Below are 364,296 nucleotides of genomic sequence, written 5' to 3'. Positions count from 1 at the left end.
GTCTACGACAACATACTCATTCGCCCTATTCAGACTCGCTTTCGCTGCGGCTCCGTCTCTTCAACTTAACCTCGCATGCTATCGTAACTCGCCGGTTCATTCTACAAAAGGCACGCTATCACCCATTAACGGGCTCTAACTTGTTGTAGGCACACGGTTTCAGGATCTATTTCACTCCCCTTCCGGGGTGCTTTTCACCTTTCCCTCACGGTACTGGTTCACTATCGGTCACTAGGGAGTATTTAGCCTTGGGAGATGGTCCTCCCGGATTCCGACGGAATTCCTCGTGTTCCGCCGTACTCAGGATCCTCCTAGGTGTTATCCAAATTTCGCCTACGGGGTTTTTACCCTCTTTGACATACTTTTCCAAGTATTTCGACTATCTGAATAGACTACCATATCGGAGTCCTACAACCCCAACAAGCAAGCTTGTTGGTTTGGGCTTTTCCCGTTTCGCTCGCCGCTACTCAGGGAATCGAATTTTCTTTCTCTTCCTGCAGGTACTTAGATGTTTCAGTTCTCTGCGTCTACCTCGACTGCGCTATGTATTCACGCAGACGTAACATCCTATAAAAGATGCTGGGTTCCCCCATTCGGAAATCTCTGGATCATAGCTTACTTACAGCTCCCCAAAGCATATCGGTGTTAGTCCCGTCCTTCATCGGCTCCTAGTGCCAAGGCATCCACCGTGCGCCCTTATTCACTTAACCTTTGACCTTACGGTCGGTTTTGAGTACTTCTTCTAGCGATAGAAGGTTGCTCAAGAAAATAAGCGTTGAACTTATTAAAAAACTCTTTTAACATTTCAACTCGGTGTGTGTTACTTGTTTTGATTATTTCTTCGATATCCAGTTTTCAATGAACAAATTTTGTTTGAGAGTAAACCTCTCAAAACTGAACAAAGGCAAACGATGTGTAGTCTTCCGAAATATTCCTTAGAAAGGAGGTGATCCAGCCGCACCTTCCGATACGGCTACCTTGTTACGACTTCACCCCAATCATCTATCCCACCTTAGGCGGCTGGCTCCAAAAAGGTTACCTCACCGACTTCGGGTGTTACAAACTCTCGTGGTGTGACGGGCGGTGTGTACAAGGCCCGGGAACGTATTCACCGCGGCGTGCTGATCCGCGATTACTAGCGATTCCGGCTTCATGTAGGCGAGTTGCAGCCTACAATCCGAACTGAGAGAAGCTTTAAGAGATTAGCTTAGCCTCGCGACTTCGCAACTCGTTGTACTTCCCATTGTAGCACGTGTGTAGCCCAGGTCATAAGGGGCATGATGATTTGACGTCATCCCCACCTTCCTCCGGTTTGTCACCGGCAGTCTCGCTAGAGTGCCCAACTAAATGATGGCAACTAACAATAAGGGTTGCGCTCGTTGCGGGACTTAACCCAACATCTCACGACACGAGCTGACGACAACCATGCACCACCTGTCACTTTGCCCCCGAAGGGGAAGCTCTATCTCTAGAGTGGTCAAAGGATGTCAAGACCTGGTAAGGTTCTTCGCGTTGCTTCGAATTAAACCACATGCTCCACCGCTTGTGCGGGCCCCCGTCAATTCCTTTGAGTTTCAACCTTGCGGTCGTACTCCCCAGGCGGAGTGCTTAATGCGTTTGCTGCAGCACTGAAGGGCGGAAACCCTCCAACACTTAGCACTCATCGTTTACGGCGTGGACTACCAGGGTATCTAATCCTGTTCGCTCCCCACGCTTTCGAGCCTCAGCGTCAGTTACAGACCAGAGAGCCGCCTTCGCCACTGGTGTTCCTCCATATATCTACGCATTTCACCGCTACACATGGAATTCCACTCTCCTCTTCTGCACTCAAGTCTCCCAGTTTCCAATGACCCTCCCCGGTTGAGCCGGGGGCTTTCACATCAGACTTAAGAAACCGCCTGCGCTCGCTTTACGCCCAATAAATCCGGACAACGCTTGCCACCTACGTATTACCGCGGCTGCTGGCACGTAGTTAGCCGTGGCTTTCTGGTTAGATACCGTCAAGGGATGAACATTTTACTCTCATCCTTGTTCTTCTCTAACAACAGAGTTTTACGATCCGAAAACCTTCTTCACTCACGCGGCGTTGCTCGGTCAGACTTTCGTCCATTGCCGAAGATTCCCTACTGCTGCCTCCCGTAGGAGTCTGGGCCGTGTCTCAGTCCCAGTGTGGCCGATCACCCTCTCAGGTCGGCTATGCATCGTTGCCTTGGTGAGCCGTTACCTCACCAACTAGCTAATGCACCGCGGGTCCATCCATCAGTGACGCAAAAGCGCCTTTCAACTTTCTTCCATGCGGAAAATAGTGTTATACGGTATTAGCACCTGTTTCCAAGTGTTATCCCCTTCTGATGGGCAGGTTACCCACGTGTTACTCACCCGTTCGCCACTCTTTTTCTTTCGATGGAGCAAGCTCCGGTGAAAGAAAAAGCGTTCGACTTGCATGTATTAGGCACGCCGCCAGCGTTCGTCCTGAGCCAGGATCAAACTCTCATAATGATTTGTTTGAATGACCATACGGTCATTAAGCTCATAAAAATTAACTTTGCTAGCTATTGCTTGCATGTATTTGTTTCAATAAATTGAAACGTCCTACACATTGGTTCGTTTGCTTGCTTTGTTCAGTTTTCAAAGGTCTACCGTGCTGCGTTAGCAACTTTTATATCATATCAGAGCGACATTTGATTGTCAACTCTTTTTTTAAAAGTTTTTTTCGCTCGTTGTTTTTCAACTTCGTAGCGGCTGTCTCAGCGACTTAATTAGAATAACAAATGATTTGTTATTTGTCAACAACTTTTTTCAATTAATTTTGTTGATGTATCAACATTGATTAACTGTTTTATTATTGCGACTTCGTTATAATATCATCTGTTTCATTTTTGGTCAAGTCTTTTTTTGAAGTTTTTTCAACTGTTGTTTTGACCCGCTGGCTCAATTGCCAACGTTGACTAATTTACCATTCTTCTTGACTCAGGTCAAGGAAATATTTCATTTTATTTACAAAAAGTTTTCAATAAAAAAAGACCGTCGTAACGGTCTTCAGTTTTTTCGCTAATATTCAGGTGCTAAAAGAACGGAACGCCTTCAATCTCGTAGTCTTCAATGATCTTACGAAAGATATTGGGCTCTTCCCACGCATACCCTTCTGGCAGCTGTTGCGTTTGTCCTGCTTCTTGTGTTTCAAAAACAAATAAAGGAATGTTTTGCGTATCAATATTGCCATTTGTGAGTTCAACGAGTTCGATCGCTGTCACATCAAGGTGGATACGGTCTTTAAACAATTGTAAGATCGTAGCCAAGCCGGTTTTATCTTCAGAAAAATCCGTTGACGCTAATTCCGCAGTGCCTTCGTGTATTTGCATCAAAAATCGTTTCGAACCATTTGCTAAGTGCATCATAACTGTACCCGCTACTTTTTTGGATCCCAAAATACCCACCTCAGTTATTCATCTGTTTGTAAACTAATTTTAGCACATTTTCAGAAAATATGCACGATTATCTGCTGCTGTTTTCTTTTTCTAACATTTCTTTGGCCTCTTTCACCCACACTGGTAAAGCTTCTCCAATCGTACGAAAACCGATCCGCTTATTCTTATTTGTAAAGTAGCGTTTACGCTTAAAGGGTGGCTGAACAAAACTCGTTTCCAATGTACGGCGGGACAAACTGATCTTTTGGCTGTATTCGTCAATATCAATGATTTGTACACGGATCTTTTGCCCGATCTGTAAGACTTCATGGATATTTTTGGTAAACCCAGATTGGATCTCTGAAACATGGATCAATCCCTGTGTTTCCTTATCTAACGAAACAAATGCACCATAGGGTTGAATCCCAGTGACTGTTCCTTCTATAATGTTCCCGATTTGATAATTCATAGTCTTTCCTCTCTTTTCCACTTTCATTATACTTGAACTAGTGGTAGATTTGAAGCATCAGAAACAACGTTGCACAATATAGGAGGGAAACGCATGATCAATTTTGACAAAGTTCATCCGCGCTTAAATACCAATAGCGTCAAATGGGATACCATTGCAAAAACCTATAAGGAAGAAAACTTGTTGCCGCTTTGGGTAGCCGACATGGATTTTCTGGCACCAGAACCTGTGAAAAAAGCGTTAGAAAAAGCAGTTGCCCAAGGGATCTATGGGTACTCTACCATCCCTGATTCGCTGCTTGAATCCATCATCGATTGGCAGCAAAGACGTCATGGTTATACCATCAATAAAGAAGCGATCCTTTTTAATAGCGGTGTGGTCCCTAGTATTGCACTGGCGATCCAAAGTTATACGCAAGAAGGAGATGCCGTATTGATCCACGATCCGGTCTACCATCCCTTTGCCCATGTTGTCAAAAACAATCAGCGGACCTTAATTCAAGAACCGTTACTAGAAAAAGATGGCCACTTTGTCATCGATTTTGAGGCGATGGAACAAACCATCATCGAAAAGAAGGTAAAATTGTTTCTTCTATGTAATCCTCATAATCCTGGAGGTCGCGTGTGGTCAAAAGAAGAACTGCTGACGATCGGCCGTATTTGTCAAAAGCACCAGGTGATCGTTGTCAGTGATGAGATCCATCAAGACATCGTTTTTGCACCAAATCAATTTGTCTCTTTCCAAACAGTCGAGCCAAGCTTTGCCGATTTTTCGATCATCTTGACCTCAGCAACCAAGACCTTTAATTTAGCTGGGATCAAAAATTCGATGGTATTCATCAAAGACCAAACCTTGCGCAGCCAATTTGTAAAAACACAAGAACGCAACGTTCAAGGGGAAATCAATACGTTTGGGTTGGTCGCTACTGAAGCAGCGTATCGTGAATCTGAAGCATGGTTAGAAGAACTTTTGTCCTATTTAGAAGCAAATCGCACCTTTGTCTGTGACTTTTTGACTGAACAACTCCCAGAAGTGACGTTTCAAAAGCCCGAAGGTACTTACTTGATTTGGCTGGATTTTTCTGCCTATGGCCTAACGGACAATCAGCTGCAGCGCAAACTGATCAAAGAAGCCAATGTCGTATTGAATCAAGGAAGTATCTTTGGTCCTCGCGGCAGTCACCATATGCGGTTGAACTTTGCCTGTCCTAAAGAGCTATTAGAAAAAGCACTCAATCAAATCGCCGCCGCGTTTAAAGACCAACCGATTGGTTAACTCTTTCTTCTGAAAAAAAGAACCCTAAAGCTGCCATTTCAACGATCTCCTTGAGGATGATCGTTGAAACTGCTTTTGGGTTCTTTTGTTTTATTCGCTGATTTCGATCGTTTCGATCACTACATCATGCACTGGGCGATCTTGTGGTCCCCGTTGCACGCCAGCGATTTCATCAACGACCGACATTCCTTCGATCACATGACCAAAGACTGTGTGACGGAAATCTAACCAAGGAGTACCACCTGCTTGATACGCTTCGATGATTTCAGCTGGATAACCAGCACCTTCTAATTGACCTAACATGTTGCTAGGAACATTTTGATTGTTTACGATGAAAAACTGGCTGCCGTTAGTATTCGGACCAGCGTTTGCCATGGATAAAGCGCCACGAAGATTGAACAATTCTTTTGAAAATTCATCTTCAAAGCTGCCACCATAGATGCTTTCGCCGCCCATTCCTGTACCAGTTGGATCGCCGCCTTGAATCATAAAATCAGGAATGACACGGTGGAAGATGATCCCATCGTAATACCCTTTTTTCGCTAATTCAACGAAGTTTTTCACTGTTTTTGGTGCCAATTCTGGGAACAATTGTACAACTACATCCCCACGATTGGTTTTGATGACTGCTTTATGGCCAGTTTGTTTTTCTAATGCTAACTGTGGAAATTCAGACACATTAACTCCTCCTTCTCTCTCATAAATCCATGATAGCAGAAAATTGAAAAAATGCTAGTTTGGATAATTTTTGCTATAATGAAGCTATTCGTACAATACGAACACGCTTCACCCCAACGTGGTTAGAAAAGAGGAATAACATGGATATTTTTGATATAACGATTATCGGCGCGGGACCTAGCGGGATGTTTTCTGCTTTCTATGCCGGTATGCGTAACGCCAAAACCAAGATCATCGACAGCTTGCCGCAATTAGGCGGTCAGCTTGCTACTTTATACCCAGAAAAATACATCTACGATATCCCAGGTTATCCGAAAATCAAAGCGGGCGATCTTGTCCAAAACCTGGAAAAACAGTTGACGACCTTCAATCACCAATATTGTTTAGAAGAAACCGTCTTGTCGGTCGAAAAACAAGAAGACTATATCGAAGTCACCACCGACAAAGGAATCCATTATTCGAAAGCCGTGATTTTGGCTTTAGGAAACGGCTCCTTTCAGCCGCGCAAACTGACTTTGCCAGAAAGCGAGCGGTTTGAAGGATACGGCTTAGACTATTTTGTCACTGATTTGATGAAGTATGCTGGACGCAAAGTAGCGATCGCCGGTGGCGGCGATTCTGCCATCGATTGGGCATTGATGCTGGAGCCGATCGCTAGTGAAGTCTACTTGATCCATCGCCGTCCTGAATTTCGTGCCCATGAACATAGCGTCAGCAAATTGCAAGCTTCTGCCGTCAACATTTTGACTCCTTATGTGATCCAAGAAATCCAAGGAGAGCAACGTTTGACTGGCGTCTCGTTGCAGCAAGTCAAGGGTGATGAAACAGTCAGCCTTTCATTGGATGCTTTGATCGTCAATTACGGTTTTTCTTCCACATTGAACATCAAGGATTGGGGCATGAAAAGCAGCCGCCAAGGAGTCTTCGTCTCTTCAGATATGAGCACGTCTATTCCTGGGATCTATGGCTGTGGGGATGTCGTTTTATACGATGGAAAAGTCGACCTGATCGCTACTGGTTTCGGGGAAGCCCCAACCGCAGTGAACAATGCGCTCCACTACATTGATCCCAAAACGCGGACCCAACCTGCTCATAGTACAAGTCTTTTTAAGGAGTAGCTGAGATGAAACAAGCTGGTCAACGTCAACTTGCCGCCTATACCCTCCCTTTGCAGGGCAAGACCCTCACTGAGCAAATGGTTCAGTATCTGGAAGCCTTCGATCATGCCGAAACGGCGGTCCACAATCTAGCCGTTGCCCAAGAAGCCAAACGATTGGCAGAACGGTTTCAAGTCAATGCGGAGAAAGCTTACTTGGCAGCACTGCTGCACGATGTCAGCGTCGTCATCCCTCATGACCAGCGAATCGCCTTGCAGATAGCGGTAGGCGAACCGATCTTAGACGCGGAGCGGCAAGCACCTTTTTTGCTGCATCAGCAGCAATCCGCTTTGTTGGCAAAAACGGTTTTTCAGGTGTCTGATCCAGACATTCTGTCCGCCATCAGCTGTCATACCACCTTAAAGGCCCATTATCGTCGTCTCGATCTAGTTGTTTTTTTAGCCGACAAAATCAAATGGGATCGTAAAGATCAAGCGCCTTTCTTAATCGGCTTATTAGACCGCCTCGATGATTCCTTGGAAGCCGCCGCTGGGTATTATATGGACTGGCTTTTTGCTGGTGACTTGGTGGTCCCCCATCCTTGGGCAGTGGCAGCCAAAGCAGAACTAGCAAACACTTGTGCTTCAATGGATGTCAGAAGGGATTAAGACCCAAATGGCATGGCCTGCAACTGGAATAGGGCACTACTTATGATCGCAATCCATCAGTCGCATGTTGACTTTTGAATAAACTATTTTTACATGGAGGGGAACTATATGGTATTAGAAAGCAAAACACTTGAAGACAAAGCAAGAGAATTGTTAGCCGACCGCGGTGTCTCGCTGCAAGACATCGGTGAACTGGTGATGTTCTTGCAAAAAGATTACATTGAAGGCATCACCTTGGAGATGTGTATCGAAAGCGTCAACGCTGTCTTAAGCAAGCGGGAAGTCCACAATACGATTTTAACGGGTGTCCAGTTAGATATTTTGGCAGAAGAAAATCAACTGCTGCATCCACTGCAAGAAATCGTTAAAGAAGACGAAGGGCTTTATGGGATCGATGAGATCCTCGCTCTATCCATCGTCAACGTGTACGGCTCGATCGGCTTTACTAACTACGGATACATTGATAAAGTCAAACCGGGTATTTTGAAAGAACTGAACAAGCACGACGGTCCACGCGTTCACACCTTTTTAGATGATATCGTAGGTGCCATCGCAGCTTCTGCCGCAAGTCGCTTAGCCCATCAACACCCAAGTAAATCTCATTACATTACGCAATAAAAAAAGACCGACGATTCGCCTCCCTCAAAGGAAGGGGATCGTTGGTCTTTTTTTCATTATGCTGTTTTTTTCAAGCCTCGTTTGCCCCACCAATAGAAGGCAAAAAAGAAGACTTCAATCAAGACGAAAAAGAGAATAAAGCAATGCATGAAAAACGTTTCTGGCAGCACGTTGATGATCGGATCGGTGGCTGGATTAAAGAGCCAATCGTCGTTACTGAAGAAAATCTCATGGAACGTAACGAAAAAGCGGTCAAAGCCGACAGCCATCAAAAACCCGAAAATCAGCGGCAAAATCATCCCCCATTGAAAGGAACGAATCAAGCGCCATTGCTGTTGTTTTTGCCGTAACCGATTGACGAACCAGATACTCGGCAGCAAAGTGACGATCATCACGGCATAATTTAATAGAAACAACTGCTTCACATCGTAAAAATGCCCAGCGCCAGCTTCAGACATTGGAAAATCTGGCAAGGCGAGCGTACTTGCAAAGGGATTGTTTAGAAAATCTAACAATAAGCCATAGTTCTTCAACAACTCTTCTCTTGTTAGCGAGGTATAATCCAGCAGATTCAAGTGATCGACATCAAACCAATATAACGGTCGAAAATTGATCGTTAGGGTGATCGCTAGACTGACCAAAAACAAAAACAAGCAGACAAATCCTAAGCGTTCAAGCCACACTTGTTTTTTCATTGTTCAAAATCCCACTCATCTAAAGAATCCACCACATAGGTTGGTGCTACTGGTAATGTCGGAACTGCCGCTTTCGGGGTAAAGCCAGATAATACGAGCAAAGAATCGATCCCGTTTTGGATCCCCGAGCGAATATCGGTTTCGTAATTGTCTCCCACCATCAAGACCTCTTCTTTTGATAAGCCGATGTGTGCCACCGCTTTTTCCATAATGATGGCTTCTGGTTTGCCAATAAAGATCGGTTGCGTTTGGGTGGCAGTCTCCACCATTGCGATCAGTGAACCTGCACCAGGTAATAAACCTCTTTCCGTCGGGATATTTTTGTCTGGATTGGTCCCGATAAAGGTTGCCCCTTTTTGGATCGCTAACGTTGCTAAAACAAATTTTTCATACGTCACGTGGTTGTCTAAGCCAACCACGACATAATCTGGGTTGGTTTCCTCCCACTCAAACCCAGCAGCTAAGATCAAATCGATCAACCCCGCTTCGCCGATCACAAATACTTTGCGGCCTTTGCCATGGTCTTTCATAAAATCGATCGTCGCCAAGCTTGCGGTATAGATCGTTTCTGGTGCCACATGGATCGAAAATTCATCCGCTAATCGCTGCGCCACGACTTCAGGACTGCGGGTCGTATTATTGGTCACAAATAAATAGGGCAGTCCTTTTTCTTGTAAGGATTCTACGAAGCGTTTCCCAGCAGGGATCGGCGCTTTTCCTAAATAAATCGTGCCGTCTAAATCAATCAAATAGCCTTTATATTTCATCTTATTCTTCCCTTTGTCGAATCGTAAACTCTTTTTTGCCTTTTTTCACCGTGGTTGTTTCGGTTTTTTTGACGTTCTTTTCTTTTGGTTTACGATTTTTGATCGTTGGTTTGCTTTTTTTCTGCGGTACGGTGTCACGCTTTTCTTCTATATGGGCGTTTTGTTGTGCGTTTTGATTTTGATTGTTTTGGGTTGGCTTTTTCTTGCGTCGGCGGGAGGTACTTTTTTCTTTCTTGCCGCCAACTCGTTGGATCACGAAATAGGCACAACCGAAGTTGCAATACTCATACAAATAGTCTTCCAGCATGTCGATACGCTGATCGGGTAATGCTTTGCGGTTATCTTTTTCAAAAAAGCCTTTCAAACGCAGCTGTTCATAACCCCAATCGCCTACGATATAATCATAACGTGCCAACACTTCACTGTAACGCTCGCCAAGTTTTTCTGGATTGAAGCCTTCACGATAATCCATGACCAATTTGTATTGTCGATTGCCAATCATTAATTCTTCATCATTTAACAAAGTCACCAACTCGCCTTTTTGCGGTTGTTTCGCTGGTTCTTCAATAATTTCTTCTAGTACAGATGTCATTTCATCTGTGATCGTTTGTTTTTCGGTCATTTTTTCACCACCTGTTGTTTATTATACCTTGTTTTATTCCCCAATGATAGTCGCGGTTTTCTCGCAAAATCCAGCTGGAGGAGTGACGAACTACTGGATGGGGTATTTCTGACTCAGGTAATCACCGACCACTGTGCGAATAAAGTCTGGAAAAAGAAACTCAACGGTTCCAGCAATCTCGATCGTCGGGAAAAACGGAATAAACAAGTAGTGATCCACAAGGGTCAACGTGTAGCTTTGAGCAGGATCGACGGGCTCTTGTTTCCACAATACTTGGTGGTTTTTTTCATCAAAGCGGATGCCTTCATAAACCAGTTCGCCAAAAATCTTCCCTCGAAAACCCATTCCCATAATTGGGAAATTGCGCAAAAAGTTGCGATTTTTTTCCATCTCTAAGACCAATCGAATGACATCCGCGCCTTGCAACGTCACCCGAATCAAATGCATCGGATGGGGCAAAATCGTGTGCAATTGATCTTGATCAACCCGTCCTTGTGGCAAATCATCTAAGAATAGCCCCGTATTTAAGATGGCGGCATCTGTCTGTCCTTTGGCACATAATGCCAAAAGCGCCTCCCGAACCAAGGAATGTTCACTTTGCCAATCCCTCGTAAACGCTGCTGGAATTTCTGCCACCTGATTTGCCCGTAGCAAGCGATGGCCGATCGATAGATATTCGGCGATCTCTTCCTCATCTTGCGGAAAAGCCACCAACGAATCCGTCGGAATCACACGGGCGCGATGCTTGATCGGGCGGTGGTGATCATCTAAGACCACTTCGACTTCGCCAATGTTAAAACCAAACTTGCCAGCTGCGCCAATTTGAACGCCATTGATGACTTCGCCCTTTTCAAACAAATGGTGCGTGTGGGAACCTAATATAACATCTAGTTCTGGAAAGTCCCTCGCAATCTGACGGTCAGCATTGATGCCTAGATGGCTCATCAAGATCAGCAGATCGACCTCGGGGCGCAAATGCTGCACCAATGAAGGCAAAATCTCCAAGGGTTCGCGAATGTCCCAGCCGTTTGGGGCATATGTCAGCGGAAACGGTGCTGTAAAAGCGATCAGACCGATTTTAGCGCCTTGATTGCTTTCCATGATTTTGTATTCTTGTGCCCACTTTGGCGGACGTAAATCCTGTTTATCAAATAAATTGCCTAAAATGACAGGAAATTCTGCTTGGTCATATAAATGCTGCAAGACCTCTTTGGGATTGCCGACCCCTTCATTGTTCCCAATCGTCACCGCATCGTAATGCCCTTGATTCATCAAATCGACATTTGCCTTGCCGTCAGTTGCTTCTGTCAAAGGATGCCAGCGATCGACAAAGTCGCCTAAGTCGACTGCGATCACTGTCTCTTCGGTCGTATCCGCTTCTCGTTTTCTTTGATCCAAATAACGCCGCATCTTCGGCCAATGTTCTAGGTGGGAATGCAGATCGTTGGTATGGATAATCGTAATTTTTTCCATTGTGCGCCTCTTTTCAAATACGTCGCCTGAAATCACTATCCATTTCTTTTGGCATCAAGGGTTGCCAGTAGAAAGACGACGGAATTCTCTACAAAATAAGCATAGCATAAAATCTCTGGGAAACCATTGGAATGCTTGGAAAAGAATGGTGACTTTTTGTAAAAAAGAACCAGCTGCAGTGACAGTTGTTCAAAAGAAAAAATCACTTTTCTGACTGTAAAAAGGAAAGTAATTTTTATTGGTTATTTGGGGGAAGTTCTATCGATAACACGACGGTGGCAATTCGTTGAAGCGAAAATAAAGAGTTCTTGAAACGACGATTCTATCGAATATCGAGAGCAGGTAATCCATGTTTCAGTTCGTCAGAACTACTGATTTTTTGAGAGTATAAAAATCGCCAACGGAAAAGTTATCAGAGTAAGGTTCTAAACAGGAATAAAGCCTTTGTATCAAAAATACAACTTAACCCTCTGAGCGCTGCTATCGCTTGCCTAGATTTAAAGCAGAATACAATTAGAACAGTCCTTGGTGTCACAAAGAATTTCAAAAATAAAAAAACCTAAGACAGTCTGTCTCAGGTTTGAATGATCATCGATTCAATTAGTACTACTGCTTTCTTCAAAACAAGCAGTTTTTCAATCAGACACATGGAGAATCCTGCTTAGTGCTGCTTCCTTCCGGATCTGACACGCTTCACAAGACCTCCATTGTCCTAGCCTTTCGGCAAAACTTAGTATAACGTATTTCGTTAGAGATTGCCAGCCTTTTTTTGTTTTTTCTTTTCTCGTAATGCTCGGAAAAAATCTGTTAGCAGCTGGCCGCATGCTTCTTCTAAAATGCCGCCTTCCACATAGGACCAATGGTTGAAGCGCTCATCTTCCAATAAATTCATCAATGTACCAGCAGTGCCGCCTTTGGGATCGTAGGCACCAAAATACACTTCTTCCACCCGTGCCAATAACATCGCCCCACTACACATCGGGCATGGTTCTAAGGTCACAAACAGCTGCGCTTGTTCTAAGCGCCAACTTCCGACAGTGCGACAGGCTTCTTCGATCGCAAACATCTCCGCATGCGCTGCAGCTTGCTGCTGCGTTTCTCGTAGATTGTGCCCACGACCAATGATCTTGCCATCCAAGACGACGACAGCACCGATCGGTACTTCTGCCAACCCTTCTGCTTTTCGGGCTTCTTTGATTGCTTCTTCCATAAAGAAGGCTTTTTCCTCGGCAGTCAAGGTACTTGTTTTTTCCACGACTTCACTTTCACTCCTCTACCTCGCACCATTTCGTGCATTTCCTTGCTAGTATAACGAAAAACGCTTAGAAAGACGAGAAAAACTCGCAAAGACCGATGTCCCTGCGAGTTTCAAATGGAATGATTGGCTTAAAAGACGGAATCAACAAAGCTCGTCAACTTGTCTTTGACATGTTCTGTCGAATCTTTGATATTGTCTCCGTAAACAGAGATTTTGTTGCGGCCCTCATTGACTTTTTTCATCACACCTAACAACGAATCCAATTCATTGTCAGACAAGCCGTCTACGACATCCAGCAATTTTTCATTGCCGTTGAATTTGTCATCGACAAATTTCTTTACTTTGTGTCGGTTGCAAGCGAAGCGTACTTTATTGAATACTTTGTCTGATACAACGACGGCAGTAGTGATCCCAGCGATCGCTGCAATGCTTAATCCAATCGTTACTTTTGATGATGTTTTCATATCGATCAGCTCCCTTATTTTGCTACTTCCATCATAGCACGAGGACTGAAATAAAAACACTATTTCGTTTAAATCGCTTTGAATCTTAATCCTTTAGGAAAGAAGTTTTTCACGGTTCCTTGGACTTGTTTTCCAAAACCGACTGGGATCTCATCGACTGTCAAAATCACCCACCCAGCATTTCCTGGCACGCTCAAGGTTTCACCTGCCACATACTGCTGCCATTGCGGCAAAGTGATCGGCACTGTCGGTGCCCCTTCTTCTGCATGGATCGCCAATGCCAACGCATAACTTGGCTCGATCCGATTCTTCTTAACGACGCCGACGTGCAAACCTGGGCGCATAAACTTGATCCCTTTTAAAGAAGGCATTTCTTCAGGAACGAGCCAGAGGTTTTCTCCTAGCAGCTGAGGCGTCGCATTCAGTGCCTGTAAAAAAGGAAACTCCTTGCGAAAGGCTTGCCACAACTTTTGAGTCGTTGCATCCAATGGACTCTTGGCTGTCGCTCCTTTGCCTTTTTTCTTCTTTTTCACTGGCGCTGCTTCTGCTAGCGAGGTCAATTTCGCAGCGAAATGACCTTCTCCTTGGTTTAAATGCGGCCATAAGCGGATGGTTTTCTCAATCCCAGGTGCAGCTCCCCACTCCCTGCGCCCATGAGATACATTGTCCAAGTCGATCGCTTCGATCGTGAAGGGATACTCCTCCATTAACCAAGCCATCATCGCTTCGTTTTCTTCTGGGGCAAAGGTACAGGTGGAATAGATCAGCTGCCCCCCCGGTTTTAGCATCGTAACGGCTTGTGCCAAAATGTCTTTTTGCCTGATCGCACACTGATCAGGTGTTTCTGCTTGCCATTCTTCTAAGGCGACGGGATCTTTACGAAACATCCCTTCACCAGAACATGGGGCGTCCACCACGATCTTGTCAAAAAACTGAGGAAAATGGCGGCTCAATTCTTGCGGTGCCTGATTGGTAACGACTACATTCGGAAAACCCCAACGCTCCACATTTTCCGATAGGATTTTGGCACGCTTGGGGAAAATCTCATTTGCTACAAGCAGCCCTTTTCCTTGTAATTGGCTTGCCAGCTGCGTTGTTTTGCCCCCTGGTGCCGCACATAAATCTAAGACCCGCTCCCCTGGTTGAGCGGCTGCGATCGTTGCTACGATCATCGCACTAGGTTCTTGGCTGTAGACATAGCCAGCTTGATGGAGCAGCGAACGGCCTTTGACTTCGCCAATATAAGCAGCTTCTGCATAGGGGACGGGTACAGCGGCTGGTCCATATTTTGCCAGCATCGCTTGTGCGTGCGGCTTAGCAACATTCAAGCGAAAGCCTTTGACTGGCTGATTATCGGTCAAAGCGGTAAAAAAAGCTGGTGCTTCTTCTCCTAGCAACCGTTGGTATTTTTCAATAAATGGTGTTGGTAATTGCATACTTACCCCTCCTCGGCTTTTTTATTCTAGCGACTGAGAAGCAATTATGCAAGAATTCCTTGATCAAATGGCAAAAAAACTGCAGCTGAGTGAAGTGGGCGACTAATCGCTTCGACTTCTCTTTGCTGCAGACCTTTTTTATTTAAAAATCGCTTTTTTGACACTGCTTTCGATGAATGGCTGAGAGACACGGTTGTCCCAGAATTTGATCAGTGGGCCCACTAAAAAGGCACTGATGAAGGTTCCGATTCCAATAGGTCCGCCTGTGAAGAGCCCAATCAAGGCAAAGGCAACGTCTTGAATCACCCGCACCACTCGATAGTTGGCTTTCGTCTGATCGACGATGGTTGGGGCGATCGCGTCATAGGGGGCGCTGCCCAAATTCGCTGACATATAAAACGACGCACCGAAGGTAAAGAAGATAATCCCGATCAACAAGAACAAGCCTTGCTGCCACCAGTTATTTGGACCGACGGATAACCAATCAAAGACGTTGGTATAAAAGTCGATGAAAAATCCTGTCAGCACCATATTGATGACCGTCCCGATGCCGATATGGCGACGGCCAAAGATAAAAATCAATACTAGGACAGCGATATTGATCATCAATTGATAGACCCCAAGAGATAACCCTAGCAGCTCGCCGACACCGATATTGGCTGCAGTGTATGGGTCTAGTCCCACTCCGCCGACCCGCAGCAATGCCGCCCCGAATCCTAAAATGGCGACACCAATCAACGCATAAAGCGAGCGTAATCCTGTTTCTTTTTTCATTAAAATTTCCCCTTTTTTCTCATCTGTTCTTTCAAGTATAACGAGAAAAAAGGAAAATGGGAATTTCAACGCTTCACAGGGCTCTTTGTAGGGATACAATCTGGCTTCGTCCATCTCCTTTGCTTCCATTTTGCTTCCATTGAAATGCCCGCAACAACCATTGCGATTGTGTATCTTGATTTTCGGTTCCTACAGATACGCGTGCCTCGTCCATTACTCAGCCTTCACTGGAACCATCACTTCAAATATCTGCAATTCTTTTTGGGCGGTAAAGACTTCATCTTGCCATAACAATTCCCAAACATCGCCATCGATCTTCAACTGATTCTCTTTTAGAAAGGCTTGGATGCGATGGGTAAAAGCAGCAATTTGTTCCTCTCCCTCACTGACAAACCCAGACACATACGTGCCAGTAGGGCGCGTGATGATCAGCTTTTCAGGATAGAGATGCAGCCGATCTTGGGGAATCAAGATCAGTGCCCGATAAGGCGATGCGTGAAAGGTCTGATCCTCTAATGTCGTTCCAGCACTTAAAAAGCCGATGGGGTAGCCACTGAAAGCATCTTTATAATCCACTAGCGGATAAAAACGGGCGTACACTTGATAAGCAGATTCTGGATCATCGCCAGCGATCTCTTCGGAAACGATAAACGCCTCTGCTTCGTGGTGCGCTATCGTAAAGGTCTCAAAATCGGCTTTCTGTACTTTTTCATAGCGCTGGATGTAGCGATCGAAGGTTCGTTCCAATTCTTGCAGCGCAGCGATTTTGGTACGAACTTCTCCTCGCCGTTCCACAAGTTCCTTTTGCGTGTATTCAGGGTTGCGGTTTTTCAAAAATTGTCGAATGTCTTGCAAGGGCATGTCTAAAGAACGCAAGAGCAAAATCACGTCTAACTCAAGGCATTGTTCAAAGCCGTAGTAGCGATAGCCGTTTTCACCAATCGAATGCGGTTTGAATAAATCGATCTGATCGTAATAAATCAATGTGCGCCGACTCACGCCAGCATAAGCGGACATCTCACTGATGGTCAATTGTTTTTTCAAAAAAATTTCACTCCTTGCTTGACTGTAACGTAACGTTACAGTTTATTCTACCATAGAACGATATTTTTGGAGGGAAATCATGAAACAATTACAGTTATTTTATAAAGAAGAACGACGCTTCTTTTTCAGTTTATTTCTTTTGATGCTGGTCCAATCCTTCGGCACACTCTTGTTGCCGTATTTTTTGGCAAAAATCATTGATGAAGGGATCTTGAAAGTCGACACGACAGCCATTTGGCACAATGGCTGGTGGATGTTTGCCATTGCCATCGGCACCGTGATCGTCTCTGTAGGCGGTAGTTATTTATCTGCCCATCTTTCAGGAAAATTCGGGCATTTTTTGCGGATGCGCCTTTTCAAAAAAACACAAGAACTCTCTGTATCCGCTGTTGATGGCTATGGTACGCCCACTTTGCTGGCACGTACCACCAGCGACATCAACAACATCCAACAAATTTTGATGATGGCGCTGCAAATGATTTTGCCAGCCCCAATGATCGTCGCTGCTTCAATTTTTCTAACCGGCACCGTCTCTTTACGGATGATTTGGGTCCCAATCGTAGCGATCCTATGTTTTTCAATGATCGCTTATGGAGTGATTCGCAAAGCGATCCCATTATCACAAATTACGCAAAAACTAGTCGATAAAATGATGCGGATCTTACGAGAAACCTTTACTGGCGCTCGGGTGATTCGAGCATTCGACAAAGCTGCTTACGAAAAAGAACGGACAGATCAAACACTGACGGAATATGCGAAAACCATGATCCAAGTCAATCGCCTCTTTGCTGTCTTGAATCCGACCGTCAATTTAGTAATGGGACTCTCGATTTCGACTATCCTTGTCTACGGCGGCTATCAAAGTCTGCAGGGCCACCTTGCTATTGGTAGTATTACTGCCATCATCGAATACACGATCCTGAGTCTCTGGTTTTTGACTATGGCAGCGATGGTGATCGTGATGGTGCCTAAAGGCTTGACTTCCTTGCAACGGATCACAGAAGTTTTGGAAGAACCAATTGATTTGATCGACGGTGACCAAACCTTAAACAAGACCGCCGTGTCAGAAACGATCGCAGCTTTCAATCACGTGCAGTTTACGTATGAAGGTGCCGAAGAACCTGTCTTAGAAGATATCAGCTTTGAGATCCACCGAGGCAAAACGACAGCGATCGTTGGTGGAACTGGCTCTGGCAAAAGCACCATCGCCAAAGCGCTGTTGCGTTTCAAAGATGTGACTGCTGGTTCGATCACGCTTTTTGGCCGCAACATCAAAGAGATCTCACAAGCCGAATTACGGGACCAAATTAGTTATGTCCCGCAAAAAGCGCTCTTGCTTAGCGGCACGATTCAAGAAACCTTGCGTTTCGGCAATCGTCCAGCAACCCATGAGGCGATGGCAAAAGCCGCTGAAGTTGCTCAAGCCAAGTCATTTATTGAAGGCTTGCCTGAAGGTTATGAAAGTCCAGTTGCTCAAAAAGGCAGCAATTTCTCTGGCGGTCAAAAGCAACGACTGAGTATTGCCCGAGCGCTGACAAAGCCAGCAGAAATCTACTTCTTTGACGACAGTTTTTCTGCTTTGGATTATCAAACAGATGCCAATTTGCGGCGTGCATTGAAAGAATACACGAAAGATGCCGCCGTCATTATCGTGGCTCAGCGGGTATCGACCGTCAAAAATGCCGATCAAATCATTGTCTTGGATAACGGCAAAATGGTCGGTAAAGGAACCCACGAAGAATTATTACGCAATTGCCAAACTTATCAAGAGTTTGCCTCATCTCAAGGAATGGGAGGAATGAAGGATGAGTAAACAAACAATGGATACCCCAAAAAACATGAAACATACAAGCCGACGTTTGCTGCGTTTGCTGATGGAACAAAAAGCCCGCTTTCTACTGATTATCGCTTCCGCCTTGTTCTTTTCCTTACTAATGTCCATCGCCCCTTTGATCTTGGGTCGTGGACTGGATAATCTGATTGCCTTGTTTCAACAAGAAGGCTGGCAGATCAATGATTTTTGGCAAAGTATTTTAGGTCCAGTCGTCCTTTTAGCGGGAACGTGGCTTTTGATTAGTCTCTTTTCCTTGCTGCAAGAGTATACGATGGCCAGTGTCAGTGAAACCCTGACCTTGACTTTACGCAAACAAATCAGTGACAAATTCAATCGCCTGCCTATCAGTTTTTACGGCAAACATCATACTGGCGATATTTTAAGCCGAGTGATTCTCGATTTAGATAAAGTATCCGAGGTCTTACAAGTCGGTTTGATGCAGCTGATCACCGCAACCATCAGCATTACCTTCGGCTTGATCGCCATGCTTTATCTCAGTCCATTACTGACGATCGGTGTAGTCCTGATTTTGCTTTTGAGTGCTTTTGTGACCACCGTTCTCGCACGAAAAAACTTGAGCTACTTTACCAAAAACCAAGAAACATTAGGTGCTGTCAGCAGTCGTGCGGAAGAGTTTTATACCGCAAATCCGCTGATCAAATCCTACAACCAACAAGTTGCCGTTGAAGCGGAAATGGCGGAATTGAGTGAAGCCCAATTTAAAGCCTTTCGAAAAGCACAGTTCGTCAGTGCTGCTATCAATCCTTTCGTGCGCTTTATCAATCAAATCGGCTTTATCTTAAGCGCCGTCGTTGGTGGTCTGATGGTGTTGCAAGGGCAATTATCCATTGGTCTCGTACAAGCCTATCTGCAATACATCAACCAAGTGTCTGAACCGATCACGCAAGCCTCTTATATTATGAACACCTTGCAAAGTGCCTTAGCATCTCTCGAACGAATTTTTGAGATCCTTGATTATCCTGAAGAAGAAACTGCGACCCAACAACTGCCAGTTCCACAAACCATCAAAGGAAAAATCGATTTTCAACACGTCTCCTTTGGCTACAGCAAGGAAAAACTCTTGATGGAAAACGTCGAATTTTCCGTCAAACCAAAACAAACGGTCGCGATCGTTGGACCAACAGGTGCTGGAAAAACCACCATGATCAATCTTTTGATGCGCTTTTATCCATTGAATGGTGGGAAGATCTTGCTAGACGATCAAGACATGATGTCCTTTTCGGCACCAGCAGTACGGAAAAAATTCGGTATGGTGCTGCAAGATACGTGGCTATTCCAAGGAACCATCGCTGAAAATATCGCTTATGGCAATCCCGATGCCACTCGGGAAGACATCTTGGCTGCCGCCAAAGCCGCCCAATGCGACCACTTCGTGCGGACCCTGCCCAACGGTTACGATACCGTCATTGGTTCCGAAAGCGAACTGTCACAAGGACAACAACAATTATTGACGATCGCTCGGGCGATTTTAGCAGACCCAACGATCCTGATCCTTGATGAAGCCACCTCCAGTGTCGACACGCGGACGGAACAAATGATCCAAACGGCGATGGATCGTTTGACCCAAGGACGAACCAGCTTTATCATCGCCCATCGTCTTTCTACCATCAAAAACGCTGACTTGATCTTAGTGATGAAAGACGGCTCCGTCGTCGAAAAAGGCTCCCACACAGAATTACTGGCACAAGATTCCCTTTACGCCCAACTATATAACAGCCAGTTTGCAACAGCTTGATGAAAAAGCCGAACCACCAACCAATGACTTTATAAACTGTCGAGGTTGTGGTTCGGCTTTTTTCTTTTTCCGTTAAAATCTGTGAGCACCAAAGCTAACTACTATTACCTTCAATTGTTTCTCTTTTACTCAACTTTTTTTAGTGCTGCTTGGATAAGTGGTACTTTTCCTGGTTCTTTTTTTATGATTGCCATTAATTTTCCTGAAAAAAGTTTTTTCTCTTGGCAATTATACCCGTCTAGATCTGCGGGATCGCCATTAGCAAGTCCGAGGATTGTGCCATTTTTTACCAAAACCGCTACAAGTTCGTCTGCAGTTGGCACCTCGATCCCTTCTGAATCGATTCCTTGGATCTCAAATAGAGAGTAGTCCGCTCCACAGAATCGTTCTTTAACTGTGACAGAATCAGTCGGACCACTTGTTTTTCGAGTTGCTTCAATTGTTTGTTCCTCTTTGACACCAATGGCTTTTAAACAACCTGGTTCATAAGGAATACGCCAAGATAGGCCATCTTTATCATTTTTTTTCTTTCCAAAACTCTTCCCGTTCAGAAACAACTCAACAGTATGACAATTAGAAAAAATCCTCACCTCCGTAACCCCTTGGTCAATTGTTAACCCTTCTTTGTTCCAGTGAGGAAACACATGAACCATTGGTGTTTCAGTCCACCTTGATTGATAATAATAAAAAGAATCCTTTTCAAATCCGACCGTATCTGTAATTCCAAATTGAGAACTGATCCCAGGCCAGCGAAACGGTGCTGGCTCACCGTAGTAATCCATAAATGTCCACAAGAAGACACCTCCCATATAGGCATGTTCTTCTAAGTAACGCAGTACTTCTTTCGGTTTAGCCGTACCACCGGTTCCTGGCTCTTCAGGCTTTCGTTTCCCAGGTAAGACCATAGAATAAAGAGAACCAAAGTTTGAAGTATGACATTTTTCGCTGTTATCTTGATAGACCCCTCTTGTCGAAAAGTAAGAAGCACTTTCCGTACTAAGATATGAAAATAGCGGATACTTTTCCTTTACAGCAACTAAACCTGTCCCATTTACAGCAGACTCAGGATAATTGACCCCGTTCACATCAAAAATACGCATATAAGAAGCATCCACCTGACCAGCAGGATTAAGTAATTCCGCTGAAACAATAAGACTTTGCGAAGTATGGGTTCGGATCACAGCTGCTAATTTTTGTGCCATTCGGTAAGCAAGCGGCGTATGACCAATCACCTCTTCATTACAAAGGGACCAAAAACAAAGAGAAGGATGATTACGTGTTTGCTTCACCATTTTTGCCAGCTCATTTGTCCGCCACTCACTAGATTCCAAGATGCGGTTCTCGTTCATAACGATGATACCTAACTCATCACATAATTCAAGGAGGTCTTTAGAAGCAAAGTGATGTGCACTGCGATAGGCGTTTACCCCCATTTCTTTCATTTTCAACAGCTTATACCGTAAAATATCTTTTGGTAATGCGACACCTAGACCACCAAAATCTTGATGCTCACAGACCCCTCTTAATTCTTTACGTTCCCCATTAAGCAGAAAACCTTTCGTAGTATATGCGACTGTCCTAATACCAAAAAAAAGCTGATAGTCATCGATTTGGTTCTCGCCATCAAATAGTTGAAAAGTAGCTTGGTATAGATGTGGATTCTCGAGAGACCATAGCTGAGGCGCGCAGATTTTTTGACAATAACTCCATTCTGTTGTCGCCAAAGGATCCACGTTACACTCATGGATATTTTGTTGATCAGCCACCTGACTTTTGATCGTTATCTTTTGTTTTTTCTCAAAATGATGGTTAGCAAGACCAACGGTGATTTTAAGGAGCGCTTCCTGCTGGTTTATTTCAGTTGTTTCGATAAACGATGCTTCTGCCACGATCTGAAGCTTTGGCTTTATTTCTAAATATACATCCTTATATATACCTGCTCCCTCATACCACCAGCCTTCCGCGCCTTTCGTCGTATCCACTTTGATCAACACCACATTCACTCCCTCTGAGCCGATGCGTATCAGTTCAGAGACATCAAAAGAAAAATCAGAGTATCCACTGTAATGATCACCTAGAAATACACCATTAAACCAGACAGATGCCATACGCATGACGCCCATAAAGTGGAGAGTCACTTGCTTTTCGTTCACTTCATCTAGAGTTAACGCAAAAGTCTTACGGTAATAGGCAATGCCATCTGTCTTTGATCCACTCATCAGTAAATCGGGATCATTAACATACGGAAGTTCATTTTTCCAATCATGAGGGAGATCAACAGATACCCAATCTTCGTCAAGTTCACTTCCCAAAGCAGTGTTCGCCAACATTCTCAAGCCTTTTTCACGATCACCTTGAGCAATCAGCCGTAGAAAATGTTCTCCACCAGCACCTATCAAAACAGTATCCCCCGCTTCATTTTCAAGCGGAGCTGCCAAGCCACCGATAGCTGCGGCTTTTCTGACTGTTTTCATTGGCTCTTCTATCTCACCTAAGTGAAATTGCCAGCCATCATTCAGTAATCGATTTTGTCTCATTTTTTCTCCTCCTTCTTATAAAAGTTATTTTGCTCTAGCTAAAAAGTCCCCACAAAATGGATCGATCGGGCTCTTACCTTTAAACGGTTCTTTCCCTAGCAATTTCTGGATTACAGCCTCCACTGTTTCTGGATTTCCTGTATACGCATTGATAAAAGTTGAAACATAAGGGATGTCAAATAAGTGATAGGGATTGGCAGTAGAAACAAAAATGGTAGGGAGATCCTTTTCATACCAGGGAGCATTTGCGGCCATCAAATGATTCCAATCCAAACGAACTGTTGTCTGATTGCTGGCGGTCTCAACATTAGCAACATACAATGCCAAATCAAATTTATTTCTAAGATCCTCAACCCCTGCCTCGAAAACCTCTTGGAAATCCAATTGTTGATTATCGAAAAGGTTGACTTCAAATCCAGCAGCTTCTAATCCAGCTTGAAAAAGCGGACCCACTCGTCCTCCCTCTTTAAATCCACCGTCGTCAGAATCACCCAAAATAACGAGACGGATTCGAGGGTATCGTTGTGGGGTGAGTGGTAAGTGTTTTTCTCTGTCTTTGACCAATGTAATCGACTCATCAGCAATTTTTTTCGTTACCCACTGATATTCAGTACGATCGATGACACTTTTAGGAGTACTATTGACTGTCTCTTCCCTTACTTCAGTAAATAAACCATGGTACATCTTGACTGCTAAAATTCGTGCGACTGCTTCATCCAAACGTTCCATACGAATGCTTCCCTCTTTTACAGCAGATGCGATCACTTCATAATCTTCATCAATATTTTTATTAAAAAGCAACATATCGATTCCTGCATTGATTGAAGCAACGAGTCGCTCTCTATGAGGCATGATCGTCGTGTAACCGACCATTGGTGTTGCATCAGTGATAGCCAAACCATTGAAGCCCAGTGTATCTCTTAGTAACCCGTTAACTAGAAGTTTTGAGCAAGAAGCAGGCATCAATTCGGTTTCTCTGATAGTTGGTGAAAGTTTTCGCTCCCATGCAGGCTGATAAATGTGTCCCACCATGATACAGCTGACGTTTTTTTCAATAAACTGGCGATAAATAGTCCCATACGATTCCATCCACTCATTCGCGGAGAGTGAATTGATCGAACTCAGTAAATGTTGATCCCTTTCATCAACACCGTCCCCAGGAAAATGCTTGATCACTGGAATGATGTTACTCTCAGAAAAACCGTCTATCTGCGCTTGAGCCATGCGAATAATTCGTTTTTGATCACTTCCAAATGTGCGAGTATTCGTGATTGGGTTCTTGAAGTTATAATCAATATCGACAATCGGTGAAAAAGCCATATTAATACCAATTCGAGCCGCTTCCAGCCCAGCAATTTTTCCTAAGTAATAGGCATTTTCGGTGCAATCTGTAGCGGCGATCTGCATAGGATTACCGACCCATGTCCCTTCCGTAAGAATACCATTCCCACCTGACTCTAAATTTGCTGAAAGAAATAACGGTATTGTGCTAGCATCTTGGACTGCTCTTAGCTGATCCTTCAATTTTTCAGCATTGTCGGGGCGATACATCATTCCTCCCGGTTGGTATTTCTTAATAAAAGCCGTCAATTCCTTTACAGAACCTGATTGTCCAATCACGAAAAAAAGCTGACCAATTTTTTCCATAACTGACATGTTTTCTACGATCTTCTGAATTTGTTTTTTCCTTGTCTCTGTAAATTTGAAAAGTGTTTCTCTTGTCTCTCTCACTGAGTTGTCCTCCAATCGATAGTTTCACAGACGACGAGCGCAAGAATCACTTCACTCTTGCGCTCGTTTGTTGTTATTATGGTTAACTGTAAATCCTGTGCGAGTTTCTTATCCAGCTTGCTCTTGTGCTAAACGTTCTTCTTGAACTGCTTGATTATCTAAGGTTTTAAAGAACGGGTAATAGATAGCCATAGAAATAGCAACTGCAAATAGTTGATAGATACCAAAAGAGAGGCTCCCTTGAACGATGCCGTGGATCAGCGGAGGTAACGAGCCCGCCCCTAGGATGCCAATCGGTGCGGTAATGATTCCCATGGAAATCAATGCGTACCCAAGAGAAGTGATCACTAATGGCGTCAATAAGAACGGAATCAAAAGCATCACATTCAACATTACCGGCATTCCAAAGACAACTGGTTCATTTACACCAAAAAGACCGCTTGGAAATACGATTTTTGAAAATGATTTGTAGCGCTTACTCTTGGAAAATAAAAACATGTCAGTCACTAAACCAATCGTTGCACCGCTGCCCCCTAAACATGCCAAATCGTATAACCCAAAATTAATGGCATGAGGGACTGCTTCTCCCGCCGCCACAGCAGCACTATTGTCTGCAAGATAACCCAAGAAAATCGGCATGAGAATCGGCAATACGGTCATTGAACCATGGATCCCGAAAAACCATAAGAGATTCGAGATCAAAATAAGAATCAAAAAGGCAGTTAAGGAACCCGTCAATCGCTGCAATGGTTCTTGAAGCAATGTATAAACAAAATCTGTCGCCGAATTATAACTAGTTACACTAAAGCCAAATTTAACAATTCCAAAAAGTGATGCAATCACAACTGCTGGAATTAAAGAAGTGAATGACTTGGTCACCATTTCTGGCACCCCATCAGGCATTTTGATCGTAATATTTTTTTCCACAAACAATTTCATCAGTTGAATCGTGATCAGTGAAACGAAAATTGCCACGAAGACCCCGCGCGCGCCTAAATAATTGGTACTTAAAAATGAAGCTCTTGCTTCGGGATTTTCAGTGAGTGGCGTTAATAACAGGAAACATACCAATGAGATGAACCCCGTCCCCAAAGCTTGTTCTTTGATCCCGAATATTCCTGCTCCACAGTAGGCAATACTAAATGCCATATACAAACCTAATAAATCAATTGTGTAAGCTGGAATATAATTCATCACTGTCCCAATGTTGGTCACTGATAGAAAGTTTTGATACGGTTCCCAGCTTAAACTAGAAATAACTGTAAAGATGGCACCTAACATAATAACGCCTAGTAATGACATCGAACCTGTACTCACACTTTTTAAATAGCGATTCGAAGAAATTTTATTCGCAACGGGAATAAATCTCTTTTCCATAAAGTGGATAAATGCATTCATTTTTCTTACCCCTTTTTAGTGTTTTTTATTTTATTTTGGTACCAATAGTAACTGTCTTTGGGAATTCGTCGACATTCTTTCGGATCTTCATCTGTGCGATCAACAAAAATCAAACCATATCGCTTTTTAAACCCTTGGTGTGAACTAACCAAATCAAGTAGTGACCAAGGACTATAACCCAATAAAGGATATCCTTCCTCCATAAAACGCTCACATTGCTTAATATGCTGTTCCAAGTAATCAATACGATAGACATCGTGAATTTGCCCGTCTTCAATACTATCAGAATACGCTAAACCGTTTTCAGTTACCATCATTGGTAAATGGTATTTTTCATAAATCGACCGCATACCTATATATAATCCTTCAGGGTCAATACCAAATTCCATCCATTTCGTCTTCGTTAAATAAGGATTGTTCCCTAACGTAAATCGCTCATTTCGATAAAATGGTGGTAGTTTGCTTGTATCTTCTCCCGGTTCAACGGCACGAATACAGGTACTACAGTAATAGTTTATCCCTATAAGATCTGGTTTATTCTTCTTCAAAATTTCTCGATCAGCTGGTTCCGTTTCTGGATACCAACCTTTTTCATTCAAATAATTGCAGTAGCTTTTCGGGTACTCGCCGAATACTGACATGTCGAGAAAACAATTTTGTAAAAAGTCTTCGGCGTTCTTAGCTGCTAAGATGTTCCTTGGCGAAGGTGTTTCAGGATAAACAACTTGCATAGAGCACACGGGACCAATTTGACCATCTCTTACGATTTTTCGAAAAACTTGAATTGTCTTTTTCTCAGCTAGCGACATATTGTAACTCATTTGATACATCTGCTTCATTTTTTCATCTGCATCCGTTTCGTGATTGCCATTTAAATCAGAAGCTGCTGTGACGATCAATTGCTCGTTGATCGTTCCCCACAGCTTGACGCGATCACCGAAATGCTGAAAGCAAACTTTTGCATAAGCAACAAAGTAATCAATACATTTTCTTGATTTCCATCCGCCAAATTTGGTTACTAATGCTTGCGGCATTTCAAAATGATAGAGGGTAGGAAAAGGTGTGATTCCTTTTTCAAGACACCCATCAATCAAACGATTATAAAAATCGATGCCTTCTTGATTCGGCTGATCACCATCACCCATGACACGTGTCCAATTGAACGAAAAACGATAGAGATCGATCCCTAAGTCTGCCATTAATTCAATGTCTTCGCTTAGATGATGATAGTGATCGGACGCGATCTTCGAATCTGCAATTCCCTCCGGTACGTGACGCACATCTGTTGTTGCAACCCCTTTTCCACCTTCACCAAAGCCTCCTTCTACTTGAAATGCTGAGGTTGATGCCCCCCAATAAAAATCTTTTTTGACCATTGTTCCTTCCACCTTTCCCTTATAAGAAAACGATACCATTCAGAATTAATTCTAACGACAACAAAACAAGACCTCTGGTTTCAAATCCAAAGGTCTTGTTTCAAAATATGAAACTATTGAGGCAAATAGAACTTTTTCATATACATATAAATCAGTAACTCCATCATATATAGAATAGCAATCCGTCCTTCGGTGTTTTCGTTGATCTCTCCACAGAGGATAATTTGGTCTGCACTTCGCTCAATGATTGGAGAATGCTTAAACGTAAAGACGATAATTTTGATTCCCTTTTTCTTCAAGGCTGCAATCACTTTTTCACTAAAGTAAAAGAAACCACCCTCCATCGAAAAAATCAAAACCAAGCTATCTGGCGAGCTTTCTTCCACAATTTTTAATTGCTCTTCCACTGTAAAACCAATCCGAATAATTTTATCCATGCTTGCTAATTTGCTTTGCAAATGCTGTCCCATAAAAGCAGCAAATTCTAAGCCAAACACAGCAACGTTTTCTGTTTCATGGATCGCAGAGACCACTGTTTCAAGTTCTGAAATCGAGAGATGTTCTTTGGCGTACCTCAAATTGATCAAAAGATTTGAGGTGAATTCGTCCAGAAATTCCTCCCTTTGTTCCACGGGCTGGATCACTTTTTTGGAATAATCGCTGACGATATCGATCTCTTTTTCAACCGCTTGTTTGAATTCCGTATAAGATGAAAAAGCCAAAATTCGAATGAATCGCGAAATCGCTGCAGTCGACACAAAGCATTCTTCTGCGAGTTCATAAATGGTCATCTTAGGGATTTTCGAAAAACTTCTTAGAATCGCCTGTGCAATAAAGTAATTATTGTCTTGTTTTTTCTGATTATTTAAATAGCGCAACAAAAGACTTCTGACTGAGGTTCCTTTATTTTCCATTCGATCTATCTACCTCCTAAATACGCTTTCACCTAAATATACAATGAAAGCTAGGGAAAGCAAAGTTGAATTGGTGAAATTCTCCTTATACTCTGCGCCCACTTCGATAATTTGAATCCAAAAACCTTTCCCTTGCCTTGCCTGTATCCATATTCCATAATCAGACGTGAGCGATGATCCATCAAACAGACCGTATGGGAGTGTTACGAATGAAAAATTTTCAGATGACGTTTATTACTTCTACGACCACCATTCGTTGGTTGAAACTATTGAATCTTTTGGAACGGCATAAGACCCTTTCGAATCGTGAGTTGTCAAAAGCTGTCCAGAGTTCGCGGCGCACGATCATTTATGATATGGAGAGGCTACGGAGCTACTTTGGAAGCACGCTAATGATCGAATCCACGTCGAATGGCTATTCTCTTCATGAATTACTACCGAAAGAATATCTGGAACGAAAACGAGCGCTCCTTCAAAATGAACCGTTATTCGTTATTCTTGAGCATCTGTTTAAGGGAGAATATCGGACAGTTTCCGAATGGGCAGACTATTTTTATCTTTCTGAGAGTTCCCTTTTACGCTATTTGACACTTTTTGAAAAAGCCCTGAAGCCCTTTCAGTTATCTGTTGATCATAAGAATTTCCGTCTGATCGGATCAGAAGCGGATATTCGCAAATTTTTCCATGCCTTTTATTATGAGTCGGATGCTACGCCTCATACGGTACGTCCAACCATTGCTGTGCAAAATATCGTCTTAGATTTTTTTCGCAATATACGCGGCAAAACCAATAATACGGCTTCATTTTGGTATATCAGTTATTGGTTGTATATTATCCTTGAGCGTTATCAAGCGGGAGAAACTGTCGTTGTCTCCGAACAATTAAAAAAGATCGTCTTGGCAGATGAACTCTTTCAAGAAATCCAGCCCCTCAATCAACGACTCCAAACCGCTTTTTCCTTGTCTTTACCATCAGAGGAGCTGGTCTATCTTTTCGCTCTACTAGCAAGTAACCGTGGGATAAACAACTATCTCAGGGAAATATCATTTGTTACCCGCTTTGACCATTGGCCTGAGCTAAAAGAACTGACTGCCAATTTTTGCCAGCTCCAGCAGATTTCCGATCATGATCAGTCCCGAGATTTTGTTTTTCTCCATTCTTTCTTTATTACGGAAAAAATAAAGCAGCTGATATCCCCTACCTACAATCAAAGCATGGAAGAAATTTCCAATTACGCACAAACACAATACCCTAAAGAGTATGAGGAAAATACACGGTTTCTTCTTAGAGAGCCTCTCTTTGAAGCGACCGCTCTGCCAGCAATCAGTGCCCGCTTCACTTTGTACTTTGAAGGATTAAAAGAAAAATACTGGGGCAACCCACGCCGGATCGCCTTTCTTTTAGAAGGGGATGCGCATATTTGCCTTCACATCAATGCTTTTGCTGTAAAATATTTTGGTCGATATCATGTTTTACAATTCCCTGATTCCAGTGAGTTTTCTTTGGATTATGTGGAACGAAACAAGATTGATCTAGTCGTGACGAATTACGCAGAGTATTTGGAAGAGTATATTCTGGATGTTGAATGCCTCCTAATAAAATCGATCCCAGATGCAGATGATTGGAACAATTTCTTGAAAATCATCAACCCAAAAATCATCCATAATTTTGCGTTGCAAAACACCGAAAAAAGCTCCTTCTATAACTGAAAAGACGTGTGCGGCACTTGAACGCCGCACACGTCTTTTCCATTCGTTTCTATGGACGAGTAGTATTTGTTCTTCACTCTGGCACACTACTTAACGACCATTCAATCGTTGCACGGTACCGTCCCAACTTGGGATTTGCACCAGCAGGTACTTCTAAGGTGACACTGGTGGCTGCCGTCTCTTGATCACCAAAACGATAGACCCATGTTCCCGTACTCTGACTATCGCCAGTTAGTAGAGGCTGCGCTTCGCCTGGCGCCAAAGTTACCCTATCCTTCATCGTTGAAAGCTCTGGCATACTAGCATTGGAATTTTCTGAAGTCGTCATAAGCCGTTGATTGGCTAAACTGATTTGAGCACCGATCAAGGGCTCATTGTCTTCATTTCGAAAGCCCTGTGAATTAAGAGTCGCAGATAGACGCCAACTCGTCTCTTCTGTATCCTGACGCTGATCCGTGATCTGTACATAATTTGGACGTTCCTTAGTTTCGCTTGCCCCTTCAGTAGGAATCATTTGCTGAGGCAATGCGTGATACGTTCCTTTGGTACTGCGGATCGGCGCTTGACCAAATCGGAACTGAGAAACAAAATCAAGACTAAGTAATCCTTGGTCTTCAGGAATGATCGGTGGATTTTCTGGGTTCACCTCTACATCTGGTTCCAATGGATCAACCGGCGGCAGTGGGCCAGTCTGGGCGATTCGCAGGGTAGTTGCAGCGGGAAACACAGTATCCCGAAAAACGAGTTCTGAAGCTGGATTCTGATTGCCCTGTTCGTCATTCGTTGACGGCGGATTGATCACTCCAGCTTCTTTTGCCGAACCAGCAGAATCTTTCAGAAAGACTTGGATCTCATCCCCCGCTTTTAACTGCCGATCACTTACATCAATCGTAAACGTTCCCTCTTCATCGATAACCACCGCCTCTGTATCAAACCAGATACCATTATGGGTAGCACTTAGCTCAACCTTTGTGTCTTCCGTGTGGCCATGGATCTCGTTTGTTTCTTCAAGAAGAACGTAGGAAGCAAAAGCTGCGGGCGTTGGCGGCAAAATGGGGAAAACCTGCACGGGCTCGGTTCGTATTTGATGCTGGGCACCTTCTGTCAGTTCGCCGCTGGTTAATTCGACGGCGATGACTCGGACGATGGTTCCTGCTTCCAAGGGAGCCACAAGAGGAATCTCAAAAATTCCTCCTTGCGCCTCTTCTCCATAGATACTGATCCCCGGTGTGTCTTCTGTATGTCCAACGGTTTTTGCAGTAACTTCTTCCTTCTGACCATCTGCTGTTTCAATTTCAACGGTCACTTTCGCTTCATCGTCCCAAGCTGGTCGAGTCCCGTCAAACCCAACAGGCAAGCTGACTCGCCCATGAATTTTTTTGTCCGCATTCGTCGGCACCCGCAACTCATCAACGATCGCCCAACGCGCATTGTTTGAACTTACGCGAGAATATGCCGTCAGTCCCTGATTGCCAAAGGTCTCCGTATTCAATATCTCTGGCTTATTCGTCAAACCCAACAGGCCAAAATCAGCGCCTGAAAAAGCAAAATCAAGGGTTGGGAAATTTAGATCGGGATCTCCAAAAAGATTTGACCCATTTTTCCAGACAGCTAAGTCACTATTCGTCGCCGTTAATGTTGAAAGATTAGAAACACTAAAGATGTTTCCTCCATCAAGCCGATCGTTACGAAAATCAAAAAAGACTGGATCATTCAAGAAGACAGATAGTTTGCCTGAACGAAATACCCCACCATTCGGGGTACTGGTCCGCCCTTCCACTTGGAAATATCCTTGTTCAACGTAAATTGTTGAATTGAAGTAGGTGTGCATGTCGATCCCTGGACCACTATCTGCTACACACATAAATTTACTATCGACACCTACGATTGAAAAATTATTCTCTGTCCCGTTATCATGGATACCTCTCGCATAAAAAATCCCTTGGTTTCCTCCAGCAACATTTCCATCATGCGCGTTGCCATTTCCTGGATTATAAAGATCAACGATGCCGCCTTCGGTGATCTCAAAAGAATTTCCTCCACTAGGAATTCGGATCAAGGGTGCGCTGCCCCCTTTTTTATGAACATTTACTATTCCACCATCCGTCACATGAAACGTCACCATACCGAAGTATAAAAAGCGAATCACAGCATGGTCACCGTCAGCCTCATGACTGCTAGCTATTAGTTGTCCATTGCTTTGCACTTCAAAGGTAAAGTTGAGACTGGTGATATTGATCGCACTAGCAGTGATGCTTTCAACCTCTAAAATTGCTGATTGACTCAAAGTAAGAACGCCAGCTTCTGCCGCATTCGACGGTGTCGTTAAAACAAAAGCTGCTGCTCCTTCTGCCGCTGCAATCTCACTGAAAATCCGTACATGTGTGTCTTCGCCACTAATGGTGACGTCGGCATTTTTTCCGTTGACTCGTAAAGCATTTGCATTTTCGGCTATCAAGCGTACTTTTGACCCGTTCTGGACCGTCAACTCAGGATTCTCTCCAGTCAGATATATGCCGCGCCTTTTTTGTGTCGTTTCAATTTGCAATAAGGCAGCTTCCCCCACTATCATTCTTGGATCAGCGCCCTTCATGAGTAGTGCAATATTTTGTTCTTCAGAAGTGTTCGTCGCTACTCCTTGACTTTCTACAATGAGCGTACCTCCATCAATCAGATAAAAATTGCTGTCGTCTCCTAATAGTTCGATCGCATTGGCATCTGTTGCCGTCTCATTTTTCACTCGCACTTGCGTTGTATCTCCTGAGATCGTAGCAGAAGGAAAGAATCCATTTAAGAGAATGGCGCTCGCATGCATTGTGTTTATCGTTACGTTTGCACCAGATTGGATCGTCAATTCTGGTTGCTCGCCAGTCAGAACAAGCCCGCGTTTTCTTAACGCAACATCGATGGAAAAAACCGAGTTCTCTGCTACAATAAATCGGGGATTTTTCCCAGATAGGATCACGGCATTGTTATTCAAAATCGTCGCATCAACAGCTGTTCCAGGGCTTTGAATGATTAAAGAGGCCCCGTGATTAATTGTCATTTGACCATTATCCCCACGCAGGTCGATCGTATTCGCATCCCCTTGTCGCGTAGTGATGGTCATTTGGGTCTCTGCGCCAAGCAAAAATCGTGGCTCTTGAATATCTGGTGCTGTATAAAAAATCCACATATTCGGCTTATCAATAACCACCTGTGCTTGATTGCTCGCTTCTACTTCCTTCAAATTGAACAGAGTATCGGAATCCATCGTCATTGCTTCAAAGCGATTGATACCGCCTGTAAAACGAACCGTCGCTTCTCGTGCTAAAATAAAAGGCGACCGATTCTCCGCGGCTTCTTCCACTCCCTCTAGTTCAACGACCCAGTTTCGACTCAACGCATTGGTGGTCTGGATCAAAGCGGTGTTGCCTGTTTTTTGGTACGTGAGATTTTCGATACGAAAAATCGTTTCTTCATTAACAGCTAATAATCGAAAATAGGCAATATTGTTAGTGAAGGTCAATGTATGGCCATTTCCTTGAATCATTATCGGACGATCGATGGTCATTATGCTGGGAGTAGATTGGACAAGGTCGGCTTGTAAGGAAAGAATTGATACGGCTGGATCTTGTAAAGCACTACTAAACTCCGACATGTTCGCTACAAAAGCTGTGCCACCATCAAAGGCGCTTGGTACGATCGCACTAGCCGACTGCTCTTCTGACGCTTGCTGCAAACTTTCATCGTCTGCTGCTTGTTCAGCAGGATCACTGTCCTTTTCTGGCGATTTTTGGGACTCATTTTCCATGTCTTTTGGTGTTTCCTCATTTTCTGTCTCTGCGGCAGCGATTTCAACGATCGCTTCACTCCCTGTACTGGCTACAACAAAACTTCCAGGACGTTCGGCAACGACCAAAACAGAAAATGTCTGCTGTGCTTGACTTGCTTTGATCTGCCAGCCTTGATCGCTTTGTTTTACTGCTGTTTGTCCGGGAGCCAATGCATCAGTCATCAGCTTGACTTCTGCTGGTAATTCTAGGAAGATTTCTGCCACTGCTTGGTCGCTGACCAATTCGATCGTAAGCGGTTGGCCTACCGTACCAGCAAATTTAGACTCTTTGAACTGCACCGTCCCTTCAGGCTCAGAGGTTTCTGCGGCAAACTCCTCAAGAACGCCCTCATCCGTTAGCGTTTGTGCAAGGTAAGGCGGCTCGGTTTCAGCAAAAACAACGATGAGAGGGACACTCATCAAGCGTAATCCCATAAAAACAAGCAGCAAGCGAATCCAATACTTCAAGTTTTGCTTTTTCATTCCATGCTCTCCTTTACTTCTTACGTATCCATGGTCGGCTTTTTGTTCTTCCATAACAGCCAAATGATTATGCCAAGAAGGAAAATTACTAGTCCTAATGCGCTGATCAACCACCAGTTTTGCTCCTCTTCAATGGTGACATCTTCACGATTCAACTGTCGTGCTGTGTCTGCTTCCACAGTAAACGGAAATTCCCAGGTCCACTCCTCGCCTTCAGCTCGAGCGGTTAGGCTCATTACATATTCTCCGCTGTAAAAACGATCCCCCTGCAATGAAACGGGAAAATGAAAGTGTGAATTTGGCGCCATTTGCATCCCTTCACGCTGCGCCTCATATAAAACGTCTTCCTGATCCGCTCGTCGAACAGCTGCCTCTACCTCTAGGCGATTGACAAAACGCGGCAACGGATTTTGCAGCGTTGCCCGAAACGCATTGCGATAATTGACTTGACCGGCAAACACATCCAATAACGCAAGCTCTGGTTCAATAATAGAAGCTTCATTGCGGACAACGACGCCTAGAATATAAGCAAACCGATTTTGGATCGCAACACCTTCTTCCTCTGATCCAGTCGTTTCTGCGATGACCTCTCGAATACGTAAACCGCCGACTAGACTACCAGCAAAGGTTTCTTCAGGCATATGTATGGGTAACTCGATCGTCTTTTTTTCCTTGGCTGACAAAATGACCGCTCCAGGTGATTCGATTAGATCAGCTATCGAATAAGGCAAAGTCGGATCAGGTTCTGCGGCATCTTTGCCATATTCCACGACGCCATTTCCGTTAGTGAACGCCGTATGTGCGGATATTTCGATCGTGATTTCCTTTTCCGCGCGATTTTGAATCGTCACTCCTAGAACATCATCGGTCCCTGGCGCTAGTTCTAGATCAAAATAGCCACTATTCCCATCTGGCAATTGGCTTTCCGGTAAATTAGGAACCACATGAAATGGCAATTCTGATTGTGTTTCTGCCCAACCTGTCATCGGCAATCCAACGAGTACCATCACCAGTAAAACAAACCCAGCTACTAGCCTCTTTTTGATTGATCTCTTGCTTTGTGTCTTCATAATGAATCATTCCTTTCAAAATAGGCAGGAACGACTCGTCTCCTGCCTATTCCCTATATCCTTTGCCCACTTCCCGATTCGTTTTTCCCTAATCGCAACACGCGGATTATTCGCTATCACGCTTACTGGTAAAATGATCCGTTAAAACCATGTGCCCTTATTCGTGCTTTTGAGCCAAGCTAAAAGACTGGCTTCTTTGCTGTGTTCTTCCAAAAAACTTATTCCTTAATTACCAGGAGTGGCACTTAAATGCCAAGTCAGAGTAGCCGTATAAGCGGTTGCTTGCGGATTCGCTCCTGTCGGTATATGGAGCCAAATCGCTTCATTGAGAATATCCTCTTCCCCCGCTGCATGCTGTTGATTTAGCAGGGTTTGATTACCCCATTGAACCGTTGAAAGACCCGCCCCTTGGCCAGGAGCTGCAGACATCAAGGTGTTGCCTTCCGTTCCAACGTCGATGGTTTGATGGTTAAATTGATCGCTAGGTGCCGTTGGAAAAGTAGCCGGATCTAATGCATTCGAACGAATCTGTGGATTTTGAAATTCGATATAAGCCCCACGTAATTTATGATTCAAAGTGGCATCGGTACTTGTAAATTGATCCAAATCGACATTTAACGTCCAACCGTTATGTCCACCACGGGTATCCAATACTTGAGCAAAAGAGACATAGGGCGCGGTTCCTGATCCATCAGACAGTCGTTCTAGCTCCGCAAACATGGCGGACTTTCCAGGGCCTGTGCTGATCACTTGGGTCCCAAAATCGAAGCGCTTTGGCACATGCACCAAAGTGAATGGACCGGTTACCTCTGGATCGATCGGATCAATTTCTACCTCTGGCTCTTTTTCAGGTAATTCAACATCGATCTCCTCCTCATTCCCAGGGATGAAGTCTACTTCATTTTCGGTATTTCCTTGCAGGATGGGTGTTGCTGCTGCGGTCACTCCCCCAGATAACACAGCGATACTCATGATACTGATTGTTGCTAAATAAATACGTTTCATAAAAAATTACTCCTTTTCCTATTATTATTCGCAGAAAGAATCTACGATGATTACTATTGATTGATGCATAAACCTTTTTTCAAAATCCACAACTGCCTTATCCTAAAACAAGCGCGCAACCGTATTGCCTAAAGGCCATTTTTCTCGTTAGCGGATCGTCCTGCGCATCGTTTCAAGTAAACAACCACACTCAAGATGACGAGCAGCAGACCTATCCAGTAAATAAGTAGTCGTTGGTGACTGTTCGTTTGCGGAAAACGATCATTTTTTGCGCTATTAGACGAATCTTCTTCAGGTGCTCGCCATTCCCCTGTCGGCGGTTTGGGCTCTGGCTTTTCAGGTTCCTGGCCACCAACAAAACGGATGCCCCCTTCTGTTCTAGCGGTGGACACTTCTTTGGCTTCTACGAAATCAGCGACTAGCAGACAACTTAACAGCAACATTGGTACAATAAAATACCTCAATTTACGAAGCGCCATGTATTCTCCCTCATTTTCCTCTCGCTCCTTTTTCTCTTCCAAAAAACATACTTCAGACACAGACGAAGTCCTCCAATCCTTCATTTAGGATGGAGACAACCATTTTAATCGCTTCTTTATACCCAATGTATTTAGGCAAAAAAAAGACCTGCGGTTGCTTTTCTATGGAGTAATCAAATGGGATGATATTGGTGATCAAAATATCACAGTCAAGCTGGTTGATCTGTTCCGATGTTAATTGCTCTTCATAGAGCACAGCCATTCGACCACTAAAATGATGTTCAAAAATACTATAGACCCATTCATCGATCACATAATTATTGGCAAGCAACACCACGATTTTTTGCGAAACCCGAATCAATTGATTGCCAAAAAGATAAAGAACGAAGGAACAACAAAAGTCCGTCAAAAATTGATTTTTGAAACATTGCGGAATCTCATTCACTTCCATAAACCTAAGCAAAGGCTCATACAGATCAAAAGGCAAAGAAAACACAAATTGATTCGTACTATCCGGATTTTTTAGGTAGATAGGTGCTAAACCAACTTTTGCATATTGTCGTACTAAAAAATCTTCAACGACCTGTTGAATTGCACAAGGTTCGTCAAGGTAAGAATTGTGCTGTTCAAAAAAAGCAACAAAAAGTTCAACGAATCGCGTACTCGTTTTTGAAAAGGTATTGAGGGGAATCCTCGTTTTCCCCCGAAGCGCCCACTGCGCATAGAGCATTAGGTAAATAAAACACGCTTCCTGAAGGAGCCGTTTTTTTGCGATGGCTTGAAGACTGCTACTTTCTTGAAGTGTTTCCTTGATCGTCAGAAAAAGCGGATCTTGCTGGATCACTGCTAGGACCTCAGGATCAACGATCAAGGTTCCAAAAGTGGCACGCTGAAAAGACAAACGAATAATATTGAGGAGCTTTTTTCTTGAAACGATCCCCACGTTTTGTTCAATTCTTTTTAAAAGCGTTTCTTGGAGCTGATGATCAATGACTGGCAACTCAAAATAGTGCGTTTCGCAATAAAAATCCCAGAAGAACTTTCGCTGATTGATTTCTTCTCCCACCAGCCCAATCGGTGCTTTGGTTACCACCAAACCGTATTCATCAAGAATCAGCTGTAATTTTTTTAAGAGTCGATTTGCCGTTGATTCTGAAATATGCATGGCTCGTATCCAAGCTAGAAAAGGAAACGTTTGTCCCGCATAAAAAGCTTGTACTAATAAAATCAGTGGTTCTCGCTCATAGAAAGAGCGTCGTTTTTTATAGTACTCACCATGATCCTTGATCACTAACTTCATCCCGTGATGGGTCCCTTCAAGAGAGATCGTATCACCAAAAAATGTGCGTAGTGCTTTTAAGTCCGTTAAGATCGTCCGCCGAGAAATACTCGCTTTTTCTGAGAGCTGCTTGACACTCAAAATCTGTTCGTTTTCCATGTACGCCAATAGTATCAGGCTTCTTCGATTCACTGAGTTCGTTACCAATTGGAATGTAAGACTGTTCACGGGCTTAATCTCCTTTAGCAAATTTCCTATAAATTATTTATCAAATCGTAGGTCCCTCCTTTAGCGCTGCCTTCGAATCGTTGCAATGTTTCTTGTTTGATTCTAACAAAATTACCACCTATTTTTTATCCAGCATTTGCACACGAGGGTGCAAAAATATTGACTTTCTATCAATATTCATCTATTTTGCAGGCTCTCAAAGGTAAATATTAAGTGTTATTTTAAATAGTTCCGCTACGTTTTTGTTTATTGTTTCTCCTTTATCAATTTCTAGTTATACTCACAAATAAGCCACAGCTTTTTTAGTAACAGCGCCGATTTCAACTGATTGAAGCACAAAAAAGCAGCTAGACACTTGTCTAGCTGACTATATAGAATTATAAGTTAGAACAATCTCCTATTTCTTTTTCAGTACGCTTGTAAACACACCGCCTACCATGATTGCGCCTAGAATCACCAGCCATGCAGCCCGTTGCTCATTCGTTTGAGGAAGAGCCTTTACTTTTTCTTGACTGGAAGATTTCGTGGCTTCGCTACTAGCACTCGTGTCAGTGGATTGGCTCTCATGGGAATTTCCTAGTGTAGCACCGTCACTGTTTGTGGTCGTTGTACTCGGTTCCGTCGTACTTGGTTCCATCGTGCTTGGTTCTGTGGTACTTGGCTCCGTCGTACTTGGTTCTGTGGTGCTTGATTCTGTTGTACTTGATTCCGACGTACTTGGCTCCGTTGTACTTGGTTCTGTGGTGCTTGGTTCCGTCGTGCTTGATTCTGTTGTACTTGATTCCGACGTACTTGGATCCGTTGTACTTGGTTCCGTTGTACTTGGTTCCGTTGTACTTGGCTCCGTCGTACTTGGCTCCGTTGTACTTGGTTCCGTTGTACTTGGTTCCGTTGTACTTGGTTCCGTCGTGCTTGGTTCTGTGGTACTTGTCTCTGTGGTACTTGGTTCCGTGGTACTTGGTTCCGTAGTGCTTGATTCTGTTGTACTTGGTTCCGTCGTGCTTGGTTCGGTTGTGCTTGGTTCCGTCGTGCTTGATTCTGTTGTACTTGATTCTGTTGTACTTGATTCCGACGTACTTGGCTCTGTGGTGCTTGGTTCTGTGCTACTTGGTTCCGTAGTGCTTGATTCTGTTGTACTTGGTTCCGTCGTGCTTGGTTCGGTTTCTTTTTTTGTATTGGTGATTACAAGGGTATCTCCCTCAGTCGTCACACTGCTTTCGAAGCCGTCGGGGACATTGACTTCCTCAACCCAATACACGAAGTCTTCCCCTTGATTGTTGTATTTTGGTAAATCTGCCATTTGACCAGCAACGGGTACCTTTGTAAATGATGCTTGAAAATCATTGGCTTTTTCAAGGGTCAAACGGTCTGACTGCTGCCAACTGTCTGCTGCCGTAGTAGTGGTTCTTATGACTTGATAATCGATTTGATCGGGAATCTCAGCTGCTGAAACATTGACCCACTTTTTAAGAACCGCAAGGGAAACGCTGGGTGCTTTGATGGAAGGAATCGGGAAATCTAATGCCTCATCACCGCTTGCTGGGATTAAAGTCGTACGGCCATTGCACAACACCCACGTCTCTCCTTTAAAATCTGGGGCTTCCGTATTCAGACGAACTTGGTAGGTCAACGTCAGTTTTTCATTTTCACCTAAAGCTACCCCACTGACCGTAATGGTCTGATTCTTTTCAGAAACGGTTACTCCAGTTGCAACTTCCTGCGCCTCGACCCACTCTCCTTGCGCATTTTTGCGCCACCCGACTAACTGATACTGATCGGCATCAAACTTGCCAGATCCTTGCAAAAGAATGCCCTCGCCCATCGGATCCGTGATCGTCCCATCAGGGATCGTTTTATCGATATGATTGGCAATCTCTGTCAATGCTGAACCCAATCCACTCAGGTTTTCATCCGTCGTTAAGTAATTGCTTGGTGCAGACGCCAGATTACGCCCAATGTATTCCCCTCGTGCGGAAGGCGCCGTTGCTACCGAATAATAGGTAAACCCAGATTTTTTAAGCGCGACGATCGTGCCAAGGGTTTCGTCTGTCACCACCGTACTGCTAACAGGAATAGCTTGCGGATCTGACGGATTTTTACTTGTCGTATGGTAAGCAGTAGCCGATGTTTGAAATGACTCGACATAGCTCTCCGTGTGATAGCCATTGTAATCGCGGATTGCGCCAGTATTTTGATAAACTGTTGCATCATCTGCTGGCAAATAACTACGATTGGCACTGTCATCACCAATATGGATAAACAGCTTTTCCGCTTCTGGTCGACTTTCTTCCAGTAATAGCTGTTGCCCTGCCAGCAAGCCCTTTTGCATGAAGGTTCCAGAATGGGTTTCGGCCGTCTCTCGCAGAAATTGTTCTAAGTAGGCGATATCGGTAGAAAAACCATTGGTGGTGTAGATTTCCCGATTGTAGGTAACGATACCGATCCGAATGGAACCATTCGCCAGCGAATCAGCCAATTCATTTCCAAACTGCTGCAGCCCCAACAAGGCGTTAGTCAATTTTTCTCCCGTCATAGAGGAAGAATAATCGATCACCATGACCAGATCAACAGGGGTACTGGTCTGGTTGCCTTTGACAGCTAACGTTACATCAAATAGTCCTTGACCCGCTGCTTCTTTGACACTCTTTTTCAGATACGCTTCATCTGCATAATTGACATAGCTCTCTTCATCAAAAGCTACCCCTGGCGCCTGTCCATACTTGTAATTGTACGTATCTCCTTGCGCCGTTCCATTTGTCAAATACTGCCCGGTCGCATCGGTTTGATAGTCAAAATCATACGTGGTGGTTTCACTGTTTACAGTCAGACTGCCTATAAGAAACCCCATCAACAACAGGAAAAAAATCCCTGCATGCTTTTGCCAACCTCTTTTGTGTTTCATCGCTTTCGCTCCTTTATTTCCGCACTGCTTTCCTCACAAAAATCCTTGAGTAATGAGGAAAGCGAGTCTTTATCAGAAAACAGTATAGAAGGTTTTGCTGGGAAAAGGAGACAAAAAAATGCCGATTTCATTTGCAAAAAAATCACGTTTTTTGTGCTATCATAAGAGAATCGAGTACATAGAGAAACCTTTAGAACGGAGCTTGGATTATGGAACGCTTTTATCCATTTTTTGGACACACCCTCAAGAGAGATATCGACTTGCTGCGGTTTTTGTATCTTCAAAAACGCTTTGTTCCCATTGAAGAGATCAGTCAAGCGTTGGCTTTGGATCGCCGCTCCATCCAAAAAAGCTTCGACACTTTAAGCAAACGCTCGCTTTCCTTGCAAGACGATCCCTCACCGCTTTTGGTTGCCAAACACGGCTTGGGGTTATCCTTTATTGGGACGAAGCGAGACTATAAGCGATTGAGTCGGCAATTGCTGGAAGCGAATCCCTTTTTTTATTTGCTGGAAACTCTTTTGCTGCAAAATGAGATCAATTTGATCCAATTCGCCGCTGATCATTACTTCTCCGAATCAACCGTTCGCAAAAGAATCTATGCGTTGCAAAAACTGCTTACTCCATTGGGATTTCAGCTGCAAAAGCAAAAAGGGACGGTTCGACTCGTAGGCAGTGAAGCCCGTATCCGCTACTTTATGATGGTCTTCTTTTGGCGAACATTTGCTGGTCTGCATTGGCCCTTTACTGGTCTTTCCCAGAAAAAATGTGAAACCATCGCTCAAGACTTTTACCAAAACAACCAGATTCCCTTTAACCCGATCGAATTGAAAATGACCACGTACATTTTGGCCGTCACTATTTTGCGGTTTCGCAAAGGACAACGGATTTCGCCAGAAGCAGTGGCGATCAAACCGCCCTTGATTGGGTCAGATCTTTCCCTGTTTCACCCTCTGATTGATGAAGAGACCGCTATTTACAGCCATTTATCGTCAGAACTAGCGGAACACTTCTTTCTTGATGCAAATGAATGCCGCTTTTGTTTTCTATGGCTGGCATCCAATCTCGATCGAACGTTTGCCGATGCGCAACTGGACGCTGCGTTTTCCCCAAAAAAACCAACGACCAGCATCCAAAAACTGCTCTTGTCGATGACCGCTTTCGCACCAAAATCCAAGTTGACCCGTCCTTGCAAAAGTAGGATCGTGAATACCCTCTTGAATGGGCTTTTAACGATCGAATTGTTTGGGCCAGTCGACCATACATTAGCTGGCTATAATACTGCACAGTTTTTAACCGAACATTTTCCTGATTTACAAAAGCAAGCCGAAAAGCTAGTGACGAAAACTTCGTTCTACCAAGCAGATCCGCTGAAACGCAGTGGCTTTTCTCTTTATGTCGCTACGGCGTGGACGTTGATTTTGCCGCCAGCTGATTTTCAGCAAAAAATCAAGATCAAACTGGAAACAGACTTGCCGCTGGCGATTTCACTGACCATCAGAGAACTGATCAAAGCGCCATTTCAAGGGTTCTACAACCTTGATATTCGTGATCAGTTTGTCGACGACGACTACGATCTCTGTCTAAGCACCACTCCATTGTCTGAAACCTTTGAAAAAGGACCCGTCCTGTTGATCAATGCGCAAATCACCGTCCCTGATTTGCTAGCGATTCATCAGGCGATTGAAGCGTTAGATAAATAAAGGATAAAAAACCCGCTCTTGGCTGAATGACAAGAGCGGTTTTTTTGTAGAAAGGCGTTCTCAGAGTGAAAAAACATGATGACACTCAGAAGCTTGCCCTTCCTACTTGCATTGGGTCTGCTTGTTTCTTTTGTCTTAGCCACTCTCACCGACCGTCCCCTTCAAGTGGTAGATCACTTGAACCGTTGTTTTTGGCGAGTACCATGAGAACTGGCTAGCTTCAAAAACACTGATAAGGATAAAGATAACAAAGCTCACTCTTCTTTGTCAGTGATCAAAAAATACTGTTTATATGGACGCCCAATTTTTGTATACACATTTTCGCTGCAAATGGCTTTGGTCTTTTCTAAATGGGCGACATACTTTCGTACCGATACATGGGACAATGCACAAGCTTGCGCCAATTCTTGGACTGTAAATGGCTGTTTGATGGTACGAATCGTTTCTTGGATCAGCTGAAGCGTGTCTTCTGTCAACCCTTTTTCCAGTTCGATCCACGGACTTTTTTGGTTTCCCTGCAGCAGCAGATCGATTTGCTGCTGAGCGATTCGCGGATGTTTGAGGCTTTCCCGTCGTTGCTGAAATACTTGGATACTTTGGGCAAATCGTTCGAAGGAAAACGGCTTGATCAAATAATCCAGCATCCCCAAATGCAGGCTTTGGCTGATCAATCGTGTTTCATCGGCAGCCGTGATCATGATGACATCCACAGCCTGTTGTTGTTCCCGTAATGTTTGCAACAGCTCCAAGCCATTGCCATCTTTCAAATGGATATCCAGCAAGAGCAGCTCAATGGTTTCTTTTTGCAGCATTTCTTGCGCTTCTTCCACTGTTTCCACCGAAAAAATTCGCTCAAAAACCGCCAAACGTTCTAAATAGCTGCGATGAATAAATTGAACCATCGGGTCGTCTTCAACAATCAAAATATTGGCTTTCATAGCTGCTCCTTCCGATAATCATTCGTGATCGTCACTTCCAAAACACCTTGGGCTTGTTGAAAAGTGATTTTCCCGTTGACTTCATGCAACAATTGCTGAAAATAGCCAACTTGCTGTAAAGTCACTTGTTCTGTGGGTGTCAACATTTCTTCCGCTAGCTGCCAACTCGTTTGCAGTTGATTTTCTTGGTACTCGATTTTCATAAATACCTCTTGGGTCAAATGCTTTTGCAGCAAAAGATGATGCATATATTGATAAAGGTTTAATAAGACTTTGGTTTCATGTGCAACGGCTCCTTGGGGAATCTCTGGAAAAATTTCTACCAACAGCTGGCATTTCTTTTCTAAAAATTTTTGCCGCTCGCCAATCAAAAAACCTGCCAGCAAAGGGTTTTTAATGAGAATCGCTAGCCGATGAGCAAATTCTTTCTCTGGTTTCAAAATATCATCTAAATAGATCGTCAACTCTTCATAGGCTTCTAAGTCCACCAAACCATAGATGACATGCAACTTGTTCATAAATTCGTGGGCTTGACTTTGCAGTGCCGTCGCATAGGCTGTCGTATTTGCCAACTGATCCGCAATAAATAAGGACTCCGTCGCATTTCTTAGAAAAATAATATACCCTATCTGCTGATTTCTCACGATGATCGGCGCCGATGAAAAGACATAGTCCTGCCCTTCTTGCTGCACTAACCGCTCTTGCTTCTTGTCAAAATCAACATGCTGCAAAGCAGGCAGGATCGTTAGCAGGGATTGGCCGACCAAGCCATCTTCTGATGCAGTAGCAAGCGGCAATGCCGTGGCGGCTCGATTTGCCAGCAAGATGTTCTTGGCTAAGTCTAAGACAAAAACAACATCCTTGGTTTCTTCCAGCATACTATTGCGCTCTTCTAACAGACGTGAGATTTCTTGCGGTTCCAAATTATGCAGTTGGCGTTTCAAATAAAATGCCACGAATAATGCAATCCCCCCGCCTAATAGCAAACTGATGAACAATGCTTTCCGATAGCCTTTTTGTGATAGTAAGATCAACGATTGCAGTGAAGTCATTTTAATCCCTAATGCCACGACGCCAAGTTGTTCTCCATCTTCTTTCACTGGAACGAACCCCCGTAAGGATTGTCCTAAGGTGCCGTTGCCAATGGAGAGAGACTCCTTGCCTTCAATGGCAGGTGTTTCATCGCCACCAGTAAAAGGTTGACCAATTTTTTCAGGATCTGGGTGCGTGATCCGAATAGCGTCTTGGTTCATCAAAACAATAAAGTCCAACCCATAATTTTTTGCTAATTCATTGGTATATGATTGCAACTGGGGACTGGCTTTCTCATCCCGCAGTGCTTGCTTGACCTCCGCTTCTGACGCTAACTGACGACCGATCGATAGCAGCAGCGTTTCTTCATCTCGGTGCATTTGCTCTTTTTGTTCCATCATCATCAGTACATAAAATAATGTTAGAACGATACATAAGGTACTGGTAAAAATCCCTACTAACAGCACCCACAGCCGGACTGGCCGCTCCCGCATAGTCGTTCCTCCCCAATTGCTAATAAGCGTTCATTACACGCTCATTTTAACATAGGAATCTTTTTCCGAAGGTCTTTTTTTAAGTTGCATTTAATTAAATTAGTTAAATAATCTTCTTTGTTTGTGAGCGCTTCCTTATACTGGAGACATCCAAAGGAGGTATTTGAATGAAACAAGTCGTCGCAAAACAACCCGTTGTTGAAAAAACGCAAACCAAAGCAAAGTGGTGGTCTTTCTATGTTGGTTCCGTTCCTTTGCCCGTCTATCTGGTAATGTCTGCCATTATCTTGATCACTGCTTTTCTGCAACAACTGCCTGTCAATATGCTGGGTGGGTTCGCAGTTATCCTAAGTTTAGGCTGGTTATTAGGAACGATTGGTGCCAACATCCCTATCATTAAGAATTTCGGTGGTCCCGCTATTTTTTCTTTGTTGATTCCGTCAATCTTGGTCTTTTTTAATCTCATCAATCAAAACGTATTGGAATCAACCAATATCTTAATGAAGCAAGCGAACTTTCTTTATTTCTATATCGCCTGTTTGGTTTGCGGCAGTATTTTAGGGATGAATCGCAAAATCTTAGTCCGAGGGTTGATGCGAATGATCATTCCTATGATGTTAGGCATGGTCTTAGCGATGGGCGTAGGTACTCTTGTCGGCGTCCTGTTAGGGCTAGATTGGAAGCACACTTTGTTCTTTATTGTGACTCCTGTTTTAGCTGGCGGTATTGGGGAAGGAATCTTGCCGCTTTCCTTAGGCTATAGTGCCATCACTGGTTTAGGTAGCGAGCAATTAGTCGGGCAGTTGATTCCAGCCACCATCATCGGCAACTTTTTCGCGATCGTTTGTACTGGCTTGTTGACTCGCTTAGGGGAACAAAAACCGCGGCTTTCAGGAAAAGGCCAACTCGTCAAAATGAGTGATGGGGATGATTTGAAAGATGCGTTGGTTGAAGATCAATCACCGATCGACGTCAAATTGATGGGTGCCGGTGTGCTGACCGCTTGTACGCTCTTTATTCTCGGCGGTTTGCTGGAACACGTCACTGGGTTTCCTGGACCTGTTCTCATGATCGTGGCAGCCGCTTTCTTGAAATACTTGAATGTCGTACCAAAAGAAACCCAAAAAGGATCGAAACAGCTTTACAAATTCATCTCGGGTAACTTTACATTTCCACTCATGGCAGGATTAGGACTGCTTTATATTCCTTTGAAGGATGTCGTCGGCATGCTGACCTGGCAGTACTTTTTAGTCGTTATCAGCGTTGTTTTCACCGTGATCGCCACGGGCTTTGTCGTTTCTCGCTTTATGAATATGTACCCCATCGAAGCGGCCATCGTTTCTGCTTGCCAAAGCGGAATGGGTGGAACCGGCGATGTCGCGATTTTAAGTACCGCCGACCGCATGAATTTGATGCCATTTGCCCAAGTAGCTACACGTTTGGGTGGCGCGATCACGGTTATCTCAATGACCGCACTGTTACGACTATTATTTTAATTGTTTGAAATCGGAAGGGAGAAATGAAGAATGTCAACGATCAATGTCAAAGAAGCAGCTATGAAACAAGCCGAGGAAAATGGAGGGAAATTAGCTGTTGTTTCTAAAGTCACTATTGACTCAAAAGAAGATTTAAGTATCGCTTACACTCCAGGGGTCGCAGCTGTTTCATCGGCGATTGCGGAAAACGAAGAACTCGCCTACACCTTGACCACGAAGAAAAATACCGTCGCCGTGATCAGCGATGGCTCGGCAGTTTTAGGTTTGGGCAACATTGGTGCCAAAGCCGCTATGCCGGTCATGGAAGGCAAAGCGGCCTTGTTCCAACGCTTTGCTGGGATCGACTCTATCCCGATCGTCTTAGACACGCAAGACACCGAAGAAATCATTCAAACGATCAAAGCGATCGCACCAACCTTTGGTGGGATCAACCTAGAAGATATCAGCGCACCTCGCTGCTTTGAGATCGAACGACGCTTGATTGAGGAATTACCGATCCCCGTGTTCCACGATGACCAACACGGGACTGCCATCGTCGTTTTAGCCGCTTTGATCAATAGCCTGAAACTGATCGACAAATCCTTTGAAGAGGTCAAAATCGTGGTCAACGGCGGTGGTTCTGCTGGCCTTGCCATTACCCGAAAATTTCTGGCTGCTGGCATCAAACACATCACGGTCGTCGACAAAGCAGGGATCCTTTCAGAAACGAATCATGAACTTGCGCCCCATCACGCAGAAATCGCCAAAGTCACAAATCGTCAACAGCTAACAGGGACACTAGAAGATGCCCTCAAAGGAGCAGATGTCTTCGTAGGCGTTTCCGCTCCTGGTGTGCTGCACCCTGAATGGATCAAAACGATGGCAGAAAAACCAGTGATTTTTGCGATGGCGAATCCAACGCCAGAGATTTTTCCTGATGAAGCACTGGCAGCTGGCGCCTTTATCGTCGGTACTGGTCGCAGTGATTTCCCTAACCAGATCAATAATGTCTTGGCCTTTCCAGGAATCTTCCGAGGCGCATTAGACGCTCGAGCAAGAGACATCACGATCGAGATGCAGATCGCAGCAGCACAAGGGATCGCTAGTTTGATCCCCGAATCAGCATTGACTCCGACCACTATCATTCCAGATGCGTTTCAGCCTGATGTTGCTAAAGTCGTGGCAGAAAGCGTGAAGAATGCTGGGAAAAAATAGTTACGCCATAAAATGAAGATTGGCCCCCTCTCAACAAATCAACATTGAGAGGGGGCTTGTGTTTTTATTCCAGATGCTTTTTTACAAACGAAAAGCACAGAAGTTCTTCACTTCTGTGCCGCAGGTAGCGTTAAAACGTCACAACCGCTTTGACCAATGGATCATCTTCTAACGTTTGGCGTTCTAGCGCCTCTTACAGTTTTTCCAATGGGTATTCATCCGTGATATATTTTGTGGGATTGATCATGCCACTAGCAATCAAGTCGATCGTTTGTTCAAATTCTTGGCGGGTGCATGAAACACTGCCGATGAGCTTGATTTCTTGCAAGACCAACCGATTGAATGAAAAAGGAATTTCGGGAGCAACGGAATTTCCGATCGACACGATCGTTGCACCAGGACGAGCAGTCTCAATGCACGTCGCTAAGGAACTGCTGGAACCGACTGCTTCAAAAATCAAATCGAACCCACCAGCAGACGCGTCTTTCAATACTTCCCCACGGTTTGGATCCTTGGCATCAAAGTAGTCATCAAAGATTCCCAATTCCTTGGCTTTCTCAATTTTTGTATCGTTGATTTTGGACATGGCCACATAAGAAGCCCCAGCTTTTTTTGCCAATTCGCCAATCAATTGCCCGATGATCCCACTTCCAGAAACCAAGACTTTGTCATTTAACTTGATGTTGGATTTGCGGACGGCATGATAGGCAACCATCAAAGGATCAATCAAGCTAGCCGCTGTATCTGAAACTGTATCTGGCAATTTATAAGCATTGGACGCTTTTCCGACAAACCGTTCGGCATAGGCGCCATTGCAGACAAAGCCGATATAATTGGTGCCATTTACTTCCCGACACAAATGCTCTTGCCCTTTTTGGCACATGTCACATTTCCCACAATAAAGATTGGCCCAAAAAGCGACGCGATCGCCGATTTTAAAAGAACTATCGCCTGCATCCGTCACGACACCGCAAAATTCGTGACCCATGATAAAATCGGACTCCCCTGTTTTGCCCCAACCTTTCCCTGCTTGCCACATATGCACGTCGCTGCCGCAGACGCCGCACGCTGAAACTTGGATCTCGATCAATCCTTCTTCCACTTTCGGCACAGGGACTTGTTTGACCTCGATCCTTTCTGGTCCTTTTAATACAGCAGCTTTCATGGTTTTTTCTGTCATTTCTGTTTCCTCCTCATTGCTTTTTCCTTTGCTTACTGTCATACTAACATTAAAGTTAACTTCAAAGTCAATGTTAAGGAGTGAAAAAAATGACCTATACAATATCCCAAGTTGCGAAAGCTTTAAATATCCCCACGTCAACCATCCGCTATTACGACAAAGAAGGCCTTTTGCCGACGTTAGCGCGCAAAGAATCTGGCTACCGTTTGTTTTCAGATACCGAAATTGAGATGCTGGAATTGATCGAATGTCTGAAGGAAACAGGCATGACCATTAAAGAGATCAAAGATTATGCCCAATTGACACGCCTTGGTGATGACTCGCTGCAAGAACGCCATAAAATTTTTCTTGAACAAAAAAAAGCGCTGCAAGCGCAGATAGACGCTTTGCAGCAATCGATGGCGTTGATCGACCATAAGTGCTGGTATTATGAATCAGCGATCGCAGCCGGTACAGAACAAATCCATTTCCCAATCAAAATGTCGTTGAGAAACAAAGAGAAGTTTCAAGTGCTCACCGCCCAAAGCGAAGATCGCTAACGTTATGTATCGTTCACAGGACTATCTGTCTGCTTCTAGTGACCCGAAGCAAACCTATTATTCTTGGTACTTTTCAAATACTTGCTTGTCTGCTAGTGAATAGACTTGTTCATACAAATAATCAAAGAGGGTATTCATGTTTTCTTTCGTATCGCTCACTTCATCAAGGATCTCTTTTGCCGTACGATGAGCGATATTCAAGCGCATTTCAGCGTTGTAGATCATCCGTTCTGCTTCAACCTGCGCTTCTTCAAGCGTTCGATCTGCTTTCTTTCTAGCAAATAGCAAAATATCCCGCATTTCCGCTTGAAACTGCTGATTTTCTTTTTGTAACTCTTGGTTTTCTTTTTGCAGCTCATTGACTGTTTTGCGAAGCGCAGCGGCTTCTTCTTCCTGAACGCCTCGAGCCTGCTCCTCCAGCTGTGCTTCTTTTTCAGCGAGTTGGTTCGCCAGATTTGTGATGACTTCTTCTTTTTGGAGCAGCAGCTGTTTTTGTTCTTGGGCTTTGCTTTCATACCATTGTTTTTCTCTCGCCCAATCCAAGCGTTCAAAAATCGCTTTTTCTTTCACTTGCTGGATATCCGATTGTGAGCGATGCAAGGCTTCTGCATGGAGCCGTTTTTCAAGTTCGGTGATTCTCGTACGTGCCAATGCTAACTCTTGATGGGTTTGTTCAAAGCTCATATCTGCTGGTAGGTCAGGCGCCAGCTCCAACTGCTCCTTGTTGGCTTCTGCGCTAAACTCTTCAAAGGAACGTTTTTCTTGATAGCCGTGTAAGGGCGCATTGACGGTGTCATTGCGCTTTTTGGTGCTTTTACGCTTTTTCTTCCCTTTACTGCTTGTCGGATGTGGCATGCCCGTTTCTGACGACCAAGATTGCGCAGAGTGCTTAGGCGATCCTTCTGGCCCTGATCGTTCCTCTAGCCCTGCTTGTGCGGAGGGAGACGGTGCCAGCGCCTGCCCGCTTCGTTGCCCCTGCTTTTTGCCTTTTTGGGGTTTACTACTGGTATCCGTTATCCCTTGATCGTTACTCGTAGCCTTCTTTTTTGAGGTATCGGCGATCGTTTCTTTCGCTGGTCCACTGACAACAGCTGCCTCAGCAGATCCGTTTTCTTTCTCATACGTTTCTTCAAATCCTTTTAATTCTTTCAATGATACTTGGTTCATTTCATCGAATAGCGTCTGAGCAGAAAACCACCCACGCCCCTTCTTCTTACTCATCCCATGAATCCCTCCCTTTCATCAATAACTCTTTTGATTGTTTCTTTCTAAGCGCCCGTGTCTGAAGCTTGAGCAAGCTCTTTTCGGTTGAGTACTTGCCACTGTCCCTGGGCATCGCGGACGATCGTTTGTTCAAATGACGTACCGGGCGTATCTGCTACTTGTAAAACAAAATGGCACCGTTGCACGCCTTGCGCCTGCGCTAGATCATCAACGATTCGTTCCAAGTTGGCTTCCCAAGTGGAAAAATCGGCAACTGAGTGCAAATGACTGGCACTCGTTAAGGTGATTTCTTGCAGCGGTTGGTCAATATGGATCAATACGACTGTCGGTCCTAAAAAGGGCGTCACTTGTGTCCCAAATTCTTCTTCTAGCTGAAATCGCGCTTCTCGATCATCCGCCATCAGCAGCGTCTGCCAAGCAAGGCTTTCAAAAGGGAGCCCCGGAGACGGGTACACCGATAACGGTCGTTGCATCCCTTCCATCTGTTCTTTTTGTAAATGTAAGATTTCCTGTTTCAGCTGCTGGCTTTCCTTTTCAATCCTACGAACTTGCGTCTGTAAGGAAAAATGGGGAAAGGTAAAAAGTAGCAGACTTAAAAGAAACAGACCACTGACCATCAGTAACGCTAACGGATGTTCATTACGAATCTTATGCTTAAAAAAAGCCAGTTTTCTTTTTTCCAACTCCGTCATGTTTGTTTGCCGCTCAAGCCTTCGAACAAAGATTTCGAGGTATCCCCGTTGAGCAAGTACCCCGATCGCCACAAAACAAAGCAGCAGTATACTGCCATAAACCATCTTCACGGACATCCCCCTTTCCAGCTTTCGGTCTCTAAATAAGCCTCGATTTTCAATCCGACACGCTGACTGACCTCGTTGAACCCTTAAAATAAATTCAAGACGACCCCACGAAGCGCCTCGCTCGTCACCATCCCAAATTCACGACTATCGATCGAGTGCATGATCGCATCCCCGACGACGAAATACTCACCTGGCTGCAAGATGCCCCCGATAGGGAGTTCCCTCGCCGTTTCTTGCGTCAGCGTAAAGGTATAGGAAAAATCATAATAGGAACCTGACGCACCCAATAGCAAGCGATTGCCACTGCGAGCATAAGAATCGCCAGGAACCCCGATCACTCGTTTTACGATCAGCCGCCCTTCATGCTCAAAAGCCACGAGATCATAGCGATGGGGCAGCTGATTCTTTTGAATAACGACTAACTCGTTGTTTTGAATGATGGGGACCATCGACTCACCGCTGACCCGAGCAATTTTGTAGTTTGAAAAGAAAAAGAACAGCAGCAGTAGCAGACAACTTATTCCCAACACACGAAGTGCCCATTGCTTTTGGAATCGACCCATGATACCTGTTGCTCCTCTACCATAATTTTACGTCGTACGTAGCCTTTGACTGATTCTACCGTTGACTCTACCGCTTTTAGCGAACGGCAGATGCTGCTGGAAGCTCTTCACTAGGAATCGAGCCTTCACATGAACCAAGAAAATCAGCTAAAATTGCCTTGCCGAGGCGTTCGATGGAATTTGGCTCAATCGGTCGTTCCAACCGATAGATGGGCTGTTCCAATTCTAACAAAAAGAGCGGTTGATCAGTGACCAACACCTGGCGGGCGGTGAAAATCGACAGCTCACTCGTAGCCTCGACGACGACATCTACTCCTTGTGCAACCAGCCAATCCCTCAGACGTTGCTTGATCCAGCCTTTGATTTTCTCATTTCCACTCAAGTGATAGGTGATCATCAGCTGTTTGTTTTTTAACTGCTGCTTGTTTAAATACGTCTCCCCCAATGTCACCAAGTAGCGAGAAGCAGCGCTAGAAAGTGCCGTAGACTTTCCAATACCAGAAGACACTGCTGGCTTTTGACGATCCCGCTGTAATGGAGGGGGCACATGGAAGAGTCGATCCAGTAACATGACTGCTAACGTCACTTGCACGAATACGCGATCTTCTCTCAATGTCTCTGCTTGCTTAGGAAACGTCTCTCGCAAACTATCGCTTGGATCAAACGGCACCGTTTCTTCGACCCATGGATGTTTCAATAAAAACGAAAGTACCCCTTCATCTGCCATCATCAGGAATAGCAGGACACACCGTTCTTGCTGCGACAAGGATCTGCAGACCTCCAAGCCTTCGATGACAAAGCCCGTTTTTTCAAGAAACAACCGACAAAAGTCAGCCATTTCCCAATTTTCCTCCAAGCGCCCACCTTGTTGCGCCCGCAAAAGAAAGACCTTCGTCCACTGCAGCGAAACCACTGGATCGATCGGCAAGGAGGGACGATACCGCAGTGTCAACGTCTCAGCCAGCTGCTCAAAGAGTTGGTGGGGCTGTTCCTCTTCCTCAAAATAAAAGGCTTTATAAAAATACCGTATATTTCCTTCTGCCCCTTCTAGGCACCACTGCTTTTTATTCAAAGTCAGCTCATAAGCAGCGAACAAGGTCTGAAGCTGGCGGCATTGTTTCAAAAAGGTTTGATTGCCTAACCCGGTGATGGCAGCCAGTTTTTCAGGTATCCCCGTTTCTTGCTGACACAAGAAATGCAGAAACAACAGATTTGGGTCATCCGCCAGCAATGCTCGCTTTTTTTCCTGATACTCCGCCAATTCTTGGATCACCAATTCATAGCCATTGCTGGCAGATGCGAGGATCGTCGAAGCCCCAAACAGTTGGCGAAGTTCCTCAATGTCTGAAATAATCGTCCGCCGTGAAGCACCGCACGCTTGTGCCAACTGCTGCCCACTTAAATGACCGTAACATTCCAACTGCCGCAAAATCGTCAGTTGCCGTTTGCGCGTCATTGAAAATAAACTGTTCATCAATAAAGACGGCTTGTTTCTCATCGTTTCACCTCCCCACACATCCGAAAGAAGAGAAGCTGCAGGCAATTTCCAGCAGCTTCTGCTTGATTCTTATTAAAACCTCGTTTTTCTGCGCTCACATAATGGTATCAACGGTTTCCATCGGAACAACGCTGCCTCCCTTTTGCTTTTACTGCTCCTCTCACCAGTAAATCGATGGTCGCTAGCAGCAAAGCGAGGGTATTGCTGTCTGCCTGTCTGATTTTTCAAGAACAACTAAAAAAGCGTAACGGAACTGCAGCTGCCGCTTGCCTTTTTTCCATGAAGGAAACATCACCAGCTAAGCAAGACAAGGAAATCCAAAACCTTTCTATCTTATGTGATCGCTCGTTTTTCTGTGTCTTTTCTTCTATTGCTCACTGTTTTCCTTAGCCTTTTTTTTCTTGTTAATGATTAAAACAACAACGATGATCAGCAACAAAACAAGTGCGGCGATTCCGCCTATCAGCCACCAATTTGTTTCTGGTTCCAATGTCACGTCTTCCTCATTCAAACGTCGAGCATCAGCAGCCGCAATCGTGAAGGGTTCTTCCCAATGCCATTCCTCCCCTTGTGAACGGGCCGTCATAGTCAGGACATAGTCTCCTGGACGGAAACGCTCGCCATTTAGAGGGATCGGAAAATCCATATGGGAATTTGGTGCCATCTGCATGCTTGTGCGCTGCGTTTCATACAAGACGGTGTCGCTGCCGCTGGCACGAACCTCGGCATCAATTTCTATGTGGTTGACGAAAGTCGGGGTGTAATTTTGAATCTTGGCACTGATCACGTTCCGATAATTGACTTGACTGGCAAAAACTTCCAGCAATTCAAGTCCCGGATCCGTTGACGAGCGGTTATTGCTTACGACGACTCCTAAAATAAAGGCAAACTCATTACGAATCCCGATTCCTTCTGTCTCCGCCTCCGCTGCCGCTGCATCGCGGACCTCTTCTACTCGGATCGATCCTGCCAGTACCCCTTCAAATTCTTCCTCAGGCATCGTCAGAGGAAGGGTAAGGATCTGTTCCTCCTGGGCTTCTAAGGTGATGACCCCAGGTGCTTCAATCAATTCGGCAATTGAGGCAGGCAATGTCGGATCAGGATATTCGGCATCACGACCATATTCTACTACTCCGTTGACGTTGGTGAAGGCAGTATGAGCCGATACTTCGACGTCGATGGTTTCTTCCGATGTATTTTGGATGCGTAACTGCAATTCTTCTTGTTCCCCTGCGCCTAAATTCAGATCAAAATAGCCGCTGGCACCGCCTTCTATCTGGCTATCAGGGAAAATCGGGGTAACAAAAAAATTCAACTCTGATTCTATGTCATCATTTGCTCGTACTGGTGTCGGCAAAGTAATCAATGAGCAAAGCATGATCATTGCAGTCAAAAGCCGCAGCCAGCGTTGGTTTGTTGGTTGTTCGATCACTGTTGGTTCTCCTTCCAAAAAAAGGCAGGAATAACGGTCTACTCCTGCCAGTTGTTTCACATTATTGTTGCGTTGCTTTAAAGATTAGTCTTCTTGATTTGAATCGTTGTCCTCTTCACCGCCGCCATTTTCATCGCCACCATTTTCACCATCTTCACCTACTGTGGTAGATAGTAACCAAGTCAAGGTTGCTTCATAGGTGTCTTGTTGTGGAGTCGCAGCTGATGGAAGATGCAGCTGAATACGATCATTCAGAATCGTTCCGGTAGTCCCTTCAGTCTTATACTGCTCCATCAAATCATCTTGGTCTCCCCAGAAGACAGAGGAGCGTCCTTGTCCTTGATTGGCTCCTGCGGTCATGACTGGAATGCTCGATGCTAAATCCGTATTAGCATTTAAAATCACGCGATCACCAGCAGTTACTGGTGCTACAGGCGCTTCGTCAGCAGGCCCGGTACCATCATTGTGTTTGATCTGCGGATCAATGAAGTGAAGCTGGGCGCCATAAAGGATATCTTCTGTATCTTTACCGACAAAATCTGTTAAAGCAAGACTTAACGTCCAATCTGCCGCACTGTTTCCTCGTGTATCACTGACTTGGGCGAAGGAAACGTAAGGAACTTCGCCTGTAAGGCTATTATCAATTGCAAGAGGATGCTCTTCATCTACTTTTTGCATTTCAGCAATCACAGAATATTCAGCTGCAGATGATGTAATGGCTTGTTGACCAAAATCGAACATTTCTGGCACGTAAACGATCGTTAATGGACCTTTTACTGGAAGCGGATCAATGATAACTGGTGGGTATTCAAGTGGATTTTCAACGTCATCAACGTCATCATCCCCTTCGGTAAAGGTAACTTCATTTGGTGTCTCTACTTCAAAAAGTGGTGTTCTTGGTTCATTATTTTCTTCCTCATCTGCTACTACTTGTACGCCGCCTGCGAAGATCGTAGAGGTTAGTGCAGCGACTGTTGCTAAACGAATCCATTTCATTTTTATTCCTTCTTTCTTTTAAATTAGTTTGTTTCATCGGCTTGCGCCGTTGGAACTGTTTCTCCTGATTGGGGGGTGGTGGTGCTCAATTGCCATGTCAATGTCGCCACATAGAGGGCTGCATCTTTGGCGGTGGCTCCCGGGACGAACAACTGGATCGCCTCATTACGAACCACCGGCGCTTGGTCTTGGAACTGTGCATTCAGCTCCTCTTGATCGCCCCAAACGACGGATGAAGTACCTGCCCCTTTACCCGCATCGGCGGTCAGAACAGCCTGTGCCGCCCCATTGGCATCCAGACGTAAGCCCGCTTCATGGGCACTCGGTGCATTCTCTTGGTTAAAGCTGATGTACTCGACTTCGCGTGAGGCAAAGATGATTTGCGCCCCTCGCAGTTCATTGTGCTGCGTTCCTGACTCAAACGCACTCAATGCCACCGTCAAACGCCAGCCAGCATTTGATCCACGGGTGTCTTGTACTTGGGCGAAAGAAACATAGGGCACTTTGTTTTCTTCCCCTTGGGTATCCGTTAGTTGTTGTTCCTCTGCCACCATCGAATAGACGGCATCGCGGTTGGAGATTTCTTGGGTACCAAAATCCAAAGTCGGCGCATAAGCGATCGTCAATGGCCCTGTTTGTCCGTCTGGTCCGATCGGCGGGATCTCCACATCCGGTCCTTCTGGTCCTGGATCAGGTGGGATGACTTCCGTCGGGTCTCGGTCATTGGGCACAAAGCTGACTTGACCATCGGTTTCAGCGACTCTTACTTCAGCGGCGGTCCCTTGGAACCCGCCAATCAAAAGGGTTGCGGCAAGTACGGTACTCGTTGCAAATCGCAAAAATCTCATAAGATCATTCCCTTATTCTCTCTTGCTCAATTTTTCTGGTGTTCGTGAGGTTGCTTGTTCTTTTTGGTACCTGCGTGTCTTCTTCACTGTTGCATAGCCAGCGATCAATAGCAGCAAGGATCCGAGTGCCGTGGCACTGGAACTTTTTCGGGTATTCGTCTGGGGCAAACGTCCCCCATCGCCGCCAGGCTGTGACGGTCCGCTCGGTGGTGAAGGTTCTGGTTTGTCTGTCTCATAGACACCCGTGAACTGCACTGAGCCTTCTGTATCGACGGAACGCTGCTCTTGTGCCGAAACCAAAATCGTCGAAGCACTGATCACTTGAAAAAAAGCAGCGAAGATCATCAGGTGGACCCAAACATTCCCCCTCGCTCTTTTCATTCTCCCTCCCCCTTTTTGACATCATCAAGCCTAAAAACCACCATTTTTTAGACACCCTCACTTAAACGGTAACCTTGAACAAAGTCGATCGGTCTTTGTTTCAGTTGGCTTTCAAAAACGCTGGTTTTTACCCTCGATATACTTCATTATAGCTATCTTTGTGATGCGGGAAAAATCAATAAATTCACTGGCTGATGAAATCGATGCCTAGATAAAAAAACAAACCCCCGTTTTAAATAAATTGTTCACCAGAGAATCTGACTAAAGTGAGCAATCCTTAACATATGTCAAAACGCTTGTTATCATAGAAAAAACATTTATCACTCTCCAAAGCACCCGCAGTTCTTCCTTGTATAAAAGTACAATAAAATAACGTCAAAAAAGGAGTGTCATCCTTATTAAGAACGTTCCTCTCTTTTCATTTGATTCCCCAAGCTACATTTGTCGGGTATTCTTTCTTTTATGTCGTTTTTCTTAGAATCACTAAACTGATAAGAACAAGGAGCATGTCTATCAGTGGTAGCCTTCCGCTCGGTTGGGTATTTTTCTACGGAAAATGGTTGGGTGGTTCCTCGACGATTAACGGAGCAGCAGCTATGGTTCTTCTTTCAGATCGCCACTTTTACCGTACACTTTCACTTATCCAGCCCTTTACTGAGCAATCCGTTGTTCTCAATACAGGTGATGCTGTCAAAACAAAGAGTACTCCGATGGCTATTGGGGCTCTAAAAATTTGGCGTTACCTGTCCATTGCTTTATCCTCTCTATCTAACATCCCTCATTACTCCTTAGAAATGCCGCTTTGCCAAATAAACAATTCCTAAATGAATCATTTTGTTGACTCTCTTACAAATAATTCTTCAGTCATCCATTTTTGGTTATTATTTACAGAACGAATCGATTCTTCTAACCTTCCCCTTAAGAATTTCTCAATTTCTTGTTCTACAGTTCCCTTCCACACGTCCGAAAACATATATTATTGGCTGTTCAATTGCACCAAAAAAGCAGCAGACGATCACTCCTAGGTTTTCACCAAAAGGAGCAAACATCTGCTGCCAATTCTCTTATGTTAAGTAAGCCCCTACGAAAAGGATCGTCTGGGTCGTTTCATTTATGTATACTTTTTTTTACAAATAAGCTATTTCTTCCTACTTAAAAGAAACGCTTCTTTGCAGATCCTTGTGCTTTACCTATTGATCATTCTCCTAAAGATTGCTTCTCTTTCCTTGTTCTGTCGCGCTGCACCCAAAAATACATAACTAGCAGAAAGAAATAACCCAGCAAAAGAATGATTTGTCCCAATTGAAACCAGCTGCGAAGGATCACAGATATGCTGGGAAAGAAATAATATATGCCATATTGTGTCACCGATATGCCTACCGATAAGCAGGCAAAAATGATAAAAAGTTTCATTCCATTGATGTCCTACCTTCATACGCTTTTTGTATTCTTTGTGACTTGCCTTACTATAATTTGTCTTACAAGGTACCTCGTTTCGCCGAAAAGGTCAACCAGCGTTCGTCATTGCCACGATCCTGACCAGTCAGTCTAACGTTTCTAAAAAAGCTCTTACTCAAGCAAGGAAGACCAACCAATTGCCTTCCCCACTGCGTTGTTTGAGTAGCCCTTTTGCTCTTGGTTATTCTCAAGGGTCCTTACCACCTGAAAATCGTCCGTTTCGCCCCACTACTACTCTTCATTTCTATCCCCAAAAATGCTCTATCTATAAAACTTCCCCAATAGTCTATTGCTTGCCATCGTTTTCTATTTCTTGCACGCTTTTCTCCCAAACCTCACAACTCGGCGCACCAAGAATGAATGTTCAGGACTCTGCTAAATGTTCGCTCAAATAAATCAAGCCCATTTTAGGTTTTTGCGTTAGCTTTGCCCCCGTGATCTCACGATAAAAATACTTATGGTCATTCTCAATCATTTCAATGACTTCTTCCTCACTCATCCCAAGGTCATCTAGCAATCCTTCTTTGCGATTGTTGCTGATTTCCATCAATATTTGCAATTGTGCATCAATCGCCAATAAGTTGCCCCATTGAACAAACAGGTTTTCTTCCTTGCTATGAAAAATCGTTAAAAACTCTTTTGCTAACCGATGATAAAAGGCATTTAGTTTTGGAAAAAAGCGTAACACCCCTTGTTTTTCTAGCTCTGTTTGAAAATGCGCCAAATATTCTTCTGCTCCCGCTATCTTTTCTGCCAGCATATTAGCCTCCTCGTAATCTATCTGTACGATCGTTCCCAGTTTCCCTCTTCTAGTAACCGTAAATTTTCTTCAACCAATCTCTTTTCCTTCTATCTCATTCGTGGACAGCCTTCAACGACACTGCATTTCTAGGTATTGATGGCACATTCACGCAATTGCTAGTTCCATTTATTTTCCATCTTCTCTCTTTTGATCCAACCAACAATTCACAGGTTTCCTCTTGAGAAAAAACAAATACTCCTAAGCATCGGACTATGGTCTCACTATAGCGTCAAATCTCTTTAAAAAAAAATAGCAATTTTCACCTGTCGGTGAAAAAACCTACATTGTTCCAAATAGTTTCAAACGTTTACATTCATTAGAATAATAAAAACTTTGTATTTAGTCAAATAAATTAAAAATAAACATAAAAATTGAAGTATTTTAAGCAATTGTTTATAATGTGATTAATTCTTTTTTAAATTCAACGGGGGCATCTATGAAAAATTTTCAGTTAAAATTTATCAAAAATCGTTCTTTAATTCGACGATTGCAATTATTAAATGAATTTGAGAAGAATCCGTCTTCAACATTGGGCGATTTATCAGAAGTAACAAAAAGCAGTACTCGCACGATCATTGCGGACATTGCTATGATTCGTGAACATTTCAATGATGCAATCGAAATCTACTCCTCGAAGTTTGGTTATTTATTTGAAGAACTGGATCCCGAGGCATATATCAAACAAAAACAAAACTTAGTCAAAGATGAACCTTTTTTTATGATTCTCGAAAGTATTTTTTTCGATGAATTACAATCGGTGCTGGATTGGAGCCTGACCCTTAATCTTTCTGAACAAGCATTGCTTGGCTACTTAAAAAAAATGAATGGCTTATTAAAGCCCTTCAACCTTCGCCTATCAACGAATCCTGTCACACTGGTGGGTTCCGAGATCGATATTCGCCGCTTTTTTTGTCTGTTTTATTATGAGTCCGATATCAATGTCAATACGATCTTCCCGTCATTGGATGTCCAAGATGCCGTGATTGAGATCACGAATCTTTTGCATTCAAAAAAACAACCGGCTTCTACCTTTTCTTACTTTTCCTATATTCTCTACATCACGCTGGAACGCAGCAAGAAAGGGTTGCAGGTCGAACTTTCTCCTGAGCTGAAGGAGATTTTTTATGCTTACGATTCATTGATTTCTCCAGAGACGTTGACGGAGATCCTTTATTCTTATTTTCATTATCGCCTACCTGAAGATGAAATCATTTATTTGCTTCTTTGCCTCATCTGTCGCCGAAAAATCAATCATCCTTCAATCGAAGAATTTTGCCAATCCTACAATCGCTGGCCTGAGATCAAACAAGTGGCAAAAGATTTCTATGCCATTAATCGCGGCAATTCCTACGATGAACAAAAAGACTTACACTGGTTAGAGTCGTTTTTTACGATCGTGAAAATACGCGACATGCTCTCTCCCATCATGAATGTCAATATTGACGATCTTACCCAATTCGTCAAAGACAAGTTTTCCCACGAATATAAGAGAAACTATGCATTTTTGGCAAAGCATAAGCTAGTCAAAAAGCTCTATTCGCCTTCTTATCTCGAAGACTTTTGTGCCAGTCTAACGATTCACATGGAAGCGATCAAAGAAGAAAATTGGGGGACACAACGGACGATCGCTGTGATTTTTGAAGGAAATGAATATGTCTGCGAATATGCCGAAAGTATCGTACGGAAATATCTAGGACGCTTCCACACGTTGTATTATCCTGATGCCAGCGAACTCTCCCCAGCCTATTTAAAGGAAAAGCAAATTGATCTGCTAGTAACCAACTATTCGGAATATACGATGGAATATTTGCTTGAAGTCGAGTGTATCCTGCTAAAATCTTTTCCAGATGCCACGGATTGGAATCGATTACTTAACCAAATCAATCCACGAATCTTGCGTCTGGTGGTTTTGAACAACGCATAGGACATTTTCTCAGGCACTATCTTGTAGGATCGTTGCAGCTGCAACTCGTTATTTTATAAGAACAACTCCTACATAACGAGTGGTTGAAACTCTGATCGATCAAGCCGATCAGAGTGTTCATTTCTCGCTGAGGTAGATCAACCCATGGGGGGCTTTCTGGTTCGTGCCGATCCCTGCCATTTGTCGGTAATAGACATTTTTGTCCTTTTTGATCATCTTGACGATCTCTTCTTCTGCCAATTCGATTTCTATAAAAATGTCCGAAAAAAAGCAAAATAAAAGAAATTCGTTGTAATTTTACACACCTTCTAAAAAAATTCATTTTTCTTTGGTATACTGAATATAGATCTGCGTATCATTAGATTTACGTTGCCCGTTAGTGAAGTTTCAGGCAACGTTTCTTTATGGGGGATAGATAAAAAATGGAAGAGAAAAAGATTTTTGAGAAGCGGTGGTTATTAGCTACCAGTGAACAACGAGAGAAATACCATGCCTTGATTGCCTCTTACCCTTCAATCGAATGGACATTCAAAGAAAAAAGCTACCTTTTATGGCTTTGTCAGTTAGATAGTGATACGTTCGAAACCTTTGAAGCGATTTTTGATAAACTAGTAAATGCCAACTAATTATTTTCGCGTAGGCTGTTCTTTCACCAAAACAACCCAATCTTTTGGTATTCAGGAACAGTGGGCATATTTTCAGATAACTCCTTTTTTTATTAGACAAACGAATATAAGCCGCACCCGTCGATCGTAACGGTTGCGGCTTTTCTCTTTGATCTATCCACCTATGTCCTCGTCATGCTGTTTTGCAACACGTGTATCAGGTTGTGGGAACGCTTAACGCTTGCCCTAACTGAGGATCGATTTTTTCAATCACTCTTAGCCAATCTTGATGATCGGGGATTGCTTTGAGTAAAAGAGAATCAGTCGATAAGATGAACTCTGATAAATATTCACTATAATTCGTGACCACAAGATCAATGGCGTTTTCCTTCAAATAATCGCTCGTCAATTCATTGATTTTTGGAAAGAATACCCGATGATCATTGCCGACATAACGCAAAAAGCGCGCACGGATCGTGTGACAGGCATAGAGATCACCTTCTATTATCAACGCAATCCGTTTGACTTTTTGTGCATAAAGCTCCCTAATTGCTTCACTATAAAGAGTCAGTGCGGCACAAATATCTGACAGATACTCCTGTTTGATTCCTAGAATCGCTTGGTGCTGCTTCATAAATGCCAGATTTTTTTGATAAGCAGCAGAACCATGCTTTTGCGCTTCATTTTTTACTTCTGTTAGCAAGTGATTTAAAACGGGCGCCAGCTGCTCATTGATTTTCTTTGACAGGAAAAAGGCGTGGATCATCGTCTGAACCTGTTGAGGCTCTTGAAAGGAAATGCCCCATTCTTGCACGAAGCGCTGACTCAGTTCTTCGAGTTCAGGATACAGCCCAAACGCTGCAACGAATTGCTGCTCTTTTTCAGGCTCGGTCAAAGTCCGTTTCATCACGGTCACTAAATAAAGCCACATCATTTCTTGTTGCGGTAGTCTTACTCGGTATAACGCTTCGATTTTAGGCGCTAAGTTCTTCATTATCGCAAATGCCTCATGCGTTTCGACGATTGCTGCCAACGATCGAGGAATCTGAACGGTCTTTCCCAGTTGATAGCGCTTGATCGCAATATACAAACTATAATAAAAATCACTCGGAGAAACGCCTGTATTCACCAGCGCTGTGGGAATTTTTGAGAAGGCATCACTGACTAACGCAATCAGTTCTTTGGGGGGCAAGAGCGTATGCGGCGTGACATCTGATTCGTAATAAAAATCTTTAAAAAACTTGCGAATATTGGCTTCTGATCCACTCAAATTGACCGGTTGCAAGATCCACTCCAAATGATACTTTCGTAACGTCGCAGAAGCGGTATTCAAATAGCGACGCATCGTACTTTCTGATACATACAAGCGCTGCGCCCACTCTTCAACCGAACAGAATTCCCCGTGGAAAATGGCTTCCACGATTTGATACATGCCTTCTTCTGCAACAAGCTCCTTTTTTTGAGACAAGTATCTTTTCGGATCAGTTTCCCTAAAATGATAGCCATTGGCTTCAAGAGTAAATTCCGCTGCCTCCTGCAGATAGGTTTTCAATTCCTTGATGTCAGAGCTGATCGTCCTTTGGGTCACATCAAGCTTGTTGGCTAAACTTGCGATGGAACAAGTCCGTTCTCGCTCAAAGGTATTTAACATTTGAAGCCATCGAACGGTCGTTTTGTTTAGCATAAAATTTAACTGCAATTCTCTCATTTTGCCCTCCGTGTTTCTCCTTCACCGACTGGTTTCTTTTCTATAGTACAATATTTGCGTCTATAAAAAAACCTTCCTATTTCCCAAATTTACTTAAGTTGGTGTTAGAATATGTACTTAAGTGAACAAACAAGGTATTCTCTATGTAGACTCTTTTGTGCAACTGGAGGAATTTGTATGACAAATATGGTTTATGGATACGCCCGTGTATCCACAAGACAACAGGATCTCTCTCGTCAATTGGATTTACTTGACCGGTATGAATGCAACAAAATTTATACTGAAAAGATCAGTGGTGTACGCGCAAATCGTCCTGAATTAAATAAACTAAAAAAACGAGTGAAAGAAAACGATAAAATCATTATTGAAAGTTTCTCGCGGCTAGGAAGAAGTACCAAAGACCTGATTGATCTCGTCTACTTTTTTGAAAAGAAAGGCGTAAAAGTCATCAGTATCAAAGAAAATTTTGATACACAAACCCCTCAAGGAAAATTAATGATGACTGTTTTCCAAGCCTTCAGCCAATTCGAACGAGACATCATCGTTGAACGGACCAAAGAAGGCTTAGAATCCGCACGTGCTAGAGGAAATATTGGCGGTCGTCCACGAATCGATCCCGCACTGATCCAACACGCATTGCACCTTTATCAAAAGGAAGGAAAAGCCGTTGTGGATATCTGTGCCCAAACAGGCTTAAAGCGCTCGACTTTTTATCGCTATCTTAGTCTGGAGAAGGATGAGGTCATTTCATAAATACACGTGCTGGCTGAACTTAGTACTTTCGGCTGCTCACTATATAAAAAACAGGACGAACATTGCTGATGTTTGTGATTGCTTAAAGATCGATATTTGTTCTCTTAAAGCAATTCATCCAGCTTGTTCGTCCTGTATGTTTTATTCTTCTGGCTCTTCTGTTGATCCTATTGTTGTTTTCTCTATGATTTCTTACGGTACAAGAACACCAGTCCGCCGATTAAGAATAAGATACCTGTCACACTTAGCAAGACACTGCTTGTTTCTCCTGTGTTCATGTTTCCTGTTGAATCTGCCAGCAAGGGAACCGATGAGTCTATGGATGGTGTTTGCTGCTTTGTTTGCTGTGTATCTGTTGCCTGAGCGATCGGCCATGTGCTTGGAAAGGTTGTCCCTAAAATCAGCATCCCTACTAAAGCGCTCTTACTTATAACTACGCGTTTCTTCATTATCATTTTTTCTCCTTTTTCTTTTCCCCAACGTTATTCACACTTATCTTTGGACCAATCTATCCAAGCGTTTTAGGTCTGCAGCTGGCAAGGTTGTTTTTTCTAAAAAAGCTGTTTTCAATGACTGCTTCACACTCGATGAAACATGCGGCGCACTATTAACATGAAATCCGCCAATTTTCAAGGGATAAGACTTCTTGATTGGCGCAGAGTATTATATAATTTACTTAAAACGAGCGTAATTTCAATGGATAGGTGGTGACTTCAATGTTAGAAAATTTATCTATCAACTTGCATCGGGACAAAGCATTTTCTCGACAAGTAAAAATCTTGCAAGTGCTAAATGCTGCACCGACAGGGTATCATCCACAAGAATTAGCGACCTTACTAGGGCTATCTTTGCCTACAGTTACCAAAGAGCTGAGTATTTTAAGTGACAGTTTGCCAAAAGAACTGGTCAAGATCACACTCTCAGAAACGAACATCGTCTCGATCGCTTATGCGCCGAACGCTTCCATCAATTCTGCCATCCAATACCTGGGGATGGAAACGCTGGAGTTTAAAATCATGACGAGTATTATTGATAATAAAAAATACTCTATTCACCGAGCAACGATTGAATTCGGTTATTCTCGCAGTCATCTTTTACGGACGATCAGCTACATGAACAAGTCGTTGCAAACCTATTCTGTAACGATTGCCACGAATCATCTTGACTTTATTGGTACCGAAGCGGACATCCGATTTTGTCTGTTCGTCTTTTTTTCTGCTTATGGCGATAGCACGATTTTAGATAAAGATAGTCCAGCGGATGCCCGCCTGCTGGTCCAAAAAGCCAAGGAAGCCAACACGAAAGATTTGCATTACAGCCATTACCGACTTGCTCTGTGGCTAAGTATCGCCAAGCGTAGGTGGCGCTATTCTTACTTTTTGACCTTGCCGCCGTCTTTAGAACGCAATCTATTGGAGAAAGAACGCTTCGCTATTTTCTCAGAAATATTAAACGAACATTACTTGAAAAAATACCGAATCATCCACTTGCCGCAACAAGAGCTGCTTTGGATCTTTGTCAATGCGCTCCACTGTCTTTCCTATAGTACGATGGACATCAACGGCGAAAGCGATGCGGATTACATTTTTCACCATACAGAAAGACCAGAAATTATTGCAGAAGCGGCTGCCTTTTTAGAGAAATCTGGCGTCGCTATTCCACCTGCAGCCGCCCAAAAGATCATCGCTTATCTCGTAAATCTTCGCCTGCTGACGATGATTTCTGCCAATTATGAGTTTGCTGATCCGCAGATTAAAGCCTTTGTTGAAACAACATTCAAGACGGATTACCTTGCTTGGAATGAGTGGTTGAAACCCTTCAACGATCAAAGCCGCTTCTTTTCCTTTACTCACTTGGAACATATCGCAGTCACATTGACTTTGTTAAGCGAGTTAGCGCCTAATCCCCAGCTGAAAAAACACCTCAAAGTAGCCTTTGCTTTTCAAGGCGGTGCTGGATTAGATGCTTTCTTAGCCGCATCAACGGAATTATTTAAAAACGACCATACAGAAATCAGTTACTTTTTTGAAGTGGCTCCTGATGAACAAGAATTGATCCATCGGGAAATAGATTTGATCGTCAGCAATTTTGACTTGCATCTGAAAAACAACACCAAATTTCAGCAACTACGCATTTCAAATGTCCCCACCCTTTCGGACTGGACGATCATCCACAAAACGATTGAACAGCTGATTCAGCCAAGAATCACACCGATTCGTTGACCTATGGAAACTGACGGCCTTCTTGAAGGAAGCGCCGCCAGTTTTTCATTGCGCGGTTTGCTATTTTGACCCTTTCCTAAGTATCCATTTTTCTTTTCTCTTAGCGTGTCTATTTTTTTCACATCAGAAAAAAATCAGACCTTTTTTGCAAGATTCCTCTCCTAATAAACGCTTTTCCATTCAAGCGCAGCGGAGAAAGCCCCTGTCTTGTTTTTATGTGCTGTTCGTAATCTCTGAAAAGTTGGCCTGCTTCGTGGATTTTTTAATAAATGAAATTTTAGCGGATATCCTTAGCCCCAACTGTGAGAAGCGTTATTTAAAAAGCAAAGAAACATACGGTCATAACAGACTGCATGTTTTAAATAACTTTTGTATCTAATTTTTTTATTTACTAGAAAAAAAAGAAATTTTCTCCCCGCTCCTTTTTTGTATAATAGGTAAAAAGAGAGGGGAACAAACGTGGATTTTATCAAGGAGCTGCAATCCTTCAAAACAATCGTCGAGGAAGGTACGTTTACTAGAGCTGCCGCCAAACTAAACTATGCCCAGTCGACCGTTACGAACCATATCAAAAAGTTAGAAGACGAATTAGAAGTAGCGTTATTTTTGGAAGGAAAAAGCAATGTATTGACCTTGGAAGGCGAATTGTTGAAACAGGAAGTACCCGAACTGATTGCCCACTGGGAGCGGGTCAAAGAACAGTTGATCAATGCTTCCCATACGGTCGAGTATTCGTTGCGGATGGGCATCCTTCAACCGTATGACATTTTGGTTTTGCCTGCACTGCTTCACGATTTTTCGCAGCACTATCCAAAAATAAACTTCGAGATCATCGTGGGCTCAACACTGGAATTAGCCAATGCACTAAATGAAAACCGAATTGATTTCGCCTTATGCTCACTTCCTCACGAGAAACATTTTACCTACGAGGAATTGTTTCAAGAAGAGCTTTGCTGCATTACCTCACTCTCAAACCCATTAATCATCAATAAGCTAGCCGACCTTGAAGGGAGCCATCTCTATCGTTCCAAGTCTGACTGTCCAGCTCGCACAAAAATTGAAAGCTATCTTGACAATCAGGTTCCTTCGATCCATTGGGAGTCTGTCAGCAATATCAGTACGATTCCTTACTTGATCGAACGAACTGGATACTGCAGTCTGATCCCTCGTTCCATCATTGAGCAAACTCATGCTCGAGTAAAAATCGTCTCGCTTCCTTTGCCTGATCCCCACATGTCGATCGGCTTATTGTCAAAACATCCACTGATGCTTTCTCCCAGCATCACAAAAAATTTTGTCGTCGAGCTAAAAATGCGCTTACTATCTTTGTTATAAAACGGTTTTAATCCGCATTGATTTTTATGCAATGATGCTTTTTACGGAAATATGATGACAGTCATTTTGTAAACCCCGTCACAGCGGGTAACAAAAGAGCTGCACCACGTCTTTACATATTAAAGACGTGGTGCAGCAAGGTTTTTGAATTCGCTTACGGTTATAAAGTTACAAGATAGTATCTTTTTTCTCGATTCGATTTTTTGTTATCATTTTACTTTTTTTATGCAAGCTGATACGATTATTCATGTAAACCGAGGAAAAATTAGAAAACATGTCGTTATTCTTAATATTTCCGATTTTTTCTCCGATTGTAAAAAATAGAAACGTTTTTTCAATATTTACAAAGTATACTCAATTTTGAAGCGACGAGTTCTCAAGAAACTGAGGCTTGTACCCCGCAGGGCAAAGTCTTTGGGTAGTTATTGCTCAAGGAATCTGTTTTTGCAATTGTCAGAAAAAATAGACGATGAGAAAAGGAGGAAAAACCATGTTTATCATTGAAGCGATCTTCAGCTTTTTAAGAGACGCATTAGGTGTGATCCTAGCTATTCTCTTAGGGACGCTTTGCTTGTCGATGGTGGTCAATTTGATCGTTATCGTTGTAAAAAACACCTATTCAAAATTTAAAAAGAATTATTAACGAATCGCTATCTTCTAATAGATAGATTTTTTAGATAGTTTTTTCAACCTCTCAGGTCTCTTTTTTGCCTTTGTAGTATCTTTTTTCAAACTCAATCCAAGACTTGCTGAATTCATGGTTAGAAAAGGCACTTTTCAAACCTGAACGCTGCTTAAAGCGAAAGACCTCTTCGCGGTCCATCCCCAATTCCTTGGCAATTCGTTCATCCGACCACTCGTTAGCCACCAACTGCTGCACGATGTTTCCCATCTTCTCGATGCCATGGGTACCACGTGCTCGATTGTGGCGAATCGTTGAAGCGATGCGATTCTCAAAAGGCTTATCGATCACCGTGACCGGAACACTTGGCAATTCCAAGCGGTCTTTTGCTACGATGTACCGATGAAACCCATCGATCAAAATATACTTGTCTTTCTCCTTATCGTGGTAACAAACCAATGGCTGCGTAAAGCCATCTTCTCGAATCGACAGTTCCAGTAAATCCATTTCTGGAGCAGCCACGGTGTTGGGATTATACGTATTCGCGTGAATCTTGCTGACTGGGATCAGCTTCGCCGCTAACACTGGAAAATCGATATCGCTCATGAGGGACTACACTCCTTTTTAGAAATGAATAATTTTTTGTTTGGCGATAGACCGCAAACCCTTTTGATTCCAAAAGGGCAATTTCACTAGGCTGGTTACTAGAAGCGAGAATCTCTGCTTCTGGGTAGTTGCGGCTGATATCCACCAACATTTTCCGTAAAAGAAACTTTTTAAATTGAGCGGCTGGATCTTTTTCATAAAATTCCCCTAGCTCCACTTTGTTGGCGCCTTTTTCATAATAAGAAAAAGCAGTCACCCGTTTTTCGTCATCAAGAATCACGTACCAGTAGCAGTTCTCATCATTGACTAAGTACGGAAATTGCTGCTGATACACCCGTTCTGCAAAAAAAGCCCCCATCAATTGATAGAATTGGCTTTTCTTATAAGGTGGAAAAAATAAAACCAATCGTTCGTTCACAAAACCCTTCCTCTCTAAGGACGCACTCGTCCATCGTTAGGTGATTTTTTTCGTTAAATACTCGTATTTGGCATTCAATTTTTTTAACTGATACTTGGGTAAATGCTCGATCCCCAAGGCCGCCCCAAAATCGACCGCCAATTCATACAATTCAGACTCATCTTTTTTCGTCAAACTATATTGTCGCGTACTCAAAGAAAAATCATTTTTTTCTAACGCACGAGCGATCCCTTTCCAGTCATGCCAGAGTACTTCGTTTTTCAGCCAGTCCTTACGTTTGGTCACATCGGGTATATCTTCCACTTCGATCCCGTGCTTTTCTCGATAATGATCAATCAAAATCGTGATTTTGCGGTAATAATGATCCTGTAATTTCTTTGAATAAAGTCCAATTGATTCCAGTAAAAAGACCGCATACTCTTGCCAAGTCATATGACTGGGCTTTCTCGTATTGTAATGCGCCAGCAATCCTGTCTGGGCATACAAGCGACCAAAATTGGCTCCTGACACACGATTTACGACGCGTTCCCACGTTTCCGGTTCCACCAAAGCATATTGGTACAAGCCTTTTCGTTGCTGCATACCGTAAGGCTGACAGATCCGCATTTGATGGATCGGAACGCCATGGTCGTACAACTTTTCATAAAAGCCATTGATCGGCCAGTCAAAATGGGCATAGGCTCCCCACACATCTTCGGTCTTCCAATCATAGATGGGGTAAAAATTAACGACCATTGAATCTGCCACTTGCCGTTTGATCCAGCATTGCTTCCGAAAGTTATACTTTGGCGATGTGATCGATCGATACCGATACAGACTTTCCTGGGTTCGTATCCCCACACCACAAGCAACCGGCTCAAACTGATGATAGCTTGCGTACCAATGAGCAAAGTTTCGTAAGAACTTATCAGGGTTCATATTTGCACTCTGATAGATTTCCATCAATGATTCATCCAAATCAGCAAGTGAAATCGCATCTTTGGGCATCGGCTGTACCCACTTCTCACGTTCTTGTTCATCCCACATCAACCATTGTGGCTGAAAGACGCTGGTATTGTTGTCCTCGTAAAAGGGCAAACAGAAGTGGAAGGTTTGATTGATACTTGGTAACGCTTTGATTTTTTCCATGAACGTTCTCGTAGCATCATAATTTGCCTCGATATCTAAAATCAGCAGATCAAAGGTTTTCTTTTTTTTCTGTGCAACTTGGTCAGCCAACTGAATCATGGCCCCGCTATCTTTTCCGCCACTGAAAGAGAAATACACATGGGGAAAGGTATCAAAAATATATTCCAGACGCGTCATCGCCGCTTCTAGCACATTTTCCTTACAATATTTCTTCATAAAAGCTCATGTCCTCATTTTATTTGTCCTTTTTTTGAATAAGTATTACATTCTAGTATAAAGTTTCACTTGGCTTCTTACAAGGACTTAAGGGAGATTTTGCATGCGATACATGCAAAAATCAGCAAGTTTCATTGAGGCGTGTTTCCTTTTTCTCTCTACTTTTCCTAGTGAACAAGAAAAAGGAAAGCGAAATAATAGTAGGTTAATCCCTTTTGAAACAAGTATGGTTGTTTTTCTTCGCTCATTCAGTCAAAAGGATTGGAGAACTTTTTCAATGCGCTTCACTTGTTTTTCATTAAAGTTGGTCAGCCAAGTTTGATCCGTAAACAGGAGCTGGATCTCTTGCTGAATGTCTTTGTACCTACTGGCTTCCTTGATATTTTCAGACATCTTCAAAAAATTACTGATTTTTTCTTCTTTTGGCAGCAGTACATATTCTCGCTTGATTGCTTCGAACTTGTCTTCATGATCGATCATCAGAAGTTGCGTGATCAAATCGTGGGCGATCCACCGATGATAGGAATTTTTGTGGGTATGCAATGCCCAAATCCGTTCCCACTCATCATAAATCAACTCAGGATTTCTAATGGCTACTTCTTTAATGATCAAATAACTATTAAAATACTCATTGATATGATTTTGACCATCAACGACATTCTCCACTAGCTTCTCCCTTACCTTTCGATCATCGATCGCCGTTTGCACAAACGGTTGGGGATCAAACGATGTTGTCTGAAAATGACGCGCGATTTCTTGGTAGTCCATGCTTTCACCTTCTTTAAATGATTGATTTGCAGCAATTACTTTTTTTTATCCATATCTTCATTTTAACAGAATCTTTGTACGAAAAAAGCGCTTTTTTGATTGCTTTTACCCTCCTTAAACGTTGGTCTCCTGTACCATTAGAAAGTGATCGTTCGTTGGCGCGCATTTTTCCCGGCAATATCCAATTTAAAATCGATCAAAAGAAACAGGGAAATCCCTCAATGAAAAGAAGGATTGTAGTCTTTCACCCAATGATCCATTGAGTTCTGACATTCGTTTCTTTGTAGTTTGTGATTTCTTATTCCATCGTATTCTTGACCTTGCGTCTGTAAAAGAGCGCCTGTACTAATAATTTTCTCTATGAAGAATGTGATAAAAATGACATAAAAAAGGAAGTCCCATGACGGGACTTCCTGAGTTTCGTTTCTTCAAACACTATTTCACGCATAGCTGCGAGATGCTGGATCACGCGTCCTTTCTCCGAATACCTCGGTCGGTAGGCATTTTGATCCATTGTTCGGGTGGACGTTTTCTGATTTTTTTTGGTGCAAACATCAGTTGAACCGTTCTTTTGACAAAGTTATTTCGGTATACGTTTTCCATAACTTGCACGCCCTTTTCAATTGAATTAGGAAGTGGTGACGCCGATCGTTCTTCCTACCTTTATTATAAGCGTGAAGACGGGACAAAACAAACAAAATAGCTGGGAATTTTTGGCTTTCTTTCCCTCAACTTTGTAGTCGATCGCTCGCTAAATTGGTACGATCCATTGAATAATATTCAACTAGCCATCGTATATTTATTGAAAAACCAAATGAAAAATTACAGAAAAGGTTGATTTCCACTCGAATAAACAGCCGAAAGGATGAGTTTTTGAATGAAAAATCGTTTCACTTTACTTTTTCTTAAATTTTAATTATTATTCTTTTGAAATAAGATTAATGAAGGAGATAAAAACATGGAAAAATACCAAGTGTTCCCTGGTCAAAACTATCAGGCAAATGTTATTGGCTTTACCGGTTTACAAGAAGTTAGTGTGATTCATGTTTACGAAAATACTGCGACTGTTCTAATCAAAGAAACAGCTGAAACAGGTGTTGCGAAATTATGTAATTTTCTAGTGGGTGCAACACAATTAGTTAGTTGATGCTTTGTAATTAATCAAAACATGATGGAGCAATTTGCCATCCAGCATGTTGTAGGAAATCGCTCCAGAGATACTCGTCTGTGAGATTGCCTTTTTCCTATTCATCAATTACAGTAGTATTTTTATTTATCTACTCAATATCTCTCTACTTTATATATAAATAGTGTTAGAATGAACAAAAGGAAACGTATCAGGCTTCCCCCAAGAGAATCTTCCCCAAGTACTCTTGTCTGATACGTTTCCTATTTTTGTGGCGAAAAAGCCACAGACCAATGGTAGCCCTTTACTCTGTGAAAAGCAAGCATTCAAAATAAATTTTTTCTTTATTTTTTTATTTTATCTCTACAATTCCCCTTTAATAAGCAGGCAAAAACACACCTCTCGACAAAAAGGTGTGTTCTTTTTATAACAATGATTATTCACGGATAATAAGTTCGTAAGGCAGAATGATCTGCTCTTGTTTTCTTTCTTGAAACAAGCGAAAGGCTTCTTTGCCGCACTGATCCAGATGAAACTCAACGGAAGAAAAGTGCAGCATTTGACTGATGAGCAGGTTTTCTTGCCCAATCACGACGGGTGCTGTTCCGTGAGGGTATTGATTTAAGATCATCGCTGCGATCTCGTCCCCATTTGTGATCACCCCATCGATTCCTCGTTCCTTAAAAAATGCAGCTGCGGAAATCCCATCTTGTGCTTTGATACAATCCCAATAAATATCTGCTTCAGAAAAATTAGGAAACAGCTCCTTGGCTTTTGCGATCGTGTTGACTGAATTGCAGCTGAGGCGTTTGCTGCGCCCTAGCGTCAGTCCCAAGCGTTTTACACCTTGTTCTTTCAAATACTTGATACTGGCTGTCACAGAGCCGACCAAGTCGATCGCCACGAAAGGAACGGCAGTACCGGTCGAATTTTCACAAAAAACAATCGGTCCTTTTTCCATGTAGGGATAAAATGTCTCGATATGATTTGCGCGGGTGATGACGATCAAGCCGTCAAATCCCTTTGCAGCGAATTCTTCTAGATATTCTAGCTCCAGCTTCCGATCAAAATTGGTCGGCAGCAACGTCACCTTGTATTTTTGAGCAAAGGCTTCTTCCATGATGCCATTTAAAATTCCATCAAAGAAGGCGTGATTGACAAACGGTACGATGACTCCAATATTATAGGTTTTCCCCGAGCTGAGCTTTTGTGCGATTTTATTCGGTTTGTAATCCAGTTCTTCCATCACCGCCAAAATCGCTGCTCGCTTTTGCTCATCAACATAAGGATGGCCATTGATCACACGAGAGACCGTCGTGATCGAAAAACCAGTAATTTTTGCTATATCGCGAATCGTTGCCATTTCTTTCATTCCTATCTGATTGTTTTGCTCGTGACCTAAGTCTACCATAGAAAATTAGTTGTTCCACTTTCGACAATTTTCTGAAAAGGTCTCTTGATTGATTGTACGGTATGAAACGAGTTTCATAGCAAGCAATTTTTTGAGTGATATCATACCCATTCCATATCATTTAGTAAACACGAAGTTTTTTAATCAAAAATAATACTTAGCCTGATCGTTACACGCAGGCTAAGTATTATTTCTCTGATCCATTAGCTATTTATTAATATGACATACCCAAACGAGCCATACGTGTGACATCGTCTATTTTTCTTTCTATCTCCTCAGGAAAATAAGGATAGAGAATCAAATATTCGAGAAATCCTGGATAAAACGTCAAAGAAAGAAGTTTTTTTGCAAAAGCCATCGCTGCAATTTCACTCAAACTTCCCAATTTTGTCTTGTGTTGATAGGGTCCTATACGCCATAAAGGAAGTTTATAGTTGTTTATGAACAGCGTTTTATCCTGTTCTTGAAAATAATGAAACAATTCATGTGCAATGACAATATTTTTCCACTCAGAATATTTCAGCCAGCTCAGCTCGTTATTCTCAAAAAAAGACTCCTGCTCGTGTATTTTTGAGTTGATAATGATTTTATTAGGCGATTCAAAATAGCCGACAGAGGCAAACATTTTGTCGACAGTCATTTCTGAAAAGGACAATTCTATCCCCAATTTACCAATCATCTCTGCTAAAGATAATGAGGGATTCTGTTCCAGCATCCTTTGTGCCGCTAATTTTCCGCAATCACTCGCTTTATGAATCAAACACCTATACTCCTCAGAAGGGATTTTTGAAAAAAAGCGATCCTCTTTTAGCTGTACAAACTGGATTGTTTCTTCAGGCAATGCCAAAAAGTCATCTATTTTTTTATAAATCATAGGTTGTTTCGGGCAGCTGCTACGATCACTTCTTCTCTGCCGCCATGTTGCATAAGTTCTGTATCCATCACCATGTGCAGCTGGGATAACTCCAGCATTCCAGTATAATCAACGACTTTTGCACCGATACAAAGATAAATGTCTGGTGCCAGCTTTATATCGCTCTTGTAGACTGCCAAATCTTCCCAAAACTTATCTACTACGTTTCTGATGCCGCCTACCGAGGTTTTAATTGCCTCCCCGTCACCTCTTTGAACTTTGATGAATCCTTTTTTATCGATGATTCTGATCTCTTGCTGACCCTTTTTCATCGTTCCAAAACAGAAAAAGAAGTCATTTTCTTCGATTAAATAGACATTCCCCTCTTCTGTCTGCATTGATTTTGCCACTAATTGTTTGGCTTCTTCAAGATCGACTTTTGCTGAAAGATCGGTCGTTTTTACTTCTGTCGATCCTGTAGCGATCGCTCTGACCTTATTCGTCTGAGCATCAATTTCCATCTGCACTTCAATCGTTTCTGGTGATGCCCCAGATTTAGTTGCAGAGCTGATTGCTTCATTTCTGATATCCTCTAAATCTTGTGGACTTGGATTAGGAATAACCCGCTCAACGACGTCACGAACCATCGCTAGCGCTACTCCAATCGAGGAAATCACTTCTGCATGCTTAGCAATATCGTAACCTAGCCCCATTTTCTTTGCAGTGTATGGAAGTAACGATGTCGCACCACCGCCGCCACCAACTAACGAAATTTGATTCCGCTCAACTTTATGTTTATCAGCTAAGAAATTAATTACTTTAATGACCACATCTGAGGCACGATCCATAATTTGAGTTGCTGCTTCTTTGACTGATACACCTAAATCATCAGCAAGAGCTTTGACTGCTTTATAGCTGGCTTCATAGTTTCCGTATGAATAGTCGCCCGGTTTCACTAATTTTAATGCGTTTGCTGCGCAAGTTACTGTAATTGCAAAACGTTTCCCATCTTTTCCTTCAATGGCAATGTAGTCTGATGGATCATTATCTAACGGTTGGATTCGAACGACTTTTGGTTCTATGATCTCTTCTGGGTTTGTAAAAGCAGCATAAGGTAATTTTGCAATATGGGCGGATCTCGGTCCAACAGCAACAACTTCATTTGTTCCTGCTCTGACCATGCTGCCTCCGGCAACGCCGGAAACATGAACATCTAAGGAACTGATCAAGGTTTTATGCCCTCCTACGACAGAATAATCAATCATAGGACGCCCATTTTTAATTACACCGATATCGGTACTCGTTCCTCCAACTTCAAAAAAAATCGCATTCGAAGCCTTTAGATACATCAATGCTCCGACGGTAGAAGCTGCAGGCCCAGAAAGCATGGTAAGAACAGGTCTTTTACGCATTTCATTAATATCCATGACACCACCATCACCACGCATGATCATTAACGGTACTTTTATGCCGGCTTGTCGAACACTATCTTCTGTACTGTCAGCAGTTTCGAACATTTTCGGCAATATTGAAGCGTTGATCACTGCTGTTCGGGTACGTCTCGATAATCCGTACATTTTACTAATATCGCTTGCTTGAGAGACTTCAACATTCATCTCTTTTCCGATTTCTGCTACAGTTTCTTCTTCCGTTTTATCATCAACACCAAATGCTTTTGAGGCAACGATCACTTCTGCCCCTTGACTAAGCAATTCTTCCACCGTTTTTTTCGCCATTTGTTTATCAAACTTCTTCAGGGGAATATACTTATTAAATGTCTGAATTTTTCTTTTGCCTGTTTCATCCAGTACGATATCATCGATAACAGCTTGCTTCTTTGCAAGAAAACTGCTTCCTAGTCCAATAACACCCGTAATTGCTACATCTCCTTCTAATAACGCATTTGTTGCTTGTGTGGTACTATGCGCAATAAACATTACTTCTTCTGGAGAGATCTCATTTTCTGATAGACATTTTTCAAACGCTTGGACAACTCCTGCCGATACGCCAAGCTTTTCATCATGTGTCGTCTTAACAGACCCAATCCCCACTATTTCAAAAGTATCATTGTCTATTGCAACTGCTTTTGTGTGCGTACCGCCAACATCAATTCCGACTCTTATCGCTCGTTTCATGACTGTTTCTCCTCCTTATCGTCCAAACATCAAGTAACAAATAACTACATTGATCGCACCAGCCGCCCAGCCCCAAGCAACACCTGTCCGCATGAACTCTTTTGCCCCAACTTTGGTATAATTCAATGCCCAAAGATTCCAAGACTGTGTTGGACATGTCGAGAGATTCATTGCAATTGTCGGTATATAAATCAATGGAAAAAGCAAACTTACTGGAAATATCCCCATCCCTTGAAGAATGCCGACTGTTGCACTGCCAGCACCAAAAATGGTCAAAGGTCCGCGAAATAGACCGAAAGGAATCATGACAGCAAATGCGATACATAGTACCAGTGTACTTGTAGGTACAAAATCACCAATTACCGCTTGGAAAAAAGGAGCTGCAATTTCAGAAGCTCGGTTGAACATCGGTAAAATGAACAGGAAACCCAACAGTGACGCAACATCAACGACTCCATCATAAAAAGTCCGTGTGATCAAGCGTGTGCCTTCTTTGTAATTTGGTAATTTTCCACAAACAGCTAGCGCATAAAGAGAAGCAACAATAAATGCTGGAATCGGCTGCCAACCAAAGAAAATCGCTAGAACTACAGGAATGACAGGTGTGATCAATGCATAGACAGGCACTTCTTTTTCTTTAGGAACTGCACTCACTACTGCAGCTAAATTATAGGTCTTTCTTTTTCTCAAGCCGAAGAACAGCATAAAGATCACAATCAACGTTTGAACACCAGCCGCTGTAAATCCGAAACGCAAATAATTCCAGTCATACAAATACTCTGTAAAAATCCCTTGCATCTGTTTAAACAGCACGATATTTACATACATGCCGCTTCCAACACTCATGAGATAGGCGGTCACAGCAAGCGGCTTCGGTACCCCTAGTGACATCAATATCGGCAAAACAATGATTCCGATCGCGACAACTGCACCAGCTCCAAATGTGGAAGTGAAGATCAATGTCGTCACAACACATAGCAATACGGTTGTAAATAATGGATTTTCTCCACTCAATTCAACCGTCTTTTTGATCAAGCTTGAAGCAATTTCCGTTTCAATCAAAATCCTACCAAACCAGCTTCCGAAAATAACTATGACAGCCGTAGCACCCCAACTTTCCGGTCCTCCTTGAAACACATCCAACATGGCGGATTCCCAAGTCAACTGTCCGCCTACGATACTGAAAAAGACCCATATGATCGCCATAACGAAGAAGCCGATCATGAGATTTCCTCCCTTTGCAGCAAAGCGTATCAATAAGAAGTAACTAATCAACAATATAATGCCAATAATAAAATCCATTCTTTCTCTCCTTACCCATTTTTATTTGTTATATCTATTTTTTTGAAGCTTTGTAGACAAATTTCATAAAAAATGACTTGCTGAACGCTGTGTTCTATTCCATATTCGAGTGCTGCTCATTTACTTGGTCATTGCTGACCGATTTTTTTTGACTAAGTTCCAAACACACATAATCAAGGGTGATATGGAGTGTTTGATCAAACAGACTGCTTAAGAGTTGTATCGAATGAATTCCGCTTCCTGTTTTAGTAGCACCTGGAATGATCACTGGATGATCTGCCAAATGGGCAAGTTTAGAAGTATCCGAACTTGTTAGTCCAATGATTTTAACTCCATTTGCTTTGGCCTTTTTCGTCAATGATATGATCATACTGGTAGTTCCTGAACCAGAAATCGCCACTAATGTATCTCCAGAATTTACTGAGGGAGTAGTTGATTCTCCTATGACATATACGGGGAAACCTAGATGCATCAACCGCATTGCAAAACCTTTTCCCTGTAATCCACTTCGCCCTTCTCCTAGAACAAATATCCGCTTTGCCTGCTGTAATGCGTCCATCATCTGATTTATCTGTTGGAAATCGAGACGGGTCATGACTTCTTTGATTTCTCGCAAGATCAAATCCATCTGCTTCATCGAATCACCTCCAAGTATTTTTTTATTTCATTTTCAATAGTTTCTTTTTTTAAAATTGAACTTCCAACAATGACAATTTCGATCTCACTTAACACTAATGTTTTTACTTTTTCAAGATCCAGTCCGCCAGCGACTGCGATCCGTTTCACGTGAGGAAACGCTTCTTTAAAATGTTGCGTTTCTTCCACAAGGGAGGTCGCTTTATCACTGTCTTTAGAAACATGGATAGCATAAATTGCTTCATCATAGTGGGAGATTTGCTTGATTTTGTTTTTATCACAGCCCAAAAGATCAATCATTACTTCTTTGTTGTATTCCTTAGCGATTTTGCAGCAAATATCAATCGTTTCAGGGTCAGCTGCTCCCATAACAGTTAATATATCTGCACCAGCCTCATAATAGTTGCGAAATTCATATTCTCCTTCATCCATCGTCTTGATATCTGCGAGAATTTTACTGCTTTTCGCCAATGCTCTTGTTTTTCGCAGACAGTCTAGTCCAAAGTCTTTTGTCAAAGATGTACCAATCTCGATGATATCTACCCCATCGATTCGCCCAACGAATTGTTTTGCTTGCTCAAGACTAACTCTATCAATAGCAACTTGTAATTTCATTGATTCCCTCCTTTTCTTTATGCTGTTCAATAAAGTCCTCTAAGTGCTTTTTGTTAGGCAAATTCTCATTGTCACTGATATGACTTACTTGGATCGCTCCTATTGCGTTAGCTCTTTCCAGCATTTCTTCTATCGAAAGTTTCTCCATCAATCCAGTGACAATCCCCACGGCAAAACCATCTCCAGCACCAACTGTATCGATAACCTTTTCCACATGGAATCCTGCTTTTTCAATAACTTGAGACTTTTTGGCGCACAACGATTTGCTGTAAGCCCCCTTTTCTCCTGTCTTAATAATTACTGTATTGATTCCCATATCCAAATAATAATCAGCGATGTCCTCTTTTGTTATTTTCCCACTCAGAATAGCGCCTTCCTCTATCCCTGGTAAAAAATAATCAGCATATCTAGCAATTTCATTGATTCGCTGAATCATCAGTTTCTGGCTTTTCCATAGAGCTGGCCTAAGATTTGGGTCAAAAACGATCACAGTTTCTTGTTCCTTTGCCTTCGCTATCAATTGCTTTACTAAATGAAAAGTAGTATCGTTTAAAGCCATTAATATACCAGTAACATGAAAAATATCAGCTTCGCTAAAATCAATATCTTTCAATTTTTCTTGATCCATATGATATGCTGCCGATCCTCTACGGAAATATACGACTTCAGGATCATTCTTTGCGCCTTTATTCTTTAGCTGAAAACCAGTAGGGTGTTCTGGATCAAAGCAAACAAGCTCAGTGTCGATTTTTTCTTTTTTCAAAAAATCATGAATGTATTCCCCAAAAGGATCTTCTCCTAAATGAGTGATGTATTGGACTTCATGACCGAGGCGAGCCGTTCCTACGGCTACATTCACTTCAGCGCCAGCAATAAAGAGGTCATACCCTGTAACATCTTTTAACTTTCCTGGAGTCTGGGCAACAAACATGGCCATAGGTTCACCTATCGTTATTACTTTTCCCAACACACTTTCCCTCCTTTACTTGAATCACTTCTTTTTCTAACTCTTCAAAATTCATTGGATACTCCAAGACGATCGGCCATTCTTTAGCAAGATATTCTTTCCAAGGAATACAGCCTTGTTCTAACAAAACAACTTGACCCTCGAAATTTAAATTTTTCAAATGCAACGCTCGAATCTCGCTTTTGGTTTGTCGAAAACTTTCCTCAGGATCTTCCCCTACCTCTAGCCAGTTTCCTAAGTCGAATGTATATCCGATTGGTAAATGATGCTCTTTGAGGAGAGAAATCGCTTTTAAAACATGTTTCAATAAGCCGTTCTTCTGAGTCTGATCATTTTCAATCGTTACCTCGATCGGATATTTCATTAAATAATGATCAAGTTCAGCCTTTGCTTTTTTCGAAATTCCTTCTACTTCACCAATATTGCATTTTATTGATTCCGCGCCTAACCTTTTGGCTTCTTCCAGCCATTGTCCAAACGAGACATTCAGTCCCGTAGGGGTAAATAATGGTTCAGGAACTGAATAACGGACTTGCCAATTTTTACGTTTACCGGTTTCCAAAATAAGCGAAATTTCTTCTTCTTTTTCTTTTTGATCAAATGGAAAGTATTCCCTGCGAACTTCCACCCCCTGAATCGGCAGATCTAATAGTGCTGCTTCTTTTATAAAATCTTTTTGTGAACTACATTCTGTGCCAGTCATAATGATCGTATTGATATAGATGTTCTTCAATAAATACTCCTCGCAATCTTTTTTATAGTGATTCTCTTAGATGAATTGCAGCAGCTACTTCAATTCGTTCCGCAGGCTGAGGAGCGGTCATTTCTTCAAGCAATATCGTAACCGCACGCTGTCCAATTCTATGGGGGTCTTGGTGAATTGTTGTAATGCCTGGTGTGATCAATTCTGCCCAGAACCAGTCGTCATATCCGCACACTCCGCACTCTTTTGGAAATACAAGTCCCATATGATGCAACGCAACAACAATCTCATAGAGTGCATTTCCGTTGGATGCAAAAAATGCCGTTTTTTTCTCTAAAGGATTTCTTTTTACATAATCAATAATTGCACTGCCTTCTCCTTTTGAGAATAACTGAACGACTTCAACTGAGATATTTTTTGCTAAGGCAGCAATTTTTATTCCCTCATAGCGCTCTACACGAGGGCTAATATTTCCTATAGGCTCTGTGACTAATATGATTTTTTCATATCCTTTTTCTATGATCTCTTGCGTTAATTTCTTCGTGACTGTAAAGTTATCTGATTGAACTACTGTCCAATCAGAGCGGCCGATGGAGCGGTCCACCAGTACTGTTGGGATATCCGCATCAATGATTTTTTTAAACGCTTCCAATTCTGTTGAGACCGGTTGAAGCAAAATCCCGTCGACATTTTGATCAATCAATTTTTGAAGTGCTTTTTGCTCCTCTTCCTCATTGTTGTTCGTGTTCATAATGATCATCTGATATCCTGTGTCGCTTAATGCATCTTGGGCTGCCTTGATCAAATAAGCAGAGTATAAATTTTCTATATCAGCGACTAGTAAACCGATCAACGAACTTTTCCGCAGCTTTAAACCTTGCGCTTGTTTGCTCGGACGATAATCCAGTTCTTGAATGATTTGATTGATTTTTTCTTTTGTTTTCAAGGACATATTGCCATATTTACCATTCAGATAACGGGAGATCGTAGTCTTTGATACTCCTGCACGTTCTGCAACTTCTTGAATCGTTACTGCTTTTTTCATATGAATCACCTCAAGTTTGGTTAACCGATACACATATTGTAATCGCTTTCTAAACGAAAAGCAACGTTTTTTATCAAATTACACAATTATAAGGCTGAAATTAGTATTAATGTGACGAATTAAAAAAGTCAACCAGAAGATCTACCCGATGACACCGATAATTCTCCCAAAAATTGATTGACTGTTTTAAACAACCACTTTTAAAAAGTTGGTTCTGTTTTCTAAGGATGATGACTGATTTATCATTTTTCGCATTAATATGGTAAAAAGCCTGAAATGAGTGGTATCCATCATTTCAGGCTTGTTCTATTAGTTTTGCACTTTCTGCAGCGCTCGTTTCTTCGTATACCTTCGCATCAGCAGCTCGATGCCCTTATCCGCAAAGCGTTGCATGTAGGCGGAAAAATTCAACAAGGCAATCAAGAGAATGAGGTTGAGATAGCTGGTATTGCCTAGGTTAAAGAGGTCGCGACCGACGATCAAAGCGGCAAAGTACAAGATCTGGGTGCTGAAAAAAATCATCGTTCGATAGCTGTTGATCGCTGGATAGACTTTTTTCTGGATCAAGCGATAGTTCCAAGCAGTAAAAATAATGCTCATGATCGATAGAGCTTTACTGCTGCTGTTGAACCAATAACCAAAGTTGATGATCAGCAAAGTTCCTACCGTAATCGTCAAGGCTGTTGGAAAAGCATTTTTGAAAATCGTCGTCATAAAGTCCCCTTTGATCCGATTGAAGTCTGGTTCAAAGTTTAAAAAGAAGGTCGGAATGCCGACAAAGCAAGCATTGATGATCGTTAATTGGATCGGCTCAAAAGGATAGGTCGTTCCTGATAACAACGTCCCCATGGTGATCATGATGGAGAATAAGACTTGCACTAGCACCAATGAACCTGAGCGGGTAATGTTATTGATCACTCGGCGGCCTTCGTCCATGACCGATGGCAAAGCATCAAATTGATTTTCCAAAAGAACCAAATTTGATACTTGACGCGCAGCATCAACACCAGAAGCCATTGCGATGGAGCAGTCGGCTTCTTTTAGCGCCAAAACATCGTTGACGCCATCGCCAGTCATCGCGACGGTATGCCCTTGTTCTTTCAAGTAGAGCACCATTTCTTTCTTTTGTTGCGGCGTCACTCGACCAAAAATCTGATAGTTGCTGACAGCTTCTTTTAATTCGGTCGCAGTTAATTTTGACACATCGATAAAATCAGCTGCTCCTGGTAGATTGACTTTTTTCGCGATTTGACTGACTGTCACTGGATCATCGCCAGAGATGATCTTGCATTGGATTGCCTGTGAACGAAAATACTCCAAGGTCTCTTTGGCATCTTCACGGATCGTGTCTGACAGTAAATAAAAGCCCAGCGGTTCAATATCCGTCGGCAGTCCTGCCTCCTCATAGCCTTGCGTACTGTGAGCCAAAACGATCACTCGGTAGCCTTCTTCTGCCAGCTGCCTTTCCTGTTTTAAGACAGATTCATGGTTGGTTCCCAGTAAAATCGACGCAGCTCCGATGAAATAAGTGCCTTGTCCTTCAAACGTGACGCAACTGAATTTGCGATCTGATGAAAAGGGGACGACTTGCTGCATCTGGTACGTCGTTTTTTCTGGGAAAAAGGTTCGCAGCGCCATTGCCGTTGGGTTCTGATCGGGCAGCTGCGCCATTAAGTTACCAGTGATTTCTGCCAACGGTGTTTCTGAATGAAAGGAAATCGTCTTTTCCACTGTCATCTTGCCTTCGGTGATCGTGCCCGTTTTATCTAAGCAAAGAACATCGACCCGTGCCAAGGCATCAATGCAGTTCAATTCCTGCACCATCACTTTTTTGCGCGCCAGATAGACGGCACTGATGGTCAATGTGACACTCGTCAATAAAAACAAACCTTCGGGGAACATTCCCACAGCTGCCGCCACCGTCCGTAAGATGGCGGTGTTGAAAGTTGCATGAGAGAAATAGAACTGTTTAACGAACAAGAGGGTACATAATGGGACCAAAATCAGGCTGATCCAACGAATGATTTTGTTTAAACTGCCTTGGATCAAGTATTTTTGTCGTTTGATGGTTTTGGCTTCTTTGTTGATTTTTGCGATATAGTTATCAGCGCCTACGTGGATCACTTGGCATAACGCTTCGCCAGCAGTGATAAAACTGCCAGAAAACAACTCGTCTGCTGGCTGCTTGTAGATCGTATCCATTTCACCAGTCAGCAAGGATTCATTGACTTCTAAAGATCCTTGAATGACTTTGGCATCCGTCGGCACTTGATCCCCGCTTTTCAGTCGTAACACATCATCCATTACGAGTTTGTGTATCGGCAAGTTCTCCAGCTTGCCATCCCGATAAACATCGGCTTTGGCAACTTTTAGCAGTGCCAGCTTATCCAGCGTTCGTTTGGAACGAACTTCTTGAAAGAGATTGATGATCACATTGCTGAAGACAACAAAGACGAACAAACCGTTTTGATAAGAACCCGTCAAACAGACGAGAAAGAATAGGACACAGTTGATCAAATTGAAAAAGGTAAAGATATTGGTAAAAAGGATTTTCGGGTACGTATTCGTCGTATCCTTTTTTGTCTTATTGACTTGACCGCGTTGCACCCGCGCCTTGACTTCTCCTGACGTCAAGCCAATGGTTTGGTTGTTTTCGATGATCCTCACCCTTTCTATTCTTAGTCATTTACTTTTATTTTGCTGAATATTCAGCAAACTTGCATCGGACTTGGGAATGGTTTTGTGTTTTTTCTATAAAACCAATTGGCGGCGATTGCGTAAGATACGCCATCGACTCCCCACTTTTTTTCTGTAAAAAAACAAGTACTGTTTAAAATATAGCATACCCTTTTACGAATTGGCGTTTCATTTTTGTCACCTTCGCGTCACTTTAGGAATTAAAATAACAGTTTATTCCTTAACCTAAACCGACTAGACAATAAGCTAGCATAGGCTTTCCAGGTGGTTTCTTGCGATGACACAAAACAAAAAAAACAGCTGATCTTCACAGATCAACTGTTTAACAATTCTTTAAGTTAGCTGTTCCCTCAGTTGCTAAAAAACGCTCAACCAGCTTGCTTCTTTTATTGATCAATGCAGTGCTTCCTTTTTCCATTTTCGGATTTTCGTTCGGAAATTGGTAAAGGGTGCTACTGTATTGATATGGATCCATTTATAGACTGGCCACTGTGCTTTGGTGGTTGCCCAATCCCGCTGCCCTGCTTCAAACAATTCCTGATCGGATAAGCCTTCGATCCACTGGCAAAGGGCCGTCACTTTTTGGTCTAAGAGCTCTTGCTGCTGTGCTAAGGTCAAACTGCCGTATGTCTGATAAAAAGATTGATACAATCCGCCAAGGTTGTTCCATTTGTACCCTTCAGCAGGTGTGTGAACGCTCATCCCTTGCTGTTCCTGTGCTTCCCATGACAATAACAAACTGACCCAGCCGATTTGGTAAGACAAGTTTTCTGAAGGGGTCTTGTCGACACTTGCTATCCGTTGATTTCGCAGGGCTTCAGGAATTTCATCAAATTCTTGGCGAAATTTTTGGTAACGTTCTGTGATCTCTTGGATAAGTGCTGCTTTGCTTTCATATTGTCTCATTGTTTGTCCTCCTATTCATGAAAATGGCTGCTCTTTGTCGCTTTCAGCAATGGCGATAAAAATCGTTACTTCGCCGTCTGGCGCATACTGTTCAAAATCAAAGGAATACCTGCGCTGCAGCTGCTGGTTTTCTTCCTCAGACCAGATTTGACGCCAAGTAGTCAAAATGCCCTGCGCATCGCGTCGATCGATCGGATACTTTTTCCAAGTATATTTTTCTGTATCAAAGTCTGCTTGCTCCGTTTCTTCGAAACAAAGCGAAACGGCATAGTCTCCTTGATAGTTTGACTCATACTCGTGGTAAACGCAAGCGATGACCATTCCTTTTTCTGCGGCTTTCTTGACCGCCTCGCTGTTTTTCTCCCATAAGCCAGTGATTTTTGCTTGAATCGCTGGATCAGTAAAATTATTGGTTCTTTCCGTTGCCATTATCGAAAATTTCATTGGAGTTCCTCCTTCTTTGTCTTTATGATACGATAGAAACCTAGACACCTTGTGTCAGTGTTTTATCATCTTTTTATAAAAGGAGTAAACCAAGTGAGCACGACACGCCTATTCGGCCTTATCTACCACCTGTTGAATCATGAAAAAGCAACCACTTCTGAATTGGCCAAACAATTTGAAGTCTCGACTCGCACCATCACCAGAGATATCAATACCCTAAGCAGTATTGGCGTGCCCATCTATACCGAAACGGGTCGAAATGGCGGCGTTTATCTGTTAAGCAGTTTTGTGTTGGATAAAGTGTTATTATCAGAGGAAGAACGGAAAAACCTGCTTTTGGCGTTGAAAGGGATTCGCCAGCTGACGCCACAGACCAGTGGGCAATCGCTGGCAAAACTGCAATCCTTGTTTAAGCAGCCCGATGCTGATTGGCTAGAAGTGGATTTTTCCACTTGGCATCGGCGAGAAAACGGCAACGACACGTTTGATTTATTAAAAAAGAGTATTTTAACAAACCACGTGATCACCTTTGACTATATCAGTAAACAGGGACTGCAAAAACGCATCTGCCAGCCTTATAAACTGCTTTTTCGCTCGCAAGCTTGGTATCTGCAAGCCTTCGACCAGCAAAAGAATGCCTTTCGGACATTTAAAATCAGCCGCATGAGTCAGGTCCACGTCACTGAACAGCATTTTTTTCCGGTCACTGCGCCTGATTCTGCCATTGAATTGACTGTTGACACCTATCCTGCTCGTCTATTCTTTCAAGCCGACGTTCTTTATCGGGTATATGATGAGTTCGATCATCAGGATATTACTTTGACGGAGGAAGGCACTGCTGTGGTTACCGTTGATTTACCCGAGGAAAGCTGGGTGGTGCCCTATTTGTTATCCTTTGGGAAAAGCCTACGCATTTTAAGTCCCCCTCGATTAAAGAATCGTTACCAAGAAGAAGTTGCTGCGATTTATGCCAACTTGTCTGAGAACGAGGGTGCGAACTGATTTTTTAAGAAAAGGATCCCTAGTTGAAAGGAGTGTTTGATTTGAAAGAAGTGATCGTAGACTATGGCGGGGTTTCGCTAGCCCGCCTTTGCCAGCAGTTGGAAGAACAGCAGATTCACTTAAACGCGTATGCCAACCAGCTCTTGCGCCATCCCCACCTCTCCCTCAGTGCCGATAAACAGTGTGCTACTTGTGTGATTGTTTACCTTAAAGAACTGGGACTCACACAAGGTGGGGCTTTGACGGAGATTTTTGCAGCTGCATTTTCTTATGAATTGACCGATTGTACCTTGGAAATGGCCTTGCACTTTCGCCTCGGCTATCGTCAACTGGCAAATAGTACCGGACTGAAATCCCAAGGAAAAGCGCCAGCTGCTGCAATCACGATCGCTTCTATGCCTTTGGAGAAAACCGACGATTTCCCCAAAGGATTCTACATTCGCCGCATCGATGGGGTTGACTGGTTGCGAGGCTATACTTGCGATGGACTCTACCAGTTTGCACCGGATGACCTGTTTTTGTTTAAACGACGAGACCCGCTGCCAGAGCGCCTCAACTGAAGGGGAAACAAACCGTTTCATATCAAATGTCCTTGTTTCTCATTGCCTACAATCATTCTGTAGGTTAAGAAGAGCCGAAAAGGACAAAAGGAGAAATAGATGAACTTAATCCCAATGAAAGACAGCGACTATGCTGCCTACTTAACCAATGCAGTTTTCGAATACGCCAATGACAAAGTCCAAGCAGGCACATGGGCCAAAGACGAGGCCCTCGCCCTAGCCAAAGAAAGCTTTGCTTCTTTACTTCCTCAAGGGACTGCCACCGAAAACAATCACTTGTTTTCTTTATTTGCAGCTGATTTTAGTGAACCGATCGGGGTGATTTGGGTCAACACAGCTGCCCAGAAAGCCTTCATCTATGACTTTATCATCGAGGAAGACCAGCGAGGAAAAGGCTATGGCACCAAAGTGTTACAGGCTTTAGAAAAGTGGGCGATCCAGCAAGGCATCATTGAAATCGGCTTGCACGTTTTTGCCCATAATCAGTCTGCGTATCAGCTATACAAAAAAATGGGCTATTTGGAAACAGATATTACGATGGTTCGACGTTTCGCTGAGTAGTACGAAAAGAGCCACATCATTCGTACCTAGGAATCAATCGACCAGACCTGCGCCAAACAAAAAGAAACGACAGAAAATCGTCGTTTCTTTTTGCTTCTATTTACATAAAAACCACTCTTTCAATGAGTGCATGGTTTTTTCAGTAGTATCGCCATTGTTGAACCTTCTTCGCTATAAGGACTGCCTTTGACATCGCCAAATACCTCACAGATATCAAAGCCTGCAGCCTGAACTTCCCTCAGCAATGCATCTTTTGTAAAATAGGTCGTCCATAAATAATAATTGGTGAGCTCAGTTTCTGCTAAAATCATTGTTTGCTCCAACAAGACGTGATCAGGATATTTCCATCGTTGATTCAGCACAAGATGGGGCTCCCCCCGCCAAAACCCTTCTGATTCGTGACTTTCCCAGGTCTGCTCTTCATTAAGCGTTAAAAACTGGGCAATCGTAAATACATCGAACAAAAATTTGCCACCCGGTTTTAGATGCGCCAGCACATTTTTTAGCAGCAGTTTTCGTTCCTCTGGATTTAAGGCACCATAATCGCAATAAATCAAGGTAATAAAGTCAAACTGCTGAGGCAATGCCATCTCCAAATAATTATCAAATAGATAGGTAATGTTTAATTGCTGCTTACTCGCAGAATCTCTCGCATAGGCGATGGACCTTCTGGAGTAATCAACGCCTGTCACTTGATAGCCTAGCGCTGCAAATTTTTCCGCATAGATCCCTGGTCCGCAGCCGATATCAAGAAGTTGCGTCTGTTTTTCTGGTGGAACAATGCGACTGATCCAGCGAACGGATTCGTCGATAAAGTCAGCCTTTCTACTCGCTCCCTCAAAATCAGGATCCAAATGAGCCTTTAACATTTGCTTGGAAATATACGCATCATCCCAAAACGCCCCTGCCATTTTTTTATAGAGCGGTGGCCGCTCGATTGCCTTTCTCAGTTCTTGGTACATTTTAATTTCCCCTTTCAAAATAATTGAAAAACAAAAAAGACCGCAGATTTTACTCTGCGGTCAATCTTCAAGCGATGAAGATCAAAAAGCGAAGAGTAAAATAAAATCAATGATAGGCACTTCAAATAAAACTGCAAGCAGTCAATTTTTTGCCTATGAAATTGATTTTATTTACTCTTTTCCAGTCCTACCCCTGTTAACGAAGGAATAACAGCAGATAGGCCGGAGTCATCACCTTTTTCTCTTGTTTTTCTGCTTTTACTTTAGAAGGCGCCAGTCGATTTGTCAATGGGAATTGACTGTAGACACTCGATTAAACGATGGTCTTGCCGAAATTCACACCTTACGGGGGAGAAATTTTGCAAAAACGCTGAATGTTTACTTCCCTTCACCTGCTGATTTTTTCAACAGGAAGCTGGATCTCAGTCAGCCATTCCTCTTCACTTTCTTTATTCCAAATGCCATCAATATAGCTTTCACGAAAAGGCCCTGTGATTCGATAGCCGTTATTTTCAGCAAACTGGATCACCGCAGCATAGGCTTTCGGAAACTCAGTGTAGGCTCCTTTATGGACCGTGCAAACTGCCTCTGGTACTTCTTCTATCTGCTTGAAGGTCAAATTTCCTTGATTATCTTTCATTTCTGTGACCGCTTCGCAAACTTCCACATCAATGTTTTCTTCTTTGTACTCGTTGTCATGATAGATAGTAAAACAATATTCGGGCAATGCGCAGACGCAACCAGCTGTTTCCATCTGCAGCCCCATTTCTGGGATCATAGAAAACAACCGATCGAAGTTTGGCACGACCATTCTCATTGAAGCGACGATAACTGCTGGCAAACGTTTCACGATCATTTGGTAATTGGCTTCTTCCTGTTGCAAATACCCTTCGATCTGCGTGAGCATCGCCATCCGTTCCGTGATCTCTCTCATCAGTTGCTGTCTCTTGCGATGCAGAATTCGCCTTTCGCTTTCTCCTGCTTGCACTTGTTTGATTTCATCGATGTTATACCCCATTCTGCGTAAAGCTAATAGCCGATGCAATGGTGCCAACTGACTAGAGATATAATAGCGATACCCATTATCTGGATCGATAAAATGGGGCTTAAGCAGCCCCACCTCATCATAATAACGCAGTGTTTTTATCGTCACTTGATTCATTTTAGAAAACATGCCGATTCGATACAGCTTATCTGGTGTTTTTTCACATTCTTGTGTCATAACTCTTTCCTCCGTTTCCTGTTATTCCCAACGGAAAAGCTTAACTGCCAAACCAAATCCTATGATCGTCACCACTGTCAATAGAAAAAGAATGAATCGAGGGTCACCGATTGGTTGATCGAGACTCACACTCTTTAACAATTTAACGCCTTGTGTCAATGGCAGAACATTAGCGACTTTTTGCACACCTTCTGGAAAGAGCTCAAAGGGAATCACTGCCCCAGAAAGAAACAACATGGGAAAATAAACCACTGTGCATACGAGATTGGCAATCTTGATATTTTTACACAAACTAGCAATCAATAGTCCTAGGCTATACATGGCAATCATAACGAAAAAATAGCTAGCTATCAATACTATCCAGTTGCCTTTCATTTGATAGTCGAGAAATACCACCGACACGAATGCGACACCTATCGCTGAGAGTAGTGCAGTCGCTGCAGCTACTACCACTTGAGCCGCAATCAGATGAACTGGAGAAGCTGGGGTAACAAAAAAGTGTTTCAAAATCTTTTTGTCTCGATAATCACAGATAGTTAACGGAATCCCCATAAAGGCTGTTGCGCAAATCCCCACCACCAGCAACGAAGCAAAACTGCCCTCTTGAAATGTATATGAAGTAGCACCAATCACTTTCTCTCCACCGATCATATTCGTCAAAAACAGGACGACCAGCGGCATGCCAATGCCAAAGACGATCCCATCAATTCCTCGCAACGCTAACTTTCCTTCAATTTTTGCTAGTTTCATTACTTTGCTCATTCTATCTCCTCCCCTACAAACCAAAGATATGCCTCTTCAAGTTTTTGCTGAGCGCTTATTTTTAACAGCTCCTTCGTGCTGCCTTCAACTACCTTGCGCCCATGAGCGATGATGCATAGCCGATCACAAAGAATCTCCGCCTCCTCCATATAGTGGGTCGTCAATAGAATCGTCATTTGCGCTTCTTTTAGTTTGAGGAGCGTTTGCCAGACACTTCTCCGTGCTTTTGTATCCAGTCCCGTTGTCAATTCATCCAAAAAAATCACCTCGGGATTCGGGATCAACGCGAGTACAATTGAAAGCTTTTGTTTTTCCCCACCAGAAAGTTTGTCGATGAATTGTGATTCGAGTGGTTCCAGCTGAAACAAACGCAAAAGCTCTTGATAGTCTTGAGGCTGTCGATACAAGAGCGTCATCTCTTTGCACAATTCTCCGACGCGAATATTGTTCTGATAACTTGAAGATTGAAGCTGTACCCCCACTTTTTCAAATACCTCACGCCGCTTTTTTTGAGGATCTGATCCGAGAATTTTGACAGAACCTTCCTCTGGTGTTTTGATACCTAAAATTGTTTCAATCGTTGTCGTTTTACCAGCTCCATTCGGTCCTAATAAGCCGAACACCTCTCCTTTTTTTACGGTGAAGGTAAGTTGATCAATAATTTTCCGACCGTTGATTTTCTTAGATAGTTCGGCAACCTCAATCATTTTTTCCATAGCAATCGCCCCTTTCTACTAAAGCATACTGTCTCCTCTTGAGGGAGAGTCAATAGCCTACTTGCCTTTTTTCATGACGAACAACCCCATACTCATTGGTTAGCTAAAAGCGGCTTTTTCTTTTTGTTCGATAGAGCCACACTATTTAAATCACAATTAACTATTTTTAATTTCTAAGCTTGTTTTTTTCTTCTATCTCCACTATATTTGTGGGTAAACCAGTTATTTCTATGTAGAAAGGACGTTTCCCTTGAATTATCCCTTATTAAATGAACAAATGCCTCAGACCATCATCCTTGTTTGGCGGTTGCGGACAATTACTTCACTGATCATTTTCAGTTTACTTTTCGCTGCTTCTTTTTGGTTTTTATCCATGCAAAACTGGCTTCATTTCTGGGTGTTCGCCCTTTGGTCAAGCCTATTGGCACTGACTTTGATCAGTCATCTGCTTTCTTTTGTGCTGATGAGCTATCGTTACAAATTCCATCGCTACGAGATCCAAGAAAAGGATATCGCTATTCAACGTGGCTATCTATTTCGCAGCACCACGTATATTCCGATCCGTCGAATCCAGCACATCGAAACAGACCAAGGGATCTTTTTGCGAAAATACGCTTTAGTCTCCTTACAGATCCATACGGCTGCCACCAACCACACCATTGAAGGCTTGCCAGTGGCGCAAGCCGAACGCTTGCGAGAAACCATCATGAATTTAGTCGAGGTGGTCAAAGATGATCTATGAAAAACAACGACTGCCGTTGCTGTGTATCGGTCTTTATTGGTTCAAAAATTGCAAAAATTTTCTGGTACTAGCATTTCTGCTTGTATTCAAATTATTCAACGACGCCCCTTCTTTTCCGATGATTCTGGGTGGCATTCTGCTATTTTTACTGGTCTGTCTGCTTTTTGCGGTACTGTCTTACGCCCGCTTTACCTTTCAAATCGATCAAACGAGTGTACTAGTCAACAAAGGACTCTTTATCCAAAAACAAACGATTTTGCCATTTGAACGCATCCAAACGATTCAAGAGAATCATTACTTTTATTTACGTCCATTTAAATTAGCTGAAGTGAAGTTGGAAAGCGCCGCAAGTTCGAGTGGTGAAGCCGAAATTCTTTTCCCTGCATTGCCGCTGGCTCTCATTGCCTCCATCGAAGCGTCAAAAAAGGCGGCTGCGACACCACAACAGCCGACTGCCCAAACAACTAGTAGAGAAGAACCAACCGACGATTATGCTGCGTTTTCAGCTGAGAAGTCAGCCAAGCCGCCGCTAGAAACATTCACTTTGAAATTCAAGGAGATTTTCTTGTTTTCTCTCACTGATTTTTCTGTTTTCACCTTGGTTCTAGTCATTGGCTACAACGTGATCGACAACATTCCCAATCTCTTTGCCTATGCATCGGAATTGCAGCAACTTGGCCTTTTATTAGGTGCTGCAATTCTACTCGGGCTACTGATTTTGTTTTTCTTCCTTGCGATCGCCAGAAATCTTTTCCGTTATTATGGTTTTACGGTGAAAACGAACCAACAACAGCTGCTGATCACGCAGGGCTTGTTTTCTAAACGACACCAAACGATTCCCCTCGTTAGGATCCAAGGGCTGAGTGTCGAACAAAACCTTTATCGAAGAATCTTTCATCTAAGCTCCGTCAAATTATTGCTGGCTGCTGGCAGTTCGTCAGAAAGCGACGATACGGTCTATCTGTTCCCCATTTTGAAAGAGGCGCAGCTGACCGAAACATTGACCCGCTTTTTACCCGAGTGGTCGTTTCAACAAACCGCTCTAGTGAAAAATCCACGACCCAACTTTTGGTACTTCTGCCGTTGGCCGCTGCTGATCGGACTGCTTGCTGTAGGAATCTCTGCCTTCTTTTTCTGGTGGTTAGCGCTGATTTTCTTCGTGTTCTTTGGCTCCTTCGTGTTATCAAGCATCTGGCGAGGCAAAATACAAGGGTATCAATTTTTAGATAACCACGTATTGTTGTGTCAAACGATTCGCGGTCTTACGAAAGTGACCGCCTATCTGAAGAAAAATAAAATCCAAGATTTCACTGTCACCACCACGCATTGGCAGCACAAAAAAGGGCTTGGCAAGTCACAGCTAACCATCAAAACCGAAGATACTCTCACCGAAAGTAAGCTTTTCTACTTTCCATTAACTGAAGCAGAAAAGTTACGGCGCTGGTTTTTGTCTTAGTTCACACAAAAAAAGCGTCAACCAGCAGGACTGACGCGCTGTTTGACGCTTTTTTTACAAGATCTGAAAGGAATGAAAAGGAAGCATCAACTATTGATTCGTTGATGCTTCTTTTTTCTATCCCCTGACCTTCCCTTCGACTATTTGCTGCTTTATTGAAGCAGCATCTAAGCCATATTCTTTTTGCAGGAAATCGGGTGTGCCGACTTGACCGAACCGTTCATTGACACCAATACGTTTTAAGGGGACAGCACTGCCTGTTTCAGCAAGCACTTCGGCGACGGCACTTCCTAGTCCACCGGTAATAGAATGATTTTCGATGGTGATGACTTGCCGTTTCCCCTGAACTTCGCGGAGGATCAATTCTTTATCGATTGGTTTGATGGTAAACATGTCGATCACTTCGCAGCTGATTCCTTTTTCTGCTAATTCTTCTGCCACTTGCAGTGTTTCAGAAACCAATTGTCCGCTGGCAATCAACAACAGTTCATCGCCTGGTCTTAAAATATTGCCTTTTCCTAGTTCAAAGTTCGAGCCTTTTTCATAAATCGTCGGAACCGCTTTCCGATTGCCTCGTACGTAATGAATGCCTGAGAATTGGCTAAAGGTGTTTATGATCCACGCCATTTGGACTTCATCCGCTGCATCGCAGACGATCGATTGGGGAATCATTCGCATCAAAGCCACATCTTCCCATGTCGTATGGGTGCCGCCGTTGTGCCCGACTGCAAACCCTGGATCAGAACCGTAAATATTGATCGTATTGCCGCCATAGCCGCCAGAAATAAACAGCTGATCGAATACCCGACGCGTTGCAAATGGCCCAAAGGTGTGGATAAAAGGTGTATAACCAGTTAAACTCAAGCCAGCCGCGACACCAACCATATTGGCTTCCGCGATCCCCATGTTGATAAAGCGTTGGGGATGTTTGTTGGCAATCGCTGTCCAGCCGCTGGCAGAACCAAGGTCGGCATCTAACGCAACTAGCTTGTTATTTTCATCCATGAGTTCCACCAATGTGTCAACGACACAAGTTCGCAGCTCTTTACCAGCAGCAGTGGTTTTGCTTAATGTAAACATGCCTTAGCGTCCTCCTTCGATTTTTATCGTCAATTCTTTGATTGCCGCTTCTGCCGCTTGATTGATCTCATCCGTGGTAAACTTCACGGAGTGATTGGCATCTAGTTCTTCAAAGAAAGGAACGCCTTGTCCTTTCACGCTGTCCAAGACAATGCAAACCGCTTGGTCTTCGATCGCTTTGCAGCGCTCGATTGCCTCATCAATGGCTTGCATGTCTGCCCCTGGAACTTTTTCTGTATAAAAGCCAAAAGCAGTCATCTTCTGCTGGATATCAAAAGGATCAAGAATGTCTTTGGTTGGCCCATCTAGCTGTTTTTTGTTGTCATCAATAATGACGATACAGTGATTCAGTTTAAAGTGAGCAATGTATTGGAAGGCTTCCCAGCACTGTCCTTCATTTAGTTCACCATCTCCAACGATCAAATAAACAAAACTGTCCTTGCCTGCCAAGCGCAGGCCTGTCGCGATCCCAGCAGCCATGGAAGTTCCCTGCCCCAGTGAACCTGTGGTGGCATCAACCCCCGGCGTTTTCCAGCGATCCGGATGGGAAGGCAGTCTCGTGCCGCCCTCATTGATCGTCCATAACCACGACCGATCAAAATAGCCCGTATTTGCTAATGCACTATACAGTGCGGCGCCAGCATGTCCTTTTGACAAGACGAGTCGGTCACGGTCCGCCCACTGTGGATCTTGTGGATTGATCCGTAGCTGTTTGCCGTACAAAACGGCCAGTAGTTCAACAATTGAAAAGGAACCGCCCAGATGGCCTTGCCCCATTTTCTTTATGCTGCAAAGGGTATCTAAACGAATCTTTGCCGCTAATTCTTCAAGCTCGTGGTATTTTTGTTCACTGATTGCCACTATTTATCCCTCCATCCTCTATTTATTCAGAAACAGATTTTGCCCGACTGTTTTTCTTGAAAATCGTCAATCCGATCAAGACCGCGACTACCGCAATTATCCCTGAGAAGATGGCGATTTGACCGCCCATATTGGCTAGGTTTCCTAGGAAGATCCCTGCAACCCCATAGTCGGTATCAGAGAAAGTTGATCCTTGGAACCCAAGATCTCCCATGACTGGCATCAACAAGATCGGCATAAAGCTGATAATGATCCCATGAATAAAGGACCCAATGACGGCGCCTCGCACACCACCCGTTGCATTGCCGTAAACACCTGCTGTTGCGCCGCAGAAGAAATGGGGCACGACACCTGGAATGATAACGGTTGTTCCTGTGAAGACCATGATGATCAAACTAACGATCCCTCCGACAAAACTGGTTAGAAAACCAATCAGAACAGCATTTGGCGCATAAGGAAAGACGATTGGACAATCCAATGCAGGAATCGCATTAGGAACAAGCTTTTCAGAAATCCCTTTAAAGGCTGGTACGATTTCTGCCAAAATCAGACGGACACCAGCTAAAATCACAAAGACACCAGCGGCAAACGAACCTGCTTGCTGCAACGAATAAATGATCGAGTTCGTGCCATTGCTAAGATTTTCCGTAATAAATTCACTCCCAGCAAAAATTGCTACGATCACGTATACAACCGCCATCGTAATCGTGATGCTAACAGTAGAATCCCGCAAGAAAGACAGGCCTTTCGGAAAATTGATGTCTTCGGTAGATTTTTCCTTATTGCCGACGTATTTACCGATCAACCCGCTCAATGCATAGCCGAAGTTTCCCGTATGCCCTAATGCGACGGAATCATTTTTGGTAATTTCTCGGGTAAACGGCTGTGCGATCGCTGGAAAAATCGTGTTACAGATCCCTAACGCTAAGCCGCCAAATAAAACTAGATTAAAGGTGTTCATTCCAGTAACGCTCAAAATCACCGCAATCATGCAAGCCATATACAACGTGGCATGCCCAGTCAAATAAATGTATTTAAAGCGAGTGATACGGGCAATCAAAATATTGAAGGCCATTCCGGCTAACATAATAAGTGCGGTATAGGTGCCGTAAGTCGTCAACGCTAGCGCAACGATCGCTTCGTTATTTGGTACGACCCCTTGCATGTTAAAGGCTGCTTGGAACATCTCCCCAAATGGCGCCAGAGAGCTTTCGATCACCCCAGCCCCGGCAGTGACCACGAGAAACCCAACAAAGGTTTTGATGCCCCCTTTGACGATCGTGGCAATGTCTTTTTTCTGCAGCACATTCCCCAAAACGGCGATCAGCGCAACTAAGATCGCTGGGGTACTCGCGATATCAACAAGAATATCTAAAAATTCGTTCATGACTGTCTACTCCTTTTTATAGTAATCCTTTTTCCTGACAAACGGCTTGAACCTTTTGCTTCAATTCATCGAGATCGATAATACTGTCTAAAACTACGATCTCACCTAGATGCTGCGCACTATCGGCTAAATCGCCGCCAACGAAGAAAACATCCGCCATATCGGGTGCAGCACTTCCTAAATCATAATGGGACACTTCCACGCCTGAGACACCCAGTTCATTTAAAACAGAATTGATATTCATCTCCACCATAAAACTTGATCCTAATCCTGACCCACACACTGCTGCAAATTTCATTTTTCATCTTCTCCTTCTCTAATCACTTCAATTATTTGATCCGCATTGGTTGCGGAAAGTAACGCAGTTAGTTTTTCATTATTCGACAAAATTTTAGTTAAACTCGCTAACGCTTTTAGATGGAGTTCATTGTCAACCGCCGCCAAACATATAAACACGTGAATGGGGTGTTGCGGATCATCATTCAAAAGCACTGGTTCTTTGACTTTTAATAACGACATCCCGATGGCATTGACCCCATCTTCTGGACGTGCATGAGGCAAAGCGATGCCTTTTCCAATATGGATAAAAGGACCGTGATCCACCACTTTATTGATCATGGCGGTAATATACTGCTCCTCAATTTTATTGGTCTTTTTTAATGGCGCAGCAGCTGCTCGAATGGCTTCTTGCCAAGTCAGCGGCACCTCGGTAAATTGGATGGTTTCTGCTGTTAATAAATCTGATAACATCGGACGTTGGTCTTCCCTTCTATTCAATTCTCGATTGATTTTTCTTTGCAAAATTTTTCTCAGCTTTTGCTTACTGATTCCTGCTTTTAAATCAACATAGGGCAAGATCACTTCTAACACATCGTCAATGGAATGCAATCCAGTTTTTGAAGGGAAAAATGCCGCTTGTACGTTTTTAACCAGTTCATCCTTCTCAATGGGTGTCATAATCGGATTGATCACATAACAGGGTCGTTTGGTTTTGATCGGCGCACTGGAAAAAATCAGATCAATCTCTTCATTAAACCGAACATTTTCGTACTCTTCGATCGAACGAGCCGGCAAAAAATGGATCTGGGGAAACAGTTCCTTTAATTCTGATTCCAAAATCAAGGATGAACTGATGCCACTGGGACAAACGACTAATGCATTCAGTTGGAAGTAATCACGTTTGGCCTTTTGTTTACTGATTTCTCCACCAAACAAAATCGTAAAATAACCGATTTCTTCATCAGGGATCGTGCCGACTAGGTCTTCTAAAGAACCCAGTGCTCGTCTCGTCAGTTCAAACAACTCATTGTATTGCAGCTTGATTTCTTCAATCAGTACATTCTCCAGTGGAAAACCGTAGCGGATTCGAAAATACGCTGGGACAAGATGATAGAATGTGTTCATCAAAAGGGTGCGATAGTCCACAAACTCGATAGCTGCCAGCCGTTCCATTTCATGAATGATCTTACTGGCACATTCCAATAAAAACTCTAATGAAGTATCTTCGATATCTCCTTGCAGAATCGTTTTCAACAGGATCGTTACATAAAGTTCTTCTGTTTTCCGATCTTTGATGTCAGGAAATTCTGCTAAAAACTGCTGACTGACTTGATGGACATGCAGCGACTGGAGCAGCGGTATTTCTGTCTCCGCTAAAGAAACAGCCGTTTCTGCCATCCGAAAGGATAGATAATTAAGAAAATAAAGCATTTCTTCGAAGCGACTCGGAACGATCACCAGATTGAAATCAGTCAGTGTTGCGGACAAACGATCTCTGATTTGAACATAGATCGTTTTATCCTGCTCATAGATTCCCTCAAATAAGAGCAAGTTCCCGTTTTTCGTATTGGATAACGTGCTGACCTTTCGAAAGGCAAGAGCGCGAATCTGATATTCCTCTCCCTCTAGATAAAAGCCATATTTTCGAGAGTACAATAGTTGAATCTTGAAAGCTGCAAGTTCCTCTCTGATCCCCTTTACATCCTTCAAAATCGTATTTTTACTGACATAGAACAGCTCTTGAAACTGATAGACGGATAAATCTTTCACTGCTGAAAAAGTCAGAAGATAAATCATGGACCGCCGCTCTTCTTCCGAAAAAAACAACGTATTCTTCTGGACATCGAAAAGAATTTCCGGCCATTTTCGTTGAATCAGTGAAGGAATCAAAACTTCTCCCTCATGAATCATGATTCGTTGATTCAACCGCTGTTCAGTGATTTGATTGATTTTGGCAATCTCCGCCAAAAATTCCTCATCCCTCCACTTCGTCAAATCAAGAAACGCCTCAACATTTGGTTCTGAAAACAGATACGTCAATTTGAAATGAATCATATTTGCTACCCCCACCTAAACTATAGCTTGCACAAAATGAAATCGCCATCATTTCTCGGTACAACTGAAACTTCGTTTTTTTTTAACGATGGACCGAAGAGGTGATTTCAAGGATTACCATAACATCCAATATAGTATCCGAGAAGGTTTTGTTGATAGAAACAAATGGATAAAAAATACAACATTAAAAAAAGCGAATCATTTACTGATTCGCTTAGATACTGATGCTATTTGTTGTTTTATTATTGAAACTATCAGAATCATTAAAAGCAATCGTCATTTTTCCAATATACTTTTTTAAAGTTATTTTCTGATACCTAAAAGACTTATCTTAATGAATGATGGAAAATAAGCTTTTTCTATCTACTCACTTATACTAACAGGAATCGTTGTTTCCGTTTCCTGTGTCTTTGCGGCTTCGTTTTTTACTTGCTGCTTTTCCAATATTTTGAAAAATGGCATATAAATAAAATATGAGATAGCAATTGATACAACAGACCAAACAGCTGCTCCAATACTACCATTAGTAGCTAAATAAGGACCAATAATAGGAGGAATAGTCCATGGAACTTGAATAACAATCGGTCCTACTATACCAATATTCATTAGGATATACGTACCGATACATAGGACCATAGGCGTTGCTATAAAGGGAATAAGCATTACAGGATTCATCACAATAGGCAAACCAAAAATAACCGGTTCATTGATACAAAAAATAGCTGACGGCAATGATAATCGTCCAATCGACTTATACATCTTACTTCTGGAATGGAGCATATTTAACACTAGACCTAGTGTTGCTCCAGTTCCGCCTAAACACATAAAGACAATCCAAAATCCATCGGCAAAAACATGAGGAACTTCTACACCACTTTGAAAAGCTGCCGTATTATCAGCAAGATAACTTAGGAAAACAGGGGTCGCAATTCCAGACAAAACATTGTCTCCGTGGATTCCACATATCCATAGCAAACAAACGAGAAGTGTGTATAGCAGCATGCCTGGGAGTGTTCCCATCCCTTGCATTAAAGGTTGGAAAACAATAGTAATGATTTCATTGATATCAACCCCTAATAAAGTTCTGACGATCCATATAACGGTCAGAATAAATGCTCCTGGGATTAACGTTGCAAAAGAAGTTGCTACAGTGGGCGGCACACCTTCTGGCATTTTTATTACAATATTATGAGTGACAAACCATTTAAAAGCATGAGTGACAAATACCCCAACAATGATCGCGGTAAACATACCACTAGCACCAAAATTAGCCAAATTTATCGTCCAGTCATCGTTTAATGTTGCTAGAAGAAAGCCGATAGTTGTGAGCATCGAATTAGAAATAGCATCAACACCAAACTCTTTTCCTAAATGATAGCCTATGCCAATTGCAGATATCAGTCCAAGGATTCCGAACGTAACATTGACTGGTGCATTCAACTGCGGCCCCCAATTTGACACAAAATCCATCCATGACTGTATTGGAAAGTTACCAATGATTAGGAAGATACTTCCAACAATAGTAAAAGGAATCGTCATGGAAATCCCATTTCTTATAGCAACTAAGTGTTTACTATTGCCTATTTTCAGCAATATAGGCAATACCTTGTTCTCAATGACCTGCATCGTTTTTCCTCCTTTTAGTTCACGACTTCCTTATCAACCACCAACACAGGATCTTTGTGCAACCATAGAGAAGTAACTGGACACTCTTTTGTAATCGTACCGCTTAGAAATTGTTGTATCGCAGATTTCTTTTTTGCTCCACTAGCTTGTACGATCATTGTTCCAGATTGTAATAATTGTCCTATCCCTAACGTAATTCCTTTCGTACGATCAACTTTCTCGTCTGAAAAATATTTTTTCCCAACACTTTGGGTTGATTCGTCTAAGTTCACTATATGAGCTTTATCTTCGAAGGACGAACCAGGCTCATTAAAACCTAAGTGACCATTTACTCCAACCCCAAGCAAACTCAGTGTTAATCCTCCATTCTCCTCGATAAATTTATCAGCTTTTTTGCATTCCTCATTTAAATCATCGGCTAAAGGATCAAATGTGTGAAGTTGCTTTAGGTCAATAGGAACCCGATTGAATAAGTTTCTTTTCAAATAGGATATACAACTGCCTTCATTTTTCGGATCGATTCCAACCCATTCATCTAGTTCAATAAACTTTGCCTGGGATAAATCTATTTCTTTATTGATTGCTGCTTCTGCAATGATGTTAAGCGTTCCTACGGGTGTATCACCACCTGCAAAGCAATATAACCCATTTGGCTTTTCTTTCAAGACATCTAAAATGAGTTTTGAACAGATCTTACTGACTTCCTGGTAATTTGCCTCAACATAGTATTTTATATTCATTGTCATTCTCCTTTAAAAAAATTCGGCAGATATTCTTTGTGTGCCAAAAGCATTTCATCAAGTAGTTGCTTTGCTGTCCTATCACTTGGAACTAAGGGATTGATCGTCATCGCTAATAAAGCAGTGTTATAGTCTCCCGTAACAGCTGCTTGGGCCGCTATACGTTCAAAAGACTTAATTTGTTGAACTAGCCCTTTGATAGGAATAGGTAATTCACCTGTAGTCAAAGGGATCGGTCCTTGTTTTGTAATCAAACAATTTACTTCAACCGCTGAATCACAATCGATATCACTGATGGCTCCATTATTTCTTGTATTGACCGTTTGAATATCACGTTTGTCATTATAGATGGAATTAATTAAATTACATGCTGCTTCACTATAATAAGCGCCCCCACGTTCTGATAATTGAGGTGGTTTGATTGCTAGATGTTCATCTTTATAAAGTTCAAACAATTCATGTTCGATTTTCTGCACAACTTCTGCACGAGTTCCTTCTTTTTCTGCTGATTGTTTTTGCTCAGACAACATAGTGGCTGTTTGATAGTAATACCTTAAATAGCCGATAGGAATCATGCCAAGTGTTCGGAAAAAATCTGGTTCCCATTCTAAATCAGCAATATTTTTCAGACCAACTGCATCACCAGCATCTTGCGTCATCAATGTAAGTACTTTTTGGGTCACATCAATCCCTTTATGATAAATCTTTTTCGCAAAAACCATATGATTTAGTCCAGTAAATTCAACATATAATTCTTCTTTGGGTACTTTTAATGTTTCTGCAATGCCACGTTCTATTCCAATTGGTCCATTACACAAACCTACTACTCTACGCATATTGCTATGGCGTAAGACAGCTTCTGTCACCATGCCAGCTGGATTAGTAAAGTTGATCAGCCATGCTTCTGGGCAAAGACGCTCCATGTCTTTCACTATTTCTAAGATAACGGGAATCGTGCGTAATCCTTTAAAAAGCCCTCCTGGACCATTCGTTTCTTGTCCAATCGTGTCATATGTTAAAGGGATTCTCTCGTCTTTCGCTCGCGCTTCCAAAAGACCTACACGAAATTGGGTCGTAACGAAGTCCGCATCCTTTAATGCCGCTTCACGATCAAGAGTCATATAAATTTTCATTGGAAGTTCCGCTTTTTTTACCATACGTTTAGCAAGTTCCCCAACAATTTCTAATTTCTCTCTTCCTTGTTCAATATCCACAAGCCATAATTCTGAAATCGGTAATTCAGCATATCGTTTAATAAATCCTTCTATCAATTCTGGTGTATAACTTGATCCACCGCCAATTGTTGCAATTTTTATTCCTTTATCCATCCTGAAACACTCCTTTAACTTAACTACATGGTCAGTATAGATTATTTTTATCTCCATAAATACCGCCTTTAAGTAAACGGTTACAAAAGCAAAAGATTGACACCGGTTACAATCCTGTTACAATTTGTAACAGGAGGGGATTACTATGTTGTTTCTTGACTATCAACCAGACTTAAATGAAACGGATATTGAAGTATATAAAGCAATAATTTCAGACGTAAATGCAGTTGCTTCCATGAGTATTCGTGAATTAGCTGAGAAAAGTCATACGAGTACTGCCAGCGTACTACGCTTTTGTAAAAAATTTCGCTGTACCGGTTTTTCTGAATTTAAAATTTACCTCAGTGCGTATCTCGAATCTCTTAAAGAAGAAAAAGAGGTAAAAACACTTGATTTTGAGAGTGAACTCTTGAATTTTTTAGCACGGACACAAGACAAATTCTTTGAAGATAAATTTGATGAGGCAGTTCACTTATTGATGGAAAAAGAGCTGATTATTTTTATTGGCGTAGGCTCCTCAAATGTTGTTGCTGAATATGGTTCTCTTTATTTCTCGTCACTATTTAACATGGCGATTCGCATTGAAGATCCTAGTAATTACCCTATTAATTACCTATCCACTGAGTTAGCAAAAAAAATGTGTATCGTCGCTTTATCCGTTTCGGGCGAGACCACAGAAATCATTCAATATTTAAATCATTTGAATCTATCAGAAAGCTCAGTAATAGGAATTACCAGCAGCTCTAATTCAACACTTTCTAAATTAGCTGATATTGCAATAACCTATAATATTTCGCTAGAAAAAATTAATGAAGCTGATATTACAACACAGATACCGGCAATGTACATTATTGAAAAGTTAGCGAAAACCGTGAGAAATAGAATGGAAACTCAATAGATTTATAAAAAAATTCTTCAGGTAATTCTTTCCCTCTATTCACAAGTTCACCGATCGATATTCCCACAAAAAAAAGAGACTCACATGTATCTATGTGGTCTCTTTTTGATATATAGATTTGTTCAATTTATTTGTTTCTCTTACCTTTGGTTTGAGAAGACTTCAAAAAATCTTGTGAAGTTTCCTCTTCTCAATCATTTGCCTCTTCATTCCCTATTGTTGAGGTAACTTTTTCATCGATACGTAAAAATGGTAAATAGATAAAAACACTCACAGCAATGATCGCAATTTGCAAGACTGATGCTCGCCAATCGCCACCAGTTGCTAAAAATCCAGATATGACAGGAGGAGTGGTCCAAGGTATCTGCACGACAACATGATTGATTAAACCAACAGCTGTGGCAAAATATGCAACTGTTAGGGAAAAAATCGGCGCCAATACAAATGGAATAATCAAACTAATATTGAAAACAATTGGTAAACCAAAAATGATCGGTTCACTGATATTAAATAGTGCAGGAGTTACGGATAATTTTGCAAAGTCTTTGTAGTCTTTACGACGACTAAAGATAAAAATAGCAATTAGCAAAGCAATAGTATTTCCTGATCCTCCCATAACAGCAAACGTATCTTTAAATGCCATGTTTATGATATGTGGAATATCTTCCCTATTCGCATAAGCAGCCATATTCTCTTGCATATTTTGAATTAAGAACGGATCGAGAAGTGAACCTGATATCACTGCTTGATGAATTCCAAACCCGAAAAATAGATTTGCAATTGAGGTAATTAAGAGGAACCCTGGTAAACCTGTCGTTACCCTACTTAAAGGTCCAGTGATTAGAGTAGTAATCAACGAATTAACATCCATATTGAATAATTGATTGACAGCAAATGAACCAATTGCGAAGGTAGTCACAGTAATCATGATTGGAATAAGGACGTTAAATGACTTCAACACAGCTGGTGGGATATTTCCTGACAACTGAATTTGTAACTTTTTGTTATTTGATAACTTAATAAAGAGTTCCGTAGCAGCTAAGCCCACAAAAATTCCAACGAACATTCCTGACGCGCCAGTATGAGTGACAGGAATAACCCCACCTACCTCCAGCGCTTCTTGACTTCCTTCTGGTGTAAACATCGTCATCATAGGGGTGAGAACAATAAACGTGGAAATAGCGACTAGAACAGCAGCAATATGATTTGTATAATTTCTGCTAACACACATATGATAAGAAACTGCCGCAACAACTAATAGCGTCGTTATACTTAGCGTTCCATTACTGATGGAAGTCCCGATTTCTTGAATCGTCGTTAATGTTGCTGGATCAATGATATTTCCCATAAATCCTGTTGGCTCTAAAATAACATAGTTGATCAATGTAACAAATCCCGCCAACATCATAAAAGGCATAAAAGTGGCGAAAGCATCCCTTAGTGTTCGAAGATGAATCTGGTTCCCTAGCCTTGTGGCTATTATTCCGAACTTTTCAAAAATAGCATCTTTTTTACTCATAATCCCGATCAGTCTCCTTTTTTAGTTGTAAGCGATTGCTTATGGGATGATCATACAACAGCTTTTTAAAAAAGTAAATATCTTTATTTAAAATTATATATCTTTTTTAAAAGTCAAAAAAAGACCAACGAAATTCGTTGGTCTTCACTTCTCAACAAAAACTGCTTCAAAAATAAAATCTTTGTATAAATGTCTCGAAAGAGAATATTCAAACGGTACACCAGATGACAATGACACCACTTTGTCTACCTCTATCATAAACTCGCCTGGTTTTACAGAAAGAATTTCCGCATCGAAGTCATTTGCCACATCACCTTTGATCCAAATATGGGAAGATTTAATCTCTAGACCAAGCTCATTTGTAATGTAGCCATATACAGAACGTTTCAAATGCTTTGGTTCTAACCCCGGTATAACAGAAAGTGGCATAAACGTTTGCTCAATAGAATACGGTTGTTCATCAATAAAACGACTTCTAATAATATTATAGACATACTCTTTTTGATTTATTTCTAAAATTTCTGCCACTTCATTCGATGGCAACTCAATTGAGAACGTATGGATTTCAGAAGTCACATGTTCTTCCCCTACTAAATCAAAAAGACCTTCATTTGGTCCAAACACTTTCGAATTATCAATTGGTCTGCGTAGAACTTCCGTTCCGAATCCACTACGTGTTCGTAAAACTCCCTCTGATACTAGCATATCAATACCTTTCTTCACAGTGAGCTTACTTGTTTGATACTCATGCGCAAGTTCATCGCCTGTAGGTAATTTTTCGCCGATTTGATAGGTTCCATTGGCAATTTTTTTCTTTACCTCCGTATAAACCTCCATATATTTTGGCTGTTTCTTCATAACTTACTCCCTCATACTCATCTCTATTACTTATACTTTAACATAAAAAATTGTCTTTTTACAGCTAAAAACATACCCATCACTAAAAGATATATATTTTTAATAAAAAGTATTTATTTATACCAAAAGCAATGTTACACTATTAAAAACGAACAGGAGGAAACGATAATGTCAAGACAAACTCAGTTAACATTTCCAGATGACTTTTGGTGGGGCTCCGCTTGGTCAGCAGAACAATCTGAAGGGCGTGGAGAAACAGGAAAAGCAGAGACCGTATGGGATCGGTGGTTTCACGAAGAACCTCATCGTTTTTATAAACGAATTGGACCTAGTATTACGACAGACCATATCCATCGTTACCACGAAGATATTCAATTGATGAAACAAACGGGGCACAATTCATTTCGTGTGTCTATCTCATGGGCACGAATGTTTCCAAATGATGGGGTTGGTAAACCAAACGAGAAAGCGATAGCCTATTATCGAGATCTTTTTACCGAAATGAAAAATAATAATATCAAAGTTTTTGCGAATCTCTATCATTTTGATATGCCCGCAAAATTACAAGATAAAGGGGGATGGGAATCACGTGAAGTTGTTGATGCTTATGTAAATTTTGCTGATACCTGTTTTCTAGCGTTTGGCGACTTAGTTTATCATTGGTTCACCTTTAACGAACCTTTGGGGCCAATCTTGGGCTCTTATTTAGAAGATTTTCACTATCCAAATCTCATTGATTTTAAGCGTGGTGCTCAAGCAGCGTTCTTTACCATATTAGCCCATGCAAAAGCCATTCAAACTTTTAAAAAATACCAGCTATCTAGCAAAATCGGAGTAATTCTCAATTTGAGTCCGACTTTCCCAAGAAGCCAAAATTCAGCAGATAAAAAAGCAGCAGAAATTGCGGATTTTTTTTATACTCGTAGTTTCTTAGATCCCATGGTCAAAGGAGTATTTCCAGAAAAACTAGTCTCGTTACTGGAGGAATATGACCAATTACCCGTTGATTTCAATGACACAGACCTAAAAATTATTGAAGAGAATACCGCACAGATACTTGGTCTAAACTACTATGAACCACGCCGTGTCAAAGCAAGAACTTCTGCCGTTAATCTAGAAAGTCCATTCTTACCAGAATGGTTCTTTGAACCGCATATTATGCCTGGCCGTCGAATGAATGAATATCGTGGATGGGAAATCTATGAAAAAGGAATGTATGATTTATGTATGGACATCAAAAATAACTACGGAAATATTGAATCCTTTATCTCAGAAAACGGTATGGGTGTTGCTAATGAAGAACGGTTCATGGATGAAAATGGACAGGTGATTGATGACTATCGCATTGAATTTATCCAAGACCATCTCGCCTATTTATGGAAAGCAATTCAAGATGGCTGTAATATAAAAGGATACCATCTATGGACATTCATTGATTGTTGGTCATGGATCAATGCATATAAAAACCGCTACGGCTTAGTTTCTTTAGATTTAGCCACACAGAAACGTACAATAAAGAAAAGCGGCTTGTTTTACAAGGAACTAAGTAAGCAAAACGGTTTTTCCTACGATCTCGAGCGACTGGTAGATTAGCATTCACGAATATGATCAATAGTGATCTGTATAGAAGAAACCTGTTGCCACAACTCCTCTTTCGCACCTTTTAAGAAGGCGACAGGGTTTTATTAGTAAAAAAATAACCGTTTCCTTGCTAAAGTCGACGGTTATTTTTTTGTTATTTTTCACTGCGGCTAGGATACGAAAGAGCAGCACGGCAATAAATGTACCAGAATTTATCTGGAACTTATTAGCCGCTAGTTTCGATAATAATGCTTCCCTTTTCTTTAAACATTGCATTCGTTTTTAGATGTTCGAACACTTTTCAAAAATGACTACATCGAACACCTTATTCCAATTGAGAATAAGGTTTTGCCTATGTCGCTTATCGATTTTGTTTGAAAATATCCTTGTTAAAGTTGAAAAATCACTCTCTTCTTGCTATACTAACTATGTAAAGAGGAGTTGTTGCCACAACCCCTCTGCAGCGCCATTTAAGACGGCGACAGGTTTTTTAACTTAAAAGATAACCGTTTCCCTGTTAAAGTCGACGGTTATTTTTTTTGTCATTTTTCACTGCGGCTAGGATACCAAAGATCAGCATGGCGGTAAATGTACCAAAACTGATCATTAGCCCGATTGCTTCCGCTGTGGACAAAAAGGCTTCTCCTTTCTGAAGAGTTAGTACTTACATTCATATGCACCACCACCTTTCAAAGATAGCCACCGTCACAAACTTTACTGCAGTCAAATGGTCCCATACTTCCATCAATAAAACTTTCAAATGCCAAGGATTTATCATTATTTTTTCACGGCGCATGGTCCATCTGCTGTGATTCATTCCATAAATTCGTCAAAATAACCCGCTGTTCTCTCTTCAAGCCTGATCCACTCTTTTCCGATCTTCTCCAGCCCCTTTTCTCAGTCCCAACCAAGTGTCTTCCATCAAGAAAAATAGTCAAAAGTCAATATCATTCTATTCACCAAAAACCACTTTTGTTATAGTAACAAAAAGGAGAATGCAGATGAGAAATGAACGAAAAATCATTCAAGATAGCACCCTTGGTGTAGAAGCTTTATTATTTAACGGCATCCAGCAGGAGTTTCCTAACCATTGGCACGAATATTATGTGATTGGCTTGATGGAAGCTGGGACGCGTCAATTCACCTGTCAAAATACCTGCTATATCGTTAAAGCAGGCGACTTGATTTTGATTCCGCCAAAGGCTGCCCACCGCTGCCAGCAACTCACGGAGGAAAAGCTGGTTTACCGCAATATCCACTTAACCCCGGAGAACATGGCGGTACAAGTACAAAAAATTTTTAACACTCAATTGACGCCCCACTTTCCTGAACCGGTCATTCGCCAAGTGAAAGAAAAAGAGGAATTTCATGCAGTGCACCAGCTGTTGCTGTCGGATCGCGGTGATGAGTTTGAAAAGCAAGAACGCTTTACTTGTCTGCTTCACGACCTGCTTGTTCAGTATGCGGATTTCACCCACGAACAAACGGACCCGGTGTCAAATAAAGCCGCAGCGGCAAAAGCCTATATCGATCAACATTATGCCGAAAAATTGTCCTTGAGTGAATTAAGTGACGTTCTTGGAATGAATCAGTACGTCTTGATTCGGCAGTTTACCAAAGCGTATGGGCTGTCGCCGTTTCAATATTTAAGTACGGTGCGCATCAGTGCTGCCAAGAAAAGACTAGAAGCACAAGAAGCAATTGCAGAAGTCGCTTTTCTGACAGGTTTTAGTGACCAAAGTCATTTTACCCGTATCTTTAAAAGCTTGATTGGGGTCACCCCGAAAGCTTACCAAACAATTTATCAAGAAGATGGAGTGAGAACGTATGAATAACCAAGAAAAATGTGTCATGATTATCGATGAACAATTACCGATTGGCTTAGTTGCAAATACTGCAGCAATTTTAGGCGCAACCTTAGGCAAATTGTTTCCCGAAGGAATCGGAGAGGATATTTACGATTCCACAGGCAGAAAACACCTTGGCATTGTCAACTTCCCCATTCCTATCTTAAAAACGAACAAGGAACAGTTGCAGACCATTCGTGAATCGATCAGTCAACAAGCAGATCCAGAAGTAACCATCATTGATTTTTCCGACGTTGCTCAGACCACCAATTCTTATGAGCAATACCGCCAGACGCTTGAGACGATTCCCACAGAAACACTGGCTTATTTTGGTCTTTGTTTAAAAGGCAAGAAAAAGAGTATCAATAAAGTCGCTGGCAGCTTACCGTTGTATCGGTAAAGCGTTAGTAAGAAAACGATCATTTAAAACAAGTTTTCTTTTTGTCGGCCGAACAGTCTTCTTGCTATATACGTTTTTTATAAACAGTCCTACAAAAAAACAAACACTTTTGAGGTGTTTGTTTTTTTGTAAGAGATTTTCTAGCATACATTTTCTTGCTCTTTGATTTTGCCAAGATCAATTGAAAAATAAACTACTCTCCTTGATAAATATTTAGCCCCACTTCAGTATCTTCAACACAACTGTTCGCTGGTGCTTTAACAATCAGAAAAAGAAAGTAAAAGTCTCCCACACAAGAAGCGGCATGTGCGGCAGCAATCAAGATAAAAAGAGATGCCGTCAACCAGCCAAATAAATAAAAAAGAAAGAGACCCACAGAAATGCCAAGGAATGGCGCCAATAAAATGATGGCAAATTTCCCTTTTGAATAAAAGGAATGGGGACTCGTAGCATATGCTACGCCATTTTTGAACCCAAACTTTACCTTCCCTTTGGGGTCAAAAAGCTTGAAGAAGACACCATGGATCAATTCATGAATAATGATGAGAATAAAATACGCAACCATTAAGATCAAAAGATCGAAAACAAACGAAGTTTCAGCATTTGACCCATGACCACCTAAGACAAAGAGTGTAAAGAACACATAGAAAAAAATAAAACTAGGGATCGCCGCGAGATTCAATCTCTTTATTGTTTTTTTATCATCCATCAAATTGATTTGTTTGAGTAATTTCATCGCTGTTCTCCTCTTCTTTTTGTCATTCTTCTTAGTACATGATTTCTATGAATTCCCTTTACCCAACCAATAAGAGCAGCAAACACAAAACCAGTGCCGTTAAAACGAAGAGGAAATTGATCATCTCTGGCGCACTTTCAAACCTTCTCTTTAATGGCGGAGGACGAAAACTTGGATTCATGCTTTTCGTTTGGTAGTCCACGCTGCTTGATAAAAAGCTGTCGGAAGGGATCATAAACACTAAAAGAACGCCATAAATAATGGAGGCAGGAATCAGGAGTGAGCATTTGGCTAGGTAGCCAATCAGTAGACTCACGATCAAAGGAATAGCTACGTACAAAACACTTTGGTACAGTATTCGTCGAATTGGTTTCATAGGGAAGTCTCCTTAGTCAGTAATCGTTACACACAGGTACAAAATAATTTTATTTACTTATCAAATAAATATACCATTGCTTTTAAAGACTGTAAACACGCCAGAAAACCAAGTCGATGCTGCCAAGCGCGACTGCCCAATGCTTGGTGCAAAAAAAGAAGTGATTTCTTCCCACTTCTTAAAAAGCACTCTACTTGTTTTTTCCCTTCAATTAACCTCTCAAGATAATCGGTAAACCGTTATACTTACCAGATTGCTTCCTCTCTTCCTTTTGAAAAAGCTACGACGCTGGACAAAGAAGCCTGCGAACCTTGTCTCTTTATTAAAATTTCTTCTGAAAAGCATTCGTCTAAAAAAATCAAACGACCTTGTCTTTCCTTTTGTTTTTTTACAACACCTGATCTACTTGAGAAAAGACTGCGAAACCTTCTTTAGAAAAGCAAACGTCTCAAGAAAAAATAATCGTGCGGTTTCTGCCCTTCCTTTTGGCTTCGTACAATGCTTGATCTGCTTGGTAAAAGGTTTCTGAAATGTCTAACGCAGAGGCTGCTTCTGAAATCCCTGCCGAAAAGTAAAGGGTCAGTTGGGCGGTTTCTAATTTCAACTGTTCATTGCTTAAAAACAAATGGAATTCTTCAATAATTTTTTTCACAGCATCAGAAGTATTCTCTTTAAATAGGACTAAAAATTCTTCGCCGCCATATCGATAAACTTCGACTAAATGGGAAGGACTTTTCTGGTAGAGAAACGTCATCAGCTTTTCCGAAAAGAAGGATAGGGCTTGATTGCCGATTTGATGTCCATGGTGATCATTGATGCGCTTAAAATGATCTAAATCCATCATCACCACGACGAGTTGGTCCTTCTCAGGTAGCGCCAGCTTTGAAATATCCTCGTTCAGACTGCGGAAATTTTTCACCTTGGTCAACTCATCATAATTGCGTTCAATGATTTTTGTGTTGATTTTTTCCAGGAAATTTTTTTGATTCTGCAAATAATACTTCCATAAAGAAACGATCCCCACAGATCCAATGCCTAAAGACACCACATCCCAAACGCTAATTTCGCGGCGATAAAAAAGCAAGGCGTTGAGCATCGGCGAGACAACCGTAACGATAATCGAAAACAGGTAAAATGCTGTGTGATTTGGTTGCCCATAAAATCTTTTCTTTAATAAGCCCGTAACGATTAAAATGATGTAATTTAATCCGATAATAAAGAGCATGGCTTCCCATTCAAATTTATTGATCAATGCAAAAAAGGTCAGCAAAATGACGGGTACTAACCCAATCAGATAGATTTTTTCTTTGAGAATGCCAAAATAATAAATAAAGATTGGAATCGTATATTCATACGCAACATAACCGATACTGTTCAAAGAAAATGATATAATAAAGTAGACTTGCGAAATAAACAAAACAATACCAATAAGAATTTTAAACGACAGGCGTAAATTCAATTCTTTGAAGTTCTTGATAAACAAATCATACGAAATGAGCAAGCTCACGACTAACACAGAATAGATCGCAGCATAAATCAGATGGACAAACACACTACTCCCTCTTTCTTTCATAGATTTTTCTTTAAAATCGTTCGCCCATGATTTTGAAAGGCTCGATTCTTTAACGATGCAGCGTACGAAATAAGCTTTTTTCCTGCACTTCATGAAACTAAAAATAAAGCGACCCCAGAAAGGAGCAGAAACCAATGTCTGAGAAAATAGAACAAGAACTCTTATCGATATTTCCCCAATTATATTTTGATGCCCAGCCTATCTTTCAAATGAAAGCAGATAGTCAGAAAGTGATTGGCTACGAATTATTATTGAGAAGTACCGAAAGAAATAGGTTTCCCCTTTCCTTCTTCCAGCAAGTGATCAAATACAAAAAATTACATACTCGTTTACTGCAGTGGTATCGAAATGAAATTTTCAGCTTGCTTCATCCGAACGAAGAAACAAAAATCAGTCTCAATATCCACCCGCAACAACTCAGCTACCCAGAAACCTTTTTGATGTTAGCTGATTTAGCTCCCTACCATGATCGTATTTTGATTGAGATCACCGAAGACGATACAGAACCTTCTATCGCTTGTGATCCCAAGTCCTTTCTTATGAACAAAATCAACCAAATAAAAAAGATGCGCTTCTCTGTCGCATTGGATGATGTAGGGACAGGCATTCATTCACTGACAAATATTGCACCGATGCTGGATAAAATCGATGTGATCAAGTTTTCGCCTATCTCGTTGCGAGTCCTGTCCCAAAAAGAGATTTTCTTTTTGATCGACTTCTGGCGAAATATCGCCAGCAATCGTAAAATCCAATTTATTGTCGAAGGGGTCGAAACCTCGGATATCCATGAGTACCTGCTTGAAGAAGAGATTTTTCTTCAACAAGGGTTTTATTTGGACAAACCTGCCCCAGCTGATCAATTAAAGCGAAAAAAATAGTCCTCGCGTCGTTTATTTTTCTCACTATACGCGATCAAAAATAAACGATTATTAAAAAAATGAACAGATGCCCTTCAAATATAACACAAATATTTTTATTTGCAGAATTTTTGCTGATTCGGCATCGTTTTAACGGTGATTTCACATGAGAGAAAGTAGAAATCAAAGAAAAGACCTTTTTTTGATAGGTGAATAGACAAAAAGCATTCAAGAAGTCAATTCCTGAATGCTTTTTGTCTATTCACTCTTTTTTCGATACACCCCTTCTATTTCAATCGCTCAACTTCCCTAATTGCAAAAGTATTAAAAATAGTCATCACTTCTTACCTACTCGTCTTGCTAGAAGTGATGCCTACCATTCCCCTCTTTGATTCATCTCACATTGAAAACCAGAGAATGTTTCGCTTTTGTTCCTAGATTGTAACCACACAGTTCTTTTAGATAAAAGCGGTAATCATTTTCAACGATTCGAATGATCTCATTGTCGGAAAAATCGTCGAATCGCATCATTTCTGTGACTAAGACCAGTTTGGCGTCGATGCCCAAAATATCTGGGGTGATCGCCCAAAATGTTTCTGGTGAAATGGCTGCTACCAATTCATCAAGGAGGGCCAATTGCTTTTCAACATACGCCGCTAAATCGCCATTGGCGCGGTGTGACTCCGCAAATTTCTTTTGAAATCCATCAAGGTATTCTGTTTTTGAAGTAAATACCGTCATGCTTTTTTACTCCTTTCTTTGAGGGGAACAAGTCCCGTTATTTTCTTCCTAAAGCTCAGCTTGTTCTTCTAGTTATTCATTCACTTTTTTTTCTAGCTGCTGAAAAATCACCCAGGTACAGGTGTCAATGCAGAATATCTAGCAATCCTCTGACCAGCTGCTTGTAATGCTCTTTTTGATCTTTTGCTCCATTTTCTGCCTTGATTGAAAGACTTTGCTCAATGGCTGCTTGAGGAATCAGCAGATGAGTATTTAAACTTGAGATAAAGGAGACACTTTCTTCCAATAATTGATACTCTTTTTGCAAGTTGCTGGGTAATTTATATTTACGTAAAGGAAATAAATAGCGAGCATTGGTTTTTATTTCTTCTATACGATCGTTTTCTAGTAAGTAACGCATGGTATCGAGTTGTTTTCCTTGATGATATGGGCAACTATCTGCACTCAGCAGATGGGTATAATACCCGATGTATTCACTATTTAGGATGGTTCTTTCAAACGCTTCTTTCTTGATTTTCATCTTCTGTATCCTTCTTTCAAAGCTATCACTGACCTCACTTATACAGCGTTTGTGGTATCACTAAGTACTGTTTCTTCTTTTGGTCCATTTTTTGTTAAATCTTTCATCAAAAAAAGAGAAACTGCAAGTTTTCCCCACAGTTTCTCCTTTACGCTTCTAGCGATGCCTATAGTTAAGGAGCGACGCTTTCACCGTGTTTCTTTTTTCTTGTTACTGCGACGACAAACAGTACTAGGAGTGCATACCCAAGAATGATCAAACTGCTTGTGTTTGACGAACCTGTTTGTGGTAATTTTCCTTGTCCGATTTGAGAACCATCTGCTACGATCTTTTTCTTATTGTCATCGTCTGCTTCTTCCTCTTGCGTCACCGTTTCACCGATTCGACCAGTCACAGAGACTTGCCCTGTCGTCGCCTCTGCGACGCTGGTTTCCGATAGATCCCAGACAGTCAGAGTCAGTAACACAGCGACGAAAAGAACGATTCGTTTTCGTTTTTTCATACGATAGATCCCTTCTTTACTGGGATTTCAATTCTTAGTCTTCCTCTACATCCGGCGCAAAGCTCAAGACCAATTTGAAACTTGGATTTGATTCTTCTGATGTATCGGTCGGTGTTGCTTCACCCGTGAACGCAAATGTTCCTACATTCGTACCTTGGTTGCCTTCAAGGGTAAATAATTCTGTTTCTGCTACGGTTGGTGTGCCGTTTTCAAACAACTCAATACCGTTTACGTTTAACAAGTCTACTTCATCCATATTCAATGGTGTATCGACACCCGCAACAGAAGCGATCACACCAACTGCTGAGTTATTTGTCACAGTGTAGCTAGGTGAAACGATCTCTTTGTGGCTTGACTCTTCTGTCGTATAGAACAAAGCAGTCGTTGGAATCGTCACATTGATCCATTGATTCAAATCGTCGGGATTTGGTCCAGGGGTTGTGTTATCGAATGATCCGATGATCCCGTTTACTTGGACGTCTCCTGACGTATCGCCTTCACGTCCGTCAATGGTTTGTGTCGCAAAAGCGGTGGTGCCGCTTGCGATTACTCCTGCGATCGTTGCGGTACTTAGAATGGCTGCTACAAATTTTTTCATTTTTATTTCCTCACTTTTCCTTTTTTTTAATTCTTAACGATAATCGTTAATTCAGCTTCAGTGACCCCTTGTTTTTCTTTGCTTTCAGGGTCGTAAATATTGATGGTGGCTTTTGCGGGATATTCCCCTTTTGCCAACGGTGTCGCCAAGGCGACATTTTCAACAAATTGGTTTGGATAGATCGCACCGGAAGAATAGATGACTTCCCCGCTCGACAGTAAAGAGATATCCACGGCGATTGGGTACACATTGGTGCCTGGATTGACGATCTCGATGGATCCTGTGCTTTGACCATCTTCAAAAATGGCTTCTGGATTGATTTGCAGCGTGAAATAATTCGCATCCGCAATCTCCTGCGCTCGTTCAGAAACCCGCTGATCGGTGGCATCGCCAGATTCTGGCAACAGGTCGGCACTGATCAAAGGGACTGCTGTTTTTGATTGGTAAAAGTAGTACCCGATCCCACCGATAAGTACTAGCAACAGCAACAACCACAAGATCCATTTCCGTCGATCCTTCGTTTCGGTTTGATTCGTTTGCTCCAATGGATTCACCTCCTTCACGTTTGGTACGATCTTTTTTCTTTAATCTCGTGGGACAAAGCGTAAGACGATGCGATACTTCGGTACGAGCAAGTCTTCATAATACCCACCTTGGTCGGCTTCTGTATCAACGATCCATTGGGGATAGTCTCCATAGAAGTCCCCCGTTAAGGAAATCGGCACGCGGCTTCTTTCTTCTAGGCGAACCAAGTGTTGTTCCTCCATCGCTTCATAGAGTTGGATCTGTGTTTCTTCCGTTTTTAGATTCAATCGCAACAGCGGGGGTGAGATATCGTCATAGGTCAGGGTTGGGTCTTCTTCTTCGCTTTCACTTTCGGCATAGTCGAGAGGATCTTCTCCCGCTTCTAATAAGACAATACTGGCACTATCATCGATCGCCAGTTGATTGACGTAGGTATCCACGGCAAGTGGCGATTGATTGCGGATCTCATACGTTTGGCTTTCAAAATTACGATTCGATTCCGCTGTGTTGTACAAGGATTCGAAGACCATTTTGGTCGGGATCGTCACTCGCATATGCTCCAGTTTCGATGTCACATCGATACCGATAGTCATCTGGTAGGCTTTATTCCCCACCTCAAGAACAGCAAAGTAGCTGCCGTCTTCGTCCACTTCTCGTGTAAGATCCGTTTCTACGATGCGAAAGTCTTCCGTCATATCCGCTTCCGTCAAGACGTTTGCGGCTTGCGCACGACTTTCTTGAAGGATCAAAGCATCTAATTCTTCTTGCGTGCTTAATTCATTAATTTTATAGCGATCTAAGGTGATATTGTATGCTTCAAAGTTCACACCTTTAATCACGGTTTGACGAGCGGTCACATCGACATAGGTCTCAATCGACGGTTTTGATAAGAAAATCGACACTTCTGTCTCTGTTTCCAATCGTTCATTTTCTCTTAGTGGAATACGGAAATAGCGATACAGCTGATTTTCATCACGATAGTCGCCCCATTCGATTCGTTCAGAGTTTTTGTCTAATTCGACGAGTTCTCCGTCAGTATTGGTATAGGAGATCACTGTGATATCGGTATCCTCGTACATAGAACCTGTGATTTCAGTCGACTGATCACTCAATGCATCGATTCGGGCAACGAGGCCTTCTGGTTCTGAAAAAACCAAACGACGGTAGTTATTTCCGCTGATTGCTGCAGCAAAGTCGACACCATTTAAGGATTCTAGCGACCCATCCGCATTCTGAACACTCAGGTAGCGAGAACGCGACTCGACATTGAAAGACCCCCACGAGGGATTCGATCCGCTATTGCGATTGATACGCAAGGTACCAGAAACATTGATGAATTCTTCTGTTGGTGCTTCCCCAGTGGTTGTCCAAAGAGACACTTTCTGATTATCAAAATTGATACTCAACCCATTCGCATTCGTATTGGTTCCTGAGCGAATCAAGCGTTGCAAAGTGGTACGGCTGTTTCCCGCTCGTGTCGTCGGGTGAACCAATTCGAATCGTTGTACGCCATTGATATTCAAGTTGGCCCGCGAATTTCTAAAATAGATAAGTTCGCTTCGATTGACTTCTGTCTCTACCAGAAATTGGGCATCTTCTCCTACTGTGATCGTATTGGCAATGTCGATCATTGGTCGACTTGTGGAGCGATTGACGGTCATAGCGGCATCTGTCAGGTGGAAATCGGCATTTTTCCCGATCGACATTTGACTAAAGCGACGGGTACTTGAGTTGAAGCCATTGGAGGTATTGGCATAAAAGGATGCCCCTTCTTCCATCACAAAACTTGCACCTCGGGGAGCATAGAAAGCACCACCGACTTGTTGAATGGACATCTTTGCGCCTTTTTTCAAAGTAGCTACACCACTCGTATTATTGATTCGAATCGCACCAGCATCATTTCGATTGCGCTCACGTAGAAGAGTAAATTCTGCATCTTCTCCCAGTGTAAAGGTATGGCTCACTCGAAAAGGCGAATCTGATAAGCCCGTTGCCACAGTCAGGTTTCCACTGGTTGCCTCAGTGTGACTGATTTTTGCCTCTTTCCCAGTAACAAACGAACGAATCGTTCGTCGACCTGTAAAGCCGTAACTAGCTTTCGAATCTATTTCAGCATTGTCACCCACATAGACATTCGTTGTCGTGGTTCCATAAAAGGCGATCCCCCGGACTTCGACAAATAGTTTACTTCTTTCCTCCATCGTAAACTGAGAGTTGGCGCGGGTCAGCCGAATGGCTTCCGCTGTTCGGGTAGATGTTCGCTGGATATGCAATTCCGCACCAGCTTCCAGTTTTAGTTCATCACGCAAGCGAACAAAATGCTGGTTATCATTTGTGCCATGTTCATATACAAAAATTTTTGTTTCTTCGCCCACCACCATCCTTCGTGTAGATCCGGTACTCCCTGTTAATCCTCGCCCAGAGGTGAGCTGGATGGTATTTTCTTTCCCAAAGTGCAGCTCACTTGTGGTGGCTGAACCAGTGAAGATGGCTCCTCGCTGCGAAATGGTCATTTGATTATTATCGCCTGAAATAAAACGAGCATTCGCCGCTTGTAATTGCATGAAAGCAGCGTCACCAGTCGTCACTTGTCGTTTCGCATTCAAGGTGACATCGTTGCCTGTGACAAAGGAATCTCGGACAAAGAACCGTTGGACATTTGAATTACTGCTTGTCCGTTCTTGCAATTCAATATGACTATGATCTTCCATCCGAAAACTCTTGACCATGGTGCTACCAGTAAAGCCATTGCCGGTCGCAGCATCGATCCGTGTGTTTTCTCCCACAAGAACATCTGCTAAAGAAGCAGTTAATAGTGGCCCTGTTTGATTTACATTCATTTGGGTGAACGCACCAAAGCGAACTTCCGCCTCAGAGGAACGAACATGAATAAATGCCCCGGTCGTTGTGCCCGTCCGCGTTCCTTCAATAATGGTAGGTTGGTCTGCGGTACTATTTTCAACGACGAAGCGGCGTCCGACATTGATGGCAGGCGTCCCGCTGACCGTCCCGTATTCAGATAGCTTTAACTGACTACCTGCTTGTAACCGTATCTCTCCTAACGTACTGGTAGAGTTCCCGGAAAGTCCTTGTCCTGTACCAACATCCAGAGTTGCCCCTGTGGCTAACGTCAATCGGCTGTCTTGATTGGCATTTGGCAAGGAGACCATCGCACCAGATTGGCGAATCGTCGTCACACTTCCTTGACCAAAATCAAGGCTTGCTGCGGTACCCGTCATGTGAAAGACGGTGCCAGTATTGCTGTTGGTACTGCGAGTGACAGAAATTTCAGCTTGGCTAGCGACTGCTACTTGGTTCATTTCAAAAATCGGTGTGGCATTTGAGGAGCGATGATTGATCGTCAATTGTCCTTCAACCAAAAGCCTTTCCGCCGTGAATAAGGTTGGAATGGAAGACGTCGCTGTCGTCACCACATTGGTTCCTTTGAAATGAAGATGTGCTTGGTTGTTATTCACCACGCGACCTGCGGTAGTGGTCAGCTCCAGTTGGGTATCTTCAAAAGTGATCGTTGATGCCCCAGTTGTTTGAGCCAGCCCTTGCGCTGACTGGATGCCTTGTTGCTGCACCCCTTGCCAAGTCAGTTGAACGGGTGCCACAAACTGCATCAGGTTCTCGGCTGCCGTCTGTGAAACGATCACAGGCATCTCTTGACTACGAAAAGTAACATTCGTCCGTTGGATCCCACTGATTGGCTCAGTTAATGCCAAGTTGCTGGCAAAAGTAAGCACTAGCGATTGCTCATTGGCGATTTCTTCGTAACGATACTCCGTGCCCTCTTCATCGGTGAAGGATTCCCCAAGTAAAATTGCCCGCAATTGCGCCTCACTTGCTACAGTCAGTTGGATGGTTGCAACTTCTGCATCGAACCCTTCGACTTGCTCGTTTTCAGATTCAGGCTCCTCTTCATCTTCTGAGCTGTCTGGCGTTTCTGCTTCGGGCAGTGCTTCAGTTTCTTCTACTTCTTCTTGGCTAGCGGTCGTTGAATCATCGGTGGCTTCCGATGAGGTTGTTTGTTCCTCGCTGCTTTGCTCGGTTGACTCTTGCGTTTCCGATTGATCAGCAGAATTATTGGTTTCCTCCCCAGAAGATTGTTGCGTCCCTTCAGAAAGTGACTCTGTTTCTGCATAAGCAACTTGCTGGAACGCCATCGTCGTGTTGACGCCCGTGCTGCTCAGTAGTAATACGGCAGAAAACAATGTAAGTAATTTCATCATATCCTCCTTTCTTCAAGTCTTTGTTGCGTTAAGAAAGCTGAAAACTAGGGAATAGCTTCTTGCTTTTTCACGCAAAGCTGTCTCAATATTCTTCGTTTTTGAGGGAACGACAAAAAAAGACATTTTGATGAATCAAATGTCTGGAGAAAGTTGTTAGATTAAGTTTTCATAAAATAATAACTACATATGAGTTCTGGATTCTCAAAAACGAAGGTTATTGGGACAAACTATTTGTAAGTATGACACGCGTGTTGCTTACTAAACTAAGAATAGCGTGGTCGTTTCTCAAAGGAAAATCATTATTTTCATAAACACCTGAAATAGATGAATAAATAACATACCTATTTAAACGCGTGAACAGCACAGCAATTGGTTTAAAAGAGCGGTTTTTGATGGGGATTTATTTTCCTTTCGAGGTGTTCCCAATCGCGATCATCCGGGAGAGATTTTAACAATAAGTAATCTGTTTTGACTTTATAATCAACGAGGTAGCGATTGTAATTGGTCACGATCAAATCGATATGGGCAGCATTAAGCGTATGTTTTGTTAAATATTGCAGTTGAACAAACGTCAATTTATGCTTGCTGCCAAATCGCTGGATCGCTCTTGTTTGGATATGCTGGCACACAAAATGATCCCCTTCTAAGAGGAAATAAATGGTTTTTGCTGGTGCATAATAATCGAAAATCAGCTCGCTATAAATCGTTAAACTGACACAGATGTCTTCTAAGTAAGCAGTAGACAAAGAGAGTTTTTTGCTCTGCTCCTTAAGAAATTGTAAGTTCTTTTGGTAACTCTCACTGTTGGAACGCATGATCACCTCTTTGATATCATCCATTTCCTTGTTCAAAACCGGCGCAATTGCATGGTTAATTTTTCTCGATAAAAAGAAAGAACGTAAAAATGTCGCAACCGTTTTGACTTGTGCTTGGGGCACCTCATGGTTTTTAAGAAACAAGTCCGTCACAGTTGTGATGGCTTCGCCTTGATGAAATTGTTGGTAAAACTTTTCCTCTCGTTCTTCTTGATCCAAGGTTCGCTTGCACAAGGTGACTAAGTAGATCCAAGCGAATTCTTCTTTGGGCAGCTGAACCTGATAGATTTTTTCAATGCCTTCCTTCAGTGCGTAGAGCTTGGAAAAACTGTTCCCTTTATACGCCTGTCTAACCAGTTCTTTCGGCATAGTGATACGATAGCCGAGGCTCGCACGCTTGATGGCAATATAAAATGTGTAGTAAAACGCTGCGGGAGTCGCCCCAGATCCGATTTTATAATAGCCGAACTTGTCCTCCAATTGACCTAAGATCAAGTCATGCAAGGCTTGATCTGGAACCAACGTATAGATCGTTTCCACACCTTCGTAATAAAAATCTTTGAAAAACTTACGCAAGTTGGCTTCACTTCCTTCAATCGTTAAGGGATTTGATGCCCACTGCAAGCCATAGCTTTTTAAAATAGGGTTTCGCTGATTGAGTAAACGCCGAAACGTACTCTCTGAAAAATGATAATGATGTGCCAGCTCATCCACCTTAGATAGTTTGCCATGAAAAATATTCCCGATAATTTCAAATAAGCATTCATTTTTTAACAAGCTTTGTTTTCTTTTTTGATAGTCTGCTGGCTTTTTCTCTTCGAAAACAAACCCGCTATTGCCCGAAACGAGGGCAATACTGTCCCCAAAATATTCTTTCATGTATTTGATATCATTGGCAATCGTTCGTTGCGTCACCTGATTGCGGTCTGCTAAGTCGCCAATCGTGAACACACGGTCTCGCTCAATCGTACTCAGCAGCCGAAACAAGCGCGCGGTCGTACGGTTGCTGATGAAGGCCAATTGCAACTCTCTCATTCATCCCACTCCTTTTTTCAAGAAATTCTTTTCTATACTATTACATAAATAGCACACTATTTGGTAATTATATACTCAAATTTATATATTTTTAATCAAAAAACCTACTAAAAATGAAAAAAATAACGAGGAGAAATTCACTTTTTAGACTTATCATATTCTTTTTTGCTGGAGGATAAAGAAAAAAAGCCGCAAGCAGCGCTCGATGAAAGAGCTGCTTGCGGCTTTTTTTGGTTTTCAAATTAAAATAAATACTGGGCAGTAATCGAGGACTGGCACTCGATCAGTTTTTCTGGAATCCCTTCGTACAACACTTCGCCACCGCGAATCCCGCCATCAACACCGACATCGATCAGCCAATCCGCTGCTCTCATGATCTCAAGGTTGTGTTCGATCACGATCACCGTGTTGCCTTTTTCCACTAGTCGTTCGATGATCGCCAAAATGCTCTTGATGTCTGCCATGTGCAATCCGGTTGTTGGTTCATCCATAATGTAGATATTGCCTTTTTTGCTTAATTCTTTTGCTAATTTCAGTCGCTGGCATTCACCACCAGACAAGGTATTCAATGGCTGTCCAAGGGTCATGTATCCTAGTCCCACAGCCAAAATCTGTTTTAGTTTTCTTTGAATCGCTTTTTCCTCAAAGAATTCCACCGCTTCTGTGATGCTCATGGCAAGGACTTCATCGATCGACTTGCCTTTCAAGCGATACTGGTAGACTTCTTCTTTAAACCGTTTGCCGCCACAGGCCTGACACAAAACCTCAACGGAATCCATAAAGGACAGCTCCATCTTGATGGACCCGTGGCCTTTGCACGTTTCACAGGCACCTTCGGAATTGTAGGAAAAAAGACCTGCTGAGACCTTGTTTTCTTGCGAAAATAACTTCCGAATGTCATTCATAATCCCAGAATAGGTCGCTGGATTGGAGCGGATATTTCCCGCCACCGCTGATTGATCGATCGTAATGGCTTCAGGGTATTCTTTAGCAAAAACCCCATTCACTAAACTACTCTTTCCAGAACCAGCGACACCGGTCACCACTGTAAATACTCCTAATGGCACCCGCAGTACTGTATTTTTCAAGTTATGCAGCGTCGATTTTTTCGTTTCGATAACCTGCTGACTCTGGCGAGGTGCTTCTTTAAAGTCCACCATCTGTCCAAATGCTTTGCCAGTCAGTGTATCTGAGCGCAGCAATCCTTCAAAGGTTCCTTCGTAGGTAATATAGCCGCCATTTTTCCCCGCTTTAGGACCAACATCGATAATATGGTCAGCTGCTTTAATGACATCTGGATCATGCTCCACTACGATGACGGTGTTCCCTTTGTCCCGTAGTTTGACTAACAATTCATTCAATCGATGGACATCCCTTGGATGCAGCCCAATACTCGGTTCATCAAAAATGTAGATCACATCGTTCAAGCTAGAAGACAAGTGTTTGACCATTTTTACCCGCTGACTTTCCCCACCAGAAAGGGTCGTCGTTTCACGGTCTAAGGAAACATAATCCAACCCGATATTGATTAGATCAGTGATTCTCGCTTGGATGTTTTGAAGCAGTGGTTGGACACTCTCCTCCGAGATTTCTTGAAGAACCGTCAATAGTTCATCCACTTGCATCGCCAAAAAGTCCGCAATCGAATAGCCCGCGATTTTGCACGCGAGTACTTGTGGATTGAATCGTTTTCCCTGACAGTCAGGACACTTCTGCTCATTCATGAAAGAAGCGATTTTCTTCTGGGTAGCAGCGGAGCTTTCATTGCCACCCTTGATATTGGAGCGATTAAAACGAGCGACTAAGCCTTCATAGGTGGAACTCATCCCTTCCATATACAAGGAATCGATTTTTTCTCCTTGGGCATACAAAAAGCGGTTCATTTCTTCTTCGCTATATTCTTTCAACGGCTTGTCATTGTCAAAAAAGCCCGTATTGGTGAAAGACTTCAGCAGCCAAGAGCCAACTTTATAGCCAGGAAGCAAGATCGCCCCTTCGTTTAAGGACTTTTCAAGATCCAGTGCCTTTTCTAAATCTAAGCCGACGATGCGCCCAATCCCTTCGCAAGTGGGACACATCCCATGAGGATCATTGAAAGAGAAATTCCATGCAGGACCTAAATACGGTTGACCAAGACGAGAAAAAAGCAAGCGGATCAAGGGATTGATATCCGTGATCGTCCCTAATGTGGAGCGGGAATTGCCGCCTAAACGGCTTTGATCAACTACTACCGCCATCGAAAGATTGTCGATGGCATCCGCATCGGGCTGGCTATATTTTGGCAAAAAGTTGCGGACAAATTTCGAAAAGTTCTCATTCAGCTGTCGCCCAGCTTCTTGTGCGATCGTGTCAAAGACGATCGATGACTTGCCTGAACCAGAGACACCCGTGAAAATCGTGATTTTTCTTTTGGGAATCTTCAAGTCAAAGCCCTTCAAATTGTTCTGCCTGGCGTTGTGGATCGTAATGTATTCCTGCATGCTATACCTCCCAGATTCTGTTGAATTTTTTCAGTGAGCGACCATTATAGCACAAACATTCTCGCTGTTTCTCGGAATTTTGAAAAAAAACTATGTTTATTTTATGTTTTGTTCTAAATGTTGGAATAGCAATGGTGGGGGCTTATGCGATTTTTCGATTGATAGATGAACCGAGGGTTAGAAGAATAACTATTGAATAAAAAACGCGTGGCGCAAGTGGCGAATAGAAAAGACGAAAACAGACCAAATCCCTTTTTATAAGGATTTGATCTGCTTTCGCGTCGATGTGTTTAACGAAAAGTCATGATTAGCTACTAACCTTTAAGCGAACAATTTCGTTTGATTACGAAACAACCATCAATTAATTGAAATGTTTCTTTGCACACTTTACTTAAAAGTTAGGCCTTACGCGATTAGAATCTTGTAAGTAGCTTGCCACCTCTTCTTTTAAATCGTTAAACTCTTTTTTACTAGTAGTAATAGTCAGAATAAAATGGACCGCTTCATCTTGAGAAAAATTTGTCACATATCCATTAAGCTGTAAAAAAGTAATCATAGAAACTAAAGCGGTCCGTTTATTACCATTATGGAAAGGGTGTCTTTTTACTAAGTTAATTGCTAAAATTGATGCTTTATCAAAAATTGTCGGATATAATTCTTTGCCAAACACAGCTTGTGAAGGTTGATTTATTGCCATATCCAACGCACTTGCATCTTTTACACCAATCATTTCTCCTTTAGAATACTGTACAATTACTTTCGCATTGATTCTAATCACATCTGCCGCCGTCAAAAAAATCATAAGTCAACCAAGTCTTTTAAAGCTTTGTCGTATTGATCCATGACTGAATCTACGATTGAATCAATAGAAACTTCTTCAACCGCTTTAATCATTTTTACAGATCCATCCCGTTCAAAAACATAACTGATTGATTCACCGGTCTGAACACCGATATACTCCTTTACTTCTGCAGGTATCGTTGTAATATCACTATTACCAGATCTTCTGACTTTATAATTTTTTGTTTTTTTCAATTTCTACCCTCCCAATGTATATACAAATGAATTTGTATATACATTATACAACAATAGATACATGCCGTCAAAATATGTCTTAAAGAGCATAACCTTTAACTCTATGATCCGACATACCAAAGAATAATCAATCCAATTTGAAAATATATTTCCTAATTTTTTTCCTACTCACCACAATTGTTGCGAATTCTTGATCACGCATTAAAACTTACTATAAAAAAAAACGAAACAAAGAGTTCACTCTCTGTTTCGGTCTTACTTCATTAGTCTACGAAAAATTCTTCTAACACTTCTTGCATTTCATAGGCATGTGCCGATTTGTTTGAACATACCGTGATCAACAACTGCTGATCTGGGTAGTAGACGGAATGGTAATTGACCCCGGGATCATAGCCCATCTGGATGTACTTCACCACTTTTTGTTCTACCACTTTCATTAAACCGCCATAGCCATAAAAAAATTCATCTTCCTTATGGACTTGTGGTGTCAAAAATATCTCGGTCATTGTTTTACTCAGTAATTGCCCGCTCATCAATGCATGCCAGAATTTTTCTAAGTCTTCAACTGATACATAAGCACCGCCATCCGGTCCGCCCTTGGCTGGGATGGAAAATATATTGGTTTTCAATCCTGATTCCGTTTCAATATATCCCAATGCCGTATTGCGAGGCAGCGTGTCTTGTGCAAAATAACCAGTATCTGTCATTTCTGCTTTTTCAAAAATATTCTTTTCAATATAGTCGGTAAAGTGTAATCCACTAACTGCTTCTACAATCACTCCTAAGAGGATGTACCCTGCATTGTTGTACTTGACCTTGCTTCCCACTGGATCAGTCATGGCTTTTCTTTGAAAAAGGGGCAAAAAATCACGGGGGGTTCGCACTCGGTAGGTCGGCAAGTCTTGCCAAATTGCTTCAAAATCATCGGATACTTCTTCATCAAAATAGTCAGGGATACCAGAGGTATGTGTCAGCAAATGATGAACAGTCACAGCTTGATCAAAGTTTGGCAATACATCGGGAACATACTCCTGTAGTGTCGTGTCAAAGCTCAGTTTGCCTGCTTCAACTAATTGGCAAATGGCTAGTGCCGTAAAAAACTTGCAACCTGAGGCAATGCCAAAACGGGTATGGGCACGATTTGGTAATTTGTCTGCATCGTTTGCATAGCCAAAAGAGCGATCCACCAAAACCTTGTCAGCTTTGACCACACGAATGTTGCCATAAAAAGCGTACTCTTTTTGCTTTTGTTCTAATCTCTTATCAATTAATTGGGTATTCATTTTCTCTTCCTCCGAATGTTTCGTACAAGGACAACTTGTCGTCAACACCAGCCTACCCTTTTCATATTTGGAAACGCAACATCCTTATCTCCTCCTATCTGTTATCAGGGTATCATAGAATAAAGCGCTTCACAATGGTGGTATCTTTGTACTTTTTGTGCAAAGACACCCAACCATTCTATCCATCTGTCATTTCATGAGCAATGACAACCTACTCGCTGTTTCTCGGAATTTTGAAAAAAAACTATGTTTATTTTATGTTTTGTTCTAAATGTTGGAATAGCAATGGTGGGGGCTTATGCGATTTTTCGATAACTGTTGCATAGGAAGGAATTTAGCGTGCGAACGAAGTTAGAAGACAGAGCGAAGAACGAGTATTTTGAATGACCTTAAATTGCTAAAAGGTAAAAAAACAGTCTATTTCCCCTTGCTTGCAAAGTGAAATGGACTGTTTTCATGAAATAACCTTTAACCGTTTGAAGCCGACTGTTATAGATCAGCTCAATGCAGTTGACGGAAACGTTTTGATCAATGTCACCGTTTCTTCTGCCCCATAATCCCCTTCGGCATATAAATCAAGATACTCTTCCAACAAATAGTCAGCAAGGTCTTGGGAAGATTGCGTAAAACCAGCCTTTTCGTAAGATTTGACTGCAGCAATATTTTTTCTCGATGGTCGCATCATCAATTTTTGAATGCCGAATGTTTCATGTAAATGATCACCGAGGGTGACGATCGCATCGGTGCCAAATCCTTTGCCGCAATGAATTTCCCGGTTCAACCAGATATCCAGTTCTGCTATGCCGTCTTTTAGATGAAACGAGGAGTAGCTAATAAAGCCAATCGGTTCACCTGCATGTAGAATCAAAAAGCCTCTGCCATTTTGCGGTTGAGCACCAGTAAAGTAATACTCTTGATAGTCCTTAAAAAACTCTGCTTCAGTGGCGATCGGTGCATTAGGATAAGAAGGTGGTCCGGAATGATATTTTGTGGTTTCAGAGTGAAAACACCATTGATAGATCGCTTCTTTATCTTTGATTTCCGCAGGGGTTAAAGTGACTTTGTTGCCTGTTAGCATGCAGCATACTCCTTTCGCTCTTCCTAATGTTTACCCCAATTATAGCGGATGATGTCCCTTAAAAACAAACCGTGTTTTTTCTTTACTTGAATCGAACATCGACATTTCTTAACTACTCATTGTTGCGCCAATAATCTTCCGATTGATTCCTCTATTTTTTCATCCTCTAAAAATTAAACTCATTTTCCCAATTAAAATCAGCAGATTCTTCCAAGCTGTTCGGCCAATGATGGCACCATGAAGGAACTCTAGGCGCTTCTACTCGATCTAAACTTGGTGTGTAAGGTTTGATATCTATTAGCGGCGTTTGGTCGTTTGCATCAATATAAGGAATAGAAAGAATTCCTTTCTCAACATCGACTGATAACACTTGAACAACACTTAATGCAATTGGATTTGGTCGAATGGGTGATCTCGTAGCAAATATTCCCATTTTTTCAGGCGCATATTTATAGGGTTGCTCAGCATCCAAAATCATTCGATACTTTGCATCCGCAAAATCACTGAACCACCATACTAATTGAAGATGACTAAATCCTTCAATCCCTGCTAAAGCTGGAATATATTCTTTCTTAAGCTTGAGGAAGCATCCGTCCTCATTGTTTTGAATGACCCCGATCGGTTGTAGTTTATATTCTGTCATTTTCTTTCCTCCATTTCCTCTTTGTGCTCTCAGAATAGTGCCTGACACAGTGTGAGAGTCAAGAAAAAACAGAAAAAATCTGTTACTCAACGTTTTATGAGCGGTATTTGTATTTCAGTCAAATAATTACGTTCTTCCTGCTCATTCCAAGGACCGCGATGCACGATTTGCCTGTCTGGTCCGTCCATTTGGTAATAAGGATGTTCTTGTAGCCACTCAGCCAAGGACAAATAGACGTTGGCTATGTTGGAGAATGCACCGTACACCATCGTGCACGCCATAATTGGCACTGCCTCCGTTTCGTAGATGGAAAATACTTTGGAATCTACCTGCAGGCCTGCTTTCACTTGCACACACAATTCAACATCGACATTTTTTCTTTAAACTCTTTGTCGTGATAAATCGAAAATGATTGTCCGAAATTCTTTATTTTCTGTTTTCCCATAAAAGTGGCTAGTTCTCTCCACAGTTCCTCTTCAGAAAAATAATTTGGTATGACTTTGCGAAGGGAGAGCACATGATAACTCGGGACTGCTTTCATTGTAACCTGATAATGGCGCTCTGTTCGTTTCTTCGTCAATTCTAATTTAGCCACTTCTAGTTTGATTAACTTTTGTTTTTCCGCTTCAATAGTCGCCTTAATCTCATCTCGTTTTCTCTCTAATTGTTTTGCAAGGAAGTCCTGCTCTTTGTTTTTCAGCAAAACCGCAATTTCTGCTACACTAAAGCCGCTATCACGCAAATAGAGTATTTTATTGAGTTCGGGCAATTGAGCAGCCGAATATAGTCGATAACCAGTAAACGTATCAATCCTATCGGGCTTTAATAGGCCCATCTCATCATAGTAACGTAACATTCTGATACTCACTTGAGAGAGCTTTGAAAATTCACCTATCTTAAACATATGCACCTCCGATAGATTTATTATAAAAACACTTTATCTACACTTCAATGCTACTCACTATAAAAAAACCGAAACAAAGAACTCACTCTCTGTTTCGGTCTTGCTTCATTATTCAACATTCAACGAAAAATTCTTCTAACAATTCTTGCCTTTCATAGGCATGTGCCCATTTGTTCCACCTACCTATTCACTGAGATGGCCATTCGGTGATAGGTATGGCGCTTGCCTCTGATGGCGATGGATAGTTGCAAGATGTTCTCGGGATCAGCGGTCCCAGAAAAACCTGCATCTCCGATATGATGAAGGTCGCAGCCGGCACGTTTGCTAGTCAATGCCAATGCACGGATCGTACCTGTATCTGCACCTTCTTGTGTAGTGCCAATGGTGCCCATGACCAACTTCCCTTTTTGGTGGATAAAGGCCACTAGATCACTCATGTGTTGTTCACTCAGCCCAGGAATCGTGCCCGCAATGGGTACAAGAATAACATCGGCTCCAGCTTGAATGAACGCAGACGCAATTTCTTCATCTAACACGGGTTCATTGACACCAGCACCGTGCATTTTTCCAGCAATAATGACCCCAGAGAAAATGGCTCTTGCTTGTTTGATTGCCGCTGTGATTTCTTTATTTGAAACGCCAGTGGAAGGATTTCCTGTCAGACAGATAAAATCAAATCCAAGTGCTTCTGCGCGAGCCATGTTTTTCTTTGTTGCCAAACGCCCTGTAGCGATAGTTGTCAACTGTTCCATCTGCTCCGCACAATCGTCGACAGGCTCAAGATTGACCCCAATAGGCCGCCCCGTTAAGCATTGCAAAAAGCGAATGGGGTCATCTGTTGTCGGTAATCCTTTGATAGCGCCATTTTCGCAATCAAATAGGTTCAGTAAAATCAAATCCGCCCCAAATGCAGCGACGAATTCAGCATTGGTGATTCCTCTAGACATTGGATCGATTTGGACATCATTTTCTGCAACGATCGTCCGCCCCGCACTTCCTCGGATACTTTCCAATAGCTGGTCTTTATCAAATGATTTAAAATCAGCTGCCGTGCAATTCAATAATCGTTTTGTCTCCATTTACTCCTCACTTTCTGAACCGAGTTCACTGGCTAATGTCCGATTATCCAGCATTTTGAAGAATGGATAATAGATGGCGATAGAAACCGTCAGATTCACCAGTTGTAAGATTGCCCCCGAAATATGTCCGCCTGTGGCTAGATAACCGCCGATGATTGGCGGCATCGACCAGGGAACCAAAACGACGGCAGGTTGGACGATCCCCATGGCAACTGTCGTATAAGAGATGATATAGCAAACGACCGGCGTCAGAATATATGGGAACAAAATCAATGGATTCATGACAACGGGCAACCCAAACATGATGGGTTCATTGACATTGAAAACCGTTGATGGAAATCCGAGTTTCCCCAACTCTTTTAAATACTTGCTTTTACTTCTGACTAAGAGCAAGATCGCCAAGCCCAAAATCACCCCACTACCGCCAATCCAGACAAAGGTATTCATAAAGGTATAATTGATGATATGCGGAATCGTTTCGCCGTTTTGAAAAGCGATTCGATTCTCATCGATCATTTGAATCCATGTCGGCTGCAAGACGCTCAAGACCAAGTCCCACCCGTGGATACCCACTGACCAAAACAATGACGTAAACATAATGGCAAACAGACCGCCTACAAAGCCTCCGCCAATGATCGACAATGGTTGTCCCACAAGACTGTACAGCAGATCATGAACATTCGTATTGCCGAATGATTCCACTAATAAACGAATCACCCAGAAAAGCGAGAGGCAAAAGAATGAGGGGATCAATGCAATAAAGGAGCGACTGACCGCCGGGGGAACGTTTTCTGGCATGCGAATCACGATATTCTTTTGTACGAATAATCGGAAAATCTCCGCCGTGATTAGACTAGTGATGATTGCTACGATCAGCCCGCGGCTACCAAGATAAGACATTTGAATGCCGCCATCTTCAATCGGAGTGACTAAAAGAAAAACCGAGGCTGCCAATACACCGGCAGATAAACCGCTGACGCGGTAAGTGGTTGCTAAACTATACGCAATAGCAAAGGAATTGAACAGCGCCATCACACCAAAGGTCACTTGTACGACAAAGTCTAATTTGCTGCGCCATTCCCCGCCAAAAATACTCGTAACAAATAGGTTAAAGCCTTCCCATGGAACGTTAGATAAAATAACAAAAATGGAACCGATAATAATCAAAGGCATCGTGGTGACAAGTCCATCACGGATGGCAACTAGATGCTTTTCACCGCCAATTTTCATTCCCCATGGCAGCATTTTTTCTTCCATAAATTTCTTTAACGAATCCTTCATAAGCTTCCTCCTTAACCTTAAAAGAACGCTGACAGATTGCTTTCAGGTATCTTTTCGAAGTGTGAATAGAAACCAAGGCTTGCCACCTTCAAGAACCTAGGATTGAAGTGCTGATCGCCAGAACGCTATTTCTATGAACACAGTAAGAACGCATGGCATTGGATTTCTCAACTATGACTGCCTATTTTCCATGCGACTGTCCTCAACTGATCTTCACACCTGTTATTTGCCGCAAACGATCCTGCGCATGAACCGTTTCAAACGACAAAAAAGGCATTGGACAAGATTGTCCAATGCCTTTGGCATAGCAAAATAAGCGTCCAGCATCCCACGGTTTTTGCCCAAAAACCTGCCTGAATCTACTAGAAATCGACAAGAAAATCGGGTACAATAAACACGTTGATGCCTTTGGCGATCAACTATGGCAACTTGATTGGTCATCCGTCTTAAGGGTGTGACTGATCAGGGCCTCGTAAATCTGTTGGCGCAGAGATACGAGGTGCCTATTTTTTTGGTTTCTATTCGCTTACATTTTATAGAATGTTTTTGGGAAAAGCAAGCGAACATCGTAACAAAATTGTAAATAATGGTCAAAAAAATAAAAAACTATTGTGATTTGTTCGATTGAAACAGAAAATAGTAATTACTTTGCGTATTTATAAAAAAAGGAGGACCGAATCATCCATGATTCAGTCCTCCTTTTTGCGTTAGACAAATACAAACAAAATTCCAGAACAGATCGTGCCTACCAATAGCCCACGAATACTGCCTTCTCCTTCATTGGGTAACTCAAATTTGATGATATTCACCAGCAAAGCGCCGGTGATCAAGGCTTCAATGATGACCACCAAATAGTAGGGCAATGAAACAAAGAGGGAGAACGCAGCTCCCGCGAAAATACTGAAGGAAAGCACAAAGCGGCCATATTTGTTATAGAGGGCACCATGATGGTGATAGAGCAGCCAATCGTTCATGAGAAAGTGCAAACCAAAGGCAATAAAGTAGGTCAAAATGTAAAAACGCTCTGATAGCGTATTGGCAATCACGATATAGCCGATCATAATATTGTAAATCACATGAAAAGCGATATCCGACCAAAAAAAGGCGTTTTTGGCACTGGTGATGTCTTTCTTTTCTAACACCATAAACGTCCGCTCATCGATTTTGTAGATCACGTAACTGAAGACTAAGCCAAACAAAACGATGCCATAGACCCCGTGACTATAAAAAATCCCCGAATTCCAGCCAAATTCATCGATCAACACCGTTTGAAAATACGCCAAATGGGGCAATAGATGAACGATCGCATAGGAGATCCCTACCCCAGCGGCAAAGGAGCTCATGTATTGCACGTTTAGTTTTCTGGATGAGATAACATTTGAAGATAGATGGATGAAGATAAACCCTAAAGTGATCATGCAATTCACAAGATTGTTTGTTAGATACGTCATTGTTTTCTCCTTCTTACATTCCGTTTGCGGCATCATTTAATCGCAATTTTCAATAACAAAGTCTTTTTAATTAGTTATTTTTGGTTATTTTCATGAAATATTCTTGTTTACTATACAGTAAGTGAGCTTGGGGGGCAATAGGTTTTTTAGGTTTTTGGGGAGAAATATTTTTGATAGAAAATGACCTTCATTGTTGCCGATTTTTTACCGATGATCTTGTCTTCGTTTTCGGATAGGATAATCTTGTTTTTGCTCTTGCAGACAGTGGGTCTAACTTCATTTTTTATAAAAAATTGGGCTTATTTGAAGTTAACTTCATATTTCCGAGAAATTGTAACCAATTTGAAGTTATCTTCAACTTTCTCAATTATGACAGATTTTTGACGTTTGTAACCAATTACTGATGAATTCAGAAAGCCGTTGTTGCTCCTATTCCATCAAAAAAAAGAAGCAAGAACTTGCGGCGTCCTTGCTTCTTTTTTGTTACAATTCATTATACTTCTTTTTGGTTCTACCAACACTTTTTTTGTAAAAAAAGATAGAAAAAGAGATAGCCTAACTGGTAGAATTTAGTCGTCTAAAACAAAACCAAACCAAGAAAGGATATCTCCATGGATCATTGTACTAGAAAATTGTTATGTTTAACAGATGAAAATTTATTCTTCGAAGAAAAATGGTTAGAGACTATAGAAGAAGAGGGGTTTCGCACCAATCTTATCCATACCAAACTTAGCTATATACCAAGCCATTGCCGTAAATGTGGCATCGAAAATGAAGGACAAATCATCAAGAATGGCTCACACAAAACAAAAGTCCAACTTTTGCCTTATCGAGACATCAAAACAGAATTACGCTTGGTACCGTACGCGCTTTTACTGTAAAGAATGTCAATCGAAATTCAACGCTCAGACAAATTTGGTGGATGAAAACTGCTATCTTTCAAAGGAATTAAAGGTTCAAATTGCCTTGGAACTGGCGAAGAATACAACAAGAAAAGAAATTGCCGATCGCTATTTTGTCTCTGACGTAACCGTTCTGCGTGTCCTGCACACCTGTTTAAAAACGTATCATCCTCGTTTTGGTGAGTTCAAATCGATGAAGTCCTGCAGCGGAAAAATGAGTTTTGTTTTTATGAAGGGACAGACCCAGCAATTAATTGGTGTATTGGAGAATCGACGTCTTGCTTTCTTAAAATCCTATTTCCTTAAATTCACTCGAAAAGCACGAGCGAACGTGAAATACGTCGTGATGGATATGAATGCCCCTTATTTTGAACTTGTAAAGGCGGTCTTCCCAAACGCCAAAATCGTGACGGATCGCTTTCACATTGTCCAAAAAATCACTCGTGCATTATATCAGTTACGAATTAAAACAATGAACAGCTTTCAAAAAACGGAACCGACAAAGTATCGACGATTGAGGTGATTCTGGAAATTATTCCTGAAGCATGCCTATGATCTGGATAGTTCCAATTATCAATATGATTGATCCTTTCGTAGACCAATGACGCAAAAAGCGATCGTCGATGAACTTTTGAGTTATGACGAGCAATTAACAAGGGCTTACGAGACTTGTCAGCTCCTCCTCTATCACTTTAAACACAAAGACAGCCAAAGCTTTTTCGATACGATCAACAGCTTAGATCAACGCCTACCACAATGGTTTTGTAAGAAACTGACGTTTTTAAATAAATACAAATTAGGGATTCAATATGCTTTAAAAACCAGGTATAGTAATGGGGCATTAGAAGGAACAAACAACAAGATAAAAGTGATAAAACGAGTAGCCTACGGCTATCGAAATTTCCACAACTTTCGAGCAAGGATTTATCTCATTCAAGGCTTGATCTTCCAAGTAAAACAAAAACCAGTTAAGCAATCTGCCTAACTGATTATGACTAAATTTTTAGTTGTATCTCTCTACCAACACTAAATGTCGAAGAGCCGTAAAAGTCCGTATCGCTTAAATAAAGAGATACAGACTTTTATTTTTCTATCAAGCTGTAGAATTATATCCCTAATAAAACACGACCGGCAACCTTTTTATCTCACGAAGCAATTCTTTGGTTTGCTGATTGTTTTTTGCCGTCATTGCATTCAAATTTGCCAGCTGATTGTCTGCTTCCATTAGTCGGTCATTGAGCATCAAAAAGCCTTTTTTCATCAGTTCTGAGTTTTCTTGATGGCGCTCCTCTTCTCTTAGAATCTGAAAGGCATGCTCCCAGCTGCTTGCTCGCTGATCTTCCAGAATCTGGTAGATATAGCTTAAGCGTTTTAAAGTATCTAAATCATCTGTTTGCATGGAAGGAGGAAGGACTGGTCTTAATTGATCGTGGGTAGACAATGACTGCGTGATCGGTACCAAGGTCAATTCCTCTAGTTGATCCAGCGCATGATTTCGACATTCATCAATCTCTTGCCGTTTTTCCGCTAAGCCAAATTCTTCCTCTAAGTTTCTTCCTGCCACCCGCTTTTGATCCGCTTCGGCTGCCTCTTCACTCAATTTTACTATTTTCTGCTCAAGGCGCTTTACTTTGGCACCTTCACGCACTTTTATAAAAAGAAAGATTGCAATCACAAGGACAATAAAAGCAACAGCGTAGTTGGACTCCCACCAATTGAAAATCAGCCGAACGAGATCCATGCGAAACCATGCCCCTGCTGTTTCAGGACTTCTATCAAATAGCGCCACTCTTTCACCAAAGCGCCTCATTTCAAAGTCTACCCAGATTTTTATGAGGTAATTGAGTGCGATGAAGATGACGCCAGTGATCCCCGTTACTAGCAGCAATAGCCGTTTGACTGGATATGGCTCCTGTTGCTCTATCTTTTCCATTAGCGCAGTGATTTGGGGCCAGACTTCTCGTTGTGATTTATTTAGCTCTAAAGATGCATATTTTTTGTAGTTCTCCTCAGTTGTCCGAAGAGTACTCTCCGCCTCTGCTAGAATCGCTTGCTTTTTTCTTTCTTTTGCCTTAACGACTTCCTTATAATTTAGGGCATTGCTTAAATACATCGACAAATAATTCACTAGCTCTTTACGATCCATCGTACCAACATCTTTGTTTAAAAATGAAACGCCAAATTCTTCCATCATAGCTCCCCCTTACTTTTCGTTCACTGGACTTTTTTCAGCTAGCATCGTAATAAGAAAAAAGACACTAAAAATAATTGGTGAAAAATAAAAGAGCATCAAACGAATCGGTAGGATCAGCAGCATCTGTCCAACGAGTTTGATCAGCTTGAACATACTTTGGTGGTTATCCTTTTCATAATAGCTCTGATTCACGACTCTTTGCTCTTCTACGGGAACGTCTACTTGGATATCTTGGTAGGTATTCCCAATTCTGACATTTTTTCTTATTGAGCGAACACTATTGAAGGACTTTAGCACGCGACGCTGATTTTTCCGATAAGAAAAAATTTCTTTTTCATTTGAATGCTTGAGCGCTTCAAATGATTCTGCAATCTTTGATGATTCTGTTTTTGATAAAAAGAGAAATAATGGCTTGACCCGACTGAATAGCCCCATCACATAGGGATAAAATAAAAGAGATAAGAAAGTAATGTAGACAAGATTTGTAGTAGTAAAAAGGGGCCTTAAGCTGTCGCCGCTTAGCAGCGCGATTAGTTGACCTACGCTCAAAAGGAACAGGATAATAAACGTTAGACAAAACGATTCATTGACCCAAATGAATCGAGTAAAGCCAACCTTGAGCTTAGCTGGATTCTCTTCTTCTAGCATTCTCTCCTCTAAAAATTCCTCTTCTTCCTTTTCAAACCTCATCGCTGTACGTTGAATCGTCGCCAGTAATCGCTTTTGGAAAAATTGTTCTTGATAAGCTAACTCCCAAAGATAAAGGATAAAAATAGAGACGAGCTGGATAAGCGTAAAAATCAAGTTTCCTAAAAACGGACGGATCACACTCGTCACAAATAGTAAGCCTATACTAACAAGGAAGATCGGTAAGCTTTTTTTTGTTGGCAGATACAACACGAATCCGATGAAGCAAAAACAAGCGATTTGAATGCCTTCTAAAATTGTCCAATACATAGCGCCAGATGGATCCATCACCCAATTCATATGCAAGAACCAATCGACGATCGTATTGATGATCATAAAAAGGCACGCCAACGGTATCAAAAGTTTTGGCTGAAATAAACGGTACACTTTTAATTTTTCATAAGCCAGAGTGAATCCCTTACCAAAAACAAAAAACACAAAGAGCAAAATTGCCCCCACAATCTGCATGAATAAGCCATCATTGCTCTCTGCATAGACGGTGTCTTTTCTTTGTTTCCCCAACCAATAGTTTCTCATCATTTCTCCTCCAATTTCTTTAGTAGCCTGCGTAATCGCCATTCAGCAGTTTGTTTTTTGCTTGAAGACTAAGCTCCTTTACTTGTTCTTCCGAAAGTTCTCCCTCACTCCAGAGATGCCAAAAGTAATCATCGATCCCTGCTTCTAGTTGATAAAAACGTTCTGCGCTATAGCCTGAAGCAGCAATCATTTCCTCCGTGTACACCGCTGTACCGCGATTTGCTGGCATAACATTGATTCCTTTTGCGGTAAAAGAGGCATAGGCATCGAAAAACTTTTGTGGGTGAGCTAAACTGAGCGGATCCTCTTGTTCTGCAACGGGCTCACTAATAGGAGTAACTGGATTGATGCGATCAAAGGTGTATTCTGACACTTGGTCTTCGCCACCGTTTGATAATCTTGTTTCGGTCACAAAAACTTGCTGATCATTGATTGGCTTGACCACTAAAATGGAACGAAACGGCCCGTTATTCACTCCATAGAAGGTAAATGTATCTGTTTCATCAGAATCACCACTTGCCCACGACTGTCCATAATCAAAGAGATCTGGTAAGTTCATTTTTGCAATTTCTAACGCCTCTTCTTCTGTTAGCGCAGCAGCTTTTTTGGCTTCTTCTCGTTCTGCTTCGGCTTTTTCCAGCGCTTGTTGGTTCTTATTTATTTGATCGGTGGCTTTGGTCGTCAGCTCGCGATACTCCCCCTTGGCTTCAATTTCCGTTAATTCCTTTAAAAGATCATTCGCAGCCTGATAATCCTTTTTCTCCGACAATGCAATCCCTTCGTCTAAGCGCTTTTTTGCCTCCGCAATTTCATTCGTTTTTTCTGCCAACTCACTAGTTAACTCGGCTTGTTTTTCCTGAATTGCTGCTAATAGTTCCTCTTGCTCCCCTAATTTTTCCAATGTATTTCCAGCTTTCGTCAGTTCAAAATCAGCTGTCAGTTCTTTGGCTTTAGCCATCAGATCGACTTGTTCTAGGTATTTTGGGACTTGATCCTCCTGTCCTAAATCAGCTAGCTCATTGATTTCTTGGCGTGCTGTTTCATAGTCATCCTTTTTGATAGCCTCATTGATTTTGTTGTACTGTTGCGTTGCCTGAGCCTTCGTTTCTTGCAGGGCTGTTTCTTGCGGCTGATTCCAATAAGCAAAGCCACCAACTGCCGCCAACAAGACAACCACTGTACCAATCACTAGTTTCTTTTTCATTTTCCCTAACTCCTCTTAATAAATTTCTTTTCCTGCCTTTTGCTTGATCGTTTCGGAGAATCCCCTTTCCCAATCCTCCTCTCCAGAAGATGAGTCATCATTTGTTTTTTAAATACTGCTTATTTATTCTTTTACAACCCTATATAATACATATATGTATTATTTTACACACCAAAAATACATTTGTCATCTGATTTTTTCCATCCGTAACCTCTATGATTAATCTATAAGGAGGTGGCTCTTGTGCTGAATGAAATGGTTGCCAGCCAAATTCGTCATTATCGTACCGCCAAAAAGATGACGCTAGCGGACCTCTCTCGTACCTCAGAAATTGATGACACCTACTTAGGGCGAGTGGAACGCAACGAAATCAATATCACCCTCAATACACTTGAGAAAATCATCAAAGGATTACAGATGACACCTGCTCAGTTTTTTGGTTTTTTAGAACTCGAATCCGATAACCCCGAGTTAGTTAAGATTGTTGATTTGATTCAAAAGTCACCCAATAAAGAGAAATTGACCTCCATCGCAAAAGAGATCGTAAAACTTTCTGAGCCGTAAAGAATTGGTCTGCCCACCAATTCTTTTTTTTTGAATAAAAAAAGCCTTAACCCTCGGGGCTAAAGCTATCATACCTGATTGAATTTTAAAAATAAATACCTCACAAGGTGATGAATTAATTTCGTAATCTAATAAAATTTTTTGTTAAATTAATTTTAACCCTTCTGTCAAGTCACGTCAAGATGCTTTTTTCTTCGTGTGTTTTTCGATCAGAATTTCTCTCGAAGAAACCTCCTATACCGCTACTTTGCTAAACACCACAGTCAGCAAAAAAGGTTTGGATATAAAGATATAGCGGTCGGTCTGCCAGAACCTGCCTTACACCTGAATCGTTTCGCCAATCGATAACGACGGGTGCACTGCGCTCCTTGTTATAGTACACTAGTTAAAACAAAGACATTTAGGAGTGATTAAATGACTCAGACAGAAGTAACTTACAAGAACTATTTGGAACAGCCCGAAGCTTTAACCTTTGACGAAATGCAGACGATCCACGAAGCAATTTTGAAAAATGGCACGATCACTGATACAGATTTTCAAGACGCCTGGCAAACTATTTTGCAAGCAGCACTGCGATACACAACGATCCGGGCACAGTGGCATAGTTTTTCACAAGATGAAAAACGAGCGATCGATGCAGAGCGTACCACCCTTCATAACACGATTATCGATCAATTTATCTTTCTCGAACGAGTCTTTCAATTGAATCAATGGGATAGCCAAACATGGACCTCTTTATTATTTTTGCAAGAACACCGAGAAAAGCGCACAAGACAAGACGTCAACCAACACCGCAAACGCATTGGGGATTTTGCCAATTACCTAGTGTTTGCAGCAGCGGTTAATGGTCGGTAGTTAAGAAAATAGGAAAAGCTAGGAATCATCGCATTGAATGATTTCTAGCTTTTTAGTTTGGCTGTTTTGGTATATAAGCTATCTATCTAAGCTTGCTCAAACTTTATAGTTTGGATTGTCCTTTCAAGATTTCTCGTGATCATGCATCAAGTCTTATTCCAATAATTGTTGAAGTGCTTTTCAGCATTATTCTTTTTGAAAAAAGTTCTCATAAAGCCGATTATTTCTTCTCGTGTATATCCATTCGTATCTGTTTCAAGATCCCCTACCTCTGCTAAATGCGAGTTAGGTCAGCAGAGTTTGTTAATGCTAGTCCTTATTGCTAGTCTTTCTCGGTATCGGTTTAAAAATGTTCCCTACCAGTTTCAAAACGATTCATTCCTTATTTTGATAGGATTCGTATTTTTTGTGTCAGGCGTATTCAGAAATTATCGGTAAATAATGCACACTAATATTTTTAGCTTTACATCAAATAAATATTTTATCATTTTAATTCAACTGATTCATTCAATATGCGATAATCATTTACGAAAGGATGATTTGATGAACTATACAGTTACCAACCTAAGACATCTGCGGATCGCTCAAATTTCTTTGTTAACATACTATATTTATTTAGCCTTCCATGACAATATTTTCAAAGCTATTCCATTACTTTTTATCAGTGGTATTTTAGATTCCGTATATCCGCCAGACTATGCAAACCAGTCATTTTGGTTTCCTTATAAAAAGAAAACGATATTTTTAAAAAACAACAATTTATTTTTGGAAGGAGCATTAGAAATCTTAATCATAATTGTTCTTGGTATTTTCCTATCTCTTGTTTTTTAAAGTAAAGGAACAACTTGTGATTGCTGGTTCCCTTTTACCCAACAACTGAATTATGTTTCTATTACTCACTACTTTTTTATCCATGTGTCTATTAAAATGGATTTACCAAATGAATAACGAATCCTTGACTGTTGAGATGACGCTAGTATTTAATCGAAAGGAAAGATGATTTTTTATGAAAAGAATTTGTTTTGTCTTAGTGTTGAGCAACGGATTATCTTACACACCATTAACTCCAGGTGTTCTTTATCAAAGAGACACAAGCCTCAAAGACTATTTTTCACCGTTTTACGATGTTTCAATCAATTATCTGAGAGATAAAGATACTGTTGATTACTTGGTCCTTCCTGAGCCATTCGCTCCTTTTGATAATGAAAATAACCTCCCCATCATAAAAGTTCCTTCTAAATTTTTTCTGACTAAAGATTTTGAAAAAATTAAGGCGTACATTGATGACTACTTTAAAGAAAACGATGCTAAGTAATACTCTCCTCGATCGTTTTACGCCCTTACTGATTGATACCGTTATCAATCAGTTTTTTGTCGGTAATGGACTAATAATCAGATATTTTGTACACTCAACTTAAAAATATAAGGAGATATACATGGATTTCTATTTCAAAGAGTTAAAGTCTAACTCAGAGATTAACCAGTTTTGGGAGAAAAAAAGACAATATGAAGAAAGTGACATTTTCCCCAACCTTCCAGAAAGCGGTGCTGAATTAGATGAAATCGTAGACTGGTTTCGCTCTTCCGAATACTACGAACTAATCATGGATCTTCATAATTCCCCAACAGAGGGAGATTCTCAGCTGGAATTTGTATTCATATACAATAATCAACAAGAATATGTTGGATTTACTACTTACAAAATCTACTACTCAGAAGATTCAAAAGCATTTATTCTCGATTTTTGTATCGATAAACCTTTTAGGAATCAAGGAGTAGGTAGCCGCGTTGTTTCTGAATTAAAGAATTACCTTAAAGCAAAGAACGCTCTATACATCGCTTTAAATGCCTCCAATGAACACAATCAGCGATTTTGGCAAAACCAAGGTTTTATTCCTCAAGACGTTGATGAACACGGCGAAGTAATCTATTTTTTTGTTCTTTAATAGATATAGATTCGTATCATCTATGTTCTAGTTGACTATTTGGCAGATAGCTAACTCAAAATTTTCCGATCCCTACGAAAAAACTGAAAGAAGCGAGTAACTTCTTTGTGATACTATCAATAAAAAGGAGAATTTTTGTATGCTTATCCCAGCTATAAGTTTTCAAGGAAATTGTGAAAATGCAATAAAATTTTATCATGAGGCGTTAGACGCTCAAATTAAGACCATCGTTTATGCGAGTGAAGCTCCGGTAGATTCAGGTTTAGATCCTGAGATGCCTGATGATTTCGTTATGGACTCAGAAATCATCATCGACGGTCAGAGGATCATGATGACAGACGGCAGACTAAATAGACCAGCAAATGATTTTTTCTCCTTTTGTCTTGTGAAAGAATCTGCTGATGAAGTTACTACTATTTTCAATAGCCTCTCGATAGACGGAAAAGTGATTGACCCTCTTGCACCAGTGTTCTGGGCCTCGCTCTATGGTATGGTCGAAGATAAATATGGTATCACATGGATGATCATGACCTCGCATTAGCATACTACCTTTTACTTACTACTCGTTTAGCTATTTTTTTATTTCAATAAATTGGATGTTTGTTTTTTTAGTACCATTTACTTTTGATATTATTTATTTATCGTGGTATTCTTTTTCTAGAGGTGATTCGATGAAAAAGAATAGTACTCGGTTAAGTCTATGGAAAATTTTGTTGATTGCGCTTGCTTTTGTCGCTGGTTCCTTTCTTGCAAAAATGGTCTTTTCTTTATTTTTTGTACACGTCTAATAACTAATTCAGTCTATGATCATTGTTATCAAGGAGGCGTTTTTTATTGAATAAAGTTCCTAAAGTATTCAAATGGGTAGGTATATTCTTGGCAGTCCTCTTTCTCCCTGCTTTCGCTACTTATGGCATAGACAGGAAAAATAAACAGAATATATCGGAAAAAGGGAACTCTTGAGTTGCCTTTTTTACTTAAAAAAGTTTTTGAGTTTGATACCTTTGTTGATACTGAATTTAAAAGGAGTGATTGTATGACCACCAATACAGAGTTTACAGTTGAAAAAGTCTATAAAAAAAGCACCAATGAAATCTTTATTATTACCGACCCTGAGACACAAGTGCAGTATATTCAAACGATAGTTACAGGTGCTAGTGGAAAAAGTGTTGCACTTACACCAAGAATAGAGCCAGATGGAAGTATTCATTATAAAGAGTAAGTGAGATCAACTTTTGTTGATCTTTTTTATCTCCTAGTTGGTATTTTCTTCTGTTAGTACAACGATCAAGCCAATTCATTTGTTTGAGTTCCAGATAAGGTAAGGAAAATAGACATGGTGTGGTTTTGGATACAGTTTTTTCGTGGTGCTCCATATTTCTTTTATCAAATAAAAAAAAAGACAAAAAGGAGCACTCCCGAGAGTACTCCTTTTTCACTGTTTTTGTGGAAAACAGCAATATACTAGTTAGTAAAGTTCTGAAAGCAGTGGTGTATAGGTATTACCCGCAGACTCTTCCATCTAAAATATACGTTTCAGATAGATTAGAGTAGATAAGTATGCCTCATCAATTCAGCATATATGATTATGGCATTCTGATAAGAACGTATATCTTCACCTACATTCACAGACCTTTTCACAGGTCACCGACGCCAGTTTCTCATTTAATGAGGGGTAACTATTCATTTTATGGACGTTTTTTCATGCGTATTAAAGAACACAATATACTTCTTTTCTAAATGGAACTTTTGTTTTTATGTACTTCCTTCGCTTCCTAGCATGTCTTGAATATGGCACTTTATTTTTTTTATAAAAATAGGCAACTATCATTTTCTTTTTTTGTCTTTGCCATAACCAATATTTCTGATATTCTTCTTGTCCACCACCAAGGTCATTTTGAAGTGTGCGTGTCTTGATCTTAATTTTATACTTTCCTCTATATTTCCAGTCAATGAAAATCATAAGTGCTATCGCTATGATAATCAATACGATAAACGAAATGATTATCGGTAAAGTAGGTTTTATGTGCAAGTCATACCATTTTTCTAAACAATCTTTGACCTTATTTATTAAGTCTACAAATTCTATTTTAACCGACTCCTTTTATTTATCATTATACCAAAAAAGCCCATCAAAGTGATGGACTTCTCAAATATCTACATCGACATCTAATGCAGAATTTCTATTCATTTTTGTGCCTACACTGATCCTAAAGATTACCCTCGCATCGTTCACAAAGAGAGTCGTAACTAAACACCCATAAGTATACCAATATCATTGGTGCTGTATGGGTGTGATAGAATTGTCGTAGACCTGTACTGGTCAGCGCAATCTCGCCCTTATCCAAGACATTAGGGAGCGTACAATTTTGGAGCCCCTTTTGTGCTAAAAAACTTTATGGATTTCTTCGTACTTCCTTTACGAACTCTTTACATGCACACTCTATATTCAAAACCAAAAAAGGAGCTGATCCTAAATTTTCAGTCGTATCTTTCTCTACCAACACTAAATGTCGAAGAGCCGGAAAAAGTTCCCTATCCATCGTTTGCTTATACTCCCTCAAGAAGATCTTCCCAATTTTCTGGGAACCCAATAAGAGAAATATCAATATATTCATCATAAATATTAATCAGTGTACGTAGATTTTTGAAAAACAAAGAAAAATATTCCTTATCAAGACATAATTTTTTGCAAATTAATATAGCTGCAAAAAGCCGATCGTTTGTTAAATTTCGTTCTTTCTTTGACCATTTAGCACGAATCGGAATGATTTTATCGTATAGTCTACCGTTATGCGCACAAATATTTCTAACTACCGAAAGGACATAGATCCAGTTCGCTAAGAATTTACTTGAAACTCCATAATTTTGTTTAGCAATATTGTTTTTAAAGTCAGCCATCAAATTACTGTAAAATTTTGATAAGGTCCCAAAATCGGATATTTCCAGTACAACCCATATCGGAAACGTATTCTCATAATTAGATATGTAATGATGCGTATATAGCTCTTTTCGCTTCACTGACTGATCCACAAGCTTTTGAAAAGAGGCTAGCCACATCTGATGATAGGTTTCATTCTCAAAATACTGACTATCGTAATGGGCTACTGGTGACGCTGATAGCGAAAATTCATTACCTATAACTGATCTCAATTCAATTTCAATATGTTCTATAATTTGAAACACTAATAACCTTAGCCTTTCGTCAAAACGATAATTCTCATAAATATGGTTAAAGGTTACCTCGTCTTCAAAGAAGTCTTTCGCTTGATAATATGGTAAACAATATCCTTTAAACCTAAAATACCCTATTTTTTTAATTGCATTTTTCGCAAAAGAATCGTCATCAATCGTTAAATTTCTTGATCGCAGTATTTCGATTTGTTCATCAAGCGTTGTAGCACATCGATTATACGCCATTGTTTTCTCCTATATACAAAAACGTCCCCGCTTGGGACACATTGCTAAGAGGTGTGCGGGGTTCTATTAACTATAATATAACATCATCACCAATAATTGTAAATAAAATTCACTCAAATAATAATATTAATTTAAATATTATTTAAATCATATTTCCCTCAATAAATAAAAAACATTCGTTTAGATTAGTTTAGCAACTGTATGAAATTTTCCATTTTTATGTATTAAATAACAACGAAAACAAACATGCCATATCATTTATAAAATTCCGATAATAACATGAGTAATTTTATCATCACTAAATTCCTTCCTTCTCAATTATTTATTTTAGTACTGCATTCATTCTTGCAGTACTACAATCAATTATTTTTAAAAAGAGGTGTAACGATACGAACATCTGCTTGTTTTCCTCATGCTACTCCCCTCATTTAGCCTGTGCACCTGATAGAAATAACTGTTGTGACTGTCTTGTGATCATAACTATCACTACTTTGTTTGATCTGATGAATGGTTACATCGTAATTCTCTCGTAACCATTCCTGTAACCTATCTTCTAGAAATTACACACTTAATCGCTTTTGAAATTCATTCCTACTGTTAGTACCTTCAAGTTTTTATTCTCATATGCTAGTCCTCTGTTAAGCATCGTTTACTAAGGTTTTAATATCCTAATAACAATTGTAACCATAACTACACTTGCGGTAGCTGTGCCAAAAATTCAATGAATCGTTCAGGCATCAATAAAGCTCAAACAAAACGATCAAGTAACCTGACTTAGAAATTTATTATCATATGATGTCTGAGGAAGCTAAAAACTCAGCTACAAAGTTTGCTAATTTTGTTTGTTCTTAATCGTATCACAGACCTTTTCACTGATATTTTGCACTTTAGAGCAACATAAAAAGCTAGAACCCTTATACATAAAGGTTTCTAGCTTCAAAATAGTTGTTACCCCACAGACCCTTCCAATTACTCTTTTGGGAAGCAATGGAACGGAACAGGCTTTAAATAAAGATTTCATTTAACAAATTTCCATAGACTGACAGTGTATATTATCAGGTAATATCATCGAGAACGTAGCCAATATCGTAGCCAAAACAGCAGGTAGAGAAGTTATTTGTGGATTCAAGTGTTTTTAAAGTTATCGTGATTATTAGCAATCATTTTTCATACCTAACTATTTTTATATGTTAAAAGTTTGTATACTGACATCTAATTTATTTTCTCTAAAATACCTATGATCATTATTGAAATAATGATATACATATTCCTCTCTACTTAACCTAGTTTCTTCAGACACAGCGAGAATATTAATTTCTTTGCTACCGCCTAATCCGTTTATCGAACCCCCTAGTACCACTCCTTTATGCTCCGTAATTATACATCTATCATGGAACGGACTTTCATTTGTACTATCAACATTGGCTACAAAAACATTTATATACGGAGGTTTTTCCAAGCTTATTTTTTCTTTCCAGTAATCGAGAAATTCCGTTTTATAGTTACTACCTTGATCATTATTTCTCAGCTGTTTATCACTAGTTAAAATAAAAAATTCAAGATCTTCATTTTCGAATTCTTCATACAATGAGTAAATAAAATGTAAATCTTCTTTATCAAAATAAGGATCACAAATAATTATTCTTTCAGGATTGTCAATTTTTAGTTTACTAGTTATAAATTTAACAGCTTGAGGTTTCATTCCTGTAAGGATAGAAATACTTTCAGTTTCCTCACTGTAATACTCTTCCATCTGCGCCTCATTATCTTCAGCAATTTGCTTACTCAGAAGAGCAAATCTACAAGCGGTATAAACAGCTTCAAAATATGCACTTTGCTTCCCTTTATATTTTGTATTTACATTTTCTATAAACCAACTATATATTGGAAATGATTTATCTATGGGTAGCCTATTAGCAATTTTTATATAATTTAATAGTTGCTCTGGTTTTCTTGGACGTATACTTCTAGATAGCTGTTGACCATATGATTTCCAGCAAACATTACAAAATTTTAATGCGGAATTATAATCTAACTGAGTAAAATCTTCTGTCCCTTTATCATTAATGACTTTATCATTTAATTCTAGATAAGATAATTGTTTTTTTAATTTTTGTTGCTTTTCTTCGTTACAGTCAGGAATCGAAGATATTATACTTGTTGCAAATTCTGGATCTAATTGATGAGCTAAATCAATTAACCTTTTTTCAATTTTTACATTTTCATCATTTTCTTCAGAATTTCTATCAATTAAATCCAATGCCTTTTTTATATAATATTTTTCTTTGGAATCTCTTTTATTATGAACAGCTTCAGCCATTTCTTCTAGTCTCAGTATTTTTTCAGATGTTGAACCTAATGAATCAATCAATATTTCAGCCCTATCAAGTATTTCATCCCTGAAAGAAGAATACTTAGGTCGCATCTCAGATGCAACAATAGTCATACAAAAAACCTTATCTGAGTTATTCGGAATTCTATCAATTTCATTTAAAAAGTCATTTACTTTATCTTTTGTAAAGCTTTTAAAAGTTAACCAGATATAATACTCAGATAAAATTTTAAAACCACTGTGTTTAATAAAATCGTCTGATTCAAATGAAATGCTCACTACTTCTGATATTTCTTTACATAAATCATGCCGTCTTTCTTGTGTTAACTGTTCTCCCCTATGTTCTCTAACAATATCCAACATTAATTTAATAACAGAATACTTAGTTGAATCATGTTCTATTTTTTTTACTAAAGATAATATTTCTAACATTTCTGTATATGTGCATTCATACTTTGAATTTGATCCAAAATAAAATGGTTCAAAGGATAGTGTTTTTGTTAGAAAATAAATACATATTTCATATAATGTTTCATCTTTCTCATTATCAGACATTATTGAATAATTATTCTCCAAGTAAGATCGAGAATGGATAAACAACGCTGGAGCACATCTCCTTAGCACACTAGATTTATATCGTTCGTCATTATCCGATATACTATCAATTTCATCTGTAATATTCAAAACTAAGTCTTTAATCGGTGTATTAATTTCACTCCTAGTTAATGCAATTAAAAGCTGAGAATATAGCACTGCTTTTTCTCCACTTGATTCTAATGTATAAATCAATTTTCTAATTCTATCAATATATTGATTTATATTAAGAGTATCTCTACTATCTACCCCTTGCAAAGAATGTATTAGAATTCTCAATGAAAAAACTACTGTCCAAAACTCATCTGATTCAAACTGGTTCTGTTTCTTTTTTTCATCTAAAACTTTCGTACTTAGATTAACAGCTAAATCATAATTATTATTTGCTAATATTTTTGTTAACTCATAACCAACAATGTTTTTTCTAGGTAAAATATTAATACTCTCCCAATTTTGAATAATATTGTCTTGTAACTGCGCAACATTTACAAATGGCTTCTCTCTAAAAATATTTAATAACACAGCTAAACATCGAAGTTTCTTTGTAGATTCTCTTATACGATTTATTGAATTTAACAATTTAAAATACGTACTATTTCTGATATCTAAATTTTTATTATCATTCGAATTCAAATAATTTAATGCATTTAAAGTATTTTCTAATCCATCATCATAATAATTAATATCATAACTTATCTTTTCTAATAGATGTAGAATCTTTTCAATAATATCTGATATATTTTCTGTTGTAGATTGATTAATTATTCCATTATTTATCAGCCCTTTAATAATAGATTCATATAGTTTTTCTTTATTTATAATAGTATTCACAGTTTGAACAATTTCAAAACAAAACGAAAAATCTGATATAGCTAATATTTCCAAAGGTTTGGTTAATAATTCTTCCTGATAAGCAAAATTACTAGTTATTTCTTTTAATTCTGTTTGAATTTCGCTATGCAATGTAGCTACAATAGCTAATTCGTCTTCTAAGTAATTTTTATTCAAAAAATCTTTACAAGCAACTAACATATAGCACTTACATTCTAGTTTAGTTGATATATCTTCAATTTTTTCCACATAAGCATATAAATGGTCTAATCTATTCGCAGTTTCAAGTTTATCAAATTTATCTAATAAACTAAGTACATTCAATAATAAACGGATATATAATACATTGGAGCCATTTTCTCTAAAAATTTCATCTCTTGAATCAAATAATTCAACAAACTCTTTAAAAAAATCCTTCTCTAGTTTTAACTGTTCAGATAATTTATAATACACTCCTAAATTTGACTTATACTCACTATGAGAACCAATTATATCGAAAGCATATTCTAATATATTTAATCGATAATTTTTAGCATCATTTTCTTCACACCAATTTGCCAAAAATACTATTCTAGCATCCAAAGATGAAATCTTACTAATCTCATCCAATAAGTATTTTTCTGGTATACTTTTACTGAAATTAAACATTGTTGAAAAAGCATCTTTTAAATCAGGACTCTTCATTTTTTCTTTAACAGACTCTATAAATGCGTTATCACTATCAAGTTTACGTGAATTTAAAGCATCCATTGATAGCGCCAACATTATCTTGTCTAATGAGTTTCCTTCTTTTTCCAAATTAAATGACTTTTCCAATAATTCTATTGACATATCCACATCTACAGTTATTAATTCCGAAGCGATTTCTATTCCTTTTTCTCTTATGTATCTTAAATCAAGGTTTTCATACAAACTCTTTATTTCCGATACTATTTGTAAATCAGGAACTCCTCTATTTTCCTTCTGGTTTCGGGCTATTATTGATAAACCAAGTATTTTATCTTCTAAAATATTTGAATTCCGAGCAAACGATAAGGCTTTATCTTCTTGATTGGTCAACATTAGTGCTTCAATTTCAACTTTTTTATCATTTTTTTTATTAGATCTAACAACTGAATTTGCCAAGGAATACTTAAATATATTTGGTATATTTTCTGCTTGAGTAGAAATTTTCAATCCGCTGTTAACAAGCATTTTTAAAGAACTCAACGAACTAGATTGAACTATACTACTAACCAAATTATGATCATCTAGCATTGAAAATAAATCTTCATAATTCTCTGCTTGTTCAAAATATGTTGCAAGTAACCAATAGTCTTTTTTTATTTCATTATTTAATATATATTGTGCTAAATCATCATAGGTTTCTTTTTTTAAATAATTAACTTTATTTTCGATGCCTTTTATATAACTTTCGTTCCGAATTTTTATAATATTTTCATTTAGAGAAAGAAACATAATACTATCGATTTTTTCTTTTAGGTGTTCCTGCTCTAAATTTAAAATTTCTTCTAAATCAGTAATTTTCACTTCTTTTTTAGAATATATAACATACGCTAAAATTCTAAGTTCATTTTCATCAAAATTACTCTTACTCCATAAATAATTAAATATATCTCCTTTGACATCTGCAATTAATTCTTGAACATCATTTCTAGAATTACTAGTATTTTCAAGAACATACTTTAACTCAGTGATGTCTGATGGTTTTCCTTTAAATGCTGATCTGATATCTTCTATCTCACTTGCTTCTAATTTGTACTCGCTAAATATTTTTTCTACTTCATTTTCAGTCAAGCCAACCATAGAAAAATCTTTTTTCGAGCTTCTATTTTCATAGATCCAATCGTCCAATATGTTATTCTCTTCAGTATTCGATATTATGATTTTGATATTCTTTTTCCCAAGAGGTATCAATTCCATAAGATTTTCAATAAAGAGATTATCTTCAATTGTAGAATGATACAGACCATCTAACACGATATAAACTGTTTGATTTTGTCTTGCAAATTTTGATAATGCTGCTATACTCGTTCCATATTTTATCTTGAGTTTCTGAATAGACTCTGGTAGCTCTACATCATTTTTCTTCCTCATTAAAAATTCAATTTGTTCTATTAAAGACATCAATGCAAGATCGATAGACATTGAATTACTATTAGTTGGAGAAATAAAAAGAGAAATAGCATTAAATTTCTCACAAAATTGTTTTAATAAAACTGTTTTACCCATCCCACTATTTCCAGTCACAAAAACCACATCATTAACTGTTGCCATTTCTTCTAAACTATCGATTAAGTTATCTCTCTTTATTTCACAATATATCTTATCTGGGAAATTATATGAATACATTCTTATATCTACAATTTGACTTTGCATAACAAAACCTCCACCATTCAAAAAATAAATTGGTTATTTTATCAAGTAACATAGGGGTGTAACATAATAATTTTAAACGAAATGACTACAAGTAGTCATTGAAGCAAATCTTCATAAGACACCTGTAGAATATCTTTGATGGCTTTCAATTGATCTAACTTAATGTGTTGGCGGCCACCTTCAATCTTAACCAACGTTTCCCTAGTTATAGCAATTTTACGAAGCTGTAGGTCTTTAATCAGCTCGGTTTGACCAATTCCTTTTTCTAATCGGATTCGTCTAATATTGCTACCGATTACATTTTCTTTATCAATAATTTTTTCCTCTTCCAAGAATAGCACACCTTTTGGACTAAAATCAGTCCTTTTTCTTATTAATCTTAAAGATTTGGTGTGCTACAATGGGACTAGTATTAGTCCATATTCAATTTTTAAGGAGGAATTTTTTTGAAGAAATTTGCAATCATTCTAACCAGCGCTCTACTAATCGGAACTATAAGCGGGTGTACCACTTCTGACACAAGCTCCACAAGTACGGAAACTAGTACAACAACCTCAGAAAAGAATTACCCAATACATTTTTTTCCGGTTCCAGATGGATTTGAAGCTTATTATCATGATAAAAAACTAGATGTTCCTTTATCAGAAACTGAATCTACTGAAAAGATTTTGCCAATTGAAATTGAAAGAAATCAAGACGATATAAAACTAAAAGCTGATCTTCCCTTACTGAACAGCACACAAATTGATAGACATGAAAATATCAAAGTTAATATTGAAAAAAGAGCGTTAGCACAACTTTATACTGAAAAAGTTGAACAATTTTTTGAGTCTGGTGCCAATAAAGACTTTTCAAAAATAAGCGATTATTCGGATAACTTTTTTAATGAGACCCAAGATGAAATCACGAACTCAACTTTTATGGCTGAAGATATGTACAATATGACGTTAAAAAAAATAAAAGCTTACGACCATCCATTAAATCTGACACTAAATAATGGATTACTCTCTTTTGTATTAGCAGGTTACGTTGACTATGAATATTCACCAGATTATTTGGAGACACCTCTTCAACACGAGAACAATGATATTAATTTTAGATTTGTCTACGAGTCAAAAAGTAAAACATGGTTAGTTGATCAATTAAGCACTATAAACACAAGCTTCCATGAATTACCTAAACCTGAAAATGAAGCTGATATGGTCATTAAAATCTTCTAAAAAAGAAGCGTTGAAGGAGAAATATTCCTTTCAACGCTCTTTTTTATATGCTTAGAAACATAAATAAATTGTATACTTTCTTTTTAGCCCCTATTACTTTTCACGAAAAATATCTTTTTTCGACACTAGCGTTTCTCTACTTATAATATTGTACACAGTTTTTGTATTATTGAAAAATTACTCATTATTTAGCATTAATCCACATCGTTTTATCAATCGACCTTCATACTAAACTACTTTAAAGTCATCTTCCTTCTCATTTTTCATTAAATCAGATACATAAGCCCATGTACCCGTTCGTTGTAAATAAAGTTCTTCTTGTAGCAGCTCCCACTTTCTCTTAGAAATCATAATGACGCCATCGTTCAATCCATTTTTAGAATCCCTAGTAATTTCTATTTCAGAATTTGAATGAACTACTTCTTGCAACACTTTACCTATATTTTTTTTGAAGTTTGTTGGAGTAATAGTATCCAAATTGAACACCTCTCTTCTCTATACCTCTATTATGAAGCGCCCATCAAATAAAGCAAGCGTTGAGGAATAATTCTTTCAACGCTTGCTTTATTAAGCTTTCATTTTGTAGTTTGACTAATACCAATAATCTGATCTCTAAACAATCGAAAAACTTCTTGTGGTTGATAATAATCTGTATCTATTTCAAATGTTTCTGAGAATAATTCATTGAATTTTTCTACTGAAATGATGATTTTACCATTCTCCTCTCGACTGTTTTCTATTATTTCTGCTTCTAATTCAAATAAATCTAGTGACGAACTAAAATCATAAATCCTGTCATATTGAATAAAAAAATCAAGAAAAAGTTGCTCAAACTCTTCCATATTTATCACTAATGTTTCAAGCGGAACAACTTTATTTTCATCAGCCATTCTTCCAATTTCCTCACTTTCATTTTCAAAAATCACAAAATTGATATTAACTTAAAAGCCACTAACAAAATAAGACTTACAAAGTAAAGGGTAATCTAACAAAATAACCATTCGCTCTACGTACTACGATTTGGTATTCCTGCCTTTCAATCGGTAATTCATAATAGTAATTTATTGTTTCTGATTTGCCACTTTCAATATACTCTGGATTATCCAATATCATAGCATACTCATAAAGTTCTTCACCATTCTTATTTTCAATCGACCATTGTTGCGGACGTATAGGATTTTCTGTATCATTTTTCATTGTATAGGTCACTTGTAATACACGATCATGCTGTGCAAATTCATTTCTTTTTTCGGTCAATTCAACCTTTTTAAAAATTAACTCAACCCCATCTGCCTGATAAGTTTCACCTATTTTTAAATCTTTTGTTACAATTTTTATCGGCTTTTCTTCTGGAAAATATCTGGCTTTAATTGTTAGATAACTTCCAAAAAGAATCAATCCTAGTAGCACTAAAAGAATTCCTTTAACGAGCTACTGAAACGGGAAGTAAACTTTAAACATCTTTTTTCTCCTCCGTTTTGTATTTGTTTTTCAGAGAATACGATAACTTTTGATCAATGGCATCCAGCTTTTCAATTACTTCATTACTTATCATTGATTCTAGTTCTGAAATTTTTTGTTCAAATTTAATGCTTTCAGGATCATTAAATTTATTATTTGATGGACTAGCTAACACTGGTAAATTTGAAACCATAACACGAAACATATTTGCCTTGGAACCAAAAACTCCTTTGTTTTGGTTGTAAAAATTGTTGAATATTTCTTTAGTTTCTTCTGAAGCCGAGACTTTAAAATATGGATAGTTCATTTTTTCCCTCTCCCTATTTACTCAAAAATCCATATCATATTGATTTTGTCGTTTTTGATAATCAATTTTTCTTGCTGTTTCTTCATACTCTTTCCGAGCTTTTTCAATCGTACCATCATCAATTGCACGATTAAATAAATAAAGAACACGTTTTGTTTCTTGAATATAACGCTTCTTAAAATTACGTTCTAAATCGGGTTCAGTATCATGAATGTTAAATTGGTCATAATCAGTTGATAAACTCTCTGCGATATCATAAACAACTTTTTTATACACCAAATCTACACATTTCTTCTTATACTTTAAAGATTCCTCTTCCACTGCAAATCCAAAGAATTGGTCTTTATTCTCACCAAAAACATCTAATAAAATTTCTATTCTGTCCTCTATTTCAAATTTATATTTGTCATAAAATTCTTCATAATCTTTTGATGATCTAAGAAATGGTATATTCTCATTATCCAATTCAAAGTGTTGCGCTCGTTCTTGCCAATTAATTCTACTATCCGCTCTACCATTTAACGATTTACCAAGATGTCGAATAGCAATTTCAGTGAGTACCTCTTCAGATTGAATTTGCTCCGCTTTTTTATTTTCTGTGAACAAATCATCAAGATAATTCATATCATAGTTTTGCCCTAAACGCTTTCCGCCAATCTTTAAGATTAACTCACCTTCAGAATCTAAGAGTTTGTACCCAATACGCTGATTTTTGGCAAATCGATAGGTCTCAATAGAATGTTTTTTCTTCAATTCCGCATGAAAGTCATCATAATTTTTCGCATACTGAGCAACTTCAGAAACAGCTAGTTTTATTTTTTCTCGATTTGAAATCTTATTTTCAGTTCTAAATTCACGTTCTTTCCAATTTTCACGATCTGCAACTAAATGATTATACTTATACATATCAAGTGGGCTAATTCCATTATCAATAAGTATATTATCATTCCAAGCCTGCAAAACTCGAATATCATTCTTTCGAATATCCATTTTCTTTCCTGTTCGCTGATCGTTTGGCGAAATACCAAAGTGATTGTGAACATGCCCTTTGTCTGTGTGTGTGACGACCAAAATTGACTGGTTAGGAAACACTTTTTCTGCCCACTTAACACCCAACTCATGTGCTTTTTCAGCGGAAATATCTTCTAGTGGATCAAAGCTTTGTGTAAAATGCCAAAGCTTTATTTTCCCTTTATCACCAAAAATTTCATTGGTTCGTTTAAATTCCTCAATAGCATTTAAATCATTCGATACGCCAATTCCTGTCACGAGTTCAGAATCTTCTTGTTTATTTAACATATATGAAATTGTATTATGAATACTCCGACTTTTTGAAGCAATTTTTATAATCGAGCCCATAACTTATTCAACTCTTTTTCCAAGCGGTTTAATGGATCACTTATTGATTTTATTTGTATCATTAAATCATTTTTTTCAGCATATAACCGCTTTAATCGCTCTTGCTTAGTTGTAAAAGATAAGTAAACACTCTGATGTTCTTCTTTTTGTATCTCGGTATCTTTTTTATTTAACTGAACACGCAAATAATTTGCTGTTTTCACTAATTGATTCAAATTTCTTCCTATTGCTAGTAAATGAAAATTAATTTCTTTATATTGTCGATCGGTATATTTTAGACTTTTCCCTGCGTTGTCTACTGCGATTTTCTTCACGTACATTGGAACAGATAAACCAAAAATGTCTGCTGTTTTTTCTAGCTCTTGGTACTGATAATCGTCTACTCGAAACTTTATCGGCCTATTTTGTCGTCGACTATCTTCATTACGTTTATATCGCTTTCGCCTTTCTTCTAATGGTAGTTTACTGACATCAATTGCCATACGCACTTCTCCTTTCCAATATTATTTTTAAGTTCAAAAGAAGCAAGCGAGGGGAAAGGGAACCCTTCCCCGCTTGTCGAGGGAGTAAACTCCCTACGAGCACCCTCATGCTCCGCATTTTATCGAGATTAGATAGCCGATAAATCAGCTACCTAACACTTTCTTCTTGCGCCTCTTCTCGATAGAAAATTCGATACGCTGTCTCTCCTTTTCTTCTCAAAAATTGTTGGAACTTCGTTTCCAACAATTGATCGCTTGCAAGAAATTCATGCACTAGGGTAAATTCGCTATTAGCGAAATTTACCGCCTTTTGCCATTTTTCTCGAGTACCTTTTTGATTAATCTCAAAAGTTTCTTCAAACTCTTTTACTGATGAAATTCCTGTTTTTTCATAGGCAAACTTTCCCAGTTCGGGATAAAGCTTTCTCTCCAACTCGGCGAGTTCTTTTTTCAAATCTGCAATTGATTTTTGTTTTTTCCTTGCCATTTTTCATGCTCCTTTTTGTATGTGAATAAGTTCATTCATAAGCTCATTTTTCATCTCTAATTCTTCTTGAATCATCAGTTCAATATAATTAGTGACCGTGATTTTTTCATTTGTTGCATTCTTTACTGATTCACATAATTCGTCAAGTTCTAAGAAATCATGCGTACTAATCTTTAGAATTAATTGCATGACAATCCCCCCTTTTATTTTTTTAATAGATTATCGAAAAGCGGATTAGGATCATTAAGTGTATCTCTGAATAACTCGTTGTCTTCATAAGTGAATCTTCGTCTTGGTTTTGATCCCTTATCATTTCCACGAATTTCACTATCAATAATCACTGTTTCATGATTTGAATCAAATTTTTTCGCTGACTTTCTGTCTTCAACAATATTGATTTTTTGTGTTTTTTCTTTCATTTCTCCACTATCTTTTTGAACGTTCTCCCGAACATCTACTGTTTTGAATCCTTGACTACTTGTAGAACTTTGTACATTTTCTCGGACATCTACTGTTTTTGGTTGACCTGCACTGCTGCCTTGAACATTCTCTCGGACATCCACTGATTTAAACCCTTGACTACTTGTAGAATTTTGTACATTTTCTCGAACATCTACTGTTTTTGGTTGACTTGTACTGCTACTTTGCAGATTTTCTCGAACATCAATTGTCTTAGTACCTTGACCATTTGAAGAACTTTGTAAATTCTCTCTTACATCAACATTCCGTCCGACATGACCATTCAATGAACCTTGAATATTTTCTCGGACATCTACTCCACCTTGACTACTTGTAGAATTTTGTAGATTTTCTTTGACCAATTTTTCTAATCCGGTATTTGAATTTTTAGCTTCTTGGATTCTTTCTTTGGTCAACGCTTCTTTTTCGTCCATATTATCGCCAGTACGCCCTTCTACACGTTTCCTCAACATTTCCTCACGATTCATTATTTCAGGCGTGTATTTTGCTTCCTGTCGCTTCTGATTAATTAATTCTTCAGCAGACTTAGATTGACCATGCATAGCATTTTTACGTTCTTCAATATCTTGTTGAACTTTTTGCTGAATTGCACTTGCAGGATTATTATTCGATTCAGCATTATTTTTCATTGCTTCACGCATACGTTCAGAACTAGACATAATTCTATCGGCATTCTCAATCTTAGCCCCATCTTTTCTATCCGAAAGACGTGTTGGCATGCTATCAGCATATTTTCCAGTTTCATCTTCTTTGTTTTTAGCTACTATAGGTTTGCTATTTTTATTAATAGCGGACACTGTACCATCATCTAAACCTTCTTTGAACTTATTCTTGGTATCATTAGCTATATCACGCATACTTTTAAATGGTTTTGTTGCTCTTTCACTAGCTATTGTAGCTCCATCTGAAGCTAAGCCTGATAATCCACGTTCACGAGCATACCCAAGCGTTTTCCCCGTTTTATTAGCTTTTTGAGAAAGTGATTGACCAAAGTTGCGTTCAGGTTTTCGTTCTTCCCCTTCCGCTTGATCGTTTCCACCACTATTTTTCCCACCTTTAGATCGGTTCATACCACCTGTTCCTTTACGAAACAGCATTGCACCCATTCCAAAAGCAGAAGCAAGTTGCCCATAGCCTTCTTTGAGTCCAATATCCACACCAAAGTAACGCATGACTGTTCCACTGCCTTTGATTAAAACAAACACAGCACAGATATAAGCAATTGTTTTTATAAAAATATTTGTTGAGATACCTTCGCCAGTATTTAAGTAATTTATGAACATTGCAAACATAGATAATCCAAACCCTTGAAATCCGACTGTTAAATAGCACTGTAAAATATCTGACAAAACTTGTTTTGATCGTTGTCCTGTTTCTAAGTCAGTAGCAAATACTAAAACTCCGAGTACACGTTTGAATGCTAGCTCGAGTATTGCTGTAATTATAATGAAAGCACTAAAAACATACGCTACCGCTAAAGCAATCAATCCAAATGAAATTCCCCACGGGTTCGCTTGATAGCGATAATATCCTGATTTGATACCATCAACAAAGGTTGACAAAAAATTATCTGAAAATTTAGTAGCAACAAATTCATTATCAGAATTTTCAACTAATTCATAACGCAGGTTATCAGCTGTTGAGTTCTCTTTTTCCATTTTATCAATTACATTATCTGTCAATACTTGCGTAAGATCCGTTTTCCAAAAATTTTCTTTTGTTAGATTATTCCGGTCATTCGTTTTGTTAATCATTGAATACTGATCTGTTTTATTGATATAAGCTAAATCAGTGACCCCTTGTTCAATCAGCGACCACGCCACGCCTTCGTCCGAATTTGTAATCGTAGTCGTATCATTATAAAATGTTTTAGAAAACTCTATTCCACTGTGAATCAAAGTCGGCATTAAAAGAATCAATGCAATCGACATAACTACGTTCATTCCAACCGATTTTAAGTCTAAAGTCCCTTTTCCAGTCACCATTTTATATCCAATAATCATTAGTGAGAGTACCATCAATCCAATAACAATTGTATTTAAAACTGACTGATAGACTTTGTTCAATCCGGTACTTTCTACAAAGCTAAACAAATCTAAAACCTCGGGAATCATATTTTGAATGCCATCGACAACAGCGAACATTGATTTTATAACAGACCAGCCTATCCACATACCGAACTGGCTGTAAAAATTTCCGTTATATTTTTTAAGATAATTCTGATAAAGTGGATTAGTTAAAAACTCAGTTTGACTCTCAGTATCATCAAACCAGTTGAAAATACTGCCTTCTGCAACGTTACTCGTAAAAATAATCATAGCTGTTAGAATAAGAAAACTAATCGACAACCAATTAATTTTACTCTTAATTACCTTCATTGTTACCTCCCTCAGCCCATTTTTTTAGGCTCTCAGAAAGCTTCTGAGCTGTTTTTCTGTCAATTATGATGTGAGTTACACATTTGTCATTTTCAGATCTTAAATCGAGAACTACAGTATTGAAGCAGATACTCTCGATTAGTTCGAGAGTATCTGTGTTTTGATCAAGACACAAAATCTGATCTATTAGACGATTTTTAATCATGTTTTTTCTCCTTCTAACCAATTATGCATAGGGATTTTAGGTAACTCTTTAATTCCGAAGGCTTTATTGAATTGATCTGTAGTTTCTATATTTTCTAGAAGCTGATTTTTATATCTAATTTGAAGTCCCTTTAGAAAAAACTTTGTGTAATCGAATAGTCCTTGATCTGTTTTTGCTTGAAAAACGCATGCTTTATGTTGTGTTATAATGCATTGAGCGTTAAGATACTGAGTATTTTCATATAAAAATTCAATGATTTTTCTGATATCTTTTATGTCTACATTAGCGTTTTTCAAATAGTGATACACTTGAAATAATTTTCGACCATCTTCGTTATTTGCTTCATAAAGAACACTAATCTTACTGTAAATCCTCTTTATATTAATATCCTCTTCTTCCATAACGGGAGTAGTTTTTGATGTGTTCTGTGAAGTAGTCTTTGTATACGTATATACGAATTTGTACATACCTCTACCTTTTTTTAAAGAGACATATCTCTTTTTTTCGATAACCCTCTGACGGATTTTCGACACATACTCCTTTTTTTCACGATCTAAAGCAGGAAAAGTAATTTCTATCAATTTATGTACATTTAAAACAATGTACATAACATTTGATAATGTAACTGCTCTTTGCTCATAATAAATATTTCTAAAAACTCTTTTGATAATTCCCTTTTTCTCTAAGTACACAATTGCATCTTTTATAGCTCTTTCTGATAGTCCTGTTTTTTTGCTTAATTGCTTATATGATTTTTGCAAAATATCTTCAATAAATTTCTTTTTATATCCAATTAACTGGCCCTCATCGTTAAAAATTTTTTGGGGTCTGTACCAGTAAGTAATTTCTGCTAAGATAACTATTGCATTCAAATAGGGCTTCTCAACGCCTTTTTTCGTTTTTTTTCTTAATTGACCGTACCACGAATGTGGAATTACATTTCCGTCAAAATTTATTTCTCTAAGTTTGTCAACTACAACATTTCCAGAAGAAAACACCTTTTCACCTTCTTTTTGATATAATAGCTATAAATAAAGTTTTCTCAGAACTTTATTGTCGAGTGCTTCCTGTGGTCGCCAAACTATCGGGAGCACTCTTTTATATATTTTTTTCAATTCTTTTCAATACTAAATTTGCTATTTCATCTTCTCTCAAAACTTTCACCTCTCTTCATTCGAGCAAACATAAACTCATTTACTGCTTTTTTTGAATAAAACTTTCTTGCACCTAATTCAACAACAGGTAATCCCTCATTTCTCACCGCATTTTTTAAAAAGTTTTCGCTCACATTTAAGTATTCTGCCATTTCTTTTTGATTGAGGTATTCCCTTGTCATACCCGCATTTTCTTGAGCCTTTTCAATTGCCTTTGTAGCAATTTGATAAAACTGTTTTAGAAACATTTCCTCCTGTTCTTCTGAAATCATTAATTTTATTGCTTCCACAAAAACCTCTCCTTTTTAATTAATTATTCTATAACTCCTCTACCTAAATAAGTACAAACAAGTACAAATTGTGTAAAAATGTATTTATTTGTATTTACGAGAATAATATATCACGCTCCCAACAAAAAGTAAATACTTTTAAATACTTTTGTTTTATAAATATGATATACTATCTATAAAAATAAAAAGGAGAAAAAAGATGAAGCCGAATCCTTCAGAAGCAGGAAAACGAATTAAACAATTACGCCTTTCATGTGGTTTTACTATGGAAGAACTTGGAAGGAAAATAGATAATTCACCACGTGCGACCATATCCAACTGGGAACGTGGGACCAATTTGCCAAATCCACAAAAGCTGAAATTATTGTCAACTATCACTAATTCAACAATTGACTGGATTAAATGGGGAACATTAGAAGAGTATATAACTTCATACCTTATCGATATAGGGTATGAGCTATATATTAAGGACTTTCCAGAGATACCTCACAAAGTCTTTAAAGACATCCAAGAAAGATATAGTGATACGTTTTCGCTAGATAAAGACTATGAGTTATTGAATCCTATAATAAAAAATATATTTTCAAAATATTACTCAAAAGATTTTGAAATTTATCTAAATGAGATACTTGCTAATGATATCAATCCTCTTATCGAAGAGTTTGCTAGTCAAAAACACTCTATCTCTAAAGAGCTATTTTTCAAAAGAGCCAACAGTAGACTTCAAGATAAGATAAGAAATGGGGATTTCAAATACGGTGAAAAAGAAATACTGATTGATTCTTCAAAACAGCTATTAAACGAAATGGACTTAGCCTATCAAGATATTTCACAGTATTCATCTGTCGAGGATTTCTTTTATAAAATTACTAAAAACCAATTTGAAACAGAAAAATTTATTTCTGATCTTAGCAAAAAATACAATTTCCCATATGAGAAAAATAGTATAATCGCAAAATTTCTAACTAATAATCACGATAAATTTAAAAGCAATTGATTCTTCAAATAACTTCTCTACCTGCAATCATGAAGTAAGGAGAGAATCAAATGGCAACATTTTTTTGTTATAAATTACAAAATGGCGAAAAATATTGGGGATTTGAAACTTATTTAGGAAAAGATCCCAAGACTGGAAAAGATATACGTACAAAGCGTAGAAGATTCAAGTCAAAAGCTGAGGCGCAAACAGCACTTAATAGACTACTTGTAGACTTTAAAGAAAAACAAGAGTTTAAAATAAATGTTACAACTTTTCAAGAGTTGTATGAATTATGGATTGATAACTACAGAACAAGAGTAAAACCGTCTTCTGTTGCCGTTGCTCAACGTTTTTGCAAGAACCATATATTACCTGCTTTTGGGGAATTACGATTGGATAAAATAAGTGTTAGTTATTGTCAAAAACAGGTGAATGAGTGGCACAAAACATTAAAACAATATGGTTTCTTGAGAAAAACAACTGCTCAAATATTTAAATTTGGAGTAGCAATGGAAGTCTGTAAGGATAATCCTATGTCTAAAACATTGCTTCCAAGAAAAATTGAAGAAGAACAACCCTTGAAGTTTTACACGAAAGATCAATTACAACTGTTTTTACAGAATACTAAAGAAAATAATTCAGTTAAACTGTACACTTTTTTCCGTTTATTAGCTTATACAGGAATGCGTAAAAGCGAAGCATTGGCGCTTCAATGGGAAGATATAGACTATTTCAATAAAACAATAACAATTGGTAAAACTATCGCTCAAGACGAGTTTAATCAAGTAGTTCTACAAGTACCTAAAACTAAAAAATCATCAAGAACGATTCAGCTTGATGATTTTACACTTAAACAACTGCGTATTTGGCAACAAGAACAAATGAAAATAATGATCTTATATGGCTATAACACGAATTCACCAAAACAGTTTCTTTTCACTACAAACACAAACAAGTTGTACTACCCCCAAGTAGTAAACGATTGGTTAGACTGGATTTACAAAAAGACACCGATGGAGCCTCAAATTACTCCACATGGATTTAGGCATACCCACTGTAGCTTATTGTTTGAAAGTGGTGCGTCGATAAAAGAAGTACAGGAACGATTAGGTCATAAAGATATTAAAACCACCATGAATATCTATGCTCATGTCACACCACAATCTGTTAAGAAAACTGGTGACCGATTTGCAAAATTTATGGGCGAATAATTCCAAACGTAGCCAAAAACGTAGCCAACCATTAAAATACAAATAAAAAAACGCTCGAAACGCTTTAATATCAACGTTTCGAGCAATGAAATAGTTATTAACCCACAGACCCTTCCATCTCATAACTAATCAACCGGTTCAATTCGACTGCGTATTCCATCGGTAATTCTTTGGTGAATGGTTCGACGAATCCCATGACGATCATTTCGGTTGCTTCGCTTTCGGAGAGACCGCGGCTCATTAGGTAGTACAGTTGTTCTTCTGAGATTTTGGAGACTTTGGCTTCGTGTTCTAGGGACACCTGACTGTTGTGAATCTCATTGAATGGGATGGTATCGGATTTCGATAGGTCATCCATGATGATAGTGTCACACTCGATATGGGAGATAGAGCCTGCGCTCTTCTTGCCGAAGGTGACTTGTCCACGATAGTTTACTGCACCGCCGTCTTTAGAAATTGATTTTGAGACGATGGAGCTGGAGGTATTTGGTGCATTATGGATCATTTTTGCACCAGTATCTTGGATTTGGTTGGCACCTGCAAAGGCAATGGAAAGCATCGTGCCTCGTGCGCCTTTGCCATCAAGATACACACTTGGGTATTTCATGGTTGTTTTGGCACCTAGGTTACCATCGATCCATTCAACGGTAGCACCTTCTAAGGCTTTGGCCCGTTTGGTTACTAGGTTATAGACGTTGTCTGACCAGTTTTGAATGGTGGTGTAGCGGCAGTAAGCGTCTTTTAGGGTAAAAATTTCAACGATGGCTGCGTGCAAACTATTGCTTGAATAGGTTGGGGCGGTACAGCCTTCGACGTAATGGACGCTGGCGCCTTCGTCAACGATGATCAATGTGCGTTCGAACTGACCGGTATTTTCGGCATTGATTCGGAAATAGGTTTGTAATGGCACATCGACACGAACGCCTTTTGGTACATAGATAAAGGTACCACCTGACCAAACGGCTGAGTTTAAAGCAGCAAGCTTGTTATCGGTTGGTGGGACTAATTTTGAAAAGTATTGTTTGAACAGCTCAGGGTATTCCTTCAAGGCTGAATCGGTATCGGTAAAGACGATGCCAAGTTTTTCAAACTCTTCTTTCATGTTGTGGTAAACGACTTCTGATTCGTATTGGGCAGAAGCGCCGGCCAGGTATGCCCGCTCGGCTTCTGGAATACCAATGCGTTCAAAGGTCTCTTTGATTTTTTCTGGTACGTCATCCCAATCACGGGCAGGACGATCACTTGGTTTTTGGTAATATTTGATGGCATCAAAATCGATGTCAGACAGGTCTGGGCCCCAGTTTTGCATGGGCATCTTGTTGAAGGCTTCAAGAGACTTCAAGCGGAACTCAAGCATCCATTCTGGCTCTTGCTTGACCCGTGAGATTTCACGGACGATGTCTTCGGTCAATCCTTCGCCGGTACTAAAAACAGGCTGCACGTCATCGTGGAAGCCAAATTTATATTCTTCTAATTCGGGTACACCCATGGTTCTCACTCCTTTTGTAGTGCGGTTGTCTATTCGCTGGTTTCTTCAGTGTCAGATTCATTGGCGTGGCTGTGACTGACAGATGCTTGTGTACTGTCGGCAGCAATGGCTTTTTCTAATGCTTTCCAAGCTAAAGTCGCACACTTGATGCGTGCAGGAAACTTCGCCACACCTCCAAGCATGGAAGCATCGCCTAAGCGATCGCTTTGGGGAATGTCGTTTCCTTGGACGAGCTCAGAAAACAAGCCTGATAGTTCACCAGCTTCTGCTAGTGTCTTACCGATAATCGCATCCCCCATCATGGATGCACTGGCGGTACTGATGGAACAGCCTTCGCCAGTAAACGCGATATCTTTGATGGTGTCTCCTTCGACAGCGAGCTCCAAGTGGATCACGTCGCCACAGGTAGGGTTATTCAATTCGACTTTGTACGTTGAATCATCCAAGGTGCCTCGATGATGTGGGTGGCTGGAATGATCCAGAATGACTTGTCGATACAAATTATCTAATTTCGTTAGTGCCATGTTGGAAAAACTCCTTCGTCAGCTTGATGGCGTCAACCAGTCGATCGGCGTCCTCTCTTGTATTATACAGGTAAAAGCTGGCCCGTGCAGTCGCTGGGACTTGCAAATAGCTCAAGAGGGGTTGGGCACAATGATGACCTGCCCGTACCGCGATGCCTTCCATGTCTAAAGCGGTGGCAACATCATGAGGATGGATGCCTGCTAGATTAAAGGCGATCACTCCCGTGCGTTTTGCTGCTTCTTGGGGGCCATAGATGGTCAAGCCTTCAATGGCTTGCAGTTTTGGCAAAACGTAAGCAGCTAAGTCTGCTTCATGGGCGTGGATGTTTTCTAAGCCGATTTCTGTTAAGTAATCCACCGCTGCACCTAAACCGATCGCACCAGCAATATTTGGTGTACCAGCTTCAAATTTCCACGGCAGTTCTTTCCACGTGCTTTCTTGCAGATGGACAAAATCGATCATTTCACCGCCAAATTCGACGGGCTCCATCTGATCCAGCCATTGCCGCTTGCCGTACAAGACACCAATGCCAGTTGGTCCGCACATTTTATGGCCAGAAAAGGCATAGAAATCACAATCCAGTGCTTGGACATCAACTGTCATATGTGGAACAGCCTGAGCACCATCCACCACCATGACGGCTTGGTGTTGATGCGCCAATTTGGTTAGCTCCGCAATCGGATTGATCACGCCTAAAACATTGGAAACGTGAGCGATCGAAACGATAGCGGTTTTTTCTGTGATCTGTTTCTTGGCATCTTCCATGTCCAAGGTGCCTTCTGGCGTCAGCTGGATATATTTCAAGGTAGCTTTTTTTCGGGCTGCTAATTGTTGCCAAGGGATGATATTGGAGTGATGCTCCATATAGGAAATCACGATTTCATCGCCTTCATTGACAAAACGGTCGCCGTAGCTGCGGGAGACCCAATTTAAACCAGTGGTCGTCCCTCGAGTAAACAGCACTTCCGCCGTTTCATTCGCATGGATAAAGCTGCGCACTTTTTCCCGTGCGCCTTCATAGGAATGGGTCGCCCGTTCTGCGAGGGTATGAACCCCACGATGAACGTTGGCATTGTCTTGATGGTAATAATCGGTGATTGCCTGCAGCACCGCCTCTGGTTTTTGCGTAGTGGCGGCATTGTCGAGGTAGATCAATGGTTCGTCATTTACGAGCTGATCCAAGATGGGAAACGCTTGTTTCACTTTTTGGGCATCGATCATGCGAGCAACTTCCCTTCGATAACGGCAACCAATTCTTGTTGCACTTCTTTGACTGGAATCGCGGTCAAGACGGAGCCTAAGAAACCACGAATCACCAAACGTTCCGCTTCTGCTTTGCGCAGCCCACGACTCATCAAGTAGTACATTTCTTCTGGATCGACCCTTCCCACACTGGCTGCGTGTCCGGCGGTTACTTCGTGCTCATCGATCAAAAGGATTGGGTTGGCATCGCCCCGGGCTTGGTCAGAAAGCATCAAGACCCGACTTTCTTGTTGCGCGTCCGCCCCTTTGGCTCCTTTTAAAATGTGTCCGATACCGTTAAAGGTTAAGACGCCGCGTTCTCTAATGACGCCGTGTTGCAGGATATGGCCAATGGAATGCGGTGCTTTGTTGGTGACGCGAGTGTCGATTCCTTGTGTTTGACGCCCAGCACTGATTGCGACCGCTTTGACTTCCGAATGCGCGCCTTCGCCTACAAGATCAGAATCAAAGTCCGCCACGACGTCGCCGTCATTCATGACTCCAATTGCCCAATCTACCATCGCATCTCGTAATACATAGCCGCGACGATTCATGTACGTAGTGATGTTGACACCTAACTGATCAATCGCAGAGAATTTGACCTTCGCACCTGCTTTGGCGATCACTTCCACTACGATATTGCCAGACAGTTTTTTCGCTTGGTCGCCTTTGGTTTGGAAACGTTCCAAGTAGCTGAACTCACTGTGCTCATCAGCAACGATCAAAATGTGTTTGAAGAAATGCGCTTGGCTATTGCCATTGTGGTAGAAAATCGCTTCAAGGGGTTCTTCGATTACCACGTTTTTTGGTACATACAAGAACATGCCGCTATTCATAAACGCCGCATGTGCTGCGGTCATTTTGTCTTCATCCATTGGCACTGCTTTGGTCATGTAGTATTGATTGACCAACTCTGGTACTTCTTTCATTGCTGTAAACAAGTCAGTGAAGATCACGCCTTTGTCGATCAACTCTTGCGGTAATTGCTCAAAGATGGTGGTGTCATCAAACTGAACGAGGGTCGGATGGTTATCCATCGCGTCAAAGGCGGGAACTGCGCCTGCCACTTCTTCTTCTGGCAAAGCGTACTCACCAGCAAGTGCTTGTTCGTCGATATTGAACAATGGCCAACGCTCGTAACGCACCCGCTCGATTTTTGGAAACGCAAGTTCATCCACTTTCGCAAGGGCTGCTTGGCGTAATTCCAACATCCATTCAGGCTCTTCTTTTAACGCTGAAAAAACGTTGACTTGTTCAAGATAATCCTGTAATTTTGCCATTTACCTTGCCTCCTTACGCTTCTTCTTCTTTGTAGTCGATTCCTAACTCTTTACTGATCCCAGCATAGCCTTCTGCTTCTAGGCGTTTGGCTAAATCTGCCGAACCGGTCATCACGACACGGCCTTCCATCATGATATGAACCACGTCTGGTGTGATGTAGTTTAACAGACGTTGGTAATGGGTGATGATCAAAGCGCCAAAGCCTTCGCCGCGCATTTCATTGACGCCTTTTGCTACGACTTTCAAGGCATCAATATCTAGACCAGAGTCGATCTCATCCAAAATCGCAAAGGTTGGATCTAGCATCAACAATTGTAAGATTTCATTTCGTTTCTTTTCTCCACCAGAGAAGCCTTCATTCAAATAGCGTTCCGCCATTTCTTCTGGCATATTCAATAAATCCATTTTTTCATCTAATTTTTTCAAGAAATCCATGACAGAGATTTTGTCGTCTTCGTCACGTTTGGCATTGATCGCTGCCCGCATAAATTCCGCATTGGTGATGCCTGGAATTTCACTTGGGTATTGCATCGCCAAGAACAGACCTAAACGAGCCCGCTCATCCACTTCCATTTCCAATACATTTTCGCCGTCGAACAAAATTTCCCCTTCTGTCACTTCATAATTCGGGTTGCCCATGATGGCAGCGGACAAGGTTGATTTCCCTGTACCGTTTGGTCCCATGATGGCATGGATTTCTCCAGTTTTTAACACTAAGTCAACGCCTTTTAAGATCTTTTTATCTTCGATTTGGACGTGTAGATTTTTGATTTCTAAAACTGACATTTCTTTCCCTCCAGTATCTTTTCTTTCTCACTATTTTAGACTAATTGAGAATGAACTTCAAACGCTATTCCCGACTTTTTTAAAATATTTCTAATCTGTACATTGGAATTATTATAAAGTATTACATAGAGATAGTACATGGTTATTGTTCAGAAAGTCGACTATTTTTGAAATTTTACTTTTATCTTTCCACTATCTTCTTTTCTCTATTGTTGAAACCTTGTATTCTTAGGAAAACAAAGTGAAGGACCCTCACTCGTTTTTTGTGAGGGTCCTTCACTTTTTCCATCCTGCTGTTTTTTTAACTATAATGGAAAATTAAAGTTCATCATAAAATGCTGTGCAACATTAATCAGTTCTTTTTTTGATAGTTTCCCTAATATTTCAATCTTTCTACCGTCACGCTCGGAATAATCTAGCGTATAAACTTGCTTTGTATTTACTTTACTCCCAGGTTTCAATTTATCGTGTTGAATATCGAAAAAGTAAGGACGCATCCTATCTGTACTCGTTATTGGACAAACAATGATCAAATTTGAGGTGTAACTGTACTCATCCCTGCTGATGACTAAAGCAGGACTGCGCTTTTTGATTTCACTCCCTTTCGAGGGATCAAAATCAATAAATACAAGAGTCCCTTGTTCGAGCCTATTCATCAAGCTGCCTGCCTTCAACAATAAAATCAGCAGCTAGCATATCTTCTTCATCAACAAATTCTTTCTCTTTCGCAGCTAAAAAATAATCATCGATCTTAGGAATCAAGGAAATCGTACCATCGTTTTCTTTGCTGATAAAGTAGGTCTTACCAGCAGGAATCTCAAACTTACTTGCTAGCGTGACCATTACCGCATTTCCTTGCTTTCTTGTTTTCACTGTATCTAAAACAATCACCTTTCCTTCATAACATATATAGTCCATTTCACCACGTAATTACTGTAATTACAAAATACAGCTAGGAGATCAGCCCCTTTTTTACTAGGTACTTTACTATACGCAAAATGCATCGGATAAATCATCAACAACAAAAGAGGACACGAAAAAATCTCGCATCCCCTACCTTCACTTCTGCTGTGCCCATTCTTCTCGCAAGATGCCATACTTGATGGAATCATAATAGGTGCCTTCCCAGAAACGGACTTTGCGGATCTGGGCTTCTTTGGTCATCCCTAGCTTTTCTCCTAGTTTCATCATGCGGTGATTGCCCGACCACGTGGTATAACCGACACGCTGGATATGAGGCTGTGATTCAAACAACTCATTGATCCACTGGCGAATTGCTTGGCTACCAATGCCTTGATTCCAAAGGGAAGCATCATAGATGGCTATCCCGAATTCCAACCACTGCTGCAAGGTATTGTCTTCCCAATAAGCGGTCGCGATCCCTACGATTCTTCCTTGATAGCTGATCGCTTTACGTAACGGGTTGTCGATACAGCTAGCGCCAAACCCCGTTCGAAATTCTTCCCACGTCAACACGGGGTCTTGGAAATACGGTCCGTCCCATTTTTTCCATTCTAAATCTGCCTTAGGCCCATAGCTGATCGACCAAAGTTCAGCAATTATTTCTTCCGTAATCGGTTGAAGTGTGACTGTTTCTGCCATCTTCAAGCCCCCCTTTCTCCTAAAAAAAGTCGTCTCCTTTATTCGTAGACGACTTTCTTTCTATTTTATCTGAAATTTCCGTAAGTTTAAATAAAGGAGTCCGAAAAAAAGGACTGGAAAAAGAGTAAAGCCAAATTGCGGCTTCAAAATCAAGGCGACAAAAACGGCAACAAACAAAAAGGTTGCTAACAAACTAACAGGCCATTTTTTCAAAGTGAAGAAAAGTGCGGTACGCAGGACATCTTTCTTAGCGGCTTTTGGATTACGCACTTGGAAGTACCAAGCGTTGATACTTAGAGCTATGGAAAGCATCCCTAACAAAAGAAAGAAAGGAACGAGCCATTTGCCACTTTCAAATTGAACCGCAAACAGAATATCCACGATCGCAATGACACTTCCCAGCCAGCCGATGAGCCAATAGAGAAAACCGCGCACGGCAAAGGTTCGTAAAAAGTAGCAGAAATCTTTTACTGGATCGATGTCTTTGTGTTCTGCAAAGCGATCGATCGCAGCCAGGAGGCTGATCATGCTTGGACCAATCAGCAAGAGTGCCAATGCAAACCAAAGGAGGTTTCTAGGATCGACTGCCAAGAACATTGCCGTGAGGGTGTAGGGTGTATTCACGACCCAAAAACTGATATTCAGGGCAAAGCCAATATATAGCCAGCGGAAGATCCGCATGTAAAGATTGTTTTCAAAGGTAGGTTTGGTAAACATGATTGATCACCTCAATTTTTCATTCCCGAAGTAGCGATTCCTTCTACGAAGTATTTTTGCATTGCTAAAAAGACGATCGCTACTGGCAAAATGGAGACCACAGATGCTGCCATGATCAGGGCGTACTCGGCATCATATAAGCCGACAAACATTTTCAACCCTAACTGAATGGTTTTGTTTTCGGTTGAGGAAAGGTAGATAAATGGTCCCATATAATCGTTCCACGTATTGACGAAGGTGATGATGGTCAGACTCGCTAAAGCGGGCTTCGTCAGTGGTAGAATGATTTTTCGATAGATCCCCCACTCACTCAGGCCGTCGATCCGCGCACTTTCACACAATGAGTCAGGAATACTACTATAGTATTGTTTCAACAAAAAGACGCCAAAGGCACTGAAGGCTTGTAAGAGGACCAAAGACCAAAGCGTGTCTGTCAGCCCGAACTGGCGCATCATGATGAACTGAGGAATCATATAGGATTGCCAAGGAATCGCAATCGTACCGATGTATGTCAGAAACAACAGGTCGCGTCCTTTGAAATGCATCTTCGAAAACCCATAAGCCGCAAAGCTAGAGGTAAACAGTTGGATCAAGGTAATGATGACGCTCAAAAATGCTGTGTTCTTGAAAAAAGTCAGCAAAGGAATGCGATCCCAGATCACCGTATAGTTTTCTGGGTGCCAACTTTTTGGAATCCATTGGATCGGTACGCTAAAAACATCGTTATTGGTCTTAAAAGAAGCAGAAATCATCCAGAGAAACGGGATCAGTGTCACTAACGCGAGAAATGTTAATAAAAGAATCAAGGAGACACTGCCGACCGACAGCTTGGCTTTTTGTTTTGGTTTGGCTTGAACATTCTTTTTACTCAGTGTATTTTCCATCTGTACTCCCTCCTTACACCCGTTCTTGTCTTTGGTTCCACTTAAACTGGATCACCGTGATGCCCAAAACGATCACAAACAAGACCATGGCGATCGCAGATGCGTAACCAAAATTAAATTTCACAAACGCTTCGTTGTAAATTTGATACACCAAGACATTGGTGGCTCGACCGGGTCCGCCGGCAGTCATGACTTGGACCAAATCGAAGATCTTGAAACAGTTGATGACCAACATGATCGAAACAAAGAAGGTCGTTGGTCGCAAGGACGGCAACGTCACGTTGCGAAACTGCTGCCACTTGTTGGCGCCATCGATCGAAGCCGCTTCATACAATTCCTTTGGCACACTTTGTAACCCTGCCAAGTATAAGATCATGTAATACCCCATGCCACGCCAGACGCTGACTATGATGATCGCCGTCAAAGCCCAATCAGAGCTGGAGGTCCAACCAGGAGGATTTTCAATAAAAAATTTCAAAAACTGATTGATTGGTCCCATCGTTGGGTGAAACAACATGTTCCACACGACAGCGATCGCAACTAACGAGGTGACATAAGGAAAGAAGAAGGCAGTACGGAAAAACTTCATTCCACGTACTTTTTTATTCAATAAAATTGCTAAGCCTAAGGAACATACTAACGTCAATGGAACGACGCCAATCGTATAGAGAAAGGTGTTCTTTAACGAGATCCAAAAGGTGTCGTCCCCTAGCATTTTGCTGAAATTTTTCATTCCCACAAATTCAGGCGAACTAAAGGAATCCCATTCCATGAAAGCCAGAATCAATGAGAACACAACGGGCACTAAGGTAAATAAGAAAAAGCCGATAAAGTTCGGTGCAATAAAAGACAGCGCGGTTAGCGTATTTTTGCGTTTCAACTTATTAGCTGCTTTTGATTTTGAGGTTATTTCCATATTTGTCTCCTGCTGCTTGCCAGCAGGCCCCCTTTCATTAATAAAGAGAAGGAACTTTTTTGCCCAAGTCCCTTCTCTCGTTAGGACTATTCGGTTTCAGATTTCACCCTTTTTTCCATATTCGCAATGCCTTCTTTTGGTGTTTCGTCCCCTACAAGAATCAAGTCATGTTCTTCTTGCAAGATTTTGTCGATCGCTGGTCCATTTTCATCGACAGGAAACTCGATCGCGACGGTTTCTGGATTGAAGGCTTTTTTCGATACTTCATCGGCGGGCATGCCTTCACGGGAGAAGTAAAGTTCATCAATGGCGTCAGTCTTATACGAAGGAACGACACCGACTTCTGCTAATACTTTGGCGCCTTCTTCACCAGAACAAAAGTCTAAGAATTTTTGTGCAGCTTCTTGATGTTTTGAATTTTTATTGATGGCAAAAGCAGTCGGAGAACCAAATGTCGTTACTTCCCCTTTTTCATTTTGCGGCATTTCCGCAATGCCCCACTCAACATCTGTCTTGCCATCGTCGATATTGGTCATCAACGCTCCCATATACCAAGTTCCCATGTACATCATGGCTGCTTTTTCATTTTCAAATTGTGATTGATACGTAACTTTCGTTGATTTTGCTGTCCCAAAGTCCATTTGCGCTTTTTCGTCTTGCATCCGCAATGCACGATCATAGTACGCTTCCAAGTAGTCGTATTGAGGATCGATCAAGTTGGCGCCATTTTGGGCAGCTGCAATCGCTTGGGTAGTGGAACGCCACGTGTGTTGATACGCACCATAAATTTGTTCGTCTGGTTTTGTTAGCTGCTTGGCAAGCTCCTCATATTCGTCCCAGGTGATGTTTGATGGGTAGTCTAAACCTGCCTCATCGAACATTTTTTTGTTATAATACAAGACCCAAAAATCCGTCCGATACGGTTGTGCATAGGTTTTGCCTTCTACGTCATACATGTCATAGCTTTCTTGCGCTGGGGCAATATCCAATGATCCGATATGGTAGGTGAGATCCACCAATTGGTCCCGCAACGCATAATTAGAGTAAGAAAGTAAATTTTTCATGGTCAAAATATCTGTCGTATCTCCTGAAGAGAGCATCGTCGTCAGTTTGGTATCATAATCATCTGAAGCAATATCGACAGGTTCAACGGTAATGCCCGGATTCGCTTCTTCAAAGGCACGGAATAGTTTTTCGAATTCAGGTGTCGTATCGTAATTCCAAGTGGTTACGGTCAATTTGATGTCGCCATCTTCAGAAGCAGTGGAATCATCTGTCGCTCCGCCTCCACACGCTGCCAAGGCTGCGATCGTCCCAAACATCGTTGCTGCTAATAAACCTTTTTTCAAAAAGTGCATGTTCATTCCTCCATTAAACATTTTTTTTAAGGGTCGCCCCTAAAACTACCAATAGGAATACCAACTTTGTGACACCCGCATCAGCGCTTCCATGTAATAGTAATCGCCCCAGATCATGCATTCATCGACCCCTTTAAGGGAATTCTTGTCATAAACCCCATGCATCAAAAGTCCGTTTGATTCGGGATGGTCGATCGTTGTATAGTTTTGGGTTAACGACGCCAAGATCGCCAAGGCGTTTTCCTGATAGGCGGCTTGGTTTGGCTGCGTGATCGGCAAATGTTTCGCCAGTTCTAGCAAGCCACAGACTGCGATGGCGGCGGCCGAACTATCCCTTTCTTCCTGACTACCATCGTTAAACACTAAATCCCAATAACTGACCTTGTCCGCCGGTAATTCCGCAATAAAGTAATCCGCAAGGTCTTGAGCAGTCTTCAAGAAACTGGTATCACCGGTGTAAAGGTAACTCAGCGTAAATCCGTAGATTCCCCACGCTTGCCCTCTCGCCCAGCAGGAATCATCGGCATAGCCTTGTTGGGTATTGCCGCCGATCGCCGCTCCAGTTTCAACGTCGAAGTAATAGGTGTGATACGTCGTGGCGTTGTCTCGCACGATGTATTTCTGGGTCTGCTTGGCATGAGCATAGGCTGCTTGTTTGTAGGATTCATCCCCCGTCATTTGGGAAGCAAAATACAATAGCGGCAAATTCATCAAGCAATCAATAATGATGCGCCCCCGTTGTTGCGGATCATCGAGATTGCCCCACGCTTGAATGATCTGGGCTTTGGGTGAGTAACGGGCCATCAATAGATCGGCGGCGGCAATCGCGAGTTTTTTCGAAGATTCCCGTCCGTTCACTCGATAGTCGGCAATCGCAGTCAAACTATACAAAAACCCGATATCATGGGTTTCTAGTCCAATTCTTTGGTCCAATCGTTCTTGGAAAGAGTGCAGCTGTTTTTCGATGGTTTCATCAAATTCTGTTGATCCCGTCAGTTCTTTACTCAAAAACAACATGCCAGTCCAAAAACTCGCCGTCCAATCATGGTTGGCTTCTGGTCGATAGACAAGCTGTTCACTTGCTGCAGGTGGGACCAACGTGTCAAAGGTCTTAGTATTCTTTCTTACTTGATTAACGGTGAAGTCGATTTGCTCGGCTACCCATTGTGATAGCTGTACGTCATAGCTGGTTTCCATTTTTTCCTCCTATTCGCTCAACCTGGATCATATGTCCGGATTGATTGATCGTAATGTTGTTTGTTGTCACTTCGACGGTCACTGCTTGTTCTTGTTCTTGTGGAAGCAAGCCGGTGACGAGGGAAACGAACAGGTGCTTTCCTGCTTGTCGTTGAGCAGTTAGATACGGCAGCCACGTTGCAGGATACAAGAGGTTCGTATTTGGCTCCGTTCGTAGGACATCGCTCGTTTCATAGCCAGCGATTGCCTCGATTTTCGAATAGCCGATCGATGTTCGTACCGCAGCGCTGCTTGCGGTTTTTTCAGTGATGGCAGTTGCCTCTTTCGGTGATGAAAACCCACCCTCATAGAAAGAAAGGGCGCGCTGAGAATTGATCTCGTGAATGCGAAGGTGACTGCCTATCAGTGGAATGATCGTTGTTTTTATCTGCACGTCTTCCCACGGATCCCATTCATGAATGATCCGATCAGGTAAAAGCTGATACTGGCGATCCAATCCTTTGGTGCGAAAGTAATGGTCATCTTCTGACAAAGCCAACGTATTGTCATAATTTCCTTCATAAAACCAATAATTGCTCTTGGGCACGCTATTGCCAAACGTCGTTGAGTAGACAAATTTGCTATATTTGCTGCTGGCATGACTTTGATAGTTGATACATTGTCCTGCAGGAAACATCAAGGCATGCGTCAAGTCTTGATTGTGTTGATAAAAGTTCTTACTGATTGGATGAGCCAGTGTTCTTTCAGTGATCGCTAATGGCGTCGGGGTGACTTGCCAATAGGGATGCTCCTTTGGTACCGCTAACAAAAGAAAGGTTTTTAACGCCCAATAAGGTGAACCTGGTGCATTGTAGCCTTCGGCAAAGATCAGATTCTGGTACGAATAGCCGACCGTCAGTATCCCTTCGGAAGTAAAAATGTCTTGCTGCATCCACTGATGCAGGTGACGACTGATCAACCCTTTGATCTCTCCCCATGGCAATGCTTCAACATCCGCAAAAACCAATGCGCTGAAGAAAGAAACTTGCGCAAAGCGATACGTCAAACTTCGACCAAAAGGAACGGCAGCTCCACCTGCTGCAAACCAATGCTTGAAGGTTTGAGCAAAATCGGTGGCTCGTTGTTTGAACTTCCTTCCCCTTTCAAGATCCTCAGGGACAAATCGACAGTACAGAAGACTATAGTAGTGGATCGCAAAAGATACATAGTAATCGATTTGAGTGGCTACTCCGTCACAGTACCATCCTTCCCCTAAATAAAAGGTCTCGATCAATGCCAAGTCAGCATCGATCTTTTCTTGGGAAAAGCTGCTGCCACAACGCTTCATGGCTACATTGACGAGAACCCGAAAGAAATGCCAATTGTTTGCGGGAATTTCTCGTTGATTGACTTGGATCAGCCACGCATGGAGATTATCTTTTTGGCGTTGGGATAAAACATCCCACGTTTTTTCCTTGTTTAATAGTAAAAAGGTACTTAGCGAAGCCATTTCCACGATTCGTTGGTCGAAGTCTTCCACAACACCCCAATAATCGGGACTCTCTGGATCTGTACCAGCAATAATTCCTGAGAGATAGGTTTCCATGAATGAATCTTCTTGCTGGGTTAGATAAGGCGCGAGTCCCCAAAGCGGTCGCAAGAACGCTTCAAGTTCCTGTACCTCTTTCTCATAGACAGTCCCATGGCTGCCTAAAGCCAAATGACCGGGACGACTGCTTGCAAAAGCGGGTTTGAGTTGATCCATGATCGTTTTGAAGCCGGCTGCTACATCTTCATAACTTTCAAATTTATTCTTTTTCAATTGCTGCAGCTTCTGTGATTGCATCCGCATCCTTCCTTTCAATCAATGTCGCTTTAATAAAACCATAATATTCTCCGTAGACCGTCACCACATCTTGCAGTTTCAGTTGTTGACTTTGCTCATTGAATACTTGGTACTGTCCAGCCGCTGTTTCTAGAATAAATCGATCCCCTTTCTCAATGTCTGCTGTTTTCGCATCACTCTTTACGATGGTGCCAGATAGCTTCACGAATTCATGCAACGGGACGACACCTTGCGAAAAATCTTCGTCAGAATAACAAAGCGCTCGTTCTTTTAATTGCTTTTCGCTGCTTTGGGAAAATGCTTGCGTCTGCGTTGCTTCCTTTGGAGAACAAGCAGTCAACCCCATAAGTAGACCCAGGATAAATAACGAATTAATCCACTTCATTCATGCCACCCTCATTTTTAAAACGCTTTCTTCATTTCAAATCATACTTTTTTTTAGGAAAATAATCAATAGTTTTTCCTAAAAAAAGTAAAATTTTTACTTGAGAGCAATTTCTCTCTTGGTTTTTTTACTAAAAAGAAATATACTGAAGAGGAGAAGCATTGGAGGAGGGATTCTATGGCTACGATTACCGACATAGCGACCATAGCTGAGGTATCAATATCAACCGTATCACGGGTTCTGAACTACGATCCTAGTCTTTCAGTGACCGAAGAAACCAAACGAAAGATTTTCGAGGCAGCTGAAAAACTAAATTATACGAAATACAAAAACAAGCAAAAGCAGCGTGAACTACCAGTGGATGTACCAAAAAAACACAACAAATCGATCGGGATCGTTCAGTGGCGGATGGATGATGAAGAATTGGAAGACATTTACTATATGTCGATTCGTTTGGGTGTGGAAAAACGCGCCGCCGAACTGGGTTGTGATCTGTTAAAAATCTCCAACCTTGACGAGTCAGTGATCCAGTCCGTCGACGGCTTACTGGCAATCGGCAAGTTTACAGAAGAGCGGGTCAAGAAACTCCATGAGCTACACCCCAACCTCTGTGTGATTGGCAGTAACTTTCCCCTGGATGACTACGATTCTGTCAATACCGATTTTACGCAAGCAACCGAGTTGGCTCTTTCTCACTTGATGGGACTTGGTCATCAAAAAATCGCCTTTATCGGCGCCGAGGAAAGTCAAAATATGTATGGGTATCGGCGGTACAAAACGCCAACGGTCAACACCTATGTCGATATGATGCAGCATTATCAGCTGTTTGATGAGGATTATTTCATCGTGAAAGAAAATAGTCGGTTGGATGTCCAAACGGGGGAAGAATTAACGGAGCAGGCTTTGGCTTTGTGGCAAGACCGCTTGCCGACTGCGATTTTGGCAGCCAATGATGCCTTTGCGATCGGGGTCATTCATACGCTAACGGCTCATGGAATCAAGATTCCTGAAGATATCAGTGTTATGGGCATCAACGATATTTCGGTGTCCCGCTATGTCTCCCCACCCCTTTCTTCAGTCCAAGCATTTACTGAAGAGATGGGTGAAACGGGGTTAGAGCTACTCTATAACCGCATCGAAAATCCTGGGATCGCCAGACGCATCTTTTTAAGTACACAGCTGGTGATTCGTCAATCTACCGCAAAACCAAAAGAAGGCTGAGAAGCTGCGGTGTCTTCTTGCATTGATCAACGTCATTGCAAGGAAGCACCGCATCCTTCTCACCCTTTTTTTATTTTAATGGTCGTTTTGATTTCCCCTGTCTGCTCAAGCGTGTATTCGGCTTGGATCAAATACGCTTGTGCCTGTACACCATGGTGGTCTTGATAAGTGACTGGCTGTATTTGGATCTTATCACTGGTAAAACGAAGAACACAGCGTGCTTTTTTTGTCATTAGTTGAACGGTCTTATCTTGCACCATTGGTGGTATGTTCGTAATAAAGTTTTCCACCACCAGATTCTTTGGTTGGTGCTCGTCAAAGACAAAATGGTCTTCGATCGTTACTTGTTGCTGCGAGACAACGAAGCGCCGCTGGTATTCAGTGACCGCTGCTTTCGGATAGAACGCACTGAGGTCTAAGTCAAATTGCTGGTCATTAACCTGTAGCACCGTTGCTTCCTCGGCTGTTGGGCGTTGGATGTGCTGGTTGATGATTGGCAGCGAATGACTGATTGCGGCTGCGGGAAAGTAGTGATAGCGCGTGTTCTCGTCAAAATACTCTTTGGTGTACTCCCCTGCACCAAGGTCCGTCAGAAACAACTCCTCTGTCGTTCCTAATACAAAATGACCGACATCGAGATGATTGTGGCTTTCTTGATTGCTCCCCCCTTTGGCAGCAAAAAAAAGATCCTGTTGCACATCTTTTGCCATGAACCACTGTGCTTGTTCAAAATAGTGATGAAACGAGGCATTCGTTTCTCGTGTGATCGCTTCGTTATGCCAATACAAATTTCGATAGCTGTGGGCAAACCGGTAGCAAGGATCAAAATCTAACGGACTGACCCCCGATAATTGGGGAACCGCCACGCCCAAATGCTCGTAGCAATAACTGACCAAGCCACTAGGCAGTTCGATCGCCGAATAATCAGAAAAAGGAATGTAATGCCCTGGAGAAATCATCGTGTAGTAAGGAAAAGCGGCAATTTTTCTGGTTTTAGGCTGCTTTAGGTAGGTATCTTCTTGCAATACTTCTGCCAACAATTGTGCATAATACAGAAAATAACCAAACCCATACGCCCAGTATCCGACACCTTCCACACAAGCCCCATCTTCGCCAAAGCTGTTGAGGTAGCTTTGCATTGCAGTATCCAATCGTTTGATCATCCGCAATTGTCGCTCGCTTTTTTTCGGCAATACATAGAGCGCCGTCATTCCAAGACAGCCACCAATAACTGCGGACCAATTGTTCTCTTTTGTCTCCCACTCCCAGGTTTGCTCCTCGAAGGGTAAAAAAAGCCGTTGATCGATCTCATACAACACTCGTTCTGTGATGACTGGTGAAAGGTCTCCTCCAACCAACATAAACAACTCTGCTAAGGATTGCCCAGTTTCAGCTGCAAAAAGATCGACTGTGTGGCGCGCTTGCGAAGAAAACTGGCCATCGACAATCGGCAGATGCGCTGGCAGACACCATGTATATTCATTGCAGATTTCCCAAATCACTTGCTCCAGCAGCACTTTGATCGCTGCCTTACGCTCCATTTCATAAGCAAGTCCTAAAACCACCAACATCCGTCGGCGGGCAAAATAATGGGATTCGAAGGCAACACGATTCCCCGATTCGAGATACTCTTGATAGCCTTGATAAGGCAAATAGGGAATCTCACCAGTCTCAAGATAAGCCTGTGCCGCCTGTAAAATTTCTTCTTTTACATCTGCTGGATTCACGCGTTTTCCTCCTGAATGGAGCGTCCGAAGACTTCGATTTGGGTCAACGCTGGAAATGGTGAGGGATCGTCATTTTGGATCAGCTCATGCAATTTCACCCAAGTGACCGTTCGCGGCTGGAAAGAAAACCGTTGAGGCTGGCTGCTTTTGACCGTCTGCAAGATTTCTTGACTCCCGTCGGAAAACGCCAACGTGACTTGTTGCCAATAGCTATCATGGGGAAAATCCGCCCGTAACGTAAGCGCACATTGGTCGATGCGTACCTCATGACCAAAGTCGATCGTCAAAGCGGCATCTGCTTGTTGATTGATCCCCCATGAGCCATAGGGATAATTGCCATGAGACGTATTGGCAAAAATGCCATCAATAGCGTTACAAGCGAAAAACGTCGCATCATCTCTTGTTTCAACATTGGCATGGGCATGCGGATAGGCACCCAAGAATTCTTTTTGATCATGAGGGTTTAAGGCGACGTTGCGGTAAGCCGCTAGTTCTTCTTTTGTTGCTACCCGCACACTCAAATAATGGCTTTTCCCAGCAAAACGGCCTTCTGGCGCGGCTTCTTTGGCATTTTCACTAAGGTGTACGGGGTAGATCCACTCGTTGCCTTTGATGTACACCAAAGTAGTCGCCAGCGTTTCATCGAGTGTGACCCACACAAATTGTCCACTGCGTGAGAGCGAGACAACGATTTTATCTCCGTCCTCGTAACAATACGCTTGGGATGCCAACGTGACAAAGTCTTCCGCCGTCGCTTGAAGAAGGGTAGGTTCACTTTCAGGTGTTCGTTTGCCTTTTTTTACTTGATGCTTTTGGTCATAAATCGTTAAGGAAATCTGGGTCATTGCATGTAGCTCCTCTCGTATTTTCTCCATTATAGCGATGTCGACAAAAAAATGTAACTGGTTCCAGCGATTTTTTACTATTTTTTTACTTAAAATTGAAAAATGTAACAGTTTCCATTTCTTTATTTTACTAAATAAAGTAAAATAACAAATAAAAGGAGCTGTTTGCATGAGAAACTTCCAAGAAGCATTACGTAAGAACCCTCTTCGAACCAAAACTGATCTAGAAGAGGCCCTTGTTGATCTGGTCACTCCCGTATATGAATGTATGGCACAACAAGGAACTCCCGGGAGGGTCCACCTAGGAAATTCAGGAGCGGTGTATACTCAGGAAAAGAGTGACATCGAAGGCTTTTTACGGACACTCTGGGGATTGGGCCCATTGTTCAGCCAAGAAGAAGCGTGTCTTCGTTACCCAAAACTTTTTCAACAAGCCAATGCCGGGATCGTTGCAGGCACCACCCCGACCTCTCAGGAGTACTGGGGAAAACTGCATGACTACGACCAATTGTTTGTGGAAATGGGTGCCCTTGCTAGCTATTTGATTTTTACCAAACCCGTCTTTTGGGATCTCCTCACACCAAGAGAGCAAACAAATCTCTTTGATTGGCTCAATCAGATCAATCAGCACACGATCCCTAAAACCAATTGGCTCTTCTTTCGGATTTTAGTTAATACCTTCTTTGAAATGGCAGCGTTGCCTTTTGTTGAAACCACCCTTTTGGCTGATCAAGAAGAGATCGAGAGGTATTACTTAGCAGACGGCTGGTATTTTGATGGCTATGAAAACCAAATCGACTATTATATTCCTTTTGGGATACAATACTACGGACTCCTTTACAGTGTTCTTACTTGTCGTTCCCAATGCCCGTATCAGTTTAGCTACCGTCAAAGAGCCGCTACGTTTGCGCAATCCTTTAAACAGTGGTTCACGAAAACCGGTGCGGCATTGCCTTTTGGTCGTAGTCTAACGTATCGGTTTGCGCAATCAAGTTTCTTTGCTGTCGGTGCTTTCGCCGATATAGAATATGAAGGCTTCACAAAAAATGAAGGAAAATATTTACTGTTACAAAACATGCGTTACTGGTTTCGCCAACCAATCTTTACGCAAGAAGGCTTTTTAAGTATTGGCTATGCCTACCCCAACCTAAATATGGCTGAAGGCTATAACGCACCAGGATCGCCTTATTGGGCTTTCAAAAATTTCTGTGTATTGGCCATCCCAGCGGATGCTGAATTTTGGACGCTTGAGGAGCAGGTGCCAACCTTTGCCACACCGGTGCGCAATCCGCATAGTCGGATGCTTTTGGTGCATAACCAAGAAGGCACAGAATTGCAAGCTTTCACTGCGGGGCAACATTCCCACGAACATGCTCACGGCAATGCCAAATACGAAAAGTTTGTCTATTCGACAACGTTTGGGTTTAGCGTACCGAAAGCAACCGTTTTATTGAAACAAGGTGCCTATGATAATACATTGGCGATCTCAGAGGGGCAGACGGATTTTAAAACAGCTTTTGGTTACGAAGCCTTTGCGATTGAAGATGACTACGTCTATAGTCGCTGGCGCCCCTACGAGCAGGTCGTCATCGAAACCTTTGTGATTCCGATGTATCCTTGGCATCTGCGTTACCATCGGATTCAAACGGATCGAAGGTTGCAACTGGTCAATGGCAGCTTTGCAGCACCAGCTGATGGTGCTACGCTTTCTAGCAAAGAAGGCACCTTTTATCAAAGCTCGGTTGGCTGTGTCGGTATCAAAAGCTTCCCGACGCATCAAGAAGGTACCCTCTTGATGCCAGAACCCAACACGAATCTACTTTATAGTCGAACAGTCATCCCTCAAATAAGCAAAACCGTTCTCGGCGGACAACAGGAATGGCTCGTTGCGTGTTTAGGCAATGCCTTTTCTGATCAGATTCCATCTTTTGATGTCACTATCACAGCGGACAAAGTAGCAATGAGCCAAGGAGATCAGAGAAAAACCATTCAGCTTAGCTACTAGCAAAAAATTACTGGCAAATGCTAGTAGAAAAGCTACCGTAAACACCTTTCTGATTTACGGGATTGAAGAATGTCCCCCCAGAAGTTCGATTTCGATCTAACGTTTCAGCATCGGTACCTTCTGATCCCTCTGTCTCTATTGGCAAAAAGCAAAAAAATACTTGTACCACAAAACGGTGCTTCACGTATTGTGAAGTGCCGTTTTTTGGGTACAAGTGATTCATGTTTTGATCGACGATCAGTGCTTATTTCCCAAAAAGCTTTTGGAGAAACCCTTTTTTCTCAGGGACTTCCTTTGTTTCAGTCACCTGAAGCGGTCCAGTTTCCTTCACGACTTGCTGAAAGCCACGATTGTCTTGCAGCAACAGACCGTTTAGTTCCAGGATCCCAGACAGACTACCAATCATCCGCCGCACTTCTCCCGCACTTTTGCCGAAAAAGCGCTGGTCGTCATTTGCTTCGGCTTCTTCCAAAATAACCAGCAGCTGCTGGATGCTTTGATTTTGTTCACCTAAGACGTACGACAACTGGTCAACTTCCACTGTTGTAGTTGCCGCTGACGGTACTAAATCTGTTACGAGCTTTAAGCTATCTAAATAATCCTTTAAGTCAAAAATGAACGTTTGTGCCGCTTCATTATTCATTAATTGACTTTGACTCAATTTTCTTTGTAGCGCTTCCAATTCGCTTGAACGTTTAGAAAGTTCGCTTACGATCGTTTCTGTATCCATATGCCACCTCCTAATGACATTGTCCCGTTTTCTCTTTCATCCGTCAAGAATTCGTCGGACTTTTTTCAGCGTTTTTACCGATCAGACCTGCCTATTGCTCCTGTTGGTAATTTGACGGTGCGCAGCCATAGCGCTTCGCAAAGAGCCGATTAAAATGGTTGATGTTTTGGAACCCTGATTGAAACGCCGCCTCTCGAATCGTCAGCGTTTCGTTGCTGCGTAAATAAAAAAACTTTTGAAACCGAGCTTGCAATAAATCTTCTTTGGGCGTGGTATGAAAAAACTGTTGATAGAGCTTATAGAATTGGCTTTTACCGATGGAAAGCTCTCGGCTAAACTGGTAAAAATCCCATTGCTGTTCGCAATTGACTAACATTTTCAACCGCATCGCTTGAAACAGTTGATAGTGTTCGTTTTGTGGTTGCGGGATGCTTTCTTCAAAATTGCGTTCAAGTAAGACCAATAGATTTGTCATATACGCCGCGATCAATTCTTCCGTGTGCCGTTGTGGCAACAAGGATTCATGATTGATCTTTTGGATCAATTTGTTGATTTGTTGAATATTTTTCGGCTGGAACAGTTGGTTACAAGGGATCGCATAGGTTTCTTCGATCACCTGATCCGTTTGAAACTCAACAAAGCTATTAAAAAAATCTTCTTTGCCACGATAATCTTGATAGACGGTTGGAGGAAAAAGAATGCAGCTACCTTTTTCACTAGTTTCTTGATGACCATCTTCAAAAGTGAAAACCATTGGAGACAACGTCAACACGAAAAGATAATGCTTTAAGCCAGAGGGGCGATAAATATGATCGGAAACAGCATTGTGCATTTGAAATCCTGAATAGGTTACGTTCAACTTCTCACTCCTTCCTACTTGCCTTTAGTATAAAGAAAACGGACAAAACGTCAATAGAATAAGACAGAATGTAGTGTTTATTTTCATGGACTATCGCTACAATGAAAGAAAAGAAAGGGGTTGCAAAATTGAAGAAAACTACGATGTATTTAGACAAACACTTTATTTTGGCACCAGTCGACGAACGGATCTACGGCTCTTTTGTGGAGCACTTAGGGCGCTGTGTGTACGAAGGGATCTATCAACCAGAAAGTCCTTTTGCCGATGAGCAAGGCTTTCGTCAAGATGTCGCTGCCTTGATCAAGCAGTTGAATGTGCCGATCGTCCGTTACCCAGGAGGCAATTTCGTCTCTGGGTATAAATGGGAAGATAGCGTCGGCCCTAAAGAGCAACGGCCAGCAAAAATCGATTTGGCCTGGCGGGTAATCGAAAGCAATCAGTTCGGCTTAAACGAATTTATGGATTGGACCAAACAAGTCAATACGGCACCGATGATGGCGATCAATCTTGGGACACGAGGAATCGAAGCAGCGAAAAACTTGATCGAATACACCAATTTAAAAGGCGGCAGCTATTATAGTGACCTCCGTCGTGCCCATGGGGTGGCCGATCCTCATGACATCAAACTTTGGTGTCTAGGCAATGAAATGGACGGTCCTTGGCAAGAAGGACATAAGACAGCCGATGAATATGGCCGTCTCGCAGAAGAAGCTGGCAAAGCGATGCGTTTGGTGGACCCAACGATCGAAACCGTCGCTTGTGGTAGTTCTTCTCTCACGATGCCGACCTTTGGCATGTGGGAAGATACAGTATTAAGTCATTGTTACGATCAAGTCGACTACATTTCCATGCACCAATATTATGGCAACCGTAACGGCGATAGCCAAGATTATCTAGCAAGCAATGTCGCAATGGATCAGTTCATCAGTCAAGTCGCAGCAATCTGTGATGCAGTGAAAGCCAAACGCCGAAGCAAGAAGACGATCAATATTTCCTTCGACGAATGGAACGTCTGGTATCACTCAAATGAACAGGATCAAAAAATTGAACCTTGGAGTCAACACCCACCACAATTAGAAGACGTCTATCACTTTGAAGATGCGTTACTCGTCGCAAGCATGATGATCACGATGCTTCATCACGCAGATCGCGTTAAAATCGCCTGCATGGCACAGCTGGTCAACGTGATCGCACCGATCATGACTTCCGATACTGCCGCTTGGAAACAAACGATTTTTTATCCCTATGAAATGATCAGCAACTATGGTCGCGGTCACGTGTTGCATAGTATTCTTCGAGGGGCTGATTTCGATAGCAGCCACGGAAAAGCTTCTTATGTGGATGCCATTGCGATCGAAAACGAAGATGACTATTTGACCTTTTTCTTAGTAAATAAGGATTTGCAGGATGCCAATGAATTCACTTGCGACTTGCGTCAATATGATTCATTGCAAATCGCTACCCATCAAGTCTTGCACCACCCAGACTTGCATGCCGTCAATACCGAAGCAACCCCGAACAACGTTGTGCCCGTCAATGGAAAAACAGCGGAATTGAATGACGGCATTTTGCGTGTCGTCTTGGAAAAACAAAGCTTCCAGATGCTACGCTTGAAGAAAAACGGCAGCAAGTAACGAGTATATCTGTTTAAGCAAAAAAAGCAGCAGCCTTGGTGACATCCTGAAAAAACGAGACTTTTACGGAGTGGAGAAATCCACTCCTTTTTTATGATCCCCCCTGTTCACTTGCTATTTTCGCATTCTTAACTGATCTGGGCAAAAAGGCGGCAACTGCCAGCTTGTTTTTCAAAAAAAGAGACGACAAAAGAACACCCTGCGGCAGCTAAGATACCGCAGGGTGTTCTTGATTCATTGTTTAGCCGTTATAGGCATCAACGATGATTTGTTTCAATTCAGAGATTAGTGGTTCTTTTGGATTTGCTGTTGTACATTGGTCTTCGTAAGCCAATTCAGCCATGCGATCAACTGTTGTATCTAGTGTTTGTTGAGTGACGCCTTGCGCTTTCAAGCTCATGTCGATACCCACAGATTGTCCTAATTCGTAAACAGCTGTTGCCAATGCTTCAACTAATTCAGCCGTTGTTTTGCCTTTAAGGCCTAAGAATTTCGCAATGTCTGCGTAATCTGTATCAGCACGGAAGAAGTCATATTTAGGGAACATTGCATGTTTTTGTGGGTCTTTGGCATTGTAACGGATGATGTGCGGTAAAAGAATCGCATTTGTACGTCCGTGAGGAATACCATATTCACCACCGATTTTGTGAGCTACAGAGTGACAAATACCTAGGAATGCATTGGCGAAGGCCATACCTGCCATTGTTGAGGCATTATGCATTTTTTCGCGAGATTCCATATCAGGCGTTTTCACTGATTTTTCTAAGTAGTCAAAGACTAACTTGATTGCTTGTAAGCTCAATCCACGAGTGTAATCAGATGCCATTACTGACACATAAGATTCGATCGCATGAGTCAAAACGTCCATTCCAGTGTCTGCTGTAACAGAAGCAGGTACTGACATTACGAATTGAGGGTCAACGATTGCAACATCTGGTGTCAATGCGTAATCAGCTAATGGGTACTTCACGTGTGTTTCACTGTCAGTGATAACCGCAAATGGTGTTACTTCAGAACCAGTACCAGACGTTGTTGGGATACAAACGAATTGCGTTTTTTCTGGTTTGTCGATCTTGTATGTCCGTTTACGGATATCTAAGAATTTTTGTTTCGCGCCGAAGAATGAAGTATCTGGGTGCTCATAGAACATCCACATGCCTTTGGCAGCATCCATTGCTGATCCACCACCAAGGGCGATCACTGTATCTGGTTTGAAATCAACCATCATTTTTGTTCCAGCGTAAACGGTGTTTGTTGATGGGTTTGGTTCTACGTCAGAGAAGACTTCGATTTTCACGTCATTTTTACGACGAGCAAGTACTTCACGAACCGTATCGCAATAGCCGAATTGAACCATACCAGGGTCACAAACGATCATGACACGTTCAACGTTTTCCATTTTCTCCAAGTACATTAGAGAGTTCTTTTCAAAGAAGATTTTTGGTGGCAATTTAAACCATTGCATATTATTTCTCCGTTTCGCTACAGTTTTCACGTTGATCAAGTTCACAGCAGAAACATTTCGTGATACAGAGTTTTTCCCGTATGAACCACAACCAAGTGTCAATGATGGAATCATTTCGTTGTAGATATTTCCGATACCACCTTCTGCAGATGGTGTGTTAACTAAGATACGGCAAGCTTTCATGCGTAGGCCGAATGCTAATTGCAAGTCTTCGTTTTCAGTGTGGATCACCGCTGTATGGCCTAATCCGCCTAAATCAAGCATTGCTTCACATTTTTCGAACGCGTCTTCTGTGTTGTTTGCTTTGATCATTGCTAAAACTGGGGAAAGTTTTTCTCTTGATAGTGGGTAATCAGCACCGACACCGTCAAGTTCAGCGATCAATAATTTTGTTCCTTCTGGTACGTTGATGCCTGCTAATTTCGCGATTTCCATTGCTGAATGTCCAACGATTGCTGGATTTACGGCATATTTTCCTTCGTTCATCACGGCATCTTCAAGTTTTTGTAATTCTTTTGCTTTTACAACATAGACTTGATGTGCTTCAAATTCTGCTTTCACAGAGGCATAGACTTCTTTATCAACGATCACTGCTTGTTCAGAGGCACAGATCATTCCGTTATCAAAAGTTTTTGATACGATCAAGTCATTGACTGCTCGTTTCACTTTCGCTGTTTTTTCGATATATGCAGGTACGTTCCCTGGTCCAACACCTAATGCAGGTTTACCAGTTGAGTATGCTGCTTTGACCATGCCAGCGCCACCAGTTGCTAATACGATCGCAATTCCTGGGTGGTTCATCAATAAGCCAGTCGCTTCGATTGATGGATGTTCGATCCATTGCACACAGTTTTCAGGTGCCCCAGCAGCGATGGCTGCATCACGAACGATACGTGCAGCTTCTGCTGAACATTTTTGTGCAGATGGGTGGAAAGCAAAAACGATCGGGTTACGTGTTTTCAAAGCGATCATTGCTTTAAAGATCGTTGTAGATGTTGGGTTAGTTGTTGGTGTTACCCCACAAACGACACCAACTGGTTCAGCGATTTCAATCAAGCCTTTTTGTTTGTCTTCATTGATCACGCCGACTGTTTTGTCATGTTTGATACTGTTCCAAATATATTCTGAAGCGTACATGTTTTTGATCGCTTTATCTTCATAGATACCACGGCCAGTTTCTTCTACTGCCATTTTAGCTAAAGGCATATGTTTGTCTAATGCTGCCATTGCCATTTCATGAACAATGTGGTCCACTTTTTCTTGATCAAAGCTTTCCATTTCTTTTAACGCCACATTTGCCTTCGTTGCTAAATCGTCAATCATTGCTTGTACGTCGATTGTCACTTCTTTTTCCAATGTCTTAGCCATTGTATGTCCTCCTAGTTTTTAAACATGTTTTGTTTGTTAACTACTTCACATACAGATCATACAACATCTTATTTCGTTTGTAAATAGTTTTTGTGATTTTTTTCACAGTTTTATAAAACTCCCATTAAATTAAGCGTTTTCATCGTTTTTCACTGCAATATTCCTTGAAAAAACTGTCCTAGGCAGTAAGAAAAATTAATGTGTTATATTGAACAATATCTAAATTATTTATAAAGATTCGTGAACATGTGGCTTACTTAAAACGGACCATTCCGTAATCCGCTGCCCTTTCTCAATGAATTGTTTTTTACGTCCGTACTCACAAGCCTTCAACACTAGCGGTGAGGCATTGGCGGCGTGAAATTGTTCCAGCGGCAAAAAGACACAGCCTAACGAATCTTGTCCATCAAACTGCGGGGCATGTGAAATTGGTGCTCCTGCTGTTTCTTCGATTTGATAAAAAACACAGATATGATTGTTCATTGTTGTCTCTTTGTATCGCCAAGGATAGAGAAAATTAATTGTTCCTAATTGATGATAGCTAGTGACGGTCATGCCGGTTTCTTCTTTAAATTCTCGGCACAGCGTGTCTTCCAGCAATTCACCTGCCTCCATGCTGCCGCCTGGCAAATCATAGCGGTTTTGATAAGGTCCCGCCTTCTTTTTGATGACGGCCAAGCAGTTGCCTTGAAACAAAATTCCATATACTCCAAATGCGGTATGGTACATCTTCTCAACTCCTTTTATTGATCATATATCTTCCAGAAGCAAGAAGCAACAGATTGCCAAGTTTGGCTTAATCCGCTGCTTTTGCATTCCTAGTCGATGAACCAAAAAGACTGCTGACGAATCCTCTATCGCCAGCAGTCTTCTATTAATTGCCTAATCGCCTGAAGGAAAAACCCCCGCCGATTCTTTAAATTCACGAATATCGGAAGCTGAAAGTACATTCAAGAAGGCGCATAGCAAGTGAATGGTTTGACGATAATCTTCTTTATGAATTACCAAGCGGGAAGAATGCATATAGCGGGTGGGGATCGACAGGGTCATTGCTGGGATGCCTTTCATTGCTTTATGGATATTGCAGGCATCGGTGCCGCCAACAGTCATAAAATCGTGTCGGAAAGATAGCTGCTGCTCAAAAGCGAGTTCTTCCATTTTTGCCACAAGACCGGGATTGCCGATCGTCAATGAATCAAGTACGGAAAGCACGGTCCCTCCGCCTAATGTCAATCCGCCCTGATCAAACAAGGTATCTTCAGCTGTCGTCACATCCAATGCGATCGCTAAATCCGGTTTGATTTGGTGTGCGGCCGTGCGTGCACCGCGAATACCGACTTCTTCTTGAGTTGTAGCAGCAAAATAAACATCCACTGCCAATTCTGAAGAAGCTATGTTTTTCATTACTTCGATACAAGCTGCTACGCAAACGCGATCATCCCAAGCTTTACCCAGCAAAAAATCAGGATCATTCATTTCACGAAACATCGTATGCGGCGTGACCATATCCCCAATGGCGATCCCCAGATCTTTTACAGCTTCTGCCGAGGCCACACCGAGGTCTAAGTAAAAACGATTTGCCGGAATGACTTTGTTTTTCTCGTCTGTCGGCATACCATGAGGCGCACGGCTTCCGATGACGCCCACAAATTTCTCTCCAGATACTGTGGTGACACGCATTTCCTGTGCCGGCATGACGTGTCCCCACCATCCGCCTACCGGCAGAAGTTTTAGATAGCCCGCATCTGTGATTTCTTTTACCATAAAACCTACCTCATCCATGTGAGCAGAAAGCATGACTTTCGGTGCATTTTTCTGTGTGCTTTTTTTGACGAGGATCAGCGAACCTAAGGCATCATAGAACAAGTCATCAACATATGGCTGTGTATATGCTTTGACGATACGAGACACTTCTTTTTCCCGCCCGCCTATCCCATCAGCTTCACTTAGGGCTTTCAGAAGCTGAATATCTATTGTTTGATTTGTCATTAAAATCGTCTCCTAGCGGTTTTCTTCTTTGAAAGAACGGATTGCTTCTTCGTCAAGCTCAGTCAAAAAACGCGCCAATGCTTGCAGTGCTGTTTCATAGTCGAGGCGGGCAACGACTTGAGAAGCAGTGTTCTTGTTTCGCACAGACAAACTCGCTAACAAAATAGGACATCCGGTACGCAATTTGTTGAACCAAGCCCCATCTGATGCTTCAAAGGAAAAATAACTCTGACAGGGCAGATTCGCAGTTTGACAAACTGCTTTCAACCGCTCCAGCGGCAAGCGATTTGGCAGAACGGTCGGATTGTAATACGTCAGCAGAAGGCCTTTACCCAAAAAACCTTGCTGATCTTCTTGTTCGTTTTGGTAATCCATTGCCTGGGCAGTATCAAGAACGATCGTAAAATCCGGTGCTGTTACATTGGCTGCTGTCTGAGCTCCTCTGGTACCGACTTGTTCCTGCACCGTACAGCCGATCATCAGATCGTAGGGCAATTTGACACTAGCAGCTGCCATTGTTTTGACTAAATCAATGGTTTGACTAACATTGATGCGCCCGTTCCAATTGGACGCAATCCATGCTTGTCCATTGCTGGTTTCTTTCATTTTCGGCGCAAAGGTCACCATGTCGCCTAAAGTGATTTCCTCCGCTAAAACCGCATCTTTTGATGAAAAACCAAAATCCAACAGTACTTCATCTTTTTGACTTTTGCCATGATTGTCTTTATCGATGCCTAAAACCACCCCAAAATACTTTTCACCGCTACGGGTGATTAGCCGAACTTCTTGCCCCAGCAAGCTGTTGGCTTCGATTTTTCCCATGATGAGTCCGCGGATCAGTCCATTTGCTTCGATTTTTTTCACGAAAAAGCCTGCTTCATCCATATGAGCGCTCACCAGCACTTTAGGAGCCGCCGGTCTTTCTGATCGAATGACGGCATAAATAGATCCTAGATTATCGTAGATGATTTCATCGCAATAAGGCGCATACTTTTTTGCCAGTAATGCGGCTATCGGCTTTTCTCGTCCGGAAACACCAGGTGTATAAACGACTTCTTCTAACTGACGCATTAATTCTTCCATATTCTCGCCCTTTCTAATAGCAATGCTGTTCAGCGAAGGCAGTGATCTCTTGGTGTGCTGCTTTCATTTGGCAAAGCGTCAGCATATCATTCATTGCCTCGGTCAATCCAGTACCGCCTTTTTTCGGCATCTTCACGATAGTGACTTGGTCTTTATATGTTTCAATTGCCTGCTGGCACTCTGGCGACATGGCGGCAACTGCTGGGATCTGTACTTTTTCTTCAATGATCTGCGCTGTTTGGGCAGCCATCTCGCCATACTTTTCATAGTTGAAACAAGGTCCGCATAAGACCGCATCTGCTCCGAGTTTTTGAGCCATAGCAGCAATTTTTAGTGACGATTCTTTCGGATTTTGTAAATAATAGTCATCTCCGCAATAAATAGTGGCGAGAACATCGATTTCCTTTTGTTTCAGCAATTTCTCAAACATTTTGACTGATCCGATCGCCGTTTTTTGTCCGCCAAGCGGCTGATCACCATGCTCCTTGCCGCCTAATCCTGCTTGAATCTGATCTAATAGAAAAATAATTTTCATGGTTGCATCCTTTCTAAAGCAAATGATCGATGGAAAGATCATCAAAAGATAATTCCAAAGCGTCATTTTTGGCTTTTTCTGCTTCACGTTCTTCCTTCAGATATTGTTTGTCCAGCGTCATAATAAACGGATAATAGATCAAGCATCCAATGGCTAACAAAACAAACTGCCAGATTGACGCTACCAGACTACCGGTACTCAAGTAGCCGGAAAAACCGATCGGAGTTGTCCATGGTAAAGATACCCCTGTTGTATAAGGAATCAATCCAAGATTCGTTACGAGAGTCGACAGCAAAAGATTGATCATCGGCACGGCAATAAAGGGAATAATGATAATTGGGTTCAATACGACCGGCAAGCCGAAAATGATTGGTTCATTGATCCCGAAAATCCCCGGCACTAGTGAAAGTTTCCCTAATTCTTTGATTCGTTTTGATTTACAAAACAGCACCATGATGATGACTAGTGACAACGTCGAACCGCCGCCGCCAAAATTGGTAAAGAAGTTTGAAAATGGATCGGTAAAGATATTCGGTAACGCTTGTCCCGCTTGAAATGCATCTAGATTTTCCATCGTTAAAATACGCAAAATCGGTGAAAAGACGGAATTGGCGACTGCTGGACCATTGATGCCGAAGAACCAGAAAATCGTACATGCCAGACTGTAAATCAATTGGGCAGTCAAGGTATTGCCCGCTCCCTTGAGAGGCATTTGCAAGACATTAAAAATAAAGTCATGTACGGTACCATACGCGGTCAATCCAAATAAAATGTTGATAATAAAGAATAAAAGCATAACGAGGGCACTCGGAATCAATGCGGCAAATGATTTTGTAACAGCAGGCGGAACCCCATCTGGCATTTTGATCGTCCACCCTTTTTTCGTTGTATAGGCATAGATTTCAACAGAAAGGATCGCTGTCAGCAAGCCGACAAAAATACCGTTTGTTCCTAAATGATTGAAAGAAAGCCCGCTTATTGGGTCCGCAACGCCTTCAACTACCAATTTATTCGGCGTTAAGATCAAAAAGGCGATGACGGCAACGGCAGCTGCTTGGATTGGGTCGGTCTTCTTTTCTCTTCCGTAGGCATAGGCTGTTCCTAAGCAGGAGAAAAAACCGACCGTATTAAAGACAGAACCGGAAACTCTAGTCACCCATGATTCCCACCCGCTGCCAAAAAGACCTGCCCAAAATTCTGACCATCCTGGTATCGGGAAATTGGCAAACAGCAAGAAGATCGAGCCAACGATTACCAGCGGCGTTGTGATTAAAAAACCATCGCGTACAGCGATCAAGACTTTATTTTGTCCGAGTTTGACTGCCAGAGGCATCAAAATATTTTCAATTTTATTGAACATTCCATTCTTCCTTTCATCTTGTGTCTTTCATGGTAAAGCTGGTTGATTCCTTGATCAAACTGGTGCTTTGATCCGTTCTTCATACGCCTCCAACCATTCTTTCGTGATGGGTTCGATCACGGTTGTCTGCTCAGGTCCTGGCGTTGCCATAAAAATAGCAGGCTCTTGATTGGTGGTTGCGACACTAAAGGTAAATTCTACATTGGTTGCCACCCCCCAGCGACCCTGTTTATCTAAGGCGATCAGCGAGAAGGCGCCGGCTTTGCCGTAGCGCTTCTTCAATCGCGCTTCAAAGTCGTAAACGGCTTGATCACATGCTTCTTGCGGTGCTAGCCCTTCTCCCATCAAACGGACGATCTCGTAGGAAAGGCAGCCTTTCATCAAGTCTTCCCCTAACCCTGTGGCAGCGGCACCGCCGATTTCACTATCCACATAAAAACCAGATCCAGATAAAGGTGAATCGCCAACACGACCGCTTTTTTTCATAAATAAACCAGAACTAGAGGTTCCTGCTGCCATGCTTTGGTGTTCATCCAGCGCAACTACTCCCACTGTATCGTGGCCGTCATAGGGATCGAGGTTGTTGGCAGCGATCTCTGCTTTGCGCTTTTCCCAAATGGTTTTGGCTCGCGGTGTCAGCATCTCTTTGGGCTGGAATCCTTCGGCAAGCGCATAAGCGACCGCTCCTTGGCCGATCCGAAAACTATTGAATTTTTCCTCACTTAGGCTGCGTGCCACGGAAATAGGATTTTCCACATCGACGATCCCAGCGACGGCACCAATTTTGAAGGTATCACCATCCATGAAGGCAGCGTCCATTTCCAACACGCCTTCTTCGTTTGGCAGTCCGCCATACCCCACCGATTTATAAAATGGATAATCTTCCACTGCTTTAATGGCTGTTTCTACTGCATCTTGGCAGGAGCCTTGTTGCTCTAATATTGCTTTAGCAGCGAGCACGCCATCGTGTGCCATCCGCCATGTAGCAATCATTCCCCACATAAATATCCCTCCATTTTTCATAGCGCTTTCAAGTATATTCTATACGGTATATACTAGTATGTCTATACTAAAAAAAGAGTTTCTCAAAAAAATTGGAAAAACTCTTCTTCGTTCGTGTCTTCGCTTATTTTGTCAGTGCTTGTAAGCTGCGCAAATAAATTTCAAGATTCGTCCGTAGATCGGCAACCGCCATGTACTCATCTTGGTTATGAGCGATCCCTTTTTGCCCTGGAAAAGACGGACCAAAAGCAAGGATGTTTGGCATCTTGCGGGCGTAGGTTGCTCCTGTAGTCGTCACGGGGGTTGGATCATTGCCCGTTACTTGGTGATAGATTGTCGATAGCTTTTGGATTTCGGGGGCATCTTTTGATCGGCAGAACCCTGGAATGCTGCGAAGGATCGTAAGGCTTGCCCCTTTTGGCAATGCCTTTTGCACCCCAGCGAGCACTTGTTCCTCCGTTACCGATACAGGATAGCGAAAGGCCACTTCTAACGCTAGTCCACTGGCGGATTTTTGGAGAACCACAGGGGTCAAGATCAATTTTCCTGAGTCGGCATCTTCTAGTACCAAATCAATGCCTTCGCCATAGTGCTGCTGGTGAAAACTTTGGGTGATCCACTGCAAAGCTGCTTGCAATGACGGTGTCGCCGCCAGTTGCGGTGCCGCTTGCTGCGCAAGTTTTGTAATGGCATTGTCCCCTAGCTCAGGGGCATTGCTAGGGGAGCGTTTGCCTAGTGCTTCAAAGGACTGGCTGCCTACGGTTACCGATAGGTGGTCTGGCACATGATCGCGGAATTGATCGCCAGAAAACGCAGCTAACAGCTGCTGTTCTTGGACGGGCAATGGAAAATCAAGTTGCACATTGACGACACCCCGTTCGCCGTAAACCACTGGATACTTGCAGTCTGGCGTAAAACCAAAACGCGGTGGCTGCTCAACCACTAGATAATGCGGGATATCCGACATGCCGCTTTCTTCATCTGTACCGAAAATGATCCGCAGCGGTAATTGCGGTTGATGACCAAGGTCTTTCAATAATTTCATGGCAAACAAACAGCTGATGATCGGGCCTTTGTTATCTAAGATCCCTCGGCCATAAAAGTTGCCGTCTTTTTCAGTTAGTGCAAACGGTGGGTAGCTCCAGCCAGAACCTGCCGAGACGACATCCAAGTGTCCTAACACACCGATATAGTCGGTATCTGTTGGTCCCCAATGGGCATAGCCGATCGCATCATCAATGACCGTTGTTTGAAACCCGTATGCTGCGCTTTTTTCCATGACGTATGCTAACACTTCTCGTGGTCCTGTGCCATAAGGCGCATGAGGCGCCGGCTCACCTTTGACGCTTGCGATCTGCATCACCTCGCTCAAAAGCGTGAGAAATTCTGACCAATTGGCTTCAATACTTGCTGTGAGTGGATCCATTGTCTTCACCTCTAAAGGATTGATTTTATTTTTGACGCACTAATGTATTTTTGAAGGTATATTTGTCTGCTCGGTAATAGGATATATCGTATAAGATCGGTTTGGCTGATGCGGAATAGGTCATCGAATGGACCAAAAGCATCGGTTCCTCTTGAGGCACCTGTAAAAGTTTCGCAATATCGGCAGGACTTTTCACAGCTTCCACCTCTTGATGGGAATAACCAATCTCGATGTTGGCTTCAATGACTTGATACAAAGACGACTCTAATTGAGCTTTCGTGAGTTCTGCGGTGTCTTCTTGCAGATAGCGTTTCAGTACGTAAAGATTTTCCACCGTCATCGGCTCATCATCAAAGTAGCGCAAGCGCACCAAATAAACGATCGGTTCCTTGGCGTAATCGCCAAACAGCTGACCAATCTCTATCGGGAGCTCTTTGACGGTTTCGATATGCAAAACTTCCGTACGGGTCTTTTTCCCTTGGATTTTGGCGGTCTCGGTAAAACTTTGGAGCCCGCCAGAGCCGCTTTGGATCTTGGGCTGTTTCATGACATAGGTTCCTTTGCCTTTTTCTTTCACTAACAAATTCTGGCCAATCAATAGATCGATGGCTTTGCGCACCGTTAAACGGCTGCACTGAAATTCCTCTGCTAAATCATAATCGGAAGGAAGCTTTTGGCTCGTCACGTACGTACCTTCATGAACCCGTTGCGCAATCTGCTGGGCAACTTCTTGAAATACTGCTTGTTTTTTCAACGTCTCTCCTACTTTCTTTCACTTTGCTACCATTCATAAAACGATCGATTGGCACTGACGCCAGAAGAAACACTGACAAACGCTTGTTCATCGATTCCTTGGATCATGCCTTCGACGGTCTTGAGTTCTCTATGGGAAATGACCAGTAATAATAGTTTTTTCTGTTGATGATCAAATCCACCTTCGACATCGTTGATGACCGTGATGCCTCGCTGCAAGGCACATTGCAACGTCGTAATGACGGGTTCTGCTTTTTCTGTAACGACCAGCAGCTGTACACGCCGCTGCTTCAGGTTGACGTAGTCGACCATCCGCCCACTGATGAAGAAGGAAATAGCACTATAAAAAGCATAAGGCCAGCCAAAGATCAGCCCAGCTGCTAGCTGCAAACTGACATTGAAGCCGATAAAGAAACTGCCGATACTTCTACCAGTGGCTTTTTTCACTAAAATCCCTAAAATGTCAAGCCCACCCGTTGAAAAATCGTCGTTCAATGTCAAGCCCACCGACACCCCGTGCAGCAATCCGCCAAACACGGCACAGATCACCGGATCGGTCGTTAAAGCAATGACCGGGACCACCTTCATCATAACAGAAGACAGGACGACGGTACAAACCGTCATGATGGTAAATTCTCGATCGATTTTGACCCAAGCAACCGCTAACAATGGCGCATTAAAAAAAAGCACCAAAAGCGGGATCGAAAGCTGCAGATTCAACTGCTCATCTAAAAGCTGCGACAGCAATTGCGACAAACCAGTGATCCCACTCGCATAAATATTTCCCGGCAGCCAAAAGAGATTTAGGGCAATCGACGACAGCAATGCATAGATCAAAGCAACAAGCATTCGTTTTCTATAACGTGCCATGTTTTTCCTCCTCCACTTCGCTTTTAGTATATATCATTAAGTATATACTGTCACGCAGAAAAAGCAGGCGAAATGAGGGGAAAAACAGGAACGAAGCAATGTAAAAACACGCCAAAATCAAGGAGTAAAACGTTGGTATCAAAGGTTTTTTAAGATTTTTTTAAAGCGAGTAAATCACTTGAAATTCGCTAAAAAATGAATAAAATAAAAAGTGTAAAAACAAAAGAATAAAGAAAGGATGATTCTTATGACACATGAGATTGTGCCACGCCGCTCAGATTCATACAGTATGACACCTTTTGATTTCTTTGAAGATTTTGGCCGCAGTTTTTTTGATGGGTTTCCATCGAACCTGATCAAAACCGATATTCACGAGAATGACAAGGAATTTCTCGTTGAAGCAGAACTGCCTGGCATCCCTAAGGAAAATATTCAAGTAACCTATGAAAATGGGGTTTTAACGATTACGGGACAACACCAGACGGATCATGCGACCGAAGATGAAAAAGGACGTCTGGTTCGCAGCGAGCGCAGCTTGACAAGCGTTCGGCGGCAATACCTGTTAGAAAACGTCAAAGAGGATGAAATCAAAGCCTCTTACGCTGAAGGAATTTTGAAATTGACGTTGCCAAAAGACCAAGGCAAACAAGCGTCAAAGAAACTGATTCCGATCGAGTAACGAAGGCAATCAAAGCACCGCAGCAAAACGAGCGATCTCTGTTTTGCTGCGGTGCTTGTTTTATTTTAGAAACTGTCCGACTACTAAAAAAATGCACCATCGCTTCTGAGAAAGCGACGGTGCGTTTGTGCTTATTCTTTGGTTTCGTCTTGGATGCTCGTTGCGTCTTCGACATCAGCTGGTTCGATTTGTGTTTCAACGGATGCAACAGTTCCAGGTTTCACTGTGCGGATCGCTGAACGATCAAACTCTAAGAAAATTCCTTCACAGTCGATGATCACGGTGCTTTTTTCTGTGTTGACTTCAGAAAGAACGCCGTGGAGTCCGCCGATGGTTACGACTTCATCGCCAGCTTTCATATTTTCTAAAAGATTTTTACGCTCTTGCTGTTGTTTCTTTTGTGAACGACTCATAAAGAACCACATTGCCACTAAAGCAACCAGCATAAAGAGCATTGGTAAAGATTGTGCCATTTTTTTCACCTCGATTTATTTTCTTTCCTATAAGATACTTTATCAGAATTCCTCTATTATTCCCACCATTTTAGTAGAGAATGTTAGAAATTCCTCGCATTTTCCTTGTTGAACCCATACTCTTCAATAAAATGCTCACGGAACTCCAACAAGTTGTCATCCATGATGGCTTGACGGACATTTTTCATCAGATTCAATAAGAAGTAGACATTGTGGTAAGACGTCAAACGCATACCAAAGGTTTCATCACATTTGATCAAGTGGCGGATGTACGCACGAGAATAGTTTTTACATGTATAGCAATCACACTTCTCGTCAATTGGTCGAAAGTCACGGGCATATTGCGCATTTTTCACGACTAAACGACCTTTTGAAGTCATGCAGGTACCGTTTCTTGCGATCCGTGTTGGTAAAACGCAGTCGAACATATCGACACCGCGAATCACGCCATCGATCAAGGAGTCAGCTGCCCCAACGCCCATCAGGTAACGTGGTTTGTTTTCTGGAATCCAAGGAGTCGTAAATTCCAACACGCGATTCATTTCCGCTTTTGGTTCGCCAACTGACAGGCCGCCGATGGAATACCCTGGGAAGTCCATACTGATCAAGTCTTGGGCACTTTGCTTGCGCAAGTCTTCAAAGCCTGCACCTTGAATGATCCCAAACAAGCCTTGACGATCTGGATTGGCATGGGCTTTCAAGCCACGCTCCGCCCAGCGAGACGTCCGTTCCACCGATTTTTTGACGTAGTCATAGCTTTCATCAAATGGCGGACACTCATCAAAACTCATCATGATATCTGACCCTAATTTGTTTTGGATATCAATCGCTTTTTCAGGAGATAAAAACATTTTCGACCCATTCAAATGGTTTTTGAAATGGACACCTTCTTCGACGATGTTGCGCATTTCGGCTAATGAAAAGACTTGGAAGCCACCTGAATCTGTTAAGATCGGTTGATCCCAATTCATAAATTTATGTAAGCCGCCTGCTTCTGCAACAATGTCTTCTCCTGGACGTAACCACAAGTGATAGGTATTGCTTAAAATGACGCCTGCACCCATTTCTTTCAACTCTTCAGGGGCAAGGGTTTTGACCGTTGCTAATGTGCCGACTGGCATGAACATTGGCGTTGGAAAGGTTCCGTGAGGCGTGATCAATTCGCCTAAACGGGCACCGGTATGCTTTTCTTTCTTTATCAGACGATAACGAATGGCTGGTTCCGTCATTCATTTCCCTACTTTCTCTCTATACTCGATTAACTGTGCAACGCTATCTATGATAAGGGTTGCCCTTACATTTTGCAAGGAAGTTTAAAGAAACTAAGAGTATTTTCTCCTAGTCATGCGAAACATCTATTACTTTTTTTTGAAGATTTAGCGAAAGTTTGCTATCATGTTATTTATATTGAAGGGAGGTTTTTTGAAATGAAATCAAATAGAGAACTAAAAGCAGAAGCAAAAGCAATGCTGCGAGGACGCTGGAAAGACAGTGTTTTGATGTGTATTGTACCGACTTTGATCTCGATCGCTATCGCATTCGTCATTATCGTCCTTACTGTTATTCCATTGTATCAAAGCGGTATGTTCAATGATCTTGGTTCTACCGATGCAGTCAATTCCGCTAGCGGAAGTGGTGGCAGTGGCGGCGGCGGTTTGATCAGCGGTCTATTTTCTGCCTTATTCGGTGCTGGGATCTCTTGGACTTTCCTTGATCTTTTACGCGGTAAAAAACAGTCGATCCAACCCTTTTCTGATGTCTTTCGTGGCTTCAGTGGTGCTTTCGTTTTAGGGATCATCGTCATTTATATTTTGTCGACTATTTTCACGACGTTGTGGACGTTCCTGTTTATCATTCCTGGGATCATCAAAGCTTATTCTTATTCTCAAGCATATTTTGTCTTTTATGATACCTATGAAGAAACGGGCATGCGACCAGATTTTCTCAGCTGCATCACAGGTAGCCGTCATTTAATGAGAGGCTACAAAGGGCAACTGTTCATCCTTGATCTGAGCTTCATCGGCTGGCACATTTTGGCCATCATGACAGCAGGAATCGGCTACTTATGGTTGACGCCATACATCAGTGCAACCAAAGCAGCGTTTTATGACAATCTACCTAAACGAGCACTTGCTTAAAAGATCGGTTCGCCGGTCTTTTTTTTGAGGAAAACGACCTTTTTCTTTTGCAAACGCTTCCGTTTCGTGTTATAGTATACGTGTAAGGAAGGTAGCAACTCTGTTGGTGGTTTTCGTAAATATCGCAAACTCAATCTACTAAAAGTTGTTGAACGTACAAGTTTCACCTAGTACCAAACGTGTAAAGTAACAAGAAGAAAAACGTAACAAGGATCGAACATTTCCATATCGAAAAATGATACGTCTCATTTTGTATCGGAATACACGAAACATGTGTAAGTTTGTAAATGAAAACAAATTTTCGAGAAACATTGCTTTGCATGGACCACAAAAAGCGACCACCACTTATACCTTCCTCTAGTAGTAAGCTGGGCGACAAAAAAAGCAGTTCTAAAAGTTGAGAAATTGATTCAACTTAAAGAGCCGCTTACGTCGCTCAGTTTTTTTGTTTATTTTAAGAACATCGCATCGCCAAAGCTAAAGAAGCGATATCGCTCATCGATGGCATGCTGGTAGGCAGAAAGTGTTAGGTCGCGTCCTGCAAAGGCACTGACTAACATCACTAAGGTTGATTTTGGTAGGTGGAAGTTGGTAGAAAAAGCTTCCACGATTTTAAACTGATAGCCTGGCGTGATAAAAATACTCGTCCACCCACTATCGGCTTTGATTTGCCCATCAAACTTGGTCCCAATGGTTTCTAACGTACGGATCGAAGTCGTACCGACTGCAACGATCTTGCCGCCATTTGCCCGAACCTCGTTCAATTGCGCGGCAGCTTCTTCTGTCAAACGGTAAAATTCGCTGTGCATCTCATGATCAGCGATATTATCGACACTGACTGGACGAAACGTTCCTAAACCAACGTGCAAAGTCAGATAAACCAGCTTGACGCCTTTTGCTGCGATCTGCTCCAGCAATTCTGGGGTAAAATGCAAGCCGGCAGTCGGTGCAGCAGCTGAGCCGTTTTCTTTGGCATAAACCGTTTGATAGCGGTCTGGGTCTTCTAGCCGTTCTTTGATGTAAGGCGGTAACGGCATTTCGCCAAGTGATTCCAGAATCTCTAAAAAGATTCCTTTGTATTGAAAACGAATGATCCGGCCGCCGTGATCGAGCTCTTCTTCCACCACTGCCTCTAATCGTCCGTCGCCGAAGGTGATCTTCGTGCCGACTTTGGCTCTTTTGGCTGGCTTGATCAAGGTTTCCCACGTATCCCCTTCAATATTGTTCAGTAAAAGGGTTTCCAGATGAGCACCTGTTTCTTGTTTTTCGCCATAGATACGAGCTGGTAATACCCGCGTATCATTCATCACCAAAGCATCCCCTGGTGCCAATTCATCAATGATGTTATAGAAGTGCTTGTCCTCAAATTTGCCAGTCTCGCGGTCAACCACTAATAAACGGGAACTTGAGCGATCACTTAATGGCGTTTGGGCGATCAGTTCTTCCGGTAATTCAAAATCAAAATCTTCAGTTGTAAGCATGTTGTTCCTCTCTTTCCCTAAATTCTTCTCTATTCTAGCATGTTTTTATAAAAATTGAAAAAACAGCTTTTAATTCTGCCCTTTCTTAGAAAAAAATAAAGAGACTGCTGCCAAGGCGTTCTACAAAAAAGCACCCCTTTTCCCAATGAAAAATAACGACATATTTTCGCTGCTTCTTTTCTCTATGCATCGTTCCTTAATTTGGACTTGCTTATGGCGCTATTTTCGGTTTTGTCTATACAATTATGAAAAAAATGGGCAGATTATTTGAATAACACGTGACTTTTCGGCATACTTAGTACAGATTCTAAGCCATTATTCAGATTGCTTAAATAAAAATAGAGGTGACATCATGATTGAGTTTCAGCAGGTATCCAAAATTTACAAAGGTGGTAAAGTCGCTGTTGAAGATGTGAATCTTTCCTTTGAAAAAGGCGAATTCATTTGCTTCATCGGGACAAGTGGTAGCGGAAAGACGACTTGTATGCGGATGATCAACCGTATGACGGATCCTTCTAAAGGAAAAATCTTGATCAATGGAAAAAGCGTTACAGAGATCAACCCAGTGGAATTACGCCGTCAAATCGGCTATGTGATCCAAAGCATCGGTTTGATGCCCCACATGACGATTCGGGAAAACATCACATTGGTTCAAAAATTGTTAAAAGTCAGCCAAGAAGAACGCAACAAAACTGCCGAGCGCATGATCGACTTGGTGGAATTGCCACGAGAAATGCTCGACCGTTACCCTAATGAATTGTCTGGGGGGCAACAGCAACGGATCGGTGTTGTCCGTGCCTTGGCAGCTGACCAAGATGTCATCTTAATGGATGAGCCTTTTGGCGCACTAGACCCAATCACTCGTGACTCCTTACAAGATTTGGTTAAAGACTTGCAAGAACGGCTTGGAAAAACCGTCGTCTTCGTTACCCATGATATGGACGAAGCATTGAAGCTTGCTAGCCGTATCGTGATCATGAGTGAAGGAAAAGTCATTCAATTTGATACACCAGAAAATATTCTGCAACACCCAGCAACACCGTTTGTGGAAGAATTGATCGGTGAAGACCGCTTGTTGCAAGCAAAACCTGACACGACGCCAGTTAAAGACGTGATGTTGAATACCCCGATCGCTATCACACCAGAAAAATCCTTACAAGAAGCGATTCACTTGATGCGGGAAAAACGGGTCGATACCTTGCTGGTTACCGACAATAGCAACGTGCTAAAAGGCTACATCGATGTCGAATCCATCGACCGCAACCGTGGCAAAGTTACTAGTGTCGGCGATATCTTGAACAAAGATGTCTTTTTCGTTCGTGAAACCGCCTTGTTGCGGGATACCTTGCAACGCATCCTAAAACGTGGCTTAAAATATGTCCCAGTAGTAGATGCCGACAAACATTTAGTTGGGATTTTGACCCGTGCTTCCTTAGTTGATATCGTTTATGACGTGATTTGGGGCGATGAGCCATCGATCATGGAAGCCATTGAGTCGGCGAAACCTGAAGAAACTGAGGAGGTCTAGCGCATGCAAAGCTTCTTTAATGAATATGGCGGCCAATTGGTCACCAAAAGTCTCGAACATTTGTATATCTCCTTTGCGGCTTTGCTCTTAGGGATTCTCGTTGCTGTACCGATCGGTGTGATCTTGACCCGTTTCCCCAAAGCAGCAACGGTCGTGATCGGCATCACCAGTGCGCTGCAAACCGTGCCTTCTTTGGCGCTATTGGCATTGATGATCCCGATTTTAGGTGTCGGAAAAGTCCCTGCTATCGTCGCTCTTTTCATTTATTCCTTGTTGCCGATTTTGCGAAATACCTACATTGGAATGAAAAAAGTCGATTGGAATTACCGCGATGTTGCCAAAGGGATGGGAATGACCAACTTGCAGTCGATCATCAGTGTGGAATTACCCCTAGCGATCCCAACGATCATGGCAGGGATCCGCTTATCGGCCGTGTATGTTTTAGCCTGGGCTACCTTGGCTTCTTACATTGGCGCCGGTGGACTTGGTGATTTGATCTTTAGCGGACTAAACAACTACCAACCGCCTTTGATTTTTGCTGGGACGATTCCAGTGACGATCTTTGCTTTATTAGCTGACTGGTTACTGGGTTTGTTAGAAAACAAACTGACACCAGCTGCCTTAAGGGGGGATGCGTAATGAAAAAAACTTCAAAATTAGCGCTGTTGTTTTCCTTAGGTGTCGCTTTACTGTCCGGCTGTTCCTTTCCCGGTTTAGCCTCGACTTCTGATGAGAATACCGTGGCGATCACAGGTGGCATCACTTCCGAAGCCCAAATTCTTGGCGCGGTGGTTGCCGGTATGGTCGAACACTATACGGATAAAAACACAACCGTCATTAACAACTTAGCAACAACGACCATCAATCACCAAGCGATGATGAATGGCGATGCGTCGATCTCAGCTGCTCGCTACACAGGAACTGACTTGACCACGACGTTAGGTTTGGAACCAGAATCTGATCCGCAAGCCGCCTTTGACAAAGTCAAATCAGAATTTGAGAAACGGTACCAACAGACTTGGTTCCCTTCTTACGGCTTTGATAACACGTATGTCTTTCTTGTCAGGAAAGACACTGCCGAAGAATACGGATTGGAAAAAGTCAGTGACTTGAAAGATGTCGCGGATCAATTGGTTGCAGGGGTCGATACCGCGTGGATCACACGGGTCGGCGATGGGTACGATGGCTTCCAGAAAGCCTATGGGTTCTCTTTCCAAAACATCCTACCGATGCAGATCGGTCTCGTCTATGATGCTGTTGATAACGGAAAAATGGATATCGTTTTAGGGTACTCAACCGACGGCCGGATCGGCAGTTACGATCTCGTGATGCTAGAAGACGATCTAAACTTCTTCCCGCCTTATGATGCCGCACCGATCGTCGATGACAAATTGTTGAAAGAAACACCTGAAATCGGCGATGCCCTGAACAAATTAGCAGGCAAAATCGATACCGAAAAAATGCAAGAATTGAATTACCAAGTGGATAATGACCTTCTAGAACCAACGGTAGTTGCCGAACGTTTCTTAGAAGAAAATAATTACTTCGAAGGAGAGTGACGAAATGGCAGACATGAATTTATTCCAACAATTTCTTTTCTATTTTCAAGAAAATGGCGGCTATGTTTTTGCCCAGTTCATTCGTCACTTCTTGATTTCAATCTACGGGGTACTTTTTGCCTCAATCGTCGGTATTCCAATCGGGATCTTGATTTCTAAAAAAATGCGTTTGGCAGATTGGGTGATTCGTTTCGCCAATATCATCCAGACGATTCCATCTTTAGCGATGATCTCGATTTTAATGATCGGCATGGGCTTAGGTGTGAATGTCGTGATTTTAACGATTTTCCTTTATTCTTTGTTACCGATCATCAAAAATACCTATACCGGCATGCGCCAAGTCGACCGCAATACGTTAGATGTCGGCAAAGGGATGGGGATGACTAGCTGGCAGCGATTGTATATGATCGAATTGCCATTGTCTGTTTCGGTGATCATGGCAGGGATTCGAAACGCCTTAGTCGTGGCGATCGGTATCACCGCTATTGGGGCTTTCGTTGGTGCTGGTGGACTGGGGGACATCATCATCCGTGGAACCAATGCGACGGATGGTGCATCGATCATCTTAGCCGGTGCTTTACCAACTGCCTTGATGGCGATCATTACGGATCTTGGATTGAGCTTTATTGAACGCCGCTTAGATCCAGCCAGCCGTACGTCACGCTAAACTTATTTGCAAAAAGCAAAAGCCGTTGTGACCATTTATTGGTCGCAACGGCTTTTTTGGGTTCGGTCATTTTTCAGAAAAGCATGCTTCAGACGCTTCCCTTCTTAGGTTTAACGCCCTGCTCTTTTTCGCTATTTATCCATTCCGTATACTTCGACTTCATAGATTCGGGCTGCCGAATCTGCTCCTTGTGTTGGTTTATCGATACTGATTTTTACATATTGCACCTTCTGGACGGCAAACGTATTGGTGCTATTGCCGGCTTCATTTTTCAACGTTCGTGAAACTGGCTCATAGTCTTTGCCATCTTCACTGACGAGCACCGTATACGCCCGCGTATTCATGTCTGGGCCTTCTCCACCAGCCTCCGCATGGGAGACGCGTACTTCACTGACCGTTTGTGGTCGACCGAGATCGATCATCAACTCATGAGGCGCATTGCCTGTCGCACACCACTTCGTACTCAAATCACCATCGAGGGCAAAAGCCGGTGCTTCGGCATCATTGACAAACGATGAAGCAGTTGCTTCGGCATCTTTTGAAAGCAGCAGCAACTCTTTCGGCGCATCAGCAGAAATCGTGATCAATCCCGCCATTTCCAGAGGGGTCTCTCCTGCTTCGTTTTTGGCAACAAGCGTGACTTTGTAGGTACCTGGTTCCGAATAGGTCACTTGGGGATTTTCTTCTGTACTGCTGGTGATATCGCCGCCTTCAAACGTCCATTCAAATGCTTCGGCATTCGCAGATGAGGTATTCGTGAAGGTGATCGTTTCCCCCGGTGCCGCTAAAGTTTTAGAGGCTGTAAAGGCTGCTTTTGGCAGCTGATTGTTCGGCCAAGTGATCTCCACCGTATCGGATAGCTTGCCGCGATTGCCATAGCGATCCACTGCCACCACCGCGAACTTGGTTTTCGTCCCTTTTGGTCGTTCAACGGCATTCAAATAGTGGTTGGTTGCTGGCGTAGCTGCTAAGAAAGAGCGTGAGCCGTCATCGTTCAATTGGTAGACCTCATAAACCGCAGCTGTCTTGTCCTTGGCAGCTTCCCACGTTAAACGGACCCCCGCATAGTTGCCCTCTTCTTCATCAAAGAGCACATCCTCCACCGTCAATGCTTCGGCAGCGAATTTCTCCGCTTTCTGATCTCCGATCGTTAATTGCCCTAGATTCAACTCATAGACATCACTGGTTTCTTTCGTGGTTATGTCATAACCGATCGCTGTCACTTCCCCTTTGATGTCTTTCAATGAGTAAGTGATCGTCGTCCAGTCTGTTGCGACCTCTTTGTCTCCTTTGATCGTTTGTGTTGAACCATCAGCTAAAGTCACGACCAAATCAAGAGCTGTCGGTACCGTTGCTTTGACAGTCGTCGTCAGCTTCGTCTTTTTCGTCACAGGAAATGCTGTCTGATACAATGCCATGTGACTGGTACTGCCTTTTGTCATCTGTCCACGTAGTTTCAGTGCATTTCCGCCATTATAGGCATCCGCATAATTGATTGATACAGCCAAATCATTGTCTTTTCCATGGTCAAAGACCCAACGATAGGTCGGCAAAATAGCTTGCAAGCTTCGGTTGTTCCAATTGCGGCTGGACACTTTTTCTCCCTCGATAAAATAGTTGTAGCCATTCCCCAGACTAAAATTCGTCACAAAAGGCAGCTCTGTGATAGCGGTCTGTTCCAGGGCATAGGTGGAGATCCCAGGCCACTCTGTCGCTTCTGGCAGCTGGCTTTCCCGAGGATCGCCTGTGTTATTGACCCAAAAAGCATTCTCTTTGCTTTGGAAATCATCCGGCGTACTAGCAGAAGAATAGGTCCAGCTAGGTACATACAGGCCCAATGAGGTATAAGGAACGCCTTTTTCATCCGTAAACAGATCCCAGCGCACAGGCGTTGAATAGCCATTTTCTTGTACATCGATCCCAGCAAAAAGATCGTAAGGATCGACACCGATTTCACGGGCTTTTTCATTGGAGGCCTTCAACAGCTCCTTGTCCGCCAGTTTGTCAGTGGTCCACCAGAAATTCAAGAACATACTATCTGCCAATGGGTTCATCTCTGCATCCACCAAATAGGCTTTGTTCTTATCCGTCAAAGCGTTTTGCCAATCCATTTTCCCATCACTCGTCATGGAATCATACCACATGATCTCTAAATGCTCGTCGGCTTGTTCTTTGAATTGGGCGATCAATTCTTGCATCGCTTTGGCGTGGCTTTCATTTAGTCCTTTACCATCAGCCCCCGATTGTTCGACACCTTCCGCTGCATCATCAAAACTAGTGACCGCCGTATCGGTTTCTTGATTGATGAACCAGCCATCAAAGCCATACGTATTGGCAACTTCGATCATTTTTTCTACGATCGGAAAATTGCCATCCTCATCCTTAGCTAAAAACGTATTTAGCCATTCCAACTTCCCACCATGGGCAGTTTGTGGAAAGAAGATCGTTCCTAAAACCGGCACGCCATTCCTATGAGCAGCATCTGTCACATCAGGACTTGGTGGTACGATGATCCCTTCGCCAGAAGAGCCGCCCCAATAAACCAATTGATCAATGTATTGCCAATAAGAAAAGACATTGGCATCAAAGGTATTGATCCCACGTGGTGCATTGCCGCTCGTACTGCTATTCATGATCGAAAGCGCCACGACTTTGGTTTCTGCCGTTTGCGTGTCATTCATCTTCGGCAACGTCTCTTTAGCTGCCCGCTGCGCTAATGGAACAACGCTGGTATTGTATTTCGCATCTGGATCTTTTTCAAAAGACCATGCCAACAAATCCTCTGGGAACCAATAAGACGACTCCGGTTGATTGTCCATCGCTTTTTCCAACGTACTTTTGGCTGTTTCTTGGTAAACGACTTTTCCAGTTGTCTTCGCCTCACTTTGGGTGCAGCCACCGATTGCCGTTGCCGCTGCCAATACCAACAAAGATACGCCAACTTTACTGATTTTCCTTGTCACACTTCTTCCTCCTTGTTTTACATAAACCCGCCAACATTCCTACACTAAAACGATAACGCTTTCAAAGACCGGAATATAGGAACAAATTAAAGAAATCATGCAACAAATCCAAGAAGGTTGAGTTTAGAAAAAAAAGAGCCTCCTTTTTGGGAAGCTCTTGGTCAACTAGCTAAATAATCAGCTCTTCACAATTCATTCATAATGTGTCCATCCAGAATAAATTTCCACAACTTTATTTTCCTCATTAACTTTGTAAACCACTCGATGTTGCCTACTCAGCCTACGTGAATATCTGCCTTCATGTGCAGGTCTCAGCTTTTCAAAAAACTGCGTGGGCATATATGGATCTTCCTTCAAGGCCTGAATCACTTCTTCAAACTGTTTTTTTAAATTCGATTGTTTGATTTTCCTTAGATCCACTTTCGCAGAGTTTTTGATTGTGACCGTATCGCTCCTCATCAAAGAGCTTGCCAATCAATATCATCGATATCCGTAAAGCCACTGTCGTCTTTTTCGCGGTCTCGTACCTTTTCTAGAGTACCTGTTTGCTCAAGAAAAAGGGTTTCTTGAATCGCTCTCCAGTCTCCTAGCCCAATCAACACCGCATTGTTTCCACTTCGATCACTAATAATCTCAATTTCAGTATGGTTTTCATTTACATCTTTCAATAACTGATAAAAATTTTTACGAGCAGTGCTAGGATTCATCGTTGTTTTAGCCATTGCCACTCCTCCTTTTCTTGATATAATTATAGCGTACCTGATTGAGTACATCAAAAATACAATAACGTACTCATATACAGCGAACTTTCCCCGTTATTTTTACATAGAAAAAAAGAGCCTCCTTTTAGGGAAGCTCTTTGGCCCTGCTTACTTCTTACTTCTTTCCAACGAGCGGCAGCCAGACGCGCATTTCGCCTATGCCCCGATTGCCCCATAAATGGTATGGGATCAGTTGCCACGTACGAGGTATGACCGTTTCCGCTCGTTCTTCGTAAAGGGTTGTTCCCGACCATTCTTCGCTTTGGTAGCCTTTGATCGCCAAACGTAAAGTAGTTGGCAACAACGTATCCTCTTTCGAAAAGGTCGCCTCCAGCGCCTGTGGGTCGATGCGGCAACGCCAGAGTGCTTGACCATTGTCGGCTTCTTCTATGCAATACACGAAGGGACCACGTTGCAATGCGACTTGATTGATGTCTTGAATAACTTGAGGATTCGCACGCAAGATTTGCAATGGTTGTTCAAAACGGATATTGGCCGTCACGTTTTCGACTGCCTCAAAGATGATTGCCTCGTTCGTCTCCTGCCATTCGTGTTCACTATCGATTTGAAACTTACTTAGTCCGTTAGGTTTGTGGATGATGAGCGTCTTTGGAATGCCTTGATAGCGAATCGTGAGGTCCTCTGTAAAAGGAAACCCGCCCGTTTGTTCAAACGTAAATTGATCAGGTTCTTCTAAACGGCTTGCTACAAATAAATTCACGTAAAGCTTCTCTTGATCGCAAGTGTAAACCAAGCGCTGCAGCGAAGCGACCATCCGTGCAAAATTGGGCGGACAACACGCACAACCGAGCCAATCGGGTCGTTGGGCTTTGACGTGACCTTTGCCAGGATTTTCTTGATCTCGTTGGGGATTGACCTCCAAAGGATTCACGTAGAAAAAGTGTTTACCGTCAATTGCCGCACCAGAAAGGACGCTATTATACAACGCTCGTTCCATCGTCGCTAAATATTTTGGTTCATTGGTTAGTTTGAACAGCTCAAAAGAAAATTGGACCAATGCAATGGCTGCACAGGTTTCACAATACATCGTATCATTTGGCAAATCATAGGGACCGACAAAGGCTTCCCCGTGAACGGTTGAGCCGACGCCACCGGTCACATACATTTTCTTACAGGCGATGTCTTCCCAAATCGCTTCACAAGCATCGATCAATTCTTGATCTTGGGTATGCTGGGCGACTTTTGCCATCCCGCTTGCCATATACAGCATTCGTACCGCATGACCTTTGGCTTCATGCTGCTTTTTAGGTTGATCGTAGGCTTGTAAATAGGTGAGGTCTACCCTTGGCGTTTCATCCGATAAGCCATCCGCTTGGTTTTTCAAGATTTCTTTTTCGTAAAAGGCAGGATCTTCCCCACGTACTTCAAGAAAGAAATCAGCGAATGTCAAATAGTTTTGTTTACCGGTGTATTCATACAAACGCACCAGAGCCAATTCGATCTCTTGATGGCCATCAGCACCTTGAATTTTTCCAGGCTCCCGCCCAAAATACGTGCAGATATTGGCGATATTTTTCTCTGCCACGGTCAGTAATTTATCCTTGCCTGTTGCTTGATCATAAGCGATAGCCGCTTCGACTAGATGCCCGGCACAATAAAGTTCATGACTGAAATACAGCTGACGGTATTTTAACTTCGGTCGGGTCAATTGAAAGAAGGTATTTAAGTAGCCATCCGCTTCTTGCGCAGCAGCAACTAAGTCAATCACTTCATCTACTGTCTTTTCCAATTGCGGATCGCTAGTATTCAACAAGCTATACCCAGCCGACTCGATCCATTTGTAGACATCACTATCTTGGAAAAACCAGCCAAAATGTTCCCCTTCCATTTGCCCTGCAGCGATGCGAAAATTCGCCAATGCATGGCTTTTCCCAGCTGGCAAATTGGGATCTTCCCGTTCTGCTTGAACATCTACATCGATTTCATCATTTAGGACTTGGTATTGGTAAGGAATCGTTTCTTTGCGAACAAGCTCTTGGTATCCTTGCCAAAACTCGTCCGTGAGCTGGATCTTGTTTAATGCGAATTCTTTCATTTCGTTCTCCTGTTCTTTTATTTTGAGATTTTATGGTAAATGTACGAGCTTAGACAGTCGTATGCTTTTTTTCAGGTAAAAAGACATACGCATCTTTTTGTTTAAACAAATTAAGTTGAAAATAAACCAGCGGTGTAACACCAAATACGAAGAATAAACCCGGTAGTAGGTAGTAGCAACAGCTGATCCCGACCATAAGGACGAAAATTTGACCGGTCAATCCAGGTTTGCCAAGCATTAGAATCAAACTTTTTTTAAGCATGGGTTTCCAAGCTCGTTCGTGTTGAAAAAACCAAAAGAGATTGGCTAAAAAAAGGAGACTAATCACTATCAGAATTTGGATCAACAAATAAACGGTTGTATCGGATTCGGTAAAGACATAGTGTCTCATTAGCATCAAGTCAATCGAAAAAAGGGCTGCTAAAGGAAGGATAAAGAGTCCTAATCGATTCATTCTCCAAAAGTTTTTTCGAAAGCTTTTTGCAAAGGACTGAAACAATTTTATCGCATTTGCTTCTTGATATTTTTCATCATTGCAAAGTTCGTAAACCGCATTGGTTGCTGGCAATAGTCCGAAAAGAACTAAGCCGAATAAGGTAAACAGCAGCCAATAGCAATGTAACAGAAATAACAGTAAGCCTTTTTTCCCAATGCTCACATGTAAATCGACTAGCTTATTCATGTACTCACCCTTTCATTGCACCAATCATGACTCCTTTATCAAAGTATTTCTGTAGGAAAGGATAGATCACCAAAATCGGTAAGGTCGAAACAATGATGGCGCCATATTTGATCTGATCTGCATATTGTTGTCCGTAGCCATCACCCAAAGCGCCCGCACCACCTGCAGATGCTTGATTTGATAGTAAAATATCTCGCAGAACGATCTGTAAAGGTTGTTTTTCGTAGTCGCGAATAAATACGAGTCCTGTAAAGAAATCGTTCCAATGTTGGACCAAATAGTAAAGACCCACTACAGAAATGACTGCTTTGGATAGCGGTAGCGCCACAGTAACAAAAAATTTTGCATAGGAGCAACCATCTAGAGCGGCTGCTTCATAGAGACTATCCGGAATGCTTGTCTCAAAAAAGCTTCTTGCAATGATCAAGTTATAGACATTGACTGCTGAGGGAATTATAAAGACCCACATACTATCGATCAACCCCACATCTCGATAAAGTAAATACGTAGGGATCAAGCCACCATTGAAAAACATCGTAAAGGTAAAGAGAAACATCAAAAGTTTTCGAGGTTTAAATTCCTTTCTCGATAAGGCAAAAGCTGCGGGCAAAGTAAAAATTAAATTGACCGCCGTTCCTCCTAACGTATAAATCAAGGTATTGCGATAGCCCGTCCAGATCCTAGCATCTTGTAAAATTTTTTCAAAACCAAAAAAGCTGATATTCCTAGGAAAGAGTGTGACTAATCCTTTAGAAACCATGTTGGAATCACTAATTGAAGCGATGACGACAAAAAAGAGCGGATAGACGACAATCAAAAAGATACTCAAGCAAAGTATGATGATCGCTAGGTTAAAAAGAAGATCTGATTTAGGTTTGTTTGTTAGTGATAGATTCATATAGCCACCCCTTTACCATAAACTACGGTTCGTGTATTTTTTCGAAAGACCATTTGCTAAAACTAAAAAGAGAAAATTAATGATGTTATTGAATAGCCCGATCGCTGTTGAATAACTAAATTGACTGTTTAAGATCCCAATTTTATACACATACGTAGAAATGACTTCTGAGACGCTCAAATTCAAACTATTTTGCATCAGGAAAATCTTCTCAAAGCCAGCATTTAAAACCCCACCCATATTCATAATCAACAAAATAACCATCGTTGGCACTAATGCTGGTATATCAACATGGAGGATTTTTTGAAAACGATTGGCGCCATCGATATCTGCTGATTCATAGAGTTGCGTATCGATACTCGAAAGTGCCGCTAAGTAAATAATGCTGTTCCAGCCACAGTGCTGCCAAACCTCAGAAATAACATAGACGGGCACGAACGTACTGTCGCTCCCCATTAAGTTGACAGAAGAATCCAAGTTCAAGAGGTTGACTAAAACACCTGTTTCTGGTGAAAGAAAGACTTGCAATATCCCTACCATCACGACCGTAGAAATGAAGTGAGGTAAATAAACCGCAGTTTGCATGACTTTTTTTCTTTTAGGGTTTCTGATTTGATTGATGATCAATGCCAATAAAATGGGGGCAATGAACCCAAAAATCAGCGTTGTCACACTGATCCGCAACGTATTGACTATCACGGTTTGGAACATCGGGCTTTCGAAAAATTGTTGGAAATACTTGAAACCGACAAATTCGCCACCAGTGAGTCCCTTCGTAAAATCGAATTCCCGAAATGCTAGTTGGATACCATACATTGGTATGTAATTAAAAACCAAAATGATCGCTAATGCCGGTAAAACCATCAACCATAGCTGCCATTGTCGCCTGAAATGAGAAAGTAGCCGATTATTTTTTTTCACGAGAACTGTGTCCATGATCTTCACTCCTTTGATAGATTTAGGTAAATGGCTGGTCTTTGTTAATCAAGCATGAACTTGCGATTGCTTTACTCAACTCTGACCAGCCTCACCACTCACTTAATTCCCGTAATATTGATCAAATCCTTTTTGAACGATCTCGATATTTTGATCTAAGCCGCTATTTTGCAAGGTTGTGACATATTGCTCCCACTCATCTTCAATGCCGCCTTTTGTCACCCATTTAGCAAATTTTGTCATTGCTTCATTGAGGATCGTTGTATTGTTGTTTGCTAGTGTTGTGGCATCCTCATTACTAAATTTCAAGAGATTGAATGGTACTACTTGTTCTTCAGGAACGATTTTATCCACGTAAGGATGCAACACTTCATCTTGGACCTCATTCGCTTTCATATCTGCGCCAAGTTCGACATCAAGAGCGTCTGAAATATACATTGGACTATTGTCCGCCCAAGTTGTTGTCCACTTCCATGTCCCTGGATCGACATTTTCATCTGCAGGTGGCAAGACGCGGTAAGTGTCCCCGTCTTTTTCGATGTTAGTGCCCAATGACCCAAACAATGCTTGGATTCCGATTTCTGGATCGTATAGCGCATTGACGAATTTTAAGGCTCCGTCCATATTTTTGGTTTGAGAGGAAACAACGGCAAAGTTTACCCCATAATTAAGCGAGGTTTCATAGCTCCATGTCGGTTCCACTCCAGCTTTTTGAATCAATGGTGCCATTGATGTATATTGATCTGTTAACTGATTACCAAATCGGTCTGAAGCTTCCCAGCCCCAAGTAAAACCGACTTTTGCCGTCTCGCCTTCTCCTCTACCAGTGGACTGATAGGCACTATAATCTTGAGAAAAAGCCTTAGGATTAATCAAGCCAGCTTCCCAGCACTTGTTCAAAAATTCCACTGTTTCTTTGTAACGCTCATCAACAAAGAAGTTGCCTACCTGTCCATTTTCAGCAAAGTAGCCGGTATTTCCTCCTTCAGAAACAACGATACCCGTACTTGCTAAAAGCTGCATTGGTTGGAAATAGCCAAAACCGCCGGTTCCAACTGGACTCCAATCCATTGGAATTTCATCGCTGGCATCCCCATCTCCATTCGCATCGTTTTCTTTGAATGCGACCAACACTTCGAATAGTTCATCCCATGTTTCAGGTACGTCTAACCCAAGATTGTCCAGCCACGTTTGATTGATATATTGACGAGAAGCAGATTTAGGCCAAAAACGCTGGTATTTTGGTAAGCCATAGATCTCTCCATTCAGTTGAGTAGCAAGTGCTTTTGTTTCTGGTTTTTCTTCAAACATCTTTTGAACATTTGGCAGGGCATCTAAGTGATCAGATAAATCGGTAAACAAGCCAGGAAACTTCGCAAATTCCGCATCCGTCACAACATTTGGTCCCAGAATCAAATCGGGAATATCTCCAGAAGCCAACATTGGGGCTTTTTTCTGATCCCAATCAGCGGAAACTTCCTCCCACTTTATGGTCAGCTCAAGTTCTTCTTCTAGTTTGTTCAACCACTCAATATCTTTGTTCTTTTGCGTCAAGCCATGTTTTACCACTAAAACATTTAACTGGTTGCTTGACGACTCTCCATCTCCCTCACTTGAAGATCCTCCCCCGCATCCAGAGAGCAATCCGATCAATGCTGCGGAACAAAACACCAAACCTAATTTTTTCATTTTCTCATCCCTTTCACTCTTGTTACACTAAGTATAACGTCGGAAATGAAAACGCTTTTATTAACAATTTTTACTTCTACTCTCTTTTTTTTACTCGCCAACCATTTTTACATGATCCGCTTCATTCATAGTCCATAATGTTGCGGTTAAACTGATATGGAGAGATTCCTACACGTTCTTTAAAAACACGGAAAAAATAATTATAGTTCGCAAATCCGCTTTGCCTTGCGACTTCATTGACACTACAAGACGAGGTACTCAACAATAATTTTGCATAATCGATCCGCAACTCAGACAAGTATTTTGAAAAAGACTGTCCCCATTGCTGCTTAAACACCCTACTTAAATAGGAATAATTTAAATCAATCGCTTCGGCGCAGGTCTGCAAGCTGATCGGTTCTTTGAAGTGTTGATGAAGATAAAGAATACATTTTTTTACCGGCTCGTCAACAGGCTTAAAGACTTCTTTTTGGAAATTTTTTACACTTAATGAAATGGCTTCAAAAAAATCTGCTTCGATTCTTAGTAACGTATCGAACTGTTGATAATAATTGATTTGAATCATCGTTTCCATCGGCTGTCTAAAGCTATTACTCATCGCTAAACTGATTTGAAAATCAATTTGTGCAATTAGCTCTAAGGCCAGCGAACGTGCGACCCGTTTTTCTCTTATATACTCAAACAGTTTTTTACTATAATATTCGATGTTCTCTGGTTCGATGTATTTGGTATAAAAATAGATTTTTTTTAGATACAAAGCGATCTCATGCTGTTGAAAGACGTTTTTGCTGCATTCTTGGCTTGAAAAATGCAGCAACTCATTCGGACGTGAAAAAAAGAGTAAATCTGAGATTCGTTCATCGCTCTTAAATAGTTCTAATACCTCCGACAGTTGATTGCTTACTGGGGATCGCAGGAGAAAAAGTTCAACATCTAGTAAGCGCTTGGCAGCATGGTAGCACTTGGTTTTGATCGTTTCCAAGTAATCATTGATCGCTTTATAGGATTTGATTTTTGCAAACGAGTAAAGCATAAAAAGCTTCCCATCATCAGTCACGAAAGAGAGCATTTCTATGGTTTCATTCTTTGTGTCTAAAATCAATTGCTCTAAAACAGCACTCACTTTTCGTTTATACTTTTCTTTGTCCCAAACATTTTTGCTGATAGAGATAGGTATCATAACAAGTCCTACCATTTTTTCAGTTACAAAATGCGGATACTGTTGCATCAAGAAGCTTGTATTTCCATGAAAAAAGTCTCGTAGAGAGGGTGTCTCGTAAGCAGGCGCAGCCATTGGCTCGTCTGTAAAAAAATTGATTTTTTTCAGCGCTTCCGAAATCACTTCCTCGCTCAATTCATGTTTCAAAAGATAGTCAACGACTCCATATTTCATGCTACCACTCGCATAATTAAAGTCGGCATAGCCACTCATCACGATCACTTTAGTCGTGCGATCGATCAGTTCCAATTGTTCTAAAAAGGCTAAGCCATTCATAATTGGCATATTCATGTCTAAAAAAATGAGATCTACAGAATAAATCTCCAGATAATTTAACAACTCGTAAGGATTTGCCGTACTGAGTACAATTTCAAATTGAGGGAAATTTTGTAAAATAGTACTTATTTTGTTGCGTGAAATCAACTCATCATCTAAGAGGGCTATTTTCTTCATCGTCTTTTTCTCCAATCATAGGAAGCTCAATAATGACCCGGGTATAAACCCCTAACTCTGTTTCATATGTGATCCCATAGTCTGGACCATAGTAGAGCTTGATTCGTTTATCGATATTATGGATACCAATTTTCGAATAGTGTTTTCCATTGCTTTTTTCTCGCTCATTTATCTGTTTTATCGCTTCTTCTGTTAGTCCATTGCCATTATCTTCAACCATTAAACAAAGCTTATCTCCCTTTTTTTCTCCACTTATTTTTATTTGCCCTTTTTCGCTATTCGTTCCAACAAAATTGTGCAAAATGCTATTTTCAACAATGGGTTGCAAAATAAATCGAAGGATACGGCAAGATAAAATCGCTGGATCAAGCGCCCAATGAACATCAAAGCTATCAATATAGGCAACTTTTTGGATGGACACATAGCTTTTGACATGGGCTACTTCTTCAGACAAAGGAATCAAGTCTTGTCCCTTATACATCGTGGCATGCAACAATGATACAAGTGATTTCGAAAGATGGGCAATATTGTTAGCCTGTTGTAATTCAGCCATCCAGGTAATCGAGTTTAGCGTATTGGACAGAAAATGGGGGTTGATTTGAGCTTGTAGAAAGTCGATTTCAATTTCTTTTTTCTCTTTTTCTCTGGCTTTATTTTCTTCCATTAAAGTATTGATATTGGCAACCATCGAATTAAAGACTATACTCATTTGTTTTAATTCGTCATTTCCTTGAATCTCAACAGTGGTCGATAAGTCCTTATTCTTGACCCGCTCCATTGCTTGGTTTAATTGATCGATTCGTTTCGACAGTTTTAATATAATCAGCGTAGCCACAAAAATACTCATGCTGACGATCACGATACACAGGAAAATCATCAGTCGCAAATTCTGTGTCAACGGTCCCAAAAATGGTTTTTTGGGGAGAGGGAGATGAAACCACGCTTCGACTTCTTCACTATAGAATGATTTCTCATACAAATTGGCTTGGTCTTCATCAATGGTGCCAACTTCAGCAAGCACCGTTTGCTTTTGATCTAACAAGGCGATCTGCGTCCCAGCTGGGAGGTTTTCTAATTGATCATTAAGAAACTCGCTTGTATGAAGAAATCCCACCAAGTGCCCTAGGACTACTTGTCCGACTTTGATTTCATTTTTGATATAAACAGTCGAATCATCAATTTCTCTTGCATAAGCGGCCTCATTGGTGTAACCAATCAACGTTTCTTCAACAACTGGATCAACTAACCCAAACGACATCAACCGATTTTCTTTGGAATAAATCGCCATTCCCAGCAAATAAGGTTGAAATTGATACAATGGTTCCACGATCTCCTTCAATTCCATGGTCAGTTTGATGCTCTCAAAGGTGTCTCTCGTAATCCGTGGTTGTTCACTGGCCTCTTTCAACGTGTCGTAGCCATCCATAATCAATTTATAATTGATATGATTAAGATCCGTACTGATCGTATGGATATTACGTAAAATAGAGACCTCGATCTCTTTCGCTTGGATCTCCATATTTTTATCAATGATCTTATTCGCGGTATTAGAAAAAAAGAGAATGATCAGTGACGAAGTAACGACATTCGCAATAATGATCGTTACCATAAGTTTCATTTTTATCTTCAATCGCTTCACACTTTCTAACTATCTGTCTTTACTTCATTCTTAAAAAAGCTGTATGTTCCCCTAATATATGTTGTCCTGCTTCTTCTTTGATTTGATGGGTGTAGATTTGACGATAAACTTTAGGACTCATGCCTTTTTTCTGTTTAAAGGTATTGGTAAAGTGCTGCCTACTGTTGAATCCTGCTTGAGCGGCAATTTCGACGATTGGCAGCTGACTATTGCTTAGTAAAAATGCTGCCTGCTTCAGACGCTCACTGGTGAGAAAATGGTTGACCGTCACTCCCAGTTGCTCATGAAAGAGTTTATGCAAGTAGGCTTTCGTAATCCCCACAGCCGCTGCGATTTGGGAGACTTGAATATCTTCATCAAAATGCTGTTGAATATAGTTGACCGCAGCGTTCACATAGCAATTGCCCCGTTTGGTTTCTTTCGTACGTAATGAAAAGGCTAATTCCATCAACATCCGCTTAAACAAGAGCTCGATCGTAAATTGCCGTTCAGCAGACGGTTGCTCTTGAGTATCATCGATCATTAGCAGCTGCAGCAATGACTTGATCGCTTGTCCAAATTGGCGGACATCGCGACTTTTCGCGTAAGGCTCATTCAATTGTACATTTCCTTTGATGTATGCAAAAACATCACGAACACAAAGGCCGGACGGTGTCTCACTCAGAAGAAATTCAATATTCAGTAAGGTGCAGGAATCTCCTTCAACGAGTAAGGCGTGTTCCACAAACGCGTTTATGAAAACGAAATCATTTCTTTCCAGAACAATTACTTGATCTTGCACCTTTATCTTACACTTCCCTTTGGTCACAAACATGATCTCACACGCTGGGTGTTGATGTGGATCCATGGAAAAACGCTCAAGGGCAACACTATAGTATGCTGTAATCTTCGCATAGTTTGTTTCTTGTGGAAACACCATTGATCAACTCCTTTTTCATTCGTTGACGATTTCTTTCTTTTTTATTTCTAGTAGACAAAACTTTCCCTCTCTTTTTTATTGCTTACTATACTATAAGAAAAACGTACTAGGAGGAAATCAATGTCTTTTTTACATTTTGCACAAACACCCCCAATGGGATGGAATTCTTGGGACTGCTATGGCGCTTCTGTAACCGAAGCAGAAGTGATCGCCCATGCCGATTTTATGGCAGAGCATTTGAAAGCTTATGGTTGGGAGTACGTCGTCGTGGATATTCAATGGAGCGAACCAGAAGCAAAGTCTACAAGGTACAATGATTTTTATCCGTTGTGTATGGACGACTATTCTCGCTTGATTCCTGCTGAGAACCGTTTCCCTTCAGCAAAAGATGGCGCTGGTTTCAAAAAACTTGGTGACTATCTGCATCAAAAAGGGCTGAAGTTTGGTATCCATATCATGCGCGGCATTCCACGACAAGCAGTTCATCAAAATACGCCGATCAAAGGAACAGATAAACGGGCACGGGACATTGCTATGAATTCAATCTGCCCTTGGAATTCCGATATGTATGGGGTCGATGTTTCATTGCCTGAAGGACAGCTTTATTATGATTCTTTGCTCGAATTATATGCTTCTTGGGGTGTTGACTTTATAAAGGTGGATGATATCGGCGATTCGAAAATTTACGGTGATGCCCATAAAGCAGAAATCAAAGCGATTCGCCGTGCGATCGATCGATCGGGTCGAGAGATCGTCCTTTCTTTGTCTCCCGGACCAGCTGCCCTCAAAAATGGTAGTTTCTTTCAAAATCATGCCAATATGTGGCGCTTGACGGATGACTTTTGGGATCATTGGGACGCCCTTTACGCCATGTTTGACCGAGCAGCAGAGTGGGCACCTTTCGTCCGTCCAGGTAACTGGCCTGACTGTGATATGCTGCCGTTGGGTCATATCGGCATTCGGGCAGTTGATGGTGGCGGTGGTGATAGCTGGACACGTTTTACGGAAGACGAGCAATACTTATTGATGAGTTTATGGACGATCTTCCAATCTCCATTGATGTTCGGTGGTACTTTACCAGACATCGATCCCTTTACGTTACGTTTATTGACGAATACTGAAGTCTTAGAAATGTATCGAAGAATCCATACGAAAAAAGAGTTCTATCGTGATCAAGAGTGGATCATTTGGGAGGCGTTGAGCGACACAGCCGTCTACTATGCCATTTTCAATGTTTCTGATCAAACGCAAACCATCCCAAAATCGATCGCTGCTTTACTACCAATTAAAAGCGCCACTGAGTTATGGCAACAAAAAGAACAAACAATTGCCGATGCTGAGGTTCCTACTCATGGTGTCTTGTTACTCAAAAGCCCATTACAATAGTCCTCTCAATGAAAGCAACACAATGTGCCGAGCACATTGTGTTGCTTTTCTATTCATATGGTTCTTACCCTCTCAACAAGGTACCTACTAGTCTTACAAACAACTCACCGTAACCATTTCCAGTTACACTTCATGAATCAAGTAACTCTGTTTTCCCTCTCGTAAAAAGATTGGTAAGGAATCAATTTGTGCCTGTGCGACAATCCATTGTCCACCTTCATAGATAGTTCCATCTCGAGCATCGGTCCATTTTGCTCCTGTTGGCAAATATACCTCACGCTCAGTAGCATGCGCTACAACGATGGGCGCTACTAGAATATCAGAACCATAGAGATACTGTGTTGTCAGTTCCCATGCCTGGTGATCCTCTGGAAATTCATAAAAAGTTGGGCGAATGACTGGCGTTCCTTTTTCATGAGCTGCGCGCATCAATTCACGCGAGTAGTCCCGCATCAATTCACGAATTCCAATAAATTTTTTCATAATCTCATAGTTCTTTTCCCCAAACGCCCATATTTCGTTAGCTGCTCCGGTTTGCTCTGTTTCTTCACCATCTGCCTTGAAGATTTTTTTATGGGGAGTACGTGAACCATGCAATCGCATGACTGGACAAAAAGTCCCATATTGAAACCAGCGGATCAATAAATCTTGAAAATCTAGACTTGTCACAGAACCACCATGAAATCCGCCGATGTCACTTGTCCACCACGGGATGCCTGCTAACCCCATTTGCATGCCAGCAACGATTTGGTTGCGAAAGTCTTGGTAAGTCGAATGAATATCGCCGGACCAAACCAATGCCCCATATCGTTGGCTGCCCGCCCAAGCACAACGAACCAATTTGATTGAATGTTCTTTTTGTGAGGAGGCTTCTCCCTCATCAAAACCACGAACATACTCACGGGGGTAAATATTGCCTTTTTGCAGCACACTCCCTACATAATAACGATAGGAATCATAGTCATACGTACCAAATTCTGGTTCAGCCTCATCCAACCAAAACAAGCGAATGCCGTTATTGACATAATTTTTTGATACTTTCTCCCAGACATAGTTTCGAGCTTTAGGATTTGTTGGATCATAAAAAATGTTATTCCCATGAAACAACATCTGCACATCAATGCCGCGATCCGTTTTGACTAATAAGCCTTTTTCTTTCATCTCTTGAAAATTCTCACTACGCGTGTCGATTTGGGGCCAGATCGATACCATTAGCTCGATTCCATATTTATCTCGTACTTCTTCTGCCATCGCCTTGGGGTCTGGAAAGAAATTTTCATCAAAGCGAAAATCACCACAGCGCGGCCAATGATAATAATCGATCACTAGTACATCAACGGGAATGTTCCGCTCTTTGTGTTCCCTAGCGATCGCCACTACTTCCGCTTGTGTCGCATAGCGAAGTTTACATTGCCAAAATCCTAGACCATATTCGGGCATCATAGGTGCCGTCCTGTCACTTGGCTAAATTGTTCTTCGATTTGAGCTGGTGTCTCTCCAGCAGTGATCCAGTAATCCAATTGCTTCGTACTTTCGGCACGCCATTCGGTCGTATTTTTACCAAAAGAGACCGAACCGATTGCTGGATTGTGCCAAAAAAAGCCGTATCCTTTGTTTGATAAATAAAAGGGGATCGAAGCTTGTGAATTTCGATGCGCTAATTCTAAATTACACCCTTTTAGATCAAAAATATCCTGTTGATATTGCCCCATACCATAGATTTTCTCCTCATGATTGGCTTCGAAAGTAGCTTTTAGTTGAAAATCTCCTCCAATAATCGACTTGAAAAACCGCGCCTTTTTCAAGAGCGCACCGCCAGATGCTGCTTCTTTCAAAATCACTTCACCTTTTTGATTGTAAAAAGTGATCTTGCCATAGTTGTTCCAGCCCGACTCTTTGGTGACTACTGCGTGGATTTTTCCATTACCGATAGATCCTACATCCCCCTCAATCGCAACCTCGGCCTTAGAATCTTGTGTTAATAATGCACAGCAGGATAAATCTAGTTCACCAGACGGTGCACTCACCACCCGCAAACTGTTCGTGCCCCAAGCAATAATGCGCACGACTTCATTTCCATTTTGAAATTCGAGGTAATTCTCACCTATTGAAAAAAACGACATTTTTGAACCCTCCTTTTTTTCAGTATAGCTGGATTACAGAGGGCTATCCTTCGATTTTATGGCGTGTTCTATCGTAATCATGTCATTTTTCCGATATTGTGTAGGGGTCTCACCAAACATCTTTTTGAAGCACACAGAAAAATGATTACTATTACAAAAACCGACAGCTTGAGCGATCGCCACCATGGTCAAGTCAGTCTCTCGCAACAATTCTGCCGATCGGATCAAGCGATAATGATTTAGATAAGCCATTGGGGAAGTTCGAAATGATTGTTTAAAAAATCGTGTAAATTGCTCTTTACTTAAGGAAACAGAATCGGCCAAATCTTGTAATTGGATCATTTCATGATAATTACTATGAATATAAGATAAAACCATTTTTTCCCGTTTTTCTTGGAGGCGCTCGCTTGATTTTTTTGCTGGCTGGTCGGTCCCAACTTCTAATAGATATGACAAGAGTTGGATAACAATCCCTTTCAGACGTAATTCACGATAAGATGATTTCCCCATAAAGCATTGATCAAATAGTTGAAACAAGGTGAGACTTTGTTGACTTTTATCTGGAAAATCCACATAAGAAGTAACACCTTCTTGTATCAAAAAAGGATCGATTTGTTGGCTTTGAATTCTATCTGATTGTCGACTCGTGATTAATTGTTCAGAAAAAACGATACACGAAAAACGGCAGCTTTGTTGTGCGATTCGATAGGCAGTGTGTAAAGTGTTGGGAGGAATCAGTACGATCGTATTTGCCTTAATCTTGCGTGAGACTCCATTAACGACTAATTCTAGCTGTCCTTGATGGACACATAAAATTTCGATTTCTTTATGCCAATGTGGCACAAAAAAGAATTCTCGCCAAACACTCACTAAATTAGGATAATATGCTAATGGGAAATCTTCCGTGCCATGGTTCGCAGCTTCATAATAAACAAGCGCTGCAGGTTGATTTATTTTCATTGAATCACTCGCTCACTTTCCACTTTGTTAACAGTGTTTTTCGTTTAATCATAGCGTATCTACAACGATTATGTAAGCGTAATCAAAAAAATAGTTTATCTGTTGATCCTTTTGACCAATTGAAACAAACAGGACAGCTACTTGACGAGCTGTCCTGTTTGTTCCCACATTCCTGCAGGACAGTTTTTCTTAGCTAAATTTGCGCGAAACCGATAAAAGCAGCCGCATTTGGTACAGGTATGATTCAATCGCAATGGACAGGTCTCACAAACAGCGATTCTCCTACTGACAATCTTCGGCGAAGCCAAGTCGCTTTCTAAAGAAAGTTGTTCTGCAATCAAGGATTCAATGTCTTCCTGTGCTGCTGCAGCAGCATCTTTCACTTCGCATCCTTTACAAGTCATGGGATCAGACTGTCAATGAGATCGTTAGAACACTCATTGCTGGCACCCGCAAGCTGACTTTGTTCTCTTTAACATCGTAAGCGGTGAAGTCTTGGATCACCACATCTTCAGGATGATCAAAATCATTGTGTGCGTTCATTTTGTCCCCCACGATATAACGAGCTTCTTTCACTTCATTGATCGCTGTTTCCAGGGAGAAGGATAATTCTTCCGTGCCTTGGGTAGCAAAATTACAAACCGATAGATGGATCGCATCCTCTTTTTTCGAAATCGTATACGTAATGGTATCACTGCTAGTTCCATGGCTATCAATGGTTTCAGCATCTTGATGGACTTTGTACAAATCAAAGACATGATAGCTTGGGGTTTTCACCATTTGTTCGCCATCTGTCAAAATCATCGCCTGCAGGACGTTGACGGTTTGTGCGATATTTGCCATATGCACTCGCTTGGCATGTTTATGGAAAATATTCAAGGTGATCGCTGCGACCATGGCATCACGAATCGTATTTTGTTGGTATAAGAAGCCTGGATTCGTCCCAGGTTCTGCTGAGAACCAAGTGCCCCATTCATCAACAATGATTCCCACACGCTGTTCTGGGTCATACTGGTCCATGATCGCGCTGTGGCGGGTCAATAATTCATCCATGTAGGCTGCTTTTTCACAGGTCACTTGCCACTCTGCCTCATCAAATTCCAAGGCGCTCCCTTTTTCTTCCCAGCCCTGCGGATGAACGTAGTAGTGCAAGCTTAGGCCGTCCATCAACCAATGGGCGTTTTTCATCAGCGTTTCTGTCCAATGATAGTCTGCGACATTCGCTCCGCCAGCAACTTTGTAGATTTTTTTGTCACCGTATTGGCGGACATAGGTTTGATAGCGGCGATACAGATCCGCATAGTACTCTGGCCGCATATTGCCGCCGCAGCCCCAGTTTTCGTTTCCTACGCCAAAGAATTTCATTTCCCACGCATCTTCATGGCCATTTTCTCTGCGAAGATCAGCCATCGGAGAAATGCCATCCATCGTGATGTATTCCACCCATTCCGACATTTCTTGCACCGTTCCGCTGCCGACATTGCCGTTGACATACGCGTCACATTCCAGCTGCTTGATCAATTCAAAAAATTCATGGGTCCCGAAATGATTGTTTTCAGTCACGCCGCCCCAGTGAGTGTTGACCATCGTTTTGCGGTTTTCTTTAGGACCAATCCCGTCTTTCCAATGGTATTCATCGGCGAAGCAGCCGCCTGGCCAACGCAGCACAGGGATTTGAATGTTTTTCAGTGCTTCAACCACATCGATCCGCATCCCATTTTTATTTGGGATCTGCGAATCTTCTCCAACGTATAATCCTTCATAGATACAACGGCCTAGATGCTCTGCAAAATGACCGTAGATATATTTGCTAATCGTTGTTCCTGATTTTGTGTTTTGAATATTAATCGTCATTGTTATACTCCTATTCTTTGATTCCCCAAATGGACTCATTATTATCGCCAATCGTTGAGAACGTTAATTTTTGCTGCTCAAATTCTGTTATTTCCTGAGTTAATAAAATTCCTTTGAAGGTCGCTTCTTCAAAAGTCAATGCCAAGTATCCCGCATCGTACGTCCAAGTTCCGGTCAAGTCACCAGTAACGCTTCCATCTTTTTGAAGCTCGATCGTCTGCGTTTTTAGCATGGTCGTTCCATTGTCGGTACCATGGTTAATGATTTCATAGCGCCCGATAATGTCATCTTCTGTCAAAGCATCCGCTACTTGTTCATTGCCTCGATACTCGTAGGGTGCTGGAACTGGCCAGCCTTCCTCATTCATATACATTCTGTTGACCCGCACTTCATGGGCTTCGGTTCCATTGTTAAAGCGCGTATGGTACACCAAGGACCACTGACCATTCTCATCGATGATCGCCGAATTGTGTCCCGCTGCTCGATACCCCATTTGTTGAAACGAGAATTGGTAGTTTCCAATCAATTTGATGCCGTAGTTTGAATTTTGGTCCCCTTGTTCTAAGATTGGGCTATTTCCTTGGGCATCAAGGTAAGGTCCTTCTGGTTTTTCAGCGCGAAACAGTCGCATATTGTAACCACCTTTTGCTGCTAAACCACCGTAAGTGACGAATAGGTAATAATAATCGGTTTCCTCATCATATACAATATAGGGACCTTCTCCTGATTGATGATAGCCGCCAAAAAGCTTGATCCCGAAATAGCGATCAATGATACGCCCATCTTCCGTCGTGCTATCTTCCCCAGGATACATTGGTTTTCCAGTGGCTGGATCAACTTCCAATAAAAAGATACCGCCAGACCAAGAACCATAGGTCATCCATAGTTTCCCTTCTTCATCATAAAACAACGCTGGATCAATGGCGTTTGGTGCATAATCGGTGTTATACGTCAGACCATCTTCGATCGCCCAGTTTTCACTGAACCCACTGATTTTCCCCTCTTTGATCAATTTGGCCAAATGGGTATTTTGATAGTTGGTATTGCGTTCACTACCATCTGTCGAATCTTTTTCTGTAAAGCCAGAATAGATCACGGTATCCGCATAGCTATAGGGTCCTTCGATCGTTTTAGCTACGGCCAATCCAATCGCTGAACGCCGCCAAGTAGAACTAGCTGAGTAGTAGAGCATGTAGGCTCCTTTGTCTCCATTTGACCATTCATAATCAGCATTCCAAATGACATCTGGTGCCCAAAGGCTGTAACCACCTTGTGAATCGGCATCATCATAGCCTGCCCATTCAAAAGTCTCAGCTAGATTTTCTTTTGTGTTACCATAGATCATATTGTCTTCCATTGATTCATATTCGTGAGTGAAAGGCACTTCCCAAGTTTGTAAATCTTCTGTTTTCGCTTGGGCGAGATGCGAACCAAATACGTAAAACAGCTCTTGGTCACCAACATGAATAGAAGTAATCGATGGGTCATGAATCGACACTCGATTTTTTGTCGTTGTTTCCCACTCCTTTTGTGAAAGTTGCTCAGCAGCATCTCCTGTTTGACAGCCAGCAAGAAATAAACTAGTAAAAAAAACGGACATGGTTAAACAGAGCATTTTTCTTTTTGTATTCATTTTTTCCCTCTCTTTTATCTATCCTTTGACTACACCGGGTTCGCCAAAATCAGGTAATCCATTTTTTTTCCAAGTAAACGGTTGGACATACGCATGTCGATTGGGATTTTCTAAAGGATTACTGTAATCATTTTTTTCTGGTCTTGCATGATACACTAAGATCTCTTGTTTCCCCTCCTCATCGACTGTAAAGGAGTTATGTCCTGGTCCGTATAGGGAATTTTGTTCAGAACTTGAAAAGACTGGTTCCTTCAACTTATGCCAAGAATACCCATTCAATAAATCACTATCCTCATCTGCCCACAACAGTCCCATCGCGTAGTTTTCATCCGTCGCACTGGCTGAATAAGTAATGATCACTTTTCCATTTCTAATCAAAGCAGCTGGAGCTTCGTTCACTTTGAAGCCGATTTTTTCCCATTCATAATAAGGAATGCTCAGCAGAATCTGCTTTCCTTTCAATGTCCAAGGATTTTCCATCTCTGATAAATAAAGATTGGAATTGCCTGGAATGTTTGGATCTGCTTGTGCCCAGACATAATACAATCGGTTCCTGTGTTCAAATACCGTAGCATCTAAACTGAAACTCTCAAATTGCGTCTTGATCTGTCCTTTTTCTACCCACTCGCCTGCAAAGGGATCTTCATTCGCATTTTCGATCGCAAACATCCGATGATGATGCTGATCATTTCTGACTTCTCCATGATCTGCAGCAGCAAAATAGATGTACCATTTTCCTTGAATAAAATGAATCTCTGGTGCCCAAATCAGTTCACTCATGGGGCCTTCGGCATGAGCCGTCCAGATGACTTTTACTTCACCGTCAGCCAGTCCTTTCAAGGTTTTTGCGCGTCTTAATTCGATTTCCTGATACCCTGGTTTTGATCCAGTGAAGTAATAATATCCATCGGTATGCTTGTATATCCATGGGTCTGCTCGTTCTAATACAATCGGTTCCAAATAATTTTCTGCCATAAATTCTACACCTTCTTAAATAATTCCGTTTTCCGTTTTTAGTATTTTTATTGCTTTGTTTTTAGACATATACATCGTCGTAGCTAGTAAATAGAGGACAACACCGATCACATCATAGATGATCAAATGGATGATGACACAGGCGATCATCCAACGTATCGTTCCTTTGTTTATTTGTTTGTCTCGCATATTCTTCGCGTTGATCCAACTGATAACGCCCATCAAAATCGTCGCTAACGCAACGATCATAACTACCTTCGATATCATTCCTACCAGACTTGACTGCAAGTATTCATACTGATTTTGATTTTGAAATGCTGCGATCCCTTGTTCTTCAAACCAAGGATAATACCCAAACATCGTTACAAGACCAATACAGACATCCCAGACCGCACTGGCACGTAGTAAATTTCTTTCCAATTTTCGATTCATGATCTTCACTATCCTTTTATTCCTGCATTTAAGTTCATAGATTCAATGAAGTATTTTTGAGCAAATAGAAACAGCATGACGGTGGGAATGATCGCAATCAATGCCGAGCCCATCAATTGACCAATCATTCGGTAGTTGCCATAAATGTCTTGTAGTAATAGCAAACCGGCTGTGATCGGCATTTTACTAACATCCGTATACACGATCACTGGCCACAAGAAATCATTCCATGAACCTGTGAAAGAAAAGAGGCCTGCAACGATCAACACAGGTTTGATCAAAGGAACGATGATCTCTGCAAAAATTGTAAATTCATCTGCACCATCCATTCGTGCTGACTCGTCAAATTCAAGCGGGATACCTTTCATAAACTGTCGCACAAGAAAGATATTTCCCATCCCTGCTAAGCCTGGAATGATCATGGCAAGAGAAGAGTTGACCCAGCCGAAGGTTTCAATGATTTTGTAAGACGGAATCAAATTCACTACACCGGGAAACATCGAGATCCCCATCAAAAGATAAAAGATACGATCACGGTATTTAAACCGCATTCTGCCATAGCCATAAGCGGTCACTGAAACAACGATCACAACTAAAACAGTGTGCGTGACTGCGATAAACATTGAATTCCATAACCACTGCATTATTGGTGCAGTAGACGTATTAGTCAAAATCGCTACATAGTTATCTAATATCCAGTTTACGGGTAATAAACGAAACCCAGTGGAGACGATTTCGGTTTGAGAACGAAAAGAAGTGGCGAAGCTAAAAATCAATGGAATAACCCAGATGATACATAAAACGATCAGAAACAAATATGCGATGACCATACTAGGTATATGTTTCTTTTGTGTATTCATTTTTTTGCCCCCTTAAGTATTGCTTCTATCTAAAAGAAAATATTGAAATACGGACACACACATAATGATCAATCCTAAGATGACTGCCATTGCCGAAGCCATTCCTGCAATTGATTCTCCTTGACTAAAAGCCAGTGAGCGGATATACATCATCAATACAGTCGTGCTTTGGTTTGGACCTCCACCTGTCATCATCAAAGGCTGTGCAAAGACATTAAATGCTCCAGCAGTTGTCATCACGATCGTATATAACAGTGGAAAGCGAATAGATGGCAAGGTCACATTCAAGAATTTTTGGAATGCTCCCGCTCCGTCGATCTCTGCCGCTTCATAAAGGTCTTCATTGACACCCGCTAAAGCTGAGCGATAAATGATCATGTTACCACCGATCGCTCCCCAAATGCTGACAACAAAAATTAAGATCCAAGCATAGGGTTGTCGCGAAGCCCAAGAGAAATCGAACCCAAAAATATTATTGACGGCACCTAATCGAGAGTGGAAAATCAATGACCAAATCAAAGAACCTGCTGAAACAGAGATAAGACCTGGAATATATAGAATTGCTTGAAAAAGTCCTTTCAGCTTCACTTTTTTATGTTGCAATGCAGCTGCAATCATCAGTGGAATGATGATTTGTAACGGCACCATGATCAAAACGAAAATAAAGGTATTTTTCAAACCATTCCAAAATTGGGTATAGAACGTCGAGGAACTATCAAACAATAATGTTTTATAGTTGTTAAAACCGACCCAGACTGGATCAGAGATCAAATTCCATTGCGTAAATGAAGCATAAATACCATAGATCGTTGGAATACATACAAAAATAATAAAGAGTACCATGTGTGGTCCAATGAATGCGATCGATGCCCAGTTAATGCTCTTTTTTTTCATTCCTTTCATTCCCTTCTAAAAATTGGAAAAGGGGATAGAATTATCCCCCCTTCACTTATCTAGCTACTTCTGCAATCTTATCTTCGACATATTGTTGCATCGTTTCTAATCCTTCATCCATATCTAATTCACCGTAAGCGATATCTGTACTATAAACATCTAATGCTTCTAAGACATAAGAGAAATAAACGTAGTCAAAGATGTAAAGTGTTTCTTCTTCCTCTGGTGTAGAAGTAAAGAATGATTGTGGGTATTGTTGGTAATCATCACTTTCTAAAATATCTTTACTTGCAACGATTTGACCGGCTTTTGCCCATTCGATCGAGTTTGTACGAACGAATTCTAAAAATTGTGCGATTACTTCTTCTTTTTCTTCTGTTCTGCTTTCACTCTTCAACATGCCAAACATATGAGAAGCTGCTCGGTTGGTTGCGATGTCATCTGAAGTCGAATAAATATTTGTTACGCCCCAATTCAAGCCCTCAACCGCATCATGAGCGGTAGAAGTCCAAGTACCATCTGTTGATAAGAGTACGTTTCCGCCTTGGAACATCAAATACCCATCTTCTCCATAAGGTGTCATCAGGCCTGCATCTGTTAACGCTTTAATTCTTTCTAACGCTTCTTTCATTTCTGGCGTATTCACCGTCGGGTTCCCAGCATCGTCAGAAATCGCGCCGCCTAAGTTACGGATTTGCGCTAAGATAACCCAAGAAAGTAACGCATTATTTACGACATAATCGCCTTCTTCCATCTGCCCTGCTAATGACATCATCTCATCAAACGTCACGATGTTATCGTCTAACCAAGAAGTGACATTGTATTTTTCTAAAAGATCTTGATTGTAATACATAGCACTGGCATGAATATCTAATGGGATCGTATATTGAGTATCGCCGATTTTCCCTGCATTCCACGCCGTATCTAAATAATTGCTTTCTTCTAACTCAGGTTGATAAGAAACCAGACGATCAACCGGATCAATAATATCGGAATTGACAAATTCCTCTACTTTATAAGAATGCATCAAAGTCAAATCTGGAATCCCACTTTTAGAACTTACGACCGTACTTAATTTAGTGTACATATCAGACGTGATCACATGATTGATTGTATAATCGGAACCTGATTGTTCATTGAATTCATTTACGATCTGATCCATATAAGCGCCATCATCACCAGTAAGGGGTGACCAAAAATTAATCGTGTATTTTTCTTTTTCCGCTGCCTGATAACGATTAAAACCAATAAGGGCAACTGCAACGACTGCAACTAAAGCACCAATAATAATAAGTTTCTTCTTCATGTTTTTCCCTCTTTCATAGAAATTGAATTTTGGTCTTTGAAGCCGAACACGCCTATCCTCCTTCTCTTATTTGCTATCCCAGCATTTATAATTGCATTATTCATTTCTAGCGTTTGCAAACACTTTCAATTTACAAATAAATCATAACTTGATTTGTAATCGCTGTCAACAATATTTTGATTAATTTATCTAGGATAATATCTATATTAATTAATAAATATATTAATAACTAGCGAAATAAACAACGCTATTTACACAAATTAGCAAATATGTTAACATTCAAGTAAATCAAACAGTTTAAGCGGAGGTGACACGATGCAATTAGAAATCAATCAAGAAGCATTGCCTGTCTATGAGGCACTTGCCAGTAACGTGCGAATCAAAATCATTCAATTGCTGGCTAAAAACAAGATGAATGTCAAAGAGTTGGCACAGGAGTTGGGCTTAAGCAGCGCCATCATTACGATGCACATCAAAAAATTAGAAGAAGCCAAAATCATCAAAACAGAGCGTGTGGGACAAAAAAAGATTTCCAGTTTGAGAGTGGATCATATCGATATCAACTTTCCTGAGAAAATCTTTAATGCCTTTGATACGAAAGAAACGGCGATACCGATCGGTCATTATACAAATTATTCGGTAGAACCAACGTGCGGGCTTGCTACTTCAGCTGATTTTGTGGGAATGGTGGATGAACCGAAGTTTTTCATGGATCCCCGACGAATGGATGCCCGCATCTTGTGGTTTACGAAAGGATTTGTTGAATACCAATCGCCAAACTTCTTAGCAAGAGAAGAAAAACTTGAAATGATGGAGATTTCAATGGAAGTTTCGTCTGAATTTCCTTTTTCCAATAACAACTGGCCGTCAGACATCACCTTCAGCTTAAATGGTGTGGAGCTTGGTACATGGACTAGCCCAGGGGATTTTGCAGATATTCGCGGCAAGTATACACCGGATTGGTATCCAGACAATCTCAATCAGTACGGGTTATTGAAGACGATCCGCATCATGGATCACGGAACCTACATGGAAGGTGTTCCTCTTTCCGACATTACGATCAAGGATATACCTGCCTACGAAGATACGTGGCACTTAAAAGTGGAAGTCAAAGAAGATGCCGAGCATGTCGGCGGTTGTACCCTCTTTGGCAAGGGGTTTGGGAATTACGATCAGGATATCAAACTGAAAATGTTTTATAGCTAAAAAAAAACGCTAGTCTTAGCGGCTGACCCAAACATTTCTTTTGGGAATCAGGTCGCTAAACTAGCGTTTTTGTTATTTCTTCAAATGGTAACTGTACGTACTTACAATGATGTTCTCACGCCAAGAGAGTCTGAAACGCAAGCGCAGGCTTGTTTGGTTGTGCAAAATATTTTGCCAGCGACGTCTTGGGACAAACTGTGGAATGATGACGGTCGTTGTGTAATTGTGTTTGGCTGCATTGCGGCTGACTAGATCCACATAACGCAAGATGGGATTTTCAATCGAACGATACGAAGAATGAACGACGGAGAAACGCACGTCTGGGAATTTTTGCTTAAATTCTTGTTCGATCTCTTTTTCTTTCTTCACATCTTCATCCAACGAGACGTGCATCGCCACGACATAATCACCAATCGATTGGGCATAATTCAATGCGCCGATATTTACTCGAGTAACATTTCCGACGAGAACGATCACGGTATTTCCTTCATAGACATGCAGTGCTTCTTGTTTTTCCAATCGCAGCTGTTCTGCGACTTTTTTATAATGATCATGGATCTTGTAAAAGATATACAAGAGGATCGGCATGATAATGAAAAATGGCCAAATATCGCCTAAGCGATACACGAACAAGATGGCAATGATCGCAAAAGAAATCAAAGCCCCAATGATGTTGGCGATCGATTTAAAGAACCAGCCTTTGCCTTCTTTTTTCCATTTGACGACCATTCCGCTTTGGGATAGTGCAAAAGGAATGAATACCCCGATGGAATACAACGGAATCAAACGCTCGGTCGATCCTTGGAAGATAAACAATAGGACGATGGAACCAGCAGCTAAGGTGATGATCCCGTTTGAGTAGCCGAGACGATCCCCACGGTCTTGATACATGTGTGGCATATATTTGTCTTTGGCTAAGTTATACGCCAACACGGGGAAGGCGGAAAATCCTGTATTTGCGGCAACTGCTAAAATCAGCGCTGTGGCAAATTGCAAAACGTAGTACATAAACCCATGACCAAAAACAGCAGAGCCGATTTGAGATAGGACGGTCACTTCTGCTTCTGGTACGATACCGTACCAATAGTTGATAAAAGTGATGCCGACGAAGAAGAACCCTAAGATCGCAGCCATGATCGTCAAGGTCGCAGCTGCATTTTTCGCCCGTGGTTTTTTGAAAAATGGCACCGCGTTACTGATCGCTTCGACCCCCGTCAAAGAAGAGGAACCTGATGAGAAAGCCCGTAAGATCAAGGCTACGGATACCCCAGGCACCACAGCTCCCGGCAGTGCGGTTGCATTCAACGGTTGCGCACCAGTTACGATGTTGTACAAGCCGACCACGATCAAGACTGTGATCACTGCGATAAAGGTGTAGACAGGAATCATCAAGAAGCTAGCTGATTCTCGCAGCCCTCGCAGATTCATCATCATGATCAAGAGTACGATCACGACAGAAATGGCCACTTGATGGCCGAACAACGCTGGCACAGCAGAAGTGATGGCTTCCGCCCCTGCTGAGACGGATACTGCTACTGTCAGCATATAATCGATCAACAGTGAGCCGCCGGCAATCAGGCCCGCATTTTTCCCTAAATTTTCACTACTTACTACATACGCCCCACCACCGTGAGGGTATGCATGAATGATCTGACGGTAAGACAAGGTCAATGAAATCAAAAGAATAATAACAAAAGCAGCGATCGGTAATGAATACCAGATAGCAGCAGCGGAAAGTGCCACTAATACGACAACGATCTGCTCTGTCCCATAAGCAATCGAAGACAAAGCATCAGAAGATAGCAACGCAAGGGCCGCCGTCCGGCTCAGTTTTTGTTCATCATTCTCTGCGGATTTCAATGGACGTCCGACCAACAAACGTTTCAAATACTCCACTTTTTCTACACTCCTTTTCATGAAAAAATCCTTCGTTAAACTTGTAACGATATCCTCACAAATATTGAATTATCAAGACTGTATGCTACTCTTGTAACCGCGAAAAGTCAATGAAAATCAGATGAAAAAACGGCCCTTTTTCCCTCTTTTGATTATTAGAAATTTCACGTGATGGCACAAAAGCAGAAAGAACAAATGCTCTTTCTGCTTTTCGATGTTAGTGGAAGAAATGACTTTCTTTTGAAATGTCGCTTAATTTCTTCGTAGAGTTGACTAGATAAGGATACGCGTAGGTACCGACGATCCCAAAGACCAGGAACAAAATCGTTAAAATAACCAATTGTGGTACGGCATTTGGCCAATAGATCCCGCCAGCTGATTCTCTTAACAGATTGACTGCATGGGTAAATGGCAGCAGCGGATTAATGAATTGGAAGAACTTCCCAGAAACTTGGATCGGGTAGTTTCCTCCCCCACCTGAGATGGAGAGAACCAAAATGATGATGGCGATCCCTTTCCCGAGGTTGCCGAACAGTCCTGCCAGTACGTAAACGATCATCATAAAGGCGAGTCCGACGAGTAATGCGAAGAAGACACTGTACACTGGATTGTGGACATCAACGCCTAATAAAAACATATTTCCTAGGGTCACGATCAAACTTTGGGCGACTGCCATCGTCAAGAACGTCAGCATTCGTGCCACAAAGGTTTCACGTTGGGTAAAGCGTTTTTTGTCTTTCTTCTCTAAATGATACTCCGTTGTAGCGACACTTGACAACAATAATGCCCCTACCCACAAACACAATGCGGTATAAAACGGTGTGCTAGCTGAACCATTGTTGGCGATTGGATAGATTTCATTGCTTTTTAATTCCACTGGTTGTTTGAAGAAGTCGGCTTCATCGGTGGCATCAAGTTTCAATAATTTGATGACTTCCCCGAGATCGACTTCATTTTCGCCTGCTCGGATCGCATCAGCGGCTTTGTGGATGCCTGCTTTGATACTCGGCCAATCGTTATTGATCAAATCGACAGCCGCATCCAAGGCTTTTTCAACTTCTGGCAGTTTTTCATCCACCATTGCCATCGTAGAGCTGATTTCTGATTTGATAGTTGGCCAGTCGTTTTGCAAGAAGTTTACGGCCAACCCTAATTTTTCTTCGACAACTGGCAATTCGTTGTTGTATAGGTCGGCTCCTTTGTTGATGGCATTGACGATTTCATCCATGTGACCATTCAACATCGTATTGGCATCGTGCAATTCTTGCTTGATGGCAGGCAATTCTTTTTGGTATTTTTCCAAAATCGTCACGGCATTGCTGACCACTGATTTGGTGGAAGACAGCAACGAGTCAAAATCGATCTCTTGGGCTTTTTTCAAGACATCTTCGGCGGTGGTGATGGTTTCGATTAGTTTGGTTAGGATGTCGTTGATGGTGGTGGTGATTGAATCAACATTGATGCTGTTCATGAGATTGGCAACGTTTTGAGCAGCTGCGGTAACTTGATCGAGATACGCTGTAATTTCATCAACAGACCCATTTTGAACAAGGTTATTCAATTGCGATAAGCGGTCAGATAAAACACCTAACGTTGTTTTGGCATTGCTTAGTTGTGCAATGATACCTTCTAGGTCGGCGTTACTGCCAGAATTCTGAATATTGGTTAAAAAGGCAATCAAGGAATCCAAGGCTGCTTGTTGTTGTTGGATGTTCTTTTGAAAGTCAGTGATCGTTGCACTGATTGCTTGACGCTCTTCATCTGTTAGTTCATTGTCAGCCAGCGCTTGGCGAATCGTACTTGTTAGACCGGCTGTGGTGGTTGCCACTTGACTAATCGACTCAATCGTCACCTTCACACTGCTAGAAATACTTGGCAGGGCATCTTGCAATTGTTGCGCCCCATCTTTGGTCGCGGTGGCGAAGCTGGCGGCTTGGTCGCCTAGTTGTTCGATCTGTGGTAAAGCGGCTTGCACTTGTTCAATGACTTGCAGTCCTTGCTTGGCGGTGTCGATGCCGTCCGTCATGGTGCTGGCAATGTCATCGAAATCATCGTCGATCATCTTCAATTGTTTGCCAGCATTTTGGATCTCTGGGATCTTTTCTTGCAAGGTCAAAATGATGCTGGCTTCTTTCTTCAATGCAGGCAGCTTATCGTTTAAGCCGATCAGTTTTTCCCCCATGGCATCCACTTGTGGGATATAATCGGTGAATTCTTCGGCTTTTGCGATCTTTTCTTTGATTTCTGGAAACTTATCGTGCAAGGTGACGATCTCTTTCGTATAGCCATCGATCGTAGCCAAATTGTCATCGGTGTCTAAGATCATCGATTTGACTTTGTTGATGCTAACTAAGTTGGAATCAATGTCATAGCCGATTTCATTGAAGACTTTTATCAACGTGGAGCTGGCGGTTTCAATAAAGTTTTGTGAGATCTCTTCTTGAAGGCTGCTGGCTCCTTTATCGGTGATTTTTGGTGCGATAGCGTTGATTTTTTGGTTGCTATAATACTCGATGGTCGGTTTTTCGATTTTCCCGCTGGTAAAGCTGATCAGATCATCTGAAAAATCCGCTGGCAGATAAATACCCGCGTAATATTTTCCTGACTTGACCCCTTCTACTAAGTCCTCTTTTGAATCCAAGAAACGCCAGCCCAACTGCTTGTTTTTATGGAGGGTATCGATGACTTCATCACCGATATCGATGTGCTTGTCTTGAAATTCTGCCCCTTTATCCGCACTGTAAACGGCAATCGGCAATTCACTGGTGTTGCCGTATGGGTCCCAGAGGGCTTTGATATTGAACCACGCATAAAGCGAGGGTAAAATCATTAAGGCAATGATCAAAAATGCAGAGATTGGATTGCTGAAAATTCGTTTCCAGTCCAGTTTATATAAATAGAAAACATTCTTTAGTTTATTCATTTTTTCTTCCCCCACTAGTTCTTCGTCGAAGGATAATTTACCATGTTTTTCCCCTGCCGCCAACGGCTAGGATCGACCAAGAAAAGTCCTTTTGACAAATGGACGTTTTTGTCAAAATGAAACCCCTTTACTTTTTGTTTTTTTTCGCTTATTGTTAAACTTTCTTTAACTTTACCATGATGGCGAAAAACACACCACTCATATCCTTTGATCTGTTTTTTTACAGGTCTTTCCTATACAAAAAAAGCTTCCTTTTTCTGCAACGAAAAAGGAAGCTTTTTTAGGTATTATTTCAGTTGATCCTGTGCCAATAACTCATACACATATTTCAATGAGGTAGCTTCGCCATATAACTGAAGTCCGGTCTTCTCTTCTGGGGAGTAGACTTGATCAAAGCTTTGATCGGGAATCAGCACGACATCGATGCCCGCACGCGTCGCGGCTGTTGCTCCCACAAGAGAATCTTCCATGACTAAAGCTTTTTCTGCTGCGACTTGCGCTTTTTCTAAAGTCAGCAAGTACGGTGCTGGATCAGGCTTATGGGCGGAGACATCATCGCCAAAGGTCTGATAGTCAAAGGCCTGCAACAAATCGAAATGCGTCAACAATTCAGAGGCTCTTTTTTTCATCGTCGAGGTGGCTAATGCCGTTTGGAAGCCTTTCTCACGAGCCAAGGCGATGGTTTCTTTCGCATAAGGTTTGGTTTTGAAGGTGCCATCGGTTATTTGCTGGGCAATATAGACTTCCCGTTCTGCTCGTAATTCCTGCACCCGCTGCTGACCGCCTACGAGGTCGGCTAATTTAGTGGCAGTCTGTTGCCAACTTTGACCACGCCAACCAAAAATATCAGCGGCTGTAATCGGAAGCTCATACTTTTTAAATAGCGCCAACCACCCATCAAAATAGACTCTTTCGGTATCGACTAACAATCCATCAAAATCAAAAATCAAAAGTTCTTTCATAAACGCTCCTTCGTTTTGCTAAGATTTTTTCCTCACTCACTGGGGATCAAGACATCTCCCGACTTTTGTCAGCAGCGGCTTGCACTGCTTTGATGACAGCCGCCCGAAAGCCATTTTCCTCTAAGGTTTTGACTGCTTGGATCGTTGTGCCCCCTGGCGAGCTGACACGATCCTTTAAGACGCCTGGGTGTTCCTTCGTCTCTAGTACCATCTTCGCTGCGCCTAATACCGCTTGAGCAGCAAATTCATACGCCATCGGACGCGGCATTCCTTCTGCTACTGCTCCATCTGCCAAAGCTTCGATGAACAAATACGTGTAGGCTGGTGAAGAACCGCTGACACCAATGACTGCATCGATCATGCTTTCTGGTACTTGCTCGGCTTTCCCTAGGCTTTCAAAAAGCTGTTTGACTTCGTTGGCTTCGGCTTCCGTCACTTGACCGTTGAGACTGATAGAAGACATCCCTTCCCCCACCAGTGCAGGGGTATTTGGCATGACCCGCACGATTTTGTGCGCACCGATGATTTCTTCCATTTGCGCGATCGTCACGCCCGCGGCAATGGATACTAGCAAATGCTCCTTGGTCAAGCCGTCTTTTAAATCAGCAAGCAAGCGTGGAAAGACAAAAGGTTTGACTGCTAAGACAAGGATCTCTGCTTTTTCGGTGACATCTGCCAGCTTAGTTGTCCCAGTGATCCCGGTTTCTTTTTCTAATTGTGCCAAAGTCGGCTCGTAGCGATGGTTATAAACCAAGATCTCTGCTGCTTCATACAGGTTTGCTGCAATCAAGCCGTTGATGATGGCTTTTGCCATGTTACCGGCTCCTAAAAAGGCGATTTTTCTCATAGTTTTCACGCTCCACTTCTGATTTTGGTACCACTTTTTGCTAAAAAAGCCTAATCAATGACTAGGCTTCAAACTCGATCATATACGGATGCAAGGCGGTGTTATAGATCCCTTCTGTATATTCTACCACTTCTCCTTGTAGATCATACGAATAACGGGTTCGTTTCAAGGCAGCGACCTCTGGCGTGATCATAAACTTCTGTTGCTCTTCGGTCAAGGTCGTTGCCACGAACGCATCTTGAAAGCGATCGATGATCATTCGATGTTCATCCAATAGGCGATACAATGATTTTTCTTCAAAGACCTCGATGGAGGTACCCTTTAGCTGCTTTGGCAAATGGTACTCATAGTAAATAAAGGGTTGGTGGTCAAAATAATACATGCGACGTAAACGCATGACTTCTTTGCCCATCAAAGAATACGCGGGGTGCTCAGGCGCAAGTTCGACTAATTCATAGCTGAGGTTTTTCTTCGTGTATTCCTTGCCAGTCTTTTCAAGCAATTGGCTAAACGTCGTGCCTTTTGACAGCTTGTTATAAGGGCGATTGCTTAAAACCGTCGTCCCACGTCCGCTGCGTTTTTCCACATACTCATCTGCCGCTAACAATTCGATGGCTTTGCGGACAGTGATCTTGCTGACATTGAAGGTGGCTTCCAATTCTGTTTCCGTCGGTAAAAATGAACCAATCGGGTAGCGACCCGACATGATGTCTTCTTTGAGCTTATCGGCAACATCACGGTAAAGAATGTGTTTGCGTTTCATTGCTATCTCGCCTTTCTCTCATTGGATTGGTCTTGTTCTCCTTATTCATCAAAGGTAGGAATGTCTTCTGGTTGCGGCTCGATCAAGACTTTCCGTGGCTTGCTGCCTTCAGAAGGGCCAACGACGCCTTGATCTTCTAATTCATCCACTAACCGAGCCGCTCGGTTATAGCCGATGCGAAAACGTCGCTGCAAGAGAGAAACGCTGGCGGTCTGCATTTCCACCACAAGGGCTTTGGCATCTTCGAATAGCTCATCTTGCGGTTGTCCGCTGCTGCCGGTACTCGTTTCTTCCTCAGTGACCATCATTTTTTCTTCATAATTGGCTTCTTGCTGATCGGTCACGAATTCAACCACTCGTTCGACTTCTTGGTCGGAGATAAAGGCCCCTTGGACCCGAATCGGTTTGTTCTCACCCATCGGCAGATACAGCATGTCGCCGCGTCCCAGCAGTTTTTCGGCTCCGTTCCCATCAATGATGGTCCGCGAATCGACACCGCTGGAAACCGCAAAGGCCATCCGTGATGGAACATTGGCTTTGATGATCCCTGTAATGACATCCACACTTGGTCGTTGCGTTGCTAGTATCATATGGATACCTGCTGCCCGTGCCATTTGCGCCAAACGAATGATGGCATCTTCGACTTCGTTGCTGGCAACCATCATCAAGTCGGCTAACTCATCGACGATCACTACAATGAATGGCAAGATCGGACGATTTTCGCCGTCTTCTAAATTCTTATTGATCACTAAATCGTTGTAGCCAGTAATGTTTCGGACCCCAGTTGCCGCAAATTTTTCGTAGCGCTCTTCCATTTCCTTGACCACTTTTTGTAACGCTTGCGCCGCTTTGCGGGGATTTGTCACGACAGGTGTCAAGAGATGGGGAATCCCATTATAAACATTTAATTCAACCATTTTCGGGTCGATCATCATCAGTTTGACTTCATGGGGTTTTGCCCGCATCAAAATACTGGTGATGATGCCGTTGATGGATACGGACTTCCCGCTCCCGGTCGATCCGGCAATCAAGAGATGGGGCATTTTCGTTAAGTCTGCCGTTTGGACACGGCCAGAAATATCGCGTCCTAAAGGTACTTCTAATAGTTTATCTGGATGATCCGGTTGGGCTTCGATCACTTCTCGGAATGAAACCATGCTGACTGCACTGTTTGGAACTTCGATCCCAATCAATGATTTCCCTGGGATCGGCGCTTCCATCCGCACATCTTTGGCAGCTAAGGCCAAGGCGATATCGTCGGTCAACCCGACGATTTTGCTGACTTTGACCCCTACTGCTGGTTGAACTTCGAATTTGGTTACTGCTGGTCCTAAGCTAGCTTTGACGACTTTTGCGTCAACACCGAAGCTTTGGAAGGTAGTTTCTAACACACCAATATTTTGTTCGATCTTTTTGTACTCGCTGCTTTGATCCGTTGAAGGGATCGAATCGAGTAATTGCGCTGAAGGCAATTCATAATCACGATTTTCAGCTTCTTCCGAAATCTCAAATTCCAATACTTCACCATCGTCATCGAGGATCTCCCCGTCTTCGTTGACCTTTTTGCTTGGTCCTGGTTTGTTTCCTGCTGGATGCGGTGCTTGAGCGGCCTCTTGTGCCGCCGCTTGCGGCAATTCTTGGAAGTGGTCGATGGGTACAAAGCTCAGCTGCTCTGGTTCAAAATCAACTGGCGCTTGCATCTGCTGTTCTTTTGCTGATTTTTCGTCTTCTGTCATTGGTCGGACTTGATTCTTTTCTTTGATCTCCGCCATGACTGCTGCTCGCTCGGCTTCTTTTTTGGCTTCTTTCGCCGCTTGTTTCTCTGCTGCTCGTTCCGCTTTGCGGGCTTCTCGTTCGGCTTGCTTTTCTGGAGAGCCTTCTAACAACCGCTGCAGCTTGTCACCAGCTGCTTGCAGGTGCTCCACTAACTCGTGGCTGCTCATTTGGCTGAACAAGAACGCCCCGATCAGCATGAGTAAAACAGCGATGATGTAGCTGCCGATCTGGGAAACAAGAAAATAGGTCGCCCCATAAAGCATGGCGCCAATCATTCCGCCCCCGACATTTTGGGTCACTTGGCTGCGCCGGATATCGCCTAACAGCGTCATCCACGTCGTTTGGAAGACATTGGCTTGTTCTCCCACCACATTACTAAAGATTTGCGCATGGAGGATGATCAGTAAGCCAAAATACACCAATACACAGCCAATCACTCGCCGAATACTCTTAAAGCGAGCATCGGTCGTTTTGATCGCTAACCAGACACCATAAGCGGCTAGGGCAACACTCAAAAATTGGTACGTGTTTCCGCCAACGATCCGAAACCCGTTGGCAATCAAGGTTCCTAAAAAACCTAAATGGAAAAAGCCAAATATCGAAAACAAGACAAAGAGCAGGCCGACGCCGACCAGCATTAATTTCTCTTGCTGTTTTTGTTGTTTTTTTGTTTTGCGTTTCTTTGCGCGTTTTTTTTGCGCCATTTCTATCCCTCTTTTCATCTTTCCCTATTATAACGAAAAAAGAAGGCGAACAAAAGTTTTCCTGTGAGAAATTTTGATTAGGTGCTAGAATTTAAAGGAAAAAGAGGATGTCTGCCAGATAGAGCAGTGATCATCCTCTTTTTAGTTGGCGAACAAATTCAGCGACTGTATAGACAATCAGTCCTGATGATTTAAAATCAGCTGTATTGGTCGTTACTAGACTGTCGATTTGATTTCGCTTCGCGCAAGCTGCTAAAACAGCATCTTCAAAATCTGTCATTGTTGAATCAAGCGCCTGAACGCAATCTGCTTCCGTGACTGTTAAGACGGTATGCACTTGGATCAGTTTTTTGACTTCCCTCCGAGCATCGACTCCTGCTGCTCCATCGAGAATATAGAAAAGATCCGTTAATGTACTTGCCGTAATCACGCCCTCGCAAAGTCCATAGATGGAACTGTTGTATATCAGTTTGATGGCTTCTTGATGGCTTTTAGACCCTCTTCCTAATAAATAGTCAAGGATCACATTGGTGTCAATCACGACTCGTTTGGCTTTGTATTTGGTCATGTTCCTTTTATTCTCCCAGATATTTTTTCCTACGCCGTTCGTTTCTTACTTTTTTGATGTCCACAACGTGAGGTGTTTCAAATGAATCTGCTAAAATGCCTTGCAAAGAATCGACTAAACGAAGTTTCTCCTCTGGGGACAACTCCCCTGCTGGTTGCTTTTCTTTAATAACTAACTGTTTTTTGCCATTGACTTCTTCTGCCAGTTCCATTTCTAGTTCAGAACCTACCTGGAGATCCAATTTTCGAATCATTTTCTTAGACAAGCGAACCCCTTGTCCGTTGCCCCACTTAATCAAATGAGCGGTCTCTTTATAATGTTCCATTCAGCTCACCCCTTTTTATCGGATTTTCCTTACTACCTATCATTATAACATGAGTACGCATATGTATACACAAGTATATACTTCAATCGTTCCTTCTTTACTTATATACGCAAAAGAAATGAATGTATAAAAAAACACCAGCTGCTAAGCAGCCAGTGCCTCTTGTTGACTTGTTTTTAGTTTGGTGTGACGTCTTCGCCAAACCACTTTTCAGAGATTTCAGCAAAGGTACCATTGTCTTGCAATTCTTTCAAACCATCATTGATTTTATCTGCCATGGCTTGATCGTCTTTACGCACACCTACAGCAAAATCTTCTGCTTCAAAGGGGCTTTCGATTTCGTTGAAGTCATCGGTTTTGCCTGTTTGAGTCAAATAATATTCTGCGTAGACGCGGTCGATCAAAAGACCGTCGATCCGACCGTTTTCTAGATCGATAAAGGCTTCATTAAAGCTGGCATACAAGGTTGCGTCATTGTCGTCTACGAGATCCTTCAAAACTTCCGGTTGGTTGTTGAAGGTCTCATAACCAGAAGAACCTTCTTGGGCGCCTAAGACTTTGCCCTCCATATCATCAAAGCTAGTAATGCCGCTGGATTTTGCTGTGACTAAGACTTGTTTGTTTTCCATATAAGTATCTGTAAACAATACTTTTTCTTCACGAGCTGCGGTTTTGGTATACCCGTTCCAGATCATATCGATGGTGCCATTGCTTAGTTCGGTTTCTTTCATGGACCAATCGATTGGTTGAAATTTGACTTTGGTTCCTGTTAGATCCAAAATCGCTGTGGCTAAATCCACATCAAACCCAACGATGTTGCCTTGGTCGTCTTTAAAGCCCATCGGTACAAAGGTATCGTCTAGGCCGACGATCACTTCTTCTTTGTCAGCGGCACTGGTTGTGGTGTCATTGCTGCTGCCACACGCCCCTAATAAAAATACACTTGCTGCTGCGATTCCCGTCAATAGTAATTTTTTCATTTTGTTCTCCCCCTTATTCTCCTGCTACTTTTAATAATTGATCACCGATATTTTCGGCAAAAACCAAATCATGGGTCACCACGATCTGGGTCACTCCTTCTTTTTTCAGATCCAAGATCAGCTGTTCGACTTGCTGTCTCAAGCCTGGATCTAAGGCGCTGGTAGGCTCGTCATAGGCCAACACTTTGGGATTCATCGCCATCGCTCGTGCGATAGCCACCCGTTGCCGCTGCCCCCCGGACAATTGGAAGGGATATTGGGCTAGTAGGTCACTTAATCCTAGTTTTTCTGCCAACTGTTCGGCTTTTGCTGTATACGCGGCCTTGTCTTGTTTTAGCACCATTTTTGGCGCCAAAGTGATGTTTTCAAAAACTGACAAGTGCGGAAACAATTGGAAGTCTTGGAAGACGACACCGACGACTTGTTCTTGTTCTTTTGTGTCGGTGGGATCAAAGGCTTTGCCATCCAGTAAAAAGCTTCCAGAATCGATCGTTTCTAAACCAGCCAGTGTCCGAAGCAAGGTGGTTTTCCCGCCACCGGAAGGACCGACCACCGCTAAGATACTGCCGTCTTCGATCGTCAAGTCTAGCTGATCGATGACTTTTTTAGCGCCAAATGACTTTGATACTTGTTTTAGTTCTAACATATGTGGTTCCTCCTAACGGTAATAGTCCAGTTTGGTCTCGATTTGTTTTAACAATAACGTAAAGACGCCTGTCATCACCAAGTAGATCAAGCCGACCCCGACTAACGGAAGCAAGGTACTGTCTCGCTCCATGGCGATTTTCCCGATTCGCATCACGTCTGACAATCCTAAGATGTAAACGAGGGATGTGTCTTTGACAAGATTGATGACTTCATTGCCGACAGATGGCAGGGTGATCTTGACGACTTGTGGGATGATGATTTTTTGGATCGTTTGGATCGGGGACAAACGCAAGACTTTCGCGGCTTCGTATTGTCCGGCTGGAATCGATTGGATCCCTCCACGGAAAATCTCGGCAAAATAAGCAGCGTAATTGATAATAAAGGCGATCAAGGCTGCTTCAAAGCGGTCAAAGACGATCCCTAAGATCGGCAGACCGTAGAATACGAAGATCAGCTGTAGCAATAAAGGCGTTCCTCGCATCAACCATACGTAGACTTGCACGATCAATTTCAAAATACGCAGGCGACTGGCTAAAACAAAGGCCAACAAGATGCCTAAGGGAATGGACCCGATTAAGGTCAGTGCGAACAATTTAACGGTGATTCCAGTTCCTGAAATCAGTTGGGGCATAACATTGACTAAATACTCAAACATGGTGACTTCCTCCTTGATAGGTTTCAATTTCGATTAGCAGCGATACAGCTTAGCGACAGTTTGCTCCGACGCTTATGTGACGCTGGGCGTTGGCTGGTGAGGGGCAACTGGCAAGTTTCATTTTTCTAAAAAAGAAAAACAAAAAAAGCGCACACTGGCATTTGCCAGAGGACGCTTGATACGTGGTTCCACCTCAATTTGCCTTTCCTTCGCAGGAAAAGGCCTCGTGCAGTCCTTGTGATCCTTCCACTTTCGGTTTTCGGTGAGCCGCAAAAAAAGAGAAAAAAAACGTCCCCTAGCCATTACAGCTAAAGGACGTTATCAACGCGGTTCCACCTTTGTTTATCAGTGCTTCACAGCAACTGAACTCAGAAAGTCATCAATCAATGACTGCTGCTGTAACGGGCAAACCCGGTCTCTCCTACTTTTCTTTCGGAAAAACGACTCCAAGATGTGTTTCACAACCATGCGTTATCTCTTTGCACCAACCAGAGACTCTCTTCAAACAGCAAGCCTTGCTACTCTTCTTTTCGATGTCTGTTTCATTAAGTTGTGTCTTACTTTACTCGCTCTTAAAGAAAATGTCAAACATTTTTTCTGAAATTTTCGAAACTTTGTCGCATGCACCGATTTCGAGGGGAAGATTCAGGGAAAAGAAGACGCAGCTGCTTAACCGAAGTACGCTTCAGCTAAGGCTTGTCCTTGCTTGATTTTTGCCCACTGCTGTTCAGTCGAAAGCTCATTGCCGCAGTCACAAGAGGCAAAGCCGCATTGATGAGAAAGATAAAGCCGCTCCTTAGGAATGATTTGGCTGGCTTTGTCTAATAAAGCGATCACTCGCTCTTCATCGTCTAATGTGGCGGTTTTGCTGGATAATAAGCCTAAGACAACCTCCACTTCTGGACGGTCTTTCAGCGCTTCTAAAGCAGAGATATCACCAGCACGGTCATCGTCCCACTCTAGGAAAAAGCGGTCATAATGCTGATCACGCAAGAATTTTTCGGCGATCGCTTTGTAGGTACCGCTGGCGGCCGCGCGGCTTTGGTAATTGCCGCGGCAGTTGTGGGTCCAGACTTTTAATCCTAATTCGTGGGCGTAGTCAGCGACTTCGTTGTTGATCGCCACGAATTCATCGGCTAACGCTTCTAAGCCATCATTGCCTTGGGTGAAGAAGCTCTTGTCATTGTCTTCGGCAAATAATTCCCATAAACAATCATCGAACTGAACGATCTCACCACCGGCTTCTCGGTATTCCTGCAAGAATTCCTTGTAGGCGTTAAGCAGTCCTTCCCGCAAGGCTTCTTTCGTTGGATACACCTGACCTTCACCAACGAGGTCGTTAAAGACAGTCAGCTCGGTAAAGGCGTGGGCAGCCCCCCAGACGGTGATTTTGACTGGCAGGTCGCCAGCTTGGCGTTTGGTTTCTTTAAACAACGTCAAGTAATGATGGTTTTTGCCAGATAATGGTTCTGTGATTCGGATGCCGATGTCTTTACGTGTCTCAAAATGTCCACCGTCCAAATCTTCAAAGGCATACCCATGATCGGAGATATAGCGCTCAACGCCTTTTAATCCCCAGAGAAAATCCAGGTGCCACATTGAGCGGCCGTGTTCGCCGTCTGTGATGACTGTGATGCCGTGTTCTTTTTGCGCTGCAATGATGTCAGCGATCGCTTTTGCTTCCGTTTCTTGGTAGCCAGGAAACGCATCATAAAACGGGTAGCGGATGTCCTCCCGATGCTCGATTTGATTTTTGTAGTCCAATAAATCTTGTGGTCGTAACAATGACCCCACAAGCTGAAATTTGTCTGTTGCCATATCCATTCCTCCTATACAAAGTTTTCAAAATTGTTAGATTTATTCTAGCAAACATCTTATACTATAGATAATACTTATAAACTTATATATTCCATAGGCAATACCTATAACATAAAAAGGAGGTTGTATCCCATGCGTATCCAGCAGCTTGAATATTTGGAAAAAATCGTAGAAACTGGCTCTTTCAATGAAGCCGCCAAACAGCTTTTCATCAGTCAGCCCTCCCTCTCTCAAGCCATGAAAGAGTTGGAAAAAGAATATGATCTGCAGCTGTTTTACCGCAGTAAATTAGGGGTGACCTTGACCGATGATGGCCGTTCCTTTCTCAATTATGCTCGAAATGTTTTAGACCAAGTCAATCTCTTGGACGAACGCTTTCGCAAAGACAGCCATCGCAAGCATGTTTTCAGTGTTTCTGCGCAGCACTATGCCTTCGTCGTCCACGCCTTCGTGGAGCTGGTCAAACAGTTAGGGGAAGATGAATTTCAATTCACCTTGCGGGAGACCCAAACACAAAATGTACTGGATGATATCCAGACGTTTAAGAGCGAATTGGGGGTCATTTATCTGAATGATTTCAACACGACGGTCCTCACCCGTTTGATCCACGAAAAAGACCTGCAATTCATTCCTTTGTTTGAAGCCAAACCTCACGTCTTCATCGGCCGAGAAAATCCACTGACTCAGAAAAAAAGCATCACATTAGCTGATTTGGAACCTTATACCTATTTGTCGTACGAACAAGGGGAAACCAATTCCTTCTACTTTTCTGAAGAGATCTTAAGCACTTTACAACGCAAAAAACACATTCGCATCAGCGATCGTGCCACGATTTTCAATTTGATGGTGGGTCTCAACGGCTATACCATCAGCTCTGGGATCATCAGCAGTGAGCTGAATGATGAAAAAATCGTTGCGATCCCTTTGGAAGTCGATGATGCGATGACCCTAGGTTACCTAAAACACAAGAAAATGGAACTGAGTGAGATGGCTTTGGACTATCTCGCCTTGTTGAAGCAGCATATCAAAAATTACGGTTTCGACGTCTTTTAAAAAAAAACGATCCGCAGACAGTCGGTCGGGCTTCCTTAGTAAGGTGTCCCGACCCTGTTGCGGATCGTTTTGTTTCTTTTGTGCTTTTTTTATTCTTAAATTGTCTTACGTTGGTGTTGTGGAGAATAAATCAACGCAATGGTTTCCATTCCCACTCTTCGACTTCGGCGATATCATAGCCGTTTTCTCGAATAAAGTCATGGTGATACGCAACGGTGTCTGCCATTTTTTGGGCAAAGTCCGTTGCTTTTTCTCCATAGACCCATTCGGCGGCGTCTTTGGCTAAGTGGAAGCGATCCAATTCAGAAAGGATCCGCATATCAAACGGTGTCGTGATGTCGCCATTTTCTCGGTACCCATGAATATGAAGCTGTTGGTTGCGACGGCCAAAGAAAATGTCGCGAATCAGTCCTTCATATCCGTGGAAAGCAAACACGATCGGTTTGTCTTTCGTAAAGTAGGCTTCGAATGCTTCATCGCTCAACCCACGAGGATCGACTGCTGGACGACGCAATTTCAATAGATCGACCACATTGATGAAGCGGACTTTCAACTCTGGGAAGGCTTCAATCAGCAAGGAAACAGCGGCTAAAGCTTCCAAATTCGGTTCCGTCCCAGCAGCTGCGATCACAATATCGGGTTCTTGTCCTTCATCTGTCGATGCCCAGTCGATGACTTTCAAGCCATCTTTGACAAGCACTTTCGCTTCATCCGCCGAGTAAAACTGCGGACGTGGGTGTTTTGAAGAGACCACTAGATTGATCTTTTCTTCAGAAGCGAGTGTTTCTGCCATGACAGCCATCAAGCTATTGGCATCGGCTGGCAAGTAGACCCGCACAAAGTCGGCTTTTTTCTCTGCAATATGGGTCATGATCCCTGGATCTTGGTGGGTGTACCCATTATGGTCTTGTTGGAAGACCGTTGATGAAGCAATCAAATTCAATGAGGGATACGGGTTGCGCCAGTCAAGATCATGGGCTTTTCGTAACCATTTGAAGTGTTGCGTGATCATAGAATCAACGACTCTTAAGAATGACTCGTAGCTGGCAAAGAAGCCATGACGACCCGTCAGCACATAGCCTTCCAAGAAGCCTTCTGCTTGATGTTCTGATAATTGTGAATCAATCACACGGCCCACTGAAGACAGCCATTCATCATAATCAGGATGTTTTGGCTCCAACCATTGGCGGTCCGTGACTTCAAACACATGGTTCAACCGATTGGATTTGGCTTCATCTGGGCCAAAGATGCGGAAGTTGTCGGGATTTTCTTTGATGATGTCACGGGCAAATTTCCCAAAGACCATCATATCTTGGGCAGTCGTTTCCCCTGGTGTCTCGATCGCAATGGCATGTGCTTGCCAATCTGGCAAGCGTAGCGGTTGCGGATCGATCCCCCCATTGGTGATTGGGTTGACCGCCATCCGCTGCTCTCCTTTTGGTGCCAATTCTTGAATCTCAGCTTTGATGCGGCCGTTTTCGTCAAAAAGCTCTTCTGGACGATATGACTGCAGCCAATCCGTCAAAGCATCCACGTGTTCCATATGTTTCGCATTGACAGGGATCGGTACTTGGTGGGCACGGAAGCCCCCTTCAATCGGCTCGCCATCCCAGACTTTCGGTCCAGTCCACCCTTTCGGTGTGCGAACGATCAAAACAGGCCAATGAGGCATAGCGGCTTCTTCCGCAGAACCTTTGCGGGCTTCTGCTTGGATCGCGTGGATCTGTTCGATGGCTTGATCCATTTTCTGTGCCAATTGCGGATGAACGGCTTCTGGATCGTCCCCTTCTACGAAATAAGGGGTCCAACCCATGCCTTCAAAATATTTCGTGAGATCTTGGTCACTTTTACGAGCCAAAATCGTTGGATTGGCAATCTTGGCGCCATTCAAATGCAAGATAGGCAAAATTGCGCCATCATTGACTGGATTGATAAAGGTATTTGAAAACCAGCTGCCCGCTAATGGTCCAGTTTCGGCTTCGCCATCACCGACCACTACTGCTGCAATGACATCGGGATTGTCTAAAATAGCTCCGGTAGCGTGGGCGATGGAATAGCCTAGCTCGCCGCCTTCATGGATCGAACCTGGCGTTTCAGGTGCCGCATGAGAAGCGATCCCACCTGGGAAAGAGAAGGTTTTGAATAGATGTTTCATCCCTGCTTCGTCTTTGGTGGCTTTTGGATAGATCTCGCTGTAGCTGCCGTCTAAATAAGCATTCGCAACCATGACTTGTCCGCCATGGCCTGGTCCTTCGATATAAAACATGTTTAAGTCGTACTTATTGATGACGCGATTGAGATGGGTGTAAATAAAATTTTGCCCTGCGATCGTTCCCCAGTGACCAATCGGATTCACTTTCAAATCTTTTTCTTCGATGGGGCGGCGCAATAAGGGATTGTCTTTCAAATAAATCTGACCAACGGAAAGGTAGTTGGCTGCTCGCCACCAAGCGTTCATTTTCTGATAATACTCTGGTGTATCGTAGGTTGTCTTCATTGTGCTCCTCCTTTTAGTCCATTGTTCCACTCTTACATAAAAGTCTATGCCCCCTATATTTAAAAGTCAATTTTGCTGATTGCTGGTGCTTTCAGGGGTCTGCTTATCCGCACTTTGCAGCTAGAAGGCAAGAAAGTTTAAGAAAAACGCAAAGAAACCGCCGACCATCGCCAACGGTTTCTTTTGTGATTGGGTACTTATTTGATCGTTACGTATTCTAATCCCACAAGCTTCGCCCATGTTTCGATCTGATCAGAATTTAGGACAAGTGAGACAACGGTGTGATGGCCACCGCCTGTTTCGATCCACTGTTTGACCCCATCGTGGAAGTTTGGTTTTGGTGTCCACATTACTCGTGCAACCGGTAGTTTTGGTGCTTCTTCAGTTGGCTCAAAGGCATCGACTTCATTGATCAATAATTTGTAGTGGGTGCCAAAGTCTGCCATCGAAACCACGACACCTTCGCCGCCTTGGCCGTCAAAGACGAGTCGGGCTGGGTCTTCACGATCCCCCATCGACAATGGCGAAACCACGATTTTTGGTTTGTTGACTGCTAATACTGGATCGACTTCCATCATGTGGGATTGCAAGATGGCTTCTTTTCCTGGTGTCAGCTCATAGGTATAGTCTTCCATAAAGCCAGTCGCTTTATTGTGGGCCATGATTTTCATCAAGCGGTCAATAGCGGCGGTTTTCCAGTCCCCTTCACCAGCAAACCCATAGCCTTCTGCCATCAAACGTTGTACAGCTAAACCAGGCAACTGCTGCATACCATATAGGTCTTCAAAGTTCGTGGTAAATGCCGTATAGCCGCCTGCTTCAAGGAAGCGGCGCAGACCGATTTCTTGTTTGGCTTGGGCTTTGACATGACGTGCCCATTCTTCTTTGTCGTAATCGCCATAATCGAAATCATACAGCTGGCTGTATTCTTCAAAGAGTGCATCGACTTCTTCGTCAGTCACCGCATCGACGACTTGAACCAAATCGCCGATCCCAAAATAATCAACGGTCCAGCCAAATTGGATCTGTGCTTCGACTTTATCGCCTTCGGTCACCCCAACGTTACGCATGTTGTCGCCAAAACGAGCGACTTTGATTTGGAAGCTTTCATTGTAGCCGACTGCCACGTCCATCCAAGCAGCGATTTCTTTTTGGATGGCTTCATTTTTCCAATAGCCGACAACGATTTTGTTTTGCTTTTTCAAACGGGCATTGATAAATCCATATTCTCGGTCACCATGAGCCGCTTGGTTCAAGTTCATGAAGTCCATATCGATGGTTTCCCATGGAATTTGTTCATTGTATTGAGTGGCAAGGTGCAGCAATGGTTTTTGTAATAATTTCGTGCCGCGAATCCACATTTTTGCTGGTGAGAAGGTATGCATCCAGGTGATCACCCCAGCGACTTCATCCCGATAGTTGACTTCTTTCATGATTTTCGTAATCGTATCGGCAGTAACAGCGAGTTCTTGTAAAACGACTGGATAAGGCAGCTTTGAGCTGTCATTTAAGCTTTTGACCATTTCTTCTGCATGGTCCCGTACTTCTTGTAATGCTTCTTCTCCGTATAAGTGCTGTGATCCTACGACGAACCAAAATTCTTTTTTCCCGATTTCTAACATTCTACTTGCTCCTTTTTCGTTATTTTTGCCCGTAATAGGCATTTTCTCCATGTTTGCGTAAATAATGTTTGTCTAAGACCCGCTGCGGCAATTCGGGTGCGTAACTGTTCAGCTGACGCGTGATAAAATTCATCTTAGCAACTTCTTCTAAGACCACTGCGTTCATCACCGCCGCATCCGCCGTTTTGCCCCAGGTAAACGGTCCATGACCGTGAAGCAAGACACCAGGAATTTCTTCTGGCGTGATGCCGCGTTCCTTAAAGGTTTCGACGATCACCTGTCCTGTTTGTGCTTCATAACCTTCATCGATCTCGGCTTGCGTCAAAAAGCGCGCACAGGGGACTGCTCCATAAAACGTATCGGCATGGGTCGTGCCCATCGCTGGCAGATCGAGTCCTGCCTGAGCCCAGCTCGTCGCCCAAGTAGAATGGGTATGGACGATTCCACCAATTTCTGGAAATGCTTTGTATAAAACGGCATGCGTTGGCGTATCGGAGGAAGGATTTTTCGCTCCTTCCACTACGTTGCCCTCAAAATCACAAACCACCATATCACTGGCTTGCATGGTTTCATAGTCAACACCGCTAGGTTTGATGACAAACAATTGCTGTTGGCGATCCACTGCTGACACATTGCCCCAGGTGTATTTGATCAATCCTTGCTTAGGCAATGCCAAATTGGCCTGAAAGACTTCTTCTTTTAATCCTTCTAACACAAAATTCCCTTCTTTCTTTTTAAATCAACGCATCGATTGCCGCTTGCTCGATCGGCAACCCTGCTTGGTAACGTTGGGTAAAGACGGTGAACCCCTGAATATCGGCTTCTGTCGGGGCTAAGGTCACGCCGTGGTCATTTTTAAACACTTGATCTGCTAAGAATGCTGCCAAGGATTGTTCTGGCGTATGACGGCGAAGGTACGCTGCTAAAAGGGCGATCCCCCAGGCGCCGCCTTCACCAGCCGTTTCCATGACCGTGACTGGGGCTTCCATGACAGCTGCCAAGACACGTTGGGCAACTTCTGGCGTTTTGAAGATCCCACCGTGACCAACGATTCGATCAATAGCGACGTCTTCGGCTTCCAGAATCTTCATCCCGATCTTCATCGCACCAAAGGCACTAAACAGATGTAAGCGCATGAAATTTGCTAAAGTAAAAGAACTCTCTGGCGATCGGACGAAAAGCGGCCGTCCTTCAGGGATCTTAGTGATATTTTCACCAGAATAATAGCCATAAGAAAGCATCCCGCCACAGTCTGAATCCCCTTTCAATGCTTCGTTGAATAAGGTCGTAAACAATTCTTCCGTGGAGAGTTTCATTCCAGCTGCGTCGGCAAATTCGCGGAAAAGTTTGACCCAGGCATTGATCTCCGAGGTACAGTTATTCGTATGGACCATCCCCACCAAATCACCAGAAGGCGTCGTGACCAAATCGATCTCTGGATACACTTTAGTTAAGGGTTCTTCTAAGACGATCATGGCAAAAGCAGACGTCCCGGCTGAAACATTCCCGCTTCGCTGTGCCACACTATTCGTGGCAACCATGCCAGTGCCCGCATCGCCTTCTGGCGGACATAACGGGATGCCAGCTTGCAAAGTACCAGTTGGGTCGAGTTTTTTTGCCCCTTCTGCCGTCAATGTGCCGGCTGGTTCGCCTGCTGTCAACACTTGCGGCAAAAGGTCTTTGATCTGCCAAGGATACCCCTGACTGCTGATTTGTGCATCAAATTGCTGCAGCATATTCGCATCATAGTTTTTTGTCGTACTGTCGATTGGGAACATCCCTGATGCATCGCCGATTCCGATAACTTTTTCCCCTGTCAGCTGCCAATGGACATAGCCGGCTAAGGTAGTGAAAAAAGCAACCTCTGAGACGTGGGCTTCTTGATTCAAAATCGCTTGATACAAATGCGCGATACTCCAACGCTGCGGAATGTTGTATTGGAACAATGCCGTCAAGGCTTTTTCTGCTTCTTCCGTGATCGCATTGCGCCATGTCCGAAAAGGTACCAACAGCGTGCCTTGCTGATCAAAAGCCATATAGCCGTGCATCATTGCAGAAAAACCGATACTGCCGATCGTCGTCAAAGGTACCTCGAATTGCTGTTGGATGTTGTGCGCCAACTCTTGGTAGCTGGCTTGCAGTCCTTGCCAAATCGCCTCTAGTGAGTAGGTCCAAATCCCTTGCTCCAATTGATTTTCCCATTCAAAGCTACCTGAAGCGATCGTCTGAAACTGCTCATCGATCAAGACAGCTTTGATCCGTGTCGAGCCTAGCTCGATCCCAAGAGACGTGCGCCCGTCAATAATTGCTTGCCTTACTTGTTGCGTCATCTTCTTATTCTCCTTTTTGGTTATTGACTGAACCGCGAACGATCAGCTCCGGTTCAAAATAAAAGCGTTGCGCTTCTGTTGCCTTACCTGTAGTGATCCATTGTGCCGCCAATTCCCCCATCGCTTCTTTCGGGTGAGTCAGTGTGGTGATCGTCGGTGTGGACAAGGTGCTAAGAGGAGAGTCATCGTTACCCACGATCGAAAAATCAGTAGGAACGTTCTTCCCAGCAGCCGTCAATGCTTGAATCAAGCGATGCGCGATCTCATCGTTGTAACAAACGATGCCTGTAACTTGATTATCGGCAGCCGTCAAGCGCTGGATCGCTTGTTCAATAACGGCTTCTTTCGTCTCCGTCGTATACGTCAAGACGTCTTCTGCTGCAAACGTCCGCTTGGCTTGGGTCAAGGCTTTGACAAACCCTTTCATCCGATATTTCCCTTGTAAGTCATCTATTTTCGTGATCATCATCAACTGCTGATGCTGTTTTTCTAATAGATAATTGGTTGCTAAAAACCCAGAACGTGTATCGTTGACACAAATATGCGGCAAGTCTAGTTCTTCGTAATAGGCATTGATCATGACGAGAGGAATCCCGGCTTCTTGGAAGGCGACATAATAGGCAAGATTCGGGTTGTACTGGCTGCTCTTCGTTGGTTCAATGATCAACCCGTCTACCCCTTGATCCATCATTTGCTGCAAGCACGCTCTTTCTTGCTCATGGTCATTGTTGGTTGATCCTAGAAGCAGTGAATAGCCTTGCTCCCGCAATGTCTGCTCCACGCCGCGCATGATCGAAGGGAAAATATAATCAGACAAATAGGTCATGATGATCCCGATCGTTTTGCGGTTTTTATGATTGACAGTCTCAGGTTTTGAAACGTAGGTGCCTGAGCCCCGTTCTTTTCTTAAATAGCCTTCATTGACCAAAACAGCGATCGCTTGGCGCACCGTGTGACGGCTATAATGAAATTCTTCCTGTAAGGTTGCTTCTGAAGGGATCGCATCGCCTTCTTGATAGGTGCCTAAGCGGATCTTTTCTCTTAAGATATCCGCAAGTTGTTCGTACTTATTCGCCATTTTAATCCCATCTTTCAAAAGTTGTCCGTACATCTAAGATACCAAGAAACCGCTTCCGTGTCAATTGCTGCTATTGCTTTTTTTCTAAAAAAACCTAACGAAAAGAAAGTAAATGATAAATCCCCCTTATTTTCATCAGAATAAAACGAATAAAAACGATATTTGTTGTATAATTGAATAAAATGTTGCTTATTACGTTTAAGGAGGTAAGTGTTTTGACGAGAACACCTAATGAAACCTACGAAGAACCCATTATTTTGTATTCAAAAAAATATCGAGAAAATCGCAGACATGATGCCAGCTGTCGTTGGCTCATTACGAAAAAAGGCGTCTGGATAAACAACACCCATCCAAAAATCCCGGATGAAAAGATTCCAATGGCAAAAATTGCCGATGTGGAATTACATATAGGCAAAGGTCTCTTAGTGGACTACCTCCGACTGCAGGTACCAGGTAATTCTCAATTGCTCTATTTCACCAATCGAATCGATGCCCAAAAAGCCTATGAATTTTTAACGGATCATTTGGCAGCACTTGGTGGGCAATCAGCCAAAAGTTACGTGGATGAAGAGGCTGGAAAAATCAAATTACTTTCCTATCATTATCGTGATGCTTGGGTCATTTCAGAAGATACCCTCACGATCATCGATTACAAGAAGAAAGCGAAACAGGTTCTGCAGATTCCCCAAATCACCAGTGTCAATCTGAAAGAAGTTGCTGAATCAGGACTTTGGAAAGGCAATGGCTTTTTAGAATTGTATATTGGCGGCGGAGCGATCAGAGAAACCCATTCCTTCAGACGAATGGAACCGAATCACTCCCTTTGCTTTGCCGAAAAAGACCTGGTGATTGCTCGGATCATACAGCGCTACCTCACCAACTTCCCTCGGGAGCGGTCGGTCCCGTTAACGAACCCATCGCCGCCAGCTGCGAAGCCGACGGAAGCGCTCATTGCTGAACTACGCGAACTAAAAGTGTTGGTCGACGAAGGAATTTTGACTGAAGAAGAATTTGCATTCAAGAAAAAACAACTGTTAGGATTATAGAAGCAATCGCTTCGGAGAAAAAAACCGCCCTCCTGCCATGAGAAGGCAGAGCTTTCGGTGAAGGGCTGTGCTTTTTTCCTGGGAAAATTTTGAACGGTTTTTTTAGAACATGCTATACTAAATGAAGAATACGTAGAGTATCTCAAAGGAGGTCTTTCTCATTTTTTCTTTTAATGACATCAAAGCACGTTTCCCCCAGGCAACGTTGCATGACAAAGTTGCCACAACGAAGGATATCGAATCCATCGCCTTCGGCAAAAAATATATTTGGCTGCCAACTGACCAATTAAGTGACAGTGAAAAATTGCTGATCCAACTGGGAAACGGCTCTTTGCAACCAGAAATCGATAACCGAAACCATCCATGGTATCCGATTTTATTTGAACATCAGCCCGTTCAAGAGCCAGAGTGGATTCGCCTGCTGCAAGTTCATTTCACCCGAACCATCGACTCTTTGCAATCCGAATGGCTCGCAGAGATTCAGCAAATGCTCCCTAGTGTGGTGGATCTTTTTTTCCTCACCGAAGACCATGCAGTGATCGTAGAAAAACAAGATGGTGCCAATTTGCCCATCGAAGATCTCGACGGCTTATTCGTCGCTTTGGATATGGATTTCGACTGCTATTCTCAGCTGTTCGTCGGTCCCTTCCATCATCCGCGCCACGATTTCACTACCTTATGGGCAAGTGAGTCTACCCTGTTCAAAAATGAGTTAAAAACGAAAACCACCAGTAAAAGTATGGATCTGCCCAAAGTGGTCTTCTCTCTTTTTCGCAACGGCTTTTCCGAGTATATTTCCTTGTTTCGTACCTTATATCTAGATTGGTTTGAAGAAGAGACCGAAACGATCATTCAATCCCTGTGGCGCAATCAAGGCAATGCAAGCTCCACAGCCAAAGAACTGTTCATGCATCGGAATTCTCTCCTATATAAGATCGATAAGTTTCAAACACTGACGCGCTTAAATTTAAAAAATATGGATGATCTGCTGCTTTGCTATTTATTAATCGATCAGTTCACCCATCAGAGCAATTAAACAACATGCACAAGAAAACGTTTTTTTCTTGTGCATGTTTCCGTTGCACCTTCGAAGCGTTTTCATTTATGATGTTCATGTAAACTAAATGGAAAGAGGTAATCCCAATGGTAGAAATGGCCTTAAAAAATATCCACAAAAAATATGATAATAATGATGCGTATTCGGTAACTGATTTTAATTTAGATATCGCGGATCGCGAATTCATCGTTTTCGTTGGACCTTCTGGTTGCGGAAAATCAACAACGCTTCGAATGATCGCTGGTTTAGAAGATATTTCTGAAGGCGAATTGAGCATCGGTGGAAAAGTAATGAACGATGTGGCACCAAAAGACCGCGACATCGCGATGGTTTTCCAGAACTACGCATTGTATCCCCATATGACTGTTTTCAACAACATGGCATTTGGTTTGAAATTGCGTAAATACGACAAAGAAGAAATTAAAAAACGGGTAGAAAATGCCGCTGAGATCTTAGGATTGACAGAATACTTAGATCGTAAACCAGCTGCCCTTTCAGGTGGTCAGCGTCAACGGGTTGCCCTAGGCCGTGCCATCGTCCGTGATGCCAAAGTCTTCTTGATGGATGAGCCGTTGTCAAACTTAGATGCGAAATTGCGGGTTGCCATGCGTGCGGAAATCGCAAAATTACACCAACGTTTAGAAACAACGACGATCTATGTAACCCATGACCAAACAGAAGCGATGACCATGGCTGACCGGATCGTTATCATGAAAGATGGCTTCATTCAACAAATCGGTTCACCAAAAGAAGTCTACAACACACCGAAAAACATTTTCGTTGCCGGCTTTATCGGTTCACCAGCAATGAACTTCTTCAATGTTACGTTGAAAAACGGTATGATCTCTGATGGACAAAGCTTGAACTTACGTATTCCTGAAGGCAAGAACAAGATTCTTGTGGAAAAAGGGTACGAAGGCAAACAATTAGTCTTTGGTATTCGTCCAGAAGATATTCACAGTGAACAAATCGCATTGGAAGCTTCTCCTGAAGCAACTGTACGTGCCGAAGTAGTCGTATCTGAATTATTAGGTGCAGAAACGATGCTTTATACACGCGTAGGTGCGACTGAATTTATCTCGAAAGTTGATGCTCGTGACTTCCACCGTCCAGGTGAAACAGTTGATTTGGCTTTCAACATCAACAAAGCACACTTCTTCGACAAAGATTCAGAAAATGTCATCACACTTCCTTAATTTGTAGTTACCATGCACTGTTCTCGGATTTGCCCCCTAGGCAGTCGCATTTAACTAATATCCACTTTTATTCCTTATTTGTATCCCCTAAAAACAGACAGTCAGCAGACTGTCTGTTTTTGGGTTTCGTTGTGTTTCCTACGAAACGCTTAGTTACGAACGAGAAACCAGAAGCGGTGTAATCAGCTCATTTCCCCCCTCCTACCGCCCACAGCCACGATGCTTTAAGTACGTGAAACACTCACCCATCACTTGCCTTTAGACAGCATACGCGTGGTGTCAGCTTCGTCCTCTTCCCCCTCAACTTCTCTTTTGTTTGTCTATGATGCGATGTCCTAAACACGAGAAAACGAACCAACGGGCTTGCCACGCATTGCTGCTTAAGAGGGGCTTTCTTGGCTAGTGTAGGCAGAAAAGCACCGCAAAAAGAGTAGTGCTTGTGGGGGATGACAAGCACTACTCTGGGGAGCCTATTCAACTGCTGACCACCTAGCTTTTTGCCAAGCTGCTGGTTAGCGATCGTTTTGCAAGAGGGTCAGGCTGTCTGCAAGGACAGCTTCGCCATCTAACAACTCGTAATCTGTTTCTTTGATCAATTTATAAGGCACCGCTTTGACCATGAGAAAGTCTTTCAATCGATTGACTTCGTACTTCGACTGCGGACCGATCAGCAAGGCATCGACAGGCTGCTGCTGCAGGATCTGTTCAGCAATGATGGCTGGTGCCGAATAGATATGCACGGCTAATCCTTTTTCATCTGCAGCTCGCTGCATATTTTTCACTAAGAGACCCGTAGTGATACCTGCGGTACAAATCAATAAAATCGTCTTTTGTGCTTGTTCCTCCATAAACAGGCCCTCCTACGATATTTTCTTTTTCTTATTGTAGATATCCAACACGACGGCCAGCAGCAAAATCAACCCTTTGATGGCTTGCTGCCAATCGACACCGACTCCTAAGATCGACATCCCATTGTTTAAGACACCCATCACGAGCCCACCAACGATCGCACCCATCACAGTACCAATACCGCCTGAGGTGGAAGCACCGCCGAAATACACTGCGGCCATTGCATCTAATTCCATTGACGTTCCTGCTTGCGGGGTGGCTGCGTTCAACCGAGCGGCTAAAACCAAGCCCGCCAAAGCTGCCATCATCCCCATGTTCACGAAGACCCAGAAGGTGATTTTCTTCGTCTTGATCCCAGAAAGTTCCGCTGCTTTTTTGTTGCCGCCGGTTGCATAGATTTGACGACCAGCAACGGTTTTGTTAGTCAAAAAGCCATAAGCAGCCACGATCACCCCTAAGACGATCAAAATGATCGGATACCCTTGATAAGAGGCAAAGATATAGGTAGCGCCGAGAAATACGACCGCAGTAAAGACGGCTTTAAAGGCAAAGGCTGCCATGGATTCCACTTCAAAAAGATTTTTTTTGCGACGCTCACGGGTTCGCCATTGGCCTAAAATCAGGATGCCCGTGATCACTACACCTAAAATCATGGAAAGTAAATGGATCTGACCGCCTGCAATATCTGGCAAATACCCAGTAGAAATTTGTTGGAATGCCTTGGGAAACGGCGCCAATGATTGACCCCCTAAGACGACTTGGGTCAGTCCTCGAAACATCAGTAAACCAGACAAGGTCACGATAAATGCTGGGATACCGACATACGCGACCCAGAAGCCTTGCCAAGCACCGATCACTGCGCCCATCAGTAAGCAAAGAGGCACTGCCAGCCAAGGACTGATGCCGTTATTGACCATTAAGACGCCTGCAATCGCACCGACAAACGCCATCACGGACCCTACGGATAAATCAACGTGTCCTAACAAGACGACCAAAAGCATACCAGCTGCCAAAACGAGAATATGACTGTTTTGCAACACGAGGTTGGTGATATTCAGCGGCCGCCAGAAAATCCCGTCGGTCATGAGCTGAAAGGCCACCAGCAGCACTGCTAAGATAATGATCATACTGTATTTGCTAAAGATTTCCAGTGCCTTTTCTTTCAGCGAATGGCTGCGTTCTTCTTTTAATTTATTGGTTGTTTCCATCTCAAACCCCACTCTCTTCTAATGTCATTAGATTCATCAATCGTTCTTGATCCGCCTCTTCCCGCAGGACCTCGCCAGTGAAGCGGCCTTCGTTCATCGTATAGATTCGGTCACACATGCCTAATAGTTCTGGCAGCTCCGAGGAGATGATGCAAATGGCTTTGCCAGCTGCTGCCATCTCTTCGATGATCGTATAGATTTCGTATTTCGCCCCGACATCGATCCCACGGGTCGGTTCATCTAAAAATAAGATGTCTGGTGTGGTCATCAGCCATTTTGCCAAAACGACCTTTTGCTGATTCCCGCCGCTCAAGCTGCCGACGTTTTGATAGATCGAATTGGTTTTCGTCCGCATTTTTTTGCGGAATTCTTCAGCCATCGTGACTTCTTTTTCTTTATCGATGACCCCTTGGCGGCTGATTTTGGCAAGACTAGCAATGGTGGTATTCTCGCGAATATCCATCAGCAGATTCAAGCCCAGCGCTTTTCGATCTTCCGACACATAGGCTAACCCATTTTTGATGGCGGTTGGCACGTCTTTGACAGAAATCGGTTGGCCGTCTTTATAGACTTCCCCCGAAATCGAACTGCCGTAGGAATGACCGAAGACACTCATGGCAAACTCAGTCCGTCCCGCACCCATCAAACCAGCGATGCCGATGATCTCTCCTTTGCGGATCATCAAGTTCAAATTCTCATTCACCACACGGGTATGGTCGATTGGATGATGGACCGTCCAATTTTTGACTTCAAAAAACGGTTCACCAATAGTGGGGTTCCGCTCTGGGTAGCGATTGGTCAAATCTCGCCCAACCATGCCGCGAATGATGCGCTCTTCAGAGATTTCGGCACCACTCAGCGTCTCGATCGTTTGCCCGTCTCGTAAAATCGTGATGCGATCCGCCACATTGACGATTTCATTCAACTTGTGGGAGATGATGATCGAAGTGATCCCTTGGTTGCGGAACTCTTTGATCAGCTCTAACAGATTGGCACTTTCTTCTTCATTCAACGCCGCGGTTGGCTCATCTAAAATCAACAATCGGACGGATTTTGAAAATGCTTTGGCAATTTCCACCAGCTGTTGATGCCCGACACCGATTTGTGAAACCAGCGTATTCGGGTCTAATTTCAAGCCAACGATCTTTAAGAGGTTGTCTGTTTTCTTTTCGGTCAGATCCCAATCAATGATGCCGTGTTTGGCTTGTTCGTTTCCTAGAAAGATATTTTCTTTGATCGACAGGTAAGGACTTAATGCTAACTCTTGATGAATAATAACGATTCCTTTATCCTCACTGTCCCGCAAATCTTTGAACTTGCATAACTCCCCTTCATAATAGATCTCTCCGTCATAGCTGCCGTAAGGATAGAGTCCGCTTAAGACATTCATCAGCGTGGACTTGCCAGCGCCATTTTCTCCACACAGTGCGTGGATCTCTCCTCGCTCGATCGAGAGGTTGACGTTATCAAGGGCGCGAACCCCTGAAAACTCTTTGACGATGCCTTTCATCATCAAAATATTATCTGCCATGTTCTTTCACCCTTTTCCTTTTTATGTAAAAGTGGTGCGCTGCCTTTGTAAGAAAAGCGGAAAGAACGAATAGTGGGGATGATTCGTTCTTCCCTACTGCTTTCGGGGAAACCATGTATCTTTTCTCGCTGGATCAGCGCTTCTTGCTTAAATGCCTAGCTCTTCTTCTGTATAGTAATCGGTATCGATCAGTTCTTCTTTATAGTTGTCGCTATCCACAGAAACGGGATTTGACAAGTAGGTTGGTACGACTTTGACGCCATTGTCATAGGTTTCCGTATCGTTGACTGGCACTTCCTCGCCATTGGTGATGGCTTCGATCATTTCGATCGTGTTTTTCGCCAACACCCGTGTATCTTTGAAAATCGTTTGGGTCTGTTCGCCCGCGATGATCGATTTCACCCCTGCCACCGTCGCATCTTGACCGGTAATCACAGGTAGTGGTTTATCGGAAGAACCATAGCCAACGCCTTTAAGCGATGAAATGATTCCTAGGCTGATTGGATCATAAGGTGAAAGAACGGCATCCAATGTTTGATCCGTATAGTTGGCACTCAACAAGTTGTCCATCCGAGCTTGCGCAGTTGAACCATCCCAACGCAAAGTAGCGATTTGGTTGAAGTTGGTTTGACCAGAAGGAACGACTAGCTGTCCGCTGTCAAAGTATTGTTGGAAGACCGAAAGGACCCCATTATAATTGATCAGTGCATTGTTATCGTCTGGAGAGCCGCCGAATAATTCAATGTTAAATGGTCCTTCACCGTCTTTGAGACCCAATTTGTCTTCAATATAAGACGCTTGCAGCACGCCGACTCCAAAATTATCAAAGGTGGCATAATAATCGACGTATTCCGAGTTCATCAGTAAACGGTCATAGGCGATGACTGTGATATCTTCGTTATGGGCTTTTTCCAACACGTCTGTCAGTGCCGAACCATCGATCGAGGCGATCACTAAAGTATCAACGCCTTTGGTGATCATATTCTCAATTTGTGCCACTTGGTTTTCTACTTTGTCTTCTCCATATTGCAGGTCAGTTTTATAGCCGAGCTTCTCTAATTCTTCTACCATGTTGTCGCCATCTGCGATCCACCGTTCTGCCGATTTGGTCGGCATCGCGATCCCAACAAATCCTTTGTCTCCGTCACCGTTTGCCCCGCTGTCTGATCCATTCCCACAAGCTGCTAACAATCCGCCAACCAATAAGGTGGATGCTAGGACGACCAATTTACCAAAAGTACCTTTCATTGTGATCCCTCCATGTCTTTTTCTTACATTCTCAGTATAGCCAGTTAAGGAATCGCTTACATCTAGATTTTTTCGAGGTTTCTTGGATTTCTTGAGAAAAAACGACTCAGTTGCCCCCATTTCTTTTCGTAATCTTGGATTTTTTAAGATTCCCTTGGTTTTTATTTGATTTGATATTTTGTGTAAAGCGCTTCCGTATTTTTTAGTAGAATAGACCATAGAGGTGAAAAAAATGAGGAATATAAAAATTGGGTTACTCCTTTGTTTGTGTTTGTCTTTCTTGGCTGGTTGCCAAGCAGTCAAAGAAACGACCGCTGAAACATCGGAAGAAAGTATCGTGATCGGTTTTTCTCAATCGGGAACAGAAAGCAGCTGGCGCAAGCGCCACACCGAATCGATTCGCACTGAATTAGAGAAGGAAGGCTATGAAGTGCTCTATCGTAACGGCTATATGAATCAAGAACGTCAGATTCAAGATATCCGCAGTTTTATCGTGTATCAAGTCGATGCCATCGTCTTTACCCCGATTCAGGAAAACAATTGGGAACCGATTTTGGAAGAAGCTGCGCAAGCGGGGATTCCCGTTTTCGTGGTGGACCGTCATGTCAACGTCAGCGATCCCTCCTTGTTTCTGACTCATATCGGGCCAAGCTTCAAAGCCGAGGGCAATCGTGCAGGTCTCTACGTCAGCAATTATTATAAAGAACATCAAAATGAAACGATCAATGTTTTAGAATTGACGGGACTGGATGCTACTTCTCCGACGTATTTGCGCTCAGAAGGGTTCCGAGAAACCATCAAGCGTGATTATGCCCACAACAATGTAACGATCCAAGTCAAAGATGAGCTAAATGGTGACTTCATTCGCCGCAAAGGCAAAGAAGTCATTGAACAATACATCGCAGAAGGCAAAATGGAGCAGATCGATGTCTTGTTCAGTCACAATGATGAGATGACTCTTGGCGCTCTTGAAGCCCTCGAAAAAACCGATATTGAGCCAGGGAAGGATTTGGTGATCGTATCGATCGATGCCCAAAAAGAAATGATCGACAAATTGAAGCAAGGGATCGTCAATTGTGTCGTTGAATGCAACCCAGATGCTGGTGTGTTCGTCAAAAATGCCATCTCGCGCTACTTGGCTCGCGGCGCCGATGCCATTCCTCGTGAAATCTATGTCCATGAAACAGTTTTTTCCAGTGATATGGACTTTGATCAGATTCCACCAAGAAATTATTGAGGAGATGAAGATGAAAACAAAAAGCATCAAGGGCATCTTCCAGCAGACCAACAAACTGATGATCCTCGTCGCCTTTATCCCCCTCGTAGTAAGCAGTGTCTTTTACTCGCGGCAGATTTTTATTTACCAAAACACCATCAACAATATTGAAGAAGCCAATCAATTATCGGAAAAAGTCGATGCCATTGTCTTGGAAGAAATGTGGGATTTAGTCTTTGGTCAAAAAACCGTCGCACAAGTCCAAGAAACCAATGTGATCGATGAACTAAGGAGCGATCTGCAGCACATTCAAGAAAATACCAGCACTGCCAAAGAGCTCAATATTTTAGCAGTCGCCTTTCGAACGCTCGATTCTTTAGAAACCTATCAGCAACAGTTGATCGATAATATTCTCAACGATGAACCGGTGGAACAAAACCAATACGTCATGATCCAAGTGGATTCGGTGATCGATTTGCTATCCGATATTTTGCAGCAGTTTGTCGGGGTAGAGATCAGCTTAGCCAGCCAAACCAATCACGAATTGGTCCAATCCGTGTTGCTGCTGATCCTTTTTCAGGTCGTGTTGCTTTTGATCATCTTTGCGATCATCAATAAAAACCGCCGCTTTGTTCGTGACAATCTGCAATACCCGCTGGATCGGTTGTTAGACCTTTCCAATGAACTATCCCAAGGACATTTGAGCTACCGAGCAGAACTGCCCGAAACCCCAGAGCTGCGGACTCTGACGAGTAGCTTGAATCGAATGGCAGATGACTTGACTCGGCTCTTGGAAGAAAATGCCTTGAAGCAGTATCACTTAGCCCAAAGTGAGGTGCGGGTCTTACAAGCCCAGATCACTCCACATTTCATCTATAATAGTTTAGATGCGATCGTTTCTTTGATTGAAGCTGCCCGTTACGAGCAAGCAACCGAAATGACTTATGCGCTGTCAGATTTTTTCCGCATCTCCTTAAGCAAAGGGCAAGACTGGATTCCGCTGGAAAAAGAATTGCGGCATGTGGATGATTACTTGAAGATTTTGCAGATCCGCTATGGTAGGATGCTGTCTTACACCATTGAAGATCAAACTGTCAGTCCAGAACTACAGGTTTTGAAAATGGTCCTGCAGCCCCTTGTTGAAAACGCCGTATATCATGGCACCAAATTTGTCCGTCGTGTCGGCATGATTCGAATCACAGTGTCAGAATTGCCTCACCAGATTCAAATGACCATCAGTGACAACGGTGTTGGGATCGACCCTGAGCGTTTGGAGGAGATTCGTCGTAACCTTAAAGAAACCACTGATCCCGCCTCTGAGAGCGGCTATGGCCTATATAACGTCTATCGCCGTCTCCAGCTGAACTACGGCAGCGAAGCGCAACTGACGATCCACAGTCAATACCAAGAAGGCACCACGATTAACGTCACAGTACCAAAAAGGGAGGAATCCAACCATGTACAAAGTGTTCATAGTTGAAGATGAACATCTGATTCGCGATAGTTTGCGCCACCAAATCATGACTCTCGCCAAACAATACCCGATCGTTTATAGCGATGAAGCCGCAGATGGCGAATTGGCGCTGGCTTCGATCCTTGATCTGCGTCCTGATATTATTATCAGTGATATCAAAATGCCGTTTATGGGCGGCTTGGTCTTTGCGAAAGAAGCCAAGAAATTATTGCCGCAAGTTCGCATTATTTTCGTTAGCGGCTTTGATGATTTTGACTATGCAAAAACGGCACTGCAGCTGCAAGCAGACGATTACTTGCTCAAGCCCATCAAAAACGAAGAATTAGAACAAGCCATCAAAACCGTCGTTCAACACTTAGATGAACAACAAGCCACTCATCAACAATTATCCAAAGAAGACGATTTATTCGAAATGGAAATCAAAAAGAATCACTTTCTGAATCACCTCTTTAAACAAAAGATCACGATCTCAGAAGCCTTTTTGCAAGCAGAGGAACTGGGCCGGCGCTTTTCAGGTAAACAGTTTTGTGTGCTATTAGCAAAAACCCCCTTCAATCAAAGCTTTTCTGACTACACTCGCTTTAGCCAGCAGCTGACCAAAGCCTATGAACAAGATGATGCCGTCTTGTTCTCCAGTGTCTCTAGCCGCTTCATCAAGTTTTTGCTTTTTGACCATGACCGAGAACAAGTTTTAGAAAAAGCCTATCAGATCGCTCAAAGCCTCGTTCATGGTTCTGGGGAAGAAGTAGCAGTGGCGATCGGACCGGTAGCAGATCGCTTCTCGGGTATCTCTCTTTCTTATCAGAAAGCTCGTGACATGCTAAAAACCTATGGTAGCATCCGTAAGGAAAAAATCATCAGCTATGAAGACGACATTCGCGAAGGGGAACTGTCCCCCACCAATCCTTTCAAAACCGACCTTGCTTCACGGCTGGCAAATGCTGGGAAACAGACGATCCCCGAGCTGATCGCTGAATTGATGGCGCCTCAAGGAACCGTTGAGCGAACGCAAATGTACCGTTTGTTCGTCTTAGTCGAACTGCTGGCATTGTTGAAGAAAAGAGACAGTCATTCGCTGCCCCAGATCGTTCAACACGCCCATGACTTAGACTATCTAGCGGCATTGACCCATGAGCCAGAGAACTATCAAACGACTCTGGCAGAACTGTTGCCATTATTGACCAAACAACCCATCAATCCTGCAATGGCGAAATATCAAAGCGTCATCAATCAAGCCAAAGCCTTTATTAGTGAGCACTTTTCTGATCCCAATATTTCCTTAAATGTAGTTGCTGAAAAAGTTCATTTGAGTCCAGCACATTTCAGCACCATCTTCTCGCAAGCCACTGATTCTACGTTTATCGAATACTTGACCGAGCAACGGTTGACCTTAGCTAAGGAACTGCTGTTAACGACCAATCTACGGCTATCTGAGATCGCCTTTGATGTTGGCTACAATGACCCAAATTATTTTTCCTTTTTGTTCAAGAAGAAAGAAAAAATCTCACCGAAAGAATATCGTCAAAAAAATGCCTAAATGAGTGAAGGGATGCAAAAAAAGAGTGAGGGACAGCAAAATCGTCCTCACTCTTTTTCATTTTCTACCTCATGCAGTTATTTCTTCTCCATCGCAGCTTTTAAAGCAGCTGCTAATGGGCTTTCTTGCGGTTCTTCTTGATTGATTTTGTTCATCAAGCGGCGTTCTTCGTGTTTCGACAGCTTTTTGCTGCGTTCCTTTTTATCCGCCATTTTTTCGGTGGTCCCATCGAATTTACAGCGGAAATAGGCGCCGTTTTTGCCTTCAATGATCTCCATCTTTCGGTGGCATTGCGGGCAGCGTCGGTTTGAAACTTTCGGGTCTTTCCGACGACGGTACTTGCAGGTCCCACTGGAGCAAACATAGATCTTGCCATCACGGGTATTTTTCTCCCGCAAGGGTTCGCCGCATTCGGGACAACGTTTTTGGGTCAATGAGAAATCTTGGTACTTGCTTTCGCTTTGCTTGATTTCTTTGACCAGTTGTTTTGTGTCTGCTTCGATTTGTGCGAGGAAGGTTTGGGCAGAATAGGTGCCTTTCGCAATGGCTTCCAGTTCCTTCTCCCATTTTTCCGTCAATTCTGGTGTCACCAAGGATGGATTGACTAAGACTAACAGCTGCTTGCCTTTTGGCGATACTTGCAAGCCGCTTGGGGTCCGCTCCATCAGCTCAGATTTGATCAGCTTTTCAATGATCTCCGCACGGGTTGCCGGCGTACCGAGACTATGTTTTTCCATTTTACCTAAAAGAGTTCCTTCATTCAACGGTTTCGGTGGTGTAGTCAACTCTTTCTGGATGGTGAACTCAGGCTTGACGGTACTGCCTTTTTGCCAAGCTATGTCACTGGTTTCTTCTTCAGAAGTCGTTTTCCATCCCGCTTCTAACACGGTATTGCGGTTGAATACAAAGGTTTCTGAACCAAAGGTCACGGTCACTTTCTGCTGCTGCTTTTTATGGGGTTTCGCAAAGAGCATTAAGAAACGACTAACGATCATTTGATAGATCCGTTGTTCATCGGTAGTTAATTTTTCATAACGTGCCCGCTGTTCCGTTGGCAATAGGGCATGGTGATCGGTAACTTTTTTATCATTGAAGACAGCTTGCTGCACTACTTGTCCGCCATTTTTCAAGTATCCTTTGACTTCTGGGGCAAAATCCGCAACTGCCTGCAGGCGTTCCTTCATAGTTGCCTTCATATCATTGGTCAAATACTTGGAATCCGTCCTTGGGTAAGTGACGATTTTATGGGTTTCATACAAGCTTTGAACAAGCGACAAGGTCTTCTTGGCTGAAAATCCATAACGCTGATTGGCTTCTCGTTGGATCTCGGTCAAATCGTAGGGCAATGGTGCACTTTCTGTTTTGACCTTTTCTTCGATCGCTGTCACGCGACCATTTTGTTGACTCATTTGCTTGACCAATGCTTCGGCGTCGCTGCGTTCTTTTAGTTGATAGGGATTTTTTTGCTGCAGGCGGGCCTTGGCATCGCCTACGTTTAGGGTAATCACATGATAGGTTTGCGGACGGAAACTCTCGATTTGCATTTCCTGACTGCGCACCAAAGCTAAGGTAGGGGTTTGGACCCGACCCGCACTAAGATTGTCTTGATATTTGACCGTCAATGCCCGGGTGACATTTAACCCTACCAGCCAGTCGGCTTTTGCCCGCGCAAGGGCGGAGTAGTAAAGATTGTCGTAGTGCTTGGCTGACTGCAATTTTGCAAAGCCTTCTTTGATGGCTTTAGGGGTTTGCGAAGAAATCCACAAACGTTTGACTGGTTTGTCGAAACGAACCCACTCCAAAATCCAGCGAGCGACTAGCTCCCCTTCTCTTCCCGCATCGGTAGCGATCACGACTTCCCCGACATCTTTTCTTTGAGCCAATTGTTTGATGGCTTTTAGTTGATGACCGGTTTTTGGCAACGGTTTGATCCCGATGGACTTAGGAATCATCGGTAACGTTTCCATCTGCCATGATGCCCAGTCTTTGTTTAAATCTTCAGGCATTTTCAAGCCCAATAAATGACCAAGGGCCCAAGTAACGATCGCCTTGGGTCCTTCGTAATAATTTTTATGTTTTTGCTCACAGCCCAAAACTTTGCTGAGGTCTTTGGCAACGCTTGGCTTTTCCGCTAGAATTAGTTGTTTCATAAAAATCTTTCCTGCTTTCATCGACGACTTGCTGATATTCTTTAAGCAATGCCAGTCCAATATATTGTTGGAGGTAATCGTCGCATTCTTCGCACCAGCGTTCGTCTTCTTCATTCCAAAAAGCCGTCATAAAGTTTGATTTTGCATTTATGTACGAATACTCTTCTCTGATTTCTTGCCATTTTTGTTCATAAAATGACTGCGCCTCGCTGAAAGTTGCAAATGTGAACGCCTCTTGAATATCTGACTGCCATCCCTCAAAAAACCACCACGGTTCATTGTCCCCATACATGACTACTACTTGATACATTCCATTGCTCCTTTCACGATTCCTTCCTCATATTAGTCACTTTTACTTAAACTTGCAAGGAATAAGTTTCAGCATTTAAACATTGCTTTAAAAATTCATTAAACCCTCGTTTTTTTGTACGATTTATCGGTTGTTTAAGATTACATCATTTCTATGCCCCTATAGTCTAGCACAGATGGTTCCTGTTGTGAATATAACATCAAAAGATTAAAAAAATGTCAAACAAGATTTATTTTAACCACGTAAAAAAAATTTGACTGCGATGGATATGCTACAATAATGACAACCATGAAATTGCCAGGAGGTGCCCCATGTATCTCGAACAAATCACTTTTCCCGATCAAGAGACCGAGTTTGATTTTTTCCTTTCCATCAAACGAACCGTTTATGATTCTTACTACCCTTTTCAGATTCTCAGTGCCCGTCTTTTTCAGCAGATCGATTTTGAACCGGTCACGATCTTATATGGCGGCAATGGTTCTGGCAAAACCACCGCATTGAACGTGATTGCCGAAAAGATCCACGCGCAGCGCTTTGCTGCGTATAATCGCTCGAATTTTTTCCAGGACTACTTAGCCTACTGTACTACTGGCAGCATCGACGAACCGCAAGAAAAAGTACTTTTGACCAGCGATGATGTCTTTGATTACATGCTGGCTATTCGAAATTTGAATCAAGGGATCGATCATCGCCGAGAAGAAGTATTCCAAGAATACTACCAAGCAAAGTATGCGGACTTTCGTTTCACAGGTTTTGACGACTACCATGAATTGAAGAAAATCAATCTTGCACGATCCAACACACAGTCCAAATTCACCCGCAAGCACTTGATCGACAATGTCCAAGAATATTCCAATGGCGAAAGTGCCTTTCGCTTCTTTCAAGAAAAGATTCGTCCCAACAGCCTTTACTTATTAGATGAACCAGAAAATTCTCTTTCTGCTGAGCGTCAGCTGGAACTGGTGCAGTTACTGGAAGATTTTGTTCGCTATGAACAGTGTCAGTTCATTATTGCTACCCATAGTCCTTTCGTTTTATCTTTAAAGGAAGCCAAAATCTATGATTTGGATCAAACGCCCGTCGATGTTCGGAAGTGGACCCAGTTAGCCAGTGTCCAGCAGTATTACCGCTTTTTTCAAGCACACCAAGCCGAATTTGACGATCGATCATGAGCCAAGCAACCCAGTTTCCGTCAAAGATTTCTTTTGGCGGCTTTTTTTTCCGCCACACTCACACAAAGACCAAAATCAAATTGATCAGAGCAATAAAAAAGGCGACAACTCCCGCAATTTTGCCCCACTTGACTTCTGCTTGATTATACTGATCGGAATGCCCCGCAATCTGAGAGGACAAAAAGTAGAACTTTTAAAAACAAGCAAATACCCGGCTAAACCCAATAGTACGGCTAAGGCAAGATGGTTGATTTGACTTGAAATGACCTGAGTCTGATGAAGCATCACCACCCCTACGACACTAACGACAAACCCCGATTTCATGAGATTGGCTTTTGTACAATTCATGCTCCTCCTTTTTTTTAAAAATGCCAATGCATCAAAAACATTCATTTTCTATCTAAATTATAGCATAATTTGACTATTTTTTTAAAATAGAAAGCGCTCGCTCTAATCGGTTTTTCGAATTGATTTATAAAAAGCCCTAGCTAAGTGCAACTGATTGGTTCAGTGTTCTTAGCTAGGGCAGATTGTGTTAGTGGTTAAACATATTGTAATTCTTTGGTTTCTTTGTAGGCTGCATCGATCAAACCGCCGCCCAAGCATTCCATCCCGTCATAAAAAACGACTGCTTGTCCAGGAGTGATGGCGCGTACTGGTTCGTCAAAAATCACTTCTGCTCGATCTCCATCTAATAGACGCACCGTTACCGGTACATCTTGTTGACGGTAGCGGAATTTTGCTGTGCATGAAAATTCCGTGCCGCGGTCTTGTTCTGTAGTAAAGTGGATTTGGCTTGCTTCCAAGCGATCTGCATACAAAGCGGGGTGATGGAATCCTTGTCCCACATACAAAGTGTTGGTCGCTAAGTCTTTTCCTACGACAAACCACGGTTCTTGAGTGGCACCGCCGCCGCCAATGCCTAAGCCTTGACGTTGTCCGATGGTGTAGTACATCAAGCCATCGTGTTGTCCTTTGACTTCGCCATCTAATGTAACCATATTGCCTTTTTTCGCTGGCAAGTAATTACTCAAAAATTGTTTGAAATTCTTTTCTCCGATAAAGCAGACACCCGTGGAATCTTTTTTCTTGGCTGTTGCTAGACCTGCCCGTTCAGCGATCGCTCGTACTTCTGATTTTTCCATGCCGCCTAGTGGGAACATGGTTTTGCTCAATTGTTCTTGTGACAATTGGCTTAAGAAATACGTTTGATCTTTGTTGTTATCCACGCCTCGCAACATATGAGTTACGCCGTTTTCATCAACAGTCACTTGCGCATAATGGCCAGTTGCTACATAGTCGGCACCAAGATCCATCGCATAATCCAAAAAGGCTTTGAACTTGATTTCCTTGTTACACATGACATCTGGATTTGGCGTCCGTCCGGCACGGTATTCTGCAAGAAAATATTCAAATACACGGTCCCAATATTCTTTTTCGAAATTCACTGAATAATAAGGAATCCCGATTTGCGCAGCCACTTTGGCTACGTCTTTGTAGTCTTCTGTTGCGGTACAAACACCGTTTTCATCGGTATCATCCCAATTTTTCATAAAGATCCCGACAACATCATACCCTTGTTCTTTCAGCAAAAGTGCTGTTACTGACGAGTCTACCCCGCCACTCATTCCAACCACCACACGGGTGTTTTCGTTAGACATGATCGTTTCACCATCATTTCAATTATAGATTCTGAAATCATCTACGATTTGAAGGTCGCAACTTTTCAGTAATTTGCATTATACAACAAAACACAAAAAAGTTCACTGTTTGCTGTCTTTTCTTATAAATTCCTTTTTTAGAAAAGTCATCTGGAGGAAACCCGCTGTTCGTTCTTCCCCCATTCAGCCCAATAGAAGAAGCGCTGCTTTTTGTGTATCTTATCGACAGCCATCCAAACGACTCCCATTGTTCAAAGACAACTAGATAAGCGAATGCTAAGAAGCCGCATTTCACCTTTTAAACGGTCGTTTGTCATAAAATCGTATGGAATTCTTCAGGAAATGTAGAAATGCCACTATCAGAAAAAGACTATACTTCTCTTAGATACTACTTTACGAGGAGGGGCATTTCATGAGATCACACACAGGGATATCGAAAACTAGGAGAAACGACGGAAAGAAAAGAAAGAGCCTTGCGCTACTGCTTTTTCTCATCGGTGGTGTTTTTGTCATTCATTACGTGATTGATCAGGTCAGGGATGCTGCGTTTGATCAGACAGCGCTTGTCTCAAAAGAGTTCACTCACCAAGCCAATCAATCGATTCAACAAGCGATGGCAGACACGCAGCAAGTGCCGTTGATTGTACAAACCGATCAACGCTGGGGCAATAACACATATGGATATGGAGAAACGCAAAATACGTTTGCAGCAAACGGGTGCGCTATTGCTTCTTTAGCGATGATCGATTCTTTTTGGACGGATCATCCGTCGAATCCTGACAAACTATTAAAGTGGGCTGGCGATCAATTTTATCTTCCCAAACAAGGAACGAGTTGGCAAATCTTTCCTCAGTTTGCCGAAGCTTTTGGTTACCAATTTGCCGATTTAGGAAGTTCCTTTGCGGCTGCCTATGAGAAAATGACACAAGGCATCCCCGTTGTGGTCTCGGTTCAAGCAGGAACCTTTACGACCTCAGGACATATCATGGTATTGGCTTTGAACAAAGAAGGAGCGATTCAAGTATTCGATCCTAATGATTCCCCCGAAAAAGCCCATTATGAGAAAAGCTATCCTAACAATGTCTTTCAAGCAGAAGGAATCCATTATTGGAGCTTTTGGCTTTGATGTTCTGATCGGCTGAAGCTGCAAAAACACGCCATTTTTGCGACAAAAAAAGACTAGCCGAAGCTAGTCTTTTGCTTATCTTACTATTATTGAACGCGTGGTTCGTTGTTTTCTTGAATACGCGTCGTTGTTCGGTTGAAGGCACCTTTGGCTTTACGTGTTTGTTTTGACGCAAAGTCGCCAGTTGTTTCTGCCGCACTGCTTACTTTGTCTTGAACTGTTTCAGAGTCTTTTTCGAATTGTTCACGTGTTTTGACATCTGCTACGTTCACGTTTACTTCGATGACGTCTAAATTCGTCATTTTGTTGACTTGTGTTGAAACAACCTCTTTGATTTGGTCGTAGATCGTGGTCATGTCGCTGCCGTATTCTGCAACGATATCAAGATCGACTGCCACTTGTTTTTTCCCAACTTCAACGTTGATCCCTGAAGTCACATCATCGGTGTTGACTAATTTACCTGCAATATTTGAGAAGAAACCGCCATCGACTGTTAAGAGTCCGTCTACAGATTCTAATGCAATGCCTACGATTTTTTGAATCACTTTATCTTCGTAAGTTAATTCTCCTTTAACACCTGTTGTTGGTTTTGTTTGGTTTTCCATCGTACATTCCTCCTACTATAATCTTGATATAAATTAAACTAATAATGTTACCAAAGTTAACGGCGCGGTCTTTGAAATTGTTCAAAGAATCCGACTTCTTTGAGATAAAATCCCAGATACATACCTAGTGCCGTAAACAGCACCAGCAGTATGGTTTTCAAAAAGCCGATCGTTAGAAACAGGATCGCTAGGATCAAACCGAAACCTGCAAAGATAAGCGGGATCTTATAGTGGTAGAACCATTCACTCATACCTGTTCCTCCTAAACTACACGCGGCTGGTCATGGGCTGCTGGCGTTTCTTGCGTATCTTTTAAGACAACTTCCGTTTGGATATTGCTTTCGATACCGAAAAGCTGCTGCAGACTGCTGCTGATCTCACCAACCAATGCTTCTTGTTTTTGCGGGATGGCTGCTGTTTGTTTCATTTCTCCATCGATTTTTACGGATACTTTATTCTTGACGATTTTGATTTTTACGGATGGCTGATGGATGAAATCTGCTTGTTTCACCCGTTCAAGCACAAAATGCTCTAACGCCTTCTTCTGAATCACTAAATCGCCTGTCTTATGGGAAATGATCAAGCGGTCCGAACGTTTTGGATAAAACAAAACGACAAAGAGCGCGATCACGGTAAAAATGGCAAAGCCAACAGATAACCAAAAGAGCAGCATACTCATGGAAGATCCGACCCAAGGATATTCATCCAAAGGAATCAAGTAAACAGGCAATGAAGCCGCTTGCTGATTGGCGATGATCCCAAAATAAAAGACAAGTAAGAGTAAAAGCAATCCGATGATAAAAATCACTTTAGAAATCTTACGCATTGGCAACCTCCTTTACTGCTTTCTACTTAAAGCATACACATTTCTTAAATATCCATCAAATAATAACTCTTGGAATCGATTATTTTTTACATATAAAGTTTATTTTTATCAAAAAAATTTTCTTAATCAAAGCTTGCTGTCAAAGTCATCACAAAAAAAGCAAGCCGCCCAAATCTGTTTGGACGCTTGCTTTTTTTGTTATCTGTTAACGAGCCAGCTTAGTAAGTTCTTGTTGTTTTGCATGATACAACACCGCCAGTTCATTTTCGGAAACTGGCCGACCAAAAGGACGCGGCTGTGGCAGAAACGCCAATTCTGGTGCATCGACTCCTACGTTGAGATTCTCAGCGATCGGTACACTGTGATGATGAATGTGCCCATGCAGATTGCGGCTGTTTTTGGTGATCCCCAGCAGCATAGGATAATGGGTCAGTATTAATTGCTGATGAGCAAACTTCAGCAAGACACCGACATCTTCAAACGCATACTTTTCGGCTCCAAAACAACCAGGATCATGCTTGCGCAAGTACGCAAAGAAAGCTCGGGTATCATGATTGCCTTTGATAAAAATGATTTTGCCCTGCAGCTGTGCTAACAGCGCAGCAATTTCTGGAAAGCCCGCTTCGTAATCAGGGTGCATCGCGACATCCCCTAAATGATAGACGACATCTTTATCCGCAACGACCTCATTCCAGCTGGCGATCATCGTTTCATGCATTTGCGTCACTGTCTCAAAGGGGCGTGGGGCAAAGTCATTGTCCCCGAGCAAGGCTGCATGAAAATAGTGGGTATCAGACGTAAAAAATTTCATAGTCGCTCCTTACCTTGGTGCTTTTTCTGTGATCAGCGTCTTCAAATCATCGCTAACGGCTGCTTTTTCGTCGGTGCAGGAAACCGCGCATCGATTGCTGCCAATTCGCTTTTGGAAAAAACGATTTTGCAAGCTTCAATGTTCTGCAGCATATGCAGCGAGTCACTGGTTTGGGGGATCGCTAAGACGTGGGGTTGTCGAAGGGTCCATGCCAAAAGCAGCTGAAAGATCGTGCAGCCTTTGGCTTCTGCCAGCTCTTTCAACACTTCATCATTTTTGAAGTGGTGTCCTAGCCGATCGCCTTGAGCAATGGGTGAGTAGGCAATCACAGGAATCTCAGCCTCTGCCTGCCAAGGCAAAAGATCGTATTCGATCCCCCGGGCACCTAAATTATAGAGTACTTGGTTGGCGGCACATTGATCGCCGTTTTCTAACCGCAACAGCTCCTCCATATCTGCCACGTCAAAATTAGAGACGCCCCATGCGCGAATTTTTCCAGAGGCTTTGGCAGCTTCTAGTGCGTCAACTGTTTCTGCTAACGGCACATCTCCTCGCCAGTGGAGCAGATACAGATCAAGATAGTCGGTGCCTAAACGCGTTAAGCTGCGGTCTAAAGCTTTCGGCAATTCATCTGCGGAGGCATTCCAGGGATAGACTTTTGAAATCAAATAAAGATCCCCTCGTGTAAAGGGCTGGATCGCCTTGCCAACTAGCGTTTCTGCGTTTCCCTCGCCGTACATTTCTGCGGTATCGATGACAGCCGCTCCAGCTTTGATGCCCGCTTGCAACGCATCGATCTCGGCTTTTTCCTTGGCTGGGTCATCCCCCATATGCCAAGTCCCCATGCCGACGGCTAGCACTGATTGCTTGTTTAAGGTTCGTTTCATCTTGATTCCCTCTTTCTCGTCTTAACTCATCCTGTTCCTGCGAACACCTTGGGTTTGTTTTCTATAGTATAAAAAGAAACCGCCAAAGATACAAAAGAAGTGTATCAATCCCATGCCTGCTTGGCGGAGTGACACACTTCTTGCCCTTTGAATGATATAGCTGCTTTTGACAAAAGCTTACGCTTTGACAAACAACCCGCGGCTGATAAAACCATCCATTAAAAAGTAAAATTTTTCTTGCAGCATTTTGTGCTGTTCATCTTTGAAAATGTTGACTGCTTTTAACCCATTGGCTGTCGTGATGGACATCTTGAAGGTTTGCAGATCTTTTGCAACAGTGATTTTTAATTTAAAGCCTTCTTTGCTTTGGGGTGTTGCTTCAAGGCCGCGAATCAATTGGAAGTTGCCGCCGTTCGTTTCTGTAAAGCCATTGTCCCGCAACGTATATTTTTTTGCTTCAGGAGCAATGCGGTATTGGGTTGCTGCGCCTAAAACGGTTGCTGTTGTTTCAAATGCCATGTTCTTCACCTCTTTAACATCATTTCTTTCATTATAAATAGTTTTCAGCGAGATTGCTAGCTGTTCTCCTACTTTTTCGTTGCTAAGACAGTTTCTGCTAATAGCAGAGCAAATGCTTCGATTTCCGCCAATGTGTTGCCATAGCCAAAGCTGACTCTGACCGATTCCCGAATAGCTGGATGCTCTTTGCCCACCATCGCTTCGAGCACATGTGAGGGCTCCACATTGCCCGCCGTACAAGCGCTGCCTGTCGAGATCGCAGCCCCTTTTAAGTCCAATTTCATCAGCAGCAAGTCACTGCTGACACCTGGGAAACGCAGATTCAAAATATGCGGCAATTTGTGTGCTGGATCACCATTCAACTGAACATCGACGCCTTGTGCTGCTAAGGTCTCCATCAGCACATCGGCAAACGTTTGATATTGTTCCGCCGCTGCTTGCTGCGCTTCGGGGGTATGCAAAGAAGCTGCTTTGGCCATTCCCATGATGGCTGCTAAGTTTTCCGTCCCTGCTCGCCGTTTTTCTTCTTGCTCGCCGCCATGGAGTAGCGCAGGCAGCGACAAGCCATCTCGTTTATACAAAAAGCCGATCCCTTTTGGTCCGTTGATTTTGTGAGCAGAAATGCTTAGAAGATCAATACTGTTTTCATTGATTTCAAGCGGGATCTTGCCATAAGCTTGCACGGCATCAGTATGAAACACGGCGGGATGCTCCCGTAAAAGGGCCCCAATTTCTGCAATCGGCAGCAAATTGCCCGTTTCATTGTTTGCCGTCATTATGGATACTAAAATCGTATCGGGACGTAAGGCAGCCTCAACTTCACTGACGGCCAATTGCCCCTTTTGATCTACGGGCAAATAGGTCACCTCAAAGCCTAAGCCTTCTAAATAGCGCATACTCTCAATGACCGCCGGATGTTCGATCTGGGTCGTAATGATATGTTTGCCTTGTGCTTGTTTGCTAAGGGCTGTACCGATGATTGCTGTATTATCACTTTCGGTACCACCACTATTAAAAATGATCTCATGTTCTTTGACTCCTAGCTGCTGAGCGATCGCTTGACGAGCCAATTCTAATTGGGTGTGGGCGTCTCGACCATAATGATGAATGCTTGATGGATTGCCAAAAAATGTCTGCATCGTTTCACTCATCACTTTGATCACTTCTGGATGCAGCGGTGTCGTTGCTGCATGATCTAAGTAAACCATTCTTTTCACCTATCCTTCATTACTGCCATTATAACAAATCTTCCTCAGACGTCTATCGTGAGTGTCCATACGAAAAAACCTGTCAGTCAAAAGCGGAAAAATCGCCAATGATGACAGGCAGCTGAACGAGTTCAGCCTTACGAAAAATCAGGAACGTGTGCTGTTTTGCTCGTGCGGCTCACGTCACTTACTGATCGTTTTATTTTTTTCCAGGTTCAGAGGCAATGACAGTCAATTCACCAACCAATTCCCATTTCTTGATCGGGTTTGGCAAAATGCAGCTCGTGCCCATTTTTAGTTCATAGGAATGACCGTCGATCATCAAATGCCCATACCCATCGATCACGGTCATCAAGGTATAATCGGCCTTTTGTGCCAACGATAATTTTCCACGTACTTCCCACTCATACACATTGAAAAATGGCGTTTCAAGATAGGTAACGACTGCTGATTGTCCTTGTTTGACCTCACGGATCGATAATTCTGGCGTCCGTGCAGGAATCGTCGTCACATCGATCGATTGTTGGATATGCAGCTCCCGAGTTTGTCCTTGATCATCGGTACGATCATAGTCGTACACCCGATAAGTCGTATCCGAACTCTGCTGGGTTTCCAAGATCATGATCCCTTTTCCAATGGCATGGATCGTTCCACTTGGCACATAGAAGAAATCGCCTTTTTTCACAGGGACTTTTGTTAACAAATCATCCCAACGACCCGCTTCGATCATTTCCGCAAGTTCTTCTTTGGTTTGTGCATGGTGGCCATAAATGATTTCCGCACCTGGTTCGGCATCAATGATGTACCAGCATTCCGTTTTCCCTAATTCCCCTTCATGGGCTAACCCATACGTGTCATCAGGATGGACTTGAACGGATAGATCATCTTCCGCGTCTAAAATTTTAATTAATAATGGAAAGACTGGTTCGTCTGAATGACCAAATAGTTCTTGATGATCTTGCCAAAGATCCGCCAATGTTTTGCCTTTAAACGGACCATTTTCAATGACGCTCACCCCATGAGGATGCGCACTGATCGCCCAATCTTCACCGATCTTGTCGCTCGGTAAATCAAAACCAAAAACAGAATGCAGGCGACTGCCGCCCCAAATTTTTTCTTGAAAAACAGGTTTCATAAACAATGGTTCCATAATTGTTCCCCTCTCTAGTTGTTCGTGCATATTATAGCATGAATCCGCTTATTCGGCAGTTTCTTTTAAGTAACATTGCAGGATTTCGTCACGATGACCCAAATAGCTTTCTCGATGATCCACTGGATGGACCCGATTCGATAAGAAAATAAACGCTTTTTTGTTAGGGATATCTACTGCGAGAAACGTGCCTGTATAGCCTGTATGAAATAATTGGTACGGCGCACCTAACAAGTCCCAACCATAGGTGCGAGGCTTTGTGCTTTCAGGCGTCTGCCTGTGAGCCAGCGCCTGCATGACTTTTTCTGAGAAAAACGGCGCTCCTTGCTGCTGACCATTTGCCAGTAACAGTTGAACGAAAAGCGTCAAGTCATCCACGGTAGAAAACAACCCTGCGTTGCCGGCATGGTTTCCCAACACCCGTGCCTTAGGATCGTGGGTGATGCCTCTAAGGATGCTGCCGTCTGGCTGCTGCTGGGTAGGCACGATCATTGGCAGCTGTGAGGGAGGAAAAGGCGGAAAGCCGCTGTTCTTCATGCCTAAAGGCGTCAAGACTTCTTCTTGAAAAATCTCGGTCACTGGTTTTTGATACAGCTCCTCCAATAAAAAGCCCAGCAAAATCGTCCCAGTATCCGTATAGTTGACCGTTTGACCGATCGTATCACTGCTTTCAAGCTGCAAATACGCCTTGCGCAAGGCAGCAGCATCCAACTGGTCTCGATGAGGAATCCACGTGTTGATGGCTGCCGTATGCGTCAGCAAGTGCTTGATCGTTACCCGATCGTCTTTAAACGCTGGCAGCCAACGAGTAAGCGGCGCCTCCATCTCGATTTTTCCTTGATCCCACAATTTTAACAGAACACTCGTTGTACAAACGACTTTCGTCAATGAGGCTAAATCAAACAAATGATCTTTCGTCATAGGTTCGGTTTTCGGAAGAAGCGCTGCCTGTCCGAATACATGGGTCTCTTGGGTTTCACCAGCGATAAAACGCAGCACCGCTCCTGGGAAAACGGTCGGCATTTTTTCTTGAATGAGCTGTATTGTTTTTGGGTACATTGTCATCGTTCCATACTCGCTCCTTTCAGGCTTGTCTTGCTTCTAACTTTAGCACTTTTCGCCAATGAAAAAAACTACCCATTAAGGATAGTTTTCAGATTTTTTTCTAATCAGTGTTACATAGATTACTCGTCAGCTGGTGCAGCTTTTGCTTGCGCCTTTTGGATGATTCTCAAATAACTGTAACACGCACATTGGCTACCTAGTCCCCCTACGATCAATCCCGCGAGTAAGGGATGGATCAAGATGAGCAGTAAAGCGAGGCCACTCAACAGCCCTAGCAACATCAGTGTCTGCAACGGTGCCCAAAAGATGATGAAAAAGCTTTTGATCAAGGCGAGCCGCATGGGTGCCGCCAAATGCACACTGTCGCAGATAAAATACAGCAACCACACGAGTAAAATGATACTTAAAAACAAATAACCGACAGCCAATAAGGGCAGCTGAAAGGAATCGATTTGGCGATAAGAGCCTAACAGCAGCAAAGCGAGACTACCGAAAAAGAGGCCTGCGGCAAAACTGCGCCGATAATTTTCCCGATAGAGCCGCCAAAAGGTCCCTCCGATGGCCTGTCGTGGTTCTTGATAGTACAACCAGCGCCGCATGACCCCAAATAAAGCAAAGGTCGCTGGCAAAAGAATGCTAGGAAAACTAATGATCAAACCAACCAAAGAGAAAAGAAACTGACGAGGAGAGCTGGGGAAAATCAGCCCCAAAGCTAGCAATAGAACGGGCAGATTGAACAGTAACCAGTAGCCATTCAAAAGCAACATACTAGCTATCGCTTGACTGGCACCATACCAACGATACCATCGTTCATTTCCCATCAGTCCGCCTCCTTTCTCTAATCAGCTGATTTACCCTCTAGCGGGCTAAGTTTTGTAGATTTTGCTGCCATTTCTCTGTTTGATAATCCAGCAACTCTTGATAGCCCGCTGCTTGTGCTTGGGCTTCCGCCTCAGCAAAGATGGCACGCACTTCTTCATCGCTGTCAGCAAAGATCGCTGAAGCATTGGCTTCTTCAAAAATATCGTTGATCCGTTGCTGAATAATTCCTTCTGGTGAGTCTGGCATCGGGTTGATCGCCGCAAATTCCGTGTCGTCTTTTTGCGTGTCCCAAGTGATGGCATGCTGCCATTTCGTTGCCCAGTTCATTTGATCTTCTGGAAGATTTAACTCAAATTTTGTTTTGGTATTGTCTAAAAAGGCGGAGTTGCCGTTCCATTGGAAACTTGATGTTGCTTGCTCAATCTCTGAAACGCCTGCACTGTCTTCTGCATAGGCATCCGTAAATTGCGTATAGCCTTCTTCGTCAAAGCCATCCCAATACTGGCCTTCTGGACCAAACATCAAGATCGATTGGCCCAACGGTCCTGTCAACCAGTCTAAGAAGGCAAAGACTTTTTCTGGGTCTTCTGCATTTCTAGTAATGACACTGACATTCCACCCTAGCATTTCATAGGAACCCGGGAAAATATTGTCAGGATCTAGTCCTGGTTTTGCAATCGGCGCGATATAGAAATACCCCGCATCTGGATTTTGTTCTTGCAAGATGTAATGGGCATCGCGAGCATAGTTGGACGGGCTGGCAGCCGCATAGACAGCTACACGACCACTGGTTACTTTTTCTGCCACCATATCTGCATCTTGGGTCAAGGTATCTTGGGTCATCAAGCGCTCACGGTACAGTCTTGACGCATATTCAATCGATTCTACGTAGTTTTCATTGGCAAAGATCGAGGTCAATACGTCGCCTTCAGGAACAGCGCGAATGCGGATATCTGCTGGTGAACGCCCTTCTGCAAATGCGGAGTACAAGACATTGATCCCTTGTCCGCTGACATCTGTTTCAAATGGAATGACATCAGGAAACTCTGTTTGAACTTCTTTCAAATACTCATAAAGATCCTCTGTTGTTTTCAATTCTGGTGCCCCTAAAGCATCATGGATCTCTTTATTGACGACATAACCGGCATTCCCGAAAGGCTCCGAGCTATACCAGTTGGGAAACTGATAAAGTTTGCCGTCTTCTGAACGAAGCATGTTCAGGATGTCTTCTCCCGCCCATTCTTTCAAGTTTGGATACTTATCCAAGTAATCATCAAATGGCACTAAGGCACCCGCTTCTCGCAGCCGTTCCACATCCGACCCTCGATCAAGCCAAATAAAATCAGGTAGGTCATCGCCAGCGATCATTGTGCTTAGCCGCTGTGCTGCATTCCCGCCACCATCGATTGCGCGAATATCTACCTTGGTCAGTTCTTTGATAGCAGCAGTTGCTGGATCATCTCCCCAACGATCCATCGTGTACCAATCATAATTACCAAACATCGTGATCTCCAACGGTTCACTACCTAATTCAAAGACCTCCGAACTGTCACGGTCATTCGCTGCCGCCCCATCACTTTCTTTTGTCCCTGACTCACTGCCGCAAGCAGCCAGTAAGAGACTCATCGCGGTCACTGACAGCACGCTTTTTAATACCTTTGCTTTCATTCTTTTATCCCCTTTCAACGTTTCGTTCCTTCTCCCCTCTAATCAAGAGAGTTCCTCCTGCTCTGCTAATCTTTCAACGAACCAATCAATACACCTTTTACAAAATACTTTTGGACAAACGGATAAATCATTACGATCGGCAAAGTCGCCACCATCATAATTGCCATTGATAAGGACTTGCCAGTGACACCAGTCATTTCCGCCAAACGTGCTGCTGAGCCAGAATCGATTTGACTCATTTGCGAACTCACCGTATTCGAATTCAAGACTCGTTGCAAAAAGGTCTGCAAGGGAATGAGATGATCTGAAGTAATGTAGATGCTTGGCATAAACCAATCATTCCAATGCCCAACGGCGGTAAATAGCGACAAAGTGGCAATGACTGGACCTGATAACGGCAAAATGATTCGGAAAAACGTGCCCCAATACCCACAACCATCAATTTTCGCTGAATCCTCCAATCCTTTCGGCAGTTGCTGAAAGAACGTACGGAAGATGATCATATTCCAAACACTGATCAGACCAGGAATGATCATTACCCAAAAAGAATCCATTAGTCCAAGTGAACGTACCACTAAAAAAGTTGGAATCAAGCCGCCGCTGAAGAACATCGTGAGGATGAAAAAAATCGTAATAAATTTTCGCCCCATCAGTTCTCTTTTTGACATTCCATATGCTGCCATCGCTGTCAGCATGATCGATGAAAACGTCCCGATCACTGTCCGTAAGACACTGATGAAAAAGGCATTCATCAAGCGCTGATCTTGAAAGACGATCTGATAGTTTTCCAACGTGAATTCTCTTGGCCAAAACGTGATCCCACCAGTCACCGTGTCACGTCCAGAATTAAAGGAAATCACCAGCGAATTCCAGAAGGGATAAAACGTCAAGAATGCAAGCGTTATCAAGAAGAGGTAAATAAAAATCATCATCGCTTGGTCGCCCCAATTTTTCTTCATTGCTCATTTCCTCCTCTGCTGATTACCATAAGCTGTGACCCACTTTGCGTGCGAAAAAGTTTGCTCCGCTCAAAAGAGTGACACTAATGACTGCTTTGAACAAACCAACAGCTGTTGCGTATGAATATTGAGAGTTGCTGATCCCTACCCGATACACATAGGTATCAATGACATCCGCCACATTTCTAAGAGCTGGATTGCTCCCCAGTAAAAGCAAATCTTCAAAGCCCGCATTCAATAAGTTACCGATCTCCAAAATGAGAAAAATCGTAATGATTGGAACGATCGAAGGCAGAGTGATCAAAAAGACTTGCTGAAATTTCGTTGCGCCATCTAATGATGCTGCTTCGTACAGTTGCGGATCGATCCCAGCAATGGCTGCCATATAGACGATCGAGCCAAAGCCAATCGATTTCCAAAGATTTGTCGTAACGATGATCGTCCAGAAATAGCGAGGGATCGATAAAAAGTTGATTGGTTCATCGATCAGGTTTAAACTCTCCAAAGCAATATTTAAGCTACCGTTATCCATCGATAAAATCGACATCGTAAACCCCGCCACGATCACCCATGATAAAAAGTGTGGGAGATAAGTAATCGTCTGCACCACACGCTTGAAGGCAACGTTCTTGACCTCGTTAAGCATCAATGCCAACAAAATCGGTGCTGGAAAACAAATAGCAATCTTTAGCACACTGATCATAATGGTATTCCGTAAAATTTCCCAAAAACGTGGTTCACTAAAAAAGCGCCGAAAATTATCAAAGCCGATCCATGGACTGCCTGTCATACCTTCAAAAATATTGTACTGTTGAAACGCCATCAAAATCCCGTACATTGGGATATAACTAAAAATGCCTACCAGTAAGATCGCAGGCAGTACCATCATCTGCAGATCCCACTGAGCAAAATATCGCTGTATCCACTTTTTTTCCATCACATCTACTCCTTGTCTTCCCAATTCCATCTTGTCGCACCCACAATAGAAACCGCATACAAAATAAACAACGAACAATCTCTGCGTCCAGAGCCATCGAATCTCGATTCTTTTTTATTATAAATTAAGAATAACCACAATTCAATATAATGTTTAGGTTTTTTTAATCATAATGGCTATTATATTAAGTTTTAAAACAAGCACCCAAACTATTAAATAACAAAACAAGAAAAGTAAAATAGATTGGACCTGCTCTGCTAATACAGATAAACTACCGTTTTTTCAATGATTGGTCTTCAAATCGATGTAACAGGTTTTTGCACTCTTTCGTGCGAAATAAAAACAAAAGTTTCTTTTTTTGACAAAAAAAAGAAAAAGCAGAGAATCGGCCTCTCTGCTTTTTCTTTCATAACCTATTATTTTTTAACGATAAACCACCATTCGATACCGATCGCATCGTAGGTCGTCAACAACTTCCTTTTTTTGTCGATGAAGAACTCTTGGTTCTTCTCAGACAAGTGCTTTTCCAATGTATCGATATCTTCTTGACTGATGGAGATTTTCAAGAAGTCTAAGCCAAGCACCTCATGGGTCGGCAAATCGATCGTACCACCTTGTGCTTCAGTCAAGCCGACTTGGAAGTCACCATCATTGAGGATAAATTCCTTCGTTTCGGCTTCTTTTGTTTTCAAGCCTAAGCTTTCTTCTAAGAAAAGCTGCTCTTTGGCTAGATCACTGACGTTTAAATACAGCTTGCCAAAATGAGCTTCTTTTGATAAGCCAGCCGCTTTTGCAGGTGCCGCTTTGATCAATTCTGCTTCGTCTTTTGGTACCGCAGTTCCTGCGGGTGCTGTAAATAAGACTTCAATTTTGTTCCCTTCTGGATCAGCTATAATAAAGCCTAATTGATTCGCTTCATAACGAGCTTCTTCGAAAGCAATCGCTTTTTGTTGGGCATTGCTCGCGATAGTTGCCGCTTCTTCTAATGAGGATACGGCTAAGACGATGCGCTGCATTTTTTTGATCTCGCCGAAGTGATCGTTGGCACGCGGGCTTTCTTCCAACCATAAAACTTCTCTATCTAATCCTTTTAGACCAAAGATGGCCAATTCATTTTCTTCTCTTTTCAACTCAAAACCAAGTACATCCCGATAAAAGGCAATCGCTTGATCGCGGTCTTTTACCCGGATTGCAACAGTCAGCAACTTCGTACTGCTCCCCAATAAGAAATCTGTCATTGTTTCTCCCCCTACTTACATATGTACTCATTGTACTGATAAAACGAAATTCTAGCAAATGAAATCCCTACCTATTTTATTCTTTTTTTAGAGAAAATAAGAAGAAAAGCACAGAAAAGTCAGAATTTTGCATTTTTATGAGTAGAGAAGAGGCATTTGGGTGTTGCTAATGGCTTCAGCTACAGACAGCTGCGGCTGGACTTGCCGCGAGGATCTGGGTTCCTAAACGATCGATTCGATCGGTGATACAAACGGCAGCTACCCCTGCTTTCAAGGCTTTCTGCGCACTTTTTAGTTTTGGCAGCATGCCGCCTGTGACTACTTCTTCGGTGATCAAACGGGGGATCTCTTCAAAAGAAACAGCCGATAACCACTGGCTTTCTTGCTTGATCCCAGGGACATCCGTCAACAAATATAGTTTTTCGGCTTGTAAACTGGCAGCAACCTGACACGCTACTTCATCGGCATTGATGTTCAGCCATTGCCCCTCTGGGGTAATTCCTAGCGGTGCTAGGATCGGGACATGTTTTTTCTCTGTCAAGAGCTGCAGGAAAGCAGCGTTGATTTGTTGAACCTTCCCCACCTGTCCTAATTTTTCTTCATTAATGACTTCTCCTTGAATCAGTTGATCACAGCCAGCATTCAGTCCTACGGCATGGAACCCAGCTTGCTGGAAAGCGGTCGTGATCAGCGGTTGAACTTGTCCCAAAAGGACCATTCTAGTTACTTCAAGCGTCTGGGGGTCGGTCACCCGCAGGCCGTCTTTGATCGTGACTGTCAACGCCATTTTCTCCATCATTTCTGAGATGTAGTGACCACCGCCATGGACGATGACTACTTTTTTGCCCGCAGCTTGCCAGTCTGCTATCGTCTCAAAGAATGACGGGGTTAAATTGTCTGAGGCGACACCGCCGATTTTTACTACGATCGTTTCCATCTACTCGCTCCTTTTTGTCTAGTACCTGATTTCTTTCAGGTATGATATAGTGCGTTGATTTTCACATAGTCATACGTCAGATCACAGCCCCAAGCGGTGCCAACACCTGCCCCTTCTTTCAGCTCGACAACGACTTTGACTTCATTTTCCGCCAATTGTTCTTGCATGATGGTTTCGTCAAAAGCTACCGGTGTCCCTTGGACAAAGACGGGAATGTCGGCTAATGCAATCGATACCGTTGCTGGATCGATCGGCTGCCCACTATAGCCCACTGCACATAAGATACGCCCCCAGTTCGGGTCTTTGCCAAAGAGGGCTGTTTTGACCAGTGGCGAACCAACGATGGTTTTGCTGATCATTCGGGCTGCTTCATCGGTCACAGCTCCACTCGTGTGAGCTTCGATCAATTTGCTGGCGCCTTCTCCGTCCTTTGCAACTGCTTTGGCTAGTGCGGTCAGAACTGCTTTGAGCATCCCTTTAAACTCATGATAAGCTGGCGTGTCAGCTTCAATCGTTGGATTTTTGGCTAACCCGTTGGCTAAAACTAACACCATATCATTGGTGGATGTATCGCCATCGACCGTGATTTGATTGAAGGTAACGTCGGTTAATTCTTTCAGCAGTGCTTGCAAGAGTGCTGGAGCGATCGCCGCATCCGTCGTAACAAAGGCCAGCATCGTAGCCATATTGGGATGGATCATACCAGACCCTTTGGCACAGCCCGCAACAGTCACCGTTTTGTCAGCGATCGTTGATTGGATGACACTGCTTTTTTCAGTCAGATCCGTCGTCAAAATCGCTCTTTGAAATCGGTGGGCATCCCCTTGCCTGTTTAGTTGCTGAATCCCTGCAGTGATTTTTTCCATCGGTAAGCTCTTACCAATGATCCCGGTGGAGGCTACCGCAAAGGCTTCGGGACTCGTGTGCAGCTGGGCTGCTGCCAATTCTGCCATCTCTTGTGCATCTTTTAAACCTTGCTCCCCGGTACAAGCATTGGCATTGCCCGCATTGACGATCACGCCTTGCAAGGTGCCTGCTTGCATTTTTTCCTTTGTAACGAGAATGGGTGCCGCTTGTACTTGATTGGTGGTAAAGACTGCCGCAGCACTGGCTGGCACTTCAGAGACGATCCAACCAAGATCGACTTTCTCTTTCTTCAGACCGCAATGCATACCGTCGGCAAAAAAACCTTTGGGGGTTGCGATCGTTCCTTCGATTTCTTTCATTTTCTTTCCTCCTACTGCCACCTTTTTGCGGATTGTCCACTGGCTGACACGAGTATCCTCCCGCGTCTGTTGGCTATTTTATGGATATAACGGTGCTTGCATAAGACCAGTCGTTTCTGGTATCTTTGCCCATCGATTGAAGTTTTGGATCGCTTGGCCAGCAGCCCCTTTGCCTAAATTATCGATCACTGCGACAACGGTCAACACTTGGGTCAGCGGATTGAAACATATGCCAATGTCACAAAAATTCGTTCCCGTCACTTGCCGCAGCTCGGGCAGCTTTCCTAACGGTTGCACTCGGACAAACGGATGGTCTTGATACGTTTTTACGTACTGCTCATAGATGTCCTCTTGCGAAATCGCGTCTTTGATAGGCGCATAAAGCGTCATAAAGATCCCTCTTTTGACAGGCAGTAAGCTGGTAGAAAATTGGATCGGCGGCATTGCCTGATCCCATTGCTGAAACTGCTGCATGATCTCAGGAATATGCTGATGCTGATTTGGCTTATACATCGTCATGTTATCCGCAGCGGTTGCAAAGTGACTGCTGTCCGTCAATTTCTTACCAGCACCCGACAAACCCGACTTGCCATCAAAAATCAACGTACCGCTGAATAGTTTTTGCTGAACCAACGGCGCAGCAGCTAAAATGGCAGCAGTCGCATAACAGCCTGGATTGGCGATCAAATTGCCAGGAGTCGTTGCAAACTCAGGCAGCGAATAGGTCGCTTGTGCCAACAACTCGGCAGGTGCAGCTTCTTGGTGATACCATTTTTGATAGCTATCCCGATCCTTCAATCGCAGATCACCAGAAAGGTCAATCACTGGAAAGTCATTTGCGACAAAAGTCGCTGCAAGTTCTTTGCTGATTCCAGCAGGAGTCGCAAAAAACACGAGTTGATTTTCCTTTTGGATTTTTTCTGCATCAAAAGGTTCGATCAGCCGCTCTGTCAGTCCAATTAAATGAGGATACAAAACAGATGAATTTTCATGCATAGAATGACTATGCAAGGTGCCCACCTCCAATTGGGGATGTTGCTGGATCAAACGAATCAATTCAATTCCGGTATACCCTGTTACACCAACGATTGCTGTCTTCAAACACGTCACTCCTCAAAAGAATTTACTTAAGATTATAAGAAACTCCCATCGCTCTGTCAATGATTATTTATAAAACTATTCAAAATAAATTCGCTATTATTCGGTTTTTATAAGAAAAAAAGCCCGAAAAATCTATTTTTATGCAATTATGCTAAGACAGCTTGCAAAATCGCCAAGGCTGCTGTCGTTTCCTCTTGCGAGATCGTTAAAGGCGGCAGCAAGCGCAAAACCTTGGTTCCCGCTTTTAATGCGAGGAGGCCTTGGTTCCGCAGTTGGGTCAACACGGATTGCAAGCTTTCCGAATCGGCTAATTCGATACCGATCATCAATCCTTTCCCACGAATCGCCTGCACCTTAGATAGTCCTTGCAATCCGTCGAGAAACTGCTGCTGGCGCAAGTGAACATTGACTTGAATGTCCCCTTCTTGCAACACACTGCAAACGGCACTAGCAGCGGCCATCGCTAATTTATTGCCACCAAAGGTCGAACCGTGACTACCGGGTCCAAAAGCCGTTTGCAAATGGCTTTTGCCTAGCATCGCTCCGACAGGGATCCCGTTACCAAGCCCTTTTGCTACGGTAAAAAGATCAGGTTCAATGCCATATCCTTCAAAAGCAAACAGTGTTCCTGTCCGCCCCATCCCGGTTTGGATCTCATCCACCACCAGTAATACCCCCAACTCCTGACAAAGGGCTGTCACCGCTTGGACCCACGCCACCTCAGCAGGGATCACACCGCCTTCGCCTTGGATCAATTCTAAAAACACGGCTGCTGTCTGCTCATCTAAAACGGCTTGCAATGCCTCAAGGTCATTAAAGGGTACATACACCATCTCTGGTACTAACGGTCCAAACCCATCATGGATACTACTTTGCCCAGTCAAAGACATCGCCCCAAAGGTCCGACCATGAAAAGATTGTTCAAAACTGATGACTTTGCTGCGGCCAGTCGCTTTGCGAGCCAGCTTTAAAGCAGCTTCGTTCGCCTCAGCGCCACTGTTGCAAAAATAAGCCAGATACGGCTCGTCTGAGGCGCTCTTTTGATTTTGGGTCAGCTTTTGGGCAACTTCTTCTTGCAACTGGCTGTCATACAAATTCGGCACATGCCAAATCTGCTCTGCTTGTGTCATCAACGCGGCTTGCACTTTGGGATGCCCATAACCGAGATTAACGACCCCGATGCCGCTTGTTAAATCTAAATATTGGTTGCCTTGCGAATCTACCACATAGCTGCCGTTGCCTTGCTGGATATCGATGGGTAAACGGCTGTAATTAGGAAAAAGATGACTCATTGGGTTCACTCCTTGTCTTGGATTATCCGAAATTATGTATTAATATACATTTTTATCCAGCTAATTGCAATAAATATTTAAAATAAAGCGATAAAAATTCATAAAAAAAAGAAAGCAGTGACAATCACTGCTTTCTTTCAGTCAACCTTTGGCGGTCTGTTTATCATCATTTGGGGAAGAATTTCTTTCATTACAAACAGTGGATCACGCCACTTCTTCTGAAAATTGACTGTTATACAGGTCTGCATAGAAACCGTTTTGTGCCATCAATTCCTCATGATTTCCAGTCTCAACAATGGACCCGTGATTCATCACGATAATATTGTCAGCATCACGAATCGTAGAGAGACGGTGAGCAACCACAAAGCTGGTCCGATTTTCTAACAAACGACCCATTGCTTTTTGGATCAAGATTTCCGTCCGCGTATCGACACTAGAAGTTGCTTCATCCAAAATCAAAACGTCGGGATCCGCTAAGAAGGCGCGGGCGATCGTGATCAGCTGACGTTGACCTTGGGAGATGTTGCTGGCTTCTTCATTCAAGACCGTATCATAGCCTTCTGGCAATTTGCGAACAAAATCATCCACATGGGCAGCTTTCGCCGCAGCGATCACTTGCTCTTTGGTTGCTTTTTCATTTCCATAATGAATGTTGTCATAGATGGAACCAGTAAACAACCACGTATCTTGCAGCACCATCGAGATATTACTACGCAACTCATCACGAGTCAAGTCTCGGGTATCTTTGCCATCGTAACGAATGCTACCGCCAGAAACATCATAAAAACGTTCCAAGAGATTGATCAGCGTGGTTTTCCCAGCGCCGGTAGGTCCTACGATAGCCACCATCTCACCAGCTTTGACATCCAGATTAAAATCGGTCATCAATAATTTGTCTGGGGCATAACCAAATTGAACATGATCGAAACGAACTTTGTATTCACTGTCTTCCACTGGCAGACCAGAAGGTTCATCATTCATTTCTTCTTCATCTAAGACTTCAAAGACCCGTTCGGCAGATGCAACGGTTGATTGGATGGTGTTTAGCAAGCTAGCGATTTGAGTGATCGGTTGGGAGAATTGATTGGTGTATTGCAAGAATGCTTGCACATCCCCTAAAGTCATATTCCCATTCGCCACTTTGATCCCACCAAGGACAGCCACGAAGACATAGCCCAAGTTTTTAATGAAGTTCATCAAAGGCATAATGATCGCTGAAATAAATTGGGCTTTCCAACCAGCGGAATACAGACGGTCATTTTCTTCTTCAAAAACGACTTGATCGGCGGCTTCATGGTTGAAGGTTTTGACAACTGTGTGACCGCCGTAAGTTTCTTCGACTTGGTCATTGAGCAATCCTAAACTTTTTTGTTGTGCCGCAAAGAATTTTTGCGATTTTGGTGCGACGATCATCACGACGATCAAGCTTAATGGAACCGTTGCTAAAGCAACCAAAGTCAGTTGCCAACTGATCGTCAGCATCATCCACAAAACCCCGATAAAGGTCACGACACTCGTAATAAATTGGGTCAAGTTTTGTTGCAGGGTACTTGCGATATTATCCATATCATTGATCGCCCGTGACATGATATCCCCATTTGAGTGAGTATCATAGTAAGAGATCGGCAAGCGGTTCATTTTTTCATCTAAGTCACGACGCAGCTCATAAACCGTTCGTTGCGAGACACGAGTCATAATAAACTGTTGTAGAAAGTTGAAGACGGCTGAAATCACATACATGCCGATCGCAATCAAAATGATTTGACCAACTTTCTCAAAATCGATAGGAAATTCTGTCACCTGTTGGCCGGCTTGCATCTGTTGTGCACCGATCATGACCCCTTTAAAAATTTCAGTGGTCGCTTCCCCTAAAATTTTCGGTGTTTGGATTTGGAAGATCACGGCTGCGATCGCTAAAACGAAGACGGCAATGATAGCGATAGAGCGTTTCGACATGTAACCGAAAAGCCGTTTGACCGTTCCCCAAAAGTTTTTGGCTTTTGGTCCTTTGGCACCGATGTTACGGCCCGGACCGCCACCCATTGGTCCGCCACGGTGTTGTGTTGTTGTTTTCTTTTCACTCATGCAAGATCCTCCTCTCTCAATTGTGAAGAAACGATTTCTTGGTAGGTTTCATTGTCTGCCATTAATGATTCATGGGTTCCTTTTCCTACGAGTTGTCCTTCATCCAATACTAAAATCGTATCGGCATCCATGACGGTGCTGACCCGTTGGGCAACCACGACCATAATGCTGTCTTGCATGTCGCGTTTCAGCGCTGCACGTAAGTTGGCATCGGTTTTGAAGTCCAGTGCGGAGAAGGAATCATCAAAGACATAGACATCTGCTTGTTTCACTAACGCACGAGCGATCGCTAAACGTTGACGTTGTCCACCAGAGAAGTTGCCGCCGCCTTGTTCTACACGGCTATCTAAGCCATCTGCCAGTTCGGAGACAAAATCTTTGGCTTGGGCGATCTCTAATGCTTGCCAGATTTCTTCGTCTGTCGCATCAGGTTTTCCGTATTTCATATTTTCACGAATGGTACCAGAAAACAGTACCGCTTTTTGTGGAACAAAGCCCACGACTTCTCGTAGATTGTGCTGGGTAACTTCTGCAATATTGACCCCATTGATTTTGATTGCACCAGACTCCACATCGTACAAACGAGGCAAGAGATTGACTAGGGTCGTTTTCCCTGAACCCGTCCCACCGATGATGGCAACAAAATCACCAGATTTTGCTTGGAAGTCGATATCTTCCAACGCCAATTTCTCAGCGCCTTGGTAGCGATACGCCACATGGTCAAAGGTCAAGGTTGCTTGATCCCCTTGTAAGCTCAATGTCGCTGGTGTTTTTGGATCGAGAATTTCATCTTCTTCATTTAAGACTTCGTTGATCCGGTCAGCCGATGCTTGGGCTCTTGGCACCATTACGAAGATCATTGACAGCATCATAAAGCTGATCAAAATTTGCATTGCATAGGTCATAAACGCAATCAAGTTCCCGACTTCTAAGGTCATTTCTGCAATATAATGACCACCAAACCATGTGATGGCAATGTTCGTCCCACTCATGATCAACGTCATCAAAGGCATCATCAAAGCCACGATGGTATTTACTTTAATCGCGGTGTGGGTGTAATCTTTGTTGGCTTCATCAAAGCGATTCGCTTCATAATCCGTCTTATCAAATGCTCGAATAACGCGGACCCCCGTCAAGCCTTCACGAAAGACTAAGTTCAAACGGTCAGTTTTCTTTTGCATACTTTTGAATAAAGGAACGGCAAAATACATAATACCGCCGACCAATACCAGCATGATAGGAATAACGACTAAAAAGATTCGTGTTAATTGGGCATCTTTTTGATAGGCCAAGAAACTCGCCCCAATCAGTGTGATCGGTGCATTGATCATCATACGTAAAAACATTTGCGTCACCATTTGAATTTGGTTGACGTCGTTGGTGGTCCGTGTGATCAATGATGCGGTCCCGAATTTATCGAAAGAACGAGAAGAAAAATTCTCAACTTTTTGGTAAATGTCCGAACGTAGTTTTTGTCCTAATTTTTGTGATTCTCTTGTTGCGAAATACGTATTTCCTAAAGCGGCGATGATACTGATCAATGAAAAGCCGATCATGTAAAAGCCGGTTTTCCAAATGTAATCAATGTCGCCTGTCGCCACCCCATTGTTGATAATATTGGAAGTCAATGTCGGTAGATACAAATCAGAAACGACTTGGATCACCATAAACACCACTGCCATGATGATGGAAATGACGGATACGCGTTTTATCAGCTTAATCATAGGTTTCCCCTCTTTCTTTTTTTGCGCCCTCTCTTAACCAGCGGACTTTACTGTTGAAATCAGCGATCGCTTCGGCAGGATCATAGTCTGGATCAAACGCTGATTGGCGATAGGCTTCGGCAATCGTCGAAAAGACGGTATGCATCAGCAACTGGATCAGCATTTTCAACTCATGGTCGTCTTTGACTTTCAATAAATCTTTGTCGATTTCTGACAAAAAGATGGCTTGCTGCTTCTGCCGATCGGCTTTGTGTTCTTGATGCATCTTGTGCTGCATCTCGGGCACGACTTTATGGAAGGAACGATAATCCATACTCATAAATAAGTTGCGGTAAAAGTTTGCATTTTTGCCTTTAAAAACTTCGGCGATCATCCGTGAAAAGTACCATTCGAACCCCGCAAATAGATCCCCATTTTCATGTTGGATTGATTTCAGCAGATCTCGCTGACTATTTTTTTTCAACGTATGGAAATAATAGTAATAAAGATCTTCTTTGTTTTCGAAGTATTGGTAAAAACTCCCGCGAGGAATCTCGGCATCTTTGATGATGTTGGCGATCGAGGCGTCTTTCAGCGGCAGTCTTGAGAATTCTTTTTTCGCCGCATTTAAGATGCGCTTTTGTTTTTCTGGCGGCAAGTGAAAAAATGTATCGGTCGGCATCACAAGCAACTCCTTTCTAATTTAAAATAAATCACAGCTCTCGATATGACACGTTGTCATATGACACTGTGTCATTATACACCCCTCACCAGAGAATGCAAGAATTTAAATTTGACTTTTTTATGAAGGAATCGATTCTGGTCTTTTTATAAAGGGCGTTATTTGAAAAGAAATAACCAATGAAATTTCTGAAAACAAAAAACCTTCGTTTCCCTGATGGAAAACGAAGGTTGCTATTTTTTCATTCTGACGATTATAAATAACAATCATTTTTTCTTGCGGCGCCATAGAATCAAGAAAACAATCAGCAGCAGGATAACACCTGCGATCAGTAAGGTATAGCTTGGCGCTTCATTGGTTTTAGGTAATGTTTTTTCACCATCGGCAGTAGCGTTGGCCTCTTTCGAAGAAGTCGTTGTCGCTGTTTCTTGAGCAGTCGTCGATGTTGCCGTCGCTTCTTCAGTCGTACTCGTTTGCGTGCCTGTAGGCAGATACATGGAATCATTTGCCGCTTGAATGATATAAGAGATCCTTCCTGGGACAAAGGCACCTGGATCGACTTGCATCTCTTGTTCCATCTGATTCAAATTGGTCAAAATTGAAATCATCCATTCGTTGGAAACGGCTTGATTCAAATGTAAAAAGACTCCGTCTGCTGGATAGACGACCCTTAAATATTCCTGCAACTGATCCACGACAGGAATCAAGTCAGCAAAACTGGCGTAGCTATTCGCATCAAAAGCCAGTTGCGGCTCAATGGCTTCCCAGGATAACGTCTGATCGACAAACAAGGCGCCGATGATTTTTGCCAAGTAAGCAATATCAAAGCCCATCGCATCACTAGAATAACGTAGCGCTAGGCGATTGCCATTGGTCAATTCTTCATCTGTCAACTGGTCCAACTGTTCTTGGGTAAATGCGGTCACACTGCCTTCAGTGATCCCTTGGGTTAAGGCGCTACGCAGCGAACTAGGTTCATCGGCTAACGTGTTGATCTCATTGACGTTTTGCGTCCCCGTCTCTGCTTGGATCGAGGCAATAACAGCTTCGGAATCGACTGGTTCTTGATTCTCGGTAGTCGTAGTTTCTGAAGCAGCGGATTGATCCGTCTCTTGATTTTCTACTGTACTTTCTTGGACAGCAGCTTGTGTCTGATCCGTTCCTGATTGCTCCTCTGATGAAAGCGTCTCGCTAACGGTAGCCTGATTGCCATTTTCACTCGTAGCTGTTTCATCTGCATGAACCATCAGTGGTGAAAAAGCCAGCGTCATTAGTCCGAACCAAATTATTTTTTTCATCCTCATTGCCTCCTCGAATGGGATCACTCCCTTTGTAACGAAACTGTAACATAAAGGAAAATTTTTCGCAATCTATTTAGTAACTTCTTAAAAAAAACCTCTATCTTTATCCGATAGAGGTTTTAACATTATTTTATCGTTGCCACATGCATGACGGCTTGACCCGCTTTTGTTTCTGTTCCTGGTAACCCTTCGATATTGGCTACTTGCTCCATATTGGTGATGATCACGAGCATCTCAGAAGCTTTGCCTTTAGCCGTCAACTGTGCCAAATCGACTTGGGCAACTTGGGTAGCTGGTGTCACGGCTTGGCCTTCCTCCACCAGGATCTCAAAAGGTGCTCCTTGCAATTCGACGGTGTCAACACCCATGTGCAGCAGAATCTCTAGCCCGCTGGCAGTCTTGATCCCCAATGCATGTTTCGTGGGAAAAATCGTCGTGACGGTTCCTGCTGCTGGTGCATAGATCGCACCATTGTCTGGCAAGACGAAATACCCGTCGCCCATCATTTTTTGCGAAAATACCGGATCACTTGATGCACTGATCACTTTTGTCGTGCCTGTGGCTACTGCGTATAAAGGGGTATCGATCGTTTCTTTTGATGGATTTGCTGTCGTTTCCTTTGCAGCCGTTTCACTCGTTTGTTTTGGTTGCGGTTGCACAGTAACGGTTGCAGCTGGTTTTGCTTCTTCTGCCTCGCTTTCTTTGACTGCTTCTAAGCGATCCTTCGGAATCCCAAAGAAGTAGGTGGCAACGAAGCCGCCAGCATAGCCTGCTAACAAGCCGAAAATATAGCCCATCCAACGGCCGTTGGCAATCAAGGGGATCAAAGCTAGTCCTGATGGTCCAATCGCCGTTGCGCCGATATTTGTCAAAGCGCCAATGACCGCACCACCGATCCCACCACCAATACAAGCAGTGATAAATGGTCGACCTAATGGCAACGTCACTCCGTAGATCAATGGTTCGCCGATACCTAAGATCCCAACTGGCAATGCGCCTTTGATCATTTCAGAAAGCTCTTTGTCTTTACGTAGTCGTACCCATAAGGCTAAAGCTGCACCGACTTGACCAGCACCAGCCATGGCTAAGATCGGTAATAATTGCGTGCTGCCTGTTGCTTCGATCATTTGAATGTGGATCGGGGTCAAAATTTGATGCAAACCAAACATGACCATTGGTAGGAAGGCCGCCCCTAAGACAAACCCAGAGAAAGCACCGCCCACGTTCAAGACCCAAGTGATCGAACCGACTAAGCTGTCAGAGATCAGACCTGCCAATGGCATGATCAAGAAAATCTCCGTCAAACCGATGATCAGCAAACACAACGTCGGGGTCACGATAATATCGATCGCTTCAGGAATCACTCGATGCAGCACTGCCTCTAATTTCGCCAAAAGCCATACTGCGAAGATCACACCGATGATCCCTCCTTGGTTGGCAGCTAAAGCTTCGCCAGTGAACAAGTTTTGGATCGGGGCTTCTGGGTTCATACCTGTCAGCAAGATGATCGAACCGATCACGCCACCAAGGGTTGGATTGGCTTTAAAGACCTGCGCTGCATTGACCCCAGTAAAGATCGCTAAATAGGTGAACATCCCATTTCTGAGGACGTTTAAAATCATGACATAATAATTCCAAGTATCTCCATCTAATCGGCCAGCCGTGATCATGTTGGTCAGAACAGAAGCGATCCCTGCGACGAGTCCTGCACCAACGAAGGCTGGAATCATTGGAACAAAGATATTAGAAATATCTTTCAGCAGCGACTTTAATGGCGATGATTTTTGTTTGGCTTTTTGGGCTGCTTTCATCTCTGCCGTTTTTTCTGATAACGCCTCTTTGCCTGATTTTTGCGGTGGGATCTCTTGCCCTAAATCAACACCAGCTTTTGCCACCATTGCATTGGCTACTTTGTTGACTTTCCCTGGTCCGATAATGACTTGCAGCTGCTCATCATTGACCACACCCATCACACCGGGAATCTCTTTTAACCCTTGTTGATCGACCTTGTCGTGGTCGCGGACGGTCATTCGTACGCGAGTCATACAGTGATTGACTGTTTCTACGTTGTCCATTCCGCCGGCTTCTTGAAAAATCTTCTCCGCTAACTCTTCTACCGTTAGTGTTTCTTTTGCCATTACTTTTCTCCTCCTAACGCCGTTTTGACAAACCCTTGTGCCGTGGCAAGTTTTGCTTGTGCTTCGTCTTTCGTGCTATCAGTCAACAGCATCACGATCGCCAATTTGACATTCTGATCTGCTTCTTCAAATGCCGCGGCGGCTGTTTCATAATCAGCTTCAGTCGCCTGCATGATGATCCGTTTTGAGCGTTCCACCAATTTTTCGTTGGTCGCTTTCACGTCGACCATCAAATTATTGTAGACTTTGCCGATCCCTACCATCGATAACGTCGAAATCATATTCAAAATCAATTTTTGGGCAGTCCCTGATTTCAAACGAGTCGAACCTGTAAGAAATTCTGGTCCACAATCGACCTCGATTGGAAAGCTGGCATGCTGAGAGATCTCCGCATCTTTATTACAAGCGATCGTAGCCGTTGTGGCACCGAGCTCATTGGCATAGTCAAGCGCCCCGATCACGTAAGGGGTTCTGCCACTGGCAGCGATTCCGATCACCATATCATTTTGGTTCAACTTCAAATCGATAAGGTCTTGTTTGCCTAGCGTTAAGGAGTCTTCTGCTCCTTCGACAGCGACCGTCATCGCTTCTTCGCCACCGGCGATCAAACCGACCACCATCTCAGGTGATACCCCAAAGGTTGGGACACATTCGGCCGCATCCAAGACGCCTAATCGACCACTCGTCCCAGCGCCAAGATAAATCAAGCGTCCGCCCTTTTTAAAAGCGACGATGGTTTGTTCAATCACTTTTTCAATACTAGGAATTTCTTTTTCCACCGCATAGGCAACTTTTTGATCTTCTTGGTTCATTTTTTGACACGCTTCTAAAATCGTCATTTCATCTAAATTGCTCGTTTCGCTATTGCGTCGTTCGGTCGTTAATTTGTCTAAATTGATTTTATTCATCGGAATCATCTCTTTCTAATTTAAATCGCATCCCTGCTTTGATTTGTTGGATCAACGGCAGATCGGCTGGTATCACCTGAGCGGCGAGGTTGACTTTTGGGTCTGCCGGCAAAGGTCGTTTGCACACCTGGATCTCTCCCATATAGCGCAAGTACTCTTGGTTATCGATCGTCACAGCCCCCACTGGCCGCTCTTGACTAAGTTCAGGTTTGACTTCTGGAATGGCATTGAAACGGGCATCGGCGCTGCGCAAGACATCCCGAGCTTCATCGTAACGATTTTGGTGATTCCCTAAGACGTGTTCAAAGTAAGTGGAACCAAGATCTTTGACCCTCAAAACGATCCGCGCTTCTTGCAGATACGTCGCAAACTGCTGGGCACTTTTTTCAGAAACCATGCCATCGCCAATGTAAACAGCATCGACTGAGCCAGTTGCCAATAAGTCGATCGCTGCGGCAAAAGGCGACCAGTTGCGGTGTCTTTCCAGTGTGGGTAATCCTTGAAATAACGGTCCGCGTTTCTTGGCATCCCCTGGAACAAAGGCTTGGACGAAAAAGCCTTGTGCTTTCAACCAGCGGTTCTTCTCCTGAAACCAGCCAACATCCAGTCCCGTTTCTGGTCGGGGGTAATAATTGTGCCAAGCTTCCAAACGAGTAAAATCGGCTCCATACGCCTGCAGCTCTCGAATGTCTTTTTCCGTCAATGTACTGGCATTCAAACTGATGGTCATTTCTTTTGAAAAAGCTGCGATTTGCTGATTGTCGATCGCATAATCCATTCGTAAACCAGTGACACCGATCTCCCTTAGTTCCGCCAGATTGTCGATGGAAAAGCCCGCTTCTGCTAATGCGTTTCCAGAAATATCTACCATTAAAGACAGCTGATGGTCTTTTGCGAAACCTCCCAAGTCCGTCAAACGCTGCCGATAAGTACTGCGATCATCTTCTGGTATGTGCATGGAGGTGAAAATCCCTTTAAAGCCTGATGCCATCGCAGTCATCTGCTCAAGTTCTGCTGCCGTCAAGTCTTCGTTCATAAATACAGAAAAGCCGAACATCTCTTTGCCTCCTTGATGGGTCACTTTCGTGATACCGTTTTCTATAAAAGCATTATAACTGATTCTTTTCCCATTCGCAACTATATTTCATAATTAAATCATTAATATAGAAATATCATTTCATTTAATAAGAAAGCTTTACCGTTTAAACTTTCTTATGCCCTTCTTTCTACACTTATGGTACACTTTATTAGGAACGAAACTTGCTTTCGTCATTTTTACATAGTAGGAGGAATCACATCATCAATGATTACAATGGATGATATTATTCGCGAAGGCAATCCAACCTTGCGTGAAGTAGCAAAAGAAGTACCTTTTCCTTTGAGCGAAGAAGATATCGCACTAGGAAAAGAAATGATGACCTTTTTAGAAAATAGCCAAGACCCAGTCAAGGCAGAAGAACTTGAATTAAGAGGCGGCGTTGGTCTAGCAGCTCCTCAATTAGATATTTCAAAACGAATCACAGCGGTCCTCGTTCCTAGCAGCGACCCAGAAAAAACAGAACCTGATTTTAAAGATGTTCTATACAACCCCAAAATTTTAAGTCATTCCGTGCAAGAAGCTTGTTTGGGTGAAGGCGAAGGCTGTCTGTCCGTGGACCGGGAAGTCCCTGGCTACGTGGTACGCCATGCCCGGATCACGATCAGCTATTACGACATCAACGGTAAAAAGAAAAAAGTTCGTTTGAAAAACTATCCTGCGATCGTCGTTCAGCATGAGATCGATCATTTGAACGGGGTCATGTTCTACGATCATATCAATCAACAAAATCCTTTTTCATTGAAAGAAGGCATTTTAGTCATCGACTAACTAAAAAGTCTCTACCGACATTTTGCGGCAGAGACTTTTTTTCTATACTATTGACTATCTTCCTTCACGGTTTTGGCATTAATTGCCTTTCGCTAGGCTTTCTTGATGATCGGCTTTGATTTTTTCTAATAACGCTGGCTGCTCAAAAAGGTCTAATGCCGTCAGCGCTAAAAGTTCCGCCGCGATGGCGATCGATTGCAAGCCTTTTTCACTCTTGGCAGCGGCTTTGAATTCTTCCGAATGCCCCGCAATGTAATCATCTGAAATCGAAACAGTGGGTTGGATCGTTGGAATCACTTGGCTGACATTGCCGACATCAGACGAACCAAGGCTTGTTTTGGCTTCCGTATCGATCTCATCGGCAGGTACGCCCGCTTCTTGGGCATGGGCGAAGAAGATCTCATCAAAACTTGGTGTCACGATCACATCGTCGACGGAGTTTTGGAACAAACCAAATTCATAGGTCGCTCCCGTAGCTAAAGCGGCTCCTTTTACGATGTTTTCGACTTTCTCGTAGACATCATTCAAGGTTGCTCGATTGGCAGCTCGTAAATAAAAACGACCGGCTGCATATTCTGGCACGACATTGGCTGCCACGCCGCCATCGGTGATCACACCGTGAATATTGACGTCTTTTGGTAAGTGCAGGCGCAACCCATTGATCCCGTTAAAGACTTGCAGCAATGCTTCTAACGCGTTGATGCCTTTTTCTGGTGCAGCTGCCGCATGGGAAGCCCGACCATAGAACTTGATATCCACTGGATCATTGGCTAATGAAGCCGTCGTTTTGCCATAGCGATGGGCTGGATGGACACAAAGAGCGGCATCGACATCATCGAAGAACCCTTCACGGACAAAACTGCCTTTAGCGGAACCATTTTCTCCACCTTCTTCTCCTGGCGTCCCATAGACTCGAATCTCCCCGCCTAGCTCATCGATGAAAGGTTGCAGAGCACTGGCAGCTAAGACGGAATAAGTCCCGAAGAGATTGTGTCCGCAGGCATGACCGATGCCAGGTAACGCATCATACTCGGCTAAAAAGGCAATCGTCGGACCCGGTTTCCCACTGACATAGCGGGCATCAAAGCCGGTGCGATGGCCTGCCACATCCTTTTTAACAGCAAAGCCTTCTTTTTCTAATTGGGCGATCAGGGCATCGGCTGAATAAAACTCATAGTTGCTGACTTCTGGGTGATTGTGGATATCTAATGCCAAGGCTTGATAAGCGGCTAAACGCTCTTGGATAAATGGTTTGATGGCTGCTTTCGTAATAGTTGCTGTTGTCATAATCAAATCTCTCCTTTTTATACATGCTTTTTCAGTTTTTTTATCAAATTACATGGTGCTTATTTTGCCCCAAAGGTTTCCCAAGCAGGAACGCTTGATCCTTTTGACGTTTCCTCGATGACTTTTTTCGTATCCTCTGTTTGGTAAGCAGCGACCACTTTTTGGTAAACTTCATTGTCTTCCTCTTCTTTACGGGCGGCAATGATGTTGACGTAAGGACGGGCCGTTTCATCAACAGGCTCTAAAAAGATCGCATCTTCGGTTGGTACAAATCCTGCATCCACCGCCATGCCGCTATTGATGACCGAAACATCGACATCCGAAAGTGCCCGGGCGGTTTGCGCTGCATCAAGTTCTGAAATTTCTAAGTTCAAACGGTTTTCTGTAATATCCGCGACCGTTGGTGTTTGTCCGGCTGCTTCATCCACTTTGATCAATCCAGCTGATTGTAATAAAAGCAATGCCCGACCACCATTGGTCACATCATTAGGGATCGCAACTTTAGCTCCTTCCGCCAAATCGTTGACATCCGTCACTTTGTCGGAATAAATGCCTAATGGCGCATTGACTGTATTGCCGATCGATACGAGATCAGTACCAAATTCTTCATTATAGTTGTCCAAGAAAAATTGGTGTTGGAATGAATTAAGGTCGATGGAACCATCAGCTAAAGCTGCATTGGGTTGATTGTAATCAGAGAATTGGACATATTCTAAATTGATGCCTTCGTCTTTCAAACGATCCTTGACATCATCCCAAACGTCGGTGTCCGCCCCGATCACCCCTAATTTCACCGTCACTTCTTCTTGGTCATTGGCTGCGGCACTGCCATTGTTTCCGCATCCTGTAATAAATAATAATGCTGCCCCTAAGACGATTGATTGTACGATTTTTTTCATTTTTGCTTCCTCCATAGACTTGCTTGATTTTTTATTTGTACGTAAGTGGTGGTCAGTGTGATACTCGTTTAATGAGTAGGTTGCTGACAAATTGACTGATAAAAACGAATACCAAGATGATCAAGGTCGCCATGATCGTGACATCGGTCTGGAATCGGTTGTACCCGCGGGTGATGGCTAAGTTGCCTAAACCACCAGCGCCAACAGCTCCTGCCATGGCGGTCAATCCGATCACATTGATCACGGTCAATGCAGAGACCCGAATGATTCCCGCCACGCCTTCTGGTAAATAGACCCGAAAAATGATACCGAAAGGACTGGTGCCCATCGCTTCAGCTGCTTCTACGACACCGGGGTCAACTTCTAGCAAGGCGATCTCGATCTGCCGAGCAAAGAAGGGGATGATCCCAGCAATCAGAGGAACCAATGCTGCTGTTTCGCCGATGGTCGTTCCAACAAGGAATCGGGTAAAGGTTCCTAGTAACGTCAATAAGATAATAAAGGGGATCGAGCGGACCACATTGATGACTTTATCGAGAAATTCAAAGAGCGGTCGATTTTCTAAAATCCCATTCGGTCGAGTTACTACCAAGACGATCCCTAACAAGATACCTAAGATGCCCGCAATCAAAGAGGTCCAAAAAACCATATACAAGGTTTGGATCGTTGCTGTCACAAATTCATCTTGGATCGCAACAACATTGGGAAAATATCTTTCTAATAAGGCAGCCATCTAAAATCCTCCTTTAATCACATTGTTTAATGGTTCTGCATGATTTTCTTTTAAAATATTGGTGTAAACTCCTTGAGCCTTCAAGTATTCTAAGGCATGTTTACGCTGATGATATTCGCCAGATAAGCTAACGACTAAGCTGCCGATCGGCACTTCTTGCAAGATCTCCACGTTGCCGTAAAGAATATTGGTGGTCACTTTGTAGCGGCTGTACAATTGGGCGATCAGTGGTTCATTGGTTTGATCGCCAACGTAGGACAGCTCCACCAGCCATTCATTTGGTGCCAAGGAAGAAAACTTCGAACTGCCAAGGATCGTTTCTAAGGCTTGGTCGATGTGCGTCGCCGTTCGGATGAAATCTTTGGTCAATGGTTTTTCTGGTTGACTGAAAATCTGAACGCTTGAACCTTGCTCGATGACTTCGCCGTCTTCCATCACTGCCACTTTGTTGCAGATTTCTTTGACGACTTGCATCTCATGAGTAATGATCACGATGGTCAAGCCGAGGGTTCGATTTAATTTTTTCAACAAAGCCAATATCTGTAAGGTCGTTTTCGGATCAAGGGCGCTGGTTGCTTCATCACAAAGCAAGATCTCTGGATCATTCGCTAACGCTCTGGCAATCGCGACCCGCTGTTTTTGTCCTCCAGATAGTTGGCTAGGAAACGCTTGGGCTTTTTCTTCCAATCCCACCAATGCTAACAGCTCGGTTACTTTTTGATGACGTTCCTGTTTGGACCGTCCCCCATATTTTAAGGAGAAATCCACGTTAGCAAAAACATTGCGGCTGTCCATCAAGTTGAAGTGCTGAAAGATCATTCCGATCGTTTTCCGTTTTTCTCGCAGGGCTTTCGCAGAAAGCGTGGTCAGCTCGGTACCATTGACGACGACGCTGCCGCTACTTGGGCGCTGCAATAAGTTGATCACACGGACGAGTGTACTTTTCCCAGCGCCTGAGTAGCCCACGATGCCGTAAACGTCCCCTTTGTCGATCTCGATCGATACGTTTTTGACCGCTTGGATCGCGGGTTTCTTTGGTTGATTGAATGTTACTGATATGTCTTTTAATGAAATCATCGTCTTCCCCCTAGTTCTTGTCTTTTTCAATAAAAAAAGGCATCCTCAAACAAGTCACCTGTGACTTGTTTGAGGACGCCTTTTTGCGTGTTACCACCTCAGTTTAAGCTGCACTCACATACAGCTCCTTTTCGAGTACGATCATACTCTAGCCAGATAACGGTCGCTACCGTCGTCGCCTTGCAAACTACTGCTCGGAACGAATCACTCCTTGGCCATTTTCTAAAAGTCGTTTGATGCTTCTTTTCAGCTACCGAAGCTCTCTGTTGAAAAAACGTGCTTTTGTACTTACCAATTCTTCGTGTGTGGTGCTATTTGATTTTGGGTATAAAAAAAGTCCTTTTACCAGCGTTTGCTAATAAAAGGACGAATACTCGTGTTACCACCTTTTGTTTAGAAGGTTTCCCTTCCCTCAACCCAACGTCTAGTCGTGCTAGAGATTGGTGCACTTTGTAACGGTAGTGCGCATCCGTGATTGCCTACTTATCGACAATCAATCCTCCAAGGCCATTTTTCATCGCTTCTGACTTGACTCTTTCCACCAACCAGAGTCTCTCTTTGAAGTATCCGCGGTTACTTTCCTTCTCAACAGATTCATTATTCTTGTTGAAGAGTACTTTACTGGAAAATGAACGCCTTGTCAACAAAAAATCACAATTTTTTTATCAAGTATTCCCCAAGACTGGCGATAGCGTCCTTGCCAGAATTGTTTACGCCTCAATTTTGGTAGAGCATGCCTTTTTCTGCTAACTGTTGTTTGGCTTTTTCCAGAGCCGCAGGATCGGTGTAGCGCAACGTATGCAAGTGTACCCCATTGGTTAAATCTGAGAGCAAGCGGGCTTCTGCATGTTTGGTTTTGTTGATGAAATCAGTCACGTCTTGGTCTGTTTGGATCTGCAAATTGCCAGTGATCTCTCCATAGATCTCATGCTCAACGATGACATCGACCACTTCCACACCACAAGCGACAAAGATGCGCAATTCTTCTTCCGTTTGTTCAGGTCGATGCTGCACCGCTAGCTTACTTACATGCCCTGCCTCATCCAACAGCGCTTGCAGACGATAGCCGCGAGCCGTAGCCACAATCGCTTCACCAGCTGCTCGCAATAAGGCAATGTCCCCAACGATGATTTGACGGCTGACTCCGAGGGATTCTGCCAGTTTGCTGGCACTGATCGCTTTGTCCGCTTGCTTCAATGCCGCTAAAATGTTTTCTCGACGTGTTCCTCCATCCATACTCATTCCTCCAATTGATTCTCTTGATAGGTTTTTGAGTGGTTCATAATTGATTGAAACATAGCCAAAATCGTTTCTTCATAGGCTTGATTAGAAATCGCCTGCCGAATGTTTTCCAGCACTTTCTCTTCACGATTTTCATCTAATACTGGCAATTGACTGCTTTTCTTCAATTGTACGATTTCGTTGACCGTGCTCATACGTTTTTCCAAAAGATACGTGAGTTGCCAATCAATGTCATCGATCGCTGCCCGCTGAACAGCCAAGGGATCTTGCTGGTTGTTTTCTTCTTCTAAATCGATCGTCTTGATGACCCGTGCTGGATTTCCCGCCAACACAACATTGTCTGGGAATGATTTGGTAACGACACTGCCAGCGCCTACCACGACATTGTTGCCTAAGCGGACCCCTGGCAAAATCGTGGCTGCACCACCGATCCATGCGTTGTCGCCAATCACGATCGGTGCCCCTAATTCTAAGCCGCTGTTTCGTTTGACCGGATGTAATGGATGAGTCGCCGTAAACAACCGAACATTGGGTGCCAGCATACAATTGTCGCCAAAGGTAATCGGGCAAACATCTAATAGCACACAGTCGTAGTTAGCATAGAAGTTTTTGCCGACAGAAATATTGTAGCCATAATCAAAGCGGACATTCGGTTCGATATAGATTCGACCAGTCACAGAGCCGAAAGTTTCTTTTAGTAACTGCTCTTTGATTTTTGTATCAGTTTCTTGGTTGATCAGGTTCATTTGTTCACGGGCATATTTTCGATCTGCCACCAATTCTGGATCTGGGGAAAAGTACAATTCGCCAGCAATCATTTTCTCTTTTTCGGTACGTTGTGTCATATCATAAACTCCTTCATTCAATTTTCTGGAAAAACGTTTCGGCTGCTGCGGTCAACATGCCATATTCATTCGGGATCGCCAATGGTTCCTTATTGATGACCAACACCTGCTGGCTGTAATCGACTAGCCCTGCAAAAGGATAGACTTGCAGCGAAGTCCCCACGACCACCGTCAGGTCGGCTTGAGCAACGGCTTGAATGGCTCCTTCAATGGTTTCATCCGTAAATCCTTCCCCGTAAAGCACGATCGCTGGCCGAATCTGACCACCGCACCCTGCATGGTGCCAATCTTGCAAATACGCTTGCCAAGGTACCTGATTGCCGCATTTTCGGCAATAACAGTTGTACAAAGAGCCGTGAAAATCGATTCTTTGGTGACTGCCTGCTTTTTCATGCAAGCCATCGATGTTTTGCGAAACGACCCAGACGGTTTTCTTCGCTTGCAGCTCAGCCATTTTTTGATGAATGATGTTCGGCTGGGCCTGAGGATGGTAGAGGTGCTTGACGAACTGATAAAATGTTTCCGGTTCGTTTTCTAAACAGTCATGGCTTAACAAATACTCTGGCTGGGCCAGTCCTTGATAGACCCCTTTTAAGGAACGGTAATCAGGAATGCCCGATGGGGTTGAAACACCGGCACCCGTCAAAAAGGTCACGGATGATGCGGCGGTGACCGTTGCGATTGCTTGCTCAATAGATACCTTCATCGTTCTAACTTCCTTTATGGCTTTTCTCTTATTCTAACCGAAAAAGAACCGTTTTTGCGAAAAATCAGCCATTTTCTTTTTTAAAAGCAACTAATGCTTTTTCTTGCGGAATTGCTTATAATAAATGCAATAAATACAAGAAGAATGGGAAAACCAAATGAAAATTTTGATTATCGAAGACAACAATGAGATCAGCGAAATGTTGGCTACTATTTTAGCAGCTGACTATACCGTCCAGCAAGCCTATTCAGGCACGGAAGGTCTGCTGCTTTTTCAGCAAGATGCTTTCGACTTGATTTTGCTAGATCGAATGCTCCCCGGTAAAGATGGGACACAAGTCTTGCAAGAGATTCGCCAAACCTCCACGGTCCCCGTCATTATCTTGACTGCCTTAGATGAACCAGCTGATGTTTCCACCCTTTTGCTGGCGGGGGCCAATGATTACTTGACCAAACCCTTCAATGTCGAAGAATTAAAGGCACGTATCATTGTTCAATTGCGAACAAATAAACAACCCCCTCCAGTTGCCAGCAGCCACTCGTATAAAAACATTCAACTGTTGCCTGACTCGTTTCAGCTGCAACGAGGAGAGGCAACGGTTCAGTTAAAGAAAAAGGAGTTTGAGATTTTTTCCCTGCTCTTAGCGAACCCCAAAAAAGTTTATACCAAAGAAATGCTCTATGAAGCTGTTTGGCAAGAACCTTACTACGGTGAAGAAAACACGATCAATGTCCATATCAGCCATTTACGCAGCAAAATCAAAACACTCGATCCAGATGAAGCGTATATCGATACTGTCTGGGGCATCGGCGTCAAGCTAGCTTAAAAAGGAGGAACCTCATGCATATACTTCAGTTTTTCGCCGCTCTGATCGTTGTGTTATTGTTGGGCTATTGGTTTTTCTTACTTTATGATCTAAAAAAGTACCACCAGCAATTAACAAGAATCAGCGAAATCGAAACAAATCAAGAGATCCATTTGCAGACCCGCGTCCCCGCTTTAAAAGCGATCGCCTTGTTAAACAATCAGATACTTAGAATAAATAAGCAGCAACACTATCAAATGCTGCAAGAAAACCAGCAGTTGGAACAAGCCATTCAAAATATCTCTCACGACTTACGCACACCTTTGACGGTCGCCAGCGGCTACACACAACTGCTGCAAGCCGATGCGACCCTCACCCCGCAACAGCTACAGCTGCTGGATAAAGTCAGCAGCAACCTAGAAAAAGTCGAAAATCATCTGGAACAGTTGTTGACCTATCAGCGTCTCAAAGACAATCAGCTCGCTTTGACTTTGGAAGAATTCAATCTTTCTCGTTTATTGGAAGAAGAACTGCTCCAGCTTTATCCTTCTTTTGAGGAAAACCATTTATCACTGACGGTTGCGATCCAACCCAACATCATGATCATTTCAGATAAAAAAAGCTGGCAACGAATTTTCCAAAATGTCCTTGGTAACCTGCTGGAACATGGCAGTGAAACGGGGACGATCCGCTTGAATCAGCAAGGAGATCGTATCGTTTTCCAACAAGAAAATCAGCTGAGGACACCGATCCAGCACCCAGAAAAATTGACTCACCGCTTTTATACGGAAGACCTTTCACGGCATAAACAGCAAGCCGGACTTGGTCTGTATATCATCGCGGCATTGACTAATGCATTAAACGGCAAGATCCAATTGGATACAACCGAAGAGACGTTTCGTTTGACCCTTTTTTGGCAGCAGTCCGTTGAACCCCACTAACTCATGGCTATACACAAAAAACACCCAATCGCTCGACCTTCACTAGTCGATACGGTTGGGCGTTTTTCTGCTCTTACAATTCTTGTCTCTTAAACACCAGATGCGCAGCCAAGAGGCAAAGCAATAAACTGATCAGGCTCCCAAGAAAAATGGGTTGGACTGTTTCCCATGTTTGGAAAGTAGTCATGGTCACCATCTCTAACCCGCCTTGAAAGTCCAAGTATTCTAAAAACTTCCAGTTGGGTAAAGAGATTCGGGCAATAGCAAAGGCCATCGGAATAAAAATCGTCGCCAACACGCTGACCGCTGTATTTTTGGTCAAATACAAAACTAGCACTGCAAAAGAGGAAGTCGCTAATAAAATCAGTACAAAACTAACGAAATAATACAACAAGTTTTCTATCTGTGAAAGGTCATTATAACCAATCCCCCCAATAACCGTTCCCGCTACAAAGCTCACCAAACAAATCGCGACGATCTGTAAGACCAGCACCAATGTATAAACCAAGAATTTCCCAAAAAGATAAGCGGGTTTGGAGACACCAACGGTAATGATATTCTTCATGGTCCCTTTCGTGTACTCACTGCCTAAGACCTGCATCACCAATGGCAAGGAGTAATACAGCAACATGGAAGACAGACTGGTCTGGATCGCCAGAAAGCCAGTCATTTCCGTAAGGCTGCCTGCTGTTTGCGTACTATCCCCAAGAGTGACCCCTACACTACCATTGGAAACAACGGATAAAATCACCAACAATAAAATAATTCCTTCTGTGATCCAAAAACTTTTACTTCTTGATAAACGATACAAATCGGCTCGAATAAAATTCAACATCTTAATTTCCCCCTTCACTTGTTACTAACTCTTTGAAATACGACTCTAGATTTTCCCCTTCAAAAGAAATCCGGTCGATAGCGATCCCTTCATAAACCAGCTGACGGACCAGGTCACGAATCAACACATTCTCTTGATAAATATGAATTTTGTGGTCACTGACGACTTTATATTCGGAAATCAGCTGACTCTCTAGCAAGCGGCTAGCTGTGGCTACATCATCCACTTCTAATTGAATAAACCGTTTCGCCATCAGATCGAATTCGTGTTTGGTCATCTCTTTGATCAGACGCCCCTCACTAATGACCCCAAAACGTGTAGCCACTAAGTACAACTCTTCTAAAATATGACTGGAAATCAAAATCGTCATGCCGCGTTCTTGATTCAATCGTAAAAGCAGCTCCCGAAACTCAACGATCGCTACAGGATCCAGGCCATTGATCGGCTCATCTAGTATTAGAAAATCCGGTTGGTTCAATAAAGCGATGGCTAAGCCTAGCTTTTGTTTCATACCCAAAGAAAAATCACGGTATTTCTTGTGGCCAACATTGGTCAATCCGACAAACGCCAATGCTTTACTGACCGCCTCAGGTTCCACCACCCCGCTGATTTTGCAATAATAGTTCAAATTTTGCTCTGCGGTCAATTGGTCGTAAGCAACTGGGGTCTCAATCACATTACCGACCCGTTTCAGCATCTGAGTGTACACTTTGCCGCCTTCAACATCAAACAACTGCAGACTGCCACTAGTTGGTTGGATCAACTGAACGATCGCTTTTAATAGGGTCGTCTTCCCAGCACCATTTCTCCCCACCAATCCATAAATATCTCCCTTAGCGATCGTTAGATCGACATCATGTAGCGCCTGCTGTTTGCCGTAACGTTTGTTTAATCCTTTGATTTTAAGAACATTTTCCATTTTTACTTCCTCCTTGCTTGCTTCTGTGCTTATTCTAGCAAGCAGATCTAAATCAGCTATTAACTAATTATTAATTGATTCTTAACTCGTAGTTTTCTGCAAAAAACAGTTTATTTCTATTATACACAGCTGAAAATGAACCGATCTAGAAAAACCGTCCCTTTTCAGCAAACCAACCAATAGCAGATGATCTTTTCATTACTGCTTTTGCTCTTTGTTTTTTGCCTCACAAAGAAAGAGATTCCTTCATGACAAGGAACAAAAAACGTGGTAAACTAGTCACGAATCAAAGTGAGGTGAAATACATTGGTAGCAGCTATTATTTATTGGGCAATGATCATTATCAGTTTCGGTTGGTTGGCAGTCAGCTTATATTTCTCTATCTTCTATTTAGCACGTAAAGAAAATGGCAATTTATGGGCATTCGGCTTTTTAAATGTCATCACAGCAATCATTCAAGCCATCGTCCTTGTGGTTTACCGTACCTTCGGACAAGATTGGGGCGTTACACAATACTCAAGCCTCATCTATCTAGCACTTGGCTTATTGCTTGCTTTGACAGTCATCCAAGCTGTTTTAGGCCGTGAACCAAAAGCGAAAGTCGCTTAAGGGTTCCAATAGACACTCGTAAAAACGATCCGCTTTCTCTTTGATAAAAATAGGGAAATGGTCGTTTTTTTGTTAAAAAGAATTGACATTTGGGTGCTTTTCTTCTAAACTCTGAGAAGAATCAAATTAAATACGAGTACCCTTTAACATTTAGGTAGAGGTCGCGAGGTTCATTAATCCTGCTGAGTGAAGCAACACGTTTACAGCAGAGCTAGGGAACATCGCCGAAACAAGGTCGGTTTTGCTTGCATCGATTTTGTTGGGCCGCAAATGAACAATTTGCGGACTGTCTTAGCTTGTCTAAGTTGCGCTATGTTTTGTGAAAGGTTTGTCGACGATGACCTGTCAACAGCCGTTTTCCAATCATGGAGTACGGCTGTTTTTTGCTTTTTCATCCTTACCTGCTTGTCCAACTCGTGAAAGGAAAGAGAAAAAATGAAAAAAAATAATTGGATCTGGGCAGTCTTCGCCCTCTGTCTAACCCTCATTCAGCTGCCCCTAACCGTGCAAGCGGATGACCAAACGCCTGCGGAACAATTCCGTGTCGGTATGGAGGCAGGCTATGCCCCATTTAACTGGACGCAAACGACGGACGCCAATGGTGCCGTGCCGATTTCTGGGGAAGAAGGCTCGGCGTTTGCCGGCGGTTACGATGTCCAGATCGCCAAACGAATCGCTGAAGGCTTAGGCAAAGAATTAGTGATCGTCAAAACTCAATGGGACGGTTTGCCGCCAGCTTTGCAAGCGGGGACTATCGATGCTGTGATCGCTGGTATGTCACCAACTGCCGAACGTCGCGAGCAAATTGATTTTACCGATCCTTACTATGAATCAGATTTGGTGGTCGTAGTACGTAAAGATGGCGAGTTCGCCGATGCCAAAAGCCTCGCTGATCTTTCGGGGGCAAAAATCACTGCCCAGCTGAATACTTTCCATTATACCGTCATAGATCAAATCCCTGAGGTCCAAAAAGAACAAGCCATGCGGGACTTCTCCTCCATGCGCGTTGCTTTAGCTTCGGGCATCATTGACGGCTACGTCAGCGAACGACCAGAAGGTGTCACTGCCGTCGGAGCAAATCCTGATTTGAAAATGGTCGAGTTCGATGAAGGGGCCGGTTTTGAAACCAACCCAGAAGACGTCCAAGTAGCAGTCGGGATGCGCAAAGGCGATCCCGATGTGGAAAAAGTCAATGAGATCCTTGCAGGAATCTCTGAAGAAGAACGGGTTTCCCTGATGGATCAAGCAGTCTTAGATCAGCCTGCAGATGCCAGCGGAGAAACGGCGGATCAAGGCCTGATCGCTGATTTCAAAAAAATCATTGATGATTACGGCATGCTCTTTTTACGAGGCGCTGGCTTGACCTTATTCATCGCGATCCTTTCAACGATCATCGGATTGATCATCGGTCTTTTAGTCGGTATCTTCCGGACACTGCCGCTTTCAGAAAATCCAGTAGGACGTTTCTTCCAACGAATCGTCAACGGCCTGCTGACCATCTATATCGAAGTTTTCCGCGGTACCCCAATGATGGTTCAGGCAATGGTTATTTTCTACGGAACGGCTCTAGCCTTTGGTGTTTCCATGAATCGCACGCTGGCAGCTGTGCTGATCGTTTCTATCAATACGGGTGCCTACATGTCTGAAATCGTTCGTGGAGGGATTTTTGCTGTAGATGACGGTCAATTTGAAGCAGCTCAAGCCATCGGAATGACCCATTGGCAAACCATGATCAAAGTCGTGTTGCCGCAAGTAATGCGCAATATTTTACCAGCTACCGGAAATGAGATCATTATCAATATCAAAGATACTGCTGTCTTAAGTGTCATCAGTGTTGCGGACCTCTTCTTCCAAGGTACATCAGCCGCTGGAACGAACTTCCAATACTTCCAAACATTTGCGATCATCGGTGTGATCTACTTAGTCTTGACCATCAGTGCCACCCAGATCTTGCGCTTTGTTGAACGCAAAATGGATGGTCCTAGTGCGTATGTCAAATTAGAAGACATCAACCCGAACGAATAAGGAGGAAGAACATGTCAGCAATCATTGAAATTGACCATTTAAAAAAGAGTTTTGGCGACAACGAAGTCTTAAAAGACATCAGTTTGTCTGTTAATAAAGGAGAAGTTGTCACGATCATCGGTTCTTCTGGTTCAGGAAAATCCACACTTCTTCGCTGCATCAACTTGTTAGAAAAACCAACCAGTGGGCAAATCATCTACTTAGGTGAAAATGTGCTGGAAAAAGGCTATGACTTGCCGAAATACCGTACGCATCTAGGAATGGTTTTCCAATCCTTTAACCTATTCAACAATATGAATGTATTAGAAAACTGCGTGACGGGACAAGTCACTGTTTTGAAACGTGATCGCAAAGAAGCAGAAGCGACTGCCAAAGAAAATCTGGAGCAAGTCGGTATGGCTCAATATGCCAACGCCAAGCCTTCCCAGCTTTCAGGCGGACAAAAACAACGGGTAGCCATTGCCCGTGCCTTATCGATGAATCCAGATGTCATGTTGTTTGATGAGCCGACTTCTGCACTGGATCCAGAAATGGTCGGTGAAGTGTTGAAGACCATGAATACGTTAGCTCATACTGGCTTGACGATGGTGATCGTTACCCACGAAATGGGCTTTGCCAAAGAAGTATCTGATCGGGTCATCTTTATGGATCAAGGTGTCATTGCCGAACAAGGGACACCTGAAGATATCTTTATCCATCCAAAAGAACAGCGCACCAAAGAATTCCTTTCCCGTGTGTTGAATTAATTTTCTGTCTTGAAACACTTAGCGGTCTTCTTCCGAGCTTTTTCGTCCTTTTTCAGTACGCTTGGAAGAATTCGATGCTAAGTGTTTTTTTATTGCAGGAGGAGGAATTGTCAGAATTTATCAAAAAATCACAAAAAACCATTGCTATTTGTTAGAAACTTTGTTATTTTTTTTAAAACTAAGGAATTATAGGAGCTTTCATTTATGGAAAAAAAGTTACAGTTTAAGGATTATATGTATGTTGGATCAATGCTTTTCGGTCTTTTCTTTGGTGCCGGAAATCTGATTTTCCCCGTTCACATGGGACAAGAAGCTGGCGCGAATGTCGGCTTAGCCAACCTTGGCTTTTTAGTTACAGGGATCGGCTTGCCATTTTTAGGGGTCATTGCTATTGGCGTTTCCCAAAGCAGCGGTGTTTTTGAATTAGCTTCTCGGATCAATCGCCGCTATGCAATGATATTTACGATTTTGCTTTATTTAGTGATTGGGCCATTCTTTGCTTTGCCCCGTTTGGCTACCACTTCTTATGAGATCGGGATCGCTCCCCATGTTTCATCTGACATGCAAACTTGGTTATTGGCGTTGTTTTCTGCCCTCTTCTTTGGCGCTGCCTGGTGGTTTTCTCGTAAACCAAGCAAAATCTTAGATTATGTAGGGAAATTTTTGAATCCATTATTTCTGGTCTTACTAGGCGTTTTGTTGTTTTTTGCTTTTTGGCAACCTCTAGGAACCATCAGCGACGCGCCGATCTATCCTAGCTATCAAAGCGATGCTTTCTTTACTGGTTTCACTAACGGTTACAATACCCTTGATGCGCTGGCATCTTTAGCCTTCGGGATCATCATCGTCTCGACGATTCGCAATATGGGGGTTGAAAAACCCACGACAGTCGCAAAAGACACGATCCTTTCTGGTTCTGTCAGCATCGTGTTGATGGGGATCATCTATACCTTACTTTCTTATATGGGAACCAAAAGTCTAGGGCAATTTCCTATCAGCGAAAACGGGGGGATCGCTTTAGCACAAATCGCCAACCATTACCTTGGCACTGTCGGCAGTCTGCTGTTGGCTTTGATCGTTATCTCCGCTTGTTTAAAAACTGCCATTGGTTTGATCACGGCTTTTTCCGAAACCTTTGCTGGATTGTTTCCCAAGCAAAGCTACGGGTTCTTTATCGCTTTGACAAGTATCTTGCCAGCGATCTTCGCCAATGTCGGCTTGACCAATATCATCGAGTTTTCTATTCCAGTCTTGATGTTTATCTATCCACTGGCGATCACGTTGATTTTGTTGGCGATCATCAGTCCCTTGTTTCATCATCGTGCCAGTGTCTACCGAATGACGACATACTTCACATTGATCGCTGCAATCATCGACGGTTTAAATGCAAGTCCTGCACTGATAACCAACAACGCTTTCGTGCAAGGAATCTTGTCTTTTGCGTCAGAATATCTGCCCTTCTTCCAAATCGGGATGGGGTGGGTCGTACCGGCTGCGATCGGATTTTTGATCGGTTTGCTATGGTCGTGGTTCAAAAAAGACCCTGTTTCAGCCTAAATTAGTTAAAAAGATGAAAATAACCTACCTTTTTTTAAAGGGTAGGCTATTTTTTTGATTAAAAAGACTGACAGTTTCGTAAAAAAAAGATACAATAGAGCCACAAAGGAGGATACCTATGTTTTATGAAGAACTTATGATGGACCCGCAAACATTAATTAAATTTAAAATATTCCGGCGTATGCTGACTCTGCAAAACCCTAGCCACCCAATCGCACAATTGGCAAAGGAAATGGAGTTAAGCTACCAACAAGCTTTTATAGAGTTGACTGAGATCGACCAAGATCTAACTGAGTTAACTCCGGATCATATGTCGATACTCGGTCGTGGCGGTAAATTACAGCCTCAGAATATCGCGGTAACGATCGATGAATACCGCTTCTATTTATTGAATAAAAGCGTTCCGTTCTTATATGTTCTTTACATGCTGAATGAAGACCATCCTACGATCACGGATTTTTGTGCAAAATACGATGTCAGTCGTTCAACGGTGTCTCGCAAATTTGAACATCTAAAAAAACATTTGAAGCAATTTCAGCTTCGCTTTACGTACACTGAATCAAACTTGGTGGGCGATGAGCGTCTTGTGCGGCTCTCCCTATTCAATATCATTTGGTTAGGTACTCGTGGAATAGAATGGCCATTTGCGATCGCTGAGAGTGAGACAGAAAAAATGGTGGATCGATTCACGGAGTACTTCCCAATGACTCATTCTTATCTTGGCCGATTAGAGTTGAAGTATTTCGCTGCCTTGATTCTTTTACGAATCAAAAAAGGAAATTTTGCCAAATACGACAAGCGGTACAATTTCCTAATGAAAAATAATCCATATTTCGATTTTGAGCGTTTGACACAAGTCGTTGATCCTGAAGTTTTAATGACAGACAAACAATTAAAAGGCGAATCAGGGTTTATTTACTTGATGGCGCAAATCTTCCCATTCTATTTGAGTCCTGAAGAAGAAGCGTTGCAACAAACCTTGCAATTCTTTTCAAGCAAACAAAACCCAGTTTATCCATTAGTCGCAGACTTGTTAGCAGAGATGAAAGCAACCTTCTTTGCTTCACAACCTGGCCTGTTAGATGAGCCATTGGTCGTGGGTAATTTAATCAATGTGACTTTCGGCAACTACGTTTTCCGTCAGCCGTTTCCAAATATCTATCGCTTGCTGACGCCATCGATCAATCGCGGGTCTGCTGAAGAGCAGCTGCAGCAAAAAATCGATGAATTCTTAACGAGTTATCGCGAAGAATCCGCGGTGGACTATATCAACGATGAAAACCAAGAGCAGATGGCAACGATGTATACCCACGCCCTGCTGCCGTTTTATGATCAAATCCGTTATTCGAATCGTTTACGGGTAGGGGTTGCGTTAGAAGACAATTTCTTAGTCGTTCAAGGATTGAATCAATTCTTACATGACTTGACCTTCGTAGCAGCAGAACCTTATGATCTAAACCAGCAAGAAAACTATGATGTCATCGTTAGTTCCAATCAGTTGATGAAAAAACTCAAACCAGAAAAAATGAGTTATATTTGGGATTATGCGGCAGATGATCGGCAATACATTGATTTGTATCGTACCTTGAAAAACCGTTTTGATGAAAAGAACCTTTCTCTGTAATCAAACCGTTACGGTTTCTTAAGAACTTCCGAAAAGATTTGTCACAAAATATTCATATTTATCTCGTATACTCTATGTATACCAACAAACAACCCTAACTAACACTTTTTCATTTTTAACTCCTTCCCGTCGGCCACCCACCGACGGGTCTTTTTTTGCTTCTTTTCGCAGCCAGCAAACTTAAACACTTTCCAATCTTTTCTCCACAAAAAATTCATATTTGGACAGTATAGTATACATAACCCAACAAACAACCCTAACTAACACTTTTCATTTTTACTCCTTGCCTGTCAGCTACCCACTGACAGGCTCCTTTTTTTCTTACGGGGTTTGCCGTATACTAAAGCCAGGAGGTGTCCTATGACAAAAGCCATTACGACAGTTGACCAATACATTGCAGCAGCTCCAGCAGAACGACAAGCGACTTTAAAAAAGGTCCGTCAAACCATCAAAGCCGTTTTACCTGAAGCGGTTGAAAAAATCAGTTATCAAATGCCTACCTATCATCAGGGAGAAACTATCGTGCATTTTGCCTGCGCCAAACAGCATCTTGGCTTTTATCCCACGCCTTCTGCGATCACGGCCTTCCAAGAAGACCTACAACCCTACAAAACCAGTAAAGGGGCGGTTCAGTTTCCTTTTGCACAGCCGATCCCTTACGAACTGATCGCTGTGATGACCGCTTGGCGACTCGCAGAAGTCAAAAACAAGCACGCTTAACCAGCAATAAAAAAACCGCTGTGTCTAATGACGCAGCGGTTTTTTTGCTATGCACAGGCTTGTCTACAAGCCAGGTTTTGTATTCAAGGTGCTAACTTTCAGCACATGATGCAGGGGAATAATCCGCAGCTGCTGACGGTCGCTTTGTAATTTCAAGACAACTTGTTCTTTTGCTACCGTTTTGCCGACGATCCAACCGGTAACGGTTTCAAAACCACCCAATTTCTCTGTTTTTACTTGCAGCACGACCAGGTGCTTGGCAGCGGCTGCCTCTTGCAGCGTTCGCTGGATTTCTTTGACTTTTTCAGACTGATTCTTCTTGTCAGCATCATCACTGAAAAAGGTATCCAGCAACGTTGTGGATGTCATCACAATGAGTTTGCCCAATTGTTTGATGGGCGATGGTTTCTTTTCCATTGGACATTCCTTTCTGCGCGTTGCAGCAGTTTATAAAAACCACACATACGTTCGCATTTCCATGGTTCTATTTTAGCAAATTTTTGGTAAAATACAAGCGAACACGCCTTATTTTTCAGAAGAAATAACCTCTAGCCAAAAAGGAATTCCTTCTTGTAGCAGTTGATAGGTCTCTTCGAAATCTCCTGTATAATAAGGATCTGGTACTTCCGCGGTTTCTTTGCCAGGAACAACACTCAAATACGAACGAATCTTTGCGGTGGTATCGGCAGGTGCCAGCGCTTGAAGTGTTTCAACATTGCTTTGATCCATACCGATGATCCAGTCAAATTTGGCAAAGTCTGCTTCTGTGATCTGCCGTGAAATGAGTCCCTCGCTGGATAAGCCTGCTTGACGCAATCTTTTTTTGGTTCCGGGATGAGCAGAATGTCCGACTTCCCATGAGCTGGTCGCTGCCGAATCGATCTGCCAATCCAATTTGCGTTTTGTTATTTCTGCTTTATAAATAGCTTCTGCCATGGGGGAACGGCAAATATTACCTAAACAAACAAATAAAACTTTCGTCATCGCTCACTGCTCCTCTTTTTCATAGATTTGGTGGCCAAAAAATTCCACATCCTTCGCCAAACGAAACAATTGCGTTGCAATCTCTAAGGGGGTTTCTGGAAAGTCGTTGTGAATCCAATTTTCCAAAATGCCTCCGCAGCCGTAGGAAAAGAACCGGCTATAAAATAGAATATCTTGTTTCGTCAATTGCTGCTCTTGATCGACCTCCAAGAACAAGCGCTGAAAAAGCGGTTCTGTGATCTGTAGAAATCCGTTCATTAAGATTTCGCGGTCATAAGCCAGTGATTTGCGGTAAAAGGCCGGCGCTTGTTTCATTGCTTTCAGCATGCGCAAGGCGGCTTCTTCCCAGTTATCAAGGGAGACATCTTCTGTCGTCAAAAAAATCAGGGCATCTTGCCGATAGATCCATTGGATCAAAGCTTTTTTATCAGGAAAATGGTAGTAAAACGTCTGCCGATTGACTTGCGCCTTTTCGGCGATCTCCTGTACGCTGATTTTATTCACTTCTTTGGTCTCACAAAGGGTGATCAATGTCTGGCCAATCACAGCCTTCGTTTGTTTCCCATCCATCATAGGGCACCTCTTTTTCTTCTCTTTCTATCATACCAAATTTTCCTGCAAAAAAAAATCCTATCAAATGGTCCTTTTTCACAGACCTTCCCCGAAACCTTCATCAGAGCAATAGATTCCTGGGCGCTTTTTAAATAGGACAGGTTTCTACAAAAAACGCCTGCCTCCATTTGAGGCAGACGTTGCTTTCGATAGTTAAACGGCAGGTTACTCATTGTGCCATTTTGGTTTGAAACTGTTCTCTTCGAATCACACTGACTTTTTCAGTGAAATTGGCCCAGTCGATGGGTCTGGGTGGTGCCAGCCATAAGATATGGTCGATCCCCAATGCACCATAAAAGGGTAAGTTTGAAAGAATCAGATGCGTATGATCATCTGGGTAACTTTGGAATTGGACATTTAAATCGAGGATTTTTTCGATATTCTTTTGGATCATCTGATTGTAGGAATCGCCAAATGAAAAGTCCACGCAAACATACAAGGGAACCAAAATCTCTTTTAGCGGAATCGTGGAAATCAACAGAATCAGATACCTGAAAAACAAAAACTCTTTATTGTTCCATAAGATCGGCCGGTTGCGGCTTTCTTCCAGATAGTTACGGCAAAAGGCAGCATATTCTGGATAGGTTTCAAGAAAATACGTCACATCCATATATTGGTATTCATAGCGAGAACTAAAGGAAAACGACAAGAGCTGATAATGGATCGTTGTCGTTTCAGCATGAAGAAGTGCCAACGTATCTGCGGTTAAGGAAAACTGCTGTTGGACGGCCTGAATAAAATGCTCGTTTAATTGTTGGATATAGGTTTGTTCTTGATCGATGTAGCTATTGTTGTCGATCAGCCAGCCCTCAACGATCAAAAAGCGCAAAATATCTCGAGCTTCACGCTCTAGCACTTCTTGATCGGTGATCGTCAAAATCTCCTGCAGCCAGCGTTTCAATTCCTCAATGATCACGAGATGTTTGGGCAAGACTAAATCATTTTCCACGCTGTTTTGCAGGTAATGACCATTCGTCATCCGTGCCAAAACGATTCCTAGATAATGTTTCTTGCGAATCCGCATGCGAGCAGACTGTTCTGGTTTAAGCCAGGTGCTTTCATTAAAATGATCAAAGGTCTTTTCTTTTTCTAGGATTTCTTTTGGGAAAGGGGAATGATTCAGATAGTATTCCTTCATAAAAAAGAGGAAAATAAATTCCCTGATCTCACTTTCCTCCCCAACCAGCTGAAATTCTTTCGTCACTTCAATATCATATTCTTTCAAGATCAGTTTAAACTGTTTAAATTCTTTATAGACGGGATTATGGCTTAAATAGTGATTGGTGGCAAATTCGTATAAAGAAGACAATTGCTCAAAAAAACATTCTTTCAACATGGAAAATTTCAACGCTTGATCCAAATAATAGGTCAGCAGTGTATCGGAAGTTGCCAGCCCCGAGGCATTCAGTTTAATGACCGTCCCATCGGTCACGATCTCAAATTCCTCGTTCAATCCGAGTTCATAAAAATCAAGATTCAATTCTTGAACGGTTTTGTTGATCAAAAATTCCGACATGGTCAATTGATCCATCAATGTTTCCTTCGTTTCCGAAAGAGCGACTGCGTTTTCCAAATATTGCAGCATCACCAATTTTCGTTTGTCCGCCTTATTCAAAAATGTCACAAACATGCGTTTTCAAGCCTCCATTGTTTTTTTGGCCATAAAGGACGTTTCCTGAAAATAAGTAGCACAAGCTGGCAAGATAAGAAGGCTTATCATCGCCATCACCATCTGTATTATTTCCTGGCAGTGCTAGATCGACGTTCAAACGATCCGGCGCAAAGACATCCTCCAGCATGACTCGTTGGGCAAAATGTTTTTGCTTTTCCAAAAAACTGCTTTCTGACAGTGAGGATCGCTCCGGCTCTTTTTTCGGAACGGTTTCTGGTTCAGGCGCGGGTTGTTCTTTGGATTCTTCCATTTCAGTTGGCGGTTCCTCCACTTTTTCTGGTATTTCTTCTGGTGGGTCCGTGGGGACGATTTCTTCTGAGGGGTCCAGCGGATTATAAATGGTCGCAAAAACGACTTGTTCTGTAACAAGATCGATCATTCCGATAATCATGCACGCACCAATGACAAAGCCAAATCTGCGTTTCATTTTATTCACCCTCCTTATCATCAGCGCATCTTCTGATGATGTTTCTACGACGCTGAACGGTCCAACAACTTATGGGCGCCCAGCAGACATCCACTAATTATAAATAAAATAACAAATAAAAGAAACCAATTTTTCATTGATTGTTGTTTCCATACCGTTTCTTGTTTTTCAACCATCACTTTTGCTGCTTTCGGCGTGCTGATTGTCGCCGCTGGTTTTTGTGGGTGATCGGCAGTCGCCTGCTCAACAGGAATCGCTGTCAGCACGTACCGTTCTTCTGTTCGAGTAGGCGTAGGACAAGTGATCAAGGTCAATTTTGGTGTCTGTTCTTCCTCTAGCACCGACAAGTCCGACTCGTCTACGATTTTTTTATCCGTGATGATATACTGTTGACTCTCCTCGAGATAGGTCACTGATACTTCCATCCCCACCTGTGCTTCTAGCAATTGACCAAATAACAAACTTTGTCTGCCAAGATGATGCCCTAAAACGACAAAATTGCTATTTTTCAACGAACGTTCGGGAAACATCACGACGCCGCCTCTCAGCAGCTGTTGATTCGTTAGTCCCACCAACAGCGGCTGCTGGAAATCGATCGCCTCGATTGCGACAAAGCCGTACCCAGTGATCGTTGTCGGCTGAGGCGCCATTACATCTGACAGAGCCGGCATTCGGATCGTTTCTTCTTCTGGGATCGTTGCCGGCAGCTGGGTGGCTATCGTCAATTGCGTGGTGCGTAATTGCCAACTGACGATGCTTTCTTTTAGAAAAGGCAGTGCCAGCAAAAGGATACCTACGATGATCAACCCATCGATCAAGCATTTCTCAAGGCGCTCACGCTTCATCCGTTTCATTTTTTTTCTTTCGTCGGTACCATAAAAGCAGCAGCAAGGCGAGTAGTAGCAACAGTCCGCCGATCAAGAAGTAAAGCCATGTGTAATCTGTTTCGATCGTCACATCTTTCTTATTAAGATCACGTGCGACCTCTCCCGTCACTGTAAATTCTTTTTCGAAGGTCCATTTATAGAGATAGCTTTCTTCTTCGCCTTCTTCATTTTCAATTTTGTATTGCCCTTCATCGCTTTTTCCACCATAAGCAACGGAAGTCAACACGTAGGTCCCTGCTTCTAAACGTTGTCCTTCTAAAGAGATTGGGTACGAGAAGTTGGAATTAGGTGCCATTTGCATTCGTGAGGTATCCGAAGAATACAAGACGTCGCTATCACCTTTTTTCTTCACTTCATTGATCAGGCGTAATGAATTCAAGTAAGCTGCTTCAGGATTTTGAAGGGTGACATTGATAGTATTTCGGGCGTTGACTTGACCTGGTCCAACATCCAGCAGTTTTAGATCCGGTGAAACTTCTGTTGTGTTTTGTCGCAGTAAAATCGCAACGACATAGGCATACTCATTCTTGATAGCTAACCCTTGCTCTTCTTCACTGTCAGCAGTATCGGCTTCCTCTGTCGTCTCTTTTAAGGTCAATCCGCCTGCGATGACCCCTTCAAAGGATTCTGAAGGCATGGTGATCTTTAAGGGCAAGGTGATTTGGGATTGTTTGGGGATCGTGATCTCTTCATCCACTTCAATCAAATCAGCCATATCATAAGGCAAGGTTTCGTCCGCTTCGATGTCATTTTCGCCATATTCCACGACTCCGTTTAAGTTTGTGGTAGCTGAAGCGATCACTGGCGCGATGACGACCTCTTGATCGGTGTCATTACGCAATTGAACTTCAACGGTTTGTACCGTACCCGGCGCCATTTCCAAGTCAAAATAAGTTTTTTCTTTATCGATTTGATTTTCTGGAATTACGGGATTGACGGCAAAGTTAAATTCAGAAGCGGTTCCTATCGTTGGTACAAAAAAGAAAATACTTGCGAATAGGAGCGCCAAAAGCTGGTTGATTTTTTTCATGATGGATGTCCCTTCTTTCTATGTATTCTCCTTAAACCACGAAAGGGTTCAAGGAGAAAGCTGGTACTTATGGGTTTGTTGGTGTGTCTGTCAGTAACCAAGTAAACGTGGTGTTGTATTGGCTGGCATATTTTGTCGTTGAGCCTGGAACTTCCAACTCAATGCTATCCATAGCTGCAGCTAAACTATCGCCCCAGCTCATTAGATAGGTCCCTGCCCCTTCGCCATCTTGGGCACTCATCACTAAGGATTGGGCACCATTTGGATTCAATGTGATCGTTGAACTCACATTTGATGGTTTTGGTGACAAGGAAGGTGTTACTACAGTTCCCTTCGTCAAGCGAATTTGCGCGGCGGTCAATTCTTGATCTTCTGCTGTTTTGAACTGACCATTTTGGCGAACATTCAATGTCCAACCGCTCTCTGTTCCCCGATTGTCTGTCACTTGGACAAAATTTGGTCCTTCTTGATTCACATTTGCTGAATCTACGTATTTTTGGGTTTCCGCATGGTAGATCTCTGTTTTTGAGGTGATTTTTTGCGTACCAAAGTAAAGGCTTGAAGCAAAATCAATCGATAACGGTCCGTTGGTTCCTGGATTTGGTCCATCTGGGTCCGTTGGGTCAACTGGTTTGATCGGATTTTCTGGATCTGGGTCTGTTGGACTGATTGGATTGGTTGGGTCTGTATTTGGTTCAAAAGTGATCTGTCCGTTTGAATTGTATTCTACGCTGTCCGCTGCTTGTGCCAGCACAGGAGCAGCGAAGCTTAGCCCTAATACTGAGAGAAATGCTAGTGTTTTTTTCATGTCTATACTCCTTATCCTTCCGTTCCTGGTGTATCTGATAATACCCAAGTTAGTGTAGTCGTGTAGCTAACGGCATCTTTTGGTGTGCTGCCGGGTACAGAAAGTGCGACCGCTTTGGTAACATCTGCTTGTACTTCTTGGCCATCCTTATCTATTTCAGTGACCGTCTCAACGCTTCCCCAAGCGTTGACCCATGTTCCAGCACCCGTTTGATTTGCTGCGGTCATCACCACTGATTCAGCACCTGCTGCATCCAATGTGATCGTCGCTTCTGCCACTGGAGCAGTAACGCCGATCGCATTTGATTTAACGGCAGGACTTGTTAGGGTAATGACAGAACCAGTCAATTCTTGATTCAACGTCGATTCGTTTTTGAATTGACCATTTTGCTTCACAGACAACCGCCAACCAGCATTACTACCGCGATTATCCGTTACTTGAACATAATTGGCAGTTTTTAATGTAGAAACGGTGTCATCGTCATTCAAATACCCTTGTGCTCGTGCATAATAGACTTCGTTTTTATTGGAGATTTTATTGACACCAAAATCTAAGCTAGAGGCATAATCGATCGATAATGGTCCATTCGTTCCAGGGTTTGGTCCATCTGGATCGGTTGGATCCACAGGATTGACTGGGTTTTCTGGATCTGGATTTTCTGGATTGACTGGGTTCGTCGGATCGGTATTTGGAATAAAATCAACCGCCCCATTTGAGGTGTAAGAAGCCGCTTCAGCTGCTGAAACCTCAGTTGCTGCACTCGCTGCTGCCAATACGGCAAGACTTAAAAAGACCCATGCTGTTTTTTTCATTTCTATTTGACACTCCTTTATCTGTTTTACTGAAAATCAGTGATTTTAATTGCTTTCAGGGACATTCTTTAAATTCCAAGTCAATGTCGTCCGATACTCTTTGGCTAATTTTACGGAACTGCCTGGTACATTTAATTTTACTGCCGTTGACCCTTCCGTTGCATCGTTCCCAAACTTGTAGATCCAAGTGCCCATTCCTTTTCCGACAGGTGCGTTGACCAATGTGATTTCACTATCGGGTACAAAGGTATGACTTGCCGTAACCGTTGGTGCATACTGCATATCGGTGACCGAAGTTGCTGCACCTGAGGCGATCGATAATGAAGCCCCGACTAGTTCTTCGGCATCAGCCGTTTTGAATTGTCCGTTTTGCACAACGCTCAATGACCAGCCTTCTTGTGTTCCTCGTTTATCTGTTACTTGCACATAGTTTGGTCCAGCAGCGCCTGCTGTGAACTCTTGCAGCTGTGCGTAATAATCTTTTGTTTCGGAAGTGATCAGTTGGTTGCCAAATTGAAAGCTTGAAGCAAAATCGATCGATAATGGTCCAGCTGTTCCAGGGTTTGGTCCATCTGGATCGGTTGGATCGACGGGATCCACTGGTTTTTCTGGATCGGTCGGATCAACTGGATTGGTTGGATTCGGGTCCGCTTCAAAAGTGATTGCTCCATTTGAGGTGTATTCAGCGGCATTAACGGTTGTTGGTAACAGAGCAGTGCTCATCAATAGAATGCCTGCCGTCAAGAAAAGTTTTTTCATTTTTTGTTCTCCTTTTGATTAAAATGATTCCTGCTGCCAACAAAACGACAAGACCACTGCTTTGATAGCTATTAAAGTGATCCGACCCTGTTGCCGGCAGAATGTTGTTGCCTTTTTGATTTACTTGTTTATTCCCTGGCTGTTCTTTTACGGGCTCTTCTGGCTCCTCAACTGGTTCTTCATAGACACCGAAAAAGGAAGTAATGCCATTGCTGTCATAGGCACCTGCTTCGGCTGCTGAAACGAGCTGAGGAAACATTAATAGACAGCCAGCAATAATACCGATCATGATTTTTTTCATTTATTTTCCTGCCTTTATGGGTTGCCAGGTGCCGAAACTAGCTGCCAGCTCAAGGTTCCTTGATAGTCCCCGACTTTTTGCTGTTCGACTGGAACGGTAAGCTTGATTCCTTCATTCTGACTTTCGCCCCAGTGCTGATTCACGACGTATGTGCCATTTTCTGTCAATTCCGTTTCCTCGATGATCATTTCCCCACTGGTTATCATCTGTTCTTGACCGTTTGTCACAAAGCGGAAGACATCGGTTAATTGATCTGTCCCATCCGTTAATGGCTGTTGCTCTTTGACCGTCAAGCGCCATGGACTCCGTTCGGACCCTCTCGTATCTTTCACTGCTAGCTCGCCTGTGATCGTTGGCCAATAATCTTGTGTTTCTGTAGCAACTTTCTGCTGCCCAAAATCAAAGTCTGTTGGCACACTGCTTAAAATAAGCTCGCCGGCAACTGCGACATTGACGACTTTTTCTGCCCGTTGACTGCCTGCTTCATAATGGTAAGCCGTTGACACATTTTTCAACAGCTCATCTTCCGTTGCTTGCTGGATCGCGGCAAAAGCTTGCGGATCGACAGTCGGTGGTACATTTGCCCGATTATCTGCAAAAATCGTGGTTGCTTGGGTATAGTCTGCCAAAGCGGCTTCATCTGTCAGCGCCGTTGCTTCTGGTAAGGTCAAACGGACATCTTTTGCATAGACGGCAAATTGCCGATCAGCAGAAATGACACTTTCATTTTTGACCACCACCAGATTCACGGTAGTTTCTGCCTGATTCTGATCGTTTTCCCCTACGGAAAAAGTGACCGCTTGTTTGCGGTAGACCGCTGTTTCTAACGGTTCTTGAATCGCAGCTAAGACCTCATCTGTCAGCGTATCCTTAAAGAAAGGACGCCCGCTGGCTTCGAGATAAGTCACGGCTTGTTCTTTTGTCAGCGATTGTGCCTCCTGCTCTGTAAGGATCACATTGCGGGCTTGGACTTCCGCCTTATTTGAGTAGCGGACACTGATATCGTAACTATACTCCCCATCAGGACTCGTCCAATCAACTGGCTCTGAATCTGGTTGTTCCGTCAACTGCTGCTCCGTGCTATCCAACTTGCTGGATTTGATTTGCCCCCCATAGACCCATGAACCGGACGTTTGAGTTTCTGGTGTAAACGTCAATGTTGGCAATTCCGTTACCGTGTAGGGAATCAATAAACGCCCTTTTTGCACCTGCGTCCCCGCCTGCTCAGTTCCCCATGCTTGCAAAGTCAGCGGCGTATTGTTCTCTTTGACTGCCGTTACATTGTGACTAATGGCACCGATCCCATTCGCGACTCCGGGTGTTTCGACTTCGTAGTTAATGATCGAACCTGGTATCGCGATACCGTACCCGTTGGCTGCATTGGTCACATCGTTGTCCCCGATGAAGGTTTTCCCAGTCGCTTTTTCGATCCCGCTGAAATTGATTGGCGTGATCGCTGCAGCATTAGCAGCAGTTGGATTTATGGTCAGTACTTGATAGGCACTAACCGCACCAAACCACGTTCCTTGACTGTTGACTCGAGAACCTGCATCATTGGTCGTCGTTTTCAGCCACGTTAAATGATCTTTGTCCGTATCTGGTGTGGCGAAATCCGAGAGATTGATTCGCCCCGTTCCCGGCGGCGACTCGATCGTCCCTTTGTCTTCTACCGTTAACTTCGCCCCTGAAATCAAATTCGTTGCGGAAGAAATCCCGATACCAGCATCCTTTGAAAGATGGATGTCACCGAACTGATGATAGGTCGTTGCGTGATTGGCAGCAGTCGCTGAACGGCCATTTTTGATGTCTCCCCCATTGGCCATCAGCTTGATGCCGTTTGTCACATTCAATTCGGTAAAGTTGACGATCCCCAGACCCGTAACAGCGATTGGATCAGTTTGATAAGAAGCTGTCCCATCGACATTTTCACCAAAGTTCATCTTCACTTGATTACTGCTGTTGGCTACGATCGTGTTCGTAAAGTTATCTGACGCGTTTCCGCCTGAGATCCCATTGATACTTTTGGCTCCTTGAAGTCGCATCTCGACATCTCTTAAAATTTGATTGGAAGAAATATTGGAATAATACGTGGTGTATAAATTCCCGATACTTGATCCTTCCGCCTGGATATTCATATAAATTTTGCCGCTTCTCGTATTGCTAGCAGTCCGTCCGCCATCACCATAGATCGTTGCCCCATTCAGCGCATCTGACCCCGGCTTTGTGTAAATGTTCAATGTAATCGTATTGGAGCTGTCGGTCCCAACGATATTTGTACTGTTAAACGGATTACCGCCTGAGATGTTCGTTCCAGAAGGAAGGGCAAACTCACCATCGTAATTTCTCAAATCCAATGTCAAACTGGCATTTCCTAATAACCGTCCATTGTTCGTAACACCGCCTGAAAAACCATTAGACCCTGTACGCGGAGTACCTGAGAAGTTTCCGCCAAACACTCGATTATCTGAGTTTCCGTTAATGGTGTGGGAAGAAGCGACACCATAAGAGGCACCGAGTGAGGCATTGATCACCCCATCATAAACCGTTACTGCGACATTGCCGGTCACTAATAAGTCATCCCAGCCGCCACCAGATAAAAACCAGTCTACTTGCCCATTATTTACTGTCGTTCGTCCATCTCCGTAAACACGGCGTCCAGTATAGCCTGTTCCTTCTAGCGTATCGACGATCCCAGAGTTCAAAGTATTGGAAGAATTTCCCTCAATGACACCTGAGAAGGAACCACCGTAGGTCCAGCGAGCAACCGTGTTATTCAAGATCGTTTTGGTATTCCCTTTAATATAGATATCCCAAGCTGTTCCTGGATAACCGCCGCCACCAACGATATCCCATCCAGATGAATAGCCTCTCGTTTTATTGCTCGTTGAGTAATCTAGATTTGTCGGTCTGGTTCCTGTGTAAGCAATCCCATCTCCCCCAGGACTACCATCCGAAGTGATCGTACCAACTTCAATCGTCGTATTTCCCTCAACATAGCCGCCTCGACCAGCTGCCGTCGAATAAATCGCACCGTTTGAAAAGGAACCGCTGACTAGATGAGAAGTGATATCGCCATAAACTTTAAAACTTGCCGCTGCTTCTGCCAGTGCTGCTCGTTGCTCAGGAGTATAATTGTCATACGTCGTCGTATTCGAAGCCCCCATTGAACTTTGAGTCAAGGTACTAACGTTGTTTCCCCCACCGCCGTTAAAATCACCAATTCCGCCGACGCTGGCACTCGGTCCCGCTTTCACGGTGTTGACGATGTTTCCTGTGATGGTACCAGTATTCCGATTGCCACCTTCAAATTCACTCCGTCCAGTGGAATAGCTGCTGGCATCAAGGTTGGTCACGATGGCATCCTTAGAACGGTCAGAGCCGATGTTGCCATAAAATGAACCGCCTACAAACCGATTGGATATACCTGACCAACCGCCTGCACCCGAGATCGTACTGCGGATCGTTCCATTGATGTTGCCATATTGAACGCCACCAGCAAAAGTACTTAAACGGAAGCTTGCATTGGTGGTTTGAATCGTCGTTTCAACATTGCCTGTCACATTGGCTGTATTGGAAGCGTTTGTTCCAAGACCACCGCCATAATAACTGCCTAATGTGCCATTTAAACGATTGATCGTGACACTGGTATTCCCATCAATCGTACCGATATTGGCACCTCCAGCGATCGTACTGATATTACCTACTGTATTATTTACGACAATCGCTGTATTCCCGGTCAATGTACCACCGTTTTGATTCCCCCCATAAATGTTCCAAGTTCCTGAACCTGTCGCATTCAACGTGATCGTTGGGTTTCCCGAAAGGTCGCCATTGTTGCTTCCCCCATAAATCGCAAGACCATTCCCGGTGGACCCACCGTTCAATGAAAGGCTATACCCATTCATGTACATCCTCGTACCACTATAGTTGAGGTTTCGAATCACTACATCAGAACCGAAGTAGATGTCCGCGCCAAGTGCAACCGTGCGACTACCAGAGGTCAACGTTGTTTCATCTGTGATGGGATCATCGCCATGTCCTGTGATGATCAAGCGGCTGACTTTTCCTTGCAGCGCATAAAAAGTCATGTTGGTATTATCGACTGTGGCTGGAATCGTCTTTGAAGTCAGATTCGTTGGCAGTGATAACGATCCACCCGAGCCAACATACAAAGCAAATTCTTGGCCATTGCCGTTTTGATACATATCAAACAACGCTTGACGAATGCCTTCAGCACTATTGGTGTATTCCGCATATGCTGATCCATCTCCAGCTGGGCTTGGTACAGCGATCACTTTCGCTTTATCGGCTTCTTCAATGATCTCTTTGATCGATTGCTCTGCCAACGAGATGTCCGCCGCTCTTGCCTTAACCGTCGGTTTAAAAACAGCAGTTAAGGTTTGGTTCTCCGTGAGAATCAATTCGGTCAACGCTTGACTTGTATAGACCGTGCCATCTAACGACCAGCCTTCAAAAGCAGTATCATCTTCAAAAACTGGCAACTCACTTTCTTTTAGTGCTTCCCCTTTGTTTTTGCTGATCTGAGTGCGGGTTTCCCCGGTAGCAAATAGATGCGCCGTGTCTGTCAGAAAGGTCACCTGTACTTCTTCTGCAGCTTCCGATGAAGCTTCTGTTTCAGATGAAGCTGTGTCAGTGGCTCCTGTAGACGAATCTGTCGAAGCAGGTTCACTAGATGCTTGCACTTCAGTTTCGTTCGTCTCTTCCAGACTGTCGATTGATGAAACGACAGGGTCAGAAGAAGACATACTTTGTTCTTCACTTGTTTTTGTAACACTTTCGGCTTGTGCCACTACCATTGCATATGAAAAACACGGACCTGATGTTAGTAGAAAAACAAGTAAAGTTGTTAAAAACCGTTTCACTTTATCCCTCCTATCTTAAAAAAATAAACGTATCGCGCAGTGCACGCCCTGTGTTACAACTCTTAGTTTAGCGAGTTGGCGAAAGAGAATTATAATTCTTTTTTTCTTCCATTCAAAATTATGATTATAATTGATTTTTCATAATTCCGATTTTTGTAACTTCCACATCTTAGAGCTATCTGTTACTCATCGATTGAAAAAAAGCGCAAATTATCAGGATGAATCATCGATTCTTTTCAAAAAACTGCTTTTCTCTTTCATAAATCATACAAAAAACGAGGGATAAATCAACACCCATAATTAAATTAAGATGAGAAAAATAAATAAAAAGTTAGAATATTTGACAAAATTCAGTGGCACAAAACTCTTTTCTAACGACCTAAAATAATAAGTTAAAAGAACGCTTCCTATCTTCTGACTGTAGATAATGATAATGTTATAATCAAAAATGAATAAAAAACGTTATTTAAAAATCCCATTGCATATAAAATAACAAAATAAAAATTATTATTTTTTTTATAAATCACTGATTTTGATAAAATAAGTAAAGTTATTTTTGAAATAACGCAAAAAAGAGACTGTGACAAAAGCCCATAAAAGAAAGCCGCAAGAAAGGCTCTATAATTTATGGGACTGATGAGTCAAAATTGATTCTTCAGCCTCATTTTCATTTTCGGTATTAAAAAAAATATCGTTCTCTAATATGATTAAATCACGACAAAATAAACAAACTAAGAGGACGATAAGTGGTATGAATGATTCTATCAAATATGAATACAAAACAAGGAAAGTAATATTAAAAAAAATCTGAGCTAGAATGAGTTTCATCCTGCTCAGATTTATCTTTTTGCATATTAGCCTCTATTGAAAATAGCTATTATTCTCCAATGACTTGTGCGTATACATCGTTGCAAGATGTTGCCTCTCCATTAGCAAATGATACTGAATAGATGATGCCTCGGCTTCATCTATTCAGTAAAGTTTGTTGCTCTTATTGTAATTCCATCAAGTTCCTTTTCCATAATCTAATCTGGTGGAATTGACGTATAATTCGCAATAAATGAATCAATTTTTTCACTTAGATCTGATACTTTTGGAGAATCAATTGATGATGTCGTTTCTGATGAATGAGTTTCATTAAGCAAAGAACTGTAAGAAGTTTCTGTTTCACTTGCTGCTGCTTATATGAAGCACGCCATTATTTCTGCTGAGAATTACTATTGGAATCCAACATGGAAACCTTCGACATATGTTAATAAAAACGATAGCTGGGCAAAGACTGTAGACGGCGAGGAGTTAATGACCGCTTATTATTCTAGACTTAAAAAAGAAGCATTTTCTACAGGTAAAAAATCTGGTTCTTTCTCAGGAAGTTATACATTTCTAAGCGGCCAACTTCACACAGCATTACGTGGGGTTAGTTACACAGTAACTTATAAGAAACAAGCCAATGGAAATTATTGGACTCAAGTAAAGGTTACGGATATATTTGATTTCAAATGGGAGCTAAATGGTTATGATGGCAACTTCGAGGTGGGATTTGGAAACAATTATTGTTATGCAATGCAAAGAGCAGGCTTTATCATTCCTTATAAAATCGAAGTGATCCACGAAGTTTCTAGATAGTATAAAAAGAGATGAGCTTTACGCTTATCTCTTTTTGTTTAAGATATATATAATGGATTTTACTAGTGCACCCAAGAAAAGTATCAGGGCTAATACCTTAAAAACTACACCAAGTTCCCAGTTGATTGATCCTTCTCTTAAAAGCTCCTGTTTTTGGGATTTGCTAAGTCCTCCAACGCTTACAGGAATCCAATTTACACTTAAATAGACACCTATAAGTAGCGAAATCATTGAATATATATATAGGATTCTTATTTTTAAACCTTTTAAAAAGTTGATCATCTTAGCACTCCTTTACAAACTATTATATCAGAAAGCTAGCTTTAAATAATTATCGCTAATATAATTTAATAATTTGTGAGTACTTTTTATAAGAGGTTACTTTTGTCCGACCACTTGGTTATGTTAGCTATTTTAATATTCCTAATTTTATCATAGCCAACCTTATTACCACCAACATATATTTCTAGTTCATCATGCCCCCTAAATATGGCCAACTATATCAGGAAAGTAATTCCCATCTCGATCATGTGCTTCAATTTAGATAGCTACTGATTTGTTCTTGAGTGTTGCCTGATTTAAAGTTTCGGCGATCTCATTAACATCCATCTGGAACTTTTGAATTGGTTTACTTCTTTCAATAGTTCTTTCTCCATCAATTGCTTTGGTATGTTCTGTAAGATAAAAGCCTCCCCATTTCACCATTCCTTTTTCAACTCTTTTTCCTTTAATGGATCAATTAAATAAATGATCCGCCATCCACAAAAGTGGTATAAATATGCTCGTCCGCCACTGGATCCCCTTGGATCGATTGTACGATTTTCTCAGCTGCCACCATGCCCCATCGATGTTTCGAATAGGAGATCGTCGCTAAGCGCGGCTGCACAAAAGCGCCTAATTCCGTATTATCAAACCCGATGATGCGGATCTCTTTTCCGATGCGATAGTCGGTCTCGCGGACATATTTGTAGACACCGATCGCCATTTCATCATTGAAGGCAAAGATATCAATGGGAAACTGGGGATCATTTGCTAAGAGCTGTTTTGCCGCTCGATAACCAGAAGGTTCCGTGAAGTCACCAGGAATGACTTCATAAGGAATACCAAAGCGCGTCAATTCTTTCGTACTGGCTTCCAAGCGCTCCCGACTGTCGTAGCCTTTTTCTGGTCCTGCTAAGAGGAAGACTTTTTGACTTTGTCCAGCGATCAAGCGATCGATCGCCAGCGCAGCCCCTCCTTTATTGTCTAACAAGACTTGATGGATGTTTTCATGAGACAAGACACGGTCTAACACGACGATTTGATGCCCTCGTTGGGCGTATTGCTCGATCTCCTTTGCTGGAAACGTCCAATCCAAAATGATGGCACCGTCCACCATCCGCTCAGGAATAAACAAGTGTGACTTCTTGCCGCTGCAGACGATCATTTCATAGCCGAAAAGTTCCAGCCCTTTCTTGATACCATCTAGCAATTCCCCATAAAAACTTCCGGCATAATCGGCGAGATAAACACCGATGATGTTGGTTTGTCTGCGTTTCAGTGTGCGAGCAGCCATGTTCGGAACATAGTTCAATTCGTTTGCGATCGCTTGAATCCGCGCGCGGGTTTCCTCGGTCACTTTTGGACTGCCATTCAATGCATACGAAACGGTGGATATGGAGACACCCGCTTTTTGGGCAATATCTTTGATTCCTACCATGGCTTCTCCTTTCTTAACGATAAATATCGATCGTATTGGTTTGGTTTTCGTTTAATTTGGCGCAAAGTGCTGCTTTCTTCAGGACAAGCGCACCTTGACGGTAGCGATTTTCCGCAAACTCAGTGGACATTTCTTCCCCGTTGATCAATACTTTCGGCGTACTTGCCGAATGATAGACGATTTCGACCGGCCGATCAAAGAGTCGATACGTCAGTGTCAACCCTGCTAGCTCCGCTGGCAAGACGGGATCAAGTTCAACGTGATCAACAAAGGTACGAATGCCTAACACATTGCTGATCAACTGATTCATATAGATCCCTGGACCACTAGAATAGATGCGCCAGCCGCCTTTGACGCCGACTGCTGCCTCCTTAAGTTTACCAAAATTTTCTTGGGCTTCAACCCTTGTTTTGAAATCGCCATCAGAACTGCTGAAATACGCATTTGCTTGACGAATCTCCGCGTTTTCGACCCGTTGAGCGATCTGGATCGGATTGATGACCCCAAGCGCTTGCCAAGTCTCTTCTTCTCGACCTAATTTCGCCATCGCTTCGGTAAAGCGGATGTGGGCGTGAACGTACTGCAAACCGATTTCTCGTCCAAAGTTGGCTGCTTGTTCTGCTCGCTTGAAATTGGTGCTGACACCACCCGCATAAGTCGCTGGACGATTCATCAAGCGCACCCCATCTGGAAATTGCAAATGCTCCTTAATGATCGCCACATGATGATCGGCTTGTTCGGGAGATAACAGCTCACCGATCATGCTTTGTTGCATCGGCAGCAAGCGGTATTGGATACCAGTTTTCTTGTCAGTCGGATGGACCATCAGTTCCACGTGCTCGCTATCTTCCATACAGACAAATCCTGGCAAAGTGCCATCAGCTAACATGTATTTTTCAAAGTCGTGTTTGATGCCCTTAGACAGTTCTGTTAAATGTTTGGCATACTCTGGGTCAAATGCCTGCAACTGGCTGGCTAATTTTTTCAATACTTCATAGGTCAAGGCAACGGTCCAGCTGCTGGCCATTTGTTTCTTCAACTTACTGTTATTTGGCTGCAAGGTGTCATCCCAATCGCCATCGCCATAACAAGACAGGTACGTTCCTTCCAAGAAGTTCGCTTCGATATACGCCACTTCTTTTTTCAAATGATCAAACAACGAAGCTTTGGCCTTGGTTTTCAGGAAGGTTGCGCGATCCGTATAAGGCAGTTCTTTTTCCAAAATCGCGAAATCTTTGGTTTTTTCGAGATAGTCACTAACGACTTTCATTGGCCAGACGATCACATCTCCGTGGCTCTCATCGGCTTTTTGTTTCTCATAGCGATCAAACATAAACCATTGTGGCCAGTTGCCGTCATCTGCAAATTGATTTTCAAACAAATGCTCGATGATGGACGCCACCATTTCAGGACGATTAAGTGCTAAGAAATACTCAGTCGGTCCTTGGGAAACGTCTCGAGTCCCCCAAGCAGCACCACCGTACTGTTCAAGACCATGAGGAGACAGGTAATGAACAAGCATATTGTGGGTGTACCAACGTGCCAAGTGATTGAAGGATGTAACGTCCGCCTGCGAATGTTTCAATTCAAACTGATTCAACAAATCATCGACAAAGGCCGTATAGGCAGTGTCTTCTTGCTGGCGATCTAACGTTTCGGAAACAAAGGGTTCACCAGTCAGTGTGCCTTGGATCACGAAGGAAACCGTCGCCTGTTCTGCAAAGGTCAATACGGTCGTGCTATCAGCAGCGGCCACATTGAAGATTGCTTCATCGGTCAGTTCAAAAGGTTGAGCTGCATGGAGATAATACGTCAATTCTGGATAAGTTTCCGCAATCGGTGAATCCGCTGTTCCTTTGATGGTGAGCAATTGCTGGTCTCGCGTAACAGTAGCAGTCGGTGCGGCTTCATCGATCCCCATCACAAATTGATTAGTGATGGCCCAGGTGTAGGCACGTCCTGTTTCACTGGTGATGGTGGTTGCGATCGTGCGTCCGTTTGCTTTCGTGAAGGTCGTTACTTGAATGACATCATCCGCTGTTTTGTAGTACCACGTCGCCGAATTCAAGCCCATTTCAAAAACAGATGGCATCGTTAAAATCCGCCATTGATCGCCGTCTTTCAGGTAGATCCGCTGACCAGAACGTTTGAACAGATTCAATGAGTTGCGGCTATTACTCAACAATTTATTCATGTTCGTATTACCTAATACGATTTGGGAGTTAAACATCCCCGTCATGTAAACAGTCGTGCTCAAAATGGGTTGATCAACGATCAACTCTTGTCCGCTCATCAAAATATGCCCATGGGAGCGTTCCATCTGTGCTTCTTTTTCCTTCAACACGACATGGTGATAGTCAGGGGTAAAAAAGGAATAAAGCTGCTTATCAACGATTTCCACTGCTTCTTGCTGCGGGAACCGTTCGTTGATTTCTTCTGTGGAAAATGTCAGCCCTGTGAGCGATCGACCGAAGTTTTTTCGTGGCTGCGCCGTTGCTTGCAACGAGTCAAAGGACAAGGCTTGATACGTTTCTTTCAGCGTTTCAAGTGCAAACTGCGGTTCATTGACTGCCGTCGCTTGATTGGCTTTGACCGCTGCGTAAAAAACGATTTCTGTAGGCGTCTCACTTACCGTCAACCATTGCGTTTGCAGTGCCGTATAGGCAAATTCGTATTGATACACTTCATTGGCTAACGTTTCTTGGCTAAGTGCAGCTGGTTGATTCGTTTCTTTGTAGCTGCGACCGAAAAATTGATAGCCATCCGTCGAGAAGCCTTTTAAGGCTTGGAAGCTACCCTGTTCCACTAATGGAAATTGTCCATTTTGTGGTTGATTTTGGCGCGAAGAAAGCACGATGCGACCCTTATCATGGCTAACATGATGGTCGATATATTGCGAAACATAGGCTTCATTGGATTGAACAGCACCTTTGGTGGCATTGCCAAGGTCTTGTCCGTAAACTAGTTCCGCTTCCCCAGAACCACTCAATTGAACCCGCCAGAACCAGCAATCTTGTGCCAATTGGAAATCAACTTGGTAATCGATGGACTGGTACGTCCCAGTCCAAGTCAGCTGTTTTTCTGAGTAGGCAAAGGCACTGTTAGCATTTGAACCGATCAAGGGAATAAAGGACAACTCCCCCGCCTCACGCAGACGTAGATAGATTTGATTCAAACTACCATCTAGCGCATTTCCGTTCAACTGATTGATCATCACACCGTGACTTTGGATCTCATATAAATCACCGTTTGGTAAAAACGTCACGGTCGTATTTGCGTTATTCATCACTATTTTTTTCGTCATAGAAACCTTCCTATCTTACCTAACTAATTGCAGGGTTGTTTGTTGGGTGTCTCGGCTGTTCCCACCAATCATGATGTGGAATTTCCCTGGATCACTGCTTAATTGTTGGTTGCTGTGGACATAGCGCAGCAGTTCTTCCGTGATCTCAAATTGAACGGTTGCTGATTCGCCAGCCTCTAGCCAAATTTTCTTAAAGCCTTTCAGTTCTTTCACTGGGCGAACCACTTCACCGACTAAATCGCGAATGTAGCATTGGACCGTTTCCCAGACCGCTGCTGTTCCTTGGTTCGTAACAGTGATGGAAGCCGTGACCGTTTGATCTTTGGTCATAGTCGGCTGATCCAACGTCACCGCAGAATACGCAACTGGGCTATAACTCAAGCCAAACCCAAATGGATATTTGGCATAATTGGAGACATCCAAATATTTCGAGACATATTTTTCATCCGGTGCACTTTCATAAGGACGACCGGTATTGTCAACGTTGTAATACACAGGAACTTGTCCAACGGTTTCTGGGAATGACATGCTCAAGCGACCGCTTGGATTGTATTCTCCCCACAGGATCTGAGCAAGTGCGTTTCCGCCTTCGGTTCCAGGGAACCAAGCCTCGACGATCGCTTTGGCTGCATCCACACCTTGCAAATCAAGAGGACGACCGTTATAAAGAGTTACGATCAATTGCTCGTTGTATTCTTTCAAGGTTTCAACCAAGGATAATTGGGCTTGCGGCAAACGAATGTCGCTGCGGCTGGCAGCTTCACCGCTCATCCATTCCTGCTCTCCTAGCGCTAGGACCACTTTATCGGCTGCCTTCACTAATTCGATCGCTTCTTGGATCGCCGCTTCAGACGGTGCAAAATAATCAAAGGGCTCTTGACCGATCAACAGATCCGCACCCAAGGCTTGAGCACCCTCCACTAATGTCACTACTTCTTCTTGTTTCCCTTGCCAAGACCAAGCCCCTAATAGATCACGGGAGTGAGCACCTGGGCCTACGATTGCGACTTTTTCGGTTTTCTGCAACGGCAGAACACCTTCATTTTTCAACAACACCATTGATTTCTTTGCGATATCGCTGGCGATCTCACGGTGTTCTTGAGACAAAACAGTGGCTGCTTCAGCGGCTTCATCAGCGCCACGGTATGGATTTTCAAATAGCCCCAGCTCATTTTTTAAGGTCAAGATTCTTAGCACCGCTTCATCGACTAAGGCTTCCTCAACGGTGCCTTCTGCGATCAACTCTTTCAAGTTATCGGTGTAGCAAGTCGTCATCATCTCGATATCGACCCCAGCTTTGATGGCTAGTTCAGCGGCATGTTTTTCATCCTCCGCTGCGCCATGAGCGATCACTTCTTTGATTGCTGCCCAGTCAGAGATCACAACGCCTTCAAACCCGAATTCTTCTCGCAAAACATCGCGGAAAAGCCAGCGATTGGCCGTGGCTGGAATGCCGTCTACCGTATTAAAGGAGGTCATCACCAGCTTGGCACCAGCATCAAGGGCTGCTTTATAGCCTGGCAAATAACTTTCTCGCAGTTGGCGTTCTGACATATTGACCGTGTTGTAATCGCGACCACCGATAGCCGCACCGTAAGCCGCAAAATGTTTGACGCAAGCAGCCACGCGGTTGAAATCCGTTCGCAGATCATCCCCTTGATAGCCTTTGACGAAGGCTTCAGCGAAGCGACTGTTCAAGTAAGGATCTTCCCCCGTCGATTCCGTGACACGGCCCCAGCGTGGGTCTCTTACTAAGTCCACCATCGGTGAAAAGGTCACATGCAAGCCAGAAACAGCTGCTTCTTTGGCAGATACTTCCGCCATTTTCTCCGCTGCTGCCAAATCCCATGAACTACCTAATCCTAATGGAATCGGGAAAATCGTCCGAAAGCCGTGAATGATGTCCGCCATCAATATCGTCGGGATATTCAAGCGGTTATTGGCGATATACTCTTTTTGGACGCGAATCGCTTCTTTCGCACCAGAAACACCTAGCGTTGTTCCCGCATTGTTGATGTTTTCTTGCGTCAGTCCTAAGTCGCCCATCGGACCTGTTTTCTCTTCTGCTTTATCTGAATAAAAAGCCGCTGCCAGTTGCAGCAACTGATCGATTTTTTCATCTAAGGTCATTTCTGAAAGTAGTTCGGTTAATTTCTGCTGTTCCATTTTTATTCATCCTTTGCTTTCTTCAAATTGGACTTCTGCTGCTAAAGGGAAATGATCGGAGGGAAAACGACGATCATAAGAATCCGTTAGACAGGCGGTTTTGACCACCGTGAAGCCTTTCGTATAGATATAATCAATTTCTTCTAGTTCTTGCCATGGTAACGTATAAATAAAATTTTGATAGGAGCCTTTTGGCCCATGATGGGGCTTCTGTCCATGTTCTTTGGCATTTTGAAAATGCTGCTCTAAGTACCGATGCACCCGCTCCGTTGGCTCCGCATTCAAGTCGCCCATCAGCAATACAGGATAGCGTTCGATCTGATCTGCCAGCTGCTCAAGGATCACTTTCATCCCTTCAAAACGAGCCATTTCTGAAATATTATCTAAATGAGTCGTGATAGCAAGAAACGGCGGATTCTTTTTTTCCTGCAAGACTGCCCAAACACATAAGCGTGAATACGCAGCTTCTGGATGAATACTTGGTTCAGTCGGTGTCAATGACAACCAAAACGAACCTGAATCTAATAACTCGAAAGCCTCTTTTTGATAATACAGTCCGATGCCTTCGCCTAAGCCATCACCGTCACGTTCAGCCGTGACGGAAGCATACTGCGCTAACTTTGCTAAATCTGCAAATTGGCTGGGACGAGCTTCTTGGATCGCCAGAACATCCCAGTCGTAGTAATCGATCAAGGAGCAGACCGCCTCCGATCGATAGTGCCATTGCCATTCTTGGTCATAGTCGGTATCGACTCGTAGATTATAGGTTGCTGCTTTCATCTGCATTCATTTCCTTTGAGTAATTTTGTGATTTGCTGCATCTCACGACGGATTTGTTTCGCTTCGCCGCCGCCATGCCCTTTATTTAAGTAAATACGCAATTCTTTCGGTCCAGGAATCTTTTTATAGGAAACGAAGAAATCTTCCATGGGACAGATGGGATCAGCACTGCCGACCGATGTATAAACAGGACCAGTTATCTGATGAGCAAAATACTTCAAATCAAAATAACTCATGACTTGATAGATCGTTTCCCGCGTTTCTGGAAATTGTTCGATATACTCTTGAATCACCTGGTAACTTCCTGTTTTTTGTTCGATCCGATGGACAAGATTGGAGTGGCTTGGCACATCGGCAAACGTCGCAAAAATCGGGACGTTCGTTAATGCGTTGACCAATAAGGCGATGCCGCCTCCTTGTGAGCCGCCTCTTAAAATAATGCGCTGCGGATCGATTTCCGGTATCTGTTGAAGGACTTCTAGTGTGCGCAAACTATCTGCGACCAATCGCTTCATATAAAAATCTTCTTTTTTCAAGATGCCGCGTCCAAAAGGTGCTTCATGCTGCGTGGTTTCATAGGGAACCTGATCTTGCGTGCGTCCCCCTTGTCCGCGATTGTCGATGACAAGACAGCCGCAGCCGATCAATAACCAATGAGCAAATTGGAACGGTTCTTGCACATGATTCATATAGCCTAAAAAATCAATCACGATTGGACAATCTGCCGCTTGTTCTGGCAGCAGCAGATGCCCATAGATCGTTTCATTACCAAGACTTTGAAAAGAAATCGTAAAACAATCGATCCCTTTCAGCAAAGGCGCTTGTTTGGTTCTTTCAAAGGCTAGCGGAAGGGTGTCAAGTTCTTGTTGGACCGAAGCCCAAAAATAGGATCGATCCTTCGCTGTGGATTCAGTCATTTGTCTCTTCCCCCTTCGCTAATACTTTATTGAAAAACAACACTTGGACAAAGGCTGAGCCTGAGATCCCTAAACAAACAAATAAGAATAGGTTCACTTTGCTGCACAATACAAAGACAAGAATGGGGATCACCAATAAAATGATCGCATTCGCCGTACTGCTAAGAACCGCATAGGCCGTTTCTTTTGCTGTTTCTTGCAATAATTGGGCAAACAAGCTGTACAAGAGAACGAACACGACGAGATACAGCGCAGCCAAGCTGACGAGGATCACGGCTAAAACGCCAAAGTAAGGTGTGATCATCATCAAGGAATAGATCAACCCAGCAAAGACTGCGACATACGCAATAATAAGACCTTCTAAGAAGAGCCCACGTTTGAGGTTGCTTAAGAATGCTTGCTTGTATCGCTGCCAAATCGGGACATCCCGTTCCTTGTACAATTGATCGATCGTCTGATACAGCGCGATCAATGCTGGTCCTGCGAGAATCAGCGTCATTGCTGGAATCATAAAGAGAAAACTAACAATGATCATATCAGCTAAAAAAGCAAAGACCCGATAGTACCATCCTTCATAAGAAAATAGTCGATTCATTATGATCCTCCAATCAAAACTTGCTGATTTGTGCTGCGGGTGCTACGTAAACTTGTTTCTTGCCTTCTTGTGAATTTGGGTCGTTTCTCAACGTACAGTTTTCTGGGTTGCAGGTTGCACGTCTCACTACGTGAGCCAATCGCAGTGATTCTTTGTACGGTCACTACGCTCCCTGCGGTCGCCTAGTACTTTGAAACATCAGATTTTGCGCAAAGTGCGCGCAAAACCTGTGTTTCAAAGCAAAGGAGAGGAAAGGTCTTTTTTTTGGCTTCCTTTCCTCTCCTATGGGGGTTATTTTAGTCGTTCGCGGTTTTCGGCCATTTTTTCAGTTTTAATGTCTTTGATTGCATCCCAGTTGTTTGAATCTAAGAAGCTTTCAAAGTCGGTTAGTGTGCTGTCAAATGTTCCTTCATCTTTTGAACGGATCAGCGAGATGATCGTGCTGTTGATTTTGGTTTTGATGGCTGTGTTTGAACGTGCTTCAGCAGTTCCAGCATCTGGATCCGTATTTTCGATCACAAAGTGTGGATACAATTTGCCTTCGCCCCACTCTTGCATTTGAGTCAACGCATTTTCGGTTTTGACTTTCAGTGCATTGACACGGTCATTGTTAAAGTAGTTGAAACGGCTGATACCATATTTTTTGTTGTAGCCTTCGTTGTCGGTTTGTTCCATTTCTTTGATTTCTGGCAAGTAATCGATTTTGCCTTCATCGTTGTATTCATACGTCACGCCTTCAACACCGAATTTTGTCAAAATTTGTCCTGGTTCATCGATCAAGTACGTGAAGAGTTGGGTTACTTTTGCTGGATCCGCCGCATCTTTTGTGATGTAGTTGATCAACCAGCCAGAGATTCCTGTTTGGTTCAAGGTTGCTTCACGACCAGACGTGCTGGCAGGGCCATCGATTGCGATGTAGCGTGTGTCAGAGTTTTTCATGAATTCAGTGAAGTTCCCACCTTGTCCGCTCGTTCCTGCGACTAAGATCGTTGCATAGTCCCCTTGTTTTACTTTTTCATCATAGGTTGGACCGTCATCGGTAAAGCTGTCATCACTGATGTTGCCGTCACGATACACTTGATTGAAGGTTTTCAACCATGAGATATATTCTTCATCTAAATTACGGTCGTAGAACGCACCATCTTCATCTTCTAATGGAACACCTAAGAAATCTTGCAATTTATCTAAGAATGGTCCTGCTGTTTCGCCGATCGTTGTGAAGCCCATTGGTGTCAAATCAGGGAATTTCTCGCTGATTTCTTTCATGACTTTCACATAGTTTTCTGGCGTCGAAACATCTGGTTTGCCTAATGCTTCATAGACATCTTCACGGATCACAAAGTTGTCGTTGACGGGAATATTGCCGCTTTCGTAGTCTGCTGCTGTGTTGGAATAGTTTGGATAGCCATAAGTTTTGCCATCATCTAAAGCAAACCATTTGAAGGTATCTTCGGTCACGACATTCATCAAATACGGATCGTATTGTTCCGCTAAATCGTTCAATGAGTATGCCCAGCTATCAGCTTTTGTGGCTGCTTGGCTGGTTTTATCCATCAACGTCACGATATCAGGCATATCACCACTTGAAATCAAAGCGTTTAATTTCGAATCATCCCCTGAAATAAATTCAATATCAATGTTCAAATCTTTTTTGATTTGGGCTGTCGTCACATCTTCACCAAATGGCAAAGCTGTCCAGTCTGAATTGATGTACCATGTGATCTTGGTTGGTTCTTCTTTGGTATCGAGTTTCCATGCTGGTGTCTTTTCATCTAACTCATACCGATCTTTGATAGAAAAATCCGAACTGCTGGCATTGTCTGAGCTGCCGCCACATGCTGCTAAGCTGAGTAATGCTGATGCTGCCAATAAACCGCCTACTACTTTTTTCATGTCTATCCCTCTTTCTATTCTTTTACTGCACCGGCCATCATACCGCCGATAAAGTGTTTTTGAAGCAATGGATATATAATTAAAATTGGCACTGTCGTGATGACGATCGTAGCCAACTGAACCCCACGGGTCGTTGCTTGGACGATAAAGTCGGTACTACCGCTTTCAGTCATCGTACTCAAGTTGGATTGGACGATGATTTCATAAATCTTCATTTGCAGCGGATAGAGATACTCTTTTGTGATATACAGTTTTGTCGTCATAAAATCGTTCCATTGGCCAACCCCGTTGAACAAGATGATGGTTGCCAAGGCCGGTTTCGTTAATGGTAAGAAGATTTTATAGAAGATTTGGAATTCACTTGCACCGTCGATCTTCGCAGATTCTTCGAGTGAAGGCGGAATCTCACGGAAAAAGTTCATTAAAATCACGACATCATAGTAGCTGAACAAGGCTGGAATAATGTAGACCCAGAAAGAATCCAGTAATCCTAGCGAGCGAATCAGCAAGTACGTTGGAATCATCCCACCACTGAAGTACATGGTGATGACCCCCATCGTTGTATAGATGTTGCGGCCGACCAAGCGTGATTTACTCAATCCGTAAGCCACGATCGCACAAAACAAGGTATGGGTCGCAGCCCCAAGAACCGTTTTTAACACTGAGATCAAGAAGGCACGGGGGATACTTGCGTCGGAAAAAACTTTACGATAGTTTTCCCAGGTAAAGCCTTTGGGCCATAACACGAGGCCGTTGCCCGCTAATCCAGAACTAGAAGACACGGAGGAAACCAAGATATTCCAAATCGGTACGATGATCATCAATGAGAATAAAATCAAGATTACGGTATTGAAGAAGTAAAACCACGTGTTTTCTTTTGCTTTTCTTTTGATCATGTTTTTTCCTCCTATAAGATAACTGAATTGCCGTTGTTCAACTTGCGGGTCACTCGATCCGTGATCACCAATAAGATGACGGAAATGACCGCGATCCCCAAGCCGACAGCAGTTGCATAAGAGAAATCACCTTGCGTCAACCCCATTTTATAAACGAAGGAGTTGATGACTTCTGAACGGTTTTGGTTCTGTGAGTTCATCAAAACTAATGTTTGATCTAGGTTTGACCCTAAGATACCGCTCACATTCAGAATCAAGTTTAAGGAGATGATCGGTGTCAGTAATGGCAATGTGATCGAACGAATTTGTCTTAGCTTGCTGGCACCATCGATTCGTGCGGCTTCATAAAACGTTGGATCGATCCGCGACATACCTGCCAAGTAAAGGATCGTTCCCCAGCCGACTTCTTTCCATAGATCAGAAAGGACCGCGATCCACCAATATTTGCTTGGATCCAATAGATGATTGACCCCTTTGTCCATCAATCCTACGGACATCAGCACTTGGTTGATAAAGCCGTTCGTTGACAGCCAAGAAATCATCATCCCACCTAGCACGATCCATGAGAAAAAATGGGGAATGTATGAAACCGTTTGAATAAATTTCTTCAAGCGGCCATCTTGCATTTCAAAAATCATAATGGCTAACACAATCGGGATCGCAAAACCTAATCCTAATTTCAATAAGCTGATGGCTAACGTATTTCTAACCGCTTCCCAGAAAAAACTGTCATTCATAATGATACGGAAATTCTCTAACCCGACCCATGGTGCTGATGAAATCGTGTCAATCACCGTATAGTTTTTGAAAGCGATTATAATTCCGTAGATCGGAATATAATTAAATACGATCATAAATGCCACGCCGGGAAAAACCATCCAGTGAAGCTGCCGTTGACTATAAAACTTTTGCAGTTTACTCATACACAAAATCTCCTTCTTTCTATCCTCGCAACACTACGTATATCTCCACACTTTGGTGAAACGTTTCTACAAAAAGATTATATCCGCTGCCAATCGAAAATGCAAGCCTTTCCAATTATTTTTTTCAGGTTTTCTTTTTTCACAAATTTTGTTGGGTTCCTCACAAATATAAAAGCTTTTATATCAGCTTTTTCAGAAGAAATAATTTTTACAAACATTTCCTTTTAATCAAATTTCACAAATATTGTATTTTTTCAACATCGATTAATTCACAGAAATCATTAAAAAATAAAAAGAAACGTTTCACCAAAAGCACAAAAAAGCAGCAATCATCGTTGATTGCTGCTTCGTTCTATTCACTTCTTTGGGGATAGCCAAAATGGTCATAGGCTAACGGCGTTGCGATCCGCCCACGCGAGGTGCGTTTCAAAAATCCTTTTTGGATCAAAAACGGTTCGTACATATCTTCCACTGTTTCGGTTTCTTCCCCGATATTGACAGCGATCGTACTTAATCCCACCGGGCCGCCTTGATACAATTCGATCATCGTGCGGATCAATTTCTGATCGATATAATCCAAGCCAGCATGATCGACTGCCAAAAGCGCCAATGCCTGGTCAGCAACGGTGCGATCGATCAACCCATCCGCTTGCACTTGCGCATAATCGCGAACTCGTTTAAGCAAACGGTTGGCGATCCGTGGAGTGCCTCGGGATCTGCGGGCGATTTCGATCGCCCCTTCTTCCACGATATCCGTTTCAAAGATCGACGCAGTCCGCTGCACGATCTCTTTTAAATCATGGTCTTCATAATATTGCATATGAGAAATGATCCCGAAGCGATCCCGTAGTGGCGCCGAGAGCATCCCCGCCCGCGTCGTTGCGCCGACTAAGGTAAATGGCGGTAGCGGAAAATGAACTGGGTGAGCCGTTGTCCCTTGCCCCACCATGATATCCACATAAAAATCTTCCATTGCCGAATAAAGCATTTCTTCGGCGACACGAGGCAAGCGATGGATCTCATCGATAAACAGAACATCCCCCGGCTGCAGCTCATTCAAGATCGCAATCAAATCCCCTGGTTTTTCGATCGCAGGACCGCTGGTCGTCTTGATTTGGACCTGCATCTCGTTGGCGATCACCATTGCCATCGTTGTTTTCCCTAAGCCTGGCGGACCATATAAGAGGACATGATCCAACGCCTCTTCTCGATTTTTCGCCGCTTGGATATAAATCGAAAGCTCCTGCTTGACTTTGTCTTGTCCGATATATTGGGCAAGGGTTTGCGGACGCAAGGATTTTTCGATAATCTCTTCTTGTTCTGTGCTTTCTGGCGAAACAATTCGTTCATCCATCGTCTACTTGCTCCTTACTTTTTCATCATCAATCGGAGAGCTTCCCGCAAGTACTCATCCGTCGATTTTGTGGTATTCGCCGCTAATTGTTTTTCGGCTTTCTTGACTTCTTTTTCGCTATAACCCAATGCTTTCAAGGCTTCCATCGCTTCATCTAAAGCAGTCGTTGCTACGCTTAGAGGAACGATCGCTTCTTCTCCAACCAGTTCAGCCACTTTGCCTTTCAAGTCTAGGATCATTTGCTGCGCCGTCTTTTTACCGACACCTGGGAACTTAGTCAAATAATTGACGTCCCCATTTTCGACTGCCGTGATCAACCCTGTATGGTCTTCATTGGCCATGATTGCTAACGCACTCTTTGGTCCAATACCTGAGACACTGATCAATTTTAAAAACAACTGCTTGCCTTCGATCGTGGCAAAGCCGTAGAGACTATGAGCATCTTCACGAATCACTTGGTGCAGATAGATTTTTACTTCTTGGTTCAACTTGCCGCTAAATGAATACGGATTGCCAAAAGCGATCTGATAGCCGATGCCATGGGTCTCAACGACGATATACGCCGGAAAGATATCCGTTACTTTTCCTATGATATATTCGTACATGTGCTTTCCTTTCTGTACATATGTTCCCTTTATTGTAGCACAGACGAGAGGGCAAAAAAAGGACTGTGAACGAAGGAAAAGGCTTAGCAGGAAACAAACGGAGGAAAAACCGTTGTTTCAGTCGCATTTTTTCAAACGAGACATGCTGCTGCGTCTTTTTTTCGCACACAGTTCCTAATACTTACTCAACGAGTGATTTGAATTCGCCATAGCCTTTTTCATCCATTTCTGCTAAAGGGATGAACTTCAATGCTGCCGAGTTGATACAATAGCGCAAACCGCCTTTGTCCTGAGGACCGTCTGAAAAAACATGTCCTAAATGAGAGTCAGCTTCTTTGCTGCGGACTTCTACCCGATGCATGCCGTGAGAAAAATCGGCTTTTTCTTGAATATCTTGGCGACTGATCGGTTTCGAAAAGGACGGCCAGCCACAACCTGCGTCATATTTATCAGTAGAAGCAAACAATGGTTCTCCGTTGACGATATCAACATAGATCCCTTTTTCATAAAAATCATCATACTCGCCAGTAAAGGGGCGTTCGGTTGCATTTTCTTGGGTCACCGCATATTCGATCGGCGACAATTTTTCTTTTAATTCTTTTTTATCTGTCATTTTTTCACCTGCTTTTCCTCTAGACTCATCCTGTATGCTCTATCATGCCTTTTTTCTTAGCGAATGTAAAATGACTTGCTCAAATTGCTTAAGGGTTTTGCAGCTTTTGCCAACGAGTCGTTGGTTCCGCAAAATGGTAGAAATGCGGTTGATCTTTTGTATAGATTTCTTCGGTTAAGACAGCTTCTGGCAAATTGCCAAACAACCCAGCCGCAAAAAAATAGGTGTGTGCTTCTTTGAGGTAAAAGAACAGGCTCGAGCCGCATTGACTGCAAAATCCTCGCTGTGCCCACTCAGAAGAATCGTAACGTCGCAGCCACTTCGCTCCTTGAAGAGCTATCTGGTCCTCAGCGCATGGCGCAAGCGCAAACATCGGTCCGCCGTGAAATTTCTGGCAGAGACTACAATGACAAACCGTAATTTCTTTCGCAACTCCCGTCAAGTTGATCGTGACTTTGCCGCAAAGACAACTACCAGAAACATCCATCCTTATTCCTCCTCCGTAAACTCTTGCAACAACTGATAGACCGTAGCGACAGGAAACCCTACGATCGTATAAAAATCGCCGTTTATCGATGAGACAAATATTTTGGCTGCCCCTTGGATCCCATAGGCGCCCGCTTTGTCTTGGTACTCATCTAAGACAAGATACTTATCGATCTCTTGATCCGTCAAAGGACGAAACACAACTTCCGTCGAAACCACTGCTTCGCGTTGCTGTTTGCCTTTTTGCAAAACGACGGCGGTATGCACCCAATGGGTACGTCCGCTCATTTTTCGCAACATCGACCGAGCATCTTTACGGTCGACTGGCTTTCCTAAGATTTCTTCATCCACCACGACCGTCGTATCGCTCGCGATCACCAGATCTTCAGGATTGGTTTGTGCAATAGCCGCCGCTTTTTCTGCTGCCATCCGTTGGACATAAGGGATCGCAGCTTCGTTTGGTCGGACCGACTCGTCGATATCTGCTGGTATGACCGCAAATTCCGAGACTAACTCTGCTAATAATTCTTTGCGCCGCGGCGACTGTGAAGCCAAAATAATCATTCCATGCCACTCCTTGCTCGATGAGGATCTTGAATCCGTTTGAACATCCGCTCCATGTCGCTGTTGGTGAAATGGATCAGCACCGGACGACCATGGGGACAGTTGAAGGGATTCTCGCATTTCGCTAAATCTTGCAACAAGATCCTAGCTTGTGCTTCATTCAAATAGTGATTGGCTTTGATGGATCGTTTGCAGCTCATCATGATCGCGGTTGCTTCACGAAACTTTTTGACACTGACACTTCCTGTCGTCAATAACATATCGATCATTTCGCGGATGATGGCTTCTTCTTCACCGCTAGGGTACCACGTCGGGTGCGCTCGGACGATGAAACTATTGGTCCCAAAAGATTCCAGATGGATCCCGACTTCTGCCAGCTTGTCGCTTTGTTCTTGTAATTGCAGTGCATCGCTGTTGGGATAATCCAAAACGATCGGCACTAACAATTCTTGCAGGTCATTGGTCACTTCGCCGATTTTTTCGCGGTAATACTCATATTTGATTCGTTCTTGCGCCGCATGTTGGTCGACGATATATAGACCCGCCTCGCTTTGGGCAAACAAATAGGTCCCATGCATCTGCCCAAAATAATCCAATTGGGGAAAACGCTCCTTCGCTGGTTCTTCTTCCAGCAACCGTTCGACCGTTTTTAGGTAGTTGCGGTCATCCCCATGCATTTCAGGATGCAGAGTCGCTTGACTTTGCAGATCTTGCGCCGTAAGCTCTGGCGTCTCATCTGGGAGAAAGACTGGCGCTTCTGGCAGCGGCGCTTTTGTTTCCGTCCGGTCTTCCACAAATGGTTTTCGGACAGGCTTATTTGGCAGCGTCTCTTCCAAACTGCGAAAGGTTTCTTCGGTTTCTTCCAACAGGTTTTCGCTAGATTCCTGTGGTATTTCTGGAAGTTTTCCACCTTCCTCCACAGGTTTTTCCACAGAGTTATCCACAGTCTGTTGATAAGTACTGCCCTGAACCTCAAATTTCCCGGTTTCGCGATTATAAGACAACCCAGAAGTCGAATTTCCTGCTGACTCCAGTTCCAAGCCAAGCTGCTGGGCTTTTGGCTGATCGGCAACTTTTTTCTTGAAACGCAGATTGTCAGCGGCGTTAGGAATCAAATTGATTTCCCGCAGCGCCTCATTGATAGCTTTACTGATTAGCTTGGTCAGTTCTTCTTCTTTTGACAAACGAACTTCTTGCTTAGTCGGATGAACGTTGACATCGACTAATAAGGGGTCCATTTTGATTTCAAGGACAGCTAATGGAAAACGACCGACCATCAATTTTGATCCGTACCCAGCAACGATCGCTTTATTCAAAGCGAAATTGCGAATATAACGACCATTGATGATCGTGGATAAATAGTTGCGGCTGGCTCGGGTGACTTCTGGCAGTGACACAAAGCCAGTGGCTTTAAAGTCGAGGTCCTCAGTATCGATCGCGATCATTTTTTTGGCGGTTTCCACCCCGTAGATCCCTGCGATGGTTTGTTTTAACTGCCCACTTCCAGTGGTGCTCAACATCTTATTGCCTTCATGAACGAGACGAAAAGCCACTTCTGGGTGGCTCAGGGCGATCCGATTGACGATATCGCCGATGTTCGCTAGTTCCGTTTGCAGCGTCTTGACATATTTCAAACGTGCCGGTGTATTGTAAAAGAGGTTTTCCACAGTGATCTTGGTTCCTTGACGCAAGTTGGCAGGCAGATGCTCTTCAACAGCGCCGCCTTTTAAGCGTACAAAGGAGCCTTGTTGGGCGCCTTTGACTGCCGTTTCAATCGAGAGGATCGAAACCGAAGCGATACTAGGCAAAGCTTCCCCGCGAAACCCGAGGGTACGTATTCGAAACAAGTCATCCCGATTGTGGATTTTACTGGTGGCGTGGCGTTTAAAGGCAGTCAAGACATCCTCTTCTGCAATTCCTTCGCCATTATCGATGACTTGGATTTTACGCAAGCCCGCTTCTTCAATAAAAATATCGATTTGGGTACTGCCGGCATCCACGGCGTTTTCAACTAATTCTTTGACGACAGAAGCCGGTCGCTCAACAACTTCTCCTGCCGCGATTTGGTTCGCCAGACGTTCGGATAACTCTTGGATCTTTCCCATCTGCTGACCTTCTTTCTAAATTCGTTTTTGCAGCTCGTACAATGTATTCAGAGCATCCATCGGGGTCATTTCCAACAGATTCAATTTCTTCAATTGATCGATGACGCCGATTTCTTCCGTAGATACTTCACTAAACAACGACAACTGCTGACTTTCTTCGACGACGGGTTTTGGTTGTACCGTCGGTTCATGTTCTTCCAGCGCTTTTAAGATCGTGGCTGCGCGCTGTAAGAGTGCACTTGGCAGTCCAGCGATTTTAGCTACATGGATCCCATAGCTTTTATCTGCGGGCCCTTCCATCATCTTATGCAAGAAGACGACTTCGCCTTCTTTTTCAACGGCACCAACATGGACATTGCGCAAGTGCGCCAATTCCTCATCTAAAACCGTCAGCTCATGATAATGGGTGGAAAAAAGTGTTTTGGCATGAACTTCTTTGTGGATATATTCAATGATGGCTTGTGCCAATGCCATCCCATCATAGGTCGCAGTCCCACGCCCTAACTCATCAAACAAAATCAAGCTGTTAGGCGTTGCATGACGCAGCGCTTGGTTGGCTTCCATCATCTCCACCATAAACGTGCTTTGACCGGCGATCAGGTCATCGCTGGCACCGATGCGAGTAAAGATCCGATCAAAAATCGGCATCTCTGCAGATTGTGCGGGTACGAAACAGCCGATCTGCGCCATAATGACTAGCAAGGCAAACTGCCGCATGTACGTACTTTTCCCAGACATATTTGGGCCTGTGATCAACAAGATCTCTGTTTCTTCATCCATCACGATACTATTCGGAATGTACTCTTGGTGACCAAGGACTTTTTCCACTACAGGATGACGGCCGTCGATGATCGATACCGCTCGTTTTTTCGCTACTGTCGGCCGCACGTATTGGTAGCGTTCCGAAACTGTGGCGAAACTTTGTAAGACATCGACCGCACTGACGGCTTTGGCTAACTTTTGTAGACGGGTGATACTCTTTTTCACTTCTTCACGGACGTCAAGAAACAGGCGGTATTCCAAATCCACCGATTTCTCTTCGGCTTCTAAAATCAAAGTCTCCAGTTTTTTCAACTCGGGGGAAATAAACCGTTCCGCATTGGCTAACGTTTGCTTGCGCTCGTAGCGAGAGGTATCTAAATTCACTAGATTGGCTTTCGTGATCTCAATGTAATAGCCAAAAACGCGGTTGAACCCAACTTTCAGGTTTTTGACTCCCGTCGCTTGGCGTTCGTTGGCTTCTAATTCCGCCAGCCATTGCTTGCCGTTACGCATCGCTGTACGGTATTCATCTAATTGTTGATGGAACCCGTCTTTGATAATGTTGCCTTCCGTAATCTGTAACGGGGCATCTTCATCGATCGCAGCTTCGATCAGTGCAACCAAATCATCTAGGGGCGTTAATTCCAGCAGCAAGTCATTCCACTCGCCACGGTTGATGCCTTGCAGCAATTGCGCGATCAAAGGCACTTGCTCCAAAGAAGATTTCAACTGCAGCAAATCGCGGCCATTGACATTTCCGAAGGCGACCCGTCCGACTAAGCGTTCCATGTCATAGACTTTCGTCAACGCTTCTTGCAGATCTGCTCGCTCAAAGAAACTGTCCAGTAACGATTGGACCATTTCTTGGCGGGCAGTGATTTTCTTTGGCTGGATCAAGGGACGGTCTAACCATTGCTTTAACAAACGGCCACCCATTGCGGTTTTTGTCTCGTCCAACAACCACAAAAGAGTCCCTTGTTTTTTGCCAGTTCGAATCGACTGCGTCAATTCTAAGTTGAATTTGGAATAATGATCCATTTTCAAGGCATGATCGGGCTGATATTCCACGGCTTGTTGAATATGCGCTAAACTGCGTTTTTGGGTGATCGCCAAATAACTTAGCAACTTCCCTGTGACTACTTTTTCTAACTCTTGGGAGAGAGGTTCTGTTAAAAATTGAAATTCGGCATTTTCTTCCAACGTTTCTTGCTTAGAAAACACGACATTCAAGCGATTGGTCAGTGTTGTTTGCAATGACTCAGGGATCTCGCTGCACAAAACGACTTCTTTCGTTTGCAGAGCGGCGGCCTCATTGACGACAGCTTCTTCATCTTCCAATTGCGCTGCTTTTAATTCACCGGTACTTAGATCGACATAGGCAAAGCCAAAACGCTCCCCTTGCTGCAAAACAGCTGTCAAAAAGTTGTTTTCTTTGGCGGATAGGCCTTTGCTGTCCATCACCGTTCCCGGCGTGATCAGTTGAACGACTTCGCGTTTGACCATTCCTTTGGTGGTTTTTGGATCTTCCACTTGCTCACAAATCGCTACTTTGTAGCCTTGCTCGATCAAGGTGTCGATGTAATTGCTGGCAGCGTGGTAAGGCACCCCACACATAGGGATCGGTTCCTCCGCATTTTTGTTGCGGCTGGTTAACGTCAGTTCTAAAATTTGTGCTGCCTTGACAGCATCCTCATTAAATAATTCATAGAAATCCCCTAAACGATAGAATAAAAAAGCATCTTGGTACTGAGCCTTGATGCTTAAATACTGTTCCATCATCGGGGTATTTTTAGTTTTTTGAGGCATTGGTTTCATCCTCCTCGATGGCTTTATTCATTTTCTTTTGGATCTCCGTCGTGACATATTGCAGCAATTCATCTGCTTGCAGTAACGCTTGGCGATAAGCAACCACTAAAGGATGCTGCTCGTATTCGTTTGTCAATGACGCATAACGCTGCTCGGCAGCTTTTTTTGCTTCGGGTTTCTCATAATGCTCAAATTGAACGATTTCTTTTTGCGCTTGCTTCAGCGCTTCTTCCAGCTCCAATAGCCCTTGGTTTTGCAAGGCTCGTGCTTGAATTTCTTGAAATTCTTGAACGATCGGATGATCAGACAAGAGCCTTTGCAAAGCAGCCAGCTCTTGGGCAACGTGTGGTTCCTTGGCTAATTGCTCTTCCATGCTTCTCCTATTCTGTAAATGGGCGATCTTCACTGATTTGGATCGGACGGATCGATTTTGCTTTACCAGTGGCTTCATCAATCTCAAGCAAGCAAGCCGACAAAATACTGCGGCCTTTTTCAATCACTTCAAACCGTTGCGGCAACGCCGTCAAAAATTTTTCAATGACTGGTTCGCGTTTCATCCCCAAGATCCCATCATAAGGACCAGTCATGCCGACATCTGACAAATAAGCCGTTCCTTGGGGCAAAATCCGCGCATCATTGGTCTGGACGTGGGTATGCGTGCCGACGACTGCCGAAACTCGGCCATCCAAATACCAGCCCATCGCTTGTTTTTCGCTGGTGGTCTCCCCATGAAAATCCACAAAGATAAACGGTGTACGTTTGCGGGCAATCGCAACCAGTTCATCCATTTTGCGAAACGGATCATCAAGGTCTACCATGAACGAGCGAGCTTGCATGTTGATTACCGCTAATTCAATGGTGTTGACTTTCACAAATACCATGCCGACGCCCGGTGTTCCCTCTGGAAAATTGGCTGGACGAATCATTTTCTTCGCATCGCCAATAAATTCAAAAATGTCACGGTTGTCCCATGTATGATTGCCTAGTGTCACGACATCGACACCATCTTGCAAAAATTTCTTATAGATTTTACCAGTGATCCCACGACCCGCCGCCGCATTCTCGCCGTTTGCGATCGTCACCTGTGGTCGATACGCCTTTTTTAATTTTGGAAGGTACTCCGTGATCGTTTCTCTTCCTAATGAACCAACTACATCTCCAATGAATAATACCCGCACACATTTTTCCTCTTCTCTTTTAGCTTCTTTTCTATTATAAGGGTTTTGGTCCAGAAAAAAAAGGTTCTTTCACTTGCGGTTCTTCCCTGCAGCAGGACAAAAAAACACGCTAGACTCTTTCGCATCAGTCTAGCGTGTCGCTTAATTCTCTTAGGAAACAGTGGTGTCCTCTTGTCCTACGTGTTCTATGATCGCCACGATCAAATCACGGGCTTTTTCCATCGCTTCCACGGTAATAAATTCATACTGGCCATGGAAGTTTTCACCGCCGACAAATAAGTTCGGTGTTGGGATCCCTTTATAGGTGATTTTCGAGCCGTCGGTCCCGCCACGAAACGGTGCTTCGATCGGCGTCACGCCAATCGCTTGCATCCCTGCTCGGGCAGCTTCGATACTGCGGGGATCTTTCTTGATCAAATCCCCCATATTGTAATATTGGTCATACAGCGTATAGGTGATACGTTCTTGCCCATAGGCTGTGTTCAGTTCATCAATGATCCCCACGATGTTAGCTTTTCGCTGTTCAAAAAGCGTATGATCGTGATCACGAATGATATAAGAAACTTCTGCTCGACCAATATGTCCCGTCAAATTGTGCAGCAGGTAGAAGCCTTCATACCCGCGGGTGCGTTCAGGAACTTCCTCTGCTGGTAAGGCATCATCGATTTGATGCGCGATTTTCAAGGCGTTGACCAAACGACCATAGGCAGTCCCAGGATGCACACTCGTACCGTCGATCGTTATATCGATACGAGCCGCATTAAAGGTTTCATACTCCATATGGCCCACGCGACCACTGTCCATCGTGTAAGCAAATGCTACTGGAAAATCCGCCGCATCAAAGCGATCAGCGCCAGTCCCGATCTCTTCGTCAGGACCAAAAGCGACCCAGACATCGCCACGCTTATGCGCATCCATCGTTTGTAAGATCCGCAGCGCATCAATGATCTCTGCGATACCAGCTTTATCATCTGCACCCAGCAGAGTCGTTCCATCCGTTGTGATCAACGTTTCGCCGACATAGTCTTTGAGATTAGGAAATTCAGCAGTTGTCATATAAATGGCTTTTTCTTTATTTAAACAAACATCCTTGCCATCGTAATTTTCATGGATCTGCGGTTGAATATTTTCAGCTTCGAAATCTGCCGTATCTACATGGGCAATAAAGCCAATCGCCGTTTTTTCAGGATTACCAGGTAGACGTCCGATCACAAAACTATTCTTTTCATAGTAAGCAACATCCGCTAATCCCATCTCGATCAACTGATCTTTCAATAAAAGAGCCAACTCAACTTGTCCCTGCGTCGTTGGGATGGTCTGACTCGTGGCATCCGAGCGAGTATTCATTTTTGCATAGGTCAAAAAATCCTTTAAGATTGCTTTCAATTCTGCACGTCCTTTTTCTTCAATTCTTCTACTATCTTTATAACGACAGGGGACGATTGTCCGTTTCGTGGATCACTTGTCGAAAATCAGCAAAGCCAGCTGCTAAGCCGCGCAGCAAGATCTCTGCCGTTCCCATATTGGTGGCTAAAGGAATCTCGTACACGTCTGACAAGCGAATCAATGCCGTTACATCTGGTTCATGGGGTTGTGCGGCTAAAGGATCGCGCAAAAAGATCACCATGTCCAAGTCATCTTGCGAAATCATGGCGCCAATTTGCTGGTCTCCTCCCAGCGGCCCTGATTTGTAGCGGTGGACAGGCAACTGGGTTGCTTCTTCGATCCTCTTCCCCGTAGTTCCTGTTGCGAAAAGTTCATGCTGCGCTAAAATTTCTCGATAGGCAGTCACTAATTTTACCATTACATCCTTTTTTCGATCATGAGCAATCAATGCGATTTTCATTTGCTGCATTCCCCCTTTTTTCTATTGTACCAATTTATTTTCTTTGCGACCGAGAAAAAACAAAAAAACATAGCACAGATGCCGCAAATCGACTGTGCTATGTCTAAAGGATTCCTTTTTAAATCAGTTGTAATTCTTTCAAGGCTAACCAGATGCCATCTTCATCATTGCTAGCGGTCACCATATCTGCGACT

The 364,296-nt window shown here is 42.7% G+C and carries 321 protein-coding genes, 2 rRNA genes, 1 other RNA gene, 3 pseudogenes, 1 riboswitch and 2 other annotated features (2 of these 330 running past the window's edge); of the genes and pseudogenes, 70 read left to right on the top strand and 257 right to left on the bottom strand.

Translation table 11 applies throughout. The annotated features are described in order from the left end of the window. From IGI82_RS03310 to IGI82_RS03295, 4 genes are all read right to left on the bottom strand, one after another. Positions 1–710: ribosomal RNA gene (locus IGI82_RS03310) — 23S ribosomal RNA — on the bottom strand; it reaches 2,205 nt to the left of the window's first position. A gap of 229 nt (positions 711–939) precedes the next feature. After that, a 16S ribosomal RNA gene (locus IGI82_RS03305) occupies positions 940–2,499 on the bottom strand. The 16S and 23S rRNA genes sit together here, the layout of an rRNA operon. A gap of 566 nt (positions 2,500–3,065) precedes the next feature. Next, the gene (locus tag IGI82_RS03300) at positions 3,066–3,428 is read right to left on the bottom strand and encodes a hypothetical protein (protein ID WP_005227664.1); all 363 of its coding nucleotides are present in this window, start codon (positions 3,426–3,428) and stop codon (positions 3,066–3,068) included. A 67-nt stretch (positions 3,429–3,495) separates the two neighbouring features. Further along, the gene (locus IGI82_RS03295; protein ID WP_005227662.1) at positions 3,496–3,876 is read right to left on the bottom strand and encodes a CvfD/Ygs/GSP13 family RNA-binding post-transcriptional regulator; all 381 of its coding nucleotides are present in this window, start codon (positions 3,874–3,876) and stop codon (positions 3,496–3,498) included. A 93-nt stretch (positions 3,877–3,969) separates the two neighbouring features. Here IGI82_RS03295 and IGI82_RS03290 point away from each other — a divergent pair, with 93 nt between their 5' ends. Next, on the top strand, positions 3,970–5,151 hold the full coding sequence (locus IGI82_RS03290) for a MalY/PatB family protein (RefSeq protein WP_159161504.1): 1,182 nt from the start codon (positions 3,970–3,972) through the stop codon (positions 5,149–5,151). Positions 5,152–5,241: 90 nt separating this feature from the next. On the opposite strand, the gene IGI82_RS03285 is transcribed toward IGI82_RS03290, so the two are convergent. Further along, entirely contained in the window at positions 5,242–5,829 is a 588-nt protein-coding gene (locus IGI82_RS03285; protein ID WP_005227659.1) for a peptidylprolyl isomerase, read from the bottom strand. Between the two features lie 140 nt (positions 5,830–5,969). On the opposite strand from IGI82_RS03285, the gene IGI82_RS03280 reads away from it, so the two are divergent. The 3 genes from IGI82_RS03280 to IGI82_RS03270 all read left to right on the top strand — a co-directional run bounded on the left by IGI82_RS03280 (position 5,970) and on the right by IGI82_RS03270 (position 8,212). Further along, on the top strand, positions 5,970–6,947 hold the full coding sequence (locus IGI82_RS03280; protein WP_087626932.1) for an NAD(P)/FAD-dependent oxidoreductase: 978 nt from the start codon (positions 5,970–5,972) through the stop codon (positions 6,945–6,947). Between the two features lie 5 nt (positions 6,948–6,952). Continuing rightward, on the top strand, positions 6,953–7,594 hold the full coding sequence (yqeK, locus tag IGI82_RS03275; RefSeq protein WP_167822103.1) for a bis(5'-nucleosyl)-tetraphosphatase (symmetrical) YqeK: 642 nt from the start codon (positions 6,953–6,955) through the stop codon (positions 7,592–7,594). A 108-nt stretch (positions 7,595–7,702) separates the two neighbouring features. Then, positions 7,703–8,212, top strand: a complete 510-nt coding sequence (locus IGI82_RS03270) for a phosphatidylglycerophosphatase A family protein (RefSeq protein ID WP_005227653.1) — start codon at positions 7,703–7,705, stop codon at positions 8,210–8,212. 56 nt (positions 8,213–8,268) lie between these two features. Here the strand turns inward: IGI82_RS03270 and IGI82_RS03265 are convergent, their stop codons facing one another. The 10 genes from IGI82_RS03265 to IGI82_RS03220 form a co-directional block, all read right to left on the bottom strand. Next, positions 8,269–8,907, bottom strand: coding sequence for a TIGR01906 family membrane protein (locus IGI82_RS03265; protein WP_438841764.1), 639 nt, complete (start codon positions 8,905–8,907; stop codon positions 8,269–8,271). Continuing rightward, a complete protein-coding gene (locus tag IGI82_RS03260) occupies positions 8,904–9,674 on the bottom strand; it encodes a TIGR01457 family HAD-type hydrolase (protein ID WP_010748835.1) in 771 nt (256 codons plus the stop codon). The genes IGI82_RS03265 and IGI82_RS03260 overlap by 4 nt, the downstream gene beginning before the upstream one ends. A gap of 1 nt (position 9,675) precedes the next feature. Beyond that, on the bottom strand, positions 9,676–10,296 hold the full coding sequence (locus IGI82_RS03255) for a YutD family protein (RefSeq protein ID WP_005227649.1): 621 nt from the start codon (positions 10,294–10,296) through the stop codon (positions 9,676–9,678). 90 nt (positions 10,297–10,386) lie between these two features. Further along, complete coding sequence (locus tag IGI82_RS03250; RefSeq protein ID WP_005227647.1) at positions 10,387–11,769, bottom strand: bifunctional metallophosphatase/5'-nucleotidase; 1,383 nt, start codon at positions 11,767–11,769, stop codon at positions 10,387–10,389. Positions 11,770–12,401: 632 nt separating this feature from the next. After that, positions 12,402–12,488: signal recognition particle sRNA small type (gene ffs, locus IGI82_RS03245), an RNA gene on the bottom strand. A 29-nt stretch (positions 12,489–12,517) separates the two neighbouring features. After that, a complete protein-coding gene (tadA, locus tag IGI82_RS03240) occupies positions 12,518–13,024 on the bottom strand; it encodes a tRNA adenosine(34) deaminase TadA (protein ID WP_015509027.1) in 507 nt (168 codons plus the stop codon). Between the two features lie 131 nt (positions 13,025–13,155). After that, positions 13,156–13,491 carry a hypothetical protein gene (locus IGI82_RS03235; protein ID WP_005227636.1) on the bottom strand — a complete coding sequence of 112 codons (336 nt, stop codon included), beginning with the start codon at positions 13,489–13,491 and terminating at the stop codon, positions 13,156–13,158. 68 nt (positions 13,492–13,559) lie between these two features. Continuing rightward, positions 13,560–14,927 (bottom strand): RsmB/NOP family class I SAM-dependent RNA methyltransferase, encoded by a 1,368-nt coding sequence (locus tag IGI82_RS03230; RefSeq protein ID WP_270290658.1) that lies wholly within the window; start codon positions 14,925–14,927, stop codon positions 13,560–13,562. Between the two features lie 138 nt (positions 14,928–15,065). After that, a complete protein-coding gene (locus IGI82_RS03225; RefSeq protein WP_080650839.1) occupies positions 15,066–15,815 on the bottom strand; it encodes a YczE/YyaS/YitT family protein in 750 nt (249 codons plus the stop codon). Positions 15,816–15,914: 99 nt separating this feature from the next. Then, positions 15,915–16,718, bottom strand: a complete 804-nt coding sequence (locus IGI82_RS03220) for a MerR family transcriptional regulator (protein ID WP_016611154.1) — start codon at positions 16,716–16,718, stop codon at positions 15,915–15,917. Between the two features lie 106 nt (positions 16,719–16,824). Here IGI82_RS03220 and IGI82_RS03215 point away from each other — a divergent pair, with 106 nt between their 5' ends. Together IGI82_RS03215 and IGI82_RS03210 are read left to right on the top strand one after the other, a co-directional pair. After that, a complete protein-coding gene (locus IGI82_RS03215; RefSeq protein WP_015509023.1) occupies positions 16,825–18,558 on the top strand; it encodes an ABC transporter ATP-binding protein in 1,734 nt (577 codons plus the stop codon). After that, the gene (locus IGI82_RS03210) at positions 18,551–20,335 is read left to right on the top strand and encodes an ABC transporter ATP-binding protein (protein ID WP_375806671.1); all 1,785 of its coding nucleotides are present in this window, start codon (positions 18,551–18,553) and stop codon (positions 20,333–20,335) included. The genes IGI82_RS03215 and IGI82_RS03210 overlap by 8 nt, the downstream gene beginning before the upstream one ends. A gap of 125 nt (positions 20,336–20,460) precedes the next feature. On the opposite strand, the gene IGI82_RS03205 is transcribed toward IGI82_RS03210, so the two are convergent. The 5 genes from IGI82_RS03205 to IGI82_RS03185 all read right to left on the bottom strand — a co-directional run bounded on the left by IGI82_RS03205 (position 20,461) and on the right by IGI82_RS03185 (position 28,291). Continuing rightward, positions 20,461–22,872, bottom strand: coding sequence for a glycoside hydrolase family 2 TIM barrel-domain containing protein (locus IGI82_RS03205; RefSeq protein ID WP_325837327.1), 2,412 nt, complete (start codon positions 22,870–22,872; stop codon positions 20,461–20,463). Positions 22,873–22,896: 24 nt separating this feature from the next. Further along, the gene (locus IGI82_RS03200; protein ID WP_218212281.1) at positions 22,897–24,603 is read right to left on the bottom strand and encodes a glycoside hydrolase family 3 protein; all 1,707 of its coding nucleotides are present in this window, start codon (positions 24,601–24,603) and stop codon (positions 22,897–22,899) included. Positions 24,604–24,711: 108 nt separating this feature from the next. Next, positions 24,712–26,001, bottom strand: coding sequence for a PTS sugar transporter subunit IIC (locus IGI82_RS03195; protein ID WP_008378054.1), 1,290 nt, complete (start codon positions 25,999–26,001; stop codon positions 24,712–24,714). Between the two features lie 5 nt (positions 26,002–26,006). Continuing rightward, the gene (locus IGI82_RS03190) at positions 26,007–27,377 is read right to left on the bottom strand and encodes a glycoside hydrolase family 1 protein (protein ID WP_218212283.1); all 1,371 of its coding nucleotides are present in this window, start codon (positions 27,375–27,377) and stop codon (positions 26,007–26,009) included. Between the two features lie 113 nt (positions 27,378–27,490). Continuing rightward, complete coding sequence (locus tag IGI82_RS03185; RefSeq protein ID WP_005232001.1) at positions 27,491–28,291, bottom strand: MurR/RpiR family transcriptional regulator; 801 nt, start codon at positions 28,289–28,291, stop codon at positions 27,491–27,493. A gap of 209 nt (positions 28,292–28,500) precedes the next feature. Between IGI82_RS03185 and IGI82_RS03180 the strand changes: the two genes are divergently transcribed. Continuing rightward, entirely contained in the window at positions 28,501–30,000 is a 1,500-nt protein-coding gene (locus IGI82_RS03180) for a helix-turn-helix domain-containing protein (RefSeq protein WP_270290665.1), read from the top strand. A 73-nt stretch (positions 30,001–30,073) separates the two neighbouring features. On the opposite strand, the gene IGI82_RS03175 is transcribed toward IGI82_RS03180, so the two are convergent. The 6 genes from IGI82_RS03175 to IGI82_RS03150 all read right to left on the bottom strand — a co-directional run bounded on the left by IGI82_RS03175 (position 30,074) and on the right by IGI82_RS03150 (position 41,260). Continuing rightward, positions 30,074–34,297 carry a WxL domain-containing protein gene (locus IGI82_RS03175; RefSeq protein WP_375806674.1) on the bottom strand — a complete coding sequence of 1,408 codons (4,224 nt, stop codon included), beginning with the start codon at positions 34,295–34,297 and terminating at the stop codon, positions 30,074–30,076. A gap of 20 nt (positions 34,298–34,317) precedes the next feature. Beyond that, positions 34,318–35,367 (bottom strand): DUF916 and DUF3324 domain-containing protein, encoded by a 1,050-nt coding sequence (locus IGI82_RS03170; RefSeq protein WP_375806675.1) that lies wholly within the window; start codon positions 35,365–35,367, stop codon positions 34,318–34,320. Between the two features lie 225 nt (positions 35,368–35,592). Next, complete coding sequence (locus IGI82_RS03165; protein WP_332282105.1) at positions 35,593–36,372, bottom strand: WxL domain-containing protein; 780 nt, start codon at positions 36,370–36,372, stop codon at positions 35,593–35,595. Between the two features lie 128 nt (positions 36,373–36,500). After that, on the bottom strand, positions 36,501–36,911 hold the full coding sequence (locus IGI82_RS03160) for a cell wall protein (protein WP_375806676.1): 411 nt from the start codon (positions 36,909–36,911) through the stop codon (positions 36,501–36,503). Then, a complete protein-coding gene (locus IGI82_RS03155) occupies positions 36,904–38,358 on the bottom strand; it encodes a helix-turn-helix domain-containing protein (RefSeq protein WP_375806677.1) in 1,455 nt (484 codons plus the stop codon). The genes IGI82_RS03160 and IGI82_RS03155 overlap by 8 nt, the downstream gene beginning before the upstream one ends. A 397-nt stretch (positions 38,359–38,755) precedes the next feature. Beyond that, a complete protein-coding gene (locus tag IGI82_RS03150) occupies positions 38,756–41,260 on the bottom strand; it encodes a VWA domain-containing protein (protein ID WP_375806678.1) in 2,505 nt (834 codons plus the stop codon). A gap of 209 nt (positions 41,261–41,469) precedes the next feature. Between IGI82_RS03150 and IGI82_RS03145 the strand changes: the two genes are divergently transcribed. After that, positions 41,470–42,963, top strand: a complete 1,494-nt coding sequence (locus IGI82_RS03145; protein WP_375806679.1) for a helix-turn-helix domain-containing protein — start codon at positions 41,470–41,472, stop codon at positions 42,961–42,963. 254 nt (positions 42,964–43,217) lie between these two features. On the opposite strand, the gene IGI82_RS03140 is transcribed toward IGI82_RS03145, so the two are convergent. Beyond that, on the bottom strand, positions 43,218–43,901 hold the full coding sequence (locus tag IGI82_RS03140) for a response regulator (protein WP_156236320.1): 684 nt from the start codon (positions 43,899–43,901) through the stop codon (positions 43,218–43,220). Next, positions 43,898–45,427, bottom strand: a complete 1,530-nt coding sequence (locus tag IGI82_RS03135) for a Spo0B domain-containing protein (RefSeq protein WP_375806680.1) — start codon at positions 45,425–45,427, stop codon at positions 43,898–43,900. The genes IGI82_RS03140 and IGI82_RS03135 overlap by 4 nt, the downstream gene beginning before the upstream one ends. Positions 45,428–45,594: 167 nt before the next feature. Between IGI82_RS03135 and IGI82_RS03130 the strand changes: the two genes are divergently transcribed. Together IGI82_RS03130 and IGI82_RS03125 are read left to right on the top strand one after the other, a co-directional pair. Continuing rightward, a complete protein-coding gene (locus IGI82_RS03130; protein WP_270290673.1) occupies positions 45,595–46,923 on the top strand; it encodes a 2-hydroxycarboxylate transporter family protein in 1,329 nt (442 codons plus the stop codon). A 30-nt stretch (positions 46,924–46,953) separates the two neighbouring features. Beyond that, positions 46,954–48,117, top strand: coding sequence for an NAD(P)-dependent malic enzyme (locus IGI82_RS03125; RefSeq protein WP_218212293.1), 1,164 nt, complete (start codon positions 46,954–46,956; stop codon positions 48,115–48,117). Between the two features lie 130 nt (positions 48,118–48,247). On the opposite strand, the pseudogene IGI82_RS03120 reads toward IGI82_RS03125, so the two are convergent. Further along, positions 48,248–49,339 (bottom strand): annotated as a pseudogene (locus IGI82_RS03120) (zinc-dependent alcohol dehydrogenase). 47 nt (positions 49,340–49,386) lie between these two features. On the opposite strand from IGI82_RS03120, the gene IGI82_RS03115 reads away from it, so the two are divergent. Next, entirely contained in the window at positions 49,387–49,836 is a 450-nt protein-coding gene (locus IGI82_RS03115; RefSeq protein ID WP_218212295.1) for a MerR family transcriptional regulator, read from the top strand. Between the two features lie 57 nt (positions 49,837–49,893). On the opposite strand, the gene IGI82_RS03110 is transcribed toward IGI82_RS03115, so the two are convergent. From IGI82_RS03110 to IGI82_RS03075, 8 genes are all read right to left on the bottom strand, one after another. Further along, a complete protein-coding gene (locus IGI82_RS03110) occupies positions 49,894–51,057 on the bottom strand; it encodes a hypothetical protein (protein ID WP_218212296.1) in 1,164 nt (387 codons plus the stop codon). 47 nt (positions 51,058–51,104) lie between these two features. Continuing rightward, positions 51,105–51,869 carry a hypothetical protein gene (locus tag IGI82_RS03105; RefSeq protein WP_218212297.1) on the bottom strand — a complete coding sequence of 255 codons (765 nt, stop codon included), beginning with the start codon at positions 51,867–51,869 and terminating at the stop codon, positions 51,105–51,107. Positions 51,870–51,943: 74 nt separating this feature from the next. After that, a complete protein-coding gene (lepB, locus tag IGI82_RS03100) occupies positions 51,944–52,423 on the bottom strand; it encodes a signal peptidase I (RefSeq protein WP_016609760.1) in 480 nt (159 codons plus the stop codon). 76 nt (positions 52,424–52,499) lie between these two features. Further along, positions 52,500–53,921 (bottom strand): HTH domain-containing protein, encoded by a 1,422-nt coding sequence (locus IGI82_RS03095; protein ID WP_218212298.1) that lies wholly within the window; start codon positions 53,919–53,921, stop codon positions 52,500–52,502. Between the two features lie 367 nt (positions 53,922–54,288). Beyond that, complete coding sequence (locus IGI82_RS03090) at positions 54,289–55,353, bottom strand: DUF916 and DUF3324 domain-containing protein (RefSeq protein WP_218212299.1); 1,065 nt, start codon at positions 55,351–55,353, stop codon at positions 54,289–54,291. 84 nt (positions 55,354–55,437) lie between these two features. After that, a complete protein-coding gene (locus IGI82_RS03085) occupies positions 55,438–56,349 on the bottom strand; it encodes a WxL domain-containing protein (protein WP_218212300.1) in 912 nt (303 codons plus the stop codon). 23 nt (positions 56,350–56,372) lie between these two features. Then, positions 56,373–57,197 carry a WxL domain-containing protein gene (locus tag IGI82_RS03080; protein WP_325836494.1) on the bottom strand — a complete coding sequence of 275 codons (825 nt, stop codon included), beginning with the start codon at positions 57,195–57,197 and terminating at the stop codon, positions 56,373–56,375. 12 nt (positions 57,198–57,209) lie between these two features. Further along, positions 57,210–57,578 (bottom strand): LPXTG cell wall anchor domain-containing protein, encoded by a 369-nt coding sequence (locus IGI82_RS03075; RefSeq protein ID WP_156236335.1) that lies wholly within the window; start codon positions 57,576–57,578, stop codon positions 57,210–57,212. A 506-nt stretch (positions 57,579–58,084) separates the two neighbouring features. On the opposite strand from IGI82_RS03075, the gene IGI82_RS03070 reads away from it, so the two are divergent. Further along, positions 58,085–58,402, top strand: a complete 318-nt coding sequence (locus IGI82_RS03070; RefSeq protein WP_218212302.1) for a hypothetical protein — start codon at positions 58,085–58,087, stop codon at positions 58,400–58,402. Between the two features lie 998 nt (positions 58,403–59,400). Here the strand turns inward: IGI82_RS03070 and IGI82_RS03065 are convergent. After that, positions 59,401–59,796, bottom strand: coding sequence for a DUF7006 family protein (locus IGI82_RS03065; RefSeq protein WP_005227597.1), 396 nt, complete (start codon positions 59,794–59,796; stop codon positions 59,401–59,403). 478 nt (positions 59,797–60,274) lie between these two features. Here IGI82_RS03065 and IGI82_RS03060 point away from each other — a divergent pair, with 478 nt between their 5' ends. Then, a complete protein-coding gene (locus IGI82_RS03060; RefSeq protein WP_005227596.1) occupies positions 60,275–61,762 on the top strand; it encodes a helix-turn-helix domain-containing protein in 1,488 nt (495 codons plus the stop codon). A gap of 117 nt (positions 61,763–61,879) precedes the next feature. On the opposite strand, the gene IGI82_RS03055 is transcribed toward IGI82_RS03060, so the two are convergent. Continuing rightward, a complete protein-coding gene (locus IGI82_RS03055) occupies positions 61,880–62,002 on the bottom strand; it encodes a DUF7006 family protein (protein ID WP_254907890.1) in 123 nt (40 codons plus the stop codon). Positions 62,003–62,184: 182 nt separating this feature from the next. Between IGI82_RS03055 and IGI82_RS03050 the strand changes: the two genes are divergently transcribed. Continuing rightward, entirely contained in the window at positions 62,185–62,388 is a 204-nt protein-coding gene (locus IGI82_RS03050) for a hypothetical protein (protein WP_005227584.1), read from the top strand. 196 nt (positions 62,389–62,584) lie between these two features. On the opposite strand, the gene IGI82_RS03045 is transcribed toward IGI82_RS03050, so the two are convergent. Beyond that, on the bottom strand, positions 62,585–64,075 hold the full coding sequence (locus tag IGI82_RS03045) for a helix-turn-helix domain-containing protein (RefSeq protein WP_034868770.1): 1,491 nt from the start codon (positions 64,073–64,075) through the stop codon (positions 62,585–62,587). Positions 64,076–64,252: 177 nt separating this feature from the next. On the opposite strand from IGI82_RS03045, the gene IGI82_RS03040 reads away from it, so the two are divergent. Continuing rightward, positions 64,253–64,828 (top strand): recombinase family protein, encoded by a 576-nt coding sequence (locus tag IGI82_RS03040; protein WP_005227582.1) that lies wholly within the window; start codon positions 64,253–64,255, stop codon positions 64,826–64,828. A 182-nt stretch (positions 64,829–65,010) separates the two neighbouring features. Here the strand turns inward: IGI82_RS03040 and IGI82_RS03035 are convergent, their stop codons facing one another. Next, positions 65,011–65,277, bottom strand: coding sequence for an LPXTG cell wall anchor domain-containing protein (locus tag IGI82_RS03035; protein WP_223597606.1), 267 nt, complete (start codon positions 65,275–65,277; stop codon positions 65,011–65,013). 267 nt (positions 65,278–65,544) lie between these two features. On the opposite strand from IGI82_RS03035, the gene IGI82_RS03030 reads away from it, so the two are divergent. From IGI82_RS03030 to IGI82_RS03020, 3 genes are all read left to right on the top strand, one after another. Beyond that, a complete protein-coding gene (locus IGI82_RS03030) occupies positions 65,545–67,050 on the top strand; it encodes a helix-turn-helix domain-containing protein (RefSeq protein WP_422700622.1) in 1,506 nt (501 codons plus the stop codon). A gap of 459 nt (positions 67,051–67,509) precedes the next feature. Continuing rightward, positions 67,510–68,385: a LysR family transcriptional regulator gene (locus tag IGI82_RS03025; RefSeq protein ID WP_422700623.1), complete on the top strand. Its 876-nt coding sequence runs from the start codon at positions 67,510–67,512 to the stop codon at positions 68,383–68,385. Between the two features lie 490 nt (positions 68,386–68,875). Continuing rightward, complete coding sequence (locus IGI82_RS03020) at positions 68,876–69,028, top strand: hypothetical protein (RefSeq protein ID WP_010748814.1); 153 nt, start codon at positions 68,876–68,878, stop codon at positions 69,026–69,028. A 51-nt stretch (positions 69,029–69,079) separates the two neighbouring features. On the opposite strand, the gene IGI82_RS03015 is transcribed toward IGI82_RS03020, so the two are convergent. From IGI82_RS03015 to IGI82_RS03000, 4 genes are all read right to left on the bottom strand, one after another. Beyond that, positions 69,080–69,613, bottom strand: a complete 534-nt coding sequence (locus IGI82_RS03015) for an IbrB-like domain-containing protein (RefSeq protein ID WP_375806683.1) — start codon at positions 69,611–69,613, stop codon at positions 69,080–69,082. Next, complete coding sequence (locus IGI82_RS03010; protein WP_005227570.1) at positions 69,540–70,031, bottom strand: hypothetical protein; 492 nt, start codon at positions 70,029–70,031, stop codon at positions 69,540–69,542. The genes IGI82_RS03015 and IGI82_RS03010 overlap by 74 nt, the downstream gene beginning before the upstream one ends. Positions 70,032–70,067: 36 nt before the next feature. Next, positions 70,068–71,375, bottom strand: a complete 1,308-nt coding sequence (locus IGI82_RS03005; RefSeq protein WP_016609725.1) for a DUF3440 domain-containing protein — start codon at positions 71,373–71,375, stop codon at positions 70,068–70,070. A gap of 252 nt (positions 71,376–71,627) precedes the next feature. After that, a complete protein-coding gene (locus tag IGI82_RS03000; RefSeq protein ID WP_336682490.1) occupies positions 71,628–72,143 on the bottom strand; it encodes a hypothetical protein in 516 nt (171 codons plus the stop codon). 958 nt (positions 72,144–73,101) lie between these two features. On the opposite strand from IGI82_RS03000, the gene IGI82_RS02995 reads away from it, so the two are divergent. Continuing rightward, positions 73,102–73,290 carry a hypothetical protein gene (locus IGI82_RS02995; RefSeq protein WP_005227564.1) on the top strand — a complete coding sequence of 63 codons (189 nt, stop codon included), beginning with the start codon at positions 73,102–73,104 and terminating at the stop codon, positions 73,288–73,290. Positions 73,291–73,705: 415 nt separating this feature from the next. Here the strand turns inward: IGI82_RS02995 and IGI82_RS02990 are convergent, their stop codons facing one another. The 12 genes from IGI82_RS02990 to IGI82_RS02935 form a co-directional block, all read right to left on the bottom strand. Then, positions 73,706–74,632, bottom strand: a complete 927-nt coding sequence (locus IGI82_RS02990) for a LacI family DNA-binding transcriptional regulator (protein WP_170927490.1) — start codon at positions 74,630–74,632, stop codon at positions 73,706–73,708. 262 nt (positions 74,633–74,894) lie between these two features. Beyond that, complete coding sequence (locus tag IGI82_RS02985; RefSeq protein ID WP_087626898.1) at positions 74,895–75,554, bottom strand: hypothetical protein; 660 nt, start codon at positions 75,552–75,554, stop codon at positions 74,895–74,897. Further along, positions 75,551–77,668: a hydantoinase/oxoprolinase family protein gene (locus tag IGI82_RS02980; protein ID WP_375806684.1), complete on the bottom strand. Its 2,118-nt coding sequence runs from the start codon at positions 77,666–77,668 to the stop codon at positions 75,551–75,553. Before IGI82_RS02980 ends, IGI82_RS02985 begins: the two co-directional genes overlap by 4 nt. A gap of 15 nt (positions 77,669–77,683) precedes the next feature. After that, the gene (locus tag IGI82_RS02975) at positions 77,684–78,970 is read right to left on the bottom strand and encodes a gluconate:proton symporter (RefSeq protein WP_375806685.1); all 1,287 of its coding nucleotides are present in this window, start codon (positions 78,968–78,970) and stop codon (positions 77,684–77,686) included. 94 nt (positions 78,971–79,064) lie between these two features. After that, positions 79,065–79,607, bottom strand: a complete 543-nt coding sequence (gene hxlB / locus IGI82_RS02970; protein ID WP_375806686.1) for a 6-phospho-3-hexuloisomerase — start codon at positions 79,605–79,607, stop codon at positions 79,065–79,067. Next, entirely contained in the window at positions 79,604–80,221 is a 618-nt protein-coding gene (locus IGI82_RS02965) for an orotidine 5'-phosphate decarboxylase / HUMPS family protein (protein ID WP_087626894.1), read from the bottom strand. The genes hxlB and IGI82_RS02965 overlap by 4 nt, the downstream gene beginning before the upstream one ends. After that, complete coding sequence (locus IGI82_RS02960) at positions 80,199–81,188, bottom strand: sugar kinase (protein ID WP_438841763.1); 990 nt, start codon at positions 81,186–81,188, stop codon at positions 80,199–80,201. Before IGI82_RS02960 ends, IGI82_RS02965 begins: the two co-directional genes overlap by 23 nt. Beyond that, on the bottom strand, positions 81,163–81,921 hold the full coding sequence (locus IGI82_RS02955; RefSeq protein WP_422700626.1) for a sugar phosphate isomerase/epimerase family protein: 759 nt from the start codon (positions 81,919–81,921) through the stop codon (positions 81,163–81,165). Before IGI82_RS02955 ends, IGI82_RS02960 begins: the two co-directional genes overlap by 26 nt. A gap of 22 nt (positions 81,922–81,943) precedes the next feature. Continuing rightward, entirely contained in the window at positions 81,944–82,945 is a 1,002-nt protein-coding gene (locus tag IGI82_RS02950) for a LacI family DNA-binding transcriptional regulator (protein ID WP_438842594.1), read from the bottom strand. A gap of 300 nt (positions 82,946–83,245) precedes the next feature. Beyond that, positions 83,246–85,603 (bottom strand): HAD-IC family P-type ATPase, encoded by a 2,358-nt coding sequence (locus tag IGI82_RS02945; protein WP_375806689.1) that lies wholly within the window; start codon positions 85,601–85,603, stop codon positions 83,246–83,248. A 423-nt stretch (positions 85,604–86,026) separates the two neighbouring features. After that, entirely contained in the window at positions 86,027–86,539 is a 513-nt protein-coding gene (locus tag IGI82_RS02940) for a ClbS/DfsB family four-helix bundle protein (protein WP_005227560.1), read from the bottom strand. A gap of 15 nt (positions 86,540–86,554) precedes the next feature. Further along, positions 86,555–86,983 carry an effector binding domain-containing protein gene (locus tag IGI82_RS02935; RefSeq protein WP_325843403.1) on the bottom strand — a complete coding sequence of 143 codons (429 nt, stop codon included), beginning with the start codon at positions 86,981–86,983 and terminating at the stop codon, positions 86,555–86,557. A 93-nt stretch (positions 86,984–87,076) separates the two neighbouring features. Here IGI82_RS02935 and IGI82_RS02930 point away from each other — a divergent pair, with 93 nt between their 5' ends. The 3 genes from IGI82_RS02930 to IGI82_RS02920 all read left to right on the top strand — a co-directional run bounded on the left by IGI82_RS02930 (position 87,077) and on the right by IGI82_RS02920 (position 89,106). Next, positions 87,077–87,985, top strand: a complete 909-nt coding sequence (locus IGI82_RS02930) for a helix-turn-helix transcriptional regulator (RefSeq protein ID WP_375806690.1) — start codon at positions 87,077–87,079, stop codon at positions 87,983–87,985. A gap of 50 nt (positions 87,986–88,035) precedes the next feature. Further along, entirely contained in the window at positions 88,036–88,545 is a 510-nt protein-coding gene (locus IGI82_RS02925) for a helicase (RefSeq protein ID WP_375806805.1), read from the top strand. A 99-nt stretch (positions 88,546–88,644) separates the two neighbouring features. Beyond that, on the top strand, positions 88,645–89,106 hold the full coding sequence (locus IGI82_RS02920) for a GNAT family N-acetyltransferase (RefSeq protein ID WP_375806691.1): 462 nt from the start codon (positions 88,645–88,647) through the stop codon (positions 89,104–89,106). 119 nt (positions 89,107–89,225) lie between these two features. On the opposite strand, the gene IGI82_RS02915 is transcribed toward IGI82_RS02920, so the two are convergent. The 4 genes from IGI82_RS02915 to IGI82_RS02900 all read right to left on the bottom strand — a co-directional run bounded on the left by IGI82_RS02915 (position 89,226) and on the right by IGI82_RS02900 (position 92,768). Continuing rightward, entirely contained in the window at positions 89,226–90,068 is an 843-nt protein-coding gene (locus IGI82_RS02915) for a class I SAM-dependent methyltransferase (protein ID WP_270290684.1), read from the bottom strand. A gap of 388 nt (positions 90,069–90,456) precedes the next feature. Beyond that, complete coding sequence (locus IGI82_RS02910) at positions 90,457–91,290, bottom strand: MerR family transcriptional regulator (protein WP_034868784.1); 834 nt, start codon at positions 91,288–91,290, stop codon at positions 90,457–90,459. Between the two features lie 21 nt (positions 91,291–91,311). Then, positions 91,312–92,052 carry an ABC transporter permease gene (locus IGI82_RS02905; protein ID WP_375806692.1) on the bottom strand — a complete coding sequence of 247 codons (741 nt, stop codon included), beginning with the start codon at positions 92,050–92,052 and terminating at the stop codon, positions 91,312–91,314. Further along, a complete protein-coding gene (locus IGI82_RS02900) occupies positions 92,049–92,768 on the bottom strand; it encodes an ABC transporter ATP-binding protein (RefSeq protein WP_270290686.1) in 720 nt (239 codons plus the stop codon). Before IGI82_RS02900 ends, IGI82_RS02905 begins: the two co-directional genes overlap by 4 nt. A 250-nt stretch (positions 92,769–93,018) precedes the next feature. Between IGI82_RS02900 and IGI82_RS02895 the strand changes: the two genes are divergently transcribed. Next, positions 93,019–93,510, top strand: a complete 492-nt coding sequence (locus IGI82_RS02895; protein ID WP_375806693.1) for a PH domain-containing protein — start codon at positions 93,019–93,021, stop codon at positions 93,508–93,510. Continuing rightward, positions 93,500–94,966 carry a PH domain-containing protein gene (locus tag IGI82_RS02890; RefSeq protein WP_375806694.1) on the top strand — a complete coding sequence of 489 codons (1,467 nt, stop codon included), beginning with the start codon at positions 93,500–93,502 and terminating at the stop codon, positions 94,964–94,966. The genes IGI82_RS02895 and IGI82_RS02890 overlap by 11 nt, the downstream gene beginning before the upstream one ends. Before the next feature lie 117 nt (positions 94,967–95,083). Here IGI82_RS02890 and IGI82_RS02885 read toward each other — a convergent pair whose 3' ends face one another. The 8 genes from IGI82_RS02885 to IGI82_RS02850 form a co-directional block, all read right to left on the bottom strand. Then, positions 95,084–96,046, bottom strand: coding sequence for a transketolase family protein (locus tag IGI82_RS02885; RefSeq protein ID WP_375806695.1), 963 nt, complete (start codon positions 96,044–96,046; stop codon positions 95,084–95,086). 3 nt (positions 96,047–96,049) lie between these two features. Then, the gene (locus IGI82_RS02880; RefSeq protein ID WP_270290689.1) at positions 96,050–96,907 is read right to left on the bottom strand and encodes a transketolase; all 858 of its coding nucleotides are present in this window, start codon (positions 96,905–96,907) and stop codon (positions 96,050–96,052) included. Positions 96,908–96,929: 22 nt separating this feature from the next. Next, positions 96,930–98,294 carry a PTS ascorbate transporter subunit IIC gene (locus IGI82_RS02875; RefSeq protein ID WP_005232062.1) on the bottom strand — a complete coding sequence of 455 codons (1,365 nt, stop codon included), beginning with the start codon at positions 98,292–98,294 and terminating at the stop codon, positions 96,930–96,932. A 16-nt stretch (positions 98,295–98,310) separates the two neighbouring features. Beyond that, the gene (locus tag IGI82_RS02870) at positions 98,311–98,592 is read right to left on the bottom strand and encodes a PTS sugar transporter subunit IIB (RefSeq protein ID WP_005227537.1); all 282 of its coding nucleotides are present in this window, start codon (positions 98,590–98,592) and stop codon (positions 98,311–98,313) included. Beyond that, complete coding sequence (locus IGI82_RS02865; protein WP_074934582.1) at positions 98,589–100,628, bottom strand: BglG family transcription antiterminator; 2,040 nt, start codon at positions 100,626–100,628, stop codon at positions 98,589–98,591. The genes IGI82_RS02870 and IGI82_RS02865 overlap by 4 nt, the downstream gene beginning before the upstream one ends. Positions 100,629–100,991: 363 nt before the next feature. Further along, a complete protein-coding gene (locus tag IGI82_RS02860) occupies positions 100,992–102,254 on the bottom strand; it encodes a PTS sugar transporter subunit IIC (protein ID WP_005227532.1) in 1,263 nt (420 codons plus the stop codon). A gap of 14 nt (positions 102,255–102,268) precedes the next feature. Continuing rightward, positions 102,269–102,994: a glucosamine-6-phosphate deaminase gene (locus IGI82_RS02855; protein WP_087626883.1), complete on the bottom strand. Its 726-nt coding sequence runs from the start codon at positions 102,992–102,994 to the stop codon at positions 102,269–102,271. 2 nt (positions 102,995–102,996) lie between these two features. Next, on the bottom strand, positions 102,997–104,322 hold the full coding sequence (locus IGI82_RS02850) for a 6-phospho-beta-glucosidase (protein ID WP_074536597.1): 1,326 nt from the start codon (positions 104,320–104,322) through the stop codon (positions 102,997–102,999). 145 nt (positions 104,323–104,467) lie between these two features. Between IGI82_RS02850 and IGI82_RS02845 the strand changes: the two genes are divergently transcribed. Further along, a complete protein-coding gene (locus IGI82_RS02845; protein ID WP_005227526.1) occupies positions 104,468–105,220 on the top strand; it encodes a MurR/RpiR family transcriptional regulator in 753 nt (250 codons plus the stop codon). 190 nt (positions 105,221–105,410) lie between these two features. On the opposite strand, the gene IGI82_RS02840 is transcribed toward IGI82_RS02845, so the two are convergent. Together IGI82_RS02840 and IGI82_RS02835 are read right to left on the bottom strand one after the other, a co-directional pair. Beyond that, on the bottom strand, positions 105,411–106,739 hold the full coding sequence (locus IGI82_RS02840) for a PTS sugar transporter subunit IIC (RefSeq protein WP_005227522.1): 1,329 nt from the start codon (positions 106,737–106,739) through the stop codon (positions 105,411–105,413). A gap of 144 nt (positions 106,740–106,883) precedes the next feature. Further along, entirely contained in the window at positions 106,884–107,597 is a 714-nt protein-coding gene (locus IGI82_RS02835; RefSeq protein WP_005227520.1) for a GntR family transcriptional regulator, read from the bottom strand. 168 nt (positions 107,598–107,765) lie between these two features. On the opposite strand from IGI82_RS02835, the gene IGI82_RS02830 reads away from it, so the two are divergent. Further along, positions 107,766–109,190 (top strand): glycoside hydrolase family 1 protein, encoded by a 1,425-nt coding sequence (locus IGI82_RS02830; RefSeq protein WP_375806696.1) that lies wholly within the window; start codon positions 107,766–107,768, stop codon positions 109,188–109,190. 505 nt (positions 109,191–109,695) lie between these two features. Here IGI82_RS02830 and IGI82_RS02825 read toward each other — a convergent pair. Beyond that, positions 109,696–109,812 carry a putative holin-like toxin gene (locus tag IGI82_RS02825; RefSeq protein WP_080646931.1) on the bottom strand — a complete coding sequence of 39 codons (117 nt, stop codon included), beginning with the start codon at positions 109,810–109,812 and terminating at the stop codon, positions 109,696–109,698. A 367-nt stretch (positions 109,813–110,179) separates the two neighbouring features. Between IGI82_RS02825 and IGI82_RS02820 the strand changes: the two genes are divergently transcribed. Beyond that, complete coding sequence (locus IGI82_RS02820) at positions 110,180–111,013, top strand: helix-turn-helix domain-containing protein (protein ID WP_375806697.1); 834 nt, start codon at positions 110,180–110,182, stop codon at positions 111,011–111,013. After that, a complete protein-coding gene (locus tag IGI82_RS02815; RefSeq protein ID WP_005232083.1) occupies positions 111,006–111,425 on the top strand; it encodes a DUF2000 domain-containing protein in 420 nt (139 codons plus the stop codon). The genes IGI82_RS02820 and IGI82_RS02815 overlap by 8 nt, the downstream gene beginning before the upstream one ends. A gap of 193 nt (positions 111,426–111,618) precedes the next feature. Here IGI82_RS02815 and IGI82_RS02810 read toward each other — a convergent pair whose 3' ends face one another. From IGI82_RS02810 to IGI82_RS02800, 3 genes are all read right to left on the bottom strand, one after another. Further along, entirely contained in the window at positions 111,619–112,161 is a 543-nt protein-coding gene (locus IGI82_RS02810) for a DUF3267 domain-containing protein (RefSeq protein WP_128489111.1), read from the bottom strand. Between the two features lie 58 nt (positions 112,162–112,219). Continuing rightward, the gene (locus IGI82_RS02805; RefSeq protein WP_086339094.1) at positions 112,220–112,537 is read right to left on the bottom strand and encodes a hypothetical protein; all 318 of its coding nucleotides are present in this window, start codon (positions 112,535–112,537) and stop codon (positions 112,220–112,222) included. Between the two features lie 448 nt (positions 112,538–112,985). Further along, on the bottom strand, positions 112,986–114,110 hold the full coding sequence (locus IGI82_RS02800) for a GGDEF domain-containing protein (protein WP_375806698.1): 1,125 nt from the start codon (positions 114,108–114,110) through the stop codon (positions 112,986–112,988). A 134-nt stretch (positions 114,111–114,244) separates the two neighbouring features. Between IGI82_RS02800 and IGI82_RS02795 the strand changes: the two genes are divergently transcribed. Further along, on the top strand, positions 114,245–114,988 hold the full coding sequence (locus tag IGI82_RS02795; protein ID WP_010748787.1) for an EAL domain-containing protein: 744 nt from the start codon (positions 114,245–114,247) through the stop codon (positions 114,986–114,988). A 372-nt stretch (positions 114,989–115,360) separates the two neighbouring features. On the opposite strand, the gene IGI82_RS02790 is transcribed toward IGI82_RS02795, so the two are convergent. From IGI82_RS02790 to IGI82_RS02705, 18 genes are all read right to left on the bottom strand, one after another. Continuing rightward, a complete protein-coding gene (locus IGI82_RS02790; RefSeq protein ID WP_015508957.1) occupies positions 115,361–115,708 on the bottom strand; it encodes a DUF7006 family protein in 348 nt (115 codons plus the stop codon). A gap of 124 nt (positions 115,709–115,832) precedes the next feature. Then, entirely contained in the window at positions 115,833–116,228 is a 396-nt protein-coding gene (locus IGI82_RS02785) for a hypothetical protein (RefSeq protein WP_270788072.1), read from the bottom strand. A gap of 172 nt (positions 116,229–116,400) precedes the next feature. Next, complete coding sequence (locus IGI82_RS02780; protein ID WP_375806699.1) at positions 116,401–116,730, bottom strand: LPXTG cell wall anchor domain-containing protein; 330 nt, start codon at positions 116,728–116,730, stop codon at positions 116,401–116,403. Positions 116,731–116,764: 34 nt separating this feature from the next. Then, positions 116,765–117,328 (bottom strand): hypothetical protein, encoded by a 564-nt coding sequence (locus IGI82_RS02775; protein ID WP_375806701.1) that lies wholly within the window; start codon positions 117,326–117,328, stop codon positions 116,765–116,767. A gap of 26 nt (positions 117,329–117,354) precedes the next feature. Next, a complete protein-coding gene (locus tag IGI82_RS02770) occupies positions 117,355–117,873 on the bottom strand; it encodes a hypothetical protein (protein ID WP_015508953.1) in 519 nt (172 codons plus the stop codon). Between the two features lie 39 nt (positions 117,874–117,912). Next, entirely contained in the window at positions 117,913–122,085 is a 4,173-nt protein-coding gene (locus IGI82_RS02765) for a hypothetical protein (RefSeq protein WP_375806702.1), read from the bottom strand. Positions 122,086–122,462: 377 nt separating this feature from the next. Further along, complete coding sequence (locus IGI82_RS02760) at positions 122,463–123,938, bottom strand: helix-turn-helix domain-containing protein (protein WP_375806703.1); 1,476 nt, start codon at positions 123,936–123,938, stop codon at positions 122,463–122,465. Between the two features lie 242 nt (positions 123,939–124,180). Further along, positions 124,181–126,418: an ATP-binding cassette domain-containing protein gene (locus IGI82_RS02755; protein WP_438841762.1), complete on the bottom strand. Its 2,238-nt coding sequence runs from the start codon at positions 126,416–126,418 to the stop codon at positions 124,181–124,183. Positions 126,419–126,809: 391 nt separating this feature from the next. Beyond that, positions 126,810–127,220: a type II toxin-antitoxin system death-on-curing family toxin gene (locus IGI82_RS02750; RefSeq protein WP_074934362.1), complete on the bottom strand. Its 411-nt coding sequence runs from the start codon at positions 127,218–127,220 to the stop codon at positions 126,810–126,812. Beyond that, positions 127,217–127,453 (bottom strand): addiction module antidote, encoded by a 237-nt coding sequence (locus IGI82_RS02745; protein ID WP_010748784.1) that lies wholly within the window; start codon positions 127,451–127,453, stop codon positions 127,217–127,219. The genes IGI82_RS02750 and IGI82_RS02745 overlap by 4 nt, the downstream gene beginning before the upstream one ends. Before the next feature lie 263 nt (positions 127,454–127,716). Continuing rightward, positions 127,717–128,736, bottom strand: coding sequence for a serine hydrolase domain-containing protein (locus IGI82_RS02740; RefSeq protein WP_375806705.1), 1,020 nt, complete (start codon positions 128,734–128,736; stop codon positions 127,717–127,719). Positions 128,737–129,232: 496 nt separating this feature from the next. Continuing rightward, a complete protein-coding gene (locus IGI82_RS02735; RefSeq protein WP_375806706.1) occupies positions 129,233–129,814 on the bottom strand; it encodes a GNAT family N-acetyltransferase in 582 nt (193 codons plus the stop codon). 166 nt (positions 129,815–129,980) lie between these two features. Next, positions 129,981–130,457 (bottom strand): SAM-dependent methyltransferase, encoded by a 477-nt coding sequence (locus IGI82_RS02730; RefSeq protein ID WP_153883029.1) that lies wholly within the window; start codon positions 130,455–130,457, stop codon positions 129,981–129,983. A gap of 86 nt (positions 130,458–130,543) precedes the next feature. After that, complete coding sequence (locus IGI82_RS02725; protein ID WP_369596783.1) at positions 130,544–130,726, bottom strand: GyrI-like domain-containing protein; 183 nt, start codon at positions 130,724–130,726, stop codon at positions 130,544–130,546. Between the two features lie 74 nt (positions 130,727–130,800). Continuing rightward, on the bottom strand, positions 130,801–131,361 hold the full coding sequence (locus IGI82_RS02720) for a MerR family transcriptional regulator (RefSeq protein ID WP_375806708.1): 561 nt from the start codon (positions 131,359–131,361) through the stop codon (positions 130,801–130,803). Positions 131,362–131,540: 179 nt separating this feature from the next. Then, complete coding sequence (locus tag IGI82_RS02715; RefSeq protein ID WP_375806709.1) at positions 131,541–132,440, bottom strand: DUF7916 family protein; 900 nt, start codon at positions 132,438–132,440, stop codon at positions 131,541–131,543. Then, a complete protein-coding gene (gene celB, locus IGI82_RS02710; protein ID WP_375806710.1) occupies positions 132,441–133,721 on the bottom strand; it encodes a PTS cellobiose transporter subunit IIC in 1,281 nt (426 codons plus the stop codon). A gap of 707 nt (positions 133,722–134,428) precedes the next feature. Further along, entirely contained in the window at positions 134,429–135,172 is a 744-nt protein-coding gene (locus tag IGI82_RS02705) for a hypothetical protein (protein ID WP_167822129.1), read from the bottom strand. Between the two features lie 611 nt (positions 135,173–135,783). Between IGI82_RS02705 and IGI82_RS02700 the strand changes: the two are divergent. Beyond that, positions 135,784–137,059: pseudogene (locus IGI82_RS02700) on the top strand (ISL3 family transposase). A 129-nt stretch (positions 137,060–137,188) separates the two neighbouring features. Here IGI82_RS02700 and IGI82_RS02695 read toward each other — a convergent pair. The 3 genes from IGI82_RS02695 to IGI82_RS02685 are packed head-to-tail and all read right to left on the bottom strand — an operon-like array spanning position 137,189 to position 140,696. Next, positions 137,189–138,265 carry a hypothetical protein gene (locus IGI82_RS02695; protein WP_375806711.1) on the bottom strand — a complete coding sequence of 359 codons (1,077 nt, stop codon included), beginning with the start codon at positions 138,263–138,265 and terminating at the stop codon, positions 137,189–137,191. 12 nt (positions 138,266–138,277) lie between these two features. Beyond that, positions 138,278–139,492 (bottom strand): hypothetical protein, encoded by a 1,215-nt coding sequence (locus IGI82_RS02690; protein WP_375806712.1) that lies wholly within the window; start codon positions 139,490–139,492, stop codon positions 138,278–138,280. Between the two features lie 19 nt (positions 139,493–139,511). Beyond that, positions 139,512–140,696 (bottom strand): hypothetical protein, encoded by a 1,185-nt coding sequence (locus IGI82_RS02685; protein WP_375806713.1) that lies wholly within the window; start codon positions 140,694–140,696, stop codon positions 139,512–139,514. 243 nt (positions 140,697–140,939) lie between these two features. Between IGI82_RS02685 and IGI82_RS02680 the strand changes: the two genes are divergently transcribed. The 7 genes from IGI82_RS02680 to IGI82_RS02650 all read left to right on the top strand — a co-directional run bounded on the left by IGI82_RS02680 (position 140,940) and on the right by IGI82_RS02650 (position 145,283). Continuing rightward, on the top strand, positions 140,940–141,260 hold the full coding sequence (locus tag IGI82_RS02680; RefSeq protein WP_015508925.1) for a helix-turn-helix domain-containing protein: 321 nt from the start codon (positions 140,940–140,942) through the stop codon (positions 141,258–141,260). 414 nt (positions 141,261–141,674) lie between these two features. Further along, positions 141,675–142,115: a hypothetical protein gene (locus IGI82_RS02675; protein WP_375806714.1), complete on the top strand. Its 441-nt coding sequence runs from the start codon at positions 141,675–141,677 to the stop codon at positions 142,113–142,115. Between the two features lie 543 nt (positions 142,116–142,658). Further along, positions 142,659–142,946 carry a hypothetical protein gene (locus IGI82_RS02670; protein ID WP_096742208.1) on the top strand — a complete coding sequence of 96 codons (288 nt, stop codon included), beginning with the start codon at positions 142,659–142,661 and terminating at the stop codon, positions 142,944–142,946. 175 nt (positions 142,947–143,121) lie between these two features. Next, on the top strand, positions 143,122–143,430 hold the full coding sequence (locus IGI82_RS02665) for a hypothetical protein (protein WP_005227446.1): 309 nt from the start codon (positions 143,122–143,124) through the stop codon (positions 143,428–143,430). A 121-nt stretch (positions 143,431–143,551) separates the two neighbouring features. Next, entirely contained in the window at positions 143,552–144,061 is a 510-nt protein-coding gene (locus tag IGI82_RS02660) for a GNAT family N-acetyltransferase (protein ID WP_375806715.1), read from the top strand. Between the two features lie 139 nt (positions 144,062–144,200). Beyond that, a complete protein-coding gene (locus tag IGI82_RS02655) occupies positions 144,201–144,602 on the top strand; it encodes a VOC family protein (protein ID WP_375806716.1) in 402 nt (133 codons plus the stop codon). A gap of 495 nt (positions 144,603–145,097) precedes the next feature. Further along, on the top strand, positions 145,098–145,283 hold the full coding sequence (locus IGI82_RS02650; RefSeq protein WP_060792949.1) for a DUF6440 family protein: 186 nt from the start codon (positions 145,098–145,100) through the stop codon (positions 145,281–145,283). 1,328 nt (positions 145,284–146,611) lie between these two features. On the opposite strand, the gene IGI82_RS02645 is transcribed toward IGI82_RS02650, so the two are convergent. From IGI82_RS02645 to IGI82_RS02635, 3 genes are all read right to left on the bottom strand, one after another. Next, entirely contained in the window at positions 146,612–147,481 is an 870-nt protein-coding gene (locus IGI82_RS02645; protein ID WP_128489780.1) for an Abi family protein, read from the bottom strand. Positions 147,482–148,664: 1,183 nt separating this feature from the next. Beyond that, entirely contained in the window at positions 148,665–153,617 is a 4,953-nt protein-coding gene (locus IGI82_RS02640) for a hypothetical protein (RefSeq protein WP_438841761.1), read from the bottom strand. Between the two features lie 95 nt (positions 153,618–153,712). Further along, positions 153,713–153,958, bottom strand: a complete 246-nt coding sequence (locus IGI82_RS02635; RefSeq protein WP_137604747.1) for a helix-turn-helix domain-containing protein — start codon at positions 153,956–153,958, stop codon at positions 153,713–153,715. Between the two features lie 105 nt (positions 153,959–154,063). Between IGI82_RS02635 and IGI82_RS02630 the strand changes: the two genes are divergently transcribed. Then, complete coding sequence (locus tag IGI82_RS02630; protein WP_438841760.1) at positions 154,064–154,837, top strand: hypothetical protein; 774 nt, start codon at positions 154,064–154,066, stop codon at positions 154,835–154,837. Between the two features lie 228 nt (positions 154,838–155,065). On the opposite strand, the gene IGI82_RS02625 is transcribed toward IGI82_RS02630, so the two are convergent. From IGI82_RS02625 to IGI82_RS02570, 12 genes are all read right to left on the bottom strand, one after another. Then, entirely contained in the window at positions 155,066–155,314 is a 249-nt protein-coding gene (locus tag IGI82_RS02625) for a type II toxin-antitoxin system Phd/YefM family antitoxin (protein ID WP_002322861.1), read from the bottom strand. Positions 155,315–155,412: 98 nt separating this feature from the next. Next, the gene (locus IGI82_RS02620; RefSeq protein ID WP_246038406.1) at positions 155,413–155,727 is read right to left on the bottom strand and encodes a hypothetical protein; all 315 of its coding nucleotides are present in this window, start codon (positions 155,725–155,727) and stop codon (positions 155,413–155,415) included. A 76-nt stretch (positions 155,728–155,803) separates the two neighbouring features. Continuing rightward, a complete protein-coding gene (locus IGI82_RS02615; RefSeq protein ID WP_246038407.1) occupies positions 155,804–156,247 on the bottom strand; it encodes a hypothetical protein in 444 nt (147 codons plus the stop codon). A gap of 43 nt (positions 156,248–156,290) precedes the next feature. After that, a complete protein-coding gene (locus IGI82_RS02610; protein WP_137604750.1) occupies positions 156,291–156,605 on the bottom strand; it encodes a hypothetical protein in 315 nt (104 codons plus the stop codon). Positions 156,606–156,626: 21 nt separating this feature from the next. After that, complete coding sequence (locus tag IGI82_RS02605) at positions 156,627–157,964, bottom strand: relaxase/mobilization nuclease domain-containing protein (protein ID WP_137604751.1); 1,338 nt, start codon at positions 157,962–157,964, stop codon at positions 156,627–156,629. Next, positions 157,949–158,446, bottom strand: a complete 498-nt coding sequence (locus tag IGI82_RS02600; RefSeq protein WP_047632222.1) for a plasmid mobilization protein — start codon at positions 158,444–158,446, stop codon at positions 157,949–157,951. Before IGI82_RS02600 ends, IGI82_RS02605 begins: the two co-directional genes overlap by 16 nt. A gap of 148 nt (positions 158,447–158,594) precedes the next feature. Beyond that, positions 158,595–158,933 (bottom strand): hypothetical protein, encoded by a 339-nt coding sequence (locus tag IGI82_RS02595; RefSeq protein ID WP_099098420.1) that lies wholly within the window; start codon positions 158,931–158,933, stop codon positions 158,595–158,597. 3 nt (positions 158,934–158,936) lie between these two features. Next, on the bottom strand, positions 158,937–159,122 hold the full coding sequence (locus tag IGI82_RS02590) for a hypothetical protein (protein WP_137604752.1): 186 nt from the start codon (positions 159,120–159,122) through the stop codon (positions 158,937–158,939). 14 nt (positions 159,123–159,136) lie between these two features. Beyond that, positions 159,137–161,791 (bottom strand): pLS20_p028 family conjugation system transmembrane protein, encoded by a 2,655-nt coding sequence (locus tag IGI82_RS02585; RefSeq protein WP_438841759.1) that lies wholly within the window; start codon positions 161,789–161,791, stop codon positions 159,137–159,139. Next, positions 161,778–161,996: a hypothetical protein gene (locus IGI82_RS02580; RefSeq protein ID WP_137072722.1), complete on the bottom strand. Its 219-nt coding sequence runs from the start codon at positions 161,994–161,996 to the stop codon at positions 161,778–161,780. Before IGI82_RS02580 ends, IGI82_RS02585 begins: the two co-directional genes overlap by 14 nt. Beyond that, positions 161,993–162,868 carry a hypothetical protein gene (locus tag IGI82_RS02575; protein WP_025480856.1) on the bottom strand — a complete coding sequence of 292 codons (876 nt, stop codon included), beginning with the start codon at positions 162,866–162,868 and terminating at the stop codon, positions 161,993–161,995. Before IGI82_RS02575 ends, IGI82_RS02580 begins: the two co-directional genes overlap by 4 nt. A gap of 269 nt (positions 162,869–163,137) precedes the next feature. Beyond that, complete coding sequence (locus IGI82_RS02570) at positions 163,138–163,440, bottom strand: helix-turn-helix domain-containing protein (protein ID WP_002313373.1); 303 nt, start codon at positions 163,438–163,440, stop codon at positions 163,138–163,140. Between the two features lie 199 nt (positions 163,441–163,639). On the opposite strand from IGI82_RS02570, the gene IGI82_RS02565 reads away from it, so the two are divergent. Then, positions 163,640–164,437: a helix-turn-helix domain-containing protein gene (locus IGI82_RS02565; RefSeq protein ID WP_137604754.1), complete on the top strand. Its 798-nt coding sequence runs from the start codon at positions 163,640–163,642 to the stop codon at positions 164,435–164,437. A gap of 50 nt (positions 164,438–164,487) precedes the next feature. After that, positions 164,488–165,630 carry a tyrosine-type recombinase/integrase gene (locus tag IGI82_RS02560; protein WP_137604755.1) on the top strand — a complete coding sequence of 381 codons (1,143 nt, stop codon included), beginning with the start codon at positions 164,488–164,490 and terminating at the stop codon, positions 165,628–165,630. Positions 165,631–165,727: 97 nt separating this feature from the next. On the opposite strand, the gene sufB is transcribed toward IGI82_RS02560, so the two are convergent. From sufB to IGI82_RS02485, 15 genes are all read right to left on the bottom strand, one after another. After that, positions 165,728–167,119, bottom strand: coding sequence for a Fe-S cluster assembly protein SufB (gene sufB, locus IGI82_RS02555; RefSeq protein WP_005232103.1), 1,392 nt, complete (start codon positions 167,117–167,119; stop codon positions 165,728–165,730). 29 nt (positions 167,120–167,148) lie between these two features. After that, complete coding sequence (gene sufU / locus IGI82_RS02550) at positions 167,149–167,643, bottom strand: Fe-S cluster assembly sulfur transfer protein SufU (RefSeq protein WP_005232105.1); 495 nt, start codon at positions 167,641–167,643, stop codon at positions 167,149–167,151. Beyond that, complete coding sequence (locus tag IGI82_RS02545) at positions 167,621–168,865, bottom strand: cysteine desulfurase (protein ID WP_015508911.1); 1,245 nt, start codon at positions 168,863–168,865, stop codon at positions 167,621–167,623. The genes sufU and IGI82_RS02545 overlap by 23 nt, the downstream gene beginning before the upstream one ends. Further along, positions 168,862–170,166, bottom strand: a complete 1,305-nt coding sequence (gene sufD, locus IGI82_RS02540; protein ID WP_005227369.1) for a Fe-S cluster assembly protein SufD — start codon at positions 170,164–170,166, stop codon at positions 168,862–168,864. The genes IGI82_RS02545 and sufD overlap by 4 nt, the downstream gene beginning before the upstream one ends. Before the next feature lie 13 nt (positions 170,167–170,179). Continuing rightward, positions 170,180–170,953 (bottom strand): Fe-S cluster assembly ATPase SufC, encoded by a 774-nt coding sequence (sufC, locus tag IGI82_RS02535; RefSeq protein ID WP_005232112.1) that lies wholly within the window; start codon positions 170,951–170,953, stop codon positions 170,180–170,182. 305 nt (positions 170,954–171,258) lie between these two features. After that, positions 171,259–171,609, bottom strand: a complete 351-nt coding sequence (locus IGI82_RS02530) for a type II toxin-antitoxin system PemK/MazF family toxin (protein WP_413153820.1) — start codon at positions 171,607–171,609, stop codon at positions 171,259–171,261. Further along, the gene (mazE, locus tag IGI82_RS02525; protein WP_016611354.1) at positions 171,602–171,844 is read right to left on the bottom strand and encodes a type II toxin-antitoxin system PemI/MazE family antitoxin; all 243 of its coding nucleotides are present in this window, start codon (positions 171,842–171,844) and stop codon (positions 171,602–171,604) included. The genes IGI82_RS02530 and mazE overlap by 8 nt, the downstream gene beginning before the upstream one ends. A 168-nt stretch (positions 171,845–172,012) precedes the next feature. Continuing rightward, entirely contained in the window at positions 172,013–172,555 is a 543-nt protein-coding gene (locus IGI82_RS02520; protein ID WP_121260106.1) for a GNAT family N-acetyltransferase, read from the bottom strand. A 60-nt stretch (positions 172,556–172,615) separates the two neighbouring features. Beyond that, positions 172,616–173,272 carry a hypothetical protein gene (locus IGI82_RS02515; protein ID WP_010748767.1) on the bottom strand — a complete coding sequence of 219 codons (657 nt, stop codon included), beginning with the start codon at positions 173,270–173,272 and terminating at the stop codon, positions 172,616–172,618. 11 nt (positions 173,273–173,283) lie between these two features. Beyond that, positions 173,284–174,156, bottom strand: coding sequence for a carbohydrate ABC transporter permease (locus IGI82_RS02510; RefSeq protein WP_005232123.1), 873 nt, complete (start codon positions 174,154–174,156; stop codon positions 173,284–173,286). 13 nt (positions 174,157–174,169) lie between these two features. Then, positions 174,170–175,072: a carbohydrate ABC transporter permease gene (locus IGI82_RS02505; protein WP_005232126.1), complete on the bottom strand. Its 903-nt coding sequence runs from the start codon at positions 175,070–175,072 to the stop codon at positions 174,170–174,172. Between the two features lie 86 nt (positions 175,073–175,158). Beyond that, complete coding sequence (locus IGI82_RS02500; RefSeq protein ID WP_438841758.1) at positions 175,159–176,430, bottom strand: ABC transporter substrate-binding protein; 1,272 nt, start codon at positions 176,428–176,430, stop codon at positions 175,159–175,161. Positions 176,431–176,475: 45 nt separating this feature from the next. Beyond that, positions 176,476–177,627 carry a glycoside hydrolase family 88 protein gene (locus tag IGI82_RS02495; protein WP_332281960.1) on the bottom strand — a complete coding sequence of 384 codons (1,152 nt, stop codon included), beginning with the start codon at positions 177,625–177,627 and terminating at the stop codon, positions 176,476–176,478. After that, positions 177,611–179,452 (bottom strand): DUF2264 domain-containing protein, encoded by a 1,842-nt coding sequence (locus tag IGI82_RS02490; RefSeq protein WP_438841757.1) that lies wholly within the window; start codon positions 179,450–179,452, stop codon positions 177,611–177,613. Before IGI82_RS02490 ends, IGI82_RS02495 begins: the two co-directional genes overlap by 17 nt. Continuing rightward, positions 179,415–179,837: a hypothetical protein gene (locus IGI82_RS02485; RefSeq protein WP_284591415.1), complete on the bottom strand. Its 423-nt coding sequence runs from the start codon at positions 179,835–179,837 to the stop codon at positions 179,415–179,417. Before IGI82_RS02485 ends, IGI82_RS02490 begins: the two co-directional genes overlap by 38 nt. Before the next feature lie 177 nt (positions 179,838–180,014). Between IGI82_RS02485 and IGI82_RS02480 the strand changes: the two genes are divergently transcribed. Next, positions 180,015–181,058, top strand: a complete 1,044-nt coding sequence (locus IGI82_RS02480; RefSeq protein ID WP_005232137.1) for a LacI family DNA-binding transcriptional regulator — start codon at positions 180,015–180,017, stop codon at positions 181,056–181,058. Positions 181,059–181,117: 59 nt separating this feature from the next. Here the strand turns inward: IGI82_RS02480 and IGI82_RS02475 are convergent, their stop codons facing one another. Together IGI82_RS02475 and IGI82_RS02470 are read right to left on the bottom strand one after the other, a co-directional pair. Further along, complete coding sequence (locus IGI82_RS02475) at positions 181,118–182,785, bottom strand: hypothetical protein (protein ID WP_438841756.1); 1,668 nt, start codon at positions 182,783–182,785, stop codon at positions 181,118–181,120. Beyond that, positions 182,782–183,630 (bottom strand): hypothetical protein, encoded by an 849-nt coding sequence (locus tag IGI82_RS02470; protein ID WP_074934378.1) that lies wholly within the window; start codon positions 183,628–183,630, stop codon positions 182,782–182,784. The genes IGI82_RS02475 and IGI82_RS02470 overlap by 4 nt, the downstream gene beginning before the upstream one ends. A 169-nt stretch (positions 183,631–183,799) precedes the next feature. Between IGI82_RS02470 and IGI82_RS02465 the strand changes: the two genes are divergently transcribed. Continuing rightward, complete coding sequence (locus IGI82_RS02465; protein ID WP_115231683.1) at positions 183,800–185,635, top strand: DUF2264 domain-containing protein; 1,836 nt, start codon at positions 183,800–183,802, stop codon at positions 185,633–185,635. A gap of 244 nt (positions 185,636–185,879) precedes the next feature. On the opposite strand, the gene IGI82_RS02460 is transcribed toward IGI82_RS02465, so the two are convergent. After that, positions 185,880–186,365: a hypothetical protein gene (locus tag IGI82_RS02460; RefSeq protein ID WP_194187902.1), complete on the bottom strand. Its 486-nt coding sequence runs from the start codon at positions 186,363–186,365 to the stop codon at positions 185,880–185,882. A 91-nt stretch (positions 186,366–186,456) separates the two neighbouring features. Beyond that, entirely contained in the window at positions 186,457–187,224 is a 768-nt protein-coding gene (locus IGI82_RS02455) for an AraC family transcriptional regulator (protein ID WP_115231681.1), read from the bottom strand. Positions 187,225–187,325: 101 nt separating this feature from the next. Here IGI82_RS02455 and arfA point away from each other — a divergent pair, with 101 nt between their 5' ends. After that, entirely contained in the window at positions 187,326–188,858 is a 1,533-nt protein-coding gene (gene arfA / locus IGI82_RS02450) for an arabinosylfuranosidase ArfA (RefSeq protein WP_010748755.1), read from the top strand. Between the two features lie 241 nt (positions 188,859–189,099). On the opposite strand, the gene adhE is transcribed toward arfA, so the two are convergent. The 10 genes from adhE to IGI82_RS02400 all read right to left on the bottom strand — a co-directional run bounded on the left by adhE (position 189,100) and on the right by IGI82_RS02400 (position 200,709). Further along, entirely contained in the window at positions 189,100–191,691 is a 2,592-nt protein-coding gene (gene adhE / locus IGI82_RS02445; RefSeq protein WP_010748754.1) for a bifunctional acetaldehyde-CoA/alcohol dehydrogenase, read from the bottom strand. Between the two features lie 228 nt (positions 191,692–191,919). Continuing rightward, entirely contained in the window at positions 191,920–192,420 is a 501-nt protein-coding gene (locus tag IGI82_RS02440) for an NUDIX hydrolase (protein ID WP_087626854.1), read from the bottom strand. Positions 192,421–192,573: 153 nt separating this feature from the next. Beyond that, positions 192,574–193,680 (bottom strand): M42 family metallopeptidase, encoded by a 1,107-nt coding sequence (locus IGI82_RS02435; RefSeq protein WP_271771210.1) that lies wholly within the window; start codon positions 193,678–193,680, stop codon positions 192,574–192,576. 12 nt (positions 193,681–193,692) lie between these two features. After that, positions 193,693–194,763 carry a M42 family metallopeptidase gene (locus tag IGI82_RS02430; RefSeq protein WP_438841755.1) on the bottom strand — a complete coding sequence of 357 codons (1,071 nt, stop codon included), beginning with the start codon at positions 194,761–194,763 and terminating at the stop codon, positions 193,693–193,695. Between the two features lie 13 nt (positions 194,764–194,776). Beyond that, positions 194,777–195,298: a GrdB-related putative oxidoreductase gene (locus IGI82_RS02425; RefSeq protein WP_010748750.1), complete on the bottom strand. Its 522-nt coding sequence runs from the start codon at positions 195,296–195,298 to the stop codon at positions 194,777–194,779. A 13-nt stretch (positions 195,299–195,311) separates the two neighbouring features. Next, a complete protein-coding gene (locus IGI82_RS02420; RefSeq protein WP_010748749.1) occupies positions 195,312–196,658 on the bottom strand; it encodes a PTS sugar transporter subunit IIC in 1,347 nt (448 codons plus the stop codon). 54 nt (positions 196,659–196,712) lie between these two features. After that, complete coding sequence (locus tag IGI82_RS02415) at positions 196,713–197,660, bottom strand: N(4)-(beta-N-acetylglucosaminyl)-L-asparaginase (RefSeq protein WP_005227347.1); 948 nt, start codon at positions 197,658–197,660, stop codon at positions 196,713–196,715. 124 nt (positions 197,661–197,784) lie between these two features. Continuing rightward, positions 197,785–199,086 (bottom strand): Sapep family Mn(2+)-dependent dipeptidase, encoded by a 1,302-nt coding sequence (locus tag IGI82_RS02410; protein ID WP_438841754.1) that lies wholly within the window; start codon positions 199,084–199,086, stop codon positions 197,785–197,787. A gap of 25 nt (positions 199,087–199,111) precedes the next feature. Continuing rightward, the gene (locus IGI82_RS02405) at positions 199,112–199,840 is read right to left on the bottom strand and encodes a GntR family transcriptional regulator, LSA1692 subfamily (protein ID WP_005227344.1); all 729 of its coding nucleotides are present in this window, start codon (positions 199,838–199,840) and stop codon (positions 199,112–199,114) included. Positions 199,841–199,866: 26 nt separating this feature from the next. Next, positions 199,867–200,709, bottom strand: a complete 843-nt coding sequence (locus IGI82_RS02400) for a YitT family protein (RefSeq protein ID WP_005227341.1) — start codon at positions 200,707–200,709, stop codon at positions 199,867–199,869. 247 nt (positions 200,710–200,956) lie between these two features. Here IGI82_RS02400 and IGI82_RS02395 point away from each other — a divergent pair, with 247 nt between their 5' ends. Beyond that, a complete protein-coding gene (locus IGI82_RS02395; protein ID WP_005227339.1) occupies positions 200,957–201,388 on the top strand; it encodes an Hsp20/alpha crystallin family protein in 432 nt (143 codons plus the stop codon). 131 nt (positions 201,389–201,519) lie between these two features. On the opposite strand, the gene yajC is transcribed toward IGI82_RS02395, so the two are convergent. Both yajC and tgt read right to left on the bottom strand, forming a co-directional pair. After that, positions 201,520–201,861, bottom strand: a complete 342-nt coding sequence (gene yajC / locus IGI82_RS02390; protein ID WP_005232170.1) for a preprotein translocase subunit YajC — start codon at positions 201,859–201,861, stop codon at positions 201,520–201,522. Positions 201,862–201,944: 83 nt separating this feature from the next. After that, the gene (tgt, locus tag IGI82_RS02385) at positions 201,945–203,090 is read right to left on the bottom strand and encodes a tRNA guanosine(34) transglycosylase Tgt (RefSeq protein ID WP_005227333.1); all 1,146 of its coding nucleotides are present in this window, start codon (positions 203,088–203,090) and stop codon (positions 201,945–201,947) included. Between the two features lie 198 nt (positions 203,091–203,288). On the opposite strand from tgt, the gene IGI82_RS02380 reads away from it, so the two are divergent. Next, positions 203,289–203,999, top strand: a complete 711-nt coding sequence (locus IGI82_RS02380; RefSeq protein ID WP_010748743.1) for a DUF975 family protein — start codon at positions 203,289–203,291, stop codon at positions 203,997–203,999. Between the two features lie 449 nt (positions 204,000–204,448). On the opposite strand, the gene queA is transcribed toward IGI82_RS02380, so the two are convergent. After that, positions 204,449–205,480 (bottom strand): tRNA preQ1(34) S-adenosylmethionine ribosyltransferase-isomerase QueA, encoded by a 1,032-nt coding sequence (gene queA, locus IGI82_RS02375; RefSeq protein ID WP_438841753.1) that lies wholly within the window; start codon positions 205,478–205,480, stop codon positions 204,449–204,451. Between the two features lie 352 nt (positions 205,481–205,832). Here queA and IGI82_RS02370 point away from each other — a divergent pair, with 352 nt between their 5' ends. Genes IGI82_RS02370 through IGI82_RS02355 form a run of 4 tightly spaced genes read left to right on the top strand, consistent with a single transcriptional unit; the run spans position 205,833 to position 209,234 of the window. Further along, positions 205,833–207,008: a betaine/proline/choline family ABC transporter ATP-binding protein gene (locus IGI82_RS02370; protein WP_005227327.1), complete on the top strand. Its 1,176-nt coding sequence runs from the start codon at positions 205,833–205,835 to the stop codon at positions 207,006–207,008. A 3-nt stretch (positions 207,009–207,011) separates the two neighbouring features. Continuing rightward, on the top strand, positions 207,012–207,647 hold the full coding sequence (locus tag IGI82_RS02365; RefSeq protein WP_016609633.1) for an ABC transporter permease: 636 nt from the start codon (positions 207,012–207,014) through the stop codon (positions 207,645–207,647). Then, positions 207,647–208,567 (top strand): osmoprotectant ABC transporter substrate-binding protein, encoded by a 921-nt coding sequence (locus IGI82_RS02360; RefSeq protein WP_438841752.1) that lies wholly within the window; start codon positions 207,647–207,649, stop codon positions 208,565–208,567. Before IGI82_RS02365 ends, IGI82_RS02360 begins: the two co-directional genes overlap by 1 nt. Before the next feature lie 4 nt (positions 208,568–208,571). Then, positions 208,572–209,234, top strand: coding sequence for an ABC transporter permease (locus tag IGI82_RS02355; protein ID WP_005227316.1), 663 nt, complete (start codon positions 208,572–208,574; stop codon positions 209,232–209,234). 131 nt (positions 209,235–209,365) lie between these two features. Here the strand turns inward: IGI82_RS02355 and IGI82_RS02350 are convergent, their stop codons facing one another. From IGI82_RS02350 to IGI82_RS02300, 11 genes are all read right to left on the bottom strand, one after another. Further along, positions 209,366–212,197 carry an endo-beta-N-acetylglucosaminidase gene (locus tag IGI82_RS02350; RefSeq protein WP_438841751.1) on the bottom strand — a complete coding sequence of 944 codons (2,832 nt, stop codon included), beginning with the start codon at positions 212,195–212,197 and terminating at the stop codon, positions 209,366–209,368. A gap of 192 nt (positions 212,198–212,389) precedes the next feature. After that, the gene (locus IGI82_RS02345; protein ID WP_016609631.1) at positions 212,390–212,656 is read right to left on the bottom strand and encodes a Txe/YoeB family addiction module toxin; all 267 of its coding nucleotides are present in this window, start codon (positions 212,654–212,656) and stop codon (positions 212,390–212,392) included. Further along, the gene (locus IGI82_RS02340; protein ID WP_010748737.1) at positions 212,656–212,919 is read right to left on the bottom strand and encodes a type II toxin-antitoxin system Phd/YefM family antitoxin; all 264 of its coding nucleotides are present in this window, start codon (positions 212,917–212,919) and stop codon (positions 212,656–212,658) included. The genes IGI82_RS02345 and IGI82_RS02340 overlap by 1 nt, the downstream gene beginning before the upstream one ends. Positions 212,920–213,073: 154 nt before the next feature. Next, a complete protein-coding gene (locus IGI82_RS02335; RefSeq protein ID WP_438841750.1) occupies positions 213,074–215,014 on the bottom strand; it encodes a glycoside hydrolase family 127 protein in 1,941 nt (646 codons plus the stop codon). 49 nt (positions 215,015–215,063) lie between these two features. Beyond that, the gene (locus tag IGI82_RS02330) at positions 215,064–215,696 is read right to left on the bottom strand and encodes a DUF624 domain-containing protein (protein WP_115231672.1); all 633 of its coding nucleotides are present in this window, start codon (positions 215,694–215,696) and stop codon (positions 215,064–215,066) included. 4 nt (positions 215,697–215,700) lie between these two features. Continuing rightward, on the bottom strand, positions 215,701–216,594 hold the full coding sequence (locus IGI82_RS02325) for a carbohydrate ABC transporter permease (protein WP_016609627.1): 894 nt from the start codon (positions 216,592–216,594) through the stop codon (positions 215,701–215,703). Positions 216,595–216,606: 12 nt separating this feature from the next. After that, positions 216,607–217,530: an ABC transporter permease gene (locus tag IGI82_RS02320; RefSeq protein WP_060792628.1), complete on the bottom strand. Its 924-nt coding sequence runs from the start codon at positions 217,528–217,530 to the stop codon at positions 216,607–216,609. A gap of 102 nt (positions 217,531–217,632) precedes the next feature. Continuing rightward, a complete protein-coding gene (locus IGI82_RS02315) occupies positions 217,633–219,219 on the bottom strand; it encodes an extracellular solute-binding protein (RefSeq protein WP_115231671.1) in 1,587 nt (528 codons plus the stop codon). 121 nt (positions 219,220–219,340) lie between these two features. Next, positions 219,341–220,891: a response regulator transcription factor gene (locus IGI82_RS02310; protein WP_016609624.1), complete on the bottom strand. Its 1,551-nt coding sequence runs from the start codon at positions 220,889–220,891 to the stop codon at positions 219,341–219,343. Further along, entirely contained in the window at positions 220,866–222,509 is a 1,644-nt protein-coding gene (locus IGI82_RS02305) for a sensor histidine kinase (RefSeq protein ID WP_438841749.1), read from the bottom strand. Before IGI82_RS02305 ends, IGI82_RS02310 begins: the two co-directional genes overlap by 26 nt. A 40-nt stretch (positions 222,510–222,549) precedes the next feature. Then, on the bottom strand, positions 222,550–223,449 hold the full coding sequence (locus tag IGI82_RS02300) for a helix-turn-helix domain-containing protein (RefSeq protein WP_060792630.1): 900 nt from the start codon (positions 223,447–223,449) through the stop codon (positions 222,550–222,552). A 120-nt stretch (positions 223,450–223,569) separates the two neighbouring features. Between IGI82_RS02300 and IGI82_RS02295 the strand changes: the two genes are divergently transcribed. Next, a complete protein-coding gene (locus IGI82_RS02295) occupies positions 223,570–224,835 on the top strand; it encodes an alpha-galactosidase (protein WP_438841748.1) in 1,266 nt (421 codons plus the stop codon). Positions 224,836–224,958: 123 nt separating this feature from the next. Here IGI82_RS02295 and IGI82_RS02290 read toward each other — a convergent pair. The 10 genes and pseudogenes from IGI82_RS02290 to IGI82_RS02245 all read right to left on the bottom strand — a co-directional run bounded on the left by IGI82_RS02290 (position 224,959) and on the right by IGI82_RS02245 (position 235,872). Continuing rightward, positions 224,959–226,958, bottom strand: a pseudogene (locus IGI82_RS02290) (glycoside hydrolase family 31 protein). A gap of 33 nt (positions 226,959–226,991) precedes the next feature. Beyond that, a complete protein-coding gene (locus tag IGI82_RS02285; RefSeq protein WP_115231667.1) occupies positions 226,992–227,918 on the bottom strand; it encodes an AraC family transcriptional regulator in 927 nt (308 codons plus the stop codon). Between the two features lie 137 nt (positions 227,919–228,055). After that, positions 228,056–228,322 (bottom strand): DUF6171 family protein, encoded by a 267-nt coding sequence (locus IGI82_RS02280; protein WP_115231666.1) that lies wholly within the window; start codon positions 228,320–228,322, stop codon positions 228,056–228,058. Between the two features lie 4 nt (positions 228,323–228,326). Beyond that, complete coding sequence (locus IGI82_RS02275) at positions 228,327–229,772, bottom strand: alpha-N-arabinofuranosidase (protein ID WP_115231665.1); 1,446 nt, start codon at positions 229,770–229,772, stop codon at positions 228,327–228,329. Positions 229,773–229,782: 10 nt separating this feature from the next. Further along, positions 229,783–231,405, bottom strand: coding sequence for a glycoside hydrolase family 43 protein (locus tag IGI82_RS02270; RefSeq protein WP_010748729.1), 1,623 nt, complete (start codon positions 231,403–231,405; stop codon positions 229,783–229,785). 18 nt (positions 231,406–231,423) lie between these two features. After that, positions 231,424–232,380, bottom strand: a complete 957-nt coding sequence (locus tag IGI82_RS02265; RefSeq protein WP_060792633.1) for a glycoside hydrolase family 43 protein — start codon at positions 232,378–232,380, stop codon at positions 231,424–231,426. 15 nt (positions 232,381–232,395) lie between these two features. Further along, positions 232,396–232,812: a hypothetical protein gene (locus IGI82_RS02260; protein ID WP_010748727.1), complete on the bottom strand. Its 417-nt coding sequence runs from the start codon at positions 232,810–232,812 to the stop codon at positions 232,396–232,398. Between the two features lie 8 nt (positions 232,813–232,820). Beyond that, a complete protein-coding gene (locus IGI82_RS02255; protein WP_005227285.1) occupies positions 232,821–233,672 on the bottom strand; it encodes a carbohydrate ABC transporter permease in 852 nt (283 codons plus the stop codon). Positions 233,673–233,684: 12 nt separating this feature from the next. Continuing rightward, positions 233,685–234,575, bottom strand: coding sequence for a carbohydrate ABC transporter permease (locus IGI82_RS02250; RefSeq protein WP_005227284.1), 891 nt, complete (start codon positions 234,573–234,575; stop codon positions 233,685–233,687). Positions 234,576–234,621: 46 nt separating this feature from the next. After that, positions 234,622–235,872, bottom strand: coding sequence for an extracellular solute-binding protein (locus IGI82_RS02245; RefSeq protein WP_005227283.1), 1,251 nt, complete (start codon positions 235,870–235,872; stop codon positions 234,622–234,624). A 315-nt stretch (positions 235,873–236,187) separates the two neighbouring features. Here IGI82_RS02245 and IGI82_RS02240 point away from each other — a divergent pair, with 315 nt between their 5' ends. Beyond that, complete coding sequence (locus tag IGI82_RS02240) at positions 236,188–237,078, top strand: ArsR/SmtB family transcription factor (RefSeq protein WP_005227282.1); 891 nt, start codon at positions 236,188–236,190, stop codon at positions 237,076–237,078. A gap of 72 nt (positions 237,079–237,150) precedes the next feature. Here the strand turns inward: IGI82_RS02240 and IGI82_RS02235 are convergent, their stop codons facing one another. The 12 genes from IGI82_RS02235 to IGI82_RS02180 all read right to left on the bottom strand — a co-directional run bounded on the left by IGI82_RS02235 (position 237,151) and on the right by IGI82_RS02180 (position 251,949). After that, positions 237,151–238,974, bottom strand: a complete 1,824-nt coding sequence (locus IGI82_RS02235) for an APC family permease (RefSeq protein WP_005227281.1) — start codon at positions 238,972–238,974, stop codon at positions 237,151–237,153. 217 nt (positions 238,975–239,191) lie between these two features. Further along, positions 239,192–241,897 (bottom strand): YhgE/Pip domain-containing protein, encoded by a 2,706-nt coding sequence (locus IGI82_RS02230; protein WP_074934422.1) that lies wholly within the window; start codon positions 241,895–241,897, stop codon positions 239,192–239,194. A gap of 287 nt (positions 241,898–242,184) precedes the next feature. Further along, positions 242,185–242,859: an HAD family hydrolase gene (locus tag IGI82_RS02225; RefSeq protein WP_225000904.1), complete on the bottom strand. Its 675-nt coding sequence runs from the start codon at positions 242,857–242,859 to the stop codon at positions 242,185–242,187. Positions 242,860–242,905: 46 nt separating this feature from the next. Then, positions 242,906–243,706: a pyrroline-5-carboxylate reductase gene (proC, locus tag IGI82_RS02220; RefSeq protein ID WP_231472808.1), complete on the bottom strand. Its 801-nt coding sequence runs from the start codon at positions 243,704–243,706 to the stop codon at positions 242,906–242,908. A 61-nt stretch (positions 243,707–243,767) separates the two neighbouring features. Next, on the bottom strand, positions 243,768–244,469 hold the full coding sequence (locus tag IGI82_RS02215) for a GntR family transcriptional regulator (RefSeq protein WP_005232219.1): 702 nt from the start codon (positions 244,467–244,469) through the stop codon (positions 243,768–243,770). A 41-nt stretch (positions 244,470–244,510) separates the two neighbouring features. Further along, complete coding sequence (locus tag IGI82_RS02210) at positions 244,511–246,949, bottom strand: DNA translocase FtsK (protein WP_438841747.1); 2,439 nt, start codon at positions 246,947–246,949, stop codon at positions 244,511–244,513. A 130-nt stretch (positions 246,950–247,079) separates the two neighbouring features. Beyond that, the gene (locus IGI82_RS02205) at positions 247,080–247,517 is read right to left on the bottom strand and encodes a PIN domain-containing protein (protein WP_207490459.1); all 438 of its coding nucleotides are present in this window, start codon (positions 247,515–247,517) and stop codon (positions 247,080–247,082) included. Between the two features lie 7 nt (positions 247,518–247,524). Continuing rightward, on the bottom strand, positions 247,525–247,842 hold the full coding sequence (locus tag IGI82_RS02200) for an AbrB/MazE/SpoVT family DNA-binding domain-containing protein (RefSeq protein WP_413153830.1): 318 nt from the start codon (positions 247,840–247,842) through the stop codon (positions 247,525–247,527). Between the two features lie 176 nt (positions 247,843–248,018). Continuing rightward, positions 248,019–248,822: an amino acid ABC transporter substrate-binding protein gene (locus IGI82_RS02195; RefSeq protein WP_413153831.1), complete on the bottom strand. Its 804-nt coding sequence runs from the start codon at positions 248,820–248,822 to the stop codon at positions 248,019–248,021. Positions 248,823–248,835: 13 nt separating this feature from the next. Beyond that, positions 248,836–249,468, bottom strand: a complete 633-nt coding sequence (locus IGI82_RS02190; RefSeq protein ID WP_005227272.1) for an amino acid ABC transporter ATP-binding protein — start codon at positions 249,466–249,468, stop codon at positions 248,836–248,838. A gap of 12 nt (positions 249,469–249,480) precedes the next feature. Further along, positions 249,481–250,125 (bottom strand): amino acid ABC transporter permease, encoded by a 645-nt coding sequence (locus tag IGI82_RS02185; protein WP_010748717.1) that lies wholly within the window; start codon positions 250,123–250,125, stop codon positions 249,481–249,483. 308 nt (positions 250,126–250,433) lie between these two features. Further along, positions 250,434–250,668: a binding site (T-box leader), on the bottom strand. Positions 250,669–250,794: 126 nt separating this feature from the next. Further along, positions 250,795–251,949: a cobalamin-independent methionine synthase II family protein gene (locus tag IGI82_RS02180; protein ID WP_005227269.1), complete on the bottom strand. Its 1,155-nt coding sequence runs from the start codon at positions 251,947–251,949 to the stop codon at positions 250,795–250,797. A 126-nt stretch (positions 251,950–252,075) separates the two neighbouring features. On the opposite strand from IGI82_RS02180, the gene IGI82_RS02175 reads away from it, so the two are divergent. After that, the gene (locus tag IGI82_RS02175; protein WP_005227268.1) at positions 252,076–252,996 is read left to right on the top strand and encodes a LysR family transcriptional regulator; all 921 of its coding nucleotides are present in this window, start codon (positions 252,076–252,078) and stop codon (positions 252,994–252,996) included. Positions 252,997–253,126: 130 nt separating this feature from the next. Here the strand turns inward: IGI82_RS02175 and IGI82_RS02170 are convergent, their stop codons facing one another. The 5 genes from IGI82_RS02170 to IGI82_RS02150 all read right to left on the bottom strand — a co-directional run bounded on the left by IGI82_RS02170 (position 253,127) and on the right by IGI82_RS02150 (position 260,556). Continuing rightward, positions 253,127–255,493, bottom strand: coding sequence for a phosphoketolase family protein (locus IGI82_RS02170; protein WP_271771246.1), 2,367 nt, complete (start codon positions 255,491–255,493; stop codon positions 253,127–253,129). A 197-nt stretch (positions 255,494–255,690) separates the two neighbouring features. Then, a complete protein-coding gene (gene araA, locus IGI82_RS02165) occupies positions 255,691–257,115 on the bottom strand; it encodes an L-arabinose isomerase (protein WP_074535327.1) in 1,425 nt (474 codons plus the stop codon). Between the two features lie 19 nt (positions 257,116–257,134). Continuing rightward, positions 257,135–257,830: an L-ribulose-5-phosphate 4-epimerase gene (locus IGI82_RS02160; RefSeq protein ID WP_008376133.1), complete on the bottom strand. Its 696-nt coding sequence runs from the start codon at positions 257,828–257,830 to the stop codon at positions 257,135–257,137. Positions 257,831–257,849: 19 nt separating this feature from the next. Next, complete coding sequence (locus IGI82_RS02155) at positions 257,850–259,445, bottom strand: xylulokinase (RefSeq protein WP_438841746.1); 1,596 nt, start codon at positions 259,443–259,445, stop codon at positions 257,850–257,852. A 4-nt stretch (positions 259,446–259,449) separates the two neighbouring features. Beyond that, positions 259,450–260,556 carry a GntR family transcriptional regulator gene (locus IGI82_RS02150; RefSeq protein WP_115231658.1) on the bottom strand — a complete coding sequence of 369 codons (1,107 nt, stop codon included), beginning with the start codon at positions 260,554–260,556 and terminating at the stop codon, positions 259,450–259,452. A 149-nt stretch (positions 260,557–260,705) separates the two neighbouring features. On the opposite strand from IGI82_RS02150, the gene IGI82_RS02145 reads away from it, so the two are divergent. From IGI82_RS02145 to IGI82_RS02135, 3 genes are all read left to right on the top strand, one after another. Next, positions 260,706–261,569, top strand: coding sequence for an SHOCT domain-containing protein (locus IGI82_RS02145; protein WP_115231657.1), 864 nt, complete (start codon positions 260,706–260,708; stop codon positions 261,567–261,569). A gap of 205 nt (positions 261,570–261,774) precedes the next feature. After that, on the top strand, positions 261,775–262,605 hold the full coding sequence (locus IGI82_RS02140; protein ID WP_010748709.1) for a helix-turn-helix domain-containing protein: 831 nt from the start codon (positions 261,775–261,777) through the stop codon (positions 262,603–262,605). A 107-nt stretch (positions 262,606–262,712) separates the two neighbouring features. Continuing rightward, a complete protein-coding gene (locus IGI82_RS02135; protein WP_005227260.1) occupies positions 262,713–263,822 on the top strand; it encodes an ABC transporter ATP-binding protein in 1,110 nt (369 codons plus the stop codon). Between the two features lie 512 nt (positions 263,823–264,334). On the opposite strand, the gene IGI82_RS02130 is transcribed toward IGI82_RS02135, so the two are convergent. From IGI82_RS02130 to chvE, 4 genes are all read right to left on the bottom strand, one after another. Then, a complete protein-coding gene (locus IGI82_RS02130; RefSeq protein ID WP_438841745.1) occupies positions 264,335–264,670 on the bottom strand; it encodes a PTS sugar transporter subunit IIB in 336 nt (111 codons plus the stop codon). A 12-nt stretch (positions 264,671–264,682) separates the two neighbouring features. Continuing rightward, a complete protein-coding gene (gene mmsB / locus IGI82_RS02125; RefSeq protein WP_115231656.1) occupies positions 264,683–265,879 on the bottom strand; it encodes a multiple monosaccharide ABC transporter permease in 1,197 nt (398 codons plus the stop codon). A 1-nt stretch (position 265,880) separates the two neighbouring features. Continuing rightward, complete coding sequence (gene mmsA, locus IGI82_RS02120) at positions 265,881–267,410, bottom strand: multiple monosaccharide ABC transporter ATP-binding protein (protein WP_005231476.1); 1,530 nt, start codon at positions 267,408–267,410, stop codon at positions 265,881–265,883. A gap of 147 nt (positions 267,411–267,557) precedes the next feature. Further along, positions 267,558–268,658: a multiple monosaccharide ABC transporter substrate-binding protein gene (chvE, locus tag IGI82_RS02115; RefSeq protein ID WP_005231478.1), complete on the bottom strand. Its 1,101-nt coding sequence runs from the start codon at positions 268,656–268,658 to the stop codon at positions 267,558–267,560. A gap of 232 nt (positions 268,659–268,890) precedes the next feature. Here chvE and IGI82_RS02110 point away from each other — a divergent pair, with 232 nt between their 5' ends. The 3 genes from IGI82_RS02110 to IGI82_RS02100 are packed head-to-tail and all read left to right on the top strand — an operon-like array spanning position 268,891 to position 272,885. Beyond that, positions 268,891–269,895 (top strand): ABC transporter substrate-binding protein, encoded by a 1,005-nt coding sequence (locus tag IGI82_RS02110; protein WP_016609598.1) that lies wholly within the window; start codon positions 268,891–268,893, stop codon positions 269,893–269,895. Between the two features lie 10 nt (positions 269,896–269,905). Further along, complete coding sequence (locus IGI82_RS02105; RefSeq protein WP_008376148.1) at positions 269,906–271,354, top strand: sensor histidine kinase; 1,449 nt, start codon at positions 269,906–269,908, stop codon at positions 271,352–271,354. Continuing rightward, positions 271,332–272,885, top strand: a complete 1,554-nt coding sequence (locus IGI82_RS02100) for a response regulator (RefSeq protein ID WP_115231654.1) — start codon at positions 271,332–271,334, stop codon at positions 272,883–272,885. Before IGI82_RS02105 ends, IGI82_RS02100 begins: the two co-directional genes overlap by 23 nt. Before the next feature lie 77 nt (positions 272,886–272,962). Here IGI82_RS02100 and IGI82_RS02095 read toward each other — a convergent pair whose 3' ends face one another. Continuing rightward, complete coding sequence (locus tag IGI82_RS02095; protein ID WP_118215021.1) at positions 272,963–275,035, bottom strand: DNA topoisomerase III; 2,073 nt, start codon at positions 275,033–275,035, stop codon at positions 272,963–272,965. Continuing rightward, entirely contained in the window at positions 274,968–275,345 is a 378-nt protein-coding gene (locus tag IGI82_RS02090; protein ID WP_005227251.1) for a DUF1033 family protein, read from the bottom strand. Before IGI82_RS02090 ends, IGI82_RS02095 begins: the two co-directional genes overlap by 68 nt. Before the next feature lie 311 nt (positions 275,346–275,656). Between IGI82_RS02090 and IGI82_RS02085 the strand changes: the two genes are divergently transcribed. Continuing rightward, positions 275,657–276,517 carry an AAA family ATPase gene (locus tag IGI82_RS02085; RefSeq protein WP_271771262.1) on the top strand — a complete coding sequence of 287 codons (861 nt, stop codon included), beginning with the start codon at positions 275,657–275,659 and terminating at the stop codon, positions 276,515–276,517. Positions 276,518–277,059: 542 nt separating this feature from the next. Here IGI82_RS02085 and mnmA read toward each other — a convergent pair. Next, on the bottom strand, positions 277,060–278,178 hold the full coding sequence (gene mnmA / locus IGI82_RS02080; RefSeq protein ID WP_115231650.1) for a tRNA 2-thiouridine(34) synthase MnmA: 1,119 nt from the start codon (positions 278,176–278,178) through the stop codon (positions 277,060–277,062). Positions 278,179–278,590: 412 nt separating this feature from the next. On the opposite strand from mnmA, the gene IGI82_RS02075 reads away from it, so the two are divergent. Beyond that, positions 278,591–279,304 (top strand): C39 family peptidase, encoded by a 714-nt coding sequence (locus IGI82_RS02075; protein WP_375819076.1) that lies wholly within the window; start codon positions 278,591–278,593, stop codon positions 279,302–279,304. Between the two features lie 86 nt (positions 279,305–279,390). Here the strand turns inward: IGI82_RS02075 and IGI82_RS02070 are convergent, their stop codons facing one another. The 25 genes from IGI82_RS02070 to IGI82_RS01950 form a co-directional block, all read right to left on the bottom strand. Then, the gene (locus IGI82_RS02070; protein WP_005227237.1) at positions 279,391–279,909 is read right to left on the bottom strand and encodes an Asp23/Gls24 family envelope stress response protein; all 519 of its coding nucleotides are present in this window, start codon (positions 279,907–279,909) and stop codon (positions 279,391–279,393) included. 56 nt (positions 279,910–279,965) lie between these two features. Continuing rightward, the gene (locus tag IGI82_RS02065; protein ID WP_005227236.1) at positions 279,966–280,160 is read right to left on the bottom strand and encodes a DUF2273 domain-containing protein; all 195 of its coding nucleotides are present in this window, start codon (positions 280,158–280,160) and stop codon (positions 279,966–279,968) included. Positions 280,161–280,171: 11 nt separating this feature from the next. Further along, positions 280,172–280,735 (bottom strand): alkaline shock response membrane anchor protein AmaP, encoded by a 564-nt coding sequence (amaP, locus tag IGI82_RS02060; protein WP_060792382.1) that lies wholly within the window; start codon positions 280,733–280,735, stop codon positions 280,172–280,174. Between the two features lie 205 nt (positions 280,736–280,940). Beyond that, positions 280,941–281,546 carry a metallophosphoesterase gene (locus IGI82_RS02055; RefSeq protein WP_438841744.1) on the bottom strand — a complete coding sequence of 202 codons (606 nt, stop codon included), beginning with the start codon at positions 281,544–281,546 and terminating at the stop codon, positions 280,941–280,943. 41 nt (positions 281,547–281,587) lie between these two features. Continuing rightward, on the bottom strand, positions 281,588–282,433 hold the full coding sequence (locus IGI82_RS02050) for an aldo/keto reductase (RefSeq protein WP_375819081.1): 846 nt from the start codon (positions 282,431–282,433) through the stop codon (positions 281,588–281,590). 177 nt (positions 282,434–282,610) lie between these two features. Next, positions 282,611–282,952: a DUF1831 domain-containing protein gene (locus IGI82_RS02045; RefSeq protein WP_005232263.1), complete on the bottom strand. Its 342-nt coding sequence runs from the start codon at positions 282,950–282,952 to the stop codon at positions 282,611–282,613. 68 nt (positions 282,953–283,020) lie between these two features. Next, complete coding sequence (locus IGI82_RS02040) at positions 283,021–284,160, bottom strand: cysteine desulfurase family protein (RefSeq protein ID WP_115231648.1); 1,140 nt, start codon at positions 284,158–284,160, stop codon at positions 283,021–283,023. A gap of 199 nt (positions 284,161–284,359) precedes the next feature. Next, a complete protein-coding gene (manA, locus tag IGI82_RS02035) occupies positions 284,360–285,313 on the bottom strand; it encodes a mannose-6-phosphate isomerase, class I (protein WP_170920124.1) in 954 nt (317 codons plus the stop codon). 45 nt (positions 285,314–285,358) lie between these two features. Then, positions 285,359–286,375 (bottom strand): serine hydrolase domain-containing protein, encoded by a 1,017-nt coding sequence (locus tag IGI82_RS02030; protein ID WP_438841743.1) that lies wholly within the window; start codon positions 286,373–286,375, stop codon positions 285,359–285,361. Positions 286,376–286,494: 119 nt separating this feature from the next. Continuing rightward, a complete protein-coding gene (locus IGI82_RS02025; protein WP_086299027.1) occupies positions 286,495–287,196 on the bottom strand; it encodes a DUF624 domain-containing protein in 702 nt (233 codons plus the stop codon). A 37-nt stretch (positions 287,197–287,233) separates the two neighbouring features. Beyond that, the gene (locus tag IGI82_RS02020; RefSeq protein WP_271771264.1) at positions 287,234–288,865 is read right to left on the bottom strand and encodes an extracellular solute-binding protein; all 1,632 of its coding nucleotides are present in this window, start codon (positions 288,863–288,865) and stop codon (positions 287,234–287,236) included. Between the two features lie 65 nt (positions 288,866–288,930). Further along, positions 288,931–289,824 carry a carbohydrate ABC transporter permease gene (locus IGI82_RS02015; RefSeq protein ID WP_115231644.1) on the bottom strand — a complete coding sequence of 298 codons (894 nt, stop codon included), beginning with the start codon at positions 289,822–289,824 and terminating at the stop codon, positions 288,931–288,933. Positions 289,825–289,846: 22 nt separating this feature from the next. Then, complete coding sequence (locus IGI82_RS02010; protein WP_050759610.1) at positions 289,847–290,761, bottom strand: ABC transporter permease; 915 nt, start codon at positions 290,759–290,761, stop codon at positions 289,847–289,849. A 416-nt stretch (positions 290,762–291,177) separates the two neighbouring features. Beyond that, positions 291,178–291,999: a VOC family protein gene (locus IGI82_RS02005; protein ID WP_015508862.1), complete on the bottom strand. Its 822-nt coding sequence runs from the start codon at positions 291,997–291,999 to the stop codon at positions 291,178–291,180. Between the two features lie 175 nt (positions 292,000–292,174). After that, complete coding sequence (argB, locus tag IGI82_RS02000) at positions 292,175–292,936, bottom strand: acetylglutamate kinase (protein WP_086294469.1); 762 nt, start codon at positions 292,934–292,936, stop codon at positions 292,175–292,177. A gap of 35 nt (positions 292,937–292,971) precedes the next feature. Further along, the gene (gene argJ / locus IGI82_RS01995) at positions 292,972–294,162 is read right to left on the bottom strand and encodes a bifunctional glutamate N-acetyltransferase/amino-acid acetyltransferase ArgJ (RefSeq protein ID WP_375806738.1); all 1,191 of its coding nucleotides are present in this window, start codon (positions 294,160–294,162) and stop codon (positions 292,972–292,974) included. Positions 294,163–294,240: 78 nt separating this feature from the next. Next, entirely contained in the window at positions 294,241–295,263 is a 1,023-nt protein-coding gene (argC, locus tag IGI82_RS01990; RefSeq protein ID WP_375806739.1) for an N-acetyl-gamma-glutamyl-phosphate reductase, read from the bottom strand. A 146-nt stretch (positions 295,264–295,409) separates the two neighbouring features. After that, positions 295,410–296,555, bottom strand: a complete 1,146-nt coding sequence (locus IGI82_RS01985; RefSeq protein WP_087626820.1) for an acetylornithine transaminase — start codon at positions 296,553–296,555, stop codon at positions 295,410–295,412. 204 nt (positions 296,556–296,759) lie between these two features. Then, positions 296,760–298,640 (bottom strand): ABC transporter ATP-binding protein, encoded by a 1,881-nt coding sequence (locus tag IGI82_RS01980; RefSeq protein WP_086293873.1) that lies wholly within the window; start codon positions 298,638–298,640, stop codon positions 296,760–296,762. Further along, the gene (locus tag IGI82_RS01975; RefSeq protein WP_195265398.1) at positions 298,637–300,364 is read right to left on the bottom strand and encodes an ABC transporter ATP-binding protein; all 1,728 of its coding nucleotides are present in this window, start codon (positions 300,362–300,364) and stop codon (positions 298,637–298,639) included. Before IGI82_RS01975 ends, IGI82_RS01980 begins: the two co-directional genes overlap by 4 nt. Next, positions 300,357–301,025 (bottom strand): TetR/AcrR family transcriptional regulator, encoded by a 669-nt coding sequence (locus IGI82_RS01970; RefSeq protein ID WP_077453958.1) that lies wholly within the window; start codon positions 301,023–301,025, stop codon positions 300,357–300,359. Before IGI82_RS01970 ends, IGI82_RS01975 begins: the two co-directional genes overlap by 8 nt. 266 nt (positions 301,026–301,291) lie before the next feature. Further along, on the bottom strand, positions 301,292–302,323 hold the full coding sequence (locus IGI82_RS01965; RefSeq protein ID WP_086339052.1) for an LPXTG cell wall anchor domain-containing protein: 1,032 nt from the start codon (positions 302,321–302,323) through the stop codon (positions 301,292–301,294). Positions 302,324–302,451: 128 nt separating this feature from the next. Further along, complete coding sequence (locus tag IGI82_RS01960; RefSeq protein WP_086339051.1) at positions 302,452–304,464, bottom strand: glucose PTS transporter subunit IIA; 2,013 nt, start codon at positions 304,462–304,464, stop codon at positions 302,452–302,454. Further along, the gene (murQ, locus tag IGI82_RS01955; RefSeq protein WP_005227213.1) at positions 304,464–305,372 is read right to left on the bottom strand and encodes an N-acetylmuramic acid 6-phosphate etherase; all 909 of its coding nucleotides are present in this window, start codon (positions 305,370–305,372) and stop codon (positions 304,464–304,466) included. Before murQ ends, IGI82_RS01960 begins: the two co-directional genes overlap by 1 nt. Beyond that, positions 305,365–306,429 carry a DUF871 domain-containing protein gene (locus tag IGI82_RS01950; protein WP_153882984.1) on the bottom strand — a complete coding sequence of 355 codons (1,065 nt, stop codon included), beginning with the start codon at positions 306,427–306,429 and terminating at the stop codon, positions 305,365–305,367. Before IGI82_RS01950 ends, murQ begins: the two co-directional genes overlap by 8 nt. Positions 306,430–306,675: 246 nt before the next feature. On the opposite strand from IGI82_RS01950, the gene def reads away from it, so the two are divergent. Further along, positions 306,676–307,239 carry a peptide deformylase gene (gene def / locus IGI82_RS01945; protein WP_005227211.1) on the top strand — a complete coding sequence of 188 codons (564 nt, stop codon included), beginning with the start codon at positions 306,676–306,678 and terminating at the stop codon, positions 307,237–307,239. Between the two features lie 78 nt (positions 307,240–307,317). On the opposite strand, the gene IGI82_RS01940 is transcribed toward def, so the two are convergent. From IGI82_RS01940 to IGI82_RS01910, 7 genes are all read right to left on the bottom strand, one after another. Beyond that, positions 307,318–308,526, bottom strand: coding sequence for a M20 family metallopeptidase (locus tag IGI82_RS01940; protein WP_015508853.1), 1,209 nt, complete (start codon positions 308,524–308,526; stop codon positions 307,318–307,320). A gap of 59 nt (positions 308,527–308,585) precedes the next feature. Further along, positions 308,586–309,425 carry a MetQ/NlpA family ABC transporter substrate-binding protein gene (locus IGI82_RS01935; RefSeq protein WP_005227209.1) on the bottom strand — a complete coding sequence of 280 codons (840 nt, stop codon included), beginning with the start codon at positions 309,423–309,425 and terminating at the stop codon, positions 308,586–308,588. A 52-nt stretch (positions 309,426–309,477) separates the two neighbouring features. Beyond that, positions 309,478–310,158 carry a methionine ABC transporter permease gene (locus tag IGI82_RS01930; protein ID WP_010748680.1) on the bottom strand — a complete coding sequence of 227 codons (681 nt, stop codon included), beginning with the start codon at positions 310,156–310,158 and terminating at the stop codon, positions 309,478–309,480. Then, on the bottom strand, positions 310,159–311,235 hold the full coding sequence (locus IGI82_RS01925) for a methionine ABC transporter ATP-binding protein (protein ID WP_115231637.1): 1,077 nt from the start codon (positions 311,233–311,235) through the stop codon (positions 310,159–310,161). It lies immediately after the preceding gene. A 359-nt stretch (positions 311,236–311,594) separates the two neighbouring features. Further along, positions 311,595–311,833: a binding site (T-box leader), on the bottom strand. Between the two features lie 119 nt (positions 311,834–311,952). Further along, positions 311,953–312,477, bottom strand: a complete 525-nt coding sequence (locus IGI82_RS01920; protein WP_005227206.1) for a transcription repressor NadR — start codon at positions 312,475–312,477, stop codon at positions 311,953–311,955. Next, on the bottom strand, positions 312,474–313,322 hold the full coding sequence (locus IGI82_RS01915; RefSeq protein ID WP_115231636.1) for a chorismate mutase: 849 nt from the start codon (positions 313,320–313,322) through the stop codon (positions 312,474–312,476). Before IGI82_RS01915 ends, IGI82_RS01920 begins: the two co-directional genes overlap by 4 nt. Before the next feature lie 13 nt (positions 313,323–313,335). Continuing rightward, positions 313,336–314,028 (bottom strand): NAD-dependent protein deacylase, encoded by a 693-nt coding sequence (locus IGI82_RS01910; protein ID WP_438841742.1) that lies wholly within the window; start codon positions 314,026–314,028, stop codon positions 313,336–313,338. Positions 314,029–314,185: 157 nt separating this feature from the next. Between IGI82_RS01910 and IGI82_RS01905 the strand changes: the two genes are divergently transcribed. After that, positions 314,186–314,854, top strand: coding sequence for a response regulator transcription factor (locus IGI82_RS01905; protein WP_005232327.1), 669 nt, complete (start codon positions 314,186–314,188; stop codon positions 314,852–314,854). Positions 314,855–314,868: 14 nt separating this feature from the next. Next, entirely contained in the window at positions 314,869–315,774 is a 906-nt protein-coding gene (locus IGI82_RS01900) for a sensor histidine kinase (protein ID WP_061053667.1), read from the top strand. 73 nt (positions 315,775–315,847) lie between these two features. Here the strand turns inward: IGI82_RS01900 and IGI82_RS01895 are convergent, their stop codons facing one another. Then, complete coding sequence (locus tag IGI82_RS01895) at positions 315,848–316,609, bottom strand: ABC transporter permease (RefSeq protein ID WP_080555166.1); 762 nt, start codon at positions 316,607–316,609, stop codon at positions 315,848–315,850. Position 316,610: 1 nt separating this feature from the next. Then, complete coding sequence (locus IGI82_RS01890; protein ID WP_008376231.1) at positions 316,611–317,528, bottom strand: ABC transporter ATP-binding protein; 918 nt, start codon at positions 317,526–317,528, stop codon at positions 316,611–316,613. A 306-nt stretch (positions 317,529–317,834) separates the two neighbouring features. Here IGI82_RS01890 and IGI82_RS01885 point away from each other — a divergent pair, with 306 nt between their 5' ends. The 6 genes from IGI82_RS01885 (at position 317,835) to IGI82_RS01860 (ending at position 324,809) form a co-directional block, all read left to right on the top strand. Then, on the top strand, positions 317,835–318,137 hold the full coding sequence (locus IGI82_RS01885; protein ID WP_005232333.1) for a hypothetical protein: 303 nt from the start codon (positions 317,835–317,837) through the stop codon (positions 318,135–318,137). A 147-nt stretch (positions 318,138–318,284) separates the two neighbouring features. Next, positions 318,285–318,458, top strand: a riboswitch (Lysine riboswitch). 114 nt (positions 318,459–318,572) lie between these two features. Next, positions 318,573–320,162, top strand: coding sequence for an ABC transporter permease subunit (locus tag IGI82_RS01880; protein ID WP_005232337.1), 1,590 nt, complete (start codon positions 318,573–318,575; stop codon positions 320,160–320,162). Positions 320,163–320,173: 11 nt separating this feature from the next. After that, the gene (locus tag IGI82_RS01875; protein ID WP_005227196.1) at positions 320,174–320,908 is read left to right on the top strand and encodes an amino acid ABC transporter ATP-binding protein; all 735 of its coding nucleotides are present in this window, start codon (positions 320,174–320,176) and stop codon (positions 320,906–320,908) included. Between the two features lie 204 nt (positions 320,909–321,112). After that, complete coding sequence (gene brnQ, locus IGI82_RS01870; protein WP_413153841.1) at positions 321,113–322,465, top strand: branched-chain amino acid transport system II carrier protein; 1,353 nt, start codon at positions 321,113–321,115, stop codon at positions 322,463–322,465. Between the two features lie 118 nt (positions 322,466–322,583). Beyond that, positions 322,584–324,089, top strand: a complete 1,506-nt coding sequence (locus IGI82_RS01865) for a helix-turn-helix domain-containing protein (protein WP_413153842.1) — start codon at positions 322,584–322,586, stop codon at positions 324,087–324,089. Between the two features lie 360 nt (positions 324,090–324,449). Beyond that, positions 324,450–324,809, top strand: a complete 360-nt coding sequence (locus IGI82_RS01860) for an iron chaperone (RefSeq protein ID WP_015508846.1) — start codon at positions 324,450–324,452, stop codon at positions 324,807–324,809. Between the two features lie 63 nt (positions 324,810–324,872). Here the strand turns inward: IGI82_RS01860 and IGI82_RS01855 are convergent, their stop codons facing one another. The 12 genes from IGI82_RS01855 to IGI82_RS01800 form a co-directional block, all read right to left on the bottom strand. Further along, the gene (locus IGI82_RS01855; protein ID WP_005227192.1) at positions 324,873–325,226 is read right to left on the bottom strand and encodes a hypothetical protein; all 354 of its coding nucleotides are present in this window, start codon (positions 325,224–325,226) and stop codon (positions 324,873–324,875) included. Between the two features lie 108 nt (positions 325,227–325,334). Further along, complete coding sequence (locus IGI82_RS01850) at positions 325,335–325,793, bottom strand: low molecular weight protein-tyrosine-phosphatase (RefSeq protein WP_010748668.1); 459 nt, start codon at positions 325,791–325,793, stop codon at positions 325,335–325,337. Positions 325,794–325,796: 3 nt separating this feature from the next. Next, complete coding sequence (locus IGI82_RS01845; protein ID WP_005227190.1) at positions 325,797–326,366, bottom strand: TetR/AcrR family transcriptional regulator; 570 nt, start codon at positions 326,364–326,366, stop codon at positions 325,797–325,799. Positions 326,367–326,574: 208 nt separating this feature from the next. Continuing rightward, positions 326,575–328,035, bottom strand: a complete 1,461-nt coding sequence (locus IGI82_RS01840) for a helix-turn-helix domain-containing protein (protein WP_074535365.1) — start codon at positions 328,033–328,035, stop codon at positions 326,575–326,577. After that, complete coding sequence (locus tag IGI82_RS01835) at positions 328,013–328,504, bottom strand: hypothetical protein (protein ID WP_015508844.1); 492 nt, start codon at positions 328,502–328,504, stop codon at positions 328,013–328,015. The genes IGI82_RS01840 and IGI82_RS01835 overlap by 23 nt, the downstream gene beginning before the upstream one ends. Before the next feature lie 44 nt (positions 328,505–328,548). Beyond that, a complete protein-coding gene (locus tag IGI82_RS01830) occupies positions 328,549–329,349 on the bottom strand; it encodes a class A sortase (protein ID WP_438842593.1) in 801 nt (266 codons plus the stop codon). Next, entirely contained in the window at positions 329,339–330,421 is a 1,083-nt protein-coding gene (locus tag IGI82_RS01825; RefSeq protein WP_438841741.1) for a DUF916 and DUF3324 domain-containing protein, read from the bottom strand. Before IGI82_RS01825 ends, IGI82_RS01830 begins: the two co-directional genes overlap by 11 nt. 67 nt (positions 330,422–330,488) lie before the next feature. After that, positions 330,489–331,229 carry a WxL domain-containing protein gene (locus IGI82_RS01820; RefSeq protein ID WP_438841740.1) on the bottom strand — a complete coding sequence of 247 codons (741 nt, stop codon included), beginning with the start codon at positions 331,227–331,229 and terminating at the stop codon, positions 330,489–330,491. 11 nt (positions 331,230–331,240) lie between these two features. Continuing rightward, the gene (locus IGI82_RS01815; protein WP_016609550.1) at positions 331,241–332,041 is read right to left on the bottom strand and encodes a WxL domain-containing protein; all 801 of its coding nucleotides are present in this window, start codon (positions 332,039–332,041) and stop codon (positions 331,241–331,243) included. 45 nt (positions 332,042–332,086) lie between these two features. Further along, complete coding sequence (locus IGI82_RS01810; protein WP_438841739.1) at positions 332,087–332,800, bottom strand: WxL domain-containing protein; 714 nt, start codon at positions 332,798–332,800, stop codon at positions 332,087–332,089. Then, positions 332,733–333,101, bottom strand: coding sequence for an LPXTG cell wall anchor domain-containing protein (locus IGI82_RS01805; RefSeq protein ID WP_010748658.1), 369 nt, complete (start codon positions 333,099–333,101; stop codon positions 332,733–332,735). The genes IGI82_RS01810 and IGI82_RS01805 overlap by 68 nt, the downstream gene beginning before the upstream one ends. A 14-nt stretch (positions 333,102–333,115) precedes the next feature. After that, the gene (locus IGI82_RS01800) at positions 333,116–337,984 is read right to left on the bottom strand and encodes a hypothetical protein (protein WP_438841738.1); all 4,869 of its coding nucleotides are present in this window, start codon (positions 337,982–337,984) and stop codon (positions 333,116–333,118) included. Between the two features lie 1,299 nt (positions 337,985–339,283). Here IGI82_RS01800 and IGI82_RS01795 point away from each other — a divergent pair. Next, the gene (locus IGI82_RS01795) at positions 339,284–339,610 is read left to right on the top strand and encodes a hypothetical protein (RefSeq protein WP_074934458.1); all 327 of its coding nucleotides are present in this window, start codon (positions 339,284–339,286) and stop codon (positions 339,608–339,610) included. Positions 339,611–339,634: 24 nt separating this feature from the next. Here the strand turns inward: IGI82_RS01795 and IGI82_RS01790 are convergent, their stop codons facing one another. The 23 genes from IGI82_RS01790 to IGI82_RS01680 all read right to left on the bottom strand — a co-directional run. After that, positions 339,635–339,892, bottom strand: a complete 258-nt coding sequence (locus tag IGI82_RS01790; protein ID WP_271771304.1) for a hypothetical protein — start codon at positions 339,890–339,892, stop codon at positions 339,635–339,637. Between the two features lie 258 nt (positions 339,893–340,150). After that, positions 340,151–340,315, bottom strand: a complete 165-nt coding sequence (locus tag IGI82_RS01785; protein WP_016609543.1) for a hypothetical protein — start codon at positions 340,313–340,315, stop codon at positions 340,151–340,153. A gap of 34 nt (positions 340,316–340,349) precedes the next feature. Further along, positions 340,350–341,309 (bottom strand): LacI family DNA-binding transcriptional regulator, encoded by a 960-nt coding sequence (locus IGI82_RS01780; RefSeq protein WP_015508838.1) that lies wholly within the window; start codon positions 341,307–341,309, stop codon positions 340,350–340,352. Between the two features lie 13 nt (positions 341,310–341,322). Further along, entirely contained in the window at positions 341,323–344,613 is a 3,291-nt protein-coding gene (locus IGI82_RS01775; RefSeq protein ID WP_438841737.1) for a GH36-type glycosyl hydrolase domain-containing protein, read from the bottom strand. 15 nt (positions 344,614–344,628) lie between these two features. Then, positions 344,629–346,779 carry a glycoside hydrolase family 3 N-terminal domain-containing protein gene (locus tag IGI82_RS01770; RefSeq protein ID WP_438841736.1) on the bottom strand — a complete coding sequence of 717 codons (2,151 nt, stop codon included), beginning with the start codon at positions 346,777–346,779 and terminating at the stop codon, positions 344,629–344,631. A 6-nt stretch (positions 346,780–346,785) separates the two neighbouring features. Continuing rightward, positions 346,786–347,565 carry an endonuclease/exonuclease/phosphatase family protein gene (locus IGI82_RS01765; protein ID WP_271771309.1) on the bottom strand — a complete coding sequence of 260 codons (780 nt, stop codon included), beginning with the start codon at positions 347,563–347,565 and terminating at the stop codon, positions 346,786–346,788. After that, positions 347,556–348,476 carry an acetylxylan esterase gene (locus IGI82_RS01760; RefSeq protein WP_373192406.1) on the bottom strand — a complete coding sequence of 307 codons (921 nt, stop codon included), beginning with the start codon at positions 348,474–348,476 and terminating at the stop codon, positions 347,556–347,558. The genes IGI82_RS01765 and IGI82_RS01760 overlap by 10 nt, the downstream gene beginning before the upstream one ends. Beyond that, positions 348,469–349,071, bottom strand: coding sequence for a DUF624 domain-containing protein (locus tag IGI82_RS01755; protein ID WP_438841735.1), 603 nt, complete (start codon positions 349,069–349,071; stop codon positions 348,469–348,471). Before IGI82_RS01755 ends, IGI82_RS01760 begins: the two co-directional genes overlap by 8 nt. Positions 349,072–349,362: 291 nt before the next feature. Next, on the bottom strand, positions 349,363–350,964 hold the full coding sequence (locus IGI82_RS01750; RefSeq protein ID WP_005227174.1) for a sugar ABC transporter substrate-binding protein: 1,602 nt from the start codon (positions 350,962–350,964) through the stop codon (positions 349,363–349,365). 14 nt (positions 350,965–350,978) lie between these two features. Beyond that, a complete protein-coding gene (locus IGI82_RS01745; protein ID WP_005227173.1) occupies positions 350,979–351,860 on the bottom strand; it encodes a carbohydrate ABC transporter permease in 882 nt (293 codons plus the stop codon). Between the two features lie 11 nt (positions 351,861–351,871). Further along, a complete protein-coding gene (locus IGI82_RS01740; protein ID WP_005232388.1) occupies positions 351,872–352,783 on the bottom strand; it encodes an ABC transporter permease in 912 nt (303 codons plus the stop codon). A 352-nt stretch (positions 352,784–353,135) separates the two neighbouring features. Continuing rightward, positions 353,136–354,137: a Holliday junction branch migration DNA helicase RuvB gene (ruvB, locus tag IGI82_RS01735; protein ID WP_005227171.1), complete on the bottom strand. Its 1,002-nt coding sequence runs from the start codon at positions 354,135–354,137 to the stop codon at positions 353,136–353,138. A 14-nt stretch (positions 354,138–354,151) separates the two neighbouring features. Then, positions 354,152–354,742 carry a Holliday junction branch migration protein RuvA gene (gene ruvA / locus IGI82_RS01730; protein WP_005232405.1) on the bottom strand — a complete coding sequence of 197 codons (591 nt, stop codon included), beginning with the start codon at positions 354,740–354,742 and terminating at the stop codon, positions 354,152–354,154. A gap of 181 nt (positions 354,743–354,923) precedes the next feature. Continuing rightward, on the bottom strand, positions 354,924–355,355 hold the full coding sequence (msrB, locus tag IGI82_RS01725) for a peptide-methionine (R)-S-oxide reductase MsrB (RefSeq protein WP_008376288.1): 432 nt from the start codon (positions 355,353–355,355) through the stop codon (positions 354,924–354,926). A gap of 88 nt (positions 355,356–355,443) precedes the next feature. Beyond that, complete coding sequence (locus IGI82_RS01720) at positions 355,444–355,842, bottom strand: GFA family protein (protein ID WP_015508833.1); 399 nt, start codon at positions 355,840–355,842, stop codon at positions 355,444–355,446. A gap of 2 nt (positions 355,843–355,844) precedes the next feature. After that, complete coding sequence (locus tag IGI82_RS01715) at positions 355,845–356,405, bottom strand: Maf family protein (protein WP_438841734.1); 561 nt, start codon at positions 356,403–356,405, stop codon at positions 355,845–355,847. After that, entirely contained in the window at positions 356,402–358,510 is a 2,109-nt protein-coding gene (gene mutL / locus IGI82_RS01710) for a DNA mismatch repair endonuclease MutL (protein ID WP_438841733.1), read from the bottom strand. Before mutL ends, IGI82_RS01715 begins: the two co-directional genes overlap by 4 nt. A 15-nt stretch (positions 358,511–358,525) precedes the next feature. Beyond that, positions 358,526–361,078: a DNA mismatch repair protein MutS gene (mutS, locus tag IGI82_RS01705; protein WP_010748644.1), complete on the bottom strand. Its 2,553-nt coding sequence runs from the start codon at positions 361,076–361,078 to the stop codon at positions 358,526–358,528. Beyond that, the gene (locus IGI82_RS01700; protein ID WP_010748643.1) at positions 361,062–361,451 is read right to left on the bottom strand and encodes a YlbF family regulator; all 390 of its coding nucleotides are present in this window, start codon (positions 361,449–361,451) and stop codon (positions 361,062–361,064) included. The genes mutS and IGI82_RS01700 overlap by 17 nt, the downstream gene beginning before the upstream one ends. 7 nt (positions 361,452–361,458) lie before the next feature. Next, complete coding sequence (locus IGI82_RS01695) at positions 361,459–362,256, bottom strand: TIGR00282 family metallophosphoesterase (RefSeq protein WP_010748642.1); 798 nt, start codon at positions 362,254–362,256, stop codon at positions 361,459–361,461. A gap of 150 nt (positions 362,257–362,406) precedes the next feature. Beyond that, positions 362,407–363,642 (bottom strand): peptidase T, encoded by a 1,236-nt coding sequence (gene pepT, locus IGI82_RS01690; protein WP_375826435.1) that lies wholly within the window; start codon positions 363,640–363,642, stop codon positions 362,407–362,409. A 37-nt stretch (positions 363,643–363,679) separates the two neighbouring features. Beyond that, on the bottom strand, positions 363,680–364,102 hold the full coding sequence (locus IGI82_RS01685; RefSeq protein WP_008376307.1) for a methylglyoxal synthase: 423 nt from the start codon (positions 364,100–364,102) through the stop codon (positions 363,680–363,682). Positions 364,103–364,220: 118 nt separating this feature from the next. Next, positions 364,221–364,296, bottom strand: partial view of a Cof-type HAD-IIB family hydrolase gene (locus IGI82_RS01680; protein WP_005227160.1) — the 3' end only. The gene runs 701 nt beyond the window's last position; 76 of the gene's 777 nt are visible here — the last part of the coding sequence; the start codon falls outside the window, past its right edge; its stop codon occupies positions 364,221–364,223.

Origin of the sequence: Enterococcus sp. AZ067 (genome assembly GCF_051715005.1) — a bacterium.
GTDB lineage: Bacteria > Bacillota > Bacilli > Lactobacillales > Enterococcaceae > Enterococcus_D > Enterococcus_D casseliflavus.
Note: the sequence above shows the minus strand (reverse complement) of the source record. Positions and strands in the feature narration are given on the sequence as shown.

What these genes read in the sequence shown, in the direction of transcription:
- IGI82_RS03295 (WP_005227662.1), bottom strand. Translation starts at nt 3,876, where the DNA reads ATGAATTATCAAATCGGGAACATTATAGAAGGAACAGTCACTGGGATT.
- IGI82_RS03290 (WP_159161504.1), top strand. Translation starts at nt 3,970, where the DNA reads ATGATCAATTTTGACAAAGTTCATCCGCGCTTAAATACCAATAGCGTC.
- IGI82_RS03280 (WP_087626932.1), top strand. Translation starts at nt 5,970, where the DNA reads ATGGATATTTTTGATATAACGATTATCGGCGCGGGACCTAGCGGGATG.
- yqeK (WP_167822103.1), top strand. Translation starts at nt 6,953, where the DNA reads ATGAAACAAGCTGGTCAACGTCAACTTGCCGCCTATACCCTCCCTTTG.
- IGI82_RS03270 (WP_005227653.1), top strand. Translation starts at nt 7,703, where the DNA reads ATGGTATTAGAAAGCAAAACACTTGAAGACAAAGCAAGAGAATTGTTA.
- IGI82_RS03265 (WP_438841764.1), bottom strand. Translation starts at nt 8,907, where the DNA reads ATGAAAAAACAAGTGTGGCTTGAACGCTTAGGATTTGTCTGCTTGTTT.
- IGI82_RS03260 (WP_010748835.1), bottom strand. Translation starts at nt 9,674, where the DNA reads ATGAAATATAAAGGCTATTTGATTGATTTAGACGGCACGATTTATTTA.
- IGI82_RS03255 (WP_005227649.1), bottom strand. Translation starts at nt 10,296, where the DNA reads ATGACCGAAAAACAAACGATCACAGATGAAATGACATCTGTACTAGAA.
- IGI82_RS03250 (WP_005227647.1), bottom strand. Translation starts at nt 11,769, where the DNA reads ATGGAAAAAATTACGATTATCCATACCAACGATCTGCATTCCCACCTA.
- IGI82_RS03235 (WP_005227636.1), bottom strand. Translation starts at nt 13,491, where the DNA reads ATGAAAACATCATCAAAAGTAACGATTGGATTAAGCATTGCAGCGATC.
- IGI82_RS03230 (WP_270290658.1), bottom strand. Translation starts at nt 14,927, where the DNA reads ATGCAATTACCAACACCATTTATTGAAAAATACCAACGGTTGCTAGGA.
- IGI82_RS03225 (WP_080650839.1), bottom strand. Translation starts at nt 15,815, where the DNA reads ATGGACGAAGCCAGATTGTATCCCTACAAAGAGCCCTGTGAAGCGTTG.
- IGI82_RS03220 (WP_016611154.1), bottom strand. Translation starts at nt 16,718, where the DNA reads ATGTCCGCTTATGCTGGCGTGAGTCGGCGCACATTGATTTATTACGAT.
- IGI82_RS03215 (WP_015509023.1), top strand. Translation starts at nt 16,825, where the DNA reads ATGAAACAATTACAGTTATTTTATAAAGAAGAACGACGCTTCTTTTTC.
- IGI82_RS03210 (WP_375806671.1), top strand. Translation starts at nt 18,551, where the DNA reads ATGAGTAAACAAACAATGGATACCCCAAAAAACATGAAACATACAAGC.
- IGI82_RS03205 (WP_325837327.1), bottom strand. Translation starts at nt 22,872, where the DNA reads ATGAGACAAAATCGATTACTGAATGATGGCTGGCAATTTCACTTAGGT.
- IGI82_RS03195 (WP_008378054.1), bottom strand. Translation starts at nt 26,001, where the DNA reads ATGAATGCATTTATCCACTTTATGGAAAAGAGATTTATTCCCGTTGCG.
- IGI82_RS03190 (WP_218212283.1), bottom strand. Translation starts at nt 27,377, where the DNA reads ATGGTCAAAAAAGATTTTTATTGGGGGGCATCAACCTCAGCATTTCAA.
- IGI82_RS03185 (WP_005232001.1), bottom strand. Translation starts at nt 28,291, where the DNA reads ATGGAAAATAAAGGAACCTCAGTCAGAAGTCTTTTGTTGCGCTATTTA.
- IGI82_RS03180 (WP_270290665.1), top strand. Translation starts at nt 28,501, where the DNA reads ATGAAAAATTTTCAGATGACGTTTATTACTTCTACGACCACCATTCGT.
- IGI82_RS03175 (WP_375806674.1), bottom strand. Translation starts at nt 34,297, where the DNA reads ATGAAAAAGCAAAACTTGAAGTATTGGATTCGCTTGCTGCTTGTTTTT.
- IGI82_RS03170 (WP_375806675.1), bottom strand. Translation starts at nt 35,367, where the DNA reads ATGAAGACACAAAGCAAGAGATCAATCAAAAAGAGGCTAGTAGCTGGG.
- IGI82_RS03165 (WP_332282105.1), bottom strand. Translation starts at nt 36,372, where the DNA reads ATGAAACGTATTTATTTAGCAACAATCAGTATCATGAGTATCGCTGTG.
- IGI82_RS03150 (WP_375806678.1), bottom strand. Translation starts at nt 41,260, where the DNA reads ATGAAACACAAAAGAGGTTGGCAAAAGCATGCAGGGATTTTTTTCCTG.
- IGI82_RS03145 (WP_375806679.1), top strand. Translation starts at nt 41,470, where the DNA reads ATGGAACGCTTTTATCCATTTTTTGGACACACCCTCAAGAGAGATATC.
- IGI82_RS03140 (WP_156236320.1), bottom strand. Translation starts at nt 43,901, where the DNA reads ATGAAAGCCAATATTTTGATTGTTGAAGACGACCCGATGGTTCAATTT.
- IGI82_RS03135 (WP_375806680.1), bottom strand. Translation starts at nt 45,427, where the DNA reads ATGCGGGAGCGGCCAGTCCGGCTGTGGGTGCTGTTAGTAGGGATTTTT.
- IGI82_RS03130 (WP_270290673.1), top strand. Translation starts at nt 45,595, where the DNA reads ATGAAACAAGTCGTCGCAAAACAACCCGTTGTTGAAAAAACGCAAACC.
- IGI82_RS03125 (WP_218212293.1), top strand. Translation starts at nt 46,954, where the DNA reads ATGTCAACGATCAATGTCAAAGAAGCAGCTATGAAACAAGCCGAGGAA.
- IGI82_RS03115 (WP_218212295.1), top strand. Translation starts at nt 49,387, where the DNA reads ATGACCTATACAATATCCCAAGTTGCGAAAGCTTTAAATATCCCCACG.
- IGI82_RS03110 (WP_218212296.1), bottom strand. Translation starts at nt 51,057, where the DNA reads ATGAGTAAGAAGAAGGGGCGTGGGTGGTTTTCTGCTCAGACGCTATTC.
- IGI82_RS03105 (WP_218212297.1), bottom strand. Translation starts at nt 51,869, where the DNA reads ATGTCCGTGAAGATGGTTTATGGCAGTATACTGCTGCTTTGTTTTGTG.
- lepB (WP_016609760.1), bottom strand. Translation starts at nt 52,423, where the DNA reads ATGGGTCGATTCCAAAAGCAATGGGCACTTCGTGTGTTGGGAATAAGT.
- IGI82_RS03095 (WP_218212298.1), bottom strand. Translation starts at nt 53,921, where the DNA reads ATGAGAAACAAGCCGTCTTTATTGATGAACAGTTTATTTTCAATGACG.
- IGI82_RS03085 (WP_218212300.1), bottom strand. Translation starts at nt 56,349, where the DNA reads ATGAAATGGATTCGTTTAGCAACAGTCGCTGCACTAACCTCTACGATC.
- IGI82_RS03080 (WP_325836494.1), bottom strand. Translation starts at nt 57,197, where the DNA reads ATGAGATTTTTGCGATTTGCAACGAGTACCGTACTTGCCGCAACCCTT.
- IGI82_RS03075 (WP_156236335.1), bottom strand. Translation starts at nt 57,578, where the DNA reads ATGAAAAGAGCGAGGGGGAATGTTTGGGTCCACCTGATGATCTTCGCT.
- IGI82_RS03070 (WP_218212302.1), top strand. Translation starts at nt 58,085, where the DNA reads ATGTCTATCAGTGGTAGCCTTCCGCTCGGTTGGGTATTTTTCTACGGA.
- IGI82_RS03065 (WP_005227597.1), bottom strand. Translation starts at nt 59,796, where the DNA reads ATGCTGGCAGAAAAGATAGCGGGAGCAGAAGAATATTTGGCGCATTTT.
- IGI82_RS03060 (WP_005227596.1), top strand. Translation starts at nt 60,275, where the DNA reads ATGAAAAATTTTCAGTTAAAATTTATCAAAAATCGTTCTTTAATTCGA.
- IGI82_RS03050 (WP_005227584.1), top strand. Translation starts at nt 62,185, where the DNA reads ATGGAAGAGAAAAAGATTTTTGAGAAGCGGTGGTTATTAGCTACCAGT.
- IGI82_RS03045 (WP_034868770.1), bottom strand. Translation starts at nt 64,075, where the DNA reads ATGAGAGAATTGCAGTTAAATTTTATGCTAAACAAAACGACCGTTCGA.
- IGI82_RS03040 (WP_005227582.1), top strand. Translation starts at nt 64,253, where the DNA reads ATGACAAATATGGTTTATGGATACGCCCGTGTATCCACAAGACAACAG.
- IGI82_RS03035 (WP_223597606.1), bottom strand. Translation starts at nt 65,277, where the DNA reads ATGAAGAAACGCGTAGTTATAAGTAAGAGCGCTTTAGTAGGGATGCTG.
- IGI82_RS03030 (WP_422700622.1), top strand. Translation starts at nt 65,545, where the DNA reads ATGTTAGAAAATTTATCTATCAACTTGCATCGGGACAAAGCATTTTCT.
- IGI82_RS03020 (WP_010748814.1), top strand. Translation starts at nt 68,876, where the DNA reads ATGTTTATCATTGAAGCGATCTTCAGCTTTTTAAGAGACGCATTAGGT.
- IGI82_RS03015 (WP_375806683.1), bottom strand. Translation starts at nt 69,613, where the DNA reads ATGAGCGATATCGATTTTCCAGTGTTAGCGGCGAAGCTGATCCCAGTC.
- IGI82_RS03005 (WP_016609725.1), bottom strand. Translation starts at nt 71,375, where the DNA reads ATGAAGAAATATTGTAAGGAAAATGTGCTAGAAGCGGCGATGACGCGT.
- IGI82_RS03000 (WP_336682490.1), bottom strand. Translation starts at nt 72,143, where the DNA reads ATGGACTACCAAGAAATCGCGCGTCATTTTCAGACAACATCGTTTGAT.
- IGI82_RS02995 (WP_005227564.1), top strand. Translation starts at nt 73,102, where the DNA reads ATGGAAAAATACCAAGTGTTCCCTGGTCAAAACTATCAGGCAAATGTT.
- IGI82_RS02990 (WP_170927490.1), bottom strand. Translation starts at nt 74,632, where the DNA reads ATGGCAACGATTCGCGATATAGCAAAAATTACTGGTTTTTCGATCACG.
- IGI82_RS02985 (WP_087626898.1), bottom strand. Translation starts at nt 75,554, where the DNA reads ATGATTTATAAAAAAATAGATGACTTTTTGGCATTGCCTGAAGAAACA.
- IGI82_RS02980 (WP_375806684.1), bottom strand. Translation starts at nt 77,668, where the DNA reads ATGAAACGAGCGATAAGAGTCGGAATTGATGTTGGCGGTACGCACACA.
- IGI82_RS02975 (WP_375806685.1), bottom strand. Translation starts at nt 78,970, where the DNA reads ATGGATTTTATTATTGGCATTATATTGTTGATTAGTTACTTCTTATTG.
- hxlB (WP_375806686.1), bottom strand. Translation starts at nt 79,607, where the DNA reads ATGAAGCAGATGGATTTGATCTTGCGAGAAATCAAAGAAGTCATGACC.
- IGI82_RS02965 (WP_087626894.1), bottom strand. Translation starts at nt 80,221, where the DNA reads ATGAAATTACAAGTTGCTATTGATAGAGTTAGTCTTGAGCAAGCAAAA.
- IGI82_RS02940 (WP_005227560.1), bottom strand. Translation starts at nt 86,539, where the DNA reads ATGAGACAATATGAAAGCAAAGCAGCACTTATCCAAGAGATCACAGAA.
- IGI82_RS02935 (WP_325843403.1), bottom strand. Translation starts at nt 86,983, where the DNA reads ATGAAATTTTCGATAATGGCAACGGAAAGAACCAATAATTTTACTGAT.
- IGI82_RS02920 (WP_375806691.1), top strand. Translation starts at nt 88,645, where the DNA reads ATGAACTTAATCCCAATGAAAGACAGCGACTATGCTGCCTACTTAACC.
- IGI82_RS02915 (WP_270290684.1), bottom strand. Translation starts at nt 90,068, where the DNA reads ATGTACCAAGAACTGAGAAAGGCAATCGAGCGGCCACCGCTCTATAAA.
- IGI82_RS02910 (WP_034868784.1), bottom strand. Translation starts at nt 91,290, where the DNA reads ATGACACAAGAATGTGAAAAAACACCAGATAAGCTGTATCGAATCGGC.
- IGI82_RS02905 (WP_375806692.1), bottom strand. Translation starts at nt 92,052, where the DNA reads ATGAGCAAAGTAATGAAACTAGCAAAAATTGAAGGAAAGTTAGCGTTG.
- IGI82_RS02900 (WP_270290686.1), bottom strand. Translation starts at nt 92,768, where the DNA reads ATGGAAAAAATGATTGAGGTTGCCGAACTATCTAAGAAAATCAACGGT.
- IGI82_RS02890 (WP_375806694.1), top strand. Translation starts at nt 93,500, where the DNA reads ATGATCTATGAAAAACAACGACTGCCGTTGCTGTGTATCGGTCTTTAT.
- IGI82_RS02885 (WP_375806695.1), bottom strand. Translation starts at nt 96,046, where the DNA reads ATGTTTACATTAAGCAAAACCACTGCTGCTGGTAAAGAGCTGCGAACT.
- IGI82_RS02875 (WP_005232062.1), bottom strand. Translation starts at nt 98,294, where the DNA reads ATGAACGAATTTTTAGATATTCTTGTTGATATCGCGAGTACCCCAGCG.
- IGI82_RS02870 (WP_005227537.1), bottom strand. Translation starts at nt 98,592, where the DNA reads ATGAAATTTGCAGCAGTGTGTGGGTCAGGATTAGGATCAAGTTTTATG.
- IGI82_RS02865 (WP_074934582.1), bottom strand. Translation starts at nt 100,628, where the DNA reads ATGATTCATTTCAAATTGACGTATCTGTTTTCAGAACCAAATGTTGAG.
- IGI82_RS02860 (WP_005227532.1), bottom strand. Translation starts at nt 102,254, where the DNA reads ATGCAGGTCATTGAGAACAAGGTATTGCCTATATTGCTGAAAATAGGC.
- IGI82_RS02855 (WP_087626883.1), bottom strand. Translation starts at nt 102,994, where the DNA reads ATGAATATAAAATACTATGTTGAGGCAAATTACCAGGAAGTCAGTAAG.
- IGI82_RS02850 (WP_074536597.1), bottom strand. Translation starts at nt 104,322, where the DNA reads ATGGATAAAGGAATAAAAATTGCAACAATTGGCGGTGGATCAAGTTAT.
- IGI82_RS02845 (WP_005227526.1), top strand. Translation starts at nt 104,468, where the DNA reads ATGTTGTTTCTTGACTATCAACCAGACTTAAATGAAACGGATATTGAA.
- IGI82_RS02840 (WP_005227522.1), bottom strand. Translation starts at nt 106,739, where the DNA reads ATGAGTAAAAAAGATGCTATTTTTGAAAAGTTCGGAATAATAGCCACA.
- IGI82_RS02835 (WP_005227520.1), bottom strand. Translation starts at nt 107,597, where the DNA reads ATGAAGAAACAGCCAAAATATATGGAGGTTTATACGGAGGTAAAGAAA.
- IGI82_RS02830 (WP_375806696.1), top strand. Translation starts at nt 107,766, where the DNA reads ATGTCAAGACAAACTCAGTTAACATTTCCAGATGACTTTTGGTGGGGC.
- IGI82_RS02820 (WP_375806697.1), top strand. Translation starts at nt 110,180, where the DNA reads ATGAGAAATGAACGAAAAATCATTCAAGATAGCACCCTTGGTGTAGAA.
- IGI82_RS02815 (WP_005232083.1), top strand. Translation starts at nt 111,006, where the DNA reads ATGAATAACCAAGAAAAATGTGTCATGATTATCGATGAACAATTACCG.
- IGI82_RS02810 (WP_128489111.1), bottom strand. Translation starts at nt 112,161, where the DNA reads ATGAAATTACTCAAACAAATCAATTTGATGGATGATAAAAAAACAATA.
- IGI82_RS02805 (WP_086339094.1), bottom strand. Translation starts at nt 112,537, where the DNA reads ATGAAACCAATTCGACGAATACTGTACCAAAGTGTTTTGTACGTAGCT.
- IGI82_RS02800 (WP_375806698.1), bottom strand. Translation starts at nt 114,110, where the DNA reads ATGAAAGAAAGAGGGAGTAGTGTGTTTGTCCATCTGATTTATGCTGCG.
- IGI82_RS02795 (WP_010748787.1), top strand. Translation starts at nt 114,245, where the DNA reads ATGTCTGAGAAAATAGAACAAGAACTCTTATCGATATTTCCCCAATTA.
- IGI82_RS02790 (WP_015508957.1), bottom strand. Translation starts at nt 115,708, where the DNA reads ATGACGGTATTTACTTCAAAAACAGAATACCTTGATGGATTTCAAAAG.
- IGI82_RS02785 (WP_270788072.1), bottom strand. Translation starts at nt 116,228, where the DNA reads ATGAAAATCAAGAAAGAAGCGTTTGAAAGAACCATCCTAAATAGTGAA.
- IGI82_RS02780 (WP_375806699.1), bottom strand. Translation starts at nt 116,730, where the DNA reads ATGAAAAAACGAAAACGAATCGTTCTTTTCGTCGCTGTGTTACTGACT.
- IGI82_RS02775 (WP_375806701.1), bottom strand. Translation starts at nt 117,328, where the DNA reads ATGAAAAAATTTGTAGCAGCCATTCTAAGTACCGCAACGATCGCAGGA.
- IGI82_RS02765 (WP_375806702.1), bottom strand. Translation starts at nt 122,085, where the DNA reads ATGAAATTACTTACATTGTTTTCTGCCGTATTACTACTGAGCAGCACG.
- IGI82_RS02760 (WP_375806703.1), bottom strand. Translation starts at nt 123,938, where the DNA reads ATGAGAGAGTTGCAATTGGCCTTCATCAGCAACCGTACGACCGCGCGC.
- IGI82_RS02755 (WP_438841762.1), bottom strand. Translation starts at nt 126,418, where the DNA reads ATGCAGGAATACATTACGATCCACAACGCCAGGCAGAACAATTTGAAG.
- IGI82_RS02750 (WP_074934362.1), bottom strand. Translation starts at nt 127,220, where the DNA reads ATGATTTTTTTGACGGCGGCAGATGTGATTAGAATCAATGCGAAAGTA.
- IGI82_RS02740 (WP_375806705.1), bottom strand. Translation starts at nt 128,736, where the DNA reads ATGAATACCCAATTAATTGATAAGAGATTAGAACAAAAGCAAAAAGAG.
- IGI82_RS02735 (WP_375806706.1), bottom strand. Translation starts at nt 129,814, where the DNA reads ATGCTAACAGGCAACAAAGTCACTTTAACCCCTGCGGAAATCAAAGAT.
- IGI82_RS02730 (WP_153883029.1), bottom strand. Translation starts at nt 130,457, where the DNA reads ATGACAGAATATAAACTACAACCGATCGGGGTCATTCAAAACAATGAG.
- IGI82_RS02725 (WP_369596783.1), bottom strand. Translation starts at nt 130,726, where the DNA reads ATGGTGTACGGTGCATTCTCCAACATAGCCAACGTCTATTTGTCCTTG.
- IGI82_RS02720 (WP_375806708.1), bottom strand. Translation starts at nt 131,361, where the DNA reads ATGTTTAAGATAGGTGAATTTTCAAAGCTCTCTCAAGTGAGTATCAGA.
- IGI82_RS02715 (WP_375806709.1), bottom strand. Translation starts at nt 132,440, where the DNA reads ATGGAGACAAAACGATTATTGAATTGCACGGCAGCTGATTTTAAATCA.
- celB (WP_375806710.1), bottom strand. Translation starts at nt 133,721, where the DNA reads ATGAAGGATTCGTTAAAGAAATTTATGGAAGAAAAAATGCTGCCATGG.
- IGI82_RS02705 (WP_167822129.1), bottom strand. Translation starts at nt 135,172, where the DNA reads ATGACGTATCTAACAAACAATCTTGTGAATTGCATGATCACTTTAGGG.
- IGI82_RS02695 (WP_375806711.1), bottom strand. Translation starts at nt 138,265, where the DNA reads ATGGAAGAATTTGGCGTTTCATTTTTAAACAAAGATGTTGGTACGATG.
- IGI82_RS02690 (WP_375806712.1), bottom strand. Translation starts at nt 139,492, where the DNA reads ATGAGAAACTATTGGTTGGGGAAACAAAGAAAAGACACCGTCTATGCA.
- IGI82_RS02685 (WP_375806713.1), bottom strand. Translation starts at nt 140,696, where the DNA reads ATGAAAAAGAAACTAGTGATTGGTACAGTGGTTGTCTTGTTGGCGGCA.
- IGI82_RS02675 (WP_375806714.1), top strand. Translation starts at nt 141,675, where the DNA reads ATGACTCAGACAGAAGTAACTTACAAGAACTATTTGGAACAGCCCGAA.
- IGI82_RS02670 (WP_096742208.1), top strand. Translation starts at nt 142,659, where the DNA reads ATGAACTATACAGTTACCAACCTAAGACATCTGCGGATCGCTCAAATT.
- IGI82_RS02665 (WP_005227446.1), top strand. Translation starts at nt 143,122, where the DNA reads ATGAAAAGAATTTGTTTTGTCTTAGTGTTGAGCAACGGATTATCTTAC.
- IGI82_RS02660 (WP_375806715.1), top strand. Translation starts at nt 143,552, where the DNA reads ATGGATTTCTATTTCAAAGAGTTAAAGTCTAACTCAGAGATTAACCAG.
- IGI82_RS02655 (WP_375806716.1), top strand. Translation starts at nt 144,201, where the DNA reads ATGCTTATCCCAGCTATAAGTTTTCAAGGAAATTGTGAAAATGCAATA.
- IGI82_RS02650 (WP_060792949.1), top strand. Translation starts at nt 145,098, where the DNA reads ATGACCACCAATACAGAGTTTACAGTTGAAAAAGTCTATAAAAAAAGC.
- IGI82_RS02645 (WP_128489780.1), bottom strand. Translation starts at nt 147,481, where the DNA reads ATGGCGTATAATCGATGTGCTACAACGCTTGATGAACAAATCGAAATA.
- IGI82_RS02640 (WP_438841761.1), bottom strand. Translation starts at nt 153,617, where the DNA reads ATGCAAAGTCAAATTGTAGATATAAGAATGTATTCATATAATTTCCCA.
- IGI82_RS02620 (WP_246038406.1), bottom strand. Translation starts at nt 155,727, where the DNA reads ATGGCTGATGAAAATAAAGTTGTTCCGCTTGAAACATTAGTGATAAAT.
- IGI82_RS02610 (WP_137604750.1), bottom strand. Translation starts at nt 156,605, where the DNA reads ATGAACTATCCATATTTTAAAGTCTCGGCTTCAGAAGAAACTAAAGAA.
- IGI82_RS02605 (WP_137604751.1), bottom strand. Translation starts at nt 157,964, where the DNA reads ATGGGCTCGATTATAAAAATTGCTTCAAAAAGTCGGAGTATTCATAAT.
- IGI82_RS02600 (WP_047632222.1), bottom strand. Translation starts at nt 158,446, where the DNA reads ATGGCAATTGATGTCAGTAAACTACCATTAGAAGAAAGGCGAAAGCGA.
- IGI82_RS02595 (WP_099098420.1), bottom strand. Translation starts at nt 158,933, where the DNA reads ATGGCAAGGAAAAAACAAAAATCAATTGCAGATTTGAAAAAAGAACTC.
- IGI82_RS02590 (WP_137604752.1), bottom strand. Translation starts at nt 159,122, where the DNA reads ATGCAATTAATTCTAAAGATTAGTACGCATGATTTCTTAGAACTTGAC.
- IGI82_RS02585 (WP_438841759.1), bottom strand. Translation starts at nt 161,791, where the DNA reads ATGAAGGTAATTAAGAGTAAAATTAATTGGTTGTCGATTAGTTTTCTT.
- IGI82_RS02580 (WP_137072722.1), bottom strand. Translation starts at nt 161,996, where the DNA reads ATGATTAAAAATCGTCTAATAGATCAGATTTTGTGTCTTGATCAAAAC.
- IGI82_RS02565 (WP_137604754.1), top strand. Translation starts at nt 163,640, where the DNA reads ATGAAGCCGAATCCTTCAGAAGCAGGAAAACGAATTAAACAATTACGC.
- IGI82_RS02560 (WP_137604755.1), top strand. Translation starts at nt 164,488, where the DNA reads ATGGCAACATTTTTTTGTTATAAATTACAAAATGGCGAAAAATATTGG.
- sufB (WP_005232103.1), bottom strand. Translation starts at nt 167,119, where the DNA reads ATGGGTGTACCCGAATTAGAAGAATATAAATTTGGCTTCCACGATGAC.
- sufU (WP_005232105.1), bottom strand. Translation starts at nt 167,643, where the DNA reads ATGGCACTAACGAAATTAGATAATTTGTATCGACAAGTCATTCTGGAT.
- IGI82_RS02545 (WP_015508911.1), bottom strand. Translation starts at nt 168,865, where the DNA reads ATGATCGATGCCCAAAAAGTGAAACAAGCGTTTCCCATCTTGGATCAG.
- sufD (WP_005227369.1), bottom strand. Translation starts at nt 170,166, where the DNA reads ATGGCAAAATTACAGGATTATCTTGAACAAGTCAACGTTTTTTCAGCG.
- sufC (WP_005232112.1), bottom strand. Translation starts at nt 170,953, where the DNA reads ATGTCAGTTTTAGAAATCAAAAATCTACACGTCCAAATCGAAGATAAA.
- IGI82_RS02530 (WP_413153820.1), bottom strand. Translation starts at nt 171,609, where the DNA reads ATGAATAGGCTCGAACAAGGGACTCTTGTATTTATTGATTTTGATCCC.
- IGI82_RS02520 (WP_121260106.1), bottom strand. Translation starts at nt 172,555, where the DNA reads ATGGCAGAAACAGTCACACTTCAACCGATTACGGAAGAAATAATTGCT.
- IGI82_RS02515 (WP_010748767.1), bottom strand. Translation starts at nt 173,272, where the DNA reads ATGTTTACCAAACCTACCTTTGAAAACAATCTTTACATGCGGATCTTC.
- IGI82_RS02510 (WP_005232123.1), bottom strand. Translation starts at nt 174,156, where the DNA reads ATGGAAAATACACTGAGTAAAAAGAATGTTCAAGCCAAACCAAAACAA.
- IGI82_RS02505 (WP_005232126.1), bottom strand. Translation starts at nt 175,072, where the DNA reads ATGGAAATAACCTCAAAATCAAAAGCAGCTAATAAGTTGAAACGCAAA.
- IGI82_RS02500 (WP_438841758.1), bottom strand. Translation starts at nt 176,430, where the DNA reads ATGCACTTTTTGAAAAAAGGTTTATTAGCAGCAACGATGTTTGGGACG.
- IGI82_RS02495 (WP_332281960.1), bottom strand. Translation starts at nt 177,627, where the DNA reads ATGGAAACCAGCTATGACGTACAGCTATCACAATGGGTAGCCGAGCAA.
- IGI82_RS02490 (WP_438841757.1), bottom strand. Translation starts at nt 179,452, where the DNA reads ATGCAATCACAGAAGCTGCAGCAATTGAAAAAGAATAAATTTGAAAGT.
- IGI82_RS02485 (WP_284591415.1), bottom strand. Translation starts at nt 179,837, where the DNA reads ATGAAGTGGATTAATTCGTTATTTATCCTGGGTCTACTTATGGGGTTG.
- IGI82_RS02480 (WP_005232137.1), top strand. Translation starts at nt 180,015, where the DNA reads ATGGCTACGATTACCGACATAGCGACCATAGCTGAGGTATCAATATCA.
- IGI82_RS02470 (WP_074934378.1), bottom strand. Translation starts at nt 183,630, where the DNA reads ATGACCCAGATTTCCTTAACGATTTATGACCAAAAGCATCAAGTAAAA.
- IGI82_RS02465 (WP_115231683.1), top strand. Translation starts at nt 183,800, where the DNA reads ATGAGAAACTTCCAAGAAGCATTACGTAAGAACCCTCTTCGAACCAAA.
- IGI82_RS02460 (WP_194187902.1), bottom strand. Translation starts at nt 186,365, where the DNA reads ATGGATACAGAAACGATCGTAAGCGAACTTTCTAAACGTTCAAGCGAA.
- arfA (WP_010748755.1), top strand. Translation starts at nt 187,326, where the DNA reads ATGAAAGAAAAGAAAGGGGTTGCAAAATTGAAGAAAACTACGATGTAT.
- adhE (WP_010748754.1), bottom strand. Translation starts at nt 191,691, where the DNA reads ATGGCTAAGACATTGGAAAAAGAAGTGACAATCGACGTACAAGCAATG.
- IGI82_RS02440 (WP_087626854.1), bottom strand. Translation starts at nt 192,420, where the DNA reads ATGTACCATACCGCATTTGGAGTATATGGAATTTTGTTTCAAGGCAAC.
- IGI82_RS02435 (WP_271771210.1), bottom strand. Translation starts at nt 193,680, where the DNA reads ATGACAAATCAAACAATAGATATTCAGCTTCTGAAAGCCCTAAGTGAA.
- IGI82_RS02430 (WP_438841755.1), bottom strand. Translation starts at nt 194,763, where the DNA reads ATGGAAGAATTAATGCGTCAGTTAGAAGAAGTCGTTTATACACCTGGT.
- IGI82_RS02425 (WP_010748750.1), bottom strand. Translation starts at nt 195,298, where the DNA reads ATGAAAATTATTTTTCTATTAGATCAGATTCAAGCAGGATTAGGCGGC.
- IGI82_RS02420 (WP_010748749.1), bottom strand. Translation starts at nt 196,658, where the DNA reads ATGTTCAATAAAATTGAAAATATTTTGATGCCTCTGGCAGTCAAACTC.
- IGI82_RS02415 (WP_005227347.1), bottom strand. Translation starts at nt 197,660, where the DNA reads ATGTGGGGAATGATTGCTACATGGCGGATGGCACACGATGGCGTGCTC.
- IGI82_RS02410 (WP_438841754.1), bottom strand. Translation starts at nt 199,086, where the DNA reads ATGGATCCACTCACAGCAAGTATTGAAGCCAATTGGTCAGAATTTCTC.
- IGI82_RS02400 (WP_005227341.1), bottom strand. Translation starts at nt 200,709, where the DNA reads ATGGCACGTTATAGAAAACGAATGCTTGTTGCTTTGATCTATGCATTG.
- IGI82_RS02395 (WP_005227339.1), top strand. Translation starts at nt 200,957, where the DNA reads ATGACACATGAGATTGTGCCACGCCGCTCAGATTCATACAGTATGACA.
- yajC (WP_005232170.1), bottom strand. Translation starts at nt 201,861, where the DNA reads ATGGCACAATCTTTACCAATGCTCTTTATGCTGGTTGCTTTAGTGGCA.
- tgt (WP_005227333.1), bottom strand. Translation starts at nt 203,090, where the DNA reads ATGACGGAACCAGCCATTCGTTATCGTCTGATAAAGAAAGAAAAGCAT.
- IGI82_RS02380 (WP_010748743.1), top strand. Translation starts at nt 203,289, where the DNA reads ATGAAATCAAATAGAGAACTAAAAGCAGAAGCAAAAGCAATGCTGCGA.
- queA (WP_438841753.1), bottom strand. Translation starts at nt 205,480, where the DNA reads ATGCTTACAACTGAAGATTTTGATTTTGAATTACCGGAAGAACTGATC.
- IGI82_RS02370 (WP_005227327.1), top strand. Translation starts at nt 205,833, where the DNA reads ATGATTGAGTTTCAGCAGGTATCCAAAATTTACAAAGGTGGTAAAGTC.
- IGI82_RS02365 (WP_016609633.1), top strand. Translation starts at nt 207,012, where the DNA reads ATGCAAAGCTTCTTTAATGAATATGGCGGCCAATTGGTCACCAAAAGT.
- IGI82_RS02360 (WP_438841752.1), top strand. Translation starts at nt 207,647, where the DNA reads ATGAAAAAAACTTCAAAATTAGCGCTGTTGTTTTCCTTAGGTGTCGCT.
- IGI82_RS02355 (WP_005227316.1), top strand. Translation starts at nt 208,572, where the DNA reads ATGGCAGACATGAATTTATTCCAACAATTTCTTTTCTATTTTCAAGAA.
- IGI82_RS02345 (WP_016609631.1), bottom strand. Translation starts at nt 212,656, where the DNA reads ATGAGGAGCGATACGGTCACAATCAAAAACTCTGCGAAAGTGGATCTA.
- IGI82_RS02340 (WP_010748737.1), bottom strand. Translation starts at nt 212,919, where the DNA reads ATGGCTAAAACAACGATGAATCCTAGCACTGCTCGTAAAAATTTTTAT.
- IGI82_RS02335 (WP_438841750.1), bottom strand. Translation starts at nt 215,014, where the DNA reads ATGAAAGAATTCGCATTAAACAAGATCCAGCTCACGGACGAGTTTTGG.
- IGI82_RS02330 (WP_115231672.1), bottom strand. Translation starts at nt 215,696, where the DNA reads ATGAATAAGCTAGTCGATTTACATGTGAGCATTGGGAAAAAAGGCTTA.
- IGI82_RS02325 (WP_016609627.1), bottom strand. Translation starts at nt 216,594, where the DNA reads ATGAATCTATCACTAACAAACAAACCTAAATCAGATCTTCTTTTTAAC.
- IGI82_RS02320 (WP_060792628.1), bottom strand. Translation starts at nt 217,530, where the DNA reads ATGGACACAGTTCTCGTGAAAAAAAATAATCGGCTACTTTCTCATTTC.
- IGI82_RS02315 (WP_115231671.1), bottom strand. Translation starts at nt 219,219, where the DNA reads ATGAAAAAATTAGGTTTGGTGTTTTGTTCCGCAGCATTGATCGGATTG.
- IGI82_RS02310 (WP_016609624.1), bottom strand. Translation starts at nt 220,891, where the DNA reads ATGAAGAAAATAGCCCTCTTAGATGATGAGTTGATTTCACGCAACAAA.
- IGI82_RS02305 (WP_438841749.1), bottom strand. Translation starts at nt 222,509, where the DNA reads ATGAAACTTATGGTAACGATCATTATTGCGAATGTCGTTACTTCGTCA.
- IGI82_RS02300 (WP_060792630.1), bottom strand. Translation starts at nt 223,449, where the DNA reads ATGGTGTTTCCACAAGAAACAAACTATGCGAAGATTACAGCATACTAT.
- IGI82_RS02295 (WP_438841748.1), top strand. Translation starts at nt 223,570, where the DNA reads ATGTCTTTTTTACATTTTGCACAAACACCCCCAATGGGATGGAATTCT.
- IGI82_RS02285 (WP_115231667.1), bottom strand. Translation starts at nt 227,918, where the DNA reads ATGAAAATAAATCAACCTGCAGCGCTTGTTTATTATGAAGCTGCGAAC.
- IGI82_RS02280 (WP_115231666.1), bottom strand. Translation starts at nt 228,322, where the DNA reads ATGACTTGTAAAGGATGCGAAGTGAAAGATGCTGCTGCAGCAGCACAG.
- IGI82_RS02275 (WP_115231665.1), bottom strand. Translation starts at nt 229,772, where the DNA reads ATGACGATTAATATTCAAAACACAAAATCAGGAACAACGATTAGCAAA.
- IGI82_RS02270 (WP_010748729.1), bottom strand. Translation starts at nt 231,405, where the DNA reads ATGAATACAAAAAGAAAAATGCTCTGTTTAACCATGTCCGTTTTTTTT.
- IGI82_RS02265 (WP_060792633.1), bottom strand. Translation starts at nt 232,380, where the DNA reads ATGGCAGAAAATTATTTGGAACCGATTGTATTAGAACGAGCAGACCCA.
- IGI82_RS02260 (WP_010748727.1), bottom strand. Translation starts at nt 232,812, where the DNA reads ATGAATCGAAAATTGGAAAGAAATTTACTACGTGCCAGTGCGGTCTGG.
- IGI82_RS02255 (WP_005227285.1), bottom strand. Translation starts at nt 233,672, where the DNA reads ATGAATACACAAAAGAAACATATACCTAGTATGGTCATCGCATATTTG.
- IGI82_RS02250 (WP_005227284.1), bottom strand. Translation starts at nt 234,575, where the DNA reads ATGAAAGGAATGAAAAAAAAGAGCATTAACTGGGCATCGATCGCATTC.
- IGI82_RS02245 (WP_005227283.1), bottom strand. Translation starts at nt 235,872, where the DNA reads ATGAAGAAGAAACTTATTATTATTGGTGCTTTAGTTGCAGTCGTTGCA.
- IGI82_RS02240 (WP_005227282.1), top strand. Translation starts at nt 236,188, where the DNA reads ATGCAATTAGAAATCAATCAAGAAGCATTGCCTGTCTATGAGGCACTT.
- IGI82_RS02230 (WP_074934422.1), bottom strand. Translation starts at nt 241,897, where the DNA reads ATGAATAAACTAAAGAATGTTTTCTATTTATATAAACTGGACTGGAAA.
- IGI82_RS02225 (WP_225000904.1), bottom strand. Translation starts at nt 242,859, where the DNA reads ATGAAAGAACTTTTGATTTTTGATTTTGATGGATTGTTAGTCGATACC.
- proC (WP_231472808.1), bottom strand. Translation starts at nt 243,706, where the DNA reads ATGAGAAAAATCGCCTTTTTAGGAGCCGGTAACATGGCAAAAGCCATC.
- IGI82_RS02215 (WP_005232219.1), bottom strand. Translation starts at nt 244,469, where the DNA reads ATGAAACGCAAACACATTCTTTACCGTGATGTTGCCGATAAGCTCAAA.
- IGI82_RS02210 (WP_438841747.1), bottom strand. Translation starts at nt 246,949, where the DNA reads ATGGCGCAAAAAAAACGCGCAAAGAAACGCAAAACAAAAAAACAACAA.
- IGI82_RS02205 (WP_207490459.1), bottom strand. Translation starts at nt 247,517, where the DNA reads ATGACCAAATACAAAGCCAAACGAGTCGTGATTGACACCAATGTGATC.
- IGI82_RS02200 (WP_413153830.1), bottom strand. Translation starts at nt 247,842, where the DNA reads ATGGAACATTATAAAGAGACCGCTCATTTGATTAAGTGGGGCAACGGA.
- IGI82_RS02195 (WP_413153831.1), bottom strand. Translation starts at nt 248,822, where the DNA reads ATGAAAAAATTACTATTGACGGGAATCGCAGCAGCAAGTGTATTTTTA.
- IGI82_RS02190 (WP_005227272.1), bottom strand. Translation starts at nt 249,468, where the DNA reads ATGTTAGAACTAAAACAAGTATCAAAGTCATTTGGCGCTAAAAAAGTC.
- IGI82_RS02185 (WP_010748717.1), bottom strand. Translation starts at nt 250,125, where the DNA reads ATGTTTGAGTATTTAGTCAATGTTATGCCCCAACTGATTTCAGGAACT.
- IGI82_RS02180 (WP_005227269.1), bottom strand. Translation starts at nt 251,949, where the DNA reads ATGGATATGGCAACAGACAAATTTCAGCTTGTGGGGTCATTGTTACGA.
- IGI82_RS02175 (WP_005227268.1), top strand. Translation starts at nt 252,076, where the DNA reads ATGCGTATCCAGCAGCTTGAATATTTGGAAAAAATCGTAGAAACTGGC.
- IGI82_RS02170 (WP_271771246.1), bottom strand. Translation starts at nt 255,493, where the DNA reads ATGAAGACAACCTACGATACACCAGAGTATTATCAGAAAATGAACGCT.
- araA (WP_074535327.1), bottom strand. Translation starts at nt 257,115, where the DNA reads ATGTTAGAAATCGGGAAAAAAGAATTTTGGTTCGTCGTAGGATCACAG.
- IGI82_RS02155 (WP_438841746.1), bottom strand. Translation starts at nt 259,445, where the DNA reads ATGACGCAACAAGTAAGGCAAGCAATTATTGACGGGCGCACGTCTCTT.
- IGI82_RS02150 (WP_115231658.1), bottom strand. Translation starts at nt 260,556, where the DNA reads ATGTACGGACAACTTTTGAAAGATGGGATTAAAATGGCGAATAAGTAC.
- IGI82_RS02145 (WP_115231657.1), top strand. Translation starts at nt 260,706, where the DNA reads ATGTTGCTTATTACGTTTAAGGAGGTAAGTGTTTTGACGAGAACACCT.
- IGI82_RS02135 (WP_005227260.1), top strand. Translation starts at nt 262,713, where the DNA reads ATGGTAGAAATGGCCTTAAAAAATATCCACAAAAAATATGATAATAAT.
- IGI82_RS02130 (WP_438841745.1), bottom strand. Translation starts at nt 264,670, where the DNA reads ATGGAGGAACAAGCACAAAAGACGATTTTATTGATTTGTACCGCAGGT.
- mmsB (WP_115231656.1), bottom strand. Translation starts at nt 265,879, where the DNA reads ATGGAAACAACCAATAAATTAAAAGAAGAACGCAGCCATTCGCTGAAA.
- mmsA (WP_005231476.1), bottom strand. Translation starts at nt 267,410, where the DNA reads ATGGCAGATAATATTTTGATGATGAAAGGCATCGTCAAAGAGTTTTCA.
- chvE (WP_005231478.1), bottom strand. Translation starts at nt 268,658, where the DNA reads ATGAAAGGTACTTTTGGTAAATTGGTCGTCCTAGCATCCACCTTATTG.
- IGI82_RS02110 (WP_016609598.1), top strand. Translation starts at nt 268,891, where the DNA reads ATGAGGAATATAAAAATTGGGTTACTCCTTTGTTTGTGTTTGTCTTTC.
- IGI82_RS02105 (WP_008376148.1), top strand. Translation starts at nt 269,906, where the DNA reads ATGAAAACAAAAAGCATCAAGGGCATCTTCCAGCAGACCAACAAACTG.
- IGI82_RS02100 (WP_115231654.1), top strand. Translation starts at nt 271,332, where the DNA reads ATGTACAAAGTGTTCATAGTTGAAGATGAACATCTGATTCGCGATAGT.
- IGI82_RS02095 (WP_118215021.1), bottom strand. Translation starts at nt 275,035, where the DNA reads ATGAAACAACTAATTCTAGCGGAAAAGCCAAGCGTTGCCAAAGACCTC.
- IGI82_RS02090 (WP_005227251.1), bottom strand. Translation starts at nt 275,345, where the DNA reads ATGTATCAAGTAGTAGTCATGTATGGGGACAATGAACCGTGGTGGTTT.
- IGI82_RS02085 (WP_271771262.1), top strand. Translation starts at nt 275,657, where the DNA reads ATGTATCTCGAACAAATCACTTTTCCCGATCAAGAGACCGAGTTTGAT.
- mnmA (WP_115231650.1), bottom strand. Translation starts at nt 278,178, where the DNA reads ATGTCTAACGAAAACACCCGTGTGGTGGTTGGAATGAGTGGCGGGGTA.
- IGI82_RS02075 (WP_375819076.1), top strand. Translation starts at nt 278,591, where the DNA reads ATGAGATCACACACAGGGATATCGAAAACTAGGAGAAACGACGGAAAG.
- IGI82_RS02070 (WP_005227237.1), bottom strand. Translation starts at nt 279,909, where the DNA reads ATGGAAAACCAAACAAAACCAACAACAGGTGTTAAAGGAGAATTAACT.
- IGI82_RS02065 (WP_005227236.1), bottom strand. Translation starts at nt 280,160, where the DNA reads ATGAGTGAATGGTTCTACCACTATAAGATCCCGCTTATCTTTGCAGGT.
- amaP (WP_060792382.1), bottom strand. Translation starts at nt 280,735, where the DNA reads ATGCGTAAGATTTCTAAAGTGATTTTTATCATCGGATTGCTTTTACTC.
- IGI82_RS02055 (WP_438841744.1), bottom strand. Translation starts at nt 281,546, where the DNA reads ATGAAATTTTTTACGTCTGATACCCACTATTTTCATGCAGCCTTGCTC.
- IGI82_RS02050 (WP_375819081.1), bottom strand. Translation starts at nt 282,433, where the DNA reads ATGAAACGAACCTTAAACAAGCAATCAGTGCTAGCCGTCGGCATGGGG.
- IGI82_RS02045 (WP_005232263.1), bottom strand. Translation starts at nt 282,952, where the DNA reads ATGGCATTTGAAACAACAGCAACCGTTTTAGGCGCAGCAACCCAATAC.
- IGI82_RS02040 (WP_115231648.1), bottom strand. Translation starts at nt 284,160, where the DNA reads ATGGTTTACTTAGATCATGCAGCAACGACACCGCTGCATCCAGAAGTG.
- IGI82_RS02030 (WP_438841743.1), bottom strand. Translation starts at nt 286,375, where the DNA reads ATGACAATGTACCCAAAAACAATACAGCTCATTCAAGAAAAAATGCCG.
- IGI82_RS02025 (WP_086299027.1), bottom strand. Translation starts at nt 287,196, where the DNA reads ATGGGAAATGAACGATGGTATCGTTGGTATGGTGCCAGTCAAGCGATA.
- IGI82_RS02020 (WP_271771264.1), bottom strand. Translation starts at nt 288,865, where the DNA reads ATGAAAGCAAAGGTATTAAAAAGCGTGCTGTCAGTGACCGCGATGAGT.
- IGI82_RS02015 (WP_115231644.1), bottom strand. Translation starts at nt 289,824, where the DNA reads ATGAAGAAAAATTGGGGCGACCAAGCGATGATGATTTTTATTTACCTC.
- IGI82_RS02010 (WP_050759610.1), bottom strand. Translation starts at nt 290,761, where the DNA reads ATGGAAAAAAAGTGGATACAGCGATATTTTGCTCAGTGGGATCTGCAG.
- IGI82_RS02005 (WP_015508862.1), bottom strand. Translation starts at nt 291,999, where the DNA reads ATGACAGATTTCTTATTGGGGAGCAGTACGAAGTTGCTGACTGTTGCA.
- argB (WP_086294469.1), bottom strand. Translation starts at nt 292,936, where the DNA reads ATGGAAACGATCGTAGTAAAAATCGGCGGTGTCGCCTCAGACAATTTA.
- argJ (WP_375806738.1), bottom strand. Translation starts at nt 294,162, where the DNA reads ATGAAAGAAATCGAAGGAACGATCGCAACCCCCAAAGGTTTTTTTGCC.
- IGI82_RS01985 (WP_087626820.1), bottom strand. Translation starts at nt 296,555, where the DNA reads ATGAGTCATCTTTTTCCTAATTACAGCCGTTTACCCATCGATATCCAG.
- IGI82_RS01980 (WP_086293873.1), bottom strand. Translation starts at nt 298,640, where the DNA reads ATGAGTGAAAAGAAAACAACAACACAACACCGTGGCGGACCAATGGGT.
- IGI82_RS01975 (WP_195265398.1), bottom strand. Translation starts at nt 300,364, where the DNA reads ATGATTAAGCTGATAAAACGCGTATCCGTCATTTCCATCATCATGGCA.
- IGI82_RS01970 (WP_077453958.1), bottom strand. Translation starts at nt 301,025, where the DNA reads ATGCCGACCGATACATTTTTTCACTTGCCGCCAGAAAAACAAAAGCGC.
- IGI82_RS01965 (WP_086339052.1), bottom strand. Translation starts at nt 302,323, where the DNA reads ATGAAAAAAATAATTTGGTTCGGACTAATGACGCTGGCTTTTTCACCA.
- IGI82_RS01960 (WP_086339051.1), bottom strand. Translation starts at nt 304,464, where the DNA reads ATGGCAAAAGAAACACTAACGGTAGAAGAGTTAGCGGAGAAGATTTTT.
- murQ (WP_005227213.1), bottom strand. Translation starts at nt 305,372, where the DNA reads ATGAATAAAATCAATTTAGACAAATTAACGACCGAACGACGCAATAGC.
- IGI82_RS01950 (WP_153882984.1), bottom strand. Translation starts at nt 306,429, where the DNA reads ATGTTCGGCTTTTCTGTATTTATGAACGAAGACTTGACGGCAGCAGAA.
- def (WP_005227211.1), top strand. Translation starts at nt 306,676, where the DNA reads ATGATTACAATGGATGATATTATTCGCGAAGGCAATCCAACCTTGCGT.
- IGI82_RS01940 (WP_015508853.1), bottom strand. Translation starts at nt 308,526, where the DNA reads ATGACAACAGCAACTATTACGAAAGCAGCCATCAAACCATTTATCCAA.
- IGI82_RS01935 (WP_005227209.1), bottom strand. Translation starts at nt 309,425, where the DNA reads ATGAAAAAAATCGTACAATCAATCGTCTTAGGGGCAGCATTATTATTT.
- IGI82_RS01930 (WP_010748680.1), bottom strand. Translation starts at nt 310,158, where the DNA reads ATGGCTGCCTTATTAGAAAGATATTTTCCCAATGTTGTTGCGATCCAA.
- IGI82_RS01925 (WP_115231637.1), bottom strand. Translation starts at nt 311,235, where the DNA reads ATGATTTCATTAAAAGACATATCAGTAACATTCAATCAACCAAAGAAA.
- IGI82_RS01920 (WP_005227206.1), bottom strand. Translation starts at nt 312,477, where the DNA reads ATGAGTATGGATGGAGGAACACGTCGAGAAAACATTTTAGCGGCATTG.
- IGI82_RS01915 (WP_115231636.1), bottom strand. Translation starts at nt 313,322, where the DNA reads ATGACACAACGTACCGAAAAAGAGAAAATGATTGCTGGCGAATTGTAC.
- IGI82_RS01910 (WP_438841742.1), bottom strand. Translation starts at nt 314,028, where the DNA reads ATGAAGGTATCTATTGAGCAAGCAATCGCAACGGTCACCGCCGCATCA.
- IGI82_RS01905 (WP_005232327.1), top strand. Translation starts at nt 314,186, where the DNA reads ATGAAAATTTTGATTATCGAAGACAACAATGAGATCAGCGAAATGTTG.
- IGI82_RS01900 (WP_061053667.1), top strand. Translation starts at nt 314,869, where the DNA reads ATGCATATACTTCAGTTTTTCGCCGCTCTGATCGTTGTGTTATTGTTG.
- IGI82_RS01895 (WP_080555166.1), bottom strand. Translation starts at nt 316,609, where the DNA reads ATGTTGAATTTTATTCGAGCCGATTTGTATCGTTTATCAAGAAGTAAA.
- IGI82_RS01890 (WP_008376231.1), bottom strand. Translation starts at nt 317,528, where the DNA reads ATGGAAAATGTTCTTAAAATCAAAGGATTAAACAAACGTTACGGCAAA.
- IGI82_RS01880 (WP_005232337.1), top strand. Translation starts at nt 318,573, where the DNA reads ATGAAAAAAAATAATTGGATCTGGGCAGTCTTCGCCCTCTGTCTAACC.
- IGI82_RS01875 (WP_005227196.1), top strand. Translation starts at nt 320,174, where the DNA reads ATGTCAGCAATCATTGAAATTGACCATTTAAAAAAGAGTTTTGGCGAC.
- brnQ (WP_413153841.1), top strand. Translation starts at nt 321,113, where the DNA reads ATGGAAAAAAAGTTACAGTTTAAGGATTATATGTATGTTGGATCAATG.
- IGI82_RS01865 (WP_413153842.1), top strand. Translation starts at nt 322,584, where the DNA reads ATGTTTTATGAAGAACTTATGATGGACCCGCAAACATTAATTAAATTT.
- IGI82_RS01860 (WP_015508846.1), top strand. Translation starts at nt 324,450, where the DNA reads ATGACAAAAGCCATTACGACAGTTGACCAATACATTGCAGCAGCTCCA.
- IGI82_RS01855 (WP_005227192.1), bottom strand. Translation starts at nt 325,226, where the DNA reads ATGGAAAAGAAACCATCGCCCATCAAACAATTGGGCAAACTCATTGTG.
- IGI82_RS01850 (WP_010748668.1), bottom strand. Translation starts at nt 325,793, where the DNA reads ATGACGAAAGTTTTATTTGTTTGTTTAGGTAATATTTGCCGTTCCCCC.
- IGI82_RS01845 (WP_005227190.1), bottom strand. Translation starts at nt 326,366, where the DNA reads ATGATGGATGGGAAACAAACGAAGGCTGTGATTGGCCAGACATTGATC.
- IGI82_RS01840 (WP_074535365.1), bottom strand. Translation starts at nt 328,035, where the DNA reads ATGTTTGTGACATTTTTGAATAAGGCGGACAAACGAAAATTGGTGATG.
- IGI82_RS01835 (WP_015508844.1), bottom strand. Translation starts at nt 328,504, where the DNA reads ATGAAACGCAGATTTGGCTTTGTCATTGGTGCGTGCATGATTATCGGA.
- IGI82_RS01830 (WP_438842593.1), bottom strand. Translation starts at nt 329,349, where the DNA reads ATGAAGCGTGAGCGCCTTGAGAAATGCTTGATCGATGGGTTGATCATC.
- IGI82_RS01825 (WP_438841741.1), bottom strand. Translation starts at nt 330,421, where the DNA reads ATGAAAAAAATCAACCAGCTTTTGGCGCTCCTATTCGCAAGTATTTTC.
- IGI82_RS01820 (WP_438841740.1), bottom strand. Translation starts at nt 331,229, where the DNA reads ATGAAAAAAACACTAGCATTTCTCTCAGTATTAGGGCTAAGCTTCGCT.
- IGI82_RS01815 (WP_016609550.1), bottom strand. Translation starts at nt 332,041, where the DNA reads ATGAAAAAAACAGCATGGGTCTTTTTAAGTCTTGCCGTATTGGCAGCA.
- IGI82_RS01810 (WP_438841739.1), bottom strand. Translation starts at nt 332,800, where the DNA reads ATGAAAAAACTTTTCTTGACGGCAGGCATTCTATTGATGAGCACTGCT.
- IGI82_RS01805 (WP_010748658.1), bottom strand. Translation starts at nt 333,101, where the DNA reads ATGAAAAAAATCATGATCGGTATTATTGCTGGCTGTCTATTAATGTTT.
- IGI82_RS01795 (WP_074934458.1), top strand. Translation starts at nt 339,284, where the DNA reads ATGACCGCTTATTATTCTAGACTTAAAAAAGAAGCATTTTCTACAGGT.
- IGI82_RS01790 (WP_271771304.1), bottom strand. Translation starts at nt 339,892, where the DNA reads ATGATCAACTTTTTAAAAGGTTTAAAAATAAGAATCCTATATATATAT.
- IGI82_RS01785 (WP_016609543.1), bottom strand. Translation starts at nt 340,315, where the DNA reads ATGGTGAAATGGGGAGGCTTTTATCTTACAGAACATACCAAAGCAATT.
- IGI82_RS01780 (WP_015508838.1), bottom strand. Translation starts at nt 341,309, where the DNA reads ATGGTAGGAATCAAAGATATTGCCCAAAAAGCGGGTGTCTCCATATCC.
- IGI82_RS01775 (WP_438841737.1), bottom strand. Translation starts at nt 344,613, where the DNA reads ATGACGAAAAAAATAGTGATGAATAACGCAAATACGACCGTGACGTTT.
- IGI82_RS01770 (WP_438841736.1), bottom strand. Translation starts at nt 346,779, where the DNA reads ATGGAACAGCAGAAATTAACCGAACTACTTTCAGAAATGACCTTAGAT.
- IGI82_RS01765 (WP_271771309.1), bottom strand. Translation starts at nt 347,565, where the DNA reads ATGCAGATGAAAGCAGCAACCTATAATCTACGAGTCGATACCGACTAT.
- IGI82_RS01760 (WP_373192406.1), bottom strand. Translation starts at nt 348,476, where the DNA reads ATGACTGAATCCACAGCGAAGGATCGATCCTATTTTTGGGCTTCGGTC.
- IGI82_RS01755 (WP_438841735.1), bottom strand. Translation starts at nt 349,071, where the DNA reads ATGAATCGACTATTTTCTTATGAAGGATGGTACTATCGGGTCTTTGCT.
- IGI82_RS01750 (WP_005227174.1), bottom strand. Translation starts at nt 350,964, where the DNA reads ATGAAAAAAGTAGTAGGCGGTTTATTGGCAGCATCAGCATTACTCAGC.
- IGI82_RS01745 (WP_005227173.1), bottom strand. Translation starts at nt 351,860, where the DNA reads ATGATCAAAAGAAAAGCAAAAGAAAACACGTGGTTTTACTTCTTCAAT.
- IGI82_RS01740 (WP_005232388.1), bottom strand. Translation starts at nt 352,783, where the DNA reads ATGAGTAAACTGCAAAAGTTTTATAGTCAACGGCAGCTTCACTGGATG.
- ruvB (WP_005227171.1), bottom strand. Translation starts at nt 354,137, where the DNA reads ATGGATGAACGAATTGTTTCGCCAGAAAGCACAGAACAAGAAGAGATT.
- ruvA (WP_005232405.1), bottom strand. Translation starts at nt 354,742, where the DNA reads ATGTACGAATATATCATAGGAAAAGTAACGGATATCTTTCCGGCGTAT.
- msrB (WP_008376288.1), bottom strand. Translation starts at nt 355,355, where the DNA reads ATGACAGATAAAAAAGAATTAAAAGAAAAATTGTCGCCGATCGAATAT.
- IGI82_RS01720 (WP_015508833.1), bottom strand. Translation starts at nt 355,842, where the DNA reads ATGGATGTTTCTGGTAGTTGTCTTTGCGGCAAAGTCACGATCAACTTG.
- IGI82_RS01715 (WP_438841734.1), bottom strand. Translation starts at nt 356,405, where the DNA reads ATGATTATTTTGGCTTCACAGTCGCCGCGGCGCAAAGAATTATTAGCA.
- mutL (WP_438841733.1), bottom strand. Translation starts at nt 358,510, where the DNA reads ATGGGAAAGATCCAAGAGTTATCCGAACGTCTGGCGAACCAAATCGCG.
- mutS (WP_010748644.1), bottom strand. Translation starts at nt 361,078, where the DNA reads ATGCCTCAAAAAACTAAAAATACCCCGATGATGGAACAGTATTTAAGC.
- IGI82_RS01700 (WP_010748643.1), bottom strand. Translation starts at nt 361,451, where the DNA reads ATGGAAGAGCAATTAGCCAAGGAACCACACGTTGCCCAAGAGCTGGCT.
- IGI82_RS01685 (WP_008376307.1), bottom strand. Translation starts at nt 364,102, where the DNA reads ATGAAAATCGCATTGATTGCTCATGATCGAAAAAAGGATGTAATGGTA.